At 58.5% G+C, this 461373-nt stretch carries 346 protein-coding genes, 3 tRNA genes and 1 pseudogene (2 of these 350 cut by a window edge); 208 read left to right on the top strand and 142 right to left on the bottom strand.

The window, feature by feature from the left end; genetic code table 11:
• On the bottom strand, positions 1–2962 hold the 5' portion of the coding sequence (locus XX99_RS26160; protein WP_050062328.1) for a malectin domain-containing carbohydrate-binding protein. The gene continues 332 nt to the left of window position 1, outside the view; the window shows 2962 of its 3294 coding nt (coding positions 1–2962); its start codon is at positions 2960–2962; the stop codon falls past the left edge of the window.
• Between the two features lie 105 nt (positions 2963–3067).
• The gene (locus XX99_RS26155; RefSeq protein WP_156186221.1) at positions 3068–5899 is read right to left on the bottom strand and encodes a malectin domain-containing carbohydrate-binding protein; all 2832 of its coding nucleotides are present in this window, start codon (positions 5897–5899) and stop codon (positions 3068–3070) included.
• Between the two features lie 559 nt (positions 5900–6458).
• On the opposite strand from XX99_RS26155, the gene XX99_RS26145 reads away from it, so the two are divergent.
• Complete coding sequence (locus XX99_RS26145) at positions 6459–8000, top strand: malectin domain-containing carbohydrate-binding protein (RefSeq protein WP_050062325.1); 1542 nt, start codon at positions 6459–6461, stop codon at positions 7998–8000.
• A gap of 77 nt (positions 8001–8077) precedes the next feature.
• On the opposite strand, the gene XX99_RS26140 is transcribed toward XX99_RS26145, so the two are convergent.
• The 4 genes from XX99_RS26140 to XX99_RS26125 form a co-directional block, all read right to left on the bottom strand.
• Positions 8078–9046 (bottom strand): hypothetical protein, encoded by a 969-nt coding sequence (locus XX99_RS26140; protein WP_050062324.1) that lies wholly within the window; start codon positions 9044–9046, stop codon positions 8078–8080.
• Positions 9047–9205: 159 nt separating this feature from the next.
• The gene (gene ftcD, locus XX99_RS26135; RefSeq protein ID WP_050062323.1) at positions 9206–10147 is read right to left on the bottom strand and encodes a glutamate formimidoyltransferase; all 942 of its coding nucleotides are present in this window, start codon (positions 10145–10147) and stop codon (positions 9206–9208) included.
• 146 nt (positions 10148–10293) lie between these two features.
• Positions 10294–11025 (bottom strand): acyloxyacyl hydrolase, encoded by a 732-nt coding sequence (locus XX99_RS26130; RefSeq protein WP_156186220.1) that lies wholly within the window; start codon positions 11023–11025, stop codon positions 10294–10296.
• Between the two features lie 92 nt (positions 11026–11117).
• Complete coding sequence (locus tag XX99_RS26125) at positions 11118–11867, bottom strand: YebC/PmpR family DNA-binding transcriptional regulator (RefSeq protein WP_050062322.1); 750 nt, start codon at positions 11865–11867, stop codon at positions 11118–11120.
• 461 nt (positions 11868–12328) lie between these two features.
• On the opposite strand from XX99_RS26125, the gene XX99_RS26120 reads away from it, so the two are divergent.
• Both XX99_RS26120 and XX99_RS28255 read left to right on the top strand, forming a co-directional pair.
• Positions 12329–12721 (top strand): BlaI/MecI/CopY family transcriptional regulator, encoded by a 393-nt coding sequence (locus XX99_RS26120; RefSeq protein WP_050062321.1) that lies wholly within the window; start codon positions 12329–12331, stop codon positions 12719–12721.
• On the top strand, positions 12718–14055 hold the full coding sequence (locus tag XX99_RS28255; RefSeq protein WP_050062320.1) for a M56 family metallopeptidase: 1338 nt from the start codon (positions 12718–12720) through the stop codon (positions 14053–14055). Before XX99_RS26120 ends, XX99_RS28255 begins: the two co-directional genes overlap by 4 nt.
• Before the next feature lie 46 nt (positions 14056–14101).
• On the opposite strand, the gene recN is transcribed toward XX99_RS28255, so the two are convergent.
• Positions 14102–15784, bottom strand: coding sequence for a DNA repair protein RecN (recN, locus tag XX99_RS26110; protein WP_050062319.1), 1683 nt, complete (start codon positions 15782–15784; stop codon positions 14102–14104).
• A gap of 274 nt (positions 15785–16058) precedes the next feature.
• Between recN and XX99_RS26105 the strand changes: the two genes are divergently transcribed.
• The 16 genes from XX99_RS26105 to XX99_RS26030 all read left to right on the top strand — a co-directional run bounded on the left by XX99_RS26105 (position 16059) and on the right by XX99_RS26030 (position 36869).
• Entirely contained in the window at positions 16059–16841 is a 783-nt protein-coding gene (locus XX99_RS26105) for a MotA/TolQ/ExbB proton channel family protein (protein ID WP_050062318.1), read from the top strand.
• Positions 16825–17256, top strand: a complete 432-nt coding sequence (locus XX99_RS26100; RefSeq protein ID WP_050062317.1) for an ExbD/TolR family protein — start codon at positions 16825–16827, stop codon at positions 17254–17256. Before XX99_RS26105 ends, XX99_RS26100 begins: the two co-directional genes overlap by 17 nt.
• A 13-nt stretch (positions 17257–17269) precedes the next feature.
• Positions 17270–18082 carry an energy transducer TonB gene (locus XX99_RS26095; protein ID WP_050062316.1) on the top strand — a complete coding sequence of 271 codons (813 nt, stop codon included), beginning with the start codon at positions 17270–17272 and terminating at the stop codon, positions 18080–18082.
• 69 nt (positions 18083–18151) lie between these two features.
• Positions 18152–19507: a Tol-Pal system beta propeller repeat protein TolB gene (gene tolB / locus XX99_RS26090; RefSeq protein WP_050062315.1), complete on the top strand. Its 1356-nt coding sequence runs from the start codon at positions 18152–18154 to the stop codon at positions 19505–19507.
• 102 nt (positions 19508–19609) lie between these two features.
• Entirely contained in the window at positions 19610–20386 is a 777-nt protein-coding gene (gene pal, locus XX99_RS26085) for a peptidoglycan-associated lipoprotein Pal (RefSeq protein WP_050062446.1), read from the top strand.
• Between the two features lie 158 nt (positions 20387–20544).
• A complete protein-coding gene (locus XX99_RS26080; RefSeq protein ID WP_050062314.1) occupies positions 20545–21459 on the top strand; it encodes a tetratricopeptide repeat protein in 915 nt (304 codons plus the stop codon).
• A gap of 46 nt (positions 21460–21505) precedes the next feature.
• Entirely contained in the window at positions 21506–21718 is a 213-nt protein-coding gene (locus XX99_RS26075) for a hypothetical protein (RefSeq protein WP_050062313.1), read from the top strand.
• A gap of 88 nt (positions 21719–21806) precedes the next feature.
• On the top strand, positions 21807–22616 hold the full coding sequence (locus tag XX99_RS26070) for a tetratricopeptide repeat protein (protein ID WP_184084633.1): 810 nt from the start codon (positions 21807–21809) through the stop codon (positions 22614–22616).
• A 48-nt stretch (positions 22617–22664) separates the two neighbouring features.
• Positions 22665–23735, top strand: coding sequence for a dihydrodipicolinate synthase family protein (locus XX99_RS26065; protein ID WP_050062311.1), 1071 nt, complete (start codon positions 22665–22667; stop codon positions 23733–23735).
• Between the two features lie 190 nt (positions 23736–23925).
• Positions 23926–25764, top strand: a complete 1839-nt coding sequence (locus tag XX99_RS26060; protein WP_050062445.1) for a 2-oxoacid:acceptor oxidoreductase subunit alpha — start codon at positions 23926–23928, stop codon at positions 25762–25764.
• Entirely contained in the window at positions 25764–26804 is a 1041-nt protein-coding gene (locus tag XX99_RS26055) for a 2-oxoacid:ferredoxin oxidoreductase subunit beta (RefSeq protein ID WP_050062310.1), read from the top strand. Before XX99_RS26060 ends, XX99_RS26055 begins: the two co-directional genes overlap by 1 nt.
• A 345-nt stretch (positions 26805–27149) precedes the next feature.
• Positions 27150–28253 carry a LacI family DNA-binding transcriptional regulator gene (locus tag XX99_RS26050; RefSeq protein WP_050062309.1) on the top strand — a complete coding sequence of 368 codons (1104 nt, stop codon included), beginning with the start codon at positions 27150–27152 and terminating at the stop codon, positions 28251–28253.
• Positions 28254–28372: 119 nt separating this feature from the next.
• Positions 28373–31810, top strand: coding sequence for an outer membrane beta-barrel protein (locus tag XX99_RS26045; protein ID WP_050062308.1), 3438 nt, complete (start codon positions 28373–28375; stop codon positions 31808–31810).
• A 31-nt stretch (positions 31811–31841) separates the two neighbouring features.
• Entirely contained in the window at positions 31842–34511 is a 2670-nt protein-coding gene (locus XX99_RS26040) for a glycoside hydrolase family 2 protein (RefSeq protein WP_050062307.1), read from the top strand.
• Positions 34512–34533: 22 nt separating this feature from the next.
• Positions 34534–35910, top strand: a complete 1377-nt coding sequence (locus XX99_RS26035; RefSeq protein ID WP_050062306.1) for an APC family permease — start codon at positions 34534–34536, stop codon at positions 35908–35910.
• Entirely contained in the window at positions 35907–36869 is a 963-nt protein-coding gene (locus XX99_RS26030; protein ID WP_050062305.1) for a carbohydrate kinase family protein, read from the top strand. The genes XX99_RS26035 and XX99_RS26030 overlap by 4 nt, the downstream gene beginning before the upstream one ends.
• A 39-nt stretch (positions 36870–36908) precedes the next feature.
• On the opposite strand, the gene XX99_RS26025 is transcribed toward XX99_RS26030, so the two are convergent.
• The gene (locus XX99_RS26025) at positions 36909–39386 is read right to left on the bottom strand and encodes an ABC transporter permease (RefSeq protein WP_050062304.1); all 2478 of its coding nucleotides are present in this window, start codon (positions 39384–39386) and stop codon (positions 36909–36911) included.
• Between the two features lie 626 nt (positions 39387–40012).
• On the opposite strand from XX99_RS26025, the gene XX99_RS26020 reads away from it, so the two are divergent.
• The 9 genes from XX99_RS26020 (at position 40013) to XX99_RS25975 (ending at position 53563) form a co-directional block, all read left to right on the top strand.
• Positions 40013–42676: a DUF1800 domain-containing protein gene (locus XX99_RS26020; protein ID WP_231581629.1), complete on the top strand. Its 2664-nt coding sequence runs from the start codon at positions 40013–40015 to the stop codon at positions 42674–42676.
• A gap of 89 nt (positions 42677–42765) precedes the next feature.
• Positions 42766–44106, top strand: a complete 1341-nt coding sequence (locus XX99_RS26015) for a DUF1501 domain-containing protein (RefSeq protein ID WP_050062303.1) — start codon at positions 42766–42768, stop codon at positions 44104–44106.
• A gap of 455 nt (positions 44107–44561) precedes the next feature.
• Positions 44562–45443 (top strand): STAS domain-containing protein, encoded by an 882-nt coding sequence (locus XX99_RS26005; RefSeq protein ID WP_050062301.1) that lies wholly within the window; start codon positions 44562–44564, stop codon positions 45441–45443.
• Between the two features lie 23 nt (positions 45444–45466).
• On the top strand, positions 45467–45844 hold the full coding sequence (locus tag XX99_RS26000; protein WP_231581628.1) for an STAS domain-containing protein: 378 nt from the start codon (positions 45467–45469) through the stop codon (positions 45842–45844).
• The gene (locus XX99_RS25995; protein ID WP_050062299.1) at positions 45813–46229 is read left to right on the top strand and encodes an anti-sigma regulatory factor; all 417 of its coding nucleotides are present in this window, start codon (positions 45813–45815) and stop codon (positions 46227–46229) included. The genes XX99_RS26000 and XX99_RS25995 overlap by 32 nt, the downstream gene beginning before the upstream one ends.
• A complete protein-coding gene (locus XX99_RS25990; RefSeq protein ID WP_231581627.1) occupies positions 46229–47239 on the top strand; it encodes an ATP-binding SpoIIE family protein phosphatase in 1011 nt (336 codons plus the stop codon). The genes XX99_RS25995 and XX99_RS25990 overlap by 1 nt, the downstream gene beginning before the upstream one ends.
• A gap of 36 nt (positions 47240–47275) precedes the next feature.
• Complete coding sequence (locus XX99_RS25985; RefSeq protein ID WP_050062297.1) at positions 47276–49411, top strand: ATP-binding protein; 2136 nt, start codon at positions 47276–47278, stop codon at positions 49409–49411.
• The gene (locus XX99_RS25980; protein ID WP_050062296.1) at positions 49408–50847 is read left to right on the top strand and encodes an ATP-binding response regulator; all 1440 of its coding nucleotides are present in this window, start codon (positions 49408–49410) and stop codon (positions 50845–50847) included. Before XX99_RS25985 ends, XX99_RS25980 begins: the two co-directional genes overlap by 4 nt.
• A gap of 118 nt (positions 50848–50965) precedes the next feature.
• Positions 50966–53563 (top strand): beta-glucosidase, encoded by a 2598-nt coding sequence (locus XX99_RS25975; protein WP_184084630.1) that lies wholly within the window; start codon positions 50966–50968, stop codon positions 53561–53563.
• 12 nt (positions 53564–53575) lie between these two features.
• On the opposite strand, the gene XX99_RS25970 is transcribed toward XX99_RS25975, so the two are convergent.
• Genes XX99_RS25970 through glpK form a run of 3 tightly spaced genes read right to left on the bottom strand, consistent with a single transcriptional unit; the run spans position 53576 to position 57414 of the window.
• A complete protein-coding gene (locus XX99_RS25970; protein ID WP_050062294.1) occupies positions 53576–54304 on the bottom strand; it encodes an MIP/aquaporin family protein in 729 nt (242 codons plus the stop codon).
• A gap of 12 nt (positions 54305–54316) precedes the next feature.
• Positions 54317–55921: a glycerol-3-phosphate dehydrogenase/oxidase gene (locus XX99_RS25965; RefSeq protein ID WP_050062293.1), complete on the bottom strand. Its 1605-nt coding sequence runs from the start codon at positions 55919–55921 to the stop codon at positions 54317–54319.
• A complete protein-coding gene (gene glpK / locus XX99_RS25960; RefSeq protein ID WP_050062292.1) occupies positions 55918–57414 on the bottom strand; it encodes a glycerol kinase GlpK in 1497 nt (498 codons plus the stop codon). Before glpK ends, XX99_RS25965 begins: the two co-directional genes overlap by 4 nt.
• Positions 57415–57605: 191 nt before the next feature.
• On the opposite strand from glpK, the gene XX99_RS25955 reads away from it, so the two are divergent.
• On the top strand, positions 57606–58025 hold the full coding sequence (locus XX99_RS25955) for a cupin domain-containing protein (RefSeq protein ID WP_050062291.1): 420 nt from the start codon (positions 57606–57608) through the stop codon (positions 58023–58025).
• Between the two features lie 21 nt (positions 58026–58046).
• Here the strand turns inward: XX99_RS25955 and rbsD are convergent, their stop codons facing one another.
• From rbsD to XX99_RS25940, 3 genes are all read right to left on the bottom strand, one after another.
• A complete protein-coding gene (rbsD, locus tag XX99_RS25950; protein ID WP_050062290.1) occupies positions 58047–58436 on the bottom strand; it encodes a D-ribose pyranase in 390 nt (129 codons plus the stop codon).
• A gap of 5 nt (positions 58437–58441) precedes the next feature.
• Positions 58442–59785 carry an L-fucose:H+ symporter permease gene (gene fucP, locus XX99_RS25945; RefSeq protein ID WP_231581626.1) on the bottom strand — a complete coding sequence of 448 codons (1344 nt, stop codon included), beginning with the start codon at positions 59783–59785 and terminating at the stop codon, positions 58442–58444.
• A gap of 95 nt (positions 59786–59880) precedes the next feature.
• A complete protein-coding gene (locus tag XX99_RS25940; protein WP_050062289.1) occupies positions 59881–60729 on the bottom strand; it encodes an amidohydrolase family protein in 849 nt (282 codons plus the stop codon).
• Between the two features lie 219 nt (positions 60730–60948).
• Here XX99_RS25940 and XX99_RS25935 point away from each other — a divergent pair, with 219 nt between their 5' ends.
• Positions 60949–62160, top strand: a complete 1212-nt coding sequence (locus tag XX99_RS25935) for a substrate-binding domain-containing protein (RefSeq protein WP_082125977.1) — start codon at positions 60949–60951, stop codon at positions 62158–62160.
• A 74-nt stretch (positions 62161–62234) separates the two neighbouring features.
• On the top strand, positions 62235–63323 hold the full coding sequence (locus XX99_RS25930; protein WP_050062288.1) for a radical SAM protein: 1089 nt from the start codon (positions 62235–62237) through the stop codon (positions 63321–63323).
• A 59-nt stretch (positions 63324–63382) separates the two neighbouring features.
• Here the strand turns inward: XX99_RS25930 and XX99_RS25925 are convergent, their stop codons facing one another.
• From XX99_RS25925 to galA, 5 genes are all read right to left on the bottom strand, one after another.
• The gene (locus XX99_RS25925; protein WP_197081951.1) at positions 63383–63745 is read right to left on the bottom strand and encodes a hypothetical protein; all 363 of its coding nucleotides are present in this window, start codon (positions 63743–63745) and stop codon (positions 63383–63385) included.
• Between the two features lie 189 nt (positions 63746–63934).
• On the bottom strand, positions 63935–65317 hold the full coding sequence (locus XX99_RS25920; protein ID WP_050062287.1) for an FAD-containing oxidoreductase: 1383 nt from the start codon (positions 65315–65317) through the stop codon (positions 63935–63937).
• The gene (locus tag XX99_RS25915) at positions 65314–65775 is read right to left on the bottom strand and encodes a DUF4126 family protein (RefSeq protein ID WP_050062286.1); all 462 of its coding nucleotides are present in this window, start codon (positions 65773–65775) and stop codon (positions 65314–65316) included. Before XX99_RS25915 ends, XX99_RS25920 begins: the two co-directional genes overlap by 4 nt.
• A gap of 206 nt (positions 65776–65981) precedes the next feature.
• Positions 65982–66638: a hypothetical protein gene (locus XX99_RS25910; RefSeq protein ID WP_050062285.1), complete on the bottom strand. Its 657-nt coding sequence runs from the start codon at positions 66636–66638 to the stop codon at positions 65982–65984.
• Between the two features lie 57 nt (positions 66639–66695).
• Complete coding sequence (gene galA, locus XX99_RS25905) at positions 66696–69197, bottom strand: beta-galactosidase GalA (protein WP_050062284.1); 2502 nt, start codon at positions 69195–69197, stop codon at positions 66696–66698.
• A 157-nt stretch (positions 69198–69354) separates the two neighbouring features.
• Between galA and XX99_RS25900 the strand changes: the two genes are divergently transcribed.
• From XX99_RS25900 to XX99_RS25855, 10 genes are all read left to right on the top strand, one after another.
• Positions 69355–70446, top strand: coding sequence for a Gfo/Idh/MocA family protein (locus XX99_RS25900; protein WP_082125976.1), 1092 nt, complete (start codon positions 69355–69357; stop codon positions 70444–70446).
• Between the two features lie 38 nt (positions 70447–70484).
• Positions 70485–71258: an SDR family NAD(P)-dependent oxidoreductase gene (locus XX99_RS25895; RefSeq protein ID WP_231581625.1), complete on the top strand. Its 774-nt coding sequence runs from the start codon at positions 70485–70487 to the stop codon at positions 71256–71258.
• Positions 71259–71434: 176 nt separating this feature from the next.
• Positions 71435–72733 (top strand): enolase C-terminal domain-like protein, encoded by a 1299-nt coding sequence (locus XX99_RS25890; RefSeq protein WP_050062439.1) that lies wholly within the window; start codon positions 71435–71437, stop codon positions 72731–72733.
• Positions 72734–72897: 164 nt separating this feature from the next.
• Positions 72898–74163 (top strand): efflux RND transporter periplasmic adaptor subunit, encoded by a 1266-nt coding sequence (locus XX99_RS25885; protein ID WP_050062282.1) that lies wholly within the window; start codon positions 72898–72900, stop codon positions 74161–74163.
• A gap of 123 nt (positions 74164–74286) precedes the next feature.
• The gene (locus XX99_RS25880; protein WP_082126002.1) at positions 74287–75006 is read left to right on the top strand and encodes an ABC transporter ATP-binding protein; all 720 of its coding nucleotides are present in this window, start codon (positions 74287–74289) and stop codon (positions 75004–75006) included.
• Between the two features lie 201 nt (positions 75007–75207).
• A complete protein-coding gene (locus XX99_RS25875; RefSeq protein WP_050062280.1) occupies positions 75208–75945 on the top strand; it encodes an ABC transporter ATP-binding protein in 738 nt (245 codons plus the stop codon).
• Positions 75942–77939 (top strand): TolC family protein, encoded by a 1998-nt coding sequence (locus XX99_RS25870; protein WP_050062279.1) that lies wholly within the window; start codon positions 75942–75944, stop codon positions 77937–77939. Before XX99_RS25875 ends, XX99_RS25870 begins: the two co-directional genes overlap by 4 nt.
• Before the next feature lie 26 nt (positions 77940–77965).
• On the top strand, positions 77966–79381 hold the full coding sequence (locus XX99_RS25865) for a sigma-54-dependent transcriptional regulator (protein WP_050062278.1): 1416 nt from the start codon (positions 77966–77968) through the stop codon (positions 79379–79381).
• The gene (locus XX99_RS25860; RefSeq protein ID WP_082125975.1) at positions 79371–80879 is read left to right on the top strand and encodes a sensor histidine kinase; all 1509 of its coding nucleotides are present in this window, start codon (positions 79371–79373) and stop codon (positions 80877–80879) included. The genes XX99_RS25865 and XX99_RS25860 overlap by 11 nt, the downstream gene beginning before the upstream one ends.
• A 102-nt stretch (positions 80880–80981) precedes the next feature.
• Entirely contained in the window at positions 80982–82265 is a 1284-nt protein-coding gene (locus XX99_RS25855; protein ID WP_050062277.1) for a homoserine dehydrogenase, read from the top strand.
• Positions 82266–82497: 232 nt separating this feature from the next.
• On the opposite strand, the gene XX99_RS25850 is transcribed toward XX99_RS25855, so the two are convergent.
• Positions 82498–83769, bottom strand: coding sequence for a DUF1501 domain-containing protein (locus XX99_RS25850; protein WP_231581624.1), 1272 nt, complete (start codon positions 83767–83769; stop codon positions 82498–82500).
• A 181-nt stretch (positions 83770–83950) separates the two neighbouring features.
• Positions 83951–84364 (bottom strand): hypothetical protein, encoded by a 414-nt coding sequence (locus XX99_RS25845; RefSeq protein ID WP_050062276.1) that lies wholly within the window; start codon positions 84362–84364, stop codon positions 83951–83953.
• Positions 84365–84465: 101 nt separating this feature from the next.
• On the opposite strand from XX99_RS25845, the gene XX99_RS25840 reads away from it, so the two are divergent.
• Positions 84466–85470: a mechanosensitive ion channel family protein gene (locus XX99_RS25840; protein ID WP_050062436.1), complete on the top strand. Its 1005-nt coding sequence runs from the start codon at positions 84466–84468 to the stop codon at positions 85468–85470.
• 122 nt (positions 85471–85592) lie between these two features.
• On the opposite strand, the gene XX99_RS25835 is transcribed toward XX99_RS25840, so the two are convergent.
• The 5 genes from XX99_RS25835 to XX99_RS25815 form a co-directional block, all read right to left on the bottom strand.
• Positions 85593–85826 (bottom strand): hypothetical protein, encoded by a 234-nt coding sequence (locus tag XX99_RS25835; RefSeq protein WP_050062275.1) that lies wholly within the window; start codon positions 85824–85826, stop codon positions 85593–85595.
• 163 nt (positions 85827–85989) lie between these two features.
• A complete protein-coding gene (locus XX99_RS25830) occupies positions 85990–86604 on the bottom strand; it encodes a response regulator transcription factor (protein WP_050062274.1) in 615 nt (204 codons plus the stop codon).
• Between the two features lie 3 nt (positions 86605–86607).
• Positions 86608–87744 carry a sensor histidine kinase gene (locus XX99_RS25825; RefSeq protein WP_050062273.1) on the bottom strand — a complete coding sequence of 379 codons (1137 nt, stop codon included), beginning with the start codon at positions 87742–87744 and terminating at the stop codon, positions 86608–86610.
• 86 nt (positions 87745–87830) lie between these two features.
• Entirely contained in the window at positions 87831–88622 is a 792-nt protein-coding gene (locus tag XX99_RS25820; protein ID WP_050062272.1) for an ABC transporter permease, read from the bottom strand.
• Between the two features lie 79 nt (positions 88623–88701).
• Positions 88702–89664 (bottom strand): ABC transporter ATP-binding protein, encoded by a 963-nt coding sequence (locus XX99_RS25815; protein ID WP_082125974.1) that lies wholly within the window; start codon positions 89662–89664, stop codon positions 88702–88704.
• A gap of 230 nt (positions 89665–89894) precedes the next feature.
• Between XX99_RS25815 and XX99_RS25810 the strand changes: the two genes are divergently transcribed.
• Positions 89895–91016: a hypothetical protein gene (locus XX99_RS25810; RefSeq protein ID WP_050062271.1), complete on the top strand. Its 1122-nt coding sequence runs from the start codon at positions 89895–89897 to the stop codon at positions 91014–91016.
• Between the two features lie 129 nt (positions 91017–91145).
• Positions 91146–93359 carry a penicillin acylase family protein gene (locus XX99_RS25805; RefSeq protein WP_050062270.1) on the top strand — a complete coding sequence of 738 codons (2214 nt, stop codon included), beginning with the start codon at positions 91146–91148 and terminating at the stop codon, positions 93357–93359.
• 68 nt (positions 93360–93427) lie between these two features.
• Here the strand turns inward: XX99_RS25805 and atzF are convergent, their stop codons facing one another.
• The 5 genes from atzF to XX99_RS25780 all read right to left on the bottom strand — a co-directional run bounded on the left by atzF (position 93428) and on the right by XX99_RS25780 (position 101340).
• On the bottom strand, positions 93428–95221 hold the full coding sequence (atzF, locus tag XX99_RS25800) for an allophanate hydrolase (protein ID WP_050062269.1): 1794 nt from the start codon (positions 95219–95221) through the stop codon (positions 93428–93430).
• Positions 95222–95232: 11 nt separating this feature from the next.
• A complete protein-coding gene (uca, locus tag XX99_RS25795) occupies positions 95233–98820 on the bottom strand; it encodes an urea carboxylase (protein WP_050062268.1) in 3588 nt (1195 codons plus the stop codon).
• A 50-nt stretch (positions 98821–98870) separates the two neighbouring features.
• The gene (locus tag XX99_RS25790) at positions 98871–99518 is read right to left on the bottom strand and encodes an urea amidolyase associated protein UAAP2 (RefSeq protein ID WP_082125973.1); all 648 of its coding nucleotides are present in this window, start codon (positions 99516–99518) and stop codon (positions 98871–98873) included.
• A 19-nt stretch (positions 99519–99537) separates the two neighbouring features.
• Positions 99538–100251: an urea amidolyase associated protein UAAP1 gene (locus XX99_RS25785; protein WP_050062267.1), complete on the bottom strand. Its 714-nt coding sequence runs from the start codon at positions 100249–100251 to the stop codon at positions 99538–99540.
• Positions 100252–100479: 228 nt separating this feature from the next.
• Entirely contained in the window at positions 100480–101340 is an 861-nt protein-coding gene (locus XX99_RS25780) for a Vgb family protein (protein ID WP_231581623.1), read from the bottom strand.
• Between the two features lie 441 nt (positions 101341–101781).
• On the opposite strand from XX99_RS25780, the gene XX99_RS25775 reads away from it, so the two are divergent.
• The 7 genes from XX99_RS25775 (at position 101782) to XX99_RS25745 (ending at position 110367) form a co-directional block, all read left to right on the top strand.
• Complete coding sequence (locus tag XX99_RS25775) at positions 101782–102900, top strand: putative urea ABC transporter substrate-binding protein (RefSeq protein ID WP_082125972.1); 1119 nt, start codon at positions 101782–101784, stop codon at positions 102898–102900.
• A gap of 2 nt (positions 102901–102902) precedes the next feature.
• Positions 102903–103769, top strand: a complete 867-nt coding sequence (locus XX99_RS25770) for an ABC transporter permease (protein WP_050062265.1) — start codon at positions 102903–102905, stop codon at positions 103767–103769.
• Positions 103760–104641 carry an ABC transporter ATP-binding protein gene (locus tag XX99_RS25765; protein ID WP_231581622.1) on the top strand — a complete coding sequence of 294 codons (882 nt, stop codon included), beginning with the start codon at positions 103760–103762 and terminating at the stop codon, positions 104639–104641. Before XX99_RS25770 ends, XX99_RS25765 begins: the two co-directional genes overlap by 10 nt.
• Positions 104642–104663: 22 nt before the next feature.
• Positions 104664–107879, top strand: a complete 3216-nt coding sequence (locus XX99_RS25760) for a DUF1549 domain-containing protein (protein ID WP_082125971.1) — start codon at positions 104664–104666, stop codon at positions 107877–107879.
• Between the two features lie 55 nt (positions 107880–107934).
• Positions 107935–109386 carry a DUF1501 domain-containing protein gene (locus tag XX99_RS25755; protein ID WP_050062263.1) on the top strand — a complete coding sequence of 484 codons (1452 nt, stop codon included), beginning with the start codon at positions 107935–107937 and terminating at the stop codon, positions 109384–109386.
• Between the two features lie 119 nt (positions 109387–109505).
• Positions 109506–109874, top strand: coding sequence for a cupredoxin domain-containing protein (locus XX99_RS25750; RefSeq protein ID WP_050062262.1), 369 nt, complete (start codon positions 109506–109508; stop codon positions 109872–109874).
• Between the two features lie 7 nt (positions 109875–109881).
• Positions 109882–110367: a c-type cytochrome gene (locus XX99_RS25745; protein ID WP_050062261.1), complete on the top strand. Its 486-nt coding sequence runs from the start codon at positions 109882–109884 to the stop codon at positions 110365–110367.
• A gap of 3 nt (positions 110368–110370) precedes the next feature.
• Here XX99_RS25745 and XX99_RS25740 read toward each other — a convergent pair whose 3' ends face one another.
• The gene (locus XX99_RS25740; protein WP_082125970.1) at positions 110371–111387 is read right to left on the bottom strand and encodes an MBL fold metallo-hydrolase; all 1017 of its coding nucleotides are present in this window, start codon (positions 111385–111387) and stop codon (positions 110371–110373) included.
• A 542-nt stretch (positions 111388–111929) separates the two neighbouring features.
• Between XX99_RS25740 and XX99_RS25735 the strand changes: the two genes are divergently transcribed.
• The 4 genes from XX99_RS25735 (at position 111930) to XX99_RS25720 (ending at position 125469) form a co-directional block, all read left to right on the top strand.
• On the top strand, positions 111930–115685 hold the full coding sequence (locus tag XX99_RS25735) for a carboxypeptidase-like regulatory domain-containing protein (RefSeq protein ID WP_082125969.1): 3756 nt from the start codon (positions 111930–111932) through the stop codon (positions 115683–115685).
• Between the two features lie 149 nt (positions 115686–115834).
• A complete protein-coding gene (locus XX99_RS25730; protein WP_231581637.1) occupies positions 115835–116530 on the top strand; it encodes a glutathione peroxidase in 696 nt (231 codons plus the stop codon).
• A gap of 288 nt (positions 116531–116818) precedes the next feature.
• Positions 116819–123112 carry a HAMP domain-containing protein gene (locus XX99_RS25725; RefSeq protein WP_050062258.1) on the top strand — a complete coding sequence of 2098 codons (6294 nt, stop codon included), beginning with the start codon at positions 116819–116821 and terminating at the stop codon, positions 123110–123112.
• A gap of 14 nt (positions 123113–123126) precedes the next feature.
• The gene (locus tag XX99_RS25720; RefSeq protein WP_050062257.1) at positions 123127–125469 is read left to right on the top strand and encodes a hybrid sensor histidine kinase/response regulator; all 2343 of its coding nucleotides are present in this window, start codon (positions 123127–123129) and stop codon (positions 125467–125469) included.
• Between the two features lie 39 nt (positions 125470–125508).
• On the opposite strand, the gene XX99_RS25715 is transcribed toward XX99_RS25720, so the two are convergent.
• The 8 genes and pseudogenes from XX99_RS25715 to XX99_RS25675 form a co-directional block, all read right to left on the bottom strand.
• Positions 125509–126789 carry an SLC13 family permease gene (locus XX99_RS25715; RefSeq protein ID WP_050062256.1) on the bottom strand — a complete coding sequence of 427 codons (1281 nt, stop codon included), beginning with the start codon at positions 126787–126789 and terminating at the stop codon, positions 125509–125511.
• 110 nt (positions 126790–126899) lie between these two features.
• On the bottom strand, positions 126900–129068 hold the full coding sequence (locus XX99_RS25710) for a VWA domain-containing protein (protein ID WP_050062255.1): 2169 nt from the start codon (positions 129066–129068) through the stop codon (positions 126900–126902).
• Position 129069: 1 nt separating this feature from the next.
• Entirely contained in the window at positions 129070–132183 is a 3114-nt protein-coding gene (locus XX99_RS25705; protein ID WP_050062254.1) for a TonB-dependent receptor, read from the bottom strand.
• A 17-nt stretch (positions 132184–132200) separates the two neighbouring features.
• Complete coding sequence (locus tag XX99_RS25700) at positions 132201–132998, bottom strand: TIGR03435 family protein (RefSeq protein ID WP_050062253.1); 798 nt, start codon at positions 132996–132998, stop codon at positions 132201–132203.
• A gap of 114 nt (positions 132999–133112) precedes the next feature.
• Positions 133113–135215 (bottom strand): annotated as a pseudogene (locus tag XX99_RS25690) (M56 family metallopeptidase).
• Positions 135216–135217: 2 nt separating this feature from the next.
• Positions 135218–135598, bottom strand: a complete 381-nt coding sequence (locus XX99_RS25685; RefSeq protein WP_050062250.1) for a BlaI/MecI/CopY family transcriptional regulator — start codon at positions 135596–135598, stop codon at positions 135218–135220.
• A 153-nt stretch (positions 135599–135751) separates the two neighbouring features.
• Positions 135752–137077, bottom strand: coding sequence for a DUF1501 domain-containing protein (locus tag XX99_RS25680; RefSeq protein ID WP_050062249.1), 1326 nt, complete (start codon positions 137075–137077; stop codon positions 135752–135754).
• A 51-nt stretch (positions 137078–137128) separates the two neighbouring features.
• Positions 137129–140539, bottom strand: coding sequence for a DUF1800 family protein (locus XX99_RS25675; protein ID WP_156186219.1), 3411 nt, complete (start codon positions 140537–140539; stop codon positions 137129–137131).
• Positions 140540–140847: 308 nt separating this feature from the next.
• Here XX99_RS25675 and XX99_RS25670 point away from each other — a divergent pair, with 308 nt between their 5' ends.
• Positions 140848–142218 carry a nucleotide sugar dehydrogenase gene (locus XX99_RS25670; RefSeq protein WP_375782540.1) on the top strand — a complete coding sequence of 457 codons (1371 nt, stop codon included), beginning with the start codon at positions 140848–140850 and terminating at the stop codon, positions 142216–142218.
• Positions 142219–142271: 53 nt separating this feature from the next.
• Here XX99_RS25670 and XX99_RS25665 read toward each other — a convergent pair whose 3' ends face one another.
• The 5 genes from XX99_RS25665 to XX99_RS25645 all read right to left on the bottom strand — a co-directional run bounded on the left by XX99_RS25665 (position 142272) and on the right by XX99_RS25645 (position 149122).
• A complete protein-coding gene (locus XX99_RS25665) occupies positions 142272–143810 on the bottom strand; it encodes an ABC transporter substrate-binding protein (protein ID WP_231581621.1) in 1539 nt (512 codons plus the stop codon).
• Complete coding sequence (locus XX99_RS25660) at positions 143803–144969, bottom strand: anhydro-N-acetylmuramic acid kinase (protein WP_082125966.1); 1167 nt, start codon at positions 144967–144969, stop codon at positions 143803–143805. Before XX99_RS25660 ends, XX99_RS25665 begins: the two co-directional genes overlap by 8 nt.
• A complete protein-coding gene (gene nagZ, locus XX99_RS25655; protein WP_050062247.1) occupies positions 144966–146030 on the bottom strand; it encodes a beta-N-acetylhexosaminidase in 1065 nt (354 codons plus the stop codon). The genes XX99_RS25660 and nagZ overlap by 4 nt, the downstream gene beginning before the upstream one ends.
• A complete protein-coding gene (mutS, locus tag XX99_RS25650) occupies positions 146027–148627 on the bottom strand; it encodes a DNA mismatch repair protein MutS (protein ID WP_050062427.1) in 2601 nt (866 codons plus the stop codon). Before mutS ends, nagZ begins: the two co-directional genes overlap by 4 nt.
• Before the next feature lie 231 nt (positions 148628–148858).
• On the bottom strand, positions 148859–149122 hold the full coding sequence (locus tag XX99_RS25645; protein WP_050062246.1) for a hypothetical protein: 264 nt from the start codon (positions 149120–149122) through the stop codon (positions 148859–148861).
• Between the two features lie 227 nt (positions 149123–149349).
• On the opposite strand from XX99_RS25645, the gene XX99_RS25640 reads away from it, so the two are divergent.
• The 4 genes from XX99_RS25640 to XX99_RS25625 are packed head-to-tail and all read left to right on the top strand — an operon-like array spanning position 149350 to position 153269.
• A complete protein-coding gene (locus tag XX99_RS25640; protein WP_050062245.1) occupies positions 149350–150165 on the top strand; it encodes a cytochrome C assembly family protein in 816 nt (271 codons plus the stop codon).
• Complete coding sequence (hemA, locus tag XX99_RS25635; protein ID WP_050062244.1) at positions 150162–151487, top strand: glutamyl-tRNA reductase; 1326 nt, start codon at positions 150162–150164, stop codon at positions 151485–151487. Before XX99_RS25640 ends, hemA begins: the two co-directional genes overlap by 4 nt.
• Complete coding sequence (gene hemC / locus XX99_RS25630; protein ID WP_050062243.1) at positions 151480–152469, top strand: hydroxymethylbilane synthase; 990 nt, start codon at positions 151480–151482, stop codon at positions 152467–152469. Before hemA ends, hemC begins: the two co-directional genes overlap by 8 nt.
• A complete protein-coding gene (locus XX99_RS25625; RefSeq protein WP_156186218.1) occupies positions 152466–153269 on the top strand; it encodes a uroporphyrinogen-III synthase in 804 nt (267 codons plus the stop codon). The genes hemC and XX99_RS25625 overlap by 4 nt, the downstream gene beginning before the upstream one ends.
• 63 nt (positions 153270–153332) lie before the next feature.
• Here the strand turns inward: XX99_RS25625 and nth are convergent, their stop codons facing one another.
• On the bottom strand, positions 153333–154100 hold the full coding sequence (nth, locus tag XX99_RS25620) for an endonuclease III (protein ID WP_050062241.1): 768 nt from the start codon (positions 154098–154100) through the stop codon (positions 153333–153335).
• Positions 154101–154543: 443 nt separating this feature from the next.
• Between nth and XX99_RS25615 the strand changes: the two genes are divergently transcribed.
• Positions 154544–155323, top strand: a complete 780-nt coding sequence (locus tag XX99_RS25615; RefSeq protein ID WP_156186217.1) for a hypothetical protein — start codon at positions 154544–154546, stop codon at positions 155321–155323.
• Between the two features lie 65 nt (positions 155324–155388).
• Here the strand turns inward: XX99_RS25615 and XX99_RS25610 are convergent, their stop codons facing one another.
• Entirely contained in the window at positions 155389–156063 is a 675-nt protein-coding gene (locus XX99_RS25610; protein WP_050062239.1) for a YceH family protein, read from the bottom strand.
• Positions 156064–156066: 3 nt separating this feature from the next.
• On the opposite strand from XX99_RS25610, the gene XX99_RS25605 reads away from it, so the two are divergent.
• The 8 genes from XX99_RS25605 to XX99_RS25570 all read left to right on the top strand — a co-directional run bounded on the left by XX99_RS25605 (position 156067) and on the right by XX99_RS25570 (position 161707).
• Complete coding sequence (locus XX99_RS25605) at positions 156067–156441, top strand: BrnT family toxin (RefSeq protein WP_231581620.1); 375 nt, start codon at positions 156067–156069, stop codon at positions 156439–156441.
• Positions 156428–156721: a hypothetical protein gene (locus XX99_RS25600; protein WP_050062237.1), complete on the top strand. Its 294-nt coding sequence runs from the start codon at positions 156428–156430 to the stop codon at positions 156719–156721. Before XX99_RS25605 ends, XX99_RS25600 begins: the two co-directional genes overlap by 14 nt.
• Before the next feature lie 218 nt (positions 156722–156939).
• The gene (locus tag XX99_RS25595) at positions 156940–157380 is read left to right on the top strand and encodes a hypothetical protein (protein WP_050062236.1); all 441 of its coding nucleotides are present in this window, start codon (positions 156940–156942) and stop codon (positions 157378–157380) included.
• Between the two features lie 42 nt (positions 157381–157422).
• Positions 157423–158025, top strand: coding sequence for an RNA polymerase sigma factor (locus tag XX99_RS25590; RefSeq protein ID WP_050062235.1), 603 nt, complete (start codon positions 157423–157425; stop codon positions 158023–158025).
• Positions 158022–158483 carry a hypothetical protein gene (locus tag XX99_RS25585; protein ID WP_050062234.1) on the top strand — a complete coding sequence of 154 codons (462 nt, stop codon included), beginning with the start codon at positions 158022–158024 and terminating at the stop codon, positions 158481–158483. The genes XX99_RS25590 and XX99_RS25585 overlap by 4 nt, the downstream gene beginning before the upstream one ends.
• 92 nt (positions 158484–158575) lie before the next feature.
• Positions 158576–159214 carry a DedA family protein gene (locus XX99_RS25580; RefSeq protein WP_050062233.1) on the top strand — a complete coding sequence of 213 codons (639 nt, stop codon included), beginning with the start codon at positions 158576–158578 and terminating at the stop codon, positions 159212–159214.
• Between the two features lie 220 nt (positions 159215–159434).
• Entirely contained in the window at positions 159435–160178 is a 744-nt protein-coding gene (locus XX99_RS25575; protein WP_156186216.1) for a hypothetical protein, read from the top strand.
• A gap of 206 nt (positions 160179–160384) precedes the next feature.
• Positions 160385–161707, top strand: a complete 1323-nt coding sequence (locus XX99_RS25570; RefSeq protein ID WP_050062232.1) for an inositol-3-phosphate synthase — start codon at positions 160385–160387, stop codon at positions 161705–161707.
• 116 nt (positions 161708–161823) lie between these two features.
• Here XX99_RS25570 and XX99_RS25565 read toward each other — a convergent pair whose 3' ends face one another.
• On the bottom strand, positions 161824–162888 hold the full coding sequence (locus tag XX99_RS25565) for a radical SAM protein (protein WP_050062231.1): 1065 nt from the start codon (positions 162886–162888) through the stop codon (positions 161824–161826).
• Between the two features lie 150 nt (positions 162889–163038).
• Between XX99_RS25565 and hpnA the strand changes: the two genes are divergently transcribed.
• The 5 genes from hpnA to XX99_RS25540 all read left to right on the top strand — a co-directional run bounded on the left by hpnA (position 163039) and on the right by XX99_RS25540 (position 168269).
• On the top strand, positions 163039–164034 hold the full coding sequence (gene hpnA, locus XX99_RS25560; RefSeq protein ID WP_050062230.1) for a hopanoid-associated sugar epimerase: 996 nt from the start codon (positions 163039–163041) through the stop codon (positions 164032–164034).
• A gap of 180 nt (positions 164035–164214) precedes the next feature.
• Positions 164215–164946 (top strand): phosphorylase family protein, encoded by a 732-nt coding sequence (locus XX99_RS25555; RefSeq protein ID WP_050062229.1) that lies wholly within the window; start codon positions 164215–164217, stop codon positions 164944–164946.
• A gap of 14 nt (positions 164947–164960) precedes the next feature.
• Positions 164961–166067 carry a zinc-dependent dehydrogenase gene (locus XX99_RS25550; RefSeq protein ID WP_050062228.1) on the top strand — a complete coding sequence of 369 codons (1107 nt, stop codon included), beginning with the start codon at positions 164961–164963 and terminating at the stop codon, positions 166065–166067.
• 90 nt (positions 166068–166157) lie between these two features.
• Positions 166158–167204 carry a zinc-dependent alcohol dehydrogenase gene (locus XX99_RS25545; RefSeq protein ID WP_082125999.1) on the top strand — a complete coding sequence of 349 codons (1047 nt, stop codon included), beginning with the start codon at positions 166158–166160 and terminating at the stop codon, positions 167202–167204.
• 138 nt (positions 167205–167342) lie between these two features.
• Positions 167343–168269 carry a phytoene/squalene synthase family protein gene (locus XX99_RS25540; RefSeq protein ID WP_050062226.1) on the top strand — a complete coding sequence of 309 codons (927 nt, stop codon included), beginning with the start codon at positions 167343–167345 and terminating at the stop codon, positions 168267–168269.
• A gap of 43 nt (positions 168270–168312) precedes the next feature.
• On the opposite strand, the gene XX99_RS27545 is transcribed toward XX99_RS25540, so the two are convergent.
• A complete protein-coding gene (locus XX99_RS27545; protein WP_156186215.1) occupies positions 168313–168579 on the bottom strand; it encodes a hypothetical protein in 267 nt (88 codons plus the stop codon).
• A gap of 33 nt (positions 168580–168612) precedes the next feature.
• On the opposite strand from XX99_RS27545, the gene XX99_RS25535 reads away from it, so the two are divergent.
• Positions 168613–170472: a glycoside hydrolase family 15 protein gene (locus XX99_RS25535; protein ID WP_050062225.1), complete on the top strand. Its 1860-nt coding sequence runs from the start codon at positions 168613–168615 to the stop codon at positions 170470–170472.
• A 48-nt stretch (positions 170473–170520) separates the two neighbouring features.
• Here the strand turns inward: XX99_RS25535 and XX99_RS25530 are convergent, their stop codons facing one another.
• From XX99_RS25530 to XX99_RS25500, 7 genes are all read right to left on the bottom strand, one after another.
• Positions 170521–170928, bottom strand: coding sequence for a carboxymuconolactone decarboxylase family protein (locus XX99_RS25530; RefSeq protein ID WP_050062224.1), 408 nt, complete (start codon positions 170926–170928; stop codon positions 170521–170523).
• 54 nt (positions 170929–170982) lie between these two features.
• Positions 170983–171369: an EamA family transporter gene (locus XX99_RS25525; protein ID WP_050062223.1), complete on the bottom strand. Its 387-nt coding sequence runs from the start codon at positions 171367–171369 to the stop codon at positions 170983–170985.
• Positions 171366–171830, bottom strand: coding sequence for a DMT family transporter (locus XX99_RS25520; protein WP_231581619.1), 465 nt, complete (start codon positions 171828–171830; stop codon positions 171366–171368). The genes XX99_RS25525 and XX99_RS25520 overlap by 4 nt, the downstream gene beginning before the upstream one ends.
• Before the next feature lie 63 nt (positions 171831–171893).
• A complete protein-coding gene (gene hpnJ / locus XX99_RS25515) occupies positions 171894–173372 on the bottom strand; it encodes a hopanoid biosynthesis associated radical SAM protein HpnJ (RefSeq protein WP_050062222.1) in 1479 nt (492 codons plus the stop codon).
• Between the two features lie 138 nt (positions 173373–173510).
• A complete protein-coding gene (locus tag XX99_RS25510; protein ID WP_050062221.1) occupies positions 173511–174836 on the bottom strand; it encodes a TolC family protein in 1326 nt (441 codons plus the stop codon).
• 54 nt (positions 174837–174890) lie between these two features.
• Positions 174891–175895, bottom strand: a complete 1005-nt coding sequence (locus XX99_RS25505; RefSeq protein WP_156186214.1) for a tetratricopeptide repeat protein — start codon at positions 175893–175895, stop codon at positions 174891–174893.
• Positions 175896–175909: 14 nt separating this feature from the next.
• Positions 175910–177148, bottom strand: coding sequence for an efflux RND transporter periplasmic adaptor subunit (locus XX99_RS25500; RefSeq protein ID WP_050062219.1), 1239 nt, complete (start codon positions 177146–177148; stop codon positions 175910–175912).
• A gap of 145 nt (positions 177149–177293) precedes the next feature.
• Here XX99_RS25500 and queF point away from each other — a divergent pair, with 145 nt between their 5' ends.
• The 3 genes from queF to XX99_RS25485 all read left to right on the top strand — a co-directional run bounded on the left by queF (position 177294) and on the right by XX99_RS25485 (position 180374).
• On the top strand, positions 177294–177734 hold the full coding sequence (queF, locus tag XX99_RS25495; protein WP_050062218.1) for a preQ(1) synthase: 441 nt from the start codon (positions 177294–177296) through the stop codon (positions 177732–177734).
• 202 nt (positions 177735–177936) lie between these two features.
• Positions 177937–179175, top strand: coding sequence for a spinster family MFS transporter (locus XX99_RS25490; protein ID WP_231581618.1), 1239 nt, complete (start codon positions 177937–177939; stop codon positions 179173–179175).
• A complete protein-coding gene (locus tag XX99_RS25485; RefSeq protein WP_082125964.1) occupies positions 179172–180374 on the top strand; it encodes a glycosyltransferase in 1203 nt (400 codons plus the stop codon). The genes XX99_RS25490 and XX99_RS25485 overlap by 4 nt, the downstream gene beginning before the upstream one ends.
• 90 nt (positions 180375–180464) lie before the next feature.
• Here the strand turns inward: XX99_RS25485 and glgX are convergent, their stop codons facing one another.
• The 4 genes from glgX to XX99_RS25465 form a co-directional block, all read right to left on the bottom strand.
• A complete protein-coding gene (gene glgX, locus XX99_RS25480; RefSeq protein WP_050062215.1) occupies positions 180465–182603 on the bottom strand; it encodes a glycogen debranching protein GlgX in 2139 nt (712 codons plus the stop codon).
• A gap of 103 nt (positions 182604–182706) precedes the next feature.
• Positions 182707–184260, bottom strand: a complete 1554-nt coding sequence (locus tag XX99_RS25475; RefSeq protein ID WP_050062214.1) for a hybrid sensor histidine kinase/response regulator — start codon at positions 184258–184260, stop codon at positions 182707–182709.
• A complete protein-coding gene (locus XX99_RS25470) occupies positions 184239–184679 on the bottom strand; it encodes a response regulator (protein WP_050062213.1) in 441 nt (146 codons plus the stop codon). The genes XX99_RS25475 and XX99_RS25470 overlap by 22 nt, the downstream gene beginning before the upstream one ends.
• A 9-nt stretch (positions 184680–184688) precedes the next feature.
• Positions 184689–186584 (bottom strand): sensor histidine kinase, encoded by a 1896-nt coding sequence (locus tag XX99_RS25465; RefSeq protein ID WP_050062212.1) that lies wholly within the window; start codon positions 186582–186584, stop codon positions 184689–184691.
• A gap of 108 nt (positions 186585–186692) precedes the next feature.
• On the opposite strand from XX99_RS25465, the gene XX99_RS25460 reads away from it, so the two are divergent.
• Entirely contained in the window at positions 186693–187418 is a 726-nt protein-coding gene (locus tag XX99_RS25460; RefSeq protein ID WP_050062211.1) for an SDR family NAD(P)-dependent oxidoreductase, read from the top strand.
• Positions 187419–187572: 154 nt separating this feature from the next.
• Here the strand turns inward: XX99_RS25460 and XX99_RS25455 are convergent, their stop codons facing one another.
• From XX99_RS25455 to XX99_RS25445, 3 genes are all read right to left on the bottom strand, one after another.
• On the bottom strand, positions 187573–188382 hold the full coding sequence (locus XX99_RS25455) for a tyrosine-protein phosphatase (protein WP_156186213.1): 810 nt from the start codon (positions 188380–188382) through the stop codon (positions 187573–187575).
• Positions 188383–188558: 176 nt separating this feature from the next.
• Complete coding sequence (gene purQ / locus XX99_RS25450) at positions 188559–189257, bottom strand: phosphoribosylformylglycinamidine synthase subunit PurQ (RefSeq protein ID WP_050062209.1); 699 nt, start codon at positions 189255–189257, stop codon at positions 188559–188561.
• Between the two features lie 118 nt (positions 189258–189375).
• Complete coding sequence (locus XX99_RS25445; RefSeq protein WP_231581617.1) at positions 189376–189678, bottom strand: helix-turn-helix domain-containing protein; 303 nt, start codon at positions 189676–189678, stop codon at positions 189376–189378.
• A 77-nt stretch (positions 189679–189755) separates the two neighbouring features.
• Here XX99_RS25445 and XX99_RS25440 point away from each other — a divergent pair, with 77 nt between their 5' ends.
• The 5 genes from XX99_RS25440 to XX99_RS25420 all read left to right on the top strand — a co-directional run bounded on the left by XX99_RS25440 (position 189756) and on the right by XX99_RS25420 (position 195352).
• Positions 189756–190121 carry a VOC family protein gene (locus XX99_RS25440; RefSeq protein WP_050062207.1) on the top strand — a complete coding sequence of 122 codons (366 nt, stop codon included), beginning with the start codon at positions 189756–189758 and terminating at the stop codon, positions 190119–190121.
• Positions 190122–190222: 101 nt separating this feature from the next.
• A complete protein-coding gene (locus XX99_RS25435) occupies positions 190223–192028 on the top strand; it encodes an AMP-dependent synthetase/ligase (RefSeq protein ID WP_050062206.1) in 1806 nt (601 codons plus the stop codon).
• A 199-nt stretch (positions 192029–192227) separates the two neighbouring features.
• Positions 192228–194384: a phosphocholine-specific phospholipase C gene (locus tag XX99_RS25430; protein WP_082125963.1), complete on the top strand. Its 2157-nt coding sequence runs from the start codon at positions 192228–192230 to the stop codon at positions 194382–194384.
• A gap of 178 nt (positions 194385–194562) precedes the next feature.
• Positions 194563–194940: a DoxX family membrane protein gene (locus tag XX99_RS25425; RefSeq protein WP_050062205.1), complete on the top strand. Its 378-nt coding sequence runs from the start codon at positions 194563–194565 to the stop codon at positions 194938–194940.
• Positions 194941–195148: 208 nt separating this feature from the next.
• Positions 195149–195352 carry a cold-shock protein gene (locus XX99_RS25420; RefSeq protein WP_050062204.1) on the top strand — a complete coding sequence of 68 codons (204 nt, stop codon included), beginning with the start codon at positions 195149–195151 and terminating at the stop codon, positions 195350–195352.
• A 131-nt stretch (positions 195353–195483) separates the two neighbouring features.
• On the opposite strand, the gene XX99_RS25415 is transcribed toward XX99_RS25420, so the two are convergent.
• The gene (locus tag XX99_RS25415; RefSeq protein WP_050062203.1) at positions 195484–196215 is read right to left on the bottom strand and encodes a hypothetical protein; all 732 of its coding nucleotides are present in this window, start codon (positions 196213–196215) and stop codon (positions 195484–195486) included.
• 408 nt (positions 196216–196623) lie between these two features.
• Between XX99_RS25415 and XX99_RS25410 the strand changes: the two genes are divergently transcribed.
• The 4 genes from XX99_RS25410 (at position 196624) to XX99_RS25395 (ending at position 201721) form a co-directional block, all read left to right on the top strand.
• Positions 196624–199071, top strand: coding sequence for an ABC transporter permease (locus XX99_RS25410; RefSeq protein ID WP_050062202.1), 2448 nt, complete (start codon positions 196624–196626; stop codon positions 199069–199071).
• Positions 199072–199097: 26 nt separating this feature from the next.
• Entirely contained in the window at positions 199098–199538 is a 441-nt protein-coding gene (locus tag XX99_RS25405) for a VOC family protein (protein ID WP_050062201.1), read from the top strand.
• Positions 199539–199683: 145 nt separating this feature from the next.
• On the top strand, positions 199684–200934 hold the full coding sequence (ispG, locus tag XX99_RS25400) for a flavodoxin-dependent (E)-4-hydroxy-3-methylbut-2-enyl-diphosphate synthase (RefSeq protein WP_050062200.1): 1251 nt from the start codon (positions 199684–199686) through the stop codon (positions 200932–200934).
• Positions 200935–201058: 124 nt separating this feature from the next.
• Positions 201059–201721 carry an O-methyltransferase gene (locus XX99_RS25395; RefSeq protein WP_050062199.1) on the top strand — a complete coding sequence of 221 codons (663 nt, stop codon included), beginning with the start codon at positions 201059–201061 and terminating at the stop codon, positions 201719–201721.
• Positions 201722–201831: 110 nt separating this feature from the next.
• Here the strand turns inward: XX99_RS25395 and XX99_RS25390 are convergent, their stop codons facing one another.
• The gene (locus XX99_RS25390; RefSeq protein WP_050062198.1) at positions 201832–202851 is read right to left on the bottom strand and encodes a zinc-dependent alcohol dehydrogenase family protein; all 1020 of its coding nucleotides are present in this window, start codon (positions 202849–202851) and stop codon (positions 201832–201834) included.
• A gap of 150 nt (positions 202852–203001) precedes the next feature.
• Here XX99_RS25390 and XX99_RS25385 point away from each other — a divergent pair.
• From XX99_RS25385 to XX99_RS25355, 5 genes are all read left to right on the top strand, one after another.
• Positions 203002–203078 (top strand) — tRNA-Arg (locus tag XX99_RS25385).
• Positions 203079–203394: 316 nt separating this feature from the next.
• Positions 203395–203616, top strand: coding sequence for a hypothetical protein (locus XX99_RS25380; RefSeq protein WP_050062197.1), 222 nt, complete (start codon positions 203395–203397; stop codon positions 203614–203616).
• A gap of 809 nt (positions 203617–204425) precedes the next feature.
• On the top strand, positions 204426–205694 hold the full coding sequence (locus XX99_RS25365) for an MFS transporter (protein ID WP_231581636.1): 1269 nt from the start codon (positions 204426–204428) through the stop codon (positions 205692–205694).
• A 143-nt stretch (positions 205695–205837) separates the two neighbouring features.
• On the top strand, positions 205838–207145 hold the full coding sequence (locus XX99_RS25360) for a glycosyltransferase (protein ID WP_156186212.1): 1308 nt from the start codon (positions 205838–205840) through the stop codon (positions 207143–207145).
• 725 nt (positions 207146–207870) lie between these two features.
• Positions 207871–209649, top strand: a complete 1779-nt coding sequence (locus XX99_RS25355) for a MutS-related protein (protein WP_184084624.1) — start codon at positions 207871–207873, stop codon at positions 209647–209649.
• Between the two features lie 34 nt (positions 209650–209683).
• Here XX99_RS25355 and XX99_RS25350 read toward each other — a convergent pair whose 3' ends face one another.
• Together XX99_RS25350 and XX99_RS25345 are read right to left on the bottom strand one after the other, a co-directional pair.
• A complete protein-coding gene (locus XX99_RS25350; RefSeq protein ID WP_050062191.1) occupies positions 209684–210157 on the bottom strand; it encodes a GNAT family N-acetyltransferase in 474 nt (157 codons plus the stop codon).
• Positions 210158–210229: 72 nt separating this feature from the next.
• A complete protein-coding gene (locus tag XX99_RS25345; RefSeq protein WP_050062190.1) occupies positions 210230–211927 on the bottom strand; it encodes an alkaline phosphatase family protein in 1698 nt (565 codons plus the stop codon).
• A 250-nt stretch (positions 211928–212177) separates the two neighbouring features.
• Here XX99_RS25345 and XX99_RS25340 point away from each other — a divergent pair, with 250 nt between their 5' ends.
• The 3 genes from XX99_RS25340 (at position 212178) to XX99_RS25330 (ending at position 217091) form a co-directional block, all read left to right on the top strand.
• Entirely contained in the window at positions 212178–213896 is a 1719-nt protein-coding gene (locus XX99_RS25340) for a hypothetical protein (protein WP_197081950.1), read from the top strand.
• Between the two features lie 157 nt (positions 213897–214053).
• Positions 214054–214413 carry a PadR family transcriptional regulator gene (locus XX99_RS25335; RefSeq protein ID WP_050062188.1) on the top strand — a complete coding sequence of 120 codons (360 nt, stop codon included), beginning with the start codon at positions 214054–214056 and terminating at the stop codon, positions 214411–214413.
• Complete coding sequence (locus XX99_RS25330) at positions 214413–217091, top strand: ABC transporter permease (RefSeq protein ID WP_050062187.1); 2679 nt, start codon at positions 214413–214415, stop codon at positions 217089–217091. Before XX99_RS25335 ends, XX99_RS25330 begins: the two co-directional genes overlap by 1 nt.
• Before the next feature lie 186 nt (positions 217092–217277).
• Here XX99_RS25330 and XX99_RS25325 read toward each other — a convergent pair whose 3' ends face one another.
• A complete protein-coding gene (locus XX99_RS25325; RefSeq protein WP_050062186.1) occupies positions 217278–218891 on the bottom strand; it encodes a S41 family peptidase in 1614 nt (537 codons plus the stop codon).
• A 136-nt stretch (positions 218892–219027) separates the two neighbouring features.
• On the opposite strand from XX99_RS25325, the gene XX99_RS25320 reads away from it, so the two are divergent.
• The 9 genes from XX99_RS25320 (at position 219028) to XX99_RS25280 (ending at position 229200) form a co-directional block, all read left to right on the top strand.
• Complete coding sequence (locus XX99_RS25320; protein ID WP_050062185.1) at positions 219028–220224, top strand: DUF2029 domain-containing protein; 1197 nt, start codon at positions 219028–219030, stop codon at positions 220222–220224.
• 331 nt (positions 220225–220555) lie between these two features.
• Positions 220556–222466 (top strand): peptidylprolyl isomerase, encoded by a 1911-nt coding sequence (locus XX99_RS25315; protein WP_050062184.1) that lies wholly within the window; start codon positions 220556–220558, stop codon positions 222464–222466.
• A gap of 33 nt (positions 222467–222499) precedes the next feature.
• On the top strand, positions 222500–223477 hold the full coding sequence (locus XX99_RS25310; RefSeq protein ID WP_050062183.1) for a 3'-5' exoribonuclease YhaM family protein: 978 nt from the start codon (positions 222500–222502) through the stop codon (positions 223475–223477).
• Positions 223477–223866: an EVE domain-containing protein gene (locus XX99_RS25305; RefSeq protein WP_050062182.1), complete on the top strand. Its 390-nt coding sequence runs from the start codon at positions 223477–223479 to the stop codon at positions 223864–223866. Before XX99_RS25310 ends, XX99_RS25305 begins: the two co-directional genes overlap by 1 nt.
• 75 nt (positions 223867–223941) lie before the next feature.
• Positions 223942–225123: a chorismate synthase gene (gene aroC / locus XX99_RS25300; RefSeq protein ID WP_050062181.1), complete on the top strand. Its 1182-nt coding sequence runs from the start codon at positions 223942–223944 to the stop codon at positions 225121–225123.
• Between the two features lie 19 nt (positions 225124–225142).
• On the top strand, positions 225143–225652 hold the full coding sequence (gene def / locus XX99_RS25295; RefSeq protein ID WP_050062180.1) for a peptide deformylase: 510 nt from the start codon (positions 225143–225145) through the stop codon (positions 225650–225652).
• 242 nt (positions 225653–225894) lie between these two features.
• On the top strand, positions 225895–226839 hold the full coding sequence (gene fmt / locus XX99_RS25290) for a methionyl-tRNA formyltransferase (RefSeq protein WP_050062179.1): 945 nt from the start codon (positions 225895–225897) through the stop codon (positions 226837–226839).
• Between the two features lie 2 nt (positions 226840–226841).
• Positions 226842–228170: a 16S rRNA (cytosine(967)-C(5))-methyltransferase RsmB gene (gene rsmB / locus XX99_RS25285; protein WP_050062178.1), complete on the top strand. Its 1329-nt coding sequence runs from the start codon at positions 226842–226844 to the stop codon at positions 228168–228170.
• Positions 228171–228210: 40 nt separating this feature from the next.
• Complete coding sequence (locus XX99_RS25280) at positions 228211–229200, top strand: hypothetical protein (protein ID WP_050062177.1); 990 nt, start codon at positions 228211–228213, stop codon at positions 229198–229200.
• On the opposite strand, the gene XX99_RS25275 is transcribed toward XX99_RS25280, so the two are convergent.
• The 4 genes from XX99_RS25275 to aroB form a co-directional block, all read right to left on the bottom strand.
• Positions 229184–229948, bottom strand: a complete 765-nt coding sequence (locus XX99_RS25275; protein ID WP_050062176.1) for a PASTA domain-containing protein — start codon at positions 229946–229948, stop codon at positions 229184–229186. The two genes, XX99_RS25280 and XX99_RS25275, sit on opposite strands and share 17 nt — an antisense overlap.
• A gap of 42 nt (positions 229949–229990) precedes the next feature.
• On the bottom strand, positions 229991–230392 hold the full coding sequence (locus XX99_RS25270) for an OsmC family protein (protein WP_050062175.1): 402 nt from the start codon (positions 230390–230392) through the stop codon (positions 229991–229993).
• Positions 230393–230454: 62 nt separating this feature from the next.
• Positions 230455–231201, bottom strand: a complete 747-nt coding sequence (locus XX99_RS25265; RefSeq protein ID WP_050062174.1) for a ubiquinone/menaquinone biosynthesis methyltransferase — start codon at positions 231199–231201, stop codon at positions 230455–230457.
• On the bottom strand, positions 231198–232295 hold the full coding sequence (gene aroB, locus XX99_RS25260; RefSeq protein ID WP_050062173.1) for a 3-dehydroquinate synthase: 1098 nt from the start codon (positions 232293–232295) through the stop codon (positions 231198–231200). Before aroB ends, XX99_RS25265 begins: the two co-directional genes overlap by 4 nt.
• 100 nt (positions 232296–232395) lie before the next feature.
• On the opposite strand from aroB, the gene nadB reads away from it, so the two are divergent.
• A complete protein-coding gene (nadB, locus tag XX99_RS25255; protein WP_050062423.1) occupies positions 232396–233985 on the top strand; it encodes an L-aspartate oxidase in 1590 nt (529 codons plus the stop codon).
• Here the strand turns inward: nadB and XX99_RS25250 are convergent.
• The 4 genes from XX99_RS25250 to XX99_RS28475 form a co-directional block, all read right to left on the bottom strand.
• Positions 233945–234868, bottom strand: a complete 924-nt coding sequence (locus XX99_RS25250) for a TerC/Alx family metal homeostasis membrane protein (protein ID WP_050062172.1) — start codon at positions 234866–234868, stop codon at positions 233945–233947. The two genes, nadB and XX99_RS25250, sit on opposite strands and share 41 nt — an antisense overlap.
• A 185-nt stretch (positions 234869–235053) precedes the next feature.
• Complete coding sequence (locus XX99_RS25245) at positions 235054–235947, bottom strand: M28 family peptidase (protein ID WP_231581616.1); 894 nt, start codon at positions 235945–235947, stop codon at positions 235054–235056.
• The gene (gene tatC / locus XX99_RS25240; protein ID WP_311732211.1) at positions 235944–236681 is read right to left on the bottom strand and encodes a twin-arginine translocase subunit TatC; all 738 of its coding nucleotides are present in this window, start codon (positions 236679–236681) and stop codon (positions 235944–235946) included. Before tatC ends, XX99_RS25245 begins: the two co-directional genes overlap by 4 nt.
• Before the next feature lie 52 nt (positions 236682–236733).
• Positions 236734–237282 carry a Sec-independent protein translocase subunit TatA/TatB gene (locus XX99_RS28475; RefSeq protein WP_082125961.1) on the bottom strand — a complete coding sequence of 183 codons (549 nt, stop codon included), beginning with the start codon at positions 237280–237282 and terminating at the stop codon, positions 236734–236736.
• A gap of 335 nt (positions 237283–237617) precedes the next feature.
• On the opposite strand from XX99_RS28475, the gene nadA reads away from it, so the two are divergent.
• Positions 237618–238808 carry a quinolinate synthase NadA gene (gene nadA / locus XX99_RS25230; RefSeq protein WP_082125960.1) on the top strand — a complete coding sequence of 397 codons (1191 nt, stop codon included), beginning with the start codon at positions 237618–237620 and terminating at the stop codon, positions 238806–238808.
• A 28-nt stretch (positions 238809–238836) separates the two neighbouring features.
• A complete protein-coding gene (locus XX99_RS25225; protein WP_050062170.1) occupies positions 238837–239286 on the top strand; it encodes a DUF2203 domain-containing protein in 450 nt (149 codons plus the stop codon).
• 71 nt (positions 239287–239357) lie between these two features.
• On the opposite strand, the gene XX99_RS25220 is transcribed toward XX99_RS25225, so the two are convergent.
• The gene (locus XX99_RS25220; RefSeq protein ID WP_156186211.1) at positions 239358–240563 is read right to left on the bottom strand and encodes a hypothetical protein; all 1206 of its coding nucleotides are present in this window, start codon (positions 240561–240563) and stop codon (positions 239358–239360) included.
• A 369-nt stretch (positions 240564–240932) separates the two neighbouring features.
• Between XX99_RS25220 and XX99_RS25215 the strand changes: the two genes are divergently transcribed.
• The 5 genes from XX99_RS25215 (at position 240933) to XX99_RS25195 (ending at position 245387) form a co-directional block, all read left to right on the top strand.
• Entirely contained in the window at positions 240933–241367 is a 435-nt protein-coding gene (locus tag XX99_RS25215; RefSeq protein WP_050062168.1) for a Fur family transcriptional regulator, read from the top strand.
• 66 nt (positions 241368–241433) lie between these two features.
• Positions 241434–241970, top strand: a complete 537-nt coding sequence (locus XX99_RS25210) for a peroxiredoxin (protein ID WP_050062167.1) — start codon at positions 241434–241436, stop codon at positions 241968–241970.
• A 190-nt stretch (positions 241971–242160) separates the two neighbouring features.
• Entirely contained in the window at positions 242161–242712 is a 552-nt protein-coding gene (locus XX99_RS25205; RefSeq protein WP_050062166.1) for a carboxymuconolactone decarboxylase family protein, read from the top strand.
• 187 nt (positions 242713–242899) lie between these two features.
• Positions 242900–244024, top strand: coding sequence for a lactonase family protein (locus tag XX99_RS25200; RefSeq protein ID WP_050062165.1), 1125 nt, complete (start codon positions 242900–242902; stop codon positions 244022–244024).
• A gap of 160 nt (positions 244025–244184) precedes the next feature.
• Positions 244185–245387, top strand: coding sequence for an SH3 domain-containing protein (locus XX99_RS25195; protein WP_050062164.1), 1203 nt, complete (start codon positions 244185–244187; stop codon positions 245385–245387).
• A gap of 391 nt (positions 245388–245778) precedes the next feature.
• Here XX99_RS25195 and XX99_RS25190 read toward each other — a convergent pair whose 3' ends face one another.
• Together XX99_RS25190 and XX99_RS25185 are read right to left on the bottom strand one after the other, a co-directional pair.
• Complete coding sequence (locus tag XX99_RS25190) at positions 245779–246672, bottom strand: ferritin-like domain-containing protein (RefSeq protein WP_050062163.1); 894 nt, start codon at positions 246670–246672, stop codon at positions 245779–245781.
• Between the two features lie 11 nt (positions 246673–246683).
• Positions 246684–247463: a ferritin-like domain-containing protein gene (locus XX99_RS25185; RefSeq protein ID WP_197081949.1), complete on the bottom strand. Its 780-nt coding sequence runs from the start codon at positions 247461–247463 to the stop codon at positions 246684–246686.
• 764 nt (positions 247464–248227) lie between these two features.
• Here XX99_RS25185 and hfq point away from each other — a divergent pair.
• From hfq to XX99_RS25100, 17 genes are all read left to right on the top strand, one after another.
• Positions 248228–248530 (top strand): RNA chaperone Hfq, encoded by a 303-nt coding sequence (gene hfq / locus XX99_RS25180; protein ID WP_050062161.1) that lies wholly within the window; start codon positions 248228–248230, stop codon positions 248528–248530.
• Between the two features lie 133 nt (positions 248531–248663).
• Positions 248664–250073 (top strand): GTPase HflX, encoded by a 1410-nt coding sequence (hflX, locus tag XX99_RS25175; protein ID WP_082125959.1) that lies wholly within the window; start codon positions 248664–248666, stop codon positions 250071–250073.
• 322 nt (positions 250074–250395) lie between these two features.
• A complete protein-coding gene (locus XX99_RS25170; protein ID WP_050062160.1) occupies positions 250396–250857 on the top strand; it encodes an ATP synthase F0 subunit B in 462 nt (153 codons plus the stop codon).
• Complete coding sequence (locus tag XX99_RS25165) at positions 250854–251570, top strand: F0F1 ATP synthase subunit B family protein (protein WP_050062159.1); 717 nt, start codon at positions 250854–250856, stop codon at positions 251568–251570. Before XX99_RS25170 ends, XX99_RS25165 begins: the two co-directional genes overlap by 4 nt.
• On the top strand, positions 251570–252109 hold the full coding sequence (atpH, locus tag XX99_RS25160) for an ATP synthase F1 subunit delta (RefSeq protein WP_050062158.1): 540 nt from the start codon (positions 251570–251572) through the stop codon (positions 252107–252109). Before XX99_RS25165 ends, atpH begins: the two co-directional genes overlap by 1 nt.
• A 65-nt stretch (positions 252110–252174) precedes the next feature.
• Complete coding sequence (gene atpA, locus XX99_RS25155; protein ID WP_050062157.1) at positions 252175–253728, top strand: F0F1 ATP synthase subunit alpha; 1554 nt, start codon at positions 252175–252177, stop codon at positions 253726–253728.
• Positions 253729–253737: 9 nt separating this feature from the next.
• Positions 253738–254826, top strand: a complete 1089-nt coding sequence (locus tag XX99_RS25150) for a F0F1 ATP synthase subunit gamma (RefSeq protein ID WP_050062156.1) — start codon at positions 253738–253740, stop codon at positions 254824–254826.
• 69 nt (positions 254827–254895) lie between these two features.
• A complete protein-coding gene (gene atpD / locus XX99_RS25145; RefSeq protein WP_050062155.1) occupies positions 254896–256338 on the top strand; it encodes a F0F1 ATP synthase subunit beta in 1443 nt (480 codons plus the stop codon).
• Between the two features lie 105 nt (positions 256339–256443).
• Positions 256444–256863: an ATP synthase F1 subunit epsilon gene (atpC, locus tag XX99_RS25140; protein ID WP_050062154.1), complete on the top strand. Its 420-nt coding sequence runs from the start codon at positions 256444–256446 to the stop codon at positions 256861–256863.
• 403 nt (positions 256864–257266) lie between these two features.
• Positions 257267–258028: a Stp1/IreP family PP2C-type Ser/Thr phosphatase gene (locus XX99_RS25135; protein ID WP_050062153.1), complete on the top strand. Its 762-nt coding sequence runs from the start codon at positions 257267–257269 to the stop codon at positions 258026–258028.
• Positions 258029–258127: 99 nt separating this feature from the next.
• Complete coding sequence (locus XX99_RS25130) at positions 258128–258985, top strand: 3-hydroxybutyryl-CoA dehydrogenase (RefSeq protein WP_197081948.1); 858 nt, start codon at positions 258128–258130, stop codon at positions 258983–258985.
• Positions 258986–259008: 23 nt separating this feature from the next.
• Positions 259009–259884, top strand: a complete 876-nt coding sequence (locus XX99_RS25125) for a phosphotransferase (RefSeq protein WP_050062152.1) — start codon at positions 259009–259011, stop codon at positions 259882–259884.
• Between the two features lie 77 nt (positions 259885–259961).
• Positions 259962–260948, top strand: coding sequence for an MBL fold metallo-hydrolase (locus XX99_RS25120; protein ID WP_050062151.1), 987 nt, complete (start codon positions 259962–259964; stop codon positions 260946–260948).
• A 126-nt stretch (positions 260949–261074) separates the two neighbouring features.
• Entirely contained in the window at positions 261075–261536 is a 462-nt protein-coding gene (locus XX99_RS25115; protein ID WP_050062150.1) for a hypothetical protein, read from the top strand.
• A gap of 284 nt (positions 261537–261820) precedes the next feature.
• Positions 261821–262567 carry a YoaK family protein gene (locus XX99_RS25110; RefSeq protein ID WP_050062149.1) on the top strand — a complete coding sequence of 249 codons (747 nt, stop codon included), beginning with the start codon at positions 261821–261823 and terminating at the stop codon, positions 262565–262567.
• A 160-nt stretch (positions 262568–262727) separates the two neighbouring features.
• Positions 262728–263924 carry an acyl-CoA dehydrogenase gene (locus XX99_RS25105; RefSeq protein ID WP_050062148.1) on the top strand — a complete coding sequence of 399 codons (1197 nt, stop codon included), beginning with the start codon at positions 262728–262730 and terminating at the stop codon, positions 263922–263924.
• Positions 263925–264186: 262 nt separating this feature from the next.
• Positions 264187–264669 carry a GNAT family N-acetyltransferase gene (locus tag XX99_RS25100; RefSeq protein WP_231581615.1) on the top strand — a complete coding sequence of 161 codons (483 nt, stop codon included), beginning with the start codon at positions 264187–264189 and terminating at the stop codon, positions 264667–264669.
• 72 nt (positions 264670–264741) lie between these two features.
• Here XX99_RS25100 and XX99_RS25095 read toward each other — a convergent pair whose 3' ends face one another.
• The gene (locus XX99_RS25095) at positions 264742–266538 is read right to left on the bottom strand and encodes a TolB family protein (RefSeq protein ID WP_050062147.1); all 1797 of its coding nucleotides are present in this window, start codon (positions 266536–266538) and stop codon (positions 264742–264744) included.
• Between the two features lie 560 nt (positions 266539–267098).
• On the bottom strand, positions 267099–268790 hold the full coding sequence (locus tag XX99_RS25090; protein WP_231581614.1) for a tetratricopeptide repeat protein: 1692 nt from the start codon (positions 268788–268790) through the stop codon (positions 267099–267101).
• A 93-nt stretch (positions 268791–268883) separates the two neighbouring features.
• Here XX99_RS25090 and meaB point away from each other — a divergent pair, with 93 nt between their 5' ends.
• The 9 genes from meaB to XX99_RS25045 all read left to right on the top strand — a co-directional run bounded on the left by meaB (position 268884) and on the right by XX99_RS25045 (position 275330).
• Positions 268884–269951, top strand: coding sequence for a methylmalonyl Co-A mutase-associated GTPase MeaB (gene meaB, locus XX99_RS25085; protein ID WP_231581613.1), 1068 nt, complete (start codon positions 268884–268886; stop codon positions 269949–269951).
• A 4-nt stretch (positions 269952–269955) separates the two neighbouring features.
• On the top strand, positions 269956–270393 hold the full coding sequence (mce, locus tag XX99_RS25080) for a methylmalonyl-CoA epimerase (protein WP_050062145.1): 438 nt from the start codon (positions 269956–269958) through the stop codon (positions 270391–270393).
• Positions 270360–271049, top strand: coding sequence for a tRNA (adenosine(37)-N6)-threonylcarbamoyltransferase complex dimerization subunit type 1 TsaB (gene tsaB, locus XX99_RS25075; protein WP_082125958.1), 690 nt, complete (start codon positions 270360–270362; stop codon positions 271047–271049). Before mce ends, tsaB begins: the two co-directional genes overlap by 34 nt.
• On the top strand, positions 271049–271543 hold the full coding sequence (gene rimI, locus XX99_RS25070; protein ID WP_050062143.1) for a ribosomal protein S18-alanine N-acetyltransferase: 495 nt from the start codon (positions 271049–271051) through the stop codon (positions 271541–271543). Before tsaB ends, rimI begins: the two co-directional genes overlap by 1 nt.
• Before the next feature lie 67 nt (positions 271544–271610).
• Positions 271611–271832 carry a YdcH family protein gene (locus XX99_RS25065; protein WP_156186210.1) on the top strand — a complete coding sequence of 74 codons (222 nt, stop codon included), beginning with the start codon at positions 271611–271613 and terminating at the stop codon, positions 271830–271832.
• A gap of 154 nt (positions 271833–271986) precedes the next feature.
• Positions 271987–272655 carry a phosphatidylserine decarboxylase family protein gene (locus XX99_RS25060; RefSeq protein WP_050062141.1) on the top strand — a complete coding sequence of 223 codons (669 nt, stop codon included), beginning with the start codon at positions 271987–271989 and terminating at the stop codon, positions 272653–272655.
• Positions 272652–273518 (top strand): CDP-diacylglycerol--serine O-phosphatidyltransferase, encoded by an 867-nt coding sequence (pssA, locus tag XX99_RS25055; RefSeq protein WP_311732210.1) that lies wholly within the window; start codon positions 272652–272654, stop codon positions 273516–273518. Before XX99_RS25060 ends, pssA begins: the two co-directional genes overlap by 4 nt.
• A 29-nt stretch (positions 273519–273547) precedes the next feature.
• Positions 273548–274615 carry an Asd/ArgC dimerization domain-containing protein gene (locus tag XX99_RS25050; RefSeq protein ID WP_050062139.1) on the top strand — a complete coding sequence of 356 codons (1068 nt, stop codon included), beginning with the start codon at positions 273548–273550 and terminating at the stop codon, positions 274613–274615.
• A gap of 163 nt (positions 274616–274778) precedes the next feature.
• Positions 274779–275330, top strand: coding sequence for an HdeD family acid-resistance protein (locus tag XX99_RS25045; protein WP_050062138.1), 552 nt, complete (start codon positions 274779–274781; stop codon positions 275328–275330).
• A 63-nt stretch (positions 275331–275393) separates the two neighbouring features.
• Here the strand turns inward: XX99_RS25045 and XX99_RS25040 are convergent, their stop codons facing one another.
• Together XX99_RS25040 and XX99_RS25035 are read right to left on the bottom strand one after the other, a co-directional pair.
• Positions 275394–276137: an SDR family NAD(P)-dependent oxidoreductase gene (locus tag XX99_RS25040; protein ID WP_050062137.1), complete on the bottom strand. Its 744-nt coding sequence runs from the start codon at positions 276135–276137 to the stop codon at positions 275394–275396.
• Positions 276138–276531: 394 nt separating this feature from the next.
• On the bottom strand, positions 276532–277773 hold the full coding sequence (locus tag XX99_RS25035; RefSeq protein WP_231581612.1) for an aldose 1-epimerase: 1242 nt from the start codon (positions 277771–277773) through the stop codon (positions 276532–276534).
• Positions 277774–277915: 142 nt separating this feature from the next.
• On the opposite strand from XX99_RS25035, the gene XX99_RS25030 reads away from it, so the two are divergent.
• Both XX99_RS25030 and XX99_RS27010 read left to right on the top strand, forming a co-directional pair.
• Positions 277916–278626, top strand: coding sequence for a uracil-DNA glycosylase (locus tag XX99_RS25030; protein WP_050062416.1), 711 nt, complete (start codon positions 277916–277918; stop codon positions 278624–278626).
• Positions 278627–278698: 72 nt separating this feature from the next.
• Entirely contained in the window at positions 278699–278848 is a 150-nt protein-coding gene (locus tag XX99_RS27010; RefSeq protein ID WP_082125957.1) for a DUF3309 domain-containing protein, read from the top strand.
• A gap of 174 nt (positions 278849–279022) precedes the next feature.
• Here the strand turns inward: XX99_RS27010 and XX99_RS25025 are convergent.
• Positions 279023–279097 (bottom strand) — tRNA-Gly (locus XX99_RS25025).
• 242 nt (positions 279098–279339) lie between these two features.
• On the opposite strand from XX99_RS25025, the gene XX99_RS25020 reads away from it, so the two are divergent.
• Positions 279340–281202 (top strand): glycoside hydrolase family protein, encoded by a 1863-nt coding sequence (locus XX99_RS25020; RefSeq protein ID WP_050062135.1) that lies wholly within the window; start codon positions 279340–279342, stop codon positions 281200–281202.
• A gap of 24 nt (positions 281203–281226) precedes the next feature.
• Here the strand turns inward: XX99_RS25020 and XX99_RS25015 are convergent, their stop codons facing one another.
• Both XX99_RS25015 and XX99_RS25010 read right to left on the bottom strand, forming a co-directional pair.
• On the bottom strand, positions 281227–281937 hold the full coding sequence (locus XX99_RS25015) for a Crp/Fnr family transcriptional regulator (protein ID WP_231581611.1): 711 nt from the start codon (positions 281935–281937) through the stop codon (positions 281227–281229).
• A 447-nt stretch (positions 281938–282384) separates the two neighbouring features.
• Entirely contained in the window at positions 282385–283332 is a 948-nt protein-coding gene (locus XX99_RS25010; protein ID WP_156186209.1) for a universal stress protein, read from the bottom strand.
• A gap of 217 nt (positions 283333–283549) precedes the next feature.
• Here XX99_RS25010 and pyrH point away from each other — a divergent pair, with 217 nt between their 5' ends.
• The 11 genes from pyrH (at position 283550) to XX99_RS24955 (ending at position 303969) form a co-directional block, all read left to right on the top strand.
• Positions 283550–284254 carry a UMP kinase gene (gene pyrH / locus XX99_RS25005; protein WP_050062133.1) on the top strand — a complete coding sequence of 235 codons (705 nt, stop codon included), beginning with the start codon at positions 283550–283552 and terminating at the stop codon, positions 284252–284254.
• Between the two features lie 73 nt (positions 284255–284327).
• On the top strand, positions 284328–285488 hold the full coding sequence (locus tag XX99_RS25000; RefSeq protein WP_082125956.1) for an acyltransferase family protein: 1161 nt from the start codon (positions 284328–284330) through the stop codon (positions 285486–285488).
• A 75-nt stretch (positions 285489–285563) separates the two neighbouring features.
• Positions 285564–286226, top strand: coding sequence for an ankyrin repeat domain-containing protein (locus XX99_RS24995; RefSeq protein ID WP_082125955.1), 663 nt, complete (start codon positions 285564–285566; stop codon positions 286224–286226).
• A 90-nt stretch (positions 286227–286316) separates the two neighbouring features.
• Positions 286317–286712 carry a hypothetical protein gene (locus XX99_RS24990; protein WP_050062130.1) on the top strand — a complete coding sequence of 132 codons (396 nt, stop codon included), beginning with the start codon at positions 286317–286319 and terminating at the stop codon, positions 286710–286712.
• A 479-nt stretch (positions 286713–287191) separates the two neighbouring features.
• Complete coding sequence (locus tag XX99_RS24985; RefSeq protein ID WP_050062129.1) at positions 287192–288586, top strand: efflux RND transporter periplasmic adaptor subunit; 1395 nt, start codon at positions 287192–287194, stop codon at positions 288584–288586.
• Positions 288583–291906, top strand: a complete 3324-nt coding sequence (locus XX99_RS24980) for an efflux RND transporter permease subunit (RefSeq protein WP_050062128.1) — start codon at positions 288583–288585, stop codon at positions 291904–291906. The genes XX99_RS24985 and XX99_RS24980 overlap by 4 nt, the downstream gene beginning before the upstream one ends.
• A 2-nt stretch (positions 291907–291908) precedes the next feature.
• Positions 291909–295004, top strand: coding sequence for an efflux RND transporter permease subunit (locus XX99_RS24975; RefSeq protein WP_050062127.1), 3096 nt, complete (start codon positions 291909–291911; stop codon positions 295002–295004).
• 26 nt (positions 295005–295030) lie between these two features.
• A complete protein-coding gene (locus XX99_RS24970) occupies positions 295031–296611 on the top strand; it encodes an efflux transporter outer membrane subunit (protein ID WP_082125996.1) in 1581 nt (526 codons plus the stop codon).
• Positions 296612–297229: 618 nt separating this feature from the next.
• On the top strand, positions 297230–300970 hold the full coding sequence (locus tag XX99_RS24965) for a TonB-dependent receptor (protein ID WP_184084618.1): 3741 nt from the start codon (positions 297230–297232) through the stop codon (positions 300968–300970).
• A 174-nt stretch (positions 300971–301144) separates the two neighbouring features.
• Entirely contained in the window at positions 301145–303028 is a 1884-nt protein-coding gene (locus XX99_RS24960) for a tetratricopeptide repeat protein (RefSeq protein WP_050062125.1), read from the top strand.
• Between the two features lie 143 nt (positions 303029–303171).
• The gene (locus XX99_RS24955; protein ID WP_156186208.1) at positions 303172–303969 is read left to right on the top strand and encodes a helix-turn-helix domain-containing protein; all 798 of its coding nucleotides are present in this window, start codon (positions 303172–303174) and stop codon (positions 303967–303969) included.
• Positions 303970–304004: 35 nt separating this feature from the next.
• On the opposite strand, the gene XX99_RS28245 is transcribed toward XX99_RS24955, so the two are convergent.
• The 3 genes from XX99_RS28245 to XX99_RS24940 form a co-directional block, all read right to left on the bottom strand.
• Positions 304005–304343 carry a hypothetical protein gene (locus XX99_RS28245; RefSeq protein ID WP_231581610.1) on the bottom strand — a complete coding sequence of 113 codons (339 nt, stop codon included), beginning with the start codon at positions 304341–304343 and terminating at the stop codon, positions 304005–304007.
• Between the two features lie 218 nt (positions 304344–304561).
• Positions 304562–305344, bottom strand: a complete 783-nt coding sequence (locus XX99_RS24945) for a hypothetical protein (protein WP_050062122.1) — start codon at positions 305342–305344, stop codon at positions 304562–304564.
• Between the two features lie 217 nt (positions 305345–305561).
• Positions 305562–305768, bottom strand: a complete 207-nt coding sequence (locus tag XX99_RS24940; protein ID WP_050062121.1) for a hypothetical protein — start codon at positions 305766–305768, stop codon at positions 305562–305564.
• 806 nt (positions 305769–306574) lie between these two features.
• On the opposite strand from XX99_RS24940, the gene XX99_RS24935 reads away from it, so the two are divergent.
• Entirely contained in the window at positions 306575–307588 is a 1014-nt protein-coding gene (locus tag XX99_RS24935) for a carbohydrate porin (RefSeq protein WP_231581609.1), read from the top strand.
• 159 nt (positions 307589–307747) lie between these two features.
• Here the strand turns inward: XX99_RS24935 and XX99_RS24930 are convergent, their stop codons facing one another.
• Both XX99_RS24930 and XX99_RS24925 read right to left on the bottom strand, forming a co-directional pair.
• Complete coding sequence (locus XX99_RS24930; RefSeq protein WP_231581608.1) at positions 307748–311170, bottom strand: malectin domain-containing carbohydrate-binding protein; 3423 nt, start codon at positions 311168–311170, stop codon at positions 307748–307750.
• Positions 311171–311327: 157 nt separating this feature from the next.
• Positions 311328–316769: a malectin domain-containing carbohydrate-binding protein gene (locus XX99_RS24925; protein WP_050062119.1), complete on the bottom strand. Its 5442-nt coding sequence runs from the start codon at positions 316767–316769 to the stop codon at positions 311328–311330.
• 388 nt (positions 316770–317157) lie between these two features.
• Here XX99_RS24925 and XX99_RS24920 point away from each other — a divergent pair, with 388 nt between their 5' ends.
• Complete coding sequence (locus XX99_RS24920) at positions 317158–318696, top strand: protein adenylyltransferase SelO (RefSeq protein ID WP_231581607.1); 1539 nt, start codon at positions 317158–317160, stop codon at positions 318694–318696.
• Between the two features lie 440 nt (positions 318697–319136).
• The gene (locus tag XX99_RS24915) at positions 319137–320531 is read left to right on the top strand and encodes an undecaprenyl-phosphate glucose phosphotransferase (protein ID WP_050062117.1); all 1395 of its coding nucleotides are present in this window, start codon (positions 319137–319139) and stop codon (positions 320529–320531) included.
• A 31-nt stretch (positions 320532–320562) separates the two neighbouring features.
• On the opposite strand, the gene XX99_RS24910 is transcribed toward XX99_RS24915, so the two are convergent.
• From XX99_RS24910 to XX99_RS24880, 7 genes are all read right to left on the bottom strand, one after another.
• Positions 320563–321333 (bottom strand): LytR/AlgR family response regulator transcription factor, encoded by a 771-nt coding sequence (locus tag XX99_RS24910; RefSeq protein ID WP_050062116.1) that lies wholly within the window; start codon positions 321331–321333, stop codon positions 320563–320565.
• Positions 321334–321337: 4 nt separating this feature from the next.
• Positions 321338–322474, bottom strand: coding sequence for a sensor histidine kinase (locus XX99_RS24905; protein WP_050062115.1), 1137 nt, complete (start codon positions 322472–322474; stop codon positions 321338–321340).
• A gap of 392 nt (positions 322475–322866) precedes the next feature.
• A complete protein-coding gene (locus tag XX99_RS24900) occupies positions 322867–324249 on the bottom strand; it encodes a TolC family protein (protein WP_082125952.1) in 1383 nt (460 codons plus the stop codon).
• Positions 324250–324308: 59 nt separating this feature from the next.
• The gene (locus XX99_RS24895; RefSeq protein ID WP_231581606.1) at positions 324309–325961 is read right to left on the bottom strand and encodes an MFS transporter; all 1653 of its coding nucleotides are present in this window, start codon (positions 325959–325961) and stop codon (positions 324309–324311) included.
• Entirely contained in the window at positions 325958–327106 is a 1149-nt protein-coding gene (locus XX99_RS24890) for an HlyD family secretion protein (RefSeq protein WP_050062113.1), read from the bottom strand. The genes XX99_RS24895 and XX99_RS24890 overlap by 4 nt, the downstream gene beginning before the upstream one ends.
• A gap of 61 nt (positions 327107–327167) precedes the next feature.
• Positions 327168–327602, bottom strand: a complete 435-nt coding sequence (locus XX99_RS24885; RefSeq protein WP_050062112.1) for a universal stress protein — start codon at positions 327600–327602, stop codon at positions 327168–327170.
• A gap of 41 nt (positions 327603–327643) precedes the next feature.
• Positions 327644–328057: a DNA-binding transcriptional response regulator gene (locus tag XX99_RS24880; protein WP_050062111.1), complete on the bottom strand. Its 414-nt coding sequence runs from the start codon at positions 328055–328057 to the stop codon at positions 327644–327646.
• Positions 328058–328280: 223 nt separating this feature from the next.
• On the opposite strand from XX99_RS24880, the gene XX99_RS24875 reads away from it, so the two are divergent.
• The gene (locus tag XX99_RS24875) at positions 328281–330080 is read left to right on the top strand and encodes a tetratricopeptide repeat protein (RefSeq protein ID WP_050062110.1); all 1800 of its coding nucleotides are present in this window, start codon (positions 328281–328283) and stop codon (positions 330078–330080) included.
• Between the two features lie 70 nt (positions 330081–330150).
• Here the strand turns inward: XX99_RS24875 and XX99_RS24870 are convergent, their stop codons facing one another.
• The gene (locus XX99_RS24870; protein WP_050062109.1) at positions 330151–330750 is read right to left on the bottom strand and encodes a CGNR zinc finger domain-containing protein; all 600 of its coding nucleotides are present in this window, start codon (positions 330748–330750) and stop codon (positions 330151–330153) included.
• A gap of 148 nt (positions 330751–330898) precedes the next feature.
• Between XX99_RS24870 and XX99_RS24865 the strand changes: the two genes are divergently transcribed.
• The 5 genes from XX99_RS24865 to XX99_RS24845 all read left to right on the top strand — a co-directional run bounded on the left by XX99_RS24865 (position 330899) and on the right by XX99_RS24845 (position 337259).
• The gene (locus XX99_RS24865; RefSeq protein WP_050062108.1) at positions 330899–333049 is read left to right on the top strand and encodes a sigma-54-dependent Fis family transcriptional regulator; all 2151 of its coding nucleotides are present in this window, start codon (positions 330899–330901) and stop codon (positions 333047–333049) included.
• 482 nt (positions 333050–333531) lie between these two features.
• Positions 333532–334452 (top strand): alpha/beta fold hydrolase, encoded by a 921-nt coding sequence (locus tag XX99_RS24860; RefSeq protein WP_050062107.1) that lies wholly within the window; start codon positions 333532–333534, stop codon positions 334450–334452.
• Between the two features lie 106 nt (positions 334453–334558).
• On the top strand, positions 334559–335392 hold the full coding sequence (locus XX99_RS24855) for an alpha/beta fold hydrolase (protein ID WP_231581605.1): 834 nt from the start codon (positions 334559–334561) through the stop codon (positions 335390–335392).
• A gap of 48 nt (positions 335393–335440) precedes the next feature.
• On the top strand, positions 335441–336217 hold the full coding sequence (locus XX99_RS24850; protein WP_050062106.1) for an SDR family oxidoreductase: 777 nt from the start codon (positions 335441–335443) through the stop codon (positions 336215–336217).
• Positions 336192–337259, top strand: a complete 1068-nt coding sequence (locus XX99_RS24845; RefSeq protein WP_050062105.1) for a tagatose 1,6-diphosphate aldolase — start codon at positions 336192–336194, stop codon at positions 337257–337259. The genes XX99_RS24850 and XX99_RS24845 overlap by 26 nt, the downstream gene beginning before the upstream one ends.
• Positions 337260–337472: 213 nt before the next feature.
• Here XX99_RS24845 and XX99_RS27895 read toward each other — a convergent pair whose 3' ends face one another.
• Entirely contained in the window at positions 337473–337670 is a 198-nt protein-coding gene (locus XX99_RS27895; protein ID WP_184084615.1) for a hypothetical protein, read from the bottom strand.
• Positions 337671–337722: 52 nt separating this feature from the next.
• Here XX99_RS27895 and XX99_RS24840 point away from each other — a divergent pair, with 52 nt between their 5' ends.
• The 5 genes from XX99_RS24840 to XX99_RS24820 all read left to right on the top strand — a co-directional run bounded on the left by XX99_RS24840 (position 337723) and on the right by XX99_RS24820 (position 344065).
• The gene (locus XX99_RS24840) at positions 337723–338280 is read left to right on the top strand and encodes a DUF417 family protein (protein ID WP_050062104.1); all 558 of its coding nucleotides are present in this window, start codon (positions 337723–337725) and stop codon (positions 338278–338280) included.
• Positions 338281–338379: 99 nt separating this feature from the next.
• Positions 338380–339777, top strand: a complete 1398-nt coding sequence (locus XX99_RS24835) for a dihydrolipoyl dehydrogenase family protein (protein WP_050062103.1) — start codon at positions 338380–338382, stop codon at positions 339775–339777.
• A 67-nt stretch (positions 339778–339844) separates the two neighbouring features.
• Positions 339845–341605 carry an MOSC and FAD-binding oxidoreductase domain-containing protein gene (locus tag XX99_RS24830; protein WP_050062102.1) on the top strand — a complete coding sequence of 587 codons (1761 nt, stop codon included), beginning with the start codon at positions 339845–339847 and terminating at the stop codon, positions 341603–341605.
• Between the two features lie 176 nt (positions 341606–341781).
• Positions 341782–343083 (top strand): sensor histidine kinase, encoded by a 1302-nt coding sequence (locus tag XX99_RS24825; RefSeq protein ID WP_184084612.1) that lies wholly within the window; start codon positions 341782–341784, stop codon positions 343081–343083.
• A gap of 478 nt (positions 343084–343561) precedes the next feature.
• Entirely contained in the window at positions 343562–344065 is a 504-nt protein-coding gene (locus XX99_RS24820; protein WP_050062100.1) for a hypothetical protein, read from the top strand.
• Positions 344066–344119: 54 nt separating this feature from the next.
• Here the strand turns inward: XX99_RS24820 and XX99_RS27005 are convergent, their stop codons facing one another.
• The 6 genes from XX99_RS27005 to XX99_RS24795 all read right to left on the bottom strand — a co-directional run bounded on the left by XX99_RS27005 (position 344120) and on the right by XX99_RS24795 (position 350916).
• Entirely contained in the window at positions 344120–345580 is a 1461-nt protein-coding gene (locus XX99_RS27005; RefSeq protein ID WP_082125950.1) for an MHYT domain-containing protein, read from the bottom strand.
• A 161-nt stretch (positions 345581–345741) separates the two neighbouring features.
• A complete protein-coding gene (locus tag XX99_RS24810) occupies positions 345742–346125 on the bottom strand; it encodes a nuclear transport factor 2 family protein (RefSeq protein ID WP_050062099.1) in 384 nt (127 codons plus the stop codon).
• A gap of 36 nt (positions 346126–346161) precedes the next feature.
• Complete coding sequence (locus tag XX99_RS24805) at positions 346162–347043, bottom strand: aldo/keto reductase (protein ID WP_231581604.1); 882 nt, start codon at positions 347041–347043, stop codon at positions 346162–346164.
• 404 nt (positions 347044–347447) lie between these two features.
• Complete coding sequence (locus XX99_RS27535) at positions 347448–347654, bottom strand: DUF3309 domain-containing protein (protein ID WP_311732209.1); 207 nt, start codon at positions 347652–347654, stop codon at positions 347448–347450.
• Between the two features lie 43 nt (positions 347655–347697).
• A complete protein-coding gene (locus XX99_RS24800; RefSeq protein ID WP_050062098.1) occupies positions 347698–347997 on the bottom strand; it encodes a hypothetical protein in 300 nt (99 codons plus the stop codon).
• Between the two features lie 399 nt (positions 347998–348396).
• Positions 348397–350916 (bottom strand): glycoside hydrolase family 2 TIM barrel-domain containing protein, encoded by a 2520-nt coding sequence (locus XX99_RS24795; protein WP_050062097.1) that lies wholly within the window; start codon positions 350914–350916, stop codon positions 348397–348399.
• A 259-nt stretch (positions 350917–351175) separates the two neighbouring features.
• Between XX99_RS24795 and mgrA the strand changes: the two genes are divergently transcribed.
• Positions 351176–352159, top strand: coding sequence for an L-glyceraldehyde 3-phosphate reductase (gene mgrA, locus XX99_RS24790; RefSeq protein WP_050062096.1), 984 nt, complete (start codon positions 351176–351178; stop codon positions 352157–352159).
• Positions 352160–352204: 45 nt separating this feature from the next.
• Here mgrA and XX99_RS24785 read toward each other — a convergent pair whose 3' ends face one another.
• Entirely contained in the window at positions 352205–353143 is a 939-nt protein-coding gene (locus XX99_RS24785) for a VOC family protein (protein WP_050062095.1), read from the bottom strand.
• 255 nt (positions 353144–353398) lie between these two features.
• Between XX99_RS24785 and XX99_RS24780 the strand changes: the two genes are divergently transcribed.
• The 4 genes from XX99_RS24780 (at position 353399) to XX99_RS24765 (ending at position 358093) form a co-directional block, all read left to right on the top strand.
• Positions 353399–353893 carry a hypothetical protein gene (locus tag XX99_RS24780; RefSeq protein ID WP_156186206.1) on the top strand — a complete coding sequence of 165 codons (495 nt, stop codon included), beginning with the start codon at positions 353399–353401 and terminating at the stop codon, positions 353891–353893.
• Between the two features lie 62 nt (positions 353894–353955).
• On the top strand, positions 353956–354852 hold the full coding sequence (locus XX99_RS24775) for a sugar phosphate isomerase/epimerase family protein (protein ID WP_050062093.1): 897 nt from the start codon (positions 353956–353958) through the stop codon (positions 354850–354852).
• A gap of 48 nt (positions 354853–354900) precedes the next feature.
• Positions 354901–355803 carry a hydroxypyruvate isomerase family protein gene (locus XX99_RS24770; protein ID WP_050062092.1) on the top strand — a complete coding sequence of 301 codons (903 nt, stop codon included), beginning with the start codon at positions 354901–354903 and terminating at the stop codon, positions 355801–355803.
• 256 nt (positions 355804–356059) lie between these two features.
• Positions 356060–358093, top strand: a complete 2034-nt coding sequence (locus XX99_RS24765; RefSeq protein WP_050062091.1) for a hypothetical protein — start codon at positions 356060–356062, stop codon at positions 358091–358093.
• Between the two features lie 17 nt (positions 358094–358110).
• On the opposite strand, the gene XX99_RS24760 is transcribed toward XX99_RS24765, so the two are convergent.
• The 5 genes from XX99_RS24760 to XX99_RS24740 all read right to left on the bottom strand — a co-directional run bounded on the left by XX99_RS24760 (position 358111) and on the right by XX99_RS24740 (position 368878).
• Positions 358111–358740, bottom strand: a complete 630-nt coding sequence (locus tag XX99_RS24760) for a response regulator (RefSeq protein ID WP_050062090.1) — start codon at positions 358738–358740, stop codon at positions 358111–358113.
• Positions 358737–361700, bottom strand: coding sequence for a sensor histidine kinase (locus tag XX99_RS24755; RefSeq protein ID WP_050062089.1), 2964 nt, complete (start codon positions 361698–361700; stop codon positions 358737–358739). The genes XX99_RS24760 and XX99_RS24755 overlap by 4 nt, the downstream gene beginning before the upstream one ends.
• 137 nt (positions 361701–361837) lie before the next feature.
• On the bottom strand, positions 361838–365101 hold the full coding sequence (locus XX99_RS24750) for a carboxypeptidase-like regulatory domain-containing protein (protein ID WP_050062088.1): 3264 nt from the start codon (positions 365099–365101) through the stop codon (positions 361838–361840).
• Between the two features lie 323 nt (positions 365102–365424).
• The gene (locus XX99_RS24745) at positions 365425–367194 is read right to left on the bottom strand and encodes a CRTAC1 family protein (protein ID WP_050062087.1); all 1770 of its coding nucleotides are present in this window, start codon (positions 367192–367194) and stop codon (positions 365425–365427) included.
• Between the two features lie 70 nt (positions 367195–367264).
• Positions 367265–368878 (bottom strand): tetratricopeptide repeat protein, encoded by a 1614-nt coding sequence (locus XX99_RS24740; RefSeq protein WP_156186205.1) that lies wholly within the window; start codon positions 368876–368878, stop codon positions 367265–367267.
• A gap of 301 nt (positions 368879–369179) precedes the next feature.
• On the opposite strand from XX99_RS24740, the gene XX99_RS24735 reads away from it, so the two are divergent.
• From XX99_RS24735 to XX99_RS24705, 7 genes are all read left to right on the top strand, one after another.
• Complete coding sequence (locus tag XX99_RS24735; RefSeq protein WP_184084609.1) at positions 369180–372062, top strand: PxKF domain-containing protein; 2883 nt, start codon at positions 369180–369182, stop codon at positions 372060–372062.
• A gap of 365 nt (positions 372063–372427) precedes the next feature.
• Positions 372428–373051, top strand: coding sequence for a 30S ribosomal protein S4 (gene rpsD / locus XX99_RS24730; RefSeq protein WP_050062084.1), 624 nt, complete (start codon positions 372428–372430; stop codon positions 373049–373051).
• Between the two features lie 194 nt (positions 373052–373245).
• On the top strand, positions 373246–373491 hold the full coding sequence (locus XX99_RS24725; RefSeq protein ID WP_050062083.1) for a hypothetical protein: 246 nt from the start codon (positions 373246–373248) through the stop codon (positions 373489–373491).
• Between the two features lie 98 nt (positions 373492–373589).
• Complete coding sequence (locus tag XX99_RS24720) at positions 373590–375134, top strand: glycoside hydrolase family 1 protein (RefSeq protein WP_050062082.1); 1545 nt, start codon at positions 373590–373592, stop codon at positions 375132–375134.
• Between the two features lie 76 nt (positions 375135–375210).
• A complete protein-coding gene (locus tag XX99_RS24715; RefSeq protein ID WP_082125944.1) occupies positions 375211–376419 on the top strand; it encodes an MFS transporter in 1209 nt (402 codons plus the stop codon).
• 267 nt (positions 376420–376686) lie between these two features.
• Positions 376687–377559, top strand: a complete 873-nt coding sequence (locus XX99_RS24710; RefSeq protein WP_082125943.1) for a manganese catalase family protein — start codon at positions 376687–376689, stop codon at positions 377557–377559.
• A gap of 156 nt (positions 377560–377715) precedes the next feature.
• Positions 377716–378225, top strand: a complete 510-nt coding sequence (locus XX99_RS24705) for a DUF4142 domain-containing protein (RefSeq protein ID WP_050062081.1) — start codon at positions 377716–377718, stop codon at positions 378223–378225.
• 79 nt (positions 378226–378304) lie between these two features.
• Here the strand turns inward: XX99_RS24705 and XX99_RS24700 are convergent, their stop codons facing one another.
• Positions 378305–379249 (bottom strand): SDR family NAD(P)-dependent oxidoreductase, encoded by a 945-nt coding sequence (locus XX99_RS24700; RefSeq protein ID WP_050062080.1) that lies wholly within the window; start codon positions 379247–379249, stop codon positions 378305–378307.
• 106 nt (positions 379250–379355) lie between these two features.
• Between XX99_RS24700 and uvrA the strand changes: the two genes are divergently transcribed.
• On the top strand, positions 379356–381914 hold the full coding sequence (uvrA, locus tag XX99_RS24695) for an excinuclease ABC subunit UvrA (RefSeq protein ID WP_231581603.1): 2559 nt from the start codon (positions 379356–379358) through the stop codon (positions 381912–381914).
• Positions 381915–381937: 23 nt separating this feature from the next.
• Here uvrA and XX99_RS28470 read toward each other — a convergent pair whose 3' ends face one another.
• The 7 genes from XX99_RS28470 to XX99_RS24660 form a co-directional block, all read right to left on the bottom strand.
• Complete coding sequence (locus XX99_RS28470; protein WP_260315148.1) at positions 381938–382069, bottom strand: hypothetical protein; 132 nt, start codon at positions 382067–382069, stop codon at positions 381938–381940.
• Positions 382070–382133: 64 nt separating this feature from the next.
• On the bottom strand, positions 382134–383087 hold the full coding sequence (locus XX99_RS24690) for a rhodanese-like domain-containing protein (RefSeq protein ID WP_050062079.1): 954 nt from the start codon (positions 383085–383087) through the stop codon (positions 382134–382136).
• A gap of 415 nt (positions 383088–383502) precedes the next feature.
• Positions 383503–384417 carry an SDR family oxidoreductase gene (locus XX99_RS24685; RefSeq protein ID WP_050062078.1) on the bottom strand — a complete coding sequence of 305 codons (915 nt, stop codon included), beginning with the start codon at positions 384415–384417 and terminating at the stop codon, positions 383503–383505.
• Positions 384418–384612: 195 nt separating this feature from the next.
• Positions 384613–385722 (bottom strand): DNA topoisomerase IB, encoded by a 1110-nt coding sequence (locus XX99_RS24680; RefSeq protein ID WP_231581602.1) that lies wholly within the window; start codon positions 385720–385722, stop codon positions 384613–384615.
• A gap of 617 nt (positions 385723–386339) precedes the next feature.
• Positions 386340–387377, bottom strand: a complete 1038-nt coding sequence (locus XX99_RS24670) for a glycosyl hydrolase family 18 protein (RefSeq protein ID WP_050062075.1) — start codon at positions 387375–387377, stop codon at positions 386340–386342.
• Positions 387378–387608: 231 nt separating this feature from the next.
• Positions 387609–389705, bottom strand: a complete 2097-nt coding sequence (locus tag XX99_RS24665; RefSeq protein ID WP_050062074.1) for a glycoside hydrolase family 3 N-terminal domain-containing protein — start codon at positions 389703–389705, stop codon at positions 387609–387611.
• A 562-nt stretch (positions 389706–390267) separates the two neighbouring features.
• Positions 390268–391203: a LysR family transcriptional regulator gene (locus tag XX99_RS24660; RefSeq protein ID WP_050062073.1), complete on the bottom strand. Its 936-nt coding sequence runs from the start codon at positions 391201–391203 to the stop codon at positions 390268–390270.
• Positions 391204–391303: 100 nt separating this feature from the next.
• Between XX99_RS24660 and XX99_RS24655 the strand changes: the two genes are divergently transcribed.
• Together XX99_RS24655 and XX99_RS24650 are read left to right on the top strand one after the other, a co-directional pair.
• On the top strand, positions 391304–391654 hold the full coding sequence (locus XX99_RS24655) for a hypothetical protein (protein WP_156186204.1): 351 nt from the start codon (positions 391304–391306) through the stop codon (positions 391652–391654).
• A gap of 120 nt (positions 391655–391774) precedes the next feature.
• Entirely contained in the window at positions 391775–392647 is an 873-nt protein-coding gene (locus XX99_RS24650; protein ID WP_050062071.1) for an NmrA family NAD(P)-binding protein, read from the top strand.
• A 66-nt stretch (positions 392648–392713) separates the two neighbouring features.
• Here XX99_RS24650 and XX99_RS24645 read toward each other — a convergent pair whose 3' ends face one another.
• Positions 392714–394108 (bottom strand): sensor histidine kinase, encoded by a 1395-nt coding sequence (locus XX99_RS24645; protein ID WP_184084606.1) that lies wholly within the window; start codon positions 394106–394108, stop codon positions 392714–392716.
• A 44-nt stretch (positions 394109–394152) separates the two neighbouring features.
• Positions 394153–394884 (bottom strand): response regulator transcription factor, encoded by a 732-nt coding sequence (locus XX99_RS24640; protein ID WP_050062069.1) that lies wholly within the window; start codon positions 394882–394884, stop codon positions 394153–394155.
• Positions 394885–395132: 248 nt separating this feature from the next.
• Between XX99_RS24640 and XX99_RS24635 the strand changes: the two genes are divergently transcribed.
• The 6 genes from XX99_RS24635 (at position 395133) to XX99_RS24605 (ending at position 405820) form a co-directional block, all read left to right on the top strand.
• Entirely contained in the window at positions 395133–398030 is a 2898-nt protein-coding gene (locus XX99_RS24635; protein WP_050062068.1) for a TonB-dependent receptor, read from the top strand.
• Between the two features lie 69 nt (positions 398031–398099).
• Entirely contained in the window at positions 398100–399095 is a 996-nt protein-coding gene (locus XX99_RS24630) for a YncE family protein (protein ID WP_156186203.1), read from the top strand.
• 16 nt (positions 399096–399111) lie between these two features.
• Complete coding sequence (locus XX99_RS24625) at positions 399112–400470, top strand: histidine-type phosphatase (protein WP_184084603.1); 1359 nt, start codon at positions 399112–399114, stop codon at positions 400468–400470.
• A 132-nt stretch (positions 400471–400602) separates the two neighbouring features.
• Positions 400603–403902, top strand: coding sequence for a formate dehydrogenase (gene fdh / locus XX99_RS24615; RefSeq protein ID WP_311732208.1), 3300 nt, complete (start codon positions 400603–400605; stop codon positions 403900–403902).
• Positions 403892–404845, top strand: coding sequence for a 4Fe-4S dicluster domain-containing protein (locus tag XX99_RS24610; RefSeq protein WP_050062063.1), 954 nt, complete (start codon positions 403892–403894; stop codon positions 404843–404845). The genes fdh and XX99_RS24610 overlap by 11 nt, the downstream gene beginning before the upstream one ends.
• Positions 404846–405820 (top strand): polysulfide reductase NrfD family protein, encoded by a 975-nt coding sequence (locus XX99_RS24605; protein WP_050062062.1) that lies wholly within the window; start codon positions 404846–404848, stop codon positions 405818–405820.
• Here the strand turns inward: XX99_RS24605 and selB are convergent.
• From selB to selD, 3 genes are read right to left on the bottom strand one after another with little or no spacing between them, the layout of a single operon-like run.
• Complete coding sequence (selB, locus tag XX99_RS24600; RefSeq protein ID WP_050062061.1) at positions 405817–407715, bottom strand: selenocysteine-specific translation elongation factor; 1899 nt, start codon at positions 407713–407715, stop codon at positions 405817–405819. The two genes, XX99_RS24605 and selB, sit on opposite strands and share 4 nt — an antisense overlap.
• A 38-nt stretch (positions 407716–407753) precedes the next feature.
• Positions 407754–409232, bottom strand: a complete 1479-nt coding sequence (selA, locus tag XX99_RS24595) for an L-seryl-tRNA(Sec) selenium transferase (protein ID WP_050062060.1) — start codon at positions 409230–409232, stop codon at positions 407754–407756.
• A gap of 46 nt (positions 409233–409278) precedes the next feature.
• Complete coding sequence (gene selD, locus XX99_RS24590; protein ID WP_050062059.1) at positions 409279–410346, bottom strand: selenide, water dikinase SelD; 1068 nt, start codon at positions 410344–410346, stop codon at positions 409279–409281.
• Positions 410347–410428: 82 nt separating this feature from the next.
• Here selD and XX99_RS27530 point away from each other — a divergent pair.
• Positions 410429–410523: transfer RNA gene (locus XX99_RS27530), tRNA-Sec, on the top strand.
• 97 nt (positions 410524–410620) lie between these two features.
• Here the strand turns inward: XX99_RS27530 and XX99_RS24585 are convergent.
• From XX99_RS24585 to XX99_RS24555, 7 genes are all read right to left on the bottom strand, one after another.
• On the bottom strand, positions 410621–413977 hold the full coding sequence (locus XX99_RS24585) for a TonB-dependent receptor (protein WP_231581600.1): 3357 nt from the start codon (positions 413975–413977) through the stop codon (positions 410621–410623).
• 112 nt (positions 413978–414089) lie between these two features.
• Positions 414090–416330 carry a glycoside hydrolase family 3 C-terminal domain-containing protein gene (locus XX99_RS24580; RefSeq protein ID WP_050062058.1) on the bottom strand — a complete coding sequence of 747 codons (2241 nt, stop codon included), beginning with the start codon at positions 416328–416330 and terminating at the stop codon, positions 414090–414092.
• A gap of 17 nt (positions 416331–416347) precedes the next feature.
• Positions 416348–416698, bottom strand: coding sequence for a hypothetical protein (locus tag XX99_RS24575; RefSeq protein WP_050062057.1), 351 nt, complete (start codon positions 416696–416698; stop codon positions 416348–416350).
• A gap of 215 nt (positions 416699–416913) precedes the next feature.
• Positions 416914–418182 carry a hypothetical protein gene (locus tag XX99_RS24570; RefSeq protein WP_050062056.1) on the bottom strand — a complete coding sequence of 423 codons (1269 nt, stop codon included), beginning with the start codon at positions 418180–418182 and terminating at the stop codon, positions 416914–416916.
• Positions 418183–418270: 88 nt separating this feature from the next.
• Positions 418271–418957, bottom strand: a complete 687-nt coding sequence (locus XX99_RS24565; protein WP_082125939.1) for an HAD family hydrolase — start codon at positions 418955–418957, stop codon at positions 418271–418273.
• Positions 418947–420092 carry an MFS transporter gene (locus XX99_RS24560; RefSeq protein ID WP_050062054.1) on the bottom strand — a complete coding sequence of 382 codons (1146 nt, stop codon included), beginning with the start codon at positions 420090–420092 and terminating at the stop codon, positions 418947–418949. Before XX99_RS24560 ends, XX99_RS24565 begins: the two co-directional genes overlap by 11 nt.
• Before the next feature lie 39 nt (positions 420093–420131).
• Positions 420132–420938, bottom strand: a complete 807-nt coding sequence (locus tag XX99_RS24555; RefSeq protein WP_050062053.1) for a DeoR/GlpR family DNA-binding transcription regulator — start codon at positions 420936–420938, stop codon at positions 420132–420134.
• Positions 420939–421595: 657 nt separating this feature from the next.
• Between XX99_RS24555 and XX99_RS24550 the strand changes: the two genes are divergently transcribed.
• From XX99_RS24550 to XX99_RS24520, 7 genes are all read left to right on the top strand, one after another.
• On the top strand, positions 421596–422534 hold the full coding sequence (locus tag XX99_RS24550) for an alpha/beta fold hydrolase (protein ID WP_082125937.1): 939 nt from the start codon (positions 421596–421598) through the stop codon (positions 422532–422534).
• A complete protein-coding gene (locus XX99_RS24545; RefSeq protein ID WP_050062052.1) occupies positions 422531–423232 on the top strand; it encodes an alpha/beta fold hydrolase in 702 nt (233 codons plus the stop codon). The genes XX99_RS24550 and XX99_RS24545 overlap by 4 nt, the downstream gene beginning before the upstream one ends.
• 186 nt (positions 423233–423418) lie before the next feature.
• Positions 423419–424393, top strand: coding sequence for a zinc-binding alcohol dehydrogenase family protein (locus XX99_RS24540; RefSeq protein WP_050062404.1), 975 nt, complete (start codon positions 423419–423421; stop codon positions 424391–424393).
• 515 nt (positions 424394–424908) lie between these two features.
• A complete protein-coding gene (locus XX99_RS24535) occupies positions 424909–426981 on the top strand; it encodes an alpha-N-arabinofuranosidase (protein ID WP_197081947.1) in 2073 nt (690 codons plus the stop codon).
• A gap of 31 nt (positions 426982–427012) precedes the next feature.
• Complete coding sequence (locus XX99_RS24530; protein WP_082125936.1) at positions 427013–428110, top strand: alpha/beta hydrolase; 1098 nt, start codon at positions 427013–427015, stop codon at positions 428108–428110.
• Between the two features lie 186 nt (positions 428111–428296).
• Positions 428297–430570 carry a glycoside hydrolase family 31 protein gene (locus XX99_RS24525; RefSeq protein ID WP_184084600.1) on the top strand — a complete coding sequence of 758 codons (2274 nt, stop codon included), beginning with the start codon at positions 428297–428299 and terminating at the stop codon, positions 430568–430570.
• A gap of 132 nt (positions 430571–430702) precedes the next feature.
• Complete coding sequence (locus XX99_RS24520; protein ID WP_082125993.1) at positions 430703–433372, top strand: glycoside hydrolase family 3 C-terminal domain-containing protein; 2670 nt, start codon at positions 430703–430705, stop codon at positions 433370–433372.
• Between the two features lie 296 nt (positions 433373–433668).
• Here the strand turns inward: XX99_RS24520 and XX99_RS24515 are convergent, their stop codons facing one another.
• The 3 genes from XX99_RS24515 to XX99_RS28750 form a co-directional block, all read right to left on the bottom strand.
• A complete protein-coding gene (locus XX99_RS24515; RefSeq protein ID WP_231581599.1) occupies positions 433669–434358 on the bottom strand; it encodes an alpha/beta hydrolase in 690 nt (229 codons plus the stop codon).
• A 769-nt stretch (positions 434359–435127) separates the two neighbouring features.
• On the bottom strand, positions 435128–436018 hold the full coding sequence (locus XX99_RS24510) for a LysR family transcriptional regulator (protein ID WP_050062048.1): 891 nt from the start codon (positions 436016–436018) through the stop codon (positions 435128–435130).
• Positions 436019–436348: 330 nt separating this feature from the next.
• Positions 436349–436480 carry a LysR family transcriptional regulator gene (locus XX99_RS28750; protein WP_375782539.1) on the bottom strand — a complete coding sequence of 44 codons (132 nt, stop codon included), beginning with the start codon at positions 436478–436480 and terminating at the stop codon, positions 436349–436351.
• 94 nt (positions 436481–436574) lie between these two features.
• Between XX99_RS28750 and mdcA the strand changes: the two genes are divergently transcribed.
• From mdcA to XX99_RS24465, 9 genes are all read left to right on the top strand, one after another.
• Positions 436575–438230 carry a malonate decarboxylase subunit alpha gene (gene mdcA / locus XX99_RS24505; protein ID WP_050062047.1) on the top strand — a complete coding sequence of 552 codons (1656 nt, stop codon included), beginning with the start codon at positions 436575–436577 and terminating at the stop codon, positions 438228–438230.
• On the top strand, positions 438182–439147 hold the full coding sequence (locus tag XX99_RS24500; RefSeq protein ID WP_231581598.1) for a triphosphoribosyl-dephospho-CoA synthase: 966 nt from the start codon (positions 438182–438184) through the stop codon (positions 439145–439147). Before mdcA ends, XX99_RS24500 begins: the two co-directional genes overlap by 49 nt.
• Entirely contained in the window at positions 439134–439430 is a 297-nt protein-coding gene (locus XX99_RS24495; RefSeq protein ID WP_050062045.1) for a malonate decarboxylase subunit delta, read from the top strand. The genes XX99_RS24500 and XX99_RS24495 overlap by 14 nt, the downstream gene beginning before the upstream one ends.
• On the top strand, positions 439427–440296 hold the full coding sequence (locus tag XX99_RS24490) for a biotin-independent malonate decarboxylase subunit beta (protein WP_050062044.1): 870 nt from the start codon (positions 439427–439429) through the stop codon (positions 440294–440296). Before XX99_RS24495 ends, XX99_RS24490 begins: the two co-directional genes overlap by 4 nt.
• The gene (mdcE, locus tag XX99_RS24485; RefSeq protein ID WP_050062043.1) at positions 440293–441126 is read left to right on the top strand and encodes a biotin-independent malonate decarboxylase subunit gamma; all 834 of its coding nucleotides are present in this window, start codon (positions 440293–440295) and stop codon (positions 441124–441126) included. The genes XX99_RS24490 and mdcE overlap by 4 nt, the downstream gene beginning before the upstream one ends.
• Positions 441127–441138: 12 nt before the next feature.
• Complete coding sequence (locus XX99_RS24480) at positions 441139–442086, top strand: AEC family transporter (protein WP_050062042.1); 948 nt, start codon at positions 441139–441141, stop codon at positions 442084–442086.
• Between the two features lie 9 nt (positions 442087–442095).
• Complete coding sequence (locus XX99_RS24475) at positions 442096–442737, top strand: malonate decarboxylase holo-ACP synthase (protein ID WP_050062041.1); 642 nt, start codon at positions 442096–442098, stop codon at positions 442735–442737.
• Entirely contained in the window at positions 442679–443656 is a 978-nt protein-coding gene (gene mdcH, locus XX99_RS24470; protein WP_311732207.1) for a malonate decarboxylase subunit epsilon, read from the top strand. Before XX99_RS24475 ends, mdcH begins: the two co-directional genes overlap by 59 nt.
• Before the next feature lie 359 nt (positions 443657–444015).
• A complete protein-coding gene (locus tag XX99_RS24465) occupies positions 444016–446691 on the top strand; it encodes a glycoside hydrolase family 9 protein (RefSeq protein WP_050062039.1) in 2676 nt (891 codons plus the stop codon).
• A gap of 255 nt (positions 446692–446946) precedes the next feature.
• Here the strand turns inward: XX99_RS24465 and XX99_RS24460 are convergent, their stop codons facing one another.
• The 3 genes from XX99_RS24460 to XX99_RS24450 form a co-directional block, all read right to left on the bottom strand.
• Positions 446947–447996, bottom strand: coding sequence for an aromatic ring-hydroxylating oxygenase subunit alpha (locus XX99_RS24460; RefSeq protein ID WP_269430987.1), 1050 nt, complete (start codon positions 447994–447996; stop codon positions 446947–446949).
• A gap of 364 nt (positions 447997–448360) precedes the next feature.
• On the bottom strand, positions 448361–448870 hold the full coding sequence (locus XX99_RS24455; protein WP_050062038.1) for an SRPBCC family protein: 510 nt from the start codon (positions 448868–448870) through the stop codon (positions 448361–448363).
• Positions 448851–449198, bottom strand: coding sequence for an ArsR/SmtB family transcription factor (locus XX99_RS24450; protein ID WP_269430986.1), 348 nt, complete (start codon positions 449196–449198; stop codon positions 448851–448853). The genes XX99_RS24455 and XX99_RS24450 overlap by 20 nt, the downstream gene beginning before the upstream one ends.
• 203 nt (positions 449199–449401) lie before the next feature.
• Between XX99_RS24450 and XX99_RS24445 the strand changes: the two genes are divergently transcribed.
• Positions 449402–451759, top strand: coding sequence for a glycoside hydrolase family 3 N-terminal domain-containing protein (locus tag XX99_RS24445; protein ID WP_082125933.1), 2358 nt, complete (start codon positions 449402–449404; stop codon positions 451757–451759).
• Between the two features lie 82 nt (positions 451760–451841).
• On the opposite strand, the gene XX99_RS24440 is transcribed toward XX99_RS24445, so the two are convergent.
• Positions 451842–453314, bottom strand: a complete 1473-nt coding sequence (locus tag XX99_RS24440; protein WP_050062398.1) for an alpha-L-fucosidase — start codon at positions 453312–453314, stop codon at positions 451842–451844.
• 530 nt (positions 453315–453844) lie between these two features.
• Between XX99_RS24440 and XX99_RS27525 the strand changes: the two genes are divergently transcribed.
• Positions 453845–454756, top strand: a complete 912-nt coding sequence (locus XX99_RS27525; RefSeq protein ID WP_156186200.1) for a PGN_0703 family putative restriction endonuclease — start codon at positions 453845–453847, stop codon at positions 454754–454756.
• A 106-nt stretch (positions 454757–454862) separates the two neighbouring features.
• Here XX99_RS27525 and XX99_RS27520 read toward each other — a convergent pair whose 3' ends face one another.
• The 3 genes from XX99_RS27520 to XX99_RS24420 form a co-directional block, all read right to left on the bottom strand.
• Complete coding sequence (locus XX99_RS27520; RefSeq protein WP_156186199.1) at positions 454863–455231, bottom strand: hypothetical protein; 369 nt, start codon at positions 455229–455231, stop codon at positions 454863–454865.
• 128 nt (positions 455232–455359) lie between these two features.
• Positions 455360–455581, bottom strand: coding sequence for a hypothetical protein (locus XX99_RS24425; protein ID WP_050062035.1), 222 nt, complete (start codon positions 455579–455581; stop codon positions 455360–455362).
• A 1271-nt stretch (positions 455582–456852) separates the two neighbouring features.
• Positions 456853–457995 (bottom strand): acyltransferase family protein, encoded by a 1143-nt coding sequence (locus XX99_RS24420; RefSeq protein WP_050062034.1) that lies wholly within the window; start codon positions 457993–457995, stop codon positions 456853–456855.
• Between the two features lie 1561 nt (positions 457996–459556).
• Here XX99_RS24420 and XX99_RS24415 point away from each other — a divergent pair.
• Positions 459557–461373: the 5' portion of a carboxypeptidase-like regulatory domain-containing protein gene (locus XX99_RS24415; protein WP_050062033.1), read on the top strand. 1756 nt of this gene lie beyond the right edge of the window; 1817 of the gene's 3573 nt are visible here — the first part of the coding sequence; it begins with the start codon at positions 459557–459559; its stop codon lies off the right edge, out of view.

Genomic DNA, 461373 nt, shown 5'->3' with positions numbered 1-461373 from the left:
GTTCAGTGAGGTTGATGGTGGCCGTGGTGGCGGAGTTATCGCCTCCACCGCTGAAGTCTTCGTCAGCCACGAATGGATAATCGCCGCCGGTGGCGTTGCTTTCCGCGGGAGCGCCTGCGGCAATGGCTACGATCTCCGCACCCGACGACGAGCCCGCATGTGTCGTCGCCGAAGCCTGCGCCGAGGGTAGCGAGGAGCCGTCACCGTCAGCAGCTTCGACCTTGTAGTAGTAAGTGGTTCCGGCAGACAGACCGCTATTGGTGTAGCTGGTGGCAGTGGTGCTAGTAATGAGGTTGCCCGACGACGGTGTGAAGCCGCTGGTGGTGCTGCTATACACCTTGTAGGAGCTGATAGTGCAGTTCGCTGGAGCCGTTACTCCGCTCCAGCTCAAGGCAATCGCGCTTGCGGAGGATGCCGCTGCCGTCAAACCTCCCGGAGCCGAAGGAACCGCACCGCAACTCCCCGATGCTCCGGCGGTAGCTGTAGCCCAGTTCGATTGCGAAGAAAGACCGCTGCCTTTGACCGCCACGACGTAATACACGTAGGTCGTACCGTTGGTCACGGTGGAGTCGGTGTAAGTGGTGGTAGACAAGCCGCTGGTTAGCAGTGCGGGTGCGGTTCCAGACGCGCCGCGGTAGACGGAGTAAGTCACTCCCGAGGTCGAGCTTGCGCTCCAGCTTAGAGCGATGCTGCCTCCTGAAGGCGTTGCGGTGAGATTGCCCGGAGTGCCGATGGCGCTCGAAGCAAGGAGAGCCTCGATGCCATTGATCTCCGGCTGGTCGGCTCCATCGTAGACCAGCTGCACGATGATCTGGCCGTACATATCGGCGTTCGCAGGGAACTGCTCTACGAGAGCCTTGTTCGCGCCCACGGTGGCGAAGAGATCGAGCTTCGTGATCACCTGGTTTCCGTTGATGACCACATTGAAGAGCCGCTGGCCCGCCGCGGTCCAATAGGTCTCCGCGAAGTGCATGCGTACCGTGTACGTGGCATCGGCAGTCAGGCCGGTGAGGATATAGGTGAACGGAACATAGCGCTGCGACTGGTAGACAGCCTCGGGAGCCGCGTTGGCCACGCCCGCAGTGGAGACGACGTTGGTGGTTGTGGAGGTGTCGCCGCCGTTGAAGTCTTCATCCGCGATGAAGGAGTTATCGCCGCCGCCGGAGTTACTCGCCGCTCCTCCACCCGAGTTGATGGAGAGTGCCGTGGCCGTTCCCGGTGCTGCTCCGACTGGATCGGAGCCGGTAGCGGGAATGATCTCGATGGCATTGATGGTGGGATTCAGATCGGCGACGGTCGATGTTCCGAGATTGGTCTGGATCTCGATGATGCCGTTCTCGTCGGCCTGGGTATAGAACTCTTCGGCAACGGCGGTGCTTGCGGCGCCCGCCGCGGAGAAGATATCGAAGTTATTCAGCACCGTATCGCTGTTGATGGACACATTGAAGTTGCGTTGCCCAGCTGCGGTGTGGGCGTTCTCGACAAAGTGCAGCCGGACGTTATAACCAGCTTTCGGATTGAGGCCGGTGATGGTCCATGCGGCCGGTCCCCAGCGCTCGCTGTCATACCCCTGCTGCGGCGCGGGGTTTGTAACCTGCGCAGTGTTGATTGCAACGTGATAGTGATAGTTGCTGTTGCCGCCCAGGACGAATCCCGAGTTCATGTATGTGCCGACGGCGTATCCACCGGCGCTGAGTTGCATCCCGGTACTGTTGCCGGGAGCGGGAGTGGTCACGGACACGTTCGTAGCCGTAGATTCGCCGCCGTAGTTCGCCGACACCACCGTGTAGTAGTAAGGGGTGTTGGGCTGCAGTCCGGTTTGCGTATACGAGGTGCCGGTCACCTGCTGCGCCACAAGCGTGCCGATGCCGGGCGGGGTATTGGGAGTGGTGCTGCCGTATATGTCATACGTTACGCCGGTCGTGGGGCTGGCATCCCAGCTCAGCGTAACTGCGTTGCTGTATGTCGCGGTTGCAGTCAAGGCGCTCACCGGGCTGGGTGGCCCTGCAGACCACGTCGAGTAATTGACGTAGTTGACGAGCATATTCGATGGGAAGCCGGTTCCAGTCGGCGTTCCGCCGTTACCTCCCACTCCGGAACTGAGGATGAAATTGATCGGCTGGTTCATCTCCCACTGATCGGTCGCGCCGAGATCGGCGAGATTCACCGTGCCATACGCTGTGCCATCCAGAAAGTATTCGAGCTGGTATGGCTCCCACTGCGTGCTGAAGATGTGAAAGCCGTTATCGAAGGTCGCGCTTCCGGTCAGGTTGACGGTAGCGCTGAGGCCGCCGTACTCGTAGCTGGTTTGCGAATCGGTCTCGCCGCCGTGCACCGTCGACCCATTGTGCTGCGAGGTCACGGACTGAATCTCCATCATGTCCAGCTCGCCGCACCAGGGCCAGGGCACGCCGCCGTTGTTGCTGGGGTTGGCCGAGCCCGGGCCGGTGCCCGCGGGATAAGCATTCGCGCCCAATGCCCAGAAGGCTGCGCCCATACCGGTTGCCGAAGGATTCTGGATGCGCGCGTCGACGCGCCCGTAGGGACCGGCAGCGTAGGTGCTCGTCAACCTGGCCGAGGTGTATGCGCTCTGGCCAGCGCCGGGACTCGCGTTATAAGTCATCGCGATGACCAGGTTGCCATTGCCATCGAGATAGACGTTCTGCAGGCTGTCGCTGGTGGATTGAATCGTGCCGTCGCCCCACTGATTCCCGGTGTTGTCCTCAACGTTGTTCCACCACTCGGAGTGGTTGTAGGTGGTGTTGGCGGAGCCGGTGAAAGGGCCGCCCCATACCTGGGTCCATTGCGCATGCAGCGCGTGCGGCCAGAAAAGACAAATGGCAGCGAGTAGAAAGAATGCGTTTCTCACTCGATGGTCTGAAATGACCAGGTCATTTTGCGCCTGGCTTATCGCTGCGTTCGCACGGCCGGTCCGATATCTGTTGGGGATTTGCTGATTCACAACCATCTCCTTAGGGGTGAACTGCTGAAACTGTTATGTCGCGAACGTTGAACATGCTCAAGGCCGGTGAGAGGAAGTCACCGGCCTTGAATGAGTAAAGGAGATTCAGCGGATTTCGAGGCCGGCGAGCACGGGCTGGTCGCTGGTTCCTCGGGTGAAAGCGATGACGAGATCGCCGCTGCTGTTTGCCGTCGCGGTAAATGGTTCGACGAGTGCCGCGTTGCCTCCGACGGTGGCGAAGATGTCGAAGTTGGCCAGCACGGTAGTGCCGTTGATGGCCACGTTAAAGACGCGTTTCCCGGCAGCGGTCCAATAGGTTTCCGCGAAGTGCAGCAGCACGGTGTATTGCGCTCCCGCAGTGAGACCGGGGATGGTGTAGGTGAAAACTCCGGCTCTACCGTGTTGGTAGACAGCCATGGGAGCGGCGTTGGCTGCTGGCTGCGTGAGGTTGATGGCGGCGGAGACGGCGGAGTTGTCGCCTCCACCGCTGAAGTCCTCGTCAGCCACAAAGGGATAATCGCCTCCGCTGGCATTGCTTTCAGCAGGAGCGCCTGCGGCAATGGCTACGATCTCCGCGCCCGACGATGAGCCGGCCTGCGTCGTCGCCGAAGCCTGCGCGGAGGGAGCCGAAGAGCCGTCACCGTCAGTCGCTTCGACCTTGTAGTAGTAAGTGGTTCCGGCGGCCAGGCCGGTGTTGGTGTAGCTGGTTCCGGTCACGCTGGCGATCCGGCTGCTCGACGATGGAGTAAACCCGCTGGTGGTGCTGCTGAAAACGTTGTACGTAGTGATGGTGCAGTTCGAGGGAGGCATGACTCCGCTCCAGCTCAACCCGATCGCGCTTGCGGAGGATGCCGCCGCCGTCAAACCTCCCGGCGCGGATGGCACCGCATTGCAGCTGGTGCTGCCTTCCGTCGTTGCGCTGGCCTGCGCCGAAGCGGTTGAACTTCCTGCGCCGTCTGCCGCCTCGACGATGTAGTAGTAGGTCGTCGAGCCAGTCAGGCCGGAGTCCTGGTAAGAGGCAGAGGAAAGGCCGGAAGCGATCTGATTGCCCGCCGCAGGCGTGAATCCCGAGGTTGTGCTGCGATAGACGTTGTAGCTTACAGTACAGCCCGATCCAGCCGTGCTGGCGCTCCAGCTAAGACCGATCTGGCTTGCAGAAGTTGCATTCGCGGAAAGAGCTGCGGGAGTGGTGGGAGCCGCGGCGCAGCTTCCACCCGAGCCTCCGTACGAGGTCACATAGCTGATGTACGAGGCCGAGTCGGCGGTGGTGCCCGCGTTATCGACGGTGGGGCTATCGGAGGCGATGGTGTAGGTGATCTGCCCGCTGCCTGAGAGGAAGACGGTCACCGCATCGGTGACCGTGACGCCCGTCGCCACCGGAACCGAGATTCCGCTGTTCGCGACAATGGCGACGCCCTGATCGAAGTAGGAATAGACACCAAGCCCATAGGCGGTATGCGTGGTGACGGAAGGAGAAACATAGTATGAGGCATAGCCGTCGACGCTGCCATCCATCCATGCGGATTGGCTCGGGACGTCATATGGCATCTCGCTCTGGTAGAAGATGGTTTCGCCGCCCTGGCCGTTCCACACCACCTGGTTTTGCTCGTAGTGCTCGACCGCGAGGCCGAGCGCGGTGACATTGTCTCCGTTCACCACCAGGCCGTTCTCGCCGACATTCACCGTCCAACCGACGGGAGTCTGTCCGTGGTCGGCGCGCCAGGCCCAGATATTGTCGAGAATCACGTTGTCGCTGTCGATTTCCATGCTCTCGGTCGCGGTTCCGGATACGGCTCCTCCGATGCGGAAGTAGGTATCACTGATGGAGGTGGGATTGGACGCATGGCTCATGCGCGAGGCGCCCGCCACGCCTACTTGGAAGAGCACCGGCGAGTTCACCGGCCCGGCATCGATCAGCAGACCGGCGATCTGTACTCCACCCACATCAGCGATGCTGATCGCGGCTGTGCCCGATTGCGGAACGAGATTGGCGTAGCCGAGGCCGAGGACAACGGTGTTCGCGTTGGTGACGTTGATGGATCCGCTGTACTGATAAATGCCGGGTGTCAGGATGAGGTTCTGTCCCGAGGCGAGTGCGGCGTTGATCTGAGCCAGCGTGCTCGTGGGAGTTGCGATGAAGAAGCTGCTGATGGGCAGCGAAGTTCCCGAGCCCAACCCTCCGCCGGACCAGCTGGTGCCGGTGGAATTTGTTCTCAGTGCAGGCGAGAAGACCCAGTAATTGCCGCTGCTATCCATGTAGAGAAAGGGCTTTTCCCGGCTTACTGGCGTGGTGGGGAGGGTGGTGTAGGAATCGGCAGAGCCGAAGGGGACGCTCTGCGCCGGCGCACCCGAAACTCCGGAGAAGACCATGTTCCACAGATTGCCCGTCCAGCTGCCGATCGAGCTGTTGCGCGTGTACCACTGTTGCTGCGAGCAGGAATTGATGTTCCCGGTGATCACCGTATCGCTGATGAAGCCGCCGCTGGCCTCGCCGCAGTAGGTGTTGGTCAGCTCCATCGCGCCGTTGACATACATGCGCCGGAACGCTGCTCCCTGGGAGACGCCCCACTGCAGCACGTCGCCCGAGGGCGGGGTGATGTACATATTTTCGATGGAGCGCCAGAAGTTGGTCGTCAAGTTGCCGTTGGAGTCAGTCTGGTTCGAAGTCAGATAGCCATCGCTGATGGTGACGGCGCTCGGCGTCTCTCCCAGCCCCGCCACCGACTCGTAATATCCGACCTCAGCTTCGACACCGGTGTAAGTGCCGGGCGCAAAGAGCACCGCATAGCGGCTAGTGCTGAACTGCGCGTTTCCATTGAGCGTGTTGAGCGTCGAGTTGATCGAGGAAACCGAGTTGCTGGGCGTGAACACGTACACATTCGGGCCGAAGATCGTGGAGTTCTGAGCCACGGCAGCATGGGAATTTGCCAAAAGCACGACGAAACTCACCGTAAGGCCTATCGTGGATTTCAATCGGCTGGCGACAGATCGTCTGAATACAGATTGGCGAATACTGCGCTGCGCATCGGCAAGGGAGCTTTTCCGTACGCTTGTTGGGACATCCGCATCGGCGCGTTCCGGAGAAAAGGCGGAAAATTCTGGCGTTTCTTTTGGGTTGGGGGAATTCATTCCGAGCTCCTGGCCGCCGATGGAAATCCATTCCTTACTGAGCGGTGGCAGGAGACTCGAAGAGCCGAGCGTCTTCTGGCAAGTAAGTGCTGGTTCATTCACCGATAACGCCCGGGATATCACCGGTCTTCGTTCTGCGCCATAGGATTCATTCGCCAAATGGCGATTCATTGATGGTGAATCCGATTGATTCCGTTGACTTAAGTAACTTCTGTCGCCTTCTCAAGATCAAGAAATCGAGACCTATATTTGCGGAGTATTCCTTCAGTCATTAACAGTTAGTCGGGCTGTTAAGGCACCTATCGCCGGGCGCAGATGGCCTTGGGTATACTGATGCGCGTTTTGATTACGAAAGGAATATCCCCCCATGCCCTGGACGTACCCGGAAAGTCGCGTTACCGAGGACGAAGAACGGCAGGAAGTCAAAGCCATTCTTGATTCTGGAATTCTGAAGAAAGCGCCCAACTTACAGCATTTTCTCGAGTACGTCGTAGCGGAGTATTTTGCAGGCAATTCTGACGGGATCAAGGAATACAACATCGCCGTGCAGGCGCTTCACCGGTCAGAGCGCTTCGATCCCCAATCGGACACGATCGTTCGCGTGAGTGCTCACGCGCTCAGAAAAAAGTTGGAGCAGTATTACGCAGCGGAGGGCTCGAGCCACCCGGTTCAGATGCAGCTTCCCGCAGGCAAGTACGTGCCGACCTTTGAGCGGAAGCCGCCGGAGCAGGGCACCTCTGCCGAGCTGCAAGCGATGGAGTCTTCTCTGCCCACGTTTCCATTCTTCGAGTCATCGTCCGAGGAGAATGAGCCCGCCTCGGTGCTGGAGGGCGTGCGAAAACGGTCCGGGCTGCGCCTGGTCTGGGTGGGTGCAGGGGCGGGGATGATTCTCTTCGCTGCGGTCGCGGTGTTTCTTCACATGCGAGGCCGCAATGCAGCCTTGGCCGGCCGGGCGGCTGCCGTCCCGGAAGCCGCCGCGGGTCTGGATGACGTTCTGCGCATGCGGTTTGGCTCGGCGGCCCATCCTTATCTGGACGCGGCGGGGCAGGAATGGCTGGCCGAGCGGTACTGCACGGGAGGCACTGCGTTTGCGCACACCGAGCAGGAGATTCAGGGCACCGACGACCCCGTCATCTTTCGCGAAGGCCGGGAAGGCAAATTCCAGTGCAGAATTCCAGCGCCGCCGGGCGAATACCAGATCAAGCTGCTCTTTGCCGATACGGCCGGCGACAAAGAGGCGGCGCGGCAGGTGGACTTTTCAATCAACGATCGGCGCGCCGAAGCCATCGACGTGGTGGATGAGGCGGGTGGAGCGGACATCGCGATTGGGAAGGCCTATGCGGGAATTCATCCCTTAAGCGACGGCACCATCCATCTGAATTTCCTGTCCGATGGCGCCTTCGTCAATGCCGTCGAGCTCACACCATCCCGCTCCAAGGGCGGCGCGCCCCTGCGCATGCTCGCGGGACCAGCAGTCGTTCGAGACAGTTCGGGGAATGTCTGGGGTCCGGAGTTCTTTTTTGAGGGCGGAAGAAGAACCTTCCATCCGGATAACCTGCCCAAAGTCGCTGATCCTAAGATCTTCGAATGGGAGCGATACGGCCATTTCCGCTACTTGATCCCCGTCGTTCCGGGTGAGGAATACAGGCTGCGCCTGTATTTCTCCGAAGGATGGTTCGGCAGCACGAACGGCGGCCCCGGCGGAATCGGCAGCCGGCAGTTCGATGTCTACTGCAACGGGGAAACGCTTTTAAGCAACTTCGACATCCTGCGGAAAGAAAAGGAGGGAGTGACAGTGATGACATTCGACGGAATCAAGCCGACCGCCCATGGCATGCTGGAGCTTCAATTCGCGCCGGTGGAAAATTATCCGCTCATCAACGCCATCGAAGTCGAGCCGGAGCGATAAATCATTGAAAATAAAGAGGCTCCCCGAGCCCGCTGGCTTGGGGAGCCTTCTTTTCCATGATATATCGCAGATAGAACTTACTGCACGACTGAATGAAAGAGCGGCGACTGCAGCAGGCTGGAGAATTCGCTGTCGGAGGCGACGAAGCTTACCTCAAGCAGTCCGGCGCTGGAATCGATCGTGGTGGAGTCGATGGCCTGCTTCTCGACCGTCGTTCCGCTTACCTTCTTGTACATGGCCGCGGCGTTCAACAGGGAGGACATGGTTGCTGCGGTGAAGGTGTCCGGAGTGGAGACGGTGAGGTTGAACTTCACGCCGTTCTGGAAGTTCATGGTGTAAGTCGAACCCAGCAGGCGCTTCTTGATGGTTTCATAGTCGGTAAGCTGCGACGCCTGGCCGAGAAGGCTGCGCATCATGAACTGCGTGCCCTTCTGGTCCATGATGCTCCAGAGCGGCTGGGTATCGACGGTGCCCATCTGCTGCACCATGTCCGGGTTGGTCAGGAGGTTCGGCGCGTAGCCATCGCGCGCATCGAGCGCCGGCTTGATGGCATCAGTCGATCCGAAGACCATGGTGGTGGGATTCAGGAAGGTGACCAGCATGCCGCTGGCGCCCATGGGATATAGCTTGTTGGTGTGCCAGAGTGTGGCTTTGACCTTATTCTTCTTGATGGTCGCCATGATGTCGGGCAGCGAAAACTGCCCCTGCGCGATACCCACGATCTTGGCGTTGTTATCGCCCACGCGGAAGGCGGCAAAGGCCAGCTCTTCGACATCGTGATTTTCATTGAAGCCCGAGACCTTCAGGGCCTGCTCCAGCTGCTTCAACTCGGGAGGCAGGATGCGCGCCTTCAGGTCCATAGCGGCCGGCGAATTCTGCATGGCGCGATAGTCGACGACAATAATCTGCTGCACGTCCTTGGGAATCGCCGTTCGCGCGTCGCTGTCCAGCTGCGCAGCCATGGCCGGAGTTCCGGCAAGCGCGGCGGCCGCAGCGGCCAGAAGCGCAGTCATCGTCAACCGTTGCATTGTCTTGTTCAAGTTCATTTTCAGATTTCCTCCGGACCGCGCCGCTGCGCTGGGCCCTACCTTCTCTAGTGTGCCGCCCGCGTTCACGCGGTTCCAACCGTAACTATCTTTACTTTATCGGTCTAAATTCTAGTTTCTATCTATTTATGTTAGCTATGACAGTTTCTATCCCAGTTTTTATCTTAGACCCGGATTGGAAGACTTCGTTTCTGGCCACGCTTTTGGACTCTGCAACTTTCGTTCCAGAATCTTCTCTTCCGGGTCGAATTCATGAAAAAGACGCAGCCATTCGCTTTCCTGCTCAGCGGCAGCCAGCGGAATCAGGCCGATCAGCTCTCCGCGCACCGGTTCCACGCCAAAACGGGCCGCTTTATCTCTTACCGCGGCGTACACCTGGCTCACCGGCGTCTGCCGGAAGTCGGTGATATTCATCGAGATCTGCGCCTCGCCGTGGGCCAATACCCCCATAGCTTTAACGCCGGTAAGGCCCCCACCGGATGCACGGACTTCGCGGGCAATGGCCCGAGCTTTAGCCACATCGGAGGTGTTGAGATAGAGGTTGTAGGCGATCAGGAAGCGCCGCGCGCCCACAGCCGAAGCTCCGGCCGTAGGATGCAGCTCCGGGCCGCCGACGTCGGGACGCCGGGCAACCTCACGCCGGACCGCATCTCTCAGGCCTTCGAACTGGCCGCGACGTACATCTTCGAGCAGCGCCCGGTCGGGCCGGGCCGCGGCCGCTTCATAGAAATAAACCGGGATTCCGTGCCGGCTCCACAATGCCGCTCCAGCCTGCCGGGCGAACAGCACGCACTGCTCCAGCGAGATATCCCGGACGGGAACGAAGGGGATCACGTCGGCCGCACCGATCCGCGGGTGGACGCCCTGCTGCGAGGTGAGATCGATCAGCTCGGCCGCTTTGCCGGCTCCGCGCACTGCCGACTCAACTACCGCCGCAGGCGGTCCGACGATCGTCACCACGGAGCGGTTGTGATCGGGGTCGAGCGAATAATCGAGCAGGGAAACGCCGTCGACCGCCATCGCGGCAACAATGGCTTCCACGACGGCCCGATTCCGGCCCTCGGAGAAGTTCGGCACGCATTCGACAAGCGGATCGGACATGTGGACTCAGGGTATAGCGTGTAGGGTACAGGGTTTAGGGTGGGAGGGTGTAGAAAACTAAGCATCGGCCAACAGGGTTTGCGGCCGTCACGTTTCTCCGATGAGCAGCCTACACCCTAAAACCTATCCCCTATACCCTGCTTTTTTCATTTCCACCAGCTATAGCCGATCTGGAACTGCACGCTTGCATTGATACCGGGATTGCGATCTCCGAGCGAGGCACTGGAGATGTGGATGGCGTTCGCGGCAAAGTCGATCGACTGCCGCGGCTTCACGAAGTAGTGAAAGCCGACGCCGAATTGCGGAGTGAAATTGAAGACGCTGGTTGCGCCCGGCGTGCCGTGCTGCACCAGAATGTCCGGCGGATATTTGTGCGTGGTGTAAACCAGTCCGCCCGCGCCCTGCAGCCATGGAGCCAGCCGCTTCCTGGGCTTGAGATCCCAGCGCAGGATGATGGGCGTGATGCTCGCGCCCGTAAAGGTTCCACCGCCGTAGGGCAGAACTTGCGAGCCCAGATACTGGCCGCTCTGGCTGTAGATTTTTGTCGATGCGGAATGAGGCCCGGGGGTGAACGACTGCCAGTAGGGCATGATCTCGCCGGCGTATTCGAATTGTCCGCGCAGCAGGCCGGGCAGATGCTCATCTGTAATCACTTTGCCCAGGCGCACGCCGGCAGAGGTGAAGGTGAAATCGTCGCGATCGCCCTGGCCGAGTCCGCCCTGAAAGAAGGCTCCGAACTCCCAGGGATCGGTGGCCATGACCGCTTTGGCCGGTGAATCGTTGGCGGGCGCCGGCGTCTGTGCCTGCGATATCTGCGTGCTCCCACAAGCCGCGGCGAAGATCGCCGCATAAAGGATAGAAAAACATCTCATGCGCATCGAGTCGTGTCGTCTCTTTCGGAAACTGATGAAAGGGGCAAAAAGAGAAGCCGCCAATCGCGGCGGCCGCTCTGACGGTAGAGTAAGCGTGGTTAGCCCGCGACCTCTTCCAGCTGTTTCGCATCGATGTCGAGGTTCGAGTAGACGTTCTGCACGTCGTCATTGTCGTCGAGGGCATCGAGGAGGCGAAGCATCTGCGCTGCAACCGCGCCTTCGAGCTTGGTGTAGGTCGAGGCCACCATGGTGATCTCGGACATGACGGTTTCGATCTTGGCGTCGCGCACTGCCTGCGCTACCGCTTCGTACGAATTCGGCTCGGTGAGGATCTCCCAGGTATCGCCTTCGTCGTTCAGGTCCTCGCCGCCGGCTTCGAGCACGATGCCCATCAGTGTGTCTTCGTCGGCTACGTCCTTGGAGACGGCAATGACGCCCTTCTTCGAGAACATGAAGCGCACCGAATTCGGCTCGCCCAGGTTGCCGCCGTGCTTCGAGAAGCTGTGGCGGATTTCGCTCACCGCGCGGTTGCGGTTGTCGGTGGTGGCGTCGACGATGATGGCGACGCCGCCCGGACCGTAGCCCTCGAAGGAGATTTCCTCGTACTGCAGGCCGGGGATTTCACCGGTGCCGCGCTGCACGGCGCGCTTGATGTTATCTGCCGGCATGTTCTCGGCCTTGGCCGCAAGGATGGCAGAGCGCAGGCGGGGATTGCCGTCCGGGTCGCCGCCTCCGGTGCGGGCCGCGATGGTGATTTCTTTAATCAGGCGGGTAAAGATCTTGCCGCGCTTGGCGTCCAGTGCGCCCTTCTTGTGCTTGATTGTCGCCCATTTGGAATGGCCGGACATAGAGACCTCAGGACTCGGTGTTGAGATGAATTTTTGCGGTAAATGCTGGAAAACAGTGCTGCTTTGAAGCAACTCCCGCAACCACGGAGTATATCAGGGCGAAGATTGATTGAAAAATAACGAGCCCATAAGGAGGCCGGTTCCGATCGGTTCGGAAAACGGACGAATGGTTCCGATGAAGCTGATCTCGGCATTGATTGGATCGGGTCTTGTTGCGCATCAGCGCCCTGCGATGACGGGCGCGCCGTCGCGCAGCCGAAAATCTATCCCTCAGAGACTAAAGCCGCGATTTGTTCGGATACGTTATGGCACAGCTAAAGCTGTTCAGTCCCTCCCAAAGATTAAGCCCCTCGAACCATGCAAACGGTCGTGCAGTGAAAAAATTATTCAACAAAGTCCTAAAGTTTTAGTTGACAAGGTCCATCTGTCAAGCCTAATGTCCTAATTCATTAGGAGGAGGCATGGCGAAAGAGTCGAAGGAGCCGAAGAAGCCCGGTCTGACCAAGCTGGAGCTGAAAATCATGCAGGTGATCTGGCGGTGCGGCAGCAGCACGGTGAGCGCCGTGCAGGCGGAGCTCGAGCCTCCGCTGGCCTACACCACCGTGCAGACGATGCTGAACATCCTGGAGCGCAAGGGGAAGCTGAAGCGCGAGCTCGAGGGGCGCGCCTATGTCTACTCCGCGAAGGTGACGGAAAACAAGGCGCTGGGGCAGGGCGTGCGCGACTTGATCGACCGCATGTTCGGTGGATCGAGCGAAGAGCTGGTGATGAGCCTGCTCAAGAACCGGCAGATCGATGCCGGGAAGCTTGCCGAGCTCACGGAGAGATACAACCGGGAGGGGGATAAGTCATGACGAATGTTGAGTCGTGGATTCTGTCCTATCTACTGAATTCCCTGTGGCAAGTTCCGCTGCTGCTGGCTGCTGGTTGGATGGCAGCGCGGTTGTTGCGACGAGCGGGAGCCTTGGCCGAGCATCGCGTCTGGGTATGCGTGCTGGTGCTGCAGAGCCTGCTTCCGGCTTGCTCTACGCTGTCATGGCAGTGGCTGCGAAATCTCATCGCACGGCTTGCCGGCTCCCGTGGGGTGGCCGACGCGAGCGTTACGGTGGTGATGGGTTCCGGCACGGGACTAGGCGGTCACAATTTTTCAGCCATGCTGTTGACGGTGGCTGCAGCCGCTTACGTCCTGGTGAGCGCTTATTTCGCCGCGCGATTTCTCTGGAGCTGGTTCCGGCTCTTGTCCATTCGAAGAGCGGCCGTACCGGTCGAGCTTACCGGCGAAGCCGCTCTTGTCTGGCAGCGTTGTTCTCAGCGGTTCAGGATCGAAGACGCATCGATTGCCGCGTCTTCCCAGGTCTTCGGGCCGGTCACGATGGGGCTCTCGCGCAGGCTGGTATTGCTGCCTGCGAAGATGCTCGCTGGTCTGCCGGAGAGCGATCTTTACACGGTGATCGCGCACGAGTTCGCGCACATTCGCCGCAATGACTTCCTTATCAACCTGCTCTATGAAGTGCTCTCACTGCCGGTGAGCTACCACCCGCTCTTCTGGTTTACGCGGGAACGCATCATGGAAACCCGCGAGATGGTCTGCGACCAGATGGCGGCTGAATTTGCCGGACCCAACGAATATGCAAGATCGCTGCTGCGGCTGGCCTCTCTGCTGTTGGAGGGGATGCCGGTCAGAGTTCCTCACGCCATCGGAATCTTCGATGCCAACGCTCTTGAAAGGAGACTTATGAAGCTGACCGAAAAGCGTAACGAGATTCGAGGTGCGCGGAGGCTGGCCATTGTGGCAACCTGCGCTCTACTCGGGGCCGGGATCTGCGGTTCGGCGCTGGCGCTGAGCATGCACGTAAGCGCAGTATCGACGGCGAATGACAGCCATCCATCTGCACCTGGCCGTATCAACGTCTCTCCCGGAGTGATGGCGGGCAATAAGCTATCCGGACCTGCTCCGCAATATCCGGAAGACGCCAAGAAGGCAAGGATTCAGGGCAAGGTGGTGTTGAATGCGGTGATCGGCAAGGACGGCGCTATAGAACAGCTGAATGTTCTCTCCGGACCGAAAGAGCTGCAGCAATCGTCGCTCGATGCGGTGCGGCAATGGACTTATAAGCCGTATCTGCTGAATGGCGAGCCCGTCGAAGTCGAGACGACAATCAACGTGATCTATACGCTCGCGAAATAGGTGCTTCATGCGGAGAGCGGCGGTTTTTCCCGCTCTCCGCAGAGCTTCAGCGGCTGGTCTTCAACATCTGTTCGGCGTGTTTGATCGAGGTTTCCGTCAGTTTCGCGCCGCTCAACATGCGCGCTACTTCTTCGGTGCGCTCGTTGTCGGTGAGCAATCGCACCGAGGTCCGGGTGCGTCCCTGTTTCTCCTGCTTCTCGATCAGAAAATGCTGGTTGGCGAAGGATGCGATCTGCGGCAGGTGGGTCACGCACAGCACCTGCTGGGCGCGCGAGAGCGCCTTCAGCTTCTGGCCTACAGCTTCCGCCGCGCGGCCGCCGATGCCGATATCGATCTCGTCGAAGACCAGCGTTCGCGGCATCTGCAGCTTCTTTTTGCCCTTGGCCGCGCCCTCTTCGACGCTTACCTTCAGCGCCAGTAACACGCGCGACATTTCTCCGCCGGAGGCGATCTCGTCGAGCGGCTTCAGCGGCTCGCCGGCATTGGTGGCGATGCGGCATTCGACGGTGTCCCACCCATAGGCGGTCCAGCTTGCGGGCTTCTCGTCGGCGAGGACGCCAATGGCGAAACGCACCTTCATGGCGAGGTCGTTGATCTGCGCCTCGGCGAGTTTCTCCAGCTTTTTGGCTGCGGCTTCGCGCTCCGCGTGCAATGCCTGCGCGGCTTCGCGATAGGCTTGCGCGGCGCGATCAAGATCGGCGCGCAGGGTCTTGAGGATCTCGTCGCGGTTCTCGATCTCGGCCAGCTTCTGTGCGACCTCCTCGCCGTGTGCGATCACATCGGCCAGCGTCGTTCCGTACTTGCGCTTGAGGCGGCCGAGAGCTGCGAGGCGGTCTTCGATTTCTGCCAGCCGCTCGGGCGACGACTGGATGCCTTCCGCGTAATCACGCACCGTCGCGCCCACGTCTTCGACGACGGCCAGCGTCGACGCGAGCTGCTGCCTGCTTTCTTCGAACTTCGCGTCGTAGCGAGCGAGCTCTTCTACCTGTTTCAGCGCGGAGCGCAGAGTGGCCTCGGCCGAGCCGGCTCCGTCATAGAGCAGGTCATAGGCAGACATCGAGGCGGCATAGAGCTTTTCCGCGTTTGCCAGTACGCGGCGCTCGGTTTCGAGAGCTTCGTCTTCGCCGGCTTCGGGCTTGATTCCTTCGATCTCGCGATGCTGAAAGCTCCACAGGTCGACCATGCGCAGCCGGTCCTGCTCGTCGCGCTCGAGGTCTTCAAGCCTGGCTTGAAGGGCGCGCCAGGCGGCGTGAGCTGCGGCGACGGAATCCGTCGACAGGCCGGCGAAGCGGTCGAGAAGCTGGCGCTGCTGAAGCTGATCGAAGGCCCCCATGGTCTCGCTCTGCGCGTGGACCAAGGCCAGCTCCGGCGCGAGCTGCCGCAGCACGGCGACGGTGGCCGGCTGATTGTTCACGTAGACGCGGGCCTTGCCGTTTTCGAGAATTTCGCGGCGCAGGATGATCTCGTCGCCGTCGGCGTCGATGCCGTTGGCTTCGAGCGTGGCCTCGGCCCCCGGGGTGCTCTCGAAGACGCAGGAGACGACGGCCTTGTCGGCTCCGTGGCGCACCACGTCCGACGAAGCCTTGCTGCCCATCAGCAAGGCGAGGGCGTCGACCAGGATCGACTTGCCCGCGCCGGTCTCGCCGGTCAGCAGATTGAGGCCCGGACCAAAGGAGGCAATGGCGTGGTCAATAACAGCGTAATTTTCAGCGCGCAATTCCAGCAGCATTCGGGTTCTCTGGGTGAATCTTCGCGCAGCATAGCAGGAGGCATGGCCGGGAGCGAAATGCGGATCGGTTTTGGAATCATGATCCTTTTCTACGTCCTTGCGCGTCTATCACTTGTATCGTAGATTCTGCGGTTTTCGCGGGAGGCTCCCGGAGTTCGAAGGTCTCACCGTATTGTTTTTCTGCCTCTCCCGGCACCGTTTGTAAAAAGTAAACGAGCAGGGAGACAACTTGGTTGGCTTCTTGAGCGTCTGGTAACGTTGAACTAAGAGCGCGATGACACCTTTGTTTGCCTGTATAGCATTTCTCCTTCTTCAGACCGACGCAGATGCCGGCGCCGCTCCTGTGACCAATAACGGCAGCGCGATTGTGGAGATGCTGCACAACAGTGGCCCCATCGCTCTCTCGGTCTTGGGCATCCTGTTGATCGCCAGCCTCTGGTCGTGGGCCATCATTCTGGGCAAGCTGGGCGGTTTCCGCCGTGCCGCAGCGCAGAGCAAGAAGTTTCTCCGTGCCTTCCGCAAGGCGACTCGCCTGCAGGAGATTGCCACGGTCAGCGAGCAGTTCAAGCCCAGTCCACTTGTCAATGTTTTCGACGAAGTTTACGAGACCTATCGCCGCCAGACCGGCGGATACGGTCCGCCGCGCAACATTGTTGCGCTCGAGCGCGCCGCGCAGACCGCATCCAGCGAATCGCTGACGCTGATGGAGAGCCGCCTCACCTGGCTCGCAACCATCGGCGCAATTTCTCCCTTCGTCGGTCTCTTCGGAACCATCATGGGCATCGTCGATGCCTTCCATGGCCTGGGACAGGCGGGATCGGCAACGCTGCGCGCCGTCGCGCCGGGCGTCTCCGAGGCATTGATCACGACCGCAGCCGGTCTGATCGTCGCCGTGCCTGCGGTTGTCGCCTACAACCAGTTCACAGCACGCTGCCGCGAATTCGGCTCGCGAATGGATGACTTCGCACGCGAGCTGCTAAACAGCATGGAAGAAGTTGCGCTCAAGCCCGGTCAGGAGCCGGTCGAGAGGGAGGCCGCACGTGGCCTTCACCAATAAAGCCGGGCACACCCAGACCGCACTCGCCGAAATCAACATCACTCCGCTGGTCGACGTTGTGCTGGTGCTGCTGGTCATCTTCATGCTCACCGCGCCCGTGCTGCAGTCGGGCATTGAAGTCGCGGTGCCCAAGACCAAGACGGTGAAGGAAATCACCGAGCAGCGGATGGTGGTGACCATCAATCGCGACTCGGAAGTTTTTCTTCAGGACAAGCCGATCAATCTGAACGATCTGACCTCGCAGCTGGCGAGCTCGGGCAAAGACCCGGCGCACCAGACGATCTATGTCGAGGCCGACGAGAAGGTTCCCTTCGGAGCTTTCGCCTCGGTGATGGACGCAGTGAAGCAGGCCGGCATCACCAACATCAGCATCGTGACCCAGCCTATTCAAAAGGGCCGGGCAGCAAGCCGGTAAGCGAGCCTCGCCTATGACAGAAAGAACGACTTTCGATCTGGAGCGCGAGCCATTTGCCGCGCCCATGGCCAAGTCGTTTGGGCTGCATCTGCTCATCGTGGTCCTGGCCGCCGGATACGCCTTTCTCGCCGGACGCATCCACGGCGCAGAATGGGGCGACAACAAGGCTCCCGGAGCTATCCAGGCGACCCTGGTGAGCTCGGCTCCTTCGATCCCTCTGCCGCAGGACACGCCGCCGACTCCGAATGTATTGGCGACCGATCAGCCTTCGCCATCGCCGGCTCCGCCTGAGCCGAAGCCGGTGCCGGTGACTCCGCCGCCGGACGCGATTCCCATTCCGGTGAAGGCGCCGCCGAAAGAAAAGCCCAAGGTAGAGAAGAAGGTCGAGCCTGCACCCAAGCATTCGCAGCCTACGCCGCTGCAGCATCGCGCGCAGTACGGCGAGGCTCCGCCTACGTCGATTCCCCATTCGCTGGCCCAAAACCAGGGTCAGACGAATCCCATCAACATCACTGGCGGCGGCACGGGCTTCAACTTTCCCTACTATGTCGGAATCATTCAGCGTAAGGTGCAGCAGGCCTGGTATGTTCGCGAAGCTGCGGGCAACACGCCGGTGGGCAGCCAGGTAAAAGTAACTTTTACCATCGCCCGTGACGGCACGCCGAGCAATATCCGCATCTCACAGTCCAGCAATTCGCCCACGCTCGACAGCTCGGCGGTTCGGGCTGTGCAGCGCATTGACAGCTTTGGTCCGTTACCCCCGGGATACAACAAGTCCAATGTTTCGGTGGAGTACACTTTTACTTACGATCAGCCGGCGCATTGAGCCTTCCATGCGTTCGTCCGCAATTGGTCCAAATCATTGGCCAACCAATCTTGTGAATGCAGAGGCACGATGAACGGTAAGTACGCGAAGTTGAAGTTCCTCCTGAATACCTTTCTTGTACTCTCTCTCCTGTTGATTCTCTCCAAATCCGCTTCGGCCCAAGACTGGGTGCGCACCGGCACGAATTTAGGGGTGCAGCGCATTCGTCTGGCTGCAGCAGACTTCAAGGCTGCCTCTGCTGACCCGCAGACTGCGCCGCTCAAGACCGTCTTCGACTCCGTCCTCTTCAGTGATCTGAAGAACTCCGGCGTCTTCGACATGGTGGCCAAGAGCATGGCTCCGGGGCAGACGCCGGGCGGCCCGCAGGAGATGAATCTCTCCGCGTGGTCCGGAGCGCCTTCGAATGCGGAGATGGTGGCTTTCGGCTCCTTCGCGGTTAATGGCGGCCAGATCACCGTGCAGGGCTTTGTCTTCGACACCAAGAACCCGCAATCGCCGCAGATTCTCGGCAAGCAGTATTCGGATACCGCGTCCGAGGAGAATGCGCGCCACATCGCTCATCGCTTTGCCGACGAAATCATCATGCAGCTCGGCGGCGGATTGAACGGCATCTGCGAAACCAAGATCTTTTATGTCTCCGGAGGACCGGGCGGTAAAGAGATCTGGTCGATGGATTACGACGGCGCGGACGCGAAGCCGGTCACTCATCTGGGAACCATCTCCATCTCTCCGCGTGTCTCGCCGGATAACTCGCGCGTAGCCTTCTCGTCGCTGGGCAAAAACGGCTGGTCGATCCGCATGTACTCGCTGGTGCTGGGGCGCATGGTGAGCTTCAGCTCGCCGGGCGGCACGACGCTTTCTCCCGCGTGGTCGAGCGATGGCTCGAAGCTGGCGCTTTCTTCCAGCCCCGCGGGTGATTCTGAAATCTACACTGCCGACGCGAGCGGCGGCTCGTTGCATCGCATCACTGCCTTTCGCGGTCCGGATGTATCTCCGGTGTGGAATCCGAAGTCTAATGCTCAGATCGCGTGGGTGAGCGGACGCACAGGCCTGCCGCAGATCTATGTAATGGATTCGGACGGAGCCAACGTGCAGCGCATGACCGATGGCGGCTATGCGACTTCGCCCTCGTGGTCTCCCAACGGACAGTTCCTCGCCTTCGCGTGGAATCGGAAGTATGGGCCGGGCGCGCCGGGCGGACAGGATATCTACATCATGGATATCGCGAGCAAGCGCTGGATTCAGCTCACGCATGAATCCGGCGCCAACGACTTTCCTTCCTGGTCGCCTGACGGACGGCACATCGTCTTTCAACGCGAGGGAGAAGGCGGCACACAGATCTGGTCAATGCTCGCCGATGGAACCGAACAGCAGCGGTTGACGACTCGAGGCGCCAATTCGATGCCCAACTGGAGCTGGAAATAAACTTACGATCGTTGACAGGCGGAGATGTTTCCGCTTGTCCTGCTTTGGTTGAACCACCAATTGGCCGCAGTGCCAAAAAACATAGCTCCCAAGGAGGAGACCGTGCACTTCGTATCGCGCAAATTCTCGTATCGTCGACTTTCATCCAACCGCTCACTCGCCCTTGCCGCCAGCCTGGCGGCGCTCGTCGCCATCTCCGGCTGCCACAAGAAGGCTGCACCGCCGCCGCCGCCGCCGCCGCTGACCAACAGTGCTCCGGCTCCGACTGCGGACATCACGGCGAATCCCACCTCGATCAACCCTGGCGACAGCGTTGTGCTTACCTGGCACACCAGCAACGCTACCAATGTGTCGATCGAAGGCATTGGCGAAGTCCCCAGCTCGGGCACGCAGTCGGTGAAGCCTGCGGATTCGACGAACTATCACCTGATCGCACGCGGCGAAGGCGGATCGACGGATGCGACGGCTCGGGTAACGGTCAATGCTCCGGCCGCCCCTCCTGCGAATAACATGTCGGAAGGCGACGTCGACGACAATCTCTTCCACCAGAACGTGAAGGATGTCTTCTACGACTACGACAGCTACGACGTTCGCTCCCAGGAGCAGTCGGTGATCTCGCAGGATGCAAACTTCCTCAATCAGCACCCGCATCTGAAGGTGGTGGTCGGCGGATATTGCGACGAGCGTGGATCGACCGAGTACAACCTGGCGCTGGGCGAGAATCGCGCCAATGCCGCCAAGCAGGCGCTGGTAACTGCGGGCGTGAGCCCGGAGCGTCTACGTACGGTGAGCTACGGCAAGGAAAAGCAGTTCTGCACGGATCACGATGAGAGCTGCTGGCAGCAGAACCGCCGCGCACAGTTCTCCGTCGACCGGTAGCGTTCTGTCATCCTGAGACCCGACGGCAGCGCCGCAGAGATGCGGTGCTGCCGTCTCACTTTGGCGAGCAGCCTTCCGTTTCACCATGTTGGGCTGTGCGCTATCGGTGGCCACGACACCATCAATTCCGCGTATTCTGCTAACGGAGAGATCAAGTTATGCGCAAGAGCCTGATACCGCTTTCGGCCGTCGCCGCACTGGCCCTTCTGCTGCCTGCCCCGCCGGCCCACGCCGTGTCCAAAGAGATGATTCAGCTGCAGACGCAGGTCCAGCAGCTGCAGGATGCGCTGCAGCATCTGCAGCAGTCGAATGACGAACGCATGGGCGTGCTGCAGCACCTCATCGAGCAGACCGCCGACAGCGTGAACCGCATGTCGCAAACCCTGAACACGCTGCAGGATCAGGTGCAGGCGCAGAACGGGCAGGGCGGAAAGGTCGACCAGATCTCCGGGCAGATTCAGGGCGTCAACGACTCGATCGATGAGTTGAAGACGCGGGTCGCCAAGGTCGACAAGTCGCTGCAGGATCTTCAGTCCCAATTGCAGAACATCAATGCGCAGCCTGCCGGAGGCGCAGCGCCTCAGACGGGGCAACCCGGTCAGCCGGCGCCGGCGGGAACTATGCAGCCAGGCCAGCCGCAAGCATCGTTGCAGCCGCAGGCTCCTCCCGTGGACCAGCTTTACCAGAGCGCGCTGCGCGACTACACCAGCGCCCGCTATGACGTAGCCACCGGCGAGTTCGGCGACGTGCTCAAGTATTATCCGCAGGACGACCTCGCCGGGAACGCCTACTTCTATCTCGGCGAAATCTCCTATCGCAAGGGCGACTATCCGACTGCCATTCAGAATTACGACGCGGTGCTCGAGCAGTTTGCCGGCAGTCCGAAGGCTCCCGCCGCGCAGCTGCGCAAGGGGCTTGCCGAGCTTGCCGGTAATCAGCGCGACGCGGGCGTTCGCGATCTGCGCAGCCTGATCCAGCGCTATCCGCAGACGCCGGAGGCGGAGCAGGCGCGCAGTAAACTGAACGGGCTGGGCGTGAAGATTGTGGCATCCAAGCCCTCCGCTTATCGCTAGACAAAATTCACAAGCGGGTCTGACGCGTTCGCATCCAAGCCAGATTATGACTGACAAAAAAATCAACCATCCCGATGCTGACGCTCACAAGGGCGCAGTCGAAAGCCAATCTCCGCACGACACTCCGGAGCGGAGCGACCTGCACAGCAATCTCGCCGACCAGCTGCCGCATCGCAGCGGTGGCAGCGATCTCGACGGCGCCGACTCGGATTTCCCCGAGCCCGGTTCGAGCCCCGAGCACAGCGGCCAGCACAAATAGAGTTCGTTTCCGGCACAGAAGTTGCGGAGACGGTCAGGATCAATCTGTGCCCCTGAGCGTGTTACCGTAACTTCGGATGAACCCTCTGTTGCAGAAGAAAATCTTTGTCATCGCGGCCTGCCTCGCCTTTGCGCTTGCCTGCGGCAGCGCTCTGAGCGCCCAAACGGCCGCTCCCGCATCGCCTTCGTCAGCCTCATCGACCCCATCGGCGGCAGCTCTTACCGAGCAGGGGCTGGCCGCGCTGAAGTTGAATCAATCGCAACAGGCGCTTGATGATTTCCAGCAGGCCTTGCAGGCGAATCCCAATGACGTCGCTGCCAACCTGCTGGCCTCGACTGCAGCGCTCAATCTCTACAAAGGCGATCTCGCCGTCCAGTACGCCGAGAAGGCGCGGCAGCTCGATCCCGATAACTGGAAGGTCCACACCACGCTGGTCGCGGCCTATGCAGCCGCGGGCAAAAAGGAGCAGCGGGATAACGAGCGCGAGACTTTGCGCAAGCTGCATGCCGACCCGCAGGCGCGCGATGCCATGCAGACTAGCGGATTTCTGCTCGAGATATTTCCCGTCAAGCAATATCGCGTTGAGGCGGTGGAGTACTTCAAGCCGGTAGGGAAGTTCCGCGTCTACTATCGCTTCGTCCTCCGCAATGCGCAAGGCAAGCGCGTCTGGCAGATCGATGCCGAGAGCAACGACTTCGATCAGAAGTCGTGGGCTGCGGCTCATCCGGAAGATGCGGCCGCAGGCAACCGCCAGTTCCAGCTGGTGGGGGACGATGCCGCGACGCACACAGACTATCGCATGTTCTCCGGCATGCCCGACTACGACCTGATCCGCAAGCAGGTCGTTACAGTGATCGAAGAGCAGACGAAGCCATTTCCGGGCGAGTCCGCTCCGTAGTTGTCCTTGGTTTTTGGGGATATTGGCCCAGCGGCTTAAAATCTTCCTATGCTGCTCGAAGGAATTTTCACTGCCGCCACCACGCCATTCGACGCGGATGGACGGATCTATTGGACCAAGCTCGAACAGAATATCGATCACTATTCGCGCACGCCGGTAAGCGGACTGGTGCTGCTGGGTTCAACCGGTGAAGCGGTGATGCTGAGCGATGAGGAATCGCGCCGGGTGCTGCGCGCCGCACGTGAGGCCGCTTCCGCAGAGAAGGTATTGCTGGCTGGTGTAGCCCGCGAAAGCTTTATCGAGACGCTACGGCTCGCTGAATTCGCCGCTGAACATCAGTACGATGCCGTGCTGGTGCGCACGCCGCATTACTACAGCCCGCAATATGGCGGAGGAAAATCGAATGCACTCGGTATCCTCACCTACTATCGCGCTCTCGCCGACCGCTCGCCGCTGCCGGTGGTGCTGTACAGCATCCCCAAGTTCACCCACTACGATCTGCCCGTCGAGGTGATCGCCGAGTTGGCGCAGCATCCCAACATCATCGGCCTGAAGGACTCGAGCGGGAATGTGCAACGCATCGCCGATGTGGTCGCCGCGACGCGCAGCATCCCTCCGCGCGAGGTGCCGGTTACATCCACCTTCACTGCATTCACCGGCCGTATGCTGCTCGAGGTGGATATGTTTCCCGGAAATTTTGTTTCGACCGATGTGCTGAGCGGAGGAGCAGCCGTCGCTGCGCCCCCCGCGCCTACGGTCAAGGGCATGCGCAAGAAACCCGTCGGCTTCCAGGTGCTGTGCGGCTCGGCGGAGCATCTGCTGCCTTCCGTCGAGGCCGGAGCGTCCGGCGCGGTGCTCGCGCTGGCCGCGTGCGCGCCCCAGGCCTGCCAGGAGATCTACATTGCGTGGAAGGACAACGATCCCATGCTGGCTGCGGAGAAACAGCAGCGCGTGGTGCAGGCTTCGCGCTACGTCAGCGGACAGCTAGGCATTCCGGGCATCAAGCACGCCTGCGATCTGAACGGATATTACGGCGGAAGGCCGCGCCTGCCGCTGCTGCCGCTTAACGCCGAGCAGCAGGCGGAAGTGGCTCGTGTGATGGAAGATGTGCGCAACTAGGAACGCCGAGCACGATCTCCTTACCGTTCAGCGGGGCATTGGCACCGCTCGGTGGAAATACTTTCCGTTGACATCGCGGAGACAAACATCTGTCGCCGTGATGGCTATAATTATCAGTAGTTAGAAAGATTGATTTCTTTCCATCCAAATCTGAAGGGAATCCCGCCAAATGGCGACAGGAGACGTTGCCTTGGGCAATGCAGAGCCCACTCCAGGCACGAAGGACGACTTATCCGCGCGCAAGCCGGTCATCAACGACTTTAGTATCCAGGTAGCCACCGTCAACGGCTCCGGATCGCAGTCCGCCAACAGCGTGTTGCTGCGCAGCATCTTCGGGATGGGCATCCCGGTCAGCGGAAAGAATCTCTTCCCGTCGAACATCGCCGGCCTGCCCACCTGGTACACCATTCGCGCCAGCAAAGACGGCTACGTGGCGCGCAAGAAGGAAATCGACATCGTCGTCGCGATGAACGGGGAGACGGCGAAGGAAGATATCCTCTCGCTGCCCGCCGGTGCGGTTGCGATCTACGAGACGTCTCTCGACCTCCAGCAATATCGCAGCGACGTGGTCTGTTATCCCGTCCCCTTCGACAAGCTCACCGCGGCTGTGTGTCCCGAGGCGAAGCTGCGCAAGCTGGTCAAGAACATGATCTACGTCGGCGTGGTGGCCAAGATCATCTCGCTCGACATGAAGGCGGTCGAGACCGCGCTGCGCCGCCAGTTTGCGAAGAAGCAGAAGGCTGCGGACCTGAACTGGGCCGCGGTTGAAGCCGGTTACAACTACGCTGCCGAGTCACTCCCCAAGCAGGACCCATTCGTTCTCGAGCGCATGCACGCGACCGAAGGCAAGATCATCATCGACGGCAATGCTGCCGCCGCACTGGGCGCGCTGTTTGCCGGCGTCACGGTGGTGACCTGGTATCCCATCACTCCGTCGTCGTCGGTGGTCGAGCAGCTGATCGACTATCTCAAGAGGTATCGCGTCGAGCCCGATGGCAAGGCTACCTTCGCTGTGGTTCAAGCGGAAGACGAGCTGGCCGCTGTCGGCATGGTGCTGGGCGCAGGCTGGGCCGGCGCACGTTCGATGACCGCGACCTCCGGCCCTGGCATCTCGCTCATGGCCGAGTTCGCGGGCCTGGGCTACTTTGCCGAGCTGCCCGGCGTCATCTTCGACATTCAGCGTGTCGGACCCTCCACCGGTCTGCCTACGCGCACCGCGCAATCCGACCTGCTCTCCATCGCCTATCTCTCGCACGGCGATACCAAGCACGTCATGCTGCTGCCGGGAAGCGTGAAGGAGTGCTACGAGTTCGCCATCGCGGCCTTCGATCTGACCGAACGGCTGCAGACTCCGGTCTTTGTCGTCTCCGATCTCGATCTGGGCATGAACAACTGGATGTCCGAACCTTTTGAGTATCCGGAAAAGCCGCTCGACCGCGGCAAGGTGCTCAACGCCGAAGACCTCACCCGGCTCGATGGCTTCGCCCGCTACAAAGACGTGGACGGCGATGCCATTCCCTATCGGACTCTGCCCGGCACGGATCACCCCAAGGCCTCCTACTTCACACGCGGCAGCGGACACAACGAAAAGGCTCTCTACACCGAGCGTCCTGACGATTACCAGAACCTGATGGAGCGGCTCAACCGCAAGTTCGAGACTGCGCGCACCCTGGTTCCGCATCCCATCGTGGTGCAGGATGGCAAGTCGAAGATCGGCATCATCGCCTTCGGCACCTCGGACTTCGCAGTCATCGAAGGCCGCGACCAGCTGCGCAAGGAGTACGGCGTCGAGACCGACTATCTGCGCGTCCGCGCCTTCCCATTCACCCGTGAGGTCCACGACTTCGTCGCCTCGCATGACCGGGTCTACATCGTCGAACAGAATCGCGACGCCCAGCTGCTGAGCCTGCTCAAGCTCGACCTGCCGGCGGAAGACATCGTCAAGCTGCGCAGCATCCGGCACTTCAACGGCCTGCCCATGGACGCACTTTCGCTCACCGACGAGTTCGTGCTGCAGGAGGGAATCTAATGGCAACTACGACAGCTCCAAATCCGAAGGTCAACCGCCTGGGCCTGCAGGTCCTCGATTACCGCGGCGGCAAGACCACCCTCTGCGCGGGATGCGGCCACAACGCCATCTCTGAGCGCATCATCGATGCGCTCTACGAGATGGGCGTTCAGCCTGAGCGCCTGATGAAGCTCTCCGGCATCGGCTGCTCCTCGAAGAGCCCGGCCTACTTCCTCTCCCGCGCGCACAGCTTCAACAGCGTGCACGGACGCATGCCCTCGGTCGCGACCGGCGCGCTGCTGGCCAACAAGACCATGAAGGCGCTCGGCGTCTCAGGTGACGGCGACACGGCTTCGATCGGCGTGGGCCAGTTCATCCACCTCATGCGCCGCAACCTGCCGCTGATCTACATCATCGAGGACAACGGCGTTTACGGTCTCACCAAGGGCCAGTTCTCGGCGACCGCGGATCTCGGCTCGAAGCTGAAGACCGGCGTCATCAACGACCTGCCGGCCATCGACACGTGTGCGCTTGCCATTCAGCTGGGTGCAACCTTCGTTGGACGCTCCTTCTCCGGCGACAAGAAGCAGCTTCTGGCCATGCTGAAGGCGGCTATCGCCCACAAGGGGACCGTGATGCTTGATGTCATCTCGCCTTGCGTCACCTTCAACGACCACGAAGGCTCGACCAAGAGCTACAAGTACATGCAGGAGCACGAAGAGGCCATCACCGAAGTCGGCTTCGTGCCGCACTTCGAGGACATCGCGGTAGACTACGACGCCGGCACCACCTACGACGTTCAAATGCACGATGGCTCACACCTTCGCCTGCGCAAGCTGCGCGACGACTATAACCCCAATGATCGTGCGTCTGCCGTGAAGCAGCTGATGGAAGCGCACGAAAAGGGCGAGGTCCTCACCGGCGTCTTCTATCTCGACACCGAGAAGCCCAGCTTCACCGACATGCTGAACCTGGTCGATCAGCCGCTGGGTACGCTGCCCGAATCGCGCACCCGCCCCTCGAAGCAGGTACTGCAGGAAATCATGTCGAAGCTCCAGTAGTTTTTCCGTAGACAAGAGAAGCCCCGCTTTTGGCGGGGCTTTTCTTGTCTACGGCCTACCTGTCGGCGAGCCTTCAGGTTTATGGAGACCTCGGAGGATTGTTATTTCCGAAGGGAGCGTGAGGCTTCAGCCTCACGAAGAAGCCGATGAAATCCAAAGGGCTTGAGCCCTGGGCTTGTCGCAGGAACATTGGCTCGTACCTTCATCGATGCGTGAAAAATGCCGCCCGCAACAGGCTCGTATCGCGCCATCGAGCGAGACCCCCTTGCGGCGATGCCATGCGGTGACTGGTATAAGTAACTACGCCATGCTCATTTACGGGCTGGCGACAGGACGAATCGCGTAGTGGCCGGCCAGAAACGCAGTTCCAATCATGTCACGCTGCTCGATGTGGCGCGCGCAAGCGGCTTCTCCGCTTCGACCGTCTCAATCGTGCTCAACAATGCGCCTCTGTCGCGCTACGTCGCTGCCGCGACCAAGGAACGCATTCGCGAGGCTGCGCAATCACTCGGATATCACCCTGATGCTTTCGCCCGTTCGCTGCGCCGCCGCCGCAGCAACACCATCGGCGTGATGGCCTTCGATCTTTCCGATCCTTTCTGCACGCCCATCGTTCGCGGTGCGCAGAGCAAGCTGATCGGCACGCGCTATCTTCCGTTGCTGATGGACGCGCAGAACCAGCGACAGCAGTTTGAAGCGTATCTCGAGCTGCTTCTGGAGCGCCGCGTGGAAGGCCTCATCGTTGTCGCCAACTGGATCTTCCCCGACTTCCATCTGCTCGCCGATATCGAGAAAAACAATGTTCCGGTAGCCGTAGTCGATCGTGATCTGACCGCGAGCAACATCCATTCCGTGCTGGTCGACAACGATGCGGGCGGATACATGGCCATCCAGCAGCTTCATCGCCTGGGACACACGCGGATCGCTGTCATCCGCGGCCCCGGCGAGCTCTCCGATAGCGAAGGCCGCTGGGCCGGCATTCAGAGATACGCGGCAGAGTCTGGGCTCGCGCTCGATCCGCGGTGGGTTCGCCAGCTTCCCGGGGCGCAAGATCCCTCCTCCGGCTTCGAGGGCGGCAGACGGCTGACGGCGGAGCTTCTTCGATCCGAGGCAGACAGGCGAAAAAGTTTTACCGCCATGGTCGCATTCGACGACCTGACCGCCCTCGGCGCGGTCCGCGCTTTCACCGAAGCGGGGCTAAGCGTTCCGCACGACTGTTCGGTCATCGGCTTCGATGATGTTCTTCCCGCCGCGGTCAGCAGCCCCGGAATCACCACCATTCGGCAGCCTATGGAGACCATGGGAGAGATCGCAGCGTCATGGATTCTGGAGGCTATCGAGGCCGGAGAAAAGACCAGTGTTGGCGCGGCTTCCAAGCCTAAATTGCGCCTGCTGGCGCCGGTTGTCGTCGAGAGGGAATCGACGGCGCCGTATAAAAAAAATCAATAACTCTTGACAGTCTCGTTCGAGAAGACGATATTTTCGGATATTCAAACGTTTGAATACCGGAACCACGATTCCGGTTATGCACGCAAATTTTCTGGAGTTCCCGTTCGGAGGCCGTCGCCATGCCCTTCTCCTTCCCCATCCGTTGTCGTCTACTCGCCGCTGCATTGCTTCTTGCTGCTCCACTCGCGAGCCGAGCGCAGGAAATCACCGGCACCATTCTCGGAACGGTTACGGACGGCTCCGGCGCAGTGGTGCCCGGCGCCCAGGTGACCATTACCAACACCGATCGCCACGCTGTCGAACGCACCTTGCCCACCAACAAAGGGGGCCAGTACTCAGCCCCGCTCCTGCCGGTAGGGCACTACGACGTCACCATCGAGGCGCCGAACTTCAAGAAAATAACCGAATCGAACATCATCCTCAACGTGAATGACAAACGCGCCGTCAATGCTGCGCTGGAGATTGGCAGCGTTGCGGAGACGGTGAGCGTGCAAGCCAGCGCGCTGCAGGTGAACACCGAATCCGATGCGGCGACCGGCCTCATCACCGGCACGCAAGTTCGCGAGCTGGCGCTGCAAAGCCGCAATTATGAAGAACTGGTCCAGCTGATGCCCGGTGTGAGCGCCGACATCGGCGACGCCCTTTACGCCGGCGTCAGCGCGCCGAATGGCAACACCAACGAGACTGCATTCTCGTTGAACGGCAGCTTCGGCTCGGCGAACAGCTGGACTGTCGACGGCGCAGACAACGTCGATCGCGGCGGAAACTTCTCGCTGCTGAATTACCCCAGCGTCGACGCCATCGAAGAATTCAAGGTTCTGCGCGGCAACTACAGCGCCGAGTACGGACGCAGCGCCGGCGGCGTGGTCAACGTCATTACCCGCTCCGGGACCTCGAAGTTTCATGGCGGAGCATACGAGTTTTTCCGCAACGACGTGATGAACGCCAACGATTGGGGCAACAAGCAGCAGGATCCCGTCGCACCGCGCACGCCCTTCCGTTATAACGATTTTGGATGGACCCTCGGCGGCCCGGTCTTTATTCCTCACGTCTACAACACTGAGCGCAACAAGACCTTCTTCTTCTACTCGGAGGAGCTGCGCCGCGTGGTCCAGCAGAATCCGGTGACAGGTGTTGCGCCGGACGCCAACGAGCGCGCCGGCAACTTCGAGAATCCCGTCTGCAGCACGTATCCCAACAGCGACGGAACCTGCCCCGGCACGGTCATCAACTCCGTCACGCAGATCAATCCCGCAGCCGCTGCGTATTTGAAAGACGTTTATTCGCATGTGCCCCTGCCGACTACTCCCGGACAGGATCTGCTCTTCGCGAACGAATCGAATATCTTCAACTTCCAGCAGGAAATCGGCCGCATCGATCACACCTTCAACTCCAAGCTCTCCGGCTTCGTCCGCTATATTCAGGATTCGATTCCAACCGTCGAGGGCGGCGGTCTCTTCAGCGGCAATCCGCTGCCGAACATCACTCAGACCTCGACCGATTCGCCCGGGCAAAATGTTGCAGCAAACCTCACCTGGACGATCACACCCACGTTGCTGAATGAAGTGGAGTACGCGTGGTCGTTCGGCGCAATCCGCAGTCATAACTCGGGACAGCTTGCGGCCACCAACTCACCCGATGTTGCAAGCGCGATCACGCTGCCGTTCGCCGAGAGCCTCGATCGCATTCCCAGCATCGCTTATGGCGTCGGGAACGCAAGCTTTTTTGGCTTCGGCACCTACGGGGACTTCAACAAGAACAATGCCATCTTCGACAATCTGACCAAGACCGTGGGCAACCACAGTCTGAAGTTTGGATTTGCTTACAACCACTACGAAAAATCGGAGAACTCGGCATCGAACAATGCCGGAACCTTCTCTTTCGCCGCCACGCCCTATATCGGAGCGCCCGGGGGTGATCAGAAGGCGGAGTTTGAGCAGGAGTTCGCGCTCTTCCTGTCGGGCCAGTTCTCGCAGTTCACCCAGACCGCGAATGATTTCCGCGCTTTCATCTTTCAAAATCAGATCGAGTTCTACGGGCAGGATTCTTACAAAGCGCTGCCTAATCTGACTCTGAACTTCGGCCTGCGCTACTCGCTCTTCCGCCAGCCTACGGATGGCCGCGGCCGCGCCACTAACTTTGCGCCCGGCAGCTACAACTCCGCGAATGCTCCGGCGATCGACGATAACGGCAATGTGGTTGCAACTCCAACCTACGACCCGCTCAACGGAATCATCATCGGCGGCAGCGGCAACGGAGCGCACAACTCGCCATTCGGCACCGCCATTGCACCGCAGACCTACAGCGGAGTTCAGCCCCGTATCGGCTTCTCCTTCGATCCGTGGAACGACGGCAAGACGGCGGTACGCGGCGGTTACGGACTCTTCGTGGATTCGCCAGGGGTGGGCTTCCTTGAAAACAGTGAGTTCATCAACCCACCCTTTGTGGGCAACACCACCATCAACAACGCGCCGAACGTCTTCTTTAACGACCCAGCCGCGGGCAGTGCGACCAACAACAGCGTGCAGTCGGTGGGCGGAGTTTCGACTAAGTGGCATCAGCCCTATGCGCAGCAATGGGATCTCGATGTGCAGCGCCAACTGAAGTACGACATCATGGTGGACGTGGGCTACTACGGCTCGCGCGGTGTTCACCAGCTGTCGCAGGTCGACATCAACGAGCCGTTGCCCGGAGCGTACGCGAACAATGCGGTCATTGAAGGGCAGATCGGCGGACAGATGACCGCCTCCAACGAAAACCTGCTGAACATCATTCGCCCCTTCCAAGGGTATGGTCCGATCGATCTCTACGAGCCGGTCTTCAGCTCCAACTACAACTCGCTGCAGAGCAGCCTGCAGAAGCGCTTTGGCGGCGGATCGCTTGTCGGCGTGAACTACACCTGGGCGAAGTCGCTGACGAACCGCCCCGACCAGCCGGGCGGCAACCTGCCCGTTCCGCAGAACACCTACAACCTGAATGCTGAATACGGTCCGTCGCGTTTTGACCGCCGCAACGTCTTCAACGCGAACTGGGTTTACGAGTTGCCGTTCTTCACCAAGCAGGAGGGCCTCGTGGGCCGCACTCTTGGCGGATGGGAGTTCTCCGGCATCGTCGAGCTGCAGTCCGGACAATGGCTGACCGCGATCGGCAATTCGTCGCTCGATCCGGGTGGCCTCGGCGTCTTCACCTCAGCGACAGCACCGAACTTCCCGCGCCCCGATCAGGTCGGCAACCCGAACAAAGGTGCACCACATACTGTAGCCGATTGGTACAACGTGTCAGCCTTTGCCGATGTGCCGGCGAACGAGTTTCGCCCCGGTAACTCTCCGCGCGGCAGCATCCTGGGGCCGGGCAGCCAGCGCTGGGATCTCTCCATGCTCAAGAACATTCGCATCGTAGAAAACCAATCGTTCCAGTTCCGCGCCGAGGCCTTCAACGTGTGGAACCACACGAACTTCAACAACATCGATACCACGATGGACGACGGCACAACCGGCCAGGTGCTTGGCGCAGGTGAAAAACGTATCCTCCAGGTGGCACTGAAATATAACTTCTAATCGCAGCCACGCCTTGGAGGCACTTGCACGCATGCAGAGATTGATGGTCCTTGCTCTACTGACCTTGGCCCAGGCAACAGCCAGCCTGGCTGCTACGACGACGCCGCTTCACGACGGCTGGAATGTGCAGTCTGCCTGCAAACTGCAAGCGGACGGAGCACAGATTTCGACCGCTGCTTTTCATCCCGAGAACTGGTACGCGACTTCCGTCCCGGCAACCGTGCTGGCCACGCAAGTAGCCGCCGGTGAGGTGAAGGAGCCGTACTACGCCAAGAATCTGCGCGGCATTCCGGGAACGACTTATCCCATCGGCCACGATTTTGCCGACGACAACATTCCCGCGGATAGTCCTTACCGCTGTGGCTGGTGGTATCGCAAAGAGTTCGCCATCCCCGCGGCCGAAAAGGGCAGAACCATCTGGCTGCACTTCGGCGGCATCAACTACCGCGCCGAAGTATGGGTGAATGGCAAGAAGATCGCGGATAAGACGCAGGTCGCTGGCGCTTATCGCACCTATAACTTCGACGTGACCGGATTCGTTGAAGCTGGAAAGCCGAATGTCGTTGCTGTTGAAACCTTCGCTCCGGACGGCAAAGATCTGGGCATCAACTGGGTCGATTGGAATCCCTGCCCTCCGGATAAGGACATGGGGCTGTGGGGACCGGTCGAGTTGACCACCACCGGGCCAGTCTCGCTGCGCTCTCCGCTGGCCGTCACTCATTTCACCGATTCGTCGCTGCAGGAGGCAGATCTCACGGTCTACGCCGAGCTGCACAACGCCACCGACAAGGCGATCCACGGTACTGTAACCGGAACAGTTGCAAATATCCCTCTACAGCAGCAGGTCGATCTTGCTCCGCACGAAGATCGCACCGTGGCATTCACTCCGGAGCAGTTTGCACAGCTGCGCGTGAAGAATCCTCGCGTCTGGTGGCCCTACCAGATGGGAGACCCGAACCTCGAGACGCTGACCCTGCGCTTCGTCGCGAACGGCAAGCCTTCGGACGAACAGTCGGTTCGATTCGGCATCCGCGAGATGACATCGGAGTTGACCGACAAGGGCTATCGGCTCTTCCACATCAATGGCAAGCCCATTCTCATTCGCGGCGCAGGCTGGTCGCAGGATATGTTGTTGCGTCAGGAGCCCACGCGGCTACGCGATCAGTTTCGACTGGTGCGCGACATGCACTTGAACACCATCCGCCTGGAAGGGAAGCTGGAGACGGAAGACTTCTTCCAGCTCGCCGACGAGCAGGGAGTCCTCGTCATGCTGGGCTGGTGCTGCTGCGACCAGTGGGAGCACTGGAAGGACTGGACGCCGGAGAACTACTCCGTCGCGGCTGAATCGCTGCGCTCGCAGATGCTGCGCATCCGGCACCACGCCAGCCTGCTGGTATGGCTGAACGGCAGTGACAATGCGCCGCCCGCCTTTGTCGAGAGCGCTTATCTGAAGATCGAGGCGGAGACGCACTGGCCGAATCCCACGCTCTCTGCTGCGTCTTCGCAGAATACGCAACCCAGCGGAAAGAACGGTGTGAAGATGAACGGCCCCTACGACTGGGTCGATCCTTCGTACTGGTATGTCGACAGCAAGAACGGCGGCGGCTGGGGATTCAGCACCGAGATCAGCCCCGGTCCGGCGGTTCCCAGTGTAGCCAGCTTGCGTAGATTCATTCCTGCCGATCAGCTCTGGCCGCAGAATGCGACGTGGGCCTATCACTTCGGCGGCGGAGAGTTTACTAAGCTCACTGTCTTCGACGAAGCGATGAACGCAACTTACGGCCAGGCGCATTCGGTGGACGATTATGTTCGCGTGGCGCAGACTATGTCGTACGACAGCGAGCGCGCCATGTACGAGGCCTATAGCCGCAACAAGTACACCTCGACCGGCGTTATTCAGTGGATGCTCAACAACGCATGGCCGTCGATGATCTGGCACCTCTACGATTACTATCTTGAAGCGGATGGCGGATACTTCGGCACCAAGAAGGCGTGCGAGCCGCTGCACATCCAATATTCGTATGACGATCACAGCGTCGTCGTCGTGAACAGCACGTATCAGCCGTCGCCTGCGGTAACCGCCGAAGTTCACCTCTACGATCTAAACCTGAAGCCGCTCTTTACGCAGCAGAAACAGCTCGAAGCGCCCTCGGATAGCACCACGCGGGTGATCAGCATTCCCGCCGATGCATTCAATTCGGGATCGAAGGTCTACTTCGCCGATCTCACTCTGAAGAACGCCAAGGATGAGACAGTAAGCCACAACTTCTACTGGATTCCGTCGAAGCCTTCAACCTTCAACTGGGCGAAGACCGATTACACTCATACTCCCGATTCGGAGCACGAGGATATGACCGCGCTGCTCTCGCTGCCCAAGACCACGATCACGTCACGAGTGAAGATCACGGACTCACCCGAGGGACACAAGGTCGAGCTACAACTGCAGAATCCTTCGCAGGCGCTTGCTTTCCAGGTTTCCTTTGCGGCGCGCACCAAGTCCGGCGATTTGATTGCGCCGGTTTTCTGGTCGGACAATTACATCGAGCTGATGCCGGGCGAGTCGCGGACCCTCACCGCGATTCTAGCCAAAGATGCTCCCGCGAATCCTGACATTGTGCTCTCCGGATGGAATATTCCCACCGAGACATTGCATCCGGAGACATTGCTTCGGGGCAGCGAGCGCAACGTAGCATCGCGTTAAGAATTCGACCACTGAGAGCATCATGTCCGCAGAAGCAGCCGCGATCAATCCGGGGCAAGTCACGCTCAAACGCAGCCTGCGTTTCTGGGACCTGGTGCTCTATGGCATCATCCTCATCCAACCCACGGCGCCCATGCCGAGCTTCGGCGTCATTTATCAGGAGGCGCGCGGGCATGTGGTTACGGCCATCCTCTGCGCGCTGGTGGCGATGCTCTTTACCTCAGTCAGCTATGGGCGCATGGCGCGCATGTATCCGCACGGCGGCTCGGCGTTTATGTATGTGGGCAAAGAGCTTCATCCCAGCCTCGGCTATCTCACCGGCTGGTGCCTGGCCATGGATTACATTCTTAATCCGCTCATCTGCACCATCTGGTGCAGCAAGGCCGCACAGAATTTTCTGCCTGAAGTTCCTTACGTTGTCTTCGTAATCTTCTTCGCCGTGATGTTCACCGCGCTCAATCTCAACGGGGTAGAAACTTCTGCTCGCATCAATGCCGCCATGGCTGCGGCGCTCGGTGTGGTCATCGTGCTGGTCATCGTCGCGGCTCTACGCTACCTCTTCCATCTTGGACATCAGCCTGCATCGTTTTACAAGCTGCCGTTCTACGATCCGTCATCGTTCTCGTCGCAGGGTCTGCTCCGCGGCACCTCCATCGCGGTCCTCACCTACATCGGATTCGACGGCATCTCCACGCTCACCGATGAGGCCAAAGATCCCGCGCGCAGTGTTCCCCGCGCCATTGTGCTCACGTGCCTCATCACCGGCGTGCTCGCCAGCATCGAAGTTTATCTAGGCCAGCTATGCTGGCCGCGCGGACACGCATTCCCCGACATCGACACCGCCTACGTTCACATCTCGGGGCGCATCGGCGGCCCGATTCTCTTCGCCATCGTCAACGGATCGCTTCTGCTCGCCAATGTTGGCTCGGGCATGGCTTCGCAGCTTGGCGCGGCGCGCCTTCTGCTTGCCATGGGCCAGGATGGAGCCATTCCTCGCCGCTTCTTCGGCGCAGTCCATGCGAAGAATCGCATTCCGCGCAACAACGTGCTGCTGGTCGGAGGCATCTGCATCGTCGGCGCGCTGGCCTTCAGTTATCAGCTCGGCACCGAGCTGCTGAATTACGGTGCGCTGCTCGCGTTTATGGGCGTTAACATCTCTTCGCTGGTTCTCGGATGGCGACAGGGCAAGTTCGGCCAGTGGCTGCCGATGCTTATCTCGCTGGGCGGCTTCGTAACCTGCTTTTTCATCTGGCTGAACCTGGGCAACATGGCTCGTATCGTAGGCACGGCGTGGGCATTTGCCGGAGTACTTCTCTGGATCATCCGCAGAAAGCAGACCGTGCTTCCCGGAGATCCGCCCGGAGATGGGCCCGGAAATACTTCAGGGGCGGTCGCGTGAGTGGAGCAGACTCGCAAAAGCGCTTCGATGTGACGCTGGTAGGTGAAAGCAACATCGATCTGCTGCTTTATGGTCTCCCCGACGACCTTCCTCCCGAGCGCGAGCTGCTTGCGGACCGCATGGCCATGCATCTCGGCGGATCGCCTGCTATCACCGCGCATAATCTCGTCGCGCTCGGCAGCCGCGTCGGCTTCGTCACGGCCTCAGCCGGCGACACCTTCGCTGACTTATGCCTTCGCGATCTGACGACTGCGGGAGTCGATCTCTCACGCGCCATTCGTAAAGACGACGGCTTGAGCACCGGCTTCACTGTTCTCCTTCAACATTCGAATTTTCGCCGAACGCTGACCTATCCCGGCGTGACTCACTCGATTCGTTACTGCGATCTCGATCTCGGGTATCTGCGCTCGGCACGCCACTTCCATCTGTCGTCTTATTTTCTGCAGGAGAATCTTCGCCCCGATATTCCCCGTCTCCTCGCGGAGCTCAAAGAGGCAGGCCTAACGATCTCTTTCGACCCCAATGACGATCCCAGCGGCGAATGGGACAGCTCCATCTACGAAGCGCTCGCATACGTCGATATCCTCCTGCCGAATGAGAGAGAGGCCTGCCGCATCGCCCGCGTGCCGCAACTCGATATCGCGCTCCACAATCTGGCGGCCATCGTTCCCACCGTTGTGGTGAAGCGGGGGGCGCAAGGGGCAGTCGCCTTAACGAATGGCAAACGATATACCGCAATCGCGGCCCCTGTTACTCCGGTGGATGCTGTCGGCGCGGGCGACAGCTTCAATGCCGGCTTCCTTCATGCGTATTTGAAAGGTGAGCCTATCGATCGGTGTCTCGCATTTGGAAATCTGGCGGGAGCTTTCTCCACGACGCAGGCTGGAGGCATCGCAGCTTTTTGTAACGCTGACGAGAGAAGCAGGTTCTTTGCGAATCATGCCGTAGAAGCCCGATGATCGGCAGCTGCTGGCCTGCGAAGTCTCAGAGGTGCCGCTTTACTCCGAGCGCAATGCGTCGACGGGATCGACCGTCGCGGCTCGCCGCGCGGGTAGATAGCAGGCGAGATATGCGGTCGCGACTACGCAGCCGGTGATCGATGCGTACGTGACCGGATCGACCGGGCTCACGTTGAAAAGCAGCGACGACATGAGCCGCATGGTGACAAACGCGACGACCAGGCCGCATGCGACGCCAATGCAGGTCAGCCACAATCCCTGGCGCACGAACATTCCGGTGAGCGTTTTTCGTTGTGCGCCGAGCGCCATGCGTATGCCGATCTCGCGTGTCCGCTGCGATACCGAGTAAGAGATGACTCCATAGATTCCCACGATCCCGAGCAGCAGCGCCATTGCGCCCGCGACCGAGAGCATTACGAGCGTGAATGACGTGCGCGCCATCGATTTGGTATACAGCTCGCCTAGGGTGGTGACATCTGCCAGCGGAACATCAGGATCGATCGACCAGACTCGCTGCTGCACCTCATCCATGAAGGTGCGTGAGCCTGCGCGCGGGCTGCGGAGGACGAAGGCAATGCCGCGCTGGACCATCTCTTTCTGCCCTTCGAAGTTGTTCTGCATGATGGGCCAATACACCGTGCTCGGCGCCGGCTGATCGACGCCGTTGTCGTGAACATTCTGGGCCACTCCTACAATCTCGCGCCAGTCGTCAGTGGTGGCCACGCGAATGCGCTTGCCGAGCGCGCTCCTAGGGTCATGCCAGTATTGGCGCGCGAAATTTTCGGAGATGATCGCAACTGGAAGCTTTTGATACTCATCGGTCCAGGTCAGGTCGCGTCCCGCGACTAGCTTGGTGCCCAGCGTGGCGAAGCTTCCCGGTGAGACGAACTTGAACCGGCGTATCGGCGGCAGTTCGGCCTCGCTCTGCATGTGGTCCTCGGCGAAGAGCACATCGTTCGTATCGCTATCGTCCATAGGAACGGCGCTGGAAAGGGCTGCTGCGGAGACTCCGGGAATTGCTGCAAGCTTATCCAGAATGGCCTGTTGCATATGGACGATCCGATCGCGGTCCTTGTCGGGGATCTGTGTATCGGGAATATAGAAGCGAAAACTCTGTACGGAATCCGGCGAATCGAAGCCAGGAGAGACGTGCATGAGCGCATGAAAAGTCCGGATCATGAGGCCTGAGCAGATCAACAGCACCAGCGCCAGCGCAACCTGAACGATGACCAGCGCCTTGCGCGCACGATGACGCTCGCGGCTCTGGCTCAGCGCGCGGCCGCCTTCGCGAAGACTGCTGTTCACGCTTGCGCCCGCATATTTGATGACCGGAATCGAGCCGATGAGCAGGCTGGTGAAGAGCGCCAATCCCATCGTGAACAGCAGCACAGGAAGGTCGATGCCAATCTCATGAATGCGCGGCAAGCCGGTCGGCGCTGTGGCGACGAGAATGCGCAGTGCACCATATGCAAAGGCCAATCCGATGAGGCTGCCGGCAACACCCAGCACGATGCTCTCGAAGAGCAGCTCTCCAGCAATGCGAGTCCAGGCTGCGCCTAACGCGGAACGGATGGCCAACTCCTGCCGGCGGCCCTCGACGCGGACCAGCAACAGGTTCGCGACATTGGCGCAGGCGACCAGCAGAACCAGGGCAATCGAACCCATCAGCACCCACAGCACCTTGCCCACATCGCCGACGACATCCTGTTTCAGCGGCCGCAGGTTCGGGGAGATTCGGGCCTTTTCAAAGATGGTGATGCTGAATCCTTCAGGCGAGGGGAAGCTACGCAGGACTACAGGAAGCAGTCGCGCCATGTCCGCGCTGGCCTGGGCCATGGTTACGCCGGGCCTCAGCCGGGCAATGGCGCGCTGGCTGAAGTTGCCAAGCTTGATCTTGCCGCGGTCCCACTGGAAAGGCGCGACGATGTCCGCATCCTGCCAGTCGAGGAAGTGAAAACCTTGAGGAAGAACGCCGATAATCTCGCGCGGCCGCCCGTCCGCGGTGATGGAGCGGCCAATCACGGATGACGATCCGCCGAATTTGCGCTGCCAATAGCCGTAGGAGATAAGCACCGTCTCCGGCGAGCCGGGCGAGTCATCTTTGCGAGTGAAGAGATGCCCGAGCGCCGGGCGAACGCCAAGGATAGGCAAAGTGCCATCAGTCACATCGAGTCCGCGGACGTGGTCGGGCTGGCCTGTGCCGGTCACGTTGAAGGAGTCGCCGCCGTAGACACCGATGTCTTGGAGCGTGGTGCTCTGCTCGCGATCGATGAAGTAAATCGATGGCGCCATGTTCAGCTCTTTGAGTCCGATACCGGGAGCGGTGTGCCAGACGCCAATCAGTTGTTCCGGATGAGGATAGGGCAGCGGTTTGAGCAGCACGCCTTCGACGACGCTGAAGATAACGGTGTTTGCACCCACTCCCACAGCCAGCGTGAGCAGCGTGATCGCGGTAAAGAGCGGCGCCCGGCCGAGCCGGCGCAAGACCTGCTTCAAATGATCGCTCAACAATGCCATGGGTGAAGACTCCGCAGAATTAAATCGGGCGGCGTAGATGCAGCTGCCGCGGTGTGCTGGGAGTCTCTACGTTTGTGAAAGGAAAATGGTTCCGAGAATCGGTAGGGCAACCTGCAGGCATGCGTCCCATCGAGCGGATGTTTGCAATGCAGCGGGGAAAGTCCCCATAGTTCTTTGGCAAAGGCGATTCCCATCGCAAGCAGAAAGATAGTTTCTCAAGTAAGGCTGGCAACTAACAGATGGAAACTGGCAACTGAAAGCTAGCAACTGGAAATGAACTACTCGAAATGAACTACGGGAAATAAATAACTGAAACTGAACAAATGGGAAGGAATGTCGACTAAGTGAAGACTCGCGAGCAGAAAGAGTTCTAAGCAGAAGGAGCAGAACATGAGCACCGGTAAATGGGAATGCTACCGAAGTTGTATCTTCAACTGACGCTATTTCATCAAGCAGCGCGACTTTCGAGCCCCAACACTGTCGTTAAGATAGAGACTGAACGCGAGTGAACGGGTCGATTCTCGCCAGTTTATTGTTTCCCCTGCGGAGTTTCACTCATGCATTCTCGTAAGTGTTGGTGGCAGTGTGCCGGAAGTGGTCTTGTTGCTGGAGCCTTTGCAGCCTTTTTGACCGGCATAGTGGGTTGCTCGACAAGCGTCAAAGGAGCTTTAGGTTCCAGTTCGTCGACAACGTCTGATGGGGTCTCCGTCGAGGTTACAGGCGACTCCCAGGTCAGGCTGGGCGGAAAGACACAATTCAAGGCGACCGTGACCAATGCCTCCGATACTTCCGTGAGCTGGGAGGTCAACGGAGTTGTAGGTGGATCGAGCCTTACCGGAACTATCTCCACCTCCGGTCTCTATACAACGCCATCTTCGATTCCCAGCTCCGACGCTGTGACTATCACCGCGGTCAGCCAGGCTTCCAGCGGCGCAACCGCATCGGCGACGGAGAACATCCTGAATCCTGCTCCGACGATCAGTTCCGCCACGGTCTCCGCAAGTGGAGCGAGTTATTCCATCACGGTGAAGGGAACGGGGTATATCCAGCAGTCTCAGCTTCAGGTTCAAGGCACGCCGGTGACGACAACCTTCGTCTCGGCCACCCAACTTACGGCTACCGTTGACCTTAGTCTGGTTGCTGGAACCACGACCCTGGCGCTTGCGGTCACCAATCCCGATCCCGGAGCGGATACCTCTGCGACCTACAACGCCAAGCTTGCGGTAGTGGCGCCTGCTGTTACTGTGTCGGTTTCCGGCAACGCGCAGGTGAGAGTCGGATCGACCGTTCAATTCACGGCGGCCGTAGTCAACAGCTCGAACACCGCTGTCAGCTGGAAGGTCAACAATGTAGCGGGTGGAACCAGCACCACCGGCACCATCTCCTCAAGCGGCCTGTTTACTCCGCCGACCGCAACTCCGAACCCGAACACCGTGACGATCACCGCAGTCAGCCAGGCTTCGGCGACTGCGTCGGGTTCGCTTACCGAGACGATCCTGAATCCCTTGCCGGCTATCAGCTCAGCTACGGCGAGCGGCATGAATCCCAGCTATACGATTTCGGTCAGCGGCACGGGATTCGTCGACGGCTCCGTGGTGCAGGTGCAGGGAACTGCGGCAACGACGTCCTTTGTTTCTCCCACTCTGCTGACTGCAACGATAAGCATGACTTTGGCTTCGGGCACCGCAACCGTGCCTGTGGCAGTGGTCAATCCCGATCCCGGCGGAACGACGTCGGCGGTTGCAAACGCTCCCGTGCAAGCGACTCTGACAACCGCAATCGCCGCGGCCCGGCTGCTTGACCAAGCCACCTTCGGTCCTACCCTGAACGACATCCAGCATGTCGAGACGGTGGGCCTTTCGGGATATCTGAGCGAGCAGTTTCAGCTGCCTGCGACCACCCTGGCGACTATCTCCACGCCTCCTCCGACGCCCTGCACCGGCGATCAGATCCCGTGCCTGCAGTCGGAGTGGTGGCAGGCTGCACTCACCGCCCCGGATCAGCTGCGGCAGCGCGTGGCCTTCGCGCTTTCCGAGATGTTCGTTATCTCCACCGACTCGGTCAATTCGGCAGGTGTGGTGAGTTATCAAAACATGCTGGTGAACGATGCCTTCGGAAACTTCTCCACCCTGTTGAACGATGTAACTCTTTCACCGGGCATGGGGGTTTATCTGAACATGATGAACAGCAACAAGCCGGGCACCGGGCAGATTGCGAACGAAAACTATGCCCGCGAGGCGATGCAGCTCTTCAGCCTCGGCCTCGATCTGCTCAACCAGGATGGAAGCCTGCAGCTGGACGGAAACGGCAATCCTATACCGACCTACACTCAGGATCAGGTACAGGCCTACGCTCGTGCCTATACCGGTTGGACCTCTGCAACGGCATCGGGCGGGGTCCCGACGAACTTCATCTATAGCTCGACAAACTACGCATCGCCGATGATGGCGGTCGAGAGCGCACATGATGAAACATCGAAGACGCTGCTCGATGGAACCGTGCTGCCTGCCGGCCAAACCGCCGAAGACGATCTGGCCGGTGCGCTGCAGAGCATTTTCAATCATCCCAATGTTGCGCCGTTCATCTCGCGCCAGCTGATTCAGCATCTGGTGACCAGCAATCCCAGTGCGGCTTACGTGTCGCGGGTTTCAGCCGTCTTCTCGAACGACGGAAACGGCGTGCGCGGCAATCTGCAGGCTGTGATTACCGCGATTCTCCTCGATCCGGAAGCACGGGCGGGCGACACCGATCCCACCGTGGACGGCGGTCATTTGCGTGAGCCGGTGCTCTGGATGACGGATGTGATGCGCGGCCTCGGCGCCACCAACAACGACGCAACCGCGGGCAATAACGTCGTCGCGAATGCCTCGTACAGCACGGTGGCAAACTCGCTATCCTCTTTGGGGCAGTTACCGTATGGGGCCAGCAGCGTATTCAATTTCTTCCCACCGAACTACGTGATACCAGGCACGACCGCCAACGCACCGGAGTTCGGATTGGAGAATACGGCCAATGCAACGCTGCGCCTGTCCCTGACGAACACTATCGTTTACAGCAAGATCGCCGGCTTCACGATCGACCTGTCCGCGACCGGCACGTTTGGAACGCTGGCCAGCAGCCCTGGAAATCTGGTGAATGCGCTGGGAACGATTTTCATGCACGGGCAGATGCCGGCTGACATGCAAACCGAAATCGTCAATCAGATTACGCCCATGACCGATTTGGGAGAACGCGCGCGGGTCGCCGTTTATCTGGTCATAACTTCATCGCAATACAAGATTGAGCACTAATTCCAGTACAAAATTAGTCATTCAATCCCAGTAACAAGCTTGGTCGTTAAATCTTAATAACAAGATTGAGTACGAATAAGGAGTATTCCATGCGCGCGAATCGACGGAGTTTTATCAAGTGCGCCTCGCTGGCTGCGGCCGGAAGTATGGCGGCATTGCGGCCGTTCGGAGCCCTGAATGCGATGGCGCAGAGCGCGACCGACTACAAGGCGCTGGTGTGTGTGTTCTTGTTCGGCGGCAACGACGCCAACAACATGGTCGTTCCCTTCGACGCGACCGGCTATGGCAATTACTCCAGCATCCGTGGCTCGCTGGCCATTGCGCAGAACCAGCTGCTCCCGCTGACGCCGCTGCCCAACTTCGCTCTCAACCCTAACCTTCCCGAAATCCAGACTCTGTTCAACAGCCAGAATGCAGCTATCGTGGCGAATGTCGGGACATTGGTCGAGCCCACCACGCGGGCGCAGTTCATGGCCAACCAATCTCTGCCCGTGAACCTCTTCTCGCATGCCGATCAGCAGCTCGAGTGGCAGAACGCCTCTCAAACTTCGACGACTCCGACCGGATGGGCCGGGCGCATTGCGGACCTGTTAACGCCCAGCTCCAACCCCAGCGCTTCGATCCCGATGATTACGTCGGTGGCGGGCGATACCGTCTTCTGCAACGGCCAAAGCACGTCCCCGGTTTCGGTCAATGCCGGGAACCTGGGCAATGCCAGCTGCTCGGAGGGTTCGAATGAGTGCGGGTCGCAGCTGGAGGCGGCACAGGCGCTGCTGACCTTCGACACCGGCCTGACTCTGATCCAGGCCGACGATCAGATTACGACGAATGCCTATAACTACTCGAAGATTCTCACCGCCGCCACCAGCTCGGTCACTCCGCTCCAGACTGTTTTCCCGGGCGGCAACGCCCTGGCATCGCAGTTGAAGCAGGTTGCACAGCTCATGCAGGTGCAGTCGGCGCTTGGCGTCAATCGCCAGATATTCTTTACCAGCGTCGGCAGCTTCGATACTCACGCCAACCAGCTCGCGCAGCAAAACGGCCTTCTTGCCAATGTGAGCGCGGCTCTGGCGGCGTTCTATCAGGCGACGCAAGAGATGAATATCGCGAGCAATGTGACCACCTTCACCATGTCCGACTTCAACCGAACCTTCCAGCCGAATTCGAACACCGGCACCGACCATGCCTGGGGTGCTCACCACATCGTAATGGGCGGTGCGGTCAAAGGCGGCCAGATGTACGGTACGTTTCCGACCCTAGCGCTGGGCGGTCCCGACGATTCCGGTTCCAACGGGCGCTGGGTGCCGACCACCGGCTCCTCGCAGTATGCCGCCACGCTCGCGCAGTGGTTCGGGGTGAGCGCAGCCCAGCTGCCAACTGTGTTCCCAACCATCGGCAATTTCACGGCCAGCAATCTCGGGTTCATCTAGAGCCTGTTATGCCCTTTTGGGCATTTGTCGTTGCGAGCGAAAAGCGGTCCAGACGAGGCGGAGTCCGAAGGCTGTGGCGGGTCCACCGCCGAGGGCGACAACGAAGTATGGACCACTTTGCGCCGCGACCCGAAGGGCCGGGGACACCCGTTTTCCATTTCCAGGGCCCGGCTTCGTTGTCCCTCGTCGCTCGAAGATTCCCGATATTCGTCGCTCCTTACTCCTAGAATCCAGAAAAATTGGCTCCCGGCGACGCTGTCCAAAAGGGCATAACAGGCTCTAGCCTCAAAGGCATAGCCCATCACGGCCGCCATGCCTTCTCGTCTCTCGATTGGAACTGAAACCTCCCTCACGCGAGGCCAATAGGCATGGATCGAAGGTGTATGGATTTTGTTACAATCGGGCTTCGACCTTAGGGCGTAGACAGACCTGCCTGCTTCAAACAAGGAGAAACAATGAGCAAGCTGTTAAGTGCGATTCAGCAGAATCGCGAATGGGTGCTGCAGGATTGGGTGCAGCGTCTCAGGCAGGCGGTCAGGCGCCGGGATCTCATCAGCGATCGGGAATTGGAGTCCGAGGCCTCGGAGATATTTTCGGTCATCGATTCTGTTCCAGCCGGCACCACCCTTGAGGACTTTGGCAGCGCCGGGTGGCAGCCGCTGAAGGAGATGCTCGCGGCCCTGTCGATCTCCCGTGCTACCGCGGGTTTTACGCCGTCGGAGACGGCAATCTTCGTCCTGTCGCTCAAGCCGACATTGTTTGCTCTTGCCCGTCAAAACTGGAGCAAGGATGCCAACGATCTCTTCGTCGAAGTTTCAGTGGCGAACGACTTTGTCGACAAGCTGGCGCTCTATACCACCGACAGCTACATTCACGGCCGCGACCAGGTGATCGCGCGCCAGCAGGAAGAGATGCTGGAGCTCTCCACCCCGGTAGTCACGCTCTGGGATGGCATCGTGGCATTGCCGCTGATCGGCACGCTGGACAGCGCGCGCACGCAGGTGGTGATGGAGTCCCTGCTGCAGGCCATCGTGCAGACCAATTCGCGGTTCGCCATCATCGACATTACCGGCGTGCCGACCGTCGATACCCTGGTGGCGCAGCATCTGCTCAAGACCATTACCGCTGCCCGGCTGATGGGCGCGGAGTGCATCATCAGCGGCATCCGGCCGCAGATTGCGCAGACCATCGTGCATCTCGGCATCAACCTGGAAGACGTCATCACCAAGGCCAAGCTCTCCGACGCCTTTCGCCTGGCGCTCGAGCGCAGCGGCCGCAAGGTGACGCGTGCCGACAAGGCCAACGGCTCCGTTGCAGCGGCGCCGCGGGGGGTCTGATGGAACGCATACCGATTTTACGGATGGGAAACTACTTGCTGGTCACCATCCAGGTCGACATGCACGATAAGCTGGCGCTCACCCTGCAGGATGACCTTACCAACCGCATCACAGAAGTGAATGCCAAGGGAGTGCTGATCGATATCTCTTCGCTGGAGATCGTCGATTCCTTCATCGGGCGCACGCTGGCCAACATTGCGTCGATGGCCAAGGTTCTCGACGCCGAGACGGTTGTGGTAGGCATGCAGCCGGCCGTAGCGATCACGCTGGTGGAGTTGGGTATGTCTCTGCCAGGGATTCGCACCGCCCTCAATGTCGAATCCGGCATGGAGTATCTGCGGGAAACAGTAACGGGCCACGAGGAGAGCGATGAGGACGACGGGGACAGTACAGAAGACTGAAACGGTCCCCATCCAGAGTTCGTCTGACGTGGTGGTAGTACGGCAGCGCGTCCGAGCCTGGACGACCGACATGAAGTTCAGTCTCGTGGAGCAGACGAAAATCATTACCGCTGCCAGCGAGCTGGGGCGGAACACGCTCGAGCATGGCGGCGGCGGAAAGATGGAGCTGTCGCTGGTCGTAAACGGCGCGCGACAGGGAATCCAGCTTTGCTTTTCCGATCAGGGGCCCGGCATTGCCGACATTGCCCAGGCGCTGAAGGATGGATACAGCACCGGTCAGGGAATGGGGCTGGGCCTGAGCGGGAGCAAGCGTCTCATGAATGAATTCGAAATCGACAGCAAGCCAGGCGTCGGCACCAGCATTACTGCCATCCGATGGAAGTAATGCCGTCTCCCAGCCGAGTTATTCCCATCACCGCGAACGATTTCAGCCAGGCCGGCGACGCGCGCCGGCAGGCGCTCTCGCTGGCCATCGCCACGGGCTTCGACGAGTTGCGCCAGGGACAGCTGAACATCGTGGTCACCGAAGCAGCCCGCAATATTGCGAAACACGCCGGAAGCGGTGAGATCGTGCTCACCCCGTGGAGCTACGAGGGCAAGACGGGAATCGATATGCTGGCCCTGGATAAGGGAAAGGGTATCGAAAACCTGTCCTCTGCCATGCAGGACGGATATTCGACGGCCGGCACCCCCGGCAATGGCCTCGGCGCCATCGCCAGGTTGTCAGGCAGCTACCAGATTTACTCCGTACCGGGAAATGGGACCGCTGTTTTTGCCCGCGTGCTCCGAACCGGACAAGACACGGAGAGCGAGACCCGTCCCTATCGGCTCGGAGCCATCTCCACCCCTATCCCGGGCGAATCTGTCTGCGGAGACGCCTGGGGCGCGGTACACACTCCGGAGCGCAGCATCTATATTGTGGCTGACGGTCTTGGACACGGCCCGCTGGCTTCCGAGGCTTCTGAGGAGGCGGTGCGTGTCTTCCGCCAGTTCGCACCGCAGTCTCCCGATCGGATACTGAACGAGATTCACGGAGCTCTGACCAAAACGCGCGGAGCCGCGGTTTCCATCGCCGAAGTTTTTCCTCAAAGGCGAATCCTGAATTACGCTGGAGCTGGCAACATTGCCGGGGCAGTTAGTTTTGGCGGTAAGACGAGAAGCATGGTGTCGATGAACGGGACCGTCGGGCACGTCATCGGAAAAATTCAGCAATTCTCCTACCCCTGGGAGCCAGGATCCGCATTAATCATGCATTCCGATGGACTTGGCACCCGGTGGAATGTAGAACAATATCCGGGGCTGACCTCGCGGCATCCCGCGCTTCTGGCAGGAGTCCTCTTTCGGGACTATTGCAGAAAGCGTGATGACGCCACCGTCCTGATCTCCGGGATCTAGCTTTAATATCTCTTTGTATCAAACAAGTGAAGTAAAATGAACGACTTGCGGGCCCTTTCGATCTTTACGTTACGCTTGCGCCATGAACGGCACGTTGTGCATGCGCGACAACGAGCCCGGGACATTGCCGCCCTTTTAGGCTTTGAGCACCAGGAACAGATCCGCCTGGCGACCGCCGCCTCCGAGTTGGCGCGCAACGCCTTCCGCTACGCGACCGATGGGGTCGTCGAATTTCTTGTCCGGAAACAGCCGCACCCGCTCTTTGTCATCTCCGTATCCGATTCCGGACCGGGGATTGCCAACCTCGCAGAGGTTCTGGACGGCAGGTATGTCTCGCGGACCGGGCTGGGAAAGGGAATCGTCGGCACCAAGCGGTTGATGGACTCCTTCGACATCACCTCCTCGGCGGCGGGGACCAGGGTCGAGGCAGGGAAGCTGCTGCCGAACACCGCTCCTGCAGTCGATGAAGTCCGCATCCGGAAAATTGTCGAGGAGCTGTCGAGAAGCGGCGCGATCGATCCCTTCGATGAAGTGGAACGCCAGAATCAGGAGCTTCTCCGCACCCTGGCCGAACTCCGCGAAAAACAGGACCAGCTCGCCGAGCTCAACCGTGAGCTCGAAGACACCAATCGCGGCGTCGTTGCGCTTTACGCGGAGCTGGACCAGAATGCGGACGATCTGCGCCGCGTCTCCGATCTCAAGACCAGCTTTCTCTCCAATCTCTCGCACGAATTCCGGACCCCGCTCAATTCCATCACCTCTCTATGCCGGATGTTGATGAGCCGTTCGGACGGCGATCTCTCGACGGAGCAGGAGAAGCAGGTAGGCTTCATCCAGCGATCGGCGGCCGATCTCTCCGAACTGGTCGACGACCTGCTCGATCTGGCCAAAGTAGAGGCGGGAAAGACCGATATCCGGACCAAAAACTTCGAGGTTCAGGATCTCTTCGGCGCCCTGCGCGGCGCTCTCAAGCCGCTGTTGACCGGCAACAGTCTGGAGCTGATCTTTGAGGCTGAGCCCAACCTGCCTTCTCTCTACACGGATGAAGGCAAGGTCTCGCAGATTCTGCGCAACCTCATCTCGAATGCCCTGAAGTTCACGCGCCGTGGTCACGTCCGTCTCACCGCCCAGTCGGAAGGCGGCGGTTCGATCGTCTTCCGGGTAGAGGATACGGGCATCGGCATCGCTCCCGAAGATCAGGAAAAAATCTTCCAGGAATTCGTCCAGATCGACAGCGAGATTCAGAGCAAGGTGAAGGGAACCGGCCTTGGTCTCCCGCTTTCGAAGCGGCTGGCGGAGCTGCTTGGCGGAACCATCAGCGTGCAAAGCGAAGTCGGCATCGGCTCGACCTTCCAGGTGACTTTGCCGATCCTCTACGGCGGTTCGGGCCCCCGGCCAGTGAATGATCTTCAGGCAGTGTTGTCTTCCGAGGAAGGACCCATCATTCTTTTTGTCGAAGACAACGTTGAAACCAGCTTCGTCCACGCGTCATCTTTGAAGACGAGCGATTATCGGCCTATCTTTGCGATGAACATTCCCGAAGCCCGAGTCGCAATGAGGAGCCTGAAGCCGGCCGCCGTAGCCCTCGATCGATTTCTCGACGGCGAGGACTGCCTCTTCTATATCCAGGAGTTGAAAGCCGGCGGGTACGATGGGCCGATTGTCGTAGTCAGCGTGGTCGACGACGAACAATCGGCTCTCGAAGCCGGGGCAGACCGGTTTTTGGTCAAGCCAATCGCCCCGTACAAGCTGACGATTACGCTCAAGGAACTGCTGGAGGGCGAGCCCGCCCATACCGTGCTGCTGGCCGATGACGACGAGGTCACCCGCTACATCCTGGGCGAGGCGCTTAGCCGGCTTGGATATAACGTTGTGGAAGCTCAGAATGGGCGCGAAGCCATCCAAATGATGGAGAAGCACATCCTAACTGGTGTTTTTCTGGATGTAATCATGCCTGGTCTCACCGGTCTTGAAGTGCTTCGGGAGATGAGGCGCAACTCCTACACCGCGACAATCCCGGTTATTGTCCATACATCGAAGGAACTGACACCGCAGGAAATGGACGAACTCACCAACTTAGGCGCGGTCTTTTACGCGAAGCGCGAATTCAGCAGTAGAGAAGATTCCAGCAGGCTGCAAGAGATTCTGGCCAGTGCAGGAATAGGGCTGTGACATCGGAATCGACTTCCGTCCTGGTTGTCGATGATCGAGCGGCGAATCGATATACCACCACTCACGCTCTCGCTCGCGCAGGTTTCACCATCATCGAAGCCGCGAGCGGCAAAGAGGCGTTGGAACTCGCGAAGAAGCTGCCTGCCGTCATTGTTCTCGACGTCAAACTTCCCGACATCCTTGGATATGAAGTGTGCCGGAGGATCAAAGGCAACTCCCTTACCAGGCACATCCCCGTTCTCCAATTGTCGGCGTCTTTCCTAAGCAACGAAAGCAAGCTCTATGCGTTGGAGAGCGGCGCGGATGCCTACCTTATCCAACCCACCGATCCCGTGGTGCTGGTGGCGACCGTCCGATCGCTGGTTCGCATGCATCGCGCCGAATCGCAGGCGGAAGCGGCGGCGAAGCAATGGCAGGCCACTTTCGATGCGTTGAGCGAGGGGGTGGCCATCCTGGATCGCTCCGGCACGATTCTGCGTTGCAATCGCGCCATGGTTGAGCTCTTGGACCGCACCTATGGAGAGATCGAGAATTCCTCTCTCGAGGATCTGGTGCGCAGCTGTTTCGCTCTCGATCTGCAACAGGAAGGGGTCCGCCTTCCCCGCGAAGTACAGGCCGGATCGCGTTTCTTTCGCTTGAGTCTGGATCAGATCGTCTCTCAGGACGAAGCCACCGGAGGCATCCTCATTATCGCGGAGACAACCGCGCAGAAGCGGGCGGAAGAGGCGCTTCTCGCCAGCGAAAGGCTTGCGGCGACCGGCCGCATGGCGCATACGATTGCGCACGAAATCAACAATCCGCTGGAAGCGATCACCAACCTCACATACCTATTGCAGAATTCGCTCGACAAGCCGGAGACGGCGCGCACTTACATCAATGCCACGGCCAAAGAACTCGAACGCGTGTCCCGCATCTCGAGACAGATTTTGTCTTTTCATCGCGAATCTAGCACCCCGGTGGATATTCGTATCTCCGATCTCATCGATGACGTGCTGGCGTTGAACAACCGAGCCCTCGTCGACCGTCAGATTCAACTCAGAAAAGAATGGGATTCCGAGCTGCTGGTGCAGGGGTTCCCGGCACAGCTGCGGCAGGTATTTTCCAACCTGGTGCGGAATGCGGTCGAGGCTTCGAGCATAGGCGGAGAGATAAGGATCAGAATCTCTTCCAGCAGCCTCGGTCAGAGAACGGCGGAGCCGGAGGTGCGCGTCACCATCGCCGATCGCGGCCTCGGAATTCCGAGCGAGAACAGGAAGCGGATCTTCGAAGCCTTTTTTACCACAAAGGCGCTTAAAGGCTCCGGAGTGGGGCTTTGGCTGTCCTCGACCATTGTCCACGAACATGGAGGACGCCTGCGGGTGCGCAGCTGTACTGAGCCCTCCCGCTCCGGCACCTGCATGTCGATCATCCTTCCCCGCCGCTCGGTCAGACAGTAGCCGCGGCCCGGCAAGAATCGCAGCCGGTATACTTGTGCGGGAAATCAAGCGTCCCGTATAGTGGCTATCCATTCCCAGAATTTCGCATTCTTCTAAGCCCGGAGCCGTTCCTATGTTCATGCGCCGTTCGATCTTTTTCGTCCGCAGCCTCGCGGCAGTGGGAATCCTCGCCTTAGCCGGCCTTCCATCTCATGCGCAGCCCGCAGCTAGCGATCCTCAGGCGGTCGAGAAGCGGGTCGACGATCTTCTCGCCAAAATGACCATCGAGGAGAAGATCGATCTGATCGGGGGCGATACGCCGTTTCGCACGCACGCGATTCCGCGGCTCGGCATTCCCTACTTTCAAATGGCGGATGGACCCGTAGGTGCGCACATCCCTGCACCCACCATTGCCTACGCCGCAGGAATTGGCCTCGCCGCATCGTGGGATCCCGCGCTGGCATTGCGCATTGGTCAGCAACTCGGGCGCGATGCGCGCTCGCGCGGCGCGGCTTTCATTCTCGGTCCCGGAGTGAACATCTATCGCGCGCCGATGAATGGCCGCAACTTCGAGTACTTCGGCGAAGATCCATTTCTGGCCAGCGGCATCGCGGTCGGCTACATCCGCGGCGTGCAGCAGGAGGGCGTCTCCGCGACGGTGAAGCACTTCCTGGGAAATAACTCCGAGTATCTGCGCCACGATACGGATTCAGTGATCGACGAGCGGACCCTGCGCGAGATCTACATGCCGGTCTTCGAAGCCGCAGTGAAAACAGCCAAGGTTGGCGCCATCATGGACTCCTACAATCTGACCAACGGCGAGCACATGACGCAGAATCGCGAGCTGAATATCGATGTGGCCAAAGGGCAGTGGCACTTTCCCGGCATCATGATGTCCGATTGGGTATCGACCTACGATACCGCCGCAGACGCGAACGGAGGCCTCGATCTCGAGATGCCCTTCGGCGTGTACTTTGACCGCGAGAAGCTGCTTCCTCTTCTGAAAGATGGAACCGTCACGGAAGCGACCATTGACGACAAAGTGCGCCGCATCCTGCGCGTTGCCGTGGCCTTCGGCTGGCTCGACCGTCCGCAGCTCGATACCAACATCCCGCGCTACAATCTGGAGGGCCGCGCCGCTTCGATGCAGGGTGCGACCGAAGGCGCGGTGCTGCTCAAAAATGAAAATCACATCCTGCCGCTGGATAAGAATGCAATCAGGACGATTGCGATCATCGGACCGACCGCGGCCCAGACCATCACCACTGGCGGCGGCAGCGGAGAAGTGGTGAGCTTTGCGAATACCAACCTGCTCGTAGGCGTGAGCAACTATCTCGGCGAGCGCACCAATGTGCTGTATGCACGCGGCCTCTATAGCGTGAACCAGATGTCGCGCCTCACTCACTTCACCACCGATGCACAGGGCACGACTGCGGGAGTGGAGCACACCACCTTCGCCAAGGCCGATCTCCAGGGAGGCGTCACCGGCACGACCACCGAATCTGGATTGTGGGCCGCAGGTTCGACACGTCGCGAGCCGGAGGAACAGGAGCTCAACGCACTCACCGCGCATAAGAGCACGAATCCCTACACTCGCCCCACTACCAGCAGCCGGTGGGTTGGCTACTATACGCCGCAAGAAGCCGGTAAGTATGCCGTCTTCGTCCAGACAGATGGAAAGTATCGGCTGCTCGTTGACGATGCGGTGGTCTTCGACAGCTCAGTCGTACCCAAGTTCATCCTGAACCAGGCCACGATGGAGCTCAGCAAAGCACCGCACAAGGTAGTTCTGGAGCAGCTCTCGCAGCAGCTGGGTTCGGTCTCCGGCATGCGGGTGGGAATCGCTCCTCTCGATACCATCGTCGAGAAGGATGCGCTGCAAATGGCGTCACAAGCCGATGCCGTGATCCTCGCCGTCGGCTTCAACGCCGCGTCCGAATCGGAGGGCGGCGACCGCAGCTTCGAACTTCCTGTGGGACAAGAACAACTTATTCAGCAGATCGCGGCGCTCGGAAAGAAGACCATCGTCATGATCACGTCAGGCGGCAGCGTCGATGTTTCCGCGTGGAAAGATCGAGTGCAGGGCATCTTCGAGACCTGGTATGCGGGCGAAGAAGGCGGAACCGCCGCGGCGCGCCTGCTCTTCGGGGAGGACAATCCCTCCGGCCATCTGCCGATCAGCTGGGAGAAGAAGATCACCGACAATCCCAGCTACAACAATTACTATCCCGATCCCGGCACGAACAAGGTCGTCTATCGTGAAGGCATCTTCGTGGGCTACCGAGGCTACGAGCACAACCACGTCGAGCCGCAATTTCCATTCGGCTTCGGCCTCTCCTACACCACCTTTTCGTTTAGCGGACTGAAAAGGGAGGCTGCGGGGAACGGCCGATATAACGTAACCTTCGATGTTACAAATACCGGGAAGCGCGCAGGTGCGACAGTGGCTCAGGTCTATGTCGGAGAAGCCAAGGCGGCAGGGGAAGCGAAGGCGGCGATTGAAAGGCCGGAGAAGGAGCTCAAAGGGTTTGAGCGGGTCCAATTGCAGCCGGGTGAGACGAAGCACGTCGCGCTGCGTCTCGATCCACGCAGCTTCAGCTACTACGACGTGAAGTCATCTTCCTGGCACGCGGACGCGGGGACTTACACTGTGCTGCTCGGGGACTCATCGCAGAATATTCAGCAGAGGACGACGATTCAGCTTCCGGAAGCGATCACCACGCCGGTAAACGAATAGGATAAAGACGGTTTAAGCACCGATGAGGTACAGAACGAATCCAGCCGCGCTGGCTCCGATCGCGGGTCCGAGAATCGGCACCCACGCGTAAGCCCAATCAGAATGGCTCTTGCCGGCAATGGGAAGGACCGCGTGCGCGATGCGCGGTCCAAGATCGCGAGCGGGATTGAGTGCGTAGCCGGTCGTGCCGCCTAACGAAAGGCCGATGCCCCAAATCAGGCAGCTCACCAGGTAAGGGCCGAATCCGGCCGGCGCGCCGCTGGATAAAACCAGCTTCGAGCTCATCGCGCCGATGACCAGTACCAGCACGAAGGTCGCGACGCATTCCGAGAACAAGTTTGCGGGGTAATTGCGAATCGCCGGAGAGGTGCAGAAGACACCGCGCTTCGCATCGGCGTCCTCGGTGATGCTCCAATGGGATAGGTAAAAGAGCCACACCAGCACCGCGCCGCAGAAAGCCCCAGCGATCTGTGCTGCCGCATACGGGAGCAGCTTGGAGAAATCGTGGCGCTGGATCGCCGCCGCCAAGGTGATCGCAGGATTCAGATGCGCATCGCTGCTGCCGAAGAGAAGCGCAGTGAAGATGCCGCAGAGCACCGCGAAGGCCCAGGCTGTGGTGATGACCAGCCAACCGGAGTTCTCGGCCTTGCTGCGCTTCAGCAGTACTCCCGCCACAACGCCGTCGCCCAGCAAAATCATGACCAGCGTGCCCATGAACTCCCCAAGCATCGGAGAACGCATTCCCAAATTTCCTCAGTTCTCGACGAGATTGCTCTCGCGTACAGCGGTTTTTTGAAGGGTGTACTGTGCGGCGAGAGCTTGAAAGCTCTTCACCTCTGCTGCTATCCACGCATCGTCCTTGCCTAGCTCCGCGGCCAATAGCGCAGCGGCCCTCGGCGCCATGGCGATGGCCGCGTGTGCATTCAGGAAGAGAGCTCGTGTGCGCCGCGCCAGCGCATCTTCGACGGTGCGCGCCATCTCAAACCGCGCCGCCCATACGATCTCTGCCGCTATGTAGGGAAGATCGGGATGAAGCTGCTCGGCCAGCTCCGGCGATGACCTGGCCAGCTCGCGAATCTTCTCTGCGTCCGATCCGTAGACCCAGAGATTCTTCGCCATGTTCACATTCTCTTCGTAGCCATGAATGTGCAGGTTCTCGGTCGCGCATGGTGTATCCGCGAGTTTACCCAGCGTGACCGCATGGTTTACGGCGTCTTCCGCCATGTGGCGATACGTGGTCCACTTGCCGCCGACGATGGTGAGCAGTCCCGAGGGGTCGATGTGGATGGTGTGGTCGCGCGACAGCGCCGAGGTTTTTTGGCTATCCGATCCGGCCGCCTTCACCAGTGGGCGAATGCCAACGTAAACGCTGAGAACATCCTCCCGCTTCGGCGGACGGCTCAGATATTCACGCGCTGTTTCGAGCACGAACTCGATCTCCTGCTCAAACGGCAGCGGCTCATAGGACGCTTGCTCGATCGGAGTATCCGTCGTGCCTACCACCGTATGCTCGTGCCAGGGAATCGCGAAGAGCACGCGGCCGTCGCTGGTGTGCGGCACCATGATTGCGGTGTTGCCGCGCAGAAACGATCGGTCGAGCACCAGATGAATACCTTGACTCGGAGCGACCATGGTAGTGGCCGTCTCATCGGCCATGCGCCGCACTTCGTCGGTAAAAATGCCTGTTGCATTGACTACGACGCGGGCCTGCAACTGGAAGCGCTCCGACGTCTCACTGTCTACTACAGCGACGCCGTCGAGGAAGCCTTCGTCATCCTTATGAAGCTCGACGACCGGAGCATAGTTCAACACGACCGCGCCGTGATCGACCGCCGTCTCCATCAGGTGGATCAGCAGGCGGGAGTCGTCGAACTGCCCATCGTGATAGACCACGCCGCCGCGAAGGCCATCCTGGCGCAGCGTGGGCAGACGCTCCAGCGTCTCTTCGCGAGAAAGCAGCTTGGATTTGCCGAAGCCGTATTTTCCGGCCAGCAGGTCGTAAATCTTCATCCCAATGCCGTAGAAAGGCGCTTCCCACCAGGAGTAATTGGGTACGACAAAGGGCACGTCATGCACCAGGTGAGGCGCATTCTGGCGCAGGATGCCGCGTTCCTTGAGCGCCTCCATCACCAGCGAGACGTTGCCTTGTTCCAGATAGCGCACGCCGCCATGCACCAGCTTGGTGCTGCGGCTGGAGGTAGCCTTTGCGAAGTCTTCGCGCTCCAGCAGCACGACAGAAAACCCGCGCGATGCGGCATCGACGGCCACGCCCGCGCCGGTTGCTCCGCCGCCGATCACGACGATGTCCCACGGATCGCGACGCTCGCGGATGCGAGCGATCATCTCTTCGCGTTTCATGCGTTCTCCTTGTTCCAGCCGCCTGCGCGCTTCACAGCGTCCTGCCACTTCGACTGGCGAGCTTCCATCTGTTTGGGATCGGCCTTCGGTTCGAAGACCGTATCCTGCCCCCGCAGCTTGGCAATCTCCTCAGTGCTGCTCCAGAAGTTCACGGCGAGTCCGGCCAGATACGCTGCTCCCATCGCTGTTGTTTCCAGCACCGCGGGACGCCGCACCGGCAGTTGCAACAAGTCGGATTGGAATTGCATCAGCATGTCGTTCGCCGCCGCTCCGCCATCCACGCGCAGCTCGCGGAAGGGCTGCTGCGTTTCCTTGTTCATCGCGTGGAGCACATCGGTGACCTGAAACGCGATGCTCTCCAACGCGGCACGCGCGATGTGTCCCATCTGCGTGCTGCGCTGCAGGCCAATGATCAATCCGCTCGCATAGGGATCCCAGTGGGGCGCGCCCAGGCCGGTAAATGCGGGAACGAAGACCACGTTCTCGGCACTATCGACCGAGGCGGCGACGCTTTCAACATCGGACGACGACGGAAAGAAATGCATATTGTCCCGCAGCCACTGTACCACCGCGCCGCCAACGAAGATGCTGCCTTCGAGAGCGTATTCAAGCTTCTTATCGACGCTGCAGGCGAGCGTCGTAATCAGCCGTTCGTTGGAGAGCGTGAACTTGTCGCCGATGTGCTGCAGCAGAAAACAGCCAGTGCCGTAGGTGTTCTTGGCATCGCCCGGTGAAACGCATAGCTGGCCGAAGAGCGCGGACTGCTGGTCTCCGGCGATGCCCGCGATCTCCACTTCACCGAGGCCGAGGGAGGTCGTCACCTGGCCCAGCGCCTCGCTCGACCAATGAACCTCCGGCATCATGCTCTCCGGAATATTGAGCAGCTTCAGCAACTCGTTATCCCAGCCGTCTTCGACGATGTTGTAGAGCATGGTGCGGCTGGCGTTGGTGCGGTCCGTGACGTGCCGCTTGCCGCTGGTGAGATTCCAGATCAGCCAGGAGTCGACGGTTCCGAAAGCCAGCTTGCCCTGCTCGGCTTGCGCGCGTGCGCCTTTCACATTGTCGAGAATCCACGCGATCTTCGTCGCTGAGAAATAAGGATCGATCAGCAGGCCGGTCTTTTTGCGGATCGTATCTTCAGCGCCGTCATCTGCAAGTTCCTTGCAGAGCGGCGCGCCCCGCCGGTCCTGCCAGACGATCGCGTTATAGACCGGCTTGCCGGATTCGCGCTCCCAGACAATTGTTGTCTCGCGCTGATTGGTGATGCCGAGCGCGACCGTATCTCGAGGACGCACCCGTGCTTTGCCCAACACCTCGACGGCCGCAGTTAACTGCGATGTGAGGATGTCGTAGGGATCGTGCTCGACCCAGCCTACATCGGGATAAATTTGCTTGAATTCGTGCTGTGCCACGCCAGCGATGGAGCCATCGTGCCCGAAAAGAATCGCTCGCGAACTTGTTGTTCCCTGATCCAGCGCAAGAACGTATTTCATATTTCTAGAGAGGCTCTTTCATCGAAGCGTAGTCTCAGCAAGCAGTACACCTTTAGTGCAGTTGGTCCGTCAAGTCTGCCTCGTATGCTCGACTCCGAATCACTTTTTGAACGACCAAAAGGCTCGTTCGGCATCTATTACCTATCGACGCAGGGACACTCTGCAGGCTTTATCGCAAGAAGAAAGGCATTATGGCGGAACAATCGAGCTACCAACGTTTTCATTTGCCTGAGATCGCCAAATCATTTCCAGATCACGCTGAGAGCTTGCTGCTGGATACCTACCTGACCGATGGAGAGACGGCCAGCACTCGCGTCTTTCGCGTCTATCGAGAAACGCCGCCTCATTATCACGCAGGCTCCGATGAGCATCTTTATGTGCTCTCCGGAAGAGGCACCTTTTGGATGGGCGAGGCCGAGAACGGAGGCGAGTTTGCACCGGGAGATTTTCTCGTCTTCAAGCGCAACACCGTTCACGCGCTGCCCACCATCATCGAAGAGCCGGTGGTCTTCCTCGCCATCGACACGCCCCGGCGCAACCCGAAGGACATCATCTTCGTGAATCCCGAAGATGGATCTCCGGAGAGCTTCATTCAAGGCAAGAAGTCGTGAGCGAGGCTTAATTAGTGCGATTTACGCGGACTCGAGGATGATGTTGGAGTACTGCAGCGTGTCGCCGGTGCGGATCAATCCGATGGCCTGCGACACGCGGCGTTTGAACTCGACATGTGGCTCGTAGCTCACCTCAACGCCTTGCAGCGCGCCGAGAAAGCTGTCGACGGTTGCAGGGAAATTCTTCTGCCGGAACTCCTCCGCCATGAAAGCTCTACCGACGACAAAATTCGCTCGGATTGCATGCAGCACATCGAGCACGCGCGGAACATCGTCGATCAGCGAAATGTCGATGGTCTCGATCTGCGGCCAGAAGGGAAATCCACGGTCGGCGATCACCAGCGTGTTGGTGTGCCGCACGCGGCTGAGCAGGGAATTGATAGCTGGATTGAGGATTCCGGTTTTCAGCATAAGGATCAGGCGGCCGATGCGGAGGTCTCGCTCGTGTGTGCCGAGAAGAGCTTCTGGTCCGCGAAAGAATAACAGCCGATGAAGATGTAAGCGAGCAGTGGCACCAGATAAGCCAGAGCTACGCTCCCGGAGCGCACCGAGATCATACCCATGATCGGGGTCAGCACTGCGCCGCCAACAATCGCCATCACCAGCAACGACCCTCCCACCTTCGTATTCTCGCCCAGGCCGCGCAGGCCGAGGACGAAAATCGTGGGGAACATCAGGGACATGAAGAAGCTGGTGATCAGCAACGCCCACAGCCCGGCCCATCCGGGAAAGATCACACCGATCGCGACAAGGACTGCGTTGATCGCGCAATATGCTGCCATCAGTTTCGCGGGCGATACATATTGCATCAACCACGCGGAGCTGAAGCGTCCCACGCCGAATGCCACGAGCGAGCCGGTGAGCAGATAGCCGGCCATCTTCTCCGGCTCATGCGCATACGACTGAACGTAGGGGATGAAGTAGCTCCATGTGCCGACCTGTGCGCCCACGTAAAGAAACTGCGCAACTACGGCCAGCAGAAAATGAGGATAGCCAAACAGCGCGCGAAGGCTCCCGTGAGCTTCTTCGGCATTTTCGGTTCGCGTGAGCGACGATGGAAAGCGGGTGATGGCAATTAGAATCAGCATCACCAGCGCAAGAACTCCCAGAACCAGATATGGGATCACGACGCGCATCGTTTCCGATTGCAGATATGCCGCGTAGGCGTGCCGTGCCTGTAGCTCCGCGACCTGATGCGGCTGCAGCTCCACTCCGGAAAAGATGAAGAGCGTGCCGAAGAACACGCCGCTGATCGCACCCAGAGGATTGAAGGCCTGCGCTAAATTGAGACGCCGAGCAGCCGTGGCAGGATCTCCGAGCTGCGCGATGAAGGGATTGGCGGCCGTCTCCAAAAACGACAGTCCGCTGGCGATGACGAAGAGGGCGATAAGAAAAAAGATGTAGCGTCCAGCGACCGCCGCCGGCCAGAACAAGAATGTCCCCGTGCTGAAGAGAGCTAGGCCAATCAGAAATCCCGATTTGTATCCCCATCGGCGCATCAGCAGCGCGGCAGGCATGGCGAGCAGGAAATAACCCAGATAAAACGCGGACTGCACCAATCCAGCCTCGAAGCGAGTAATCACGAACGATTTCATGAACTGGCGAATGAGAACGTCATTCACATTGTTCGGAATGCCCCAGAGGAAAAAAAGCACAGTGACCAGCACAAATGGAATGACGGAGCCGCGAGGCAACAACCGAGCCTCGGACCTGGCGGCCGGTGTGGATGGAGCGGCGGAGCTAGCGGGCAACATCGGCATCGGTTCTCTTAGCTCATCTTTTTAGTCGAAAGCCATCATAGTCTGAGCAGCGCGGTGCTGGCATCTCGTCGAGATGTCCTCGGTCGTTTGCATCGTCAAGAAGCGCTCTCGTTCAGCCTGTAAACACTGACCGCATTGCCGCCAAGAATGCTGTCCTGCTCGGAGACAGGCAGCTTCGATACCAGCTCGGCTAATGTCTTCCACCACCAGCTGTAGCTGCTCGCCAGCGTGCAAACCGGCCAGTCCGATCCTGCGAGCAGCCGCGATGGACCAAAGCACTCCAATGCGGTCTCGAAGTATGGGCGCAGATCGTCGATCGTCCAGCGGCTCCAGTCCGCTTCCGTCACCATGCCGCTGAGTTTGCAGTGGACGTGCGGACGCGCGGCTAGCTCCCGAATCTGCTCGCGCCATGGCGACATCTTTCGTTCCGTGATCGACGGCTTGGCCAGATGATCGAGCACGAATACCTGATTCGGATGCCGGTCGACAAACTGGATGGCGAAGGGCAGATGCCGCTCGTAAATCAGAATGTCGTAAACCAATCCTGAGCCGGCCAATGCCGAGATGCCGCGATTGAAATCCTCTCGCAGCATGAAGTCATCCTGTGCTTCGCCTTGGAGTACGTGGCGCAGTCCCTTCAGCTTGGGATGCGCCGCCAGTTCTTCCAGGTGACGGGGAAAATCTTCGCTTGCCAGCGGCGCCCAGCCCACGACGCCACGAAGAATCGAGTGCTCTGCGGCGAGAGACAAGAGCCAATGCGTCTCCTCAAGCGATTGCCGCGCCTGCACGACGATTGTTCCCGTCACGCCTGCCGTTGTAATTTCTCTCCGGAGATCTTCGACGAGAAAGTCGCGCTGCAGCGTCTGCATCGTGTCGTCGATCCAGCCATACTCCGCGGTGGAATATCTCCAGAGGTGATGATGGGCATCGATTCGCTGCGTCATGGCCGTGGTTTGAGGTGCCCCAATTGCATTTGTTCGCGTGCGACCGACTCTAAACCACGGTCGATAGGAAAGCAAAACGCGGTCCAGTCTGACATCAGCAGACGCTGTCAGTCGAATCGGTACAGGAATCAACTATACAAATCCCTGCCAAGCTGTATATAAGTATCGGAACTAATTGGCGCGGTTCTTCGCTCCCCGCGGCACAGCGTGAGGACCCCTATGAACGCTGCAGTCAACCGCATGACGCGCACCCGGCAGGCGCTTGAAGACTCGGCCCACGGCGATCAACCTAAATATCGCCTCATCTTCGAGAGCCTCAAAAATAGCATCCTTTCCGGCGAGTATCGGAAGGGCATTCGCTTGCCCAGTGAGACGGAGCTGGTGAGGCGCTTCGGCGTTTCGCGCATGACCATCGTCAAGGCCGTCAAAGAACTTCAGCAATTGGGGCTGGTCGTTCGCCGCGTTGGATCGGGCACCTATGTGGCCTCGTCGGCGGCTCACGAGAACCGGCTCTTCGGATTGCTGATACCGGAGCTGGGGCAGACGGAAATCTTCGAGCCCATCTGCCAGGGCATGGCGAACTTTCCGCTGGCCAGCAAACACGCGCTGTTGTGGGGAAACGCGGCCGCACAGGCGGAGCAGAAAGCGGAGCTGGCCGAGGAGCTTTGCCATCGCTACATCGCGCAGCGGGTTTCGGGAGTCTTCTTCGCTCCGCTTGAGTTGACGCCCGTCCGGGACGAGGTGAACAGGAGGATCATTGCTGCGCTCGAGGCGGCGAAGATTCCCGTAGTGCTGCTCGACCGCTGCTTCGCTCCCTATCCCATGCGCAGCCGCTACGATCTGGTGGGCATCGACAACCGGCGCACCGCGTATCTCGCTACTGAGCATCTGGCGAAGCTGGGGGCGAAGCGCATCGCTTTCTTCGGCAAGCCGCTCTCTGCGTCGACGGTCGACGCGCGCATCGCCGGCTACCGCGAGGCGCTTTTGGTCCACGGCCTTTACAAGGAGGGCAATTTCGTCACGCGCGCCGATCCCAGCGATGACGCTCTCATTCGCTTCGTGCTGCGCACTCACAAACCGGATGCGTTCCTGTGCGCCAACGACCACACCGCGGCCAACCTTATGCATACGCTGATCAGGCTGGGCCGGCGCATCCCCGAGGACATTCGCATCGTCGGCATCGACGACGTGAAGTACGCCAGCTTGCTGCCCATCCCTCTCACCACGCAGCATCAGCCGTGTTTGAATCTGGGCAAAGTGGCCATGGCCACCATGCTCGACCGTCTGGAGAATTCCGAGTTTCCCGCGCGGGATGTACTGTTGAGCTGCAACCTGGTGGTGCGCCAATCCTGTGGAGCGCAGGGCGCTGAAAAGCATTCTCCGCCGCTCGATCTGGGAGCTGCCGCTTTTCTCGCGTCTCGTGCAGGATGAAATGAACGCGCTCCGATCACCGTGAAGCGTTCGGTGATCCGCGTACTCGCCGCGGCTTATTTTAGAATAGAAGCGTGATCACCCTAGGCGGCGCTCTGCACGATATCAGGTCGAAGATCCAGAACCGCGAGCGCATCTCTTCGGAGGAAGCCCGCTGGCTCTGGCATAACGCCTCCGATGCAGAGCTGCGCGATCTGGCCATGCAGGTGCGCGCCCGTTTTCATGCGCCCTCCGCATGCACGTACATGGTGATGCGCATTGTGAACTACACCAACGTATGCGTGGCGCAATGCGACTACTGCGCGTTTTACCGGCTGCCGGGAAATCCTGAAGGATACGTTCTTAGCGAAGAGCAGGTCTTCGCCAAGCTCGATGAATTGCTCGCGCTCGGCGGCGATCTCGCGGCCTTCAACGGCGGATTCAATCCGCATCTTCCGCTGGAGTATTACTGCGACCTCTTCTCTGCGATTCGCGCGCGTTATGGCGACAGCCTCGAGTTCTATGCGCTCACCATCGCCGAGTTCATGTATCTCGCCGATCACGCGAAACTCGATTACGCCGCGGCAGCGCAGAAGTTCAAAGAAGCCGGCGTGCATTGGATTACCGGTGGAGGCTCGGAGATTCTCACCGAAGATTTTCGCCGCCGCCACAGCAAGTTCAAGTACACGGTGGCGCAGTATTTCGAAGCGCAGCGAGCTATCGTCGATGCCGGTCTGCGTACAACCGCCACCATGGTCATCGGCTTCGACGAATCGATCGACGAACGCCTCGAACATCTGGAGCGCACACGCAAATTTCAGGATGAGACTAACGGTCTTGCAAGCTTTCTCTGCTGGACTTATAAGCCGTATTTCACGCAGATCGGCGGCATCGAGATCGGCACCGAGGAATATCTGCGCCATCTGGCGTTGAGCCGCATTTATCTCGACAACGTTTCGCGCATCCGCACTTCAGTTCTGACGCAGAATGAGCGTGCTCTCGAAGGACTGCTCTACGGAGCGGACGACTTCGATCTTCCCATCGAGGACGAGGTTACGCAGAAGGCCGGCGCAACCATCAGCTTGCAATTCGACAAGATATTGAATGTGGCGCGCCGGCTTGGCTTTACTCCCACCTATCGCCATGTTCCGCAGGATCGCGCCGAGACAGTTCCGTCACTCTGAGCGGATCGAAGAATCTCCGCAATCGGTATGAAACGATTGAAAGTCGATTGCTGCGATTGTTAGGCCTTCCAGAACGTAATCACCAAGCCGCCGGCCACGATCAACGCTCCGCCGGCCCAGATCGGCGTTGTGGGAGCCTGATGAAATCGCACCTTGGCCACAATCTGCGCGATCAGAAAAAACAGCACGACGTAGACCCCCAGCAGTTTGCCGAAGTCCCATTGCGGAAGGTTCACGAAGAGTCCATACGCTCCAAGCACCAGAGTTCCTGCCAGAAACCACAGTGCGCGCGTCGATCCTGAAGCCCGGTAGAGCCCGCTTTGGAAACACGCGTCGCCCGAGACCTCAAGAAAAGCGGCGAAGGCCAGAACAGCAAAGGCTCCGGCAGGGGATGCGACAATCTGGCTGACAATATTCTTCACGCGCGCCTCCCAGTGCGATTTCGCTAAGAGATTGTCAAAATCGTAGCAGGGCATCGCATAAAGAAATCGTCAGCTTCGTGACAATGTTCGCGTTGGCGCATGCGATCGGCGAGCGCAGATCGCAGCAATTGAAAACCCCACATCTCAAAGTCAAGATGTGGGGCACCGATACCCACTGAATCCGTCTGACTAAGTAAGAGGTTTCAGATCGGCCAGCATAGTTGGAATCAGCTCCGACACTGTGGGGTGAATGTGTACCGCGTGTTGGATCGTCGTGTAGGGAGCCTTGGCGTACATCACGTCGAGGATGCAATGAATCGCCTCGTCGCCGCCTACTCCGAGAATGGACGCGCCCAGGATGCGCTTCGACTCTGCGTCGACCAGGATCTTCATGAATCCCTCGGACTCACCCTTCTCGACGGCGCGGCTCACCTTGGTCATCGGCCGGGTGCCGATCAGCGCCGGCTTGCCTGACTTGCACACCTCTTCTTCCGTCATGCCTACGCGGGCCAGCGGCGGGTCCATATACAGCGCATAGGCTAGGATGCGATCGCTGACACGACGCGGCGAATTTTCAAGCAGATTTGCAGCGACGATCTCGAAGTCGTTATACGACGTGTGCGTAAACGCGCCGCGACCGTTGCAATCGCCCATCGCCCAGATGCCCGGCACGCTGGTTCTCAGCTGGTCGTCGACGACGACGAAGCCGTGTTCATCCAACTTGAGGCCGGTTTTTTCTACACCCAAGTCGTCGGTATTGGGACGCCGCCCCACAGCCAGCAGCACATGGCTGCCCAGCACCTCGGGATCGCCATCATGGCACTCGACGCCCACCGATACATCCGTGCCGTGCGCGTGAAAATGAATACACTCGGCATGCAGGCGTACGTGGATGCCTTCTTTCTCCAGAATTTCCTTCACCGCTATCGAGACGTCTTCATCCTCGTGGGAGACCAGCCGCGACGACTTCTCGACGATGGTCACCTCGCTGCCGAAGCGGCGAAACATCTGCCCGAACTCGATCCCGACATAGCTCCCGCCGACTACCACCAGATGCCGGGGCAACACGTCGAGATCCATCATGCTCACGTTATCCAGATATTTGATTTCGTGGATGCCGGGAAGGTCGGGCTTCACGGCGCGGCCGCCGACGTTGAGAAAGATCCGCTCCGCCGAGAGCAGCTGATCGCCGACCCGCACCTCGTTCGCGGATTCGAAGCTAGCATGGCCGGTGTAGACCGTGCAGTTTTCCATTCCTCGCAGCCAGCCTTCCACGCCATTGCGTGATTTGGCTACCACAGCATCTTTGCGCGCCTTCACGGCCTTCATGTCGACATCAATGGGGCCGCCAATCTCCACGCCATAATCCGCGGCTCTCCGGGCGAGGTGCGCGGCATAGGCGCTCGCCACCATGGTCTTGGTAGGAGTGCAGCCGGTGTTGACGCAGGTGCCGCCGAAGAGCTTGCGCTCGATCATGGCCACTTTGCGCCCCGCCTGCGTAAGCCGGCCAGCCAACGAGGGGCCGGCTTGGCCGGCCCCTATGATGATGTCGTCGAATCGAATGGTAGTCATTGCAAGTGTGAGACGATCAAAAAGCCGCCAATGATGGCTATCGCGTCCTCCAGCAGTGCAATGGGAAGATCTTTTCCGATTGCCTTGGCCAGCCGCCCGCGGAATTCCGCTCCGCCCAGTGTACCCACAACCGCACCCACCGCGCCGGCGATCAGTCCGACAATCCATGATCCTTTGGCCAGGCCGATGGCAGCTCCGGAAAAGCCTCCCATTACGATCCTGATGATGAATTGCGGCGGAACCTTGCGGCTGGGCGTCTTGGGCAGCTTGTCGTTCACCAGTTCACCCAGTGCTAAAAAGCTGAGGATATAGCGCGTTATGGGCAGGCCCAGCCAGTGCAGCGGGGTGTCGCCCAGGGGAATCCAGCCCAGCCCAGCTCCCCAGCTCACCATGGTCAGGCCCATCAGCGCCCGCAGGCCGGTAATGACTCCGATCAAAAATGCAAATGCGATTACCATCGTCGATTCTCTCCAGGCGCAAACCGCTTAAAGGCCGCTCCGCGCAACAGGTCTCAATCTTACGGCGAGAATTCCGTCCTTGGCTTGTCGAAAACCGCTGTAAATTTGCGCGGCGGGATCGAAAGATATTGCAGAAGGTTGTTTTTTGTGCTGGGTGAGGGAGACCTGCCGGAGAATGTCAGAGAAGCTTCTCTCCGGCCGAAGCGTCAAAGTATATTCACCGCGCGAGCCGCGAGCAGCGCCACTGTAGCGAACGAGATCAGCGCCTGCACCATCATCATCATCTTGGCCCATCGCGAGAGCACCGGGCTGTCGGTCGGCGAAAAGGCGGTGCTGGTGTTGAAGGCCAGAAATAGATAATCGACGAAGCCCGGACTCCACGTTTCTTCGCCCATCGCCCGTTTTGCCTGCTGATCGAGCGTCATCTGCGGGAACAGGAAAGCGCCGTCGGTATGCACGCCACGCAGCTCGCGGGCATGCGGGCCGCCTGCGTCAAGCCGCCAATACCATGATGCAAAGACCAGGATGTTTGCTATCCACAGCGCGGCTGCCGAGCGCAGCAGATCCTTCGGAGATTCTTTGTGCGAGGGCAGCGCCGCCACCAGCAGCCACAGCGACCAGACCATGTCGGCCGTGACGATGGAGGTCACCAGATACCCCAACACTCTGTTGAGGGTATTCAGGCCTTTCTGGCGCGCCCATGCGGTGGGGACCATAAGGACGACAACTACGGTAATCAGCATCCACGCCGGACCGACGGAGAGCGACTCGGGCAGAGCCAGCCGCAAGCCTCCCACGGCAAGCAGAGCCAGCATCGCCGGCCAACGTGGTTCCAGCCGGGCAGGAGGTGGGAGCGTAGTCATTCCTTCTCATCATGCAAGACGATGCCCGGTCTGGCAAACGCCCATTTACTGCCCCATTTATCCCACGGAGAGCCGTAGTTCGGCTTTCTCCGTTGTGATCGTCAGCCTGGTCGCGGTCAGCTTGCCGTTCCAACCACCGGCCTTGGCCTCGATGATGATCTCTCCCGGCTTCTTCGTCGATTGAATAATCACCTGCGCCAGCCCGTTGAACAGACTCCGCTTCGGCTCCTTGTCGGATTCATGGCAATTCGGATCGCCGTTGCCCACTCCGAGGAACCCTCCGGCGCCCGTAATCTTGAACTCGATCAGATCATCTGCGATTGGAACGTGCCGTCCGTCCGCGTCCAGGGCTTCGACCCGCAGTACAGCGACATCTTCTCCGTCAGCGTGGAGGGTCGTCCGGTCTGCGGTCAGCTTGATGCTCCTGGCGGCTCCGGTGGTCTCGCGCTTCTCGGTGAGCACCACCTTGCCGTCCTTGGTGCCGCGCGCCTCGATCACGCCGGGCGCATATTTCACCTTCCACTGCAGATGCGTCAGCGGTTCGACCTTCTGGCTGCCTACGCTCGTGCCGTTGACGAACAGCTCAACGGAGTCGAGATTGGAGTGAACCCACACCGGGATCTCGATGCCCTCTTTGCCTGCGAAGTTCCAGTGCGGGAAGAGGTGCAGTACCGGCTCCTTGCCCCACCAGGCCTTGTAGTAAAAGTAGGTGTCCTTGGGATAGCCGCAGGTATCGATGATGCCGAACTGTGAGCTGACCGAGGGCCAGCCGTAGGGCGTGGGCTCGCCGCGATAGTCGAAGCCGGTCCATGCGAAGCCTCCGGCCAGCCACTCGCGGGCCATGTAGAACTTCCACCATTCCTCCCCCGTCTCGCCCCATCCCGGCTGGTTGGTGTCGTAAGCGCTCATCACGTTGCGCAGCTTGTCGGTGAAGTATTCGCCTCGCGTGGAGATTGCGCTCGCCGTCTCTGTTCCGATAGAAGGTTGATTCGGATGCGCCTTGTGATAATCGTCCGGCACCTTCAGGTTGTAGTTGAAGCCCATCACATCCAGCACCTTGGAAACGCCGGTCCCGAAGTTGTTGTTTACCGCGGCGGTGCACACCCGCGTCGGATCGAGCTCGTGGCTGCGCTGCTGCATCTCCGCAATCACGCGCTCGCCCACCACATCCTTGTTGAGATAGCCCTCTTCGTTGCCCATCGACCAGAGAATGATCGCGGGAGAGTTGCGGTAGCGCTTGATCATCGCTTCAAGTTGCGCCATGCCCTCAGGATTGGAGCTCATCTGTCGCGTCTCGCAGAGCATCATCATGCCCATGCGGTCGCATGCCTCGACCAGCTCCGGAGTTGGCATGTTGTGCGAAGTGCGCATCCCGTTCGAGCCCATCTCCTTGAGCACGCTTACGCGGAAATACTGCATCCGGTCGGGCAGTGCCGCGCCGATTCCAGCGTGATCCTGGTGGTTGCAGGTGCCCTTGATCTTGACCGGCACGTCATTCAGGAAGAAGCCCTTGTCCTTGTCGAAGCGCAGCGAGCGCACGCCGAAGCTCACGCGTTCGGCGTCGCGAACCTTTCCCGCAGCCTCGACCGACACGATGGCGGAGTAAAGGATCGGCGTCTCAGGCGACCACCGCTCGGGATGTGCCAGCCGCGCGGTCGCGGTGTATGTGGCCGAGCCATCAGAGTTCACCTGCTGTGCCGCAGCTTCTGCCGAAGCCACCTGCTTGCCTTCGCGATCCAGAATCTGCCAGCGGACGCGCGCATACTCCTGGTTGTCGCCGGCGTTCTGCACCACGGTGCCCAGGCTCAGGACAGCCGCGTCACCTTCCATCTTCGCGCGAACGTAGCTCTCCCATTGCCCCAGGTGCAGCTTGTCCTGCTTCACCAGCCAGACGTGCCGGTAAATTCCCGCGCCCTCGTAGAACCATCCATCGCCGAAGCTCGCATCCATGCGCACCACAAGATAGTTCTTCTCTCCGTAGTGCAGAAAGTCCGAAAGGTCGAAGCTGAAAGGTGCATATCCATTGTCGTTGCGGCCGATGAAGCATCCGTTTACGAAGATCAGCGCACTGCGGAAGGCTCCGTCGAATTCAATCGAGATGCGCTTGCCCTGGTCTGCTGCGGCAATCTCGAAGGTGCGACGGTACCAGCCCACGCTGGTCTCCGGATAGCGCCGCCCCAGTGGCTTGTACCCATGCGATTGCTGCTCGTTATCCCAGACAAAGGGCAGCTCGACCGCCCAGTCGTGCGGCAGATTCAGAGACCGCCACTTCGAGTCGTCAAGCTTGGCGGTGGCGAAGTCGAACTCGCCGGTCTTGGCGAAATCGCCCTGGCCCTTGCCGAAATCCAGATCGTGCCCCGGGTCGCATCCATTGCCGAGCTGGAACTTCCATCCGAAATCGAAGAGCAGTTTTTCTCTCGGCCCCGGAGAAAACGCCGCCGCCTCGGAAACGGTCGAAAGGAGCGCATTCGTTTGCGCCCAGGCGCTGGCCGAGATGGCGGAAGAAGCAGAGAGAGCAAGTCCGGAGAGCACGAGATCGCGGCGAGTGAGAATAGGCATCAGAAGACCTTTAAATGGAATGCAATTCGCTTTAAGCCTTGAAGACAGAAAATCGGCGCGTCCAGTGTATACGTTTTCATTACCGGAATTCTCAACATTTCTGAACGCCCGGGCCGAACTGGACGCGCGAACACGAGTCTTCTAAAGTTAGCTGGATATGATTTCATCCTCACTCGACGAAGTGCAGGAGGCATCGCGTGCTGCCGCACCTCCGATGCCGAAAGAGCCGCTGCCGATCGTCTGCATCGGTTCGGGGGGCATCGTTCGCGACGCCCATTTGCCGGCGTACCGGCTGGCCTCGTTTCCGGTCGCCGCGGTGGTCGACGTTGAGCCGGAAAAAGCTCTGAAGCTGGCAGCGGATTTCGATGTGCCTCTGGCTCTAGGTTCCGTCGACGAAGCCATCCGCCAGACGCCCGCGAGGAGGATCTTCGATCTCGCCCTGCCTGCGGGCGCGATTGCCGGGGTGCTTCGTCAGCTGCCGAACGGGTCGGCGGTGCTCATTCAAAAGCCGATGGGCAACAATCTCGCCGAGGCCCAGGAGATCGTCTCCATCTGCCGTGAGAAGCAGCTCACCGCCGCGGTGAATTTTCAACTTCGCTATGCGCCGGTGATGCTGGCGGCGAGGAAGATCACCGACGCCAATCTGCTGGGCGAAGTCCATGACATGGAGGTCCGCGTCTCGGACTTCATGCCCTGGGATTTGTGGACCTTCATCCTGTCCAGTCCCCGCCTGGAGATTCTCTATCACAGCATTCACTATGTCGATCTCGTGCGCTCGTGGTTCGGAAATCCATCGCGGGTTTTGGCGAGAACCGTGCGCAATCCGGGCACTCCCAAGCTTGCGCCGGCCAAGAGCGTCATCATCATGGACTACGGCGAGTGGAAGCGCGTCTTCATCACTGCCAACCACAACCACACCTTCGTAGGACGGCAGCACAGCTTTGTTCAATGGGAAGGAACCAAAGGCGCGCTGCACGCGGTGATGGGTGTGAACCTCGACTATCCCCGCGGCAAGCCTGACTCGCTGGACTTCGCATCGCCCGGCGAACCTTGGACCACCCTGCCCACGAAAGGGAACTGGTTTCCGCACGCCTTCATCGGTTCCATGGGATCGCTGCAGGCTTACGTCACCGGCGCGAGCCCGGTTCTTCCCACCCGCGTCGAAGATGCACTCGATACCATGAAAGTGGTCGAGGCGGCCTACCGATCGAGCGAGGAAGATGGCATCGATCCCGAGACTCTGGAGTAAGCAAGCCTCCGCATCGTCACGGCACAGAAGAGGAAGGCATGTCCCAAGAATCTATGAATGCAACCCACGAATCGTTTCGTCTCGACGGCCGGCACGCGCTGGTAACCGGCGGCGCCAGCGGCATTGGCGAGGCAACCTGCAAGGAGCTGGCTCGCGCCGGCGCATCGGTGATCGTCGCCGACATCCATCATGAGCAGGCGAAATCGCTGGCATCAACCCTGGGCAACGCCACCGCGCTGCATCTCGACGTCACCAAGCCAGAGTCGCTTCAGGCCGCAGTCGCCGCTATCGGCAAGCTCGACATCCTGGTGAATAATGCGGGCATCGCCAGCGTGGGAGACATCACCAAGATCGAGCCTGACGAATTCGACCGCGTGATGGAAGTCAACGTGAAGTCGGTCTATCTGGTCACGCGCGCTTTTCTGCCGCTTTTATTGGCTGCCCACGGCTGCATCGTCAATATCGGATCGGTGGCCGGGCTGGTGGGCATCAAGCAGCGCTTTGCCTACTGCACCAGCAAGGGCGCGGTCATCGCCATGACCCGGCAGCTCGCCGTCGAGTATCCCAAGGAGCTGCGCGTCAACTGCATCTGCCCCGGCACCGTGCAGACGCCCTTTGTCGAGGGTTATCTGGAGAAGTATCACGCGCATGAGAAAGACAAGGTGCGCGCCGAGCTCAATGCACGCCAGCCCATCGGCCGCGTAGGCCAGCCGGAGGAGATAGCCTCGCTGGTGCGATATGTCTGCTCGGATGAAGCGGCTTTCATGACCGGAGCCTTGCTGCCCATCGACGGCGGCTGGACCGCCGCCTAGTTTTTCACCGCCCTTCACGCTCGGTCATCGATTTCGCGGTGTTGATATCCAATTTTGCGGTTATCGCACAGAAGGCACTGGAAGCTGAACGCCATCCTGCCGAAGTGGAGACAGGCAATGGAAGGATTGAGCGTGCAGGATCTTTTGCTGCCGCAGACAAGGACTGGAGAACTCATTTGAGCGATCTGAAAATCACCGGCGTCGAGGTCATCGACCTCCGCTTTCCCACTTCGCGAGACGCAATTGGCTCTGACGCCGTCAATACATCGCCGGATTACTCCGCCGCGTACTGCATCCTCGAGACGGATCAGGAGCTGAAGGGATACGGACTCACTTTCACCTTGGGCCGCGGCACCGAGCTGTGCGTCGAAGCGCTGCGCTATCTCTCGAAGTTCGTCATCGGCCGCAGTTTGTCTTCGATCACCGATAACTTCGCGGCGTTCTCCCGCGAGCTGACCGGCGATCCGCAGTTCCGCTGGTTGGGTCCGGAAAAGGGTGTCATCCATCTGGCTACGGCCGCGCTGCTCAATGCGGTCTGGGATCTCTACGCCCGCAAAAAAGATAAGCCTCTATGGCAACTCCTCGCGGACATGGAAGACGAGCAGATCCTTCGCGCCATCGATTTCCGCTACATCACGGATGCGCTCACTCCGGACGAAGCGCGCGCGATCCTGCGCAAGAACAAAGCGGGGATGGACCTGCGCCTCGAATATCTGCGCCAGCGCGGCTACCCCGCTTACACCACCTCCGTTGGCTGGATGGGCTTCAGCGATGAGAAGATCGCCCATCTCTGCGATCAGGCTCTGGCCGAGGGCTGGACTCACTTCAAGCTGAAGGTCGGAGGCGATCCCGCGGACGACATGCGCCGCGCGCGCCTGGTGCGCGAGAAGATCGGCAGCCACAACAAGCTGATGTTCGACGCCAACCAGATGTGGGATGTCGAAGAGGCGATCAAGCGCACCCGCGAGCTGGCTGTGCTGCATCCCTGGTGGATGGAAGAGCCGACCAGCCCCGACGATATCCTCGGCCATGCGCGCATCCGCCGCGAAGTGCCGCAGGTGCGCATCGCCACCGGCGAGCACTGCCAGAACCGCGTCATCTTCAAGCAGCTCATGCAGGCCAAGGCCATCGACGTATGCCAGATCGATAGCTGCCGCCTGGCCGGCGTGAACGAAAACCTGGCTGTCATGCTCATGGCTGCGAAATTCAATATCCCGGTCTGCCCGCACGCCGGCGGAGTGGGCTTGTGCGAGTATGTGCAGCATCTTTCGGTCTTCGACTACCTCCGCGTCTCCGCAACACTGGAGAATCGCGTGACCGAGTTTGTCGATCATCTCCACGAGCACTTCGTCGATCCGGTGCACGTGGAGAACGGCCACTATCTGCTGTCCACGCAGCCCGGATACAGCGCGGAAATCTATCCCGAAACCCTGCGGAACTACAGCTATCCCAACGGAAAAATCTGGAAGACGTAGCCTGAACCCGCAAACTGCGACAGCTGTCCGGAAACGGACAGTTGGTTCCGGAAATGATCAGGAGGAAGCCATTCTGTCCGCCGGTGGTGTCCGCCAAGTGGTTCAGTTTCAAACGATTGGCCGCGCCGTTGGATTGGCGGACAGCGTGCACTTCCCGGAGCGTGATGGATATCGCCCGGCCTGATATTAAGAAGAAGAAGTTCCGCCGCAACGCTTCATGGATCGCGGCTGGAGTTGTTGTCCTGGCGGCTGCGGCCGCCGGCGTCTACCGCCTCAAGCCTGCCGCACCCACCGTCGACGCCAGCACCATCTGGCCGGACACGGTCAAACGCGGGCCCATGATCCGCCAGGTGCGTGGACTCGGCACCCTGGTTCCCCGCGAAGAGAGCATCCAGCTCATCCCCGCGCAGACCGATGCGACCGTCGTTCGCATCCGTGTTCTTCCCGGCACAAAAGTGACGCCCGACACCATCCTGATGGACCTGGCCGACCCCGAACTCCAGCAGAAGCTGCTCGACGCACAGCTGGCGCTCAAGGGTGCAGAGGCCGACTATCAAAATCTCCGTGCGACGCTGCAGTCGACCTTGATGGATAAGAAGGCAGCGGCCGCGGCGGTGAACTCCGACTACACGCAGGATCAGCTCCAGGCGGATACCGACAAAAAGCTCTTCGACCTCGGAGTGATCTCCGGCGTGTCCATGAACGCCTCCAAGAACAAGGCCGAGCAGCTGACCGCGCAGCACCAGATCAGTCAGGAGCAGATCGACGTCAACACCAGGGCCATTCAGATACAGCTGGCCTCGCAGCAGACAAAGATCGATCAGGCCAAGGCTCTCCTCAACCTTTATGAAAAACAAGAAGCCGCGCTGCAGGTCCGCGCCGGCATCTCTGGTGTTCTTACGACCCTCTCGACACCGCTCCAGGTTGGTCAGCACGTGACCGTAGGCACCTCGGTCGCCGAGGTGGTTCAACCGGATAAGCTCAAGGCCGCTCTGAACATCGCCGAGACCCAGGCCCATGACATCCAGCTCGATCAGCCGGCGGAGATCGATACTCACAACGGCATCGTTCCCGGGCACGTTACCAGAATCGATCCCGGGGTATTGAACGGAACGCGCGTCGTTGACGTAACACTGGATGGAGCGCTGCCACCGGGCGCCGTTCCGCAGTTGAGCGTCGACGGAACGATCGATTTACAGCGGCTGCAGGATGTTCTCTATGTCGGACGCCCGGCCTTCGGCAACGAGAACAGCACCATCAGCCTCTTCCGGATCGATCCGGACGGCAAGACAGCAACCAGGGTACAGGTCAAGGTTGGCAGGGCATCGGTTACGCAGATTCAGATCCTCGACGGTCTCAAGGACGGCGATCGCGTCATTCTTTCGGACATGTCGAGGTACGACAACACGGACAAGGTTCGCCTTGACTGACCGTCAAGGTAGCCGCGCCTTCGGCGCCATTTCTGGTAATAGCTTACTTTGGCCTCGCGTTGCTCGGCAGTAAGGCCGTAGCAAGTTGGAGCAGAACAAAAATCTAAGGAGCGTTTGAGCATGATGGACACACGGCAGTCGTTGATTGAGATCGAAGGCCTGACCAAGGTCTTCTATACGGACGAGATCGAAACCCATGCGCTCTCGGGCATCCACCTCACCATTCACAAGGGTGAATATGTCGCCATGTCTGGACCATCGGGCTGCGGCAAGTCGACGCTGCTCTCCATCATCGGCTTGTTGGACACGCCCACCGGCGGCAAGTATCTGCTCAACAATCATGCAGTCGAGAACCTCAACTTCGCGCAGCGCTCACGCATTCGCAACCAGGAGATCGGCTTCATCTTCCAGAGCTTCAACCTGATTGGCGACCTCACCGTCTACGAGAACGTCGAGCTGCCGTTGACCTATCGCACCGGCATGTCGGCGCCCGAACGGAAAAGACGTGTCCAGGAATCGCTGGAGCGCGTAAGCATGGCGCACCGCATGAAGCACTATCCTTCGCAGCTCTCCGGCGGTCAACAGCAGCGTGTCGCCGTGGCTCGCGCCCTGGCTGGATCGCCTTCCATCCTGCTGGCTGACGAACCGACCGGTAACCTCGATTCGCGCAACGGCGAAGCGGTCATGGAGCTGCTGCAGAACCTGCACCGGGAAGGCGCAACCATCTGCATGGTGACCCACGATCCCCGCTTCGCACGCCATGCCGAGCGCAATGTTCACCTCTTCGACGGCAAGGTGGTCGCGGAAGGCGATGCGCTCGAGCCGGTGCTCGAAGCCCGGTAAGCCGCGCCGAGGGGCATTACGCAAAGTTGTTCTTGTGACGATCGGATGGGAGGAAGAATCCCAGCGGACACTCCGCGTCAGTATGGCTGGGATTCTTCGCTGCGCTCAGGTGGGCGTTTGTTTGGAAAGACGGCAGTTTCGCTGCATGGTGTTTCCCAGCCCGCCATGCCGGATTGCAGACTGGCAGATTGAAGGATCAACATGATTCAGCTAAGAAATATCGAGCGCAGCTATAAGACCGGGGCGGGACAGACCTGGGTTCTGCGGCGCATCAACCTGGATATCCGCGAGGGGGAGTTCCTCACCATCATGGGGCCGTCGGGAGCGGGGAAGTCGTCGCTGCTCAATGTGCTGGCTCTGCTCGACGACCAGTGGCTCGGCGAGTATTGGCTCAAAGACGAGCCGGTGCATGCCATGAATCGCAAGCAGCGCGCCGAGGTTGCCAAGCGCAACATCGGCATGGTCTTCCAGAGCTACCACCTGCTTGACGACCTTACCGTGCAGGAAAACATCGACCTGCCGCTCTCCTACAAGAACATGCCGCGCAACGAGCGCCAGGGGCTGGTTGCCGATACCCTCGACCGCTTCCAGATTGTCGGCAAGAAGGATCTGTATCCGTCGCAGCTCTCCGGCGGACAACAGCAGCTGGTGGGCATCGCGCGCGCGGTCATTCACAAGCCGGTTCTGCTGCTGGCCGACGAGCCCACGGGCAATCTGCACTCCAGCCAGGCCAAGGAGATCATGGAGCTCTTCAAGCAGCTCAACGATCAGGGCACGACCATCGTGCAGGTCACGCACTCTGAGGTCAACGCGGGCTTCGGCAATCGCGTGATCGAAGTTCGCGATGGCTGGATGACCATGGACTCGGCAAATCCTGACTTGGCAAATCCGGGATTAGTTGCTGGATCGAATGTTGTACCGGAGGTAGGAGCATCTTGAGCGGTTCTGGTTTCCATTTTCGGCTATGGGAGCGCGCCTGCGCTGCCGTGTTGTGCCTCTCCGTCGCGCCTCTCGGTTTCGGACAGGTGCAATCGACCGCGCCGGCTCCCGACGCGCCTCCCGCTCCAGCTGCGTCGCAGACCAACAGCATCGCGCAACAGGCGCAACAGGCCCAGCAGCAGCAATCGCAGCCGGTCTCCGCGCCGCAGATGCCGTTTCATATCGATCTGCCGCATTCGCGCAACCCATTCGCTCCCTACATGCCGAGCACGGTGCCCGCGATCAACCTGATCAACTCGCCGCGACTGCAAAACCTGGAACGTGACGGCAAGCTTTATCTATCGCTCAAAGATGCGATTGCGCTGGCGCTCGAGAATAATCTTGACCTAGCCTACTTCCGCTATAACCTGCCCATCGCCCAGGCCGATCTTCTGCGTACCAAGGCTGGAGGCGCGGCCAACGGCGTGAACACCAGCATCGCGCAGGGAACGCAGGGCGGCTTCAACTCCTCCGGAGTGGGCAGCGGAGGCGGTTCCAGCAGCGGAGCGACCGCCGCCGGTGCTGGCGGTCTGGTCACCTCGACACTCGGCAACGGCGCCGCAATCAGTTCCTTCGATCCTCAACTCGGCGTGCAGGGCTTTGTCGATCACACCACGCTGACTCAGGTCAACACTATTAACTACGGTGTTCCGATCTTGAAACAAAACACCATTGAGCTGGCATCCAGCTATTCACAGGCATTCTCGCTGGGCACAAGCTTCAACGTCACCGACTACGGGATTCGCCAGACCACGAACAGCATCTACAACATTCTCAGCCCCGAGCTCACCACGAATTTCAACCTCACCGTCAATCAGCCTCTGCTGCAGGGCTTCGGACTAGCCACCAATCAGCGCTTCATCCACATCGCGAAAAAGAACATTCAACTCACCGACCTCGGCTTCCGGGCGCAGGTGATCGCTACCATTTCGCAGGTTGAAAACATCTACTGGGATCTTGTGAATGCTTATCAGGATGCTCAGATCAAGGAGCGCTCGCTGGCCTACGCCAACGAAACTCTCTCCGACGATCAGAAGCAGTTGCAGCTGCAGAACGTCCCCGCCATGCAGGTCATGAAGGATCAATCCGCCGTGGCCTCGAGCGAAGGCGATCTGACCGTCGCCCGGGCGACTCTCAAGCTGAATGAGCTGCTCATCAAGAATGCGATCACCAAGACCATTGACGACCCTGCGCTGGCCGAAATGCCGGTGATTCCGCTCGATCTTCTCGGGCCACCAGACCCGCACGCTGCGGAACCTGTCGATCAGCTAATTGCTGAAGCCGAGAAGAACCGGCCGGATGTCTCGGAAGACCAGATCGCAATGCAGATCGCGCAGAACAATCTCAAAACCATCAAAAACGAGCTGCTGCCCAGGTTATCGCTTTACGGGCAATTGATCGGCGCCGGTTTCGGCGGTCAGGTCAATCCGGTTTGTGCACTGAATACGGAATGCGCCACCACTCTTCCCAGCGGCTTTTCCGGCGCATTCCAGAACACCTTCAACTATTCCTCGCCGGAGTATCAGGTCGGCTTTCAACTCAGCGTCACCTTGCGCAACCGCGTCGCCAAGGCCGACCAGTTCCGCGCCGTGCTGGACTATCGCCAGAAAGAGCTGTCATTCGAGCAGCAGAAGAAGAGCATTCTGCTCGATGTGCGCAACTCGCAGTACGCGCTGCAGCAGGCGCAGGCCCGCGTCGACGCGGCGCAGAAGGCTCGCGACCTGGCGCAGAGAACCTTTGACATCGCCAAGCAGGAACAAAAGCTTGGCGCCATGTCGAGTTACGACACGCTGGCCATGGAACAGGCGCTGGCCCTCTCCGAATCCGCCGTGGTCGTGGCGCAGAATGCCTTTGAAAAAGCCAAGGTCGATATCGATCGCGCCACCGGTTCCACGCTCGACCGCACCGGGGTCTCGCTCGACGACGCCAAGTCCGGCGTAGTCACTCACATGTAAATATCGCTGTAGTCTGAAAGCTGCCCATGGCAATTCCCATCCAACTCGAAGGCGCTGCCGCCAGTCCGGCAGCGCGCCGCAAGCCATGCCTGCTGGTCGCCGACGATCAGGCTCATATCCTCGATGCGCTCGAACTGTTGCTGGAGCCCGAGGGCTTCCGCATGGAGCGGGCGCACTCGCCCTACATGGTGATCGAGGCCTTAAAATCGGGCAGCTACGACGCGCTGCTCATTGACCTCAACTACACCCGCGACACCACCTCCGGCAAGGAAGGTCTGGACCTGCTCAGCCAGGTCAAGGCCTACGACAGCCAGATGCCGGTGATTGTGATGACCGCCTGGGCCAACGTCGAAGTCGCGGTCGAGGCCATGCGCCGCGGCGCTCAGGACTTCATCCAGAAGCCCTGGGACAACGCCCGTCTCCTCACCATCCTTCGAACGCAAATGGATCTGCACGACGCCGTCCGGCGCGCGCAACGGCTGGAGGCCGAAAATCGTCTTCTCCGCGCCCAGGGACTGCCGGAGATGATCGCCACCGCGCCATCCATGCAGAATGTGCTCGCGACCATGGCCCGCATCGGCCCCTCCGACGCTAACGTGCTCATCACCGGTGAGCATGGGACGGGCAAGGAAGTCGTTGCCCAATCGCTGCACGCGCTCTCTGCGCGCGCCTCGCGTTCGCTGGTAGCCGTGAACACCGGCGCATTGCCTGAAGGCACCTTTGAAAGCGAGCTCTTCGGCCATGTGAAGGGAGCCTTCACCGATGCACGCACCGAGCGCATCGGACGCTTCGAGCTGGCCGATGGCGGCACGCTCTTTCTCGATGAGATCGCCAACGTTCCCTTGCGCCAGCAGGCCAAGCTGCTGCGCGTTCTCGAAACCGGGGAGATGGAGCGTGTGGGATCGTCGAAAACCCGCCGTGTCGACGCGCGCGTGCTCTCCGCGACCAACGCCGACCTTCGCGTCGAAGTCGATGCCGGCCGTTTTCGCGGCGACCTGCTCTTCCGCCTGAATACCGTCGAGATCCACATTCCGCCACTGCGCGAGCGCCGCGAGGATATCCCGCCACTCGCCGCCCACTTCCTCAACCGCTACGGCCAGCGCTATCGCAAACAGATCGCCGGCCTCGATCCAGGAGCCATTCAGGCCATGCTGCAGTATTCATGGCCGGGCAATGTCCGCGAGCTCGACCACACCATCGAGCGCGCCGTGCTGATGGCAAGAAGCACCCAGATCGAAACCGTCGACCTCGGCCTGAGCCAGTCGCGCCCCGGCGGAGGCGGTTCAGCGCAAGGGCTCGAAGAGATGAGCCTGGAGGCCGTTGAGAGTATCCTCATCCGCAAAGCCTTGTCGCGTTCCAATGGGAATGTGAGCCAGGCTGCAGACGCCCTCGGCCTGAGCCGCGGGGCGCTCTACCGGCGGATGGAAAAATATGGCATCTAGGGCGCGCGCCCAGAACAAAAAGCACGCCAGGCATAATAGCGGACGTCTCTCCTTTGAGCTGAAACTGCAGCTCTTCGCGGCGCTGCTTTCGCTCCCCACACTGGGGTTGATGCTGTGGCTGATGATTGTTGAGCGGCTCTCGCTGGCGGCCATCCTCAGCGTGCTTACCATCGCGGGCCTGGCCATGCTGTTGGCCATCGCCGCATTCATGGATCAGGTGGTTCGACCGCTGCAGACGCTGGCCAACGTCGTCGCAGCACTTCGCGAGGAGGACTACTCCTTTCGCGCGCGAGGCGCGAAGCAAAATGACCCTTTCGGCGACCTGGCCATCGAGATCAACGCCCTGGCCGATATGCATCAGGCGCAGCGGCTGGGCGCGCTTGAAGCAGCCGCGCTCTTTCGCCGCGTGATCACCGAGCTCGACGCGCCGGTTCTGGCCTTCGATCAGCACAGGGCTCTGCGTCTGATGAACCCGGCAGCCGAGCGTCTCTTTCAGCTCAACTCCCCGCGCGACCTTGGGCGGTTTGCCTCCCACCTCAGACTCGACACTCTGCTGCAGCAGCCCGATGAGGGGATTCTGCAGCTCGACGGGCAGCCGGATTCGCAGGGACAGCCGGCGCGAAGTCCGACCCGGTGGATGGTACGCCGCAGCACCTTTCGCCAGCATGGCGAGCCGCACACGCTGCTGCTGCTCTCCGACGTGAGCAGCGCGCTACGCGAGGAAGAGCGCATCGCGTGGCGCAGGCTGATCCGTGTACTCGGCCACGAGATCAGCAACTCGCTTGCGCCCATCAAATCGATTGCCGGCAGCCTTCGCAGCCGCCTGCCGCAAATGGCTGCAACGACGAATGGAGACTCGCCTCGGCCGCTGGCAGATTTCGATCGCGGTCTCGGGGTTATCGAGAGCCGCGCCGAATCGCTCAACCGTTTCGTTCAGGCCTATCGCCAGCTGGCGCAGCTGCCTGCTCCGCAAGTGCGGCGCGTTGCGGTCACGCCTCTGCTGGAGCGAGTTGTCAGCCTCGAAACCCGGCTGGAAGTAGCTTTGGAGGCCGACACTGTCCAACTGGCTGGTCTCCACATCGCAGTCGATCCCGACCAGATGGAGCAGCTGCTCATCAACCTGGTGCGCAACGGTGCGGAGGCGGCCTTCAGCGTGATCGACGAATTGATCGCGACCGGACAGAACATCGAATCGCCGCAGGTCACGATACGGGTCGAACAACAGGGCGAAATTCTGGCCATCGTGATCGAAGATAACGGTCCCGGCATCACCAACCCGTCGAATCTCTTCGTGCCGTTCTATACAACGAAGAAGAGCGGCAGCGGAGTCGGATTGGCGCTGGCGCGGCAGATCGCGGAGGCCCACGGTGGCACGCTTGAGCTGCACAATCGCGTCGACGCGCACGGCTGCCAGGCCGAGCTGCGGCTGGCGCTCGCACCGGAGCCTGCCGACCAGGTCAACCCGCTGCCCGAGAACCAGCCAGCCTCGCGGGCTTAATCGGAACCGGGGCGAAGGCTATACCGCGAACATGGATCGCTATACCCTATACCCTGAACCCTATACCCTGAACTTTGAACCCTTCCCACTATGGAGTAGAAAGTGTCGGCATCCGGATCGAATTTGAAAGTCGCCATTCTTGGTTTTGGCACCGTTGGCAGCTCTGTTGCGCGTATTCTTTGCGACCTCAAGCCGCAGGGCATCGAGCTTACGCATATCTATAACCGGAACATCAGCCGCAAGCTCGCGGACTGGGTTCCGTGCGAGGTGCAGTGGACCGAAGAGGTCGAAGACATTCTGGCATCGAATGTCGATGTGATCATCGAGCTGGTCGGCGGACTCGATCCCGCCGGTTCGTGGGTTCGGCGCGCTCTCGAAGCCGGCAAGTCGGCCGTCACCGCCAATAAAAAGCTGATCGCCTTTCATGGCATCGAGCTGGAGAAGCTGGCGCGCTCCAAGGGCGGCCATTTGCTGTACGGAGCCGCGGTAGCCGGCGGCATCCCGGTCATTCCGGGACTGCAGCAGGGCCTGGCCGGCGATCAGGTCATGCGTATCGAGGGCATCCTGAACGGAACCTGCAACTTCATCCTCTCCAAGATGGAAGACGGGGCCGAGTTCGGCGATGTTCTGCAAGAGGCGCAGGCCCTGGGATACGCGGAAGTCGATCCTACGGAAGATGTGGACGGCTATGATGCCCGCGCCAAGCTGGTCATCCTCTCCCGCCTCGCGCTGCGGGCCGATCTTGACCCCAACCAGATCCCCTGCCGCTCGATCCGCGATGTATCGGCGATAGATTTTGCTTACGCCCGCGAACTGAGCTGCACCATCCGCCAGATCTCCCGCGCCGAGATCCGCGGCGCAAACCTGGCAACCGGCGATGTGCTGGCCAGCGTCGGCCCCATGCTGGTGCCGAAGGCGTCGCCCCTGGCCTGGTCGCGCGGGACCGAAAATACGGTCCTGGTGGGCGGCAAGTACGGCGGCGACGTGGTCTTCTCCGGGCACGGAGCAGGCGGTCACCCGACCGCAGTTGCGGTCGTCTCCGACGTGATCAGCATCGCCCACGGCTCCCGGGCAGTCGATCTGCCCAGCCGTAAGACCACCATCGGCGGAGAATTCCTCCTTCGCCACTCGATTCGCTTCGTGGTGAACGATCAGCCGGGGATCATCGCAGAAATTGCCCTGGCCCTGGCCGAGCAGGGGATTAATATCCACGCCATCTTCCAAAAGCCGGGATTCGGAAAGGGCAACCTCCCGTTTGTGGTGACGGTCGAGCCCTGCGCCAACTCCGCGCTCAAACGAGCGCTGGCCAGAATAGGTGCCATGAAGTGCCTGCTGGAAAAACCCTTCCACCTGCAAATACTGGAACCGGAAGAGACCGCCGGCTGATTCACAGGCCGCTTTGGCCGCCATATGACGTCATCCTGACGACGAAAAGGAGGAAGGATCTCAGCTCGGCTTGTGCACTAGCGACGCTGAGATTCTTCGCTACGCTCAGAATGACCTGTGTGGAAGAGAGCTTCCTGGCGAATGCTCCACCTGCCCTGCAGGATAGATGTCGTTTCCTGATCCATCACTTGAAGGAATGCAGAGATTCCGTTACTACCTTGATGCCTTCAAGTCATGCTTTAAGAAGATTCAGGAAGCGGCTGTTTTGCAAGCCTGCTCCGGGGAAGACAACTTCCAGATTCTGTGCCCCAAGCGTTTTGTAGGATGCTTCACCAAGAACCTGCCGGAAATCGGTGGTGATGGCCAAATCACGCTCCTCGAAGAGCTGGCTCTTCTCCATCCCCGGCCATTTTCCGTAGACTTTCCCGCCCTGCACTGAGCCGCCGAGGACGAACATCACGTTGGCATGGCCGTGATCGGTTCCGCCGGTTCCATTCTGCTGAATGGTGCGGCCGAACTCGGACATGGTCACCAGGGTGATGCTTTCCGCCTGATCGCCCATGTCGGTCCAGAAGGCGGAGATCGACTGGCTGAATTCCTTGAGCCGGCCGGCGAGCTGGCCGTTGACGTTGCCCTGATTCTGGTGCGTATCCCACCCGCCGATATCCGCGAAGGCGGCTTCGACTCCCAGGTTCGCCTTCAGCAGCTGGGCGATTTGCTTCATGCTGTTGCCGAAGGCTCCGCCGGGATAGCTGGCTCCCGCCGCCGGCACATACTTGGCCGGATCGGTTGCCTTCAGCATCTTCACCGCCTCGAATGTCTCGGCGCCGGTCCCATGCAGAACGGAGTTGACCGAGTCGCCGTACATCGATTCGAAGCTGGAGGCGATGGGCGTGGCTGCGGGATTTTGACCGCCCACGGAGAAATCCCGCACGTTGCCGACGGCGACCGCCGGAATCTTGCCCTGGAGGGTGCGGGGAATCTGCGGTCCGAGAGCGACGGCGCGAAAGGCCGAATCCTTATGCGTGCGCCTGGCGGCATCTTCGGCGGCCAGGGCGCGATTGAGCCAGCCATCGGGAGTGATCTTCGAGCCGGGCGTGCCGGACTCCATGAAGTCCTGGGCATCGAAGTGCGACCGGCTGGGGTCGGGAGAGCCGCAGGCGTGAACCATGGCCAGATGACCCTGATCCCACAGCGGCTTGAGCGGCTGCATGGCCGGGTGCAGGCCGAAAAACCCGTCCAGATCGATGACCTGATTCTGCGGAATGTTAATGCTGGGCCGCAGATCGTAATAGGACTTCTCGCGGTAAGGCACCACAATGCTGAGACCGTCGGCGGCTCCGCGCTGGAAGATGACGACCAGCTTCTTGCCCTGAGCCTGGGCGGTGGTCGCCTGAGCGAGGACACTGCGGGTAAGGAACGAAGGAATGGCCGATGCGCCGACCACGGCCATCGCGCCTCCCTTCATAAAGGCCCGGCGAGTAACAGACGGCAGTTGCGGCATGGGGAGGGCTCCTGCGGCAGCGTTGACTTGCTGTCTTACATTCTAAAACGCCACCCTAGGCCCAAAGTCGCGGAGAAGCGCATAATTCACGGCGGTTCCCGGAAACTTCAGTTAGGCGACGATGGCTGCCGGAGGGACACCCCATCGCGCGGTCTTATTCCATAGACCGCGGGGGTATAGCCTATTGCGCGTCGCGCATCTTATCTCGGACCGACTTGGCGAGTTTTTCGATCTCCTCGGCCTTTTTCACGACGGCCAGGGAGAGGGTATCTTTTCCGCTTTTATCGACCTCGGTTTTCAGCTCGTTGGCCAGCTCCAGTAACTTTGCCGTATCGCTGACCAGTTGTTGCTGACGCTGGGCGTTCCGGCTCTTGGCGAGCTGCGTCGCCATGTGGTGAGCCATAGGATCGTCATCGATCCCCGTCGTGCCCGATTGCGACGCGCCACCGGGCACGACGGGGTGCACTTGCGGGGCCGGCTGGTTGGGGAGCTGCTGGAGATATTGCGCTTCCGCCGGAGGGGAGACGAATGCAGCGGCAAAAGCGGCCAGGAGGATGGCAAGAACGAGAGTCGGATCGGCTACTTTGATTTGCATTGGGTCTCCAATTGGGCTGCCCCGTCAATCGGAATTTTCCTGCTGAGCAATTGATCGGAATTGCCTGCGATGATTATAGGAACAGGATGGATAATGCCGTGATGAATCAGGTTACGCAAGTGCTGCTTTGGCTCTCCCCTCATGGTTTTTTCGATTCCCTGAATACGGAGTGGATTACCGACCTGCGGGAGTTCGTCCGCAGCGTGCTGCCGAAGATCGTGGTGACGGCTGTGGGGGCATGGCTGCTGGCGAGAGTGCTGAAGCTGATCACTAACCGCGTGGTCCGCGTGGCCGAGCGCCATTCGGGCAGCGCCGGGCACCTGTCGCAGGTGCGGACCCTGACTTCGGTGATCCGGGCGACCGGCATCGGCGTCATCTTCTTCCTGGCCGCGCTCGAAATCCTTCCACTTCTCGGCTTCAAACTGGAGCCGCTGCTGGCCTCGGCTGGCGTTGCCGGCGTGGCGCTGGGCCTGGCCGCGCAGACCATCGTGAAGGATTGCCTGAACGGCATGCTGATTCTGATGGAAGACCAGTACAACATCGGCGACGTGGTCCGTCTGGCGGGGCTTTCCGGGACGGTCGAGGCCATGTCGCTGCGCAAAACTCAGGTCCGCGACGGCGACGGCACGCTCTACGTGATTCCCAATTCGCAGATCACGACCGTGGCCAACCTGACTCGCGACTACTCGGTGGCGACAATCAACGTGTCGGTCGACTTCTCGGCCAATCCCGATGAGGTGATGGCGCTGTTGACGAAGGTGGCGATGGGGGTCCGCAACGACCCCGCCTATAAGGATGTGTTTCTCGCCGATCCCACACTGCTGGGTGTGGACGCGATCAAAGGATCGCAGGTGATTTATCCAGTGCAGCTGCGCACCAAGGCCAATCAGCAATGGGCGGCCATGCGTGAGACGCAGCGGCGCATCCGCATCGCTCTGGCGGAACACGGCATGCTTCCCGGCGATCCGCTGCGTGTCTTCTCCGCAGGAATGGGCGAGTCGGCAGGAGCCGCGTCACGCGAGGTCGCCGAGACGGCGATCAAACAAGCCGATCCCACAGCGGCCAAGGCCAACGAGGTGAATCCCTTCACTGGCGAGGGAATGTGAGAAGTAAAGCCAACGGCTACGTACGGGTACGAGTTGCCTTTTCGCGATAGCTTAGCGAGAACATCCGGGCAGGTTGGGGCTGCCTGCCGTTATCAGTCGCCGTTATCAGTGGCCGGTGTGGCTTAGAAGTTGAAGAACTCTTCGCGCAGGATGTCTTCGTAGGCCTGCTTGGCGGCCTTGGCTTTCTTTCTCGCCTCTTCTTCGCGAAAACCTGCGTTCTCCCACTCGTCGACTTCCGCGACAGTATGGTTGACCGAAGCCAAAGCTTCTTCCTGGCGGATGGCGGCGACCCATTCGTCGACCGCGGCTTTGTAAGCTTGCTGCAATGCGTCAAGTTGAGCTAGTTCGATGGCCATTCGTTCTTTCCCCCGAGTGGAAACTCTATGCAGGATTTATGAATAAATGATGTATTGCCATCCGTCCATCGATATCCTTCGGAACGATTGACGACGTTTCCTGGAGCGAATGCCTCACCACTTCTCAAATCGATGCGGCGTACCAATTCCGGTGGCCAGGATCTTACAGCCAGCCTTTGGAGCGTGCGATCCGCGCCGCGTCGACGCGATTCGCCGCTCTCAGCTTGCTGATGGCTTCCGATAGATAGTTGCGCACCGTCCCTTCGGAGAGGTGCAGCTCGCCTGCGATGTCGAGGCTGGATTTGCCCTCTCCCGCCCGCCACAGAATTTGTCGCTCGCGCTCGGTGAGCGGATCGGGGCCGCTGTCCCAGGCTTCGGCGGCGAGGTCGGGATCGACGACGCGCAGGCCTTGATGGACGCGCCGCACGGCGTCGGCAAGCTCCGCAGCCGGACGGTCCTTCAGAAGATAGCCCTTGGCTCCGGCATCGAGCGCGCGGCGCAGGTATCCGGGTCGCGCGAAGGTGGTAAGGATCACCACGCGGGTCTGAGGATAGCGGTCGCGTACTTCGGCGGCCAGAGTGAGCCCGGTCATTTCCGGCATCTCGATATCGGTGACCAGCACATCCGGCTTGTGCTTGGCGACAGAGGTGAGCGCTTGGCGGCCGTTGGCGGCCCTGTCGCACACGGAGATGTCAGGCTCGGTTTCGAGCAAGGCTGCAAGTGCGCCCAGCACCATGGCCTGATCTTCAGCAACGATGACGCGAATCGATTGAGGCATAGGTTATGCGGAGTGCAGCTGCGTGGCTCCAATGGGAACTTGCGTGGCAGGGATCTGAATGGTGAGGCGTGTGCCGGCTTTATTCGGCGCATCCACGGCAAAATGGCCGCCCAGCGCCTCGATGCGCTCACGCATCCCGCGGATGCCGTTGCCGTCTTCCCTCACCCCGCCGCGTCCGTCGTCTTCGACGACTAAGAGCGTCTGGCCATCCTTTTCTTCGAAGCGCACGTTGCAATGGCTGGCCTGCGCATGGCGCACGATGTTGGTCACCGCCTCGCGCAACACCAGTGAGAGCACGCTTTCTTCTGCGGGTGTGAGCGCGAGCGGAGTTTCTTCGCAGACCAACGTTACGCCAGCGGCATCGAGCACACCGTGAGCGCGCTGAATCTCCGCCGCCAACCCTTCGGTGCGATAGCCGCGGATGGCTTCACGTACTTCTGTCAGAGCCGTACGCGCGATGTGCTCCACATCGGCGATCTCGGCTGCGGCGCGCTCGGGATTGCGCGAGAAAAGCCGTCCCGCCAGCTCAGACTTGAGCACGATGACGGAGAGCGTGTGTCCCAGCACATCATGCAGGTCGCGTGCGATGCGTTCGCGCTCGGCGAGCTTGGCCAACTGCTCGATCTCTTCCTGCGCCATCTGCAGACGGGCGTTGGCCCTGACTCGCTGCGCCATGAAGATGTTGGTGCAGCCAACAACGATGCTGAATCCGACGGGGAAAGCCCAGGTCAGAGTCGAAACGTGCAGGATAAAGGACTCAATCAGGACCGTGGCGCAGGTGAACACGATGGTCGAAACCGAGATGGCGAGAGATTCCGTGACGAAGGGGACAAAGGCGCAGACGTAAATGAACATCCCGCTGGCGCCCTGGTTATGCGGGTAGTAGTAGATCGAAAGCAGTTCCAGCGCGGCGAGTAGGAGGTATTGAATGCGGCGCGAGTGGAGGACGATGACGCCCGTGTAAATTGCTAGAAAAAGGGTATAGACGCCGCCGAACTGCAGCCAGTAGCGCGTGTCGTGGCGGTAGACCGGCTCGATAAAGAAAAAAACGGAGTAGAAGAGCCAGACGAAATCCCACCAGTCAAACGAACGGCATTTCCTGGGTAGTCCGAGGCCTGCGGCTTGTGTCTTAGCTCTCATGATCGAAGCATCTCTAGCTATCGTGCGGCTGGAACGAACGGCCATCTTTCGAGGGGTGGCCGTGTTGAGCCTGGCACAGAAGCGCTTTACGCCTTGGCCTCGCTGCGAGTGAAGAGAAGCCACGCCGCGCCCAGCATCAGGCATGTAAAGCCTACCAGAGCCTCCCAATGAGTGGACATCGAAGTACCTGGCTGAGCATATCCGAAGATGTTGAGAGCCAGTTGACCATAATGGTAGGTGGGCAGCGCCGGAGCGGCGTGCTGCATCCAGCGGGGAAGGATGTTGATGGGCATCCACAGACCGGAAGCGAAGGACATGGGCAGATAGATGAGGTTGATGATGCCGGGGCCTGCGGTCGGCGGCATGAGGAAGGAGAGCAGCAGTCCCATGCTGGCGAAGGGAATGGCTCCAGCCAGCGTGATGCCGGCAAGCTTGAGAAACTCGACGGCCGTCATGTGTACCCCGCCCAGGGTGAGGCCGATGACGGTGAGCAGGCAGACGATGACCATGGCGAAGGCGGCGCAGGAGATGGTCTTGGCCGCCAGATAGGCGAAGCGCGGCATGGGGCTGGCCTGCTTCAACTCCAGCCAGCCTTGCATGCGCTCCATCGCAATGCCCGCGCCGAGTCCGAAGAGCGATGCGCCGACCATGCCGAAGCAGCTGTAGCTGGCCAGCAGATAACGCGCATATTCGGTATGGCTGTTGATGGTTCCAAAGAGCATATAGAACATCACCGGGAAGCCAACGACGGAAAGCGAGAAGACGCGCAGGCGCAGCATGCGAAGAAATTCGTAGCGCGTTTCTTTGCCAAGCACATTGGCGTAGTAGGCAAAGCCCAGCTTCGGGGCGGGTGCAGCGATGACGGCGGCGGTGGCCATAAGATCCTCCTCAGTTACAAATTCGTTTGGTTGCGGTGTTCTCGATCCCACATCTCAAACGCGAGATGTGGGGCACCCGTCAATTCTTTTCCGCGTCCGAGCCAGTGAGAGCTAAGAAGGCGTCTTCGAGTCCCGGCGCCGAGATTTCAAGCCCATGCAGCGTCTCATCAAGGCGCAGCATCTCGCGCACCACGCGCTCGGCTTCAGCGGCGGTGATCAACACGGCCTCGCGGTCGCGCTCGACGCTGACGACGGAAGGCAGGCGGAGCAGCAATGCCGCATCGAGCTGCGTGATGCAGCGGATGCGCCGACCGGCGACGCGGTGCTTGATCTCGGCGGGTGTGCCCTCCGCGATGATGCTGCCTTTGTTGATGACGACGATGCGGCTGGCCAGCATGTCGGCCTCTTCGAGATAGTGCGTGGTGAGCAAAACTGTCTTGCCCTGCGCGGAGAGCAGGCGTATCTGGTCCCACAATGCGCGGCGCGATTCGATGTCCATACCCACAGTCGGCTCATCGAGAAAGACGAGATCGGGATTGCCGGCCAGCGCCAGTCCGAAGAGTACGCGCTGCTTTTGCCCGCCGGAGAGCTTGCCGAACAAGCGGTCCTCGAGGCCTTCGATGCGAGCGATGTGAACAATCTCTGCCGCGGAGAGCGGAGCCGGGTAGTAGCTGCGGAAGAGATCGATATGCTCGCGGACCTTCAGCGTCTCCGGAATGCGCGTGACCTGCAGCATGGCGCCGATGCTGGTGCGCGCTTCCGCATCGCGGGGATCGCGTCCCATCACGCGCACGCTGCCGCTGGTCGGCGCGGTGAGCCCCAGCAGAAGACGGACCGCCGTGGTTTTGCCCGCGCCGTTCGGCCCTAGCAGCGCAACCACTTCGCCGGGATGGAGGCTGAGGTTCAGGTCTTCGAGCGCCGTAGTCTGGCCGTAGCGTTTGGTGACGGAGTGCAGCCGGGCGATGACCTCGCCTCGACGAGCTTTGAAGGGCGGTGTGAGCGGCTCCTGCTGAAGGCCGGAAGCAAATGCGGTTGCGGACATGGTGGGTCTCCTGCCGATGCTCTTCGCGGGAGAGGGCGCGCTGCGAAGCCGATCGGGCAATTACAGAATCGTCGCAATCAGCCGCCCAACCCAGTGGGGTGTGTCACCAATCGGAGGTGACAGATGTCACTCCAGGGCTATGAAGCTGAGTGTTGTTCAGCGCTCGGCGCCGACCTCCTATACTGGTTTCGATGATGCTCCGAAATCACCGCTGGATTCGCCTGTGTGCAGTGCTGACGCTGCTCTCGGGGTTCGTATTCGCTTCATCGGCGCTCCATGCGGAGAAAACCGGCAAGCCGCTGGTCATCTATCTTGATAGATTCGGAATTCCGAAAAGCCTATTCGGTGGAGGCGGTCCCGCACTGTGCCTTCATCAGCACACGGCAGGCACGCGCTTGTTCTGGCTCGATGCGACTCACCTGTTCGTTGCGTTCACCACCATCGCCCCCTGCACTTTTCACGCGGCGGAAGAAATGCCGATGCTGCGCGGCCTGGTCTTCGATACCACCACCGGTATCAAGGTCGCGAGCCACGATTGGCCGTTGACCGAAGACCTGGCCATATTTCCCGGCCCCGATCATACCGTTGTCATGCGCGATGGCAACAAGCTCGAGCTGCTGAATGAGAAGCTGCAGATGGCGGACTCCGGCGAATTGGACTCCACTCCGAAAGGTCTGTGGTCAACTCCACGCCGGCGCACCATTCCTCTGCTCACCAGCGACGGCAGAAAATATGAGTTCTACACGGCCGGCCCTCTGCGTCTGCTCGACACCATCTCGCTCGATTCGTCGGATGAAGTCAGGGCGATTCCGGATTGGGTGGCAGGCGACGAGCGGATTGCGGGGAGCAGCTGCGCCGACAAGTCTCCTTACTCCTGCACGAAGATCGATGTGCAGACACCGGATGCGAAGTTTCTGGAGCCCGATGGCGCGCCCTGGTCGTATCGCGAGACCGGGAAGCCGGTATCGCTGCAGCCCATCGGCTTTCTCGACGCAACGCACCTGATCATTACCCGCGAGGACAAGAATTTTTTTCACAACGCGCAGATGCTGATCGTTACTCCCAATGGATCGCGTATTCAGCTTCCCTCCATCGGCGAACTTTATCCCCGGAAGATTGCGGGCATTGCAGAGCACGGGAGCCGGTTTGGAATGGAGATGTATGCGTTGGGCGGCTGCACCGATTGCATCATCGCGAATTTCTTCGTGGTGGCTGAGCCGGATGCGCGGAAATTTCTTTTCGAACAGCGGGGAACGCCTTACATGAGCGCAGGCGAACTCTCTCCGGACGGCCGCTGGATGGCGATCCTGGATGAGGGCAGGGTCAGCTTATATCCGCTGCCGCAGATGTAAGAGGTACGCCATCGCTCCGCAACTAAGCGAAATCCGGAGCGAGCTTTTTCTGTCATGACGGTAAACTGATCGGACTGAATCCGATCCTCATCGAACCACCCTCATATTTTTTCTGGAGACAACCTGATCATGCCTAAGGGCCGGACCGCAGCAAGACTCGCTCTCTTCTTCACGCTCTCGATTCCGCTGCTGCATGCAAGCACGAATGCAGAAATTACGCGTTGGGAGCAGGAGGCGGCACGGGTGACCATTGTCCGCGACGATTGGGGCATCGCGCATATCTCCGGCAGGTCAGATGCCGATGCGGTCTTCGGCATGGAATACGCGCAAGCCGAGGACGATTTCAATCGCATCGAGACGAATTATCTCAATGCGATGGGGCGGATCGCGGAGGCCGAAGGCGAAGCGGCAATCTACCAGGATCTACGCATGAAGCTGTTCATCGATCCGGTGGTGCTCAAAAAGGATTACGCGGCCAGCCCAGAGTGGCTCAAAGCATTGATGAACTCCTTTGCCGATGGATTGAATTTCTATCTCTATAAACATCCCGAAGTAAAGCCGAAAGTTATCCAGCATTTTGAGCCGTGGATGGCCCTATCTTTCACTGAAGGCAGCATCGGCGGCGACATCGAGCGCGTCAATCTAAAACAATTAGAGGCGTTCTACAGCAAGCCGCCAATTATCGAAGCTTATGCAAGCGCGGCGCAGACGGAACAATTAGCCTTCGTTCACGACAGCGAACCCGACGAGCCCACCGGCTCGAACGGCATGGCCATCGCACCTTCGAATACTTTAAGGCACCACGCGCTGCTACTCATCAATCCTCACACCTCTTTCTTCTTTCGTTCGGAGCTCGAGATGACCAGCGAAGAAGGCTTGCACGCCTATGGCGCGGTCACCTGGGGCCAGTTCTTCGTCTATCAGGGATTCAATGATCGTATCGGATGGATGCACACGTCGAGCGGCGTCGATGCCGTCGATGAATATCTCGAATCCGTCGTGAAAAAAGGCGATGGATTCTCTTATAAGTACGGCAGTGAAGAGCGTCCGGTTATCGCGACGGAGATTACGGTTCCCTATAAGACAGACCATGGCATGGCGGAGAAGAAGTTCACGGTCTATCGAACGCATCATGGTCCGGTCATTCGCGAAGAGAATGGCAAATGGGTCAGCATCGAGCTCATGAATCTGCCTATCAAAGCGCTGACCCAGTCCTCTCTGCGCACCAAAGCAACCGACTATAAGTCTTACCGGAAGACGATGGAGATTCAGGCTAACTCGTCGAACAACACGGTATTCGCGGATTCCGACGGCGATATCGCCTACTTTCACGGCAACTTCATTCCACGCCGGGACACGCGCTTCGATTTCACAAAGCCCGTCGACGGCAGCAATCCCGAAACGGACTGGAAGGGATTGCTAACGGTTGAAGAATCGCCGCATCTGCTGAATCCTAAGAGCGGCTGGCTCTACAACAGCAATAACTGGCCGTGGTCCGGGTCGGGCACGAGCAGCCTGCGCAAAGAAGACTATCCAGCGTATGTAGAAACCGGCACGGAAACGGCGCGTGGTCTGCACGCCGTTCGAGTGCTGCAAGACAAGAAAGATTTCACTCTGGACTCGCTGATCGCTGCCGCTTATGACAGCTACCTGCCATGGTTCGAGAAGCCGATTCCGGCGCTCCTCAAGGCATGGGATGAAGCTCCGGCATCCGATCCGCTGAAGGCGAAGCTCGCCGCTCCAATTGAAGTGTTGCGGGCGTGGAACTTCCGCTGGGGCGTCGACTCGGTTCCTACATCTCTTGCTGTCTTCTGGGGTGAGGACATTCGCGGCTTTGCCGCCGGCGACGCAAAGAAGGCGGGCATGTCGGCAGAGGAATACATCGCAACGCGCATGCCGGCAAACCAGTTGCTCTTGTCACTCTCTAAGGCCATCGATAGGCTCGATTCCGACTTTGGCAGATGGAAGACGCCGTGGGGCGAGATCAATCGATTCCAACGCATCAACGGAGACATCGTTCAACCCTTTAACGATGCGGTTCCGAGTATTCCCGTCGGATTTACATCGTCACTCTGGGGCTCGCTGGCATCCTTCGGCGCGCGTCCTTATCCCGGAACAAAAAAGTGGTATGGAACCAGCGGTAACAGCTTTGTTGCTGTCGTCGAGTTCGGACCCAAAGTGCGCGCGAGAGCAGTTACGGCAGGAGGCGAGAGCGGGCGTCCCTCATCTACCCATTTCGATGACGAAGCGCAGCGCTACAGCACCGGCAATCTGCGCGACGTCTACTTCTACCCAGCCGATCTGAAAGGCCACGTCGAGCGTGAGTATCACCCGGGAAGCTGAAAAGCATTTATAGACGAGCCCGGGGCGCCATCAGCCGCTTCCACTCGCGCATTTAGAAATACATGCTTTTATAACTGGCTGATGTAATTCCGCCACCCTCGCAGATGCGTGATCTCTTTGGCGCCGGCCAATCCAGCTGGCTCGCATAGAAATCCTTTTACAATCTCTCCACTTTCGAGACGTAGGCTTCCAATCGCGAGGGGTGGTGGAATCATGGCAAGAAAGCTGCCTACTGTCTCTATCGGAAGCGCCCATACTTCGACCTCGATGCCGGGACCTTCGAATCCGGGTTCGTATAGCAGGCCCGGCTTGGCCGGAGTGCTGTTCGGCAGCGCATACAATCGATATTCCCGCGATGTTTTAGTCGTCGCGAGCAGCTTGCCGTGCCGTTCTGTCAGCTGCCAGTTGAGTGGCTGCCCGGTAAGGTGGGCTCCCACAACGGCGATGGGCATTGTTTCTGGAGGACGTTTCTGCGCTTCGAGCGCCGGCGTCTCGGAAAGCTTACGGGCTGACGCCGAGATCGTGGCGGTTAGTTTGCGATGCAGGCTGTCGGCCGTTAGAAGAAGCGAAGCCTCACTGAATGCAGGTGCGATGAGGGATACACCGAAGGGAAGTCCACTTGATTTCAATCCAGCGGGAGCAGCGACAGCCGCAAGATCGAGCAGATTGACGAAGTTAGTGTAATAGCCGAGATTGGTGTTCGTCTCGATGGGCGCAGCCTGCACTTCCGCGATCGTATAAGTGCGCGGGACTGTGGGTAACAAGAGCAGATCGATGACATCCCAGACTTTCGCTGTGACGCGGCGCAGCTCTTCAAGCTTGTATGTGGCCTGAAACGCATCGACGGCAGTGAAGCGCTCTGCCCCCGCAATGATCTTGTAAACGGTTGGGTCTATCTCTGACGCATGATCAGAAAGAAAGCTTCCAATCGCGGCCAGGCGTTCCGCAACCCAGGCTCCGGAATATAGTAGGTTGGCTGCAGCGCGGAAAGGCGCGAAGTCGATTTCAACTTTCGTGCCTCCCAGCGTCTCGAGCGATTGAATAGACTTTGCAAACGATATCGCGGAATCCGAATCGCCGAAGAACTCAAGCTGCTCAGGCCGCGGCACTCCGAAGCGGAATGAAGTTATATCCCAGGCGCGCGGCGACATCGTCTTCGAATCGCGGGAATAGGAATCAACCGCATCGAAGGCCTGTGCGGTCGAAAATACCTTCGCCGCATCAGCACAGGTTTCCGCAAAGATAGAAACGCAATCGAGCGTGCGGCACGCGGGAACAACGCCCGTAGTGCTGAGCGCACCTCGCGTGGGTTTAAGGCCGACGATCTGATTGAACGCGGCAGGCACCCGGCCTGACCCTGCTGTGTCCGTGCCCAGGGAGAATGAAACTAATCCCTTGGCGACAGCGACAGCGGATCCCGAACTTGATCCGCCGGAAATATATAGAGGGTTGAAGACGCTCGAGCATGCACCGTGCGGAGAGCGTGTACCGACAAGCCCGGTTGCGAACTGATCAAGATTTGTTTTGCCAATGAGGATTGCGCCGGCATCGAGCAGCCGTTGAACTGCTGTAGCCGTCGTTACGGGCTGGTAAGCATAGGCAGGGCACCCGGCGGTAGTAGGCAGACCTGCAACGTCGATGTTGTCCTTGACCGCGAAGGGCATACCGAAGAGCGGAAGAGTGTCTACGCTTCCCGCGGACGCGAGCTCCTGCGCGCGTGCAAGATTCTCAGTCTTCGGAACCAGCGATATCCAGACCGGATGCAAGCCGTCAGCTTCGATGCGGTCGTATATCTCTTCCACGAGTGCGACAGGATGCAGCTTTGAATCGCGATAAAGAGATTGCAGCGTCGAGATATCCATGCGGGCCTTTCTTAGTTGGTTCGAATCAACAGAAGCTGCTGGCCGGCATTGACCAGGCTTCCGGGTTTGCAGAGGATCTGCTCAATCGTGCCTGCCACCGTTGCAGTTACCACGAGTTCGGTCTTCATGGCATCGAGCACGATCACCTTATCGCCCGCTCGAACCGGTTGGCCGACCTCCACCGCAACCTGAAATACACTCGCGGTGGTTGGCGCATACACGGCTTCGCATCCCTCTGGCACGAGAGTGGTTTGGTCGCTTTCCGGCATCTCTTCGAATTCTTCGACAACTACGGGCTTGAGCAACTTCCAGCGCTCGCGCTCTTCGTTGAACGCCTGCTTCTGAATCTTGCGAAAGGCTTCGGTCTCCGTTTGAATCGAATCGAGGAATGACTGGTAGCGGAGCAGGTTAAAGTCGGTGTCTTGTATCTTGATGTCGAACTTCCCGTAGGGAAAGTTACTGCGAGCGTCGAGCAACTCTTCGCCTGAAACGGGATAAAAACGAATCTGATCGAAGAAGCGCAGCGACCATGGCGATCCCGGGAGAAAGACGGGCGTTGTCTGATAGGTGTTCCAGACCTGGATCGTTCGTCCGACCAGCTGATAGCCTCCGGGACCTTCCATGCCATAGATGCAGAGATATGCGCCACCGATACCGACCGCATTTTCGGGAGTCCATGTGCGAGCGGGATTGTATTTGGTTGTCACCAGCCGGTGGCGCGGATCAATCGGAGTAGCCAGAGGAGCACCAAGATAGACATCGCCTAGTCCGAGGACGAGATAGCTTGCATCGAACACCGTCTTATAGACATCTTCGATGGAGTTGAGTCCGTTAATGCGGCGGATAAATTCGATATTGCTCGGACACCATGGTGCATCCGGGCGGACCGCCTGCATGTACTTCGTCTGCGCCAGCCGCGCGGCTGGATCGTCCCATGAGAGCGGCAAATGTACGATGCGCGAAGGGACCGTAATATCAGCGATTGCCGGCGTGCTGCGATCGAAGGAGTCCAGCGCCTCCAGCAATTCCTCGCGAGGCAACTTGCGATTGTCATAGTGAATGTGCAGGGAGCGCACGCCGGGAGTTATGTCGATAATTCCCGGAAGATTCGCCTTTCGCAACGATTGTTCAAGTAAGTGGACGCGAAAACGAAGGGTAAGATCGAGGTGGTTCTCACCTAACTCCACTAGTAAGTATTTGTCCCCGTCAGCGCGACAGGTGAATGAAGGTTTTCGCTCTGCACGTCTCAGGACGGAAGGCTCGGGTTTCGACTCCCGTGGAAGCTGCGGAAGCGTCCCGGTAAGCGAGGTAAGAAATTGCTCCTGCTCCGCCTCCAGGCGTTCGGCATCGGCGAGCGAGAGCCGTTGGAACCGGACAAGATCGCCTGCTTTCAACTGGCCTAACTTCCATAACTCTGCTTGCACTACGGTGGCGGGACAGACGAATCCGCCGAGGCTTGGTCCATCGGGGCCAAGCAAGATGGGCATGTCCCCGGTGAAATCGATTGTGCCGACAGCATAGGCATTGTCGTGAATATTGGATGGATGCAAGCCGGCTTCGCCGCCATCCAAACGTGCCCACACGGGTTTTGGCCCGATCAGGCGAACTCCCGTGCGGTCGCTCTGATAATGCACTCTCCAGTCGGTGGAGAAAAGCATCTCAATGTCTTCTTCCGTAAAGAAATCGGGCGAGGTGTGCGGACCGAAGAGTACGCCTAGTGTCCAGTGTTTGTCGTAGCGAGGCATCGATTCTTCAGGCAATGCGACTGGCAGGCCTTCACTCCGAGATTTACCGACGTAAATCACATCGCCCGGGGAAAGCGCGCGCCCGGCATGTCCACCAAATCGTCCAAGCATGAAGGTGCCGCGGCTTCCCATGTACTGCGGCACATCAACTCCACCGCGAATGGAGAGATAGCTGCGCGCCCCCGGACCGCGGACCGCTCCTAAGTGAAGAATACTGTTTGCGCCGGTCTCAATCGCCTGCCATGACGGAATCGGGGCGCCGTCGAGTTTTGCATTCATATCCGCGCCGGTGATGGCGATGACAGCATCGGTGTTAAAGCGGATGCGGCCGCCGATCGTGGTCATCTCAATCGCAGCGGCATCATCAGAATTGCAGACCAGGCGATTGCCGATGCGGAAGGCAAGTGCATCCATCGGACCCGACGGGGGGACGCCGACGTGCCAATAGCCGAGGCGTCCGGGATAATCCTGGATCGTCATCTGCGGGCCGCTTTCAAGAATCTCGAACGCATGTCGATGGAACTGATAGTCACCGAGAAAGCTTGTGGTGATCGTGCCCTCTATAAATTCCTGTGACTTAGTGACCTCTCGGAGGTAGGCAAGGTTCGTCTCAGTTCCAGAGAGAATGGTTGAAGCCAAAGCCTCCTGCATCTTTCTTACGGCGTCTGCACGGTCGCCCCCGGTAACGATGATTTTTGCAACCATAGGATCGTAAAACGGGGTTACTAGTGATCCGGAAGAGACCCATGTTTCAATGCGCGCGGAATTTTCCGGAAACGCGACATGCGAGAGCAAGCCGGGCGTAGGCTGAAAGTTTTTGAATGGATCTTCGGCATATAAGCGCGCTTCGATAGATGCGCCTTGCGGCGTGACCGGATGTGTGGTGATGCTCTCCAAATCTCCTGCAGCCTGTCTTACCATCCACTCGACTAAGTCGATGCCGGTGACTTGTTCGGTGACTCCGTGTTCGACCTGGAGGCGAGTATTCACTTCGAGAAAGTAGAAATGTTTTGTGTCCTCGTCATAGATAAATTCGACGGTTCCGGCGTTCGCGTAGCTTACTGTTTTGCCCAGCAAAATCGCTGCATCCAGCATAGCCTGGCGAATATCCGAGGCGAGTTCAGGCGCGGGCGTCTCCTCTAAAACTTTCTGGTGACGTCTTTGCGCCGAGCAATCCCGCTCACCCAACGCGATGACCCCACCTTTGCCATCGCCAAAGATCTGAACTTCAAGATGACGAGCGCGCGCGACAAATTTTTCGATATAGAGGCCGCTGTCTCCGAAGTTATTTTGGCTTAGCCGCAGTGCCGGTTCCCAGGCCTCGCGTAATTCGCCGGCGCTATGACAAACGCGCATGCCAATGCCGCCTCCTCCGCCCGAACTCTTCAGCATGACAGGAAATCCGAGCGCTTCTGCCCTATCCAGCGCTTCTTGCAGGCTGGAGAGCACACCGCTGCCGGGCAGGATCGGGACCTCGGCGCGCTCAGCGAGTGCGCGGGCGGTATGTTTTAGCGCGAACGCTTCGATATGCTCGGGCCTGGGCCCGATGAACGTAATACCATTGCGTTCGCATGCCCGCGCGAAGCCTACATTTTCGCTGAGAAAGCCGTAGCCGGGATGAATGGCGTCCGCACCTGTTTGCTTGGCCGCGGCGAGAACCTTATCGATTGCAAGATAGCTTTGCGCGGCGGGAGCTTCGCCGAGAAGCACCGCTTCATCGGCTTGCAGGACATGCAATGAATGTGCGTCTGCTTCCGAATAAACAGCGACCGACGGAATATTCATCTTCCGCAAAGTGCGAATGATGCGGCAGGCAATCGCGCCGCGATTGGCGATCAGTAATTTCGAAAACATCTGTGTCCTTGGTGGTTCGTGGTCGAGCTGCGGTAGTTTGTCGCGAGCGTTTAATTCCAGATGAGAATTTGTACAGGTGTCGGATTGTATCCATTGCAGGGATTATTCAGCTGTGGGCAGTTACTGATCACCATGAGCGTATCCATCTCGCTGCGCATCTCGACATACTTTTTCGCATCGGAGATGCCGTCTTCGAAGGTCAACTTACCGTCGGGAGTTACGGGCACATTCATGAAGAAGTTGATGTTGCTCGTGAGATCGCGTTTATCGAGTCCGTGCCCCCAAGCCAATGCGCCTTTGAGGAAAGAATTGCGGCACGCGTGCATGTAACGTTTGCCAATGTCGTAGCGCACCATGTTGCTTTCGGTCGCACATGCTCCGCCGAGCGTGTCATGGCGGCCGCAGGTATCGGCGACGATGGTGAGCAACGCGTGGCCATGATTGGAAATGAGCTGCGTGCCGGTGGTCAGATAGATATTGCGCTGATTGCGAATCGTATCCTGCGCGCTGTATCGGTCGGAGTAATCCTGTGCGTTGTAGAAAAGCGTATCGACGGCCTGATTTCCCATCAGGTCGACAATGCGGACATACTGCCCCTGCTTAATCTCCTGGACGAACGGATCGCCGGCCTTGACGATGAAGTTGTGTGCTGCATCTCTGGGATCGAGTGAGCTGAGAACCAGATTGATGTTTGTCATGTTCAATGCCTCTCTCTCTCTAGAGAAAGTAACGCCGGGTGAGGGTGTAAGCGCGCATGTTTTCAGGGCAGGAGATAAAACACACGTCATCCGGTGAGGGCGCCGGAACGTGTTTGATGGTTATTTCTACCGGCTTGGGACTGTAAGTCGTGCTCGGATCGAGTGGATGCTGGCAGGTGTTGAGAATGACCAGCGTGTTCATTTCTGCGCGGAGCTCAACATAGCTTCCGGGCGTCGAGTGCTGCGCCTGGTATTGCATCGATCCATCATCCGCAACAGCAACCTTGCTGAAGAAATTGACGATAGCCTGGAAGTCGCGCGGCCCTAAGCCATATTTTGCTAACTCAATGAGAAATCCATCGAATGCATTCTGATGCCAGCCGTTCCGGCACTCCTGATAATCTGCCCTGCCATACTTGTTCTCGACAGATGCGGCATTGGAGCAGCCGGAGAGCGGATCATGCCAGCCAAGTGAATCCTCGGGAATGGAGCAGAGAATGCGGCCCATGTCGGACATGAGGACATGCCCGGCGGTAAGTTTGGCGGTGTGCTGCGCTTTAAGCGTGTCGGGTAGATTGAAGCGCTCGGCAAAGAGATCGGCGTTCAGGAAGTAAGCGCCGGCATTCGCGCCACCTTCAAGATCGGTGAGCCGCAGCGCCGTTCCGCGCTTCAAAACATGCGACCACGTGCCTGCGCCTGGAATAACTTCGCTCCAAAGAATGGAGGTATCCATAAGTGCTCCTACTCTGCGGTTTGGCGCGTGAGAAACACAAATCGCCGACACCACGAGGTGACGAAAAAGATGAACAGGAAGAGATAAGGGGCGAAGTCTAGCGCGGCGGGCCGCAGCACACGTCCATGTGAGTCATACGGAGTATGACTCTTCGCGCCACCTGCTGTTGGACGGTCTTGTTGCGCATTGTCGATTAGCTTACCACGCGGATTTCCGGAGGCCACGCCGCTACTTTTGCTCCGGAGCGAATCGCACCACTGCACCGGTCTTGTAGTTGGTGAGCCAGACGGAGCCGTGAGCCGCGCGAATGCTATCTCCGCCGTCGCCTACCCATTGCTCGATGACTTTATTTGTTGCCGCATCGACGCGCGTGATGGGGAAGCCGAAGAGCGTAGCCCATGCGGAGTGAAATCCGAAAGTGATTTCGCCGCCCTCGCCTGGAATTCCGGCTTCGATATTCGCGATGTTCTTTGCGGTCCGCGTATCGATTCGCGAGATCGTACCGTCGCCCTGGTTGAGGGTCCAGATCGATCCTTCTCCAAAGGTGAGGAAGCGTGGATTCTTACCAGTGGGGATGGATGTGACCACGCTGTTTGTCACCGGGTCCACTTGAATTAGCTCGCTATGTTCGTTCGAGGTGACCCAAACGTAGCCATCGGCAAAGAGCGGATTGTAAGAACCGGAAGGGATGGTGATTGTGGCGGCAACTTTGTTTGTCGACGGATCGATGCGCGAGAGTATTCCTGCTTTGTCGGTGACGAGCCATACGCTGCCGGCTCCGGTAGTGATGCCGCCCTCGGATTGGGCTGGAACCGCGGCGATCTCAGCGAGGACCTTGCCGGTTTTAGGATCGGCGCGCACCAGATTATGCGAGCCGCAACTTGGAATCCAGAGACTGTCGAAGCCCACGGCGAGGCCCGAGCATGGCCGCTGAACCGAAATGCTGAGCCCAGTCTGATTGGTCGCGGCCACAATCTGGGTGACCACATTCGATCGCGAGCTGGTGACCCAGATGGCGTCGTCGGTGGTTGTAAACCAGTCTGGATTCAAAGGGAGGTGCAGCGTTGCGTCAATGTGTAAATTGGCCATCTCGCGGCGGACGCTAGGCGTAGCAACGCCAGTCGCCTTCGGTGCCGCGTCAGATGTTTGAGCGACGGCGGACAATTGCGAATTGGAAAGAGGCACGAGCAGAGAAGCGAGCACAAGAGAACGCGTTAGGAGTCCGCGGGATATCGGGATGTGCATGGAAGCCTTGCCGTAAAGGAGTCAAACGCAACTCAATATTTAACATGAGCCCCAAACTATCGGGCAGGTTTGACTTCTACCGGCGGCGACGTAAATCCATTGCTTCTAACTTTCGATAATTAGAAACATTTATCGCGCAAATAAACAAGAACCATTTCGCCCGATCCCAGAGTGGTTTCTGTAGATCTCGGGCAATCGCGTTCTGCGTCGTGTTTTATACCCCACATAAGAAAATCAGGAGGTCGTTTTGACGAACGCGCCTTTCGACCTATCGTGGAGGAATTCATGACACCCTGGAGATTGCCTCAAAAGAGTGCGGCTGCGTGCTGGCTGCGTCTTGCCGTAATTTGCTCCATCTTATTCTGTTCGTTGACTCAAAATTCATTTGCAGCGAGTGCGCCGAAGTTCGTGATCGGCTGGTCGGTGTATGCCGGCTGGAATCCGTTCTTCTACATGGCCAAGTCCGGCATCCTCAGGCGCTGGGCGGACAAGTACGGCATTCAGATTGAAGTGCAGCGGTTCGACTACGCTGCCTCGCTCGACGCCTTCGTCGCGAAAAATATAGACGCCTGCACCATGACCAATATGGAGGCGCTGGATATGCCTGCAGCGTCGGGCGTCGACTCCACGGCCATCATCCTGGGCGACTATTCGGATGGCAACGATGCCGTCCTGACCCGGAGCGGGCTGAAGCTGAATCAGCTCTCCGGCAAGCACGTGATGCTGGTGCAGAAAACAGTTTCGGAGTACCTGCTGGAGCGGGCGCTGGTACTAAATGGATTGCAGGACGAGGCTTCACGGCTTAAGCTGGTGAACACGTCGGATTCGGATATTGCCGGCGCTTTCCTGGGCAATCATTCCAATCAAGTTGTTGTCACCTGGAAGCCTCTCGTTTCACAAATTCTGGATCAGGACAAAGGTGTGGCCAACATCTTCGATTCCTCGAAAATTCCGGGCGAGATCATGGACCTGCTGATGGTGCGCACCGAGGTGCTGCACCGGCAGGATGGCTCCGGGGTGAAGTTCGCCAAGGCTGTTACCGGCGCCTGGTACGAGGCTATGGCGCAGATGTCGGGCACGGGACCCGGGCATGAGCGGGCATTGAACGAAAGCGCGGCGGCCTCAGGGGACACGCCTGCCTCCTATAGCGAGCAGCTCAAAACTACGCATCTCTTCTATACGCCCAAGGCTGCTACAGACTTCAACGACAGCGCAGCGTTCAAGCAGAAGATGGATCTGGTGCGGCAGTTCTGCTTCCATCACAATCTTCTCGGCGAGGGCACGCAATCGGTGGATGATGTAGCCATCCTCTATCCCGATGGCTCAATTCAAGGCAAGAAAGATCGTGTCCGCTTCCGCTTCGATTCGAGCTACATGCATCTCGCGGGGCAGGGAAAGCTATAGCCATGGCGACCTCGGTCCTCGATCCCAGGAACCTGGTCGACATTCAGGCGCGCCCCAAGCGCAGCGCGACGCAGATACTTTCCTGGGTGCTTTTCCTGGCCAGCATCGCTCTTTATGCTCACTTCTCCTCGGTTCGTCATCGGGAGAACAGCGAAGACCGGATCGTTCCTTCGGCGAAGCAACTGGTGCAGGGAATACAGTCGTCGGTCTTTCATCCTGCCGAGGAAGATGACGATCTCGATCCCGGCGCGACGCGCTGGCAGCAGATTCGCCACAGCATGATCTGGAAAGACACCGTGGCCAGCGGCTCGCGCTTCTTCATCGCGATGGCTTTGCTGGTTCCGGCTATTCTGCTGGGCTTGCACATGGGGATCTTCCCCTACTTCGGCGCCTTCTTTCTGCGCTATGTGCTGTTCTTCGACAAAATCGTTGCGCTTTCGCTGCTGCCAATTCTATTTATTGTCTTTGGGATCGATGAGTGGTCGAAGATCATGCTGATGGTCATCGGCGTGGCGCCTACGCTGATCCTCGATACCTGTCAGATCACGCGCGCCGTGCCTCGCGAGCAGATTGTGAAAGCCTTCACGCTCAAGTGCAGCAATCTCGATGTTGCGTATCGCGTGGTCTTCCCCCAGATCCTTCCCAACGTGATCAACAGCGTGCGCTTGAGCCTGAAGCCGCTCGCGCTGTTTCTCTTCGCGGGCGAGATGATCGCATCGACCGATGGACTGGCTTACCGAATCGCGATCATGCGCCGCCACATGGGCATGGACATTATCATCCCCTACCTGCTCTGGGTGGCTCTGCTGCTTTTCGGTCTCGATACGCTGTTACGATTCCTGAATCGGAGGCTGCACCCGTGGCTCTAGCCGCAGCTCTCATGCAGGAGGAATTGCCGATTGCCCGGAAGCGACGGTGCGAGATCGGCCTCAAGGGCGTCTCGAAGACCTATCGGAGCGAGAAGGGTGAGACGCGAACGGTCCTCTCGGCAGTTAACCTGGAGATTGAAGCGGGCGAGTTTGTCGTCGTGCTGGGTGAAACGGGATGCGGCAAGAGCACGCTGCTGCGGTTGATTCTCGGCGAAGAGCCGCCGTCTTTCGGCAGCATCCAGGTTTCAGGCAAGCCGGTGAAGCAGATCGACGCACGCTGCGGCTATGTTCCGCAGAAGTATTCGCTCTTCCCAAATCGCACTGCGCTGCAGAACGTGATGTTCGGGCCGCGCACGGCGAAGTATCCGCTGATGCCGTGGCTTCATCCCGGTTTCCATGCCTATCGCAAAGAACTAAAGACTGAGGCCACGCAACAACTATTGCGCATGGGGCTGCGCGCTGCAGATGCAAACAAATATCCCCATAAGATGTCCGGTGGCATGCAACAGCGCGTCGCGATTGCGCAGGCGCTGATCATGAAGCCTTCGGTGATGCTGATGGACGAGGCATTCAGTGCGCTCGATCCCTCAACGCGCATCAGTTTGCAGGAGCTGGTGCTCGATATTTGGCGAGAGCAGCGGCCGACGATGGTTTTTGTAACGCACAATGTCGCCGAAGCACTGTTTCTAGGTACGCGCCTGATTGTGCTCGGAGCTTATTCGGAAATGATGGGTGGAAAGACGAACGTGATTGCCGATATGCATCTGCAGCGCTCCGACCTGCCCTATCTGGAGCGGCGTCACACCAAAGAGTTTATTGAGCTGCAGAGCTACGTTGAAGAGCTTTCGTACGGCATAAGTTGTCAACCATAAGCCACTTTTAGAGCTGAATGCAATGAGACTGCTTGCTGCACTTCTTCCTTCGATGATCTTGACTGCTGCGGTCGCTGCGCCGGTAGGTGTGAGCGTCTTTGCCGCGCAAGATGCGGCTCCTGCTGCGACGCCTGCCCCGTCTACTCCGGAATTTTTCAAGACCAGAGTCCAATCGGTTCTTACTGCGCGCTGCGGCAAGTGCCACACCGATGCGATGGCCGGAGGTTTGCGCATCGATTCTCGCGACGCGTTGGTGAATGGTGGCAACTCCGGCGCGGCCATTGTGCCCGGAGATCCTTCGACCAGCCTGCTGGTTGAGGCTATCGAGCAGACGGGCGATCTGAAGATGCCGAAAGGCAGCGCAAAGCTCAGCGACGAAGAGATTGCCGATATTAAGGCATGGATCAAGGCGGGCGCTGTGTGGCCAGCCGATACTGCCGCACAGCCTGAGCATGCTGCTCCAAGTCTGGCTTCGGCAACGGAGGCTGGCGGCAGCGACTACTTCGAAAATAGAGTCCGGCCCATCCTGGCCAACAACTGCTACTCCTGCCACACAGACGGCGCAGCCGCCGGCCTGCACATCGATTCTCGCGAAGGCTTGCTAAAGGGTGGAAAGTCCGGAACGGCGGTGGTTCCGGGAGATCCTTCGAAGAGCCTGATGATTGTGGCCGTCTCCCAAACCGGAAAGTTGAAGATGCCGCAGGGAGGCAAGCTTACCTCCGCGGAAGTGCAAACTCTGAGCGACTGGGTCAAGATAGGCGCGCCCTGGCCGGCTGTCACGGCAAAGGTCACTCCCGCGAAAGAAACTATAACTCCGCAGCAGCGTGCCTTCTGGTCTTTTCAGCCGATTCACGCGCCTGAAGAACCAAAGCTGAAGGATGCACATTGGGCGAAGACGCCAATCGATAAGTTTGTGCTGGCTAAATTGGAAGCTGAAGGTTTGAAGCCCGCACCGCAGGCTGACCGCCGTACTCTCATCCGTCGCGCAACTTTCGATCTCACCGGTCTTCCTCCGACTCCTGAAGAAGTAGAGGCATTTGAGAAAGACAAATCACCCGATGCCTTTGCTAAGGTCGTCGATCGTCTTCTCGCTTCGCCTCGTTACGGCGAACGCTGGGGACGCCACTGGCTCGATATTGCCCGCTACGCCGATGACGATGTGCGCGGCCTCGATCCCAAGGGCCGAGGCTACATGCCGTTCGAGGGCGCCTTCGTTTATCGCGATTGGGTCATCAAGGCCATCAATGCCGATGTGCCATACGATCAGTTTGTGCGCATGCAGCTCGCTGGCGACTTCCTCGCAAAGAACGCGAAGGGCGATGCATGGCATGATGACATTGCTGCGACGGCCTATATCGGCGATGGCCCCTGGATATGGGATCAGGCCGAACCGGTGCAGGGCCGTGCCGATGAGCGCGCGGAACGCGTCGATGCCGTCTCCCGCGGACTGATGGGGCTGACCGTCGGCTGCGCCCGCTGCCATAACCATAAGTACGATCCCATCTCGCAGAAGGACTATTACTCCATGGTTGGCCTCTTCGCCAACTCTCACTTCACGGAGTACCCGGTGGTCTCGCCGCCTGAAGTCGATGCCTATCACCTCAAGGTGAAGCACTATGTCGATCTGGCTACCGAGCGCGATGAGTTCAACAAATTCGCCGGCCGGTCGTTGGCCGACTCGCTGGCTTTCCAGACTTCGAAGTACATGGTCGGTGCGTGGCAGGTCGCAGGCAAGCCGAAGTTGACGGTCGAGCAGGCGGCGGATAAGTCGAATCTCGATCCGCAGCTTCTCGATCGCTGGGTCGACTATCTGAAGTCCGATGTGAAGTATCCCTATCTCAAGGACTGGAAGGCGATGATCGCCACCGGCGGTTCCGAGGATCAGGCCAAAGCTCTCGGCGACGTTTTTCAAAAGATCGTTCTTCGCGTGAATTTTGCGGACAAGGAGATCGAGAAGGCGAATGAGGAGATTCGCATCAAGGCCGGATCGGAAGATCGATCCCGCTATATCGATACGACGCCGGATAAGTTCGATACCTTCGATCAATTCTGCCCAGGCTGTGCGCTTGAGATCAAATCCCTCCCTTCGGATGATGGCGCGCTCTTTGAGGATCTCTTTCGCGCTCGCCGCGCCGATGGCGATATGCCGAAGTCTGCTGTGTTTGTCTTTCGCGGATGGGAGCTGAAGCGCAGGTTGGGCACGTCCATGCAGGATTATCTGACCGAGCTCGATCGCCAGATCGATGATGCCAAGAAGGCGATTCCCAAATATCCCTTCGTCAACGGCATCGCCGATGTGCCCAAGCCCGAAGACGTGAAGCTCAATCTGCGCGGCAACCCTCACTCACTCGGCGATCCCGTTCCACGTAAATTTCTCGCCGTCCTGAGCACTCCGGACGCGAAGCCTTTCAACGAAGGCAGCGGCCGTCTGGAGTTCGCCAACGATCTTATTCAGAGCCCGATCTTCACGCGGGTCATCGTGAACCGCGTATGGAAGTGGCACTTCGGCTCCGGCATCGTAAATACTCCGGACGACTTCGGCGTACGTGGCGATCCTCCATCGAACCCCGAGATGCTCGAATATCTCAGCGCCGAATTCCAGAAGCAAGGTTTGTCGCTGAAGAAATTGCAGCGGGAGATCATGCTCTCCTCCGTCTATCAGATGTCCGATGAAGAATCGCCCGAGGCGCATGAGAAGGATGCGGCCAACCGCTTCTACTCGCACTTCAACCGCCAGCGCATGGATGCGGAAACGCTGCGCGACTCGGTTCTCTTTGCATCCGGCGATTTAAATTTGAAGGATGTCTCGGGTCCATCGACGGACTTCGGCCCGGAGAACGATCGCCGGACGGTCTTCTGCAAGGTAAGCCGCTTCCGTCTGAGCCAGTATCTGGAGGTCTTCGATTTTCCGAATCCCGGATTCTCCGCGGACCAGCGCTTCAGCAGCAATGTGCCTCTGCAGCGCCTCTATTTCATGAACGATGCCTTCGTTTACAGCCAGGCTGGGAAGCTCTCGGATCGCGTCTACTCGCAGCCCACGGACGAAACAAGGATCAAGCAGATGTACATGATCCTCTTCGGCAGGCAGCCTACAGAGAAGGAACTGACGCTGGGCGAAGCCTTCGTCAAAACCACTCCCGAGAAGCCCGGCTACACGATTCAAGGCGAGCCGGTCACGGCGTGGAAGGAATATGCGCGGGTTTTGCTCAGTTCCAATGAATTCGAATTCATTAATTAAGTACGAATACCGGGGCCGATGGCGTCATACTTAAAACAGCACGGAGAGAATCGCAATGACACTTCGTCCTAAGCCAGCTTTGATGAATCGCCGCCAGGCGCTCTGCAAGATGGGTGCTGGGTTCGGCATGATGAGCCTGGCCGGCATCCTTGGTGAATCGCTCGCTCGCGCTGCTGAGAATTCCGCGGGCAATCCTTGGATGGCCACGGATCCGCACTTCCAGCCCAAGGCCAAGCGGGTCATCTTTCTGTTCATGAATGGCGGCATGTCGCCCATCGACAGCTTCGATTACAAGCCTGCGCTCGAGAAGTACAACGGCCAGCCCATGCCCGGCGGGATTTTATCGCATGAACGCCAGGTTGGCGGTGTGATGAAATCGCCGTTCTCCTTCAAGAAGTATGGGCAGAGCGGCGCGGAGGTCAGCGAAATCTGGCCGCATCTTGCCGAGTGTGTTGACGACATCTGCTTCGTGAAGTCGGTGTACACCGAGATCCCGAATCACGAGCCGGCGCTGCGCATGATGAATACCGGCGCAAACATTCCCGGCCGCCCTTCGATGGGCTCGTGGGTCACCTACGGACTCGGTGTAACGAACCAAAGCCTGCCCGGCTTCGTTGTGCTTTGTCCGCAGACGCCGACTACCGTCGGCCCGCCGCTGTGGAGTTCTACTTTTCTTTCGCCGATGTATCAGGGCACCTACGTCTCCGACAAAGTAGACAAGCAGGAGTTCGATCCGAAGAAGCTGATCTTCGATGCTTACAACGATCGCTTCGACCTGAAGCAGCAGCGCAAGGAACTGGATCTGGTCGAGCAGCTGGACAAGATGGATCTGGCAAGCGATTCTTCGGCCAACCACGATCCGCAGCTTGAGGCTACCATCTCGTCGATGGAGACCGCCTATCGCATGCAGACCGAAGCGCCAGATGTCTTCGATGTGCGCAAGGAGAGCGAAGCGGTGCAGAAGCTTTACGGCGATGGCAGCACTGCGCGCGGTTGCCTCACTGCGGCCCGCCTGGTCGAGCGCGGAGTTCGCATGGTGCAGGTTTACTACTCCATGGGCGACCCTTGGGATCACCACTACGACATTGAGCTGCATCGTAAGACGGCCAAGGATTCCGATCAGCCTTTCGCCGCGCTCATCAAGGATCTCAAGTCACGCGGCCTCTTCGACGAAACTCTCATCGTCTGCGGATCGGAATTCGGACGCACTCCGGTGGTCGAGACCGGCGGAGGCTTCGGTGGCGGCACACACAACGGCCGCGATCATAACCCGCATGGATTTACGATGTGGCTTGCCGGCGGCGGAGTAAAAGGCGGGATGAGCTATGGTGCGACCGACGACTTCGGCTGGAAGGCCGTCGATAAGCCGGTGCATGTTCATGACATCCACGCGACGATTCTTTATCTGCTGGGTATTGAGCACACGAAACTTACTTATCGCTACAGCGGCCGGGATTACCGGCTCACGGATGTATCGGGCAACGTGATTCACGATATCATCGCGTAAGTATTGCTTGAATCGCACTGCGCGGAAGCAGCATGGCTGCTTCCGCGCAGCACTTGCTTTTGTACTTAAGTAGCTCCGTTTCCCATTTCAATCCCATCAAACCATAAGTTCAGAGGCTCATGAATTTCAAAGTAGTTCCTAAATTGCTATCCATTGCTGCGATCCTCGTGGCGTCTTCGGGTATCGTCGTATCTCAGACTCAAGCTCCCACCACGATCGAGATCCATGTTAAACGTTATGCCTTCGAGCCCGCGGAGATCACGCTGAAAAAGGGTGAGCCCGTGAAGCTTGAGGTCATCTCGGACGACGTCACACACAGCCTGCGCATCGATGGGCTGAAGGTGAACCTCAAAGTCCCCGCAGGCACCACGGCGGACACCGTAATCACACCGCAGGAGACTGGCGACTTCGCCGGAAAATGCGGCGTGTTCTGCGGCCTCGGACACGGCAAGATGAAATTTACCGTGCACGTCGTCGACGGGAAGTAAGTCGGAGATGGTTCGTCGAACATCGCTCTGCTGGGCCGGCATTGCTCTTGTACTTCTGTCTGGATGCAAAGCCGGCAAGCCGGGCGCCGTTCAGACCCAATCGATCGATTGGGTGAAGCATCATGTCACGGTGGGTGATAAGGACGCGAAGAATCCTCACTCAGCGACTGCGGCCAACATTGAAGAGGGCAAGCAGGCCTTCACGCAATACTGCATGGTGTGCCACGGGCTCGACGGCCAGAACACCGGCGTTCCCTTCGCTGCAACCATCGATCCGCCCGTCCCCTCGCTCGCTTCGAAGGAAGTACAAAGCTATACCGACGGTCAGTTGAAGTGGATCATCCAGCATGGGCTTTCGCCTTCGGGCATGCCGCCGTCCGACGGTCTCTTCGCCGAAGATGACATGTGGAAGATGGTTCTCTATATCCGGCATCTACCCCAGGCGGGCAGTCTCGGGGAGCCGCCCGTCTACGGTGGCTCCCCGGCGAAGTAGCTTCTAAGGCTGGGTCTGGTCCCACTTATGACTTAGCTGCTTCTTCTGCGTGTCGTCAAACACTTTGTCTTCAGCCGCGCGTTCTGCCGCATCGGTTGGCGACGGCCAGATAGTGAAATCGCGCAGGGCAACGCGGGCCGGATGCCCGTGCAGGGAAGTGAGCGCATCCTGCAGCTCAAGCAGGGAGCCGCGTGACAGCTGCAGATCATGTTCGTCGGGCTGGTAGAGCGAACCCACCGGATAATCGAGGTAGGGTGTTCTCGTCTCTTCGATGTGGTTTCCGAGAACCTGCGCGATGGGCTTACCTTCGGTGAAGTTCACGAGTCGTGTGACGCTCGCGACATAGTCGGAGAAGTTGCGGACGTAGAGCCGCCCCGGATAAAGTGTGTCGCCGGAAAAGAGAATTGCCGTCTTGCGGTCGTAGAGAGCAATGCTCGCGTTCGAGTGGCCCGGGATTGGAATGGCGTCGATGATGCGATCGCCCAGGTCGATGCTTCCGATGTCATCCGGCCAATGTGCAATGCGGTAGAAGCTCTGGTCAGCCTCAACTTTGGCAGGTATGAGCGTGAGCGGAATCGCTGGATCGTTCAGCGCTTGCAGTCCTGCGTCGCCGGCCACATGATCGCCGTGCTCGTGGGTGTGGACCACCGCCAGCGGAATGCTGGCTCGGGAATTCCGCTCCAGCCAACGATGGATGGTGTGCTGAATCGTGGGAGCCAGGTTGCCGTTGCGAGATCCGGTATCGAGCAGCAGGGCCCTGTCTTTTCCGAAAAACAGATAGACAAAGGGCTTCTCGAAATCGGTGCACCCCGACTGGCGAAGGATGTAGAGATCGGGGTTGTACTCGTGAATCTGCCACTCCGGCATCTCCATGCATCTGGGACCGCCCGTTGCCCAGCGTTTCGGTAGAGTGCCGCGCTGGATAGAGCCGCCATCGGACTCCGGTAACTGCGCGAGGCAGCAGCTCACACCCAAGATCACCGCGCCTGACATCAGCGCAAATCGCGTCCATTGATTCATCGAAGGATCCTCAAAAAAGTCGTAGCGCGGAAGCGCCGTTGATTGGCCGGTGGGAAGGTTGAGTTATGTATACCAAAAGTCGGACGAAGAAATTGCCAGCCTTCGACAGGCGATACAAAGAGTTTTTGCCGATCTGGTTGCCTCCGGGGAAACTTATTATGCGGCGCATAAGCAGGCTCTATGACTCGGAGAAGAAAGTCGATTTTCCCGTGGCAAAGTATCTCGCTCATTAAGGTTGTTGCCGCGGTCGTTCGTCATTAGAGCGGAAATAAACGCGAATCAGCATAAGAATTACTTGTTCCCTGAATAATTCTTTTCTACTTCCGCAGAAGGCCGCGCTCTTTGTGGCACTCTAGCCGTAGTTTTTTCCGGAACAAACTTCCAGATCAAATTCCATTAGGCCAGCGAGTGCTCAATACCCGCTTCTATTCGTAGTTACGCAGAACAAAAAACCTGCGGGTGACTGGCTATCCGGCTTGAAGTCTGTTTCTTACGACCTACGTGTCAAGTGATTGTGCCATTTGTGAGGAGGTTGTTGCCGAATGAGAGCACTGAAGTCAGCTTTGTATGCCGCGATGTTCGCGATTCTTCCCCTGAATCTATGTTTTTCCCAGACTGCGCAAACCTCGTTGCGCGGCACGGTTCATGATCCAAGCGGTGCGGTCATTGCGGGCGCCGAAATCAAGATCGCCAAGCCTGACACCGGCTTTACTGCGGTCAAGCTGACTGACGAGCATGGCGACTATATCTTCGAACAGATTCCTCCGGGCGTTTATGTAGTAACGGCCACAGCCGCCGGCTTCGGTGATCAACAGCGACGGCTGGAGCTGCTGGTAAACCAGCCAGTCACTCTCGAGCTGAAGATGGCCATCACCAGCACCAACACCATCGTTGAGGTAAGCGCGGACGCAGCGGCGCTGAACACCACCGATGCCACCATCGGAACGCCCTTCAACAACGCGCAGATTCAGAGCCTGCCCTTTGAAGGCAACAACGTGCTCGATCTGCTCAGTCTCCAGGCTGGAGTCCTTTTTCTCGGAGACCAATCGACGACGCAGCAGGATGCCGACAGCCGCAGCGGCGCAGTTGACGGCGCTCGTTCCGACCAGACGAACTTCACCCTTGATGGACTGGACGACAACACGCAGAGCAAGGGATATGCCTTCACCGGCGTGCTGCGTTCCACGCGCGATTCCGTGGACGAATTTCGTGTTGTGACCACCAACGCGAATGCCGATTCGGGGCGATCTTCCGGAGCGCAGGTGTCGCTGGTGACACGCAGCGGAACCAACAGTATTCACGGCAGCCTCTATGAGTATTACCGTCCGACAAATACTGTCGCCAACGATTGGTTCAACAAAGAGGCGGAAACTACGGCTGGGCAGCCTAATATTCCACCCAAGTTTCTTCGCCACACTTTCGGTGGTTCAGTTGGCGGCCCGATCCTCAAGGACAAGCTGTTCTACTTTTTTACTTATGAGGGGCAAAAGCTTGCAGAGGACTCGCAGATTACGAATACAGTTCCGAGTACTGCATTTCGGCAGGGACTGCTCTCCTATATCAATTCATCTAACTCGCTTACTACTCTGAACCCTGCGCAGATCGCCAGCATGGACCCCTCCTGCGCCGGCAATGGCACCTGCCCGCTCGGGGCCGGCGTCAATTCTGCTGTGCTCCAGTATTTGAACATGTATCCGCAGCCGAATATCAACGCCGGCGGCCTCGGCGACGGTTACAACGAGCAGCAATACAGCTTTGCTTCGCCGGCACCGCAGTCGTTGAACACCCTCATCGTGAAGCTCGACTATGCGCTCAACAGCAAGCACCGGCTCTTTGTTCGCGGCAATCTTCAGGGCGACAATGTTCTGTCGCCAGAGCAGTTTCCCGGAGGTTCGCCAACATCGGAGCTTTACTCGAATAACAAGGGAATCGCAGCGGGAGATGTCTGGAGTATCTCTAGCTCGCTTGTCAACAACGTTCGTTATGGATTCATTCGCGAGGGCTTTGCAGATCGCGGCGCGACCAACTCTAACTATGTAACGTTTGGCTCCATCACTTCGCTGACGCCGACGACCGATACTTCGCAGATCGTCTCGCTGCCTGTGCACAATGTTATCGACGACCTGACCTGGAACAGGGGCAACCACACCTTCCAGTTCGGCGGAAATTATCGCGCGATCTTCAACAACCGCCAAAGCGATGCCACTCTGTTTACTTCTGCAAACGTCACCTATGACTTTTTGACCATCGGTAGCATTGCAGGGCAGGGAACCAGCCTCGATCCTGGCGCGTTTAATCTCCCAGCCGTGTCGCAGAGCTTCTACACCGCATATAACCGCGCAATTGCCGACATCACGGGCCTGATCACGCATGCCACGGAATTTCTAAACTATCAGGTAGCCGGAAACAATCTTAATCCGCTTCCTCCAGGGCAGTGGACCAACCGGCATTATTTCTCGAACGAAGTCGAGTACTATCTGCAGGACAGCTGGAAGGCGAAATCGAACCTTACCCTCACCTATGGAATTCGTCACACCTTGCTCCAGGTTCCGTATGAAAGAGACGGACAAGAGGTCCGTCCCAATGTAAATCTGGGGGAGTGGTTCGCTACCCGTGCGGCGGCAATGAAGCTAGGCGAAACCGTCCAGCCTGATTTCTCGTTTGTTCCTGCGGGCAAGGCGAACAACCAGCCCGGCTTATGGTCGATGGATAAGCTCGACCTCGCGCCGCGCGTGTCGTTTGCCTTCTCTCCGAACACGTCCGGGACAGGGATCTGGGAGAAGCTGTTTGGCGGCGATGGCAAGACTTCAATTCGCGGAGGCTACGGCCTGTACTTTGACCACTTCGGCGAAGGTGTAATCGATGCCTTCGATCAGGAAGGCGCGTTCGGTCTCTCGACCGATGCTGAGAACGGTGTCGATCAGAGTGTAGATACAGCGCCGCGCTTCACCACATTTAACAACCCTCCCACATCGATCATTCCTCCCATCGCTTCCACTGGGCAGTTCCCTGTAACGCCGGGCAATAACCTCTCCCTGGCGTGGGGCATCGATGGAACCCTGAAGACGCCGTACTCGCACGTCTTCGATTTCTCCATCGAGCGCGAGTTCGCCGGCGGCAATACGCTGCAGCTTACTTATACTGGGCGTCTGGGCCGCAGGCTTTTGCAGATGCGCGATCTGGCCACGCCCCTCGATCTTGTCGATCCCAAGGGCGGCGGCGATTACTTCTCGGCCGCGACCAAGCTGGCCAAGCTGGTGGATCAAAACACGCCGGTCTCGGCGGTCCCGAACGTCCAGTACTGGGATGACATGTTCCCGCTGGCGGCCACCGGATGCACTGACGGCAGCAGCAATACACAGTGCATCTACGAATCGCAGATTTTCCCATTCCGCGGCAACGAGACGGCGGGTCTTTACGATCTCGATCTCGGCTACGCTCCCGGTGCTCCGAATGGCCAGCTCTTCCGCTACTTCGATCCGCAGTATGCCTCGCTCTACGCGTGGTCTTCGAGCGGCACCAGCAGCTACAACGGACTGCAGGTCTCGGTTCATCATCCGGCGAAGCATGGCTTTGAGTTCGATGCGTATTACACATTTTCGAAATCACTGGATCTGGGTTCGGATGCGGAGCGCACCGCGACATCAGGCTCGAAGTCTTTCAGCCAGATCATCAATATCTATAATCCGCGGGGGAATTACGGGCCATCGGACTTCGATGTGCGCCATTCGGTTACCGGCAACATCGACTATGAGCTGCCCTTTGGACGAGGACGCGCGGTGGGCAACGGCGTGAATGGCTGGATCAACGCCTTCATCAATAACTGGACGTTCAACGGGTTAGTTCACTGGACCGGCGGTTTGCCCTTCAGTGCCATCGATGGCCTTGGCTGGGGAACCGACTGGAGTGATCAGAGCTGGGACGTGGCCACCGCCAAAATTGCGGTCGGAGGGCATCAGCCCAACTCGCAGGATGGTCAGCCGAACGCGTTCAAGAATCAGCCCCAGGCCATTGCGTCCATCCGTCCTCCTTATCCTGGAGAGACCGGTCAGCGTAATTTCTTCCGCGGCGACGGCTACTCCAGTGTCGACACCGGCATGGCGAAGGTCTTTCGCATCGCGGAGCACCACCAGGTCAAGTTTGCGGCCGAGGTATTCAACACCTTCAACCAGGTGAAATTCGATCCGAATACCGTGCAGAGCGATCCCTTCGGCGGCCCGAGCTCCTTCGGAGACTACGCTTCTCCTTTGCTCACGCAGGGGCGGCGCATGCAGTTCTCCCTTCGCTATAGCTTCTGATCCCTCCCATTGAGGCCGGATGCGATATCCGCATTCGGCCGCAGACCTTATAGTTCGTTTAATCTTGTAGTGTCGCGACGGCAGCGCTGGCGCTCGCGAATCGCACCCGCACAAGGCCAGACAGGCCAGGACGAAGAGGTAAGTTGGCAGTGCGTCTCATCAGGACAACATTCGCGAGTCGATTTGGAAACGCAACAAGAGTCTTCCTCTCGCTCGCTTTGTTGTGGTCCGCGGCTGCTGCGCTTCCTGCGGAAAATCCCGATCATGCCAAGCATCCCGAACAGACGCTGAGCAGCTTTTCCCTGGTGGATGGCGGCGGTAAGGAAATCCCGCTGTCTACTTATAAGGGCAAGGTCGTGCTGGTCGTGAATGTGGCCAGCGACTCCATGTTCAGCGGCCAGATCGAAGCTCTAAATAAGCTGCAGGATCAATATAAGGATAAGGGTCTGGCGGTGATCGCCGTTCCGTCGAATGATTTCGGCAAAGGCGAGCCCGGTTCCGACGTCGAGATTCAAAAGCACTACCATGACGATCTGCATGCCACGTTTCTGGTGACCGCGAAGAGCGCTGTCAGCGGCAAGGAAGCGCTGCCGGTATTCGGCTTTCTCACCGGCGGCAGCCCGGACGGGAAGCCGGGGGAAGAAGTGCATTGGAGCTACACGAAGTTCATCGTTGGGCGCGAGGGCAAGGTGTTGGCTCGCTTCGCCCCGGACGTCGCTCCCGACGACCCCGATTTCGAGATCGCGGTAGAGAAGGCTCTGGACGGAAAGCTGAAGCCGCAGGAGCCGAAAAAGTCCGACTCGAAAGCCGCACCCGGCGATGACGACGATGATGGCGGCCGGTAGGGCCCACTCCGAAAAATCTGACCGGTCGCGGCTGCTCCCTTAGAAAGCCCGCTTGTGCCGGTATGAGTCCGAGTCCAGTTCTCCCCATTGACGCCGCCTCCGGCTCCGTGATCCGATGAGGCGATCCTTACAGCGTTCCAATGCGCGGTGAGAAGAAATCTTGCCGCCTGAAACAACAGATAGCAAATTTCCTGCATCACACCGCAAGCAACTTTTCCAGTCAAATGACTGCAGCTTTCTGCTTGGCGACAAGAATCTCGTATCGGCGAACTCAGGAGTTGAACTTGTATGGCGACGACCACGCAACCCTCGGTTAGCGAGGGACCGGTGCGTAAAAACCGCTCTCGGAATGGTGTTGAGAGCCTGGAATCGGAGACCCTGGCCGTCATTCTTCAGGGGCTTCAGACCATGAAGGACGGCGATTTCAGTGCCAGATTGCCGGTTTCGTGGACCGGGCTGCCGGGCAAAATCGCCGATTATTTCAACGAGATCATCTCTGCCAACGAACAGATGGCCTTCGAGCTCAAGAGGGTTGGCCAGACCGTCGGCAAAGAGGGAAAAACCCGCGAGCGGATGCGCATTCAGAAGCGCAGTGGCGCCTGGGACGAGATGGAAGTCTCGGTCAACACCCTGGTCGAGGACCTGCTGCGGCCGACGAATGAGGTCACGCGAGCCATCGCTGCCGTGGCCCAGGGCAATCTGACCCAGACCGTGCGGTTGGATGTGGATGGCCGTCCGCTCGAAGGCGAATTCCTTCGCGCCGCCAACATCGTCAACACCATGATTCACCAGCTCGGTGTCTTTACCGCCGAGGTGACGCGCGTGGCCCGCGAAGTGGGCACGGACGGCAAGCTGGGCGGTCAGGCCGTCGTTCCCGGCGTTGCGGGAACGTGGAAAGATCTCACCGATTCCGTCAACTCGATGGCCAGCAACCTTACTGGCCAGGTTCGCAACATCGCCGAGGTGGCGACCGCCGTGGCCAGCGGCGATCTCTCGCGCAAGATCACGGTCGACGTGCGCGGCGAAATTCTTCAGCTGAAGGAGGCCATCAACACCATGGTCGACCAGCTGCGGTCGTTTGCATCGGAAGTGACGCGCGTCGCTCGCGAGGTCGGCACCGATGGCAAGCTGGGCGGCCAGGCGGTGGTGCCCGGCGTGGCCGGCACCTGGAAAGATCTCACTGATTCCGTCAATGCCATGGCCGGAAACCTGACGGCGCAGGTCCGCAACATCGCCGAGGTGACCACGGCCGTCGCCCGCGGCGACTTGTCACGCAAGATCACGGTAGACGTGAAGGGCGAAATTCTGGAGCTGAAGGACACCATTAATACGATGGTGGATCAGCTGAACGCATTCGCCGGCGAAGTGACGCGCGTAGCCCGCGAAGTCGGCACAGAAGGCAAGCTGGGCGGACAGGCGAGCGTGCCGGGCGTGGCCGGAACGTGGAAGGATCTCACCGATAACGTCAACTTCATGGCCAGCAATCTGACCGGCCAGGTCCGCAACATCGCCGAGGTGGCAACGGCTATCGCCAACGGCGACCTCTCACGCAAAATCACGGTCGACGTTCGCGGCGAAATTCTCCAGCTCAAAGAAACGCTGAACACGATGGTGGATCAGCTGAACCGCTTCGCCGGCGAAGTGACGCGCGTGGCCCGCGAAGTGGGCACGGAAGGACGGTTAGGTGGCCAGGCCAACGTGCCGGGAGTAGCCGGAACCTGGAAAGATCTCACCGACTCCGTCAACTCGATGGCCGGCAATCTGACGGCGCAGGTCCGTAACATCGCCGAGGTGACGACCGCCGTAGCCCGCGGCGATCTCTCGCGCAAGATCACGGTGGATGTGAAGGGCGAAATTCTGGAGCTGAAAAACACCATCAATACGATGGTGGATCAGCTCAACGCCTTCGCGGGCGAAGTGACGCGCGTGGCCCGCGAAGTCGGCACCGACGGCAAGCTCGGCGGCCAGGCGCAGGTGCCGGGCGTCGCCGGAACCTGGAAGGATCTGACCGACAACGTCAACTTCATGGCCGGCAATCTCACGGCCCAGGTGCGTAACATCGCCGAAGTGGCTACAGCCGTGGCTCGCGGTGACTTGTCGCGCAAGATCACGGTGGACGTGAAAGGCGAAATCCTGGAGCTGAAGGACACCATCAATACGATGGTGGATCAGCTCAACGCTTTCGCTGGCGAAGTGACGCGAGTGGCTCGCGAAGTGGGCACGGACGGCAAGCTCGGCGGTCAGGCGCAGGTGCCGGGTGTCGCGGGTACGTGGAAGGACCTGACTGACTCCGTCAACTCCATGGCCAGCAATCTCACGGGACAAGTCCGCAACATCGCGGAAGTTTCGACGGCCATTGCGACAGGCGATCTCTCGAAGAAGATCACGGTGAATGTCAGCGGCGAAATTCTGCTGCTGAAGGACACCATTAATACGATGGTGGATCAGCTGAACCGCTTCGCCGGCGAAGTAACGCGCGTGGCCCGCGAAGTAGGTACGGACGGCAAGCTGGGCGGACAGGCGAACGTGCCGGGCGTTGCCGGTACGTGGAAAGATTTGACCGATTCCGTGAACTCCATGGCCGGCAATCTTACGGCGCAGGTCCGCAACATCGCCGAAGTGACCACGGCTGTGGCCCGCGGCGATCTCTCGCGCAAGATCACGGTGGACGTGAAGGGCGAAATTCTGGAGCTGAAAAACACCATCAACACCATGGTGGATCAGCTCAACGCCTTCGCCGGTGAAGTGACGCGCGTCGCCCGCGAAGTAGGCACTGACGGTAAGCTCGGCGGCCAGGCTCAGGTGCCCGGAGTGGCCGGAACCTGGAAGGATCTGACCGACAACGTCAACTTCATGGCCAGCAACCTGACGGGCCAGGTGCGCAACATTGCCGAGGTGGCGACCGCTATCGCCAACGGCGATCTCTCGAAGAAAATCACCGTCGATGTGCGCGGCGAAATTCTGCAGCTCAAAGAAACGCTCAACACCATGGTCGAGCAGCTGCGCTCCTTCGCCGCCGAAGTAACGCGCGTGGCGCGCGAAGTGGGCTCCGAAGGCCGTCTCGGCGGACAGGCCAACGTCCCTGGTGTCGCGGGTACGTGGAAGGATTTAACCGACTCCGTCAACGCGATGGCCGGCAATCTCACCGGCCAGGTGCGCAATATCGCCGAAGTGACGACCGCCGTCGCTCGCGGCGATCTCTCGCGCAAGATCACGGTGGACGTGAAGGGCGAAATTCTGGAGCTGAAGAACACCATCAACACCATGGTGGATCAGCTCAACGCCTTCGCTGCAGAAGTGACACGCGTGGCCCGTGAAGTCGGCACCGACGGAAAACTCGGCGGTCAGGCGCAGGTGCCGGGAGTAGCCGGAACCTGGAAAGATCTTACCGACAACGTCAACGTCATGGCCGCCAACCTTACCGAGCAGGTGCGCGGCATCGTCAAGGTGGTGACGGCCGTCGCCAACGGCGATCTCACGCAGAAGCTCACCGTGAATGCAAAGGGCGAGGTCGCGGCGCTCGCCGAGACCATCAACAATATGACCGACACGCTGGCCACCTTCGCCGATCAGGTGACGACGGTGGCGCGTGAAGTCGGTGTCGAAGGCCGCCTCGGCGGTCAGGCCAACGTTCCCGGAGCTGCCGGAACCTGGAAGGATCTGACCGGCAATGTGAACCTGCTCGCCGATAACCTCACCAACCAGGTGCGCGCCATCGCCGAAGTTGCGACCGCCGTGACCAAGGGCGATCTCACGCGCTCCATTCAGGTGGAAGCGCGCGGCGAAGTGGCGGAGCTGAAGGACAACATCAATACGATGATTGATAACCTCCGGCTCACGACCGATCGCAACACGGAACAGGATTGGCTGAAGACCAACCTGGCCCGCTTTACCGGCATGTTGCAGGGGCAGCGCGATCTGGGCACCGTGGGACGCATGCTGCTCTCCGAGCTTGCTCCGCTGGTCAACGCGCAGCAGGGCGTGATCTACCAGATGGAAAGCGAAGAGTCCGGAAAGCTGATGCTGCTCTCCACCTTCGCCAATTCCACGGAAGGGCATCCGCTGGAGATCAAAGCGGGCGAGGGTCTTGTAGGACAATGCGCGACCGAGAAGAACCGCATGCTGATCACCGAGCTTCCTGCGCAGGCCGTGCCCATCCGCTCCGGGTTGTTCGAATCCATACCGCGCAACGTGATCGTGCTGCCCGTGCTCTTCGAAGACCGGGTGAAGGCGGTCATCGAGCTCGCGACTCTGAGCGCGTTTACCGCCTCGCATCTCGCGTTCCTTGAGCAGCTCACGGCCAGCATCGGCATCGTGCTGAATTCGATCGAGGCCACGATGCAGACCGAGGGCCTGTTGAAGCAATCGCAGCAGCTCGCCATCGAGCTGCAGATGCAGCAGAAGGAATTGCAGCAGACCAACGAGCAGCTTGCGCAAAAGGCGCAGCAGTTGGCCGAGCAGAACTCCGAAGTCGAACGCAAGAATCAGGAGATCGAACAGGCGCGTCGTGCGCTCGAGGCCAAAGCCAAGGAGCTGGCGCTCACCTCGAAATACAAGTCGGAGTTCCTGGCCAACATGTCTCACGAGCTGCGCACGCCGCTCAACAGCATCCTGGTGCTGGGCCAGCAGCTCGCGGAAAATCCCGACGGCAATCTCACTCCCAAGCAGGTGGAGTTTGCGCGCACCATTCACGGCGCCGGCACCGACCTTCTCAATCTCATCAGCGACATTCTCGATCTTTCGAAGATCGAATCCGGCACGGTCTCGGTCGAGGCTGAAGAGATCTTCTTCGCCAGCCTTCTCGATACCGTCTCGCGTCCCTTCCGTCACGAAGCCGAGAATCGCAAGGTTATCTTCGATGTCAAGAGCGATGCCCGTCTGGGTCGCAGCCTGGTCACCGACTCCAAGCGTCTGCAGCAGGTCCTCAAGAACCTGCTCTCCAACGCCTTCAAGTTCACCGATCAGGGCACCGTACGGCTTTCGCTATCGCGAGTGCAAGGTGGCTGGAGCCCCGACCATCCGATTCTAAGCGGCGCTGCTTCCGTCATCGCGTTCGAAGTCACGGACACTGGCATCGGCATTCCCGCCGAGAAACAGCGCATCATCTTCGAGGCCTTTCAACAGGCGGACGCAGGCACCAGCCGCAAATATGGCGGCACCGGTCTGGGACTTGCCATCAGCCGCGAACTCGCCAGCCTGCTGGGCGGCGAGATCCAACTCGTCAGTACGCCCGGCAAAGGCAGCGCGTTTACACTCTTCCTGCCACAGACGTATGTCGGGCCGGTTGTGCCGAATGTCCCGCGGCCTGAGAAAAGCAATTACTCCGTCGTTCCCGCATTGCTGGCGAGCACCGCCGCGGTCGAGAAGGATACACGCGTGGAAGATGACCGCGACCAGCTGCAGGAAGGCGATGCCGTTCTGTTGATCGTCGAAGACGATCCCCATTATGCGCGGATGCTTTGCGATCTTTCGCGCGACAAAGGCTTCAAGGTGCTGGTTGCGATGACCGGCGCAGAGGCTCTGTCGCTGGCGGCGGAATATCATCCGTCGGCCATATCGCTCGATGTCTTCCTGCCCGATATGCTGGGCTGGACGGTGTTGAATCATCTCAAACAGGATTTGAAGACCCGGCATATTCCGGTGCAGATTCTGACGCTCGACGACGACCGGCACCACGGTCTGTCGAGAGGCGCATTTGCCTTCGTCACCAAGCCCACTTCAGCGGACGAGCTGGACGCGGCTCTGATGCGCATTCAGAAATACTCGCAGCGTTTGCGCAAGCGACTGCTGGTGGTCGAAGACAACGCCACCGAACAGATGGCAATCCGCGAATTGCTATGGCATGAAGACATCGATGTCGAGGCGGCCGGCTCAGGAGCCGAGGCGCTGCGTATTTTGGAAAAGGAAACGTACGACTGCGTGGTTCTCGATCTGCGGCTCCCCGATATGACCGGCTTCGAAGTTCTTGAGGAGTTAGGCAAGAAAGCAGAGCTGCGGGATCTTCCCGTCGTAGTATTTACCGGTAGAGACCTGACCCACGAAGAGGATGCGCAGCTGCACACGCTGGCGCGCAGCGTGGTGGTCAAGGACGTAGAATCGCCAGAGCGCCTGCTCGACGAGACCGCGTTGTTCCTCCATCGCGTCGTCGCCGATCTGCCCGTCGAGAAGCAGCGGATGCTCGACAAGCTGCATGAATCGGACGAAGCGCTGGTGGGCCGCAAGGTGCTGGTCGTGGACGACGACATCCGGAATATCTTCGCGCTGAGCAGTGTCCTTGAGCGGCGCGGCATGACCGTGCTCACGGCGGGCACCGGGCGCGAAGCTATTGCCACAATAGATTCCACACCCGATTTGGCGATCGTACTGATGGATATCATGATGCCGGAGATGGATGGTTACGAGACGATGCAGGTGATCCGTCAAAATGCTTCTTTGCGGCGGCTTCCCATCATTGCTTTGACAGCCAAGGCCATGAAGGGCGACCGCGAGAAATGTCTTGAAGCCGGTGCGTCGGAGTATCTTGCCAAGCCGGTAAATACTGAACAATTGCTGTCTGCACTTCGCATGTGGCTGCACCGCTAGAGAAGGTCTGGGCTATGACGTTGCACGAAAAAGTCAATATCCTGATGGTCGACGATCAGCCTGGGAAGCTGCTGACCTATGAAGCAATTCTCGGTGAGCTGGGGGAGAACCTCATCCAGGCGGCCTCCGCGCGGGAAGCCCTTGAGATCCTGCTGCGGACGGACATCGGCGTGGTGTTGATGGATGTGAGCATGCCGGAGCTCGATGGCTTCGAGCTGGCGGAGATGATCCGGCAACATCCGCGCTTCCAGAAGACGGCGATTATCTTCATCTCCGGCGTGCATCTCTCCGAATCGGACACCATCAACGGCTACCGGCGCGGAGCGGTGGACTACATCTCGGTTCCCGTGGTTCCTGAAGTCTTGCGAGCCAAGATTGGTGTATTCGTCGAACTGCATCGCAAAACGCGCCTGTTGGAGCGGCTGAACAATCAACTCGAACAGCGCGTTGAAGAACGAACCGAAGAGCTTAGACAGAGCGAGGCGCAGTTCCGCACCCTGGCGAACAGCATCCCTCAGCTCGCATGGATGGCCGATGCCGACGGCAATGCTTTCTGGTACAACCAGCGGTGGTGCGACTTCGCAGGAGCGACGACGGAGTCGTTGCAAGAAACTGGCTGGGTGCATCTGCGGCACCCCGAGCACGCCGATCGGATTCAAGCCGGGATAAAAAGCGCCATGGGCACCGGAGATTTGTGGGAGGATACATTTCCTCTGCGCAATCACCTGGACGAGTATCGCTGGTTTCTGGCGCGTGCAGTGCCTATCCTGGATGTTCAGGGCCAGGTGGCGCGCTGGTTCGGCACGGCCACCGATGTGACATCGCAGATTATTGCCGAGGAAAAAATCCGTACGCTCAATCGCCAGTTGGAGCAGAGGGTGACGGAGCTCGAAACCATCATGCAGGTGCTGCCCGTCGGTGTGGCCATATCGACCGATGCGAAGTTCTCAAACGTCACCACCAATCCTGCCTTCGGGGATATCTTCGGCAAAGAAAACGTCTCTCTGCCTGCGGCTCGAAACGCCGCAAAGGCTTTGAAGCAAAATCAATCACCCTTCTCATTCATGGACGAGGCCATCCATACGGGTTTGCCTGTGATGAATGCAGAGATGCAGCTGCGCGGCGACGATGGGTCCAACAAGCATGTGTTTGCCAGCGCCAGCCCTCTTCTCGAAGAGTCCGGCAATGTACGCGGGTCGGTTGGTGTCTTTTTCGATGTGACCCACAGAAAGCGCCTCGAGGATACTTTGCGGCAGCGGGCGGAATTGCTCGAACTGGCCTCCGAAGCAATCATGGTGCGCGATCTGCAAGGCGCGATTCGTTATTGGAGTTCCGGGGCCGAGACTTTTTATGGCTGGAAGCGGAACGATGCTCTCGGACAAGACTTGCATCAGCTGCTGAAGACGGTCTTTCCGGTTCCACGCGAGGAGATCGAGCACATTCTCCATACGGAAGGCTCATGGCACGGCAACTTGATCCAGCGCACCAGCGATGATCGCGAAGTGGTTGTGGCTTGCCGCAAAGCCTTCGATCGCGAAACCAACGTGGTGCTGGAGATCAATCGCGACATTACCGGCGAGCTTCGTGCGGAAGAGGCGCTGCGTCAGGCCGAGAAGCTGGCGGCGATGGGCCGCATGGCTGGAATCATCGCCCACGAAATCAATAACCCGCTCGAAGCCATCACCAACGCCTTTTATCTGTTGCGGACGCATCCATCCCTGGATAGCGAAGCGCAATATTACGCCTCGCTGGCCGAGCAGGAGCTGCAGCGCGCGTCGCACATCACTCGTCAGACGCTGAGCTTCTATCGCGAGTCGAAACAGCCTATCCCCGTTTCGCTGCCTGAAGTCCTCGACAACGTATTGGAACTACAACTGAGAGCGCTGCAGGCGGGCGGGATCGAATTGCAAAAGCGATATCGATCCAATGGCATCATCTATGGATTTCCCGTGGAGCTTCGCCAGGTCTTCCTCAACCTGATCGGCAACGCGATCCAGGCCATGCCCGAGGGCGGCGTTCTGCGGGTTCATGTGGAAGAGGTCACGGATGAGACCATCGGCCGCCGTGGTGTTGCCATCTCGATCGTTGATACAGGCACGGGCATTCGCCCGCAGGATGCCGGAAAGCTCTTTCAGCCCTTCTTCAGCACGAAGTCGACCAAAGGGACCGGTCTCGGCTTGTGGATCAGCAAGGGCATCGTTCAGAAATATGAAGGCCGAATTACCTTTCGCAGCCAGAGCAACTGCGGGAAGTATGTAACTTGTTTTCGCGTATTCCTGCCGTTAAATCCCGCGCCGAACGCTCCGAAGCCTGCAAAGACGGAGCCCGAGGCCGCATCCGTGGCCGGAAGCTTGTAATTCCCGCAAAGCTTACCGCGCAATCTGAATTGGCTGAACTCAGTTGTTCGGCAGGATCGCATGCATTGCGATTGCCGCGGCGATGCTGGCGAGTAACGCTGCCGGCATCGCGAGGATGCCGGTCTTGAGGAAATCCAGAAAACTTACATTCAGATTTTCTTTGCGCAGCGCGATCAGCCACAGGATTGTCGCCAGTGAGCCGGTAATGGAAAGATTCGGTCCCAGGTCGACGCCGATCATCACCGCATTTGTTGTTAGGCCGTGAATATGAGAAGCGGTGAGAGCAGCGCCGGCAATCAACCCCAGCGGCAGATTGTTCACGAGGTTGTTGCCGATGCCCACGGCGAATGTGATCAAGCAGGCCGCAACGGAAGCCGGCAATCTCTGCGCGGCGGCCAGCGCTTGCTGGGCGAGTTGCAGCGCTCCGATGCTCTGGACGGCGTGAACCATGACAAACAACGCCGCCACCAGCGCCAATGTGCTCCAGCTGATTTCTCTGGCGAGCTTCAAGGGACTGCGGCGGCTCTTGATAGCGAGCACAGCGGTAATCGCGACGGCGGCAAGGCAGGTAGGCAGGCCGAGGTCCTTGCCAAGCGCCGACGCGGTCAGGAGAACGAGAATTACCAGAGCAAGCCCGGCCAGCACCAGACGGCCATTTCCATTGAGTCTGATCTTCTCGACCTCGCAATCGATCGACGCGCGCAGATCGCGGCGAAAGTACCATCGCAGCACCGCGAAGGTCACGGCAATCGACGCGAGCGAAGGAACGAAGAACGCCAGCAGCCAGTGTCCAAGAGGAGGCGTGGCTGAGTGGAAGACGACCAGGTTCGCCGGATTCGATATAGGCAGAACGAAGGATGCCGCATTTGCGATCATCGCGCACGCGAAGAGATAAGGAAGTGGTTGGACCTTCGCGCGGCGCACCGCGGTGAGAACCGCGGGGGTGAGAACAACCGCCGTCGCATCGTTCGACAGGCATACCGTCACCACAATGCCGATTCCGTAGGTCAGCGCGAATAGCCGTGAACATGAGCCGCGAGCGCTTCCGACGGCGACGGAAGAAAGCCAATCGAAAACACCGTTTTCCTTCGCCAGCTCCGAGAGCAGCATCATGCCGATGAGGAAGAGATAGACATCCGTTCCTTCCGCCACAGCTTTTCCCGCCACGCGCAGCGAGATCAATCGCAGGCAGAGGAGCAGCAGAACGCCACCGCCGACCCAGTAGACTTCGGGAATGCCGCGCGGGCGAATCAGCATAAGCAAAATGCTGATGGCCACGATAAAAACCAGGAGGGTATGAGCCAAGCCGGCAGCCATCATTCAGCGCTTCTCATTCCCGCGGGGGATAAGGGATTTCATCTCTAGTATGAGAAGCAAAATCCTGGCCAAGCGCAAGGCGCTGCGATCAAACAAATTCCAAACGTGAGAGTTTATGGAACAAGTACGATCGGAGCGCGCCAGAAAGTCGTCTTCAGGGTCGCAGGATCGAGAACTGTAACCTGGCAGTCGTATTCTCCGGCAGCGAGACCGGCCACGCCGAGACTGAAGGTAAGCGGCATGGTTCCAAGCCGGCTGGCTGTACTGGGAACAGTCGCAGTGGGCGGCGTCTCGAAGACCTTTTTGTCCGCGAGATAGAGACTGACAAAAGCGAAGAGCGGCTGGTTCGCAGATGCGCTCGCCGTCGCGGTTGAGACCGCACTCCCGGCAGCGCTCTGCTTATACGCCTGCAGATAAACGTAGATTTCACGGCTGGTGCTGAAGACCCGAGTCACGCTGGGGACCAGCTTCTTCCCATCCTGCACCAGGGGATTGACGGCTATCTCTTTCTCGCGATCCTTGCTCTTTTCCGTGTCGAAGAGTGCATCTTGCAGAGCGACGCGTTGGCTGCTGAGCACCACCGAGCTGATGGGAACATGCTTCTCTTCTTTATTCAGATTGGGGATCACGAAGACAGTCTGATAGGTGCCGATCCTGCCGGTTTCATCGTCGCGCGCCAGGAACTTGATCATGTATTTGCCGGGCAGCAGCGTGAAACCAGTGTCGTATTCAATAGGCCGCTTCGCCAGCTCGGCAGCCGTTGCATCGGAGAGCTTGATGTTGACGTTGTCGCGGACATTGGAGACAGTCGAGCCGTCGACCATGTCCTTGATCTCGCCAACGAAATCGATCAGCGTGTGCTCGGCTCCTCCACGCTTGGCCAGAGCCAGCTCGCGGCCGGGGATCTTCACGATGATGGGAACGAAATACTCGGCGCGATTGAGCTGAAAGTGATCGATCTCCATGGCGATGGAGAGCTCGGTGATGGGATTCTTCAGCATCAGCGCGTCTTCCAGCTGCCGCTCTTTGTCCACTGCGGTAAAGCGGCTGAACTCCTTGTCTGCATAGTAACCCTGCCGATAGCTGAGGCTCGCGCCAACATCGTTCGTGAGTGCAACCTTGATCTTGCGAAAGTGTCCATTCCGGGCAGTGTTCGTCGTGTAGTAGCCAAGGATGTAGTAGTCCGAGACCGATTGCTGGGCCTGCACAATCCCGCGCGTAAGGTCGTTGTTATCGAAGAGGGCTTTGCCTCCTGTGTCTTCCGCGAGTGTGAAGAGCGTGTCCTGCGATTGCTGGAAGTTGGTAGTGGTGGCGAGCGCGGCTGCTCCGGTGTATAAACCTGAGTTGCCCGGCGAGCCTTGGGTGGCATCGCCCAGCGGCGCCTGGGCGACGAGGCCTCGCGCATCGACCGGCCAGAACGTGACACCGGCCTTGATCGCGGCGTCGACGGTCGCATGAAGCTGCGCCTGGTTGTCGATGCCGTTGAGCCGCAGTCCTCCCGCGAAATAGATGAGCGACTTTTTCTCGTTCAGCTGACCAAGCATCTGTGCCGCGGTTTGCAGGGCGGAGAGTTGGCGGTCGGTGTTGAAGACGTTGAACTCGCTGTCGTCCTGGCCGAACGCCGCTCCGGTATCGGCGCTGCTGGCATCGTCGATGGTCTCGGCCGAACCCTGGCCTTCTCCAACAACGAGCGTTTCGAGAATACTGAGCAGCTTATTGCGGTCCGAAGAGAAGTCCTGAAGGATGTCGACCGAGCCGCCCTGGTAGCGCAAGATAGAGATCAGATCGACAGTCGTCATCTGGGTGCGAACGAATTGCTCCGCGGCCGAGAGGGCGCGAAGCTGGTCCGCCGGCCGCATGGCTGACATATCGAAATAGAGAGCCAGCAGCCGGCGATTCTTATAGCGCTCGCTGTCGGGCGATTCAGGTACAACCTGCGTGCGGGTGAGGCGATTGTACAGTTTGATCTCTTCGGAGCCGGGTGCCGCGACCGGCATCGGTTCCGCATTTTTGACGAGGTCCTGATGTTCGCAGAAGCTGATCTTTTGCGTCACTCCGTCTTCGGTAAGCGCGAAGTCCTTCTCGGTGAGTCCCTGAATATAATTGCCCTGCTTGTCCTTGACCACCACCGTCTCGACCACCAGCTGCGATTTCACCGAGAGAGTATAGGTTCCAGAAGCGTTGGGCGACGTGTTTTGTCCCACCTGCTGCGCGGCTGCGCTCGCAGCAGCTAAGAGAGCGCAGGCGGCGAAACGAGTGAGTGAAGTGCCCAGCAATCTCATCTCAGAACCTCAGCCGCAGCGTGGTCTGCAGGCTGCGCATAGGGTTGGCGGCCAGCGGAAGCCCGAATTGCGTGCTGTTCACTGCCGTGTTCCAGGCAGTGAAGACGCCGCGATTGAGAAGGTTGGTAGCATCCACGCGAGCGTCGAGATAATAGCGAGTGCTCGGGCGAAAGGTGCGGGCGAGGGAAGCGTTGAGACTGAACTGATCCGGGCCGGTGATCGAGTTTCGGCCTGCCGTTCCCCATTGGCCTGTTGCTGGAGCCGCATAGGCCGCGGCGTTAAGATGCAACCCCGCGTGTGCGTTATAGAGCGGTACCCCGGTGACGTCGGGTCGAATTGTGCCGGTGAATCCAGTGCCGGGAACAGCAGCGAGATAAACCGGCGTCTCCGGCAGGCCGGTGCCCGTCACGATCTGCGTTAGCATCGTCCACTCTTTGAGCAAGCGTCCGCGCCAGCCGCTCATCAGATCGCCGCCACCAAGTCCCTCGCCGCTGGTATATTGCAGCTGCGCGTTGAGGAGATGGCGCTGGTCGAAGGTGGAGAGGGCGCGTTCGCCGCGCAGGTCAAGCCAGTTCTGCGCGATGGAAGCCGCAGGTGCTGCCGCAGCCTGAGTTGGCGCGGCTTGCGACGATCCTTGCGTTGGCGTGCTGGCCGTAACGTGACCCAGGCCGCCGAGATAGGCGTCGTCATCGATCGACTTCGCATAGGTATAAAGCACCGATGCGGTGATGCCATTGCGCAGCCTGCGGCGCAACTGGATCTGCGCAGCTTCACGCGTCGAGTCTCCGCCCGATGTCTGAAAGACGAAGCCCGCCGGACACGTGGGGCACGGATTGCTTGCGCCAATCGGATACGTGTTGGGCAAAAACTGCTGCACGCCGCGCGTGCCTTTTACTCCAAGATACGTCGCAGTGAGCTGCAGCGCCTTGGGAAGGTCGCGCTGCACCGCCAGCTGCCAGGTCTGCGCATAGCCCACGCGAAAATTCGGATCGACCGCAAAGGTGTCGGAGGTGATCGACGAACATGGGTTGAAGCCATCGGCCAGCGTAAGCGGGCACAAGGCGCTGTTCTGCACACTGAGACTCTTCGAGAGCGGCGCTTGCTGTGCGAGTTGCAGTGCGGACGTCTGATAGACGGAAGTATCGTGATAGACACCGTAGCCGGCGCGAACCACGATGGTCGAAGCTGGAATAGGACGCCACGAAACACCCACGCGTGGCTCGAACCCCCGCTTGTCCGGACGAATGAGCGAGCTGGGATAGCGATTGCCGGTGCGCGGACCAATCGGATCGTTGCCAAGCACAGGAGCTTCGGCGGCGAAGTTCGGCGTCAGGTCGAGATTGACCAGACGCCCGTGAATCTCCGTGATCGGCGCGCCGTACTCCCAGCGCATGCCCGCGTTGATGGTGAGTTGGGGCAGGATGCGCCAATCGTCCGTTCCGTAAAGATCGTAGACCGGCTCGCGAAGATATTTGTCCGCATTGCCGAACGCGATCGAGCTGGTGTCTGGCACGCCGATGAGAAAGTCGGCGAGATCGGAGCCGCTGGTGGCCGCATTGTTTGCGGTGCCCTGCGTAGCTGCGCCGGTAAAAGTGAAAGTACCCCGCGGGTCCTGCTGGAAGAAATCGTTGAACTGCTGCTTGCGCAGATCGCCACCAAGAGTGAGGTTGTGGCGGCCGCGATAGATGGCCGTGGAGCCCGAGAAGGAATCGGTGCGGGCGCGATTGAATGAGCTCTGCGCATCACTCAACGCCGTGATGCCGCTTGAAAAGTTAAGCGCAGGCGAGCCCCAGTTGGTTGGGTCTTGATTGTTCCCCGTGATATCGGCTGCGCCCGAGATGTTCTCGCGATTGTCGAAATAAGGCACGATCTGCGTTCTCAGCCGGCTGAAGTGATATCCCGCGTGGAGGAAAAGATGCTGATTGAAGCGATGCGACCAGTTGATATTCGTGTTGATGCCGAGTGTGTCCGTCGTGTCATTGAAGCCGAAGAGATTCGCGCTGCTGGCGCGCGTGCTCTGCAGGTTAAAGCCTCCGTAGAGCTGGTCTTTCCGGCCCAGCGTTTTATCGAGGCGCGATTGAATCAGATCCTGATGGCTGCTGTTGAGCACCGGCACCTGATAGTTGTAGAGCGAGTCGCCCGCGATGTTCGGCAGCGGATAAAGCTTGAGCAGCGCCTGAGCCTGCCCACTGACGGGGACGATATTGCCGGGATAGGCCGCTCCGGTCATGGGATTGAAGATGGGCACCGGCTGGCCCAGAGCATTGAGCAAGCCGGAGAGGTCGCCGCTTCGTTCGGCAGCCGTGGGAACAAGTCCGGACTCTGTCGCGGCGTCATGATCGCGCGTCCACTGGTAGGCGAAAAAGAAGTTAGGTCCGTGCGGCAGCAGGTGAGGAATCTTGAGCGGTCCGCCGAGTGTCAGGATGCCGGTGATGCGATTGTAAGAAGCTTTGGGTGTATTGAGACCGCTGAGCGAATATGGCCGCGCATCGAGTGCGGAGTTGTCGAGAATCGCCGCGAGCCCGCCGGTGTAGAGGCTTTTGCTGTTCGACCTTCGATTGCCGAAGGCCTGATCGATGGAGAACTTCGACGTTGCCGCATTGTTCACGCTGCCGTTGACCAAGAGCCCATCGGAAGACTGCTGGCCTGCATCCTCCTGTGGCTTCGGTATCTCCGGCGCGTTGGTTGAGCCGGAGGTCTCAGGCTTCTTCGCCTGCTGCACAGGCGCGGGGATCAATATTCTGGGCGCGAGCTTTGACTGCGCCATGATCTGATCGGCGGGGAGCAGTGTAAGCTCCCACTTCGCTGCCGGGGTCTTAGGTGTGACGTTCACGTCGGCATGGATCGTGACGAAACACTGCATCTCGATCTCGATCGTCCAGGGCCCATCCGTTAAATCGGGAAAGTTATAGAGGCCGCCTGGGTCGGAGATGGTGCTGAATGTCTTTGCGCCCTGTGTCGCTTCCTGTGTCGCGGTGATCGTAGCGCCAGGAACAGCAAAACCGGCGAAGACAATTTCGCCGTGATACTCCGAAGCCGCGGCCAGGCTGGGGAAAAGCAGCGCAGCCAGGATGCAAACCAAGTCGAGGATTCGATGCCCGGGGGGCCGTGTCATCGGTTTTCTATCCGATCCTAGTTAGCCGACGGCATTTCAACGTGATCGATGACGAGAATCTCCACCGGCCCTTTGGCCGATTGCAGCTTCAACCCAAGCTGATCCTGCAACGCAGTGAAGATAGACGGTTCAGCATCGGGGTCAGGGGCGGAGCGGTCATCGGGCGACCATGTGAGGTCAAGATCATACTTGCCGGCGAGGCCGGTTTTATCCACCACGGTGCGATGCACCTGGGAGTAGAGCGTGCTTGCAAAGGCAGCCATCGAAACATTGCGGGCGTTGAGTTCTGTGCCGTGAGCGACGTTATGCGTGTGCGTGCTCGAGCCGTTCCCGGTGCTGGACGATACTTTCAACTTAGCTCCGCCTTTCATCACCGACATTTCGTACACCGGCAGCGTCTTCACTTCGGTGTGGACTTTCAACTGGAAACGGTCCAGCAGAATTTCCCGTCGCATGGCTTGTCGCTGCTCACGGTCCAGTTTCTTCAGTACAGCGGGGTCGGGATCGATTACTTTTGCTGCGATATCGAAGTGTGCGGATTCCATCGGCTTGGGAACTCCCGTGATCATGTCTTCTTTGACGCCATATGCATCCTCTAAAAGGCTCTTCAGAGAAACATTGGTAGCGCTGTAGCGATCCATATTGCTCGAAATGCGCGAGGAACCGCTGCCCGAGTCATTCGGCTTGATCGCGACCGCGTCGTAAACAGGTATCTTTGCGTCCGCCGTCTCCTGTGAGGCGGCGGTTTGCGCATGAGTCAGTGACTGTATAAACACGAAAGCCAGACAAACCGTGCCGAACCATTGCTTGGTCATCGCGCGACTCGCTTCTCCGGAGAGATAACCGGAACTTATGTTTCCCGATAGAGGAGAAACAATTACGAGACGCCGCTCACCCTCTTTACGCTCTGCCCAGGCATCGAATGAGCCTTAATTTTCCGAAGGCTTCTCGACGTGGTCGATGACGATTACGTCGTCGGGAATCTTCGCCGGTCCCATCTTCAGGCCGAGTTGCTCCTGAATGGCGGTATAAAGGCTCGGCGGTGCTTTGGCATCATCGGTTGGCGGTGTCGGTGTCGCGCCGGTCCCTCGGAACTGAGCGAATTGCGAGTCGTCGGGAGTCCACTTCAACTGGAAATCGTATTTGTCTGTGAGCCCGGTCTGGTCCACCACTGGCCTGTCCATCACGCCTGCCTGCATTCAGGTCGCAAACTCGGCCATATTGAGGTTTCTCACCAGCAGGTCCCCGAGGCTTCTGAAAACGAAAGTCGGGGGTGCATTTGAAGCGGATGCGGTTTTTGTCATCTTGGGTCCACCGTTTGCAACGGTAATTACGTAAACAGAAAGCTCGCGCTTGTCATGATGAAAGGTGAGTTTGAAGCGCTCTGCCAGCAGCTTCTGCATCATCAATTCCATCTGCTTCGGGCTTGGCCGGCCTTCTGCATCATGCTTGCCCTGGATGTCATAGAGATCGGTGCCGAACCATGCGGGCGCGTCTACGATCTGCTTGGTGTGAAGGCCATAGGCGAAGGCGATCAGATCATTCAGATTGGTATTCATCGTCATGACCTTTCCGGAGCGGAACCCGAATCCTTTACCGGGCCGATTAGGAGTGCTCGGCTTGATGGTCGCGACCTCAAAGCTGGGATTGGCGTCAGCTGCCATGGGTGGCGTTGGCGGCGCCGCCGGAGGAATAGTCCATTCTGTCGCGGGAGTGGCCCGGATGAAGACAAGAGGTACGGGAGTAGGCCCTTGGCTCCAGTTGCCTGTAATCGTGTTGCCATCTGAACTCAGCTTGCCGTCATACGTGCCGCCGATGGCGCCGACCGCCATCTTGACGGTCGTGCCGTCCAGCGTGACCTTGTCCGCAGGAATGCCGTTGCCGCCCTGGTCGATGCTGTAAAACATGCCCTTGTATGCGCCGTCATCGCCCTTTGTAAATTTGGCTACGATGCGCAGGTCTTTGCCCGCGTGCAGCGTGCCTTGCCAGGTCCCGGATAGACCGGCCGTCTCTGCTGTGGATTGAGCGCGCACCTGTGCGGTGTGGGTCAATCCAAAGATCATGGGGATTGCGACCGCAGCAGCGGCAGCGGCGCCGAGCAACAGTTTCCTGCTGAAATCGAGCTTGCGCGTTACCTGCTCTGTCATGATGCGAACGATGCGCCTCTTAAGATCCGAGCCGGTTACTCCTGACATGCAGGCCAGCGGGGATTCCACGTAGAACTTGCAGACATTCAGGATGCTCTCTGCGTAGAGTTCTGGCTCATTGCCCGATTGCAGCACGGCTTCATCGCAGGCGCGCTCCCGCTCTTCGATCAGGCGTGCCTTGATCCACCACACAGCGGGATGAAACCAGAAGAGCGCCTGGACCATCACGTGAATCGCTGCCGTAAGGTTGTCGCGCCGCCGCACATGGCACATCTCGTGCGCGAGAATGGCGCGGAGTTGATCCGCGGAGAGCCGGTCCGTGATGTTCTCCGGCATCAGCAGCACCGGGCGGAGGATTCCGAAGATGCCCGGCTCGAAAAGGCGAGCAGAGGAGAGAACAGGCACGTCCGCGAAGATCGTCATCGGCGAAGAGGTGCGGACCGTGGCGCGAAGCTTCCACCAGCTTCTGGCCCAAGAAAAGGTGATGGCAAGAAAACCGCACAGCCAGAGAGTGGCCAGAATCAGAGGCAGGGAATGGCTTTGCGGCGTCGCAGTCCACGCATCCTCGCCGTCAAAAAAAGCTGCATTGCTTGTGGAGGATGCCGGGAAGGGCTGCGTGATCTGTTGCATCGCGGCCGCGATTGCCGGATGTTGGACTGGTGTTGCCAGCTTAGTCTGCAGAGACTCGCCGGCGGAGATGAGAAGAGTGAAGGGCAGCAGGAATTTGATCGAGGCGATCATCCAGACCCGGTAGCGCATCCGCGCCTGATTTTTTCGCAGCGCCAACGTGAGCAGCCACGCGAAAACAATAACTACGGTTGACTGCCAGAGATGATTGACCAATGCTGCGGTCCAAGTCTCATTCCAGATCGCCGGGAACACCATCGTTACTTCTCCTTGAGAGACAGCCGTTTTAACGTCTTTTCCGCTTCCTTCACATCTTCGAGAGAGAGCTTGCCGGACTCGATGAGATGAGCCATGACCGGCTGCGAGCTTCCTCCAAAAAGAGCCAGCAGATCGTCGATAAGCCTTCGCTGAGCCGCATCGCGAGTGATAGACGCGGCGAAGACGTGGAAGTTGCCAACCTTCTTTACGCGCCGCACCACTCCCTTGGCTTCCATCCGGTACACGGTGGTTTGAATGGTGGTGTAGGCTGGCTTCTTTTTAGTCGAGAAAGAATCTTGAATTTCGCGAATCGAGGCTTCGCGCTTGGACCAGAGCGTCTCCATGATCTGAAATTCGAGTTTGGACAATTTCGGTTTCGTCATGCGGCCTCCGATATGTATAGGAATATCTACTACACATGTGTGTTTGTCAATGAATTCTATTTTAGACGCCAGTCCCCGGAGATTGCAGCCTGCAAAACACAGAGGCCGCTCTCGAGAGAGCGGCCTCTGTGAAAGAACGAAAGCAGGATTCGATCAGAATGAAACGGGCGTTGCCGAAAAGCTTGCGAGGTTGGGGAAGATGCTCGCGATCTGCGAGGAGTTGAGGCCCAGCCACGTTGCAACATTGGCCGCCACCTGCTGCGTGGCGATGGTCGGAATCCAAACGCCCTGGCCGGTGTAATCCTGGCTGCCTCCGATATCGAAATCGGGCAGGCTGCCGATGATGCGGTTGCCCGCCAATCCTCCGCCGATAAGGAACTGGTGATTGCCCCAGGCGTGGTCGCTGCCGGCGGTGGAGTTGGACTCCATGGTGCGCCCGAAATCTGAGAGAGTCAGGATGAGCACGTTCTGGAACATGCCAATCTCCTTCAGCGCGGCCACGAATGCGCCGAGGCTGCTGTCGAGATCCGAGAGCAGAGAGGCGTGGGTCGCCGATTGAGCACCATGCGTATCGTAATTTCCGACGTTCGCATAGAAGAGCTGGCGCGACGCCCCGATCACCTGTTTTCCGTTAATGACCTGCGCAATGGTCTGCAGATTTTGTCCGAGGGTGCTAGTCGGAAATACCGTCTTGATCGTCGAGCCGAGCGTCTGGCTCTGCTGCAGGATGGTCTGCATCTGCAGTGCAGAGTTGCGGAGCTGTGCAGCGCGCTGCACGATCTCGTTGTTGGACTGGCTGTCGATATTGGCGATGCTGATGGTGGGATCGAGCAGCTCCGGGGGAAGCGGCTGATCTCCCGCCGAGGCCTGCATCATGGAAACCGACTGCACCGATTCGCCCACCGTGAAGGTGCTCACACCGCTGAGGCTGAGAACCGGCGGCAACAGCCCCGACTGGCTCGCAATCTGATCGGCGATGCGTCCTCCCCATCCGCTGCTGGGTGCGCTCTCCGCGGTCGCGCTCTCCCACTGCGCCAGGCCCACCGGATGCGATCCGAAGAGCTGGGGCAGCAGATTGGGATTCTGCTGCAGAGCCTGCTTGGTCACAGGCTGATCCATGGGGCCGCAGTTGGCGATGATCGAAGCGCTTCCGCTGCTGAAGATCGAGCTGAGGTTGGGCAGGCTGGGGTGAAATCCATACGTCTTGCCTGATGAGGTTTGCACCGGCAGCAGCGAACTCTGCGAGAGCGCGAGCGACTGGCGCACGCTGGCATATTGGTTGTAAGTAGCGGCATCGAGCGGAACGATCATGTTATTGCCGTCGTTGCCGCCGACCAGGGAGATGCAAACGATGGCCTTGTAGCCGCTCGTCGATTGCCCGTAAGCCTCAACTCCTGCAAGCCGCATCCACAGGGGCATGAAGGCCGTTGCGAGTCCGGTCTTGGCTCCGAATTTTAGAAATCCGCGTCTGTCAAACATAGTCCCACCTTCGGAAATGATCTGAATTCTTCAGCAAGTCAATTGCAGCTTCTAGTACGAGACCTGGAACGTATCGGAGTTCAGCGCCAGGTACAGCGCTTCCAGCTGCTGCGTGTAAGCATTGGGAAGAGTTGCGCAGAAGGTCTCGATCGCGCTGATCGTTCCTGCGGGCATAGTCCCGTGATAGAAAGTGTGGTTCACTGCGTCGAGCAGATCGGGAATGCTGACGAAGTTCTGCATCATCCACGAAGAGGTGCGGTAACCATTGGAGAAGCCAGATTGGCTGCCGCGCAGAATGTTGTAAAGAATCTGCGATCGCTGCATCGCGTAGTTGCCATCGAAGATCTGAAATTCGGGCGCGTTGATCTGCGTGGCGGGAATCATGAACGATGGACTGTAGAAGCTGAACACCGAATCAGGCTGCCAGATCGATTCCGCCAGTCCACGTTCTGCATAGACGAGCATGGTATTGGTCGGCGCCGTCTGCAGAGCGCTCATCACGGAAAGGAAGTAGATGATTGGCTCCTGCAAATGTCCGTCGGCGACCTGAACGCTGCCGCTGTCGCCTGCTCTGGCTTCGGGGTCGAGCAGAATCGCCTGCACCACGGCCTTGAGATTGCCGCGCACGCCGGTTCCATCATTCTCGAAGACGTGCGAGATTCTCTCGATATACGCGGGAGTAGGATTGCTCTTCACCAGGTGCTGGATGAGGATCTTCGACACGAAGGGCGGAACGTTCGGCTGATTAAAGACCGTGTCGAGCGCTGACTTCAAGTCTTCCTGGATGGTTTGTCCTGCAGGAAGGTTGACGGTGTCGAAGAGCGTCTTCGCGCCGTGATCGTGCTGGCTGTCGTTCGCGATCATCGGCGTGCCGTAATTGACACCCCACCATGTGCTGTCGGTCGATCCGTTCGCAGCTGGCAGTCCCCAACCGGTGAGCGCGCGGCTCAGGTCAATCACAGTCGCGTCATCGTAGGTCGGTGTTGGCGCCCCGTTGCTGCCCATCACCACGCTTCCGTCATCGTTGAGCTGGACCGGGCCCATGGTAAAGAGCTGCATCAGCTCGCGGGCGTAATTCTGGTTGGGATGAACACCGGGGGTAGTCGGAGCCCAGTTATTGCCGAGGTTCAACCACGAGCCCATGGTGGGGCTGAGCGTGACATCGGTCATCAGGTCGCGGAAATTCCCGAATGCATCGTTCTCCAGCATCAGCTGCCAGGGCACACCGGTTTGCCACGAAGCGTTGTTCGTCATCGCCGCAGTGATGAACTCCTCAAAGGCGAAGGCCACCCGCTGACGAAGGAGATTGTTGCCCGTCACCGCGTTGAGGGTGAACTGGATCTTTGGCTGATCGACGGGGGTGGTGGATGTCGGCGTGGGATAAACCGAGACCGGCTGCGCGAATTGCTCATTCAGAAACGTCGTGAAGCCGACCTGCTGAATGTGCTGAACGATGTCCGGCCGCGGACCGAATGCGGCTTGTGTGGTGAAGCGAGCAGCCGCATCGTAGGTGACCGCCGTGGTGTTCACGACAGGAACACTGACCGTGCTTGTGGGGGCAGTGCTGTTACCCACGCCGATCGGAACGGCTGCGGTCCTCCACGGCGCGACAAAGGCTGAGGCCGTCAGCTTGCTCGCAGAAACGAAGGTCGTCGGCGCCGCTTCTCCGTTGACATAAACGATGGATGCGGAGCTGAAGTTGGCGCCGGTGATGGTGATGGTCGTTGTGCCCGTTCCCAGAGTTGCTGGCGAGACTAAAACGCCACCGGGAACCGCAACGGGAACGCTGATCGCGGAGCTGGTGCCTCCGCCGGGCGCTGGATTCATCAGCGTGACCGACAGGGGAGTGGTCTGTCCTGCGGTTGCCGGCACGATGGCCGAAACCTCGTTGGACGAGACGGAAGTCGTAACCACGGGTGATCCGTTGACCAGGATCGTGGTTCCCGGAACCAGCACCGTTCCCCATACCTCAAGCTTGTTCGAAGTCGAAGTCAAAACCGCTGGTTGAAAGCCTTCAATCGCCGGTGTGGGATTGATCAGAGTGAAGGTGTAGGTCGCAGACAAGGTTGGCGACGATGTCGTTGTTCCAGTGATGGTCGCACTGGAGTTCGCGGGCATTGTGACTGGCGCGCTGTAAAGACCGGCGCTACTGATGCTGCCGCCGCCCTGCAATGTCCAGTTGATCGCGGTGGTCGGCGTTCCGGCGAGGGTGGCCGTTAAGGTTAGGTGCATGCCCAAACGAGCGAGCGCACTGTTGTTGCCGTCCGAGCCTGCGGCATTCAGCTTGAGCGACGAGTTCGCTATCTGCATGGCGAAGCCGGTGCTCGTTCCGCCGCCCGGAGCCGGGTTTACAACCGTGATCGCTAATGGTCCAGCGGTCGATGCGCTGAGCGTAGCCTGCGCGTTGACCTGGACATCGGAGACGAATGTCGTCGTGACCGCAGAGCCGTTGATGTGGACTACGCTGCCGGGTACGAAACCAGTGCCGTAGACACCGAATTTGAAGGGCGTAGTGCCGGTGAGGGCGGCGGCCGGGCTCAAGCCGACGATGTTCGGCACGGCGTTGATGATCGTGAAAGTGTAGGAAGCCGAGACAATCGGAGAAGTCGTGGTCGTGCCGGTGATCGTGACAGCAGAGCTGGCCGGCATCTCTGTCGGAGTGGTGTAAAGTCCGGCAGCGCTCAGGGTGCCCGCCCCTTGCAGAGTCCAATTGATAGCCGTGGTAGCCGTTCCGGAGAGCGTCGCCGTCATGGAGACGTGCATGCCCATCCTCGCCGTGCCGCTGTTGTTTCCATCGACGCTTGCCGCATTCAATTTGAGCGCAGGCACGGTCACCGGCATCGAGAACGAGTTGCTCGTTCCGCCAACGGGAGCAGGATTGAAAACAGTGATGGCAAGAGGCGCATTAGTGGTTGAATTCACGACCGCTTTAGCGTTGACCTGCACATACGATACGAAGGTCGTCGGGACCGCGGTCCCGTTGACCATCACCACGCTGCCCGGTGTAAAGCCGCTGCCGTAAACGCCGATCTGCGATGTCACTCCGCCGCCAGCCACGGCCGCCGGGCTTAGCCCAACGATATTCGGCACCGCGTTCACCAGCGTGAAGGTATAAGAGACCGAGGAAGACGGCGCAGTTACGGAGGTGCCAGTGATAACGACTGTGGGATTTGCCGGCATCTCTTCGGGAGCCGCATAGAGGCCGGCCGAAGTCAGCGTTCCCGCGCCCTGCAGACTCCAGGTCATCGGAGCATTCGCCGTGGCCGCCACCGTTGCCGTCATGGAGACGTGCATTCCCAGCCGGGCTGTGCCGCTGTTGTTTCCGTCTACGCTCGCGGCATTGAGTTTGATCGCAAGTTGCGTCGCGGCCTCGCCAGGGCGAACAGCGAAAGCCAAAACAAGAATTCCAAAAATAAGCAGGGATATCCTGCGCGCCCAATCAAGGGACCGATAGCGAGTCATTCTCAGCTCTTTCCGCGGCGTTGTGGGCCACAAATCAGCAGTTTTGGCAGACGTACAAGAGCAAAAGCGCAGAGACGCTAAAAGGGAAAGAGTGGAATATTCACTAAGCCGAAGGCTGTCCGCTCACAGTGTGGAAGTAAGGAGCGTGACACAACGTAAAGTAGCAGAGGGGGCGGTAACACTCAACAGTACTATCGGAATGTTACCTGAGCGGGGCTATCTGTTTATTGATTAGTAAATATACTTGCTCTTTACTATGACCCCTTGTTTTGTGTTGTTTAGATATTGGATATCATTGAATGATCCCGATGGTAACAAAAAAAGAGATGAAAATCGCGCTACCCTCGACAGCCGCAAGCCCGTCGCTGTTGAACAAGGTTGACAACCGCACTGCCCGGATCGGCGTCATCGGGCTTGGTTATGTTGGGCTGCCTCTCACCTTGCTCTTCAGTGAAGAACGCTTCGCCGTGACCGGCTTCGACGTGGACGAGAAGAAGGTGAGCACGCTGAACGCGGGCGGCTCGTATATCGTTCGCATTCCCGCAACCGAGATTGAAGCCGCACAGCGCAGTGGATTTCGCGCGACTGCCGACTATGCCCAGATCGCGCAGATGGATGTGATCATCATCTGCGTCCCCACGCCGCTCACTGAGTTTCACGAACCGGACCTGAGCTACATTCGCGATACTGCCGAGGCTATCGCGCCTCATCTACATGAGGGACAGCTTGTCATCCTCGAGAGCACGACCTATCCGGGCACTACGGAAGAAGTGCTGATTCCGATCCTGGAAGAGGACAACGCGCATGGTCTGCGTGCGGCGCGCGATGCGTCTGCAAACGGCTTCTATGTGGCCTTTTCGCCGGAGCGCGAAGATCCAGGCAATGACACCGTGGCGCGCCGCGATTTGCCCAAGGTGATCGGCGGAGCTGGACCGGTGGCGCTGGAGCTGGCTTCGGCCGTCTACTCGAGTATCTTCAATCGAACGATTCCCGTCTCCACTCCCGCGACCGCGGAGATGACCAAGCTTCTCGAGAACATCTATCGCTGCGTCAACATTGCGCTGGTCAATGAGCTGAAGCAGCTCTGCCAGCGGATGGGCATCGATATCTTCGAAGTGATCGATGCTGCGAAGACCAAGCCCTTCGGCTTTCAGGCGTTCTATCCCGGCCCCGGATTGGGCGGCCACTGCATTCCCATCGATCCGTTCTATCTTTCGTGGAAGGCGAAGCAATTCGACTTCCGCACACGCTTCATCGAGCTGGCCGGCGAGGTCAACACCGCCATGCCGTATTACGTGATCGAGCAGACCGCAGCGGCGCTCAACGAGCAGGCCAAGGCGCTGAAGAACTCGAAGATCCTCGTGCTCGGCATGTCGTACAAGCGCGACGTCGATGACCTGCGCGAATCTCCTTCGCTGACTATCATCGAGCTGCTGCGCAAGCGGGGCGCGGTTGTCTCGTACAACGACCCATATTTTCCGTACGTCGGTCATGGACGCCACTATCACCTCGACATGCGCAGCGTGCCTCTCGATGACCTGGGTCAATACGATTGCGTTCTAATCGTGACCGACCACTCCGACTACGACTATGCGCGCATCGTGCGAGAGTCCCGGCTGGTAGTGGACACGCGCAACGCCACCAAGGGCATCGCCTCGGACAACGTCGTTCTCTGTTAAGCATCTGTGCGTGGGGCCGCTATCGTTAGTGGCCTCACGCAGGCCATCCCACATTAATGAGTAAGTGTTGCCGTCCGCAGGAATTCAAAGTTTCCGGAGGGCGAGGTGTGTACGCCGCCCAATCGACGCGAGTGGACAACGACCGTATCCAGATACCAAAGATTGATCGAAGGCAGATCGCGGGCCAGAATCTGCTGCACCTGCACATAATCGGCCCGCTGATGTTGCGGGTCGATGCTTGCGGCTGCGTCGTCGAGCAGATGATCGAGCTCGGCGCTGGCATAGTATCCACGGTTGCCGCCGTGAGGAGGAAAGCTGGCGGCGGAATAGGCGTAATGAAAGATGTCCGGTTGCTCGTTGCCGCCGATCCAGCGTGACGGAGCCAGTTGGAACGCGCCTTTGGTCAGGTCCGCGTAAAATGTTGCGAACTCATAGCTGCGCAGATCGAGCGCGATCCCTATTTGTGCCAGTTGCTGTTGCACAATTACCGAGAGCAGCCGCGTGGTCTCGTCGGTCGAAGTCTTCATCCCTAGGTGAAAACGAATGCCATCCGGGCCGCGATGATAGCCGGCCGCGTCAAGTAATGCGCTTGCCTGAGCTGGATCGAAGGTAATTCGAGTGGGATCGTTCTTCGAGCTCCAGTAGGCGGGCTGTTCGGGCGGAAAGATGCTGTCGGCTTCCCGCGCCAGCCCGCGCAGCAGCGATTGGATAATCAGCGGCCGATTGATGGCCAGGGCAATGGCGCGGCGCACCCGCGCGTCCTTCAGCAGCGGATCGCGAACATTGAAGACGATATAGTTGAGCACTGTGCCGGGGCCGTTCTCAACGGCCAGGCTGGGCTTTCTGCGCAGGGCATCGACCATGTCCGGAGGAAGAGCGTTGATCTCGATATCTGCCGAGCCCTTTTCGAGCTCGAGCGCCCGCGTGGTCGAGTCGGGAACAACCGCAAAGCGGATTTTGTCGATATGGGGCGCGGGTCCCCAATAATTTGGAGAGCGTTCCACCACCACGTCTTTGTCCGTCTCCTGGCTGACAAAGCGAAACGCTCCGCTGCCGACCGGATGCCGCCAAAAATCGCGCCCACTGCCATAAGGCACGACGCCAAAGGCTCCATCGCAGAGATTCCAGATGAATGCGGGATCGGGCTTCTTCATGTGGATGACAACCGTGCTGTCATCCGGTGCTTCAACATTTTGAATGGTTCGGTAGGCGCCCGACTTGATGGTCACAACTGTGCCGTTCAAAAGCGAATCGAGCGTCCACTTCACATCGCGCGAGGTGAGAAGCTGGCCGTTCTGAAACTTCACTCCCTGGCGCAGATGAAAGATGTAAGTAAGTGGATTCGGAATCTCCCATCGCTCCGCGAGCTCCGGATCGAGCCCGAAGTTGTTATTGCGCTCCACCAGGGAATCGAAGATGAGCGGATCGATGCGCTCCGACTGCGCATCCGTGCCAACGCGTGGATCGAGATTGGTAGGGCTGCTCTCGATGAGCATGGTGACTGTGTTCTCCGCCGCATCGTGTCGGGAGCAGGAGGCCACACAAGCGAGCATAAGTGAGGCGCAGAGAGCCCGCGCGAGGCTGCTAGCCATAGCAGATCTCACCTAGGATCACAGCACGGTCCGCTCCCGTTGCGCTGGGGACGTTCGCAGGTAGCCGATGCCATGTTTGCCAAGCAAGCAATGCGAAGGCCGCTGCCTCCTTGGCCTGCGAAGGCATGCCTGCATCGTCGATCAGCGAAACCTTGCAGCCCAACGGCTCCAGCCGCTCGCGCAGCATGGCGATTAACGCCCCGTTCCGAGCGCCTCCGCCGGAGACGATGTAGTCAACCGCGGAATTCTTCGCAAGCGGTAGAACAAAACGCCGATAGGATTCCGCGATGGTCGCCGCGGTTAGCGCGGTTGCGGTTGCGATAGCGTCCTCGGGTCTCGCGCTTTGCTTTCTGCACATGTCGAGCAATCGCGTTGTGAATTCCACCCCGAATTGCTCGCGCCCCGCCGACTTTGGAGGAGCCTCGCCGAAATATTTGTCTCGCACGACCGTTTCGATCACATCGGACAAGACCCGTCCCCGCCTTGCAATACTGCCGTTGCGATCGAATCGCTGCTGAAAGAGCTGCTCGGCCAGCGCGTCGATGACCATGTTGCCTGGGCCGGTATCGAAGGCAATGAGCTGACCGAGTTTTGCTCCAGCGGGAAGGAAGGTGAGATTGCCGATGCCACCGATATTCTGCAGCACGCGCGCCCGCTTCGCATGTGCAAAGAGAGTGAAGTCGAGGAAGGGAACCAGCGGCGCGCCCTGCCCGCCCGCAGCCATATCAGCCGGGCGGAAATTCGATACAACAGGCACGCCCAGTTCAGCCGCAATCAACGCCGGCTCGCCCAACTGCCAGGTGCATGCGAACGAGCGTCCTGCGTATGTTGCCGGCTTGCCCTGGTGGTAGATGGTCTGTCCATGGCAGCCAACCAGATCCAGCTTCACAGGATATGCGGCCACCGCTGCGCTCACTGCTTCGGCGTAAGCCATACCCAGACGCCAGTTCAATCGCGCCAGCTCCGCAGCAGATGTTTCCTGCGCGTTCATGGCCGACAGCACGGCATTGCGCAAAGCTTTCGGATAGGAGACCGAGTGATGCGCGAGCAGCTTGAGCCGCGGCTGACCTGCGCCACGAGAAATCTTCACCAGCGCAACATCGATCCCATCGGCCGAAGTCCCGCTCATTACACCGGCGACGATCATGCTCTTCTTCATGCCGCCACGTCCTTGGCGAATTTTTCTACGGCAAGGCGCAGACGCGAGATCGCGGCGTCAGAGGGGATTTTAGGAAGAGGCGAAGTGAGGTTGCGGCGCTTGCAGGACAGGACTCGACGGCAGCTTGTTTCGATTCGCCTGCGGAAGGCCGCCGAGCGTTCGGCTTCAGCAAGCAGAGATTCATAGGCGCGCAACACCAGCGAGGGATCTCTGCAGATTTCAACGATGTCGGTGCCCGCTGCGATGGTCTGCACCGCGGCTTCCTCAATCGATGTCTGCGTGAGGATGCCGCCCATCTCCATGTCGTCGGAGAGGATGAGCCCCTTGAACCCGATCTTCTTGCGAAGAACATCGGAGATCCAGTAAGGCGAGATCGATGCCGGTTTCTTATCCTTCACCAGGGAATAAGCCGCGTGCGCGACCATGATCATCGGCAGCTTGCGAGCCAGCGAGTGAAAGACAGCCAGGTCGTTATCCCAAAGCTCGTTCCAGCTGCGATCGATGACCGGCATGGCGTGATGCGAATCGAGCGTTCCTCCGCCGAGACCAGGAAAATGCTTGCCGCAGCCGAGCACATGCTCTTGCGCAAGCCCGTCGAGAAAGCCGTCGGCGTACGCGATCACGTCCTGCGGATCATCGGCAACCACCCGCGTCCGCATCACGGCTTCCGACGCAGGCAGAGCCAGGTCGAGCACCGGAGCGAAGGTGATGTTGAAGCCCAGCGCACGCGCCTCTTTGCCGATGAGGCGGCCGTGCTTCACATAGTTTGTGCTGCGGCCGGTGGCAAAGACCGCTGCCGCCGATGGCATCGGCGCGATCAGATCGCGAAGCCGGTCGACGAGCCCGCCTTCGAGATCGATGCAGCGAAACTGCGCTACCGGTGTTATGTCTGCGCTTTCGCGCAGCAGATTCACGACCTGCGCTGCCCCCTCGATGTTGCGGCGAAACAGGATCACTCCACCGGGCTGGATCAACCTCAGCCACGCGCGCTCGAGCGCCGTAAGTTGGGGGCCTTCTATGCCGGCAATGATGAGTTGCCCAACCTGTTGTCGCAGGTTCATGCCTTCGCCGCTCCTGCCTGTCCGGCTTTGATCTCGGCCTTCAATTCTTCCAGCAGATTCAGCGCCTGCAACGGAGTCAGCGAGTTAATATCGGTCTCTTCCAGGCGATCGATCACGTGTTGCGACAACGGAGTGAACATGGTCATCTGCAACGGTGCCTCGGTTTCGACCGCGACATTCATGCGTTCGGCTCGCTCATGCTGCTTCAAAACCTGTCGTGCGCGTTGGATGACCTGCGGCGGAAGCCCCGCCAGCCGCGCCACGTCGATGCCGTAGCTCTTGTTCGCCGGGCCTTCTTCGATGGAGTGCAGAAAGACGATCCCCTGCGGCGATTCCTTCACCGCCACGCGCAGATTTTTCAGCTTGGTGAGCTGCTCGGCGAGAATGGTGAGCTCATGATAGTGCGTGGCAAAGAGAGTGCGGGCGCCCACCCGCGCGTGAAGGTATTCGACCGTGGCCCAGGCGAGGGCCAGGCCATCAAAGGTGGACGTACCGCGGCCCATCTCATCCAACAGGATCAGCGACTGCGAGGTGGCCGTATTCAGAATGGTCGCCGTCTCCATCATCTCCACCATGAAGGTGGAGCGGCCGCGCGCGACGTTATCGCTGGCGCCGATGCGCGTATAGACGCGGTCCACGATGCCGTAGCGCATGCGTTCGGCAGGAACGAAGCAGCCGATCTGCGCCATGATCGCGAGCAGCGCGGCCTGCCGCAGATAGGTAGACTTGCCGCCCATATTCGGCCCGGTCAGCAGCAGCAGGCTCGGCCCCTCGGAATCGAGATAGAGATGGTTCGGAATGAATCGGCCTTCACCCGCTTCTTCCATCAAACACTCGATGACAGGATGCCGCCCTGCCGCGATCTCCAGCACCGGCGACGATTCCAGTTGCGGCTGCGTGTAATTGCGTAGCGAGGCAAGATGAGCGAAGTTCGCCAGCAGGTCGATCTCTGCAACGACCGCGCTGGTCTTGCGAATGCGGCCGGAGTTCTCCATCAACTGCCGCCGCAGCTCGGCGAAAATCTGCTTCTCGATGTCGATGGAGCGCTCGTGCGCGGTGAGAACTTTGGTCTCGTATTCCTTCAGCTCCGGTGTGGTGAAGCGCTCGGCATTGACCAGCGTCTGCTTGCGCTCGTAGTCCGCGGGCGCATGGGCGAGGTTCGATTTGGTGATCTCGATGTAATAGCCGAAGACGGAATTGAATCTCACTTTGAGCGATTGAATGCCTGTCCGCTGCCGTTCGCGCTCTTCGATTGCGGCAATGGACGAGCGCCCGCTGTGGCTGATGTCGCGCAGCTCGTCCAGCTCCTTGTTTACGCCTGCCGCAATCACTCCGCCATCGGCAAGCGTGAGCGGAGGCTCGGCCACCAACGTCTTCGTGATCGCAGCGCAAAGGTCTTCCAAGGTATCGAGACGCGCGTACGCGCCGCGCCATAATTCAGCCGCGAGCATGGCCACATCCCGGCACAGCTGCGGCAGGTGCTTCAACGATGCAGCCATCGCCAGCACATCGCGGGGCCCTGCGCTATCGAGAGAGATGCGCGCCAGCAGCCGTTCGAGATCCAGAATGCCGCCCAGGCTGCGCCGCAACTGCTCGCGCTGGATGAGGTTCTGCTTGGCCTCGGCAACGGCGTCGTATCGCTGCTGAATGTCTGCGGCCTCAAGCAGCGGCCGCAGAAGCGAAGAGCGCAGCAGGCGCTTGCCCATCGGCGTCATCAGGCAGTCGAGAGTGCGAAAGAGCGTGGCCTCTGTTCCGGCATCGGTGAAGATGGGGTCGAGCAGCTCCAGATTGCGCACTGTCACCTGATCCAGGTGCATGTGCTGGCTGCGTTCATAGTAGCGGATGGCGTCGACGTGGCCGGCGTCGTTCTGCTGCGTCTGCCGCACGTAGTGAATGACCACGCCGGCAGCAACCGCCGCGGCTCGATGCTGCGCCAGGCCGAAGCCTTCGAGCGACATCGTGCCCATCTGCCGTTCTAAGAGTGGAATTGCGTAATCCGTCGTGAAAGCCCAATCGTCGACGCTGGTTTTGGTGCGGGCTCGTCCCAACGCCTCGGCCAGCTCTTTGCTCTCGCTCAGCAAAGGATTGCTGGCGCTGGCCAGCACCTCGGTCGGCCCCAGCTTTTGGAGTTCATCCGCACACTGCAGGAGCGCGGTGGCTCCAGAAAATTCGGTCGCGCGAAAATCGCCGGTCGAGAGGTCAAGATAGGCCAGGCCCACCATTCCACCAGCGACGTGCACTGCAGCCAGATAGTTATTTTCGCTGGACCCCAGTGCCGGGTCGATGGCCGTCCCCGGCGTGAGCACGCGGATCACATCGCGGCGCACGATCTTCTTGGTGAGCTTCGGGTCTTCCATCTGCTCGCAGATGGCGATGCGGTAGCCCTTGCGCAGCAGCCGCGTGATATAGCTCTCGGCCGAGTGGTAGGGCATGCCGCACATGGGCTGAGTTTTTTCGCGGTCGCGGGCGGTGAGCGTGATCTGCAGCTCGCGCGAAGCGACCTTCGCGTCTTCGTAAAAGAGCTCGTAGAAGTCGCCCATGCGGAAAAACAGCAGGGCATCATGGTGCTGGCGCTTGGCCGCCCAATACTGGCGCATCAGCGGCGTCTGAGCCGCCTCGTTCTGGGGAATCAAAATATCGGACACGGAAAGGCCAGCATATCGCGAAGGACATGCTGGCCACCAGTGGGACTAGCCGGCACTTGTCGCCCAGACGTCTGCGCCTTCGGCGCGTTCGGTTACTGCTTCGCTCGCTTCGCCCATGCTTGAGCGCCCATTCTTTACGACTTTGCTGTCGGAAAGGGGGGGCCGGAAAGGCGGATGCGGGAGCTAGTTGGTGGCTCGTGCCGTGGGGTCGCTGCCGTGCTGTTTCACCATCTTGTTATATGTCCCAATGATCAGGAATGGGGCTGCCCATTGCCCGATGAACAGCGCGTAGTTGTCTTTCCCCGCAGCCTTCAGGGCCAGCGATGCGGCCATGGAAGCAATGGCTGCTCCCAGATAAAAGCTCGAAGGCAGCTTCGCCGACTGGCTTTCCAGGTAAGAGGAAACTTGATCTTCCTGAAGGTCGCCCGGTTTCACACGATAATCCATAAATTTCTCTCCGATTCGGCAGGATTGTGACATGCCTCACAGACTTGGATGTGCTCCGGATACGACCATCGGTGCAGGAATAACAACGATTGACGCATGGTCAAACTTTTCGGCGATCCTTTTTCGCGGGATCACGGTCCGGGGATGCGCTGCGCGCGACCGCTGCTCCCCGCAACGCCTGCACAGAAACGCTTATACTGAAGAATCTACTTCCGTTTAAGGCAATTATGTTTCTCTTGTGGCTCCGATTGGCTGCGGTTCTCTATGGACTGGCCTCCGTGTCGGTCTTCGCCGCCGTCTTCGGCAACCGGCCGCGATGGAGAACGATCTGCCTTCCGCTGGCCGGGCTAGCCTGGTTTGCGCACCTGGTCTCCTCGGTGGAAATGCTGGCCCTTGCGCACCGCCTGATGCCGGTGGGAATGCATGAGGTTCAGTCCATGCTGGCCTTGCTGATTTCCACGGTCTTTCTGGTCATTGCCTTACGCTATCGGACCCTGTCTTTCGGGATTTTTGCGCTTCCCCTGGCCTTTTTATTGGTCGTGGTGCCGGCGCTCGGGCCTGACAAGTACACCTTTGCTTCGCCCGTCATTCGCAGCGGCTGGCTTTTCGTTCACGTCACGGCCCTGCTGATGGCCTACGCGGCGCTTATTTTCAGTCTCATCGCCAGCTTTCTCTATCTAATTCAAGAGAGGCGGCTTAAGGACAAGCGCTCGCCCGGCTTCCTGAACTGGCTGCCGCCCCTCGATACGATGGATCAGATCGCCCAAAGAACGCTCATTCTCGGTTTCCATGGCATGACCATTGGACTTCTCGCCGGTTCGCTCATCGCCCAGGAGAGCGTAGGTGCGGCCTACTTCGCCGATCCTAAAGTCTTGCTGTCCTTCGTGATGTGGGGCCTGTACGTGGTGATGCTCTTTGTGCGCCGCAGCACCGGCCTGCGCGGCCGCCGCGCCGTTTATTTATCCTCCATCGTCTTTCTGGTGATGCTGAGTGTGTGGGCCGCGAATCTATTCAGTACAGTGCACAGGTTCAGCGCTCCATGAAGATATTGCTCACAGGCCTGAATCACAAGACCGCGCCCGTCGAGTTGCGCGAGCGGCTGGCTATCGCTCCGGATCAGCTCGCCGAGGAGACGCGCTCGCTGCTCTCGCATCCCGGCATTCGCGAAGGCCTGATTCTTTCCACCTGCAATCGCGTGGAGCTGCTGGTCGCCTACGAAGGCGATGACCCGGAGCTGGAGACGTATCTCAATCGCCAGTATTCGGTCGACGCTGCTTCGCTGCTTCCGCATCTTTATCACTATCGTGAGACTGAAGCCGTCCGCCATCTCTTCCGCGTCGCCTCCAGCCTCGACTCGATGGTGGTTGGCGAGCCGCAGATTCTCGGCCAGGTAAAAGAGTCCTACACCGTCGCCCGTTCCGTCGGCGCGGTCGGCGGAAATTTGGAACGGCTGCTGCAGGGCGCCTTCTCCACCGCGAAAAAGATCCGCAGCGAGACGCAGATCGGCGCTTCTTCGGTATCCATTGCATCGGTAGCTGTCGATCTGGCGCGAAAGATCTTCGGTTCGCTCGAAGGCAAGCGCGTGCTCCTGGTGGGAGCAGGCAAGATGAGCGAGCTGGCTGCCCGTCACCTCTTGGGACACGGTGCGAGCTCGCTGCTGATATCCAACCGCACCCACGAGCGGGCGGTGAAGATGGCGCAGAAGTTCGATGGCCACGTCATCCGCTTCGAAGATCTCTACACGCGCGGCGACGAAGCCGACATCGTCATCACTTCCACCGGATCGCCGGAGTTCCTCTTCCGCACGCCACACGCGCAGCAGTTTTTGCACCGCCGCCGCAACCGCCCCATGATCTTCATCGATATTGCCGTGCCGCGCGATGTCGAGCCCGAGATGAACCGGCTGGACGGCATCTTCCTCTACGACATCGACGATCTGCAATCGCTGGCAACTTCGAATCTCACCGGGCGTTCGCGCGAGGCCGAGCGCGCTGAGACGATTCTTCAGGAGGAAGTGGCTCGCTACCAGCGCCGCATCGAGTCGCTGGACGTGGTGCCGACCCTGGTCGGTCTGCAATCCTATGCCGAAAGCGTGCGGCAGGCCGAGCTGCGGCGCGCGCATTCGCGGCTGCAGTCGCTCACTCCAGATCAGATGGCCGCAGTCGAAGCCGTCACGCGTGGGCTGGTGAACAAATTCCTGCATCATCCCCTGCAGGCGCTCAAGAGCGCGGCTCGCGATGGCAACACTGACGCGCTGAATGCAATCCGCACCGCCTTCCAGTTGAATGAGACTCAAGAGTCAGTGAGTCCCACGTCGCATCGAGAGGCGGGGCACCCGCATTCCTTTGAGGAAGAGAATGACTGATCGCAATCCTCCGCACTCTGCACTCTGCGCCCTGCGCATCGGCTCACGCGGATCGCAGCTGGCTCTCTGGCAGGCCCATCACATCGCGGACAAACTCCGCGCCCGCGGCCACGAAGTTTCCATCGAGATTATCCGCACCACTGGCGACGCGATGCAGCATTTAACCTTCGCTCAGGTTGGCGTGCAGACGGGTTCGAAGGGCATCTTCACCAAGGAGATCGAAGAAGCACTTCTCGAGAAACGCATCGATCTCGCCGTCCACAGCCTGAAGGATCTGCCGACTGATCTTGCCGATCCCTTTACGATTGCTGCTATCCCCGTACGCGCCGATGCTTCCGACGTATTCGTTTCGGTGAAGTATGAGACCTTCGCCTCTTTGCCGCAGGGCGCGCGCGTGGGCACCAGCAGCCTGCGCCGCCAGTCGCAGCTTCGCGCGCAGCGCCGCGATCTGGAATACGTCGAGTTTCGCGGCAACGTCGACACGCGCCTGCGCAAGCTCGCCGAGGGCCAGGTGGAAGCCATCATCCTCGCGGCCGCCGGCCTTGATCGCCTGGAGCGTACGGAAGATCTTCGCGAGCGCTTTCCCTCGTTGATCCTTTGCCCCGCGCCGGGCCAAGGTGCGCTGGCCATCGAAGCGCGCGCGGAGGACACCGCGACCCTCGAAGCCCTGGCCTTTCTCGATGACGCCGCGACCCGCTTCGCCGTCACCGCGGAACGCGCAACGCTCGCCGCGCTCGGCGGAGGCTGCCAGGTGCCCATCGGCGTGCACTGCTGGCCGATCTCGAATGGCTTCGACATTCTGGGCGTGGTCGCTTCGCCGGACGGGGCCAGCATCCTGCGCGCTGAACTCGATTGCCGCCACGATGAAAGTCCCGAAGCTCTGGGGAAGAAGCTGGCTGCTCATCTCGTCGAGCAGGGAGCTGGGCCAATTCTCGCGTTGATCGAATCGCCGCCGCTTCAGACCGGCGTCACCACGCCGTGATCGCAGACGAAAGCGGAATGCAGCCGCTGACCGGGAAACGAATTCTGGTCACCCGCGCCCGCCACCAGGCCGGACAGCTCTCGTCGCAGCTCATGGCGCAGGGTGCAGAGGTTATCGAAATTCCCGCAATCGAAATTCTGCCGCCTGCTTCTTACGACCCGCTGGACGCCGCTCTTCGCAGCCTGGATCGCTACCAGTGGCTCATTGTGACCAGCGCCAACACGGTTCGCGTTCTGGCCGAGCGCATGGCCGTGACCGGAATCGATGCAAACGCTTTTACACATCTGAAGATCGCTGCTGTGGGATCGGCAACCGCGCACGCCTTGCGCGAAATTGCGCTCAGCGTTCACATAACGCCGAAGGAATACGTCGCGGAATCGCTCCTGATTTCTCTCGGTGATAATCTTTCCGGCGCGCGCGTGCTCCTGGCCAGGTCGGCGATAGCGCGGGACATTATTCCGGAGACGCTCCTTGCGCACGGGGCACATATCGACGTCATCGATGCTTACCGGACGATGGTTCCGGAAAACTCAGCGAAAAGGATCGCAGAAGTTTTTGCCTCGGAGCAGACAATTCCACACGCGGCAACCTTCACCAGTTCCTCTGCGGTGACAAACTTCTTTCTGCTGCTGCAGGAAGCCGGAATCGACCGTCCTCCTGAGGAGATGAAAGCCATCTCGATTGGACCGGTCACCAGCCAAACCCTACGCGACCATCAATGGGAACCATCCACCGAAGCCAGCCCCCACGACCTGCACGGATTGATCGCTGCAACCGTGCAGGTTTTAGCCGTTCGCTAACCGTTTCTTAGCTGACCGGACTTAAGCGAACCGCTTCTCAGCCACCCGCTTTTTAGCTGCTCCCTACCAGCTACTCCACGTCTTATCCGATGAGTGGCACACCGTCTCCAGCGTGCAATCCACGCAGCGTGGCTTGCGCGCGATGCACACCTGCCGTCCGTGATGGATCAGCTCGTGCGAGAACTGAATCCAGTGGTCTTTAGGAATGATCTGCATCAGATCCTGTTCGACCTTCTTCGGCTCCGTGGCCTGGGTAAGACTCAGGCGCTTCGAGAGGCGCAGCACATGCGTATCGACCACGATGCCCTCGGCCAGTCCATATGCCACGCCAAGCACCACGCTGGCCGTCTTGCGCGCCGCGCCCGGAACTGTCGTAAGTTCGGCCAGCGTGCGTGGGACCTGGCCTTTGAAGTCGCCGATGATCTTCTTGGCCGCGCCGGAGATGGACTTGGCCTTGTTGCGGTAGAAGCCGGTGGAGCGAATCTCCTCCTCGATGGCGGGCAGAGAAGCCTCGGCCATGGCATTCGGCGTGGGGTATTTGCGAAAGAGCTCCGGCGTGACCATGTTCACGCGAACATCGGTGCACTGCGCCGAGAGGATGGTCGCCACCAGCAGCTCCCAGGCGTTGCGATGGTGCAGCGCACACTCCGCGTTGGGATACGCCTCCTGCAGACGCTTCAGGATGTCGGCAATGCGCTCCGGCGCCAGGTCAGACTTCGCGCCGGCCTTTGATTGTGCGGTCAGCGGCTTCTTCTCGACCGCTTTTGCGGAAGCCGTCTTCTTGCTTGCAGTCTTTGTTGGCTTGGTCGGGGCTTTCTTGGCGATTGGCATGGCGATAGGAATGTTTTACAGGAATTCGATCAGGTGTGCTTCGGGATGGGATTGGGAAGTGCATCGACAGGAAGCCAACTATGCAGGCTCCTTGTTCCATGAGGACGGCACAACTGCGTGGTAGTGATCGACAAAGGACGTCACGCGCCCCCCGCTTCTCCGGGCGAGATGTATCAGGACTCGCCCGGCAGCGGAGATTTTTCAACGGATCGTCGCACGCAACTGGCACACCCCCGGCAAAACTTGCCCATCTTTGATCGGCAAGTTTTGCCGCCCTATGCTTGTTGATTTGGAAGTGCCGTATGGGCTGAGTTAGCCATTGTGTGAGTTATCCACTTACTAACTCAATAAGAAATCTCAACATTATTTGTAATTTAGGTTAAAGGGAAGCCAGTATAAGGAATGGTTCCCGGCGTGCTTGGAGCTGATCAGGGGGTACTTTCATGACCGGCATTTCTGGATTAGGCAGTAACGCAGGCTACGTAGGAGGAAACACAGCAGCTTCGAACCCGGTATCACTAAGCACAGAGAGCATCGATTTCGCTTTGGGTGGAGATGCGAATACGGTGAACGCGTCGAATGCCGACAGCCTGTTCTCCGTTCTCAATACAGACATATTGAACTCAGACAACCTCGCCGGTGTGGGGAGCGCGATCGATACGTATACGTCGAGCCTGTCGAGTTCGAACGTATACGATAGTCCGTATACAACCCCTTCGGCCCAGTACCTGACGGATCTCTCCGACCTAAAGAACGCGGCCGCTTCAGGCAATTTGGGGGAGGCGCAGTCAATTCTCGCCACGGCAAAGCTTGCCGCGCCCGATAATGTAGCGGGCGGAATATCCACGGCGATAAGCAAAGGGGATACTGCAGGTGAAGCAGCGCTTATGGTAGAAGGCACAGCAAATATTAGCGACTATTTAGTCCAGCAAGGCTACAGCGCCACGAGCGCAGCAGCGGAGGCTAGCGCCATCACGATCAATGGTCTTTCCGAGCATGCTACGGACACCCCGTCTTCCTCGGCGCAGACTCGGACTCAGCAAATCACCGACCTCGCAACCTACGCTGGGGATAATCCAGGAACGATATCAAGCAGCCCACTGCTCAACATCATCTCGACTCTCCTGGAGTCGAAATCAGGAACAGCAATTGACCAAAGTCTTACCAGCCTGGATGCCTTGTACGGAAGCAGCACCCCAAGCGCAACGGGCAACAACGTGTGAATATAAAGAGCCTTATCGTGCGGTTTCGCCATAAATGTCGGTATCTCAAAGGTCGGCAAAACTCTCTATCCCCGAAGAGCTTCCAGCACAGCGATTCGTTCTAACGCTGCTTCCAGCTGCTCCCGCAGAGCAGCGACCTCGCCCTCCAGCAGCGTAAGCCGATCGGTGCTGGCATTGGCTGTGCTCGCAATGGCGACTTCGCTCCGCGTCACCTCGGGAATTCCGGACAGCGTGTGCGCATACCGCGCCTCCTTTTCCCCGGAGCGACGGGAAAGCAGCGTTACCAGCGGCCCCTGTTCCTTGCGCTGCGCGGAGTCTTCCTCAGTAGGCTGACGCATCATGCGCTCCAGCGTGGCCTGCACGGTGGCAATGTCGTCGAAGGTGTAGAGGCGGTCGGAGCGGTTGCGCAGCTCGCCCGGCGTCTGCGGCCCGCGCAGCATCAGCAGGCAGAGCACCGCGATCTCCGGCCGCTTCAGGTCGAGACGGCTGCGTGACTGGTGTTCGAACTTGGGCACGCGGCTGTCGTGAACCCGCCGCACCAGATCCATCTCTTCGAGACGCGAGAGCGCCCTCTCGACCGCGATTTCATCCAGCTGCATCACCGGATCGCGGCTTGATTTCTGGTTACAGGCGTTGACCAGCGCATTGAGCGAGAGCGGGTAATACTCCGGCGTCGTGATCTCTTTTTCGATCAGCGCGCCGAGCACGCGAACTTCATCGGTATCGAGGAGGATGGGCATGGGGTGCTCGTATCAAGCATAGCGGGCGTTTTGAACAGTGCTGCTGCTAATATATACAACGTATATACGTTAAGAGGGCAGATGAACGCAGTTTTCCTTTATCACGGGCAGCAATTTACCTGGGATTTGGAGAAGGCTGCGACCAATTTGGCTAAGCATGGCGTGGCTTTCGAGCACGCGTGCGAGGTTTTCTTCGATCCTTTTGTTCGGATTGAAGATGGCGGCACTGATGAAGAACAGCGGGAAGCTGCTATCGGTCTGACAGAAGACTGGAACGTGCTGTATGTAATTCACCTCATGCGCGAAGGAGAGACGATTCGGATCGTTTCGGCTCGAATCGCAACGGCGCAGGAGCGGAGGCGATATGAAGATGAATGACCGGATGAAGAAGCGGCTGGTGAAGGATCGCGCCATGACCACGATCAGTATGCGTCTTCCTGAAGATGTCATCGAGGATCTAAAAGAAATAGCACCGGAGCTTGGTTTCTCCGGCTATCAACCTCTGATCCGCGCTTACATTGGACAGGGCCTGCGGAAGGATCTGGCGCGATTGGAAAATTCACCGGCCAAAGCACTTGCTGAGAGCCTGCGCAGGCGTGGCGTGAAGGACGAGATTATCTCGGCAGCAATTGCCGAAGCTGGGCTGCGGAGCGCCTAAGGCAACCAGTCCAGCATCTCTCCCGAACGCATCCGAATTACAGGCGAAAACGGTATGCTTTCTAGCACGCGGCGGGGATTGCGCGCCCGCCAATATCAGCCTGCGGCGCAGCCGGCGACTGTCCCCAAAATAAAAATCTGCTCCCCCTGTTAACCGTTCCACCCATCCGCTCGTTTTATCGGATGAACGCGGTTATTTCCTCCACAGGAGCGCACGCCATGCAGGATGTTCTCGTACCGGGAAGCTTATTTTTCATGATCGGCTGGATCGTCTGGGTTCTCTTCTCTTCGATCCGCCGCTACAAAATTGCAAGATTTCAAGCCGATGTGCAGAGTCGGCTGTTGCACCAATTGGGCTCGGCTGAAAATGTGCTGGCCTATGTCAACACGCCCTCTGGCCAGAAGTTCGTTGCCGATCTGACCACGGAACGAGTTACGCCTTACGAACGTATTCTCAGCAGCACGCAGGCCGGCATCATCATCGCCTGCTTTGGAGCGGCGCTACTGGTGCTGCGCTCGAAGCTGCCGTTCTCGGACGAAGCTTTCACCATCTTCGGAATCCTGGCGGTGGCGTTAGGCGTGGGCTTCGGCGTCGCTGCCGTTGTGTCGTTCTTCCTCTCTCGCTCGTTCGGGCTTTTCGATCGTGGGCCACGGAGCTAGGACTACGGAGCTAGGACCGCGAAGCTAGCGCAAATTTTTTCAATGACCCTGGCCGACACCATCACGAACTACGCCGGAGGCAGCAGCCGCGACGCCGCCATGGATGAAGAGGCCTTCAAGGTCATCTATGACCGCACGGCGCGTCCGCTCTGGGCCTATCTGCGAAGAGTTTCCGGGCGTGCCGATGTCGCCGACGATCTGTTGCAGGAGACTTATTGCCGCTTCTTCGTCCGCAATCCGCGTGGCCTCGACGAGGCGCAGACCCGCAGCTATCTCTTCCGCATCGCCACCAATCTTCTGCATGACCGGTGGCGGCGCGGCGGCGAGCAGGCGATGCACGATCAGGCAATCTATGGCCACGCAATCGATGACGAGCCGATGCCCGACCTGCCAACTTTGGCGGGAGACGAAGCCGCCCGCATGGATGTCCAGCGCGCCATGCAGCGGATGAAGCCGCGGGAGCGGCAATTGCTCTGGCTGGCGTATGTGGAAGGCATGAGCCACGCGGAGATCGCCGCGACCACCGGCCTCAGCGCGCTGAGCATCCGGCTGCTGCTCTTTCGTGCGCGCCGCCGCGCAGCTTCGATGCTGCTGCCGGGAGGTCCGGCGAATCAAGGAACTCTGTCTACAATGGAGAAGAAATGAGCGCGATGCGATGCAAGTTCGAGGGCGAGATGATCCGGGCGCAGCGCTCCGGCGCTTGGCCGGCCGCGCTGCTGCGCCACAAAGATGCCTGCGCAGATTGCCGGCAGGCATTGGAGATCGCACCTGCCCTCCGCAGCGATGCCGCGAAGCTGAAAGCTCGTGCTGAGCTGCCGCCCGCCATGCAGCTGTGGGCCGCTGTCCAGCGCCGTCAGAGAGTTTCTGCGCTCGATCGCGCCGAGCGCGTGGTTCGTGTACTCAAAGGCGCAGGCCTGCTCTACGCCGTGATCTTCATCGCCTGGGGAATGCGTGCGCTGTCCGCGCATGCGGGAGAGTCCATGCTGCCCGGGCTTACGGCAAAGACCATGACCGAATCCATCGCAGGAGCCGGCTTCGCCGCCGTTTTCGTCTGCAGCGGGCTCTGGTACGCGGTGCGCCGCGACAAACCGCAGATTGACTGAGCCGCTCAGGTTTTACAGCGACGCGGCCAACCAATGCCAACGCTGAGGCGCGTATCGCTGCGACGCGGAGTCCTCACGTATACTGCCCACGAATGTCTGAGAAAATCATCGCTCTTCTGGCCCACTTCATCATCGCTGTTATCTCGGCTTCCGGATATGCCGGCGTCGCTTCGCTGATGGGCATCGAATCCGCCTGTATCCCGCTTCCTTCTGAAATCATCATGCCCTTCGCCGGCTATCTGGTGCATGCCGGACAACTCACTCTGATCGGCGTGGCCACCGCCGGAGCCATCGGCTGCAATCTCGGCTCGGCCATCGCCTACTGGATCGGCGCGTGGGGAGGTCGGCCCTTCATTGCCAAATATGGGCGGTTCGTTCTGCTCGATCAACGCGATCTGGATCGCGCCGAACATTTTTTCAGCCGCTACGGATCGATCACCGTTTTCGTAGGCCGTCTGCTCCCCGTCATCCGCACATTCATCGCGCTTCCCGCCGGAATCGCGCGCATGAACCAGCTTCGCTTCCATATCTACACATTTCTCGGATCATGGCCGTGGTGCTTCGTCCTGGCCTACGTAGGCATGAAGCTCGGTCAGGCCTGGGAGACCAATCCCGCGTTTAAGACCGCCTTCCATCGCTTCCACCTCGCCGTCGAAATCGTGATTCTCGCTGGCATCGTCTGGTTCGTCTGGACACACTGGAAGGACCGCGTGCGGCCTAGCCAGGCATAAGAACCCGCTTCCGGTGTCAAAATGCGCCGGCTCCATTCTTCTCTGAGCGCTGCGCCGTGAACTGGCGGCTGTTTGCGGCGCTCACGCCTGCCCCATGCAACGGAAACAGTACTTGAATCGGCTGCCTGCAGGAATACAGGACGGGCAGCCGGTGTTAATGCCTGCGTGCTACCATTTTTCTCTCCCCACAAAAAATTAATCGGACTCCATTGAGGCCTCTATGAATACCATGTACGCGGGTATTGCCAGGCAGGCTGGAACCACTCCATTCGTGAGTCTGCTGAACAAGTACTTCTACTTCTTCATGTCCCTGCTGATTGCGGTGACTGTGATTTATGGCTTCAGCCATACCATTGACCACAACCTGATCCATGCCACACCTCGCCGTCCATGGCTCCTCTATCTTCACGCGACGGTCTTTTCGGGATGGGTAGTATTTTTCATCCTGCAGTCTGCGCTGGTCCGTACCCGCAATGTGCGTATCCATCGCAGCCTCGGCTGGTTCGGCGCCGCTCTGGGTGTGGTAATTCCCGTTCTAGGGATATCCGCCGCCGTCGGCATGGCGCGGTTTCACATCCTTTATCTCCATGACGACTCGGTGGTTCCGTTTCTGAGCGTACAGTTCTGTGATATCGCCTCGTTCACTGTTCCCTTTGCGCTGGCAATTTTCTGGCGGAAGAAGCCTGAGTTTCATCGCCGCCTGGTCCTGATCGCCTCCTGCGCGCTTACTGCGGCCGCTTTTGGGCGTTTTCCGGAATACCTTCTGCCATTTCCGTGGTTCTATGCAGGCGTTGACCTGCTGATCTTTCTCGGCGTCGTGCGCGACCTGATCCTCAACAGGCGAGTGCATCCGGTGTATCTCTACGCGCTACCCGCGTTGATCGTCGTTCAGACCTTCGCCATTCAACTGTTGCTGAAGGCTCCGCCGTTCTGGATGAAGATCGCCAACGGCGTAATCCGCTAGAACCCCCAGATCCCCGAAGATTAGGCCGCGAAGCAGGGATGGCCGGGAGGAAAACCTACCGGCTGTCACTGGATGGCCGGTCTTCTCCATTGAAGTGCGGAATCCACCGCTTGAGCCCGCGATGTTTGCCAAACCTGCGCGGCGCGGGCGACACTGAAATGTTTGTAACCTCAAACATTTTCAATTGAGAGGAAGACCAGCACGCGATGTCTACACCCAAGGCTGAAAACATTCAGCCAGCAGAAGGAAAACTTGGAGTCATGGTGGTCGGCATGGGCGCCGTGGCCACCACGCTGATTGCCGGGGTCGAGGCGGTCCGCAAAGGTTTGGCCAAACCGATTGGCTCACTCACCCAAATGGGGACCATCCGCCTCGGCAAGCGGACCGACAACAACACGCCGCTGATTAAGGATTTTGCGCCGCTGGCCTCACTCGACGACATCGTCTTCACTGGCTGGGAAATCTTCCCCGAGGACATGTACGAGGCGGCCAAGCACGCCCAGGTGCTGGACAACGACCACCTGAACACCATCAAGCCGTTTCTCGAGAACATCAAGCCGATGCCCGCCGTCTTCGACCAGCACTACGTCAAGCGGCTGAACGGCACGCACGTGAAGACTGGCAAGAACAAGTGCGATCTCGCCCAGCAGGTCATTGCCGACATCCAGAACTTCAAGTCCAAGGTGGAGCGCGTGGTCATGATCTGGACCGGCTCGACCGAGATCTTCCTCGAGCCCACGGCTGTTCACCAGACCCTTGTCGCCTTTGAGAAGGGACTGGTCGACAACGACCCCGCCATCGCTCCCTCGCAGATTTACGCCTATGCCGCCCTTAAGGAGGGCATTCCCTTCGCCAACGGAGCACCGAACCTCACCGTCGACCTGCCTTGCATGATCGAGCTCTCCAAGCAGACCGGCGCACCCATCTGCGGCAAGGACTTCAAGACCGGCCAGACCTTCATCAAGACGGTTCTCGCTCCGGCCTTCAAGTCGCGCATGCTGGGAGTCAGCGGCTGGTACTCGACCAACATCCTCGGCAACCGCGATGGCGAGGTGCTGGACGATCCCGAGTCCTTCAAGACCAAGGAAGAGTCGAAGCTGGGTGTGCTGGATTACATCTTCCAGCCCGAGCTTTACCCCGATCTCTACAAGGATCTGTACCACAAGGTTCGCATCAACTATTACCCGCCGCGCGGTGATAACAAAGAGGGTTGGGACAATATCGACATCTTCGGATGGCTCGGATATCCCATGCAGATCAAGGTTGATTTCCTCTGCCGCGATTCGATCCTCGCCGCGCCTCTGGCCCTCGATCTGGTCATCCTTCTGGACCTCGCGCAGCGGACTCCGGCGCTGAAGCACTTAGGCATTCAGGAGTGGCTGAGCTTCTACTTCAAGTCCCCGCAGAGCGCCCCCGGCCTGTATCCCGAGCACGATCTCTTCATCCAGCAGATGAAGCTCAAGAACACCCTCCGCCACATCATGGGGCATGAGCTGATCACCCACCTCGGACTCGAGTACTACGACTAACCCTGAATCGCGTTCCAGCGAATCGGAAATGAAAAAGGCACGGCATCTCAATGCCGCGCCTTTATTTCTTCAGGAGGTCATTCCGAGCGAAGCCGAGGAAACTCAGCTCAGGCGAGCTATCTCGCGGCGTCTTCGGAATTGATAGGAGCTTCCGAGTAGTAGAGCGAGCAGACGCATTTCTTGCAGATGGCGTTGCTCTCGATATCCAGCGAAGCGCGAAAGCGCAGGGCGGCATCGCTGTTCACGATCTCAGCCAGCGGACGCTCATAAAAATTGCCGATGCTGGGATGAAAGAAGCAGGGCCGCACCGTTCCATCGGCCTCGACGACCGCCGAGACCCAGGGCGCGTTGCAGCGAGGAGCGACCGGCTCCGCATCCCCGAGCGCGCTGCGGAAATGATGGACGATGCGGCGCATCTTCTCCGGGCTCTCGCGGATGAACCCGCTCCGGAAATCCTCGGCATAGTCGATGCTCAACTGTTCCAGCCCATCCGAAAGCTCGGTGACTTCTTCGCGGCTCAGTGTGACCGTCGCCTGCCGGTCATCGCTCCATCCATCCTCGCGATTAAAGGCTTCCGACGTCGCATCGACAGGAAGAAACGAGATGGAGTCCAACCCCAGCTCGTGCGCCGCGTCGATGGTCTGCGCTATCTGCCGGAAGTTATTCTTCTGTACGGTGCTGCGCGCCGCAATCTGCATGTCTTTGCGTAGCGATCGCAGGCCAGCGATGCCATGCGCCATCTGCTCGAAGGCGTCGCGAACGCGGCGAATTTTGTTATGGGTTTCGCGTGGGCCATCCAGTGAGACGATCACGTCGTCGACGAACTCGGCGATCTCTGCGGCCTTCTCGCCGAGCAGCAGGCCGGTCGAAAGTATCGTGATGCGGATGCCTTCGTTACGCAAAACCTCCATGAAGCCGCGCAGGTCTTGGTGCAGCAGTGCTTCGCCGCCAGACAACGCGATCCAGCGCGTGCCCAGCGCGCGAAACGACTCGAGGTGAGGCAGAAGATCTTCAGTCCGGATCTCGCGAACCTCGCGAATCCTCCAGATGTCACACATCAGGCACCGGCAGTTGCAGCGATTGTGCGGAAAAAGCACCAGCACCGGCAGCTGTTCGATCACCTGCGAGGCAAGCGAAGAGGCGGCAGGAGGCGTCGCTATCTGGACGAGAGAAGTCGTCATATCGGGACCTCTTCAGGGTATCGCCACGCGGACGGCGCGGATGTCACGGGAATGTCATTCGATTGGCGGGACGTCTTCGCGCATCCTGAATACGGTCCAGGCCTGCTTCCCGTAAAATGACCGTTCGGGCAGAAGTTCTTTCCCTATCACATGAAGGTCTTTCTCACTGGAGCTACAGGTTTTGTCGGCGCGCATGTCGCGAAGCACCTTGCATTGCAGGGAGCGCAGCTTCGCCTGCTGGTGCGGCCCACCAGCAACATGGCGAATCTGGAGGGGCTGCAGGCCGAGACCATCGTCGGCGACCTGCGGCAGCCCGAAACGCTGCGTTCGTCGATCCGCGGCTGCGACGCCCTGATGCACGTCGCTGCCGACTACCGCCTCTGGGTTCGCGATCCGCAGGATATGTATGCCGCCAATGTCGAGGGCACGCGCTCCCTGTTGCGCATTGCGCGGGAAGAGGGGATCGCGCGCGTCGTCTACACCTCCAGCGTAGCCACCATGGGATTCAAATCGGACGGTACCATCGTCGACGAAACCACGCCCGTCTCACTCGCCGACATGGTCGGCCACTACAAGCGGTCGAAGTTCATGGCCGAGCAGGTGGCGATCGAAGCCGCCCGCGCCGGCCAGCAGGTCATCATCCTGAACCCCACCACACCTATCGGCGCGCAGGACGTCAAACCTACGCCGACCGGCCGTATCGTCGTCGATTTTTTGAACAAGAAATTTCCCGCATACGTCGATACCGGGCTGAACCTGGTGGATGTGGCGGAGGTCGCCAGAACCCATGCGGCTGCGCTCGAAAAAGGCCGCTCCGGCGAGCGCTACATTCTCGGCGGGGAGAACCTCACGCTGAAGCAGATTCTGGACAAGATGTCCGCTATTACCGGCCTCCCGTCGCCGACAATGAAGGTGCCGCACTCCGTCGCCATGATCTTCGCCTTCTTCGATGAAACCATCACCGGCCGCATCCTGGGCAAGGAGCCGCGGGCTACCATGGAAGCGGTGCGCATGGGCAGGAAGAAGATGTTCGCTTCATCTGCCAAGGCCCAGCGCGAACTCGATTTCCGCATCGTCCCGGTCTATGAGGCACTGCGAGCCGCCATCGCCTGGTTTCGCGCGCACGGATACGCGCCGCCGGCATGACCTTCGGAGAGACATTCGCCCGATCGTCAAGTCGCAGGGGTCGGACCTAAAGAATCCGGGCGATGGGTGCCGTCTTGCGTTGAGAATACGGGTTTGAGTGAAGGGTGCGGGCTATCGTGAAGGGTACGGGCTTTAGTTGAAGGGTACGGGCTTCAGCCCGTACATGGAATAACCAAATCTGTGCGGCTTCAGCCGCTGAGGGATCGCTCTCTGGTTCAATCTACGCCTCCATCGTCTTCTCAAACACGCATCGCCATCATCGCCGCTCTTCCCGGCGAGTTGAAGCCGCTCGTCCAGGGATGGAAGCAGACCGGGAAGCATGCCTGGACCGGCTCCATTGGCGACTACCCCTGTATCGCCATAGCCGGAGGCATGGGCGCCGCTGCCGCCAATCGCGCCGTGGCGCAGGCGAACTCCGAGTTTCACCCCAACGTACTCGTCTCCTACGGATGGGCTGGCGCTCTGACCTGCGCCATCAAGCCGGGCATGGCCGCGTCCATCTCCGAGGTGATCGATCTCCAGTCGGGAAAGCGATTCGCCACCGGAGATTCCGCCGGAACCCGCCTGCTCACCCTGAACCGCGTCGCCCGTCTACACGAAAAGCGCAAGCTGGCGGAGAGGAACCAGGCCGTCCTGGTCGACATGGAAGCGGCTGCGGTCGCCCGGCTGGCCAGCCAGCAGAAGAGCCGTTTCTATTGCTTCAAAGGCGTTTCCGATGGATATACCGACCGTCTGCCGGACTTCAGCCGCTTCATCTCGTGGGAAGGGGAGCTGCGCATGCCAGCCTTCCTGGCCTATATTGGCCTCCGCCCATGGTACTGGCCGTCGCTGGTCAAGCTTGGGACCGCCAGCCGCGCTGCCGCCTCGGCGTTAGCCACATTGGCACGGGAATCGTTGACGCAAACTTTATAATCTAAAGAGCATTTATGGCGACAGTTTCAGCAGTAAAGTATTCGGCGGGGCAGGAGAAAATCCCCGCAACCATGCGCGCGGCCGTATACCGCGGCGTGAATGACGTGCGCGTAGAAACGGTTCCCGTGCCCGAGATCGGACGGGGCGAAGTCCTGATCCGCGTCGCCGCCTGCGGCGTTTGTGGAACCGACCTCAAGAAGATCCACACCGGCTCCCACTCCGCGCCGCGCATCTTCGGCCATGAGACGGCCGGAACCATCGCCGCGGTAGGTGAGGGCGTGCGAAACTTCGCCGTCGGCGACCGCGTGATGGTCTTCCACCACATCCCCTGCGGCCATTGCTATTACTGCCGCAAAAAAACCTTCGCGCAGTGCCCGGTCTATAAAAAGGTCGGATGCGCCGCAGGTTTCGAGCCCTCCGGCGGCGGTTTTGCCGAGTATGTGCGGGTCATGGACTGGATCGTCGAGGGCGGCCTCCTCAAGATTCCCGATGGCGTTCCTTTCGAGCAGGCGGCGTTCGTGGAGCCCGTCAACACCTGCTATAAGGCCATAAAAAATCTGTCACTTGCGCCGGACGAAACGGTTCTCGTGATCGGCCAGGGACCCATCGGCATCCTGCTCGCCGCGCTGGCTGCACGGACCGGGGCCAAGGTCCTGACGTCCGACCTCTATGCCGAGCGCCACGCTGTCGCCGCAACCTATGGCCTGAAGCATCCCATCCTCTCGGGGCAGTCGGATGTGATCGCGGCTACCCGCGCGGCCAGCGAAGGCCGCGGCGCCGATGCCGTCATCCTTGCCGTGGGCGTGGACGCCCTCATCAAAACCGCCATGGACGCGGCGCGGCCCGGCGGACGTGTCCTGCTTTTTGCGCAAACCCAACATGGCGATGCTATGGTCGACCCGGCCGCCATCTGTATGGACGAGAAATCCCTGCTCGGCTCCTACAGCGCCTCGGTTGAAATTCAGGAGGAGGGAGCGAAGTTGGTCTTTGAGGGCTATCATGATGGTTTCGACCTCACTCGCTTGATTTCGCACCGTTTTTCCCTGGAGAACGCAGTTGAGGCGATCGATGTCGCCTCCCACCCCACGGCTGGATCTATGAAAATTTTTATCGAGCCTTAATTCCCATCCCCAGAACAGAACGCCCGGCGCGGAATGCCGCAACTCTGAGAAAATAGATACGAGTACGAAAGACGACAGATGGCCCCGGAGATGAAAGCCGCGGTCCTTTATGGACGCGAGGATTTGCGCATCGAGCGCCTGCCCATACCCCGGGCGGATGAGGGCGAAATTGTCGTCCGTGTACACGCCGCACTCACCTGCGGCACGGACGTGAAGGTCTATCGCCGCGGCTATCACGCCAAGATGCTGCAGCCGCCAATCCCCTTTGGCCACGAGCTGGCCGGAACGGTGCATGAGGTTGGCGCGGGAGTGACCTGCTTCAAGCCCGGCGACCGCGTCGTCGCGCTGAACTCGGCTCCCTGCGACGCCTGCTACTTCTGCCTGCGCGGTCAGCAGAATCTCTGCGACGATCTGCTCTTCAATAACGGAGCCTACGCCGAGTTCCTGCGCATTCCGGCGCGCATCGTTGCCAAGAACACGCTGCTCATTCCCGACGAGCTTCCCTTCGAATATGCCGCCCTCACCGAGCCGCTGGCCTGCGTCCTGCGCGGATTGGAAGAGAGCAATGCGCAGCCCGGAGACCTGCTCGCCGTGATCGGCGCCGGACCCATCGGGCTGATGTTCATGCACGCGGCGCAGCTGGCGGGCATGCGCGTGATCGCCGTAGTGAAGCACGATGAGCAGATTGAAGCCGCCCGCACCTTTGGCGCCGAGCATGTGGTGCAGACCGTCGCCGTCGACGATCCGATTGAAGCGGTGCGCGCACTCACTCCCGAAGGCCGCGGCGTCGACATCGCCATCGAGGCCGTAGCCGTTCCCGAAACCTGGCAGTGGGCGGTGGAGATGGTGCGCAAGGGCGGGACGGTGAACTTCTTCGGCGGCCCCGCAGCCGGCACCAAAGTCGAGCTCGATACCAACCGGCTGCACTATCACGACATCACGCTCAAGGCCAGCTTCCATCACACGCCGGGAACGGCGCGCCGCGCCTTCGAGCTGATCAGCAGCGGTAAATTCAATTGCCGTGAGACCATCACCGGCCGTGCGCCGCTGGCCGACCTCGATGGCGTTCTGCGCGGACTTATGAACCGCTCGCGGCAGGACGGGCTGGGCGACATCAAGACCGCGATCATCCCGTAGGAATCATCCGTAGGAATAAATGAGCCCAGAAACGGTTACAGATACCATGAAACAGGATTCGACCGCGCGGTCGCGGCACGCTCACACAGAGAAATTTCTGGGAGGGAAGCTGGCGACAGCAGCGGGAAGATCGGCCGCGTGAATCCTTCCGTCGAAGACGCGTATCGGGCCTGTCGAGAGATTGCCCGGCGCGAAGCCAAGAATTTCTACTACTCCTTCGTCGCGTTGCCTCGCGCCAAGCGCGACGCAATCTGCGCGGTGTATGCCTTCATGCGCCACGCCGACGACCTCTCCGACGACGAATCGCTCCCCATAGCGGAGCGCCGCGATCGCATGGCCGCCTGGATCGATGCGTGGCACCACGCTTCACAAGGTGAGCCGACAGCCGATCCTGTCTTCATCGCGCTCGCCGATGCGCAGGCCCGCTTTCAGATTTCATCGCAGCTCCTCGATCAGCTGGTTCAAGGTACAGCCATGGATCTGCATCGCGATCAGCCAGACTCCGTTCATCCTCTGCAGTACGACACCTATGAGACCTTCGACGATCTCTATCGTTACTGCTACCTGGTGGCTTCGGTCGTGGGACTGGTCTGCATCCGCATCTTCGGCTATACCGATCCCGGCGCGGAGAAGCTCGCCGAAGAGACTGGCATCGCCTTCCAGCTCACCAATATCCTCCGCGATGTGCGCGAGGATCTGGAGCGAGGAAGAGTCTATCTTCCTCTGGAAGATCTCGAGAGCCACTCCGTCTCTATACAGGATCTAAGCAAGTTGGCGCAGGGTAAGGGCCATCTCACGCTGAATCCGCGTGAACTGCTGGAGATGGAGGCAAAACGTGCCGAACACTATTACGAATCCGGCCGCGCGCTGTTGCCGCTTATCTCGGCCGATGCCCGTCCCGCGCTTTGGGTGCTGATCTCGATCTACCACTGCCTGCTCAAGGAGATCGAGCGGCACAATTACGAGGTCTTCGCGAAGCGCGTCCAGGTCTCGACGGCAAAGAAATTGTCGATACTGGCCTGCGGCATGGCGCAATCGTTCTTCAATCGCATCAGGGGTAGCTGAGCCACGGTTTCCCCGCTGGAGGCTGTATGGTTTTGTCCGATACTCAAACTCCCTCTCGGAAGTTGTCATCCTGAGCGAGCGAAGCGAGTCGAAGGACCTGTAGTTTGCCTGTACGATCATCAATCTTGTGTTTGCGCCCGCATTTTGAATTTAAAAAATCATGCCAGCGGAGCGAAGCCATATCACGAATGGCTCGTATCAGGGCACGACTCCAGTCGTGCCGCTTTGAGCTTATAAGGATGACTTCAGCTCCGGGATACATTCCACTTCCTGAATCGATGCGGTCGGAAACATCTTTTTCGGCGATCAACCTTTCCTCGTCCGGCACATCTAACCCGGTGACATGTCAGAGACCGAGCAGGACTCGCGCTTTCAGCCCATTGAAAATTATGGCGTCATCGGCAACATGCGCTCCGTCGCCCTGGTGAGCGTCGAGGGAAGCATCGACTTTCTCTGCTTCCCGAATTTCGATTCACCCACCGTCTTCGCTGCTCTGCTTGACCCCGACCGCGGAGGCTCGCTTCGCCTGGCGCCGGTCAAAGATGGCATGCGCATCAAGCAGCTCTACTTGCCGGAAACGAACATCCTGCTCACCCGTTTTCTTTCCGAGGATGGCGTCGCCGAACTCACCGACTTCATGCCGGTGGTGGAAACAAAAGACAAGCATCCTTACGGGCATCACATCGTGCGCATGCTTCGTGTCATCAAGGGGCAGGTTGCGTTCGAGATGCGCTGCGCACCGCGCTTTAACTATGCTCGATCCGCGCACACGGCTCATCTGGAAAAGGGCGGCATCTGTTTTGTGCCGGAATCGGCGGGATGTTCGAATATGGCGCTGCATGCGACCTTCCCGATGCAGCTCGATGGCAGCGATGCGGTTGCTTCCTTCACTCTGAATGCCGGCGAGACCGCCATGTTGGCCTTTGGCCAGGTGGACGAAGAAGAGAAGACGGGGCCGGCGAGCCTGGATGCCGACAGCGTAAACATGCGCTTTGAGGAGACCGCCCGCTATTGGCGAAAGTGGATTGCGCGCTCGAACTATACAGGCCGCTGGCGCGAGATGGTCAACCGCTCTGCGCTAATCCTGAAACTCATGTGCAGCGTCGAATACGGCTCCTTGATCGCGGCGCCCACCTTCGGTCTTCCGGAGCGCGTGGGCGGCGAGCGCAATTGGGACTATCGCTATACCTGGCTGCGAGACTCGTCGTTTAGCCTGTACGCCTTTATGCGCCTCGGTTTCGTCGAAGAGGCGCGCAGCTTCACGCATTGGATACGAGACCGTCTCCACGACGATGCGCAGCGAGGACCGCTGCAGGTGATGTATCACCCGGATGGGCGGCAGGAGCTCGAAGAGGAGATTCTCGATTCGCTGTGCGGTTACAAAAATTCGAAACCGGTGCGCATCGGCAACGCGGCGTATCAGCAGCTGCAGCTCGATATCTATGGCGAGCTGATGGACGCTGTGTATCTCGCGAACAAGTATGGCGACGGCATCTCCTATCGCGGCTGGCAGAACATGCAGAGAGTTCTCGGCTGGCTGGCCGAAAACTGGCAGCGAGCGGATGAAGGCATCTGGGAGGTTCGCGGAGGAGCGCGCGAATTTCTGCACTCGCGCCTGATGTGCTGGGTCGCTTTCGACCGCATGATCCGGCTCTCCGAAAAACGATCGCTGGCCGCGCCGGTGGAGAAATGGCGGGAGATTCGCGACACCATCTACAACGACATTCACACCAACTTCTGGAATGAGGATCTGCAATCGTTCGTGCAGTTCAAGGGCGGCAAAGCGGTCGATGCGTCGGTGCTGCTGATGCCGCTGATGCGTTTCATCAGTCCCACAGATCACCGCTGGCTTTCAACAATGGATGCGATCGAGAAATATCTCACCGAAGACAGCCTGGTCTATCGCTACAACAACGTCGATGCGCCGGTGGATGGACTGCGTGGCGGCGAGGGCAGCTTCACCGCCTGCTCCTTCTGGTTCATCGAGTGCCTCGCGCGCTCGCACCAGGTGGATAAAGCGCGGCTGCTCTTCGACAAGATGCTTGGCTACGCCAACCACGTCGGGCTTTACTCCGAGCAGTTGGGATCGAGCGGCGAGCACCTCGGGAATTTTCCCCAGGCCTTCACTCATCTCGCTCTGATCAGCGCAGCTTCCTATCTCGATCGCGCCTTGTCGGGGAAAGACAACACGCCGTGGCGGTGAGGTCTTCCCGCGGCACTCGATGAGGTTGTTTCGAATCGAGTGCCGCGCTTAGCCGAGGAGGAACTCACGATCCACAGGAATCTGCATGGAATTGGCTAGAGTATTTGTCTCCGCGGCCATACCGATAACAGCCAGGAACTCCGCATACTGCTCGCCGGACAGGCCCTTGGCTCGCGCCGCGGCGGTATGAGAGTGAACACAATAACTGCAGCTGTTCGCCGTAGACACCGCGATGTAGATCAATTCTTTGGTGAGCGGGTCGAGCACGCCAGGCTCAATCATGACCTGCTTGACGCTCGACCAAGTTCGCTCGAGAAGAGCGGGCTGGTTCGCGAGAGCACGCCAGAAATTGTTCACAAAATCTGACTTGCGGGTGGCGCGGATATCGTCGAACACAGCTTTTACGGCTGGAACGGCAGCGACTTCCTCATCGCTCCAGAGCTTTACGGTAGCCACTTGAGTAATCCTCCATTGCAATGATCGAGATTCGCGAGCCTGACGAGCGTAGCTTCAGTGCGCCATCAGGATGACGCCAGCGCAGACGCAGACCGCCGCAATCCAGCGGCGCCGGTCGACATTTTCTTTGAGGAAGATCTTCGCCGCCACCGCATTCGTTACAAACGTCAGCGATGCAGAAGCCGGCGCGATCAGGCTTAGATCCGCGTGGCTCAACGCGAAGAGCAGCGAAAAGAAGCTGAGCGCCATGAAGAAGACGCCGGAGACGAAGCGCACGCTGCCCAGCACGGCGAGGATAGCTCCGCCTAGCCCGCGCGCAGCCTTGATGTCATCCAGGTCACCGATGGCGCGCATGGCGGCTGCGATCAACACATCGCCGATGGTGGCGAAGACAACGATAGCCCCGATCATGGCGGCGTCCGCCCATCCATGTTGAATCATGAGGATTGCCTCGTTGGTGTGCCGACAGACTCAGGCGAAATCTCGCAAGGAACCGGCTTTTTCTCCTCGACTTCGGTGTACGAAGGTCCCTGTGCCACAAAGCCGACGGCAGCCGTAATCAGCAGAATTCCCAGCCAGCGCAGCGGCGAGATCTGCTCATGCCGCCAGAACCGCGCGAGCAAGGCGACGATTACATTGCCGATGGAGGTCGCCGGCAGCACATAGGTGAGGTCGGCCCAGGAGAGGGAAGCCAGATACGATGCGAAGAAGGCGATCAGGAGAACGATGCCCAGCAGGATCTGCGGCGTTTGTATCGCGTAGATAAGAGCGGAGAGATGGTGCAGCGAAACCGGCCCGACCTTTTCCATCCCCGCGCTCAACAGCGTGTCGCCAAGCGGAGCGGTCACGGCCACCACGCCTAGCACCACATAGCGCCGGAATGTCATCGTCGATTTGGTCATCTACTGCTCATAAACAGGAACGGCCAGCGTGAATGGCTGGCCGTTCGTATCACTGATCGCGGACTAAACTCCGGCGTTGGCCGGCGTTGTGGTCTTCGCTGTCGAATCCGACTTGGCCTGCTTCACAACCCTGTTTCGTTGCGCACGCAGCTTCAGGAAGGACTTCGACTCCGCATAAAGTCTCGGAATATCGCGATTGACGATGGCCTTCCAAACTACGCGCGCCGCTGCCTTGGGACGGAAGTAGTACTCGTCGTAGAAGCGATGCACCATCTCCAGAACGTATTCCTTGGGCAGTCCCGGATACTCGATGTGCGCCAGCTGGTGGCCTTCGTCGTCGACCATCTGGCCGTCGTTCACGATGAAGCCATTCTCGCGGGCGAAGTCGTAGAATTCTGTTCCCGGATAGGCGTGGGCAATCGAAACCTGAATGGTCTCGACGTCCAGGCTCTTGGCGAAGTTGATGGTGTTGCGGATCGATTCTTTGGTCTCGCCGGGCAGGCCGAGAATGAAGTCGCCATGGATGGTGAGACCGAGATCGTGGCAGTCCTTGGTGAAGTCGCGGGCGCGCTCGACGGTGGCGCCCTTCTTGATGTTCTTGAGGATCTGCGGATCGCCCGACTCGTAGCCAACGATCAGCAGCCGGCAGCCGGCCTCGCGCATGGCCTTCAGCGTCTCGCGGTCGGTGGTAACGCGCGAGGTGCAGGACCAGGTGAGTCCGAGCGGCTTGAGCTTCGCGCAGAGCTCGACAGTGCGCGCCTTCTGGATGTTGAAGGTGTCGTCGTCGAAGAAGAATTCCTTCACATGCGGGAAGAGCTTCTTGGCGTGGGCCATTTCGGCCGCTACATCATCGGTCGAGCGCTTGCGCCAGGCGTGGCCGGAGAGCGTCTGCGGCCAAAGGCAGAAGGTGCACTGCGCCGGGCAGCCGCGCGTCGAATAGAGCGAAACATAAGGATGCAGCAGGAACGGGACGTTGTACTTGGTCACGTCCATGTCGCGCTTATAGATGTCTGTGACCCACGGCATGGCGTCCAGATCTTCCACCTGCGGCCGGTCGGGATTGTGCACGATCTTGCCGTCCTGGCGATAGCTGATGCCGAGAATTTCATTCAGCGGCTTGCCGTTGGCAAACTCCACCACGGAGAAATCGAACTCGCGGCGGCAGACAAAGTCGATGGTCGGGCACTCATTCAGTGCGCGGTCCGGCGACGTGGTGACCGGCGGTCCGACGAACGCCACACGAATATTCGGATTGGCCTTCTTGATCGCCTCGGCCAGCTTCTGATCGCCCGTCCAACCGGGGGTGCTGGTGAAAAGCACCAGGAAATCGAACCCCTTGGCAATCTCGATGGTCTCCGGCGCGGTGACATGGTGCGGAGGCGCGTCCAGCAGGCGCGAGCCTTCCAGCATGCCAGCCGGATAAGCCAGCCAGACCGGATACCAATAGGACTCGATTTCGCGCGTCGCAGGCCAGCGCGAACTCGCGCCGCCGTCAAAATTCTCGAATGAGGGTGGGTTCAAAAACAGTGTTTTCAGAGGCATGTCAGTAACCGTAATTTTATCACTTTGCGTAGGGTTGAAGCCGCTTTTGGGGCCTGGATTGCAGTATCGGTAGAGGTACTTGCACAGGATGCCGACTTGACCCAGGATTCCGCAACCGTGGGCCAATGATTGGCAATATCAGGGGTTAACCTGCGTCCTGGGCGCGCTGGAGTGGACCCAGTCCTGAATCTCTCCCAGCGACCGCATAAGGTTCAGCTCCACGCTGGTGACCTGGAAGCTGGCGTCGAGGGCATCCTGATAGCGCTCGCGCTCCTGGATGTGAGCCAGCTGCTCATCCTTTGGCGAGACCTGCGGAGCATTCGGCGACCCACTGCCGTTCTGCATCTGTGTCTGGATTGCGGCCAATTGTTCCCCGGCCAGATCGCTCTTCAGCGCGGCGATTCTGCGCTGCGCCTTCAGCTCGTCGATACTGTGGCGAAGCGACAACACCTGCTCACTGACCTGATTCTTTGCCTGATCGGCTTCTGAGGTCGCCTTAACCGCCTCGGCCGCCGATTCGCGCGCCTTGGCGCGACGGCTGGCATCGAAGAGGGGAATCGTAATCTGCACGCCGATATCGAAGTTGTTGTGCTGGAAACGAAGGTAATATTCTGCGTAATTATTGAACTTGGCGTAGCGATTGTATTCGGCGCCGAAGGCGAACTGCGGCCGGTAGTTCTGTTTCGCATCGCCGAAGGAGAGCTCGGCCTTCGACTTCGCGGTTTCGTACGCGGCCTGAATCGAGGCACTCGAAGCAGCCCGGTTTTCGCCCGGACTATCGGGCAGAATATTGGGATCTGCCGGAATGCTTTTGCCCTCGGTCGTCAGGTTCGTAGCAGGAAGGCCGCTCAGGTGCGCCAGCTTCTGCCGAAGCTGATTGGCGTCGTCCTCGATGTGAAGCCGCTTTTCGTCCACCTGCGCAGAGGTCAGCTCGGCCTTGGTCAACTCCATGCGCCCGTCAACTCCGGCCTCCAGCCGCTGCTGTTCTATCTCCACCAGCTTTTCGGCAAAGCCTTTTTCTTCTTCCAGAGCGGCCAGTTCGTGCAGGTCGTTGTCGAGCTGGACATAAGCCAGGGCCGTATCCAGAGCTACCTGCTCCTCGCCATCTTTCAGGCTGAGCTGGGCGGCCCTTAATGATGCATGGGCGGCGCGGATGTAATCGGGCTGTGAGAAGGAATAGATCAGCGATTGGGAGCCAACGTTGTAAACCGAAGGCTGTCCGACCGGAAATCCGTAAGAGTATCCCAGGCTCGATCCCAGCACGAAGCTGGGAAGATAGGCGTCCTTCGTCTCGGTGAGGCCGGCCAGGGCACGCTCCACATTCGCCATGGCGATGTGTACTTGCGTGCTGTTACGAACCGCCAGATCGACGACGGTGGATAGGGAAACCTGGGCGCTCGCCTGCTGTCCTGCCAGCAGCGCACCAATCCCGATCCAATAGCCGAGCTGTCTCTTCAACGCCATCCCTCTCACTGCAAAGGCAAAACCGATTTTACCGTCCGGCGGCAGATGCGGGTCTTAACGACCTGTATTCGTCTTGGCTTGTTGTGCTGGAGCAAATCCGCTAGCCAGCGCCCGGGCCGCGGCATATTCATGTTCCGCCCGCTGCTGGTCGCCCTGGCGCTTATACAGATTGCCGAGTTCGGTGTGCACCACAAACGCCGGAGCTTCTTCGCTCAGCGCATTGCCACCAAGATATTGCTGCATCCACGCGGATGCCAGCTCCGGCTCGCGGCTGGCTTTGGTTAACGTCGAGGCGCCATCGGCCAATGCCGAGCCATGATCGGCGCTGGCTGCGACCGCTCCGCTCTGCAATGCGGCCAGCATCTCGTCCCAGCGCGCTCTTCGCCGATAGAAGCTTCCCAGATCCATCCAGGCCTGGGCCGCATTGCCCGAAGCATGAGAGGCAGCCGAGATCTTGGCGCGAAATTCCTTCTCCGCACCCACGTAATCTTTCTTCTGCTCGAAGATGCGCGCCCTCAACTCGTGAGATCGCTCCGGCGCAAAGCCATCGAGCTGCGCAGCGAGCGCCTCTGCCTTATTTTCGCCGCCGCCCAGAAATGCCGGCGCTTCGACGTAGTATTGTCCGAGATCGGAGAGCGCGTCACCATTATGCGGATCGAGCGTGGCCGCCGCTTCGAACTCGGCCCGGATCCGCTTGGCCATTTTGTATGCCGTCACAAAACTCACGCGATCTGCCTTTTCTCCGTATGCCCGGCCCAACCACATGTGATAACTGCTGCTGCCCGGCGCGATCTGCACCGAACGCTCGCACGCCCCGATAGCCTCATCCCATCGCTGCTCCGCAAACAGCATCCGGCAGCGCAAATTCAAGGCTTCGGCATCGGAGGCATTCTCCTGGAGGGCGGTATCCAGCAGCCGGAGCGCGTCATCGGCCTGGCCGCGATTGAGCGCCGTTCGCGCCGCATCGCCTGCCTCCTGTGACATGCCCGCACACCAGCCGGCCGCGGTCAATGCCATGACCGGACCCAAAATGATTCCTGCATACAAACGCGACTTCACTGCTGATTCTCTGCCTACTGTATGGGCACGACGGCCACGCGGTTGCCGATCGGCTGTCCGTTGGTGCTGCCCAGCGCGACCACGTCGCCCTCTTTCAAGCCGCTTGTGATCTCTACTTGCGTGAGATTGATATTTCCAATCTTCACCACTACCCGGTGCAGCACGTCCTTCTCCACTCGATATACGTAATCCTGCCCAGCTTCGGTGTGCAGCGCCTCGCGCGGAATATTCAGCGCGTTGTTCTCATTGGCAATGGTGACCGTAATGCGCACGTTGGTCGCCGGAAGAAGAGCGCCATCGGCGTCGTCCAGCGTCACCAGAACCTCGCCGACGTTGCGCGTTCCATAGGTGATGATGGTTGAAGGTACCCGTGCCACGTGGCCATGCCATACCTTGTTCCGTTGAGCGTCCCATTCGATGGTGATGGGCTGGCCCATCTGCAGCTTGCCGATCTCCGGCTCGTCGAAGTAGCCCCGCACCTGCATCTTGGTCAAGTCCGCCATCTGCAGCAGCTTGTCGCCCTGCTGCACATATTCGGTGCGCGAGACAGGCAGCGAATACACCGTGCCCGCAAAGGGAGCGCGCGGATTGGACTCTTTCAACAGCTCCAGTGCGGCGGAATATCCAGCCTGCGCCTCTGCGAAAACGCTCTTCGCGCGGGCCACATCGCCCTCATCGTATCGCTGTGTCTTCCTCTGCTGGAGCGATTGCAGGGAGGCATCGTCAGCCGCCAGGCGCTGCTGCGCCGCGGCAACCTCATTGGCCGATGCCGCGCCGGTAAGCTGCAATTTCTGCAGCGCATTCACGTCCCGCTGCGCCTGGTCCCGATCGACCTGCGCCTTGGCCAGATCGCTGCTGAGCGAGAGCCGCTCTTCCTGCGTTCCACCCTTCATGGTGGAGTCGTATGAGGATTGGGCATTGCGCAGGGCCGCGAGTGCGGTCGCGATGCGGGTCTTGACGTCGGTGTCATCCATGGAAAGCAGCACTTTGCCCTCCGGCACCTTGTCGCCCTCACGCACATAAAGCTGCTTGATCGTCCCCGGAAAAGGGGAGTGCGCCTCGTAGTTGACCTGAGGTTCGACCCGGCCGTTAGTCGCGGTGGTGCTCTTCAACTCCCCGCGGACGACGGTTGCGATTCGAATAGGAACGCGCGTTCTGGTAGCCAAGTGAACGAGGTAAAAGACTACCGCGACCGCGATCGCCGCAGCTAGCCAGATCCACCAAATGTTGCTCGTTCTCTTCTTCGTGACCATGCGTGGGTTGGAGGCCTGAAATACGTCGATCGAGTGTAAGTATATCGCTAACAGGTATAGGACTCATCAGGATGCGATTCGGCGTCAAAATATCGCCTCCATCCTCGTGAAGCCACCGGTTGCCGTGGTCTTTTACAATAGTTTTATGGTAACGGCTGCAAACACCAATCTCTCCCGCTACACCGATGAGCACGCGAAGGCCGGTCTGGATTTTGCCTTTCCCGCCATCGAAACCTGGCAGAACCAGTTTCCCGCCTACGAAATCCTCATCGACGATCCCGAATTCACCTCGGTCTGTCCCAAAACCGGCCTCCCCGACTTCGGCGTGATCAAACTCCGCTACATGCCGCGCGATCTCTGCCTGGAGCTCAAGTCGTGGAAGGAATATCTCTTCAGCTACCGCAACCTCGGCATCTTTCAGGAAAACATCGTCAATCAGATCCTCGAAGACGTGGTCAAGGCCTGCAGTCCGGTATGGGCGCACGTCCACGGCGACTTCCGTCCGCGCGGCGGCATCTCCACGATCGTCGAAGCCCGCTGGCCGCGCCCCATTGTCGAGCCCCCCAACTTCGCGCTAAAGAGATAACAGAATTTGCGCCGAAAAATTCCATGCCTGCATCATCGTGCGGGTGTGATATTAAGTCTGCCTTAAGAGCGAAGCCTCGTGGCTTGGCCTTTTCGAAGCTTGGCGTTTGGAATCGACGATGGCTGGCATGCTCACTCCTGCGCACGCACTTTGCGCATAGGGCGAGATACCACTATTCTCACATCAGTTCATGGCAGCCGACGTGTCCACCCCCAACACCCAGCGCATCAGTGCGGCCCGCACCGCAGGCACGGCTCTGTTCCTGCTCACCTGCCTCAATCTCTTCAACTTCATCGACCGCTACATCCTGCCTGGCGTGCAGCCGCTGGTGCAGAAGGAATTCCACGTCAACGATGCGCAGATCGGCCTGCTGACCACCGCGTTCTTCTTCACCTACATGCTCGCCGCTCCGCTGACCGGATGGCTGGGCGACCGCTATCCCCGCAAGCCGCTGATCGTGATCGGGGCGCTGCTGTGGAGCTTCGCCACGCTGCTCACAGCCAGGGTCCACAGCTACGAAACTCTGCTTATCCGACACGCCGTGGTTGGCATCGGCGAGGCGACCTTCAGCATCTTTGCACCCGCATTGCTCTCAGACTTCTATCCTGAAGCCGATCGCAACCGCGTCCTCAGCATCTTCTACGTCACGATTCCCGTAGGAGGCGCTCTCGGCTACGTGTTAGGCGGAGTGCTCGGCCAGCAATACGGATGGCGCATGCCTTTCTTCATCGCTGCGCTGCCTGGAGTGCTCATCGCCGCCGGCTTTTACTTCTTCGTCCGCGAGCCGGAGCGGGGAAGCGCCGACAAGCTCGCCCAGACGCTCGACCGGACAACGATTGCAGGTCTTGCCCACAATCCCGCATTTTGGGCTGCCACACTGGGACTCGCCATGTGGACCTTCGCCGTCGGCGGCATCTCCACTTTTCTGCCCACCTTCTTCGTGCGCTTCGGCTCGATGTCGGTGGCTAAGGCTGGCACGGTCTCAGGAGGCCTGACGGTCATCGATGGCCTGCTCGGCACGGTGGTGGGAGGATGGATCGCCCAGCTATGGATGCGCCGCAATCACCGCGCCCTCTATCTGCTCTCCGCCTGGGGATCGATCCTGGCCATTCCCTTCGTCGCACTGGTTCTCTTCGGGCCGCCCAGCATGCTGTTTCCCGCCGCCTTCGCTGCGGAATTTTTTCTATTCCTCGGCACCGGCCCACTCAACGCCGCGATCGTGAACTCGGTGGCCGCGCCCATTCGCGCCACTGCCATCTCGGTCAATCTCTTTATCATCCATGCGCTGGGCGACGCCTTTTCTCCGCACCTGATCGGAAGAATCTCCGACGCGACCAACCTGCGTGTCGGCCTGAGCATTACGCTGATCACGCTCACGCTGTCCGGAATTATTCTCTTCGCCGGCGCGCGTTTCGCGCAGCCTCTCGCCAAGGAAGCGTGACCCACTTCGAAATGTATTTGCATATTGTCGTTCTAACGCTTGACTGGCTTATCGCTTTTCTATGGACCGCGACCACATTGACTGCGCTCCGCAATCTGCCGCGCATCCCCGATCTGCTGGATGACCGCTACGCCAAAGCTCTGCCGCCCTCGCACGTGCCGCTGATCTCGGTCATCGTTCCCGGCCGCGATGAAGCGGAATCGATCGAGGCCTGTCTGCGCTCTCTATTGGCAATCGAGTCTGTGACCATCGAGATCATCGCTGTCGACGATCGTTCGGCCGACGCGACCGGCGAGATCATGGAACGGATTGCGGCCGAGGCGCAAGCAGCGGGAAAGATCCTGCGAGTATTGCACGTGACCGAGCTTCCGAGTGGGTGGATGGGCAAGACGCACGCCATGGCCCTCGCCGCTCGTCAGGCATCCGCACCCTGGCTGCTCTTCACCGACGCCGACATCCTGTTCCATAACGGCGCATTGCTTCGCGCTCTGAATTTCGTTGAAGCGGAGCGTGCCGATCACATGGTTATCCTGCCGACGCTCATCCTGAAGAGCTTCGGCGAGCGCATGATCATGGCCTTCTTTCAAGGGATCGGCGGAATATCCTCCCGCTTCTGGCGCATCCCCGATCCGAAGGCCAAGGAATCTATCTGTGTTGGCGCCTTCAACATGGTTCGCGCCGACATCTATCGCGCGATGGGAGGCTTCGAGGCGCTGCGCATGGAGGTCCTCGAAGATCTGCGCTTCGGCTTCGAAGTCAAGCATCAAGGATTCCGGCAGCGTGTCGCGTTTGGACGTGATCTGGTGCGCGTGCGTTGGGCCGTCGGTCTTGCCGGCATCATCCGCAACATCACCAAGAATTTCTTTGCCGTCTTCCGCTTCCGCGTGGGTCTGACCCTGATCGCCAGCATGCTGCTCTTCGTATTTTGCGCGGGACCCTTTGTAGCCTGCGCCGGCGGCCTCGCCATGTGCATCCCCGCCGCACTGGTGCTGCTCATGCTGGTTCTGCTCTATCGCTACTATCGCCGTTACACATCCATTGCGACGTACTACGCGATCACCTTTCCCGTCGCAGCCTGCCTGGTGGTGTACGCGATCGTACGTTCCATGGTGGTCACGCTGGCGCGGGGAGGGGTGCAATGGCGCGGCACGCTCTACCCGCTCGCCGAGCTGCGCAAGAACGCAGGGCGTCTGCGCTGAAAAGCTTTTTCGGCGAGCGCTCGCCGGGTGGCCCCATCCTTCACATCTGCATCGTGAAGGGTAGGAGACCACGGAATTCAAGCTGCCACGCTACGGCAGAATATTCTCCTTAGCCTTGCGCTCGCAGAGCAGCATCAGCGACCGGCCTTCCACTTTCACGCGCGTTCGCGTGTGGCCCACCTTAAACGGATTGACCAGGTCGTCGGTGTTGAGCAATACCCGCCATCGTCCGCCCGCAGGAGCAAGCGGCAGGGTAAAGCCCACTGCCTCGTGATGCGCGTTGAACAGCAGCAGAAAAGTATCGTCGATGACCGGATTGCCCAGATCATCGCTAATGCTGAGTGTCTGTCCGTTTAAGATCATGCCGAAACTGCGCACCCAGCCGGAGGTCCACGCCGTCCCGCTCAACTCGCGGCCGTTGGTGCCATACCAGGCGATATCATTCGAGTCGTGGATGGCGCGATCCTGGAAGAATTTGCGCCGCCGCAGGTTGGGATGCTTCTTGCGCATCTCGATCAGCCGGCAGGTGAATTCGACCAGCGCCTCTTTCTCCTCGGTCGGCGACCAGTCGTACCAGCTGGTGGGATTGTCCTGGCAGTAGGCGTTGTTATTGCCGTTCTGGGTGCGTCCGATTTCATCGCCGCCGGAGATCATGGGCACGCCTTGCGAAAGCAGCAGCGTCGCCAGCAGGTTGCGTATCTGCCGCTCGCGCGCTTGGCAGATGCCCTCGTCGTGGGCCTCCCCCTCCACTCCCATGTTCCACGAGTTGTTATCGTTTTCTCCGTCCTGATTGTTTTCCCCATTCGCTTCATTATGTTTCTCGCTGTAGCTGACCAGATCGCGCAGCGTGAAGCCGTCGTGCGCGGTTACAAAATTGATGCTGGCATAAGGCCTGCGCCCATCGTGCTGATAAAGGTCGCTCGATCCCGTAAGGCGATATCCCAGGTCCGAGAGCTGCCCTTCATCGCCCTTCCAGTAGCGTCGCACCGTGTCGCGATATTTCCCGTTCCACTCCGCCCAGAGAATGGGGAAGTTGCCCACCTGATAGCCACCTTCGCCCACGTCCCAGGGCTCGGCGATCAGCTTCACCTCGGCCAGGGTCGGGTCCTGGTGAATGATGTCGAAGAATCCGCTGAGCCGATCGACATCATGTAGCTCGCGGGCCAGCGCGGAGGCGAGATCGAAGCGGAACCCATCGACGTGCATCTCCAGCACCCAGTAGCGCAGGCTGTCCATGATGAGCTTCAGCACCTGCGGATGGCGCACGTTCAGGCTGTTGCCCGTGCCCGTGTAATCCATGTAGTAGCGGGGATTGTCCGCGACCAGCCGGTAGTAGGTCGAGTTGTCGATGCCGCGCATCGAGAGCATGGGGCCCAGTTGATTCCCTTCGGCGGTGTGGTTGTAAACGACGTCGAGAATTACTTCGATGCCTTCTCGATGCAGCGCCTTCACCATGGCCTTGAACTCGGCCACCTGATTTCCCAGATCGCCGGTCGAGCAATAGCGGCCTGCAGGCGCGAGATAACCGAGCGTGTTGTATCCCCAGTAATTGGTCAAGTCTTTTTCGACAAGGTAGCTGTCGTTGATGAAGTGGTGCACCGGCATCAGTTCGACCGCGGTGATGCCCAGCTTCTTGAGGTGCCGCAGGCTGGCGGGTGAGGCCAGACCGGCATAGGTTCCGCGCAACTGCTCCGGGACCTCGGGATTCTGAATGCTGAAGCCGCGCACATGCGTCTCGTAAATAATCGAGTCCGATAGAGGGGTGCGCAGAGGATGATCGTGCTCCCAATCGAAATAAGGATTTACAACAATGCACTTGGGCACGCCCGCCGCGCTGTCACGGTCATCGCGCACGAGGTCTGCATCTTTCTCTCCGAATTGATAGGGAAAGATCGGCTCCTTCCAATCCACTTTCCCGGAGATGGCCTGCGCGTAAGGGTCGGTTAAGAGCTTGGCCGGATTGAAGCGCATCCCGCGCTCCGGCTCCCACGGTCCGTGCACCCGATAGCCATACCGCTGTCCCGGTTGAATGCCCGGAATATATCCATGCCAGACAAAGGCCGTCGTCTCTTTCAGTTCGATCTTGTCGCTCTGCGCGCCGTCTTCGGCGAAGAGACATAGCTCCACGCAGGTAGCGTTCTCTGAGTACAACGCGAAGTTGACTCCCGTGCCGTCCCATTTCGCGCCCAATGGATACGGCCTGCCTGGAAGAAGCGTGTGTTTCGTCATTCGTTCTCTTCTTTCAGCTGTGAATTGATTTAGAGGTTCTCTAATCAGAGGCAGGGATGCGCCGCGGTGTTGCTCGTATGCGCGGGGAGCGCGGTAATCGATTTTAGGCCGAAGCTTGCAGCAGAGGAGGCTCGCCGGATTCGACCCGCACAGAATCGAAGGGTAGAAAAACGCGGAAGACCGTGCCGCCGTTCTGTCCGGTGCGGGAGCGCAGCGCGACCTTGCCGTGATGCTTGTTGATAATTCCAAGGCTCACCCACAGTCCGAGCCCGGTTCCGGTGATGCCTTTGGTCGAAAAGAACGGTTCGAAGATTCGGCTCATTGTGTCCGCATCCATGCCCGCTCCCGTATCGGCGAGAGTGATGGTCACGCCCTCGCGATCGGTCTTCCAGTCGCGTCCGGGGGCGGTTCGCAGAATCACGCGGCCGTGCTGCTGCTGGGCCATGGCGTCGATAGCATTGCCGACCAGATTGGAAAGCACCTGCCGGATCTCTCCATCGTAGGCCACGATAGGCGGGATTTTTCCGTACCGGCGGTCGACCGCGATGCAGAGCGAGCGCAGTCGGCCCTCATAGAGGGTGATCACGGTTTCGAAAAGTTCGTGGATATCCGTCTCGATCGGCTTCGTGCTCTGGCGATAGAAGCGAAGGGTCTGGGTGGTGATATGCACCACGCGGTCCAGCTCGCGCTGCGCCAGCGAAAGAAAATGTTGTGCCGGCTCCGGCAAGGGAACGTGGCCCATCAGGTAGAGACAGTTGATGACCGCCTCGAGCGGGTTGTTGATCTCGTGAGCGATCGATGCGGCGAGCCGGCCCGCGGCTGCCAGCTTTTCCGTGCGCCGCAGCACTTCCTGGCTGCGCTTCTGTTCGGTGAGATCGGCGAGAAATGCGGCAATCTGGCGCTGTTGCGGAGCGGCCTCTGGGTTCAGTTCGGCGGCTCCAATCAACACCGCTACTTTGTCGCCGCGTACGTTGATGCACTCCACTTCGAAGGGCTCGCTGCTGTCGCGCAGCCAGTCGCTTCCGGTCAGGGTAAAGGCGCTTCCCTGGGTGCCGAAGATGGAGGTCAAGGTGACGTTGCCGCTCTCGAATTGGCCCTGGGTATAGCCCAGAAGACGCTCTACTGCATCGTTGGCATAGGTGATGCGGCCTTGCGCGTCGCTGATCAGCAGAGCCAGCGGCATGGCCTCCACCAGGCGATGAAAGCGTTGCTCGCTGAAGCGCAGAGCGGCTTCCGCATCCCGTTTCAGACGCCGCCCTTCCGCCTCTTTGAGCTCGCGCTCGATGGCCGGAACCAGCCGCCTCAAATTCTGCTTTGCAACGTAGTCGTGAGCGCCGGCGCGCATCGCCGATACCGCGGTATCTTCATCGATTGCGCCCGACATCATGATGAAGGGGATATCGTGCCGCGTGGACTTCAGCAGCGCCAACGCCGCGGGCGCGCTGAAGTCGGGCAAATGATAGTCGGCCAGAATCAGATCCCAGCCTGCAGGCTCTTCCAGCGCATTCCGCATGGCTTCCGCGGTCTCGACCCGCAGCAATGTCGGATCGTAGCCCGCGCGCTGCAGGTGTCGCGTGAGAAGAAACGCGTCCTCCGTGTTGTCCTCCACTAGCAGGACGCGGAGCGGAGTATCGTTCAGTTGGCGCTCGGTGGGCATTCGTTCAATACCAGCCAATACATGCCCAGCTGCCTCGTGGCTTCGGCAAACTCGGTGAAGTTCACCGGTTTGCGGATGTAGCTATTTACGCCCAGTCGGTAGCTGCGCACAATATCGCTTTCTTCATCGGAAGAGGTGAGGATAACCACCGGCAGCATCCCCGTCTTGTCGCTTTCGCGGATGCGCCGTAAAACTTCGAGCCCGTCGATCTTGGGGAGTTTCAAATCCAGAAGAATGAGCTGAGGAACGGCCTGCAGCGTTTCCTCGCCTTCGCCGAAGAGCAGTCGAATCGCTTCCTCGCCGTCCCGGGCCACGAGAATATCGTTCACGATATTTGACTTTCGCAATGCCCGGACGGTCAATACTTCATGATCCGGATCGTCTTCCACCAGCAGGATGGTCTTCGGTGTGTCTGCCATAATTCCTTACTATCCTAACGTAAAGCGGAAGGTCGCACCCTGGTTCACTGCGCCCTCCGCCCGGATGGCGCCCTGATGACGGCGGATGACACGGGAGACGGTGGCCAGCCCGATTCCCGATCCTTTGAAGTCCTTATCGCCATGCAGCCGTTGGAAGGCGATGAAAAGCTTGTTGGCGTATTTCATATCGAAGCCGGCGCCGTTGTCGCGAATATAAAACTCGCCGGTCTCCTCCGACCGCCCGAATTCGATGTGCGTTTCCGATACGTTGGCGGTGAACTTCACCGCATTTCCGAGAAGATTCTCCAGGGCCACGCGAAGCAACCGCGGATCGGCATTCGCCACAAGGCCCGGCTGGATAGTGAAAACTAGATTGCGGTCCAGATTCTGAAGACGCAATTCACGGGCTACATCTTCCGCAAGTTCGCTGACGTTCACATCCTCGCGCACAATCTCCGCCCGGGTGATTCGCGAAAGCTGCAGCAGGGAATCGATAAGCTGCCCCATCTTCTGCACACCTGCGCGAATGCGGCGTATGAAGTCCTTACCCTCCGCATTGAGGGCTTCCTGGAAATCCTCTTCGAGTGCGAGGCTGAAGCCGTCGACCGAGCGCAGCGGTGCGCGCAGATCATGCGAAACCGAATAGCTGAATGCCTCCAGCTCGCGATTGATGGCTTCGAGCTCGGCGGTGCGGAGTCGAACCCTGTCTTCCAGCTCGGAGTTGAGCGTCTGCACTTCAAGCGCACTGGCCTCCGCAAGCTGCCGGGCAACGCGCTCGGCCTCATAGGCATTGGAGCGATCGAGCGCCATCGATATGCGATCGGCGGCTACGGTGAGGAGCTCGCGGTCCTGATCCTTGAACGCATTTTCCTCGCGCCGTCCCGCCAGCAGCAGGGATGCGACGCGACCCTCGATGGTCAGAGGAATGATCAGCACCGTCTGCATCTGGTTACGCAGACCCTCCAGCGGGATAGCCTGTGCAGCGCTGCCTGAGGCGGTGATCAGACGATTCTCCATTGCCGCCATGTAGAGCGGATCTTGAGGCGTCAGCTGCAGACGGTGTCCCGGCCGCGCCGCAACTCCGTTGCCCCTCACCACTTCGAGTTCGCCGCCATGCCAGTTGCAAAGCACGACGCCGTCGGCGTTGATGACCGAGCGCAGCCGCTCTAACAGAGCCGAGGTGAGATCGGCGATATTCAACTGCGTCAGCCCCACATCGCTGATGGCCTGCAGTTTTTCCAGCCGCTGCGCCGCCTGATCGGCGCGCTGGCGAAAGCCGCGCTCCCGGCTCAGCAGCCAGAACGATAGGGCGATCATGACGACATCGAAGATGCTTGCCGCCAGCACCGTCCACTGCGCCCGCACCCGCGCCGTCTTCGACCGCGCTGTGCGTTGCGTGAGCAGGCGCTGCTCTTCATCCTGCATCGCTGCCACAATGCTCCGCAGGTGATCCATCTCGCTCTTGCCTGTACCGCTCAGCACCAGCAGGCGAAGGGTATTTCCCTCACCGGCACGCCTGGCATCGATGCCTTGTTCGAGCAGCTTGAGCCGCTGGTCGACGACCGCGCGCATCTCGGGAATTCGCGCCTGCTGCCGCGGATTATCGACGGTCAGCTGCTGAATCTTGTCGATTTCTGCGGGCAGCTCCCGAACCGCGCGCGTGTATGGCTCCAGATAGCTGTCGTCGTCGGTGAGCAGAAAGCCGCGATTGCCGGTTTCGGCATCCTTGGCCGATCCGATGACCTGCTCGACTGCGTTGATCACCTGCCATGTGTGGGCGACCCAATACTCGTCCTCGCCCAGCACCTGGACCGAGCGCAATGCCAGCCAGGAATTGAAGCAGACGATCAGCAGGACAGCGAATAACGCTCCGCCGATCAAAAAGGCACTGGCTTTTTCTTTCATCAGGTGAATGAGTCAGACTCTCTGCGCTTCGATGCCGCGTTTGTTATTCGGGCTGCTTACAGGCTGGAGATAGACATCGACGATGCCTGCGGCATTTAGAATTTACTGATGCAGATGTTACAAGGAAAGGCAGCGCTCGTCACCGGCGCAGCAAAGCGGATTGGGCGCAGCATCGCTCTGGCACTGGCCGAAGCCGGCGCAGATATCGTCATTACCTACCGCGAGTCCGCGGATGAGGCGCAGCAGACTGTGAAGGAGCTCGAAGGGCTGGGTGTTCGCGCCCACGCCGTAGCTGCCGATCTCCGCCAGCCCGCCAGCATTCGCACTGCGGTAGAAGAGGGGGCAGGCAGATTCGGACGGCTCGATATCCTCGTCAACAATGCCGGCCGCTTTGAAACCGCCGCTCTCGAAAAGATTTCCGTCGAGCAATGGGATGCGATGTTTGAAACCAACACTCGCGGACCGTTTCTCGTGGCACAGGCCGCTCATCCCTATCTAAAAGAGAGCCGCGGCCGCATCGTCAATATAGGATCGCTCGGCGGAATCCATCCCTGGGCGACTCACGCGCACTACTGCACCTCAAAGGCTGCCTTGCACATGCTGACTCAGACCATGTCCAAGGCCTTCGCGCCGGAGATCAGCGTCAACTGCGTTGCGCCGGGCATGATCGTGAACGGCGAGGTCACTGCGGAATACGAACACTTCGCCCACAAAACTCCGATGCAGCGCAATGGAAGCCCGCAGGAAGTAGCCGCTGCAGTTCTCTTCTTCGCCACGGGGCCGCACTTTATCACCGGGCAGTTGCTGGGAGTCGATGGCGGCCTGGGACTTTAGCGCCTGTGCCAGGAGAATCTCCTGAGTCAGCGATTCCTGTCCTCAATTGTCATCCCGACCGCAGCAAAGCGTAGTGGAGGGATCTGCAGTTTTCCTAAAGGCCGGCGCTGCAGCAGAGCCGCGTCAATATCCCATGCGCTTGGGATTCTGAAGGCTAGCTCGAGAACCATCGGCTCAGAAGGCCTTTCTTATGGCTCTCTGGCGCTTCTTCCGTGTTCTCTAGGTCCAGGAGCGCCGGCTGCGCTCCCAGCTCTTCGCCAAAGAACACGGCGCGGGGATTCGTCACGCACAACCGCTCCGCCGTCTCGGTTCCGTAGCGGGTAGCGAGAATCCCGTAGGCCTCGCTGAGTTTGGGCGGACGCGACTCCAGATTGTGCGCATCCGTAGCCAGGAAGTGCACCCAGTTCTTGTCCAGAAACTGCTCGGCAAGCGACTGGGCGGTGCGCCCGAAGCGTCCGGTCAATGACGACGCGGTCACCTGCACCAGCGCGCCATCGCGCAGCCAGTCTTTCATGCGCTCGGGATGCCGCTGGATCGCGCTGTTGCGTTCCGGATGAGTGATGATCGGCCGTTGCCCCGACTTGCTCAGATGATGAAGTGTGCCCGTCGCGCTCTGCGGGATCAGCTGGTCCTCGAACTCGATCAGCAGGTACTGCTTTTGATTGATGGTGTACTTGGCCGGGTTCTGCAACGCGTCTTCGACATTCTCTTCGGAGAGCCGGAAATCGCACCCTAGCCCCAGCGTCACCTTGTTATCGATGCGAGCCCGAAGCATCTCCACGCGTTCGTGGTTGAGGCTGGGATGAAAGAGGAAGCGTGAATTCGCATGCGGCGTGCAGACGATATGCGTGATGCCGTCGTTTGCCGCAGCCTCCACCATCGCCACCGATGTTTCCAGGTCGGGCGAGCCGTCATCGAGAGCAAACAGCAGATGGTGATGAATATCGATCATGGCTAAAGACAAAGAAACCGTTCACCAGATTGCTGACAAAGTCTTGAATTGGGAAGGGTACGGCCTTCAGGCCGTGCGTAAATCAAGCAAAAGGAGTGCGGCTTTAGCCACTGAGGGAACGCCCCGCTAGCACTACAAAGGTTCGTCATCAATCTTGGCTCACAGCAGCAATCTTGTTGCGAAGAACCTTAGCGCGCGATTGCCAGAGTTCCCACCAGCGACTGGAAGATCTCGAAGCCGTCCGCCGAGCCCAGCAGGGCTTCGCTCGAGCGATCCGGATGCGGCATCATGCCCAGCACGTTGCGCCCCTCGTTCAGAATGCCGGCAATGTTATCCAGCGATCCGTTGGGATTGGCTTCGCGCGTGATCTCGCCCTCCGGCGTTGCATAGCGGAAGGCCACGCGGTCGCCGCTGTGCAACTCCGCGAGCGTTGCCTCATCGCAGAAGTAGTTGCCTTCCATGTGCCCGATCGGAATCTTCACCACCTCGCCCGCCTTGAGCGTCTGTGTGAACGGGCTGTCGACCGTTTCCGTGCGCAGATGGACCTGCTTGCAGATGTACTTCAACCCCGCATTGCGCATCAGCGCGCCGGGCAGAAGTCCCGCCTCGCAGAGAATCTGAAATCCGTTGCAGATGCCCAGCACCGGGCCGCCCTGAGCGGCAAACTTCTTCACCGACTGCATTACCGGAGAGAAGCGCGCAATCGCGCCTGTCCGCAGGTAGTCGCCATAGGCAAATCCGCCGGGAACCAGGATCGCGTCGCAGTTCTCCAGGCTCGGCGAGTCATGCCAGAGGAAGGTGACCGGCTGCTTCGCCAGTTCGGCTACAACATGATAGGTATCGTGATCGCAATTGGATCCAGGAAAGACCAGAACGCCAATCTTCATCCCTCTAGGCTAGCAGGCGCGCGGCGAATTTGCCCGCGAAATGATGGCGAAGGATGCTCCGGAAAACGCCGGATTCGTATGGGCTATCAATTACCTGGTCCACATACCTGGTCCAGACTTATCTCTTCCAGGTCTTTTGCACGGAGTAGACGGGCGTCGCGGTAGCACTCGACTTCTTCACCGCCAACAGCTTCCGCCGAAGCAGCCAGCCCACCGCGCTCTGCGCCGAGCTTTTGGAAACGCCGATGGATTCCGCCAGGTACTGGTAGCTGATGGCGACCGGTCCATTCCGCCGCTGCTGCTCGGCGAACAGCCATAAATAGACGAGGAAGCTGACCGGCCTCCGGTCGTGACCGACTAGGTCCCGCATCAATACGTCCGTCACGTAGTCATCGACAAGCGGCATATCTATACCGGCCATTGATATAGCAGTGCTTGCCTGATTGCAACCCCAATCTGGAGCGGTTATGGTGCAGGCATCCCAGTCTGGAGGCCGCCATGATTCGTGGCATCAAAATCGTCAGCATCCCGGTACGCAATCAGGATGAATCGCTCCGTTTTTACACGGAAAAAGTAGGGTTCAAAGTCGCCACCGACCAGCCTTTCAACGGAAAACAGCGCTGGATCGAATTGCTGATCCCCGGTGCGGATACCAGCCTTGCGCTCTTCACCCCGGAAGGACATGAGAGCCGCATCGGAGGCTTTCAACCGCTCACTTTCTGGTGTGACGACGTCTTCGCCACCGCCAAGCTGCTACAGTCCAGGGGCGTGGAATTGGTAGCCGAGCCGAAAAAAGAGGTTTGGGGCACGATGGCGAAATTCAAGGACCCCGACGGCAACGAGTTCGTGTTTTCCAGCCGATAAAAACGCAGCCCGAAGATGGGCGGCGAGCGGACAGGAAGAGCGCGCGGAGAGCGCCGGTTCACTTGTGAAGATCCCCCAATCTCCGTTAAAGTAAAGCGGCTGTGCTCAATTTCCGAACGCTCAACGACATCTTCTTTACCATCGCTTCCGGCGATCGCGAGCGCGCCATTCTCACCAAGGATGGCGCCGGAGCCTGGCAGCCTATTTCCAGCGCGCAGGTCTATCAGCGGACGCGGATGCTGGCGGCTGCTCTTGTGGAGTGGGGAATCGCCAAGGGCGACCGCATCGCCATCCTCTCGGAGAATCGCTGGGAGTGGGCCGTCGCCGATTTTGCAGCCCTGGCCATCGGAGCCATCGACGTACCGATTTATCCCACGCTCACCGCCGAGCAGATAGCGATCCTGCTCGCCGACTCCGGCTCGCGCGTGGCCTTTGTCTCCAATCGTGCGCAGTATGAAAAGGTGGCGTCGGTGCGGGCGCAGACCGCGCTCGAAAAAATCGTCATCATGGACGATGAGGAGGCTCCCGGCGCGGTGCGCTTCTCTTCGCTCGTTCCCGGAGCCGGGCTCATCGGGGGAGCCGGTGGATCGTCCGAGCACGATAGCACCTTCGACCGCCGTGCCTACGACATATCTCCGTCGGATGCCGCAACGCTCATCTATACATCGGGAACCACCGGAGAGCCCAAGGGTGTTGTCCTCACCCACGGCAACATAGCCTGCAACGTCAACGAGTCGCTGCTCGGCTTCGAGATTGCCGCCGGCGACTCCTGCATCTCCTTTTTGCCGCTGTCGCACATCACCGCGCGCCATCTCGATTACGCCATCTACGCCAAGCAGGCCACCGTAGCCTACTGCGCGGCCTTCGATCAGCTGCCCGCAGCTATGGCCGCAATCAGGCCTACGATCCTGGTTGCCGTGCCGCGCGTCTACGAGAAAGTTCGCCAGGAAGTGGAGCGCCGCGCCGCGCTCTCGCCGATCAAACGCCGCCTGGTCAAGTGGGCTCTCGAAACAGGAGCCAAACATCGTGAAGCTATCCTGCGGGAAGAGCGGCCTGCTGCGACGTCATGGAGGCTGGCCGACCGGCTGGTCTACAAAAAGGTTCGCGAGGCCTTCGGTGGGCACGTCCGTTACTTCATCGCCGGCGGAGCGCCGCTGGGTATGGACACCGCTCTGTGGTATTCGAGCGTCGGCATTCGCGTCCTCGAAGGCTACGGCCTCACCGAGACCTCACCCGTGCTCGCCGTCAACAATCCCGTCAACTACCGCATGGGCTCGGTGGGCAAGCCGCTGCCGCAGGTCACCTGCCGCATTGCCGAGGACGGCGAGCTGCTGGTGAAGGGCCCGAATGTCTTCAACGGATATTGGAAGCAGCCGCCGCAGGCCCCCGAGAGCTTCGAATTTCCGGGATGGTTTCGCACCGGCGACATCGGCCACATCGACGCCGACGGTTTTCTCTACATCACCGACCGCAAGAAGGAGCTGCTCAAGACTTCGGGCGGTAAGCTCATCGCCCCGCAGCCCATCGAGAACAAGCTGAAATCCCATCTGCTGGTCGCCGAGGCCGCTCTGGTAGGCGATCGCCACAAGTTCGCCGCGGCGTTGATCGCTCCGAACTTCGCCGCGCTCGAAGGATGGGCAAAGGAGAAGGGAATTGCCGCGCCGACGCGCCCCGAGCTGGTGGCCGACCCGCGCGTCATTGCGGAGTACCAGGCAATCGTGAATGAAGTGAACAGCGGCCTCGCCAACTTCGAGACCATCAAACGATTCACCCTCGTCCCCGACGAATGGTCGCTCGCGACGGGAGAGCTGACCCCCAGCCTGAAGCTGAAGCGCCGCGTCGTCCTCGAGAAATACAAGAAGGAAATCGAAGCCTTCTACGCCGACGAAGCCACTTCGCACGGCTAGCTCCGCATAGACAGCGGGCGTCATTCCGAGCGAAGCGAGGAATCTCAGCGATTCTTACCGCGTCCACAAGGCGCGGGTAAAAATTGAACCCATCAAGGAACAGTCGAGGAACAGCCGCTCCTTCACGCTCCTTTCATTGCCGCAGCTTTATCTTGATCGAAGAGATTCTCGTCTCAAATCATCTGGAGTGAAGCCTCCCTTGACCAATACCCGCCGCGATTTTCTCCGCATGGCCGCGACCGCGGCCAGCGCTTCCATGATGCCGATGAGCATCCGCAAGGCGCTTGCCATCCCCGCGCATCGGGTGACCGGCACCATCAAGGATGTCGAGTACGTCGTCATCCTCATGCAGGAGAACCGATCCTTCGATCACTATTTCGGATCGATGCACGGCGTGCGCGGCTTCAACGATCCTCGTCCCGCGCGCCTGCCCGACGGCAAGCCCCTCTGGTATCAACCCGCCGTCGAGACGAAGACCAAGCACTACCAATCTCGCGGCCTCTCCGATGACGCGACCCATGTGCTGCCCTTCTACATCAACCCCCAGCGTACAACGGAATTTCAGGCCGGCACCGATCATGGCTGGAGCAGCGGCCATCTCGCCTGGAACCACGGCCACCACAATCAGTGGGTGAATCAGAAGCAGGACGTCATCACCATGGGCTACCTGCAGCGCCAGGACGTGAGTTTCCACTACGCGCTGGCCGATGCCTTCACCGTCTGCGATGCCTATCACTGCTCCATCCACGCCAACACCGCGCCTAACCGCATTTATCTCTGGTCGGGAACCATCGACGCCCGCAACGCCTACGGCAAGAAGCCCAACGGTCCCGGCCTCGACGAGCGCCATCACACCAACGGCTACACCTGGACGACCTACCCCGAACGCCTCGAAGCGCACGGCGTAAGCTGGAAGCTCTATCAGGGCGGCAGCGGCGAGCCAGACACGCCGACCGACAACTACACCGACAACTCGCTCGAGTTCTTCTCGCAATATCAGGTGCAGGAGGGCGCATCGCCCACCGGCCCACTTGTAACCAAGGGAGTTACAAATCGGACACTGCATGAATTCCGCGATGACGTGACGAACAACCGCCTCGCGCAGGTGAACTGGATCGTCGCGCCCTACAAGTACAGCGAGCATCCCGAAGCCTCGCCCACCGATGGCGCCTATTACATCAATCTCGTGCTCGACGCACTGACGTCGAATCCGGAGATCTGGAGCAAGACCGTCTTCATCCTCAACTACGACGAGAACGATGGACTCTTCGACCACGTCCTGCCGCCCATGCCGCCGAACGTTCTTCAAGGGCAGGCGCAGAATGCCGTGGGACTGGTCTCGTCCGATCTGGCCGATTCGCTCAACGATGAATTCCTCGACCTCGACAAATATCATGAGATCAAGAAGCCGCTGATCCCCGGCGCCGATCCCGGCGGCATGCAGCCCATCGGCCTCGGGCCGCGCCTGCCCATGATCATCGCTTCGCCGTGGACGCGCGGCGGCTGGGTCTGCTCCGAAGTCTTCGATCACACCTCGGTCCTGCAGTTTCTCGAGGCGCGCTTCGACATCCCCGAGCCCAACATCAGCAAATGGCGGCGCTCGATCTGCGGAAACTTAACCTCGGCCTTCGATTTCGCCAGCCGTCCCAGCACTGAGCCCGTCAAGTTCCTTGCGCCTAAGCCGTTGGCGTCAGATCACCAGCCATACTCCGTGCCGGTGAACCAGAGTATGCCCAGGCAGGAGCCCGGAACCCGCCCGGCGCGGCCGCTTCCGTATGAAATCTCCACGCACAGCCGCGTCGAGAGCGCGGGCGGCGTCGAAAGCACGGGCGGTAAGGTGTGGATCGATTTCGTGAACTCCGGGAGAGCGGGCATGGCGTTCTATGCCTTCAACGGAAGCGAGCCGCTCACTCCGCCGCGGCGCTACACCATCTCCGCGGGCGATAAGCTCTCCGATTACTGGACGCTCGCCGAAGGCAAGTACGATATTTCGCTCTACGGCCCAAACGGCTATCACAGCCAGTTCCGCGGAAACCACGCCGAGTCTGCACATGCAGAAGTCGAGCTGAAGTATGATTCCCGGTCGGGCGATGTGCGTCTATTGCTGAACAACGCCGGTCCTTCCGCCTGCACGCTGAGGGTCGCGAACGCCTATGCGCCGGACGCCGCGCCGCGCAGCTTCAGCATCCCTGCCGGCGGCATGCTCGAGGATCACTGGCAGCTCGCCGCCAGCTCCGGCTGGTTCGATCTATCGGTGACGTCGGCCGAAGCTCCGGCCTTCCTGCGCCGCTACGCCGGCCACGTCGAAACCGGACGCCCCAGCACCAGCGACCCAGCTGTCTTTCAGGAAGCCTGAAGGTCAGCTTTCGCGAGTCCTTTTCTCTCCGAATCCTGAGTGAAAATGCGCACACGCCTCGGTCGAAATACCTGGGGCGTGGGCGCAGCGGCGTTTGTATCCCAGCTGCTGTCAAAAAACGCTGCCCTATGGAGCGGTCCGGTGATACAAAGGTTCGTCTTCCAGAAAGGAGCGGGCAATGAAGATTGCCGCGCTGATCGCGCGTATCCTGCTGGGTCTTCTCTTTGTGGTCTTCGGGCTGAACGGATTCCTGCACTTCATCCCCGGTTCGAACATGCTGCCGCCCGGGCTGGCCGGCCAATTCGCCGGAGCCATGGCGGAGTCCCACTACCTGCTGGCGGTCTCCGCAGTTGAGATCGCCGGGGGCGCGCTGCTGCTCTCCGGCTTCTTTGTTCCACTAGGGCTGGTGCTGCTGGGACCGGTCCTGGTGAATATCCTGTTCTTTCACCTGTTTCTGCTTCCCGTCGGCTTTCAGGCGGGCGTCGTCGCGGTGATCCTGTGGTTTGTCATTTTCGCCCGCTACCGGGGAAACTTTGCCGGCATTTTTGCGAGGTAAGTCCCGAAATGGGAAGCCGCTGGGCCGAATATTTCAATCCGGACCGCCTCCACCATTTCTTATTGTCTAGGCGAAGAACTGGGGTATACTAAAGCCACGCTCGTACCCGAGTGGGTCTAACACCGCACGTAATGCTCTTAGCACTGCTTGCCGCTACACCTTCCTCGATATCTTCAAGCGCATTTCAACACCAAAGGAACACCTCATCATGGAACAGGGTATTGTCAAGTGGTTCAACGACGCCAAGGGCTTCGGTTTTATCACCCGCGATAGCAACAACGAGGACATCTTCGTCCACTTCTCGGCGATCAACGCCAACGGCTTCCGCAGCCTTCAGGAAGCGCAGCGCGTGCAGTTCAACGTCGTGCGCGGACCCAAGGGCCTGCAGGCAGAGAACGTACAGCCTGTATAGTTTTCCGGCACAGCAGCTAAGTCTTTAGACTCGAGCAAGAACAAAACGGGAGCGCCCTACGGCCTCCCGTTTGTCTTTTTGCCTTTGTTTAGCCTTGCTGACAAGGCCAAAATCAAGAAGGATCCAACCCGTTAAGCATTGGTCTGCAGGAAAATCCCGGAGGTCTGACCGAGGGACTGCAGGAAGCTCTGCAAGCTTTGCTGAGCCCCACTGATATCGCCGGAAGAGAGCGAGTTGCCGAGCTCGGAAAGCAGCTTCTGAAGGGGACTGGTCTGTGTGGAAGAGTTGGTTGTATTGGCAGAGTTGGTGGATGTTGAAGCGTCGGTGGAATCCGAAGCCGGTGTGCTGCCCGGAGTGTTGCTGTTAGCCGAGATCAGGCTGGTCAAGCTGCTGTAAGCAGCCTGCGCCCCAGAAAGATTGCCCGACTGCACATCCTGGAACAGGCTAAGCAAATCCTGCTGAAACTGGCTGGCGCCGGTGCTGCTGGCGCTGCTGCTTCCGCTGGCGTTGGTAGCCGGGGTTAGTGTGGCGGATGTACTCGACCCGGCTGCGGTGCTCGACTGGGAGCTCAGGAAGTTGGCAACGTCGGATTGGGCGGCCGAGATGTCATTCGCGTCCAAATCTTTTCCCAGCTTCTGGAGGAGGGTGTTGAGCGGATTTTGACTGTTGCTCGACTGGTTTGCGCTCAGCAGCTGGTTAAGGCTGGATAGATCGCTTTGCGCCGCGCTGGTGTTACCCGTTTCGATATCCTTCAGCAGCTGGTTTAACCCTTTTGCTACTGGAGATTGGGTTGGAGTCTGGGCTTGAAGGTCGGACAGCGCCGACGCCGAAGACCCGAGGTTAATGCCGAATGTGCTCATCATACGTCTCCTAAGTGGGGTGTTAAGAGGAACGGCAGATCCTCGGCCGGGTTATCGGCAAAAGCCGTTGTTTCTTCTAGTAGATAGCCCAGGAATTTACAGAGAGATAACCTCGAAAGTTACCGAAATGGGAATTAAGAAGACGCGGCAAATGAGTCCGCGGGGCGCAGCCTTCTAAGCGCTCAGACCGTCTTCGCGCGCAGCTTGTTTCCTCGCCCCGGGATCTCAGAGCATTTGCTCGGGTCGGGAAGCGCGACTGATTCTGGGCGAACCCTGTCTCCCACCGGACATGCCATTTCAAATCCGGACAGAACCCAAGCATCCCACCGTCATCCCGGCTCCAATCCCTCAATGATTTAGCCGCAGAAGTCGCTTGGCGACCGGCATGCTCCTACATCACCGGAGCTGCCCATGCCTACCCTTCTGCAAGACATCCGCTTCACCCTGCGCCAGCTGCGCAAAAATCCCGGTTTCGCCTTCACCACGATCCTGACCCTGGCCCTCGGCATCGGAGCCACCACCGGCATCTTCAGCCTGGTGAACTCCGTTCTGCTGCGTCCGCTGCCGTTTCCTCAATCGGACCGCCTGACGGCGATGCTCCACGAAGACAATACCGCCGGAGCCAATCCCACCAGCGTCAGCTATCCCGACTTCTTCGACTGGCGCACGCAGAATCATTCCTTCAGCGCCATGGCCTCCTATCGCGACCAGCAGTACACGCTGTCGAATGTTGGGGACGCGCAAAATCTTCAGGGCATCACGGTTTCGTCGGAGTTCTTCCGCGTTCTGAGCATCCATCCCATGCTTGGCCGCGACTTCATCCCCGGCGACGAGAAGGCCGGCCAGCATGTCGTGATGCTGAGCTATCAGCTCTGGCAATCGGCCTTCGGCTCCAGGCGCGACATCGCCGGGCAGACCATCACCCTCGACGGTCGCGGCTATACCGTCGCCGGAGTTATGCCCCAAGGCTTCGCTTTTCCCATCCAGAATCCGGCGCCGCAGCTTTGGGCCACGCTGGCCACGGATGCCCTCGACGGCAGCGGTGAACCCGGCGCCACGCAGAGCCGCGGCGAAAATATGCTCACCATTGTCGGCCGCCTCAAGCCCGGCGTGACGGTAGAGCAGGCACGCGCGGAGATGAGCCTGATCGATCGCAACCTGGCCGCGCAGTATCCCGACACCAACAAGCGCTACACCTCGACGCATGTTCAGCCGATGCTGGAAAGCCTGGTGGGCGATACGCGGCCGGCGCTGCATATCCTCTTTGCTGCAGTAGCGCTGCTGCTGCTCATCGCCTGCGCCAATGTCGCCGGATTACTGCTGGCCCGTTCCTCCAGGCGCCGTGGCGAGATCGCTCTGCGCGCCGCCCTGGGCGCGAGCCGCAACGAAATCCTTCGCCAGATCCTGGTCGAATCGCTGCTGCTGTCGTTTCTGGGCGGAGCGCTCGGCCTGGCTTTCTCTACGCTCTTTCTCAAGGCCACGTTGCGCTTCCTGCCGCATAACCTGCCGCGGCTGGACACCATCTCCGTCGACACCACCGTCCTCGGATTCGCTGTTCTTGCTTCCGTCCTCACCGGCCTGATCTTCGGTGTCTTCCCGGCGTGGAGCATGTCCAAGCTCGATCCCGCGCTGGTTCTGCGCGACGGCACGCGCAGCGTCACCAGCGGACGCGGCCAGCATAGCCTGCACAACACGCTGGTCATCGTCGAAACAGCGCTTGGACTTCTGTTGCTGGTCGGCTCCGGCCTCTTCATACGCAGCTTTGTGCATGTGCTCTCGGTCGATCCCGGCTTCGATCGCCGCAATGTCCTGACTGCGTCCGTAAATTATCCCGATACCAAGGAGTACGCGACCAAGGTCGTCCAGCTCTACGATCAGTTCCTGCCCAAGCTGGCCACGCTGCCCGGAGTAACCTCGGTCGCTGCAGGCTGGCCGCTGCCGTTTTCCGATAGCCAGATCGGCGTGTCCTTCACGGCCGAGGGGCATCCCACGGCAACTGGCGATGAGCCCGTCGCGCGCCTGACCATTGCCACTCCGAATTTCTTTAACACGCTGCGCATTCCCATCCTGCGCGGCCGGGATTTCACGGCCACGGACAGCGGAACATCGCCGTATGTCGTCATCGTCAGCGAAGGCTTCGCGCGGAAATACTTTCCCGGCGAAGATGTCATCGGTAAACACATCACGCCCGGTCTGGATGACGGTATCCATAAGAAAGGCCCGCGCGAAATCATCGCCGTCGTCGGCGACATCAAGCTGCGCAGCCTCACCAAGGAAGCTCCGCCCATGTTCTACCTGCCCCTGACCCAGTCCGGCATCACCGCGCCGTCGCTGGCGATTCGCACCGCGGGCGATCCCGTAGCGATCATTCCGGCCGTCCGCGCCCAGCTCAACTCCATCAATCGGAATATCCCCATTTATCATGTCGCGGCGCTCGGCGACCTGCTCTCCGATGCCTCCTCGCAGCCGCGCTTCCAGATGTTGCTGCTCACATCCTTTGCCGTGATGGCGCTGCTGCTCTCTGCGGTCGGGCTCTATGCCGTGCTGGCTTACATGGTGGCCCAGCGCACCAGCGAGCTGGGTCTCCGCATGGCCCTCGGCGCGCAGCGCGGCGATGTGCTGGCGCTCATTCTGAAGAAGGGACTGAGGCTGGCCGGCATCGGCCTGGTCGCCGGCCTTGCTGCATCGGCGCTGCTCACCCGCTTCGTAGCCAGCCAGCTCTACGGGGTAAAGGTCTTCGATCCCATTACCTACATAGGCGTCTCGATCCTGCTCCTCGCCATCGCATTCCTCGCCAGCGCCGCTCCAGCACTTCAAGCAAGCCGGGTCGACCCCATGAAAACTCTGCGCGACCAGTAGAAAGGCGAATTCAGGAGGAGCATCCGATGTCCGAAGCCAACGTGAAGCAGGCCGTCCCATTCTTCTGCATTACCGACATGGACCGTTCGCTCCGCTACTACGTCGACGGTCTGGGCTTCAGCCGCACCAACCAGTGGATCGTCGAGGAAAAGATCCGCTGGTGCTGGCTGCAGCTGGGCGGCGCAGCGATCATGCTGCAGACCTGCGGCCAGAAGATACTGGATTCAATGCCACCGGGCAGCAAACTCGGCCTGGGCGTTTCCATCTGGTTCCAATGCGAGGATGCCATCGCGCTTTACCGCGAGTTCCAATCCCGCGGCATCGAAGCCTCCGAGCCCGAAGTAGGCAATGGCCTTTGGGACACCCACCTCAGCGATCCCGACGGCTACAAACTCCACTTCGAAAGCCCAACCGGCGCACCCGAAGAAACCAAACTCTCGGAGTGGAACCACCAAAATAAGGGATAAAGCACAGTCCCAAGGAATTCGGGTGCCCCAGGTCTCGCTTCTGAGACCTGGGATTCCACCATCGCTATTACGACCACGGCGCAGTCCCCTGAACGGCCAGTCCCCTGAACGGCCAGTCCCCTGTAAACTAGAGGAGAGGATTCGAATGCCGGAAATTCATCGTAGGAAGACCGTCACCGTCAAGGTTGGAAACGTGCGCGTGGGCTCGGAGGCCCCGGTGGTTGTCCAGTCCATGACCAACACCGACACCGCCGACATTCCCGGCACCATCCAGCAGGTCGCCGCGCTGGCCGCCGCCGGCTCTGAGCTGGTGCGCGTTACGGTGAACAACGACGAAGCGGCCCAGGCTGTCCCCTTCATCGTCGAAGGCCTCGACAAACTCGGCGTCCACGTTCCCATCATCGGTGACTTCCACTACAACGGACACCTGCTCCTCAAGAAGTATCCCGCCTGCGCTACCGGGCTGGCCAAATACCGCATCAACCCCGGCAACGTCTCGGTAGGCCGCAAGAATGACGACAACTTCCGCGCCATGATCGAGGTTGCCGTCGAGAACCAGAAGCCCGTTCGCATCGGAGTCAACTGGGGCTCGCTCGACCAGGCCCTGCTCACTCGCATGATGGACGAGAACTCCCGCCTGCCGGAGCCGCTCGACGCCCGCGACGTCATGATGGAAGCCATGTGCCGCTCTGCGCTCGACTCCGCGGAGGCAGCCGAGCGCTACGGTCTGCGCCACGATCAGATCATCATCAGCGGCAAGGTCAGCGGCGTTCGCGATCTGCTCGATGTCTACGAGATGCTGGCGGTCCGCTGCGATTATCCGCTGCATCTTGGATTGACCGAAGCCGGCATGGGAATGAAGGGCATCGTCGCCTCGACTGCCGGCCTCGCGCCGCTGCTGCTCAAAGGCATCGGCGACACCATCCGCGTCTCGCTCACGCCCAAGCCGGGCGGCGACCGGACGGAAGAAGTCCTCACCGGCCAGCAGATTCTGCAATCGCTCAGCATCCGCAGCTTCACCCCGCAGGTCACCGCCTGCCCCGGATGCGGCCGGACTACGAGCACCTATTTCCAGGAGCTGGCGCAGCAGATCCAGAACTACCTGCGCGAGTCGATGCCCGTCTGGCGCCAGCAATATCCCGGAGTCGAAGAGCTGAAGCTCGCCGTTATGGGCTGCATCGTCAACGGCCCCGGCGAGTCCAAGCACGCCAACATCGGCATCTCGCTTCCCGGCACTTTCGAGGAGCCCAAGGCCCCGGTCTACGTCGACGGACGCCTGATGACGACCCTGAAGGGCGACACCATCGTGGCGGATTTCCAGAAAATTCTCGATGAGTACGTGCAGAACCGCTACGGCTCAGGACAACGGACCGAGCAGCTGGTGGAAGTCCACTAGGTTCGACGGGCCTTCTGGAAAACCTATTAGAATCAATGACATGCGTCCTTAAGCTGAAGGGAAAGCTGCGCAAAATCAATGATTTAGAAAACCACCTCTCCTCAAAAAGTAGAACGGCAAAAAAATGACTCAAGAACTCTGGACCGCTGTAGACGAATACTCGAATGCTCTTCTAGTCGGAGCTGATCCGGCTCTCGACGCTGCCCGCGAACGCAGCCAGCAGTCGGGCCTGCCGGACATCGCAGTCTCGCCGAGTCAGGGGAAATTTCTCTCTCTCCTCGCCCGCATCCACGGCGCGAAAAAGATTCTCGAGTTCGGCGCTCTCGGCGGCTACAGCACCATCTGGCTGGCTCGTGCCCTGCCTGCGGATGGACGCCTGATCACGCTCGAAGCCGACCCAAAGCATGCGGACGTGGCCAAAGCTAATATCGCCAGCGCAGGATTCGAGAAGCTTGTCGATGTCAGAGTAGGCAAGGCCCTCGATACGCTGCCGAAGATCGACGCCGAGGGTCCATTCGACTTCGTTTTCATCGATGCCGACAAGGCGAATATCCCCGCCTACTTTACCTGGACGCTCGAACACTCACACCCCGGCAGCGTGATTGTCGTCGACAATGTCGTCCGCGACGGGCGCGTGATCGAAGCGGAGAGCACCGACCCCAGCATCCAGGGAATACGCCGCTTCAATGAAATGCTCGCCAAAGAACCGCGCGTGAGCGCAACCACGATCCAGACCGTCGGCAGCAAAGGCTACGACGGATTCACATTGGCCGTGGTCAACGCCTAGAACATTTTCCTATTACTGTGTCCTTTCGGAGATTCGCTAAGTGCAGCTTTTCTTAACGGAAAAGCTGCGTAAAGCCTCTCTCTTCGATCTACACCTATAGGAAAAATGCTCTAGCGCTGGCACATCACCACCGCTGCTCCATCCACCGCATCCCGTCGCACCGCCTCCAGAGCCCGGTTCACTTCTGCGAGCGGAAACAGCGTCGTCCGGGGACGAATCCCGATCTCGTGCGCCAGCGCCACAAAATCCCTGGCATCGGCGCGAGTCATATTGGCTACGCTGCGAATCTGCCGCTCGCCCCATAACAGCTTGTCGTAGTCGAACTCCGGAATGCGGTCCAGATGAATGGCATTGATTGCCACCACGCCGCCTTTGCGCAGGGAACTGAGCGCCGAGATCACCACATCGCCGCTGGGCGCAAAGGTGATGGCCCGGTCCAGCGGCTCCGGAGGCCGATCCAGCGCATCGCCCACCCATGTTGCTCCCAGTTCGCGAGCCAGCTGCCGGTGCGATTCGCCGCGCGTCGCCACATACACCTCGCACTCCCACGACTTGAGGACATCGATGGCCAGGTGCGCCGAGGCCCCGAAGCCAAAGAGCCCCACGCGATCGCCGCGCTCCACGCCCGCAACCCGCAGGCTGCGGAAGCCGATGATGCCCGCGCACAGCAGCGGAGCCAGCGATTCCGGGAGCGCCTCCTCGGGCAGCGGAATGCAGAAGTCCGCGCGTGCTACGGCATATTCCGCATACCCGCCATTGACGGAGTAGCCGGTAAACACGGGGTTGTCGCAGAGATTCTCATGTCCCTTGCGGCAAAGCATGCAGCTGCCGTCTACGCCGCCCATCCACGAAACACCTACGCGGCGGCCAACCATCGTGGCATCGACGTTCGCGCCGGTCTTCTCGACGCGGCCCACGATCTGGTGCCCGGGAGTGATCGCGTCGTGCAGCGGAGGCAGCTCGCCCATGGTGATATGTAGATCGGTGCGGCATACTCCGCAGGCCTCGACGTGCAGCAGAATCTCGCCCGGACCGGGTGCGGGAATCGGCAGGTCTTCCATGAGGAGCGGGTCGGCGACAACCTGATTACGATTCGACGGATCGGGACGGTGCAGCACGGCGGCGCGCATAGCCACAGCTTACCGCCAGAGGCCCCGTCCAGGTGAGCCTTCGCAGTCCTTGCAAGGCGGCTCGCGTTGTAAACTTGAGAGCAGCGCGGCTTTCTGGCACGAGTGGAGAGCGCAGCGTCGAAGTGGCGAGAAGCAAGCGTCTGGAATTGTGGCCCTGTAGCTCAGGTGGATAGAGCGACGGTTTCCTAAACCGCAGGTCGGAAGTTCGAATCTTCCCAGGGTCACCATCAAGCCTTTTGACTCGATAACTCAAGGGCAGTTGAGTGCTATGTCTCCGGGGAGGAACTTACCCGGTATAACCTTGAACTACTAATCCTAATCAGATGAAAAGGCCGCACCTGGATCTGGTATAGCCTGTCCTATCTCTGATGACTGGTTATCTACAAACCTGGGTAAATACCTAGTTACCGCTTGAGAACCACATCGGATATGCTTCGTCTAGAAGCCCGGTGAAAATCATCGAAGGTAGGAGCCGATAGACTCGCTCCCCGCATCGCATTTTCCCTCACTCCTTTGGTTTTCCCTCCCTCGGAGTACTTACTCATGGCAAGGTTTTCAGAGAATCTGTCCGGCCTCCGCTTCGTGCACCGCTTCAATGAGCACGCGGATCAGTACGATTCGATCTGCACAACCTGTGCGAGAGCGGTCGGTAGTTCCACCATTGAAGCGGAGCTACTCGACTTCGAGAGCGAGCATAAGTGCCGGGGCGGTATCCTGCTGGATTTCGCCAGGAGTTATGAAAAGCGCCGGATGAAGTATGTCTAACGTGAGCAATTATGTAGTTCCGAAATTTCAATTCCGTTTATCGATATGCAAATATCTTCAGCTCCGCCAGTTCACGCCGGGACAGACCAGCGCTGACCCTACCCAATGGAGGCGATGGCCGCCTCCTGCTGCTACAAGAGAAAATTTTTACAAGTGAGCTAGCCGGGGATGCGCAGCAGGTGGCTCGAATCCAAGCATTTGAACCTGCAGGATGTTCAGCCATAAGACCGGGGTTTCCGAATGCTCTTCGCATATAGTTTCAGGAAGCCAAAGCAGCGTCAGCTTCGCCCGCAATCCGCCTATATCCCGATATTGAACTGATTTCACATCCCCCGATCGGGTATAAGAACGGGTTCGGTAGTTCCAGGAAACTTGTTCTATGAACAACGTGGTGTCGACTTCAAGGCAGTCTGAGGATAGTAGATACAGCGCCCCGTCCATGGCAACCTCATTACGACCGGATGCTTAGGTCGCCGGATATCTCCATAGGATGCAGTTACCGGAACTGAATTGCAATTATCTCGGCCTGCAAGTGGTAATCGCTCCTCTCTCCGTTATCTTTCAAGCTTTCGCTCCGCAACGCCCGCCTTTTCGCTCCGCAGCGGCCTGCACCGGCGGCGGCTCCGCAGGCCCAGCCCTCACACAGATTGAGGTCCCCGGCGTCATGCGGGCTCGTGCTCAAGGAGGAATGCTCTAGAATCTCCCCAAGGTCACTCGCGGATCATTCCAGTTTGGTGTTCGAGTGAATGCCAAGCCGCTCGCCGCGGAGAGCTTTCTCGAATTAGAAATCCGGAGCAATCTGCTTGAGCGTGGCTCGCGCGGTTGAACTCGACCCTCAACTCGACCGGCCTCCGGCGCGCAATCTTGCCGTGCCGCATCGCTTCCTCTGGATCGTGCTGCCCTATGCCATCTACATGGGCTTTACGACCAACGGAGGCGCGTCGTATCTACTGCGCCAGGTTGGCATGCCGGCCGACCAGGTGGCCAACGCCATCGCGCTGCTGGGCATTCCTTCCTCGCTGTATTTTTTGTGGAGTCCACTCGCCGATCTCTGGATGCCGCGCCGCTGGTGGCACATGCTTGCCACTTTTGGCTCTGCCGGCTCGCTGGCTCTAGGCTCGCTGCTCCTTTATCGCAACGCACAGGCGGCGGTGTGGCTGTTCTTCTTCGGCATGGTCTTCTGCATGCTGATCTCTTCAGCGTACGGCGGCCTTATTTCGGCCATGATCGCTCCGGAGAGCCGCACGCGCACCGCGGCATGGGCGCAGGCCAGCAACCTTGGCGGAGGCGCGATCGGGCCCGGCGTGATTCTCTATCTCGCGCTGCACTGGAAGGCGCCCGCCTGGGCTTCCGTTGCGGCGCTGCTGGTGATCCTTCCCGGTCTTACCGTTTTGCTGTTGAAAGAGCCCCTTCGGCAGTCGAAGCCGAGCTTTGGTGCACACTGGCGCGCCGTAGGAAGGGAGCTGCGCCTCACCTGCCTGACGCCGAAAAACGCACTGGGATTGATCCTGCTGCTCGCGCCTCCCGGAGCCGGGGCGTTGATTGGATTGCTGCCCGCGATTGCCACGGACTACGGCGTCAGCGGCGCGTCGGTCGTGTGGATCAACGGCATCGGCGGTGGATTGCTGATGGCCTTTGGCTGTCTCGCGGGAGGATGGGTGCCGACGAAGCTGGATCGCAAAATTGCGTATGCGCTGGCCGGTGCCCTCAACGCAGGACCGGCGTTCTTTCTCGCCTTCGCTCCGCCGACGCACGATGTCTACATGATCGGAACCGTCGTCTATCTCTTCACCATCGGCTTCACCTCGACCGTTTGCATGGGGTTGGTGCTTGACGTCGTCGGTGCAGTGGGACACAGCGGCAGCCTGCGCTACTCCATCCTGATGTCCTGCTCGTACGTGCCCATCGCGTACATGTCCTGGCTCGAAGGCCGCGCCGCTCATCACTGGGGCTTTCGCGCCTTCCCCGCGGCAGAAGCGATCAGTTCTCTGGCCGATCTGCCGCTCATTGCCGTGTGGCTATGGTGGCGTCATTCTCGATCGGCGATGCCGCGAGGATATAAGAGCGCGCCGCGGTAAACGTGCCATACGAAAACCAGGTTCCGACGCTCTTTCTCGCCGCGAATTTCTGAGGAATCGCTGCTTCCATGCTGGAATAATGTACTGCCGCCAGGTGTTTCCCATTCGAGAGATCGAATGCAGCTTCATTTTTGGAGACACGGTTGAGCAATATTCTTGTTTGCGCGGTACCGAACCCCGGACATGTCGGGCCTATGCTGGCTGTGGCGGAGCACCTTCAGCGCATTGGCCACGACGTCACCTTCACTACCTCGGAAAACTTTCGCAGCAAAGTGGCATCTGCCGGTATCCGCTTTGTCCCGTTGACGGGCAAGGCCGACTACGATTACCGGCACATGTATGAAGTGCCGGGGGGCGAGGATTTGTCCGATGAGGATCGGAAGATCCATGTGTTCAGAGAAAGGTTTGCCGAAGTCATACCGGATCAATACCAGGTTATCCAACAGATTTCTCGGGATACGCCGCCGGACCTGATCCTGGTGGATACGTTCTTTATGGGCATATTTCCAATGCTCCTGGGGCCCAGGGAGAACCGTCCGCCCGTCATTGGATGCGGAGTGAACCCGATGATTTTGAGCAGCGCTGATTGCGGCATGGTGGTCCCTCCGGCAACTACACCGGAAGAGAAGCAGCAGATCGTCACCGAAAATCAGGTGATTCAAGAAAAGTTTCAGCCTGTGGACGAGCGCATCAACGCGATCATGCGTTCTTCTGGTGTCCGGCCCATGCCGCACTTCTTTGTGGACAGTGTCTATCTTCTACCGGACATCTTTCTTCAGTTTGCCCCGGAGGCGCTGGAATATCCGCGCAGCGAGATGCCCGAAACAATACGCTACATCGGTCCCATCGTGCCGAGTCGGCCGGTCAAGTTCGAGCCGCCGGTCTGGTGGCAGGAACTGGATGGCTCGCGGCCGGTGGTGCTGGTGACTCAGGGAACGTTAGCGAATCATGACTTCAACGAGGTGATTCAACCCACATTGGACGGCCTTGCAGGCGAGGACGTGCTGGTCATCGTGGCGGCGGGGCGAAGCGATACAGAGACGCTCAACGTGCCTGAAAACGCCCGTGTCGCATCCTTCATCCCTTTCGACAAAATCTTGCCCAAGGTCGATGTGCTGGTCACGAATGGCGGCTACGGTGCGGTGAACCACGCTCTCAGTCTCGGCGTTCCGATGGTTCTCTCCGGAACAACCGAAGATAAGGACATGGTCTCGGCGCGTGTTGCATGGGCCGGCGCCGGCATCAATCTGAAAACCCGGCATGCGAATCCGGAAGAGGTCCGCAATGCCGTGCGCACGATTCTGTTGAACGAGCAGTATCGAAATGCCGCGAAGCGGCTCCAGGAAGACTGCTCTCGCTACGACGCGCTGGCGGAAATCACTCGCACTGTGGACGCGATGCTCGCTCAAAACGAAAATATGTCGGAGCCAAGTCTGGTATCCGCTCGCTGAGATGCGTGTCATGACCGCGGCATGAGGCAGTTGATCGTGTTGCAGCAGCTTTATGACGAAGATCAGGTCGTTGGCGTTTACGAAAACGTCGATTTAATGATTAGCCTTAGATCCAAGGATTAATGAGCTACGACTTTCGAAAGGTGGCTTGGTAGTTTCATTGGGCAGAGGAGGTATTCTTGTGTTCCGCGAAACGCATGAATTGATCTGTTGCGAAAAGGACGGGAACTTCAACTACCCCGTGTTAATCTGTGGTCGAGAATCCGGTGAGCAAGCAACTCTATCATCGCATCGCCTTGAGTTTGGGCTGTGCTTGTTTCCTTTTCTGTGCAACCGGTAAGGGAAGCCAGCTCCTTGTCGTTGGCTTAGGCAGATTTGTTGTATTTCTCGTGTTCGCTGGTCTTCTCTTCTTTGTTATTCATAATGCTACGAGCCTTTGCCGCGTTGCCGCCGCATGTCTCGTCTGTCTTATTAAGGCTCTTCTTTGCGAACCGCGAGCGCATGGTTTTCTGTCTCTGAGCACCGCCCGTGGTTCACTGCATAAGTTCTCGCTGTTTCCTCCCTTTTCCAGCGTCCTCCTCCTTTTCTGCAAGCTTAGGCATTAATCGCATGGTGTGTGGCGCGAATTTCGCAGCGCCTGCACTCCTGCTGCGCATAAGCACAGACAAAGGAGACTGGCCATGAGCTTTTTTGATGGAGTAGCCGGAGCTCGTCCCGGCGCCGATGTGACTTCGCCGCTCGATGATTATTCGCGGAGGATGTTGGAGGCACAGAGTGAGATTCGCCAAATAGAACCAGCACGCCTTCGTGCTTTGGCCGCGTTCGCTGGATGTTGTTTGTTGGTCCTGATAATCCTTTTCTTCGTTTGGCACAATACTGTTGCTTTAGCGATTGTGTTACCTGCGGGAGTGGCGGCCTTGTATTTCTTGCGCCTATATAAAGACCGTGGCGAAAAGTGGAAGCAGCTGGCTCTACATTGCGAGTCCTTGGAACGGGGCATCGAGCGTCTGACACACCGATGGCAGGGCAATGGACGCAAAGGCACGGAGTTTGCCAGGAAAGGCCATTTATATCAGGACGATTTGAATGTGCTGGGAGAAGGATCGCTCTTCGAACTGTTGTGCACTACAAGAACAGAAGTCGGAGCTTCGCGTTTGGCATCGTATCTGCTCGATCCTGCCACTATCGAGGAGTCGATAAGAAGGCAGGAGGCGGTGAAGGAGCTTTGCGATTCAGCAGGACTGCGCGAAGCGGTAATGGCATTGGGAGACTATCGCTTTCAGGATTGCAGCGCGGACACGTTTCGCACTTGGCAGGACCTGCCGATATTGGACATTTCAGCGAGGAGCCAGAATTTGATCCTAGGGTTCACGTTCGCAAGCGTCGCGATAGGAGTGTGTATCGCCTCCCGCGCTCTCCTGTGGAGTCACTGGCTACTTCCGTTGATTTTCCTGCTACTGGTTCAGATTGTCTGGAGCTGGACGTTGGCGAGGGGTGTGCGTCCACGTTTACATCTGCTTGGTCAGTTGACCGGAGCACTGACGATACTGCAGCAAGGATTCGTCCTCTTGGAGCAGCAGCGTTTCGAGTCCGCTAAACTTCGCGAGATTGTCGAGCGTCTGCGTGGGCAGCAGGCAAGCGCCGCAGTTCGCCGACTGGAGAAGAGAAATCGTTGGTTAGACCAGCGGGAGAAGCCTGAATTCTATCTTCTCGCCCGACTGCTGGCTACGGGGACACACTTGGTTCTCAGTAGCGAGCGTTGGCGCGCAGAGCATGGGAAAAATCTAGAGGCGTGGATGGAGGCTTGGTCGGAATTTGAGGCGCTCAACTGTCTGGCCGGCTACGCATATGAGCATCCTGGACATGTATTTCCTTCTTGCGTAAAAGGGCGGCCGCACTTTGAGGCAAAGGAACTTGGGCATCCACTGCTCGCCGATTTCTGCGTGGGTAATAACGTCGCGCTCGGCGATGGAGCGCGGCTCTATATCATCAGCGGCGCGAATATGGCGGGCAAAAGTACGTTGATGCGCGCTGTGGGACTGAATGCGGTTCTGGCTTTCGCCGGCGCTCCGATGCGCGCGACCGAAGCGTGCCTCTCTGGGTTGACCATCTGCGCTTCGATTGCTCTGACGGATTCGCTTGCCGGCGGAAAATCTAAGTTTCTCGCCGAGGTGGAACGTATCCGGCACACCGTAGAGTTGGGAAGGTCGAACCGGAACGTGCTGTTCTTAATCGACGAAATCTTGGGCGGCACAAATTCTTACGATCGCAAAGTGGCGGCTGAGATAATTGTTAAGACGCTGCTCGCGAGCAACGGCATCGGTGTTCTATCCACACACGATCTGGCGTTGACCGAGATCGCAACCAATGCACTGGACACCGTGTTGTTGCACATGGCCAGCCGAAGTTCTGAAAAGCCGCTGGACTTTGATTACAGGCTCCGGCCTGGCGTTTCGCACGAGACCAATGCTCTCGCGATCGTGAAGATGATGGGCATAATTTAGGAGACTACGTCGAAATAGCCGATACGCCATCGGCTTACCTGTGCCCCAGCTCCTTGCTCATGCAGATAAAGTAGCAGGGCTGGGTGATGGGCATCTGGACGCCCGGGAATGGCGCAGTCCCTGTGACCGTATATCCGAGCTTCTCGTAGATCGCCGGCAGCTCCGTGCGCAGGTTGACCACGGTGATGTCCATGAAGTGCGCGCCCGATTCGCGCGCGAATTCTTCGGCAGCCGCAGTCAGGCGGCGGCCAATTCCATTCTTCTGGCGTGAGGGATCGACCGAGAGCAGGCCCAGATAGGCGCGGTCGCCCTTGAGCTCGACAAAGACGCAGCCGAGGAGCCGGCCTCCTTCTTCATCGAGCAGAAAGACGCCTTTGTCGAAGTACTCCTGAAGCATCGGTGCGTCGACGCGGTCTTTGGCCTTGAAAAAGCGTTCTATCTGGAAGGCGGCGTTGATCAGACGCATCACCGCGTCGAAATCGCCCTCTGTGGCGAGGCGGATATTCATGCTTGAAATTATCGCAGCGGGATGGAAACGAGGGAAGGGATGCGAGCCTGGTATGATCCGCATCCCTGCGTGTTAGTTGTTGGAGGAGAAGTTGAGGTGGGGCAGCACGGAAGTGCCCTCCAGCTTAACGCCGTCGAGGCTGCCGGGATCGAGTCCCAGGGCCTTGAGGATGGTGGGAGCAACCTGCATCGTTTCCACATCGGAGTAAATCGTGCGCGGCTCGAAGCCGGGGTTGGAGACGAGCAGGATGACGTTGGTATCGTCATGCGAGAAACCGCCATGCTCGGAGAGCTTGCTGGCGCTGCCGGTATAGGTCACACCCACATTCGGCGTCACGATGATATCCGGGGTGCGAGGATCGTTCGGCGGAAGTCCCGGCGTGTTGTAGTTGAGCGACAGCGTCGGTCCCGCATAAATCTCTCCCAGGCCGATTTCCTTCGCGTTCTTTTCCAGCGTGTCGACAGCCGACGGCATGTTGGCGGCGTCAGACAACCAGATCAGCGAAACGTCGTCTTCCGTCGCGCCGATGCCGGTTGGGTTGAGCGGCGATTCCGACGCCGGGATCACGCTGGAGAGCAGAGTCGCGGGTGTAGTGCCGTTGGTGCCGCTATGTCCTGGAAACGCCTGGTAGAGGTTGGGATTGATAGGCGACTGGCCGTGCTTGGCGGTGATGATGACCAGCGTCGATTCGTACAGACCGCGGTCCTTCAGCTCCTGCACCATCTCGCCGATCGAGTCGTCGACGAATTGGATCTCGCTGCGCAGCGGGGGCGTCGGGATGCCCTCTGAGTTCTGATAGCCGCCGATTGCGGTGTTGGCCTCGATGAGCTTCTGGCCGACGCTCACCGCCTGGAAGTTCATGCCGAGAATGGTCGGGACCTGCGCGCGCTTGCCGTCGTGGGTCTTGCCGTCGATCTCATTCAGGATGGCATTGACCTTCAGCGTGTCGTAGCACTGGATATTGACGAAGCTGTTGGTCCAGGAGCCGGTTCGCGCGGAGTCCGGAATTTGCGAGCAGCCAATACCCGAGGGAGTCTTGACACCGGGCAAGGGAACTACCGTCGAGTTGATCTCGGGAGCGTAATAATCGTCGAGTGAATTTCCGCCTCGGCCCGCGACCGCCGAGTAGGCAGGATGCTTGTCCGACCATGCGGTGTAGCCGCCCGCATTATGAATCACGCCAAAGATGGTATTGGTGCGAACGAAGTTCCAGGGATAGACGGGAGCGCAGCCCGCGGCAGGATTGCGGTCCAGGCGCTGAGCGTCGATCGAAGCGATGCCGCCGTCGGTGAGGCTCGCGCCGGGAGCGCCGCCATTCAGCTTGGTCTGGTCGATATCGATGCCTTCATCGAATTCGGTTCTCGATCCGCCGGAAGCTACATTCGGCGTGCAGTTGCCGGCGGCAACGCCATTACCGGTGGTCACGGCCGGAGGAGCAAGAGTGCGGTCATAGGCGACGTCGTAGTAGACGCCAAGGGTGCGTGGGCTCGCACCGGAAACAATGGTCATCAGGCCGGGAAATGAATCAGAGGGCTTCGACGTGCTGGCGGCAACGTAGTTCACGCCGGTGGTGCCCAGGTTGGCGAGATTCGGGCAGTAAGGCTGGCCGCCATCCACGCCCTGCGAGCAGTTTTTGAAATCGACGGCGTGCATGCCGTCGACGCTGATGAGCAGCACATGTTTGATCGCCGAGCGGCTCGAATCGCTGGTTTGGGCGCTGGCTGCGGCAGACGCAGCCAGAAGAAGAAGCAAGGGGGTAGTTAGCTTCATATTTACCTCTAGCCAAGAAGACTTATCGACTTAGGTAACAGGAATGATTGAGCGCTCATGAATCTTCGATCAATTACAAATACGCCATTCTTCTGTCACTTATAAACGCTATCGATTGATAGAAAGAAAAGGCGTTCTCTTCGGCTTGGCCGCGGTCACGAATTTGTAACAGTGCGGTGCTAATTTTCGCGATGGCGTTCTATAAGCGCGAGATGAAATCAGGAGAAGTTCTTAAATGTCAGTAGGAGCAATGAAACAGAAAAGCACCCAGAGAGTGTGGAAAGGCGCAGCCGCTGTCTTCGCTGTCGCCACAGTAGCGAGCGGTGTTTCAGCAAGCGCGCAGGGATTCGGTTTTGGTCATGGAGGCGAGGATCGCGTGCTCCTGCCGGGCAACCTGGTGGTCAGCCGCAGTGTTTATGACAACAATCCGAACAATGTGAAGGTGGGCACCGTTCTGCCTCCGGGATGCTCGGGCACCACCGGCGGATGCTCTGCGCCCAGCGGTGCTCCCGACAACGGAGCGTATCCTGCCGTCTTCAACAACGTGATTTATGACCCGAGCTTCGGCATCACGTCGCGGATATTTCTGGATCAGATCACACCCTATGGCCGGCTGCTGAACTCGATCGAGGTCCCTAACAGCCTGCAGTATGGAGTTAGAAACACCAGCAACCAGCTGGTAACCAGTTTCAGCTCGAAGTCGGAGATCGCGCTTAACCTCTCGACCGACGGAAAATATCTCACCTTCATGGGATACGTGGCGCCGGTGAACACCATCGACGTTTCGAACTCGAACACTCCTGATGCTGTGGACGGAACGAATCCGGTCGGCCAGAATTTTTTCCGCGCCGTGGCGACGCTCGACTCGCGCGGACGCTTCACCTTCACCGAAACCAACGCCTATAGCGGAAACAATGGCCGCGCGGCGATCTTGAACAACAGCAACGGAGCGAATTTCTTCTACACGACCGGCAACGCCGGCAACGGAAGCAATCCTCAGCCCAGCGGCGTTGTGCTGGGAGCTGGCGCGCAAATCATCGACCCCTCACTGCAGGCGGAATCGAAGCAGACTCCGGGCCTGCCCACGCCGGTAGGCAGCTTTTCGGTGACCGAGCTGCCCAAGACCAAGGCGGACAAGATCGGCAAGGACGATAACTTCCGCGGCCTGACCATCTTCGACAACGTGCTGTACTACTCCAAAGGCAGCGGCAGCAATGGCGTGAACACCGTCTACTTCCTGGACACCACGGGAACAGCCTGCCCCAATGGCGTCGGCGTGCCTTCACCCTCGGCCACACTGCCGACTACGCCGCTCGCTGCTCCTTCCGATCCGGCAACCGACGGGCTGCCGAGCAACATGTGCATCCTCGCCGGCTTTCCCGCGATTGCGAACAAGAGCCAGACGACTGTGACCGCATTCCCATTCGGCATCTGGTTTGCCGATACGAATACCGTCTATGTCGCCGATGAAGGCAGCGGCGACACCAGCAGCTCCACCTTCTATGCCACTGCGGCTGCACAGACGACCGCCGGCCTCCAGAAGTGGATCTACAATTCCACAACTAAGACCTGGAGCCTGGCCTACACGCTGCAGACTGGCCTGGAACTGGGCAAGCCGTACACCGTGCGCGGATATCCAACGGGTACGAACGCGGCGACTGGCCTGCCCTGGGCTCCCGCCACCGATGGCCTGCGCAACATCACCGGCCAGGTGAATCACGATGGCACGGTGACCATCTGGGCTATCACGTCGACGGTGAGCGGCGGTGGTGATACCGGCGCCGATCCGAACAAGCTGCTGGCCATCACCGACGAGCTGAAGAACACCAGCGCGCCGGCTGCTGCGAAGGAACAGTTTGTGACTCTGCGCGAGGCCGGCTTCGGCGAAGTGCTGCGCGGCGTCTCGTTCACTCCGGAGACCGAAACGGCTTCACACGACGGCGGCGACAATCACGGTCGCGGCTGGTAGCCTCTCAAACCTCCGGCTTTGGCGGAATCAGCGCCAAGGGCGTTTCCTCTGCAACGGCGGGCTTTCGAGCCCGCCGTTTTATTTTTTTGAACTTTTTTCTCTCCTGTGGCGTAAGCACAGGTGTGCTATAAGTGTGGTCATCCCACAGGAGGGAAGATTGGGCGAGTCGAAGCTGGATTTATTGCAGGGAACCCTGGATCTGATGGTGCTGCAGACGCTTGCCGCCATGGGCGCGCAGCATGGCTACGGCATCGCCCGGCGCATCGAGCAGGTGAGCGGCGATGAGGTGCTGTTGAACCAGGGAACCATCTACGCCTCTCTGGTCCGCCTGCAGCAGCGAGGCTGGATCTCCGCCGAGTGGGGCACATCCGAGAACAATCGCAAGGCCAAGTTCTACGAGATCACGAAGCGCGGCCGCAAGCAGCTTGCCGAAGATGCGGCCTACTGGCAGCGGCTGTCCGGTGTGATGGGCCGCGTCTTAGCCATGAATGTCCTGGCCATGGACAAGGAAAGCTGATGATCGATTCCCTGCGGCGAGGCTGGAATCGCATTCTGGCGTTCTTTCACAAGGCGCCGCTGGACGGCGACCTAGATGCGGAGATGGCTTCGCATCTGGAGTTCGCGATCGAAGAGAACATGCAGCGGGGAATGGCAGCCGAAGAAGCGCGCCGCCGCGCTCTGATCCGATTTGGAGGGATGATGCAGGCCAAAGAACAACACCGTGAGACGCGAGGATTGCCCTGGGTCGATGTGCTGATGCAGGACATGCGCTACACCTTCCGCACGCTGCGCAAAGACCGCGGCTTCACTATCGTCGCCGTGCTGATTCTCGCGTTGGGCATCGGCGCCAACGTCGCGGTATTCAGTGTGGTGAATACCATCCTGTTGCGGCCGCTGCCGTTTCCTCAATCGCAGCAGCTGGTGTGGATCGCGCCGCCGCCGCAAAAGTGTGGCCTGTCGTGCGCGACCTACTCCGTCGACGCGTATGAGGAGTTCAAGGCGCAGAGCCGCTCCTACCAGGACATCACGGGCTACATGGCGTTCACGAGTCCGGACAATCTTCGCCTGACCGGGCGCGGCCAGCCGGAGCCAGCCACCGGGATAGAAGTGATTGGGAATTTCTTTCGAGTGCTCGGCGTGCAGCCGGCGATGGGAAGATTGTTCACCGCAGAGGAAGCGAGGCAGGGTGCGCATCCGGTCACGCTTCTCGCCAACCCTTACTGGCGGCGGCAGTTCGCGGCGGACCCCAACATCGTAGGTAAGGAGATCGATCTGAATGGACACCCGGCAACCGTGGTGGGTGTGCTGCCGGCGAGCTTCGACTTCGGCGCAGTGTTTTCTCCCGGCTCCAAGGTGGACATGATTGTGCCGCTGATTCTGGACGATGAGCGGACATGGGGCAACATCGTGACCCTGATCGGCCGGTTAAAGCCGGGTGTGAGCGTGAGCCAGGCAGCGGCGGATGCTCAGATGGTGGTGCCGCATCTTTGCTGGAGCGCGAAGCAACCGAATACATGCGGAAGCTACGTGAACAAAACCGGCGTTTCGATCGAAGTGCAGACTCTGAAGGATTATGTGGGCGGAAGGCTGCGCCGGTCGCTGGTCGTACTGTGGTGCGCGGTGGGAACGATCCTGCTGATCGTCTGCGTCAATCTGTCGAACCTGCTGCTCGCGCGGGCCGCATCGCGGAGCAAGGAATTTGCCATGCGCGCGGCGCTGGGCGCAGGACGCGGTCGGCTGGTGCGCCAGTTGCTGACCGAGGCTCTCATCCTTTCCGGAGCGGGAGCCTTGCTGGGGCTGGGCTTTGCATCGGGCGTGATCTTCTGGCTCTCTCATCAGCAGGCGATTGCACTGCCGCTGCTGAGTTCGGTGCGCATCGACGGAGTCGCCCTGGGCTGGACGGTAGTGATCGCAGCTACAACGGCTATATTGTTCGGCCTCGTTCCAGGGCTGCGCATGGCCAGCGGCAATCTGCATGAGACGCTCAAGGATTCAGGTGCGGGAGCGGGCGCAGGACGCAAACACGAGCGTATACGCACGGCGCTGGTGATCGGCGAAGTGGCGCTGGCCTGTGTGCTGCTGGTGGGAGCGGGACTGCTGTTGCACAGCTTCCTGAAGGTGGTGGATATCGATCTGGGCTTCCAGCCGGAGCACAGCGCGTCGATGAAGGTGGAGTACGACGACAGCGCGCCGACCGATGCCGCGCAAGCGGAGAAGCGCGGCGTGATCCTCGGGCAAATCGCGGAGCGGGTAAGCGCGCTGCCCGGAGTGGAAGCGGCAGGTTTTGCCGATTATCTTCCGTTGGGCAGGAACCGGGCATGGGGAACGCCGACTCCGAAGGGAAAGGTCTATCCGGAGGGAGTTCTGCACGGGCCGCTGGTTTACGTCATCGGCCCGGGATATATGCGCGCCATGGGAATGCGGCTGCACGGACGAGACTTCACCTGGTCTGATGGACCGAACAGCCAGCGGGTGATCATGATCAATGCTTCCGCGGCCCGCGTCTATTGGCCTGGGGAAGACGCGGTGGGCAAGATTCTCCAGGCCAACGGCGGGGATTGCGTGGTGGTCGGCGTGGTGGACGATGTGCATGCCGATAGCGTGGAGGGCGATCCGGGCTGGCAAATCTATTACCCGATCACGCAGCAGGGTCCGAACGCCGCGCAGCTGGTCATTCGCTCCGCTGTGCCGCCGGCGGCTCTGGCGGGCACTGTGCTGCACACCCTGCGGGAGCTGAACCCGAATCAGCCGGCAGCGGAGTTTCGTCCCATCGCGCAAGTGGTGGATCGCGCCGTCTCGCCGCGAAAATTCTTCGTCGTGCTGGTCGCCAGCTTCGCCGGCCTGGGACTGTTGCTGGCGTCGCTCGGCATCTACGGAGTGATTTCCTACTCGGTGACCCAGCAGACCAAGGAGATTGGCATTCGCATGGCGCTCGGAGCTACCACCGGACGAGTTCAGTTGGGTGTGATCCGAAAAACACTGGCGCTGGCGGCGATGGGGATCTTTCTGGGCGGGCTGGTTTCGCTGGGGCTGGCGCGCATGATCGAGAGCCTCCTCTACGGGACCGCGCCAACCGACCCGATAACCTTTGCGGCGATGACGGTGCTGCTCGCATTGGTGGCCTTCGTAGCCGGATATGTGCCGGCGCGAAGAGCGTCCAGAATCGATCCGCTGGTAGCGCTCCGAAACAACTAGGGGACTTGGCCGTCCAGGCGTCCGCGGCTTCGCCGCCAGCGAAGTTTGGATTCTTCGCGTTGCTCAGAATGGTGACTGCTTAAAACCACCCGTTGGCCACATCCACAAGCATAAAAGCGAAGCGACCAAAGGGAGCGAAGCCGCCAGGAATCGCGCCAAAGGCGCATACGCCTGGACGGCGAGTCCCTATTCGGAGGCTGGGTTGTTGTTGCGGGCGGTTTGCTTGGCTACCGCGGCCTTCTCGGCGGATTGCTCGAGCGCCTCGGCCTGGGGCATGTAGGTGAGCGCCTGGGCGATCATAGGATCCCAGTTTGCGCGGACGCGCAATCCCTGAAGCTGCCCGAACTGTGTGGTGAAAACGTCGGACTTGATGTTGGTCTTCAGCCAGTCCATTACGCTATTCAACTCCTGGTCGGTATAGCTGATGTTCTGTGCGGTCAGGAACTGCTTGAACTCGCCGAGCACAGCGTCGTCCACCTGGAAGTCCTTGGTGACGGTCCGGTTGGCCAGATAGTGCTTGGTGAAGTTGAAGAAGACGTTATGCGCGTCGAGCACATCCTGGATGTGATTGGACTTGGGCGTGTCGATCTTATCGTCGGGGGTAATGCCGCCGCCGCCGTAGACGGTGCGTCCCGAATCCGTCAGCTTGACCTCGCGGTCCTTGGCGTTCTGCGACTGGTCGTGATTGTAGTAGTAGTCGTAGAGCGAGACGCCGTTGTAGTTACGCTGGATAAGCCGTCCGCTGGGCGTGTAGTAGTGATACGTCGTTAGCGCCAGGCCGGTGTTGTCGGAGAGCTGATAGACGGTCTGCACCAGTCCCTTGCCGAAGGTGATTTCGCCCGCGATGACGGCACGGTCGTGATCCTGCAGCGCTCCGGAGACGATCTCCGCAGCGGAAGCGGTTCCGTGATTGGTCAGCACCACGATGGGGAAGTCGCGGCCGCCGTTGCCGTGGGTCGCGCGATAGATCTGCTCGGGATAGGCGCGTCCGCGCTGCGAGACAATCACTTGTCCGCGGGCGAGGAGCTTATCGCATACGCTGACCGCCTCGGTGAGCAGGCCGCCGGGGTTGCCGCGCAGATCGAGTACGAGGCCTTTCAGATCGCCCGCCTGGTCGATGGCATCGGAGAACTCGCGGCCGGTGGTCTCCTGGAACTGCGTGATGTGCAGGTAGAGGATGCCGGGCTTGATCTCATATTTCAAATCGACGGAGGGATGGGGAATCTCGTCGCGGACCAGGTCGAAGGTCATGGGCGCGGCGGCGCCTTCACGCGAAACGGTGAGGTGGACATGCGTGCCCTTGGGGCCCTTCAGCATGTCGGCGACGGCCGCGGAATCCATGCCGTCAGTGGATTTTCCCTCGACCGAAACGATTACATCGCCGGGGCGCAGGCCGGCCTTGAACGATGGCGTTCCCTCATAGGGATACACGACGACAATCTTGTTGTTCTGCGGCTGGATGACCATGCCCACGCCGTAGTAGCGGCCGTGCTGGTCCTCGCGCATCTTGGCGTAAGCCTTGGGATCGTAGAAGTTCGAGTGCGGATCGAGAACGTGCAGCATCTCGGGGATGGCGCCGTCGTAGATCGCGGTGTCCGGCTTGTCGCCGGTGAGAGGCTCGGCATAATTTTCCGAGACGATCTGATAGACGCTGGTGAAATTCTTCAGGCTATCGCGAAAGGAAGACTCGTCCGTTGAGGACTGCGCGCCGACTTTCTGGCTGATGAACATACCGGCCAGTCCGCATGCGGAAAAGAAGACGACAAGAGAGAAAGCGGTGCGGCGGGCGCGGGAAGACATGCTTAGAGAAATCCTTCGGCTCCCGCTTGCAGGGAAAGGATTTATCGGGAGCGCATTACCCCAAAGTATAGCATTCGCCGCCGGATTCGAATGGTAGACTGGGCTCCCCTGCGTCGAATCCTCCGGATGAATCTGAATGAGTATTGACTCGCCGGCTGAGCGGCTCCAGCCGCCTAAGCCGCTGTATCTCGCGCTGTATTTTGTTGCTGTTCTCGGGCTCTACGCCTATCTGAACCCCGGCGGAAGCCACCTTTTCTGGGATGCGCAGGTCTATGCCCGGGCCATCGGCGACTGGCGGGCCCATCGCGACGCCTACACGGCTGCGGAAGGCCTGATCTTTGTTTATCCGCCAATCTTTCTATGGATTGCGGGAGCGCTTGCCGGCCTGATGCCGGAGCATTGGGCCTGGTATCTCTTCATCGCGTGCCACATCGCGGCGACTCTGACCCTGCCGCTGGTTCTGGCGCAGTTCTATTTCCGCCGCGCGTGGCTGAGTGTGGCATTTGCTTACACCCTCTATGTTGCCGAGCCGGGATTTGCAGGGCTGGTGTCGCTTCGTGCCGGGAATCTGGCGAATATCTTTTATCTGTTGACACTCCTGGCCGCGCTGCCGGGTTTGCGGCGGAATCGTTGGGGATGGTTCTACGCCGCGGCATTTCTGATCGGGATGGTGAAGATCGCCTTCCTGTTGGTGCTCATCCTGCCGGTCTTCGCGGGCAGGCGGCAGTGGATCAAGAGCGCCCTGTGCGGGGTCGCGGCTGCGGCGACGTATCCGCTGCAGCGATGGATCGCTCCCGTCAGCTACCGGGCTTTCGTGGCGGCTGCGAATATCCAGGTGGGAGCGCATGCCGATTATGGATACGGCATCCTGGGCACCGCCGCGACCATGGAGCGCAAGTTGCTCCACCGCGGGGTTGATCTGCTGCCTTTTGTGGTGCAGGCCGCATTTATTGTTGCGATTGTTGTCGCACTGTATCTGCTTCGCCGCCGACTCCCCGAGGAGGCGCAAGGAGGCGTCTGGCTGGCGCTCTTGCTGACGGCCATCATTCTCTGCAACCCGCGCATCGAGCGGTACGACTCCTATGTCGGCTTGTTGGCCGCCTTTATCCTGCTGGCCGAAGCCCTTCAAACGCGGCGTTATCTGCTGCTGCTTTCCGCGATTTTTCTGCCTTCGATGCTGACTTTGTATATCCGCCACCGCTCTCATCACGTAGACGCCTGGGGTGCGTACGAGACGCTGGTGCTGGTAGTCGCCTTCGCCGCCGGATACTGTTGGCTGTGGCGTTCCACGCCGCCCGCGCGGAAGCCTGAGAGCGCAGCAGTAGCAAATTAGTATCCGTCCGGAGACCGCGGCGATTCGCCATCCTGAGGGCAGGAAGAACTCGCGCCCAGATGCTCGACGGCTTCAATCGGGGCTGGATCGAGTTCGAAAAGGGCGAAGCCGGCTCGCGCAAGGGCAAAGTGGAGCTGGAGCCCACGCTGGCGGCGCTGATCGAACGTCAAAGCAAGTAGCAGGCTTACGAGGAAATGGGGTTCCCGAAGCTTCATTGGCATTCGTTGGGGCGGGTGTTTAGAATGGCGAAAGCACAGCGCGGACCAACTCCGGTGATTCAACTCCATTTCCGGCCTTCTTCCGGCTGCTGCCGACTGAGACGTTCATACAGATGACCCTTCGTTTTACGCCGAATCGATTTGCAATCTCCTGCGCCGCGCTGGTTGCCAGCCTGGCCGTGACTTCCATCCCACCCGCCTTTGCCCAAGCTGCAAAACCGACTGCGCAGGAGCAATCTCCTTACCAGGGAACGGTGGTGGAAGAAATAGTTGCACGCGTGAACGATCAGGTGATCAGCCGGTCGGATTACGCGCGCTCCGAGCAGGACCTGCAGACCCAGGCTCAGCAGCAGCAATGGACCCAGCAGCAGATCTTTGAGCAGAAGCGCGAACTGCTGCGCGACCTCATCGACCGGCAGCTGCTGCTCTCCAAGGCCAAGGAGCTAGACATCACCGGCGAGACCGAGCTGGTCAAGCGCCTGGATGACATGCGTAAGCAGAACAACCTGCCCTCGATGGAAGCCTTGCAGAAGGCAGCCGAGGATCAGGGCGTCTCCTGGGAAGACTTCAAGCAGAGCATCCGCAATCAGATCATTTCCCAGCAGGTGATTCGCGATGAGGTGGGGCGGCACGTCAATGTGACTCCCTCCGAGCTCCAGGGCTATTACAACCAGCACAAGCAGGAGTTCGATCTGCCTGAGCAGGTGCGGCTGAGCGAGATCCTGATTTCTACCGCGAATCCTGACGACGCTTCGCAGGTCGATGCGGCCAAGAAGAAGGCCGACGATGTGTATGCGAAGTTGCAGGCGGGCGGCAGCTTTGCGGATCTGGCCAAGAGCACGTCGGGCGGTCCCACTGCGGCGCAGGGCGGCGACCTCGGCGACTTCAAGCGCGGGCAGCTGGCCAAGCAGCTCGAAGATCCGACCTTCAACCTGAAGCCCGGACAATATACGCAGCCCATTCGCACCAAGCAGGGATTCGTCATCCTGCAGGTGGTGCAGCACAATGCCGGCGGTGTTCAGTCCTATAAGGATGTGGAGCCGCAGATCGAAGACGCGGTCGGCATGACCAAGATGGGTCCGGCGCTGCGCGATTATCTGACCAAGCTGCGCGAGGACGCCTACATCAACATCAAGGCGGGCTACGAGGATTCCGGCGCCAGCCCGAACGAGATGAAGCCGGTGTATAGCGCCTATGCGCCGCCGACTCCGAAGAAGCATGTAAAGGTGACGCGCACCCGTTATTACCAGCAGCGTGGCCGGGGCGCAAAGCAGAAGACGACGGAAACGGCCGCGGCCGCTCCTGCTGCGCCAGAAGCTCCGAAGGGTGTGCCATCGCTGGCGGACGTACCGCAGGGCAGCGCGGCGGCAGCACCGGTAGTGGCAACGCCTGGAAGCACCAGCTCAGGAACGACGGCAGCCGCGACGACGACCCCGGCGGCAACGGGCACATCTGCAAACAGCCAGGTTGCAACCGCGAAAGCTCCGGTACAGAAGCCAGGCAAGAAAGAGAAGATTCGCTACGGGCAGGCGCCCCGCGAGACCCTTCCCGCCGCCGCGACCAAGAGCGAGGATGCGGGAGCCAATACCGGCGAAACCGGGGATCAGGTTGCCTCGAACACTCCTCCTTCCGATCTGAAGACGCTGAATCCCGACGGCTCGCTGGCCAACCCCAACGAGGCAAGCGAGAAGAAGGCAAAGACTCGCCTGTCGGCTCGCCCCAAGGATCCGAAGTCCAAGAAGGACAAGGTCGATCCCTTCGCCCCTCCGCCGATTACCGACGACGAAGTGGCGGCCCAGAAGCAGCAGGAAAAGCCGCTCGGTCTGAATGGCGACACGTCAAAGCAGAAGAAGCCGAATCTGTCGAAGACCGGTCCCAAGCGCCGCATGACGGATGAGAAGAAGGATCAGCCGGGTGGCACCACCGCTCCGGCTGAGACACCTGCTGCTCCAGCTGTTGCACCTGCACCTGCTCCGGCAGCTGCGCCCGCGCCGGCGCAGCCGTCTGCTCCCACTCAGCCGTAAACCTGTGCAGCCTTGAAGCAGTAAAGAAAATCGATGAAAGAAACCACCATCGCGGACCTGGCCAAGTTTGAAAACCAGGCGATTACGGCGTTCTATGCTGTCACCGGCAAGCAGGTGCGCAGCAAGAAGGACGGCTCCCGCTATTTCTCTCTGATCCTCGGAGACCGCACCGGGCAGGTGGATGCGGTGATGTGGGAGACGAGCGAAGCCGGCGAATTCGCAGTCGGCGACGTGGTCAAGCTGCGTGCCCAGGTCTGCCGCTACAAGGAAAAACTCCAGCTCAATGTCGAGCGCATCCGTGCGGCGACGCGGGACGAATACGACCTCGCCGATCTGGTTCCACATACGGAGCGAAACATCGATGAGCTCTGGGCGGAGCTGAACGCCTGCGTCAACAGCTTCACCGATTCACATCTGAAGGCTCTGTTGCGGTCGTTCCTGGATGATGCCGAGATTGCTGCGGCATTCAGAGAAGCTCCCGCGGCCAAGAGCATGCACCATGCGTGGATTGGCGGCCTGCTGGAGCACGTAGTCTCGCTGATCGGCATCTGCGAACTGGCGGCGAAGCATTATTCCGTACATCGCGACCTGCTGCTCACCGGGGCGATCCTGCATGACATCGGCAAGCTCGAGGAACTGCGCTGGGGAACCAGCTTCGACTACACCATTCCAGGCCAGCTGTTGGGGCATATCACCATCGGCATCGGGATGATCGAAAGAAAGATCGCGGCGATTCCGGATTTCCCGCCCGGCCTGCGCGTGCTGGTCGAGCATGTGGTGTTGAGCCATCACGGCAAGTATGAATATGGTTCGCCCAAGCTGCCCATGATCCCCGAAGCGGTGCTGCTGCACTATCTTGACGACATGGACGCCAAGATGCAGACCATGCAGAACGAATTCGGGCGCAACGTTGCCTCCGGCCGAGCTGCGGGTGAGGTCACCGAATGGGTGCGTTCGATGGAACGGCCGCTGCTGAACACCGCGGCATTCCTCGAAAAGGAAAAGATCTGATGGAACGAGCAACGGCATACCTGCTGAAGACCGAATCGAGCGTCTATTCCTTCGACGATCTCAAGCGCGACGGCGAGACTATCTGGGACGGCGTCACGAATCCTGCGGCGGTGAAATTTCTGCGCGAGATGAAGCCCAACGACCGGCTGGTGATCTATCACACCGGCGATGAGCGGACCGCGATGGGCACGGCGAAAGTAGTCTCCGTTGATCCCACCGATCCTAAGGTGCCGCTGGTTCGCATTAAGGTGGGCAAGCCGGTGAAAACGCCGCACAATCTGACGGAGATCAAAGCTCACAAGGTTTTTACCGGCTCACCGCTCATCAATCAAGGCCGGCTTTCGGTGGTTCCTCTGACCGAGGCGCAGTGGGACTGGCTCACCGATTGATCTAAAATAAATAATTCAGACGAAGCGCTCGCACGCGACACTCCATCGCTTCGGAATAAGACGGGATAGGCAAGGATGTTACGTTTTTCTACCGCAGGGGAATCCCACGGCGAAAGCCTGATTGCACTGGTTTCGGGCATGCCCGCAGGGGTGCCGATCGATGGTGCTTACGTGAACCGCGAGTTGTGGCGTCGTCAGCAGGGCTATGGCCGTGGCGGCCGCATGCGCATCGAGCAGGATACGGCGCACTTCCTCTCCGGCGTGCGTCACGGCAAGACCATCGGATCGCCGATTGCCATCGAGATCGAAAATCGCGACTGGAAAAACTGGACGGAATCGCTGCCGGTCGAAACGGGCGATCCCGCCAAGCACAAAGTTGTAGCGTCTCCCCGTCCCGGACATGCAGATCTGGCAGGCGCGCTGAAGTATGACTTTCCCGATGCGCGCTATGTACTGGAGCGGGCTTCGGCGCGCGAGTCTACGGCCAGAGTGGCTGCAGGCGCGGTCGCGAAGTCGCTGCTGCTGGAGCTGGGCATCGACATCGCCAGCCACGTCGTACGCGTCGGCGGCGCGGAGCTTTCGCGGGATGCGGCGTGGAGCGAGATCAGTGCGCTGCGCGATAAGGAAGAAGTGCTGCTGGGCTGCGTCGACGAGGAATCCGAAGAGCGGATGAAGGCCGAGGTCGACGTCGCGCTGCGCACTGGCGATTCGATCGGCGGCATCTTTGAAGTGGTGATCCACGGTGCTCCCGCGGGCGTTGGAACATACGCCAATTGGGATGAGCGGCTGGATGGAATTCTGGCCCAGGCGGTGATGTCGCTGCAGGCCGTGAAGGCGGTTGAGATCGGCCGCGGTGTAACCGCAGCGGCTTCGCTCGGATCGGCGGTCCACGACGCCATCGGCTATGCCGAGAGCGCGGAGAATGGTGCGCACACCCGCTTCACCCGCGAGCACAACAACGCCGGCGGCATCGAAGGCGGCATCTCGAATGGGGAGGACGTCGTCGTACGCGGCTATCTGAAGCCGATATCCACGCTGCGCCGTCCACTAGCTTCGGTGAAATTCGATACTCGGGAAGCGACAAAGGCGGCTTACGAGCGCAGCGACGTCTGTGTGGTCCCAGCGGCTGGTGTGGCGGCCGAGGCGATGGTTGCCCTGGCCTTCGGACGGCTGGTGCTGGAGAAATTTGGCGGAGATTCCCTGCGCGAAGTGAAACGTAACTATGACGGTTACGTCGACCAGATTCGCGCCTACTGAACGGATTGATGAAGTAAAGATGCTGAGAGAGATCGTCAAATATCCTGACCCGGTGTTGGAGCGGCCCAGCGAGCCGGTGACTGAGTTCAACGAAGAGCTGCGCACGCTGGTCGACGACATGTTCGAGTCGATGTACGAGGCCAAGGGCATCGGGCTGGCTGCGCCGCAGATCGGGGTCGCGAAGCGCATCACGGTCATCGACCTCAGCTTCCAGAAGGATCCCGAAGATAAGATCGTCCTCATCAATCCCGTGATCATCTTCCGCGAAGGCAAGCAGTATGAGGAAGAGGGCTGCCTGAGCCTGCCGGATATTCGCGAGAAGGTTTCGCGCGCGGCCAAGGTCACGGTGAAGGCCCAGGACGCTGACGGCGAATGGTTCGAGATGGATGGTGAAGAGCTGCTGGCCAGGGCCTTTCAGCATGAGATCGATCATCTCGACGGCGTACTCTTCTTTCGCCGCGTCAGCGCATTGAAGCGCGACCTGATCCTGCGACGCATTCGCAAGCTGCAGAAGGCCGGCGATTGGTAGGAAGCAGGGAAGCGTTGCGGGAGATTTTCGAGTAAGTACGGAATTGTAGGCTAGAGCATGGAGCAACAAAAAGGATTTCAGCCCTGGAAGCAGAGCGGGGACGCTCTGGTTTTGCAGGGTAGGTAAGGGCTTCAGCCCCTACATAAATACCCCGAAGAAATACGGCTTCAGCCGCCGAGGGACCGCATGCGAGAGAAGCGGAGACTCGACATGCCCATCTCGCAACCGGAATTGAACTGACTATGAGATTTGTTTTTTGCGGGACGCCTTCTTTCGCTGTTCCAACCCTGAAGGCAGTCCTCCGCGCCGGCCATGAATGCCTGCTGGTGGCCACGCAGCCGGACCGCCGCAGTGGACGCGGCATGCAGCTGGTCGCCCCTCCGGTGAAGGAAACGGCGATGGCTGCTGGTCTCCCGGTAGTGCAGCCGGAGAAGATCAAAAACAATCTTGAGTTCCGCGCGCAGCTCGAAGCGCTCGCTCCCGACGTCATCCTCATCGTCGCTTATGGACGCATCATCCCCAAGTGGATGCTGGATCTGCCTCGCTACGGAAACCTCAATCTGCATGGATCGCTGTTGCCGAAGTATCGCGGCGCAGCGCCCATTCAGTGGGCCATCGCGAGCGGCGAGCCGGTGACCGGCGTGACCACGATGCGCATCGATGAGGGCTTGGATACCGGCGATATGCTGCTGCAGCGCGAGATGGCGGTTGCTCCCGACCACACCTCGGAAGATGTGTATCCCCTGCTTGCTGAGATGGGCGCCGCGCTGATGGTGGAAACACTGGAAGGGCTTGTTTCGGGATCGATCATCCCGCAAAAGCAGGAGGATGCTTTCGCCACCTACGCTCCGATTCTGACGCGCGACGACGGGCGCATGGATTTTTCGCGGCCGGCAATGGACATCTACAACCGCTGGCGCGGCTTTCAGCCCTGGCCCGGCGCCTGGAGCACGTTGGAGAGCAAGAAGCTGATCGCGCAACGGCTGATGCCTCTCGACGCCGGCGCTTTGCAGCGCCGCGACGTGACGCCGGGGGAATTGCACGTCGAAGGCAGCCGGCTGTTTGTTGCCTGCGGCGAACACACCTGGCTGGAGATTGCCGAGCTGCAGATGGAAGGCAAACGGCGCATCTCCGCCGCTGAATTTCTACGCGGCCATGCGCTCAAGCCCGGCGATAGGCTCGGCTGACCATGATTGCCCGGGCACGCGAGACGGCCTTTCAGATCTTGCTCAAAACCACCACCACGACGGATGCGCACAGCGACGAGCTGTTACGCGCGCCCGAGGTGGACGCGCTATCGGCGCAGGACCGCGCCCTCACTACGACGTTGGTTCTCGGGACCTTGCGCTGGCAGCTGGCGCTCGATGCGCGGATTCGCCCGCTGCTGACGCGACCCGACGCGAAACTGAATCCGGCCATCGAAGTCGCTCTTCGTCTCGGCGCGTATCAGCTTTTTTATCTCGATCGCATTCCGCCGCATGCCGCTATCGGCGAGAGCGTGGAGCTAGCCAAGCGTGCGGGAGAAACCTTTGCCGCGGGCCTGGTCAATGCCATTCTGCGCAAGCTGGCCATAAAGCCACCTGCGGCTACCAAGCGCGAATCGATTGCCAAAACCTACGCGCATCCGGCATGGATGGTCGAGCGATGGATTCGTGCTTATGGAACCGGCGCAACACGCGCTCTCTGCGCCTTCGACCAGGAGCCCGCCGGAATTACCCTGCGCCTCCTTCATCCCGAGGCCGAATCCGCGTTAGTTGATGCCGGAGTCGAGCTGTCACCTGGAGAGTTCCTAGCGTCAGCAAGGCGCGTGGTGCGCGGAGACGTTGTTCGCACCGATGCCTTTCGGCAAGGCTGGTTTCGTATACAGGACGAAGGCTCGCAGCTGGTAGCGGAGCTAGCCGGCCATGGCGCGCACATTCTCGATACCTGCGCCGCGCCCGGTGGAAAAACAGCAATCCTCGCGGAGCGTAATCCTGACGCGCAGATTACCGCTTCCGACGCCAGCCGCAAACGCCTCGATGCGATGCGCACATCGCTGGCTCCGCTTGGAGAGCGCATCCGCTTCAGTGTCCAGGACGCGATGACCGCGCGTATGGAACCGGAATACGATCTGATACTTTGCGATGTGCCGTGCAGCGGCACTGGAACCATCGCGCGCAATCCGGAGATTCGCTTTCGCATGAATGAAGATGCAATCGCGCGTCATCATGATCGGCAGGTTCGCATTCTGTCGGCGGCGGTGAATGGAGTTGTATCCGGCGGAAGGCTGCTGTACTCGACCTGCTCTCTGGAACCAGAGGAGAATGAAGCAGTCGTGCAGGCGGTTCTAGCCAAGCGTCCGGAATTTCACCGCGTTCCGCTCGATCAGGAGTTAGAAAGGCTGGCGAGCGAAAAAATCATTTCTCACGACGGCCTGGCGCGGTTGCGCGATCACGCCATTCAGGATGGTTTTCTCCGCACGCTGCCCGGAACCCTGCAGTGCGATGGATTCTTCGCCGCGCTTCTGGTTCGAGCCTGAAAAAATCAGCATGCAGGGACTTTGAGAGAATGGGCATGCCATGGCGAAGAAGGGCTTTGAAGTTCAGTTAGAAGCGCTCGACAGGCTGTCCGAGCAGCCGGTTGCCGAATGGATCGAGCCTCTGCGTGCTGCACTGCGCCAGCGCTATAACTATGTCGTGGCTAAGGCTGCGGATCTCGCAGCTCGTCAGCGCCTTGTCGAGCTCACTCCCGATCTGCTGGCCGCCTTCGATCGATTCTTCGAAGATGCCGTCAAAAGCGATCCGCAATGCTGGGCAAAAAATGCGATCAGCCGGGCGCTGGCCGCATTCGAATTGCAAGACGCCGCACCGTTCCTACGCGGCCTCCGCCATGTCCAGCTGGAGCGGGTGTGGGGCGGCCGTTCGGACACCGCGGGCACGCTGCGCGGCACTTGTGCGCTGGCCTTGGTGCAATGCCGCGACATCCCCGAAGTCCAGCTCCTGCGGCATCTGATCACTGCTCTCGCCGATGCTGACAAAGGAGTGAGAGCGGACGCGGTGCGGGCCATCGAGCAGGTGGGCTCTCCCGCAGCGTCTCTGCTGCTGCGGCTGCGCGCGGAGATCGGCTCCGAGAGCGACAAAAACGAGCCCGAGATTCCGGGAGCCTGTTACGCTGCTGTCCTCCGGCTCGATGGCAACGCGGCGCTGGAGTGGGCCGCGAAATTTCTCGAAGGCGAAGACGACGCCAGCGGCGAGGCTGCTCTGGCCATCGCTGCGACGCACTCTCCTGAGGCTTTTGCACTGCTCCGAGACAGGTGGAACAAATCGCCCGATGTCTGGTTCTCTTCCGTGCTCTTGTCCGCGATCGCATTGACACGGCAGAGCGAAGCAACCGAGTTTCTGCTAAGCATGGTAGAGAGGGAAGCGATGCGCGCGGATCAGGCCATTGAGGCACTGCTGCGCTCCATGCCCTCTGACGACACAGTGCAGCGGCTGAAGGTTCTTGCCTCGCGCAATGCCCGGCTGGAGCGGGTCTTTGCCGAGAATCTGAAGGCTACTGCGCGACGGTAAGCTCGATCGGTGTCGACGCGTCGATGCGATGGCCTGCAGCCGGCTTCTGTGCAATCACCGAGCCTATGGGAATTGGTGGCAATGGCGCTGCAATCGTATCCGTGCTTTGCAGCGGCTGGACCGACACCTGCTGCTCTTTCATCGGCGCGAGCGTGAGTCCGGCGCGCGTGATGGTCAGCGCGGCGGAGGAAAACAACTGCCCGGTCAGCTCCGGCATTACGAATCCGCCGGTCGCGGCTGTGGCTGGCTCCGCGGCCACCAGCAGGCTTACGCTCGGTCGTTCCACTCCGGAAGCGTTGGGGGCAGGGTTCTGCGCGATCACCGCTCCCGGCGTTGCATAGGCATCCGGCATCTCGGCCTGTTGGCCGAGTTCGAGTCCGACGCGTCGAATCTCGATGGCGGCGAGTCGCTGGTCGGAGCCGGTAAGGTTGGGGATGGCGACCCGCTGCGGACCAAGGCTCTCGGTCAGGCGGACATGCCATTCGCGCCGCACCACCGCACCCGCAGCAGGCGATTGGCTGACCACCCGGCCCAGCGGAATATTCACACTGTAGAAGTGATTCTCGACATCGACTTCGAGGCCCAGCGATGCTGCCTTGCTGGTGGCTTCGGCGACGCTCAGATCTTTGAAATCGGGGACTGACACCTCAGCACCATGAATGGCGAAGTGCATCGTCACCACGGCCGAGATCATCGCCAGCACGGCGAGCATCAGCACAATAAGCCCAAACTGAAAGGCGCGAAACATTCCTGCTTCTTATTCTACTTTCACAAGAATATTGGCGGAGTATTAGTCCACGTATTCGATGGAATAGTCGATCTCGACGGACTTCTCCAGCATCATCGACACGGAGCAATACTTTCCTTTGGAGAGGGCAACGGCATCTTCCGCGGCTTTCTTCGCGACCTTGCCGCCGATGCGGTAGACAAGATGGATGCGGGTGAAGACGCGAGGAGCCTGTTCGGCGCGCTCCGCCGTGGCCGAGACGGTCAGGCCGGTGATGGGCTCGCGCTTCTTCTGCAGAATGCTCACGACATCGACAGAAGTGCAGCCACAGAGCGCGGCCAGTACGGCTTCCATGGGGCTCGGGCCGCCGGCATGTTCCGCACTCGAATCGAAAACAATCGTGTGGCCGCTCTCCGAGCGCCCCTCGAAGAGCATGCCTTCTTTCCATTTTGAGCTGGCAAGCATTCGTTTTCCTCGTCGGTAATTACTGGATGATAGCGATCTGTCGTTCTTCGGCCTATGCGCAGCTACTGTTTTACGCCCCGATAGAGACCGGCGATGCCGAAGCTGTAGGGAGTCCACGAGACGTTCGCAAAACCCACCGCGCGCATCAGTTCGAGCATCTCGGCAGGCGGTGGAAAGCGTTCTACCGAAGCCGGGAGATAAGCGTAGGCACTGCCCATTCCCGAGAGCCGCGCGCCGATGGAAGGCAGGATGCGGCGGAAGTAAAGGGCATAGAGCTTGCCGACGATCCCTCCAGGTTCGCTGAAATCGAGAATACCCAGTTCTCCTCCCGGTGCGAGCGTGCGATGGAATTCGCGAAGACCGGCTTCGTAGTTGGCGAGATTGCGGAATCCGAAAGCTGTCGTGATCAGGTTGAGCGAGTTCGAGGGCAGAGGCAGATGCAGCGCATCCGCTTCAAGGGCGATCGCATTGCGATTTTGGAATTTGGCGGCGCCCCGAGCCAGCATGGCGTGGGAGAAATCTGCGGCCAGGATCGGCCGCGCCTGTGCCGGACGGCGCCGCAGTAGCGCGAGCGTCATGTCTCCGGTGCCGCAGCAGATATCGAGGATGGATGCTGCGGGTTGCGTCAGGATGCTCTGGAAGCGGCGCGCCGTTCGCCACCACCACAGCCGATCGATGTTCATCGAGAGCACGTGGTTCAACAGGTCATAACGCGGAGCGATGCTATTGAACATCTGCTGCACGCTGGCTGCGGAGCTCTGTTCGTCGGACGCGCCGGCAGGTCGGGCTCCCGATGCGGAAGGCGTCATCGCGCAGCCTCTCGCAGAGTCCACTCGATGGCAGAAATCATCTCTGTGTCGGTTACATTTTCGACGACGATCGATTTCCCGATGCCGGTTGTGAGGACAAAGCGCCGCGTCCCAGCCTTGTTCTTCTTGTCGCGGCCGGCTGCTTCAAGGAGTGCGGGAACGCGGGCGCGGAAGCGGGGAAGCGGTCCATACGCGTGAATGATCGATTCGATGCGTGCGGCATCTTTTTCTGCGATCATCGCGCGACTGCGGCTAATGTGCAGCGCGGCCAGCATGCCCCAGGCAATCGCTTCGCCGTGTAAGAGCTTTTTGTAGCCGGTGGCGGCTTCGATGGCGTGTCCGATGGTGTGGCCGAAATTGAGAATCATGCGCAGGCCGGATTCGCGCTCGTCGATGCCCACGACCTCGGCCTTCATCGCGACAGACGAGCTGACCACACGGTTCAGCGCTGTAGGATCGCCGGCGAGAATCGCATCGCGATTGCGTTCGAGAAAGCGGAAGAGGCCCGGGTCGCGGATGATCCCCGCTTTGATGCTTTCGAAGAGGCCGGCCCGAAGCTCGCGAGGAGGAAGCGTCTTGAGAATGCCGACATCGGCAAAGACCGCGCGCGGATGATGAAAGCTGCCGACAAGATTCTTGCCGGTGCTGAGATTCACTCCCGTCTTGCCGCCAACCGACGAGTCGACCTGAGCGAGCAGCGTGGTTGGCATCTGGATGTAGTCGATGCCGCGCATGTAGATGGCCGCGAGAAATCCACCGATGTCTCCGATGATGCCGCCGCCAAAAGCTATCAGCAGCGAGGAGCGATCCGCGCCTGCGGCAGAAAGCTCAGTAGCAAGCCGTTCGACCTGGCTAAAACGCTTGTGCTGTTCGCCGGGTGGCAGGAAGAGAACCGAAAACGAATTGCCGGCGGGAAGCGATGCCTGAAACTGCTTGCCCCACAGCGACCAGATCTCCGGCGAGGTGAGGACGAAGAGCTTCGGCGCGCCTTTCCCGGCGATTTTGCGGAGATGAGATCCGAAGCGGGCAAGGAAGTCGTAGCCGACATGCACCGGGTAATCGGCGGAAGCAGTTTTTACGTGGATCGTACGCACAGTTTCATTATCGTACCAACCTCGGTCATGCCCAAGCCTGCATCTTTACGCCGAATAGCGCGTCTAAATGGGTTAATTCAGGATGGTAGCCTCAAACGTGATGGTTTCTGCTACAGAAGCGGATTTTTTGATTGTGGGCGCAGGCATTGCCGGATTGCGCGCAGCGATTGGCCTGGCCGAAGTTGGCCGGGTGCTGGTGGTCACGAAGGAAGTGCTGGGCGAATCGAACACTCACTACGCGCAGGGTGGAATCGCAGTCGCCATGAGCGGCGAGGAAGACGTGGCTCTTCATCTCGAAGACACGGTGAACGCCGGCGATGGGCTGGTAAATCGCGAAGCGGCGCGCGTGCTGGTCGAAGAGGGTCCGCTGCGCGTTGAGGAGCTTCTCGCCTGGGGGACCGGCTTCGATCGCGAGAACGGCCGGCTGATGCTCACGCGTGAAGGCGCGCACAGCCGCAACCGCATTCTGCATGCCAACGGCGACGCAACAGGCGCGGAGATTGGCCGCGCGCTGCTGGCGCATGCCCGAGGCCACCACAACATCACGCTGCTCGACTGGACAACCACGGCGGAGCTGATTGTCGAGGAGGGCGCGGTAACGGGCGCGGTGCTGCTCGACGCGGATGGCCGGATATTCACGGTGTCCGCTGGAGCTGTCCTGCTGGCCAGCGGCGGCGCGGGGCAGGTCTATAGCGACACCACCAATCCTGCTGTTGCCACCGGCGATGGCATCGCCATGGCCTGGCGCGCGGGAGCCGAGATCTCCGACATGGAATTCTACCAGTTTCATCCCACCGCGCTGAGCCTTCCCGGCGTGGGACGCTTCCTGCTATCGGAGGCTCTACGCGGCGAAGGCGCTTATCTGCGCAATGCGCGAGGTGAGCGTTTCATGGAGCGCTATCATCCGCTGCTGGAGCTGGCTCCGCGCGATGTGGTGGCCAGGGCAATCACTCGCGAGGGCATGGGCGAGCACGGCGGCGATCAGCTGCCCGTTTATCTGGACCTGCGGCACGTAACCGGCATCGATCTGGTCAAGCGGTTTCCCGGAATCTCGAAATTCCTGGCCCAGCATGGATTGAACATCGCAACCGACCTGCTGCCGGTGCGCCCTGCGGCCCACTATCTGATGGGTGGTGTGAAGACCGATCTCGACGGTCGCACTTCGCTGGCCGGACTCTATGCCGCGGGTGAAGTCGCATGCACCGGCGTGCATGGAGCCAACCGGCTGGCCAGCAACTCCTTGCTGGAGGGGCTGGTCTTTGGCGCGCGCGCGGCCCAGAGCATGCCCGAAGCGAAGAAGACACGTCCATCGGCTGCTGAATTCAAGCCGCACTTTGCTGCGCAGCCGCTGCCGGATATCGCTGCGCGTTTGAAGCATCTCCAGGAAAACATGTGGCGCGATGCCGGGTTACTCCGCGACATCTCCGGCCTGCGCAATGAGAGGCGCGACCTAGGACGCAGCGGCGAGCAGACGTTGTTTGCCCCGCAGCGCGATTCGGTGGAGCTGGCCAACCTCCACGTTGTTGCCGAATTGATCGTGCGTTCGGCGCTGGCGCGCGAAGAGAGCCGCGGAGCGCACTTCCGGAATGATTTTCCGCAGCGTGATGACGAGCACTTTGCGAAACACTCGGTGATGCGCGAACTCGCCGTCAGCTTTGAGGCGTCGGAGCAGGGTTCGCTGGTTCGGTAAAACGGCTGGCCAGCGCGAAGATGGCCAGCACGATCACGATGAAGGCCAGCGACCAGGTTGTCGGCACCTGATACCAGTGGCCGAGCAGCATCTTCAGTCCCACGAACGCCAGAATCAGCGCCAGCCCGTAGTGGAGTAGGCGAAGCTTGTCCAGGGCGCTCGATAGCGCGAAGTACAGCGAGCGTAGGCCGAGGATGGCAAAGATGTTCGAGGTGTAGACCACGAAGGTGTCGCGCGTGATGGCGAGCACCGCCGGGATAGAATCAAGCGCGAAGATCAGGTCCGTCGCTTCGACGGCGAGAACGATCAGCAAAAACGAAGTGAGCGCCGGCTTTTGCGGACCAACCCCGCGCAGGCAGTTTTTCTGCAGCCATCGCATAGGCGCAGAAGGTGTAGCTCCGCCGCCTTGCTTGTGGCGCATCAGGCGCACCGCCGCGATCAGCAGGAAGGCCCCGAAGACATATTCCAGCCAATCGAAGCGCGTCAGCAGCGATGTGCCGACGAAAATAAAGATTGCGCGCATGACGATGGCCCCGAGCACGCCCCATAGCAGCACGCGGCGCTGCTGCTCCGTATCCAGGCCGAGCGAGCGAAACATCAGCAGAAAAACGAAGAGATTATCGATGCTGAGCGAGCCCTCCACCAGATAGCCGGAGAGGAATTCGAGCGCGGGCTGCTTGCCTTGTGTCTGCGAGAGGAGCAGCGCGAAGCAGAAAGCCAGCGCGGCGACGACGACCGTCCAGCCCCACGCGGCGCGGATCGATACCCGCTTGCTGTGCCGCTGAAGAAGCGCAAGATCGACAAAGAGCAGCACACCCACGATCGCATGGAAGGCGATCCAGAAATTGAGCGAGGCGCCGGCGAAGATGTGGGAGGTGGTCATGCCCGTGTATCCAGGCATCGTCGAGGGGCAAGCGGGATGGAGGAACGCGGCATGCGAATCGGGATTCAGTCCATCCTAAAGCAGTTGCCGATAGGATGCTCAAGGCTGCTGTCGATTGAGGACTGCTGGAGATTCTTCGCTTCACCGCCCCGGATCGCACAGAATGACGAGGGGAGAGGCCGCTCTTACCTCTGGTTCACTAGCCGGATGGTTTCGAGAAAGACGTCGCCGGCAATGGTAAGGCTTTTTGCGCTTAGCTTATCCATGGTGTCGTCCACCGTGTGGTGATAGGCGTTGTCGTATCCGTAGTCGAGGTCGATGATGTCGGCGGACGGGACGCCGCGCTGCACGAAGGGCAGATGATCGTCCTCGATCTGGTTCTCCTGGGCAAAGAAGTAAGACTGATATCCGAAATGAGCGGCGGCCTGCTGCACCAGATCGAGCAGCCACGGCGTGGAATTGCGGTCGCGATAGATGTCCAGGTCCTTATCGCCGATCATGTCGGCGAGCAAGAAGGCTTTGACGCGCTTGAGCGTGCCGTCGCTCTGCCACTTCGCTGCCAGATGCTTGCTGCCATAGAGGGAGTCGGACGTCGACCAGCTCTTGACCGCTTCCTCGCCATCCAAGAAGACCAGCCACACGCTGTATCCATCGAGAGTGCGGCCGCGAAAATGATTGGCCATCTCGATCAGCAGGCCCGTGGTCGAGCCGCCATCGTTCGCTCCGACGAAATTGATAGTTCGCAGCGGATAGTTGGTCTCGTAATGCGTGGCCAGAACGATCACGCCATCCTTCTTGCCCGGAAACTTCACGATGTAATTGTGCATTTCCATCGGACCGGCAGGCGTGTTGGTGGTGAAGGTATCTACTTCGAGCTGATCGTGCTGGAACTGCTTGCGTAAAAAGGCTTCCGCCTTCACATGGCCGGGGCTGCCCACCCAGCGCGGTCCGATGGCGACGAACTGGCGCGTGTATTCGAGTGCTTTTGCGCCGTCGAAATGGGTGTCCGGCGCAGCAGCGTGAGCTATGCCGGAAATGGAGCAAAGCAGGACTGCAAAAATCAGGCGAAAGCGGATCACGCCGCTTCCTTCAGCCGCTTACGGCGCGCCGGGTGCACCATGAACGACACGCCAATGCTCAACAGGTAGAGAAAGAGCAGCGGAGCGGCGAAGACGCACATGGTCAGCGGATCGGGCGTTGGCGTGATGATGGCCGCGATGATGAACACGATCAGAATCGCGAACTTGATGTTCTTCCAGAGAAACTTCGGGCTCACGATGCCGAAAAGCGAAAGAAACAGGACGAGGATAGGCAGCTCAAAGGAGATGCCAAGACCGAGGATCACCGTGAGAAAGAGATCGGTGTACTCATTCACCTCGATCAGCGGGCGAAACTCGTGGCTGTATGCGAAGAGAAAATCCAGCGAGCCGGGGAAAACCCACCTGTATCCGAAGAAAGCGCCGGAGAGAAACAGCGTGATAGTAGCCACCATAAAGGGCATCACGTAGCGCTTCTCGTTCTTGTAAAGCCCCGGCGAGATGAAGAGCCACACCTGATAGAGGATCAGCGGTGCGGCGACGATGCAGCCCACCATGAAGCTGATCTTCAGGTACATGTTGAAGCCGTCGACCGGATTGTGGATCACCAGCTGCGTAGGCAGGTTGTGTTTTTTGAGCGCGAAGGTGATCGGCGCCTGCATCAGCTGGTAAATCTTCTCGTGGAAGCCATAGGCCACAAAGAATCCGACGACGAGATAGATCACCGAGTGAATCAGACGGCGGCGCAGCTCCTCGAGGTGTTCGAGGAGGCTCATGCCGGGGAGTTCTGCGCGCGAGCTTACGGCGGATCGGGCTCGATCCAGGATGTCATCCATGATGTATTGAGGCCTGTGCGTTCTCGGGCTCGGTGCTTAAATTCCCGGCCTCTATCGGCTCAGAAGAAGTGTGCCCGTTCGTTCCATGTGAGGTGACCGGCGCTGCGTCAGGAGCGGAAAACGTGTCTCCCGTGACGGCAGCCGTTGGTGTCTCCGCGGCCTGTGTGTCCACGCCCTGCGCTTCCATGATTGGTGTTCTGGGACCGGTCTGCTCAGTCGAAGAAATTTCCGTGGGCAGCTCCGGTGGGGTCACCTGGCCGTAGGGCTGGCTGGCGCTAACTGTCATTCCCGTGGAAGGAGGCAGAATGTTGGGCTGGCTGGTCATCTCCGCAGCGGGAAGCGCAGCCTGCTCCAGCTTCTTCTGGCGCTCCTGCTGCTCCATGGTGCGCAGCTCTTCGTCGATCTGGGATTTGAATTCGTTGGACGCGCGCCGGAATTCAACCAGCAATTTGCCGATCTGTCTCCCGATCTCCGGGAGTTTTTTGGGCCCGAAGAGAATCAAGGCCAGCAGGAAGATAAAGATGGAGTCGGCAAAGTGCATTGGCTTTCATGATACCCGTGCCCATAGCGGGTCACAAATTTCGTTGAAGTCTTGTTTCCGTGAGATGCGATTCAGTAGGAGAACGGTCTTGGCAACGTATCGGATGGCTTCGCGGCGGTGGTTACAGATGTATTAAACTAATTGTATTGGAAAGGCCTTAGCGGGGTTCGTTTTTGCGACGAATCTCTTCGAGGGCGCATCCACTGTTACGTAGGCGGCAACATCCCCGTCGGTTGGGTGGCGTCAGCCACAGTGAATCGACTGCAGCCTGGTTATTGCTTTCAACATCCCCGTCCATCGCGATCTTCGCATCGTCGAATGGGCTGAAGGCGGAAATGAAATTGAGCGTACTTGAAGAAGTCGTTGCATCCGTGCCTGAAGAATCGACCCTGAACCAGAATACTGTCGAAAATCAGGATCTTTGCTCGCTGGACAACTATCTCGCGCTGCCGGACCACAGCATGGACGAGCGGATTGCAGCCGCTCGAAAGAAGCTGGGCAAGACCACCATCCTGCTGGGACACCACTACCAGCGCGATGAAGTGATCCGTTTCGCCGATTTCACCGGCGACTCCTACAAGCTATCCAAGGTTGCGGCAGAGACAGAGGCCAACTACCTCATCTTTTGCGGCGTACACTTCATGGCCGAGAGCGCAGATGTGCTTGGTCGTCCCGACCTGCCCGGCCATCCCGGACAGCAGGTGATCCTGCCCGACCTGAATGCTGGATGCTCCATGGCGGATATGGCCGAGATCGGTCAGGTAGAAGACTGTTGGGATACGCTGCTCGCCGCGGGCATCGGCCCGGATGAAATTCTTCCGCTCACCTACATGAATTCGACAGCCGCGATCAAGGCCTTCTGCGGCGAGCGCGGCGGCCTGGTCTGCACCTCCTCGAATGCGCGCAAAGCATTTGAATGGGGCTTTGCGCGGGCCGAGAAGATTTTGTTTCTACCCGACCAGCACCTGGGACGGAACACCGCCTTCGCCATGGGAATCCCGTTGAGTGAGATGGTGGTCTTCGATCCCTACCAGATCAACGGCGGAATCTCTCCCGCGCGCCTCAAGGCGGCCAGGGTGATCCTGTGGAAAGGCCACTGCTCGGTACACCAGCGCTTTCTTCCTCAGCACGTGGACACGGTGCGGGCGAAATATCCCGGCATCCAGGTCATCGTGCATCCCGAGTGCCGCTGGGAGGTCTGCCAGAAGGCGGATGCCACCGGATCGACGGAGCGGCTGATTCAATTGGTTGCGGATGCGCCCGAGGGCTCGATGTTTGCGATTGGGACCGAGATCCATCTGGTGAATCGTCTGGCCAAGGAGTTCGCTCCTAAGGGGAAAAAGATCATCACCCTCGACGATACCGGCTGCCTCTGCACTACGATGTATAGGATCAGCCCGCAGCATTTGGCCTGGGCCCTCGAAAATCTGGTGGAAGGCCGCGTCGTGAACCGCATCCAGGTGCGCGACGACGTGAAGCACTGGGCGCGCGTGGCCCTCGACCGGATGCTCGAAGTGAAAGCCTGAAAGTGTATCGTTAAGGACGTTCTCCACTATGAAGACCTTTACCCTGGATGAGGCGCAAGCTCTGCTGCCGGTGCTCGAATCGCTGCTCAAGCGGGCGATCGAAAGCAAGCGCGCCGCCGACACGATCGAAGAGCGCCTGCAGGAGCTGAACAAGAGGATCTTCCTGACCGGCGGCCTGATGGTTGACGTGGCCAAGATCCGGCGGCAGCGCTCCTCGATGGAGCAGCACGTCCAGCAGGCCAAAGATTCGCTCGACGAGATCGACGCTATCGGCGTTCAGGTAAAAGACATCGACACCGGCCTGCTCGATTTTCCCTGCGAGATCAACGGAGAAACGGTGCTGCTGTGCTGGAGAATGGGCGAGAGCCAAATCGACTTCTGGCACACGATCGACTCCGGCTTCCGCGGCCGCCAGCCGATTGACGAGCGCTTCGGCGCAAAAGCCGGCAGGCGGCCCAAGCCCGACCTGCCTAATTAGTCATTCTTTGTTTGCTACTCGCCTAACCTGCCTTTGCTTCTCTTCCTCGCAGATATTCCGGCACGTCCTGTTCACTCATTGAGGAAATCCGATTTCCTCTTTCGGTCGCTCTCCAGGTTTCCCGTTGGATCTTCCGCGGCTTGACCTACGCCGTAGGGGTTGGCCGGCGTGACGTCGAAATGATTGCGGTCTCGCGGCCTCAGCGTCTCCGGATCCTGCATGTCTCCCCACTTCGCACCCACGTCGTAACCTTGTCTATCGGACGAAGAGGATGCATATTGTCCGCTCAGCCGCCCTGGGTCTCCCGTGTGTTTGATCGTGGGCTGAACGGCATTGAACGCGGAGTCATGAGTTATCGCGCCGTTCTGCGCCATGTTCAACACTGATTCTCGCAGCTCTTGCGAGCGGGGAGATATCTCACCCTTAAGGTTGTGCTCGTAATCGGCTCCCTTGCCAATATCCCCGTTGACCGCGCCGGATCCGAAGCGCATATTGTTGGTGCCCGAAGAGGTTAGGTTGATTGCTTGTTTCAAGTTACCTAAACCCGCGCTAGCGTGTCTGGTGCCTGGCTGAAGCGCCTGATTGAAGGCCGCCGTTGCTTTCTGCGCCTCCACCGTTTCAGCGCCGCCCGCCATGGTCGATATGTAATCGTTGACAGCTTGGTGTGCGGCCCCTCCCGGCTGCATATTGCTGTTGTAAGCTTCGGTAAGAAGCCGCGCGTTGTAGCTGTCGGCAATGGTGTGATTACGCTGCACTCCTAACTGTTTTAATCCCAGTTTGCCGCCCCCTTCCGCTTGATCAACCTGCATCGTCTTGCTATACGATCCTTGGTCTGCCGGGTTCTGTTTCATTCGTTCGGTAACGGCGTCCCCCATACTTGGTCGCTGATAAGACCATTGCAGATCATCCTGTTTGGGATAAATATGGTCTGCCCTTGGCTTCCATCCTGAGCCTGATTGTTTTGTGCCGTCGTCGTAGTTCTTCACGCCTTGGTCCGTTTTCCGCGCGAGCCTTCCTGTGGTTCGATATGTTGGCTCATCGGTTTTGGAACGCTTGGCTGCAGGCTCATCCGCCGAATGCGGGGATGCGTCCTGTCGGACCCTCTTCCGGCTTTCTTCCGGACCGCTGTCTGAGGCGTGAGTGCCTGTTCCGCTGCCGTTGGGCTGGCCTGCCTCGTCATCAGGGAGTTCCTGTGAGTGCTGTTGTTCGATTGAACTGTAGCCCAGACTGTGTAGATCCGGATGCTGATCCTCCATAGCCTCATGGTCGACATCCATAGGCGATCCCGACGGACTGGGTGGTTCTGAAGATGTCAAAGGTGTCAGTGGGGAATCGGCGGAGTCTATTCCGACCGATTCCATCGAGTATGACGTGTTTAAAGGCGGCAAGCTTGGCATGAAGTCAAGGCTCCTTATGAAAACTGCTCATACGAGTAACGCCCACCGCCCGGAATTATTCCAGTCCGTGTGCTCCTTCCTGCCCTCGGCATGTCAAAGGGTCTCTGTCTTTGGGAAAGGGGAAGGATTTCAGCTCGTTCATGACCAGTTCGCAGTGGAATTAGCTCCAGTTACTGCGAGAAAGTCCTATGTGCCACCACTATGCTGTCTTGACAGGTAATAACAATTATCGTCTAATAGTCTTTAGCGATGACCATTGCCGAAGCCAACGAGTTCCGAACACTGTGCGATACGGCTGGAATCGCCGTTACGCATCAGCGTCAGGTGGTTTTCGAGGCGTTGCGGCATATGCACGGACACCCCAGTCCGGAAGAAGTGTATGCCCGGGTCAGGATTCGAATTCCTTCGATCTCTCTGGCCACTGTTTATAAGACCATCCATCTATTTATTGAAAGCGGCGTCTTCCGTGAGGTAAGCCTGCACCACGGCTCGCTTCGTGTTGAAACGAATGCACGGCCGCATCATCACCTGGTGTGCACGGGATGCAAATCGATCTCCGACATCGACGCCGAGGCGCTCGAAATCGGAGCCAGGGCGCGCAAGCTGCCGGGCGGATTTCTGGCTCAACGCTATGCGGTGGATGTGCTGGGACTGTGCGCAGAGTGCCAGAAAAGTTTGTCTTAGCCTTTTTTTCCTTACTTCACTGAGTTCAACCCTTTTCCATTCTTACTTCATTCTTAGGAGTCATACATGCTAACTGTAGGCGAGAAGTTCCCCGCGTTTTCCGTCGTTGCAACCGTGAGCCGCGATAAAGACAAGGCATTCGAGACCATCACCGATGAGAGCTATCCTGGCAAGTGGAAGGTCTATTTCTTCTGGCCCAAGGATTTCACCTTCGTGTGTCCGACCGAGATTGCCGCATTCGGCAAGATCAACGCGGAGTTCGAAGCGCGCGACACCCAGCTCCTGGGCGGCAGCACCGACTCCGAGTTCGTTCACCTCGCGTGGCGCAACAACCACGAAGATCTGAAGGACCTGCCCTTCCCCATGTTGGCTGACATCAAGCGCGACCTGACCGGCGAGCTGGGCGTTCTGGACATCAATGCCGGTGTAGCGCAGCGCGCCACCTTCATTGTCGATCCCGAGAACATCATCCGCTTCGTGTACGTGACCGATCTTTCCGTGGGCCGCAACCCCCAGGAGGTGCTGCGCGTGCTCGACGCTCTGCAGACCGATGAGCTCTGCCCCTGCAACTGGCAGAAGGGCGAAGCGACGATCTCGGCCTAACGGCCTCGTGCTGGGAAGCGGGTAGCTAAGGGCCGGGCCGCCGACAAGCGGGTCGCTTAAGACCGGGTCGCGATGAACCGAGCAGCAGGGAGTCTTCGGGTGCCACTCGCTTTTCAGCCAACCGGTTCTTAGCAACCCGCTTTTTAGCGATCCGGATCATAGCGACCCGGACCTTAGCGAAAGGAGTTCCATGTCCATCGACCTCTTGATCGACGGCCTTCCGAATTATGCGAAGGACCTGAAACTGAACTACTCCACCTTGGTGCGGCAGAACAACGAGCTCACCGCGCAGCAGCTTTGGGGCACGGTTGTGGCCAGCGCCATTGCGGCACGCAACGGCGAGTTGACCGAAGCAGCCTTGCAGGAAGCCGCAAAGCACCTCACGCCGCAGGCCTTGGAAGCGGCCAAGACCGCTGCTGCCATCATGGGCATGAACAACATCTATTACCGCTTTCTGCACCTCACCTCGAACGAGAAGTATGGAACGCTGCCGGCGCGCCTGCGCATGAACGGAATGCGCACTCACGGCGTCGACCACATCGATTTCGAGCTTTGGGCGCTGGCGGTTTCCGCCATCAACGGCTGCGGCAAGTGCGTAGACTCTCACGAGAAGGTCGTGCGCGAGAAGGGCATCACCGAAGAGTCGATTCTGGCCATCGTTCGTGTCGCCTCGGTGCTGCATGCGATCGGTGCGGTGCTCGATGCGGAGCGTGTCGTCAAAGCCGAGCCGGTTGCCGTCTAATCTTTACGATGAGTTGGGTTCTGGCCCGCTTCGGCGGGCCTTATTTTTTGTGCGCGAAATTGACGCAGTCTGCGTCTGAAGTTTGGGAAGTATGCTTGCGAGGCGACAAACCGTCCGCACGCGTGTTAACTAGGTAGGGATACTTTCGTATTTTGGCCATTGCGGCGCATAGGGATTGAGAAGCTTGATGCGATTCTGGAAAGTTCTTCCCCTCGGGGTGATTTCTCTGCTGCTCGGCGGATGCGGCCAGTTTTTTCCCAAAGAGTCATCGAATCCTACGCCGCCCGGCGGCAGCGGCAACTATGTCTACGTCGCGAACGGAGAGACCGGCACCATTGCCGGCTTCTCCGTGGGCACGAGCAGCATCGCCGCCGTTTCCGGCTCACCGAATTCTTTGGGGGTAGCACCCAGCGCGATGGCGGCCACACCGAGCGGCAGTTTTCTCTACGTATCCAGCATCGCGGGCGTGATCTTCGGCTACTCGATCGGGAGCAACGGTGCCCTGACGCTGCTGAACGGCGGGAGCCCGTTGATTTCCTCGATCACTCCTACAGCCATGGCAGTTGACCAATCGGGGAACTGGCTGATTGCAGTCGATCCGACGCCCATCGCATATATTTTCCCCATCAATACCAGCACGGGCCTTCTGGGTCAGCAGGCCCAGCTCACCCTCGATCCCGGAGTACAAAACACTACTGAATTGCAAAATACTATCGTCTTCTCACCAAACAACAACTTCGTCTATATCTCGTTGGGAGCGGGCGGCGTAGATACTTTTACTTTCAATGCGACCACTGGTGCCCTCACCGGTCCGACCGGAAACCTTAAGCCGAAGCAATCGACGAATGGAGCTCAGGGGTTGGCCGTCGACCCCGGCAACAAGTATCTCTTTGTCGCGGAATCGGGAACTGACATTGTGCGTGTTCTCTCCATCGGAACTACCGGCGGGGTCACCGAAGTCACAGGCTCTCCTTACGCTGTGGGCGTGGGGCCGACGGCCGTGCTGGTCGATTCCACGGGCAGCTACGTCTATGTAGCCAACAAGACGTCGAATACCATCAGCGCGTTTCTGCTCTCGGCAACAGGAGGACTAACCGCCATTGCCGGCTCACCCTTCACTACCGGGACAACGCCGGTTGGTCTTGCCGAAGACATCACGGACAAATACCTTGAGGTTGCGAACACCGGGGGATCTCCCGACCTTCAGCTCTTCTCCATCCTGACGACCACCCCAGGAGCGCTGCAAAGCTTCGCCACAGCAACCACCGGCACCGATCCCACTGGAGCGCTTGCCGTCGTCTCCGCGAAGTAGCTGTAACGTCCTGCGCGAATCTGACACCACAGCTGGGAGCGGCCGGAATGGGCCGGATCTTTCCCGTAAATGTTGCCGATTAGATTCGCGTCGCACAAAATCCACAAAATTCTGCGCCAATCTCTACGGGTTTTCTCTCTAAATAGTTAAAGTGAAAGCAATGCTGTCCGATTCCGGCCACCGGCCTCTACCCCCTGCCTGGATGACCTTCCTGCCCGGTAAACGCTCCCGTTTAAAGCTCCTCTCGGTTCTGGTGCTGGTTTCGGGCTGTGCCCGGTTCACGCCCAAGCCTGCGCAGGAGTACGTGTACGTCTCGGCTAAGCGAACCTTTCTGCGGGATCGGCTCGCCGCAGTTTCGAATCGCGTGGGCGAGGTGTCGAACGGGGAAAAACTACTGGTTCTCGACCGCGCCCGGCGTTTCGTCAAAGTAAAGGACGAGAAGGGCGAGATCGGCTGGATCGATGGACACGCCATCATCGAGCAAAAGGTCTATGACCAGTTCACGGAGCTGGCCAAGCAGCACGAAAAAGATCCGGTCATCGCCACCGGCGTTCTCCGCGACGACTCCTATCTGCACGACCAGCCGGGGCGGCAGACGGACCACTACTACCTGCTCGCCGAGAATGCCAAACTGCAGCTCATCACCAGAGCTTCTGTTCCCAAGCCGATGCCTCCCCAGGCGGTACCCGTTCCGCCTCCAGCGACAAAAACGAAAGCGGCGGGAAGCGCGAAGAAGGGGGAGCCGGCAACGGTTGCCAAGGACGATCCCGCGCAGCCGGTTTTACAGGACTGGTGGCTGGTCCGCGATGCGCAGGGCCAGATGGGATGGGTCTGGTCGCGCATGATGGATGTCGATATTCCTGCCGAGATCGCCGGCCTTTCTGAAGGCCAACGGTACATCGGCGCCTATCTGCTGCGCACCGTCGATGATCCTGACTCTTCCTTCCCTGACAAAAAAGCCCCCGAGTACATAACCGTCATCAATTCATGGAAAGACGGGCTGCCCTACGATTTCGATCAGATACGCGTTTTTACTTGGAATACTCGCAAGCATCGCTACGAGACAGCCTTTCGGGAGCGCAACTTGCAGGGATACTTGCCGGTGACCATAAGCAGCACCGTAGCCGATAACCAGCAGGAGCCGGTCTTCTCCTTCAAGGTCGCGACCGGTGACGATGTGGCCATTGATCCCACGACCGGCGTCGCCCATGCTGCGCAGACCGAGACTGATTCCTATCGTCTGGAAGGCGCGCTGGTCAAGAAGATCGGTCCCGCAACTCCTCCCGCTCCACGGCCTGCCGGCGCGGAGCCGGTGAAGCGCCGGAGGCGGGCTCCGGAAAAGCACAAGCGCCACGCCCACTAGCACTGCCGGTTCGCTTCAGTGAAAGGTTTGAAGAATGGGCCAGATAGAGAGAGCCATCTGGTCTTTGCTCAGGTTGATGAAAAATTCAACGATTGATTTTCGGAGGGAGCGTGAGGCTTCAGCCTCACGAATAAGCCTATGATATTCCGAGGGCTTTAGCCCTGGATCTTCTGCTTCCTAAGCCCTGTATAACTTTGCTCAGCTTGTTGACAAAGTCTTGGTCTCGGAAGGGTACGGCCTTCAGGCCGTACGTAAATCAAGCAAAATGAGTGCGGCTTCAGCCGCTGAGGGAACGCCGGCTCGCATTGCAAAGGTTGTCATCAACCTAAACAAAGGCCGGATGGAGAGATCCATCCGGCCTTTGTTTTTTTTTGATTCTGTTTAGGACGGCCTACTTGATCGTTCCGTTCATGGCTTGCGGGTAGAACGCGCCCCCGACGCCTGCGGCCCCTCCGCCGTACACGATGCTCAGCACCTGCGTGGTCGTGCGAGGGAAGGTCATTGCGTTGGCGTCGTTGTCGACGATGGTTGCAGCGCCGCTGCTGGAGGTACCCACGCCGATGTCGTCGGTGTTGGTGCCATCGAGCTTGGCCCGTGTCGCTGCAATGGCCTGCGACGCTGTCTGTGCAGCCGCTCCCGCCTGGTAGATGCGGGTGCGAATGCTTCCAGCGTGGTAGGCCTCGACTCCATGGATGCCCACCGCCTTGTCGAGATAGGCCTTGCTGCTGATGAGCCCCGCCGCTCCCTGATAGGCGGTTACACCCACGTCTTCGAAGATGAAGGCGCCGAGCAGGAAGTTCGTTTCGCTGGCAAAAGGATCAAAGGTTGCGCCCAGTCCGGCGGCCACAGCCAGGGCGTTGAAGCTGTTCAGGAGGTCGATGTTGGGTTGAGCGACTGCGGCCGTTCCCAATGCGGTGCGCAGAAAGTTGACGTGATTTTGCTCATCGGTGGCGACTTCCATAGCGAATTGCTGCAGGAAAGGCGTGACGAAGGGCACCATGGCGTTGGCCTTGACCGTGACCGTCCCGCCCGCTGTTCCGGAGCCGCTGGCAGTCATCGAGGCGGGAAGGGCTGCGCCGGTGGTGGCGATGGTGTAGAACTGCGCCTCCAGGTATTCGAGGTTGAGGGCGAAGTTGAGGATGTCGGCGTCGGTAACGGCGGCCTGCGCTTCCGCGTGGCGCGAGAGCAGCATGCCGGCCAGCGCCGTTCCGCCGAGAATGAGAGCGGAGCGACGGCTGGAGGACGTCGATTCAGCGTTTTTCTGTTCCAATTCTGTTATTTCCATGTCAGCTCTCCTTAGGACGCCGATGCCGTGATGGTGCCGTTCAGACCGTTGGGGAAGAATCCGCCTTTGCTTACGACGCCGGCAGTGGGGTCCAGGTAGACGATGTGCAGGACCTGATCCGTAGTGCGGTCGTAGGCAATGGAGTTGGAGTCCGCGGCAACGATGGATCCCGGAGCCAACGTGGTTTCTGCGCCTCCGCCGGCCGTAGCGCGCAGCGCGGAGATCTGGTTGGCATAGGTAAGGTAGGGAGCGCCGAGTTGCGCAATCAGCGTGCGGACGGTCGCGGCGTGATAGGCCTCGGTGGCGTAGATGCCTGCAGCGTAGCCCAGATTCGCGGCGACGGTGAGCAGCGTGGAAGCGCCGTGATACGCGGTTACACCCACATCCTCAAAGACAAAGGCGCCCACCAGGAAGCTGTTTTCATCGGCGAACGGATTGAAGGTTGCACCGATGCCGGCAGCCATCGCAGCGGCATTGAAGCTGTTTTGCAGATCGATCGCCGGGCGGTCGACCGCTGCATTGGCTAGCGCCTTGCGAATAAACCTCACGTGAGCCAGCTCGTCATTCGCGATCTCTTCGGCATAAGCCTGAATCGCGGGCGTCTGGAAGGGAACTGCCGCTCCTCCGGTAACCATGCCCGGGCTGGTTCCAATATCAGCCGAGGAGAGCCCCGAGCCGGTCACGGCTCGCAGATAGAATTCAGCCTCGAGATATTCGAGATTCAGCGCGAAATTGAAGATGTCGACGTCCGTAATACCAGTGGGTGTGGTCGGGGGTGTAGGGGTTGTCATGTGCGAGCTGCCGCCACAACCTGCCGCCATAGTTACGGCAGCGGTGGTGCCGATGCCGCTTGCAACTGCGGCGAGAAATTTTCGACGAGAAACTCTGTTTCTGATGCGTTCGCTGATATTGTCCACAATCGCCTCTCTCTGATCTGCCTACGAAAGCCTTCGGTCGCGTCTAGAGTGCGAATCGAAGCGAACTGCTTTCTGGACTAAGAACGCGTTTGCGGAAATAGCGGATGTTTTGTTTCAACGTCCACTTGCGTAGGACAGGAGTTTTCTCCCGAATCTCAACAATTGATTGGGGGTTTGCGGCCTCATCAAATTTTTCTATGCAACATATCGATGCTGTCCAGCATCGCCGGAGATGTCGGGAGAACGTTCGATGACCTCGTGAAATGCGCGCTTGCAGGTGTGCTTGTTGCAGAATTCTTCTTCGCGAAGAAACTACCCGGCAGCCTTTCCATGAAATAAGACATCCAATCCATTTCGCTGGCAGGAATGGGCGCTGTCGAAGCGTACAGATTTGCTTTATTTGAGAAAAAAAGAAGGGTTTCGCCAGCTTGTCACGATTATCAAGTTAGCCAGGATCGTTGGAGGGCAACGTGCAAAGGACCCAGCTAACCTGTTAACTTGGAAAGGTGGGACTGTTAATTGCAATTTGAAGATCATACTGCGGCGACGGCGTTTTGTTAGTCAGACTCCGGCGCTGAATTCACTTTTGATTCAGCAGTTGTAAACCAAGCGGCACATCATGAGAAGGAGATCGGCACATGGACAACAAGCCGGCACAGAACATTCAGGACACCTTCCTGAATACCGTTCGTAAGGACAAAACCCCCATAACGATTTATCTGGTAAGCGGCGTAAAGCTGACCGGAAAAATCCGGTCCTTTGACAAATATTCCGTGCTTCTGGAAAACAACAGCCAGGAGCAGTTAATTTTCAAACATGCCATCTCGACTGTGGTGAGCAGTCGTTCCGTTCTGCACGGAGAGCACCGGCCTGTCGGTGCTGTGGGCCACACCGTGGGACAAGGCGCGCTGGTTGGCGCGGCCAGCGTCTCCGACCTGTAGAATCTGTTCTCAATCCCCGGCGGGCGCCTCGCAAGCGGGGCGCTGCGTGGGAGACGTGTGTTTCGGGAACGAGAAACACACTGATCGCGTATTGTTGCGTCATGACCGTTGAGGCGGCGACCGAGATCGGATTTTGAGTTCAGTCAAGCCATCGGATGCGTTGAGCCGATCCCACGAGATTGCTCTGCTGGTTGCCGTCGAGTTCGGCGGCCAACGCAGGTCCCTTTCGCGCACTGCCGCGCTTGCCCGAAATGCGGCTGTCGCTCATATCGACGGCCACGACATTCTCAGCGACGAAGATTTCAATGTCCCGAGCACGGGAGCGGTTATCCCTTCCCCGACCTTCGATCTGCAGGCTTCCCTTGAAGAGTTCCGCGAGCTGATTCTGTCCGCTGGAGCGGAGATTGGCGCCGAGGTCATCCAGCGGCGTCCGAAACCCGATCCCGCTACCCTCCTGGGGAGCGGCAAGGTCGAGGAGATCGCGGGCATTGCGGCATCCATTCACGCCGACGTTATCCTCTTCGATCATGATCTGACACCCACGCAGCTGCGCAATCTTGAAGAGGCGCTGCCTTGCCGCATCGTCGACCGCACGCAACTTATCCTCGACATCTTCGCGCGCCATGCCCGTACGCGTGAGGGTCAACTGCAGGTGGAGCTGGCGCAGCTGGAATACATGCTTCCCCGGCTCACCGGACGCGGCGCGTCCATGTCGCAGCTGGGCGGCGGCATCGGCACCAGGGGACCGGGCGAAACACAGCTGGAAACCGATCGTCGCAGAATCCAGCGGCGCCTGGTTCACCTTAAAGAAGAACTTGAAGGTGTCCGGCGCGTCCGCACCCAGCAGAGGCAACGCCGTGAGGCTGTACCGGTGCCGGCCGTTGCGCTGGTGGGATATACCAACGCCGGCAAGAGTACGCTCTTCAACACCATCACCAAGGCCGGAGTGCTCGAGTCCTCGCGCATGTTCGCCACGCTCGACCCCAAGCTGAAGGCGATCCTGCTGCCCAGCCGGCGCAAGGTGCTGCTTTCCGACACCGTCGGATTCATCCGCAATCTGCCGCATACGCTGGTGACTTCGTTCCGCGCCACGCTGGAAGAGGTGCAGAAGGCCGAAGTCCTGCTGCATGTCCGCGACTGCTCGAGCGAAATGCAGGACGAGCACAAGGCCGAAGTCGAAAAAGTTCTGGATGAGCTGGGGGTGCTGGGCAAGCCGCGCATCGAGGTCTTGAACAAGATCGACCTTCTGCCCGAGGCCGAGCGCGAAGTCCTGGTGGCCAGCGGAGCAGTTGCAGTTTCCGCGAAATCAGGCTGGGGAATTACGGAGCTGCTGGAGCGTGTCGACGCGGCGCTGGTCGCCGATCCCATCGTCGAGCAACAATTTGAAGTTCCTCAGTCCGAGGGAGGGATTCTGGCTGCGCTGGGTGCGGGATCATTGATCCGCGAACGCCGTTTCGAAGGCGATTCCGTGGTGATGACGGTCGCCGGTCCCGCTTCTCTGATGGGACGCTATCGGCAATATTGGAGACTGGACGGGAATTGAAAAATCAAACGGGGATTAAAAATTAGACTGGAGAAGCATAAGAATGGGCCGACTGAGCGGGAGCAGAGGTAGGTCCCGAACACTCGGCCCATTGGACCCTGAACCGGGTCATAGGTGATACACTCAGTCTACGCCGGTGAAGTGGCGAGTCAAGAAAAGATTTCCGAATATTCAGGCGATTGGCGGGTTACTCTATGTTGCCGGTTTTCGGGAAAGCAGTCAGAGTGTGCTCGCCGCATTGACACTGCAATTTCACGTCTGTTACAACCAATTATTCTATAACCCTTTCCAGTAGTTTCCATCCGCATACGTCGGCGAAATCATGGTAGATGAACTTCTGCGTCAACTCGGCGATCTTCTCCTCGGCTCTGTGCCGACGATGGTCATTTTTTTGATTCTGGTCCTGGCTTATCGCTTCATTTTGCATGGCCCGCTGGTGCGGATGTTGGCGCAGCGGCGAGAGATGACCGCGGGAGCCGTGGAAAAGGCGCACGCCGCGATCGCCGCTGCCGACGCCAAGACCCAGGAATACGAAGCCAAGCTGCGGGCGGCGCGCGCGGAGATCTTCCGCGCCCGCGAACAGCGCATCCAGCAGTGGAATGCGCAACGCGAAAAGGCGCTGGAAAGTGCGCGGCTGGCGGCGCATGAAAAGATCCAGGCGGCGCGCAAATCGATTGAGGCTGAGGCCGAGGCCGCGCGGAAACAGGTGGAGAGCTCGGCAGATCAGCTCGCCGGACAGATTCTGCGGGTCATCCTTCCAGCACAGGCGGAGGGAGTTCGTTGAAGTCGCTTCTTAGAAATCATCCCGCCCGCCTTTTTCTTGTAGCGTTGCTGGGAATCAATATTTTCAGTGCGCTGCCGGCAAGGGCGCAGAATACCCCCGCTCCCGCAACCGGTGCCGCAAATGGCGGCGTCTCGCAGCCCGACAAGATGGACGCTCCGGATACCGATTCGCAGACCGAGGCTTTTCGTCATGCGGGTCCGGTGCAGAAGATTGCGCGCCTGACGAACCTGAGCACCGAGACCACTGCGAAGATCTTCGAGGATCTGAATTCGGCGATCCTGATCGGCGTGATTCTCTGGTTTCTCCTAAAGCTCATGCCGAAGATGCTGCGCAAGCGTTCGGAACATCTCCAGAAGCAAATTGTGGAAGCGCAGGTAGCGAGCGCGCAGGCTGCCGAGCGGCTGTCGGCGGTCGAAGAGCGGTTGTCGAAGCTGGGCGTCGAGATCGATGCCATCCGGGAGCAGACCGAGCGCGAGAGCGCGTCCGATGAGAAACGCATTCAGGATGCTCTCGAAGAGGAGCGCAAGCGCATTGTGGCCTCGGCTGAGCAGGAGATCGGCGCGGCGAGCGCGGCAGCGCATCGCGACCTGAAGAAATTTGCCGCCGAGCTGGCCGTTGACCGTGCCTTGGGCCGGATTCATCTCAGCGCCGAGGACGATCACGCGCTGATCCACAACTTCGCCGAAAGCCTGAAGAAGGGAGAGCGCAACTGATGTCTGCTTTTGCAGCGCGATATGCGCGCGCCCTGGCCGATGTGGTGCTCGAAGCGCACCTCAACGCGTCGGTTATTCAGAATCAGCTGAACGACTTTGCCGCTGCGTGGCACACCAGCGCGGGTTTGCGCGAGGTCTTCCTCGATCCCACGTTTCCGGTGGAGCAGAAGGTTGCGATTCTGGACAAGCTGAATTCGCGTCTTGGCATGTCCCAGCAGGCGCGGAATTTCGTCGCGGTGCTCATCAATCACAGCCGGATTCATGCGCTCGATGAGGTGCTGGCTGCCTTTCGTCATGAGATGAATGTGCGGCTGGGCATCTCCGAAGTGTCGGTGACAACCGCTCATTCCTTGGATGAACAGGGGCGGCAGGATCTCGAAGCGCGGATCGCGGAAATGACGAAGACGCGTGTGAGTGCTACCTTCCATGAAGACTCTTCGCTGCTCGGCGGAGTCATCCTGCAGGTAGGCAGTACAGTTTATGACGGTTCGGTGCGCGGACGCCTGAACCGGCTGAAAGAAGAGCTGGCAGCGAGCTAACGTCGAGTTTCAAGCGCAGCCACGTCATCATCAAGAGTTGAGAACCCGGTTGGAAAAGTGAAGCAATGGCTCAGATAAACGCAGACGAAATTACACAGCTCCTCAAAGAGCAGATCGCAAATTACGATTCCAAGGTCCGTGTCGATGAAGTCGGCACCATCATCTCGCTGGGCGATGGAATCGCGCGCATTCACGGTCTGGACAAGGTGATGGCGGGCGAGTTGATCGAGTTCCCGCACAACGTGGCCGGTTTGGCCATGAACCTTGAAGAAGATCAGGTGGGCGCGGTGCTGCTCGGCGACTACACCGAACTTCGCGAAGGCGACCAAGTCAAGCGCACCGGCAAGATTCTCAGCGTTCCCGTGGGCGATGCCATGATCGGCCGCGTGGTCAACTCGCTCGGCGAACCCATCGACGATAAAGGGCCGATCGCTTCGACCCAGTCTTTGCCGGTAGAGCGGCTTGCCCCTGGCGTCATTTCGCGCCAGCCGGTGCGCGAACCGATGATGACCGGACTGAAGGCCATCGACTCCATGATTCCGATCGGCCGCGGCCAGCGCGAGCTGATCATCGGCGACCGCCAGACCGGCAAGACCTCCGTCGCGCTCGACACCATCATCAACAGCAAGGGCAAGGATCTGATCTGCGTCTACTGCGCCATCGGCCAGAAGCGCTCCTCCGTCGCCCAGGTGGTGCAGACGCTCGCCGAATACGGCGCGATGGACTACACCATCGTGGTTGCCGCGACCGCTTCCGAGCCGGCGCCCATGCTGTATCTCGCGCCCTACGCAGCCACCGCGCTGGCTGAATACTTCCGCGACAACGGCAAGCACGCGCTGATCATCTACGACGATCTCTCCAAGCACGCCGTGGCCTACCGTGAGCTCTCGCTGCTGCTGCGCCGTCCTCCGGGACGCGAAGCCTATCCCGGCGATGTCTTCTATCTCCACTCGCGCCTGCTGGAGCGCTCCTGCAAGCTGAGCAAGGAGTTTGGTTCGGGATCGCTGACCGCGCTGCCCATCATCGAGACCCAGGCCGGCGACGTTTCGGCGTACATTCCGACCAATGTGATCTCGATTACCGATGGACAGATCTTCCTCGAGACCGATCTCTTCAACTCCGGCGTCCGTCCCGCGGTGAACGTGGGCTTGTCCGTCTCGCGTGTAGGATTTTCGGCAGCCATCAAGGCCATCAAGCAGGTGGGTTCGACGCTGAAGCTCGACCTCGCGCAGTATCGTGACCTCGCGGCTTTCGCGCAGTTCGGCAGCGATCTCGATAAGGCCACGCAGAACCAGTTGAACCGCGGACAGCGCCTGACGGAGCTCCTCAAGCAGCCGCAGTTCCAGCCACTGACCGCCGAGAAGCAGGTAATCATCCTCTTCGCCGGCACTCAGGGCTTCCTCGACGACATCAAGGTGCCCAGCATCCGCGCCTTTGAAGACGGCCTGTACAAGTACCTCGACTCGGGGCAGAGTGCCTTGCTCAACGACATCGCGACCAAGAAGTCGCTCGATGACGACCTGAAGCGGCGTATCAAGGATGCCCTGCAGGAGTACAAGGCCAACTTCCTTTCCGAACATCAGGACGCCAAGGTGCAAACGGCGGGGGCGGCGAAGTAAGACTCGACCATGGCAAACGTTCTCGATTTACGGCGGCGCATTCGCAGTGTGAAAAACACGCGCCAGATCACCAAGGCCATGAAGATGGTCTCGGCGGCTAAGCTGCGCCGCGCGCAGGAGCGCGCCGTCAGCTCGCGGCCCTACTCGGCGATGCTGGCCAGCGTGCTCGAGTCTCTGAAGCGCCGCATCGATATTTACGACCCGGAGACGGGCGATGCCAAGCATCCGCTGCTGCGAACGCGGGAAGAGAAGCGGGTGCTGATCGTGGTGGTCTCGGGCGATAAGGGTTTTGCCGGCGCCTTCAACACCAACATCATCAAGACGGCAACGCAGTTTCTCGACAAGAACGGCAAGAAGCAGATCGACATCGAGCCCATTGGACGCAAAGCTCGTGATCTCTTCCGCCGCCGCTATCCCGCGGCCAAGTTCGCCGAGCAGAATCAAGGCGAGCACGCAGGCAGCGCGCGTCCGGAGCGGCAGAGAGGCAGCGGCACCGAAGTCATCGGAGATCATCCTGGGCTGCTGGAAAAGCTGAGCTTCGACGCGGTGCGCGAAGTCGGCGAAGACATCGTCGACCGCTATGCACATGAAGAGATCGACGCCGTCTATCTCGTCTACAACGAGTTCAAGTCGGTCATTGCGCAGCGCGTCGTCGTCGAGAAGCTTTTGCCCATCGTCGAGTTCGGCAAGCATGAGATCGCAGAAGCGCGTGAGATGACTGCGGAAGAACGAGCACAAGCCGGCGAAGCGGCACTGACCGCCGGTATCAGCGTGCAGCCCGGCGAGGCCGAGGCGGACATAGCGGAGTTCGAAGACGAGGCCAAGAAGTTCGGCACCGCCGATGTCGACTACATCTACGAGCAGCCGCCGCGCGAGATCTTCGACGCGATTCTGCCGCGCTACGTCACCTCGCAGCTCTATCACGCCATGCTGGAGTCGGTGGCCGCCGAGCACGCGGCCCGTATGACGGCCATGGATGCCGCGACCAACAACGCAACAGAAATGATCGACGATCTGACGCTCACCATGAACCGCGTGCGCCAGGCGGCGATCACCAAAGAGATCATCGAGATTGTGAGCGGCGCAGCTGCGTTGTAGCGGCTGGGAAGCGGTTGGCTGAGAAGCGGCCGGCGAAAACATTAGGCGAAGTTTGAGTACAGGAAACATATGGCAGAGAACATAGGCAAAGTGATTCAGATCTCCGGCCCGGCCGTGGACGTGCAATTCGAAGAGGCGAGGATGCCCTCGATCTATCAGGCCCTGCGCGTTGTGAGCGACGGCTTCAACGTTCCCACGCCGATCAACGTGATCCTCGAAGTCCAGCAGCATCTGGGCGAGGGCCGCGTGCGCTGCGTGGCCATGGAAGCGACCGAGGGCATGGTGCGCGGCATGAACGCCATCGATACCGGCGGCCCCATCACCGTGCCGGTGGGCAAGGGAACGCTGGGCCGCGTGCTCAACGTCATCGGCGAACCGGTCGACGAGCTCGGCCCGGTGACTTCGACCGAGCGCAAGCCGATTCACCGCCAGGCTCCTGCCTTCGACGAGCAGTCGACCTCGGAAGAGATGTTCGAGACCGGCGTAAAGGTCATCGATCTCATCCAGCCATTTCTCAAGGGCGGTAAGATCGGCCTCTTCGGCGGCGCCGGCGTGGGCAAGACCGTCGTCATCCAGGAGCTGATCAACAACGTTGCGACCAAGCACGGCGGCTTCTCCGTCTTCGCCGGCGTCGGCGAGCGCACCCGCGAGGGCAACGATCTCTGGCTTGAGTTCCAGGAAGCCGGCGTGATCGATCTCAAGGATCTCTCGAAGTCCAAGGCCGCGCTGATCTACGGCCAGATGACCGAGCCGCCCGGAGCGCGTCTGCGCGTGGCGCTCTCGGCGCTGACCATCGCCGAGCACTTCCGCGACGAAGAGGGTTCGGACACGCTCCTCTTTATCGACAACATCTTCCGCTTCACCCAGGCGGGCTCCGAAGTATCGACGCTGCTAGGCCGCATGCCTTCGGCCGTCGGTTATCAGCCCAACCTGGCCACGGAAATGGGCGAGCTGCAGGAGCGCATCACCTCGACCAAGAAGGGCTCCGTCACCTCGGTCCAGGCCGTCTACGTGCCCGCCGACGATTTGACCGATCCCGCGCCCGCGACCACCTTCGCTCACCTCGATGCGACCACCGTGCTCTCGCGTCCATTGTCTGAGCTCGGCATCTATCCCGCTGTCGATCCGCTGGCTTCGAGCTCGCGTATTCTTTCGCCGCGCATCGTCGGACAGGAGCATTACGACGTGGCCCAGGGCGTGAAGCGTATTCTGCAGCGCTATAAGGACCTGCAGGACATCATCGCCATTCTCGGCATCGACGAGCTTTCCGAAGAGGATCGCACCACGGTCAACCGCGCCCGCAAGGTGCAGAAGTTCCTCTCGCAGCCCTTCCACGTGGCCGAGCAGTTCACGGGTATCCCGGGCAGCTACTGCAAGATCGCCGATACCGTGCGCAGCTTCAAGGAAGTGATCGAAGGCAAGCACGACGACGTTCCCGAACAGGCCTTCTACATGAAGGGCACAATCGAAGAAGTCCTCGAAGCAGCCGAGAAGCTGAAGACTACGGCGTAATAGCAGGGTTCAGGTTTTAGGGCTCAGGGCTTAGCAAGAGCTGAAAGTGATCACTGAAAGAGACTGAGCTCTGAGCCCTGTGCTCTGTGCTCTGAGAACTGAAGAATGGCAGATACCAACAAACTTACAGTCCGGCTCGTAACTCCCGACCGCATCCTCGTCGATCAGACGGCGGATGCGGTCGAGGTGCCATCCAAGTCCGGATATCTCGAAGTGCTCTACGGCCACGCGCCGTTGCTTGCCGAGCTTGGTCCGGGTGAAGTGCGTCTGCACGGCGGCGAGGGCGGCGATCAGCGCTTCAATGTGGCGCGAGGCTTTGTCGAGGTGCTTCCCGAGCGCGTGACCATCCTTGCCGAAAGCGCGTTGAAGCCGGAAGAGATCGATACCGCAGAGGCGCAGAAGGATCTCGACGAGGGCAGGAAGCTCTGGAATGAAGCCGGCGATGACGCAGAGAAATACGATGAGGCGAATGCCGTCATCCGCGAAGCAGAATCGCAGATGGAAAGCGCTCAGGGTCACTCCTGACAGACTCGGCGTTTCATCGAAACAAAGGGACTGGCTGAGGCCAGTCTTTTGTCGGTGAAAAATCCCACGATTGATTTTCGGAGGGAGCGTGAGGCTTCAGCCTCACGAATAAGCCGATGATATTCCGAGGGCTTTAGCGCTGGATCTTCTGCCTTCTCAGCTCTGTATAACTTTGTCAGCAGTCTGGGACTGAATAAATTCGGCCCTTTTCCTTCCTTCGAGATACTCCGCGAAAATACCGGGCGGAATAAGTTACCCATCGACATTCCAACGTCACAACATTCACTCACTCTCCAGATATGTTCATCGCATGGCAGCCGGTATTTGCCCCCAACGGGTGATTTCCGAGGTTGCTTTTGAGCGGCTAGTGTATCTTGGAGCAGGTCGAAAATCGTCTTCCAGAATGCAGACACCAACCAAGCTTGAAGCCGCCGCCTGTAGTCACACCGGTAGCGTGCGGACCACCAACGAAGACTCCTTCGGATATTGTCTCGATGCCGGCGCCTTTGTCGTATGCGATGGCATGGGCGGAGCCGCTGCCGGAGAAATTGCCAGCCGTCTCGCCGTCGACACGCTGATCGAGCGCATTTGCGACACAGAACGCGATGCGCACACGCAGGGTGTGCTCGAGGCCGCAATCGAAGCCGCCAATCGCCTGGTCTATGTGCGATCCGAGAGAGATACAGCTCTGCACGGCATGGGTACGACGCTCGTGGCAGCTGTGATTGTGGGCGACAAAGCGGTGATCGCTCACGTGGGCGACAGCCGCTGCTACCTGTTTCGCCACCGTCAACTGCTGCGGCAAACCAATGATCACTCTTTGGTAGACGAGCAGGTGCGCCTCGGACAGCTTACCCAGGATGAGGCTGACCGCTCGCCGCTGCGCAATGTGATCACCCGCGCCATCGGAACGCAGAAGACGGTCGCGCCCGAAACCTCCGAGATCGACCTCCAACCGGGCGATCTGCTGCTGCTCTGCTCCGACGGGCTGACCCGTGAGTTGCCCGACGATCGCATCACTGAGCTCCTCAACCGGATGCTTGAAGGCGGCCAGGAAGATGTGGAAGCGCTATCGAGCGGATTGGTGGAGGCAGCCAACCAGGCCGGCGGCCACGATAACATCACCTGCATCGTCACCCGGATGCCCGCCGATATCATTCGCTGATTCTCTTTTCCCGCTCTGCTCCCCTCCGGCTTCGCTGCTGATAGACTCATTTGTTTTGCGGCTCCACGAAGGTAGAAATGAGTGAAAGAGGCGGTGGGAATGATTGATATCAAGATGGTCGGCGTGCTGGGCGCAGGCACCATGGGAAACGGCATCGCGCACGTTTTTGCACGCAGCGGCTTCGGTGTCCTGCTGTGCGAGGTCGAGCAGCAGTTTCTCAATCGCGGCATCGAGACCATTCGCAAGAATCTCGATCGTGAGCTGTCGAAAGGAAAGATCTCCGCAGAGGACAAGGAACTGGCGCTGGGCCGCATCACCGGCACCCTCGACCGCGGCGCGCTGGCCGAATGCGACTTCGCAGTCGAAGCAGCCACCGAGCGCTTCGAGGTCAAGGCGCAGCTCTTTGCCGAGCTTGATGAACTTCTGCCCGCCCATGCCATCCTGGCGTCTAACACCTCATCCATCTCGATCACCAGGCTCGCAGCGCAGACCAGGCGGCCGGAGCAGGTCATCGGCATGCACTTCTTCAACCCGGTCCCGGTGATGAAGCTGGTAGAGGTGATCCGCGGGCTGCAAACCTCGCAGACCACCTATGACACAGTGAAGGCTCTGTCTGAGCGGCTGGGCAAGACGCCGGTTGAGGTCAACGACGCAGCCGGCTTCGTCTCCAACCGCGTGCTGATGCCGCTGCTGAACGAGGCCATGTATGCGGTGATGGAAGGTGTGGCGACCGCTCAGGCCGTCGACGAGGTCTTCAAGCTGGGCATGGCGCATCCCATGGGCCCGCTCACCCTCGCGGACTTCATCGGCCTCGACGTCTGCCTGGATATCATGCGCGTGCTGCAGGATGGGCTGGGCGACCCAAAATATCGTCCCTGCCCCCTGCTAATTCGCATGGTCGATGCCGGCTGGCTCGGGCGCAAGAGCGGGCGCGGGTTTTATGAGTACGATGGCTGAGAGGAACGAGCTGGGAGGGACGAATGGACACGCTGAGCATGAGGGCAGTGGCTGCCGCGCTCCATGTGGCGCGCTCGCTCGGCCTGCGCTGCGACGATCAGCCTGAAGTGGTGGCCGACGGCAGCAATGTGCTGGTGCATCTCAAACCTGCTTCGGTGGTCGCGCGAGTAGCAACCACGACGGCGCTGGTGCGCAAGCCGGCGCAGTGGTGGTTGGCGCTCGATCTGGACATCGCTGGATACCTTGCGGCAGCTCAATTTCCGGTGGTGCCGCCTAGCCGCGAGCTGCCGCCCGGTCCGCACCTGCACGATGGGCTGACCCTCACCTTCTGGGAGTTTGTCGAACACGACCGCGCCTATGTGGCCGATGCCGCAGAGGTAGGTCCATTCCTGCGCGAACTGCATGCGGTGCTGCGCGGATACAGAGGTTCTCTGAAGCGGCTGAGCCCGTTTGCGGAGATCCCTCAGTGGCTGGATGAGATCGCGTCGTGGAATGTGCTCGATAACGCCGACCTCGCCATGCTGCGCCGCGGCTTCAGCGTGGTCGCGGCCGGGATCGATGCGCTGCGCCTGCCCGAGCAGCCGCTGCACGGCGACGCGCACAAAAAGAATTTGCTCAAGACTGCCAAGGGACTGGTATGGACGGATTTCGAAGATGCCTGTTCGGGACCGGTCGAGTGGGATGTGGCCTGCTTCATCCGCACCTCGGGTGAGCCGAAAGAGGCGGCGCTGGCTGCTTATGGCGACAGACTGGACCCTGTTTCGCTGGACCCGTTTTTCGCGGCGCGCGATCTTCAGGGCGCGGTCTGGGGTGCGATCCTGACGACCAGACTTCCTGATCGCAGGGAGCGGGCTGCGGAGTGGCTGGCCGTCGCCCGTTCCCGATATGGGCACCTGTAGTCGAGAAAGATTCCCGCTGCGAGTTTCAGCCCTGCCCGGCGCGCCTTCCACACCGATCGGGGGTATTCTCTTGAGATATGGTGAGGATGACGGTGCTGGCCTCGGGTTCCAAGGGTAACAGCACGGTTGTCTCCAGCTCCCGCACCCGCATCCTCGTCGATGCCGGGCTCTCCTGCCGCGAGCTCTTCAAGCGCATGCTGGCCGCAGGGGAAGATCCTCGCACCCTGGATGCCATTCTGGTTACCCACGAGCATCAGGACCATGTGCAGGGGTTGGCCGTGACCGCCCGCAAGCTGGGAATCCCCGTGTACTTTACCGAGCCCACGCATCGCGCCTGGGTGCGCTGGATGACGCCGCGCAAGCGGCTGACCTATGCCGACTGGCTGGCACAGCGGAAACAGCAGGCGGAGGCCGCTGCGAGCTCGGAAGCAGCTTTGAATATCGAAATAGAAGAAAAAGAGGCGTTTGAAGAAGAGCAGGCCATTGATCTGAATGGCGTTGCTGACCCGATGAGTGCTGCATCCAAGATGGAAGCCCGTCGCGAGACCGATCCCTGCGCTCTGCCCGGCGGTGTCGAGTATTTCTCGGCGGGGCAGGGTTTTTCGGTAGGCGACATCGCGGTGACGCCTTTCACCATCCCGCACGATGCAGCCGATCCGGTGGGCTTTGTCTTTGAAGCCGAAGGGATACGCATCGGGCTGGCCACCGATCTCGGCTACATGCCGGCCAACGCCGCCATGCGGCTGCGCCGCTGCGACGTGCTGATGCTCGAATCGAACCACGACCTGGACATGCTGCGCGACGGGCCTTACCCCTGGTCGGTGAAGCAGCGGGTGATGTCCCGGGTCGGGCATCTCTCGAATCACGCTGCGGCGGAGTTCCTCGAAGAGAGCTATGACGGCCAGGCAGCCTACGTGGTGCTTGCGCATATCTCTGAAAGCAATAATCTTCCTGAGCTCGCACGGATTTCGGCCGAGCGCGCGTTGCGCGACCACATGAGCCTGCTGGCCAACAAACTTTTACTAGCGACCCAAGAGGCTCCTCTGGAATCTATTGTTCTGTAAGGTGATATATTAAGAAGAACGTTCCTTGGAAGTAGTGTGATCCGGCCCGCTGAGTAGCCTCAAATTGGCATACTCCGGCGGTGAGTTTTTGCAGATCGCGTAAAACGCGGGGAATTTTTTAAAGCGATGACAGAATGTACCGATCAAGTCGTAGGCGACATCCTTTCCAGCTGGCGCTACGACATCTCGGGTATCTCTCCGGAGATGAGCAAGGACTACAAGAGCCATCTTGAGGAGTGCGACCACTGCCGCAGACGGCAGCGGCTGCACCGCACCATCGATGTAGCCTTGATTGGCGTCAGCACCCTGTCAATCATTGCCTTCGTCATGGCGCTGATGGTGATTCACCACGTCGAGCCGTTGCGCAACTGGGCCCTGGTCATGCACTTGGAGCACCGGTCTGTCGATCTGACCCTGCAGGCTGCGGCGATTTTGGGCCTCCTGGTCTCACTGGTTTCCTGGGTGCTGATCGCGGTGACCACGCCTGCTCCCGTCTACCTGACCGGCATGGCTCTGGCCCAGGCCCGCGTTCTGCAAGGACGCATCCCTGAAGAGCTCCGCGGCCGCCTGCCCCGCAACGTAGCCTAAAGGCCTGCATCGAGGCTAGCGGCATCGTTGAGCGCCTGAAAGACAGATTTTTCATCCGAAATGAGCGCAGTAATCGTGATTTGAAAGCTCTGTATTTCCAATGATTTGCGCCCTGTTTGAACATTTTTAAATCCGCGTTGGGCTGATCTTCACCACAGGTCCTGTCCCCCGTATCTCCTGTCCCAGTATTGCGGGCGATTTTCGCGAACAGCGTCTCGACCGGATCCCAATCCCTCCCGGCAATGCCCATGTCCATCGCCACTCCCTATAAGCTGAAGTAACCCATGAGTGAACCGGCAAGTGCGGGTCAAGAGGAAGAGCAGAAAACGCAGAAGCCCGCGAACGCTCCCGGCATTCTGCAGGAGGTGCCCGTGTCGTCCACCCTCACCAGCTCGCTGCTGGCGCTGGGCGGCGGCTACCTCGACGGCTTCACTTACGTTGGCCACGGGCATGTCTTTGCCAACGCCATGACCGGCAACGTGGTTCTGCTGGGCATCAGCTGCGTATCGGGAACCTGGCAAACGGGCTTTCGCCATCTTCCGCCGATTGTGGCCTTCATCATCGGCATCTCCGCAGCCCGGATCATGAAGCTTCCCGGCGCCCGCTCCCGGATTCGCTTTCCCAATCTCTCCGTTTTGGCTCTCGAAATTGCCATCCTCAGCGTGATTAGCGTTCTTCCCCAGAGCACCGGGGCCTTCTGGATCACCACCAGCATCGCCTTTGCCGCCTCGGTCCAGGTTGCCACTTTCCGCGATGTGAACGGGAGAAGCTACAACTCCACTTTCACCACCGGCAATCTGCGAACGCTCAGCGAGGCCATCGTGGATCGCTTCTCCTCCGAACGGAAGCCGGAAACCGGCCGGGTGATACGTGACTTCTCGCTTATCTGCCTATCGTTTCTGGCCGGGGCAATGGGCGGCGGCTTCGTAACCCCAAAGCTGGGGAATCGTGCGCTCTGGCTCGAAATCGCGCTGCTGGCGGTAGTCGCCATACGAAACTGGCCTACCCGAAACAGGACGTCGCCAGCCTAGACTCCTCCCTATATTTTTTTCGCGGTCTATCCTGAACTTCTAAACCCGATTTGGAATTTGATTCCGAACGGACTTGGCGGTTCGATGCTCCGTCCTCGCCAACCCACCCCGAAACCTGCTAGCATCTCCGGTTTTCGCACCTTCGCTTTCCGGAGTCTTCATGACCGCTGCTTCCATCGCCGAAGTTACACCCAATACCTACCCTTTCACGCTTACCGAGGACCAGGAGCAGCTGCGCGACGCCATCCGCAAGTTTGCTGCCCGCGAGATCGCGCCGCACATCATGCGCTGGGACGAGGCCAGCGAGTTTCCCTCCGCTGCGGTCAAACAGCTGGGCGAGATGGGTCTGCTGGGCATCATCTTTCCTGCCGAATACGGTGGCTCGGGTATGGGCTACGTCGATTACATGCTGGCCATCGAAGAACTCTCTGCCGTTGATGGGTCGATCGGCATCATCGTTGCCGCGCATAGCTCGCTCTGCACCAATCACATCTTTCTTGCCGGCAGCGAAGAGCAGCGCCGCAAGTACGTTCCGCGGCTGGCCAGCGGCGAATGGCTGGGCGCCTGGGGATTGACCGAGCCCGGCTCCGGCTCCGACGCCTCGGCTGCGCGAACCATGGCCACGCGCACGGGCCAGGGCTGGCTGCTCAACGGCACCAAGACCTTCATCACCAACGGCAGCCATGCCAACGTGGCAGTGGTGATCGCGGTGACCGACCGCTCGCAGGGAACACATGGCCTCTCGGCATTCCTTGTCGAAAAAGGCACGCCCGGTTTCCGTCCCGGCAGGAAAGAGAACAAGCTTGGCCTGCGCGCCAGCGATACATCGGAGCTGATCTTCGAGGACTGCGTGATCCCCGAGGAAAACCTCATCGGCAAGCTCGGCGAGGGCTTCATTGACGCCATGCGCATCCTCGATGGCGGACGCATCTCGATTGCCGCTCTCTCGCTCGGCATCGCCCGCGGCGCGCTCGATGCGTCGCTGAAATACGTGAAGGAGCGCCGCCAGTTCGGCAAAGCCATCGCGGAGTTTCAGGGTATCCAATGGAAGCTCGCCGACATGGCAACGGAGCTAGACGCCGCCCGCCTGCTCACGCAGCGTGCTGCGGTTCTAAAGGACGCAGGACAACGGGTGACGCGGGAATCCAGCATGGCCAAGCTCTATGCGAGCGAGGTCGCGGTGCGCATCTGCGACGAAGCCGTGCAGCTCCACGGAGGCTACGGCTTCATCAAGGACTATCCTGCCGAGAAGTTCTATCGCGACGTGAAGCTCTGCACCATCGGTGAAGGCACCAGCGAGATACAACGCATGGTGATCGCGAGGGAGATTTTGAAGGTCCATCCGTCGCGCGGGTGACTGGTCGTCACGGGCGGCGACTGGCCGTCGCGGGCGAGCGCTTCGCGTGCTTCCTCCCTCTGGTCGTCAGCGAAGGGTCGGTTTTCCTTCCTATGATCGTGCGAGCGACAGGTCGAAGCGAAAACATATAAAAATCTAAGGATGACTTATCCGAAACTTACTGCAGCAACCGGATATTGCAGAGCGTTCCAAGGCTGCCGACTATCTGCAGTCGACACAGACACAGCTCCTGCAAATAGTAGATGGCCTCACCGAAGAGCAGATGAAATTCCAGATGGACATTGCACCGAATATCTCCACCGCTCCGCTCGATCCCGGCCCCCTCAAGGAGGGCGAGTTACGCCTTGAATTGGCTGAATTCACGCCTCATGCGATCCACCAGGTTCCCACCTATCACTTCCGGATGATTGATGCGCAATCCGGAAGTGAGGCAGGCAGCATCAATCTCCGGCTGGGATGGGACGAGAACCTCACCTTATACGCGGGGCACTTCGGTTATGGAGTGGATGAGGCATTTCGCGGCCGGCGTTATGCATCGCGATCCGTGACGCTTTTGAAGCCGCTAGCGCAGCAGCACGGATATACGCATCTCTGGATCACATGCAATCCGGAGAACATCGCGTCGAGGCGGAGCTGCGAGCTTGCCGGAGCAGAATTTATCGGGACCGTCGATCTGCCGGAGAGCAGCCAGTATTACGCACGCGGCATGCGCCAGAAGTGTCGATACCGGCTGGAGGTCGCCTGAACGATCGTTGGTTGATCGACTGCACCGGGTGCCCCAGGTCTCGTGTTCGAGAGCACATTGGGTGTTCCGCCGTCAGGGAAGCGAGCGGCGCCAGATCTGATTCGACTGCACCTCGCGAAAACAAGCGATTCGCTTGCCGTCGGGAGAAACTTCCGGTTGTAGAAGGTCGCCAACGTCATGCGTCAACTGCGTGGGTGTTCCGCCGATGCGTGGCACGGAGAAAAGCTGCAGATGATCGCCTGCCAGTCCGCTGTAAATCAGAGTTTTGCCATCGCGCTCCCAGTCCAGGCCGCCGTAGGTTGTTCCCTCATAGTCGATAACCTTTTCCGGGTGCGATCCGTCGGCGCGCACGACCCAAAGCGTGCTACGTCTTTCGCCGCGATCATCTTCAATGGCGATCTCTTTCCCGTCCGGCGACCACATGCCCGCGCTCGGGTTTAGGATGTCCTCCGAAAGCGGCAACATCTCCGTCTTCAATACAGCCCCTTTTTCCGTATCGAGGGTGAGTACCCAGAGCTTATTGATACCGGGCGTTCCACCGCGCTTCCATGAGACGAAGATCAGCTTCTTTCCATCAGGAGACCAGTAGGCGGGGCCAGTCTCCAGGCCGAAGTCCGTCAACCGGATCTCCGGCGCATGAACATCGTTGGCTCGACGCAGAAAAACGTCGTCGGTGGTGCCCGGGCTTGCATAGGTCGGGACAGGAGTTGGCGAGCGATGGGAGTGGAAGGCGATCCATTTCCCGTCCGGGGACCATGCCGGGGGAAAGTCCTCGCCATATCCTGAGACGATCACTCTGGGTTCCGAGGTGCGATTCGCATTCGCATCCACGTTGACGACGGCGTCGTCGAAATTGAGCGGTAAATCTGCGAAGCGTAAATCCCCGAAGAAATATCCAATCTGCGATCCATCCGGATTCCACATTGGAAAGGCGCCGCCGGCAATCACGTTCTTCGCCACGCCACCCTCGGTCGGAATGGTGACAATGGTGTCCTGTATCACCTTGTGATTCCAGTAGAGAAAGCCCGCAGCCAAAGCAGGACTGGCATTGTTCTCGCCCGGGGAATCAACTACGAGCCTGCGCGTGCCTGTAGCAAAATCGACCTGGTATATCTTTAGCCAGCGAGCGGCATGCGGCTGATGGCGCGCTGCATTCTCCGGGAAGCTATCGGATGCGAGTGTGAGGTATGCGCTTTTGCCATCTGGCGCAAGAGCGATGTTATTGGCAAGGCGGCTTGCGTCGAGGTGGTTGACTACGGCTTGTGGCTCGCCTGTCGATAAAACGATGCGGAATAGTGTCGTCTCCGCATTCGAATCATAAGCAAGGTAATAAAACATGCGGGCATCGGCAGAGAAGGCCATGGCCGTCACTGTTCCGGCAGGGCTGTACGGGCGATAGTTCCCTTGAGATCCAACGAAGAGTTTGCGATCCGGTGCACTCGAATCGAAGTAAGCGATCTTACGCCCATCTTGTGAGCAAGCCAGCGTCACTTGGGCGGGAAGAGAAGAAACGTGTTCCTCTCCGGGGAAAAACCAACCCGTTTCGCTGCCTCGTCGTCCACGTCGCGCGAGCGACGAAGAGCCGGAGCCGCAGAATGCCGCATCTTCGACGACATCCATGCCTTTCGTCAAGGTCTCGTTCTCCTCGCTCCCGGCACGAATGGAGTAGAGGTGCATGTTCTCCGGACCACCGTGAAACAGCGCCCAACTCCCATCTGGAGAGACGCTCATCGGTATTCGCCAGGACATATACCACTGGTTTTCGGAGCGCTCATAGATCAGCTTGTCGGACGAAGCGGAGGCCAGGTTCGCAAGAGAGAGGAATATTGCCGCGATGGCGAGGATGGGGCGAACGAAGACTAACTGCATACGTGCCTCTTACGGAGAGAAAGTGTGGAACAGAGTGATGCTGTGGTCGGACTGCATCGGCGGGGACGGGTACGAATGAAGAAGTGGCTTCAAAAATTTCTTCGCGCCTACCTATAACACAACCGAAACTGTTCTATTCCTACTCTTTCTGGCAAGCGTCGCGGCACTCCCCTTATTGCGTGGATGACTGGACCGAAGAATGGGACTTACTCCCAGGCATAATTGTTCTATGAACCTCAAGAAACGAGCTGTTTGTACCGGATTCGTAACAGTGTTTTTTCTTACCGGTCTGATCCAGCCACTTTCGGCACGACAGAATGGGACTGCGAGCTCGTCGTCGAACGAGTCTAGCGTTCGAGCTTATACCGCGTCTTATACTGCGCCGGAAATGGCATCTCTAACGGCCAGAATGGCCGCCCCAGGCGGAGAGCAGATAGAGTGCCCGGTGATTGCGGCGCATCCATAGCTGGGCGATCCATCCTCCCACCACCGTGCCGAGCAGGCCTCGACGCAGACGGCCTTGTTATCGCAGCGCACGCAGAGTGGGCAGCCGGCGCTCGCTATTCTCCCTTGGCAACGACCGCAGTTCCGGCTGCCTTCACTGCATGCGCCACTTCAGGCCGCCCACTGTGGGTTCCGGAGTTCGTTTGTATCGCCGCGGCTTTGTAGAAGGCGAGCGCTTCCTCCGGATGTCCAGCTTCTTCGGCGGCCTTGCCGGCACTTAGCAGTCCATTCAAGCGGTTGGGGCTCAGCTTCAGGGCCACGCGATACTCCACCAGCGCCTCTTGTGGCTTATGCTCCAGCAGCAGGAGATCGCCCAGCATTTCGCGAGCCGGGATATCCACCTCATCCTGTCCCAGCTTGTCCTGCTGATCGGCGGCTTTGCGCATAGCGACAACCGCGGCATCCGGATGATCTTCCGCGAAGGCTTGCCAGCCAATCATCTCGTCCCGCTTGATCCGGATACTCTCCGAGGCATAAGCCTCCATTGGAGAACCCTTCAGCGCCTCGATATCGCGATCGAGACTGGCCAAGGCTGCCTTGGCCAGTGCCGCATCGCGCAGATGCCCGGCGGCGATGCCCTGTCCCCAGTACGTGTCGAAGGACTCGTAGGCCGGCGATCCTGGCTCCGGCTGCAAAGCGGCTGCGGCCTTCCAGTCATGCATCTCGACTGCATAAATGGCGGCGAGCTCGTTGTCGAAGAATGGGCCGATCTCTTTCATATCGTCCATGCCTGGCATTGCCGCCATCTGCCTGCCAATCTTAGGCATACCCGCCGTCAATATCCGCGCCTTCTCATCCTGCCCAATCTGCAGGTAGGCGTAAATCAGAAACTCCTCCGCGTGCATCTGGTGCGCCGCGCCAGGTTGACCCGCGGCTTCCGCTTTTTCTGAAGCTGCAACCGATGCCAGGTTCGAATCGATATCTTCCTGCCACATGCCCAGCCGGGCAAAGATGTGTCCCGGCATGTGCAGCGCGTGCGGCGAAGAGGGCGCGATTCTGGCGTACTCGCTGGCCGCCGAGAGTCCGTCGGCAGCGAGCGCCGGCGTGTCGCAGGTATGAATGATGTAATGCGCCAGTCCGGGATGGTCGGGATGCGCTGCGAACAGCGGCACCAGGATGGCCAGCGCCTGATGCTCGTGGGTGAGGGAAGTGTCGCCTGCCGGCACCGAAGCGATCATGGAGAGTGCATCGAAGGCCGCACCCTCTACATCATCGGGAAATTCACGGTGCAGCGCATTCATTTTTGCTTCATAAGCATCTGCGCGCTGCTGATAGGAGGCATCGGCGGAATCGAAGAAGGCGCTCAGAGCTGCGATATACGCCCGTTCGCGTGGAGTGATTTGGGCGGGCGGCTCTGCTAAGGCACGCGCTTTAGCCATCTCCTCGGCTCCGCGCTTCAACTGCTCGGGTGTCGGATGCTGCCACAGCTCCTGGTACTGGGTCATGGCAACGCCCCAGTGTGCCATGGCGCATGCCTGATCAGCCTTGGCGATGCCTTCGAATTGCATCTCCGCCAACGTATAGCCAAAGGAATGCAGCAGAGCGATGCCGCGCTCGATCGAAACCTGCGACTGCGCTGCGCAGGAGGTGGGGAAGGAAACCTGTCCCAGCTTCTCGTCCGGGGTTGGCGCTTCGTCGTGATGATGGTGCATGACCTGCGGAGCGGATTGGGCATACATGGAGCCGGCGGGCGCGAGCGTAGAGGCGGCCGAAAAAGCCAGCAGGAAGGCAAAAACTGGTCGTGTCATGGCCATCTCAGCCTACTTCCGCTTTTGTGCTGTCAGCAAGGGCATAAATCCGGCGCTTCCGTGTTACTCGAAATCCGATTGCGGCATTGGCGGATGACACGTCTTGCGGTTGGAACCTGGGGAATCCCTCGTCTTCGTTATCATCATTACCGGATGACCCAATCCTCCAACCATGCCGTGCGAGAGCTGGCGGGCCGCGTCGTAGCCGGCGATGTTCGTGCATTGGCACGCGCCATCTCGCTGGTCGAAAACGATGCGCCTGAGGCGCAGCCGCTGCTCTCCGCCTGCTTTCCGCACACTGGCAAGGCACTGCGCATCGGCATCACCGGCGCGCCGGGAGCGGGGAAGAGCACGCTGGTCGACCGTCTGGCGCACGTCTGGCGCGAGGCGGGCAGGAGCGTCGGTATCGCCGCCGTCGATCCCACCAGCCCTTTCACCGGCGGAGCGATCCTCGGTGATCGCATCCGCATGCAGGGACGCCTGGGGGATGAAGGCCTCTACATTCGCAGCATGGCGACGCGAGGATCGCTCGGCGGCCTGGCCAGGACCACGGCAGACGTTGCCTTGCTGATGGAAGCGAGCGGCAAGGACATTGTGCTCATCGAGACGGTCGGCGTCGGTCAGGATGAGGTCGATATCGTGCGCCTCGCCGATATCACCATCGTGGTGCTCGTTCCGGGCATGGGCGACGATGTACAGAGCATCAAGGCCGGCATCATGGAGATCGCCGACATCTTCGTGATCAATAAAGCGGATCGCGAGGGTGCAGACCGCGTCGAGAAAGAGATTCGAGCCATGCAGTCGCTGGGGCAGAGCCACGAACCGCGCGTGCCTCCGATTGTGCGTACCATCGGAACCAGTGGAGTTGGCATCACGGAATTGCTGGCAGTCATGGATGAAACGCATCAATGGCTGACGAAGGAAAGCCGGCTCGAAGCGCGACGCAAAGAATATTGGCGTCTGCGGATGGAAGAGATGGTCCGGCAGGCGCTGTTGAAAGAAGCCCGTGCGCACGGCTTGAGCGCGGAAGACTTCGCCCGCCACGCCGAGCGGGTGGTGAGCGTCAGGGAAGATCCTTATCGGCTGGTTCCACGGCTGGTGGCGGATATTTTTTCAAGTGCGCCGCATGACAGAGGAAGTGCAGTGCAGGAAGTGAAGTGAGCAGATGAACGAACCGGGTCAAATCAAGATCGACCACCTGGGCATAGCCGTCGCCAGCCTGGACGCTGCGCGCCGGCTCTACGAATCGCTCGGCCTCGCGGTCGCGCACACGGAGACGGTCGAGCATGAGCAGGTGAAGGTGGCGATGATCCCCATGTCATCCAGCGACACCGGCCGCATCGAGCTGCTGGAGCCGACGAGCGAAGATTCCCCGGTGGGCCGCTTCCTGAAGAAGCGCGGCGAAGGCCTGCACCATGTAGCGCTGCAGGTCGAAGATATCGCGTCTACGCTGGCAACGCTGAAGGCGCAGGGCGCGCGGCTGGTCAATGAGCAGATCCAGGTTGGCGCCGGCGGGCATCTCTACTTCTTCGTGCATCCATCGAGCGCCGGCGGCGTGCTGCTGGAGATATGCCAGGACGTTCCTGCCGCGGAGGCGAAGTAATGCTGTTGGCCGGCGAAGTAATGTTATTGGCCATCGACACCTGCGGCACGATTGGAACCATTGCGCTCGCTCGCCGGGAGGGTGAATCGGTGATCGCTCTTATCCAAATCGAGCTGGCAGGGAAGACCTTCGCCGCTCAGCTCGTCCCCCGCATTCGCGAATTGCTGCAAGAGCAGTCGGCCACGCTGCAAAATTTAGAGGCAATCATCGTTGTGAACGGACCAGGCAGCTTCACTGGCGTGCGCATCGGCGTTAGTGCGGCGAAGGGATTGGCCGAGGCTCTGCAGATCCCGGTCATCGCGCTGTCGCGACTCGTGCTGCTGGCGCAGAAGGGCGAAACGCAGGCTGCTGCTCTCGATGCAGGTCGCAGGGAAGTCTATTTCGGTAGGTACGCGAACGGGAAAGCGCTTGAGTCTTTAGCTGCACTCGAAGACCTGCGCGAGACCGCAGAGCCGATAGCGGTATGCGAGGAAAATCTCGCACAGGATTGGCCCGCAGCGCGTCTGATCGCGCCCCCCACGGCGGCGGAAGCCATCGCAGCTGCTCTCCCACGGCTGCTGATCCAGGATTACGACGACATCGCGGCTCTGGATGGCAATTACGTGCGCCGCACAGATGCTGAGTTGTTTGCCAGGCCTGCGGGCGGCAGGAAGTAGTGCCTTCGATTCGCACCGCGGGTCCTGTTTCGATCCGCCCGATGCACTCCGAAGATATCGATGCCGTGATGAAGTTGGCCCAGCGTTCGCCCGGCTCGCCGCATTGGACGCGCGGCAACTTCGAGCAATTCGAGGAGATTTCGGCGGTCGTCCTGCTGGCTGAATGCGAGGGCCAATTGGCCGGCTTCGCGGCCGGATCTCTGGTCCTGGAAGTGTGCGATCTGGAAAGCGTTGTCGTCGCTGAGGAGTTCCGTCGCCGGGGCATCGCCACGGCGCTCCTCGATGGCGTGACTGCATGGTCCCGCGAGCGCGGAGGACTGCATATCGAGCTCGAAGTACGCGTGAGTAATCACCCGGCCATCGCACTCTATGAACGCTACGGATTTGTGCGCGACGGGGTGCGGAGAGGCTATTACAGTGATCCGGAAGAAGATGCGCTGCTGATGGGATTGACCTTCGATTCTGCAGGAAGTGCGGTGGAAAAAAATCCCTAAAATCGGGTTGTTCACGGGCGTCCCCGGTGCTAGCTTGGTACGTCTGAAGAAGAAGGAGGTATCTTCAATGGACCTGGAAGCGAATCGCTTACCGGACAGCGCGGAGATTCACCAACTGGAACAGGAACACCGCCGCTATTCGGAGCAGTTAGAAGTACTCATCCAGAAGCCTTACCTGTCAGAAGAAGAACAACTCGAAGAAGTCCGGCTGAAAAAGCTCAAGCTTCGCATTAAGGATCAGCTGGCCGCCCGACGAAGCGGGCAACACCTCCGAGCCTACGTTGCCTAGGCTCTAACTCCCCAAAACCGAATCCATCTGTGTCACGTGCGGGCTCATCCTCCTCTATTCAGGAGAGATTTGTGCGCGGGTATTGTCAGACAATGCGCCATAGAAGGGCGAAGAACCTATAATCAAGAGGAGGTTTTTCGCTTTTCTCTCGCTCATGGTTCGTGATGGATATTATTACGGGATTTCTCTGCTGGTAGTGGCTGCGCTGTTGTACTTCCTGACCGGAAGCTGGCTGTGGCCGATCGTGCCTGTTTTGCTGGCACTCTTCTTTCTATGGTTCTTCCGCGATCCGCGGCGCTCCATCCCTCAGGGCGAAGGTCTGGTTGTCTCTCCTGCGGACGGCAAGGTGACATCGGTTCTACGCGTAGCCACGCCGGACGGCGATTCGCAGCGCATGAGCATCTTTCTTAACGTGTTCAATGTGCACGTGAACCGGTCGCCTATCTCCGGAGTGCTGCACGAGGTCCGCTATCAGAAGGGACAGTATTTGAACGCGATGAATCCCGAATCGGCCGAGAAGAACGAGCAGAATCTCGCGGTGGTGCTGGCCGACGAGGGGTACACTGTGGCCTTCAAACAGATTGCCGGCCTTCTGGCGCGCCGCATCGTCTTCCGGCCGACACCCGGCACTCGGCTGCAGCGCGGAGAGCGCATTGGTTTGATCAAGTTCGGATCGAGGGTGGACGTGATATTGCCGGGCAATGCGCAGATTCTGGTGAAACCGGGCGATCATGTGCAGGGCGGGTCGACCGTGCTGGCGCGTATTCCGCAAAAAGATCCCTTGGGGCAGGAAGACGATCTGCTGGTGGAGACACTGGTTTGAGAAATCCCAATCAGTTGCGGGGAAGCCGCCGGCGGCGGGGCATGTACATCCTTCCCTCGTTGTTTACGGCCGGCAATATCGCAGCGGGATACTACGCCATCACGCAAAGTTTGCAAGGCTCCATCCGCGAGCCGCACCACTTCGACTATGCGGCGCTGGCCATCGGCTTCGCCATCCCCTTCGACGCGCTCGACGGGCGCATCGCCCGGATGACGAATACCACCAGCGAATTCGGCAAGGAGCTCGATTCGCTGGCGGATGTGATCACCTTCGGAGTGGCGCCGAGCATTCTGGCTTTCAGCTGGGGCTTTCGCATGCTGCCTCCGACCATGGATGCGAACCTGCACGAGAAGCTGGTGCAGCTGGGAGCCTTCGTTTGCTTCCTCTTCCTGCTTTGCGGGGCCAGCCGCCTGGCGCGCTTCAACATCAGCCACGATCCCGCACCCAAGAATCCCGGGCGTCCTGGCCGCAAATATTTTGTGGGCATGCCTATTCCCGCGGCCGCCGGCGTGATTGCTGCTGTCGTGCATGGTTTTCAGGGGCATCCCTTCAACGCCTGGACCGCCTCCATCTGGCTGCTGCTGGTGGGCTTCACCGGTTTCCTCATGGTCAGCACCTGGCGCTTCTGGAGCGGGAAGGAGATCAACTTCTCCCGGCGCCATCCCTTCCAGCTGATTATTCTTATCGGGTTGGTAATTTACCTGCTCGTCTTCTTTTCCCGGGTGGTACTGCTCGTACTCGCTCTCGTCTATATGTTCTCCGGGATCACCGCGCGCCTGGCTTACTCCCGGCAGCGTCATCGAAAGTCGTCGCAGACCGAGCCGCAGCCTGAATCGCTGACCACCCACACCAGTACCCCTTGATTGCGAAAGACTGATCGCAGAAAAAATAGATGCCAGAAAAATACAAGATTGCCATTGTCGGGGCCGCGTCGTTGCGCGGCAAAGAGTTGAACGAGGTGCTGACCGAATCGTCCTTTGCTGGGGCGGATTTCTCATTGATGGATGATGAGTCGGAGCAGGGCCAGCTGGAATCGGTCGGCGACGAGGTCACATTCATTCAACGCATCGAGCCCGGCGCCTTCGCCCATGAAGATTTCGTCTTCTTCTCCGGCTCCGAAGAGTCCACGCACAAGCACTGGAAGCCGGCGCTCAAGGCCGCAGCCAGCATCATCGATCTTACTTATGCTCTGGAAGGCGAACCGGGAGTTCTGGTTCGCGCTCCCTGGGTGCGTGATGCGCTGCGCGAAAGCCTTCCCGAAGCCAAGCCCGAACCGCGTGCCAGCGATCCCGATCTGAGCACGCCGGCCATCGTTCCCGCACATCCAGTTTCCGTCGCGCTCGGCTTGATGCTGGCACGGCTGCAGGAGCTGGGCGAAATCAAAAGCGCTTCGGCTACCGTGCTCGAGCCGGCGTCAGAATACGGCCGCGCAGCGATGGACGAGCTGCACCAGCAGACAGTGGGTCTGCTCAGCTTTCAGACTCTGCCCAAGCAGATGTACGACACTCAGGTCTCCTTCAATGTCGTGCCGGTTCTGGGAGAGGCTGCGAAGATCCATCTTGCCGCCAGCGAGGCGCGCATCCGCCGCCACTACGATCTGCTCTCCGGAGGCCTCCTGCCGGAAACCGCAATCCAGCTACTGCATGCGCCGGTCTTTCATGGCCACGGCATCTCGCTGGCGGTCGAATTGGACGAGCCGGTTCTGCCTGAGCATGTCGAAGCTGCGCTGGGCGCGGAGCATATCGACGTGGTGTTGGGCGACGCGGATTCTCCCAACAACCTCAGTAGCGCGGGGCAGGGCGACGTGATGGTGCGAGTGCGCACCTACAACGGCGAGGCGACAGAGGCCAAGCGTTTCTGGATCTGGGCTTCGATCGACAATCTCAAATTCGGCGCGCTCAATGCGCTGGCCTGCGCCCAGGAGCTAAGGAAGCTTCGTCCGTTGGGCAAGGTCCAGTAAGTCTGAACGCGCGCTGTTTGCAACGGTTGAAACGCACCCTGGTTTGTGTAGAGAGAATCTTCTGATTAGGCTGTGGCGAATACTTCCTGTCCGATGAGAACGTTGCATCGGGTATGAAGTGATGCACTCACCGCAGCCATCCTAAGTTATTTCGAGGAACGCTATGAACGACGCTTCAACCTCTCTTTCCGTTGCAGGGCGCGGCTCTCACGGCTGGTCGATTGCGATCAGCATCTTCATGATCCTGGCGGGGCTGCTGGCCATCTTTATCCCGCCGGTTGCAGGCATTGCAATTACAGTTTTGGTCGGATGGCTGCTGGTAGTCAGCGGTGCTTTCCATCTCATCTTTGGCTGGCACCATCGCAGCAAGGGCTCTTTGCTGTGGGAGTTGATCGTCGGCATGGTCTACATCGTGGCCGGCATCTTTCTGCTGGAACATCCAGTGGCGGGTCTAGCTACGCTTACTCTCGCGCTGGCGGGCTATCTCTTAGCCGAAAGCATCTTGGAGCTGGTTCTCGCCTTCCGGCTGCGGCCGCATCCGGGCTGGGGATGGCTGCTCTTCGACGGCATCATCACATTGATCGTGGCCATCATGATCTGGCGCACCTGGCCTTTCAGCGCGCCCTGGGCCATTGGAACGCTGGTAGGCATCAGCATGCTCTTCAGCGGAACCTCGCGCCTGATGTTCTCCATGGGCGCTCGCAAGCTGGCATAGTTTCTGCAGCAGGTGTGACGGTAGCCCCGCCGGGCTACCGTCTACGATTCGGCATGTTCGTTATCAGGCGTTCGTGCCGCCGTCCACCGTCAGGTTTGCGCCGGTGATGTATGAGGATTCGGGACTGGCCACGAACGCCACCAGCGCGGCCACCTCATCCACATGCCCGTAGCGATTCAGTGCAGTGACCGCGATCTGGGGGACGGCCCAGTCGCCCGCCGCGGGATTCAAATCCGTGTCGATCGGACCTGGCTGAACGTTGTTGACCGTGATGCCCCGCGCTCCGACCTCTCGCGTCAGCCCTTGGGTAAACATCTTGACCGCGCCCTTTGTCGCCGAGTAGGCCACCAGCCCTGGCGTCAGCGTGCGCTCGCCCACGCATGAGCCGATCATGATGATGCGGCCGCCGCTCTTCATGTGCTTGAGCGCCGCTTGCGTCGCGGCCAGCGTGCCGCGGACGTTGATGGCGAACATGTAGTCCATCTCTTCGAGCGTGGTGTCTTCGAATTTCTTGGGAATAGCGGTGCCGGCATTGTTTACCAGCACATCGATGCCGCCGAAGGTCGCGACGGTCTTTTCGACCGATGCCTTGACCGCTTCGGCATTGGCTGCGTCTGCCTGGATCGCGATCGCCTTGCCGCCCGCTTTCTCAATGGCGCTGACGACGGAAGCTGCGGCATCCGCGCCCTTCGAATACGTAATCGCCACGCTTGCTCCATCGGTTGCCAGACGCTTCGCGATCGCCGCGCCAATTCCGCGCGACCCTCCGGTGACCAGGGCAACTTTATCTTTTAACGATTGAGACATTCTGTCCCGCCTTTCGCTCGGTTGAATTGAACGTGCGAGAATCCTTCGCACCAGGGCCGCGCCATCGGACGCGGCTCTTTCGCAAGAACATAGATTGCAGTCGCTCCGAGGTTCTAAGCTGTAAAACTCCAGACGCTGGCAGAACGACACTCTTAAGAATGAGGTCCTTCGTCGATGCCAACCAGCCCATTTTCAGGACATTTCTTCCTCCCAATTTCAGCCGGATGGGAATGACACTATCAGGGGGGAGCGGGAGACTTTCAATGCGCGAGACAAGGCGGCGGGTTTGCGCGAGCAAGATTTATCTGTCGGAGTTTAGGGACAAACATCAGCCAGGTTCGTGACAAAACAAAAGGGGCGACAGGTCGCCCCTTTTGCACTTCCTGAACGCGACCTACTTTGCCGGCGTAAACAGCTTCAGCCGAACGTGCCAGGTCACAGCCTGTCCCGGCTTCAGAGTGACCATGCCGGTGTCCACGCCATGCCACTCCTTGCCCCAGGGATCGCCGAAGTTAAACTGCTCCTCAATGGCGGTGAACTCCTTCGTCGGCGGCGCGTACACCTGCACCGTCTTGATCTCCGGCGACATGCCGAGCACGTCGATGCCATAGCTCGATGCCGGGTCGATCAGCTTCACGTCCACTGCGCCATCGGTGCGCTGCAGCTTGGACCAGTTGTCGTCGAGAAAAATATCGTCGAGAGGCCTTCCATCGGGAGCGGTGAAGTCGTACTTCGTGCCTTTGACGGGAACGAGTTTTCCGGTGGGGAAGACGTCGTCGTAGTTATTCACCTCGGCGGTCTGCTCGCCGGGAACATGCAGGCGAACCTGCTTGCGATCGCCACTGGGGATATTGAAGTATGGGTGCCAGCCGATCGCCATGGGCTCAGGCTGATCGCCGACATTCTTCGCGGTGATGGTGGCATCGACCGCGTCGCCGGCAAGCGCAATGGTGAAGGCGAGATCGGTCTTCGATGGCCAGTAGCCTCCGAAGTCGCCGGCGTGGATGGTTCCGGTAACGGTCTGCCCATCCGAGGTGGTCTCGGTCTTCACATCGTCGGTCTTCGAGGCAAGGATGAGGCCGTGCATCGCGTGTGGCTCGGCGCCGGCGTTCTTGCCCTTCCAGTTGGCGGGCAGGTTGATCGTCTTGCCCTTCCAATCGACAGCGATGGTCTTGCCATCCGCTGAGAGCTTGCCGCGAATGCGATTGGGGTAGGGAACGAGGAAGGCTCCGCCCTGCAGGAAGCTGGCATTGCCGTTCTCGTCACCAGTACCGCCATTAAGCTTGGCTGCGGCATCGGCAAGCGGCAGCGTGTAGAACACATCGACATCTCCCTTGCCGGGAACGTTGGCCTTGAGGCTGAACAGGTTCATGCCGCGGCCCGGCAGCACAACGGCCGAGATGAATTCCGGCTTGGCTCCGTTGGAGGTGGGCTTGCGCTCCAGCGTAACGATGTCTTCTCCGCCTATCTGCTGCGGAGCTGTTGCGGCTGGCTGCGGCTGCGTCGTCGCCGACTCGGAAGGAGCGGGCGCCTGTTTGCAGCCGCTGATGGTGAACAATGCGGCCGCGGCGACGGGAAGAAGATGTTGCAGGCGTAAGGACATGAAGTTCGAACCTCGGGTTTTGGTTGTGGGCACAGCAAACGTTTCCAGCGGACCTCGTATCGCCTGTCCATCCAAGGCTCGACGTCCACCAAACAAAAGCGAGCCTATTCTACGACGAAGCGAGCAGATCGCGCTCAACGAGCGGGTTTCGAACGCAGTATTTAGAATCGCTTCGATGGCTGAAACGAAATTCGATGCCGCGAGCGCGCTGGATGCGCTGAATACACGCATCGTGGCCTGCACGCGATGCGAGCGGCTGCGCGAATATGGCGCGCGCATCGCCGCGACCAAACGCCGCGCCTATCTCGATCATGACTATTGGGGTCTGCCGGTGCCTTCTTTCGGAGATCCGAAGGCGCGGGTGTTGCTGGTGGGGTTGGCTCCCGGCGCGCACGGCTCGAACCGCACCGGCCGCCCCTTTACCGGCGACGGCTCCGGCAATTTCCTTTATCCGGTGCTGTACGAGGCAGGCTTCGCTTCACAGCCAACGGCAACCGGGAGAGACGACGGCATGAAGCTGCGCGATGCGCGGATCACCTCGGTCGTACGCTGCGCACCGCCGGACAACAAGCCGCTGCCGCAGGAGCTCGCCAACTGCGCGCCTTATCTCGACGAAGAAATAGCCGCGCTCAGGAATTTGCGGGTGATCGTCGCGCTGGGAAAGATCGGCTTTGACGGGGTAGTGCAGCACCTCATCCGCACCGGACAGATTGCCCGGCGCGGCGAGCTGCAATTTGCGCACGGAGCGGAGTTCGCCATTCCGGGTGCACGATTTCTTCTCGCCACGTATCATCCATCGCTGCAAAACACCAACACCGGCAGGCTCACCGCACCGATGTTTTATGCCATCTTCCGCAGAGCCCGCGAGCTCGCTGGGCTGAAATAAAGCAGTACGGGCATCTTCCTGCGCGAGATATCGCATCTGTGGGAGAAGCTTCTAGAAAGCGGAGGAAGAGCGATGACTATTTTGGTTGTGATTTTGATCCTGCTGCTGATCGGTGCATTTCCCTCGTGGCCTTACAGCCGTAGCTGGGGCTACTATCCGAGCGGCGGACTGGGCCTGATCGTGTTGATCCTGGTGATCCTGCTGCTGCTTCATGTTGTGTAATCACGTTGTGTAGATACGGTCGCCTGGTTCTTTCGACGTCAGCGCGCATGCGGCGCACAGCGAAAAGATTCGGTCCGGTCGCGAAGCTCCCATCACGGGTGAGTTTCTAAAGCTGGACCGGTCTTTTCCGATTTTCTGACTCGAGTGATTGGCCATTCCGCAGGAAGGATGGAATGGAGCGGGAGACCGGGATCGAACCGGCGACATTCAGCTTGGGAAGCTGACGTTCTACCACTGAACTACTCCCGCAATTCAAGGGCGTTGCGCCCTGTCCTCATTACTATTCATATTAACTCTCGTAGTCAAGCCAAGCGGCAGCGCCGATCGCCCTGTTGTGTCGTCCTCGATTGCAAAGCGAGTGCCTCACGAGGTTCTTACAATCGGATGAGACTGCTCTTTCCGATGACTTCAAATTCAAGTGCCGCTTCGCCGCGATGACGCCGATTTCGCGTTCGACTCTTCGCTATTCTTGTTCTTGAAGCGGGGAATACGTGGTCAAGCTGTTTTCGATCGTTCTGCTGTTCTTGCTCGGCGTCTTCAACTCACCGGCCCAGACGCCAGAGGATTCTCCCGAGTCCACCTCTTCCGACATCGTCCTCGATCATTTCGACCACTCCAAGAACCTTCATCATTGGAGCTTTTCGAATGGGCCGGAGTTTCCCGGAAGTGACGGATCGCTTTCGCTGGGACGTGCAGAAGCCGGGTCAGATGGTCCCGAGGAAAACGGACGCCACGCCATCCTCACCTATCGATTTACCTGTTCTGACAGAGCACATTGCGGGCATTATGTCGCCGCAACCTGGACGGCGCCTGCTCCGATTGAAGTGAAGCCGGGCGCTGCATTGACTGTGTGGACGCGTTTTTCGCCGGATGTTGATTTCACGGTGCGGGTGCAGGATCTGAGTGGCCAAACGCTGCAGTTCTCCGCGAATGGTTTCACGCTGGAGCACCAAGAAGGCGGAGAAGGACAGCGAATTGTTATCCCAATCACCGGTCATACGGATGCCCATTGGGGCGGAGCGAATAGCGGACAACTGCAGGGCAAGATCGTCTCCATCGCGATCCTCGCCAACGCGCGTTACCCTCGTCCGGCTCAGGGACAGATGGAGTTCGACGACCTGCGACTGATCTCGACTGCTGGCTCCGCTCTTAGTTTCGATCCTGCGGCTGCGCTCAGTGCCGCTCCAGAGAGTGCAGGCGAGCTGCGGCCCAGGCTGGGAGTCGACATTCACTTTCTGAGCAATGACGCCCTCCTCGATCGCGCACGAGCTGCCGGCTTCAGCTTTGTGCGCATGGATCTGCCCTGGGCGCGGCTGGAGAAGGACGGACAATACGACTTCACGCCCTTCGACGCATTGATGCAGTCGCTCGAAGCCCGGTACATGGGTGTGCTGTGGCTGCTCGCCTACGGTCATCCCGATCACGGCGGATCGTCACCGCAGACGCCCGAGGACATCGCGACCTACGCTCGCTACGCCGCCGCGGTGGTTGCTCATTATCGCGGACACCATGTCCGCTACGAGATCTGGAATGAACCGAACCAGAAGAAGTTTCTGGCGAACTCGACTGTCTATCCAGACCTGCTGCGTGCCGCGCTCGATGCCATTCGCCGCGAAGATCCGGCGGCTCAGGTCAGCACCGGAGGCACCTCCGGATTCGATCTTCCATTTATCAGCCACATGCTGGATTCGGGTTCCGCACAAAAGGCGAGTGCGATAGCGGTGCATCCCTATCGGGACGCGGCGCCGGAGACACTGCCCGCGGACTTGATTGCCCTGAAAGATCTCGTGGCCGGTTCGACAGGGCAGTCGCTGCCTGTGTGGGAAACGGAGTGGGGCTACGCGTCGTACGCGCGCGCGGACGACGCTCGCAGCGATGGTCATAGCGATGCCGGTCAACGAAAGCAAGCCATCCTCGCTGTCCGCGAGTGTCTCACGACATGGGCGCTCGGACTGCCTGTCGCCGTCTGGTATGACCTGCGCGACGACGGCCAGAACGCATTGAATCAGGAACACAACTTCGGGCTGCTTCATCGCGATGGCAGCGATAAACCGGCGATGCAAGCCTTGCAGGCGCTCTCGAAAGTCGCCGCGAATCGTCGTTACGTTGGGCTGGTGCGCGATGTGCCGTCAGGCTTGCATGCCATGCGTCTCGATGGTCCCGAGGATTCCGTCTTCGTCCTGTGGAGCGAGAACGAGGCATCCGCGCGAATGCAGTTTTCTTCCGGCCAGGTGCTGTCTTTCAGCAATATGTTCGGTGAGCCGATGACGGCGGCGAGTAACGAAAACGATCAGAAGGAAATCGATTTGAACGAATCGATGGGACCGGTTTACGCGCGCTTCAAGCGGCAGTAATCGTCTCGATTACTGGACGAGCAGTCACTGGACAAGCAGTTCGAGGTTCGCCGGGTCGAGGATGGTGAAGGCCACGCCGTGGCGGCTGATGAGGTGATCGCGTTCGAACTGGTTCAGCAGGCGAGTCACCGTTTCGCGCGAGATCCCCGCCATATTCGCCAGCTCCTCATGGGTGAGCGCCATGGTAAAGCGAAGCTCCGGCTTGCCGCAGGAGGAACCCTGCGCCCACTCCAGCAACAGCTGGCTCAACCTTCCGGCGGCCGATCCTGAGAGCGCCAGGCGGCGCGCGTCGAGAAATACTTCGCGATATTCCTTGGCGATTACCTTCGCCGAATTCTGTCCCACTTCGCCATGCTCTTCGAGAAACTGCAGAAACTCTGTGCGATGCACGCTCTTCACGCGGGTCGGCTCCAGCGTCTCGGCGGTTACCTCATAGGGCAGGTCATTCAGCGTCGCGCTGAGCCCCAGAACATCTCCCGGCCCGGCGATGCGGAGGATCATGGTTCGACCCTCTTTGGAGGTAGTGGATAGCTTCAACTGGCCGGTGCAGATCACAAAAATGCTGCGTGGGCGCTGGCCTTCCTCGAATACGATGGTGCGGCCGGGAAATGCGGCGTGAACTCCGAGCCCTTCGAAGCGCTGCAGGGTTGCACCGCTCAAGTTGCAGAAGAGCCGTAACGAACGGTATTCACATTCCTGGCAGCTCTCGCCGGGCATCCGGGAGCCAGCTTGCATAGGGTCACCGAGTAAGAGGTTCGATTACTTTCATCCTCCTCTTTCGGGTAGCTTAATGCAATCTGTATTTGACGTGTTGGCAGCTCTCGCGCCCCATGCCGTCTACGCGCTAATGGGTAGATCTCCGGCGTGCAATGGACTGGAAAGGCAGCGCATCTGCTGACCCGCCGGTCTCCAGGTTTCAACCGCCCAGTGAGCGGCGCAATCCGGACAGAACCAGATCAAGGGCCGCCGCGCTCCTCGAAACTGCTCGCCTGCTGCTTCCCCGCAGTCGATACAGTGCAGGCTTCCGCCCCTGAAATATTTGGATTCAGAGGAACAATTGGGATTCGCGCAATGCATGGGTACTCCTCATCAATCGCCAGGAAACGGACGGCCCGGAGGCCATCGGATTAGTCCCAATGGCTATGCCAGAACGGCTAGGCCTTGATCGCTATGCCTTGATCGCTAGGCCAGGACCACGAGCTCTTCCTTCCTGGCCTTGGTCCTGTGCGTCTCACGCGGTTCATGCCGGAAGCCTAAGACAGGGCAGCCCGCGGCAGAGAGCACTTTATAGGCGGTGCTGTCCCGGAACGGCCAGAAAGGAAAGGCCGTATCCACTCCAAGTACGATCCAGTCGGCCTGGATGTTAAATGCGGTGTGAAGAATCTCTTCTACGCGGCCGCCGCAGACGACAAGAGTGTGAATCGGCGGTACAAGATCGGCGCCGTTGGGCGCGAGAGCAGAGAGCTCCGTCTTGGCCCAGGCCAGCGTGCGTTCTGAAGCTTCCTCGGAGTCCGGGTCGAGCACATGGAGCAGGGTGAGCTCTGCCCGATTTGCCTGGGCCAGGTCCATGGCGAATTGAGCGGTCCTGCGATAGTCGCCGCGCAACGATACCGGGTGAAGAATCCTGCGTGGAGTGGCGTGATCGGGATTCTGGCGCGCGCGCGGGCCCACGGCCAAAACCGGAATATTCACATTGCGGAGGATTTCGTCGGCAACCGAGCCCAGCACCATCTGAGCCAGTTTTTTGCGGCCGTGGGTTCCCATAATGAGACGATCCGCGCGCGTTATCTTGATGACCTCCTGAACGACGTCGGCGGGAAATCCGTGCTCCGCGATCACATCGCAGGAAACTCCGCAGCTTTGAATCTTCGCGGCGATGCCGAGCAGCGTCCGCTGTACGTCGTCATCAATTTTTTCCTGATCGGCATAGTCGATCATTCCTGCTTCTGTGGGCAGAAGGTTCGCCGGCAGGATAGCGTGCACCAGCGTTACGTGGGCATTGCTGGCCTTAGCCTGTGCAATGACATGCGGAAGCAAAAAATCGGCGTCGGTCAGGTCTGTGGCCATGACAATCTGATCGGGTGCGGCGAGGATTCTATTTTCAAAACGGCTTTCGATGCGAGTCTGCATGGTGATCTCCTGCAAGCATCCTCAATATGCGCTTCAAAGGGGGGACGGCGCAGTGACCGGAGTCACGACAGCTTGTGACGGTCATCACAGCCCGGCTGCCGCTTGCCCTCGACGCTCCGCGATCTCTTCAACGCGGTGTAACAGGATCTTGTCCAGGCACCCCGCAGTTCTCATGGCTTTTCGTCAAATTCGGTTTACATGCGATACTCCAAGAGGAATGTATAAGCGCGTCGTTCTCAAACTGTCTGGCGAAGCCCTGGCTGCAGGTAAGGGTTTCGGCGTCGATGTCATCCGGGTTCATGAGATTGCAGCCGAGATTGCCGAGGTTCACGCGCTCGGCGTCGAACTGGCCATCGTAGTTGGCGGCGGCAATTTTTTTCGCGGCGTAGCGGAGCAGGCCAAGGCCATGGACCGCGTCTCGGCGGACAACATGGGCATGCTGGCCACCGTCATCAATGCGTTGGCCGTTCAGGATGCGATCGAGAAGCGGGGATTGCACTGCCGGGTCATGTCGGCCATCGAGATGAACCAGGTGGCTGAACCGTATATCCGCCGTCGCGCCATCCGGCATCTGGAAAAGGGCAGAGTCGTCATCTTCGCCGCAGGCACCGGAAATCCGTATTTTTCAACGGACACGGCCGCCTCGCTGCGGGCCATGGAGATCAAGGCAGACGTTCTCCTCAAGGCCACGAAGGTGGAGGGGATTTATGACGCCGATCCGGTAATTACCAAAGATGCCGTGAAATTCGAGCAGATTACGTACATGGAAATCCTGCGCCTCGGGTTAAAGGTGATGGATACCACCGCGGTGAGCCTGTGCAAAGACAACAATCTCCCCATGATCATCTTCAACTTGAACGGGGCGGGAAATATCCGCCGCGTGATTTCCGGCGAAAAAGTCGGTTCGCTGGTAACGGCGTAGGGCTCAGTCCCTTGAGGTCCGGCGCTTCGAGGGTAGCTCTCTGAGTTCGCCCGTCCAACTCGTCCCCCCGCTCATGGAACCCTCCCAGGCCAACAGCAGATCGGCAGCGGTTTCCGCGATCGCCTCCGCGCCGGTGCGAAGAGAGAAGAAGGAGCTGCTCCCGGCGCTCACCGGTCTGCGCTGCTTTGCGGCGCTGAACATCGTCTTCTTTCACTTCTCGAATCCCAAGTGGTTCGGCCCCTTTGCGCCCGTCGTGGATAACGGCTATACGTCGGTCAGCTTCTTTCTGCTGATGTCCGGTTACATTCTGGCTTACAACTACGCGGATCGCGCGGCGGCTGGACAGCTCGACAAGCGCAACTTCTGGATCGCCCGCTTCTCTCGGCTCTATCCGGTCTATGTTTTCGCCCTCCTGCTTTCGCTGGGCATGCTGGTCATGGAATGGCAGGCGCGCAGCCATGCTCAATTTGCGCTGGGAGTCGTCCTGACTCCGCTTCTGCTGCAGGCATGGAGCCCGATGCTGGCGACCTTCTGGAATACGCCGGCGTGGACCATGTGTACAGAGGCCTTCTTCTATCTGATCTTCCCAGCCGTAATCCTGTGGAAGCGGCCCAGGAGAATCTGGCCGCTATTAGGAGTCTTGGCCGGGCTGTGGCTTTTGGGCATGGTGCTGCCCAGCCTTTATATGTGGCTCCATCCGGATGGCGACCTGCATCCCGGCCGCTATACGGACGGCTTTTGGATACGCGCGCTGAAATTCACTCCTCCGCCGCACGTGCCGGCGTTTCTCTTCGGTATCGCGCTGGCCGATTTGGACGGAATGATTCCCCGATCCAGCTGGCGGCGGCTTCTCTTCGGCGTGGCAGGAATGGCGGGTCTCTACACCATCCTTTATTTTGGAGACCGGATGCCGTATCCGCTCATGCATGACGGTCTGCTGATGCCGCTCTTCGGCCTAGCTATCCTGGGCCTGGCCGGACACAACCTGATTGCCCGGTTCTTCGGCTTTCCACTCTTCGTAGCCATCGGCCGGGCCAGCTATTGCCTGTACATCATCCACTTCAATCTCTGGAACCTGATCCACGACTCCCATATTCTCGATCGGCTGCATCTGGCGAAATTCGACCCGTGGCTGAGCTACTTCCTGCTGGTTTCGGGTGCGATCCTGGTGATGCTCTCAGTGGAGCGGCCATGCCAGCGCTGGATTCGTAGCTGGGCTCTGAAGCGGACTTAGTCATCGAATCTATTCCTCCGCTTCGATGAGGTGGAGAGCCTGCATCTTCACCGCACACCTCTTATACTGGTTCACATGAGTCAGCTCTTCCTCAATATGATTCGCCGGGGAGAGATCGCCGAGATCGCCGCCGCCGTGGAAGAAACGCCTGAACTGGCGCGGAGCCGCGACGCGCAGGGGGTGTCGGCCTTGCTCTGGTCCGTGTACACCCGCCAGCCACTCATCCGCGACATTCTGCGCGCCCGCGCCGGCGAACTGGATGTACATGAAGCCGCGGCACTGGGCGAATGCGCCCGTCTTCATGAGCTCATCACCGCCGATGCTCTGCAGGCCCGTGCTGTCTCGGCCGATGGCTGGCCTCCGCTGCACCTCTCTGCGGCCTTCGCCACACCGCAGGCGGTCGAGTTCCTCCTTGAGCACGGAGCCCATGTTCACCTGATTTCGCACAATGCCATGCGCAATCAGGCTCTGCATGCCTCCATCGCGTTTGGCAGCTCCATCGAGAGCGCGCGTCTCCTGCTCGAGGCCGGAGCAAACATCAATGCCACGCAGGCTGGCGGATACACTCCGCTGCACCAGGCAGCATCCGCAGGAAATGCCGCAGTCGTGGCTCTGCTGCTCGAATACAAGGCCGACATGGCAGCATGCTGCGACCAAGGTAAAACTGCCTCCGACTATGCTCGCGAGCGCGGACATGAGGATCTAGCGGCTTTTTTGCGCTCTTCTCCTACGTCCTAAGTGGTATATCTGTAAGTCCTTTCCACGACGGGACGCACAACTCCCCGGCTGCTTGAACCTTCTAACGAAGAGCAGTCAGGAGGAGATCAAATGCGTACATGGAAGTTGTTCGCAGTGCCGGTGCTCGCCGCAGCTTTTTTCAGCAATACCTCGCCGGCGCCAGCTCAGATATCGGTCAACATTGGAGTCGCGCCGGTTTGCCCTTACGGCTACTATGATTTCGCGCCCTACAATTGCGCGCCTTACGGCTATTACGGCCCGGAATGGTTCACCGGCGGCGTCTTCATCGGCGCGGGACCGTGGTTTCACGGTCATCACGATTTTTATGGCCACGTGGATAACCACTTCGATCCAAACCATGGCTACCACGGCGCTTTTCCGAACCGCGGCGAACATGCCGATGCGCACCTGATGCAGCACCACGCCGAGAACTTTCACGGCGGCGACTTCCGCGATGGACGAGGCCACGAAGGCCGTCCGCGCTAGACGTCTCCGATAGAAGACCCAGCTAGGAAGGCAGGGCACGGATTCTAGCCCGTGCCCTGCAAACATAGTCTGCGTCCCCCCGCAGACTCTCGCTGGTTCTCGGTATATTAATTTTCCTCAGAAGAATAGATCCACTTTTTCATCCGGCGGTGACGTTTCCCTGGAAATTGGCGCTCCTCCGTGAAAAGGGAAGGGAATCACTGACTTCGCGGAATTCACGCCGCCGGTGATACCTTAATCCCTGGAAGTTACTGCAACCATCTGCACGACTGTATCGTCCATAGGATCACGCAAGTTTTGGCAAAAATAAGTATCTGCAGACAAGATCCGTTCGCCTCTGCTTCCAACTAGGTTTGTATGCATTGCTACGGGACACTCCAAACTGACGCCCGCCGCGGCAGCTATCGGTCTGACCCAAACCTCAACTTCTGACCGCCGCTCTTCTGCCCGAGCCGCGACATTGGTGCACTCAAATTACGATGGAACAAAAGCCGCCAGAGCCGCCCATACCGCCCGATCATCAGCTGCCCAGGACAACCTCCGACCCTAGCCCTAAGCCTCCCGTTAAGAAACGGCGGCAATGGCTTTGGATCATTCTGTTGCTGGTCTTTGCCGGGATTTTGTTTCTCATCCTGCGCCATCATGACGACACTACGAAGTCGGCTGCTGCCGGCGGCGGTCGTCATGGCTTTGGCGGGCCGGTGACACTGACGGTTGCCACCGCCCAGAAAGGCGACATAGGGGTTTACCTCGAAGCCATCGGGACGGTTACTCCGGTCTATACCGCGTCAATCTACAACCAGGTCACCGGCGTCATCACCGAGGTTCATTATCGTGAAGGGCAGACGGTGCAGAAGGGCGCGCCGCTGGTCGACATCGATCCCCGCCAGTTCCAGGCTAATGTGGAGACCGCCGAGGGCGCTCTGGCCCGCGATACTCAGCTGCTGGCTCAGGCGAAAATGGACCTTGAACGCTATCAGGCTGCATGGGCGAAGAATGCCATCGCCAAGCAGCAGCTTGACGACCAGGAGAAGCTGGTTGCGCAGGACGAAGGACTGGTGAAATCCGACCAGGGAACGCTGGACTTCGACAAGGTGCAGCTGGCTTATTGCCATATCGTCGCGCCGTTCACCGGCCGCGTCGGTCTGCGACTCGTCGACCCCGGCAACCTGGTTCAGTCGAGCGGCAGCCAGGTGCTCGCCGTCGTTACTCAGATTCAGCCCATCACCGTCGTCTTTACTCTCGCCGAAGATCATCTTTCCCAGGTACTGGCTCAGATGAGAACCGGGGCGCATCTTGCCGTTGAGGCCTACGACCGCGATCAGACCGCGAAGCTGGCTACCGGGGTGCTTACTGCTCTCGACAACCAGATCGACACCACCACCGGCACCGTCAAGCTCCGCGCGCAGTTCGACAACCGCACGAACATCCTCTTTCCGAATGAGTTCGTGAACACCCGGCTGCTCGTAACTACCGAACACAACATGACGCTCATTCCGGATTCCGCCATCCAGCACAACGGGACGGAAGCTTTTGTATACGTGATTGCGCCCGCACCGCCGGGAGGCAAGGGGCACACTCAGCCCGCCGCCGGTTCGGACAACGCGCCTGAGAGTGCGCCTGCCGACAACTCCGCAAAGGGCGGTAGCGCCAATGCAAGCGCTCCCAAGGGGCCCAGCTATATCGCGAAGAAGCAGGACGTGAAGACCGGGACCTCCGATCATGGCATCACGGCCGTCGAGGGCATCAATCCCGGTGACAGGATTGCGACCAGCAGCTTTGAGAAGTTGCAGCCCGGCTCCAAGGTGATCATCTCCACCAAGACCGTCCCCTCGAGCGATAGCGAGAACCCCAGCGAGAGCAGCGCCCCGTGAGTCCGTCCCGCCCATTTATTCTGCGGCCTGTAGCAACCTCATTGCTGATGGCCGCGATCCTGCTCGTTGGTCTGGTCTCCTTCACGCAGCTACCGGTTTCGGCGCTGCCTGAGGTGGACTACCCGACCATCCAGGTGGTCACCTTCTATCCCGGCGCGAGCCCCGATGTGATGGCGACAACCGTGACCGCTCCGCTCGAGCGGCAGTTCGGCGAGATGCAGGGGCTTAGCCAGATGACCTCCACCAGTTCGGGTGGAACATCGGTCGTGGTCCTGCAATTCAGCCTCACACTGGATATCGACGTCGCAGAAGAAGAGGTCCAGGCTGCGATCAACGCGGCGCAAAGCCTGCTGCCTTCGCTTCTGCCCGCGCCACCGGTCTACAGCAAGACCAATCCGGCCGATGCACCGGTCCTCACCCTGGCGATCACCTCCAAGGCCATTCCTCTGCCGCAGGTCGAGGATCTGGTGGACACGCGTCTCGCGCCCAAGATTTCGCAGCTCAACGGCGTTGGCCTGGTGAGCATCAGCGGTGGACAGAAGCCTGCTGTCCGCATTCAGGTCAATCCCGCGCAGCTCTCCAACTACGGCGTCAACATGGAGGACGTGCGCACGGCACTGGTAAATTCCAGCGTGAATGCGGCCAAGGGCAACTTCGACGGTCTGCGCCAGGACTATCAGATTGACGCCAATGACCAGCTTGAAACCAGCGACGACTATAAGAATGTCGTCGTTGCTTATCGCAACAGCGCGCCGATCTTTCTCAAAAATGTAGCCAGCGTCGTCGATGGCGTAGAAAACAGCAAGCAGGCCGCGTGGATGAACCAGACCCCGGCGGTCATTCTCAACGTCCAGCGACAACCCGGCGCGAATACCATCAGCGTCGTCAAGAGCATCAAGAAGCTTCTGCCCCAGCTGCAGGCCAACCTGCCGGCGGGCATCGACATCACCACGCTCACCGATCTCACCACCTCCATCCAGGCTTCGGTGGATGATGTCGAGTTCGAGATGATGCTCACCATCGCGCTGGTTGTGATGGTCATCTTCCTTTTCCTGCGCAACCTTTACGCCACCATCATTCCCAGCATCGCTGTGCCGTTGTCGCTCGTCGGCACCTTCGGCGTGATGTACGTGCTTGGCTACAGCCTGGACAATCTTTCGCTCATGGCGCTCACTATCTCGACCGGCTTCGTCGTCGACGATGCCATCGTCATGATCGAGAACATCTCGCGCTATCTCGAAGAGGGCGATTCGCCCATGCAGGCCGCGCTCAAGGGGGCCGGGCAGATTGGCTTCACGATCGTCTCGCTGACCGTCTCGCTGATTGCCGTGCTCATCCCCTTGCTTTTCATGGGAGACGTCGTCGGCCGGCTGTTCCGCGAGTTCGCCGTCACTCTCGCCGTGACCATCATCATCTCGGCGGTGGTCTCGCTGACCCTCACCCCGATGATGTGCTCGCGCATCCTGCGTCATAATCCTGAGGCGCAGCAGGGCCGCTTCTATCGCGCATCGGAACGCGTTTTTGAGAGCATGATCGCGTTCTACGGCCGGACTCTGAAGTTTGTTCTCAGATTTCAGGTCATTACTTTGCTGGTCGCGCTGGGCACGCTGGTTCTTACCATCCTGCTGTACATCGCCATCCCCAAAGGCTTTTTCCCGGTGCAGGATACGGGCGTGATCCAAGGCATCTCCCAGGCTCCGCAATCGATCTCCTTCGAGTCGATGAGGCAGCAGCAGCAGGAGCTGGCGAAGATCATCCTGGCTGATCCGGCTGTGGAGAGCCTGTCTTCATTCATCGGAGCTGATGGCACCAACACCACGCTTAATAGCGGCCGCTTCTCCATCAATCTGAAGCCGCTCAATCAGCGCGACCTCAGCGCCGCCGATGTCATCCGCCGCCTGCAAAACAAGCTTGCCGACATCCATGGCATCAAGCTCTACATGCAGCCGGTGCAGAACATCACGGTCGACGACCGTGTCACCCGCACCCAGTATCAGTACACACTGGAAGATCCCAACCTCGACGAACTGAATGAGTGGACCAACCGCTTCGTGGCCAAGCTGCAGAAGCTGCCCGAGCTTGAGGATGTCGCCACCGACCAGCAGACGGGCGCCAGCGCCGTTTCCTTGATGATCGATCGGGTTACCGCTTCACGACTGGGCATCGCGCCGGGCACCGTGGATAACACGCTTTACGACGCATTCGGCCAGCGACAGATCAGCACCATGTACACGCAGCTGAATCAATACCACGTGATCCTCGAAGCTCTGCCTGATTTCCAGCAGGATCCGAAGCAGCTGAGCAATCTTTACATCAAGTCGGGAGCGTCTTCCGGCACCAGCGGTCCCGGGGCCGCGACCTCTTTCGCCGCATCGGGTTCAGTCTCTGCCGGCTCCAATGCCACTACTTCGTCGGTGCTCTATACTCCCTCATCGAGCGTCTTCACGCCGCCCACGAAGATCCTGACCCCGGTCACCACCACGTCAAACACGGCAAGCTCCTCGGCTGGCCCGAGCGCGGTGCCTCTGAGCGCCTTCACTCATTACCAGACCACCACCGAAGCGCTCTCGATCAATCACCAGGGACAGTTCCCCGCGGTGACGATCTCCTTCAATCTCGGTCCCAACGCGGCCTTGGGAAGCGCCATCACCGATATCGATAAGACCGCCGCCGACATGCACTTCCCGGCCAGCCTGCAGGCAGATTTCCAGGGCACGGCGGCATCCTTCCGCAACTCGCTCTCGAATGAAGCCTTGCTCATCCTGGCGGCGCTGGTCACCGTCTATATCGTGCTCGGCGTGCTGTACGAGAGCTTCATTCACCCGATCACGATTCTTTCCACGCTGCCCTCGGCAGGCGTGGGCGCGCTGCTCGCGCTTATGCTCTTCCATCAGGACCTGAGCGTGGTGGCCATCATTGGCATCATTCTGCTCATCGGCATCGTGAAGAAGAACGGCATCATGATCGTCGACTTCGCACTTGAAGCCGAGCGCGAGCGTGGGCTGAGTTCGACCGACGCCATTTATGAGGCCAGCCTGCTGCGCTTCCGCCCCATCATGATGACTACCATGGCCGCGCTGCTGGGAGGCATTCCGCTGGCCTTCGGCAGCGGCATCGGTTCCGAGCTGCGCCGTCCTCTCGGTATTTCGATGGTTGGCGGATTGCTGCTCAGCCAGGTGCTCACGCTTTACACGACGCCGGTCATCTATATTTTCTTCGACAACCTGGCGCAGAGGCTTTCCGGCAAGCGCGGAAAGAATGCCGCGCATCCGCAGGCGGCTCCGGCCGGCGGCCCTGAAACAGGAGAGGCGCAGGCTTAGCGATGAATATCTCCGCGCCATTCATCCGGAGACCGGTCGCTACTACGCTGCTGACCATTGCCGTGGCCATCGCCGGAGCCATCGGCTTTACCGTGCTGCCGGTCTCGCCGCTGCCGCAGGTCGATTTCCCCACCATTCAGGTGCAGGCCGGTCTGCCCGGCGCCAGCGCGCAGATCATGGCTTCGTCCGTGGCTACGCCGCTCGAACGGCAGTTCGGGCATATTGCCGCGGTCACGGAGATGACCTCGTCGAGCTCGCTCGGATCGACCAACATTACTCTGCAGTTCGATTTGAACCGCGATATCGACGCTGCCGCGCGCGATGTCGAAGCTGCGATCAACGCCGCACGCACTTATCTACCGGCCAATCTTCCCGGCAACCCCACCTATCGCAAGGTGAATCCGGCCGATTCGCCCATCATGATCATTGGTCTCACCTCCAATATCTATGAGCGTTCGAAGCTGTATGACGAAGCGTCGACGGTCATGGAGCAGAAGCTCTCGCAGATTCAGGGCGTGGGCCAGGTCGTCGTCGGCGGCGGCGCGCTGCCGTCGGTGCGCGTGGAGGCGAATCCGACTCAGCTCAACAGCTATGGCCTCACCCTCTCCGATATTCAAGCCGTCCTGAGCACGGAGAACTCGCAGCTCGCACGGGGTCAGCTCGCCGGCCCCCGCTCCACTGCCGACATCATCGTCAATGGACAGATCTCGCACGCCGCCGAGTACGCCCCGCTGATCGTCGGATACAAGAACGGCGCGGCGGTGCGCCTGTCCGATGTCGCCCAGGTCATCGATTCGACCCAGAACATCCGCAACGGCGGATACCTCAATGGCCTGCCGGCCATTCCCATCATCATCTTCCGCCAGCCCGGCGCCAATATCATTCAGACCGTCGACCGTATCCGCGCACAGTTGCCATTCTTGAAAGCGACTATCCCGGCAGGCGCTGACATGACGGTGGTGATGGATCGCACCACCACCATTCGCGCCTCAGTCAACGATGTCGAGCGCAGCCTGATCATCTCCATCGTGCTGGTGATCGTGGTGGTCTTCCTCTTCCTGCGCAGTCCGCGGTCTACGCTCATCCCGACCGTTGCCGTGCCGGTTTCGCTCATCGGCACCTTCGCGGTGATGTATCTGCTCGGCTTCAGCCTGGACAATCTTTCGCTGATGGCCCTCACCATCTCTACCGGCTTCGTGGTCGACGACGCCATCGTGGTGATGGAGAACATCACCCGCCATCTCGAAGAGGGGATAGAACCCTTTGCCGCCGCCCTCAAGGGCGCAGGCGAGATCAGCTTCACCGTTTTCTCCATCAGCATGTCGCTGATAGCCGTCTTCATTCCCATCCTGCTCATGGGCGGCATCGTCGGGCGTCTCTTCCGCGAATTCGCGGTGACGCTTTCGACGGCCATCCTGGTGTCGATGATCATCTCCATCACCACCACGCCCATGATGTGCGCGCATCTGCTCAAGGCGCACGACCAGGAGAAGCATGGGAGACTCTATCGCTTCAGCGAAAAAGTCTTTGACGGCATGCTGTACGGCTACCGGCGCAGCCTGGAATGGGTTCTCGAGAACCCCGGGCTCACGCTGGTCGTCCTCGTCATGGTGGTGGTGCTGAATGGCGTCCTGCTCCTCAAAATCCCCAAGGGATTTTTCCCCCAGCAGGATACCGGTGCGCTGGTCGGTGGTGTGCAAGGTCCACAGGATGCCTCGTTCCCGGTCATGGATGACTCCATCCAGAAGCTGGTGAAGACCATCAAGGCCGATCCCGCAGTCGCTAATGTCATCGGCTATGTCGGCACCGGCAACGGCGGCTTTGTGTATGTTTCGCTGAAGCCGCTTGATGAGCGTAAGATTTCCGCGCCCGATATCATCAACCGTCTCCGGCCAAAGCTCAACAACCAACCCATCGCGTCCCTATTCCTGCAGGCTGCGCAGGATCTGCGCATTGGCGGACGCAGCAGCAATGCGCTTTATCAGTACACCATCCAGGCCGACAATACCAACGACCTCACACATTGGGCTCCCATTCTGCTTGCACAGATGAAGAAGCAGCCGGGCTTGCAGGATGTCAACACCGATTTTCAGGACGCCGGCCTGTCCGAATATCTCACCTACGACCGCGTAGCTGCAGCGCGTTACGGTCAGACCTCCCAATCCCTGGACAACGCGCTTTACTCAGCCTTCGGGCAGTCCGAGGTGTCGCTCATCTACACCCAGTACAACCAGTACTATGTGGTTCTGGAGGTAGCACCGCCCTACTGGCAGAATCCCGATGGCCTGAAGAACATTTACCTGAATTCGGGCAACGGAGTCATCCCACTGGCAACGATGACCACCGCTCGGGCGAACACGACTCCGATCTCCGTAGCGCACACCGGGCTCTTCCCTTCGGTTACCATCTCCTTCAATCTCGCGCCCGGAGTATCGTTGAGCACGGCGACGCAAGAGATTCAACAGATGCAGGACCGTCTGGGCACTCCCTCGACCATCCACGGCTTCTTCGCAGGAACCCTGCAAGCATTCCAGGCTTCGTTGAGCACCGAGCCCATGCTCATCATCACGGCGATCCTGGCGGTTTACATCGTTCTTGGCATTCTGTATGAGAGCCTGATTCATCCGCTCACGATTCTGTCTACGCTGCCCTCGGCCAGCGTCGGTGCGGTGCTGGCCTTGATGATTTTCAAGGTAGACCTGAACGTCATCTCCATCATCGGAATCATCCTGCTCATCGGTATCGTGAAGAAGAACGCCATCATGATGATCGATTTTGCCTTGATGGCCGAACGCGAGCAGGGCAAGAGCACGGAAGAAGCCATCTTCGAGGCCTGCATGCTGCGTTTTCGTCCCATCCTGATGACGACCATGGCCGCGCTCTTCGGTGCGCTGCCGCTGGCCTTCGGCACCGGCACCGGCTCCGAGATGCGCCGGCCGCTAGGCATCACGATTGTCGGCGGGCTCATCATGAGCCAGCTTCTCACTCTCTACACCACACCGGTCGTTTACCTGTTCCTCGACCGCACCCGGCTCCGCGTGCTGGGCAAGCATCACGACACCTTCAATCCAGAAGCTGAGGGAGAAGTCGCCTTATGACATCGCCTCTCAAAAAGAAGCTCCGTATGAAATCGAACCCTTCTCTTGCTCGCCACTCGAAACCGACGTGGTCGAAGACTGCAGGGCATCCAACGTTCAGCACCTGGGGCGTAGGATCAGTTGCAGCTTCGCTCCTTCTCCCCCTTGCCCTCACAGGTTGCCTGCCTGGACCGAAGTACCACACTCCGTCTGCGCCCGCATCCGCCGCACCGGCCTACAAAGAGTCCACGGTGAACTTTCAGGACGCTCCAGGATGGAAGGTCGCCAACCCGCAGGATGCCATGCTGAAGGGAAAGTGGTGGGAGATCTACAACGAGCCTGAGCTCAATGCGCTCGAAGAACAGCTCCAGATCGACAACCAGAACATTAAAGTCTCGTTCGAGAACTTCATGGAGGCGCGAGCGCTCATCCGCGAAGCCAAGGCCCAATACTGGCCTACGATCACGACCAGCCCCGGATGGAGCCGCAACAAGAGCTCGGGCAACTTGGGACGCTCCGCCACTGCCAATGCCGGCAGCACCGCCTCTACATGGGCCTTTCCCTTCGACGTCTCATGGACGCCCGACTTCTTCGGCAAGATTCGCAGCGAGGTGCGTGAAGCGCAGTACGGAGCCCAGGTCAGTGCCGCCGATCTCGAGAACGAAAAGCTGGTCGAAGAGGCCAGCCTGGCTGAGTTCTACTTCGAGCTGCGCGGACAGGATGCCTTACAGAAGATCCTCGACGACACCGTTGTCGCCGATAAAAAATCGTTGGATTTAACCCAGACTCTTTACGACACCGGAGTCGATCAGTACATTTCGGTCGTAGGAGCGATTGCCACTCTCAAAGCCGCCGAATCGGCTGCGCTGAATCTCGGCGTTGCCCGCGCGCAGTATGAGCATGCCATCGCCATGCTCATCGGCAAGCCCGCAACTGACTTTGCCATGCCCGTGAAGCCATCGCTGATACCTCCCCCGGCCATTCCCACTGGCGTGCCTGCGCAGCTCCTGCAGCGCCGTCCGGACATCGCCGCTGCAGAGCGCCTCCTCGCTGAGGACAACGCCACCATCGGCATCGGTTATGGGGCATTCTTCCCCAACGTCACGCTTTCGGCCAGCGGAGGCTTTGAGGCATCCGCCTTCCAGCATTGGTTCGATTGGCCCAGCCGTTTCTGGTCCATTGGTCCATCGATCTCGCAAACCATCTTCAACGGCGGCCTTTACCGCGCTGAACTGCAGCAGTACACGGCTACCTACAACGCCAACGTAGCCACCTATCGCGAGACTGTCCTGACCGCCTTCCAGCAAGTGGAAGACTATCTTGCGGCCACGCGCATTCTCTCCGAGCAGGAGATCAAGCAGCGCGAAGCGGTCGCGGCCGAGCAGCAGTACCTTGATCTCGAAATGGGCCGCTACCAGACGGGCATCGATCCCTACATCGATGTCATGACTGCGCAGACTACCCTCCTGGGCGATCAGGAGACACTGGCCTCGCTGCAGATCCAGGAGAGCGTGGCGTCGGTTGAGCTCATCCAGGCTCTCGGTGGAGGATGGGATGTGTCTCAGCTGCCGACTCCCGAGCAGCTATCGGTCAAACCCTCCAAGACCGATTACGTCATGCAAAAGTAAGTGAAGCTGTTCGTAAAGGGAAGAAGCAAAGCTGACCGTTCTGCTTCTTCCCGGAAACTATCCCGCCGGTCATTCCAGCTATCCATTTATCAATTGAAATAAGTTCCAACTTGGTTGAACTTTTACAAAGGTTTTCGGAGCCGGTTTTCGTTCTCCGATCCGATAAACCGTTTTACGCTCGTTCCATCCCTTAGAGTACGTAAGTTAAGTGCATATATATCAATAATTTATAGATGCATCCTCCTCTCATCACAAAAGATATTGACAGACGATATCTGATTTCGGTAAACATTCTCCCGCCAGTGAATCGATTTAGCAGATCGATTTAGCGGTGAAGGCAGCGCGCACAATCGACCGCTAAATTAACGGATCGAATGCGCATTGCCGGTTGGTTTCGTAGCCGGGCACGTCCCGTCTCGAACGAATAAGAATGGGCTCCCGATCCCCCACAGACCGGGTTGAATGCAAGCCGCAACTATGGAGGCGGGAGAGAAATTGCAGTCGTATCGGACGCACATACGGAGTTCGTTTGGCAGCCCGAAGAGGCAGGAACTGCGATAGCGGCTCCCAGTGGAAGAAATGTTTAACGCTTTATTTGAAGAGAGGCTAGAGAAGCAAATGAAAAAAGATAGTTGGTTTGCACGGTTGGGATCGTTCACCAACCAGGGGATCTGTTTATGCGCGTTATTGGCGCTGGCAGCCCTCCTTATCCATGCGCCGGCTGCGTCTGCTCAGAACATCACGGCAACGCTGTCCGGCACCGTACAGGATACGACCGGGGCGGTTATTCCTGGAGCATCCGTAACCCTTGTGAACGAGGCAACCCAAGACACGCGTGTCATTACTTCGACGGCGGCGGGTTACTTCACCTTCCCGGCCATCCTGCCCAGTTCCTACACCCTGAAAATCTCGGCCAAGGGCTTCAGCAGCAAGAACGTCAACGGCATCGTCCTCCATGCAGGCGATTCGCTCAGCGTTCCTGATCTCTCCCTTGCCGTGGGTGGCGCGGAGCAGACCGTTACTGTAGCGGCTGCCACGCAAAATATCATCACGAGCAACGGCGAGCGTTCCGATGTTCTCTCCTACGCCGACATTCAGAACCTGGCGCTTGAGGGCCGCGACACGACCGAGCTGCTCAAGGTGCTGCCTGGTGTCACCACCGTCTCCGGCGGTCTCACCAATAGCGGCTCCCAGTTCAACCCGGTCAACACCGGTGCGGCGCAGAGCGCCATCGGCAGCGGTTTGCAAGTCAATGGCGTCCCCTACAAGGGCGGCACGGCACTGCTCGCCGATAACGTAAGCATTCTCGATCCCGGCGATGACGCGGGCGCTCTGGCCACCATCAGCCCGGAGATGACGCAGGAAGTCAGCGTGCAGACCTCGAACTTCGGCGCCGAGGCGCAGTTCGGACCGGTTGTCGTCAGCGCGATCAGTAAGTCCGGAACCGCGTCCTATCACGGAGAAGGTTACTTTGATGCTCGTAACGACGCCCTGAACGCCAACGACTGGCAATCCAATCATCAGGACAAACCGAAGGCTGGAGCGCACTACTACTACCCTGGCGGCAACGGCGGCGGTCCCATCCCCTTCACTCACAAAACGGTGTTCATCTGGGGCGGCTACGAGCATTTCTTCCAGAATCAGGGCAATGCCAACGTACTCCAGTCCTACATTCCCAGTCCGGAGATGATGGCCGGCGACTTTACTTCGGATAACGCAGATAACAATGTTCTCTGCCCGGGTGGGTTTACGGCCGCAGCGCAGGGTAGCTGGTGCAACAACCTTAACGGAACCATCCTGCCGGACGGCACTCCCGTAACCAACGGCCATATCCCCGCGCAGTATCTCGATCCGGGCGCCAAGGCCCTGGCGAGTTTCTGGCCCAAGGCCAACGCCAATCCCGCGACCACGCCTGGCGGCTACAACTATTACCAACCGATCATCAATACCAACAATGGCTGGATCTATCGCCTTCGCCTTGACTACAACCTTGGCGACAAAGATAAGTTTTTCATCTCTTATCAGCAGGGATACAGCAGCGAGCTCGCGAACGGCAACGGCGCACACATCTACTGGACCCCAGGCAACTCCATACCCTTCCCGGGCGGCGGATTGCATGGGCTGACCTTCTCCAAGGCCATCGCCGGACACTTCGTTCACATCTTCAACTCCACCACCACCAACGAATTCATCGCGGCCTGGGCGTTCGGCAACTTTCCCTATGCACCGCCGAACACCGCCGCTGCGTACAAGAGCACGCTCGGCTATCCCTCCAGCTATGGATCGGTCTTCGGTGGCGGCTCCAAGCTGATCCCCTCCTACAGTTCAGGAGGAACCGACACCTTCCCCGATTTCTCCCAGTCGGACATCTTCGAGCCAGGCGGATCCTACATCGTTCGTAAGGAAGTGCCCAGCTTCACGGATAACTTCACCAAGGTGTGGGGCGCGCACACCGTCAAATTCGGTGGATTCACCCAGAACGTCAGCAACCTGCAGGGCAATGACGGTACGAATCTGAACGGCATCGTCAACAGCTTCAGCGGTCAGCAAAAAAACCTCATCACAGGCATCAATACCGGTTCACCGAACAACCCGGTAGCCAACTTCATCACCGGTACTGTCACCAGCTACACGGAGAGCAACGGGGCTCCGGTCAGCGACATGGCTTACCAGGACACTTCGTTCTTTGTTCAGGACGACTTCAAGGCCACGCGCCGCCTCAGCATCGACATGGGTGTGCGCTTCGATCACGTTGGTCACTGGTATGACCGGCAGGGAACGGGCATGGCCGTCTTCTATCCGGATCGGGTTATGCCCGATTATTTCGCAGGCAAGATTTCACCCGGATACTACTGGCATTCGATCGATGCCGGCGTGCCGCTCAGTGGCCAACCTAACCGATTTGCCTTTGTCTCGCCACGTTTCGGATTGTCGTACGATCTCTTCGGAACGGGTAAGACTGTACTCCGTGGCGGCTTCGGTGCATATCGTTTCTCCGATCAATACAACGATTATGCTTCTGCTCTCACTACAGCGCAGGCCGTGCAGAACTATAACCTGCCTGGTCAATCCAGCATTCAACTCTCACAGATCGGTCTACTGAAACCATCTGCCTGCACCGCGCCGCCTTGCGGCACCAGCGGCAACCAGACTGGTCTCGATCCGACCGACTACGGCATCCCGTTGACCTACGCCTACAACTTCACCATTGATCAGGAACTGCCCCATCATATGCTTCTCGAAGTGGCATATGTCGGCAACAGTAGCAGCGAGTTGAATGACAATGGCGAAGTCATCTCGGGCAGCCAGTTCACGGCCTTTGCCGACCAGAATAAGGCCCCGGTAGGGTCCTTCTTCCAGGCCGATCCGAAGACCGGCCTGATCGCTCAAAATCCGGAAAGGGTTAATAGTACCTGCGCCGGCACGGTTTGCAATGCGGCGGCAGATTATCACGCATTCGGTTACGCCTATGGCACTGCCAGTGCCTATGAAAGCAAGGACATCGGCTACACGAACTACAACGGCCTGCAGGTGACATTCTCCAAGCAGACCGGCCACCTCACCTTCAACCTCAACGGAACCTGGTCCAAGACCCTAGGGACCGGACTGCAGGCGAACCCCTTCGTTCTGCGCGCTAATTATGGCGTCGAAGCGATCGACCGTCCGCTGGTCTTCAACTCCTCGTACTCCTACCAGACCGGCCGTTGGTACAACGGAAACAAGCTGATCGGCGGCGCAGTGAACGGCTGGTTGATCTCCGGTATCTCCACCTGGCAGGAGGGCGGAAGCATCATTGCGGGGCTGGGGAACGGCGTGCCCAACTTCGGGTTAACAGAAAACTACATCAATATTCCTCAGGCTGCGCAGAATGCGGGTGTTGCTCCTGGTCTCGGCGATCCGACCTACTTCGGTACGGACGCGCCGATCTCTATCAATCCTGTGCTCAGCTGCAATCCCACCTCCGGCTTGCACCACTACCAGAGAGTCAACGTTGCCTGCTTCCAGGCTCCGGCCATCGGTACCAATGGCGGCCAGAACTATCCGTATATGAGCACGGCGGCGTACATCGACAATGATCTGGCTTTGGCCAAGACCTTTACCATCACCAAGGAGCAGAATGTGGAATTCCGCATCTCTGCCTTCAACTGGCTGAACCATCCGCTACCCCAATTCAGCTCTCTCAATCAATTGACGCTGCGCTATAACGTCGATTATGCGAGCAAGGCCATTACTTTGAATCAGGCAAACAGTCCGAATGCAGGGTCAGGCCAGACGGTGCAAAACTTTGGCTATCTCGATAGCAAAGATGGTTCGCCCTACCAACGTAACCTCGAACTCGACATCAAGTATCACTTCTAACTTAACCTCAACCCCGAAAGGGCATCGCCAACCCGCGATGCCCTTTCGACATTTAGCTATGCATTTCGAACGGCCTCACGGGAATGTGATTTCTTCAGTAGATGGCTTTCTCGCGCCTGCTTCCAACTTCGACCTGCTCCTCTCTATCACCCTCTTGGATATACTTTCTTAGCAATGCCATCTGCAGTACAGATCCCGCATACACAGAGCACATCATCAAACGGATGGCAGATCGGCCTTCTTGCCGTGGCCTTCTTTTATTTTGCGATCGTGGCGCCGTCTCAGACCGCGCAGCCGGATCTTCAGCAGCAATACGACAAGGCGCAAAGTCTGCAATCTTCCGGCGACATGGAGCAAGCCGTCTTCGCCTATAAAGTTTTCATCGCCAGCGCCGTCGCAGAGCTGGCTGAGGACCGCTCGAAGATCGGCGACAATCCTCTCGCGGCCAAACAATTCGAAGAGTCTCTGGCGCTCCATCCCAACGATTTGGATTTGCTGCTTCGCACCGCACAGGCCGAACGCGATGCATCTAATCCTGCTCGCGCCCAGGAGCTTGCACAGCAACTTCTCACTGCGGAGCCCCGCAGCGCTGAAGCCCACGCATTGCTTGGCAGCATCGCTTCGCGATCGGGCGATCCCGACAGCGCGGTCAAGGAATACGAGATCGCCGTTGCCATCGATCCGAGTATTGCCAACGGTTTTGCCCTGGCCAAGGCGTATCTCATGAAGAAGGACGAAAACTCTGCGGCGAAGATCTTCACCGAGATGCTGGCCAGTGCGGGCGATAACGCCGCCGTCCACCTGGATATCGGCCGTACCTACGGCGAGACCGGCTATCCCGATCAGGCCATCATTGAGTTCAAGAGGGCTCTGGTCGAAGATCCGAAACTGCCCGGCCTTCATTATTCTCTCGGCGCGTCGTACCTGCTCAGTATGGGCGAGATCGATTTTCCGAAGGCTGCGGCTGAGTTTCACAAGGAGCTCGCGCTTCATCCTGACGACTTCCTCAGCCACTCCCAACTGGGATACATTGCGGTTAACGAACACAACTATCGTGAAGCGGAAAAGGAGCTGCGGCGTGCTGCCGAGCTTAACCCTCGCGATCCGGATACACAGCTGTCGCTCGGCCAGCTCTATGTCGATACGAACCGCCCGCGAGAGGCTGAATCGGTATTGCGTCAATCGATTGCCTTGACCACCGACCCCTCGCGCAATCATTATCAGGTGCAGCGAGCGCACTACCTGCTCGGCCGTGTGTTGATGCAGACCGGCCACACGGATGCCGCAAAAGCCGAAATGCAGACCTCGACCGATCTCCTGAAGCTCAGCACTTTGCAGAATCAGGGCAAGAGCGCAGCGGAGATCGCAGCATCTGAAAAGGCCGACCATTCTCTCAATAAGGCTGCCGTACCGGCTCTCGACCCACAAGCGATGCAGCAGATGGAAGAAGTGGAGAAGCGCCTCAGCCCGGCTATCGCCGATAGCTATAACAATGTTGGAGCCATCGCCGCACAGGATGGAGACTTTGCCGCAGCCGTTTCCGCTTTCCAGCATGCCGCGGAATGGAATCCTCATCTCGAAGGGCTCGACTACAATCTTGGACGCGCCGCCTACTCGGCGAAGGATTACGCCGCTGCCGTAGCGCCCCTCGGTAGCTATCTGCAGCAGCATCCGAAGGACACCTGGTTCCGCTCTGCGCTGGGCGTGAGCCTCTTTATGACCGGCAGCTACCATGCTGCCGTTGAAACGCTGCAACCGATCGGTGCACGCCTGCAGGCGTCGCCGCAACTGGCGTCCATCTATGCCGCCGCGCTGGTCGAGTCCGGAGATGTCGCAGCGGGCATCGCGCGGCTGCAACAGCTTGAGGCCGCGAACCCCGACAAGCCGGAGTTTCATCGCATGCTGGGCCGCGCCTGGCTGCGGTCTGGTGATAACAACCGCGCCGAGCAAGAGCTTCGCGCCGCTCTCCGTCTTGATCCTAGCGACACGGATACTCAGCATCGCCTCGCACAGCTAGAGCAAGCGAAGAGTGCTAGGCCGTCGGCCGAGCCCAAATAGCGGCGCGAGACCTGCTATCTTTCGATGCCGTTTTATTCTCCGCATGGCCTCGCGCACAAGAGTTAAAAAACGTCCTCCTGTCTCCGAAAGAGACTGGGCTCGTCTAGACTTGGTATCACCTCCCCTAGCTGGGTGGGCGTATCGTGCGCCTGCCGAGTGCCATCGTGCTCAATTCAGCAATCGGAGGTCCACCAATGGTGGGGATCGGCAGTAGGCTTCGCGCAATCAGGCAGAAGTGGGGACTTACCTTGCGGGAAGTGGCGGAGAGGAGCGCACGTCTCTCCGAGAAGTACGGGAATCCCAACCTGCGGATCTCACCAAGCTGGCTGGCGCGCGTCGAGCAGGACGGACACGATTTCTCTTCTTCAAAATTGATTGTGCTCTCCAACATCTACCACCTCTCGTCGGAAGAGCTGCTTGATCTCTGCTCGCAAGGGACGAAGAGCGCTCCGAATCTGGATGCCTCGGATGGTCCGAATGCCTCACTTCTTCTCACTTCAGGGCCGTTGGAAGAGCAGGCGAGGACCTGGCTTCCGGACCAGATTCTTGCGGAGAGGACATGTGATAAGACACGTCTGCTGCCGTCTCTAGAATTCATGCCCAACCATTATCGCCGCGGCATTATCGGAAACGACGATCTCGCACTCTTCCCGCTGATGAAGCCGGGAACGATCGTGCTGATCAACATCCACAAACGCAAGATCGCCCATCGAAGGGAATGGACAGGTGAATACGACCGCCCGATTTACTTCCTGGAAACGTCCGAGCGTTTTGTCTGCGCGTGGTGCTCTCTCGATCGAAGTAAGACGATATTGTCGCTGGACCCGCATTATTCCTCACCCGTGATGAGTGAGAACTGGAAGTATCGAACCGAGGTGAGTGTGGTGGGACAGGTGGCCGCCGTCTTCCAACGCTTTGAGGGGCTTTCGGCCAACGCGTAGACAATGCTTCGGGCCGAGGCGTTTGACCTCCGGGATTACAAAACCTTTTGTAGCTGGGGCAGCATCGGGCTATGAAGCTGCGCATAGAGATCCAGCAGGCGGCGCGTCATAAGATAGTAGGTCGCAATCGCATGCTGGCCGTACATGGTAATTGTGCCGTCCAGCTTTCCAGTCTTCTCTGCGATCTTCAGCCGGCTGATTTGCCACTCGATCTCCCGGGCACTGAGACGCAGTTGTTGAGTGACGGCAAAGGCCTCCGGGTACAACTGCTGAAGATAGAAGGCGAGATCGATCAGCACCAGGCAGTTCGCTTCCAATGCATTGAGGCCTTTCCATCCGCCCACCAGCGTCCAGATCTCTTTGGCCTCCATCATGAAGCTGTCATCATCAGTTCGCCGTTTCCCGGCTGTATCTATGATGTCGAGAGCAATATCCTCGATACCGTTGCGGTCCACAAGTACAAGCCGCTGAAGAATACTTTCCCAGGAGCCCTCCGTGGATCTCCGGGCACGGCGCAGAGAGTAGAACGCGACGACCAACAAGCAAAGCACGACAATCGAGACGACAATAAGGAAAAGAGCAGATTGCCCGATCATGAAGGATGCCTCGCGCGTATCCAGTGCAGGTCGGCCTCGACCCTCGCCTGTAACCGGATGAGCCGCAGACGGAGCTCATCGGACATGCGTCTGGGATCGGGAGCTTCTTTCCATAGCATCACGATCCAGTACGAGAGGCAGCCGAGATAGAGGAATTGCCGAATCTGTTGAAGAACGAGATAAGGAGCGGTGCTCTGATCCAAGCCGAAATGAGTCGCCATTGCTCCGATCAACGTATCGAGAAGGCAGTAGAGCCCCAGAGATTTTGCAATTCTTCCCACATGAGCCTGCCACGGTAGGCCGGCCTTTACCGAGATGCTGATCATTCCTACAAAAAGCTCTCCCATCCAGACAGACGAAAAAAAATCGGCCCTAAGGATTGTCGACTGGATCGGGAGTTTGGTGTGTGGAGCTGCCGCCATGGTAAGTCCGAAGGCGATGATGAGGCTTCCAAATATGAGCGATAGAAATGCTCTGCGTACGTCCGATGCCCATACTCCAAGCGGACGGAAGGTCTTCGCGTACATCTCGTAAACGATACCGAATTGAAGCAAAGTGTCCAACGCACCGAGCGACCAGAAGGTGTAATAGTACGTATGCCGGCTTCCGAACTTCAGGATGAAAAACAATACCACCGTTCGTACCAGATTCGATAAGACAAATGTCGTAAAGATGGGAAATTGTTGCGCTCGGCTGCGCACGATCAGCACCGTGAATAGAAGAATGTGGCCAATAAAGCCGGCTGCCCATAGCCAGCGCCCCAAGTCGGTCACCTGCATTTGCGATGTCTCCGTGGCGTCGTCCGTCGAAGTTCATTATGCACCGCGACCGTCTTAGAGTTTTGCAAAACTGGGCGCTCTCGCATCCTGGGTGGGCGCCGCTGCGATTGCGGACCCCACCCAGTACATAGCGATCATGAGACAGCGTCTGGCGATAAACGTCACTCATTCACGTTCATTTGCGACTTCGGTCACGGCTGTCCGATAGCCTCGCTGATTACGCTGGGAACAACAGCGGTAACAGGCTCAGAATGACTGCCGCTGTGCCGGGCGAGGTTGGCACGGGATCGGTACCAGTGATTCCGAGGGTTGTTGAATTGCCAGTTGGCGTTGAGGTGCTCTGAGCTACTGCCTGTCCGATCGGAAGAGTCAATGCGACGAGCGCAATTGCGGGGATCATCTTGCGGGAAAGATGCTTGAACATGTGTTTTCTCCTTTGCAGCGCAGGTCTGCGCTGCAAAGGAGACTAGGTACTTGAACGCTCAAAACAGAGCATCGGGTGTGCCGGTTTTCTTATAAGAAACTCGACATTTTTGGCTTTTCTGGAAGCTATTCTTATCGCAACTCGACAAGAAGGCTGATCTGTATCGAAGAAACTGACAGACGTCGATTTGAAAATTTCTTATAAGCAACAAATATGCCGTTTTTCTTGACAAATTTGTCGAACAACTTCAGGCAAGAGGCGAGGGAGAAATCGTTTTATCTTTCACGATTGGTGCGGAGGTTCGCGCCGAAGCTGGCAAGTGGATGGTGTATGCAAAAATCACTGGAGGCTGAATTCAGGTGAACCTGGATGTGCTTCACGCAGGAATCACTTCATCGATGCGACAATCGGCACGGCGGAGTAGATTGCGGCGCCGGTGCATCGGGACAAAACCGGATACTGAAGAATCATGAATTACCGGAAACTCCAAACAGACGGGCTGGATGGATTGGGAGGCAAGACAATTGAAGATCTGTTTGCTTTTGCTGTTACTTGTATCGAGCTTGTCCGCTGACGCTCAAAGCGCAAATGACGGAAGTTCGAGCGCCGTTCAAGCGGGACAATCATCTCAACCTGCTCCCAGCACACCACGGAAAAAAGACCCCGACGAGCTCAGGCAGGAGCTGGATGTAAACGCGCTGGCATTGTCGAAGATACCCGCAGATCCTCTCATAGAACCGGATCCTCTCGCCCCATTTTTTCTGCCGGTAAACAAACTCGCAGACCGAAGCGCGCAATCTCTCCGATTGAAATTCGGCGCGACGTACACCTTTTTGAATCAGTATGCGACTGTCGCATCGGATGGCGTCCGGCACAATCAATTCAGTGGTCGTCTCGATTTCACCGGAGGCTGGACTGCCTACGATCATGGCAGCAGCGCTGGATCTATCAGCCTGCTCGTTCGCTCCGGAACCAACATCGGTAGAAGTCAGCAGTTCAACCTCAGCGATGGCATCGGCTCCGGGCTTTATCTCAATTGTCTGCAGGGCGGCGGTCCGCAGGAACCGATCACTTTGAATATCCTCTACTGGCGGCAGGATCTTCTGGATAAGAAGCTCTCGTTTTATGTGGGCAAGATCCATCCGAACGAATACGTGACTCTCAGCATGTTCAATAACGACGAGCGTACGCAGTTTTTAAACGGAGCCAACGACGGCAATCTCGCAGTCGCGTACGACGGGACCTATGCGGGCGGCGCCGCGGTTGAGTACCAGGCCACTCCTCATTTTTACATCCATGCACTCGCCGTGGACACCGAGGGTGCGCAGCAGAGGAATATCGAAACCCTGGTCGACCGCAAATACATGGAAGGCATTGAACTGGGCTTTTCGTCGGGCTCACTCGGTGAGGAGTACCGGCACTATCGCCTGGGTATGTGGCGAGACGATACGAAGAGTAGCGGGAGTGGATTTGGCGGAGGCGGAGGGTTCGAGCATGAGCTTTCGAATGGCTGGACGCCATTCGGGAGATTTGCCTACGGCACCAATGCTGGAACTGCGATCAAGCAAATCGAGGGAATCGGTCTTGCCCGCGTTCGCCCTTTCGGACGCACGGGCGATATGTTCGGGGCGGCATTCAACTATAGCGAGCCGAGCCGCCCTGCTCGACATCACGAGAGCATCTTCGAGGCATTTTATCGGCTTCGCCTGACTCAGAGCGTGAGGATCGGCCCGGATATGGAAGTCTCCATTCATCCCACCTACGCGACTAAGGCTTACGCTACAACTCTTTTCGGCGCGAGGATGGAGATCATCTTTTGAAGCGCTGGAGAGACTTCATGCCAATGCCGAAGTCCCCGTTCCTCCACGTTAGTGAGATTGAGTAGCAAGGCTAGCTGCGAATCCGATACAGCTTGTAGATCACCTTCGCTCCCAAGATAGCCCCCGCATTCATCGGCAGGGGCTCGCGTTTCAAGCGTATTACCATCCAATGGCTACGAGAAGCGTCTTCGGATTCGTGCAACTCACATCTGCCGAATAGCCGCCTGCATCGTCGTACGGGAAGGCATATTGCTGTGCGTTGATGGCATTGGCGTGAAGAAACTGCGCGTAGTAGCTTGCCGGCGCAGTCTGATAAAAAGCGCTCGGGTTACCCCACAGTGCCTGATTAGCCAGCGTGCCATTCGCATTAAAGGTTCCCGCAACAGCCCCGACATGGCGGTAGATTGCGGCAGAAAGGTCAGGATAGCTTCCTAGCCCATCTCCATTGGGGATTGCGAGGGGAATGGTGATCCCATTGACCGCCCAGAGCTGCTCGATCCAATCGTTGTAGTAGGTCTGGTATGCGCCGCCGGTATCGAAGCCGCCGGCGGAAGGGGAGACGATTCGATAGGGCGCCTGCAGCTGTGCGAGCGTCTGGAAATCCGCGGGAACGGCGTTGATGTAGCGTTGGAAGAAGCTAGCGCGGCTTTCCGCGAACGATCCGCCGGTTTCACCGATGGCGATGTCTGTTCCGTCGCTGCAGCTCAATTGGAACGCATACTTCAGGCCAAATGCGTCCACTCTGGTTGAATTCATATTCATGAAGGTTGCGCCCAGAGTGTATTCGAGAAAGTCCCAGTAGTTGTTTGTATTCTGGTTGACGGCTCCGAGATAGAAGTAGATCCGTCCTGAAGCGTTGGCGGGCATCGCGAGCGTTGGCTGAGCGGCGATTGAATTGGTGGTTGTGACACCGCCGATGTCGATACTCCAGTAAACCTGACTATCGGGATATTGCCCGTTGGTCCGGTTGAGGAATTTGATTGTAATGAGGTCTCCGGATGGCGTAGCCGGTAGATTGCTGGCGTCCCAGAAGGGAGGGGTGTTGGGAGCAAGCGATAAAGTTGTCGCGTTGACGGGGCCGCCCACGGTCGTCGTTCCGGACGGGCCTGAGGCCTGGACGGTGTAGTAATAGGTGGTCGACGCCGTGAGTACAACATCGTTATAGAAGTTGGACTTGGTGCTTCCAACCTGATTGCTGCCGGATGGCGTAAATGGCGATGTTGTGCTGCGGAATACGTTGTAGATCACTGGCGCAGCCGCCGTGCTCGCAGGGAAGGTTAGATCGATCTCGTTGGGAGAAGATGCTGCCGCCGTCAACACAGTGGGAGGAGCCAGCGGAGTGGCGTTTTCCTGCCCGGAGAATTCTACCGATACACCGTCTTCATCCGCAGCTTGCACGATGTAGTAGTAGGTTGAGGAGGGCGCGAGTCCGGTGTTGAAGAACTCTGTGCCCGTAAGCCCTACGGCGATTTCATTATTGACCGAGGGCGTGAATCCACTGGTTGTGCTGCCGTATACGTTGTAAGTGACGTTGGTGCAGTTCGCGGGTGAGGTGATTGGCGTCCAACTCAAGCCGATGGTGGTGGAGGTAGATGGGCTTGCCGCCAGGCCACCTGGCGCAGTCGTCGGAATCGAGATGCACGACGTAGCGGGATGTGTTTCAGCGCTGGCTTCTGTCGATGGAGCCGAAGCGCCATCCGCGTCCACTGCTTCCACAGCGTAGTAGTAGGTCGTGGATGCGGCCAGTCCTGTGTTGGAAAAGCTGGTGCTCGTAAGTCCACTTGCAACCAGCGTAGACGAGGACGGAGAGAATCCGTTGACTGTGCTGGCGTATAGGTTGTATTTGACGGCGCAGTTCGGGGGAGGCGTGACTCCTGTCCATGCCAAGCTCATGATGCTGGGAGAGGATGCGCTTGCCGTCAGTCCTGAGGGAGCGGCTGAAGGCAAGAGAGTGCACGCGCTGGCAGCGCCCCGGATCTCAATTCCCATGATCAAGGGTTGGTTCTCTGCGCCGCCGGTGAAGGCGATCACGATTTGGCCGCTGCTGTTAGCGGTGGCCGTGAAGCTCTCGACCAGGGCCGCGTCCAATCCAACCGTGGCATAGACATCCAGGTTGGTGAGCACAGATGTGCCGTTGATCGCTACGTTGAATTCGCGGTTGCCTGCGGCGGTAAAGTAGGTTTCGGCAAAATGCAGCAGAACCGCATATTGAGCGCCAGGGGCCAGACCGGGGATGGTGTAGGTTGAAGCTCCGACCCGTCCGTTCTGATACACACCCATGGGCGCCGCATTCGTGCCGGGTTGAGTCAAATTTATGGCGGCCGTTACTTGGCCATTGTTTCCTCCACCGTTGAAGTATTCATCAGCGACGAACGAGGCGTCGCCGCCATTCGCGTTGCTCTGCGCCGGACCTCCCGCGGCGATGGCGACAATTTCCGTGGAAGTGGAAGCAGGGGTTATGGCCGAAACTTGTGTCGAGGCCGTCGATGGACCGGCTGCGTCGACTGCTTCAATCACGTAGTAATAAGTGGTAGAAGCCGTAAGGCCGGTATTGGAGTAAGTGGTTCCGGCCACTCCGCTCGCGATCAGGTTGCCCGATGATGGAGAGAATCCATTCGTAGTGCTGCCGTAGACTCTGTAGGAGCTGATGGTGCAGTTCGAGGGCGGAGTGACCGCGGTCCAACTCAGACCGATGGAATTCGGAGAAGTAGCTGCGGCGGTTACTCCGGTTGGAGCGGAAGGGGCCGTGCTGCAGGCCGTACCGGCAGTTTCAGCGCTGACCTGGGAGGATGGCACTGAGGCTCCCTCGGTGTCCAGCGCTTCAACGATGTAGTAATACGTCGTCGAGGCGGCGAGGCCAGTGCTGAAGTAGCTAGTAGCGGTTGATCCGCTTGAGATCAAGTTGCTGGATGAGGGGGTGAAGCCGCTGGTGGTGCTCCTGTAGACGTTATAGGAGGTGATCGTGCAATCCGCAGGAGGTGTCACCGCTGTCCAACTCAAAGCGATGGCGCTGGAGGATGATGTTGCAGCGGTCAGGCCGGTTGGCGCTGATGGCACAGCGCCGCAGGCCGATGAGGTTCCGCGTATTTCGATTCCACTGACGACAGGTTGGTTTACAGCGCCCAAGGTGAAAGTGACGACGATATCGCCAGCACTATTCGCGGTGGCCGTGAAGGTCTCGAGCAATGCCGCGTTCGCTCCCACAGTTGCGTAGATATCGAAGTTGGTGAGTACCGTGGTGCCATTGATGGCAACGTCGAATTTGCGGTCGCCCGCGGCGGTGAAGTACGTCTCGGCGAAGTGCAGCAGTACGGTATATTGATCGCCTGCCGTGAGGCCGGGAATTGTGTATGTGAATGCGCCCGCCCGCGCGTGTTGATACACCGCCATTGGCGCGGCGTTGGCGCCCGGCTGGGCCAGGTTGATGGTGGTTGTACTTACCTGATTATCTCCGCCACCGTTGAAGTCTTCGTCGGCAGCAAAGGAGGAGTCTCCACCGCTGGCGTTACTTTGCGCCGGACCTCCGGCTGCTATGGCAACGACGTCCTGGGCGGCCGCATTTCTTGCACCGAAAAAACTCATCGCGCCAACCACAAACAGTGCCAGAGAAGTGCGAAGAAGGATCTTTACTCTGCGTATTGAATTTTTGTCTGACATGACATTCCCCTAGTTCTTGCTGTGGTTTGTGTTGTGATAACGGCGCTAACGTCTTGCCATGCGCTCTGACTTTCGTCAGTACTTAGTTGGCGCGGACTTCGATCCCCATGACGAGGGGTTGGTCCGCGGCGCCGGTGGTGAAGGCGATGACGATCTGTCCGCTGGAATTTGCTGTGGTGTTGAAGGTTTCCAGCAGCGCGGCATTCTTGCCGACTGTGCCGTAGATGTCGAGATTGGTGAGCACCGTAATGCCGTTGATGGCCACGTTGAACTGGCGGTCCCTGGCGGCGGTGAAGTAGGTTTCAGCGAAGTGCAGAAGCACAGTATAAGTTGCGCCCGCGGTCAGGCCCGGAATGGTATAGGTGGAGATTCCGGCCCGTCCGTACTGATACACGCCCATGGGCGCTGCGTTAGCTCCCGGCTGAGTCAGATTGATGGTGGCGGTACTCACCTGATTATCCCCGCCCGCGCTGAAGTCTTCGTCGGCGGCGAAGGAGTAGTCGCCACCGCCGGAGTTGCTCTGCGCCGGTCCGCCAGCGGCGATGGCTATCACCTCGGTGCTGCCGCTGGCCGCTTGCGTCTCGGCACTGGCCTGGGTGGAAGCGGCAGATGGACCCTCCGTATCGGAGGCTTCCACCTTGTAGTAATAGGTGGTTGATGCCGTCAGGCCGGTGTTGGAGTAAGTTGTGCCGGTAGCGGTAGTGATCAGGTTGCTCGACAAAGGCGTGAACCCGCTTGTGGTGCCGCGATAGATTGAGTAAGAGCTGATGCTGCAGTTGGCCGGTGGTGTCACCGCGGTCCAACTCAGGCCGATGACGCTTGGAGATGACGCTATCGCTGTCAGTCCCGCCGGCGCGGATGGAGCTACATTGCAGCTGCCTCCACCGCTTGCGGTGCTGGCGCTGGCTGGTGAAGAGGCTGCTGACGATCCATACGAATCGAACGCTTCCACAACGTAGTAGTACGTTGTCGACGCCGTCAGGCCGGAGTTGGTGTAGCTCGTGCCCGTTATTCCGTTCGCAACCAGGTTGCTCGACGACGGCGTAAATCCCGAGGTAGTGCTCCGGTAGACATCGTACGAAGTTATGGTGCAGGGAGGATTCGCGGGCGCCGCGGTCCAACTCAAGCTGATGGAGCTGGAGGACGACGCTGTGGCCGTCAGATTGGTTGGACCTGTGGGCGGGACCGAGTTGCATGACGAAATAGCCGACGTTTCCGCACTGGCTTGCGCCGAAGCCGTCGATGCACCGAACAAATCGACTGCTTCTACCGCATAGTAGTAGGTGGTCGAAGCTGCGAGGCCGGTGTTGGAGTAAGTCGTACCGGTCACACCGCTGGCGACCTGGTTGCTCGACGACGGCGTGAATCCGCTGGTTGCGCTGCTATAGACGTTGTAGGAGTTGATCGAGCAGTTCGCCGGGGAATTAGCTGCCGTCCAGGACAGGCCGATGATGTTGGAGGAAGATGCTGTTGCCGTCAATCCGGTTGGCGCTGAGGGAACGGCAGAGCAAACAGAAGAATTTCCAAGCACTTCGAGGCCATTGATGGTGGGTTGATCGAGGGCGCCGTTGGTGAATGTGATTACGATTTGGCCGCTGCCGTTGGCTGTGGCGACGTATTGCTCAATCACGGCTGTGTAGTTCGTGCCCGCCGTTGCATAGATGTCGAAGTTGGCCAGCACTGTCTTGCCGTTGATGGCAACGTTAAATTCACGACTGCCAGCTGCCGTGAAATACAGCTCCGCAAAGTGCAGACGCACGGTATAGCTGGCTCCGGCAGTGAGGCCTGGAATTGTGTACGTGATCGCCCCTTGCCGCGCCGACTGGTATACCGCCTCCGGAGCAGCAATGGTTACGAGATCGGCTGGTATGGTGATGGCATTCGGAACCGAGTAGGTGGTTCCACCGGTGTAATCTTCGTCCGCGACAAATGGATTGTCGCCGCCGTTCGAGTTGCCTGCTCCCGTGGTGCTGCCTGCGTCGATCGATACAAGATCTGCCGGCGGCGTGGTGGCGGATGACTGCGCCGATGCTGGCGAATTTCCATCGGAGTTCAGAGCTTCTACGACAAAATAATAAGTCGTATTCGAAGCGAGGCCGGCGTTGGAGTAGGCGGGGTTGGTTAGACCATTTGCGATCAGGCTGCCTGCGCCCGGAGCGAATCCGCTGGCGGTGCTGCGGTAGACGTTATAGGAGCTGATGGTGCAGTTCGCCGGAGGAGTGGCCGCGTTCCATGTGAGCCCGATGATGCTTGGGGAAGTGGCTGCTGCCGTTAGCCCGGTTGGTGCTGAGGGAGCGGTGCTGCAAGGGGGCGTGACCGGTGTAGATGCGGAAACCTGCGCTGAAGGCGCGGATGTACCGTATCCGTCGACTGCTTCCACGATGAAGTAGTAGGTCGTTAGGTCTGCGAGACCTGTGTCGGCGTAACTGGCAGTTGTGATCCCGCTCGCGATCAGGTTGCTTGAGGACGGAGTGAATCCGCTGGTTGTGCTGCTGTAGATATTGTAAAAACTGACGCTGCAGTGGGACGGAGGGGTGACTGCTGTCCAACTCAAAGTAACGACACTGGAGGAGGTGGCCGTTGCCGTCAATCCGGCCGGCGTTGGAGGGACCGCGGCGCATGCGCTGGTTGTGGTCCGAGGATCGGGTACGGCAACGATCGGAAAGGAAACGGAACCGCTTGTCAGGCCGGGAGCCGTAGCCGTGACCGTTACGGTGCCCGGAGTGAACTGGCTGCGGAACGCAATTCTGGTCAGGCCGCCTTCGACCTGTAACTCGGGATCTCCCGGCGCGTGGTAGTAAGCGTCGGGCACGCCGTTCACATAAGTGGAGTTGGCGTTTGAGTAGTTGTTGGTGTTGGTGGAGACATATTGCTGAGTCCCGCCCTGATAGGTGGCTGGGCCGCTTACCGAAAATGTGACCAGGTCAGAGGCGAGGGGTTCCCAATTCCCATTTGCGTCTTCGATTGTGGCAGTAACAAATGCTGCGTCCGAACCGTTGGCGGTGACTTCGAAGGTCGTGCCATTGGGCTCGGTCAATTCAGGAACAATATTGAGCACGATCTTGCTTTCGCCTGCTGCAGTCGTTCTGCTGTCTGTCGCGACCACTGTTCCAGATTCGTTGAGGCACTCCGCCGTTACTGTGCCGGAGACCCATGGCACCATCCAGGAAGTCTGGAAGGGAATCTGGGTTGCGGTCTGCGTCTGATTTCCTTCGTCGTTTGACGTCCAGGGATTTGGCGTCTCGATTGAACCCTGTTGCGCACCGTTTACCAGCAGTTCCACCGATGGGCAGTTGCTGAAGGCATTCACCTGGACAGTCCCGGCGGCAAGGTTCCAGTGGCCGGCTAGGTGAACGACCGGTTTGATCGAAAATGGCGTCCACGCTGTTTCATACACGTAGTACAACAGCTTCGGAAAGCGATTCTGATCCAGCGAGGATGCGCCGAGCGACCGGACCGCATTCGCGTTTCCAGGAGCCGTCGTGCTGCTGCCGGCCTCCACAAACTGGCCAGTCTCGCCGGGAGTGTCGGCGAGGTACCACTGCGCCATTCCCATCGCGCCGGCAGCCCTGCCCTGACGCCAGTTGTCGAGGAAGGGCGCAACGAAGGCCAGCTCGTAGTTCCACGCCAGGCCGCGCGCCGTGCCGGTGCCCCAATACTCCGCGCCCCAGGCCGCATTGTTCGGGTAATCCTCCTTGATTTGCACCTCGCAGCCTTCCAAGGTGCAGCCGAGAAGATAGCCGTTGACCGGATCAGGCGTGCGGTCGGCTGCAACCCGCGTATTGATGGGGTCCCACTCAGAGTCGATGGCCAGAAGCGGTTCACCGACCGACTCTTCCATGGTGCCGTTGTTCGATTCCCAATCGAGAATGGACGGATGGCTGCGATCGCGAACGATCATGTCGCGATGCAGCTCTTCCTTCAGCGTCACCATATCGGCTGTTGGGTCGGCAAAGGCCTCTTCGTTGTCTCCGCTTGGCTGGTCGATCATGATGCCGTAGGCATCGGCTGCGTTCACGAATTCTTCGCTGCTGGTCGAGTGTCCCGGACGATAGATGTTTCCGCCCTCTGCAGCCAATAGCGAGAGATCGCGCCACTGCTGCTCTTCGGGAACGGATGATCCCAATCCCGGATAGTCGTAGCGCCCCGAGGCGCCCCATAGATTCATCGGATAGCCGTTGATGATTGGGTAGTCCGCATTCCAGGTAATGGTGCGGATGCCGAGCGGGCTCTGCGCAACATCGACCACTACGCCATTGACGCTGACAATGTGATTGACCGTGTACAGATATGGTGTGCCGTAGATGGAATTGTTTGGATACCACAATGTCGGATTGTTGACGGTGATCTGCTCGCTGAACATCGGAGATGCGGTGGAGGGGAAATTGCCCGGAGTCATCGCGGCCACTGTCTGAGTGAGAGGTGCGCCGGTTGCTACTACGTTCCCGTTCGCATCCACAATCTGCGTCGTCAGGGTGACGATCTGGGATGCCGTTGTCTCGTTCACAACGTTGGTCTCTACCTGGACGACGGCGGATACGGCCTGGGCTGGGTTGTTCTTGGAAAGAGCCTCGGATACGATCGCAACGTACGTGCCCCACGTCTTCTGGTTGGAGTACAGATTGACGGGAATGTGCACCCTGTTGGTAATGAACATCTTGACTGGGCGGAACAATCCGGCCATGGCCTGGCCGAATCGAAAGACTTCTGAAAATTGAGGATCTTCAAACCAGCTGTTTCCCCGGGACACGCTCACTGCAAGCACATTTTCCGTGGCGCCGTCGGCCGTCAGATAGGGCGTGAGGTCGACGATGAAAGGTATGAAGCCTACGACGTGCGAAGCATTCGCATTGGCGGCGACGGCGCTGACGCCGGTCAGCAGCGTGCCATTGATATAAACCTGTGCGCCTGTATGCGCTCCCTCGAACTCGACCATGATCTTGCTGTTGGCGTACGCCGGATCAACTTTGAAGTGGAGGCGATACCAATTGTTCTGTCCGCATAAAGATCCTTCGCCACCACCCGATGACTGATTGAGGAACGAGCGCCATAGATTCGCGTCGGTAGGAACGCCGACCTGAGCCCAGTTAGGAGCGGAGATCGCGCTGCCGCAGGAGGGACCGATGGCGGAAGCTGGCGCGGCATTCTCAACGTAGCTGGGAGCAGCGAAAGAAGACGGAGTGGGATTGGAATCCTGATTGTTCTCGTACCACCAATTGCTCTGAGGCAAAGCCGCGGTGGGATCAGTCGCGGCGGCGTTCCCCACAAAATTCGGCACGCCCTGGGAGAGATCAACGATGATCCGATCCGACGCCGGCGGCACCGGCTGTGCGTTCGCCGTGGTCGAGCCCACGGCCGAGAGGAAAATCAGGAGTAATGGCAAGAGACGATGGCTGCCGCCTGCTCCAGGAAGACTGCGATGCGAGTGTCGGTGTGCTACAGACTGGGGAACGGGCTTGATGTCATGGGCATTCAGGTCGCGCAGATAGGGTGAACCGTGAACGGGGAGGTATGGGGGATACATGACGCTCCTGTTGACCGATGCGTGAATTTCCAGCGATCGACCGTTTATGCAGAAGTGACATTCCTCGGTTCAGTACCTATTTCGCAAGTGACTTGAGGTTCATTCACAGATAATGGTGTTAACGGCCATGAAAGACCTGAGAAAACCATCAGCGCACGTCCGGCCGTGTCGATAAGTTCATCCGGCAAAAGCGTTTCGACCGATGCCGTCGTCCGAAACAGATTCACGGAGTTCGAACGTCGAACCGCGGCGTTAAAGCATGTATTAACGTGTTAAAGCATCTGATTCGGAGTCGACGCCCTAATTCTGCCCCGAAAAAGCCTTCTAGCCGCTGCGGATTGACACATTGCGACCGGGAAACAGCCTGCGACATCGAACGGAGATGGAATTGACAGAAACATCCGCGAGCGCACCGAAGTCCGTCTCCCCTACATCCGACGTCCGCTTCGGCTTCGGCTTCGACAACACATATGCTCGCCTCGATGATCGCTTCTACGCGCGGCTTGCTCCCACGCCGGTGGCGGCGCCGCAGCTTATCAAGCTGAATGTGGAGCTTGCCCGCAGCCTCGGGCTCGATCCGGAGGCGCTCACCACACCCGCAGGAATGGAGATCCTGGCAGGCAATCGGGTGGCCGAAGGTTCCGAGCCGTTGGCGCAGGCTTATGCCGGGCACCAGTTCGGCTCGTTTGTGCCGCGGCTTGGCGATGGACGTGCCAATCTTCTCGGTGAAGTGGTGGGGCGCGACGGCATGCGTTACGATATTCAACTCAAAGGTGCGGGCCGCACACCATTTTCGCGTGGCGGGGATGGAAGAGCAGCGCTCGGTCCGGTTTTGCGTGAGTACATTGTCAGCGAAGCAATGGCAGCGTTAGGAGTGCCGACGACGCGAGCCCTGGCCGCGGTTACCACCGGTGAGAGCGTGTATCGCGAGAGCGTATTGCCGGGAGCCGTGTTCACGCGCGTCGCGGCCAGCCATCTGCGTGTGGGCACGTTCGAGTACTTCGCGGCTCGCAAAGATACGGAAGCCGTTCGCACCCTGGCCGACTACGCCATCGCGCGACATTATCCTCAGGCCGCGGCGGCGTCGCAGCCTTATCGTGCCTTTCTGGATGGTCTGATCGCGCGACAGGCGGAGCTGGTTGCGCAATGGATGTCCTTCGGCTTCATCCACGGCGTCATGAATACCGATAACACCTCGATTTCTGGCGAGACTATCGATTACGGACCTTGCGCCTTCATGGAGGCCTACGATCCGGCGGCGGTGTTCAGCTTCATCGACCAGCGAGGCCGATACGCATTCGCCAACCAGCCTGAAATTGCTCTGTGGAACCTGGCGCGCCTTGCCGAAACGTTGCTTCCGATACTCACCGGCGATAACCGTGGCGAGGAGGCCGCAATAGCCTTTGCTACGGAGGCGCTCACCGCGTTTGCTCCGCAGTTTGAAGCAGCGCGTACTGCCGGGCATCGCCGCAAGCTCGGTCTACATACGCAGCAGGAGGGGGATGGCGCGCTGGCGGAGGATCTGCTCGAACGCATGGCTGCCAACCACGCCGACTTTACACTCACATTCCGCCGCCTGTGCGAGGCGGCAGCAAGCCAAGATAACGACAGCACTCTTCGCGTACTCTTCGACAATCCTGCGGTATATGACACCTGGGCGGTTGCCTGGCGCCGCCGGCTGCAGTCAGATTCCGTCTCTAATCAGGTACGCGTGGACGCAATGCGCAGGGCGAATCCGGCGTTCATCCCTCGCAATCATCTCGTAGAGGCCGTGATCAACGCCGCGACGGAGCAGCAGAACTTCCAGCCCTTTGAAGACCTGCTGGATGTTGTAACCCACCCCTACGACGACAGACCCGGATTTGAGCCGTATGCGATTCCGGCTCGACCTGAGGAGCGGGTCGAGCATACTTTCTGCGGAACCTAGCCAAGAGAAATCCCATACATCGGCGTAGTCTGTTCGAAGATTGCCGGAGTAGAAAGTACACCGTAAGCCCAATGCCTGGCTGACAGCGGAAGCTCCTCAACTTTCGCTTTGCCGTGATGAATTCACCGAAACTCTCCTGAAGTGAATACCCTTCTCCTAGTTGATTCCGGAGCCAAAACCTAGTGGGGAAGTAGTTCGGAAATTGACGCGAAGCACCGATTCTCAATAGCTCTTCCGGGTGATAGTCGGATTGGTGGCTTTCGCTATGATCCAACTAGCGGATACCGTCATACTCCCGATATGAAAATCGACGGCAAAGCATTTGCCGTCGTAAATAGGCGCCTAAGGTGAGTCGTAGCGCGAGACAGCAGTCAGAAGTTCCCGTCTTGGTCGACCGGCGATCCGTCGCCCGCAGGCGGTCTCGCGGCCAGCGAGGAAGAGTGTCCGCGTCCATCGCGGTGAACCTTGTACAACTTTCGGACATTCTCATCCTGTTGCTCTGCGGTTTATTGAGCAGAATCCTCCTGCTGCCGAAGGACGAACACCATGTCAATGGATTACTCTTTTTTGCCACGCTCGTGGGCAGTGTCCTGACTACGCGTGTTCTTGCACGTGCTGACGCCTATACGCCATCCTCGCTGCGATCATGGAACCGGCAATCGCTGCTCTTGATGAAGCCGCTGCTATTTGGCGCGGGAAGCATCATCATTTGTATTTTCCTTATGGGAGGCGGTCAGCTTCTTCGCCGGTGGCTCCTTGTATGGTTCGGACTCAGTCTCCTGTTCCTGATTGTGTATCGAAGCTTCTTGTCGCAGCTCTTCCGCAGGTGGATGGAAGCCGGACGCCTGGCGCGAAGGGTTGCAGTCATCGGAGCAGGTGAACTTAGCCGTGAGTTCATCGATCGGTTACGTGCGGAGCCCCATGCCTATACGGTTGTGGGCCTCTACGATGACCGTCTGTCGCGTGTGCCCGCCATGCAGGACGGAGTCGAAGTTCGCGGCACGGTGCAGAATCTTCTCGAGCGCAGCCGGGAAGAACAAATTGACGTTATTGTGATCGCCCTTCCATTGAGTGCGGCCGAACGTATTGGAGCGATCCTCGAACAGGTACGCAGCACTGTCGCCGATGTGTGTCTGACCACGGACTTTGCCGGCCTGCGCTACAGGAGCGATCAGATTTCGAAGATCGGATCAAATCCCGTCGTTTTGATGGAAGAGCGGCCTCTGAAGGACTGGCGAGGCGCGAAGAAACTGGCCTTCGATCTCGTTGTGGGCTCTCTTTTGATTGTGTTGAGCTCGCCGATTCTCGCCCTCATTGCGCTGCTGATCCGCCTCGACTCACCGGGTCCGATCATCTTCCGCCAACCTCGACTGGGATTCAACAACCGGCTCTTCACCTGCTACAAATTTCGCACCATGCGCACTGACATGACGGATCTATTGGCCGATCAGCAGACCACTCGCGACGATCCGCGAGTGACGAGACTTGGCAAATGGTTGCGCATGCTCAGCTTCGATGAGCTGCCGCAGCTCTTCAATGTCATTAGAGGCGACATGTCCTTGGTTGGACCGCGTCCGCATGCACCGAACACCAAGGCCGCGGACCGGCTGTACACCGATGTGGTCGCAAAATATGCTCTTCGCCATCGCGTAAAGCCTGGAATCACAGGTTGGGCGCAGGTCAATGGATGGCGCGGTCAGACGAAGAAGATCGAACAGATCGAAAACCGAGTCGCCTGCGACCTGGACTACATTGAAAACTGGTCCATCTGGTTCGACGTGCGCATCCTGGTGTTGACTATCACTCGCGAGATGCTGAGCTCCAACGCATTCTGACCTTCGTACACCCGAGCAGCGGCACGAGAAATTATGTGCGGCTGGCGTGAAGCAGGTTCTGCCATCCAGCTTTGCTCATCTTCAGGCGATGGCCGTTCGACAGCAGCACCCAGCCTTCGTTGCGTCCTTCGCGAAGAATCTCACGCACGTGCGCGATGTTGACGATCGAGGAGCGGTGGACGCGAACGAACTTCTTTGGGTCGAGCGTCTCTGCAAGCTGTTTGATGGTCTGGCGCAACATAAGGCCCTTGGCTCCGACGTGCAGGCAGGAGTAGTAGTCTGCCGCTTCAATCCATTCAATATCGTCGACGCTGACGAATGAATCCTTCGTGCCATTGGGTACGAGCAGCCGCTTCGGGAATTCCTCGCGCCGGGTGCTGACTTGCGTGAGAGCGGTTAACATTGACTCCAATCGATCCTGCGTCATCAACGCCTGTTGTGACGCGATGCGCTCCTTCACACGGAGAACGGCAGCCTGCAGCCGTTCGGGCTCAACCGGTTTGGTCAAGTAATCGAGTGCGTGAACTTCAAAGGCCTTCACTGCATAATGATTGTGCGCCGTGACGAAGACGGTGACCGGCATATTCGGTGCTCCAACCTGCTCAACAATATCGAAGCCGCCGCAGCCGGGCATCTGAATGTCGAGAAAGAGAACGTCGTACTGCTTTTCTCTGAGGGCTGCAATCACTTCTCTGCCGTTGCGGCATTCACCCGCGATTTCGATGTCTCCGCAAGCGGACAATAGAAACCTCAGCCGCTCGCGAGCCAGCGGCTCGTCATCGGCGATGAGCGTTTTCAGCATTCGGCTAACCGCACTCATAAGGAATGGTAATGGCCACTTCGAAACCGCCGGCATCAAGCGCTCGAGCTTGCATATCGTAGGCACTCTGGTAGAAGTGCGCGAGTCTCTCTTGTGTATTGCTCAACCCGATGCCGTGGCCGGCTTTTGCGTGACCCCTCAAGCCGCTGCCGCTATCACGTATGCGCAGATGAAGTTGTCCCCCCTCGCATCGCGCTGACGCTTCCACCTTGCCTTCGGACTCGCAATGCGCGATGCCATGCCGGATCGCATTCTCGACGATGGGCTGCAAGAGAAAGCAGGGAACAAGGGCGTCGAGCGCGCCGGGTTGTACTGCGATCTCGATGCGCAGGCGATCGGCAAAGCGGACCTGCTCTATAGCGAGATAGTTCTCAACCATCTCCAACTCCTGCGAGAGGGGTACTTTCTCCGGAGTCGTTCGCTTTAACGTTGTCTTGAGAATCGAGATGAGATGACCAAGCATCTCGGCCGCATCTTTCTGCCTGTCGAGCTCAACCAGCGTGGTGATTGCGTTCAGGGTGTTGAAGAGAAAATGCGGTTCAAGCTGCATCTGGAGAGCGCGCAGATGGGCCGTAGAGAGCTGCTTCTCGAGTTCGAGCGCCTTCATCGCATCGCGCTGTGCGCGGATTTGGAAGAAGGCAATTCCAGTAATGCCGACGACGAAGCCGTAGATGAGCAATTCAATGCCGAAGCGGTTGATTTGGAGAAGACTCGCCCAAACGGCAAGGGCACTCGAGTGCTTTGCCCAATCAGTAGAAGTAAAGCCGAGGCTGCCGAGGAGCAGGAGATGGGCAAAGCCCAGAGCACAAGCAAACAATAGATTCACCGCAAACGCGCGGGGAGAAGAGCTCAACACCAGGGAGCTTTTGGGGCCAAGCTTCCAAATGACGCTGGCGATGCAGCCCCACCATCCCCAAAGCATGAAGCCATATAACAGGGATGGAGGATAGAAGATCGAGTGGCATTCACTCGCAGTTGCCAGGGCCAATACGATCGAGACCAGGGATATCGCCGCGATGCCATTGAAGCGAACTTTGGGTCCCGACGCGCGCGCAGCCTCGGACTTACGACCGGACGATATGGTAGCTTCCGGGTATGTTGCCGTAGTCAGGAACGAGTTCATGGTCTGTATCTCCCGATAGTGTTCTCGGAGCCACAACCTTCACGCCCATCATATCGCCGGCCGTATCCTGGTTGGCAATAACCGCACGGTTGTATCGCTTTTGCGATTCCGCCCTGGCGCGGGGGACTCTCGTTCCGGGCCGTGATCTGAAGCTGCGATCTGGGGCGGTGGTCTGGGGCTGTGGTCTGAGACGGTGATCCGGGGACCGAGTGTGAGTTGAGGCACACTCGACCTTCTTATCAGGTTTCTACATTCGGGGCGATCGCGCGAACGGTCTGCAGGGAGCGGCCTTCATTATGCGGTGAAGACCGCCGTAGATGCAGGGAAGATCTCAGAAAACAGCTGCCCAGTAGGAACAGACCGCGAGACCACGGCATCCGGCCGACGCACGGCTATCGGGGAAGCTGTCCGATGAGGGTTTTCAGGTCGCCTTGCGCGAGCGACAGGCCGACATTGGCTTGCAGATAGGAAGCCCTGGCGGAGAGAGCCTTCGCATGCGCCTCGGCGCGCGCTGAATCGAGGGCCGCATTCTGTTCGAATTGCCGATCGGAGAGCCGGGCGGCTTCCACTCGTGCGTCGACTGCCTGTTGGGCAACTCCGACGAGGTCCTGCATCTGCTCAACCTTGTCGTATGCTTGTTCGACGCGAACCTCAACCTCGTCTTCGACCTTGACCAGGTTAAGTTCGGCCTCTGACAGTAAGGTGCGCGAATCCCGAATCTCCGCGATACGTTTGCCGCCATCGAAGAGGTCGTAGTTAAACGAAAATCCGAAGGTGCCGAAGTTGTGCACCAGCAGAGGAACGCCGCTTTGATAGCTGTAGCGGGCCAGACCCGTTACGTCCGGAATGTAGGCGTCTTTCGCAGCCGCCAGGCCAGCCTTCGCCTTGATCACGGACTGTTCGGCCGCCCGAATCTGAGGGCTGCGATCATGCGCGATCTGTTTGCACTCTTCGCGGGAAGGAACGTTGAGCGAGAGAGCCGACGCATCCGAGTCGAGTTGCAGCTGGGTGGTCAGAGGAAGCCCTAAGAGGTCGTCGAGCTCCAAAGTCAGATCATGGGTCTGAAGCTTCTGCGCCAGAGCGTTCTGCCGGGCGTCGAGATACGATGCCTTGCTTTCCAGGACCGCGACATCAAGGGCGCGTCCGCGCTCCACGTCCTCCTGATTTTCCTGGAGCTTGACCTGGCCGGCAGCGACTTCGTCTTCAGCGGCCTGTTGCCGGAGCTGCGCGATCAGAATGCCGAAGTACAGTTGGCGCACCTTGAGCGCGACATCGTTCGTCGCCTGATCCAGTTGGATTCGTGCGCTGTCGATATCGGCCGTTGCTGCGCGATTCGATTCATGGATCTTGAACATCTGCGTGAACGGCTGTTCGAGACCGGTGCCGCTTGTATAAGAAGTCAGCGACCCCTGATCGAGAAAGAGGTTCTGGCTCGGTATCGGTCCCGTCGACGCGTGGTTGCCAAAGGCTCCCGCCGGAATCTGTACGCCCGCAAGGTCAGTGACGTGAAGCATCGCTGAATCATTCTTGATATGCGGAAAATACGCGGAGCGCGCAATCTCTTTCTTGTGCTCGCTGTCGGTGACGGCGAGTTGGGAGAGCTTGAGATCGCGATTTTGGTGGAGGGCGAGATCGATCGCACCGGATAGCGTGAGCGGGAGCGGAGAGTTGTTTTGCGCGTGTGCTCCGCTGATGACGAGGATCGATCCCAGCATGCCGAAAAGCGCAGGGAGGAGCGATTTGGAGAGGAGGCACGGTATTGTTCTAGGCCGCATGCGAGTTCCTTGAAAGGGTCTGGGAAGATGCCCGTTTGTTCTCTTCGAGCCGTTTGAGTTCAAGCCTTCATTACCTGTCGATACTGCGTTGGGACCGGCGCCATGCAGGCGATAACGATCATGCACAACACAATCGAAGAGGCCACCAACATAAAGCAGTCTGTAATCGCGAGCGTAAAAGCCTGTTGCTTCACCTGCAGCCCGAGGATCTCAGCGGCCCGCCCGGCAGCGGTTGTCGTCGAACCGGGTGATCGGCTCAGCATCCCAGCCGTCAGGCCGAACAATCGTTGATTTGTCGAGGGCAGCCCCATCTGAACGCCGAGCCCCAGGATGTTCGAGTGAAATTGCTCCCGAATCGAGAGGAAGTGCTGCATGAAGGCCACGCCGATCTCGCCTCCGATGAGGCGTACGGTTTGAAAGTAGCCGGCGAAGGTGAGCACGTCGATGGGGCGCTTCAATGCTCCGGTGTTTACGACCTCGAGAACGATCGATCCCACCAGGCCGTTGAATGCGAAGGCCTGGCCGACGGCCATGATCGACTGCGAGAACGTAAAGTTAGCGCCCGACCATGCGGACGAGAGATGGGCGTTGATCAGGCAAGCAGTTGCAACCAGGCCGAATCCGAAGGTGAGCATCAGACGCGCGTCGATGTATTTCAGCAGATACATCGCGAGCAGACCGCAAATGCACTGCGGCAGAGCCACCCAGAGCAACACCGGCCCGGTTTGAAGCGGCAGATAACCTTTGATCGATCCCAGGTAGCTGGGAATGTCGACTACGGTCGCGAGCAGCACGAAACGAAAAAAGACCAAGACGATGCCGAGCAGCAAAGTGTTGCGACGCGTGAGAAATCCAAGATGGATCAGTGGATTCGGCATCACCAGGTGCCGGACGATCGACATCAGGATGAGAAAGCATCCGGAAACAAGGAGCGCAACGATGGTTCCGGAGTGCAGCCAGTCCAATCTCTGGCCTTGATCGAGAGCGATATAGAGCAGCGAGAAACCCAAGCTGGCGTATAAAAATCCGCGCCAGTTCGGCTTCGGTTGGCCTTCTTTCGGAGTAGGCAAGGGCTGCCAGGGAATACCGAAGTAAATGAGCACGATCATCACCGGAGTGAGGACGGCGCTGTTCCAGAAGATCCAATGCCAGGAGAGATGATCCATGTACCAGGCTTCGAGCGAGGTCGCGAAATTCGTGGTGAAGACGATGTCCATCGCGTACATCGCGATACCCAGCAGCACGTAGCGCATGGGCAGATTGCGCAATACGAAGGAAAGCGTCAGCGGATAAAACGTTCCCGCCGTCAGCCCGGCGAGTGTGAGCAGAACCAGCATCACGGGGAGATTGGGAGCAAAGGGAAGCAGGGCACTGATCACGGTGAAAGCCGCCGCGCAGCCGAGAAGCACACGCCGAGCACCGAGCAGGCCACCGAGATATACCGAGAAAGGCCCAATAAACATCAAGGCGGCGTTGAATGCGGTGCCGATCCAGGAAGCTTCGTCGACTCCCAGATGGAGTGCTCCGCGCAGATCGACCAGCCCCACACTGATCAATCGCCCCATGGAGGTCGCGATCATCGCGCCGAGCAGCACGCCGAAGACTCCGATTATAGGGCGGGTCGTGATAGCTGAATGTCCCGCGGGCACTGCTGCGGATGCCGGAGGCTCCGGGGGCGCGGGAGATGCCGCAGTCGTGGCCGGTTCGCTCAAGAGCGGGAGCTCCCTGACCCAGTCTGCTTTCCTGAAGGATGAATGGTGACAACTGCCGAAAATCCCGGCCGCAATTGGCCATGCAGGGGAGATCCCTCATCGAGCACGATCTTCACCGGAACCCGCTGAACGACTTTCGTGAAGTTGCCCGTGGCATTGTCTGGAGGAAGCAACGCGAATTGGGAGCCGCTGGCGGGAGCGATTTCGGCTACCTTTCCGTGCAGCACCGTCCCGGGAAACGTATCGATGCGAATATCGGCCGCGTCGCCTCTTCGGATGTTGGTAAGCTGAGTCTCTTTGTAATTGGCTTCGATCCAGACATCTCCCTTGACTAGGTCGATGACCTGCATGCCGGGTGACACCAGTTGCCCTTCCTGTACGTGGCGCTCGCCCACTTTTCCTTCCGCCGGAGAAACGATGCGCGTGTATCCCAGGTTTACTTCTGCGACGATGATTGCCGCTTTCTTTGCTTCGATGTCTGCCCGGTAGAGGTTGTCTCTCGTGTTGAGCGCAGCTCGCTGGCTCCTTGCCGCCGCCAGCGCGCTATGGCTGCTGGCCAATGCCGCCTCTGCCCGCGCCAGGTCGGCCTTTCGGCTCGCGATGTTGCCTGAGTAGCGGTCGGCATCGGCGATGACTTGCTCCAGCTGCTGGTGCGTGGTCGCTTTCGAGGCGATCAGCGCTTCCTGACGCTTGCGTTCGAGCTGGGTCCGTTCGACATCGGCTTGCGCTGCGTCTACCGCGGCTTTGGATGCGTCGACAGCTGCCGAGGACTGCAGAATACCCGCTTGCGCGGACTCGATCTGCGCATCTTGAATAAGTTTCGCAGCCTGGTTGTCCGCGAGTTGTGCCTGGGCTCCGGCCAGTGCGGCTTTGGCCTCTTCTAAAGCCGCGCGATAATCGTCGTCATTCAGCTGGACCAGAAGCTGGCCCTGCCCGACGGATTGGTAGTCGTTGACGTCGAGCTTCTTCACCGTGCCCGAGATGCGCGTGCTCAGGGGAGCCATGTCGGCGCGCACGTAGGCGTCGTCGGTCAGCTCCTCCGCGCGTGACCCTTCCCACGATGTCCAGGACCCGCGGATGAAGAATAAAAGCGCCGCCGCAACGGCCAACGTAATAAGAGGAACGATGATTGCTAGTTTCTTCATACTTTGAGCGACTCCTGAACATCGGTTGAGACCGGATCAGCAAACAGACAGAAGGTGGCCGCTAATGCACGCCAAGAACGCTGCACGGTGCCTCCTGCGCAAGATCATAAACGGTGCTCCACAGGCGGGAGATATGCAGATCCCGCTGATGGAGGCCGATCACCAGCAGGTCTACGTTGTGGCTGCGCAGAAATTCGACGATCGCTCCGACCTGTCGTCCATCAAGGAAATGGGAACGAAGTTCGATTCCCGAGCTTGCGGCCAGGGCGTGCGCCTCTTGCTGGATCTGCTCATAGAATTCGAGCCGGGCGTCATCGAGCAGCCGCACGACTCCGGGATCGGCCGCGGGGATGAAGGACGTATACGCAGGCAGATCGCCCATCACCGTGACTGAATCCAGCTCCGCGCCGAGAGACGTGGCCAACTGAACGGCTGACTTCAGAGCTCGCCGCGACTCCGGGGATTCGTTGAAGGCGACGACAATTTTTTTATACATTCACTTCCTCCGGCGCAGATGAGCAAAAATTTTCCACGAATTTATTCCTGGCTGTTTTCAGAGGCACAGCGTTCCTTGAAGCTTTGAGCGGCACGCAGCACGGCTCCTTGAAGCTCTTCGTCTGTGAACGGTTCGACAAGGACATCGTAACCGCCAAGCTCCAGTACTCCGGACCAAAGTTCGAAGCTGGCCGTGTGGGCATAGACCAGAATCTCCGGACGGGGATTGAGTAAGGTAATTTCTCCCCAAAGCGACCACCAGCCGGAATCGGGAAGAGCCGCGGGCAGCAAGGCAACATGGTACAAAATTCGGCTGAGGGCGAGGCGATGAAGCTCATTTGCATTGCCGATGAAATCGACCGCGGCTCCAATCGCGGTCAGCTGACGCCGAATTTGCGTTTGCGCCTCGACGGGCGCCAATGCGAGAATTCGCACCTCATCTGGCTCCTTCACCATCTCTTGACTCCACGGCCTCTACGCGAGGATTACAGAACTGCAGAAAAATACAGCGTGTGCAACTGTTAGCTCACTGTGATCTGCGCAGTGTGGGGACAGCCGGGCACGATATGATGGCAGCGAGAGTTTCGCTGCTTGCCGGGCGGCGCCCGGAAGCGAAGCTGGAGTAGCCATCGAAGGATACCAGAACTTTTAGATTCTGCGATTTAAGGAAACGACAAGATTGCCGGATACATACATATCGGAAAGTCTTTCCGCACAGGAGATTCGCGAAGAACTCGACCGGCTTCTGCAAAGCGCCATTTTTTCGCAATCGGACCGCCTGGGGCGCTTTCTCCGATTTGCAATCGAGCAAGCCATCGCCGGAAACGCCGACCGCCTCAAGGAGTACGTGATCGGAACCGAGGTCTACGACCGCAAACCTCCTTACCATCCCAGCCAGGATTCCATCGTGCGCACCGAGGCCAGGCGTCTTCGCGCCAAGCTCAAGGAATACTACGAGTCGGAAGGGAAGGATAACCCGGTCTTCATCTACTTCCGACCAGGCGCCTATCTTCCTTTGTTTCGGAGGAACGAGATGTCCGTTGCCGCGAAGATCGACGGAACTTTTTCCGGAACTTTCCCTGCCAACGATCTGCTGGTCAAGGGGGCTGGTGTTGCCGTCGCCGTCCTGCCGCTCGAGGATCTTTCCGGCCGGCCTCTGTCCGCGTTGTGCGCCCAGGGAGTCACCGACGAACTGATCCATAACCTCACCCGCACCGAAGGCATTCGAGTGATTGCAAGACCTCCTCACTCGACCGAGGGACTGCTGGACATCCCTGTTCTCTCGCAGAAGCTCGGAATCAACACGGTGATCGAAGGAACCGTGAGAGAAGATCTCGATCGCCTGCGCATCACCGTTCGGGTGCTGGGCGCCGACGGCTTCCAGATCAGCTCCCACCGCTTCGAAACCGAGGCCACTGCCGAAGCTCTCGCCCAGGTGCAGGAGCAGGTCGCTACCGCGTTCGTTAGTCGCGCGCGGCCTGAGCAGTCGCTTATACGCCGCCGCAAGGCTTCGCCCGGCGCTTTGACCTTTGCAGCCTATCCTCTGGTCATGCATGCGGAAACACTTCTGGATGAGGGCTCGTCATCGAACCTGCCCGCTGCTCTATTGAAATTTCAAGAGGCCAGGGATCTTGTTCCTTCTTACTCGCGCTCCTACTGCGGTATCGCCCATTGCCGTTTGGACATGGCGTTGCGCGGAGCGAGTCCTTCCGCCAGTTTGATCTCACTCGCAAAACAAGATGCGTTGCGCGCGATCGAGCTGGACCCTGAAACCATCGAATCTTATTCCTGCCTGGCCGGTGCGCAAGCGCTCGCGTGGGAGTGGGAGGAAGCAGAGAAGAATTTCCAGCGTGCTCTCAGCCTGGGGACGCACGTCTCCGCGTCGCGGCGATACGGGCTGTATCTCACCGCGCTGAAGCGCTTCGACGAGGCATCGCATCACTTTGAGATCGCGCAACGCATCGACCCCTTTTCCAATCGCCAGAAAGTAGTTCATGCCAAGTTTTTCCACCTCACACGGCGATTCGAGGAGGGACTGCGGCAGCTATCGGAACGCGCTCTCTATGGGCCGCTCCCTGTCGAAGCCCGGTTCTTTCTTGCTCTGATGTCAGCGCATCTGGGGAGAAACGAGCAGGCGGAGAAGCTGGTCGAGAGCATTCGTTCCGTTTCAGCGGGGCAACTGCCGATGATGGCGGGCATTGCGGAGGTCTTGGCATTGATCGGCGAGAGGGAACAGGCGGATCGCATCGTGCAGGGCTTCCGACTCCTGGCGCCGGATGCGGCGATCAGCCGATCGCGGCAGGCGCTGCTGGCATTGGCTCTCGGCAACACCGAAAGCGCAATTTCGTTTCTTTTGCTGGCTGCCGAGGATCGAGAGCCGGAGCTGGTGTGGATCGGCGTGGATCCACGCTTCGATCCCATTCGCCAAACAATATCGTTCCACGAGATCGAGCGGGAAGTTCTACCGGAGAGCCTATAACGCAAACCAGCCGGCATCGGTCGAAGCTAAGCCAGCGGGACTATTTCTCGGGTAGAGATTTCGGCGATCCTCAGCTCGAAATATTTTGATCACGGCGGCGAGCTCGATAGGCCGCTACTTTATAACGATTTCCGCACCGTTCCATGCTGCACCAGCGCCGGCGATGTGACTTCGTCTGATCGAGAAACCATAGCAAGCAGGTTTGATTTTCGCAATGCTTCACAAGATCGAAGTTGCCGGTTGTGAGCAGGTCGGCCGCAGCTTCCGCGATCGGCGCCAATATTGACTCGGCAGATTTTTGCCGTCTCACCGTCTCAATCCTTAGTTTGTTCGACTTACTCCAAACCAGCTGGGAGTAGCGGCTACCCGCCGCCAAAAACTTGTTAAGGATAGAAGGATCTCCACTTTTTCCCCTCTTCCGCCCTTCAACGAGGGAGCGAATATTCTCCCGGAGTGTGCGTGCCGAACGAAGAAGGTGCAACGGCTTCAGTTTGCGATCAATTGTTGAGGCGGGAAAGCCTGCCTGTTTGAGCCATGAGTGAACATCTTCATCGCTTTGCAGCAGTTCCACCAGATTTCCATCCACACTCATTCGTGTGTTCAGGAAGTCCAGCGCAGGATGGCCCGCCAAGAACAGCGCGCGAATTCTTTCCAACTCTTTTGCGCCCATGATTTGCCCTCAGGGTTCAAGACAATAAAATGTAACCGTATAACGGTGTGTTGACAAGTGTCGTCGTCCGAACTCAGACTACATACAGGCGCTCCGTAGGAGTGGCACGTTCTCCTTTTATGGAGTGGCTTTTGAAAGAGGAGATCGGATGACGTCTAGCCCACAACTTGCTGCACATATGGTGCTGAGTGCGAAAAACGGGCAGAACCGGTCAGGCCTGTTGTCCTCGGATGCAGTGCTTAACATTCTGCGGATGATCTTTGCGGGCGCTCCGCTGGCTGAAGTTCTCACAATCATTGCTCAGCTGGTCGAATCTCGAGGCGATGGCACGTTGTGCAGCGTTTGGCTTCCGACCGATGACGGACGGGAGCTTTATTGTGTAGCGGCTCCCAGTATTCCAGGCTTCGTCGATGGGGCGGGATCCATGCTCATCGGCCCGAAAGGCGGAGCCTGTGGTACGGCCGTCTATCGAAGAGAACCGGTCTACGTGACCGATATTCTCACCGACCCCGTCTGGGATGTTTATCGTCACCGTCTCTTGCCTTTTGGAATTCGCGCAGTGTGGTCGCATCCTTTGTTCACGAGCGATGGCGAAGTCCTGGGAACTTTTGCGATTCACTATCGTGAAGCGCGCAGTCCTGACGCTGTCGACCTGGAGTCAATCGAGAACTTCAGTCACATTGCGGGTATTGCAATCGAGCGTCACCGGAGTGAAGAAAAGTTACGGCACGAACGCGATCGTCTGCGATTGCTTCTGGAAATCACAAGCAGCGTGACATCAAGGTTAGATCTCCGGCAAGTGGTGGATGCGCTTTCAACAAATCTGTTCAGCATCATGCAATGTGACGTGTCTGCCTTATTACTACCCGACTCCGAGAGCGGCGAGTTGCGCGTCACTACTTTGTACAACCCGGAGGGGAGAGGGCCCTTTCGCGAGGGATCGCTGGTGTCGATGAAGAGTTCGATTTCGGGTCAGGTCTTGCGAAGTGGCAAGAGTATCCGGATCGATAGCTTCGAACAGGTCCGCGAGGATCCGGAAATTTATGGAAGTCCCGAAGGCCAGCTTATTTATGAGCGCGTGATGGAGGAAGGCCTCAACGTGGGCTGTTATCTTCCGCTCGCCGGTCGTGATCGAGTAGTTGGCGTTCTAATGCTCGCCAGGCGTTCGAACAACGCTTTTGAGAAAGAGGACGTGATCTTGCTCGAACAGGTGGCTCGTCAGATAGCGACTGCAGTTGAGAACACGTTGGAGTACGAAAAGGCGACAAAGGATCGAGACAAAGAAACAAAGCAAAGACTGTATCTCGAAGAGGAGATTCGGGCGGAGTTTGGGGAAATCGTTGGTGAAAGTTCCGCCTTGAACAGTGCTTTGCACCTGGTGTCAGTCGTGGCGCCCACGGATTCGAGCGTGATTATTCAGGGTGAGACAGGTACCGGGAAAGAGTTGATTGCGCGGGCCATTCACAATCTGAGTAGTCGCCGGGAACGCGCATTCGTTAAATTGAATTGCGCCGCGATCCCCCTTGGTCTGCTCGAAAGTGAGCTGTTCGGGCACGAAAAAGGGGCGTTCACGGGAGCGGTTGCGCAGAAGACAGGCCGCTTTGAACTCGCGCATAAGGGCACACTCTTCCTGGATGAGGTTGGCGACATCCCGTTGGAGCTTCAAGCAAAATTGCTGCGAGTGCTGCAGGAGCAAGAGTTTGAGAGGCTAGGCAGCAACCGCACTCACAAGGTGGATGTCCGCCTCATCGCAGCCACGCATCGTGATTTAGCTGCGATGGTCAAGGAAGCGACATTTCGTGAAGATCTCTACTATCGGCTGAAGGTTTTTCCGATCAGTATTCCTGCCTTGCGGCAGCGTACGGAGGACATTCCGAAGCTGGTATCGCACTTCACGAAGCTCTACGCGCGACGCATGAATAAGCGAATCGAAGCCATCCCATCGGAGACGATGGATGCGCTGGTGCGATATCGCTGGCCGGGAAACGTTCGCGAGTTGCAGAACTTCATCGAGCGCGCCGTAATCCTTTCTCCACACACCGTGCTGCGAGCTCCGACTTCAGAACTGGAGCCTTTTCACGTTCACAGAAACCCAAATATGGTCATGACGGGTTTGGAGGAAGTTGAACGAGATCATATCCTTCACGCGCTTGAAGTAAGCAACTGGGTCGTGGGCGGCCGAAACGGCGCGGCGGAGCGATTGGGAATGAAGCGCACGTCCTTGGTTTACAGAATGCGAAAGCTTCGCATCATCCGTCCCGTCTCCTCGCCAGAGGAGAGCCGGGCACATCGGGCCTGACTTTCCCCTTACATCGTATGTCGCGACGAAAGCCGTGAGCGGCGGAGATCAGTCGCATATCCAGGCGGCCTGATTGCGAGCGGTTATCCGCGCATCGCGGATAACCCGATAGCTTCGCTCCGACATTGAAGGGATGCCACGCGAGAGAGACGCATCCCCAGATGCGACGAAGCCGGCGACCAAATCCTGTCAGTGTTGGGCATCCGTCACACATCTGTCAGCGAGTGCTTGTTGCTTTTGTCCGCCACGCGAAAAAATCCCACAGATCAATAAGAACTTAGCCCACGGCAAGCTCCGGCAGTGAACGCTCCGGATTTGGTATCGCGGTTGCACTCAGGTTCGTAGCGTGCCTTCCGATCGCAGAATGTCTCGACGAGCAGAATTGACATTGCTCTGCGTTCGGCTCTTGCAGAGCGCCACCGGTGTTATTAGGGGGCGCTTATCGGGATATCCCACACGTAACCAAATGAGAAGGAGTTGTTATGAGTAACACTCACGTAGGAGAAGCAACCAGCGCGGGATCGGTGCCAGTGACGTCAATCCACAGAGTTGAGGTGGATGGTGTTCGGGTTTTCTATCGATCGGCCGGCGACCAGGATGCGCCTGTGGTGCTCCTGCTGCACGGCTTTCCCGCCTCATCGTTCATGTTCCGCAATCTGATTTCGTGTCTTGCTGATCAGTATCGCGTGATCGCGCCCGATCTGCCTGGGTTCGGATTTACGGAGGTTCCGGAGGGACGGAAATATGCCTATACGTTCGACGCATTGGCCGGCACGATGGAGGCCTTCACGGAAGCCCTTAAGCTCAATCGCTATGCGATCTATGTTTTTGACTACGGAGCTCCAACAGGCCTGCGTCTCGCGATGCGCCATGCGGAACGAGTGACAGGCATCGTCTCGCAGAATGGCAACGCCTACGAAGAGGGTCTTGGCGATGCGTGGGGGCCGATCAGGACCTATTGGGCTCAGCCGACTCCGGCGAACCGGGAAGTGATCCGGCAAAACATTCTGAATTTCGAAGGAACTCGCTGGCAGTACACATACGGCGTTGCAAATCCTGAAGCGGTTGCGCCCGAATCGTACACGCTGGATGCGGCTTTGCTGGAACGCCCGGGAAACAAGGACATCCAACTCGATCTGTTTCTCGACTATGCCTCAAATGTAAAGCTCTATCCGAAGTTCCAGGAGTACTTCCGCCAGTCGAAACCACCTTTGCTGGCTATCTGGGGGAAGAACGATCCGTTTTTCGTTCCTGCGGGAGCAGAAGCATTTCGAAAAGACATTCCCAATGCGCAGGTTCGCTTTCTCGATACCGGCCACTTTGCGATCGAGACACATGTCGTGGAGATTGCCACTGCGATGAAAGAGTTCCTCAAGGCGAACAATATCTCCGGGCGAAGGTAGAGGTTGCATTGTGATTAATCTCTCTACACAAAACCGTGCGGTCGTATCGGTTTATTGCGCCCGAACATGCGGGCATTTTGAAGTTTTTATTTGAACAGGGAGCAAGATGATGGAACGTCGTAAATTTCTAGGCGCACTTACAGGTACTTCTCTGGGTGTGCTGTTCAAGGGGTCTTTTAGCGAATTGGCGCAGGCGCAAAACACCTCAGAAGCTGCCGCCGATTCGCATGGTTCCGCGAGGAATCAATTCCCTCCGAACTCGACAATCATCCTCGTGCATGCGGCGTGGGCCGATGGTTCTTGCTGGAGCAAAGTCATTCTTCCTCTGCAAGACCACGGTTTTCAGGTTATCTGCGCACCCCTTCCGCTCACGTCCTTAACCAACGACGCGACGGCATTGAGCCAGGTACTGGAACGGACTAGCGGCCCGGTCGTGCTGGTAGGGCACGCCTACTCTGGCGCGGTGATCGCAGCAGTGCGGGAAGACCGGGTCAAGTCTTTGGTCTATGTCACGGCGCTCGCACCGGATGAAGGCGAGACTGTAGCCAAGGTCTTCTATCTCAACCCGAATTCTCCGGAAGCGCCGACGATGGCTCCTGATTCTCACGGCTTTGTATGGCTGCCTGACGATGCGTTTCCCCGAGCGATCACGCACAAGGCTACTCGCGATGAATCGAAAATTGCGGCGGCCTTGCAACGGCCTCTCGGGGTTCCATGCATTCAACAGCCCGCGCCGGCGCCACTCTGGAAATCAAAACCGTCATGGTTCTTGGTCGCAGAAGAGGATCGCATGATCAATCCGAAGACCCAGCGATTCATGGCGAATCGCATGGGCGCAAAAATTCGCTCGTCTCCTGTGGATCACTCTCCGATGATCTCGGACCCGCAGGTTGTGATCGACGTGATCCTCGAGGCCGCGCGTCAAACTCTCTTAAGCTAGCGTTCGGCCATAACAAATTCGGATTGAAGCAGATGGAAAGGCAAACCTATGACTGCTATAAAGTCTGTCGCTATTGTTACCGGTGCCAGTCAGGGGATAGGCCGGGCAACCGCCATCCGCCTGGCTCGCGATTTCTCCGCTGTTGTACTGGCCGCCAGAGATAAAGATGAGTTGGAGCGAACGGCTGCGGAGGTTAAGGCGGCTGGCGCCCAATCGTTGATCTATGATGTGGACCTTCGAGAACCCGAGATAGCCGGAGTTCTGGTGAAAGGTACACTCGAGCGTTTTGGAAGAATCGATGCATTGCTGAACATTGCAGGGGCCGTGCCCCAGATCGACCTGTTCGAAATGACCGATGCGCAATGGGACGATGGCGCCGCTCTCAAGCTTCACGGCGCACGCCGTCTGACCATCCAAGCCTGGGATGCATTGAAGGCTTCGAATGGCTCCGTGGTGCTGATTTCCGGAAGCGCTGCTCTCGATCCGAAACCGGGATTTGCCGCAGTAGCTGCGATCAACGCCGCGATTATCGCACTCGCGAAAGCATTCGCGGAGCAGGGCATCAAGGATGGCGTGCAGGTGAATAGCGTTGTTCCTGGCGCTGTGATGACCGGGCGCAGAGAGTCGTTCTTTAGAAAATGGGCGCCGGCACACAACCTGACCGTGGAGGAGGGGATGAAAAAATTTCCGGAGGAAGTCGGTATCGCTCGCTTCGGCAAACCAGAAGAGATCGCCGACTTGATGGCCTTTCTTGTGTCACCCGCGGCGAAATGGATGACCGGAGCTTCCATACGGATGGATGGCGGCGAAGTTAAAGGAATCTGATCAGCATTACAACCACCGGCTGGAGGAATTACGCGTGAAAGCAACAATCGGAAAGTATGCGGGCATATCCAAAGTCTCGAATGAAAAGGCAGTAATCGCGGCGGTCGCCGTCGACCAGCGAGGCTCGCTGAAAAAAATGCTCGTCGCAGATGGCCGCGCGAACGTTGTCGATCGGGATCTCGATGAGATCAAGACAATCGTCACCGATGTGTTGACCCCGCACGCGTCAGCAATTTTGCTCGATCCAGAGTTTGGACTGGATGCTCTTCAGCGTCGCCACGGCAAGGGACTCTTCCTCGGTTATGAAAAGACAGGGTACGACAACAACGTTCCTGGGCGCATTCCGGAAATACTTGAGCACTGGAGCGCGAGACGGCTTGTCGAAGCGGGAGCCGATTGCGTCAAGGTGCTGCTCTATTACAGTCCTTACGAACAGCAGGAGATCAACGACCAGAAACATGTCTGGGTGGAACGCATCGGAGACGAGTGCAGAGCCCTCGATGTCCCGTACTTTGTCGAAACGGTTGGATACGACGTAGCTGGGCACGGTGAAGCGAGTGTCGAATATGCGCGGTTGAAGCCTTCCATCGTCAAAGCTTCGATGGTGGAATTCTCCAAGCCAAGGTATGGCGTAGATGTGCTGAAGGTCGAGATACCCATTTCGATGAGGCATGTCAGTGGCACTCGCTCATTTGGCGGCGACGCTGCATACAGCAAAAGTGAGGCGTTAGATCGATTCAGAGAGCAGACGGATGTTACCGAGCTACCATTTATTTATCTGTCCGCCGGCGTTCCGATCTCCGAGTTCACCGAGTCTCTCGAACTGGCGAATGAAGCCGAATCCGGTTATAGCGGCGTGCTTTGCGGCCGGGCGATCTGGAAGGAAGGCATACCTGTTTTTGCCCAGCAGGGTCCTGCCGCGTTCCGTGATTGGATAGGCAAAACCGGTGTCGAATACCTCGCACGCGTGAATGCACTTCTCGGGTCCGCCCGCCCATGGACAAACCGGATCGAGCGGCCAGCGGCACAACAACGTGGTTGATCGAGGCGTTCGCGCGTCGACATCATGGTGAAAAACGAAAGCGAGAACCCAGCCATTTCATGCTGTCTTTGTTTCGGGATGCCTTGTGAGTGCTCTGTATAAACACTTGTGCATCGCGACGAACTTCACCGCGGATATCCGTCACTGTCAGAAATTCGTCGCAACTTTATTCGCCGGAGATTGAGCTATGTTCTCGCCCTGCAATTTCAATCTTCAGAGTTGAAAGAACTTAGCGCGGGAAGCTGCCGCAAAAAGGGAAATCCCCGAGTTTGGTACTTCGGATGCAGAAGGCTTGTTGGCTGCACTTTCATCATTCCGGGCATCGGCCAGCGAGCGCGTGGTCATCGTTGACAGTATCCACTCTGCTCTACGCCAATCGGGCAGCCACTGATGGGTTTGGAAGGTATTCATCGGCGAATCGCCTATATGCAACATCATCAGCCACAAATAAGGAAGGGAAATTATGAGTACGACCTCGTCGGCACAAGCAATGAATGCGGAGAAGCAAGATCTTTCAATAGGCGCGAAAAGTAGTTTAACCAAATTGGCTGCATGGGTGAGTGATCGCGATATCCCTTTCCTGGTCACCAGTCTCGGCATGGTAGTTATGCTCCTTTGGGCCGGATCTTTTAAGATGACTGCTCCAGGAGCTGAAGGCATTGTCCCACTGGTTTCGCACAGCCCGCTCATCTGGTGGCACTTCAAAATATTCGGCCCTTACATCGGCTCCGATATCATCGGGCTCACTGAGATCACTGCAGCGATCTTGATCATCACGGGCTACTTCAAGCCTAAAGCCGGCATCCTGGGCGGACTGATTACAACGCTCATGTTCTTCATCACCAGCACCATGCTCCTAAGCACTCCGGGCGCGATTATTTCCGTCCCTGGGATTCCAGTGATGAGGTATATGAGCCTTTTGGGATTGTTTCTTTTCAAGGATGTCATCTCCTTCGGGGTGTCGTTCTACCTCATTAGCTATTTCGGCCGGAAAGCTATCCTCTCCGAGAACAATTGCTAAGAGTGAAAGCTGACAACGTCTCGAGTCTGTTTCATTTCAACTTGCATGCGAATCGTCTGGGATTCGCCAATGAATCGTTCACAATGGAGAAGAGCACGCATGAGTTTTCAGGGGCCACCGGAAGTTTACGATCTGCTCATTCTGGGCAGCGGCGCCGGTTCGAAACTTCTGGCCTGGACCTTTGCAGGGCAAGGCCAGAAGGTTGCGGTAGTAGAGCGCAAGTATGTCGGCGGTTCGTGCCCGAACATCGCGTGTCTTCCAAGTAAGAATGTCATTCATACTGCGCAGATGGCGCACAATATTCGACGCGGCGCAGAATTTGGAGTCGACATCGACGGCTTCCACGTTCACATGCCGGCGGTGAGAGAGCGGAAGCGGAAGATGGTCCAGGGACTGGTGGATGTCCATCTCTCGCTCTATAAGCAAAGCGGAGCGGAGCTGATCATGGCATCGGGACGCTTTGTGGGGCCAAAGATACTTGAGGCGACTCTGCCGGATGGAACGAAGCGGTTATTGACTGGAAAGAGCGTGGTGATTGGCACAGGGACGCACGCGGTGATCGACAACATTCCTGGGCTGGCATCCGCCCAGCCGCTCACTCACGTCGAGGCGCTGGAACTCGATGTCGTGCCCGAGCACCTGATCATTCTTGGAGCGGGGTATGTTGGGCTGGAGTTCGCACAGGCAATGCGCCGGTTAGGCAGCCAGGTCACGGTCTTAGGACGTGGCCATCGCGTCATTCATCATGAAGACGACGATGTCACCGAAGGGCTGCAGCAATTGTTCCAAGACGAAGGCATCGAGTTGGCTTTGAATGCCAGAGTGAAAAGCGTTTCCGGCGTATCAGGATGGTCGGTTCGTGTCGAGATCGAGCAGAACGGCGTGGCGAAGTCGCTGCATGGTACGCATCTCCTGGTGGCGAGCGGCCGCGAGCCAAATACAAAGGACATCGGACTCGAACTCGCTGGAGTGGAACTGACAGAGCGGAGATATATCAAAGTTAACGAGCGTCTGGAAACGACCGCGCCAGACGTGTGGGCGGTGGGCGAGGTTGCGGGCAGTCCGCAATTCACGCACATCAGCGAGGACGATTTCCGCGTGGTCCGCGACAATCTGCTCGGCGGGAACCGCGTGACGACCGGGAGACAGGTGCCCTTCTGTCTCTTCACAGATCCTGAATACGCGCGGATTGGATTGAGCGAGAAAGAGGCGAAAGCCCAGGGGATTGGCTATCGTCTTTTCAAAATTCCGATGACTGCCGTATTGCGGGCACGCAGCCTCGTGGAAACACGCGGATTCCTGAAGTGCCTGGTAGAGCGCGACAGCGATCGCATTCTTGGGTTCGCGGCGTTCGGCGTGGGAGCAGGCGAGATTATGGGATGTGTCCAGATCGCAATGCTCGGTAAGCTGCCCTATACCGATCTCCGTGAGGCGGTCCTCGCCCATCCTACGATTCCGGAGGGGTTGATCGCTCTGTTTTCCGCTGGCGCATCTTAATCAGGCGCTGCAAGATCATAGACAGAGAGCTGCGGGCTTTTCTTTTTATTGCCCCAGTTAGAATACGATGCCGAAACTCCTTTCTGTCAATGTCGGGCTTCCACGCGAAATTGAATGGCAAAACAGACTCGTCCGCACCGCTATCTGGAAGAGCTCCGTTTCCCACCGTGTCGCGGCCCGGCGGCTGAATCTGGACGGCGATGGCCAGGCAGATCTGAAAGGCCACGGAGGAGAGCAGCGTGCCGTGATGGTCTATCAGATTCAGGCCTATCGGTACTGGGAAGCGCATCTCCGACGGAATGACTTCGAGTACGGACAGTTCGGCGAAAACTTCACCGTTGACGGTCTACCGGATGATGAAGTCTGCATCGGAGACCGGTTCCGGATCGGAAGCGCAGTATTTGAGGTGACTCAGCCTCGCGTCACCTGCTATCGGCTCGGCATTCGGATGAACAACGCTCAGATGCCTGCCCTGGTTGTCTCGCATCGAAGGCCCGGGTTCTATTGCCGCGTAATCAAAGAGGGAGAAGTCGGTGCGGAAGACGAAATTGTAAAGATCGCCGACGGTGCGGGAAGGGTTTCGGTCGCTGAAATCGATTCTCTGCTGTACCTCCCAGACCACAAGCCCGAACGCATCGCGATCGCAATCCAGATTCCTGCGCTCAGTGCGGGATGGAAACACTCTCTTGAGGCGTTGCTCAAGGCAGATGAAAAGGAAATCCGCAGCGGAAACGCGGGGCTGACTACCTCCGCTTCACCTCCTCCTGCATGGAATGGCTTTCGTGCTCTGAAGGTGGCATCGGTTCATCGTGAGACAAGCGAAGTAACGTCAATCGTGCTCAGTGCGGTCGATGGCGCGCCGCTTCCTCCGGCACTGCCGGGGCAGTATCTCGTGCTTCGGCTGGTTCCCGATAAGGGTTCAGATCCCCTCATTCGCAGTTACTCGATTTCGGGTTCTTCGGCTTCGGGCGTCTATCGCATCAGTGTCAAGCGCGGTACAGGACAGGGAAGCCGCTATCTTGCGGACACGACACAGATCGGCGACACCGTCGAGGTCAGCGCTCCGCGCGGCGATTTCGTGTTGCGGTCCGGTGCTCGCACGGTCGTGCTGTTGAGCGCTGGAGTTGGAATCACTCCACTGCTTTCCATGCTGCACGCTCTTGCATCGGGCGATGCAGAATCGCATCGCGAAGTGTGGTGGATCCACTCCGCGCGCAATGCGAAGGAGCACGCCTTCGCCAACGAGGCCAGAAAACTTCTGGGCGTTATTCCCGGAAGCCACTCAATCGTCGCATACAGCAAGCCGGGGCCGGCAGATCAGCTCGGTAAGGACTTCGATCTCGAGGGTCACCTCGATCTCACGAGCTTGCGACGGCTTGGAATTCCGGCCGATGGCGACTTCTATTTGTGCGGGCCAGCGGGATTTCTCGCAGACCTGCGTCGTGATCTCGACTCCTTGGGTGTTCCTCCCGATGCGGTACATCAGGAGGTCTTCGGACCGGCGAACTCAACCACACCGGGAATGTCCCAAGAAGCGAAGACCCCACATCCTCCAGCTGGTGCGGTGGGAGACGGACCTGTCGTGGCTTTCAGTCGCAGCGGCCTGGCCGTGCGCTGGGACAATCGTTTCAAGAGTCTGCTCGAATTTGCGGAAGCGTGCGACGTACCGGTGAGATGGTCCTGTCGCACCGGTGTCTGTCATCTCTGCGAGTGCGGAATTCTGGATGGCAAGTTGCGCTACGCTCCCGAGCCTCTGGATCGGCCCGCAGCCGGGAATGCTTTGATCTGTTGCTCGACACCCGAGTCGCAAGTCAACTTAGACCTGTGATACATGTGAAGTAGAGCGAGGATCAGATGACGGACTCTTCCGTTTCAGCGCCGACGGAATTTAATCGCCCTTCAAATGCGGAACAGCGAGTCGACGCTCTTCATTCCATCGAGGAGCTCCATGGGCTAACTCCGGAAGAGCTGCGTTGGATCGCGGATGCCGGCGTTGAGCGATTCGTGCAGGACGGAGAGCTGATTTTCAGCCAGGGAGCCCCGCCGCGCCATTTGATCTTTATTCTGGCGGGCGAGGTGGTGGTCAAACGCCACACTTCGAGCGCCGTCTCAGTGCTCGTAGGCAGAACAAAGAGAATCACAGGAAAGACGCCTTTTTCCCGCATCCGTTCCTGGAACGCGGATGGCCGCGCGTCAGGCAACGTTTGGCTCCTCGAACTTGACGATAGCCAGTTTCCGGCGATGTTGACCGCGATTCCATCGATGACGGAACGTATGGTCCGCGTTCTGATCGACCGTAACCGGGAATACACGCGAGCCGAAGAACAGATAGGCAAGCTGGCTGCGCTCAGTAAACTTGCCGGGAATCTGGCGCATGAACTGAACAACCCAGCATCGGCCGCCCGGAGCGCAGCGCTTGCCTTGGGCCAACAATCGGAGCTCGTGAGAAACGACGCCCGGTACCAACTTGGCCTAGCGATATCTGACAAGGCGGCTCTCGATCGCTATCTCAAAGGACTGGATGCCATCCGAGCGAAAGTTGGTTCGACACCTCATCCCAGCAATTCAATACTCGCTGGTGATCTGGAAGAGGCATTGTGCGATTGGCTCCAAAACAAGGGCTTCGAAGAGGCATGGAAGCTAGCCCCCATCCTCGCAGAGGCTGAAGTATCAATTTCTGAGCTTCAGGATTTCACGGCCCCTGTTGCGGCTGAGCTTCAGCCGATTGCGTTGCGCGACCTTCTTGCGACGGTGAGTCAGAACGCGGCCATTGCTTCCATCATTCAAGCGAGCGAGCGGATTTTTCGCATCGTTGCCGCAGTGAAAGATTATTCCTACATGGATCGGCAGCCTCTTCAAGAAGTCGATATTCCGGCTGCTTTGGACAACGTGCTGATGATGTTCCAACCGCGCCTGAAGGATGTGATCATCAAGAGAAATGTCACAGCGGAGCTTCCCCTTTTTCAAGGCTACGGGAGCGAGTTGAATCAGGCATTCTCCGCTTTGATCGAAAACGGCCTCGACGCGATGGAGAATAGAGGCACCCTTACGCTGTCAGCCAAACTGCAAGGCGAAACCTTGCTCGTCGAATTTGAAGATGACGGTCGGGGGATTCCGAAGGAATATCAGGATCGTGTGTTCGAACCGTTCTTTACGACGAAGCCACTTGGTGCGGGATTGGGGTTGGGCCTCGATACTGTCCAACGGGTGATAGCGAAACACTTCGGCACCGTGTCGTTTGAAACTTCTACCCAAGGCACGATTTTTCACGTCCGGTTACCCGTGAATCGTGCGGAGATTTACTAACATATCGGTTCTACAAAGTGCTTTCATCACGTCTCACCTGGGGCTTCCTTGGGGGACCGAAGATCTCCCGTCAAACACATTTTCTGTTATATCTCTACTAGAAGAATCCTCCGCTAGATATAACGAAAAGATATCGTCGGTCGATAAGTGGGGGATGGAGATGATTCAGTAACTGCTTCTGGTTATCGACTATCTTGCTGGTTTCTGCTCTTGCTGGTTTAGGCATTGGCAGCATCCATGTGACACACTGCATAAGGAAGATCCTATAGAGAAGATGGATTTTTGGAGCCGGCGAGTCAAGAGTATTGGTGTCGTGATGCCGGGTCCTTCCTCTGCGCTAAATCGCTTATGACGCGCCTTCAGGCCATCAAATCAGCGGTTCGCAGTGGACTGCAGGCATTCTTTCGAGTCGTGAATTTAACGGGGCTCGAACATTCGACGATAGATTTCGCGCGAGGGCTGTAGACTGGAAACACAAATGCAATATGCTCGAATCCTCTCTCTCATCGACGCCGAATTGGATCGCCTCCGCGAGGCTCGCCAATTACTAGCTTCCTGTTTCTCATTCGCACCCCCGTCGCCCGAGCGGGCTCAGAAGGGTGGCCGCCAAAAGAGAGCTGAGAAGACAACATCTTTTCAGGCCCAGCAGGTGGTGATCGAGACTGCAAGTGGTGCTGCGTCCGGCGTAGTGATGCCTCAAAAGCCTGGCATCGATGCCGGTATCACGCTGGTCAAACCGGCGAAGCGAGCACCGGCCCGGCGTAAGCCCGCGGTCGAGAAGGTTCTTGTTGCGCCTCCTGAAAAGCCTCTCGCCGGGGTTATTCCTGAACGGCCGGTTTTCGTGCCAGCCGGTCAGATCCATCACGTAGACGCTCTAAAGCAACAGCGAACTCAAGATCAAGGCAATGTCGATCCCGCGCCGGCTGATTCTCTGACGGCCGAGTTGCTCAAACAGAAATGGTTCCACGGCCTGTCATCCTAACGGCGCAACGTTTTCAGGAGATTTAAGGCCGAACATCGTATGGCGAGCTTCCTCTCAGCCGGAACGTGGCCTACTGTCCCGTTCTTCTCTTGGAAGAACCATTTTGAATGTCGTGCCCTGATCCGGAGGCTCGGTTTTGCTCTCGAACATGAGGGTTCCACCGTGCCTCTCAAGGATCTCCGCGCTGATCGACAGGCCTAGCCCGGTTCCTCCAACGCCTTTTGTGGTGAAGAACGGCTGAAAAAGCTTCTCCTTCACTTCTTCTGAGATCCCTTGGCCGGTGTCCATGATCGCGAGCTCGATAGAGTCCCTGACGACGTGCATCGAGACAGACAAAGTACCGCCGAGCGGCATGGAATCGATTGCGTTTCCAACAAGGTTGGCTATCACCTGACGGATTTCGCCCGCCCGGCAATGAACCTTCGGAACTTCCGGTTGCCAGTCCTTTTGTACCGAGATGTGCTGGATCTCCAGCTTCCCACCGAAGAGAACCAGGACGGAATCGACGAGTTCCGGCAGGGATGCCGAAGACGCTGCGTGCTGCTGTCGATAGAACTTTAGCGTGTGAGTGGTGATCTCGGACACGCGTTGGAGTTCACTCTGCGCCTGGTGCAGATAGGCAAGCGCGGTCGGGCTGATGTCGCTGTGCTCGGCGAGATAGAGCAAGTTAGTCACAGCCTCCAGCGGATTGTTCACCTCATGAGCAATCGAAGCGGCTATGCGCCCTGCAGCGCTCAACTGCTCCGCCGTGCGGCTTGCGTCCTGCGCCTCGAGCTGGGCGTCGTGGGCGGCATGAAGAAGGCGAAGCCGGTCCTGGTAAGAGATGACGAGTAGACAGAAGGTGAAGATGAGCGCGTTGCCGACCCCAATGCGTGCCAGCGTGGCGCCAGACGCGTCTCCCGAATATTGCAGCGAAACGCTGCCCGGATGCAACATCATCGCGTGCATGCCGCTGTAATGCATGCCGCAGATTGCGAGTCCTATGGCGAGCGCTCCCGAGATTTGATGCCCGATATTGAAGCCCTCACGGTTGCTGCGGTTGAGCAGCAGCAAAGCTGCAAACGAGGCAACCAGCGCGATAACGCACGACGCTGCGACCCATGGGACAGACCACATCTCGGGCGTGCTGAAATGCACCGCAGACATTCCGATGTAGTGCATTGCGCAGATTCCTGTTGCAACGAATGTGGCGCCTAATGTCAGCCGAAACCGCGAAGGCAACGCCGGAGCCACAGCCAGATGCATTGCTAATAAAGACGCGAGGACTGCCGCGACCATCGAGGCCACGGTTTTATTGACGGAATAGAAGAGCGGAAACGGGGGCACCCACGCCAACATGCCCACGAAGTGCATCGACCAGATGCCAAACCCCAGCACCACGCCGCTGATGGTGGCCCACAAGAGCCTGCGCCCGCTATGCCGGGCGTGGCGCACGGACTCAAACGCCGCAAATCCAGAGAGTGCGGCGATCGCATATGACAGCGAAACGGTCCAAAGGTCGTAATATCCGGGCAAGCTTCCTATAACACTCCGTGCGCAGGATCAGTATAGAGAGCGCACTTAGGACGCAGGAAGGGAACGAAGGTGTTACGAGACTTATCGGCCGCCGTTTCATCCCGCACGGATCGTTGACGATTAGCTAGCTTTCGGGCAGGAATCGATTCTCAATGCCGGCGTTACCCGATCCGCTGCACCCATTGGCTTCGCCAGGCAGGGGCCTCGAAGGGATCGGCAAAATACTGTGTCTCGTGTACCACTTTACCGTCGCGGAATTCCATAATGCTCACCGTGTATGCTGATCGGCCCTGGTAGACAATGGTGTATTCGGTGATCCAAAGATCTCCTTTTCCGACGATGCGTTTGACCTGGAACCCCGACGGCTTGCCGGGATGGTGGCTCCGCAGGGCCTGCAGATTGCTTCGCCCGAAGATTCGCTCGCCTGACTGCGGATAATCGCAAATAGCATCGTCAGCGTAGATATCGTGCTCGGCGTTTGCATCGCCTGCTGCCGACGCAAGCCAATGTGCATTCAGTGCTTCGCGTATTTGTTCCTCTTGCATGAGCCGCTCCAGTTCTTACATCGATCGTTGCCGGTGTTATACGGATTGAACTCGTGGAATGAAACCCGGGATGCCGGTATTCACCACGTCATTGAGCCTGTGTCTAGTCTCGATGCGGTTGATCTCGTTAAATGCATCTTCGGGAAGGGCGGAGATATCGAAATTCTCTTTTGCCCGCTCCGCGCTCCTGGGCGTGGTCAGCAAAGCGGTGCCGCGTTGCACCGCCCAAGCTAGTAGTACCTGTGCCGGCGTTTTTCCAACCTGCGCAGCAATTGCCAGAATTACTGGATTTTCGAGTAGCCCTGGCCTGATTCCATGACCTAACGGCGCGAAGGCTAGAAACACAATACCCTTTTCTTTGCAGAATTCCAGAAGCTCCGTTTCCGGCAGATACGGATGCGCCTCGACCTGGACCGCCGATGGCTTGATTCTCGCCGCTTCATAGATGGGCACCAGTTTGTCCAGGCTGACGTCGGACAGTCCGATGGCACGGCATCGGCCACGGTCCACAAGATCCTCCATCGCCCTCCAGGTATCGAGCAAAGTTATTTCGCGGTCATAAATAACATTGCCGTCCGGATCGCGCGGATCATGCTCGTCGCCCGGTTGAAACGCGAAAGGAGTGTGAATGAGATAGAGGTCCACATAGCTGAGTCCGAGTCGGTCCAAACTCGCCGCGAAGGCCGGTTCCACCCGCTCAGGCTGATGGTTGGTATTCCACAATTTCGTTGTGACGAAGAGCTCTTCGCGAGTAATTCCCTCGGCAAGTCCCGCTTGCAAGGCGTTGCCCACCTCACGCTCATTCAGGTATCGCTCTGCACAATCGAAATGCCGAAATCCGGCATTGAGCGCGCCTTTCGTAGCACTGATCGTCACGGCTGGATCGGGAATCAAGGTGCCAAACCCGAGTGCCGGCATCTGACCGATTCCATGGTTGAGCGGTATTCTCGCAGTCCGAAAATCGGAAGATTCGTTCACAGCAACACCTCGGCGGGGACTGAGTGGATGTTCCGACGAGTAGATGTCCGCGATCCACATCGGATTCATGAAAACGCCGAAATGGTGACTAAGCCAGAGAAATCAGGCGGATTCCATTCGGCGAAGGTACTTGGTGACAACCATGGGATGATGACTCCGCTTTTCCGAATGAATGTGATCTGATCTCGGCGGAAGGTAAAGGGGAAGTCTTTCTGGGCGGCCGATGAATAGTTAGCGGCTATCCAAAGCCTGAAAGAGTCGATCCGGCCTCATCGGCGAGCGATGGAAGAAGTCGACGCGGGAACACAGGGAATCGGGCACGTACTGAAACGTCATCGATCGAACTAAAGACCGCGTCGACCACGCCCGAGGAGCAGGAAAAGTAGCACGACGATAAGGATGAGGTCGATTCCGCCGCCGCCATAATAGCCGACTCCGGGGCCCATGTAATAACCGCCGCCGCCGAAAACCAGAATCAGAACGATGAGAATGAGGATGAGAGGCATGCCGGGGAGTGTAGCACAGGAACCTCCCGCAAGGATGCTCTTCAATTTTTCATCGGTACATCGGAGACTGCCGAATGCAGGCGATGGCCTACCAGTAAATCCGGTAGAAAAGTAGCGCATGAGGCAGATTGAGTGGCGGGTCTCCATTCGTTCTTAGCCACGGCAGTTGAGGCAGATTGAGCGGGAGGCTTCCGTTCGTCTTTAGCCACAACAGACATAGCCCGAGCAGCTCGAACGCCAACAGAAGGCTCACGAGAACCGTGGCCGCGGGAAACATGCTGTCGCGGCGGGCTGATATGGATCGGGAGGGGTAAACCTTCTTGCCTTTGCTGCCGCGCTGAGTGTGGGTGCCCCAGGCCTCAGCTGAAACGGTCTTTAGGTTCGTCATAAAGTATCCTGCACACGGAGTTACGCGGCTTAAAACACGCGGGGAACGATCATTATTCCCATTGCTCCGCTTCGGATTCGGAAAAGACGGACCGGTGAAGGTGATTGGAAGGGTTCATCGCCATTTCCACGCTTTTCTACCATAAGTGGTGGAATATTCGCGGTCACCCACTGTCTTATCGAGTTAGAAGAGATTTTCTCGTGAGGGCAACGACGTAGGCGATGAGCGATATCAATGGAAGGACGACGCGATGAACGCAATCATGCCCATGTCGCGGCTGGGAGGCGAGTCTCTCGCTTGGAGTTCTCAGCAGCATTAAGCCGCTTCGGAGGAATCGTGCACAAACTCTCGCAGCGATAGGTATCTTGATCGAAAGCTGCACCGGAATGCCAGAACCTTCTACAGTTTTTCTGATATCTGGGAAGAGAAGGTGTATTCATCGCTTTTCAACCCGAAGGCCGAAGCGCGGACTTTGATTTCACCCGCGCGAATGGTGGCGCGTATCAGGGCGGTTGCAATGCCAGCCTGTGCCCGCATGGGGTTGGCGAGTATGGAGGCGTCGCCGATCAGCGTTCCTTCGCCGCTGACTTCGAAGGCGACTTCATCGTCCCCATAGGGATATGTGGTGCCGCGCGCATCGCACACATGCGCGTAGATGCGTATCCAGTCGGACCCATCGGCGGTGAGCCCGCGGCCGCAATCATCGAGGACGAGCTTGAGCTGCGTCTGCACACCGGGAGCATTCAGCTCATGGGTGGCGACGACGGCTCCTCCCATCAGTCCTTCTGCTTTTACGTTTCCGATGGGCGTGCCCGGTTTGGCGACGCCGGTAGCAAAGAGCATGGAGTGCAGCTCGCTGAATTGTTCGAGACGGAAAGTGAATGGGGGATGCGGCAATTGGTAGCCCTCGTCGGGCTTCTGCGTGGCGATGACTTTGCCGTTCTGCGTGAGACGAACTTCGTCGCAATTGCTGAAGACAGTTACCGTGGTGGGTGATTGGAACGTGGCAAAGCTGGCAACGAAGATCATCGGGCCGCTGCCGAACTTCGAGGTCTTCGCGTCAACCGGACGCTGGCTTTGGAAAAAATAATAGTCAAACTTTGGCAAGCGAAAGAGATCGAGCGGCGAGCCGTAAAACGGCTGGTGATGATATCCGCGATAGTAGTCGATGCCGGCCCAGAGATCGGCTCCCGCAGCGCGCGCGGTGTTCGGCGGCAGGGGGGCTTCGAGCTTCGCATACATTTCGTTGAGAGCCTGCAGATGTCGTGCGGCCTGCACCAGCATAGGGGTTTCACCCCATTCGCGGGCAATGCGTACGCTGCCTTGCTGATCGGTCCAGTTGTCGACCTGATCGCCCCATTCGCGAACCCATAAGGGTTTTGTGCCATCATTGCGCGAGTATTCGACGTCCCATCCGGGAAAGCCCTGGATAGATTTCATGACGCGATCGCCGGCAGCGTAGCAATCCGGACCCGGGTATTCTTCGTGAACGATGCGATAGAGCTCCGCTGCGACAGACTCATTATCGGTTTCATTGAGCTGCGCCTCCCAAAGCAGAACACATGCGTGATTGCGATCGCGGCGGATCATCTCGCGGGCATCTTGATAGACACGGCTGCGGAACGTTTCAGTGTCCGCGACATATTGCCAACCGGGGTTAGAGACGATGCCGAGGATCCCTAACTCATCGCAAGCATCCATGAAGGCGGGATGCTGCGGATAGTGACAGCGGTAAGAGGTGAATCCAGCGTCGCGCAATTTGATGGCGTCGCGATAGTGCGCTGATGCCGGCAGCGCGTAGCCAACATAAGGATGGTCCTGGTGGCGATTTGCGCCCTGCGAGAAAAACTTCTCTCCATTGATGAACAGGCCTTGTTCACGATCCATGTGGAATTTTCGGATGCCGATGCGGGTGTACAGGTCGTCTATGGGCTTGTTCTCTTCCAGGATGATCGTGTGCAATGTGTACAGGTGAGGATGGTACGGATGCCAGAGCTCCGGCTGAAGGACTTTCAATGTCTGCGTGAGCTGCTGCGAGGACGCAGCGCCTATCTGTACATTCTTCTCTGATTTTGCCGCGATGCTGCCGTCGGAAGCTAACAGTTCATGACGGACGGTGGCGCGCCGCGATGATGAAGAAGCATTGGCGACATCGGTTTGCACCTGAACTACGGCTTCATTGGTATTGATCGCAGGATAGGTGACAAAGATGCCTCCGCCCGCAGCTTTGTTCGCAAGAATGGGATGGCTGATGTGGAGGTCACCGAGAACTTCAAGCTGTACGCTGCGATAAAGGCCGCCGAAATAGACGAAATCAAGCTGGTCCTGCGGCTTGCCCGGTGGGACGTCGGCATTGTCTTCGTTGTTGAGCAGAACAGTGAGGACATTCGTTTCTTCGTCGCCGTAGTCGGCGTGTGTCGTTATGTCGATAACGAAGGGAATATAGCCGCCATAGTGCGTGGTCAGATGCTTGCCATTGAGCCAGACATCGGCGACGGACATGGCGCCTTGAAAGACGAGATGCAGCGTGCGGCCTCGCCACAGCGTCGGGGCTGCGAAGCGTTTCTGGTACCAGCACAGCCCCTGGTAGTTGCGGCCTCCGCTGGCGTTCAACGGCTCGAGGCGCACGCTGTGAGGAAGGTTGACCTGCTCCCAGCTGGCATCGTTAAGAGGCGACATGTCCTTGGCGGTAGAAGCAATGGATTTGGCTGCGCTGTCAATCCGAGTAAATCGCCAATCGCGATCGAAGCTTTGCACGATTCGGGTTTCGGGAGAGAGTGGCCAATGGCCGGCAGGCGATGCGGAGTTCGCTTGTGCCTGCTGTCCGTATGCAGCAAATGGCTTCATTAGTCCGCTGAGCGCGAGCGCTGTTCCGGAGCGCGCGCCTGTTTCCAGAAATTCTCGTCGTGAGAGAGACATTGTCCTTCTATACCTCGTTGCGGCCAACTGGGATGAAACATCCCTAGCCACAAAACGTATTTAGTGGTTCATCGAGAGAGCAGATGGCGCAACGGCGTGCGCCGCAGATTTCATCATGGATCGCAGCAATGGTCACACTACGCGAATCTATTCTGCCATGTATCCGCCGAAAGTCGAGTAGACGCTTTTTTACAGGATGGGTGTTCGCTCATCAAGCACAAAGACGATTTCATTTAGACTGGCCTGCAGCGAGGGAGCCTTGTACATCGGCAGCGATCGCAGATATGAAGAGGCAACGTTCGTTCGCTGCGGACGAAGCGGGCTGGTGCTGCCTGCCATCTCTCTGGGGTTGTGGCACAACTTTGGCGCGACCACTTCTCTGGAGACGGGACGTGCGATGCTGCGGCGAGCCTTCGATCTTGGAATTACACACTTCGATCTGGCGAACAACTATGGGCCGCCCTATGGGGCCGCAGAGGAAACTTTCGGACTGCTATATCGGCAGGATTTTCGTCCTTACCGAAAGGAGCTGGTTCTTTCGACGAAGGCCGGCTATGACATGTGGCCGGGGCCTTACGGCAACTGGGGCTCGCGCAAATATCTGTTGAGCAGCCTGGATGAGAGTCTGCAGCGCATGGGGCTGGAGTATGTCGATATCTTCTATTCGCACCGGCCCGACCCCAATACGCCTGTCGAGGAGACCGTGGCCGCACTTGCGCATGCCGTTCGCGCGGGCAAGGCCCTGTATGTGGGCATCTCGAACTATAACGCGGAGCAAACGGCACGGGCTGCCGCAGTGCTGTGCGAGCTGAAGACGCCATGCCTGATTCATCAGATGCGGTATTCGCTGTTCCAGCGGGCGCCAGAAGAGGGCCTGTTCGGGACCCTAGAGCAACAGGGGATTGGCGGAATTGCGTTTTCGCCGCTGGCACAGGGAATGCTCTCGGAGCGCTACCTTGACGGCATTCCTTCCGATTCGCGAGCAGCAGTGGGCAGGTTTCTCAAGCCTGCCGATTTGAATGAACGCAGGCTCGAACAGATACGCGCTCTCAAGGAGATTGCGCGAGAGCGCTCCCAGAGCCTGGCGCAAATGGCGCTGGTGTGGGTGACGCGGCAGAGGTGTATCGCGAGCGTGCTTATCGGAGCAAGCCGTCTGGAACAAATCGAAGAGAACGTTAGAGCGCTCGACAATCGCCACTTTACAGCGGAAGAACTGCAGCTTATCGATGCAATCTTACAGTGATCAGGACATCGCACTGCTATTTCGAAGCAATGTGAACTGCTTCGATCACCAGCCCGGATATGGTCCAGGGAGCGGTCCGGTGAAGCTCGAGCAGCAAGGCGTTTTCACCGGCTCGAACTCCATGAACTCGACGCGTGTGCCATCCGGATCGAAGAGGTCAAGCTGCCACTTGCCATCGAGCCCCAGCAGCGGTGGGCGTTCCTGTGCGCTTGGTTTCCATCCCTGAGACAAAAGACGCTTGTTCAGCTCTGCGATGCTGACCACACCTGGCGAGAAGTGATTGGCGCTGGCCAACTGCCCGCGTGAAGGCGTGGTCGGAAGATAGAGCATGTACTCGATCCAGTCCGTGCCATCCGGCACCTGCATCATGACCCAGTCGGTGTGACCGGCTTGTGCCGCGCCTTCCCAGTAGAGGTGGCATCCCAGCAAGTCCTTGTAGAAGTGATCGAGGCCCGCGCGGTTATGTGCGACGAAGCCGGCATGAATGATATGGGTGCTGAGCCGCTTCGACAGATTCGCAGGAGCGGGCACCGCGTGTTTGCTCAATTGGACAAACTCAACTTCGTTGCCTTCGGGGTCGTGAGTAACGAAGTAGCGGCTTCCATCCGGAGCGACGGTAACCGCGGCGGGCACGGCGACGCCGTGAGCCCCGAGGTAGCGGCGCAGTCTCTCGGCATCGCTAGTATTCAGGCCAAAGCTTTGCAGGCGATTCAGCATTGCCGGCCGCGGAGCAGGGACCAACTCGATGAATTGCTGGTGATTGGCAAAAAAGCGCACTCCTGTGGAACGATCAGCGGCGGGCTGTTGCTCCCAGCCGAGGACATTGGTGTAAAAGGCCTCCGACTTTTGCAGATCATCAGCATAGAAGGTAACGTGAGAAATTCCTGTGATTGCAGGGCGGGATGGACCGCTCTGTGCCGACGCGGGACCAAGTTCGACAAGAGCACAGAGGAGAAGAAGGAGAGCTTGCTTTCGGGCGCTCATCGATGCGTTTTTGTCCTTTCACGAGAGAGTCGAAATATAAAGGAAACCAGATATTCTGCTCTGCGAACGCGAGACCACGATACTTGAGCGTCTGCACATTACGAATCCGACAAAAGTCGCAAGAGACATCTTATTCCGACCTTCGTCGGATTCGCATTCTGCGTTCTCTCGTCTATAGTCATCTGCGCTTTGTTTTCCGACGCGCCGCCGCTCTGAGTTGCCGATGCAAGCCCGATCACGACAAGGTTGGTTCCGATGAAACGTCTTTTTTCCATCATTACTGTGGCGCTCTTTCTTGCAATTGCGCCGGCGTCGGTGCCGGCCCAGGCGCCATCGAGCCATAGCCATTTTGGCGACGTCGCCGATTCGGCGTTGGCCGCGATGCAGCAGCGCGCGAAAGATCTGAATATCGGCGGAGTCGCAGTGGTGGCCTATTTTCAGGGCGACAGCATTCAGTCGTGGGAGTCGAAAATGGTGGTCGTGGGGCGCATGAAAGACCTGCCAACTACGGGCAATCCGGGATCGAACCTGCTGGCGATCGCGTATGCGAAGGCTTCCGAGATGGCGGACACGCTGCGCGACAGCGGCAGCCATGCGCGCCCTCCGATGACGGGAGAGTTCGACTGGACGGGCGGCGTGATTGCGCGCAGCAAGACAGGCTATGTGATTGCGGCTTTCAGCGGGGGAAAGTCGGATGACGATGTGCAGGTTTCAAAGTCAGGACTTGCGCGTTTGAAAGACGATCTGTAAGACGCCTATTCTGTGTTGTCAGCCAAGCTAAGGTACATTACGGTTCGAAAGGAAAACTCAGGATGCCGCTCCTCTCCAGACGCAGCTTTCTTCGCAACAGCTCAGCCGCTGCCGCTTTGCTAACCTCAACGTTCTCTCGCAGCGCTTTGGCCAAGGCTGGCAGACAGCCTGTCGGTATTCAGCTTTACACGGTTGGAGACGAGCTCAAGCAAGATGTGCCGGGCGCTCTGAAAAAGATTCGTGAGATTGGATACCGAGAAGTAGAGACTGCCGGGTTTGCGGGCCTGACCGGCGCAGAGTTTCGCAAACAGCTCGATGCGGCCGGTTTGGTATGCCATAGCGCGCACCTGCAGATGAACACATCCGATCTGGGCCCAGCGTTTGCCGATGCCAATGCGGTAGGCGCACATTTTGCTGTGTGTTCGGCGATGCTTCCGCCAAGCGCATCCACGCAGCCGGCAGTCGAGGACTACAAAAACATGGCGGCCCGGCTCAACGAGATCGGAAAAACAGCGAAGCAGGCTGGACTGCAGTATGCCTATCACAATCACAACATGGAATTCCGAAAGCTCGACGGCGGCAAGATCGGCTATGACGTTTTGCTGGCAGAGACCGACCCGGCGCTGGTGGACTTCGAAGTCGATTGTGGATGGATGGTGGCGGCAGGTTTCAATCCTCCGGATTATTTTCGCAGGTATCCGAAGCGAATCAAGATGCTTCACATTAAAGATTTCGTTCGGGGGAGCAAAGTGAGCACATCGCTCGCGAAAGATCAGCGGCCTCAGGGAACGGAGCTGGGCCGTGGATATATCGATTACCGGCCGATCCTGGCAGCGGCGATCAAGATTGGCATCCTCTCCTACTATGTAGAGCAGGAGCCGCCGTTTCCAGACATGCAAGCGATCGATGCAGCGAAGGTGGACTATGACTACCTGCGCGCGCTTCCTCCCTTTGCATAGGATCTGCGTTTGCAGTGCGCCGCTTATTTCTTTTGTATGCGAGGTTTCATGAATCGTCGTAGCTTCAGCCAGCTTGCGCTGGGATCACTTCTTGGATCTGCCATGTCACGCGCTGGCGCGCTTCCTGTCGCTTCTCCGAACCAGAATGCAGGCCTGAATGCGAGCGGTGTGCGATTTTCATTCATGCTGTGGGCGCTGGAAAAGCAGGCTCCCTTTGATCGCTGCGTCGAGATCGTTTCCTCCTCCGGCTACCAGGGGATCGAGCTGGTGGGCGAGTTTCAAAAGTGGTCGAAGCAGGAAACCCAGCGCATCATGGCGCGCATGCAATCGCTGGGACTGATTTTCGATTCGATGAGCGGCGTGAAGGCCGGCTTCGCAGTGCCGGAGGAGTCGGGCGATTTTCTGAAGCAGATGGAGGAGCAGGTGAACTACGCGGTGGAGCTGCAATGTCCGCAGATCATCTTGCTCTCGGGAAAACGCGTGCTGGGCGTCGATCCGAAGATACAGCGGCAGACATCGATCGATAATCTACAGCGGGCCGCAGATCTCGCAGCCAAACACAAAATCGAGATTGTGATTGAGCCGATCGATCCGCTCGAGAATCCCACCATTTTTCTTTCAACGGTGAGCGAAGGCTTCGGAATCGTGCGCGAGATCAATCGAGATAATGTGAAGGTGCTCTACGACTTCTATCATGAGCAGCGCGCCTACGGGAACCTGATCGAGAAGCTGGAGAACAACATCGACTGGATCGGGTTGGTGCATATTGCCGACGTGCCGGGCCGTCATGAACCGGGCACGGGCGAGGTGAACTACACGAACATCTATCGCAAGCTGGCTGCCCTGCATTACAGACGGTTTATCGCGATGGAATATTACCCGACAAGCGATCCGGTGGAGTCACTGAGGAAGTCGCGCGAAGCTGCGCAGCAAGCACTGGGCTCCGCGTAGCTGCTGGGCCCTTTGCGCCGCTGCTTCGCCCCTCAGAATGTGAAGTTGTCTGATCCGACTTTTGTCGGATTCGCGCCATATGCTCGATCGCATACATTCCCCGCGAGGGGCAGGGATGATTTCAGGAAAACTTAAGCGCCGGAGCACCGGTTTAGTTGTCAGCGAGTATCGGCAGATGTGCCGGCTATTCTTTTTTGCAGCACTTGCATTGTGCGGAATGCGCTCCGCAGTTTTTGCCCAGACGCCTGAGAGACTCATGCCGTTCACGCTTGATCATCGACGCGCGGCTCTGGCCGCCTCTCCGGCAGATGTTTCGTCCCTGCTCGATGCGCCGGCGGGCAAGCATGGCTTCGTGCGGGTGAAAGACGGCCACCTGGCGACAGAAGGCGGACAGCGTATCCGATTCTGGGGAGTCAACATCACGGACTGGAGTCCCGGCTCCCGTCAGATTCCAAGCAAGGAAGATGCGGCATTCTGGGCAGCGACCCTAGCGCGCTTTGGCGTGAATTGCGTTCGCTTCCAGTTCCTTGACCTGAAGGAGCCCCGCGGTCTGATCGATAATCAAAGGCCGGATACGCGTGCGCTCGATCCCGAACAGGTAGATCGCGAGGACTTGTTCATTGCGGAGCTGGAAAAGCGCGGGATTTATGTAGACTTCAATCTGCTGGTGGGAAGGCCTTTTCAGAGTGCCGATGACGTGCAGGACGCTGGGATGTTGCGCGAAGGCGCTAAAGGCACATCGATCTTCGACCGGCGCATGATTGAGCTGCAGAAAGAGTATGCGCAGCAACTGCTGGATCACCTGAATCCCTACACGAAGCGAAAGTACACGGACGATCCAGCGGTTGCTCTGATCGAGATCAATAACGAAAATGCGCTGAACGTGGGATACCGCGCTCCTTCGCCGTTTTATCTGATTGAGCTGACGGGAATGTATAACGACTGGCTGGCGAGGCATCGAACTCCGGATGAGATTTCTCAGCTTCGCAGGATTGCAGGTATTGAATCAGATAAACCGGTCACTTTGATTGCCACTAAAGGTAAGGCCGCTGCGTCTCCGCCTGAGCGCTTTCATGCAGAGGCAGAGTTCTATAACGACGTGCAGCGCAATTACTTCGATGAGATGGAAAAATATCTTAAAGAGGATTTGAGGTCGAAGTCGCTGGTGATCGCGACGGCGGATCATAGCCATGCGAACAGTGGTTATCCGATTCTGCTGGCTGCGTCATCGGCGGATCTGATCGATGGACACGACTACTGGGAACATCCTGAGTCGTATGTGCGGAAGTCTCCGATGGTCAACGACCCGCTGCATTCTACGGTTGTCGATCTTTCGCGTTCGGCCATCGCAGGGAAGCCGTACACGGTGAGCGAGGTCAACAATCCATTTCCCAACGATTACGACAGCGAGGGCATTCCAATTCTTGCAGCCTACGGTCTGCTTCAGGATTGGGACGGCATCATGTGGTACACCTTCGAGCCAAAGGCCGATGCAGCGTGGAAGCCGTACGTTGGCGACCCGTTTGATATTTCTTCAGATCCAGTAAAGATGCCGGAGCTGGCGGCAGGAGCATTGCTGTTCTTGCGTGGCGACGTTGCGAAGGCGCACACAACGGTGGAGCGATCCTACAGCCGCGAACAGGCATTCGACAGCATGCTGTTGCCGGAGGCCACAGAGCGGCCTTTCTTCACGCCAGGTTTTCCTCTAACGTTACCGCTGCAGCATGAGGTTCGTGTCTCGTCGCTGCAGGGCGGCCCTACGAAGGCGTTTGACGCAGCAGCAGTTACCGATGCGATCGTTTCCGATACGGGGCAGCTTGCCTGGTATACGTCGCATCCTCAGGAAGGTCTGGTGACGATCGATACTCCACGCACCCAGGCGCTGATCGGGTTTGCCCGAGCCTACAACAAGCAGCTCAGCAATCTTGCCGCCGTGCCGGAGAACAGCTTCTGCACCATCCAACTCAGCTCACTCGACGGCCGTGCCATTGGTGAATCATCGCGCATGCTGCTGGTGGCCGGCGGCACGGTGCGAAATAGCGGCGAACGCTGGAATACGGCGGGAACCGATGTGACCGAGTGGGGCGGATTTCCTACGCTGATCGAGCCTGTAACGGGAACGATCACGCTCCGGCAGATACAGGGGGCGAAAGCTATCTCTCTTCAAGCGCTCGATGGAGCTGGACAACCGGTCGGGGAAAAGATTTCCGCGGCGTTCGCGAATGGTGGCTGGTCGCTTTCACTGGGTGACACAGTGACCTCATGGTATGAAGTCACCGTGTCGCGATGAGAAAACCTGTTTGCCCTCTACAGATGAGCAAGCCCGCGTTGGAGAGCCGTGATCACGGCCTGAGTGCGATCGGTTACGTTGAGTCGCATCAGAATGACGCTGACGTGCGACTTGACCGTCGCTTCTTTTATGGAAAGCGCCTCGGCGATCTCGCGGTTGCTCTTTCCACGCACGAGCAGATTTAGAACTTCGCGCTCTCTTGAGCTCAGCTCTCCATCAGGTAAACGCGACGCGAGCGCACGCGTCACCGGGGCAGGGAGGAAGCGGCCACCAGCCTGCACTTTGCGGATGGCATCGATCAGCGCCTCGTGGGGCATTCCCTTGATGAGGTATCCGCGCGCTCCGGCGGCCAGCGCCTGATGGATATCCTCATCTCCCTCATAGGTGGTGAGCACGATGATTCTGGCCTGCGGCGCAAAGCGGCGGATCTCGCGAATCGCTTCCACTCCGCTCATGTCGGGAAGGCGAAGGTCCATCAGGGTGATGTCGGGAGTATGCTCGCGAAAAAGTTCCACCGCGCCAGCAGCGGTTCCGGTCTGTGCCACGACGCTCATATCGGTGCGCGCTTGAATGATCGCTGCCACGCCGTAGCGCATGATGGGATGATCGTCGACGATAAGGACTCTGGTTTTTCCTGCTTCGCTCATATCTCGATACTTTCGTTGTGGGGAAACAGCGCAGAGCGGCGGATGCGAAAACGGACGGTAGTTCCTTCGCCGCGGATGCTCGTCCACTCGATTTTGCCATTCAACTGTTCGATGCGCTCGCGCATGCCAGCCATGCCATAGTGAGGCTTCCCGTCGGCAGGAGCGCCGTTCAATACGAACCCCTCTCCATTGTCCCGAATCATTGCGCGGAAATCTTCCCGCCCATAGACGAGATCGACCCAGACTTCCGACGGCTTGCCGTGCAGAACCGCGTTGTAGAGCGCCTCTCGGATCACCATGAGAATTTCATGGGCTACGGAGTGGGGCACAGGAAAAGATACGCCATCGTGGCTGCAGTGAATCGGCACTGCAAATTCCTTGGATGTCTGCTCGACGATGATGGCGAGCGCCTGTGAGATATCCTGCTGCGGCTCATCTCTCCCACGAAGATTCCAGACCGCCTGCCGCGCTTCGTCGATGGTGGTGCGCACCTGCGTGCGAGCGTATTGCAGCAACTCGCTGTTCAATTCCGAGTTCTCGCGCTCCAGGCTGGAGATGGCTTCAAGCAGCGCAGAGACGCTGGTGCAGCCCTGGATAACCGTGTCGTGCATTTCACGCGCGAGCCGGCTGCGCTCCTCGAGCACGGCGCGGAAGCGCAGCCGGAGAGAGCGCATGCGCCAATGGTAGCCAGCGAAGCCAATGAGCCCTGCCAGCATCACGCAGAGCGTGAGAAACCACCAGCTGGCGTAGAAGTGAGGCGGCTTGCGGAAGTTTAAATCTACTTCCGAGATAGCGGTGGGATTATTCAGCGGAAAAGCTACGACTCGAAAGCGGTAATTGCCCGGAGGCAGGTTGGTGTAAGCCGCCACCTGGTTGACGCCGGCATACGTCCAGGTGCGGTCGAAGGGCTCAAGACGATAACGAAAGCGCGTGTCTTCCTGGGAGCGGAGCGAGAGAGGAGCGAAGGCGATCTCAAGACGTGCGGCGTCCGCCGAGAGCGAATGAAAATCCGCGGCCGTAATTTGCCGGCCATCGACGGCGATTCCAGAGAGCAGGAGTTGGGGCGGAGTGAATCGAGCCGCCGGCTCAGGATAGATGTGAAGCGCGCCCTTATTGCTGGGGAACCAAAGACTGCCGTCCTTTCCTATGCAGCCGGAAGGCTGCCGGCCGCCGTACATTTGCACTCCGCCGGCATCGTAGGGCATGTCGTAGGTGGTCACCGCGAGTTGCGCGGCAGTTCCCTGAGAATCGGCGTCAAATGAAGCTAGAGGAATGGACGAGATGGAATTTGGGCTGCTGATCCAGAGCTGGCGGAAACGGTCTTCGAGTATCTGATAAATGCTGTTGCTAGCCAGGCCATCCAGCGTCGTGAACTGAGTGAGCCGGCCGGAGCGGTAGCGGAAGAGGCCGTGGTCTCGGGTGCCGAACCAGATGACTCCCTCTTTGTCTTGCAGCATGGACCATATCTTTTCCTGCGCGAGCGCCTGTGTCACCTCGTTGTGCAGGAAACGGCCGTTATTCCAGCAGCTCAGGCCCTGGTCAGTGCCGATCCAGATATTTCCAGACTGATCCTCGAGGAGCGCGCGTGTGCTGAAGTAGACCAGGCCATCGCCGACGCGGAAGTTGTTTACGCGGCCGCCTGCAACGCGGGTGACCCCTTCATCGGTGGCGATCCATATCGCACCGTCGCGGCTTTCCATGAAGCCACGCACGAAGTTGTTGGCCAGAGTGGCCGGGGACGAGTAGTGCATGGGACCTTGCGGGGTGAGATGGTAAGCGCCACTGCCGTCTGTGCCGATCCAGAGCGTTCCCTGGCGATCACGAAAGACATTGCGTACCGGAATGCCGGCGATGGCTGCAAAGGTATACGGCACGGCGTGCTCCTGCCGGATGGCGTACACACGCGAGGAGACAGCCCATACCGTGCCCTCGTTGTCGTAGGAGATGGTCTCGAAATCGGAATCCGATCCACCGGGAAGCGGCACTACGCTGACCGGAGTTCTGCTAAGCCGCACCAGACCGTCCTGCGTTCCGACCCATAGCTGATGGGTATTGTCCTCGTCGATGCTGAGAACTGTTTTGCTCGGCAGCAATCCGTTTCCACTTACCTGCTGCAGTCTCCCATCGCGATAAGTGAAAAGACCGTGGCCGATGGTGCCGATCCATAGGGTGCCATCGCCGGTCTGGCGCAGCGAGCGTACCGTCCCGGTGATTCCTTGCACTGGCTCGAAGCTGCCTCCATTCAGGCGCTGCAACCCGCTCACGGTGCCGACCCAGACAGTGCCGTCGCTGGTCTGCAGGATGGTTTTTACGCGGTTCTGGCTGTAATCGCCACTTAGTTTGAACTCGTGGATGCGTCCGCCTTCAAACATCAGCAGACGCGATCCGCCAGCCCAGATGCGATGCTCCCGGTCCTCGTAGACAGAGTGGATGGCGAGCGAAGGAGCAACCTGCGATGTGTCGACGCGCTCGGCCCGGTCGTGGATGATCCTGAAGAGGCCGCTGTCGGTGCCTACCCATAGCTGGCCCTGCTCGTCTTCCGCAACGCTGCGCACAAAGCTTTCGGAGAGACCTTGCGCGGCGCGGTAGGCGCGAAAGACCCCGTTCTTATAGCGCAACAGACCGCCGCCTTCCGTGCCCAACCAGAGACTGCCGTCGCGGCCGGTGTGAAGGCAGAAGATGCTGTTCTCGGTCATCGAGGGGGTGTTGCTTCGGCTGTAGGTGAGGAAGAGGGAACCGTCGAAGCGAACAAGGCCGCCGGTAGTTCCGATCCAGAGATAGCCATCTGGCGTTTGTTCGATAGCCTGGACGGGCTCTTCGGGAAGGCCATCCTGAACGTGCCAGACATGCTGCGTGTATTGAAGACGGGTGGGATCGTCTGTGAATGCTGCTGAGGCGGCGCAACACAGCAGCAGTGACAGCAGAATCGTTCCGGCGGGATACTTGAGCGACCGACGCATACTTCTCATGCAACTCATAGCCGCTTCAGATGGAGTCTATCACTTGGAGGCGCAGCTCGGAATCGGCGGGAAAACAGGGCGGCAGAATAAAAAAGCGTCCGGGGATATTCCCCCGGACGTTCTAGGAAGCATCCTGCTTAAAACGTGACTTTGAGCGCCATCTGTCCGATACGCGAGGGCTCTGATCCGGTGGCCGTGATCCTGCCTTCGCTTCCACCCTGGTTGCCGATGGCGGGATTGAAGGAGATCTGGTTGCTGGAACTGGGAGCCGCGAAGCTCGGCTGGTTGAAGGCGTTGAACATCTCCCAGCGGAACTGTATGTTGAACCGGTTCATGAAAGGCCAGTTTTTGTAGAGGCCGGCATCGGTGTAGTAGAGAGGCGGCGCCTGCATGATGTTCTTGCCGCTATCGCCAAACGTACCGGGCTGATTCTCTACGAAAGCATTGATGTTGAAGTAATTATTCAGCCAATGCGACTTCCCACCCTGGCGAACGTTGCGTGAGACGCTGGGCACAACGTCGGCGCGGTCTTCATACTGCTGAGCCTCCGATTCGTTGTTGCCGAAACCGGCGCTGACCGAGAAGGGAAATCCGGACTGTGCCGTAGTGATGGCGCTGATTTCCCAATTGCCGAGCACCTGGCGCAGCACCGGGTTGTAACGCTTCAGATCGGGCGTGGTGTAGGTGAGATTGCCGACCCAGCGAAGAGGCACGTCTTCACTGGAGATGCCATGGCTCCATGCGAGAGAGAAGGGATCTCCAAGCTGGTTGGTGCCAAAGCTGATGTTTGCGGAAGAGGCCAGGTCTTCCGTTCGCGACCACGTGAAGTTGGTCTGGAACTGAAGGTTGTGGCTCAGGCGATGGTCGAGGCTTACCTGCAACGCATGATAATTCGCTGTGCCGTAACTGAGCATGTCCAGGATTTCGCTGTAGAAGGGATAGATGCTGCGTGTCCCAGTAGTTGCGAAGACGCCGGGATTGCGATCGAGAATGAAGGGGGCGTGATAGCTCTCACTGCCGACATAGGCCAAGCGCATCACCGTGTTTTGACCGATCTGCTGTTCGAGAGTCACGTTCCAGCTCTGTGTGGTTCCCAGCTTGAAATGAGTGTCAATGGTTGCAGGGATGCTAAGTCCCGAGGTGAAGGTAGCGCTCGCCGCCGGTCTGAAAGATGCCGAAGCAAAGGGCGGGAACGGGCTGACTCCACCAGTGCCGGCGAAGCCGGCCCAAGGATTGGCGAAGTTCAGCGGTGTGGAACTGGTGCCCTGCAGATTGAAGGTCGGCGCGAACGGAGCATTGTCTGCAGTGTGGTTGTAATCGGAGTAGATCATGGGCTGCGTGAACAAACCGAAGCCGGCATGGATCGAAGTATGTGGCAGGCTCTTCGGCTGCCACGCTACGCCGATGCGCGGCTCCCAATAGCCGTAGGTCGTCTGCATCAATCCGCCGCCTACTCCTGAGTCGCCCGGGAAGACCATGCCCAGCGGCGCGTTCGGATAGACGGTGCTCTGCTGACCGGGAACGAACGTGGCTGCGCGGCCGTTTGCGATCGTGGGAGGAAGATTCGGATCCCAGCGCAGGCCGCCGGTCAAGGTGATGTTCGGGCGGAAACGATATTCGTCCTGCACAAAGAATCCGGGCTGCCATCCGGAGACATCTGCGACTTCACCAGCGCCCTGGAACATCGAAGACAGATCGCCGAGCAAGTAGTCGGCCAGGCCGAGGCCGGTGTACTGGCCGTTGAAAGCCAGGATGGGAGACGTCGGATATTGTGTCTGCTCCCGCGCGTACTGGTGCTGAACATCCGCGCCGGCGGAGAGCGTGTGCGTGTTGAAGGTTTTCGTCAGCACGTCGTAGAAGCCATAGGTGGTACGGCCTTCCGATGACGGCTCGTAATAACCGACGTTGAAGCCGTTGCCGCCCACTGAAAATCCTTCGACGTAGCACTGCCCGGGCAGCTCGGTGACATTGATGTATTTCGACCAGCAGAAAGGCGTGCCATCCTTCGCATCGGCCTGCGCACCATTGCTGGCATCGAGCTCGGTCCAGAAGGCGGAGAACACATTGACCGTGGAGGGCGAGATGGTCCAGGTGTGGTCAAGGGTTTCGTTGTAGTAGCGTTCCTGAATCGCGAAATCGTAGTTGTAGTTATTGTTCATCGCCAGCAGGTTGCCGGGCACATCGCCGGAAGGCTGGATAAAGCTGGTGATAAAGCTGCGCAGCGAGATGCGTTGCTTGGAAGACGCATCGTAGTCAAGCCGTGCGGTACCCTCATCGAACTGGTTGATGAAAGCCGGAGAGGTGTAATAGGTGAGACCGTTGGCCTGCTGCCCGAGAGGAAGCGCTGCCTGGTCGACAGCGACTGCGATTGGGCTGTACTGGTTTGGATTGATCTGATTGGGAACGCCGTTAACCATGTGGAAGGGCGCGGGCAGCGTCTCCTGACCGTTGGTCGAATAGGCGCTGAAATCACCATTCAGCATGGCTTGCGTGGGAACGTACGATTGCAGCTCAGTCGATGCCGATGCGTTGCGGGTGCCCTGGTAATTCGCGAAGACGAAGAGCTTGTTCTTCAGAATGGGAGCACCGACAAATCCGCCGAACTGATTCTGGTGAAGCGGATTGACTTCGCGCGAGAACCAATCTTTCGCATTGAAAACCTTGTCGCGGTAGAAATCGAAGACTCCGCCGTGGATGTCATTGGTTCCAGACTTCGTCTGGATGCTGACGACTGCGCCCGGAGCGAATCCATATACGGCGTTGAAGTTGTTGGTGATGACGCGGAATTCCTGTGTAGCGTCCGCGTTCGGAAAGGGCGCAGGCAGGCCGAGATAGGTATCCATGTTCGGTACACCATCCAGCAGGAAGTAGGTGCTGCCCTGGTTGCCGCCATTCGCGGATACCGGCGTTTCCGTCGGGAAGGAGAAGCCTGTCTGGTTGTAGGTGTTGCCACCGGCGGTCATGCCAGGCGCGAGATAGACCAGTGTCGACGGCGAGCGGCCATTCAGAGGCAGTTGCGAAACCGATGTGGAATCGATGGTCTGTCCAAGCGAGCCGCTGGTCGTGTTCAACAGCTCTGCGTTCGCGGTGACCGTAACCGTCTGCTGTACATCGCCGGTCTTCAGAGCTACGTCCTGGGTCGCAGGCGTGTCGACGGTGATGACGATGCCTTTCTGAACATACCCCTCAAAGCCCGTGGCCTGCACTGATAGCTGATAGTTGCCCGGAGGCAGTGGGGCGATCCGATAAGTTCCCTGGCCGGTGGATGTCGCGGAGAGAGTCAGTCCGGTATCGACATTCTTGGCGGTGACGACGGCGCCGGGAATTGCGGCGGAGGTCTGATCTGTGATTTGGCCGTTGAGACTGGCGCCCACGGCCTGTCCGAATGCGGATGGAAGCATGCATCCTAAACATAACAATACGAATGTAAACGCTATCTTTTTGACGCCCGGCACATCCAACATCAACCTGCCCTCCATAATTTGGCCTCACTCCGATCGGTACCTATCTACTCGCCGAATCGAACGCGAGAGACCTTCTTCGAACGCATAAAATCCATTTGAAGGTCCGCGACAAAATGTATGCGCCGAACGAAACGGTGCGAATCCGTCTAAAGTCGAATCGCGCGAAAAATTTGTACAGGATGGCGGCTAAATTTGCCGTAGCCGGTTGATCGTATGAAGTCGATAGCTGAAAAGCGGTCAGCGAAAAGAAACGGATGCTGCTAGCGGCTGCTCCACTGCTCCGCTTTGACCACGCCCGCTTCCTCACGCAGGAGAATGAGCTGGTTCGCATGCACCTCCTCGATCCGTTCCACGCTTCCTGACGGCCAGTAGATATGTACATTCGCCGTGTTCTCCACACCCAGGCCGAAGTGAAGGCGCGGATCGTTGGCGGAAAGATAGCTGGCCTGGCTGAGAACGGTTTGCGCCTGCCGCTTCGCGCCGTATTCCACGATTACGCGCGCGCCGATAGCACTGCGGTTGCTCTTCACTCCCTGAAGACGCACTTTGAGCCAGTGGTTCCCCGACGGTGCATCATTGCGCAGCAGGGATGGCGGCTCGTTCTGATTCATGATGAGAATGTCGAGGTCGCCATCGTTGTCGAAGTCGCCGAATGCGCATCCCCGGCTGACGTGGCGAGTGAATATATCCGCGCCTGCTTCTTCACCCATGGCGATGAAGCGGCCGCCAGTGTTGCGGAAGAGCAGCCTTGGATTGCGGCTGGGATATTTTTCTGGATAACGGCTCTCCAGCTCCGGATAGACCGTGCCAGCGACTTCGAAGAGATCGGGATAGCCATCGTTGTCCAAATCCGCGAGACCCACGCCCCAGGTGATGAACCGGCGCTCGGCAGAGAGTCCCGCTTCGATGGTCGCATCGTCGAATTGGCCGTTGCCTGTCCCGCGATAGACGCCCGTTGCCTGGTGAAAGAAATGCGTTTTCACCACGTCTAGTCGGCCATCGAGGTTATAGTCGCCAACGGCTATGCCCATTCCCGCCATCGCCTGTCCCATTCCACTGAGCGCGAGGCCGCGTAAGAGGCCTTCCTCGCGAAATGTGCCGTCGCGATTGTTCATCAGCAAAAGGCTCGGCGTCGAATCGCAGGCGACGAAGATGTCCTGCCAGCCGTCTTCATCCACGTCGAAGGCCACGGCAGTGAGGCCATAGCCGCCGCGAATGGCGCCCACTCCCGATTCCTTCGAGACATCGGTGAATGTGCCATCGCGATTATTGCGATAGAGCGAGTGCGAGGGAAACGGTAACCCGCTCGGTCCGCAGTTGACCGCTACGCCTTCGAAGCTGCAGTTGGTCATTTGCAGATTCGGCTTGGGCAGCGTCTCGAAAGTGACGTCGGCATAATTTGCGACGAAAAGATCGAGCCAGCCGTCGCGATCATAGTCGATGAAGGTGCAACCGCTGCCGAAGCGAGGCTTGTTGCCAGTAAGGCCGGCTTTCGCGGTCACGTCGGTGAATGTGCCGTCGCCATTGTTGTGCATCAGGCGGTTCTGTCCGTACGCCGTGAGAAAAAGATCTTCCCATCCGTCGTTGTCATAGTCGGCGATGCAGACGCCGGTCTCCCAACCGCTGCTGCCCAGTCCGGTCTTGGCGGTCACATCCTCGAATGTGCCGTCGCGGCGGTTGCGATAGAGACGTGTTCCTCCGCTTGGAGGAACGCGGTCTTCGTAACGGCCGCCAACAACGAGCAGATCCATCCAGCCATCATTGTCGAAGTCGAAGAAGGCACAGCCGCCGCCCATCACTTCGATGATGTAGTCGGCTTTCTTCGTATCACCATACGGGATGATCTGGGTAAGGCCGGCATGTTCCGCTACGTCGACGAAGTGAGAAAAGGGGTGGGCCGGCGCTGCGGCGGCCCACGCAAAGCCGAGTTGGCTGGCCAGCATGTCGCCGCCGATGATGGAGGCTCCGCATAGGAGACCGCGCCTCGATATCGTGCTCGATACCTTGAATCGTTTACCGGATGAAGACATGCGACAGAAGGACGGCTGGGGTTACCAGCCACTCTGCATTCTTACACAGCAGGTGTTGCGCTATTCTCGATCAACGCTGGCCGGTTACCTCATTGATCCGCTGCAGGAGCGCAGCGGCCGCGGAATTTTCGTTGTCGAGCTGCTCGACGTGGCGAAGCGCATCGCGCGCCTCCATCCACTTCGATTCGAGACATAGAGCCGCGGCGAGGTTCAGCCATGTTTTTACGGAAGCGGGGTCGTCTTTCAACGCAAGCTGAAAGTGCTCGATGGCAGCATCGGCATTGCCTGCGATGGAGTCGAGATAGCCCAGCTGATTCTGCGCCACAGCCATGTGCGGATCATCGGCGATGGCTTTTTCGAGAGCTGCACGCTCGCCAGCCCTGTTTCCAGTTTTATCGAGAGCCATGGCGAGCTTGTAAGCCAGCACCGCCTCCTGTGGATCGAGGGCGAGTGCATCGCTGTAATTCTGCGTTGCCAATGCAAAGTTTCCCGCCGCCTCAGCCTGGTCTCCCTGCTGCGCTTTGGCCGCCGCCTGAGCGCGAGCTTCCTGCGCCTGCAATTGTTGCTGATAAAGCGCCAACTGCTGTTGCGCTCCAGCCGCGTCCCCTGTGGCCCGCAGAATTTTCGCAAGCGTCATGTGTACTTCAGGAAGATGAATACCGAGCGCGATAGCCCTTTCGATCTGCTGTTTCGCAGCGGCACTCTCGTTGAGCGCCGCTAGGACAACGCCGAGGCGATAGTGGCTATCGGCGTCGTTTGGATTCTCGCGGATGGCCCGCTCGAAATATTCCTTCGCTCCCGGATCATCACCCTGCTGCTCACGCAGTAGACCGTGGAAATACAGCACCTCAGCCTGATGCGGATGGCTTGCGCTCAATTGCTGAGCGACACTCTCCGCTGCAGGGTTATGTGCGAGCACGAGCGTCTGCAGATAGAGAACCTGCAGGTGCAGATCGGATGGATTCTGCTTCGTTAACGGCGCAAGCACGGCAGTCGCATCCTGAAAGCGGCTCTGCAGAATGAGCACACCGGAAAGAGCCTCGGCAACGGGCAGGGAACTGGGAGCTGCTTCAAGGCGCGTTTGAAGGAGAGTCGTGGCATCCTGCAGCAACCCGACTTTGCTATAAGCCGCGGAAAGGTCAATCGCAAGCGGATCGGGCAACTGTACGTATGACGGGGCGGAAGCAAGCAGTGAAATCACGGCGGTGTAGTTTCGATCATCCAGCAGATCGTGGCTGAGACCTTCGAGTGCCGCGGCGTTGGAGCGTTGGGTGCCGAGCACAAGTCTCCACTGTTCTTCCGCGCCTGCGCGATCCCCGGTACGGTCAAGGGCCGCGGCCAGCGTCGTACGCGCGTCTGCGAGCGATGGATCGAGCTGCAGAGCACGTTGGAGGGGCGCGACAGCTTGCCTGGCGTTGCCTCCTAGATAGAGGCTCAGGCCAAGCAGGGAATTGAATCGTGCCGAATCCGGCTCGATTGCGAGAGCCTTTTGCAGCGCAGTGGACGCACAGGGGTACTGGCCGTGGTCCGCATAATAAGCCCCAAGCTCGGCATAGATTGCAGCACCGGAAGGATGTTCAAGCTGGACCTTGAATTGCGCAGGGACAGTGCATGCCGGCAGTGCGGATGCAGTTCGCGTCGCTAGCATGGCTGCGAAGAGTGAGGCACACGCGAGCCTTTTCATGCTGCGTCCGGCCAAAAAAACCTACACGGAGAGAAGTGGCGATGCAGGCAGCAGCCCGCGGATTGACGCGAGGCGCGGCTCGGCGGGCGCATTGATTTCATGGAATTCATTATCTGCGCCCTCACGTCTGCATGCCGTATTCCAGTCTCACTTGGGCGGAACGTGCGCTTCATTAAAAATTCTGCCAATCCGACTTTAGTCGGATGCGGGCTGAAATTTCTCCGGCGTAGATTTCCTGTGCTTCTCAGCGGCAGAAACTATTGTCCCAGAAGAGTGCGGCATGAAAGCAGGAGAATATCCAATGCGAGAGCCAGTGTGTATGCGCGGCGCCGGCCGCAGATCGACAGCATTCTCGATTCCCTTTCCAATCAATGGAGTGCTCAAACAGTGGATGCTACTTATCCTCTGCTTAGCCGGAATATTCTCTGTTCTGCCGCTCCATGGCCAGGTGGTCCAGCCGCCGGAGCCTGTCGACCCAGGCCCCATCGACGGAGAGGTCTATTACCTTGTCGATCAGCAGTCCGGGCTGCAAGTGGATCTGAGCAATAACTCCACGGCATCGGGCGACCCCATGGTGCTGAACACGAGAAGCTTCACCGACCTCAGTCAACGATGGGCCTTCACCAAAACTCTTGGCGGGAACTGGAAGATCAGCAACCTGCTGAGTGGCCTCTGCTTGGACAGTTCCTTTGCGCGTGGAGGCGCATCTGTTGTGCAGAAGCCCTGCGCGATCAATGTGGCCACACAGGAGTGGTTTTTCACCTATGTAAAGAATGGTTTCAGCGTGGTGATGAACGTCGGCACTCAATTGGTCCTGAACGCGTCGAGTGCAAGCCTTTCGCCGGGGGCGCAGCTGATTGAGTCGCCGGTCCGTGGCCCGCAAATGGGCAGCCGCTTGTGGCTCTTCCGGCCTGCTTTTTTCAGAGGCAACGATTCGAGCCTGCAGGAAAAAGCAGAATATGACCGCACCTTGGTCAATAATGCCTCCGCCTATCCCTGGTGGCACGACGCTTATCTTCCCGGCCAGGATCTTCTGCAGATCTTCAAAAATAACGGCATGAATATGGTCCGAGTCCGCCCGGCGTCGATCAACACTACGGTCACGCATCATGGCGAGAGTTTCGCCATCACGACTGGTCCATACAACCACTACACTCTGGCTGCTCCTCCGGCAACGCAGATCATTCCCGCTGCGGCCACCGGAAGCTCCGGCAGTGCTGGCGATTATGCCGAAACAGATTGGTCGGGCGTAGACCTCGCGGTGCGTGCCAAGCAGCTTGGCATGTCGGTCAATGTGACTCTCTTCTACGATGGCTGGAATACTTCCGACACACCGGGCAACTGGGCAGGCAAGACCGTCGCGCAGCTTTCAGGTGTTCCGTCCACGAGTACTTGCACTGTCGCAGGCAATTGCCTGATGTACAACTACGTCAAGCAGGAGTTGGAACTGTACCGCGCAATGGGCGGTTGGCCGGATGTGGTGGCAATCGGCAATGAAGTCACCAGCGGCATGTTCAACACTGGAGGCACCGCAGGACTCAGCGGCGGAGCCTGCAATACCAATAATAACGGCGGCGGAAGCTGTTTTATCGCGATTCAGAAAGCGGCCATGCAGGCCATTGCCGATGCTGCCTCTGACACATCAAACCCCAACCTTGGTCCCGCACTACCGGCACCGATCAGCTGCATTCACATCACAGGGGACCGCGATCTCTACACGTACTATTTTGGAGCGACAACGACGAATGGCGTGCCTTTGGACGCGGTTTGTGAAAGCTACTATCCCGGCTGGCACGGCGCCACGACGCAGGCTCAATATAACTGGTTCCACACGAGCGGCCAGCAGATCGCCGAACCGAACTTCGGTAGGGAAGCGACTGAGCTTGGTCTGCCTATCTTCAACATCGAAGATGGCGTCTCCTACGCCCTCCAGTCGCTTTATGGAACGGCGAGTCCTCAAGATCCGTGGTACGGAATCAACCCGCCGGGACCCTCTCCAGCGCTCACGCGCCAGGCGATGATCGATTTGAATACGGTGCAGAAGAACGTGCCCAACCATCTCCACATGGGAATGGAATGGTGGGCTGGCGAGGCGACCTCCATCGTAGGCACAGCGCTCGGTCCTCTGAATGATTATTGGGTTACTGGAGGCGTTGGGTTATTCGACAATCTTGCGACGCCGAATGATGCACGCAACAACGCTGCCATGCCCGTGATGCTGGCGATGGGCGGCAAGCTGGATCGTACCCTCACCTACAAGTTCGTGAATGCAGCCAACGGGCGCATTCTGGAGACGGCCGATGCATCCACTACGGCTGGAGCCGATTTGAGCACGGGCATCGATGCGGGGATGACAGGTCTGCATCAGCAATGGCAGATTCTCGCGCAGGATGGCGATGCCGAACAGAACGAGGCGGTCTACCCGGCTCCGATGGATCATCGCGGCGATGGATTTTTCCAGATCATCAATATGAACCAGAGCAACGGTCTGAATGTGCTGGATTCGCAGAATGGTGCGGGAGGAGGAGCCGTCGTCCAGAATCCGCAGAGCGCCAGCACCGAAGCTGTAGCCGGGAGTGCAAATCAGGAATGGGATATTCAATCGGCAGGAAATTGCGGCGATATCCCCGCGAGATGCGTTCATCCGCCCCTCGACGCAAAGGGGAACTACTACACCATCATCAATAAAGCCACGGGCCTGTTGCTGACCGCGAACAGCGCCGCAGCCGATGCGAGCATCGTACTGGAGCCAGCGGCAACCGCGTCCAATGGCGACTTCACCGTCCCAGCCAGCAAAGGCCAGTTATGGAAGCTGGTTCCCGTGCACATCACCAGTGGCCCGCTCTATTCCTTCAAAGGATTTCAGTCTCCCGTGGAGAATTCTCCCGCATTGAACCTGGAGAGAGCTGGGCAATCCGTTCCTATCCGCTTCAGCCTGGGAGGAGATATCTGTTCGAATGTGCTGGCTCCCGGTTATCCCACTGTGAACGCGGTGGAGTGCGAGAGCAAAGCGCCGATAGGCCCGCCCATCCCGATTGGCATCAATCAGCTAGGTCGCGAACCCTCGAGCGGTACTTACACTTATGTGTGGAGCACCGACAGAAGAATGGCCGGGACATGTCAGCAGTTCACACTGCTTCTGACCGACGGCTCTGACCATTTCGCCTACTTCCAATTCAGGTAGAGCTGCAACCGCGGATCTCGGATGAAGTGAACATTGCCGATCGCCAGAGCGCGCGTGCAGGTGAGGAGATAAGTTTGGCGCTCGGGATATTCTGAGCGCTCTTCTCTATGAACTATTGAGTCCGTCGCGCTCCGATCATCGAATTTACCGTCCGGCGTAACGAAGCTTCCGCTCACCTTTAGAGAATTGCTCTTCGCTGAAAGTTGATTGGCTTGAATATCCGACCGAAATAGTCTGCATTTACATGCAAGCAGCCGTGAAGTCTTTTGGCGAAGCGTCGCGGCCGTTTGGAGATCGACAATGAGGGCGGCTGGGCTATCTTTTTGGGATAGCTCCGTCTCCTCCATTCATTAGGAGACGGCGATATGAGCGAACGAAAGAAGTTCAGGATCCAGCGCTCGCTGGGGATTGAGCTGCCGGGACTGGGCAAACCAGGCGCCTTGGAAAAACGGAGTTATCCGCCCGGCCAGCATGGACGGCTACGGAAGACGAAGAAGACGCAATTCGGCGCACAGCTTCAGGAGAAGCAAAAGCTTCTCTTCCACTACGGACTGCGCGAAGAGCAATTACGCCGCTTCGTGCGCAAAGCACGCAGCCTCAGCCCATCAAACTGGATCGAGAGCCTCATTGGCTTGTTGGAGCGCAGGCTGGACAACGTGGTTTTCCGGCTGGGCTTTGCCCGCAGTATCGCGGCCGCACGCCAACTGGTTTCTCATGGTCACATCCTCGTGAACGGACGTCGGCAGACAATCGGCTCCATGGTGCTGCGCCCCGGTGAGATCGTCTGGCTTTCGGAAAAGGCCAGCCAGATGGAGGCGATTCAATCCTCGCTCAAGTCGCCTCGCCTTACGCTGCCATCCTTCCTGCAATTTCAAAATCCAAACGCGCCGGACCGCGGGATCGTTCTCTCGATTCCAAGTTCAAATCATGTCCCGTTCGAGTTCAACACCACGCAGGTCGCGGAGTATTACGCGAAGCGCGGCGTCTAACAGATAAGGTGGGAGCCTTCGACAGATATTTTTTCGAAACTCAACCGGGAGCAGAGAGCATCTTTCCTGCGTCCTTCTTATGGAGCCATCGACAACGTACAGCCGCACCGATGATGGAAAAAACTTCCGCGCCGCCATGCGGCACACCCTCCCGTACGAATAAAACGATCGCAACACCGGTCAGAGAGAGAATTATGGACGACATCAACGTGATATTGGCGGACCATCCCGGACTTGGCAGGGTGCGGCTCTGCGAGTGCAACTCCATCCATCTCAGTATTGGTCCCGTGACTGTGAATCTTGCGCCTGACGTCTTTGCGCAGACCGCGATTCTGATCCGCAATGCGATGGAGCAGCTCGACGAGATCCTGGGTGCTCTGCCAGCTGGACAAAATCCATTGCAGCCTGAGCAGCCAAACCCGAGCCGGTTCACTCACTGATATTCGAAATGATACAGGCGGATTTTCTAAGGCTCATGTGCGATAGTTGGGGCGTGCAATCGTTCCCGCATGAGCCTGAATGAAACGAGGAGTTCGCGATGAACCGTCGTGAGTTTACCGCCCGTTCTCTGGCTGCTGCCGCAGGTGCTGCGCTTTCTCCAGGCCGTGGCTACGCGGCAACGCAAAATTCTACGGCTCCAGACCCCGGCGCCGTTCCTGACCCCATGATCGCGCAAGCCCGTTTCCCCGAGGGATTTCTCTGGGGTGTCGCCACAGCCTCCTACCAGAACGAAGGTGCATGGAACGAGGATGGCAAGGGTGAGTCGATCTGGGATCGGTTCACCCACACACCGGGAAAGGTGCGGGGAGGAGTGACCGGCGATGTTGCTTGCGACCAATACCATCTTTACCCGCAGGACATCGCGCTCGCCAAACAGCTCAACCTGAAAAGCTATCGTTTTTCCATCTGGTGGCCACGAATCCAGCCCACCGGCGTAGGCTCGCCGAATATGAAGGGAGTGGATCATTACAGCCGTTTTGTCGATGCGTTGCTAGAGGCTGGCATCCGCCCGTGGTGCACGATGTATCACTGGGATCTTCCGCAGGCACTGGAAGATCGCGGAGGCTGGCCAAATAGGGAGCTGGCGAATTACTTCGCCGACTACGCAGGCATACTCGCGAGGCATCTTGGCGATCGAATTACAGTCTGGGCGCCCTTCAACATGCCGTGGGCTATCGCATTTATGGGGTATGCCGCGGGTGCGCTCCCTCCCAGCGGCACGAGCTTCAGCGACTTTCTGAAAGCAGCGCACACATTGGCGCTGGCTCAAGGGGAAGCTCATCGTGCAGTCAAGGCAGCCTCTCCGAAGGCGACAGTGGGCAGCGCCTATGAAATGGCGCCCGCGTACCCGAAGACAGATTCAGACGACGACCGAGCTGCGGCCGCCCGCTATCACGCGATGAATAACGTCTTTTTTCTGGAAGCAGCGATGCACGGTCGCTATCCGAACGCCTTCATTGGCGAACCGCCCCTTGATGTGATGGGCTTCAGGGCTGGAGACGAAAAGCTTCTGTATGCGCCGTTGGATTGGGTTGGCTTCCACTACTACACACGCCGTGTGGTGTCCGATGCGAGCAAAGAGAAGTTTCAGAGCGGAGGCAATTTCAGCGGCACCGAGATCGAGGGCAATTCGCCAGGCGGCCGTGATCCTTACACTCGCTTCCGTGCCGCGATGCCGACAGAGGGGCCGCTGACAGAAGCTGGTCTGGAGGTATGGCCAAGGGGAATTTATGACCTCGTGTCGAAGATCACTCGCGATTACAATCACCCGATCATCGAAATCACCGAGAGCGGTTGTGGCTATCTGGATTCCCCGGATGAAGAGAAGCATGGCCGCATCCCGGATTCACGGCGCATCCTGTGGTATCGCGAAACGCTGGCAGAGTTGGCTCGCGCCATCGCCGATGGAGCGAAAGTCCGCGCCTATCATGCCTGGACGTTGCTGGACAACTTCCAATGGGCGGAGGGTTACACCGAGCGATACGGACTGATCTACACGGATTTCCGCAATCAGAAGCGCACCATTAAAGACTCGGGCTATTGGTATGGTCGAGTCGCGGTTTCAAACCGGCTGGATGTGTAGCGTTTTTTCTTTTCCTGAAAGTGGCGCGCGACACCGGCTGAGTCGTCCCGCTCTTCTCATTCATCTAAACTGATATTTGAACGACCTCGAAACCATCTCCCCTGAAGTGCTGGTCGATGCTCCTCCGCGACACCACGGTTTGTTGCCTTTTCTAGGCTTGGCATGCGGTGTCGGCGTCTCGAACATTTACTACAATCAGCCGCTTTTGCTCGACATGGCGCGCAGTCTGCATGTGGATCACAGCCGCATGGGTACCGTCGCTGTCGCCACGCAGATCGGCTATTCCATCGGCATCCTCGCCTTCGTCCCGCTCGGCGATGTCATCGAACGCCGCGGCCTCATGGTGCGCCTTATGGCAGGAGTCGCCGTAGCCGCGCTGCTCGCTGCTTTCGCGCCAAATCTCGCGGTTCTGCTCGCGGCGAGCATCGCCATCGGCCTCACTGCAGCTGTCACTCACATCATCGTCCCGATTGCTCCTGAACTCGCCGATGACGAAGAGCGCGGACGGGCCATCGGCACCGTCATGACCGGGCTGCTTCTGGGAGTTCTGCTCGCGCGCTCGGTCTCCGGCTGGATCGCATCTTTTTTTGGCTGGCGCGCAGTCTTCTTCTTCGCCGCGGCCAGCAACGCTGCCTTCGTACCGCTCTTGTTGCGCAAGCTGCCCAAGCTTCCGCCTCACAAGCCAGTGCGGTACATGCAGGCCCTGCGTTCGCTCTGGACGCTCATCCGCACGCAGCCGTTGCTGCGCGAATCTGCCGTGCTCGGCGGTCTCGTCTTTGCCGCGTTCAGCGCCTTCTGGACGACGCTGGTCTTTCTGCTGGGCTCGAAGCACTATCATCTGGGCGCAGGCACGGCCGGCAGTTTTGGAGTTCTCGGAGCCACAGGCGCACTCATCGCGCCCATTGCCGGACGCATTGCTGACCGCCGCGGCTCACGCACCGTCGTAACGCTCGGCCTCTCGTTGCTGACCTTGGGCTTCTGCACCCTCTGGCTTCTCGGTTATCACATCATGGGACTCGTACTCGGTGTCATCGTCCTCGACCTCGGTACGCAGGCAACGCAGATTGCCAACCAAACGCGCATCTTCGGCCTTGAACCCGGAGCACGCGGCCGCATCAACACGATCTACATGATGATTTACTTCCTGGGCGGCTCGCTTGGATCGCTCTTCTCCACCATAGCCTGGGCACACTGGGGATGGAGCGGAGTGTGCGCCCTCGGCCTGGGATTACTCGGCCTGGCCGCGCTGCGGCACGCCACCGGCGTGCGTGACGCTACGGCGTAAAAAACAACCTAGAAGTGCGGATAGCCCCAGCGTCGAGCTACTTTATGCCGAAGGCCAGGATCAACTCAACCCTCTAGAGAATCCTGCCTTCGAAATTGGCTTCGCACAGTTATCGTGCGCCGTACAACTGCGCAATGGAATTTTGACTCCTATCACACAGAATGTAGACGGCGGTACGCCGCACGCGCCTCTCTAATCCAAAAATTCCAATCCACAAACAATGCTTGCAGGTATGTATATCTCCTGCCGAGTATTGAGAGGAGAGCTATGTATCACCACGTAAAGAAGCTGATGTACACGGTAAATATCGGTGAGCCCGATCCCAGATTCGGCCGTATGTTGCTCGAGCAGTTCGGCGGCGCGAATGGAGAACTTGCTGCAGCCATGCAGTACTCAATTCAGGGTTTCAATTGCGAAGATGCCCCGCGCAAAGACCTCTTAATGGACATCGGGACAGAGGAGCTCAGTCACCTCGAAGTAGTTGGAGCTCTGATTCGCATGCACCTTAAGCCGATGAAGAATGAGCGGGAAGCCGCAGAAGCAGATCCTCTCGTAGCTATCGCTGGCGGAGGCGGAGTCGCGCTATTCGATTCGATGGGCAACGCCTGGACTGCAGATTATCTCAAAGTCACCGGCGATCTGGCGGTCGATCTCCGCAGCAACATTGCCGCGGAGGCTCGCGCCAAGATCGTCTACGAGCGATTGATCGCATTCACTGAGGATCAAGGGTCGAAGGAAGCTCTACAGTTCCTCATGACTCGGGAGATCACGCATATGCGTGCATTCACCGCCGCGCTCGAAAGCATGGAGAAGGCTCCCTTTTCGATCGGTATCATCGAACCGACGCCGGTTCTGGTCGACCAATTCTTCAATGCCTCTACAGGTGAAAGCCAATATGGAGAGACTGACTTCTCCGGGCCCTGGAATCAAGGCAACGGACTGACCGCTGTTCAGTCCGAGATCAAGGGTGGTCAGGGTCTCGACGTCACGCCCTACACTCCGAAGCCTGGATCGCAGAAGCCCGTCCCTGCTGACTCAACCCCTGTCGGTCAGTACACAGGTCCGGTAGGGAAAAAGCAGGCTGCCCTCCATGAACGCGCCAAAATCGAAGCGGAGAAAAACGCAACCGTCGAAGTGTAAGAAATGCTCATCGGGAAGAAGCCACGAGAGAGTCCGTTCAATATCAGCAGCAAGGGCCGGCTCCAGCCGGCCTTTTTTTTATACAACGGAGATATGCCGAATAGCTTCTCACTGCCTGAACTACCAAGAGCGGTTACGCTGCTCCGGAGACCCACAATGAATAAGCTAACGAAACTTGGATTATGCGCGGCCTTGGGCCTCGCCGGTGTTTTCACGACTCTCAACGCAAGGGCTGCATCGGATGATGACAAAAAGTTTCTCGCCACTGCCGCGCAATCTGATCAGAATGAAATTGCTCTGAGCAAGGTGGCCATTGAAAAAGCCACCAATCCTGCGGTCAAGAGCTTCGCTGAAAAAATGGTTACGGAACATACGAAGATGACAGCCAGCATGAAGCCGTTCGCGGATTCCTGGGGATTGACTTCTCCAGACGGGCCTGACGCGGATCACCAGAAAGAGCTGGACAAGCTGAATGGCCTGTCGGGCGCCGACTTTGATAAAGAATACATCGACCAGATGGTGACCGATCACGCCAAGGCTCTCAGTGCCTTTACCACCGAAGCCAAAGACACCAAGGACGCAAAGTTCCGCGCTGCTGTTCTGAAGGGCAAGACCATGGTGGCCGCGCACAAAAACATGGCGTACGACCTTAAGAAGAAGCTGTAGTGTGGTTTTGTCGCAAAAAGAAGGCGTCTTCTTTGAGGGAGATGCCTTCTTTTGTTCGTTTCCCCGATTACCCTCCCTATTATCTTAAGACCTTGTTGACTGGTTCTGGCAGCACATACGTGTTGATGAGCGAGGCGATTCTTTGAGTGCTCTCGGGTGCGACTCCGGCCGCTCGAGCAGCCAGCCATGCTTGGGGAGTGATGGTAATTTCAGCTCGTCCCGCGTTTACTGCGGCTACAATTTTTCTGGCCGCCCGCGTGACGTTAGCGGAGATTAAAGGCGTGCGAGCTGAGGTCTGAAACCATAATTTCTCTTTCGCCACATCTCCGCTGAAGTGGGCGTGGACTTCGCCTCCGGTGCGCATCAGGCCGGGACATACCGTGGTGACACGAATTCCTTTGTGACGCAGCTCGGCGTTCAGGCCTTCGGACAATCCAACAAGCGCGAATTTCGATGCGACATATGGAAGCAAATGGGGAACTGGAATTTTTCCGCCGATCGAGGAGATGTTCACGATTGCACCTTCGCCGCGAGCGAGGAAATGAGGCATTGCTGCATAGATGGTGTGCAGAGCTCCGAAGAAGTTGATCGACATGGCTGTTTCAAATGCTTCGATCGTTTGATCCTCGATGGGACCGACCTCGATTACACCCGCGTCATTGATAAGAAGGTCTATCGCCCCGAAGTGTCTGTGTGCAGTCTCGATCAAAGTCGCTGCCTGATGCTTGTTGCTGACATCGCAAGGGACGGTCAGCACGTCGTCACCGCTCGCGAAAGACTGCGTAAAAAGAAGCTGTTCTTTGGCCGCAGCGAGTTGATCTCCATCGCGTGCGGCGAGTACGAGCTTGACGCCAGCCTTGCCCAGCTCATGGGCGATTGCGAGACCGAGACCTCTCGAACCACCGGTAATGACGGCTACCTGTCCGCGGCGAATCCGTTGAGGCCTGGGCAGGGCCGCATACACCACGCCGGCAGCGGCAAGCGATAGCAGCACATTTCGGTAAGGAAGAGCTGACTTCTTCATCTCCGGTAGGATGCATGCGTTGGGAGCGAAGCAGTGTCGAACGGAATTGGCATTTAACGGATCACAGCCTCGCGACGGGTTTCGCATCCTAAAATGAGGAAGGCACATGATGCAAAGAACGGATTCAGCAGGTAGCGGCGCCGCATCTTCTGCAGGAATGGTGCGAGTCAGAGGCGCACGCGAACACAACCTCAAAAATGTCGACGTCGATATTCCGCGTGATGCGCTGGTGGTGTTCACCGGGGTTTCAGGGTCCGGGAAATCGTCGCTTGCCTTCGGCACCCTTTATGCCGAGGCGCAGAGGCGATATCTGGAATCCGTCTCGCCTTATGCGCGGCGGCTCTTCCATCAATTGGCAGTTCCCGAGGTTGATTCGATCGACGGGCTGCCTCCCGCGGTCGCTTTGCAGCAGCAACGCGGGTCGCCGACCACGCGGTCGTCGGTCGGCAGCGTCACCACACTCTCCAACCTTTTGCGGATGCTGTATTCGCGCGCGGGCGACTATCCTTCCGGCCAGGCGATGCTCTATGCCGAATCGTTTTCGACGAACACGGCTGAGGGAGCTTGTCCCGAATGCCATGGGCTGGGCCGCATCTACGAGGTGACGGAGAAGTCGATGGTGCCGAATGATTCTTTGACCATCCGCGAACGGGCCGTGGCAGCATGGCCTACGGCCTGGCAGGGTCAGAATCTGAGGGACATTCTGGTGACGCTCGGCTACAACGTGGACAAGCCATGGCGCGAACTTCCGAAAGAGGATCGCGACTGGATTTTATTTACCGACGAACAGCCCACCGTTCCGGTGTATGCCGGATTTACGCCAGCGGAGACGCGCGATGCATTGCGCCGCAAGCTGGAGCCGAGTTATCAAGGCACGTTCACCGGGGCACGGCGCTATGTGCTCAGCACCTTTGCGAACAGCCAGAGCGCCATGATGAAGCGCCGAGTTGCGCAATTCATGCTCAGTACAGAATGCCCGGCGTGCCATGGCAAGCGGCTGCGGCCGGAGTCGCTACGGGTGAAGTTTGCGGGCCTGGACATCGCCGAGATTTCTTCACTTCCAATGAAACGCCTCGAAGCGATGTTTCGTGCCCGAGTGGAAGATCGCCCTTCGAGCAAAACTAAGGCGGACGCGTTGCACCCGGAGAAAGCAATCGTTGCACAGCGGATTGCGCAGGATATCCTCGCGCGGCTGAAGGTATTGCTCGATCTCGGGCTGGGATATTTATCGCTCGAGCGAAGCACTCCGACGCTTTCGCCGGGTGAATTGCAGCGTCTGCGTCTGGCGACGCAGGTGCATTCCAATCTGTTTGGAGTAGTCTATGTGCTCGATGAGCCATCAGCCGGCCTGCATCCCGCGGATACGGATGCTCTGTTGAAAGCGCTTCATCGACTGAAGCAGTCGGGCAATACGCTGTTCGTTGTGGAGCATGAGCTCGACGTGATGCGCAGCGCCGACTGGCTTGTCGATGTTGGTCCGGGCGCAGGAGAGAAGGGCGGTCGTATTTTGTACAGCGGTCCGCCCGAAGGTCTTCGCGATGTTGCCGAATCCCAGACGCGTCGTTACATCTTCGCGGAAGAGCATTCGGCAGGCCGATCGCCGCGGGAGCCGCGCGGTTGGCTTCAACTTCACGGAATCAGCCTGAACAATCTGGAGCATCTCGACGCAGCAATTCCGCTGGGAGTGTTCACCTCGGTTACCGGCGTTTCCGGGTCGGGAAAGTCGAGCCTGATCAGCCAGGCGCTGGTGAATCTTGTTGCCGATCGCTTGGGGCAGAAGATCGAGGCCGACGAAGATGACGGTGCCGAAGACCTCGAACGATCTGCACCGTTGACTGCTGCCGGTGAAATCGTGAGCGGTCTCGAAGGCCTGCGACGCATGGTTCGCGTTGATCAGAAGCCCATCGGGCGCACGCCGCGCTCGAACATGGCCACCTATACGGGACTGTTCGATCACGTGCGGAGGCTTTTCGCGGCCACAAAACTGGCGCGGTCGAGGCACTATGACGCCGGGCAATTTTCATTCAACGTGGTCAAGGGCCGCTGTCCCACCTGTTCGGGAGAAGGATCGGTGTGCGTCGAATTGCTTTTCCTCCCCAGTGTTTATGCTCCGTGTCCCACATGTCATGGTGCGCGCTTCAATCCGAAAACACTCGAGATCAAGTATCGCGATAAAGACATCTCCCAGGTGCTGGCGCTCACCGTTGACGCGGCTCTTGAATTTTTCTCCGATGAACCGGCCGTGCAACGCTCCCTGAAGGTGTTGAGCGATGTTGGGCTGGGATATCTAAAGCTGGGCCAGTCGGCCACTGAGCTCTCCGGCGGCGAGGCGCAGCGAGTGAAGCTTGCAACCGAGCTTCAGCGCACGCAGCATGGTGACACTCTTTATATTCTCGATGAACCGACGACCGGGCTACATCCCTCAGATGTGGAACGCCTGCAGGCGCAACTCGACAGCCTGGTTGCAGCGGGGAACACCGTGGTTGTCGTCGAGCACGATATGCAGATTGTCGCCGATAGCGACTGGGTCATCGATATGGGACCCGGCGCGGGCGATGAGGGCGGCGAGATCATCGCAGTTGGGCCGCCCGCCGAGGTCATGAGATCCAAGCGCAGTAAGACGGCTCACTATCTTCGGCAATATTTCCATTCCCGTGCGGGATAAGGACGGGAAGCAATAGGTTCGGACTAGCGCATTGATTCAGGTTTTACAACTGGATTTGCACGCTGCTTCTGTTTTTGCCATATCTCCGCCCCTTCATCCCACATCACGATCTGATGCGCCGATTGCGCGCAGTAGCGCGCGATTTCTTCATTCATCGCGCGCCCGCACGGTCGTCGATAAGAGAGCATAAGGAACCAAGGGAGTAGGAGCGGCTTCCCGCTAATCGTTTGTTGTAGTCGGCAGACCCATTGTGCGCCATGCCTGAAATCCACCTATCACATCAGTCGCGCGCCAGAGGCCGAGATCCTGCAAAGCCGCGGCCGCGAGGCTTGAGGTGTAGCCTTCGGAGCAGAACACGATGATCTGGATGTCATGGTCGGTCGCGACGGGCAACCGCGAGTTGGAGGCCGGGTCGAATCGCCACTCCAGCACGTTTCGTTCGATAACTAAGGCGCCCGCAATACTGCCCTCGATCGCACGCTGGCCCTCCGGCCGAATATCGACGAGTATCGCCTCTGCCTTGACCATCGCTTCGTAGGCCTCATCCGGAGACAGCCGTCGCAGTCGGTAACGTGCCTCCGAAAGCACCTCTTCAATGCTCAAAGCACCATGCGAATGTGCGGAGTTCCGGCGCTCTTCGCCCCACTCCCGATTGGGCGTCTCAGCTTCGCCAGAAGTGTGATCGCGCGTAACGAGCTGATCGCCATCCAGCTCGTATTCGTTCATTTCTTCAAGCGGAGGGGAATAGGCGTGGATGCTGATTGCCGGTGCGAGCGAGACATTCCGGACGTCGTGAGCGTAATCGGCGCCGAAAGCCCGTGGTTTGCCCGGACGTATCACGTCGATCTGTTCACCGGGACGATGCTCCTCAAGAATCCCAGTCGCTACGACGAAGGCTCCGGCGGATTCACCATGGTCATGAAAGCCGGTGGATTGCCCGGGCAGCCAACTGATCACCCATATGTCATGGTCCGGACCGTGATACAGCCGCTCGTACCAACGTCCTTTCGCGCTCATCCGCACCTTGTCCATCCATTCATCCGATGAAGCGAATCGCGAGACGATCTCGGCAAGCTCCTCCGGTGTTCTGAAGGCAGAGGTGGTCGGGCCCTCCGCTGGTATTGGTGCGCTGCTGGCTGGGTGAGAAAGCGGGCTATCGATTATGAGTTCCATCGGGTCTCTCCATAGCTGAACCATCGCAAACAAGCGAAGATGCCAGCTTGTCGACGGACAGTATGTCAAACGTAGGATTTTGGATGAGCTATGGAAGAGAGTTTCAGAAGTGTCTGAAGCTGTTGCGGCTCACCCAATGAGTGGCTGGGTGAAGCGACAACAAGAACGGAAGGTGAACGCCATATTTCGACGCTAGCATGTTCCTAAGAATCGGGTCAATATCTGCTCATTAGCGGGGATCGCTCGTCTGTCTTTACCACGGTATCGCGCGCCTCCCTTTTGGGGTTCGCCGCTTCGTGTTTTCGCGGCCTGGAAGGAGTATTGGGCGTGCATGCTGCGATTGCACAGGAGTTAGAAAGATGTTGGCGGAGACTGCTCATGAAAAACCTAAGCAGTCTCCGGAAGGACTGAGCGTCTACGCGATTCCCATACCGCCGGTGACGCCGTAGATTTCGCCGGTGATGTAACTGCCCTCCTGCGATGCGAGGAGCACATACACGGGCGCCAGCTCGACGGGTTGGCCCGGACGCTTATAGGGCGTCTTTGAGCCGAGCTTTTTCAGCTTCTTTTCATCCCCGTCCGCCTCCTGCAGCGGCGTCCAGATGGGGCCCGGAGCAACTGCATTAATGCGGATGCCGTATTTCTCCATCAGCTGCTCGCTCAGGCCCTTGGTGAAGTTTGCGATCGCCGCCTTGGTTATCGCATAGTCGAAAATATTGCCCGAGGGTTCGAATCCCTGAATGCTGGTGGTGTTGATGATCGAAGCGCCGGGCCTGAGATGCGGCACCGCGGCCTTCGTGATCCAGAAGATTGAATAGAGGTTGGTCTTCATGAGGGAATCGAAGCGTTCTGTGGAAGTGTCGAGCAGCCCTTCGGTCTTGCCCATCTTGCCTGCGTTGTTCACCAGGATGTCGATTCCACCAAGTTGCTTGACAGCGTCAGTCACCAAGCGCTGGCAGAAGCCCTCGTTTGCGACGTCACCGGGAAGGAGTACGGCTTTGCGGCCGGCCTCGCGAATGTATTCGGCCACGTCCTCGGCGTCTTCTTGTTCCTCCGGCAGATAGCAGATGGCTACGTCTGCGCCTTCTCGCGCAAAGGCGATGGCTGCAGCACGGCCGATACCGGAGTCCGCACCGGTGAGGAGCGCTTTGCGGCCGGTCAACCTTCCCGATCCTTTGTAGGAAACCTCGCCGCAATCCGGCTTTTCGCTCATCGCGGTCTGGGTAGCTGGAGCAGGCTGGATTTCAACATCGGAAGGTGGACCCGGGTATTGAGAACGCGGATCCTGGGGAGTAACGAGATCTTGTGGGGTAATGAGATCGGTAGGCATGGGGGCTCCTTCAACTTTGACTGATGTGCGTGCGCTGTATGCATGCAGTGAGATGCGAAATGGGGAGACACGAAGATGCTCCAGCGGCGAAGGACTCATTTCAGATGGAGCCGATATGGCGGAAACTGTTCATGCCCGTGAATATCGCGAAGCGGCTCACAGGAAAACTGTACCGTGCAGTGTCCAATCCACCCGTCAGGAAACTGCTTTGCGCCTGGAGGGTCTCCGAGCGCGAACTCCATTTTCTGTAGCTGTGTTCCGTAAGAGACGCAGCACCGCCAGCTCTTCATTTGCGAGCGAGAGGGTGAAGTTTTCGGGCTTCGCGCTCAACTTCTTCTTCAGTATTTCTGCCATCGAGCCGCTCAGATAGCACTCCAGCACGGCCGGATGCACGTAGCACTTTCTGCATACCGAAGGCGTGTTCCCCAGCTTGGCGGCTACCTCCTTGATCGCACATACGACGTTCTTCTTTGCCTGTGTATCCGATTCAAATGCATCGAACGCGCGTAAAGTCATGCAGGCGAGTACCGTTCCCGCCCAGGTGCGAAAATCCTTCGCGGTGAAGTCCTGGCCGCTGATCTCGCGCAGATACTCGTTTACGTCCGCCGAGTCAATCGAATGTTGTTCGCCATCGCTGTCGACGTATTGAAAAAGTTCATAGCCCGGCAGATCCTGGCAGCGCCGGATGATCTTCGCGATGCGGCGATCATTGATGTCGATCGTATGGCGAACGCCACTCTTGCCCTGGAATTTGAAAGTGACAGTGGATCCCTCCACTTCTACGTGGCGGACGCGCATGGTGGTGAGGCCATAAGAGTGATTCGCCCGGGCGTATTCCTCGTTGCCCACCCGGATCAGCGTCGTTTCCATGAGCCGCGCGATAGTCGCGAGCACCTTGCGGCGGGGCATTCCAGGCACGCCCAAATCCTGAACGACGTGCTCTCGAAGTGCGGGAAGAGCGGCTCCAAAAATCAGCATACGCTCGTACTTCGTCTCGTCGCGCACCTCGCGCCAGCGAGGATGATACCGGCTCTGCTTTCTTCCTTTTGCATCGCGCCCGGTCGCTTGCAGATGTCCCTTGGGGCTGGTGGATATCCATACATCGGTCCAGGCCGGAGGGATCACGAGCGACTGAATACGCTGCAGAACCTCGCGGTCGCGCACCGGCTTTCCATCCGGGCCGACATAGCGAAATCCCTTTCCATGCCGCTTTCTGACGATTCCCGGCTGAAGATCGGAAACGTAGCGAAGGCCCGCGTCTTTTGCGGATTGCACCGGGTCGGTAACGGCTACTGCTGAATTCACGGTCGAAGAATTATCCAAGAGCGACATGCAGTGCTAACGCGTGGTCTGGTTGATTGGATGCCAATTAAAGCCCGACCGCGGATAACTATCGCAAATCGATAGTCAGGATCGAAGCACGAAAAACCCTGCAGACCGGCCTCTAGCTACTCCGGCGTGGTTTTGAAATCGACTCCAGCGATCGCCTTTGGGGACCGTTGACGTTTACCGTCATGATGGTCTACTTTGTCGGTCACGCTTTGGTTAAAGCAGCACTCTTTCTTACCTCCGGCACTCTTCTGCACCGGCTCCGCGCAATCGGCGAGCGAAGTTTCTTTGCAAAGGAAAAGACCTCAAAATGGATCGCATTGCTGTGGTTGGCAGGTGCTCTGGGACTCGCGGCTGCACCACCTTTTCTTTTGATGACAGGGAGATGCACGATGTAGCGTGATGTGTCTCGGCACTGGCTTCTGTCGATACACTCCAGATTTGTAAACACTGAGCGACTCATGAGGGGAAATGTGTGAACCCGCCACAAATGCAGAAGGCGCTCCTTGAAATGGAGCGCCTTCTGCATCTAAATGCTTTGTTTTATAACAGCGTCTAGCAGAGGCCCTTTATCTCAGGCAGCTTCGGCGGTCTTATCGACCGAGCGAGAATCCCCACGGTCCCCATGGTTCAGGCCTCTTCTTCGGGAAGTTGTCTTCGATCACCTTGTAGAGTGAATGCGGACCGGAGACGTCCTGCGACAATTCCCAGATCATGATGCCTCCATACTGCTTCCCTAGCTCCGTCTGACGAGCCATGCTGGCTTGCCCCACGTAGTAGAGGGTCACGCCTCCATCGAGACTTCCGCCCGAGACCATGTCGTGGTCCCACGCGTCTGGGTACGCCGCCAGCACGGTGGCATAAGTCTCCTCAATATTGCCGTCTCCGCTCTGCGCAAAGAATGGCACGCCGAGCGTCATCTTCTCCTTCGGGACCTTCTTGGTTTCGGAGTAGTAAGTCAGCGCCGTCACGGCATCATCATAGTTCGAGTAGTTCATGATGTTGATGAAGTCGAACATGTGCAGGGCGGCATCGGGCATCGCGCTCTGCAGGTACTCGGCGACGGCGGCGGTTACGACCTTGCCCTCCGGATGAAAGGTCTCGATGAGAGTCTTCGTGAACTCTTCATATGGCTGGCCCATGTTGTTGGGGTCTTCGATATCGAGATCCACGCCGTCCAAATTATGCTCACGAACCCATTGGTCGAGTGAGTGGACAAGCTGCTTCGACAGGCCGGCATTATAAAACTGCAGGATCTGCTGGTCACCACCACCGCCGCCGATGGAGGCGACGACTTTTGTGCCCGCCTTATGGGCGGCATCGACCAGAGTCTTGATGTCGGCATCCGTTTGTCCGAGCGAGAAAGTCATGTCGCTGCTGGCGGTACATGTCCCGTTACAGAATGGCGGGTTCACGAAGGCAAAGTAGAGGTGAGTCATCTTCGAGAAGTCGAGAGACTTGGCGAAGCCGGCATAGCTGCCATCGTAATCGGGCAGGTAGCCGACCAGTTTTGGAGCGGGCTTTGGGAATTGCGACGGCCATCCCTGAGCGAAGATGCTGCTGCCAGAGAGCGTGAGCAGGGCTGCGGTAGCTAGCCCGGTGATGGACGAGAGCTTACGACGAGCGATCAAAGGATGATCTCCAAGAGGGATTTGGAACTGCAGAAACTACTTTTTCGCCGGTTGGTGAACGGAGGCTTTCGAGGACTCAAGAGCACCGACTCGCGGCGTAGCAGCATGTATATGCGGAGCCGCGGGACTTTGTCAACTTATTTTAGAAAGGGGCGGGAAAGGAGAAAGGGCAGGCCAGCAGGCAATCGATTTTCAGTGATTAGCCTGCTGGACCAGTTTGCGGCGAGCATACTAACGAAGTTGAAACATGGTCTGAAGCGTGGCTTCGGATGAGCCACCGGCCCAAAGCGTGTAGCCTCCAGGTTCCACAACCCAATTGCGATCTGTGTTCCAGATCTGCAGGCTCTCCTGCGGTAAGTCGAATGAAACAGTTTTCGTCTCTCCAGCTTTTAGGTGGATGCGCGTGAAGCCTTTGAGTTCTCTCCCTGGAGTTTCCACGCTGCTATAGTCTCGCCTCAGGTAGAGCTGCACCACATCGTCTCCGTCCTGAGATCCCGTATTTGTCACATCTACCGTTACGTGTACGCTTTGGCCTGATTTGAGCGTTGAATGCGTTGCCGTCAGGCGATCGTAGCGGAAGGTCGTATAGCTCAATCCCCATCCGAAGGGAAATAGCGGCTTGCCGTCATCATCGACGTACTTGTGTACGCGGGACGGATCCGCGCTGTAATACGCCGGCAATTGGCCAGTGCTCGCCGGGAAGGTAATCGTAAGGCGGCCTGCCGGGTTGTTGTCTCCAAAGAGCGTCTCCGCGATAGCCTGACCACCGAGCTCACCCGGATACCAGGCCTCAAGAATGGCGCGAACATGCTGTTTGGCCCACCGGATCGTTAGCGGCCTTCCGTTTTCCAGCACGAGCACGGCTGGTTTACCGATTGCAACAATCGCCTCGAGCAGAGCCTCCTGATTTCCTGGAAGATCGAGGTTCGTACGATCGAAACCCTCGCCCTCCACCCCCTGCCACTCTCCCAGACCCAGAATCACGATGTCGGACTGTTTGGCTATCGCGACTGCCGCGGAAATATCCTTCCCTTCGTCAAAAGTGACGAGCGCGTCCGGCGCCTCTTCTCGGATGCCGTCGAACAGGCTCACGTGTTTGCCGTTCGCCTCACGCTCATAGTCTCCATAGCGCGCGATGTTTCCGTTCGGGCCGATGACGGCGATGTGTTTTGTGGTCTTGGCGAGAGGTAGTAAATTTCCGTCGTTCTTGAGCAGCGTCATCGACTCGCGGGCGGAGCGCAGCGAGAGTGCAAGATGCTCGGGGGTGCGTTCGGCGCGTGACATGAGCGTTGGATCAACGTACGGACGATCGAAAAGCCCCAGGATGAACTTCACGCGCAGTACGCTACGAACCGCGCGATCGAGATCGGCTGAAGCCAGTGTGCCGTCGTGCACGCAATCGATCAGTGCTTTCTGGAAAACAGCGTGGTCGAAATCATAGAACTGCATATCGACACCTGAACGGATAGCCAGGCATGACGCAGCTTGGGGAGAGGATGCGACGCGATGATCTTCATAAAGCCTGCGAATGGCCCCGAGATCGGATAGAACGAAGCCTTGAAAGCCCCACTCGCCGCGGAGAATCTGCTTCAGCACCAATGGGTCCGCTGTCATCGGAATACCGTCGATTTCGTGATATGCAGCCATGGTGCTCATGGCATGCCCTTGACGGAATGCGGGCTCGAAAGCCGCCAGCATTTCAGTGCGCATCTCGCGCTCGCCCATGTGAACGGGCGATGTATTCTCCCCGCCTTCTGGAGAGCCGTGTCCCACGAAGTGTTTTGGCTCGGCCACTGCCGTGTGGTCGCTCGCCAATGTCTCGCCCTGCATGCCCTGCACGTAAGCCAGGCCGAATTGTCCGGTGAGATAGGTATCCTCGCCGAAATCCTCCTCCACACGGCCCCAGCGTGGATCGCGCGCGAGATCCAGCACCGGACCCAGGATCATGCCGACTCCGTGCGACCGCGCTTCCGCTGCGATGGCTGCGCCCGTCTCGCGCGCCACTTCCGGATCCCACGTGCCGGCCAATCCAATCGGCGCAGGAAACACTGTTCCCGTGTCGTAGCCGTGCAGTCCCTCCTCAATAAAGAGCGCGGGGATACCAAGCCTGTTGTGCGAGATCACCCATTTCTGGATAGCATTTGCCTGCTCCGGGTTTGGATTCAGATCATGAACGGCGCCGACTCCAAGATCTCCCCAAATAGACTCAGCTTTTTCCGGAACGAAGGTGGCATCCAGAGCGGCGTGCGTGTCATCGGTATGCGCGCTCACAATCTCCCGCGCGCTTGAATACATGTCGAGCTGACGCACTTTTTCTTGAATCGTCATACGCGACAGCAGGTCATTTACCCGCTGTTCTAAGGGAATTCGGACATCTTGATATTTCAATTTTTCTTTGGCTTGTGCACCAGCCAAATATGGTGAAACAAACAACGCTGCTGCTGCCAAACGCCGCCACGCGGCTTTACGCACACGCATATGGAGCTGAATCGAGACTCTCATCTTGTAGTTGTCCTGCCTGTTCCTGATGCTATCGCATAGCCTCCTCTCCACCCGCTCGAAGCAGGACTGAGAGATAGCAGGAGTCAGTAAATCTGACAGGCCGATGTTGCGATACATTTCGGTACGAACACGATCTGCAACTCCGTTGACAATCTCCGAACCGTGGGAATAAGCCGACCAGGCCATCAAAACGATCGTCGAGAAAGACGGCCATCTCGACGTTGTCATCGACAACGCTGGTCACATGGTCTTACGCTGTTTTCTGTAGCGGACTGCTTCGCTGCCTCCACCTGTGCGGCATTGCGCCCAGCCGTCTCACGCATACTGGCGTAAACGGTATGACCTGCGATAGCGAGAGCGCGTGCTGCGAGCGCGCCAAATTTGAAATTCAGCCTGCAGTTGTTTGGCGCGAGTGCGAGGCCTGGACCGTTGCAGTCAGGAACTCAAGAAACGCGCGTGTCTTCGGCGCGAGATATTGGCGCGAGGGATAGTAGACATAGAGAGGGAAACGCTCCTCTTCCCAATCCGGAAAGAGGAGCACCAGCCGTCCGCTCGAGAGATGGGCGTCCACGCCAAGTGCGAGAACTTGAGCGATTCCATATCCTGCCAGACACACCGCGTGCATGGTCGCGACGTCACTCAACATGAGCTGGCTTTGCGTCTCGACCTTGATCTCCCGGCGGCCTTTGCGAAATGCCCACTCGAAGGGACGGCCCGTCTCCGGGTCGCGAAAGTCGATCAACCGATGCTGTTCCGCGATCAGTTGCTGCGGGTCGGTAGGGTGGCCGTGTTTCTTCAAGTAGCCGGGCGAGGCTACGGTAAGCACTCTGGTGTCCAGCAATCTTCGAGCAACGAGTGTGGATGGACGCGGCTCGCCGAAGCGAATTCCCAGATCGTATCCATCCGAGATCAGATCTCCGAGGCTCTCCCGGGTGATGAGGTCCACCTTTAGCTCCGGATATGCTTTGAGAAATCCACTGAGTTGCGGCCCGAGAATGAGCTGCGAGAAGTAAGGGTCCATGTTGACGCGGAGTCGTCCCCGAACGGTGACTTTCCCGTCGGCTAGAGCGGACGTGGCGTCTTCGAGCGCGGAGACTATCGGGCCAATGGTCTCGTAAAACCGCCTGCCTTCGTCCGTCAGGGAGACAGAGCGCGTCGTCCGCTCCAGGAGCCGAATTCCAACCTGCGCCTCGAGCCGGGCTACAGCACGGCTGATGCCTGGCTGGGAGACGTTCAAGGACCTCGCCGCGGCCGCGAAGCCGCCGGATCTCACCACGGCTGCAAGTGCGCTCACGCCATTCAGGAGGCGGTCATCGAAACTCATGAACCTATGCTAATTGGTTATAACTGAAATGCAGAGAAGATTGATTCCGAATCAATCCCCGTGAGTCTGATAAGTGGAAGCACCGAGAAGGGGAAGGAACATGGAGATTCTTAGAAGATGGGCAGCGCTACTCGCTGCGGCAATATTCAGCATGAACGGTTATGCGCAGGCGCCGGCACATCAGGGACCTACACTGAACGGCGACGGTGCGCAGCGCGACAACCAGATTCACTGGTCCAGGGGCTTCGAGCCCGAGCATGCGGACCTGTCTGCACACAATGAGATCGACATTCACGCCAGATGTGAGATCGCTTTCCCGAATCTCGTCGATGCAGAGGACTGGCCCGCCTGGTATTCGAACTCGAAGGACGTCAAGGTTCTCAACACTCCGGATCAGCGGCACACGACGTTGCCAGGCAAGATCGACTGCTCGCGATCTGCGAACGTCTGAGTGGTATCGCGCTGCCCGAGTAGCAGGCTCGATACGAATCTTTTGGTGACAGACGCGACTTCAGCTGGCAGATGTCACCGATAACAATGAAAACAACAAAAGAAACCAGGAGATATCAATATGTATGCAGTTATGGGAATCACCGGGAAGGTAGGCGGCGCCGTTGCAAGCACGCTTCTTGCAAAGGGCGAGAAGGTTCGAGGGATCGTAAGGAATATCGAGAAAGCGGCGGAGTGGCAGAAGCAAGGTGCGGAGCTCTTCCAAGCCGACTACGACGACGTGGATGCTCTTACGGCAGCGTTCACCGGTGTCGCTGGCGTGTTCGTGATGGTTCCTCCAAACTTCGCGCCGGCGCCCGGCTTTCTTGAAACCAAGGCGACGCTGAAGGTTCTGCATGAAGCACTCTCAAGAGCTCTGCCTCCGAAGGCGGTTTATCTTTCCTCCATCGGAGCCGAGCAGGCCAGTGGATTGGGTTTAATCACAAGCTCACATCTCCTCGAAGAGACGTTGGGCGATCTTTCGTTCTCTCATGCCTTTCTGCGCGCCGGCTGGTTCTTTGAAAACTCCGCCGGTGACGTAGCAAGCGCGCGGGATGAAGGCAAGGTGATGTTTCAGCTTGATCCGCTCGACCGGAAGTTTCCTCTGGTTGCGACCGCGGACATTGGCATGGTGGGTGCAAAGGTGCTCACCCAGAGTTGGACCGGAATTCGCCATATTGAAGTTGCAGGCCCGAAGGGCTACAGCCCTCTCGACATAGCAGATGCTTTCGCGGATGCTGTTGGGCATCCGGTCGAGGCGATCGCCGTTCCCAGAGCGGAATGGGAGACGTTATGGGTTTCACAAGGGATGCCGGAGGGGCGGACGGCGCCTCGGGCAGAGATGGTCGATGGATTCAACTCCGGATGGATTCACTTCGGTGTATCCGGGACAGAACATGTCGATGGGGCAACGCCGCTTCGTGAGGTGATAACTCAGCTGGTAACCCAAAATTAATTCTATAAGAACATTTTCTTCGGGCATAATCACGTCTACCCGAGGAGCTTCCATACCTGCGCAGCATCAGCTTCTGACGCCAGCAAGTGTCAATGCTCGTTCATGCGTGGCGGCGGGCTTTAAATATTCGGGAAGAGAGAAATGAAAACAACTTCCTCTTCCCGCTGCGCTTTCAACACATAAAAGGGCATCGTGCTGTTGGGCGATGCCTTGGGCGAGGGACAATCCGAGCCCCGAACCCCTAGATGCTCCTCCAATGTTGTCGACGCGATAAAATCGATCGAAAATGCGCGCCTGATGTTCAGGAGCGATGCCAATGCCGGTATCTTGGACCGAAAACATTACACGGCCATTTGCGCGCGCTATCCGCAGAACTACTGAGCCGCCCACCGGTGTATAGCGGATGGCGTTATCGAGAAGTGCGGTGAGCAGACGCTGTAAGCTGCTGTGGTCGGCGACCACGAATGCTGGTTGAGTCAGCAGTTCGACCTCTAGTTCCAGGCCGGCCGAGCGGACCGCGTTCTTCCATTTTTCCGCAAGCCGTCTGAGGACTTCACAGCCTTCGAGCGTCTCGAATCGGAGGGCTTCAGTGCCAGCGTCAACTCGCGCTAGCATCAGCAGGCTGTCGATGAGAGTAGTCATTCGAACGGTTTCCAGCTGGACCTGCTCGCAGGCTTCACGAAATTCATCTCCGCGGCGGGGCATAGAAAGCGCAACTTCGACCTCGGTGCGGATCAACGCAAGCGGGGTACGCAGTTCATGCGCCGCGTTGGCGGTGAAGTCTCGAATGCTGCGCACGCCAGACTCCACCCGCTCGAGCATCTGGTTGAGGGTCTCCGAGAGCTGCGAGATTTCATCGCTCGTAGCGGAGATGGGTAGGCGGATATTCAAATTGCGGTCATTGATACGGCGAGTTTCCACCGCGATTGCAGCCACCGGAGCAAGCGCTTTCCGCGCCATGAAATGTCCGCCGGCTGCCGCCAGAACGATGACGGCCGGGGTGAGCCATAACAGCTCCGTGAGAAAAGCGGATAGCAGGACCATGGACTTGTTCATAGCCAGGCCCGTTTGTACCGAGTACGCGCGCCCATTGGCCGCGATTGGATAGGCTAGCGCGCGCACATACCGGGTCCCTTGATGAAACTGAGTGACGCTTCCCTGGTGTGGTAAGCCAGCAGGTGGCCCGGGGTACAAACCCGATTCGATCATGCGTTTGGAACGGAAGATCCAAGCGCCTTCTTGATCAAGAACCTGCAGATACTTGCCATCGTCCTTGACTTTGTATATTTCCGCGAATTTCTGCCGGAGGAGCATAGGAGATGCTTCCGGCCCAAGCTGTGTCAGCAAAAGCTGCACGTCCTCGGCTCGCTCCTGGAGCTCATGATCTTCTGTGGCCAGTAAGCTGTGGCGAAGCATATAAAAACTCGTGATGCTGAGCATGATTGCGGCGGTCGCGAACATGGCTCCATACCAGAGAGTCAAGCGTATCCGAATGGGCATCGATCTCATATCGCCTGTCCTCGCATCTGTGTTAAAGGAGTCAGTGGCCCCGTGCCCACCTCTTGTTGCTCCGCCCGTAATGCATAGCCGCTACCTCTTACGGTATGCAGCAGCCCGCTAGAAAAATGGGCGTCGATCTTGCCTCTGAGAGCGTTCACCAGCACATCCAGCGCTCCAGCAGTAACCTCTTTGTGCTCTTTCCAAATGCCCTCGATCAACGTGCTCCTAGAAACTACCCTTGGAGACTCTTGCGCCAGAAACTCAAGTAACAGATGTTCGTTGCGCGTGAGATCGATCGGCCGCCCGCCGCGCATGACTTTATGCTGAACTCTATCAACCAGCAAATCTCCGATTGTGAACGTTAGCGCTATCGGCTCCGGCGCGGGCCGAGTCACCGCGCGCAGCCGTGCCAGCAGTTCGGGGAAGGAAAAGGGTTTGGTCAGATAATCGTCCGCACCCAGGTTCAGCCCGCAGACGATATCATCTTCCTTGTTATAGGCAGTCAACATCATGATAGAAGCGGCGCACTTTCGCTCGCGCAGCACCTGCGCGACATCGAAGCCGTTCAAACGAGGCAAACCCACATCCAACAAGACGACATCGAACTCACGATCGAGAGTCACTTTCAAGCCTTCGGCTCCGTCTGCCGCTAACGTGACTTCATGGCCGTGCTCCGTCAATCCCTTGTTGAGAAGATGCAGCATACGAGCTTCATCTTCGATTACCAGAATGCGCATTGTGGATAATTCTCCTGCGAAACTTGCGAGGATGCACTCATTCCAACACAAACCCCGCCGCGAAGGCACGGCATCCGGTCCAACCTTAGAAAAGTTTCATCCCTTGCTTAACAAGCCGTTAACTTAGCCCCTTAATTTCAGCCTTGCAACATTGCGCGGCGTTGCTGCTCAGCGAAGTTGTCCTCCGGGATCCATTGCATCTCACCGACGGCTCCGCCAATCTGATGCGGGCCGCATGAAGGAGATTTATGTTCGGCAAGGCCATTCGTCTTCCTCTTCTGCTTACGATGATCATTCTTTCGATTATGGCCGGGGCCGCGACCACCGCCAGAGAGGCTCCTGCAACTACAGGCACTGTTAGCGGTGTCGTCTCCGATAGTGGCGGAGCTGTGTTGCAAAGTGCCAAGATTGTGCTGCAGCCTGGCGGGGCCAGCGTGTCTACTGACGCTCAGGGTAATTTCTCCATCGCCGACCTCAAGCCCGGAACTTATAGCGTGTCTATTTCTTATGTAGGATTCTCCGAATCGATTTATACGATCGCTGTTGTGGCCGGTCAAAATGCGCAGTTAAATGCGACGCTGAAAATCGCTTCCAGTAACCAGCAGGTGGTGGTGAATGCCCAACTCCTCGGCGATGCCTCGGCCATCAATGAACAGCGTACCTCCGCGAACATTCTGAACGTCGAAACAGATGCGCAGATCCAGTCGCTGCCAAACGCCAACATCGCTGATGCAGTGGGACGCCTGCCTGGAGTAACGCTGCAGCGCAATGAAGGCGAAGGTCAATATGTACAGATTCGAGGCACCGAGCCCCGCCTCAGCAACACCACTATCGACGGAGTAATCGTCCCGGGACCTGATCCTGAAGTTCGTCAGGTCGACCTCGATACTGTTCCAGCCGACCTGGTCGGCTCTGTTGCAATCAACAAGACGCTATCTGCGAATCAGGATGGCGATGCGATCGGAGGATCCGTAGATCTGCGTATCAAGCAAGCCATCGGCGATGAGCCTACGTTCTCGCTGGAGTCGGTAGGGGGCTATACGCAAATCGCTAACGGCCGCGACGTGGGCCTGGTCAACGCGTCGACGGGCTTTCGCTTTGGACCCAATGCCAGTTTCGGAAAGCGTTTCGGGCTCGAGCTCGGATACAGCTACGACGCCAATGCGCGCGGCATCGATGATATCGAGCCTGCTCCGGATTTCAATACCGATGTCAACGGCAATCCGACCACTGAGACATTCGATAAGTTAAGCGAACGTGAGTATCTCTATGACCGAACCAGGTACGGTTTCGCCGGCGCTCTCGATTACAGACTGAATGAAGCCTCCGACCTTTTCGTTCACGGGCTGTTCTCTAACTTCCGCGATTATGGGCAGAAGTACGAGTACGACTACAAGAATTCCGGACCCACGCCACCCTTCACCGGCAGCTCTTCCTATCACACCAGCGTTCGCCGTCCCAACCTCCAGATTGCGGACCTCGCCATGGGTGGCAATCAAGTTTTCAGCACTTCATTCCTCCACTACCAGATCGCAGTTGCGCACTCGCGTTTTGGGGGTGCGGCCGGAAACCCCGGAGCGGACTTCAGCAGCACGGCCTCCAATCCGGATTGTGGTTACAATCCCACGGCGACGATCAGCGTTTATCGCCCGCAGTTTACATGCGTCAATCCGACCGATGCCGCAACCGACCCTACCCAGTATCAACTTTCGGATATCAATCTCACGTCGGGAAAAGCGACTCAGCTCAATTTGCAGGCGAATGCGGCTTATGGAGCCAATTACCATCTCGGCACATACGCTTCAACGTTTGAATTCGGCGGGCAGTTTCGCAACGAGCACAAAGGCCAGGATGCATATTCACCGACCTATGACGCAGGCCCAAACACTGGAGCAGCCTCCTTTCCTTTCGAGAGCCAATTCTTAAGCAGCTTCATCAACAACCACTACTACAGCGGCAGCTATTACCTGCCGCGGGTCACGGACTTCGACAGCATCGTTTCCTATCTCCGAGCCAATCCGTCCGCCCTTCCCCTGGATATCGTTGCAACCCAGGAGGCATCGGACGCTGCCAACTACAACCTGCAGGAACGGGTGTCAGCAGGTTACGTCATGAATACCCTGGAGCTAGGTAGCCGCATTCATCTTCAGACTGGTCTTCGCATTGAAGGAACGACGACTTCTAACACCGGATACCTGGTAGCCATCAACGCGGATGGTACAGCCACTACGACGCCACAGCATGGCAGCGGCTCCTATGTGAATCCCCTCCCGAGCATTCAGCTTCGCTATAACATCGATAAGGATTCCGATATCCGTGCTGTCTACGGGCGCGGCATCTCCCGGCCCGATCCGTATCAACTTGTCCCGTATACCGTTTTCACTCAGGGGGGCGGATCGACAGGACAGGACCTCATTCAGGTCGGAAACACGGCCCTGGTGGCCGAGCACGCCAACGATTACGACCTGCTTTACGAGCGGTATCTCCCCGCCGTTGGCATGCTGGAGGCCGGGTATTTCTATAAACAGATTACCAAGCCGATCTATCCTGAAAACGCGATCGTTGGGCCAGGTTCTACCTACTACCAGCAATATCCAAACGACCAGATCCAGCAGGAGGTCAATGGCGATCACGCTTATGTGCAGGGCGTCGAAGTGGCCTTCCAGCAGCACTTCACTTATCTGCCTGGAATTCTTTCCGGAGCCCGCCTGATCACAAACTTCGCATACACGAATTCGAAGAACTACAACATCGTCAACCGTTCGGACAATCCTCAACTGGTGGGCCAGGCGCCATTTTCCTGGAACATTTCTCCGGCTTACGCTACCAAACGAGCGTTGGTGACCGTTGGTATCTCTCACAACAGTGCGAATATCTTTGCGTACCAATATCAGAGCACCGGGCCGGGAGCTGTCCCATTCGGAGTGACTGGGCCAAACGGAGATAACTACTTCTACTCCCATACTCAAGTCGATGCGCAGGCAAGCTACTACGCCTTCAAAGGGTTCACTGTCCTGGCCTCCGGAGAGAACATGAACAATGAAGTGTTCGGCTTCTTCAACGGAAGTACACGGTTCGTAGCTCAGCGCGAATATTACAAGCCGACCTACTCGTTGGGCATTAAGTGGACACTGCACCACGAATAACTGTATGGCCTCGCGGGAAAACCATATCTGTGAGGCCGATCTTCACCGGCTTCTCAAGAAAGATTTTTCATGAAAAGGTTCCTTGTTAGCTGCGTACTGGTTTTGGCCGGATCTTCTTTGCGTGGCCAGAATCCACCGCTCGTACTCGAAAAAACTATTTATCTCCCCGCAGTTCAGGGTAAGTTCGACCACTTTGCCGTCGATGAGGCTGGCAATAGGATTTTTGCTGCGGCTACTGGCAACAAATCCGTAGAAGTGATCGACCTAGGCAGCGGCAAAATACTTCAAAGTCTTACCGGATTGGGGAAGCCCCATGGGCTCGCCTGGATGGCCTCCACGGGCCAGTTGTTTGTTGCCGATGGAGCAAGCGGAGTTCTTGACCTCTATGGGGGCGCCCCTCTCGGGCTGGTGAAGAGCATCCCGCTTTCTGAAGATGCGGACGACATGGTCTACGACGCCAGCAGCGGCCTACTCTACGTCGGCCATGGTGGCAGCGATGCCGCGCATCCCGGCCGGATCGCGGTTATCGATACGAAAAACCTGACGCAGAAGGCGAGCATTTCAGCAACCTCCCATCCCGAAGAATTAGAGGTCGATAAATCTACTGACAGGGTTTTCGCCAATATTGCAGATGCCGCGGAGATTTCCGTCATTGACGGCAGAACGGCTATGCAGTCCACGATCTGGAAGCTGACCGGCGCAAAAAACAATGTGCCCCTTGCGTACGACGAGGAGCAGCACATCCTTTTCGTTGCGTGTCGGACGCCCGCTCGGTTGCTTGTCCTGGACGGCGATACGGGAAAACAATTGGCGAATCTGCCTTCCGACCCCGGGGCCGACGACCTTTTCTACGATGCCGAAACGCATCAGGTCTATCTGATCGCCGGCAGTGGGGCGATCGACGTCTACAGGACGGATGAGAAGAACGTAAAGGCGGCAGGAGTGATCCATACGGCCGCGGGCGCAAAGACTGGTCTGTTCGTGCGTTCACGAAAAACCCTTTATGTGGGAGTTCCGGGCAGCGGCGAAAGCGCGGCCAGCATTCTTGTGTACTCCACCAGGTAGTCCGCTCAGCAAAACAATGATGACCAGCTATCTGCATAAAGCCCTGCTAGTGCTCCTCAGTCTCGTTGCCGCTGTGGCGGTTCACTCGTCATCAGCGCAGATGCCGGACGTTCGGGCTCCCAAGCTTAAATTTGTTCTGATCCTTACTCGCCATGGAGTTCGCTCTCCAACTGGAGGCAATGAGCAGCTGGACCGGTATTCATCGCAGCCTTGGCCCAAGTGGGATGTGCCTCCGGGCTACCTCACTCCGCACGGCGCGAAGCTCATGGCCATCTTCGGCGCTTACGATCGAGCCTACTTTGCGCATCAGGGACTGATCTCAGGCAACGGATGCGGCGACGCCGCCCATGTTTCGATTTATGCCGATTCGGACCAGCGCACCGTCGAGACGGCAAAGTCCCTCGCCGAAGGAATGTTCCCCGAGTGTCCACGGGATGAGCGGCCGCAGCAGCATTGGCTGATCGAGGGCACAGCTGACCCGCTCTTCCATCCACTGGCCGCGAGTGCCGGCAAGCCTGATCACGAACGTGCTCTCGCCTCAATCGCGGGACGCATCGGCGACGATCCCGATGGAGTCACAACAGCATATCGGCCTCAGCTTGAGCAACTGCAGAGCGTTCTTCTGGGATGTGTTCCAGCGTTTCCATGTCCCACGCCCGGCCACACCGCGAGCAAGCTCCTGCTCGACATACCGGCCACCCTCGATGCGGGCAACGGCGACCATCTTGCGGAACTTAAGGGCCCACTGAACACCGCTGCCACTATCACCGAAAATTTCCTCCTCGAGTACGCAGACGGCCTACCCATGGAGCAGGTTGGATGGGGTCGCGTCGATGCGTCGAGCGTGAGGCACCTGATGGATCTGCACACGGCCGCCTCCGACCTTACCCGCCGCACACCCTACCTGGCCGCTGTACAGGCTTCGAACCTCCTGGCCCACATTGCCGACACAATGCAGCAAGCGGTCTCCGGAAAACCATTCCGCGGGGCGCTTGGAAAATTGAACGACCGCGCTGTGGTGCTGGTGGGGCACGACACAAACATCGCCAATGTTGCCGGGATGCTCGGTCTCAATTGGCTTCTGGACGGGCGTCGCGATGATACGCCTCCGGGAGGAGCCCTGGTCTTTGAGCTTTGGCAGAAACCAGACGCCGGTCGCTATGAGGTCCACACTTATTACATGGCGCAAACGCTGGAACAGATGCGCAATGCCGTTCCCCTCAACATGGACCAAGCTCCCCCCGACGCGAATCTATTCATTCCTGGGTGCAGCACCGGAGCAGAAGGATTTCCATGTGATTGGCTCGCGTTCCAGCAAACCCTCACAAATGTGATTGATCCGGCTTTCGTCGATAGCCTTCACGGCGAACGCTAACTAGCGCCTTCGTGCATGCGCCTCTACGAGCTTCCAGCAGGAGATGGTGTTACTTTTTTTGTGCTAATATCCGCTTTTAAGCTCCCTCTTTGTCATCTTATTGATGACGAATGCTTGAAAGGATGAGGCCCTATGTTTCGCTTCTCACTGACCCGGAAACCAAAAACTTCTCGGGAACCATACAGCTTAGAGACACTGGGAAAGGCTTCGCGGCTGCGCGGCGCCACCGTCACCGAGGGCATTTGTCCTTACTGCGCCGTCGGCTGCGGGCAGCTCATCTATAGCAAGGGCGGCGAGCTCATCGACATTGAGGGCGATCCTGAAAGTCCCATCAGCGGGGGGCATCTATGCCCAAAAGGTGCCAACGCCTTCCAACTCTCCGTCAATTCGCATCGCGTCCGCAATGTCCTCTACCGCGCTCCCTATTCAGATCATTGGGAAACGCGAAGTTTGGAGTGGGCACAGGAGCAGATTGCCCAGCGCGTCAAGGCCACTCGCGACGCCGACTTTACCACTCGCGACGAACAAGGCCGTTTGCTCAACTCGGTGCGCAGCATCGGCTCATTGGGCGGGGCAACGATCGATAACGAGGAGAACTACCTCATCAAGAAGCTGCTCGGCGGCGGCTTGGGAGTGGTATCGATCGAAAACCAGGCGCGAATATGACACAGCGCCTCGGTGCCCGGTCTGGGCGCCTCGTTCGGCCGCGGTGCGGCCACTAATTATCAGCAGGACATGGCCAATAGCGACTGCATCCTGTTCATGGGATCAAACATGGCGGAGGCACAACCCGTCGGCTTCCGCTGGCCCATGAAGGCCAAGGAGAGAGGTGGAACGCTGATCCATGTCGATCCGCGCTTCACCCGCATGTCGGCCGTGTGCGATCTTTACGTGGGCATCCGTTCCGGAAGCGACATTGCCTTCCTTGGAGGCCTCGTAAATTACGTCCTAACTCACGACCGCTGGTTCCATGAATATGTCCTGGCCTATACCAATGCTTCGACGATCATCGAGGAGGGTTTTCAGGACACTGAAGATCTGGCCGGGCTTTTCAGCGGCTTCGACCAGCAGCACGAGTCCTACGATTCCAAGCAAGGCCACTGGGGCTTCGAGGAGTCCGGGGACGGCCACGCGGAGCAGGACGGTTCGGAGCACGCGGCCCAGGCAAAGTCTGCGAAAGGCGGCGGCCAGGGCCACAGTTTGCAGGGCAGCGATGAACCCAACACCTCGCCGGCCAAAGACCCGACCAACGCGCAGCGCGACCCGACCCTGCAGCATCCGCGCTGCATTATGCAGATTTTGCGCCGGCACTTCGCCCGCTACACGCCGGAGGTCGTTTCCCAGGTGTGTGGCTGCAAGGTAGAAGAGTTTGAGCGCGTCGCGGAATTGCTCTGCACAAACTCGGGACGCGAGCGGACCAGCTGCATTGCTTACGCGTTGGGCTGGACGCAGCACACCACCGGCGTCCAGATCATACGCACAGCCGGCATTTTGCAACTGTTGCTCGGCAACATGGGCCGTCCTGGTGGCGGCATCATGGCCCTGCGCGGCCACTCGACCATCCAGGGCGCGACCGACATCTCCACCTTGTACGACACGTTGCCCGGCTACCTGCCGCAGCCCCCTGCACACGATCCGGCGCATGAGGATTTGAGTTCTTATATCGAGTCCTCAGGGATGCCGACGGGCTACTGGGCGAACTTCAGCAAGTTCATTGTCAGCCTGCTCAAGGCCTGGTATGGCGACGCTGCGACCCCGGAGAACGATTTCGGATTCTCCTGGCTGCCGCGTGTGGATGGAGACTATTCGCAACTGGCCTACTTCGATCGCATGTCAAAGGGTGGGGTGAAGGGTTATTTCCTGGCCGGTCAAAATCCGGCCGGGGGCGGACCCAACGCCAATGTGCACCGTGCCGGCCTGCGCAACCTGGAGTGGCTGGTGGTTCTTGACTGGTTCGAGACGGAAAGCGCTCTTTTCTGGAAGAACGATCCTAAGGGGCCGCCGCCGTCCGAGATCGGGACCGAAGTCTTCTTCATTCCCGCCGCGGCCGCGCAGGAAAAAGAGGGCAGCTTAACCAACACCCAGCGGCTCATCCAATGGCACAAGAAAGCTATCGATCCGGCGGGCGACTGCCGTTCCGACGCCTGGTTTTTCTACAATCTGGGGAAGCGACTCAAGAAGCTTTACGCCGGATCGACCGACCCAAGGGATCAGGCGCTGCTGAACCTTACCTGGGACTACGACTACGACGAACACCCGCATCTGCCCGATGGAACGCCCAGCCGTATCGAAGGGGAGCCGGACCTGGAAAAGGTGCTCATGGAGATAAACGGTCACCGGCTCGTTGAAACCGACCCGCGCACCGGCCGGCCACGTCTTCTGAGCAGCTACTCGGAGCTGAAGGACGACGGAACAACGGCATGTGGTTGCTGGATCTACAGCGGTGTCTTTCCCGAGCCGCACCGCAACCGCGCCGACGAACGCAAGATCACGGATAACCCGGTCCAGCCGGAATGGGGCTTTGCCTGGCCGAACAATGTCCGCGTCCTGTACAACCGCGCCTCTGCCGATCCCCAAGGGCGCCCGTGGTCGGAGCGAAAGAAACTGATCTGGTGGGATTTTGAGAAGCGGCAATGGTCCGGTCCCGACAAACCGGACTTCGAGCTCGAGAAGGCACCCGATTACGAACCACCTCCTGGCGCGAAGGGCATGGCAGCCATCGCCGGCACAACGCCGTTCATCACCAAAGCTGACGGGTTGGGCTGGCTGTACTCACCCAGCACCAAGGACGGTCCTCTTCCGACGCACTACGAGCCGGTCGAGTCGCCGCTGGGCAACCTGCTCTATCCCAAACACAGTTCCAGCCCGATGGTGCGCTTTTTCGACGGACCGCTGAATCGCATCGCCCACGCGCCGACAGCTGAATATCCCGTGGTGGCGACAACTTTCCGTCTCACCGAGCATTACCTTAGCGGACCGATGAGCCGTTTCAACAGCTGGCTCAACGAATTGCAGCCGGCGATGTTCGCCGAGCTGAGCTTCGAGCTGGCCGCCGAGCGCGGCATTGTTCACGGCGGCTGGATGACAATACAGACGCCGCGCGGACGAATCGAGGCCCGCGCCATGGTGACCAGGCGGCTACGGCCGTTTGTTATCGAAGGACGCGTGGTTCACCAGATCGGCCTCCCGTTCCACTGGGCTTTCGCTGGCGAGAGTGTCGGCGGCAATGCCAACGACCTAACCGCTCTGATGGCCGACCCGAACGTGAGCATGCACGAAAGCAAGGCGTTCACCTGCCAGGTCCAGGCCGGGCGGCTCGAAGGTCCGGCTCCGCAACCAACGGTGCCCACGGCCCACTGGCCGACCCTCGATCCCATCCCGGACACGCCGGATAGCGCGCAACCAGAAGGAAGGCTCGGACATGGCAAGTAGGGAAAAGGAACTATCCGCTCTGACTCAGACCAGCGATCCGCCGCGCGGCCCGCTGTCGGAGCTGATGCGGCGTCTGATCTATCCGTTCCTGCGTGGTGAGGCGCCCCAGCCTCGTCCGGCTACCGGCTTTTACACGGACACGACCGTGTGCATCGGCTGCAAGGCTTGCGAGGTCGCATGCAAGCAGTGGAACCAGCTGCCCTCGGATGGCTTTAACTGGTCCGGCAATAGCTATGACAATACGACGGAATTGTCGGCGACGACGTGGCGCCATGTGAAATTCATCGAACAATTCTCCGACGGATCGCCAAGCACGCTTATTTCTCCAAACGGTTCCCTTAACGTGGAGCCCGGCACCGTCTACGACGAGCAGATTCTGAACCGCTGGCTCATGATGAGCGACCATTGCAAGCACTGCGTGGCGTCGCCCTGCCATCTGGCCTGTCCTACTGGCGCCATTATCCAAAACGAGTTCGAGAACATTTATATCCAGGCGGACATCTGCAACGGTTGCTCGTCCTGCGTGGCGGCCTGCCCGTTCGGCGTCATCACGCGCAGCGACATGGGCGGTCATTCGCACAAATGCACGCTTTGTTACGATCGCCAGCGTGACGGACTGGAGCCGGCCTGCGCCAAGGCATGCCCAACCCAGTCCATTCACTTCGGCCCGATCGACGAGCTTCGCGAACAGGCCCGCAAACGTGTGGAAGAACTTCACCAGCGCGGACTCCCGCAGGCGTACCTTTACGGCGACGCCCCTACCGACACCTATTCCGCGATGCACTCCTTTTATCTGCTTGTCGATCGCCCTTCCGTCTATGGCTTGCCGGATGCTCCATTCAATCCGTGGCTGCATATGGCGGGAGATTATGTTCGTTCCGTCGCAGGCGGCCTGGCCGCGATTGCGGCACTGCTCATCGTAGTTTTTCTTTTGAAGCCCTGAATGCACACCAACTCCAAATCGCAGCACGCCTTTGCCGAACCTCCCTTGCCGGAAGGAGGGAGCGAGGTCGGCTATGAAAATATGCCGGTGACGAAGGTGCCGGGGTGGCACGGCATTATCGCCTGGGACGCTTTGCTCAACGGCATGGCGATGGGACTGTTCCTGGTTGCCGCGGTCAGTGAACTGGCCGCGCCCGCGGTCTTCATGCGCGGAGCGAAAATTGCTTATCCGGTCGCGCTCGTGCTTTTTCTCGCTGACATGGGATTGCTCGTGCTGGATCTGGGTGATCCGTTGCGCTTCCATCACATGCTGAGGATTTTCAAGCCCGCCTCGCCAATGTCGGTGGGAACGTGGTGCCTGACGATCTTTTCCCTCCCGCTGACCGCGGCGGCAGGGCTTAGCCTGCTGGCCGAACTGGGTTTTGATTTTGGGTGGGCCCACATACTCGCCGTGGTCTTAGGACTGCTGCCTGGCTTCGGCGCCGCGGCCTATAAGGGCGTCTTGCTCAGCACGAACGCGCAACCCGGTTGGAAAGACGCACGCTGGCTGGGTGGTTATCTCACGAATTCAGCCCTCCTGATGGGCTGCGGCGAGTTTCTTATCCTGTCTGCTCTGATGAGACAAACGCAGGCGGTCGCGATCCTCCACACCGCCTTTCTCGTACTGCTCGTGCTCAACGTGATCCCTTTAGCGTTGTTGTTTGCAAACCTTCGGACGATCCATGCGCAACTCTATACCGGCAAGCAGCAGTGGCGAGTTGGTGTGCTCATCGCTGCCGGGACGCTGATCCCTTTCGGCCTGATGATCCTCAATCGCGGTCTGGTCTTTATCTTGGCTGCCGTGATTGTTCTTTTAGCGCAAAGCTGGCTCATCCGTTCCGTGTACGTCAAGATACCCCACGCTGCGGAATTGGAAGTCCGAAGCGGCGAATCATCCAGGGACATTGCGATGGACGGCCAATCTCGAAGGCTCTAAAGCACCAAACGCTTCTCTCCGTCCTTGCGAGTGACTCTCTCCCGGTCGAGATATTCAAGAAGTGGGATCGCGTATTTCCTCGATAACCCGGTGAGCTGCTTGAAGCCCGAGACGTCGAGCATTTGACCGCGCAACTCCCGCACCCGGCCGCGCAATGTTTCAAGCGCTCCATGGTGGATATACAGTGCATCGGTGCCCATCTTGATCAATATTTTTTCGCGAAGCAGACGTGTCATGAGCCTGCGCATTTCGCTTTCGTTGAGTCCGAGCTTCACTGCAACTTCAGAAGATGAAGGAGCAGCCAGACCAGCCGCTTCATAGATTGTGGCAATTGCCGACCGCTGCTTGAGATCCGGATCGATGCTTTGCGGTTGCCCGGCTGGGTAAATGCGTTCGTCCTGCAGCCGAATTTCCTGCCTGCTCGCAAGCGTCTCAATGAGGAAGTCAAAGATCGCCGCATTCAAACCGGTTTGGCCCTTCAATTCTGACCGCTTGAGGCCATCGCTCTTTGCGCTCTTCTTGAGACGGTTGGAAATGTCGTTGATACCGGTCTCTGCGCACTCTTTGGAGAGCAGTCGATTGCCGGGAATACGAAACAGATGGCCGCTGCTGACAAACCGTTCAACGTGCCGCTCCAGGGCCTCTGGTGTAAACCCGGTTTCAGCCATCAGCTCATGCATGGCAAGGCCCACGCTGCCTCGGCGCGCAACCCGCAATAGAAGCTGCTCTTCGGGTGACGTATCCTTCAAGCTCTCCAACCACGCCAGGCACTTCGCCTTTCGCAGATTGGGGAGGGGATGTGCGTCGAGAACTCGTCCTCCGCCAATGGTGGCGGCAGGAGAAGGCTGGCGCAATACAAAATGATCGCCTGGCACAAGCACAATAGGCTGCTGGAGTTTGAGGCGCATGAGCCGGCGAACACCCGGCTCTGCTGCTTCGTAACCGTAGAGCGAAACGGTGGCCAGCGTATCAGAAGTGAAGGCATGAAAGTGTACTCTTGATCGATGCTTCACCACGGATGATCCCGGCAATAACATCGCGTCGACGTCGATAACGGATGTCGAGGTCAGTGTTCCCTCTGAGACCAGAGTCTGGCCCCGGCTGACATCCGAGACTTCAATACCCGCTAGATTCAGGGCCACGCGCGAACCGGACTCGACACGCTCTTCAGGACGGCCGTGGGTCTGCATCCCGCGCACGCGTACGCTGCGGCTTCCCGGTTCGAGGGTGAGAGATTCACCCACCTGGAGTTCTCCCGAAAGCAAGGTGCCCGTGACGACGGTGCCAAATCCCTTCATCACAAAAGCACGATCGAGCGGAAGCCTGGGCAGATGATCAGGATTGTGGGAAGTTGCGCTCATGGCTAGAGACAGCAGTTCGCGCCGAAGCTCATCGATCCCTTGGCCGGTATGTGCGCTCACGGGGAGAATCGCGGCGCGGCTTTCTTCAAGAAAGGTATCGGAAAGAAAGGTTCGGATATCAGAGCAGACCTGTTCGAGGCGGGCGGGGCTGACGGCATCGGCTTTGGTGACGACGGTCAGACCACGGCGGACCCCGAGGAGAGTGCAGATCGCGAGGTGTTCCTCGGTCTGTGGCTTCACGCCTTCTTCAGCAGAAATGACCAAAAGAACTGCATCGATGCAGCCGGCGCCGGCGAGCATGTTGCGAATAAAGAGACTATGACCGGGAACATCGACAAAACTGATTCGCCAGGAGCTGCCGTCAGGCCCTGTTGCGTCGAGAAAAGCGAATCCCAGATCGATGGTGATGCCACGCCGCTTCTCTTCCGGCAGGCGGTCGGTGTCAACCCCCGTGAGTGCACGCACGAGCATAGTCTTACCGTGATCGATGTGGCCGGCTGTTCCAATGACGATAGATTTGCTTGGCTTAGTCATGCTGGGAGGATTTTATTCAAGACCGTGATCGAAGAAAATCACTCACGAACCGACGAGTGTGATCCATTGCCGATTGCCTGCCGCAGTAGCGTCGCGAGGATCGCATCGAATTCAGGTTCAACCGTCCGGAGGTCCAGGAGTACAGCATCATCGCTGACGCGGCCGATCACCGGTGGATCAAGCCGCCTCAGGGTATGCAGCAGCGTCTGAGCCTGGAGCGTCGAATGGCGCAGAGACACGGCGGAGCTCTGCAGCCGGGCCGAAGGCGCGGTCCCGCCACCGATGAGGCTGAGGACTGGAACCGCTTCTGCGAAAAGCTTGTCGGAGCACACCTGATCGGCAACCCACTCGCACCGCTTTTGAATGTCCAGCGGAGATAGACGAATCATATTTACGACTGGAACTGAATCCGCCTTCTCCGATAGGTAATCCCCAAGCGTTGCTTCGAGCGCTGCATAAGTAAGCTTGTCGACGCGAAGCGCTCGCAGCAAGGGATTTTTGCGGATGCGGTCGATCAGATCAGCTTTGCCGACAAGGAGGCCGCACTGTGGACCGCCCAGCAACTTGTCCCCGCTAGCGGAGACAAGATCGGCGTCGACGCTGTCGAACAACGTTGGCTCCGCTCGGGCTCCCAGGTCGTCTAACGAGCAGACCAAGCCTGTGCCTTGGTCGTCGAAAACTGGAATGCCCCGGCGGCGTCCCAGCGAGACAAGATCCTGCAATGTCGGCCTCTCGGTGAAGCCCTCCATGCTGAAGTTCGATTGATGAACACGCAAGATAAGGCCAGTATCGGAGGAGATGGCGCTCTCATAGTCGGCTAACTTGGTTCGGTTAGTCGTGCCGACTTCTCGCAGGCGCGCCCCTGATTTGGCAAGAATCTCAGGAATACGAAAACCGCCGCCAATCTCGACGAGCTCACCTCGGGAGACGATCACTTCCGCTCCCTCGGCCAAAGAGTTGAGTGCGAGAAATGTAGCAGCGGCGCAGTTATTTACGACGACCGCAGATCTTGGGGGGGCCGTGGAGCTCGCTTTGAGTTTGCCTGCGTTGAAGTTGAGCAGACGCAGAAGTAGCTCTTCTGTGTGGACATCACGGCGGCTCCGCTCTCCAGTTTCGAGATCGAGTTCGAGATTGGAATAGCCCGCAGCAATTTCCTGAATGTGTGAGAGAGCAGACGCGCTGAGAGGAGCTCGGCCTAAATTCGTATGAAGGATCACGCCGGTCGCGTTGATGACGCGTCGCAGGGAATACCGCTTACTCTGGCTGATCTCGCGGGTAACTGCCAGATGGAGCCCAATCAGAAAACTATTTAGGCTGGCCGGCGTATGGAGTCCCTCAGCTATCTCCTGCCTGATGCGAAAAAGAACGTCTCGCATGGCGCGAACCACTGTGCTGTGGGATTCGGATTGCAGGATTATGGCGAATTCGGGAGCGAGTAAGAGACGATTGATCGAGGGCAAAAGGCTGTACAGACTCGCAGCCTCGGGATCGCCCGTCGTGTTCTCGCTGCGTTTCATGACCTGACTCTATTCCCTGAAGTGGAGTGCCCGTGATCCTATGCCGCTATCGCAAGAGAATGGCGGGTGCGCCCTGTCCCGCAGTATAAGGCCCTAGAACGGAGCCGATTCTGGCCGCGTTCAGGCCCGCAGCGTGCAATGAATCCAGCAGGGAGCCCGCGTTTTCTGGAGCGATGGAAATCAATAGGCCCCCCGCCGTTTGCGGATCATAGAGCAAGGTTCGTAGGTCATCAGGAATTAGAGAGCCGGGCGCATCTGCACTCACGCATTCTGCGAACTCGCGATTTGCCAAAAGCCCGGCAGGGATCGCGCCGAGATGGATCGCTTCGAGAGCCCCCTCAATGCGCGGCACCTGGTCCACTACGATCTCTATCGTCACTCCGCTGCCTATTGCCAGTTCGCGACCGTGCCCCATCAAACCGAAACCCGTAACATCGGTCATTGCATGGATGCCGGTCGCACTGGTAACGGCCGCAGAAGCCGCGCGGTTGAGGGTGGTCATAGACCGCACCGCGTTCTCCACCCAACTTGGTTGCGCAAGGTCGCGCTTCAGCGCTGTTGTAATTACACCCGTGCCAATCGGCTTGGTGAGGATCAGGACATCCCCGGGAACCGCGCCCGCATTGATATAAACGTGGTCTGGATCAATCAGCCCGGTAACTGCGTATCCGAATTTGATCTCTGGATCGCGGACGCTGTGCCCACCAACGACAACACACTGAGCCTCGCCCATTTTCGTCATGCCGCCGAGCATAATCTGTTCGAGGAGGTCGAGGTCGCCCTCTTGGGGAAAACACACAATCGAAAGAGCCGTCACTGGCCGGCCACCCATTGCATAAACGTCGCTCAATGCATTGGTAGCGGCAATCTGACCGAAGGTAAAAGGGTCGTCGACAAGAGGAGTAAAAAAATCGACGGTCTGGACAACTGCAAGATCAGGCGCGATCCGATAGACACCTGCGTCATCAGAGGTGTCGAACCCCACGAGCAAATTTGAGTCGCTTTGCTTCGGAAGCCTCGATAGCACGGCCGCAAGCGAACCGGGCGCCAGCTTGCTTGCACACCCGCCGGCCTTGACCTGTTGTGTCAGTCTTACAGTTGCAGAATCTCTCATCCAGTATTTTCCGCCTGATTCTCAGATAAGATCATACCTACTTCGGCAAGGATGCAGCGGCATCAGACGTCCTTGCGAAATTGGAAGTGCCTAGGCTCCGGTGATCCTCCCGGTCTTCAAAACCGGCGGTCGCTCTTAACGGGTGACGGTGTGTTCGACTCACACGCACTTCCGCCAAGTCCGCAACGACTCGGTTTTGGATGGGTTCACGAGTTCTTCGTCGGAGACTTCCGCGATGGCGTCGCCGCCATGGCTCCATCGGAATCGCGGTCTCTTAATAGATGAGCTTCAGGGAAAACTGAATTTGCCGGGAGGTCCCTGCTGTCTTGCTGATCACTCCAAACCCCGATCCTTTGATCGTGTTCGCCGGCAGCCCCATATTCACCACGTTGAACACATTAAAGAACTCTCCGCGAAACTGAAGGTCGGCACGCTCCAGGCCATTGCTTCGATGGGCAATCGGCGTTGTCTTAATGACAGCAAAGTCGAAGTCATAGTAAGCCGGCCCGCGGAAGCTATTCCGTCCGAGGGTTCCGAATCGCCCCGAGTTCGGTCCGGTTCCATCCGGTATCCCGATAGGAATCGAAAAGAATGTTGCGTTGGCATCACCGAGTCCAAAGTAGTCTTCCCGTCGGCGAGTTGCGCTATGAGACGTCGAGAGGATCGGCTTGCCAATCTGGTCGGGCCGGTCCGCCCCTATTGTCCCCGCGCCCGTCTGCTGAATCCCTGAGTAAATGGTGAACGGCGCGCCACTGGTGATCGTCGAGATGCTCAGCAACTGCCATCCCTGAGTTAACGGTCGTATCAGAGCGGGCTGGTCTCCCAGACTCTGCAAATGCATGTCCTGGGCTGCGCTCAAAGTGAAGGCGTGTGTCACATCGAAGTTTGACGGGCCTTTCTCTGCATGTGTGTCGAAAGGGTTCTGCGGGCTGAACAGAGATACCGCGCCCGTCGAACCTGTTCCTCCCAGCACGCCGCTCACGTCATCCAGCGATTTGCTCCAGGTGTATCCCGCCTGCAATCCCGGACCGCCGTGTCCAACCTGTCCTGACAATGAAGTCTGCAACGCGTGATAGGAGGAATGCGATGTATCGGTAGTCACAGACTCAAACCCGAAACCTCCAGTTGCGACGCCATCACTGTCGAAGTTCGTATATTTCGCGAATCCCGGACCCGCTCCTTGATATGCGTTGGGGTATGAAAACCGGGGAAGGCGAAACGCCGCTGTTCCGACATACGCCGCATCGGCTGTCAGCCTGCCGAATGCCCGCTCCACGCCGAGCGTCCAGGTCTGGAGATAGGCATTGTTGAAGCGGCGATCGATCCCGCTCAGATTCAGCAGAGATAGCTGATTGCCCGGCGACAATGCCGCCAGATCTTCCTGGTATCGATTCACGTCCATCACGGTATTCGCTGGAACCTTCTTTGTATCGCCACTGGCTAATACGCTTACACCCTCAGGGGAATAAACCTGCGGTAGTTCGCCGGGTGTGATCTGGAATCCGTAGGCAATTTCGCCGTTCTTCGTCGCATTGACGCGGGGATAGATCACAAACGGCGTCGATCCTGTGAGAGAGTTGTCCTGCCAGATGTTCGGTGGAATTACCGTGATCGCTGCACCTGCGTGCACACGCACGGCTTGTGGCGCATTCCAATTCACTTGCACACGGGGCTCCCAGCCATTCCAACCCGTCTGGTAGCCGGGCTGAGGATTGATTACGTACTCCTGCTCGACTCCGGCCGGCGGATTCGCGTCTAGAAAACCTGCTGTCCGTTTCGCCCGCTCAGTTATCGGTGTGTATAACTCATATCGCAGCCCGTAATCGAGCTCCCACTGCCGGTTGATTTTCCATGTGTCCTGTACATAGACATTCACGTCGTTCCTGTTGATTGCCGCCGGCCCGATGTGTGGTCCGTTCGACAGATAGGGTGGGGCGACGGCGATCGTATACCCATACGGATACCCGACCAGCAAACTGCTCAGCGTGTCGGGCAGGGGATCGCCCACCTGCACGTTGTGCTCTCCGGATGCAGAAGGAATAAATACGGGCGAATAGACCGTTCCACCGCCGAAGTCGTATTCCCCGTTCGGGCTGGTGCCGAAATAGGTGGTGTCTCGATTGAGGCGTGCCTCGATACCCCACTTCACTGCATGCTGCGGTGTCGTCCTCACGAAATCCACCTGTCCGTGAAACAGATTGCCGAATGCGGACATCACCGATCCCGCCGCTGAATTGAATGCCTCGTAGAGGCCATCCGTGAACTTCAGTGCCGGGTCGGTGTAGTTTTGTGTCGGAAAGGATGGAGTCGTCCGCGTAATGCTCAGCGACGACGACCAGAGAAACTGCGGCGACTCTGTGCGCGTGTAGGTGAATACTACGTTTCGCTGTCTATCGACATACTGCACACCGAAGGTGGGATCGAGGAGTGTCTGGTCGGGATTCGTCGTTGGTCCGGTCAGGTTATCGTAGTTGAATCGACCGAAAAACTGCCCCTTTGCTCCCAACGTTTGATCGATGCGAATGGAAAACTGATCGGCGTCCGTGTCGACCTTCGACGGCGCGGAGTATGTTCGAGGCCCGTATGCGCCAGTCGGGTTGTTTGGAAGCGGGTATCGGGCAAATGCAGTTGCGATCTTAGGATTGACATTCACCTGCAGGGTGTCCGTGCTGCCGTCGGGGTAGGTCACTGTGTCCTGGCCTCTCCGCTCATCTGCTGTCGGCACGGCCAGCACCTGCGTGGTTCCAAGCACCTGCCGGAAGCCCTGGTACTGTCCAAAATAGAATGTACGGCCGCGCCCGTCGTAGACGTGGGGCAGAACGACCGGTCCGCCGTTCGTGAATCCGAATTCATTTCTTCGGAACGGCGGGATCCTGCCCGGCTCCGCAACTGACGGGTGATCGAAATAATTCCGTGCGTCAAGAGCGGAGTTTCTTATGAACTCGAAGAACGATCCATGAAACCCACTCTGGCCCGACCGTGTCACAATGTTTGTGAAACCGGCGGCGCCGCGTCCGATCTCGGCCGGCATCCAGCCCGAACTTGATTGCAGATCCTGAATTGCATCCACGTTGAAATTCGTGAATGTGCTCCCGCCCATTTCCGGATCGCTGATGTCCGCTCCATCCATCGCGAACACTGCTTCGACACCACGCTGTCCATTGATCGCAAATTGCTGTGTAAAGTTCGTAGCGCCATTCGCGTCTGTCATGGTGCCTGCCGCGAGCAGAAGCAGCGTACTGAAATCGCGTCCGTTCAACGGCAGCTCGTTCACCTTCTGACTTGAGAGCTTCTCGCTGCCTTTCTGGTCCGTCTGCTGCTGCGCAGCCACCGTGATTTGACGGCTGTTCGACACGGTGATTAACGCGGCAGGTGAATCCGAGGCCAAAGTAATCGTCTGCGCATAAGTAGCGGTCTTTCCATTCGCAACAATCGTGAGCTTGTACTCTCCGGCCGGCAGAGCAACAAGAGAAAAACTTCCGTCCGCCGCTGTGGTTGATTCACCGGTGGAAGCTCCTTTCAGTCGTACTTTCGCTCCCACAAGCGGAGTTCCGGCGCTGTCTTTCACCAGGCCATGCCATATGGCGAAGGTGCTCTGTTCCTGTGCGAAAAGCGGTACTGTTAAGGCCAATACGAGCATCAGGAGCTGCCCGGCAGAGCATCGAGTTCTTTTAAAAATCCGGCCCATCGTGTTCTCCAATGCTCCCGCGCCTTTCTCTATCTACGTTTTCAACGACGGATATTCAGCGAACCACCAGACTTGCGGTCAGAGGCGTGTTGTCCGACGAGCTCCCGGCCAGTACCTGATATTCGCCCGAAGGCAGGTTCCAGACGTTCTTCTCTTCATCAAAGGTCTTCAACGCCCGATCGTCGATCGTAATCGTAACGGTCTGCGATTCGCCAGGAGCAAGTGTGATTCGCTTCCATCCGACAAGCCGCTTGAAGGATTCGTCGGAACCTTTCGGAAGACGCCCGTAAACCTGGGCAATCTCCGTGCCCGCTCGCTTACCGGTGTTCTTTACCGTGAAGCGCGCAGTCCTGGCGGCTGAATCAACAGACAAGCCGGAGTATGTGTAGGTGGTGTAAGACAGACCGAAGCCGAAGGGAAACAGTGGCTTCCTATTCTGTGCTTCATACCACTTGTAACCAACCGCAGGCCCCTCGTCGTAGCGGACAGCGTAACCAGCGTGGGCCGAAGCATTCGCTGTAGGCGCACCGTTGTCGGCAACATCCCCAGTGCGCACCTGGTTCTCTGGAATCTTAGGCGCATCGGGATGCGGAAGATCCGCTTCGCTCTTCGGGAAAGACAGCGGGAGCCTGCCTGCCGGATTGACGTCCCCTACGAGCACATTTGCCAGCGCCTTGTGTCCCGAACTTCCGGCGTACCAGGCTTCGATCACGCCCGCCACTTTGTCGATCCAGGGCATGGTGACGGCGGTGCCGGTTTCGAGCACGACGATGGTATGCGGATTCGCTGCCGCCACCTGCTCGATCAATGCATCCTGGTTATCCGGAAGCGAAAGGCTGGGTACGTCCATGTCTTCCGACAGCCACTGATATGCAAAGACAATTGCAAGATCAGCAGACTTAGCGAGGCTGGCAGCTGACTGCGGATCGGTTCCCGGATCGAAATCAATCTTTGCGTTCGGCAGCTTCGTCTGCAGCGCCTTTAAGGGAGAAGTTGGGAACCAGACGGGCTTCTGCCAGATCGTCGCGCCTTTACCGGGAGGCATGATGGCATTGCCGCCAGGAGGATCGACCTGCGCCGATCCTCCACCGGAGATCATCCCGACATCGGCATGACCGCCAATCATCGCAATGGTGTGGACCTTGGATGGATTGATCGGAAGCACGGCCGGGCTGTTCTTCAGCAGAACGATGCTCTTTTCTTCTACTCGCTGGGAGACTTCGAGTCCTTTCTCGACATCCACCACGCCCTTCTGCGGCGGATCGTCTACGATTCCCGACAGAAACTCCGCATATAGAACTCGGCGTGCATGGTCGTCTATTTCGGCCTGCGGAACTTTGCCGGCTTCCACTGCTTCTTTCAGCTTTGGACCAAAGAAGTCGGCCATAGGCTGTTCCTGATCAAGACCCGCTGCGGACGCCTTTTCCGTGCTGTGTGTTCCACCCCAATCGGAAATGACAAATCCTTTGAAGCCCCATTCCTTCTCGAGGACATCGCGCAGCGTGTAGGAGTTCTCACAGGCGAAGTCGCCATTGGTCCGGTTATAGGAACACATCACGGCGCCCGGATTCGCGATGGAGATCGCGATATGGAAGGCGAGCAAATCAGATTCCTGCATCGCCCGCTTCGAGATGACCGCGTTCACAAAGAAACGCCCCGTCTCCTGATCATTCATCACATAGTGCTTGATGTCGCCGACCACATGCTGCGCCTGTTCACACTTCATCAGGCTGCCGACGACGGTGCCCGCGAGGAGTGGATCTTCACCCGCATATTCGAAGCTGCGTCCATTCCTTGGCTCGCGGGCTAAATCCACCCCACCACCCAACGTCATATTGAACCCTTGCGCCCGGAGTTCCTGGCCAATCACAGTGCCGAAGTCGCAAGCGGAGTCTTGATCCCAACTTGCTGCAGCGCCCAGGCTCGAAGGCATAGCCGTCGAATACCTTCCGTTGGCCCCGCTGTCTCTCACCCCATAGCCCGCATCGGAAATTACCAGAGGGGGAATGCCCAGGCGCTGGACGCCCTCAACGTATCCCGCACCGCCGTTGGTGAGGTGGGAGAGAGGCATCTGCCATTGGGACGCGTGAGCCATCCCGTTCCCGTGCAATAAAGCCAGCTTCTCGTCGAGAGTGAGCTGCTTGAGAACCATTTCGGCACGTTCTTCCGGGGAGAGTTGAGGATTCATCCACGGCCGGTCCGTGACCTGAGCGGCGGCCACGGAGGTTGCGATGATCGCTCCCAAGGCTGCGATGACGGTGCAAAAGAGGTAAAAACCAAACTTGCGATTCTGCATTTGTCTCCCTACGGAACTCATTTGGACCCTTCTATCTCGTTTTGAAGTATGAATCTGGCATTGCTGGTGTCAAGCTCCTGCAGGTACGAAATTCCGTCCACGACGGAGGTGATCACGCCGATTCGGTCCTGCTTTCCCTCGATCACGCGCGAGGGAATCTTGAATGTCTTTTGGTTTTCGGTCCTGATGGTCAACGTCACTCGCGATTTCGAGGGCGCGCTCCAGGTGATCTCGTATATCCCACGAGGAAGCTGGATGTTACCTGCCCGGGTAGAGGCGGCGAGATAAAACGTCTGAGAGTTCTGGGCAGCCATCAAGTTGGCCGAAAACAAAATCGACAAGAGGACGAATCCGAGAATGCGTCTCATACAAAGTCCCCTCCCATTCGTGGAGGGATACTGCTGGATCCTCCACAAAACTCTGGAACGCACTCAGATTAGGGAGAGCCGATAGTTTTTATAAGCTGCATCGTGCATCAGACGGCGCAGGAGCATGTATAAGTGTCTTATTTGCAATGCGATAGGGAGGGGGCTGGGCTTCGTTTTAAGGGATGTATGATACAGCTTTTTGGGAATGGAAACCCTTACCACGTCTCCACAGCAATGACCGTGGGCGGTCCGGGGTGACCTTCAATCACATTCGCTTCTATGACGGCCTCTAGATTTAACTGATCCCAATTCTTCGGAGCCTTCTTCAACATTGCATCCAGATACGCAGAGTTCGACACGACCTCGCTAGCCGCCTCCGTGCCTTCGCCCAGAATACCTGCCAGGATGATCACCGGCTGCCCCGATACCTGGTCATGAATTCGGGCGACAACGGCGTAGTCCCGGGCAAGGCTTTTCAACGGAACCTGCCATTCAAGCGTCCACATTCTTCTGGGGACACTCTTGCGATCCACCACCTTGCGAACATGATTGTCGTATTCGAAGCCAATCGGCAAATCCTGGGTTATGCGCATCGTCCAGGGATTGTCGAAAGCCCCAATCATGACGGATGGACCCTCACGCAATTGAGCGAAACCAGTCTCCGAACCCGCTAGAACGCGAAATTCGCCGTTTTTCGGTACCAGGGGCGCGATGGAACGCGCAAGCGTGATGACGTCGTAAACATTCAAACTGCCAGTCTCTCCAGCGGGGATCGGGGGGATCGTTCTGCTTTGGAGATCGACAGAGTCAGTCGGCACGCCCAGGCAGTATGTAACCCGGCTGGAAGTGGCGGTAATCGGCTCCCAAAAGCGGCTCATATTTGAGAGATCGCTGGGATTTGCGGAAGCGCCGGGGCGCGCGGTCTGTCCCGGGAATCTCACATGGCCGAGACCGAAGCCCAACAGCCCAGTAACAAGCAGAGCAATCGGTATCCAGGCATGAACGGCACGACCTGAAGATCCTTTAGGAGAATCCACCGAGCGAGTTTCCGCCTCTATGGGACCTTGAGGGAATGCCTCAGGCGACTCATCGCCTAACTGAGTATCGGTTGGAACGGCGGTATGAGACGAAGGCTCTCGAAATAGCGGAACATACGAGCCAAGCGGCAACTCGATGATCAGCTCACCCGCATGATCGGGGCTGTAATAGTACTGAATAAGCCTCTTTCGAACCTCAGCAGCCGTCGTACGAACTACCGGGTCAAGATTGACATCGTAATTCGGTTCACGCCCGAAGGCCTCGACGCCGATTGTTCTCTCCTTTAATTCGCCGGCGTTGCCCAGCAATGCTTGTTCTACCGTATACGCGAGCAATACCGGGTATCGCTTGCTATTTGTGAACAAGGGGTGCGCGAGGAGGCGGTTCAGTTGTTCGCGAACCAAAGCCGCATTTGGAATAATCTTTGTCTCGCTGTGGCCGGGCATTCAGAGTGTTCCTCGGGTTCAATGGAAGCTTACTTCAAACGTAGGCAGCAATGAGCCTTAAGCTCGCAAGCTTCCTATCCTAACGGTTTTACTTCTCGATCTCAGCAAACCTTTTTAGCGATGCAAAGTCTTCGAAAATGAAATCCGCTCCCGCATCGAGAAGCTCACGGGCGGCGAAGGTTCGAGTCAGGGCCGAAACGCAGCATCCTGCACCCTTGGCAGAGAGGACTCCTGTCAGTGCGTCTTCCACCACGAGGCATTGGGACGGCCGGAGCGCAAGGCGCGAAGTGACGGTTAGGTAGATCTCCGGCGAGGGTTTGGGCTCAGAAATATCCCCTAGATCAGCAACGGCTTCAAAAAGGTCTGCTATGCCAAGACGGTTCAGAGTCGCAATCCGATTGCGCGGCGTTGCCGAGGTTGCAAGAGCCAGACGATAATGCTGAGCTGCCCACCGGACGAACTCAATCGCACCGGGAACTATCTTTATCCCTTGTTCTTCTTGTTCGTAGAACTGCTTCTTTTCATTCAGGACCGCAGATTTTCGCCCGTCAGCCAGTCCGTGTCGAGCTCCGATTTCGTCGATCATGACGGCATCGCTCCGGCCTATATAAGCGCGCAGATCGGCGTCTGACAAGGCGATCCCTGCGTGCTCAAATGCGATGCGCTTCGCGTGTGCGTGCAATTCTTCAGAGTCGATCAGCACCCCGTCCATATCGAAGACGATGGCTTGTGGCTTCGTCATTTGCTTTGTCCAATCAGTTCGTTCAGTCAGCATTTTCGACCGTCACATATTTCGCGAAGAGCGGCACACACGCCAGGAGAGCGACAAGAAACCAGAACGCGTTGTGCAAGCCGATTCCCTTGGACAGGAAGCCGATGGCGGCTGGTCCCGTCAGCATGCCGGCATAACCTGCCGTAGTGAGGGCGGCGACGGCCAGCCCCTTAGGCATTGCGTGTTGCGTACCCGCGAGTCTGAACAGGATAGGCACGATGTTCGCGGCTCCAAGGCCCACAAAGACAAAACTGACAAGCCCGATCCATGCGACCGGTGCGAGCAGGAGGCCGCACAAGCCGAGGAGCGCTATCACCCCGCCAGATGTCAGCACAATGCGGTTCCCGAATCGCGCTACGATGCTATCGCCCGCGAAGCGGCTGAATGTCATCGCGATCGAGAAGAGCATGTATCCCACCCCACCATGTGCAGTCGAGACGAGGTGTTCGCCTACAAGCAAAAGCGCACTCCAGTCGAGCAGAGCCCCCTCAACCAGGAACGAGATTGCTGCGACGATAGCGATGACGAGCACGACACCTCTCGGGATGGCAAAGAGAGGCTGCTTCTCTCTCTCCCGATTCGAGAGCATGCGCGGAAGAGCCACAACAATCAGGGAAACAAGAAGAATGGAGCTGAAGATTGTGCTTGAACTGGGTGCGATTCCTCGCGAGAGAAAGGCTGTCACGACTCCCGAACCTAGAAATCCGCCAATACTGAAGAGTGCGTGAAATCCAGACATCAACGGTTTCTCAGAGATACGCTCAACATCGACAGCATGCAGGTTCATCGCAACATCCAGCGATCCCAGAGACGCCCCGAAAGCGAACAATGCGACTCCAAGGGCGATTGGCGACGATACGATGCTCAAGAGCGGCAATATGAGTGCCAGTCCTACTCCACCTGAGAGTACGACCGGCTTACTGCTGAAGCGCGCACACAGGTTCGCAGCAAGCGGCATGGCAACGATGGAACCAGCGCCCAAGAGCAGAAGAACCAACCCCATCGTGTCATCGCCGAGATGGCAGCGGGTCTTTGCGAAAGGCACTAAGGGTGCCCAGCAAGCTACGCCGAAACCTGCAGCAATGAATGCCAGCCGGGTCGATAGCTTCGCGCGCGATAGATTCGAACCCTCTGTCATGAAAATTCCTGTTCTCGGTTATGTCGAGCGAGACGCAACCTACGGTTGCCCAAGGATGACTGTGGGGCCGGCATTGGAAAAGGTCGAGACAATCTCCTCCGATGTGCCAGCTTCAAGAACGACATGGTCAAGGACTGCCAGTGCGGCGACCTGAAACGGCGCCCGGGTCTCAACTTTGTCCATAGTGACAAGCACGGCGGTACGATCACTTCTCGCGATGAGTGTGCGTTTGAACTCGGCATCTGCCATATGGAACGCGCCAATTCCAAGAGACACGGAAACGGCACACGCTCCCAGGAAGCACAGATCAAGGCTCAAGCGTTCGGCTTCGCGGGCAGCAGACAGCCCGATGGCCGCGCCGATTTCACGATCGATCTCTCCTCCTAGAACGATGACTTTGAAATTTTTTCGCTCAAGGAGGGCGCTGGCGATCGCAATCGAATTTGTGGCGATGGTAAGAGAGCGATCGGGCGGCATCTCTCTGGCCAGGGCCAGGTTAGTAGTGCCGCTATCGAGGAACACCGTCGATGCTTCGGAGACTAAGCTGAGAGCGGCCAAAGCCAAAGCACGTTTTTCTTTCGAGTCGTTCAAGAGTCTCTGTTCAAACGGAACTCCATCCGGGGATATCGGAAGTCCGCCACCGTAAACCCGTTTGCACTTGCCCTCCGCGGCTAACGCCCGCAGGTCGCGGCGGATGGCGTCTTCCGACACCAGGAACTCCTTTGCGAGGGCCGTGGAATTGACGGGAAGGCCACGTTGCAGGCGATTTTCAATCTCGCTCTTCCTTGTTGCTCCAGACAGAACGTGCATGAACAAGAAAATACCATGCACGATCAAGAGCGGCAAAGAATTCAGTTTTACGAGCCAACACCTCATCAAAAAACGGGAATTCAGGGTCGAACCTCCTTCCTGCAGCCGCTAAATGCTAGACGCGAAGCTTTCACGACGGCAGGCCGCAGCTGTGTCTCACTTGCGTTGCTCCTGTGTGAAGTGGTGATCGGCGCGACGAGAACTCGCCAGTGACGGATATCAGTCACAGATCTGTCACGGATGGCCACGCTATCGAACGCACTCTAGCGGTGCGGTCTTGAGTAAAAGCATCGCTTAGGTCTGGATTCCTCCGGACACATCGTGAGGTTGCGGTTTGGCGATGTCCTTGCTAGCGAATATCTCCGAAGGAGATCAGTTAGGAACTCCCGAAAAAGAAGCCTTCATAGGCAGAGACAGCGTTGAAATGTTTTTCATCGATTTGCCAAGCGCGATTCCACCTCGGGCTTGCAACCTGATAACTCGGATTTCGAAAAGTCGCTCATACGTCCTAAGTGGGGAAGCCGCGATACTTGAGCCCAGATTAGGGCCGAGGGACGCGCCGGCCACGCGATTCTGATCGGGTCCGTAAGCGCATTTTGTTCCACGCTGATGGGCGGCCACTGATGTATTGGCAGCACCTATCGGAACATCGTTCACACACAACCAGATCGGCCAAAGAGAGAGATTTTTATTATGAGTCCAGTTCAGGCAGAACAAACAAGCAGCGCAGGAAATGTGCCCTTAACGTCCGTCCACAAAACGGAGGCGGATGGTATTCAGGTTTTTTACCGGTCCGCCGGCGACCCGGAGGCGCCTGTGCTGCTTCTGCTGCACGGCTTTCCAAGCTCATCGTTCATGTTCCGCAATCTCATTTCCCGTCTTGCCGATGAGTACCGGGTGATCGCCCCAGACCTTCCGGGATTCGGTTTCACCGACGTGCCGGAGAAGCGAAAATATACATATTCCTTCGAGGCATTGGCCGGTACGATAGACGCTTTCACTGAAGCGCTTGGTCTGAAGAGCTACGCGATCTACATATTTGATTACGGAGCACCGACAGGCCTGCGGCTGGCGTTTAGCCATCCTGAACGAGTGACGGCAATCGTCTCCCAGAACGGCAATGCTTACGAAGAGGGTCTCGGTGATGCATGGGGACCGATCAGGACCTATTGGGCTCAGCCAACTCCAGCAAATCGGGAAGTGATCCGGCAAAACATTCTGAATTTCGAAGGAACTCGCTGGCAGTACACCCACGGTGTAGCGAATCCTGAAGTCGTTGCGCCCGAATCGTACACGCTGGATGCTGCGTTACTGGAACGCCCGGGGAACAAGGACATCCAGCTCGATCTGTTTCTCGACTATGCGTCGAACGTGAAGCTGTATCCGAAGTTTCAGGAGTACTTCCGTCAGTCGAAGCCGCCGCTGCTTGCGATCTGGGGTAAGAACGATCCCTTCTTCATTCCCGCCGGAGCCGACGCGTTTCGTAAGGACATTCCCAATGCGCAGGTCAGTTTCCTCGATACAGGCCACTTTGCCATTGAAACGCATGTGCTCGAGATTGCCGCTGCGATCAAAGGCTTTCTCAAGGCGAACCACATCTCGGGGAAAAGCCAGAAAGCGGGCTCCCGATGAATCATCCTAAGCACATGGGTACAGTCGTGCTGGTACATGGTGCCTGGGCTGATGGGTCGTGCTGGAGCAACATCATCATTCCCTTGCGACGCCATGGGCTGAACGTTATCTCGGCTCAAATTCCTCTTACCTCTCTCACCGATGACGCCGCCGCTTTGCGGCGCGTCATCGAGAGGACCATGGGGCCCGTCACTCTGGTAGGACACGCATATGCCGGCGCTGTGATCGCAGCCGCCCATAATGATCGGGTGAAATCACTGGTGTATGTGGCTGCGCTGGCCCCCGACGAGGGGGAGACTGTGATGGACGTGTTCTATCGTGCGACGCCACATCCGCAAGCTCCGCATCTCGAGCCGGACGCCTATGGGTTTATCTGGATGCCGGAAGAGAGTTTTGGCAGTGCAGTCGCTCACAAGGCTTCGTCGGACCAGATTGCCATCATGACTGCTCTACAGCAGCCAATCTCAGTGCAATGTATCCAGGAAAAGGCGCCCACGCCTGCATGGAAGAGCACGCCATCGTGGTATCTCATCGCCGAGGAGGATCGCATGATCATCCCAGAGGTGCAAAGATTTATGGCGGAACGGATGGGCGCGACGATACGATCCCACAATGTTGATCACACGCCAATGCACACCGCGCCGAACTTCGTAGTCGACTTGATACTCGACGCTGCCAGGAAAACACTTCCGGAGTAAAGCGAGAATTGCTTCGCGTTGAGTCCGCATCCGAGCCTGTTCAGGCAGGCTTGGAATGAACGGAGAATCGCAAACAGGTCTGTTCTTGCGATCTTTGGAAGCATTTCTCTTGATCGGATCTGGATTCACAACTTCGTGGCCGCCCCGCGATATCAAGCGGTGCGACTTCCTCAAGGAGAATTCGCTATGCGCGCCATCGTTCTCGAGAAATTCGGTGGACCGGACAGCCTGGTCTACAAGGACATCGCGGAACCCGATCCCAAGCCCGGCCACGTAGTCATCCAGATCAAGGCCTTCGGCATCAACCATGCCGAGATGCACATGCGTCGAGGCGAGTGGGCCGAGGCCGCTCCTGTCAGCGGCATCGAATGCGTTGGCTTGGTGAAGTCGTGTCCTGGCGGCGAGTTTCCAGTCGGGGCTAAAGTCGCAGCCTTGATGGGCGGCCTCGGCCGGACGATCAACGGAAGCTATGCCGAATATACTCGGGCCCCAGCCTCGAATGTAGCGCCGATCGAGTCGAAGTTGTCTTGGGCTGAACTTGCCACAATTCCTGAAACCTACGCGACCGCATGGACTTGCTTGTTTCGAAACCTGGAAATTCAAAAGGGGCAATTGATAGTCATCCGCGGTGCGACCTCGTCATTTGGGCAAGCCGCGCTCAAGATGGCGGTAAATGCGGGCGCTCGCGTTATCGCCACAACACGTAATCGTAATCGCTTCGAAATTTTGGAAAAGCTGGGAGCCGCGCGCTGTGAAATCGAACAGCGCGATCTGTCGAAGCATATCGCCGAAGCAAAGAAAATTGATGCAGTGCTTGATTTAGTTGGAAACAGCGTCCTGCTTGATTCACTCGCCATGCTTCGCCGCGGCGGGCGCTCCTGTCTGGCGGGCTGGCTCGGTGGTCTTGCCCCGATCGCCGACTTCAACCCTTTACTGCAAATGGCGAGCGGCGTTTATCTAACCTTCTTTGGCAGCTTTGTCTTTGGAACGCCAGGCTTTCCGCTCTTGGATGTTCCCCTGCAACAAATCGCTGCAGACGCAGAGGCCGGCAGGCTCGATGTCAAACCATCCAGGGTTTTCCGTTTCGAGGAAATCCGTGAAGCACACCGCGTTATGGAGGCACACGAGGCTCACGGAAAGATGGTTGTTGTTCACGACTAACACATACCCCAACAGGCTCAGGCGGCGGGTTCACACGATCGACAATCAATACTTCGTTCAGAAGCTGGGAGAAGACGACGTCCGCTTATCTCGATAAAACTGTGAGGCCAAATGATCGACGCGATCTAACCATCAACCGAATAGGAGTTTTCCGTCGAAGCAGAATACGTTTCACTCAATCTCCTCCAGCCCGGTATGGCAGTCCGGCAGACTGCTTCCTGACCGGAGACCCTTCCTTTTTCTTTAATAAACCGATTTATGTTGTCTGCTGTGAAGCAACCTCTATATAGTTCTGATGTTTCGCCAAGTACAAAAATCTTGCGGACAATGACAAGCGAGGCAGAACAAGTTTCTCTATGGAAAACGTTTGCCGGGATCTGGAGCTGGGAGTAATTTCATTCAGGGGCGCCCTCAAGAATCTGCTGAGAAGTGTTTTACGCGTTGATCTAACGATGGCGGTCTCATCCAGAAACGCCACCGCTCCTCGACGGGTTATTTTTCATCTTGGAATGGCCTTGTTGCTGCTCGCCGGGTTGCCGTTTTCGGCTTTTTCTCAATCACCCACAATTCATGCCACGATTGATGCTTCCAAGACTGGAACGCCCATCTCGAAATACATTTACGGGCAGTTTCTCGAGCACGGCGGCGACATTGTCAATACGGGTATTTGGTCCGAAATGCTCGTCGACCGCAAGTTCTTCTATCCGGTCGCGGCATCCGCTCCCACGCCTCCGCCGCTCATGGCCAATGCGGCAGGAAACCCGCGTCTGCGGCGCACGCCCACTCGCTGGTGGGCGCCGGTGGGTGGTGACCAGGCCGTCTCGATGGACAAGAAGGCTCCTTATACTGGCGACCAGTCACCGCTCATCGGACTTGATGGAAAGGAACCGCGCGGCCTCAGCCAGTCAGGTATCGCCGTTCGCAAAGGTCAGGCCTACACCGGCCGGATCGTGCTCGCGGGATCACCGAGTGCCGTTATCAAGGTCACACTGATCTGGGGGAAGGAAGCATCCGATCGAGAAACCGTCACCGTTCACTCACTGAGCGAGGGATATCGTAAATTTGCTTTGCGCTACGCTGCCGCCGTCGATACCGACGACGCGGCCCTCGAGATCACCGGCACGGGCACCGGCTCTTATCATGTCGGGGCCGTTTCGCTCATGCCTGCAAATAATGTCGAAGGCTTTCGCCCTGAGGTGATCGCCGCCCTCAAACAGTTGCGCTTCGGCGTACTTCGCTTTCCCGGCGGCAACTTCGTGTCTTCATACGAGTGGCGCTACGGGGTCGGCGACATCGACAAACGTCCGCCTATCTTCGATCCGGTATGGCATGCCGTGCAGCCAAATGATGTCGGCACCGACGAATTTCTCACTCTATGCCGTTTGCTGGGCGTCGATCCCTACATCACCGTCAATGCTGGCTTCGGCGACGCATGGTCCGCGCGCGAACTGGTCGAGTATACGAATGGCGCTGCAAGCACACCGATGGGCAAGTGGCGCGCCGAAAACGGCCATCCCGAGGCTTACCACGTCAAATTCTGGGGCGTGGGCAATGAGCCGTGGGGCGACTACCAGATGGGAGCGATGTCGCTTCCACAATTCGAAGTCAAGCACAACTTATTCGCAAAGGAGATGCGCAAGGTTGATCCCTCTATCAAATTAATCGCAGGCGGAGCGATGCCTGACGTGATGGAAGGCGCCGATCAGGCGAGGCGCATCAACGGCCAATACGTTCCCGACTATCTTTCTTCAGCCGACTGGACGGGGCAGATGCTGTTGAACTGTCTCGACGATATTGACATGGTCAGCGAGCACTACTATGCCTCGGGCACTCAGCACACGGACATCAAGCTGCAGAAGAAAGTCCCTATCGATCCGCCGCTGTCTCTTGTCGAGTGGGAACGCGCGCCGGCGGTACAGATTCGGGCCAAGTATGAGCACTACGAGGAGTATCTGAAACGTATTCCCGCGTTGCGCGCCAAGCCTGTCCCGATTGCCATTGATGAATGGGCTTATTCAGGAAGCTCCCGCGATGGATATAAGGTGGTTCCCGCTTACGCCTGGGCCTTCCATGAGATGTTCCGTCACTCCGATGTTTTTCAAATGGGAGCGTTCACCTTCGCCACCGCGATGATGAGCGAGAACCGCACCGAGGCCGTTCTCAATCCGACCGGCATGCTTTTCAAAATGTATCGCGATCACTTCGGTACGATTCCAGTCGAGGTCACTGGCGACTCGCCTCAACCGAAACCCGCATTCCCAGCCGGGGGCGATCAGCCTGCTGTCAATCCTGGGAGCCCAACTTATCCGCTGGATGTAAGCGCGGCACTGAGCGAGGACCGCAAGACGCTCGCGATCGCCGTACTCAATCCTTCCGACTCGCAACAAAGCATCCAGATTGTTCTGAATGGAGCGAAGCTCGCCAACTCAGGGCATCTTTATCGCATGGCTCCCGATTCCATTGACGCGACCGTAGTGGTGGACAAGAAGCCTGAGGTACAGGTTGAAGATCAGTTGCTTGGGCCGCTGCCTGACGCGATTACGGTGCGACCGTTCAGCGTCAACATATACTCCTATGCGGTCGAATAACGAAAAAATTCAAGAGGTCCCGATGAAAAGAATGAGATGGTTTCTTGCGGGTGCAGTTATCGCCGCCTCGGTCCCGTCACCCGTCGCCAGTTGCCAGGCGCAGACCAATGTGCCAGCCGTCATTCCCGGCGTTAAGCCCGCAAGTGTCGAGCACATCAAGATCCACGGTGCGGCGCTAGAGGGAAATCTCGAAGGCGATGCGGTCGATCGCGATGTTATCGTCTTTCTTCCTCCCAGTTATGCGAAGGAGAAGAAGCGTCGTTATCCGGTGGTCTATGCCTTGCACGGATACTCGATTGGCGCCGAGCAGTGGACGCACGAGATTCATGTTCCGCAAACGATCGAAGGCGGTTTCGCGCAGGGTGCGCAGGAGATGATCGTTGTCCTGCCCGACTCAAAAACCATCTACAACGGATCCATGTACTCGAGCTCGGCGACCACCGGCGACTTCGAAGATTACATCGCGCACGACGTTGTCGCTTACATGGACGCACACTATCGCACCATTCCCAATCGCTCGAGCCGCGGTCTCGTCGGCCACTCCATGGGAGGCTACGGAGCTTCGCGCATCGGCATGAAGCACCCTGACGTATTCGGTGCGCTCTACATCATGAGCCCTTGCTGCTTGTCTCCAATGGCCGGCGGCGGACCAGGGCCCGCGGATCAGGCGAAGGAGCGAGCAATGGCAAGTGAGAAGAAGGTGGCTGCGGCAAGGTCGCCTGCCGATCTGGCGGCACAGTCGCCCGGCTTCGGCTCCGCGCAATACGCAACCGCAGCAGCGTGGGCGCCGAATCCAAAGAACCCGCCGCTTTACTTCGACCTTCCGACGAAGGACGGCGTTCCTCAGCCCGAGATTGTTGCGAAATTCACGGCCAATGCGCCGCTTGCGTTCGTGGATCAGTACATCGGAAATCTGAAGCAGTATCGGGCAATTGCGATGGATGTGGGAGATCAGGATGGTTTGCGCGTGGACGCCGCCAAGCTGCATGAGATTCTCGACAACTATGGCGTGGTCAACGCCTTTGAGATATATTCCGGCACGCACATCAGTGCAGTCGCCGATCGCTTCCAAAACCATGTATTGCCCTTTTTCAGCAAGAACCTTTGCTTCACCGCAGGCTGCAAGTGAGAAAAAACGAAGACGCGCTGGCTATGCAGAATCTCCTGTAACGGCGCGACAGACTGTATGCAATTCAGAAGTATGGAATCCCGTATGCATCGAACCACGCTATCCCGTCGAATGCCGTTTGGAGCCGTATCCGTTCCTGCGCTCGCGTTTTTCGCGCTCTCCGCTTGTTCGACAGCAGGCGGTCAGATGCCCGGACAAAAGTTGCCTGGACTTGTGCCAATTCAGGTTCAACAGATGGCCAACGGAATTCGAGCCACGGCAGGCAAGGAGATTTTAGAGGCGACCGTGTGCTCCGACTCCGTGATTCACGTGGTCGCTGTGCCCGAGCCATTGAATCATCAGCCAGCCAGGCCATGGATGTTGGACGAGAAAGAATCCTGTCCTGGCGCGCCGTTCACGTTCGCGCAAAATGATAAATCCGCGTTGCTCAGAACTGCGAAGATCGAGCTTGCAATGAATCTCGAACGCGGTAATCTCTCCTTTCGCGCTCTTACAGGAGAAACACTCGTCAATGAGGGCTCGGCGATACCTCGAACCTATGAGCCGGTCGAATTGAATGGCGACCACACGTACCGGGTCACAAATCGCTTTTCGCCCAGCATGTCAGAGGCTTTCTATGGCCTCGGCCAGCATCAGAATGGCATGTTCAACTATCGGGGCGCTACCGTTGAACTAGGTCAGAACAACACTGACGTTGCCATTCCGCTTCTCGTCTCCAGCAAGGGCTATGCGTTGATGTGGAATACAGCAGCACTCACTTACGTAGACAATCGCTTTCCCCTCGATCTCGTCCTCACTTCCATCGCTGGCAAATCCGTTGACTACTACTTTCTTTATGGACCCGAGATCGACACCGTTCTCCACGAATACCGAGGTCTGACAGGCCACACGCCTATGCTTCCCAAATGGGGCTACGGGCTCTTTCAATCGAAGGATCGCTACGTTTCTCTCGATGAAATTCGGGACATCGCCGGCCGCTATCGCAAGGAGAATAAGCCGCTCGATGCGATGGTTCAGGATTGGTTCTGGTGGAAGACCGAGGGCGATCCAGTCTTCAACTCGAACTATCACGACGTGGCGAAAGATCTCGATGCGTTGCACAAAGAGAATGTGCACGCCATGATCTCGGTGTGGGGATTGCTCGATCCTCAATCGGAGACCTACAAGATCCTTGATGCAAAGCACCTTCTCATTCCGGACGCCCACGTCTACGATGCCAGCAGCCCTGAGGCCCGTGACATCTATTGGGATCGCCTAACGAGCAAATTGCTGGCGCAGGGATGGGATGCTTTCTGGCTCGACAGCGCGGAGCCTGAGGAGTACTGGCCTCACATGGGAGACGCGATTCTGCGCAGCAGGCAGCTCAGTATCGGCAACGGCGCGGAGTACACCAATGTCTTTCCGCTTCTCCATACGCTCGGAGTGCAAGACCACTGGAAGGCCACGACCGATCGGAAGCGCGTCTTCCTGCTCACACGCTCCGCTTTTCTTGGCCAGCAGCGCGTTGGAGCCACGGTCTGGTCGGGCGATGTCTACGGAACCTATTGGGGGCTCGCACACCAGGTGGCCGCCGGCCTGAATTTCGCTCTTTCAGGCTACCCTTATTGGACCACGGACATTGGCGGTTACTGGCCGCCGCATGAGGATCCGCTCGCCGATCCAGCCTTCCAGGAGCTGTATGCGCGCTGGTATGAGTATGGAACCTTTTGCCCCATCTTTCGCACGCACGGTCACCGTCCGCATAACGAGATGTGGTCTTTCGATAAGGTCGAGCCGATCCTGCTGACCTATGACAAACTTCGTTACCGCCTGATGCCGTACATCTATTCGCTGGCGTGGAAGGTGACAAACGAGGACTACACCATCCAGCGGCCTCTTGTGATGGACTGGCGCACAGACCCGAATACCTGGAACCTCGGCGACGAGTTCATGTTCGGCCCCGCTCTGCTGGTCAACCCCGTGTTGAAGCCCAACGCAACCGGGCGAAGCGTCTATCTTCCAGCCGCGCCCGCCTGGTACGACTTCTGGTCCGGCAAGTCGATCACGAGCCCAGGAGAGATTGAGGCCGATGCGCCGCTGGATCGGATGCCACTCTTTGTGCGCGCAGGCTCGATTCTTCCGATGGGCCCTGAGATCGAATACGCGACACAGAATGCCGACGGGCCCATCGAGCTCCGCATCTATCGCGGCGCCAACGGAGATTTCAACCTCTATGAAGACGCAGGCGACAGCTATGACTACGAGAAAGGCGAGCGCTCAGTCATACCGATCCACTGGGAAGATAGCGCCAGCATCTTGACGATCGGCGCCCGCGCGGGATCATTCCCCGGAATGCTCGAGCACCGCCGCTTTCGCGTCGTCCTTGTCGGCAGCGGACATGGGACTGGCGCTGAAGCGACCGGCGCTTCCGATGCAGACATTGAGTACAGCGGTAAAGAAATTCGAAAGGCCGTGCGTTGAACGCGTGGTCCACCAAGATAGAGCTCTTACCTGACGCCACTTATGAAGTAAGCAATATGATCCATCTCGCAGCCAGAAAAGTTAGCCAGTTGTTGCCCTAAAACTATTCGAAAAAGAATGTTGGAGACCAAGATGAAAAGATTCGTGTGGCAGTATGTTGAACGGCCCGCAACTTTTGCGGCAATAATCCTACTCGGTCTGAGCCTTCGGACTGCAGGCGCTCAGGATTCGCAGAACGCTCCCTACATGAATCCTCAGCTTCCGCCCCAGGTGCGCGCGACAGATCTGGTGCGCCGGATGACTCTCGAGGAAAAAGCCACGCAGATGCAGAACAACTCTGCCGCGGTTCCGCGTCTCAAGGTTCCTGCTTATCAATGGTGGAGCGAGGCCCTTCACGGAGTGATCAATGAAGGCGTCACCGAGTATCCCGAGCCCGTTGGACTCGCTGCCACATTCGACCCCGAGGGCATTCACACCATGGCTGCGCAGATCGGCGTTGAAGGTCGCATCAAGCACGTGCAAAATCTACGCGAAGGTCACACCGGCATTATGGGCGGCCTGGATTTCTGGTCGCCCAATCTGAATATCTTCCGCGATCCCCGGTGGGGCCGCGGGCAGGAGACCTATGGCGAAGACCCGTTCCTCACGGCGCGCATGGGCGTCGCTTACGTGACTGGATTGCAGGGCAATGACCCGAAATATTATCTCGCCATCGCAACCCCCAAACACTATGCAGTGCACAGCGGACCAGAACCAACGCGCCATTTCGCGGACGTGGATGTCAGCAAGCACGATGAGGTAGACACTTACGAGCCCGCCTTCCGCGCTGCTGTTGTAGAAGGCAAAGCGGGATCAGTGATGTGTGCATATAACGCCATCAATGGTGAGCCGGCTTGTGCCAATCAATATCTGTTGCAAGACCAGCTTCGCGGCAAATGGGGATTCCAGGGATACGTGGTGTCGGATTGTGACGCCGTTCGCGACGTTGCCGCCAATCATCGCTATCGGGCGACACAAGCGCAAGGGGCTGCCATCTCTGTCATGCGCGGCATGGACAACGAGTGCGTCACCTTCACCTCTCGTTTCGGTGAGCCGGTTGAAAAAGCGTATGTCGACGCCGTTCAACAGGGATACCTGCCTGAGAGCGTTCTCGATACGGCTTTGATTCGGCTGTTCACGGCGCGCATCAAGCTTGGCATGTTCGATCCACCTGAGATGGTCCCCTACACGAAGATCGATGAGAAGGAGCTGGACAGCGCAGAGCATCGCATACATGCGCGCAAGCTGGCGAACGAGTCCATGGTGTTGCTCAAGAATGACGGCCTGCTCCCTCTGAAATCCGGAATTCAGAAAATCGCCGTCGTCGGTCCGCTCGCCGATCAGACGCGGCCGCTCATCGGAAACTACGCCGGCCAGCCCACGCACATCGTTTCGATCGTCGAGGGTCTTAAGGCCGAGTTTCCGAATGCCAGCATCACCTTTGTTCCTGGCACGCAGTTCCTCCGGCCTGAAGGAACGCCGGTACCGGATGCGCTACTCACCACCGCGGAAGGCCACGCTGGTTTGAAAGCGGAGTACAGCGAAGGACGGATGAATCCGGAGGAGAAAAAGAAGCCCTTCGTCACTCGGACGGAGACGAACGTCATGCTGACGGAGAAGGATCTTCCCAGGGAAGTTGCAGGGAAGAAGAGCTTCAACGTGCAATGGACGGGGTTTCTCACGCCCACTGAGTCGGGCGACTTCCTTCTCGGCGTCCGCTCCCAGGGTTTCGCGAGACTGACGGTGGACGGCAAGCAAGTCGCGATGATGTACGGAGGCGGCAGTGAGATTGTGCCGGTAGTCGGCCGTGCTCATCTGGAGAAAGGCCGCAAGGCTGCTATCGAGATCCACTATGGCACGCAGAACGGGAAGGTCCACGCGGAGCTGATCTGGGCCAAAGTTCACAACGAGGTCTCACCCGAAGCGATCGCCGCAGCGAAGGATGCCGATGCTGTCGTCGCGGTCGTCGGAATCACCAGCCAGCTTGAGGGGGAAGAGATGCCAGTCAGCGAACCTGGCTTCCTTGGAGGTGATCGCACCAGTATCGATCTGCCTCAACCGGAAGAAGATCTGGTGGAAGCTGTCGCCGCGACGGGCAAGCCCCTCGCCGTCGTACTCCTGAACGGCAGCGCTTTATCTATTAACTGGATCAATGAGCATGCGAACGCCGTGCTTGATGCATGGTATCCCGGCGAGGAAGGCGGCGCAGCTGTGGCCGAAACTCTCAGTGGGAAAAATAATCCCTCGGGCAGATTGCCGGTCACCTTTTATAAGGGTGTGGATCAGCTGCCCAACTTCGAAGATTACGGAATGGCCAACAGGACCTATCGATACTTCGATGGCAAGCCGCTTTATGCATTCGGATACGGGCTTAGCTACACCAAATTCAGCTACAGCGACATCACGGTTTCGGCGCAGTCGGTGGCGGCAGGACAGCCACTCGGTGCTGACGTGACCGTCACCAACGCCGGCAACGTCGCAGGAGCTGAAGTGGTGCAGCTCTATCTCAAATTTCCTGAAGAAAAGGGCGCGCCCCGCATCGCTCTTCGTGGATTTCGACGCATTCACCTCGAACCAGGCGCAAACCAGAAAGTTCATTTTGAATTGACGCCGCGTGATCTAGGCATGGTGACGGAGAATGGCAATCCGATCATTGCTCAGGGTGATTACACGTTAAGCATCGGTGGTGGGCAGCCCGATACCGCAGCGCCTAGCGTGAGTGGTCACTTCCACATTGAGGGCCAGTATGGCTTGCCGGAATAGCTGGGGCGTCGAAATTAAGTTCGCTGCGGGAATGGACACACCATTCCCGCGGCCGCACAACTGTCGATGCTTACACAACCCACAATCCGAAACTTGATTTTCGCAAGCATCTCCAGGAGCCCGTAAGCAGCACGATCGGAAATCTGGCTCTTAATGCCCGCGATTGCTATCGATCGGAGTGTTTGGTAAATGTAAACTCCTTTCGACTTTCTTCTGTTTCACCCTCTTCTCCCTGATGACCCTTATGAAATCGGTCTTTGTCCCTCCAGGTGTGGGAACTCCTTGCGGAGTCCGAGTTACTTCGAGACTGCGTGTGCAGCACTCTCAATTACATCTGCGACTTCCTTTGGATGCGAGACATAGACTGAGTGGCTGGCGTCTGGGACTTCGACCGTGTGGCTATGAGCTCGCTTGGCATAAAACCGTTCGAGGTCGGGGTTGATCGTTCGATCCGCCCCGGCGACGATCATCCAGCTCGGCTTTTCTCTCCATGCAGGCGTGGTGATGACGGCTTTGAAATTGTCCGCAGCGTTGAGGACCTGGGACCGCGCCATGAAGGCGGCCTGCTCCACAGAAAGATCGGCTGCGAAATACTCATGAAAATGGGCGGGATCGAGGTACGTGAAACCATCTGCTGTCTTCTTTATCGCACCAGACTTGCTGAGGTCACTCGGGAAGCGTTTGCCGTCGTCGGCTTCGTTCTCGCCGGCATCCGGCATGTGCGCTGCAACATACACGACTCCGGCAACCGATGGCCCGGTGCCCGCTTCTGTGATTACGGCTCCCCCATAGCTGTGCGCGACAAGGATGCTTGGTCCGTCCTGCAGCGCGAGGATACGCTTCACGGCAGTTACATCATCCTGAAAGGATGTCTCTGGCTCTTGGACGATGCTGACGTCGAAGCCATCTTTGACAAGAATGTCGTAAACGCCCCTCCAGCCCGAACCGTCCGCCCAGGCGCCGTGAACCAGAACGATATTTTTCACTTCGGACTTCTGAGCTTGTAAGTTTGGTGCGCTCGACAGGGAGGCAGCACATAACGTTATGGAAAATACAGTGAACCGATTGAACATACTTAGCTCCCAATTCCTTTTTTGTTGAGTTCTGCGATGCGTTTCAAAAACCAAGCTCCGTCGTCATTGCTGGTGCGGGTTTCGTCTAGCGGTTGCCTCTCACGCCTTATACGTTGCGGAGCTCATTTTCCTTTGAGTCAAGCTTCTTCACTTGCCATAAGCTCCCATCTCGGTTGTTGATTCTTTGAGGGCAGTTCACAGATCCATTGCTGCGGGCTTCAAAGCCGTCTCACCTGTACATCTCCGGCTTTTCGAAGCCATGCCGCAAGGATGCCATGGGAGGTGATCAGGCGAACGCAATAGGTGGTGTGAACCGGCCGCCACGAATGATCCGATCGCGCGATCAGTTTCCAAAGAGAACACCAATTTTGTGCCTCACGCTACGTTGGACGCTTCACAGGTGATTTGTGATCGTTGTTTGTTCTTATGGTCGTGATAGGGGCGACTAATCACGGATACCAAACAGTTCGCCGAACTGGATTGGCGCAAATAAAATTTTTAGATTGGCAAAGCCCTGTTGAGGATGACTCGTTAATGCCGCCGGCAATTCTGCTCAACTGGTAAGGCAGTCGAATTGCAAGTGAAAGGAATTCGGTCCTAGGAGTCGAGTCAAGGACAGTCGCCTCATAGAGCCGTGAGAAAAACGCAGTCACTGGCCGATGTAATCGATGAGTCTCTCGGCTTACCACTTATTCAGTGATGTGCGAGCGAATTCACAAAATCGGCGAACGACCGCTGCAGTGTGATGGCGTGCGAGGGCTAAGCCAGTTTCGGACTCCGGTAGTCGATCAGCGATCGAGCATACGGTCGCCTTGGAGACGATTTTTTTTGCAACGGATGCTGGCACAATCGAGACGCCTACCCCGGCATCAACGAGAGAGATGAGTGTAGGCATCTCTCCTGCCGTTTGCACTACCTTAGGGACGACTCCAGCGTTGCTCAGAATTCCAATCAAAAGATCATGGAATCCAGGAGCGTACTCCCGCGCATACATGACAAATGGACTCTCTTTGAGCTCGCGCAGACGAATCTCTTTCATTGCCGAAAGTGGGTGCCATGAAGGCAAGATCGCGACGAATGGTTCCCGATGAACCGTTGTCACCTCGATCTCTTTGCGATTTTCAATTGGAAGGCGAAGAAATCCTACGTCTAACAAACCATCGCCGATCATTTCCAGTTGGGTTTCTGTCAAAATGTTTCTTATCGAAAACTCGACATCTGGGTAGCTCTTCCGAAAGCGCCGCATCAAGTTCGGGACGATCTCAAAACCGGCAGTTGATATAAAACCGATGCGAATATGGCCGAGTTTTCCCGCTGACGTCCACTGAGCTTTCCTCTTGGCAAATTCAAGCCTTTCCAGAGCGATCGCCGCGTCTTCCCGAAACGCCTGCCCCGCCTCCGTAAGCACCGTACCCTGCCGGTTTCGACTTAGGAGTTGGATCCCCAATTCGTCCTCAAGCGCTTTGACTTGAAGGCTCAGCGCAGGCTGGCTCAAGTTAAGGAGCCGAGCGCTTCGACCGAAATGAAGAGTTTCAGCGACGGACAAGAACGAGCGGATGTGACGGAATTCCATGCTGCCTCCTGATTAGCTGACGTTATCACGATTAATAAAAACACCTCATCCGTCGTAAATGATGCGTCAGTATCAAGTCATTCGCACTGTTTCGTCGCGCTCGATGGCGCGCCTGATTGTGCTCGCTAATCACGACGATAACAACATACAACGATCCTCCTCACCAGAACAAGACTCGAATAAATGTGTGCTGGAGTGGAGAAGTGAATGCATGACGAAACACTGACGCGGCAGCGGGCTACATGACAACCAGCAGGGACGAAAGCGACGTTAGACCCTGACCGGCGTGACGTTATACAAGCTCAAATGCTGAAGATTTATTTCCAGTTCCTATTCGAAAAACTTGATCTGACTCGACGCGGGCTGGCTGAGGTAAAGCAGCTTTGCACTGCGGCCGAAGTGAAGCGTTTCTGCGACAGAGAGAAATGTGCGGATAGGCGTAGCTCCATAAGGCCCCTTCATAAGCAGAGTTAATCATAATGATTAAACATACAACGAACCTAATCCCTAGGAGAAAGCTCTAATCAGTTATGGAAGGACAGAAGGAGCGTATGGAATGAAGGAACAGACACAGCAGCGACGGACCTCTTGGACAACGCGCCGGGACGAGAAGGCGCGCCGGATGCAGATCGTGCGGCCATGGATGACCGGGCCTATCCTCCCGGCTGGGAAGACGGTTGAGGCGCTCGAATCCATCATCGCCAGCGGCGATCGTCTTGTGATGGAAGGAGACAATCAGAAGCAGGCCGACTTCCTCTCGCGTTCCCTCGTGAAGGTCGATGCCAAAAAGATTCACGATCTTCATCTCATCATCTCCAGCATCAGCCGCCCCGAGCAACTCACGCTTTTCGAGCTTGGGATCGCGAAGAAGATCGACTTTTCCTTCGCCGGCCCGCAAAGCCTCCGTGTAGCGCAACTGCTCGAAGACGGCGTACTGGAGATCGGCGCCATTCACACCTATGTCGAGCTATACGCTCGACTTCTGGTGGATCTGGTTCCTAATGTTGTTCTGGTGTGCGCTGAGCAGGCAGACCATGAGGGTAATCTCTTCACAGGTCCTAACACTGAAGACACCCCGGTCATTGTCGAGGCTGCTGCCTTCCACGACGCCATCGTGGTCGTGCAGGTCAACAAAATCGTCGATACATTGCCAAGGGTCGACATCCCCGGTTCCTGGATCGATATCGTTGTCGAGGCCGACAAGCCATACGCGGTCGAACCTCTTTTTACGCGCGATCCGCGCCACATCAACGATCTTCAGATTTTGACGGGGATGATGGTTATCCGTGGCGTCTATGAGAAACATCAGGTCCAGTCACTCAATCACGGAATTGGTTTCGACACAGCCGCTATTGAACTTCTTCTCCCTACCTATGGAGAGTCTCTTGGGCTGCGCGGGAAAATCTGCAAACATTTTGCACTGAACCCGCACCCCACATTGATTCCGGCGATCGAGAGCGGATGGGTTGAGAGCGTTCACTCGTTCGGAAGCGAAATCGGTATGGATGAGTACATCCGTGCTCGCCCCGACATCTTCTTTACCGGCCGGGATGGCAGCCTGCGCTCTAATCGCGTTCTCTGCCAGCTTGCAGGACAGTATGCCGTCGATGCATTTATTGGAGCCACGCTTCAGATGGATGGGGATGCCAATTCCTCGACGGTAACGACCGGACGCCTTGCGGGCTTCGGAGGAGCGCCGAATATGGGACATGACCCGCATGGACGCCGCCACTCATCGCCGGCTTGGCTCGATCTCAAGACCAATGCAGACCCAACTCTGCCGGGACGCAAACTGGTGGTTCAGACGATTGAAACCTTTGCCAAAGGTGGTGAGCCGGCATTTGTCGAAACTCTGGATGCAGTTGAAGTTGGCAGGAGGGCCGGCATGCCGATCGCACCGGTCATGATCTATGGCCAGGATGTTAGCCACGTCGTGACGGAAGAGGGCATTGCTTATCTGTACAAAACCGAAGGCGTTGAAGAGCGCCGCCGGGCTTTGGCTGCAGTAGCAGGTATCAGTCCTGTCGGTCTCAAGGCAAAGGCCAATGAGACGGCCGAACTTCGCCGTCGCGGCGTCGTCGCATTTCCAGAGGATATTGGAGTCCAGCGTCTCCAGGCCAAGCGATCTCTGCTTGCCGCGCGGAGCATGGAAGATCTGGTTGCATGGTCTGGTGGCCTTTATCAGCCGCCGGCCAAGTTCAGGAGCTGGTAATGGCACGGTCAAACATAATCACGAAATCCTCGCTGCAACTCAACGCTTTGCACCGGTCTGAATGGCTTGCGGAACTCGCCCTGCAATCGTTGATTGCTGAAGCGGAGCTCACACCTAAACCTGGTCTCGTCGATGGTCGCAGCTCAGGATCTCATTCGGATCTGTCGTTCGATTTAATGCGAAGATCTGCCAACGCGATTGCCCCATACTTTACGCAAATGGCTTTGACATCCACAGAAGCTCAGATGAATGCCAGTCTGCGCGCAACCGTAGCGAATATTGGTAGGGAAGCCGAAGGGGCGATGCTTCGCGCCACTTCAGGCAGCAATGCGCACAAAGGCGCCATCTGGGTTCTAGGACTACTGGTTTGCGCTGCAAGTCTGAGCGAAGGATCCGATCCGGAATTTGTAGCTGAAGCTGCCGGATATCTAGCGCGTTTGCCCGATCGTGCGAGACCGCTGGCAGTATCTCACGGCGACGTGGTTCTTGAACGATATGGGGCTACCGGAGCTCGAGGCGAAGCCTATGTGAATTTTCCGCACGTCATCAAAATTGGCCTTCCGGCGCTGAAGTCAGCTCGCAAAAGCGGCCGAACAGAGCAGGATAGTCGGCTCGCGGCTCTGCTTGCCATCATGTCGCATCTCGATGACACCTGCGTTCTCTATCGAGGGGGACCTGAGGCGCAAAAGATTGTGTGCGAGGGTGCCACTCGTGTGATCAGGGTTGGCGGCCCGGGCAGCATAAAGGGAAATGCAGCATTGATCGCACTCGGACAGGAGTTTGTCAGTCTGCACATCTCTCCCGGCGGCAGCGCGGATCTTCTCGCTGCCACACTTTTTCTGGATGCTCTCGAACGCGGGCTTGAAGGAGTGGAAAAGGACAACAGTCTAGTGGAGGAAAACAATGGAAAAAATTGAGTTCAACTACCCCGAGGCAAAACGCCTCATCACCAAGAGAGCGCACGTGGGTGTCGTGGGCTCGGGTGATATGGAGGTCCTTCTCGAACCGAACCGTGAGGAGGGAGCCCAGGTCTTCATAACGACCAGCGTCAATGGCTTCGGCGATGCGTGGAAGGCGGTCTTCGATCGTTTCTTCTCGAAGTTCGACGGCGCGGTCCGTATCGACATTAACGATGCCGGCGCAACACCCGGAAGTGTGTTACTTCGTCTCGAACAGGCAGTGGAGGTGATTGAGCAATGAACGCGCCAACTCTCATTCCCGATTTTGTCAACCGCAAAAGCTTTATCGAACTGGACGCGCGTGCCCGTGCTCAGAGCCTCTTCGATGAAAGTACTTCAAAGGAGCTTGTCGGGCCCTTCGATCGCATCGAGTCTCCATGGCTTGCGAAACAGGGCATCGCTCCACAGTCTGATGATGGCTGCATTGTGATCAAGGGGAAAATCGGCGGTCTTTCAGCAGTCGCCATTGCGTTTGAAGGAGCCTTCCAGGGTGGCAGCGTGGGCGAGGTATCCGGCGCCAAGATGACCGCCGCCCTGGATCTTGCAACGGAGGATTCTGAGGCAGGAAAACCGACAGCTGCAATTCTTCTGCTCGAAACAGGCGGTGTGCGCCTTCAGGAAGCGAATCTCGGTTTGGCGGCTGTTGCCGAGATTATCTCTTCAGCTCTCGCCCTTCGTCCGCATGCCCCGGTGATCACAATCGTTGCAGGCACCGTCGGGTGTTTCGGGGGAATGTCTCTTGTAGCCGGCTTATCCAGCTACACGATCATGACGCGCGAGGCGCGCCTTGGATTGAACGGTCCCGAGGTGATTGAGCAGGAGTCCGGCATCGACGAGTTTGATGCTTCTGATCGAGCGCTCATTTGGGCAATTCATGGCGGAGAACAACGCGTCGGCATGGGACTCGCCGATGTCCTCGTCGAAGATGATGCCGGCAAGATAGCTGCAGCGGTGCGTGATTGCGTTCACAAAGGCGTGCCGGAAAAGCATCGGAGTGAGCAAGTGGAGCTTTATCGTGCTCGTATAGCCGCGCTTGATACGTCCAGCCAGATAGATCTTGCGACATTGCGGCGACAGTGGGCAGACCCACAAGGAGGTGTGCGATGAATGAACAAATTGGATTACGCGGCAGAGCATGGTTCAAAGCCTTGACTGGAAGTGACACTCCGAATGGTGGTGATCCGAACTCTGTGCTGGCCACCACCGCGACTATTGAAAATCAGCAGTCCCTTTTCCTTTGTGTTGTACCGGATAAGAGCAGCCGCTTTCCTTGTGTCCGCGATGGGCAGGTTGGACTCGAAGAAGCATTCACTCTTGCAACCCACGTGCGAACGGCTATCGCGGAAGATCGCGATAAACCTCGAGAAGCGAAGCGTCCCATCATCGCCATCGTTGACGTCAAGAGTCAGGCTTATGGGCGCCGTGAGGAGACCGCCGGTATCTTCTTCGCAGCGGCTGTGGCGGCAGATGCATACGCATCGGCAAGGATGGCGGGACATCCCGTTATTTCGTTGATAGCCGGCCAAGCCTTCAGTGGGGGATTTCTCACGCACGGCTACCAGGCCAATCGCATTCTGGCATTCGATGATGCTGGCATAGTGATTCATGCCATGCATAAAGATGCGGCAGCCAGAATTACGAGAAGGCCCGTCGCGGAGCTCGAAAAACTGGGACACGAGATCGCCCCGATGTCGTATGACGTCCGGGACTATGCGAAACTCGGTCTCCTATTCAAACTGTTGCACGCTGACGATCCACAGCATCCGACTTCGAATGAAGTAGCCGAGGTGAGAAACTCAATCCAGCAAGCGATTGCGGATTCCCGGAAAGGCAAGCTCGATCTGAGTAACAGGTGGGAGTCAGACGCTGCCATAACAATGCGGAAAGGCACCCTTGCAGTGCGAGCTGCTCTCGAAGCACAGTGGTTCAACGAGTAAGAGGCAGAAAAAGTGACTCTGATTCTTCTGGATGCATTGCTCCCGATCTTCGTCGGTCTGCTGCTCGGATATATAGCAGGCCGGCGCGGAGTCATGGACAACCTGAATGTTCGAAATCTAATTGTTCTTGTGATGGACTTCGCCATCCCATGTGCTCTGTTTTCCACGATCAGTAGGACATCCTGGCCGGTCCTTCGAGAGCAGTCGGAATCCGCAGCAATGATCGGTGTGGTCTTTGTAGCCTCGTATGCGGCCAGCTATATCTGGGCAAGAAAAAGTTTGAAGATGTCCATCTCCGATGCTTCCGTACTTGCACTGACAGTAGGCTTTCCGAATTCTGCGGCCGTCGCTTTGCCATTGCTGACCACCGCGTACGGGCCCCGTTCAAGCGTCACAGCTGCTCTCTCAATCGCAGTCGGATCCATCACTATCTCCCCCTTAACGGTCGCGCTGCTTGAGGCCGACAAACTGTCCGATGGCAACGGCGTTTCTCTTCGAGCGGTGGCGATCAAATTTCTTCGCGCATTCACTCGTCCTGTAGTCTGGGCACCTGTGTTGGCTTTGGTCGGTGTTTACTTCGGTTTGCATCTGCCATCTTATATTGATCGGTCGTTAACGATTCTTGCGAGCGCAGCTTCAGGGTCGGCTTTGATTCTTACCGGACTCGTTGTCTCCTCCCAGACATTTCGCTTTGATAAGAAAGTCGCCTGGGCAACCGCCGCGATCGTGCTGATTCAGCCCCTGTTTGCTCTTGGCATTACTGAGCTCTTTCATATGAGTCATGCAGAAATCCGTGACATCACGCTGATCAGCGCGATACCGGGTGGGTTCTTCGGTCTCGTTTTCGGGAAGAGTTTCAATGCAACTCCTGAAACCGGCAGTTCAGCACTGATTGCTTCATATTGCGTAGGGGCATTTTCTATGGCTGGCTGGATGCTCGTACTGACAAGGTATTTGTGAGGAAATCCAATGGCCGGCGCGCTGCACGTCCACGATCTTATTCTTCTGAGAACAGAGCCTGCGGTCACCTTTCCTGAAGGGGAGCCAGCGTGCGCGTACCTCAATCCCAATCAGCGCCCGTGGGTAGTTGTACGGAGAGAACGCATCTCAGATGGCTTGCTCCCGGTGGGGATGCGTGGATCGGAACGAAACGAACGCTGCGCAGGATTCACAAGGTGGAGTGAAGTGTTAGAGACTCGGCGGCCGGATGAGTTGCGGCTGCTGCTCGCTGCGGATTCACGCCGGACACTCCTGGCGTTCCAAACTTTAGCCTATCTCGAATGCCGCCTAGCAGGATTGGATGAGAACTGGGGTCCGGGCGGGAGCGTAGGTTTTGAACTGGCATCTGGAATACCGGCTGTCCGCGAGGGCAGTGATCTGGACCTCATTCTCTTCGCGCCTAAAAAACTAGAGATTACAGAAGCTCAGAATTTGTGGCGCATAATCAGCAGTGCTCCGGGAAAGGTCGATGCTTTGATAGAGACGCCGTTCTGCGGTTTTTCTTTACAGGAATTCGTGACAGCTTCGCCTCGTAAGATGCTGCTTCGCACCAGTGACGGACGCGTTCTCGGCTCCGATCCCTGGGATTTGTCGAACGGCGAAAGTTGCTAACGTGGATACTGCATTTTTGTTTCCAGGACAAGGGTCACAGAAACCTGGAATGCTTCATGAACTCGTCGATGATCCTGCTGTCCAACAGACACTCGACGAGGTTAGCGACGTATTGAAATCCGATGTTCGCCTGTTGGATTCGCCTGCGGCATTGAACTCCACAGTATCGGTTCAATTAGCTCTTCTAGCTTCCGGAGTCGCTACGGCCAGAGCTTTGCAACGACAAGGTGCGGCGTGTTGTGCAGTCGCAGGTTTATCTGTGGGCGCCTTTGCAGCGGCCGTCGTTGCCGAGGCGATCACATTGAACGATGCTGTCATCCTGGTTCGTTCCCGCGCGGAGAAAATGGAAAAGCTATATCCAGTCGGCTTCGGATTGGCTGCCATTGTCGGCCTTAACGAGCGACAGGTTACGGCTATCGTCGATTCAGTACACACAGCCGCAAATCCAGTATTTGTAGGAAATATCAACGCACCGAAGCAGATCATAGTTGCGGGGTCTATAGAAGGGATGCAGAAGGTTTTAGAACAGGCGAGCCGCCGTGGTGCCAGAAAGGTTGAGCTTCTGCACGTTTCAGTGCCGTCGCATTGTTCTCTGCTTTCATCTGTTGCTGACTCACTGCGACTCCAGCTAAATTCTATGCAGCTAAAAGCTCCGAAGTGTCCCTACATCGCGAATGTGAATGCACGCGCTTTGCGCTCCGCGCCGGCAATAGCAACGGACCTGGCCGACAATATTGCCCATGGAGTTCGCTGGCACGATGCGACAATCGTCGCGAAGGAATTAGGCTGCAATCTCTTCCTTGAAATGCCGCCAGGCCACACTTTAACTGAACTCGCGAGAGAAAATGTTCCCGGCGTTACCGCTTCTGTGGTCACAACAGATCTTTTCAGACACGTTCTGCGACTCGCCGCGGTCTAAGGTCTGATGTGAAGGGCTTGGCTATCTCCGGCCTTGGAATAGCGATCCATCATAAAGGGCAGAATATCCAGTTCGTGGCGGGAAGAGCCTTGCGTGACCTCCACAACCTTTGTCTTCCATGATCCATTGCCTCCTGTTACGCCTTACTGTCGATTTGAGCTAATACATTTTTCTCATTCTCTCTTGCCCGGCAAAGTCAAATATCTTAAGCGTTGGAGGGACGATCTCATCCATTTTGATAGCTGAGGTCTCGTTTTTTTGCGTCCCGCAGAAAAACATGCATCTGGAGAAACGAAGGCCGCTTAGACTGTGTGCAGTCGCTAGTAGCTTGCGGCAAAGGAGTCGTTGATCCCCAATTTATGCTGACCCGAATTAAAGTGTGTCTTCTCCTGGCCCTGACCTGCAGTCCAAGCCTGTTCGCCGCTGATTTCACCATGAAGGTGACCGACAAGAATTACCTCGATACACAAGGGTTCAGCGTATTTCTCTACGACAGCACATACCATCCCGTTTTCGTTGACCAGAAGAACACGGCGATGGAGATGATTCTCCACGGTCAGCGTATCGCCACGAATGGCGACGTGCGCCTGATGCCGACGCCTGAACAGTGGGACCTGGTGGCCACCCTCAAAGGGCGCCACGCCGATAAGGCGAACAACCGGCTGACCGCTGACCTGGCTTTCCCGACCTTTGATCTCAGCTACACCCTGGAAGTCGCGGGGGAGCCAGGCGGTGTGAAGGTGAGCATCAATCTCACGAAGCCCCTGCCGCAAAAACTGGCCGGGCGAGCGGGATTCAACTTGGAGTTCCTGCCCTCGATCTACATGGGCAAGGCTTATCTGGTGGACGGAACCAAAGCCGGCATCTTTCCGCGAACGCCTAACGATTCGATGGTCAAGGTGATGCCGCTGGCTGATGAGCCGAAGAAGGCCTATTACCTGGAAGACTGGGACAAGGCCAAGGGATACACTCAGCCGCTGCCGTTTGCGGAGGGCAAGAGCATCACATTGGGCGTCGACGACTCGCTGGCCCGGGTCAACGTTCAGTCGGATACGGCCGACCTCATGTTGTTCGATGGACGAGATCGCGCGCAGAACGGTTGGTTTGTCCTGCGTTCGCTGATTCCTTCAGGCAAGACCACCGGCGCCATCGTGTGGCACATCAGGCCGGATGTAATTCCGAATTGGACGCGGCCCCCGATGATCGCACACAGCCAGGTTGGATATGCGCCGGACTTCTCCAAGGTAGCGGTGCTCGAGCTCGACCCGAAGTATAGCGGCCCGAAGACGGCTAAATTGCTGCGCCTGACCGAGGACGGATCGTACAAGCAGGTCTTCGAGGGGCCCATCACACCTTCGACGCCGTGGCTGCGCTATGTCTATTCGAAATTCGACTTCACTCCGGTCAAAGATCCCGGTCTTTATGTCATCGAGTACGCAGACCAGCGTACAGCGCCCTTCCCCATCTCGAAAGACGCGTACGCTCACATCTGGCAGGACAGCCTGGACCATCACATTGCGGAGCAGATGGACCACGTTTCCGTTCGCGAAGGCTATCGCGTCTGGCATGGCGCGTCACATCTGGATGATGGCCGTCTGGCGCCCGTGGTTGGGGAGCAATTCGACGGCTGGAATCAGGCCACGGCAACGGATGGGAAATACAAAGGCGGCGATCACATTCCCGGGATGAACGTGGGCGGCTGGTACGACGCCGGCGACTTCGACCTGGAAGAGCCCGCGCAACTGAATGTCATCCAGAGCCTGGCGTTGGCGTATCGCGAATTCGATCTCAAATACGACGAGCTTACAGTGGATGAAGGCGCGCATGAGGTCGAGATGCACCGTCCCGACGGCGTGCCGGATGTGGTGGAGCAAGTCAAACACGGCGCACTACTCATCCTGGCGCAGTTTCATAACATCGGCCACGCAATCCGCGGCACTCACGAACCCGATCTGCGTCAGTACACCCACTTAGGCGACGGAGCGTCGAAAACCGACGGCCGCATCTATGATCCAAAGCTGGGCCCAGATGAAGTGAAGGGCGACTACTCCGGCAAGCCGGACGACCGCTGGATTTTTTCCACGACGAATCCATACTTCCAGTGGAACGCCATCGCCGCGCTGGCGGCATCGGCCGACGTGCTCAAAGGATGGGACGACGCGTTAGCGAAAGACTGCCTCGATACCGCAATCAAAGCATGGAATGACGAGAAAGCTCACCCCACGCCGAATCAGTCAGTCGGCGGTTTTGGCGGAGGTACTACCGCAGGGGGCGTGCTGGCTGCATCTCAAGGCAGCCGGGATGGTCACAGCAGGTCGGGCACCCCATCGGCTTCTCCCACGGAGAGCGGCCAAACAGCACCCCCGGTCGGCTCCGCTCGGGAGGGCTTTGGCGTCGCACAGGATTGGGCTGCGGCTTTGGAATTGACCATCGCCACGCATGGCGCCGAGCCTTACAAATCCCGTCTGAAGGAGTTGTTTCCGCAGATGATCACTCCACAACAGATGGGCTCGCGTGGTTGGACGGCAGTCCGAGCATTGCCTTATCTCGACGCGAACGAGAAGGATCAAATGCGGCAAGCGGTGAAAACATACATGGCGGATGTGGACAAACAGTTGGATGCCACCCCGTTCGGCGTGCCCCCGAGCCTCGGCACATGGGGCGGGTCGGGCGCCGTGACTGACATGGCCATCCGAATGTATTTCCTGCACAAAGCATTTCCGGATCTTGTCGGCCCCGAATATACGCTTCGCGCCGTCAACTACATTCTCGGTACCCATCCCGTATCCAGCACCTCATATGTAGCCGGCGTCGGTACGGTTTCGAAGACGAAGACATACAGCAATAACCGCGCCGACAACGCTTACATCCCTGGCGCCGTGATTCCGGGATATATCATCATCAAGCCGGATTTCCCGGAGTGCATCGACGACTTCGGATTCCTCTGGTTCGAAGATGAAGCCGTAGTCGCCGGATCGGCAAGCTGGGTTGTAGCCGGTAACGCCGCGGACGCAATCTCTAGAGAGTCGAAGTAGGTCCTGTGCAAGGAATACCCAATGGCCCTGAACGTTTGTAGAGGTGACGAATCCTATCGCGGGGCGACCTGCATCGCACTCGAGATGGGCGCACTGCTCTGTTATCGCCAATTGAAATCCCCTCCAATCCGGAGGGGATGGTTCGCGCGGCAGAGCTACCCACTTGCACTAAGACTTTCCAGGACTGATTGGAATTCGCACAACGGAGTTGTCGTCAACTTCTAGACTGGACAGGTCGGCAAGATAAACGTGGTGCTAAGCGACGAAAAATCGACTAAGGCCCATATCACGCAGACCACGTCTGTAAGCAATGGAGCTACGGTCCGCCATGATGTGGGCTTCCATTCTGGGATCGAGCGGAAGGCACTCAGGCTTTTGCGCCTCTACAATTCTTTTGTCTTCCCTGAATATCTTGTCATTGAAATCATAGACGTCCTGCATAGGCAGATCTGTGTCGAAGTTGCGTGCAATTGGCGCGAAGAGACGAGTCACTTTCGCGGACACGGGCGAGGCGGCGTTCATGATTGTCATGCGGCTCTCGCCTGGAAAATGAATGACAAGCGTTGCGGTGAAGGGAAGATGCACCCGGAAATGACGGAGCCACTCAAATCCCGCTTGACCGCGACCTTCTTTTCCGATTGGATAATTCCCTACGGAGCTGCGATATTCGACCTCGAAGCCCTTCTCGATGGGCTTGGGCAGGTAGGGAGGGACCACGGTGTTAGTCGGATCGCCAAACGTATCGACATGTACGAAGCCGAAGTGAGCTACGTCGAGGAAGCCCTCTATCTGGCGGCCTGCAAAGCCAAAGATATCCAGACTTGGACACGTAATCTGCTGGAAGCCTGGATCATCCCAATGAGGCATCATGGGAATGTCTGGTCCAACAGCATCGGAATCTGGTCGTAAGCATGTCCAGATCAGGCCATACGCTTCCTGAGCGGGATACGTACGCAGATGTAATTTCGGCGGAATGGCATCGTGTGGCTGGGCGGGGATCAGGTTGCAGCGCCCATCGGCGCCGAAACGAAGTCCGTGATAGGCGCAGGCAATACCTTTGCCGTCGTGCTTACCCATACTGAGAGGCGTACCGCGATGGGGACACAGATCGTTGGCCACGACAACCTGACCTTCTACCCTGTAGGCGACGAGCAAAGCGTCCAATAGTTTCGCTGCTACAGGACCATCAACCACTTCCCGAGACAATGCAATCGGATACCAATGACGGGCGAGCTTCATCCAATCATCGGCGTCAAACGTGCAGTTCAGGGGAAGATCATGCGTGGGATCTACCGGTCGAATCACGGGTATCTCTGCCATATTCATTTATAGCAAAAGACGATTTTAGGCACCGTAACGCGGTCGATGGCCGCGATCGGGTGGCTAATACTCGCACTTTTCCCGTTCGACACGTTTCGCAACTTGAGCCAATTCTGCGGTCGTTATGAACCGCATCGTCATCCAGTTCTGACTGGAGATTGAGTATGTCCAGCATGATCCACCCGACGCGAGGTTCAATGAGCGCATTGGCCTGAAATCAACAGTTGAGCCAAGAGGGACTTATCCGGAGGCGACTATTCGGATGAGCGGCGAAAAGCCTGTTCTAACCAAGCCTTCGCCGCTAGCCCAGCAGTACCTCGCGCATGAAGATCGTCGAGACTTCAACTTCCTATTTCGCCTGCGCCAGCTCCGCAACCACCGCAGCAATCTTATCGAGTATCTGGATCCAGCCCTCCATTTGCCCGCTATTTTTCGCGCTCTCCATGGGTTCGTTTCCGATAAAGGTAAGTTTCGTCTGGCCGTTTCCGAGATCCTCAAAGAGGGTCACGTCGTACGCACCGTCGATAGCCTCATGTTCGATTCCTAATTGTGCGGGGTCAACCCTGCTCCCCTTCGAGTCGGAAAAGTACATCAAGGAAACGATCTTCTCGTACGGAACAATCTCGTGGTATTCCACCGCATTCCAGAACTCCTGCCCATCCGGCGCCTTCATGCAGCAGAGAAGTTTTCCTCCAACGCGAAAATCCATCTGACAAACCGGCGCAGTAAAGCCCTTCGGTCCCCACCACTGCATGATGTATTTCGGATCAGTCCACGCCTTCCAAACCAACTCGCGTGGGGCATCAAAAACTCTTGTTACAATCATCCGCTCAATTTCGTTAACCGTGTTTTCTGTCATCTCTGACCTCCTTTTTCTTCATCTGATTTACAACTACATCCAGTTTGTCGAAGCTTTCTTCCCAGAATCGGCGATAGCTAATCGCCCAATCGCTGACTTTCTTGATCGCCTCTGGCCTGAGCGTGCAAACACTCTCTCGTCCACGCTTCGTCTTGATCACAATCCGCGCCCGCACCAGGTAGGCAATATGTTTTGAAATCATCTGCTGCGAGAGTGCAAACGGTTCCGTCAATCCATGCACAGAGGCAGGCCCATGGGAGAGTCGTTCGATCATCGCCCGGCGGGTTGGATCCGACAAAGCCGTAAATGTTGTATCCAAATTATTCACAACCGTATGGTTGTAGATTGCTGAGTGAATGTCAAGTGTGAATTTTGTAATTCTTTATTCCTGATTTCTGATTCCTGATACTTGAAGTGACCGAAAAACCGGCATCTCGGACGCGTGATTGCGGCCCGGGGAGACGACTCCGCAGCAACTTGTCTTGTGCTCAGTTGCCCGGACAGGGGTAAAGTAGCCTTTGAGGATTTCCCATGAGTTCCTGTCGATCCACCCTGCTCGTCGGTTTCTCCCTAGGCTTTGTATTCTCCCTAGCTTCCGCGCAGGCGTCTCACGACGCAGCTTCCAACGCGCAGCTCGCCAGCCCGGAGATTGAGCGGAAGGTCGACACGCTGCTAAAGCGAATGACATTCGACGAGAAGATAGGCCAGCTGGTCCAATACAGCGCCACCGAAGTGCATCCCGAAAAACTCTCCGGACCCTCTACCGCCGCTCTCAATGTCAACCCGCCCGGCCCTGGCGGAGTCGACAGCTACGCACTCGCGCAAAACGGTGAACTCGGCTCCATGCTTAACACGGTCGGGCAGAGCCTCACTAACCATTTCCAGCACGCTGCGGTTGACAACACGCGCCTCCATATACCGTTGCTCTTCGGCGCCGACGTCATCCACGGCTTTCGCACCATCTTCCCAGTACCGCTCGCCACCGCGTCCAGTTGGGATCCGGATCTTATTACTGACCTCGCACACATGGCCGCTGTTGAGGCCCGTACCGCCGGCGTTAATTGGTTCTACTCACCCATGGTCGACATCGCGCGCGATGCCCGATGGGGTCGCTGCACCGAAGGCGCAGGTGAGGATCCCTACCTTGGTTCCGCCATCGCTCGTGCCTATATTCGCGGCTATCAGGGTGACAGCCTGTCCGCTTCGGACTCCGTCGCCGCCTCCGTCAAGCACTTCGCCGCCTATGGTGCAGCCGAGGCCGGTCGTGAATACAACACCACCGACATGAGCGAGCTGCAGCTTCGTCAGGTCTACCTGCCACCTTACCACGCAGCTGTTGAGGCTGGCGCTGCCACTGTCATGTCCGCGTTCAACTCGCTTAACGGCGTGCCGGCGAGCGCCAACCCTTTTTTGCTGCAAACCATCCTGCGCGACGAGTGGGGCTTCGACGGTCTCGTTGTCTCCGACTACACAGCCGTCATGGAGCTCACGCATCATGGCATTGCACTCGATCCGGCCATGGCCACCGAGAAAGCTATCACTGCCGGCGTCGACATCGACATGATGTCGCACTACTACGATGCTGATCTCCCCGCACTCGTTAAGGCAGGTCGAGTCCCCATGGCTGTCGTTGACGAAGCAGTACGCCGAATTCTGCGCCTCAAGTTCGCTCTGGGCCTCTTCGATCATCCCTTCGCCGATGGTGTAGAGGTGACAGGAGCCGTCGTCGAACACCGCCCGCTCGTCCGCCGAGCCGCGGAGGAGTCCTTCGTCCTGCTGCAGAATAAACCCGCTCCTGAAGATCCCCTCCTGCCGCTCGCGAAGAGCACGAAGAGGATCGCTCTCATCGGCCCGCTCGCCGACGATGCCAGCGACATGGTTGGCGCCTGGTCCGGAGCCAACAACTTCGGCGATGTGCGTACCTTGCTCGCGACCATGGCCGAACTAGCTCAGCAAAACAGCGCGACATGTACATACGCGAAAGGCACTGAAATCTCCGGCACGTCGAACTCCGGATTCGGCGCAGCTGTTGCTGCCGCACAGAATTCCGACGTCGCTATCCTCGCCCTTGGAGAATCAAGCGACATGACAGGCGAAGCCGCGTCGCGCGCGTTCCTGGACCTGCCCGGTAACCAACAGCAATTGCTTGAGGCTGTAGTTGCAACCGGCAAGCCAGTCGTTCTGCTCGTCTTTTCCGGTCGCCCGCTCGTGCTTGACTGGGCCGCTCAGCATGTCTCCGCCGTCATGGAGGTTTGGTACCCCGGTGTCGAAGCCGGCCCCGCAATTGCCGACATTCTATTCGGCGATGTCGCTCCGAGCGGCAAGCTCACCATGAGTTTCCCACGTGCTGTGGGCCAGGAGCCGCTCTACTACAATCAGCTTCCCACGGGTCGCCCCATCCAGCATGCCGATCCGGCTCACCCTGGCTACGTTGAGATGAAGTTCGTCTCACGCTATCTGGACGCGCCTAACGATGCACTCTTCCCCTTCGGGCATGGCCTTTCATATTCGACGTTTGGCTATTCGAGTATTTCGCTTTCGACGCAATCCATAAGCTCATCCTCTCTGATGCGCGATCGGAAGAGGCAGCCCATCGCGGCAACTGCCACGGTCACCAATACGGGCAAGCGCCGTGCCACCGAGATCGTCCAGTGCTATATCAATATCCGAGGGGCCAGCACAGAGCAACCGGTACGCAATCTCAAGGGCTTTACCCGGATCAGTCTCGACCCCGGCCAGTCTCAAACAGTTCAGTTTCCACTCGGCTTCAACGAGTTGTCCTTCTACAATGCCAAGGCTCAGCCGGTTGTCGAACCAGCCGACTATACCGTCTACATAGGCGGCAGCTCCACCGCCATCAATGCTGCCCACTTCGTGACTACGCCGTAGCTCCAAGCGCGCGAAGGTCTACGTCAGCATACTGTCCGTTTCAGCAAAGAAATCCGGGGTGATGCTCAAGTTCGCTCTGCTTTCAAGCCGGTTCGTTATAAATACCGATATCGGCGATGTGGGGTTCGGGGGTAGATGCTTCAATCGTCAGGCGCAACTTACTCGCGACAATTGGCTTCGGCAGGCGCAGGATTGTCGTTGGAGCAGGCGTCCCTCCGGAGGCAAGGGGAGCCCAGTCAGAGCCGATGAGGGCTTCAAAGCGATAATTGCGGATACGGCTCTGCTGATAGTTATCCAAGGCGGCCACAGGCTCGATCAGGCTCAGAGTATTGAAGCGCTCCGGGCGCACCAGGTCCACTTCGAGCCAGCAGCTTGTCTGCTTCTCCGCATACCAACTTGAGTGAAAATTGCCATCGTTTGCTTGATCGGGACCGACTCCGTCGGGATACGAACTGGCATGGATCGGCTTGCCCGTAGCGAGGTTTGGCGTAGTGATCCCCACATGGCGGGTAAGAGGCTCGGGTGACGGCGGCTTCTTCCATACCTTCCCGATCTCTTCGAGGCTGGCGAGAATGTTGGGAGCGAGGCGGCCTTCGCGGGTGGGTGGAGCATTCAGGATCAAGTTGCAATGGCGCTGGTTGAGAGGCACCAGCCACTGATCAACCACGGTTTCCGTCGGCTTGATACGGCCATGCAAATCAGCTTGTTTCCAAAACCAACCATCAGTAAGCGTGACACAGGCCAGAGCCGGCAGATCACTGTCTTGTGGAACCTTTTGACCGGCGTTCTGCTCAAATGCCTTGATGTCGGAGTAATAAAGACCTCCCGTAGGAAACTGGCTGGCATTGAGGTCGCAGATTAGACAGTTGGGTTGGTGCGACTTCACAAGGTCGTAAATCTCGCGAAAGGGGACTTCCTCATACGTGATTCGGCTCCAAGGGGCGTTCCAGCCATCGGTGATGAGTACGTCTATCTCGCCGTACTGGGTCATCAGCTCGGTGAGCTGGTACTTGATGAGCCGGACTTTGCCAGGCGTGACATTGAAATGCCGAATGTCGTCTCGCAACGAAAGAATCGAATAGTAGAGCCCGACACGGAGCCCAGCCTTGCGAAATGAATCGACATAGCGGCGAACGACGTCGAGGCCGGGTTGAGCCTGACGGACGCTCGTACCGTTAGTGCGCGTGGGCCAGAGACAAAAACCATCATGATGACGAGTCGTGAGGCAGCCCCAGGTCATTTGAGCGGACTGTGCAGCAGCAGCCCATTGATCGGTATCGAGCGCGGTGGGATGGAAGAGGCTGGGTGCAGAAGTCGGGTCGCCCCATTCGCGGTCTTGGAAGGTCGCCATGTTGAAGTGCACAAACATGCCGAAGCGCAGATCCACGAAGCGCTGCTGGAGCTCAAGGAGCGGACGGGCGGCAGTTGTTCCGATCGCGGATGAGATTATTGAACCTCTTGACATCGGGTGGGCAGACGCGATCGAGTTGTTCGCGAGAATTGTGAAGGCGGAGGTTTCGGAGGCGATGCGGAGAAAGTCTCTTCTTGTCGTCATGGGAGCAGGATCGATCAGCCGTTGATGCAAGTTTACGTGAAAAAGAGGGAACCCTTTCAGCCCGTCAAACATGTAGCAAAACGAGGCCAGCGTGGCGGGTAGTAGCAGTCCAGTGGATAGTTGTCAGGTGTGGGGGGCCGGCGCTCTTCGCCCCGTTTTCTGGCCGCAGACTTTGTTCTGCCAAATCGAAAAGAACCGCTGCTCGCGTAGTCATCAGCCATGCTTAGCACCCGGTTTCTCAACCTCAAGATCTCTTTAACACGCATCGGAGTAGTGGTGGGCTGCGGAAACGCGTCGGGTCACAATTGAAGCGCAAAGCCGTTTACGAGCTCTATATATATGCGGGATTTCACCCCAGCCTCAGAGATATCCAGCGCTTGGCTGATCTCCTTCAGCGACAATCTGTCTTTGTGATGCGACTCCGTGCTGGAACGAAGGATACCCCTCATCACAAGCAGTAATCCTCCGACTGACATATTTACGATGAAGCCTTGCTCCGGTGACGAGGACCGCGGAGGATCCGCGGGGCCATGTTTTTTTTATCTTCATCATCAAGCCTCCTTGAGTCTTCGCCTATTATTCTCCTTGGAAACATGTTGATTGCTGGGCAATCAAATTTCTCCGTTTCGAGCGGAATAAGCCTGCGACGCGAGCTCAGTCGACTCAGTCTCGGTTTCGCATCGGTGCATGAATTCCTGCATGAACGGACGGACGGACAAGTTCCCAGCGTTATTTTTGGGTGCGATGACGACGGAAGGCATGGGAATTTTCATCCAGAAGCATACAGGAGGATCTGCAATAACCCAGAGTGGGCGAAGCGACTTGAAAAAGTTCACACCGCGTCGAGGCGATCGCGGGTTCGAGCCGATTGGCAATGGAAAGAACTCGACTGCGCCAATAGCTCCGATGCGTTGCTCATGAATATCTTTTGTCACCCGGGGGTGATGCGATCCACAAAGGTGCAAGCGATGCTAGGGGTTGGAGCCGATGCAACATTGCAATTTGGTTTTAAACCGCGCACTGCTTTGCACAGAGGTAAACGAGACAATACCGAAATTGACATGAAGGTCGGCGACCTGTTGGTTGAAGCGAAGCTCACAGAGTCAGACTTCCAGTCGGCTAAGTTCCACCTCGTCCATCGTTATCATGATCTGAACACGGTCTTTGACCTATCAGCACTGCGCGTACGCAAGGATAGGTACAGCGGCTACCAATTGATTCGCGGCGCTCTTGCGGCCTACGTCATGGATTGCTCGTTCTGCGTTTTCTGTGATGCTCGCCGTCCTGATCTTGTGGAAGCCTGGTATGGAATCATGTGTGCCGTTCGTCTCACCGAACTTCGCTGCCGGCTCAAACTACTCACATGGCAGGAGCTTGCCTCAATCCTTCCAGATGACCTTCAGCATTTTCTCGCTGCAAAGTATGGAATCTTCCACGGATGAACGCGCATGTATTGAGAGGGTCGAAATCGTCAAAGCGCCATCGACCGCATTCTGATCGAGCACGAAGCCGCCGAGAATGATCCGTCCACGAATACCGGCCCGTGAATCATTTAGCCAAGGAATGTTTGAGCTTCGTAGGATTTGTGCCCGTTAGGTCACGCAGGCATAGAATTGACGGTGAGGTAATCGGATGCTTTACAAAAAGATCACGCTCGAACTGATTGTCATCGCCGACGAGGCTGAAGCGGTTGTCGCAGACTTGGACGCCGCCCTGGATCAGATGGAAGAAAGGCACACTCTTTTCGGCGGGGGTATTGAAACCATCGGCGTCGAGCACACCGGAACGCGAAAGAGATCCGCGCTTGCCCATACGATAGCCGCAGGCAAGACGGCTGCTGGCGCAGTCAGGACCGCTCGCGATAGTGTAGCTGTGGCCTTTCGCGCGGTCATCTGATACTGGCAATCGTAAAAGCATGTTACGTTTTCTCCCATGCAGTGGGAATGCCACCGCACGATTGCCGTCTTGCGGTTCCTTAAAAGGAACTGAGCGAAAGGGCCGGTGCCTTCGGTGCGCAAGCGAAGAGCTTGGGGCATGAAAAGCCTCTATCGATCGACTGGCGATGGCCGTCCGGTATCAATAAATTGGACAAGGTCATCATCGGAAGGTCCGCCGATCTTGGTGCTATCCTCGATCTTCCAAAGCGAAGGTGTCTCGTTCCCATTTGCGTGAAAAATCTTGCCGACACAGTGGCTTTCTTGAAACTCCTCGACGACGGCCGTGTCATGGGCACGGGTTGAATAGTTACCGAGGCTCTGAATGCGCATGTGGAATCTCCGCTCACGACAATTCCATTCTTATCGTCGTATTCCGGTGTGGATGGGATGCGTGCAGCGACCGATGAGGTCATGCAGATTCCGCGCAATCCTTTCAGAAGGTGGGGCATGGCCCGACTGCTTCAACAGCCAGCACTTTCGCCCTTTGAAGTGGCGGATGTGACAAAAACTGAGACTGCGATGTACCGAACCGCGATGCGATTGCTTTTTGGCTTAAAACGCCATCCTTGAGCATTGCGCCGATGGCCAGAATATCCGCCTCAGCGAGTTCGGATCTCAGATTTTTTATTTATCATGCAGACGCTTCCGCTGGGGGTGCTGCAGCGATTGACATGACGGCAAAGCTGTGTCGGCGAGCCGAAAGGCGTGCCCCTGAAAATCTGGAGAAGTTTGTGGCCACCACTTCCGCTACCATGCGCCCCTCGCTCGTAAGAGAGGCAATTGTGCTGTCATCATTGCTTCGGGAGTCGAGACTGCTGATGTGGGCTTCACGAGCGTGGCGGCAACCATCACTTCCAGCACCCAGCACGTTGAGCATTTCGCGCCTGCCGTTGCCAAGACAATTTAAACGACCGCCGCCACTTCCGATCCCCGCATAGTTAACACTGCTCCGGCGACGACCGCACAGGCCGTCGTAGGGAGTTTTTACCTCATAACCGCAGCCTGTTCCGCGCTTTTGGCACTGGCAGGCTGCAGCATCATTCTCTACAGGGTCTTCATGCCAAGAGAGGATTTCGCATCTTCAATCTCACTTCGCCTCTAGGGCATCACCCTTGCAGGCTTGATGGCCGCAATTGCATATTGCTTCCACTGATCCGCTGATGCTCTCGCAATGGGCGCTGCAGAACTTCTGTCCATCCGGGGGAATGCAACTACAGGCGGGGTTTGCACACTTCTTTTCGCTCATAACATCTCCTTATGATCCATGGCCATCAAGGCACACGCGAAGTTGGATGCAATTCGGGAGAGGGCTGAGATCATGCCTGGCAATGTTTTGTGAGGATTATCACGGAAACGAATCAGCGAATAAGGTAATTACCATTCCCGGTTCAGAGAGGCGTCCCAGAACACCACGTTTTAATTTGATATTTGATAGACCTTCCCGAATTCGTCCTACGGCGTTAAGCGGCGATCAAAGGCAGACTCCTCCAATGGTCATTGCGTTCAAGGATGCCAATGGAATCGAATTTTTCCGTAGAGTACGGCGATTTTTGCGAATATTCCTGGCACGGGCGCTCTCATTTTGGAAAGACAAGAGGAAGTTAGGAATTGCGAGAGGGGTCAGGCTCGAGCATATTTTTTCCCGGATCTCGCCAAAATCTACCCCTGAGCTCACTCGGCCAATGATGATCCATGCATGGACGCTCGATCGTCACAAATAGAACAACGCAGATCACGAGCACAATCGGCAGCATGATGCTCGCCTGTAGCACGTAGTAGGCCCCAAAATTGTTCCCGATGTGAACACGCTTAAGCACCCGGCCTATGCTGGAGATCAACACGTAGTGATAGAGATAGATGGTGTAGCACATTCCGCCGATGGCTGTGATCCACTTCATGCTAAAGAAGCGAGAACATATGTGACTGCGGAATGTAGAGATCACCAGCACCATCAGTAATGGAGGCAGAAACAAGTGTGTTTGTTGCTGGCTCATCATCCACATCAAGGTCCAGCAGACGACTGAAACCAGGTCCCACGCGATGTGCTTCTCCTTCTTGACCCATGACAAATGGAAATCGGCACACAAAAGCCCGGCCAAAAAGTATGGCAGATAGTACAGAACGGTCCCGTGAAACCTGTGCCCGGTGAAATACAATCCCCAGATAGACGAGATCAAAATGCAACTAAGTAGTGTGGCCCGCCGCGTCCAAGTATTTCCAATGCCATAGATCGTCGTAATGATCGGCACGAGGCAATAGAACTGCACTTCGACTTCCAGCGACCAAGAGACACCATTGATGCTGCTCATGTATCCATACACAAGGGTGTGTAAGTAGAACATGCTCGCCAGTAAATGCGGGATGGCAAAGCCGAACTTCATCTGATGTGCCCCGACTAAGACCGCGAAGCAAAATAAGAGATTGATGATGTAGGGCGGCTCCAACCGAGTCAGTCTTCGCAGGAAATACTTTTTCAATCTAATTGGTGCGTCACCATAGATATAGTGCCGGGCGAATGGAAGACCAAGTATGAATCCGCTGATTACAAAGAAAAGTTCGACACCTCGCTTGCTCCACAAGTTCAACTCCATGTCACGTCCTGTCAATGGCGAGAGTACCGCGCCATTGTGGACCAGCGAAGCATGAAGATGGACAATAATCACCATTAAGATGGCAGCAAATCGCAAGCCATCGATCTCGGGGAGGAAAGTTCCGCTGCTTGTAATCCTCTGTATCTTAATCACGCTGGCCGTTTCACTTGGGGGAATAGCGTGAACTGGCGGGGCTTACCATCTCAATCGTGAATCGAGCGTGTTTTCCTTCCCGTCGAGAGAGTTTTTCTGCCGGGGCGTTAATTCGAAATAGAAGGTTGATTTAGGATTTTTAGCCTTGGAGTGACGGAGAAAACGGTATTCGTTTGTAAAATCTCCACACCACCAAACCAACAACTTGTTCTGGGCCTTAGAAGTCGAAGATGCTCATTCTGACAAGCGGGGGTAAGAATAGCCGCTTAGATTTACTGCCATCGAAATCGCGCAAGCCAAATGTCTCTGATTTCACATAGGAGTATTTTGCGATGTCCGATTTCAGATCTCGTTCCCCCCGGACGAAATGACAGCGGCATACAATTCCATCTGCTCAGCTTGTTTTAGAGCAATAGCTGCAGAACGATTCGAAGCCAATCTGTTAACTGCGCGAGCTCGCGCCGCCTGTCGAAAATCGTCTGCTGTCCGGAGCCGGGAAATCCTGTACGCCATTCATTGACATTTGCCAGTAACACGGTGTCAGGTCTCGTTCGCTGGTCGGCTCTGGTTTAATCAGTTGTGAGTGGTCCTTGCTTTGCAAAAAGTCATAGAGCCACAAGAGTGAGAGGAAGGCATGACACTAGACTGGCAAATATTGGAATCGTGTAAATCAGCGCGACTGGCAGGCGGAGCGGAGATGTCATGAATATTTTTTTAATAGTGGGCGCCGCATTTTTTTCGGTAGTCGTTGTTCTGATTTTTGTCGTTTCACTGCTTCCCTCGCCTACCATTAACCATTTACTCCGCCGCTCTGGAAAGCGCGCTCCGCAAGACGGGGGGCCTAAATCGTCCCAACGTTGAGCCTGCATTGCCCTCAGTCCAAGGGAGTTCTGTTGCTGGTGAAGGATCTCTCACGACGAGCATAAAACGGGTCTCTGAGGGCAACGTCGTTCTACCAGGAGCAACAGCGGCTATGGGTCGAACTTTTCCTGAGGTATCTACCGGATAAGTACACCGTCGAAGATGTGCTTCAGTCCTTCCAGTGGGCAGTTCCCGCATATCTCATAACCGGCCGCGCGAAAAGCAAGCCCTGGAAATGACAGAATAGGAAAAAGCCATCAAGAAAACATACACATGGGCGCCGTCTAAAGCCCGGACTTTGATCCTTTTCGTGCCCAAACTCAATCTGGAGTCATGGCGGAAATGCGCTGGCAATTCGTCCCGTTAAGGGTATCGGTGACAGAGGGCGATTTGTGTCCTTGTGAATCGTCGCTAGATTTCTCAATCAAAATATTGACATCCATCTCATACCTGTGGTCATATTTCGCCGCAGTATTCTGTGACGAGTAACTTGTACGGAAAAGCTCAGGTCTCAGATAGGTAGTTCTGTATTTCCTTCTTCGATTCCATCCTGGCGGACGTGCGCAATCGCAGAGTTCGCCGGGAGCGATGACTCTATATAAAAAACAGGCGGAAGATACGCCGAGGTCTCTATCGAAGTCGCACCGGGCACATGTGGCCCGGTAGGCCCGCTATTTGGCGGAATTTTTAGGGAGGCGCGGTGATTTCACACAAATTCTGGTTTTCTATCCTCGCAACTGTCCTGTTTCTCGGCGGTTGCTTCACTGCCCGCGGGCAGTCCACCTTCGGTTCGATTTCAGGAACGGTGCTTGATACTTCCGGCGCCGCTGTCCCGGGCGCGCAGGTTACGCTGACCAACATCGCCACGGGCGCGAAGGAGACATTTAGCACCGATCAAAACGGACTCTATACCTTCGCCAATGTGAATCCAGGCGAGTACATCGTTGAGGTGGATAAGACCGGCTTCAAGCGCTTCAAGCGGGACACCTTTGACTTGCAGGTGCAACAGAGCGTCCGCATTGACGCGACCATGCAGGTCGGCGCAGAGACCCAGACGGTGGAAGTCACTGCGTTGGCTCCGCTGCTGCAGACCGATAATGCGTCCCTTGGTCAAGTCATCGACGAACGCAAGACCAACGAAACTCCTTTGAATGGCCGCAACGTTTTCAACCTCATTACCCTTTCTCCCGCCGCGATCGCGCAGGGTGGCGCGGGCGGTTCGCAGGTAGGCCAGAATCCGTTCAGCTGGGGCAACTATCAGGTGGGTGGCTCGTTCGGCAATGAGAGCGCGGAATACATCGACGGGCAGCCGGTGAACATTGGTTACATCAACCTGCCAATTCTGATTCCCGACCAGGATGCCATATCTGAATTCAAGGTGCAGTACAACAACCTCGGCCCGGAATGGGGCAGGTTCTCCGGCGGCATCGTCAACCTGAGCACGAAGGGAGGAACGAACCAATTCCACGGCTTAGCTTATGAATATCTCCGCAACAAGGTCTTGAATTCCACGCCGCATTTTGTGACGACGAATCCTCCCTATGTGCAGAATCAGTTCGGCGGCACCTTTGGCGGTCCGATTTACAAAGATAAAACGTTTTTCTTTTTTGCCTATGATGGATACCGGCAGCGGGCATCCTCGGTTGTTACTACCACCGTGCCCACGGTTGGAGAGAGGAGCGGCGTATTTCCCACGGACACTCCAATTTACGATCCGTTGAGCGTGAGCGCGGCGTGTGTCGGAGACTCCACGGCCGCAAATTGCGGCCGTACGCAATTCGCGAATAACACAATCCCTATGGGGTCAATTAACCCGGCGGCGCTGGTTGAACTTAAATACCTTCCGATGCCGACCAACAGCGCCGAAAACAATAATTTCACTTCGGCCGCGCCCTCGGGCGGAAACACCAATCAGTACGTCGCTCGTGTGGATCAAAATCTCACATCGGCGCAGCACATTTTTACCCGTTATAACTTCTTCAACCTTCTGGATCTGCCCACCGATCCCTTCGGCACGGGGCTTTGCGAGGATCGTTGCGCGGAAACGTATCAGACCAACGCGGCCGTCGTAGGCTACACCAATTCCATAAGGCCTAGTCTGTTGCTAAGCGTCAACCTTAGCGGCAGCCGTTTCCACTATTTGCGTTCGCCCACGAACTCGAGTTTTGACCTGACTCAGTACGGCTGGCCTGCTTCTTACAATGCCGCAATTCCGGCCGCCGGCCGGTCGCCGTTCACGCCCTGCTTCACGCCGCAAGATGAAGCCGTTACCTGTTCGCAAGGCCAGAGCTTCATCACAGATCACGACACGCAATGGGCTCTCTCACCCAACCTCACCTTGATCAAGGGACGTCACACCATGTTTTTTGGCGGCCAACTGATTGAGACCTTTGACAACTATGCCCAGACGAACATCGCCAGCGGAGCCTTTGCTTTCGACGGCACCTGGACAAAGAGCAATCCTGTTTCCGGCGGAACGGGCGGTATTTCCTTTGCCGATTTTCTGCTGGGATATGG

The sequence above is a fragment of the Silvibacterium bohemicum genome, assembly GCF_001006305.1.
GTDB classification, from domain to species: domain Bacteria; phylum Acidobacteriota; class Terriglobia; order Terriglobales; family Acidobacteriaceae; genus Silvibacterium; species Silvibacterium bohemicum.
Note: the sequence above shows the minus strand (reverse complement) of the source record. Positions and strands in the feature narration are given on the sequence as shown.

What these genes read in the sequence shown, in the direction of transcription:
- XX99_RS26145 (WP_050062325.1), top strand. Translation starts at nt 6,459, where the DNA reads ATGCCCTGGACGTACCCGGAAAGTCGCGTTACCGAGGACGAAGAACGG.
- XX99_RS26140 (WP_050062324.1), bottom strand. Translation starts at nt 9,046, where the DNA reads ATGAACTTGAACAAGACAATGCAACGGTTGACGATGACTGCGCTTCTG.
- ftcD (WP_050062323.1), bottom strand. Translation starts at nt 10,147, where the DNA reads ATGTCCGATCCGCTTGTCGAATGCGTGCCGAACTTCTCCGAGGGCCGG.
- XX99_RS26130 (WP_156186220.1), bottom strand. Translation starts at nt 11,025, where the DNA reads ATGCGCATGAGATGTTTTTCTATCCTTTATGCGGCGATCTTCGCCGCG.
- XX99_RS26125 (WP_050062322.1), bottom strand. Translation starts at nt 11,867, where the DNA reads ATGTCCGGCCATTCCAAATGGGCGACAATCAAGCACAAGAAGGGCGCA.
- XX99_RS26120 (WP_050062321.1), top strand. Translation starts at nt 12,329, where the DNA reads ATGGCGAAAGAGTCGAAGGAGCCGAAGAAGCCCGGTCTGACCAAGCTG.
- XX99_RS28255 (WP_050062320.1), top strand. Translation starts at nt 12,718, where the DNA reads ATGACGAATGTTGAGTCGTGGATTCTGTCCTATCTACTGAATTCCCTG.
- recN (WP_050062319.1), bottom strand. Translation starts at nt 15,784, where the DNA reads ATGCTGCTGGAATTGCGCGCTGAAAATTACGCTGTTATTGACCACGCC.
- XX99_RS26105 (WP_050062318.1), top strand. Translation starts at nt 16,059, where the DNA reads ATGACACCTTTGTTTGCCTGTATAGCATTTCTCCTTCTTCAGACCGAC.
- XX99_RS26095 (WP_050062316.1), top strand. Translation starts at nt 17,270, where the DNA reads ATGACAGAAAGAACGACTTTCGATCTGGAGCGCGAGCCATTTGCCGCG.
- tolB (WP_050062315.1), top strand. Translation starts at nt 18,152, where the DNA reads ATGAACGGTAAGTACGCGAAGTTGAAGTTCCTCCTGAATACCTTTCTT.
- XX99_RS26080 (WP_050062314.1), top strand. Translation starts at nt 20,545, where the DNA reads ATGCGCAAGAGCCTGATACCGCTTTCGGCCGTCGCCGCACTGGCCCTT.
- XX99_RS26075 (WP_050062313.1), top strand. Translation starts at nt 21,506, where the DNA reads ATGACTGACAAAAAAATCAACCATCCCGATGCTGACGCTCACAAGGGC.
- XX99_RS26065 (WP_050062311.1), top strand. Translation starts at nt 22,665, where the DNA reads ATGCTGCTCGAAGGAATTTTCACTGCCGCCACCACGCCATTCGACGCG.
- XX99_RS26055 (WP_050062310.1), top strand. Translation starts at nt 25,764, where the DNA reads ATGGCAACTACGACAGCTCCAAATCCGAAGGTCAACCGCCTGGGCCTG.
- XX99_RS26045 (WP_050062308.1), top strand. Translation starts at nt 28,373, where the DNA reads ATGCCCTTCTCCTTCCCCATCCGTTGTCGTCTACTCGCCGCTGCATTG.
- XX99_RS26040 (WP_050062307.1), top strand. Translation starts at nt 31,842, where the DNA reads ATGCAGAGATTGATGGTCCTTGCTCTACTGACCTTGGCCCAGGCAACA.
- XX99_RS26035 (WP_050062306.1), top strand. Translation starts at nt 34,534, where the DNA reads ATGTCCGCAGAAGCAGCCGCGATCAATCCGGGGCAAGTCACGCTCAAA.
- XX99_RS26025 (WP_050062304.1), bottom strand. Translation starts at nt 39,386, where the DNA reads ATGGCATTGTTGAGCGATCATTTGAAGCAGGTCTTGCGCCGGCTCGGC.
- XX99_RS26015 (WP_050062303.1), top strand. Translation starts at nt 42,766, where the DNA reads ATGCGCGCGAATCGACGGAGTTTTATCAAGTGCGCCTCGCTGGCTGCG.
- XX99_RS26005 (WP_050062301.1), top strand. Translation starts at nt 44,562, where the DNA reads ATGAGCAAGCTGTTAAGTGCGATTCAGCAGAATCGCGAATGGGTGCTG.
- XX99_RS26000 (WP_231581628.1), top strand. Translation starts at nt 45,467, where the DNA reads ATGGGAAACTACTTGCTGGTCACCATCCAGGTCGACATGCACGATAAG.
- XX99_RS25995 (WP_050062299.1), top strand. Translation starts at nt 45,813, where the DNA reads ATGAGGACGACGGGGACAGTACAGAAGACTGAAACGGTCCCCATCCAG.
- XX99_RS25990 (WP_231581627.1), top strand. Translation starts at nt 46,229, where the DNA reads ATGCCGTCTCCCAGCCGAGTTATTCCCATCACCGCGAACGATTTCAGC.
- XX99_RS25985 (WP_050062297.1), top strand. Translation starts at nt 47,276, where the DNA reads ATGAACGACTTGCGGGCCCTTTCGATCTTTACGTTACGCTTGCGCCAT.
- XX99_RS25975 (WP_184084630.1), top strand. Translation starts at nt 50,966, where the DNA reads ATGCGCCGTTCGATCTTTTTCGTCCGCAGCCTCGCGGCAGTGGGAATC.
- XX99_RS25970 (WP_050062294.1), bottom strand. Translation starts at nt 54,304, where the DNA reads ATGCGTTCTCCGATGCTTGGGGAGTTCATGGGCACGCTGGTCATGATT.
- XX99_RS25965 (WP_050062293.1), bottom strand. Translation starts at nt 55,921, where the DNA reads ATGAAACGCGAAGAGATGATCGCTCGCATCCGCGAGCGTCGCGATCCG.
- glpK (WP_050062292.1), bottom strand. Translation starts at nt 57,414, where the DNA reads ATGAAATACGTTCTTGCGCTGGATCAGGGAACAACAAGTTCGCGAGCG.
- XX99_RS25955 (WP_050062291.1), top strand. Translation starts at nt 57,606, where the DNA reads ATGGCGGAACAATCGAGCTACCAACGTTTTCATTTGCCTGAGATCGCC.
- rbsD (WP_050062290.1), bottom strand. Translation starts at nt 58,436, where the DNA reads ATGCTGAAAACCGGAATCCTCAATCCAGCTATCAATTCCCTGCTCAGC.
- fucP (WP_231581626.1), bottom strand. Translation starts at nt 59,785, where the DNA reads ATGCCGATGTTGCCCGCTAGCTCCGCCGCTCCATCCACACCGGCCGCC.
- XX99_RS25940 (WP_050062289.1), bottom strand. Translation starts at nt 60,729, where the DNA reads ATGACGCAGCGAATCGATGCCCATCATCACCTCTGGAGATATTCCACC.
- XX99_RS25935 (WP_082125977.1), top strand. Translation starts at nt 60,949, where the DNA reads ATGAACGCTGCAGTCAACCGCATGACGCGCACCCGGCAGGCGCTTGAA.
- XX99_RS25920 (WP_050062287.1), bottom strand. Translation starts at nt 65,317, where the DNA reads ATGACTACCATTCGATTCGACGACATCATCATAGGGGCCGGCCAAGCC.
- XX99_RS25915 (WP_050062286.1), bottom strand. Translation starts at nt 65,775, where the DNA reads ATGGTAATCGCATTTGCATTTTTGATCGGAGTCATTACCGGCCTGCGG.
- XX99_RS25910 (WP_050062285.1), bottom strand. Translation starts at nt 66,638, where the DNA reads ATGACTACGCTCCCACCTCCTGCCCGGCTGGAACCACGTTGGCCGGCG.
- galA (WP_050062284.1), bottom strand. Translation starts at nt 69,197, where the DNA reads ATGCCTATTCTCACTCGCCGCGATCTCGTGCTCTCCGGACTTGCTCTC.
- XX99_RS25900 (WP_082125976.1), top strand. Translation starts at nt 69,355, where the DNA reads ATGATTTCATCCTCACTCGACGAAGTGCAGGAGGCATCGCGTGCTGCC.
- XX99_RS25895 (WP_231581625.1), top strand. Translation starts at nt 70,485, where the DNA reads ATGTCCCAAGAATCTATGAATGCAACCCACGAATCGTTTCGTCTCGAC.
- XX99_RS25885 (WP_050062282.1), top strand. Translation starts at nt 72,898, where the DNA reads ATGGATATCGCCCGGCCTGATATTAAGAAGAAGAAGTTCCGCCGCAAC.
- XX99_RS25880 (WP_082126002.1), top strand. Translation starts at nt 74,287, where the DNA reads ATGGACACACGGCAGTCGTTGATTGAGATCGAAGGCCTGACCAAGGTC.
- XX99_RS25875 (WP_050062280.1), top strand. Translation starts at nt 75,208, where the DNA reads ATGATTCAGCTAAGAAATATCGAGCGCAGCTATAAGACCGGGGCGGGA.
- XX99_RS25865 (WP_050062278.1), top strand. Translation starts at nt 77,966, where the DNA reads ATGGCAATTCCCATCCAACTCGAAGGCGCTGCCGCCAGTCCGGCAGCG.
- XX99_RS25860 (WP_082125975.1), top strand. Translation starts at nt 79,371, where the DNA reads ATGGCATCTAGGGCGCGCGCCCAGAACAAAAAGCACGCCAGGCATAAT.
- XX99_RS25850 (WP_231581624.1), bottom strand. Translation starts at nt 83,769, where the DNA reads ATGCCGCAACTGCCGTCTGTTACTCGCCGGGCCTTTATGAAGGGAGGC.
- XX99_RS25845 (WP_050062276.1), bottom strand. Translation starts at nt 84,364, where the DNA reads ATGCAAATCAAAGTAGCCGATCCGACTCTCGTTCTTGCCATCCTCCTG.
- XX99_RS25840 (WP_050062436.1), top strand. Translation starts at nt 84,466, where the DNA reads ATGAATCAGGTTACGCAAGTGCTGCTTTGGCTCTCCCCTCATGGTTTT.
- XX99_RS25835 (WP_050062275.1), bottom strand. Translation starts at nt 85,826, where the DNA reads ATGGCCATCGAACTAGCTCAACTTGACGCATTGCAGCAAGCTTACAAA.
- XX99_RS25830 (WP_050062274.1), bottom strand. Translation starts at nt 86,604, where the DNA reads ATGCCTCAATCGATTCGCGTCATCGTTGCTGAAGATCAGGCCATGGTG.
- XX99_RS25825 (WP_050062273.1), bottom strand. Translation starts at nt 87,744, where the DNA reads ATGAGAGCTAAGACACAAGCCGCAGGCCTCGGACTACCCAGGAAATGC.
- XX99_RS25820 (WP_050062272.1), bottom strand. Translation starts at nt 88,622, where the DNA reads ATGGCCACCGCCGCCGTCATCGCTGCACCCGCCCCGAAGCTGGGCTTT.
- XX99_RS25815 (WP_082125974.1), bottom strand. Translation starts at nt 89,664, where the DNA reads ATGTCCGCAACCGCATTTGCTTCCGGCCTTCAGCAGGAGCCGCTCACA.
- XX99_RS25805 (WP_050062270.1), top strand. Translation starts at nt 91,146, where the DNA reads ATGCCTAAGGGCCGGACCGCAGCAAGACTCGCTCTCTTCTTCACGCTC.
- atzF (WP_050062269.1), bottom strand. Translation starts at nt 95,221, where the DNA reads ATGGATATCTCGACGCTGCAATCTCTTTATCGCGATTCAAAGCTGCAT.
- uca (WP_050062268.1), bottom strand. Translation starts at nt 98,820, where the DNA reads ATGTTTTCGAAATTACTGATCGCCAATCGCGGCGCGATTGCCTGCCGC.
- XX99_RS25790 (WP_082125973.1), bottom strand. Translation starts at nt 99,518, where the DNA reads ATGACAAACATCAATCTGGTTCTCAGCTCACTCGATCCCAGAGATGCA.
- XX99_RS25785 (WP_050062267.1), bottom strand. Translation starts at nt 100,251, where the DNA reads ATGGATACCTCCATTCTTTGGAGCGAAGTTATTCCAGGCGCAGGCACG.
- XX99_RS25780 (WP_231581623.1), bottom strand. Translation starts at nt 101,340, where the DNA reads ATGGCCAATTTACACATTGACGCAACGCTGCACCTCCCTTTGAATCCA.
- XX99_RS25775 (WP_082125972.1), top strand. Translation starts at nt 101,782, where the DNA reads ATGACACCCTGGAGATTGCCTCAAAAGAGTGCGGCTGCGTGCTGGCTG.
- XX99_RS25770 (WP_050062265.1), top strand. Translation starts at nt 102,903, where the DNA reads ATGGCGACCTCGGTCCTCGATCCCAGGAACCTGGTCGACATTCAGGCG.
- XX99_RS25760 (WP_082125971.1), top strand. Translation starts at nt 104,664, where the DNA reads ATGAGACTGCTTGCTGCACTTCTTCCTTCGATGATCTTGACTGCTGCG.
- XX99_RS25755 (WP_050062263.1), top strand. Translation starts at nt 107,935, where the DNA reads ATGACACTTCGTCCTAAGCCAGCTTTGATGAATCGCCGCCAGGCGCTC.
- XX99_RS25750 (WP_050062262.1), top strand. Translation starts at nt 109,506, where the DNA reads ATGAATTTCAAAGTAGTTCCTAAATTGCTATCCATTGCTGCGATCCTC.
- XX99_RS25745 (WP_050062261.1), top strand. Translation starts at nt 109,882, where the DNA reads ATGGTTCGTCGAACATCGCTCTGCTGGGCCGGCATTGCTCTTGTACTT.
- XX99_RS25740 (WP_082125970.1), bottom strand. Translation starts at nt 111,387, where the DNA reads ATGAATCAATGGACGCGATTTGCGCTGATGTCAGGCGCGGTGATCTTG.
- XX99_RS25735 (WP_082125969.1), top strand. Translation starts at nt 111,930, where the DNA reads ATGAGAGCACTGAAGTCAGCTTTGTATGCCGCGATGTTCGCGATTCTT.
- XX99_RS25725 (WP_050062258.1), top strand. Translation starts at nt 116,819, where the DNA reads ATGGCGACGACCACGCAACCCTCGGTTAGCGAGGGACCGGTGCGTAAA.
- XX99_RS25720 (WP_050062257.1), top strand. Translation starts at nt 123,127, where the DNA reads ATGACGTTGCACGAAAAAGTCAATATCCTGATGGTCGACGATCAGCCT.
- XX99_RS25715 (WP_050062256.1), bottom strand. Translation starts at nt 126,789, where the DNA reads ATGATGGCTGCCGGCTTGGCTCATACCCTCCTGGTTTTTATCGTGGCC.
- XX99_RS25710 (WP_050062255.1), bottom strand. Translation starts at nt 129,068, where the DNA reads ATGAGATTGCTGGGCACTTCACTCACTCGTTTCGCCGCCTGCGCTCTC.
- XX99_RS25705 (WP_050062254.1), bottom strand. Translation starts at nt 132,183, where the DNA reads ATGACACGGCCCCCCGGGCATCGAATCCTCGACTTGGTTTGCATCCTG.
- XX99_RS25700 (WP_050062253.1), bottom strand. Translation starts at nt 132,998, where the DNA reads ATGACCAAGCAATGGTTCGGCACGGTTTGTCTGGCTTTCGTGTTTATA.
- XX99_RS25685 (WP_050062250.1), bottom strand. Translation starts at nt 135,598, where the DNA reads ATGACGAAACCGAAATTGTCCAAACTCGAATTTCAGATCATGGAGACG.
- XX99_RS25680 (WP_050062249.1), bottom strand. Translation starts at nt 137,077, where the DNA reads ATGTTTGACAGACGCGGATTTCTAAAATTCGGAGCCAAGACCGGACTC.
- XX99_RS25675 (WP_156186219.1), bottom strand. Translation starts at nt 140,539, where the DNA reads ATGACTCGCTATCGGTCCCTTGATTGGGCGCGCAGGATATCCCTGCTT.
- XX99_RS25670 (WP_375782540.1), top strand. Translation starts at nt 140,848, where the DNA reads ATGGTAACAAAAAAAGAGATGAAAATCGCGCTACCCTCGACAGCCGCA.
- XX99_RS25665 (WP_231581621.1), bottom strand. Translation starts at nt 143,810, where the DNA reads ATGGCTAGCAGCCTCGCGCGGGCTCTCTGCGCCTCACTTATGCTCGCT.
- XX99_RS25660 (WP_082125966.1), bottom strand. Translation starts at nt 144,969, where the DNA reads ATGAAGAAGAGCATGATCGTCGCCGGTGTAATGAGCGGGACTTCGGCC.
- nagZ (WP_050062247.1), bottom strand. Translation starts at nt 146,030, where the DNA reads ATGAACCTGCGACAACAGGTTGGGCAACTCATCATTGCCGGCATAGAA.
- mutS (WP_050062427.1), bottom strand. Translation starts at nt 148,627, where the DNA reads ATGCGCCAGTATTGGGCGGCCAAGCGCCAGCACCATGATGCCCTGCTG.
- XX99_RS25645 (WP_050062246.1), bottom strand. Translation starts at nt 149,122, where the DNA reads ATGGATTATCGTGTGAAACCGGGCGACCTTCAGGAAGATCAAGTTTCC.
- XX99_RS25640 (WP_050062245.1), top strand. Translation starts at nt 149,350, where the DNA reads ATGTTTCTCTTGTGGCTCCGATTGGCTGCGGTTCTCTATGGACTGGCC.
- hemA (WP_050062244.1), top strand. Translation starts at nt 150,162, where the DNA reads ATGAAGATATTGCTCACAGGCCTGAATCACAAGACCGCGCCCGTCGAG.
- hemC (WP_050062243.1), top strand. Translation starts at nt 151,480, where the DNA reads ATGACTGATCGCAATCCTCCGCACTCTGCACTCTGCGCCCTGCGCATC.
- nth (WP_050062241.1), bottom strand. Translation starts at nt 154,100, where the DNA reads ATGCCAATCGCCAAGAAAGCCCCGACCAAGCCAACAAAGACTGCAAGC.
- XX99_RS25615 (WP_156186217.1), top strand. Translation starts at nt 154,544, where the DNA reads ATGACCGGCATTTCTGGATTAGGCAGTAACGCAGGCTACGTAGGAGGA.
- XX99_RS25610 (WP_050062239.1), bottom strand. Translation starts at nt 156,063, where the DNA reads ATGCCCATCCTCCTCGATACCGATGAAGTTCGCGTGCTCGGCGCGCTG.
- XX99_RS25600 (WP_050062237.1), top strand. Translation starts at nt 156,428, where the DNA reads ATGAAGATGAATGACCGGATGAAGAAGCGGCTGGTGAAGGATCGCGCC.
- XX99_RS25595 (WP_050062236.1), top strand. Translation starts at nt 156,940, where the DNA reads ATGCAGGATGTTCTCGTACCGGGAAGCTTATTTTTCATGATCGGCTGG.
- XX99_RS25590 (WP_050062235.1), top strand. Translation starts at nt 157,423, where the DNA reads ATGACCCTGGCCGACACCATCACGAACTACGCCGGAGGCAGCAGCCGC.
- XX99_RS25585 (WP_050062234.1), top strand. Translation starts at nt 158,022, where the DNA reads ATGAGCGCGATGCGATGCAAGTTCGAGGGCGAGATGATCCGGGCGCAG.
- XX99_RS25580 (WP_050062233.1), top strand. Translation starts at nt 158,576, where the DNA reads ATGTCTGAGAAAATCATCGCTCTTCTGGCCCACTTCATCATCGCTGTT.
- XX99_RS25575 (WP_156186216.1), top strand. Translation starts at nt 159,435, where the DNA reads ATGAATACCATGTACGCGGGTATTGCCAGGCAGGCTGGAACCACTCCA.
- XX99_RS25570 (WP_050062232.1), top strand. Translation starts at nt 160,385, where the DNA reads ATGTCTACACCCAAGGCTGAAAACATTCAGCCAGCAGAAGGAAAACTT.
- XX99_RS25565 (WP_050062231.1), bottom strand. Translation starts at nt 162,888, where the DNA reads ATGACGACTTCTCTCGTCCAGATAGCGACGCCTCCTGCCGCCTCTTCG.
- hpnA (WP_050062230.1), top strand. Translation starts at nt 163,039, where the DNA reads ATGAAGGTCTTTCTCACTGGAGCTACAGGTTTTGTCGGCGCGCATGTC.
- XX99_RS25550 (WP_050062228.1), top strand. Translation starts at nt 164,961, where the DNA reads ATGGCGACAGTTTCAGCAGTAAAGTATTCGGCGGGGCAGGAGAAAATC.
- XX99_RS25545 (WP_082125999.1), top strand. Translation starts at nt 166,158, where the DNA reads ATGAAAGCCGCGGTCCTTTATGGACGCGAGGATTTGCGCATCGAGCGC.
- XX99_RS25535 (WP_050062225.1), top strand. Translation starts at nt 168,613, where the DNA reads ATGTCAGAGACCGAGCAGGACTCGCGCTTTCAGCCCATTGAAAATTAT.
- XX99_RS25525 (WP_050062223.1), bottom strand. Translation starts at nt 171,369, where the DNA reads ATGATTCAACATGGATGGGCGGACGCCGCCATGATCGGGGCTATCGTT.
- XX99_RS25520 (WP_231581619.1), bottom strand. Translation starts at nt 171,830, where the DNA reads ATGACCAAATCGACGATGACATTCCGGCGCTATGTGGTGCTAGGCGTG.
- hpnJ (WP_050062222.1), bottom strand. Translation starts at nt 173,372, where the DNA reads ATGCCTCTGAAAACACTGTTTTTGAACCCACCCTCATTCGAGAATTTT.
- XX99_RS25510 (WP_050062221.1), bottom strand. Translation starts at nt 174,836, where the DNA reads ATGGCGTTGAAGAGACAGCTCGGCTATTGGATCGGGATTGGTGCGCTG.
- XX99_RS25500 (WP_050062219.1), bottom strand. Translation starts at nt 177,148, where the DNA reads ATGGTCACGAAGAAGAGAACGAGCAACATTTGGTGGATCTGGCTAGCT.
- queF (WP_050062218.1), top strand. Translation starts at nt 177,294, where the DNA reads ATGGTAACGGCTGCAAACACCAATCTCTCCCGCTACACCGATGAGCAC.
- glgX (WP_050062215.1), bottom strand. Translation starts at nt 182,603, where the DNA reads ATGACGAAACACACGCTTCTTCCAGGCAGGCCGTATCCATTGGGCGCG.
- XX99_RS25475 (WP_050062214.1), bottom strand. Translation starts at nt 184,260, where the DNA reads ATGCCCACCGAGCGCCAACTGAACGATACTCCGCTCCGCGTCCTGCTA.
- XX99_RS25470 (WP_050062213.1), bottom strand. Translation starts at nt 184,679, where the DNA reads ATGGCAGACACACCGAAGACCATCCTGCTGGTGGAAGACGATCCGGAT.
- XX99_RS25465 (WP_050062212.1), bottom strand. Translation starts at nt 186,584, where the DNA reads ATGAAAGAAAAAGCCAGTGCCTTTTTGATCGGCGGAGCGTTATTCGCT.
- XX99_RS25460 (WP_050062211.1), top strand. Translation starts at nt 186,693, where the DNA reads ATGCAGATGTTACAAGGAAAGGCAGCGCTCGTCACCGGCGCAGCAAAG.
- purQ (WP_050062209.1), bottom strand. Translation starts at nt 189,257, where the DNA reads ATGAAGATTGGCGTTCTGGTCTTTCCTGGATCCAATTGCGATCACGAT.
- XX99_RS25445 (WP_231581617.1), bottom strand. Translation starts at nt 189,678, where the DNA reads ATGGCCGGTATAGATATGCCGCTTGTCGATGACTACGTGACGGACGTA.
- XX99_RS25440 (WP_050062207.1), top strand. Translation starts at nt 189,756, where the DNA reads ATGATTCGTGGCATCAAAATCGTCAGCATCCCGGTACGCAATCAGGAT.
- XX99_RS25425 (WP_050062205.1), top strand. Translation starts at nt 194,563, where the DNA reads ATGAAGATTGCCGCGCTGATCGCGCGTATCCTGCTGGGTCTTCTCTTT.
- XX99_RS25420 (WP_050062204.1), top strand. Translation starts at nt 195,149, where the DNA reads ATGGAACAGGGTATTGTCAAGTGGTTCAACGACGCCAAGGGCTTCGGT.
- XX99_RS25415 (WP_050062203.1), bottom strand. Translation starts at nt 196,215, where the DNA reads ATGATGAGCACATTCGGCATTAACCTCGGGTCTTCGGCGTCGGCGCTG.
- XX99_RS25410 (WP_050062202.1), top strand. Translation starts at nt 196,624, where the DNA reads ATGCCTACCCTTCTGCAAGACATCCGCTTCACCCTGCGCCAGCTGCGC.
- XX99_RS25405 (WP_050062201.1), top strand. Translation starts at nt 199,098, where the DNA reads ATGTCCGAAGCCAACGTGAAGCAGGCCGTCCCATTCTTCTGCATTACC.
- ispG (WP_050062200.1), top strand. Translation starts at nt 199,684, where the DNA reads ATGCCGGAAATTCATCGTAGGAAGACCGTCACCGTCAAGGTTGGAAAC.
- XX99_RS25395 (WP_050062199.1), top strand. Translation starts at nt 201,059, where the DNA reads ATGACTCAAGAACTCTGGACCGCTGTAGACGAATACTCGAATGCTCTT.
- XX99_RS25390 (WP_050062198.1), bottom strand. Translation starts at nt 202,851, where the DNA reads ATGCGCGCCGCCGTGCTGCACCGTCCCGATCCGTCGAATCGTAATCAG.
- XX99_RS25380 (WP_050062197.1), top strand. Translation starts at nt 203,395, where the DNA reads ATGGCAAGGTTTTCAGAGAATCTGTCCGGCCTCCGCTTCGTGCACCGC.
- XX99_RS25350 (WP_050062191.1), bottom strand. Translation starts at nt 210,157, where the DNA reads ATGAATATCCGCCTCGCCACAGAGGGCGATTTCGACGCGGTGATGCGT.
- XX99_RS25345 (WP_050062190.1), bottom strand. Translation starts at nt 211,927, where the DNA reads ATGAAGCTAACTACCCCCTTGCTTCTTCTTCTGGCTGCGTCTGCCGCA.
- XX99_RS25340 (WP_197081950.1), top strand. Translation starts at nt 212,178, where the DNA reads ATGAAACAGAAAAGCACCCAGAGAGTGTGGAAAGGCGCAGCCGCTGTC.
- XX99_RS25330 (WP_050062187.1), top strand. Translation starts at nt 214,413, where the DNA reads ATGATCGATTCCCTGCGGCGAGGCTGGAATCGCATTCTGGCGTTCTTT.
- XX99_RS25325 (WP_050062186.1), bottom strand. Translation starts at nt 218,891, where the DNA reads ATGTCTTCCCGCGCCCGCCGCACCGCTTTCTCTCTTGTCGTCTTCTTT.
- XX99_RS25320 (WP_050062185.1), top strand. Translation starts at nt 219,028, where the DNA reads ATGAGTATTGACTCGCCGGCTGAGCGGCTCCAGCCGCCTAAGCCGCTG.
- XX99_RS25315 (WP_050062184.1), top strand. Translation starts at nt 220,556, where the DNA reads ATGACCCTTCGTTTTACGCCGAATCGATTTGCAATCTCCTGCGCCGCG.
- XX99_RS25310 (WP_050062183.1), top strand. Translation starts at nt 222,500, where the DNA reads ATGAAAGAAACCACCATCGCGGACCTGGCCAAGTTTGAAAACCAGGCG.
- XX99_RS25305 (WP_050062182.1), top strand. Translation starts at nt 223,477, where the DNA reads ATGGAACGAGCAACGGCATACCTGCTGAAGACCGAATCGAGCGTCTAT.
- aroC (WP_050062181.1), top strand. Translation starts at nt 223,942, where the DNA reads ATGTTACGTTTTTCTACCGCAGGGGAATCCCACGGCGAAAGCCTGATT.
- def (WP_050062180.1), top strand. Translation starts at nt 225,143, where the DNA reads ATGCTGAGAGAGATCGTCAAATATCCTGACCCGGTGTTGGAGCGGCCC.
- fmt (WP_050062179.1), top strand. Translation starts at nt 225,895, where the DNA reads ATGAGATTTGTTTTTTGCGGGACGCCTTCTTTCGCTGTTCCAACCCTG.
- rsmB (WP_050062178.1), top strand. Translation starts at nt 226,842, where the DNA reads ATGATTGCCCGGGCACGCGAGACGGCCTTTCAGATCTTGCTCAAAACC.
- XX99_RS25280 (WP_050062177.1), top strand. Translation starts at nt 228,211, where the DNA reads ATGGCGAAGAAGGGCTTTGAAGTTCAGTTAGAAGCGCTCGACAGGCTG.
- XX99_RS25275 (WP_050062176.1), bottom strand. Translation starts at nt 229,948, where the DNA reads ATGTTTCGCGCCTTTCAGTTTGGGCTTATTGTGCTGATGCTCGCCGTG.
- XX99_RS25270 (WP_050062175.1), bottom strand. Translation starts at nt 230,392, where the DNA reads ATGCTTGCCAGCTCAAAATGGAAAGAAGGCATGCTCTTCGAGGGGCGC.
- XX99_RS25265 (WP_050062174.1), bottom strand. Translation starts at nt 231,201, where the DNA reads ATGACGCCTTCCGCATCGGGAGCCCGACCTGCCGGCGCGTCCGACGAA.
- nadB (WP_050062423.1), top strand. Translation starts at nt 232,396, where the DNA reads ATGGTTTCTGCTACAGAAGCGGATTTTTTGATTGTGGGCGCAGGCATT.
- XX99_RS25250 (WP_050062172.1), bottom strand. Translation starts at nt 234,868, where the DNA reads ATGACCACCTCCCACATCTTCGCCGGCGCCTCGCTCAATTTCTGGATC.
- tatC (WP_311732211.1), bottom strand. Translation starts at nt 236,681, where the DNA reads ATGAGCCTCCTCGAACACCTCGAGGAGCTGCGCCGCCGTCTGATTCAC.
- XX99_RS28475 (WP_082125961.1), bottom strand. Translation starts at nt 237,282, where the DNA reads ATGCACTTTGCCGACTCCATCTTTATCTTCCTGCTGGCCTTGATTCTC.
- nadA (WP_082125960.1), top strand. Translation starts at nt 237,618, where the DNA reads ATGAAATTGAGCGTACTTGAAGAAGTCGTTGCATCCGTGCCTGAAGAA.
- XX99_RS25225 (WP_050062170.1), top strand. Translation starts at nt 238,837, where the DNA reads ATGAAGACCTTTACCCTGGATGAGGCGCAAGCTCTGCTGCCGGTGCTC.
- XX99_RS25220 (WP_156186211.1), bottom strand. Translation starts at nt 240,563, where the DNA reads ATGGATGTCGACCATGAGGCTATGGAGGATCAGCATCCGGATCTACAC.
- XX99_RS25215 (WP_050062168.1), top strand. Translation starts at nt 240,933, where the DNA reads ATGACCATTGCCGAAGCCAACGAGTTCCGAACACTGTGCGATACGGCT.
- XX99_RS25210 (WP_050062167.1), top strand. Translation starts at nt 241,434, where the DNA reads ATGCTAACTGTAGGCGAGAAGTTCCCCGCGTTTTCCGTCGTTGCAACC.
- XX99_RS25205 (WP_050062166.1), top strand. Translation starts at nt 242,161, where the DNA reads ATGTCCATCGACCTCTTGATCGACGGCCTTCCGAATTATGCGAAGGAC.
- XX99_RS25200 (WP_050062165.1), top strand. Translation starts at nt 242,900, where the DNA reads ATGCGATTCTGGAAAGTTCTTCCCCTCGGGGTGATTTCTCTGCTGCTC.
- XX99_RS25195 (WP_050062164.1), top strand. Translation starts at nt 244,185, where the DNA reads ATGCTGTCCGATTCCGGCCACCGGCCTCTACCCCCTGCCTGGATGACC.
- XX99_RS25190 (WP_050062163.1), bottom strand. Translation starts at nt 246,672, where the DNA reads ATGGAAATAACAGAATTGGAACAGAAAAACGCTGAATCGACGTCCTCC.
- XX99_RS25185 (WP_197081949.1), bottom strand. Translation starts at nt 247,463, where the DNA reads ATGACAACCCCTACACCCCCGACCACACCCACTGGTATTACGGACGTC.
- hfq (WP_050062161.1), top strand. Translation starts at nt 248,228, where the DNA reads ATGGACAACAAGCCGGCACAGAACATTCAGGACACCTTCCTGAATACC.
- XX99_RS25170 (WP_050062160.1), top strand. Translation starts at nt 250,396, where the DNA reads ATGGTAGATGAACTTCTGCGTCAACTCGGCGATCTTCTCCTCGGCTCT.
- atpH (WP_050062158.1), top strand. Translation starts at nt 251,570, where the DNA reads ATGTCTGCTTTTGCAGCGCGATATGCGCGCGCCCTGGCCGATGTGGTG.
- atpA (WP_050062157.1), top strand. Translation starts at nt 252,175, where the DNA reads ATGGCTCAGATAAACGCAGACGAAATTACACAGCTCCTCAAAGAGCAG.
- XX99_RS25150 (WP_050062156.1), top strand. Translation starts at nt 253,738, where the DNA reads ATGGCAAACGTTCTCGATTTACGGCGGCGCATTCGCAGTGTGAAAAAC.
- atpD (WP_050062155.1), top strand. Translation starts at nt 254,896, where the DNA reads ATGGCAGAGAACATAGGCAAAGTGATTCAGATCTCCGGCCCGGCCGTG.
- atpC (WP_050062154.1), top strand. Translation starts at nt 256,444, where the DNA reads ATGGCAGATACCAACAAACTTACAGTCCGGCTCGTAACTCCCGACCGC.
- XX99_RS25135 (WP_050062153.1), top strand. Translation starts at nt 257,267, where the DNA reads ATGCAGACACCAACCAAGCTTGAAGCCGCCGCCTGTAGTCACACCGGT.
- XX99_RS25130 (WP_197081948.1), top strand. Translation starts at nt 258,128, where the DNA reads ATGATTGATATCAAGATGGTCGGCGTGCTGGGCGCAGGCACCATGGGA.
- XX99_RS25125 (WP_050062152.1), top strand. Translation starts at nt 259,009, where the DNA reads ATGGACACGCTGAGCATGAGGGCAGTGGCTGCCGCGCTCCATGTGGCG.
- XX99_RS25120 (WP_050062151.1), top strand. Translation starts at nt 259,962, where the DNA reads ATGGTGAGGATGACGGTGCTGGCCTCGGGTTCCAAGGGTAACAGCACG.
- XX99_RS25115 (WP_050062150.1), top strand. Translation starts at nt 261,075, where the DNA reads ATGACAGAATGTACCGATCAAGTCGTAGGCGACATCCTTTCCAGCTGG.
- XX99_RS25110 (WP_050062149.1), top strand. Translation starts at nt 261,821, where the DNA reads ATGAGTGAACCGGCAAGTGCGGGTCAAGAGGAAGAGCAGAAAACGCAG.
- XX99_RS25105 (WP_050062148.1), top strand. Translation starts at nt 262,728, where the DNA reads ATGACCGCTGCTTCCATCGCCGAAGTTACACCCAATACCTACCCTTTC.
- XX99_RS25100 (WP_231581615.1), top strand. Translation starts at nt 264,187, where the DNA reads ATGAAATTCCAGATGGACATTGCACCGAATATCTCCACCGCTCCGCTC.
- XX99_RS25095 (WP_050062147.1), bottom strand. Translation starts at nt 266,538, where the DNA reads ATGCAGTTAGTCTTCGTTCGCCCCATCCTCGCCATCGCGGCAATATTC.
- XX99_RS25090 (WP_231581614.1), bottom strand. Translation starts at nt 268,790, where the DNA reads ATGACACGACCAGTTTTTGCCTTCCTGCTGGCTTTTTCGGCCGCCTCT.
- meaB (WP_231581613.1), top strand. Translation starts at nt 268,884, where the DNA reads ATGACACGTCTTGCGGTTGGAACCTGGGGAATCCCTCGTCTTCGTTAT.
- mce (WP_050062145.1), top strand. Translation starts at nt 269,956, where the DNA reads ATGAACGAACCGGGTCAAATCAAGATCGACCACCTGGGCATAGCCGTC.
- tsaB (WP_082125958.1), top strand. Translation starts at nt 270,360, where the DNA reads ATGCCAGGACGTTCCTGCCGCGGAGGCGAAGTAATGCTGTTGGCCGGC.
- XX99_RS25065 (WP_156186210.1), top strand. Translation starts at nt 271,611, where the DNA reads ATGGACCTGGAAGCGAATCGCTTACCGGACAGCGCGGAGATTCACCAA.
- XX99_RS25060 (WP_050062141.1), top strand. Translation starts at nt 271,987, where the DNA reads ATGGTTCGTGATGGATATTATTACGGGATTTCTCTGCTGGTAGTGGCT.
- XX99_RS25050 (WP_050062139.1), top strand. Translation starts at nt 273,548, where the DNA reads ATGCCAGAAAAATACAAGATTGCCATTGTCGGGGCCGCGTCGTTGCGC.
- XX99_RS25045 (WP_050062138.1), top strand. Translation starts at nt 274,779, where the DNA reads ATGAACGACGCTTCAACCTCTCTTTCCGTTGCAGGGCGCGGCTCTCAC.
- XX99_RS25040 (WP_050062137.1), bottom strand. Translation starts at nt 276,137, where the DNA reads ATGTCTCAATCGTTAAAAGATAAAGTTGCCCTGGTCACCGGAGGGTCG.
- XX99_RS25030 (WP_050062416.1), top strand. Translation starts at nt 277,916, where the DNA reads ATGGCTGAAACGAAATTCGATGCCGCGAGCGCGCTGGATGCGCTGAAT.
- XX99_RS27010 (WP_082125957.1), top strand. Translation starts at nt 278,699, where the DNA reads ATGACTATTTTGGTTGTGATTTTGATCCTGCTGCTGATCGGTGCATTT.
- XX99_RS25015 (WP_231581611.1), bottom strand. Translation starts at nt 281,937, where the DNA reads ATGCAAGCTGGCTCCCGGATGCCCGGCGAGAGCTGCCAGGAATGTGAA.
- XX99_RS25010 (WP_156186209.1), bottom strand. Translation starts at nt 283,332, where the DNA reads ATGCAGACTCGCATCGAAAGCCGTTTTGAAAATAGAATCCTCGCCGCA.
- pyrH (WP_050062133.1), top strand. Translation starts at nt 283,550, where the DNA reads ATGTATAAGCGCGTCGTTCTCAAACTGTCTGGCGAAGCCCTGGCTGCA.
- XX99_RS25000 (WP_082125956.1), top strand. Translation starts at nt 284,328, where the DNA reads ATGGAACCCTCCCAGGCCAACAGCAGATCGGCAGCGGTTTCCGCGATC.
- XX99_RS24995 (WP_082125955.1), top strand. Translation starts at nt 285,564, where the DNA reads ATGAGTCAGCTCTTCCTCAATATGATTCGCCGGGGAGAGATCGCCGAG.
- XX99_RS24990 (WP_050062130.1), top strand. Translation starts at nt 286,317, where the DNA reads ATGCGTACATGGAAGTTGTTCGCAGTGCCGGTGCTCGCCGCAGCTTTT.
- XX99_RS24985 (WP_050062129.1), top strand. Translation starts at nt 287,192, where the DNA reads ATGGAACAAAAGCCGCCAGAGCCGCCCATACCGCCCGATCATCAGCTG.
- XX99_RS24975 (WP_050062127.1), top strand. Translation starts at nt 291,909, where the DNA reads ATGAATATCTCCGCGCCATTCATCCGGAGACCGGTCGCTACTACGCTG.
- XX99_RS24970 (WP_082125996.1), top strand. Translation starts at nt 295,031, where the DNA reads ATGAAATCGAACCCTTCTCTTGCTCGCCACTCGAAACCGACGTGGTCG.
- XX99_RS24965 (WP_184084618.1), top strand. Translation starts at nt 297,230, where the DNA reads ATGAAAAAAGATAGTTGGTTTGCACGGTTGGGATCGTTCACCAACCAG.
- XX99_RS24960 (WP_050062125.1), top strand. Translation starts at nt 301,145, where the DNA reads ATGCCATCTGCAGTACAGATCCCGCATACACAGAGCACATCATCAAAC.
- XX99_RS28245 (WP_231581610.1), bottom strand. Translation starts at nt 304,343, where the DNA reads ATGATGGAGGCCAAAGAGATCTGGACGCTGGTGGGCGGATGGAAAGGC.
- XX99_RS24945 (WP_050062122.1), bottom strand. Translation starts at nt 305,344, where the DNA reads ATGCAGGTGACCGACTTGGGGCGCTGGCTATGGGCAGCCGGCTTTATT.
- XX99_RS24940 (WP_050062121.1), bottom strand. Translation starts at nt 305,768, where the DNA reads ATGTTCAAGCATCTTTCCCGCAAGATGATCCCCGCAATTGCGCTCGTC.
- XX99_RS24930 (WP_231581608.1), bottom strand. Translation starts at nt 311,170, where the DNA reads ATGAGTTTTTTCGGTGCAAGAAATGCGGCCGCCCAGGACGTCGTTGCC.
- XX99_RS24925 (WP_050062119.1), bottom strand. Translation starts at nt 316,769, where the DNA reads ATGTATCCCCCATACCTCCCCGTTCACGGTTCACCCTATCTGCGCGAC.
- XX99_RS24910 (WP_050062116.1), bottom strand. Translation starts at nt 321,333, where the DNA reads ATGCTGAAAACGCTCATCGCCGATGACGAGCCGCTGGCTCGCGAGCGG.
- XX99_RS24905 (WP_050062115.1), bottom strand. Translation starts at nt 322,474, where the DNA reads ATGAACTCGTTCCTGACTACGGCAACATACCCGGAAGCTACCATATCG.
- XX99_RS24900 (WP_082125952.1), bottom strand. Translation starts at nt 324,249, where the DNA reads ATGCGGCCTAGAACAATACCGTGCCTCCTCTCCAAATCGCTCCTCCCT.
- XX99_RS24890 (WP_050062113.1), bottom strand. Translation starts at nt 327,106, where the DNA reads ATGAAGAAACTAGCAATCATCGTTCCTCTTATTACGTTGGCCGTTGCG.
- XX99_RS24885 (WP_050062112.1), bottom strand. Translation starts at nt 327,602, where the DNA reads ATGTATAAAAAAATTGTCGTCGCCTTCAACGAATCCCCGGAGTCGCGG.
- XX99_RS24880 (WP_050062111.1), bottom strand. Translation starts at nt 328,057, where the DNA reads ATGGTGAAGGAGCCAGATGAGGTGCGAATTCTCGCATTGGCGCCCGTC.
- XX99_RS24870 (WP_050062109.1), bottom strand. Translation starts at nt 330,750, where the DNA reads ATGGGCGCAAAAGAGTTGGAAAGAATTCGCGCGCTGTTCTTGGCGGGC.
- XX99_RS24865 (WP_050062108.1), top strand. Translation starts at nt 330,899, where the DNA reads ATGACGTCTAGCCCACAACTTGCTGCACATATGGTGCTGAGTGCGAAA.
- XX99_RS24860 (WP_050062107.1), top strand. Translation starts at nt 333,532, where the DNA reads ATGAGTAACACTCACGTAGGAGAAGCAACCAGCGCGGGATCGGTGCCA.
- XX99_RS24855 (WP_231581605.1), top strand. Translation starts at nt 334,559, where the DNA reads ATGATGGAACGTCGTAAATTTCTAGGCGCACTTACAGGTACTTCTCTG.
- XX99_RS24850 (WP_050062106.1), top strand. Translation starts at nt 335,441, where the DNA reads ATGACTGCTATAAAGTCTGTCGCTATTGTTACCGGTGCCAGTCAGGGG.
- XX99_RS24845 (WP_050062105.1), top strand. Translation starts at nt 336,192, where the DNA reads ATGGCGGCGAAGTTAAAGGAATCTGATCAGCATTACAACCACCGGCTG.
- XX99_RS27895 (WP_184084615.1), bottom strand. Translation starts at nt 337,670, where the DNA reads ATGAATACCTTCCAAACCCATCAGTGGCTGCCCGATTGGCGTAGAGCA.
- XX99_RS24840 (WP_050062104.1), top strand. Translation starts at nt 337,723, where the DNA reads ATGAGTACGACCTCGTCGGCACAAGCAATGAATGCGGAGAAGCAAGAT.
- XX99_RS24835 (WP_050062103.1), top strand. Translation starts at nt 338,380, where the DNA reads ATGAGTTTTCAGGGGCCACCGGAAGTTTACGATCTGCTCATTCTGGGC.
- XX99_RS24830 (WP_050062102.1), top strand. Translation starts at nt 339,845, where the DNA reads ATGCCGAAACTCCTTTCTGTCAATGTCGGGCTTCCACGCGAAATTGAA.
- XX99_RS24820 (WP_050062100.1), top strand. Translation starts at nt 343,562, where the DNA reads ATGCAATATGCTCGAATCCTCTCTCTCATCGACGCCGAATTGGATCGC.
- XX99_RS24810 (WP_050062099.1), bottom strand. Translation starts at nt 346,125, where the DNA reads ATGCAAGAGGAACAAATACGCGAAGCACTGAATGCACATTGGCTTGCG.
- XX99_RS24805 (WP_231581604.1), bottom strand. Translation starts at nt 347,043, where the DNA reads ATGCCGGCACTCGGGTTTGGCACCTTGATTCCCGATCCAGCCGTGACG.
- XX99_RS24800 (WP_050062098.1), bottom strand. Translation starts at nt 347,997, where the DNA reads ATGACGAACCTAAAGACCGTTTCAGCTGAGGCCTGGGGCACCCACACT.
- XX99_RS24795 (WP_050062097.1), bottom strand. Translation starts at nt 350,916, where the DNA reads ATGTCTCTCTCACGACGAGAATTTCTGGAAACAGGCGCGCGCTCCGGA.
- XX99_RS24785 (WP_050062095.1), bottom strand. Translation starts at nt 353,143, where the DNA reads ATGAGCGCCCGAAAGCAAGCTCTCCTTCTTCTCCTCTGTGCTCTTGTC.
- XX99_RS24780 (WP_156186206.1), top strand. Translation starts at nt 353,399, where the DNA reads ATGAAACGTCTTTTTTCCATCATTACTGTGGCGCTCTTTCTTGCAATT.
- XX99_RS24775 (WP_050062093.1), top strand. Translation starts at nt 353,956, where the DNA reads ATGCCGCTCCTCTCCAGACGCAGCTTTCTTCGCAACAGCTCAGCCGCT.
- XX99_RS24770 (WP_050062092.1), top strand. Translation starts at nt 354,901, where the DNA reads ATGAATCGTCGTAGCTTCAGCCAGCTTGCGCTGGGATCACTTCTTGGA.
- XX99_RS24765 (WP_050062091.1), top strand. Translation starts at nt 356,060, where the DNA reads ATGCCGTTCACGCTTGATCATCGACGCGCGGCTCTGGCCGCCTCTCCG.
- XX99_RS24760 (WP_050062090.1), bottom strand. Translation starts at nt 358,740, where the DNA reads ATGAGCGAAGCAGGAAAAACCAGAGTCCTTATCGTCGACGATCATCCC.
- XX99_RS24755 (WP_050062089.1), bottom strand. Translation starts at nt 361,700, where the DNA reads ATGCGTCGGTCGCTCAAGTATCCCGCCGGAACGATTCTGCTGTCACTG.
- XX99_RS24750 (WP_050062088.1), bottom strand. Translation starts at nt 365,101, where the DNA reads ATGCTTCCATCCGCATTCGGACAGGCCGTGGGCGCCAGTCTCAACGGC.
- XX99_RS24745 (WP_050062087.1), bottom strand. Translation starts at nt 367,194, where the DNA reads ATGTCTTCATCCGGTAAACGATTCAAGGTATCGAGCACGATATCGAGG.
- XX99_RS24740 (WP_156186205.1), bottom strand. Translation starts at nt 368,878, where the DNA reads ATGAAAAGGCTCGCGTGTGCCTCACTCTTCGCAGCCATGCTAGCGACG.
- XX99_RS24735 (WP_184084609.1), top strand. Translation starts at nt 369,180, where the DNA reads ATGCGAGAGCCAGTGTGTATGCGCGGCGCCGGCCGCAGATCGACAGCA.
- rpsD (WP_050062084.1), top strand. Translation starts at nt 372,428, where the DNA reads ATGAGCGAACGAAAGAAGTTCAGGATCCAGCGCTCGCTGGGGATTGAG.
- XX99_RS24725 (WP_050062083.1), top strand. Translation starts at nt 373,246, where the DNA reads ATGGACGACATCAACGTGATATTGGCGGACCATCCCGGACTTGGCAGG.
- XX99_RS24720 (WP_050062082.1), top strand. Translation starts at nt 373,590, where the DNA reads ATGAACCGTCGTGAGTTTACCGCCCGTTCTCTGGCTGCTGCCGCAGGT.
- XX99_RS24710 (WP_082125943.1), top strand. Translation starts at nt 376,687, where the DNA reads ATGTATCACCACGTAAAGAAGCTGATGTACACGGTAAATATCGGTGAG.
- XX99_RS24705 (WP_050062081.1), top strand. Translation starts at nt 377,716, where the DNA reads ATGAATAAGCTAACGAAACTTGGATTATGCGCGGCCTTGGGCCTCGCC.
- XX99_RS24700 (WP_050062080.1), bottom strand. Translation starts at nt 379,249, where the DNA reads ATGAAGAAGTCAGCTCTTCCTTACCGAAATGTGCTGCTATCGCTTGCC.
- uvrA (WP_231581603.1), top strand. Translation starts at nt 379,356, where the DNA reads ATGATGCAAAGAACGGATTCAGCAGGTAGCGGCGCCGCATCTTCTGCA.
- XX99_RS28470 (WP_260315148.1), bottom strand. Translation starts at nt 382,069, where the DNA reads ATGAATGAAGAAATCGCGCGCTACTGCGCGCAATCGGCGCATCAGATC.
- XX99_RS24690 (WP_050062079.1), bottom strand. Translation starts at nt 383,087, where the DNA reads ATGGAACTCATAATCGATAGCCCGCTTTCTCACCCAGCCAGCAGCGCA.
- XX99_RS24685 (WP_050062078.1), bottom strand. Translation starts at nt 384,417, where the DNA reads ATGCCTACCGATCTCATTACCCCACAAGATCTCGTTACTCCCCAGGAT.
- XX99_RS24665 (WP_050062074.1), bottom strand. Translation starts at nt 389,705, where the DNA reads ATGACGATTCAAGAAAAAGTGCGTCAGCTCGACATGTATTCAAGCGCG.
- XX99_RS24660 (WP_050062073.1), bottom strand. Translation starts at nt 391,203, where the DNA reads ATGAGTTTCGATGACCGCCTCCTGAATGGCGTGAGCGCACTTGCAGCC.
- XX99_RS24655 (WP_156186204.1), top strand. Translation starts at nt 391,304, where the DNA reads ATGGAGATTCTTAGAAGATGGGCAGCGCTACTCGCTGCGGCAATATTC.
- XX99_RS24650 (WP_050062071.1), top strand. Translation starts at nt 391,775, where the DNA reads ATGTATGCAGTTATGGGAATCACCGGGAAGGTAGGCGGCGCCGTTGCA.
- XX99_RS24645 (WP_184084606.1), bottom strand. Translation starts at nt 394,108, where the DNA reads ATGTTCGCGACCGCCGCAATCATGCTCAGCATCACGAGTTTTTATATG.
- XX99_RS24640 (WP_050062069.1), bottom strand. Translation starts at nt 394,884, where the DNA reads ATGCGCATTCTGGTAATCGAAGATGAAGCTCGTATGCTGCATCTTCTC.
- XX99_RS24635 (WP_050062068.1), top strand. Translation starts at nt 395,133, where the DNA reads ATGTTCGGCAAGGCCATTCGTCTTCCTCTTCTGCTTACGATGATCATT.
- XX99_RS24630 (WP_156186203.1), top strand. Translation starts at nt 398,100, where the DNA reads ATGAAAAGGTTCCTTGTTAGCTGCGTACTGGTTTTGGCCGGATCTTCT.
- XX99_RS24625 (WP_184084603.1), top strand. Translation starts at nt 399,112, where the DNA reads ATGATGACCAGCTATCTGCATAAAGCCCTGCTAGTGCTCCTCAGTCTC.
- XX99_RS24610 (WP_050062063.1), top strand. Translation starts at nt 403,892, where the DNA reads ATGGCAAGTAGGGAAAAGGAACTATCCGCTCTGACTCAGACCAGCGAT.
- XX99_RS24605 (WP_050062062.1), top strand. Translation starts at nt 404,846, where the DNA reads ATGCACACCAACTCCAAATCGCAGCACGCCTTTGCCGAACCTCCCTTG.
- selB (WP_050062061.1), bottom strand. Translation starts at nt 407,715, where the DNA reads ATGACTAAGCCAAGCAAATCTATCGTCATTGGAACAGCCGGCCACATC.
- selA (WP_050062060.1), bottom strand. Translation starts at nt 409,232, where the DNA reads ATGAAACGCAGCGAGAACACGACGGGCGATCCCGAGGCTGCGAGTCTG.
- selD (WP_050062059.1), bottom strand. Translation starts at nt 410,346, where the DNA reads ATGAGAGATTCTGCAACTGTAAGACTGACACAACAGGTCAAGGCCGGC.
- XX99_RS24580 (WP_050062058.1), bottom strand. Translation starts at nt 416,330, where the DNA reads ATGCAGAATCGCAAGTTTGGTTTTTACCTCTTTTGCACCGTCATCGCA.
- XX99_RS24575 (WP_050062057.1), bottom strand. Translation starts at nt 416,698, where the DNA reads ATGAGACGCATTCTCGGATTCGTCCTCTTGTCGATTTTGTTTTCGGCC.
- XX99_RS24570 (WP_050062056.1), bottom strand. Translation starts at nt 418,182, where the DNA reads ATGCCCGGCCACAGCGAGACAAAGATTATTCCAAATGCGGCTTTGGTT.
- XX99_RS24565 (WP_082125939.1), bottom strand. Translation starts at nt 418,957, where the DNA reads ATGCTGACTGAACGAACTGATTGGACAAAGCAAATGACGAAGCCACAA.
- XX99_RS24560 (WP_050062054.1), bottom strand. Translation starts at nt 420,092, where the DNA reads ATGACAGAGGGTTCGAATCTATCGCGCGCGAAGCTATCGACCCGGCTG.
- XX99_RS24550 (WP_082125937.1), top strand. Translation starts at nt 421,596, where the DNA reads ATGAGTCCAGTTCAGGCAGAACAAACAAGCAGCGCAGGAAATGTGCCC.
- XX99_RS24545 (WP_050062052.1), top strand. Translation starts at nt 422,531, where the DNA reads ATGAATCATCCTAAGCACATGGGTACAGTCGTGCTGGTACATGGTGCC.
- XX99_RS24540 (WP_050062404.1), top strand. Translation starts at nt 423,419, where the DNA reads ATGCGCGCCATCGTTCTCGAGAAATTCGGTGGACCGGACAGCCTGGTC.
- XX99_RS24530 (WP_082125936.1), top strand. Translation starts at nt 427,013, where the DNA reads ATGAGATGGTTTCTTGCGGGTGCAGTTATCGCCGCCTCGGTCCCGTCA.
- XX99_RS24525 (WP_184084600.1), top strand. Translation starts at nt 428,297, where the DNA reads ATGCCCGGACAAAAGTTGCCTGGACTTGTGCCAATTCAGGTTCAACAG.
- XX99_RS24520 (WP_082125993.1), top strand. Translation starts at nt 430,703, where the DNA reads ATGAAAAGATTCGTGTGGCAGTATGTTGAACGGCCCGCAACTTTTGCG.
- XX99_RS24510 (WP_050062048.1), bottom strand. Translation starts at nt 436,018, where the DNA reads ATGGAATTCCGTCACATCCGCTCGTTCTTGTCCGTCGCTGAAACTCTT.
- XX99_RS28750 (WP_375782539.1), bottom strand. Translation starts at nt 436,480, where the DNA reads ATGAAGGGGCCTTATGGAGCTACGCCTATCCGCACATTTCTCTCTGTC.
- mdcA (WP_050062047.1), top strand. Translation starts at nt 436,575, where the DNA reads ATGAAGGAACAGACACAGCAGCGACGGACCTCTTGGACAACGCGCCGG.
- XX99_RS24500 (WP_231581598.1), top strand. Translation starts at nt 438,182, where the DNA reads ATGGTCTGGTGGCCTTTATCAGCCGCCGGCCAAGTTCAGGAGCTGGTA.
- XX99_RS24495 (WP_050062045.1), top strand. Translation starts at nt 439,134, where the DNA reads ATGGAAAAAATTGAGTTCAACTACCCCGAGGCAAAACGCCTCATCACC.
- XX99_RS24490 (WP_050062044.1), top strand. Translation starts at nt 439,427, where the DNA reads ATGAACGCGCCAACTCTCATTCCCGATTTTGTCAACCGCAAAAGCTTT.
- mdcE (WP_050062043.1), top strand. Translation starts at nt 440,293, where the DNA reads ATGAATGAACAAATTGGATTACGCGGCAGAGCATGGTTCAAAGCCTTG.
- XX99_RS24475 (WP_050062041.1), top strand. Translation starts at nt 442,096, where the DNA reads ATGGCCGGCGCGCTGCACGTCCACGATCTTATTCTTCTGAGAACAGAG.
- XX99_RS24465 (WP_050062039.1), top strand. Translation starts at nt 444,016, where the DNA reads ATGCTGACCCGAATTAAAGTGTGTCTTCTCCTGGCCCTGACCTGCAGT.
- XX99_RS24455 (WP_050062038.1), bottom strand. Translation starts at nt 448,870, where the DNA reads ATGACAGAAAACACGGTTAACGAAATTGAGCGGATGATTGTAACAAGA.
- XX99_RS24445 (WP_082125933.1), top strand. Translation starts at nt 449,402, where the DNA reads ATGAGTTCCTGTCGATCCACCCTGCTCGTCGGTTTCTCCCTAGGCTTT.
- XX99_RS24440 (WP_050062398.1), bottom strand. Translation starts at nt 453,314, where the DNA reads ATGACGACAAGAAGAGACTTTCTCCGCATCGCCTCCGAAACCTCCGCC.
- XX99_RS27525 (WP_156186200.1), top strand. Translation starts at nt 453,845, where the DNA reads ATGTTTTTTTTATCTTCATCATCAAGCCTCCTTGAGTCTTCGCCTATT.
- XX99_RS27520 (WP_156186199.1), bottom strand. Translation starts at nt 455,231, where the DNA reads ATGCTTTTACGATTGCCAGTATCAGATGACCGCGCGAAAGGCCACAGC.
- XX99_RS24425 (WP_050062035.1), bottom strand. Translation starts at nt 455,581, where the DNA reads ATGCGCATTCAGAGCCTCGGTAACTATTCAACCCGTGCCCATGACACG.